Consider the following 373,870-nt stretch of genomic DNA (forward strand, 5'->3'; position numbering starts at 1 on the left):
GAACTAAAGCATTACTTCCTGATAAATGCATATCTAATTTAACCTGATTATAACTTTTCACAACTGAAGCACTTAAGGTGGCTTTAGAATATGTTGATTCTCCATTAGATAAATCGTGAGATTCTGAACCTCTTGCAACAACATTTGATAAAGTTCCTTTAGCTGAATTAGCTCCCAAATCTAGATCAACTATACCATATACTCTAGAACTAGCATTTGGATCTGTTCCAAATTGTCTATTCGCCCCATCGCCTTTAAATGGACCTTGAATTCTAACATACATTCCTCCATATGGATTTGAGGTAGGGACAGGAAGAGGACCTCCAAACGAATTAAAACCGGCAAAACTAGCAGTATGAATACTTATGTGTTCTAGACCCTCTAATTCTCTACCATCAATAACTCTATTTTCAAAAAAATTATAATGCGATTGCTAAGCGTATTTTTCAGAAAGCGGATCAATATTAAAAAACCTTCCCACATCCGGCATATATTGACGCCACTTAAAACTGTAGAAACCAGTCTCTTGCAACTTTTGTTCCTGGTACTTGTACTGATAGCTGGGCGTAGCACTTGAGGTCGAGTTGTATCCTTTGTGCTTTAGCCCAAAGGGATAGTAATTGTTTTCTTCTAGAAGGGTAGGAACGCCTGCGCTGTTTTTATAGTAGCTCACCCGAATGTTTCCTAAGTGATCCACGTACTGGTAAATATACGCGTTTTTTACAAAATCGTAATACCCCTCTGCGGTCTTACTAAACTGCAAGAGGGGAGCGGTGGCAGAACCCTCATATTGAAACGCGCCCTGGTACTCAGTGGTCTTAGTTCCATAGGTCTTTCTTAGTTTGGTGCCATCGGCTAAGTAGGTGTAAGTCGTGAGGGTATAATATATAGGTTTCAGTTGCGCAACTTTCATTTTATTTTTTTATTACCTAAAAGTGTTTTATTTTTGTCTTATACTTTGATTTAAGGTATTTTAAAGCACTTTATTATGACTTTCAGACAGAAATCATATTAGTAAGAAAGCAACTTAAATGGTCACAAAATGACCTTGCTAAAAATTTTGGAACTTCTGCGCCGATTATCGGAAGATATGAATGTGAAGAGATTAAGCCTTCTATTGAAGTGACATCTAAATTAGCGGACGCTTTGGATGTGACTCTGGATTATTTATTGGGCAAGTCTGAGAATATGAGTTTGAATAAAAAAAACCTGCAACGTTTGCAGGATATTGAACAACTTCCAGAAGAAGATAAAAAGAATATTTTCTATACTATTGACGGACTTATTAAAGCTGCTAAATTTAAAAATATTGCGGCGTTGTAAATGATTAAATTAATAAAAGGAGATATTACAAAAATAGATGTTGAAGCCATTGTAAATGCGGCAAATACATCTTTGTTAGGCGGTGGTGGCGTTGATGGGTCAATACACAAAAATGGTGGTAAAATAATTTTTGAGGAATGTCAAAAAATACGTAACAAACAAGGAGGTTGTAAAATTGGAGAAGCAGTTATTACATCTGCTGGAAAACTGCCTGCTAGATATGTAATACATACAGTTGGACCCGTTTGGAACGAAGGCAATAATAATGAAGAAAATCTTCTTTCCTTAGCATATTATAACAGCTTAAAACTTGCCGTAGAATACAAAATTAAAACTATTGCATTCCCAAACATTAGCACAGGAATATATAAATTCCCTAAAAAAAAGGCGGCTCAAATTGCTATTGATACAATAGTTGATTTTATAAAAAATAACAATCTTATAGAAAAGATTGTTTTCGTTTGTTATGATGATGAAAATTATAATATTTATTATAATCTTCTAAATAACAAAGCAGAGTTTTAATTTTTAAAACTCTGCTTTGTTATTATAGTAATTCTTTCAACTTATCTAAGGCTTCTATTTTTTCCTTGTCCTGATTAGGACTTAAAAGTATATTCAATATTTCTTCATTTTTTTCATAGTCCCAAACGAATATACCTATTGAACCTAACCCCCATAAATCAATGTTTCCGCCAATTTTTTCCGAATTGAATTCAATTTGATTTAAAGAACCAAAATCTCCTTGTTCAAAAAATTTATAAATTAGTTCGTACTCATTAAAATAAGAAGCCATTTCACGCTTAAACCAATCTATGTCCTTTACGTTCTCCATATTTACTTTACTTTTATAATTTCAGAAAGATTTTTTATCTGAGGAAGCACTTGACCTCCTTGTTTCTGCAAAGCACTTTGCATTGCTTTACCTGCATTTGGACCAATTACTTTAAACCAATTCGCTTGCCCTCCTTGCAAAAGACTGTTCGTTGGAACTTGAAACTCAGCATATACTGAACCTCTTGCAGCAGCAGTAAAAGCATCGGCTCCTCCCGTTGCTACAAACGTTTGTCCTCCTGCTCCTTCAATCATCTGACCGGTTTTTGACATTGTAGTATATTCAGCATTTGACATCCAACGACCTACCGTTGTTATATCTTGAGCTGCCGATTTAGTTAAAAGACCTCTTATTGCGTTTCCAGTTCCTCCAGTAAGTAGTCCTAGAGCAGCGCCTTGCACCAAAGGATTTTCCGAAACCAACATTTGGATATCTGTTTTCCCACGAGAGTCGGGAATAGGTCCTATTGTTGCAGCATTCGGATCATTTGAGTTTCCAAAAGCCATTTGACTCATCAAAGGCGCATTATCTCCACCTTGAATTAACGGGTCGAGATTTATTCCCAATCCAATATTTGACGGGTTAAAAGATGTGTTGGTAAATGTGGCATTCGGAGCTAGGTTCACATAAGAACCGTCTGCTCCTGAATAAGTTCCGCTTTTCCCTAAATAGGTTTCGTTTGCTCCGGCTGTTGCCTGGCTTACTGCACTGCTGTTCCAATAAACCTGATTGGTCTGCCTATTGTGAACCCAGTCTGTTCCTTGTCGTCCATCAGGATCAATAAAACGAATGGATTATTAAAAGCATAATTATAAGGACTATGTCTTGTCATCTTCTCCGCCAGCGGATCTACAACTCCCCATCTTCCAATATCCGGCATATAGAATCTCGCTCCGTAGTCATACATCCCTGTTTCTTGCAGTTCTTTGCCGTTGTACTTGTACTGATAGCTGGGCGTAGCACTTGAGGTCGAGTTGTATCCTTTGTGCTTTAGCCCAAAGGGATAGTAATTGTTTTCTTCTAGAAGGGTAAGAACGCCTGCGCTGTTTTTATAATAGCTCACCCGAATGTTTCCTAAGTGATCCACGTACTGGTAAATATACGCGTTTTTTACAAAATCGTAATACCCCTCTGAGGTCTTACTAAACTGTAAGAGGGGCGCTGTGGCAGAACCCTCATATTGGAACGCGCCCTGGTACTCAGTGGTCTTAGTTCCATAGGTCTTTCTTAGTTTGGTGCCATCGGCTAAGTAGGTGTAAGTCGTGAGGGTGTCCCCCACGATTTTCGTGGGAAGGTTTAAAGGGTTGTATTTAATTTGAGCGATGCCTTTGTCGATATGACTTGTCATATTGCCATTGGCATCGTAAGCGATCGTAGCTCCTCCCAAAGGATAGCCTAGAGGACTTCCACTCTGATCGACCACCTTAACGAGGGCATTTCCCGAGTAGGTGTAACTCAGCTGATCGATCTTCTGGACAGGCGACTGATCCCTCTCTCCGTAGCGGGTAAGAGATTTAATATTCCCATTTAGATCGTAGGTGAGGTGCTCATCGTAAGCCCCTGAGGCTAGATCTGAGGAGCCGGGTTTGGAGTAATAACTCCCCAAAAGCCTATCGCCAGTATCGTAGCGGTAGCTGTAGCGCCTTAGAAGGGGACTAGCACTCTTAGAGTTCCAATCCATCTGGGATATATTGCCGTTGTACTTCGCCAAAGACCCTGTGCCCGCTACGGGGTTTTGATACCGAAGTGTAAAACCAAACAAGTCGGATCCTAGATTCTGGGGGTTGTTTACCTCAGTGAGCCAACCCCGAATGTTGTAGCTGTAGTTTACCTCCTGCAAGGGAGCACTTAGAGTGCCTCCCACCTTTTTACTCGAGAGCCTCTGCGCCTCATCGTAAGTGAAGTGACTTAGAAGCTCCTCTGCTCGCGAGTCTACCTTATGGTAATGGTGGGTGAGGCGATTGGAGGAGTCGTAGAGCTTGCGCTCCTTGAGGGAGGTCTCTGCATCGCTTGCTGTTCGTTTGTGACGCGTGAGGGTCTCTAGGGGAAGTCCTGAGAAACTGCAGAGCAAGTGTCTTAAAATTGATAAATATATACTATAGTAAGTACGTATATGAATAATCATCAACATCGCGAATCGTGTTAGCAAAGCGATATTGATGTTATTAAATAACGAAATTAGAATGATGTTTACTCAAAGTTGTCCATCCTTGATGCTATATATTATAACTTATCTTAAGTTTTCATGTACGAAACCTTTAAACGACTGTCTGTATACTAACTTTGATGGAATAAAATAAATTTTTATTAAAGAAGTCATTATTTTTTTGTTAGAAAAGTATCAAGCCGAACACAACTTTGCCCTATAATTTATATTATGTTAAATAGGATTGGTTTCTGAATTCAAGGACCAATCTGTTTATTTCGTAAGCCAGACCCTATTTTCACGCAGACAATCCTGTGCTTCAATCTTGAATATCAAGAACATAAAAGTCGCCTTTTCACGAATAAACACCTCGAACATTGTCATCCTTTCAACTACCAATGGCGAAATTATTCTATTTCTCAGCAATACGGTTAAATGCTTTTAATCTATTTTCTTCAGGTAAATTTAGATAGATTCGGCGATTTTTTCTGTTGTTTGTGAAATTATACCCAAGTAAGGATCTTTTTCTAAATAGCAAAGATTCCACGTGCAACTCTAGAAAGTTCACTTTCATTCACCAACCATTTTAAGGCTGTAGAAACAGCTTTATAATTTCCATATGAAAGAAAATTTTCCGTATAAAAAAGCGAACCCCTCTTCGCTTTATTTATTTTTCAAGGATTTTAAAATCAATGCTTTACATATTTATTTTCATGCATTATTGTCGCAAATTTAGGAAACATTTGCGACCAAATTCAATTTAAATAAATAATTTAATCACCTCGATTCTTTCCCTTTCTTCAACTGATGTATTAAGTATATCAGTTGGTGTACTAAGGACATTAACTAGTGTATTACGTATATCACCTATTATCAAAAAATAAAACGGTTGTAAAGCATTTATTACAACCGTTTTTCTTGAATAATCTATAATGTATTTTACTGCAGTACTATTTTAGACATTTGTCTAGGAACTGCTCTTGCTCCCAAAGAGTGTGTAATACAGATTCCTTCGCTGCATATCCATGCGCTTCTAAAGGAAGTAATACCATTCTTACAGGCGCTCCAAGATTCTTTAGAGCTTGGAAGTAACGCTCAGTCTGCAAAGTAAAGGTTCCTGGATTATTATCCGCATCTCCGTGAATTAAAAGCATTGGAGTTTTCATTTTATCCGCATGCATAAACGGCGACATGGTGTTGTACAAATCTGGATTGTCCCAATAGTTCCTCTGCTCTCTTTGGAATCCAAAAGGCGTTAGGGTTCTATTGTAAGCTCCACTTCTTGCAATTCCACAGGCGTAGTCTTTAGAATGGGTCAAAAGATTTCCAGTCATAAAGGCACCATAAGAGTGACCTCCTACTGCTACTTTCGTACGGTCGATATACCCTAGTTTATCCACAGCATCAATAGCTGCTTTGCCATTGGCCACAAGTTGAGTAATAAAGGTATCGTTAGGCTCTGTAGTCCCTTCTCCTACAATTGGGAAGGCTGCATCGTCTAGAACCGCGTAGCCTTTGGTCACCCAATAGATAAACGATCCGTAACTTGGGAATGTGAAATCGTTAGGATTCTGAGTGATTTGACCCGCTGTTTTCTTGTCTTTGTACTCTGTTGGGTAAGCCCAGATAAGAAGAGGTAATTTTTCTTTCTTCCCTACTCGATCGTAATTCGCAGGCAAATAAAGCGTTCCACTAAGTTGAACTCCGTCTGGACGGGTATAAGAAATCACTTCCTTATAGACATTGCCCAAACTTTCAAAAGGATTTTCAAAGTGAGTCACAGCTGTCCCTTTGCCATTCTTTATATTTCTTACATAGGTATTTGGATATTCTTTGGCCGACTGCTGAGATACGAGAATGGTCCCTTTCTTAATATCAATGATATCTATAATATCTTCTTTCGCTCCTTTTAGAGAAGAGGTGTAGAGTCTTTTCTTCGCAAGCGTTTTAAAATCCTGCTCATCTACGAAAGGCTTCTGCCCCTCTTTTGTGAATCCATCTCCAATGAGAAGAACTTTCCCATTCTGAACATCGACCACGCTCTGACCAAATTCATTGCGAGTACGGCTATAGGATCCTGGATCACTGTAAACATCCTGCGAGTTTCTATCCTCAATGACTTTAGAGTCCCCTGTCTTTAAATCCACTAAGAAGGATTTAGTATTACGGGTATCGTACCAGCCCTCATGCACAATGGCAAAATTCGAATTGGTCCAAGTAATTCCGGAATAACGCTGCTGAGTCTTAAAGAAAGGCACTGGATTTTGCGTAAAAGGAGCATCCCAAGTGGAAATTTGATCTCTGTACTCCACTTTTTTCGCAGGATCACCTCCATCAAGCGCTTCTGTAAAAACTAATGTGGAAGGTTTATCGCTTCTCCAATACATACTTCTTTTCCCCATTCGAACGGCAGAAAATCCTTTTGGCATGATTTCGTTTCTTGGGACTTCATTTACGACTTTCACTTCTTTTCCGCTCTCATCATAAACCGTACTCACCATTGGGAATCGGCTAAGAGGAACGATATAAGAATAAGGTTTTTGAATGGTCGTAGAGAGAAGATACTTTCCATCGGGAGAAAAGCTTAAAGAAGAATAAATGGCTTTGTCTTTATAAGGACTAGATTCTCCATTAAGATTCACTTTGTGAAGCTCAGAATGGGTAAGAGCATCAAAATTAGCTTCGTCTTGAGGGTTGCTTAGTAAATCCTGGTACGTTCTATTCTGAGAGACTCTTCCGTCCGAGTTGGAAACGATTGGACCCGTAGGTAAGTCTTTCGAAGGATCGATTAATTGCGGACGATTAGAAGGAATTACTTTAATCAATAGATTTTCTGAATCTCTAAACCAAAGATAAGGAGACCCTAAATTCGCATTTAGATTGTCAGGAGTGATTTTCTTTGCGCTAGCCGACTTCATATCCACAACCCAAAGCTCTACTCCACTTGCTGTCGTGTTTGTAAAGGCAAGTTTGGTCTCGTCCGGTGAGAATCCAAAATTAGCAATTTTTGCATTCGAAGGAAGTCCTTTCACTTGAACTTCGGACTTATCACTAAGCTTTCTTACTTTGATATTGTTGACATACGTGGTGCTACTTGAGATGTTGGTCACGGGATTGATCCTTAGACCTCCTAAGCGCATTTCCTCTTGGTTTAATTCGTCAAGAGTTTTGTAGGTGTTTCGGTACGAGAATACCATCCACTCTCTTCCACTGTCCATAAAGACCGAAGGAGCTCTTTCGTAATCCGCAAGCTTAAGAATTTCTGCAGAAGGTTTTTGATAAGTAATGTTTTCCTGGGCCGTGGAAAGACCCATGAATGCCAGTAAAACGGCAGTTAATTTTAACTTCATAGTTTATACAATTTGCACGAAAATAGGAAAATTAAACCAAACTATGAGTATATGCATAACAAATTGCCCAAAACTTATCAAAGTGTCGCTAATTCTTTAGAATAGATGAGTTGAGGCCTTAAGTCAAGCCTCTAAAAAGGTTCAGGTATGCCGTCGCGAAAATGCCGTTTTAATCAAAATAAACGACTAAGAAATTCAGGCTTTGAGAGACATCCTCCCCTAAAAAGGTCAGTTAAAAAAGAAATGTAATAAAATTTTTACCAAGCAGAACTCGCTCTTTTCTTTGTAATCATTCCGTCAATGGAATACTTTCCGGGACCAAAAGCCATTAGCAAAAGATAAATGCTTAGGTAAAGAAGTCCCATTTCTTGGTCACTAAATAAATCTCCACCGTGCACCACGAAGGATATTACTGCAGTTAAAGCTATTAGAAATAAAAGTGCTCCCCTAGTGAAAAGTCCTAGTATGACAAAAATCGAACATACCACTTCTACAAAAACGCAAAGTCCTAAGGTAAACTCAGATCCTAATCCTAGAAAGTTATAGAATTCGATCGGCTCCCCAGAGGACAACTTCATAATCTTTGGAAATCCATGGGAAATCATTCCAAAGCCGATAAAGAGTCGTACCACTAGTAAAATGAAGTCATTAACACGGGGATGGGTGTGGATTGAAGTTAGAAAATTCATAGAAAGTAGTGATTTGGTAACAAAACTAAGAAAAAACCTTTAAACCGCGCAGCAAAAAAGCATTATCCTTCTAACGATAGCCGAAATTCTTGAGATCTCGCTCGTTTTTACGCCAATCTTTTTTGACTTTGACAAAAAGGTTCAAGTGAATTTTTTTATCAAAAAATTTTTCGAGATCAACCCTTGCCTGAGTCCCTACTTTTTTAATGGCTTCTCCTCTATGTCCAATGATAATCCCTTTTTGGGTTTCTCTCTCTACATAAATGATGGAATCAATGACAATAGCTCCCTCCTTTTCAATAAACTGTTCGGTAACGACTTCCACAGAGTATGGAATTTCCTTCTCGTAATTCAGAAGGATTTTCTCCCGAATGGCCTCGTTTACAAAGAAGCGCTCCGGCTTGTCCGTGTATTGCGTTTTATCGTAATAAGGCGGGCTATCAGGGAGTAATGACTTTAGTTTCGGAAGAATTAAAGCGGTGTTCACGCCTTCAATCGCAGAGATCGGAAGAATTTCTGCTTTTGGAATTTTCCCATGCCAAAAGTCGATGACAGCTTCCATTGCTTTTTGATCTGAAATATCGATCTTGTTCACAAGAATAAGGACAGGAACAGGAATTTTGTTGAGTTTGTCAATCAAAAATTCAGAAGGTTCCGTTTTGTCGGTGATGTCGACAATAAAAAGAAATACGTCTGCATCTTGAAGAGAATCCTTTACAAAATCCATCATCTTTTCTTGAAGGCCGTACTTAGGATCAAGCACTCCAGGGGTATCCGAAAAAACGATCTGCACGTCTTCTTCGTTGTAGATACCAAAAATTCGATGGCGGGTGGTTTGCGCCTTCTGCGTCACGATGGCGAGCTTTTCTCCCATCAGTGCATTCAAAAGGGTTGACTTCCCTGCATTGGGTTTCCCCACGATATTAACAAATCCAGCTTTGTGCGTATTCACAGCAATAATTTTAAGTAAGGGCAAAGTTAAGGATAAATTACCGATTTATTTTTTTCGAACGATCGGTAGAATTTCGTTCTCGCTGAGCCCATAGCGCTTTTGCTCTTGTTTTGAGAAGTTCTTAGAGTACTCAAGTACTTCCACTTCGAATCCCACGGATTCAAGACGCGTAAAGTAATCCATTCCGTACCAACGCACATGGTCGTATTGTCCAAAATGAATTTGTCTTTCTTTCGGATCGGTAATGGAAAAGTCTTCATAGGTTTGCTTTTCACTTCTTTTTAAAGGAACTTGCAAAATTCCCCAACCGCCCGGCTTTAAGACGCGATAGAGTTCGCTCATGGCCTTTCTATCTTCCACAATATGTTCAAGAACATGGTTGCAGAAAACCACATCAAATTCTTCGTTCTCAAAAGGCAATTGAAGTAAATCGGCTTTGACATCGACAATGGGTGAATACAGGTCCGCCGACACATAATGAAGGTTCTTCATTCGTTTGAAACGCTTAAAAAAAGCCTGTTCTGGCGCCATGTGAAGGACTTTCAAGGAATCCGAAAAGAACGAGGTCTCTTTCTCTAGATAAAGCCACATCTGACGGTGTCTTTCTAGACTTAAAGTTCCTGGGGCCAACGCTCCGGGTCTTGGGGTTCCATACCCATAGGGAAGAAACTTCCGGTAGGATCGTTTGTCAATGGGATCGGTAAAGTCTTTTCCCCGAAACCAAAGATAAAGCAAGGGTCTAAGTGCTAAACTCAGTCGAATTAATATCGGCCGAGGCAACGCATTTAGAAGGTATTTTGCTAGTTTCTGCATCTAGAAATCCAGCGTAAAAGGAGCTTCTTCGTCAGACTCAATTCCTAACGCTTCGTAAATAAATTTATAAGTGGACAGCAACACGGGTTTTCCCCCAATGATGCATACATCGTGTTCAAAATGAGCCGAGGGTTTGTTATCTAATGTAGTCACGGTCCATCCGTCTGAATGAAACTTCACTTTTTCAGTTCCTAGGTTAATCATAGGTTCAATAGCAAGTGCGATCCCGTCTTTTAATACTTTCCCACTCCCCTTCTTCCCATAGTTAGGGACTTGAGGATCCTCGTGCATTTTGCGGCCTAGTCCATGCCCTACCAACTCACGAACCACACCATAGCCGTGAGATTCACAATACGTTTGAATTGCATAAGAAATATCCCCTACACGCTTCCCTCTAACGCACTGCTCGATTCCTTTGTAAAGAGATTCTTTTGTAACCTTTAGGAGCTTTTTAACTTCTTCATCCACTTCTCCCACTTCAAAGGAATACGCGTGATCTCCGTAAAAGCCATTCATGTACACACCGCAATCCACAGACAAAACGTCGCCTTCCTCTAAGGGCTTATCGTTCGGAATCCCATGTACCACTTCTTCATTCGGAGAAATACAAAGGTTCTTAGGAAATCCATACTGTCCGAGGAAAGCAGGAATACCCCCGTGATCACGGATGAATTCGTCGGCAATTTTGTCTATGTAATTGGTGGTAACCCCTGGTTTTATTTCGCTGGCCACCATTCCTAGCGTTTTCGAAACCAACTGTGCACTCTCGCGCATCAGTCTTAGTTCTTCTATGCTTTTTAGTTGTATCATATTCGTTTACCAAAAAAGGCCTTTTTTCTTATCTTTTTTCATTTTTGAAAATGCGAGGACTTCTCCTCCTTCTACACGAAATTCAATCTTTTCATCGAGAATTCTGTAAATCTCACCCCAACCTGGAAATCCTCCTAGATTGCGATCGTCAATAAACAAATCTGCATCAATTTTTCGCGACGCATTCTGTTCATCAAAGACTTCCCCTTCAAAGCTTGAATTGACGCTGTAGAATTCAAGTCCTTGCTTGCGGCAAAATTCAATCGCCTCGTCGAGTTCTTTGCCGCTTCGGTAGGTCCATAGAATTAGGCGATACCCCTCACTTTGAAGTTTTTTCAAGGTGTCGAATGCAAATATTTTAGGTTTTCCGATACTAGGATAAGCATCGTCTACAATAGTACCGTCGAAATCTATCGCCAGTTTTTTATTGCTTTTCATCATGTTCAAACTATTTTCCGAGTGCAAAGGTACAAAAAAAGAGCCGGATGTTTAGGAAACTCCAGCTCTAATAGAATGTTTAGAATCGCTCTGTTAACTGCGTACCCATTTGAATTTGTACTCCTGGTCCGGAGTGGAAATTCGATCGGTTACGCGTTGAAGTCGAGAGGGCAGTTTCATTAGGTACTCCTGCGCTTTTTGAGCCGACTCATTTAAGTTGTCAAAATGCTCAATTTTCCAATCGTCAAGAAGTTGTTTAAGGATATCAATATAGTCCTGAGCCGTATACACCATGCAACGCTGCGCCGCATCCGAAAAATGAGACCAAAGCTCTCCTGCTTTCTGTCCACTTTCTCTCATCATATGGGCAGGCATGACAATTTTCTTTCTCATCATGTCTTCAAAAGCAAGCATCATTTCGGAAGGATCCATTTCAAAAATACGCGTTACAAAATGCTTGTATGCCTTGGCGTGTCTCGCTTCATCCGCTGCAATGACGGCGCACATTTTGGCTAGTTTTTTATTCCCGCTTTGCTTCGCAAAAGTTCCTACTCGTCGGTGGGAGTAATTGGTGGCTAACTCTTGAAAACTTGTATAGACAAAGTTTCGGTAAGGATCGGCTGAGGTTCCCAAATCAAATCCATCTTGAATCAGGTATTGAGTGGTAATCTCTACTTCACGCATATTTACTCTTCCACACAGATACAAGTACTTGTTAAGCAAGTCTCCGTGTCTATTTTCTTCTGCGGTCCACGATCGAACCCATTGGCTCCATCCTCCACTTTTTTCTTGTTCAACGCCATCGATTCCCATAATCCAACTTTCGTAACTGGGTAGGGCCTCCTCTGTGATACAATCTCCAATAAGAGTCACAAACAAATCGTACTCCATGTCCTGCGCAAAATGCTGCAATTCTTGGACCTCGTCTTGAAAGGAGTCACTAGTTGGATCCGGTAGAAAATCAGTAGGTTGCCATATTTTTTCTACAGGCGTTAAATAAGTATCGATAAAAGAATTGACTTCTGGACTTAAGGATCGCATGACCTCTAGTCGCACTAATTTATTATACATCGGGTTGGTTTCTGAGGTGCAAGATAGTTAAATAATTATTTTTAGCATAACACATTGATGGGAATTTAAGGCTCAATCAGAACCTCTCCCGTCATTATTTCTGGAATTTCGATTCCCATAGCTTTAAGGATCGAGGGAGCAACATCCCCAAGTTTCCCTGGTTTTAAGTTCCAAACTTGGTCTTTGTCCATGACAATTAAAGGAACCAGATTGGTTGAATGCTGTGTATTGGGCGAACCGTCCTCGTTTTTCATCACATCGCTGTTCCCATGGTCGGCCAAAATAAAGACACAATATCCATGCTCATAGGCTGCAGTGGCTACTTTTTCGATGCAGGAATCGACGGTCTCGGCGGCTTTCACTGCCGCTTCAAACACACCCGTATGACCGACCATATCGGTATTGGCAAAATTCAAACAAATGAAATCCGCACTTTCGTTGTTAATCTCAACCAAAATATTTTCGGTTATCTCGTAGGCGGACATTTCCGGTTTAAAATCGTAGGTAGGAACGTCCTTCGGACTTGGGCATAAAATTCTCCTCTCCTTAGCAAAGGGTTCTTCCCGTCCCCCAGAAAAGAAAAAAGTAACATGAGGGTATTTTTCTGTTTCCGCGACGCGAATTTGAGATTTGCCATTGTTTTCAAGAACTTCTCCCAGTGTACCTTGCAAAACTTCTTCATCAAAAACCACTTTTACGTTTTTAAACCCTTTGTCGTAATTCGTAAGCGTAACATAATACAAATTTAATGCATGCATATTGTACTCTGGAAAATCCCTTTGGCACAAGACTTCCGTGATTTCGCGTCCACGGTCCGTGCGAAAATTAAAACTAATTACCACGTCGCCTTCTTCAATTAAGGCCATCGGAAGATGACTTTCCTTTTGCATGACGATTGGCTTTAAAAACTCATCTGTGATTTCCTCGTCGTATGAATGCTGAATGGATTCAAGAGCATTGTAAGATGGTTCTCCGATTCCTTTCACCATGGCATTGTAAGCTAATTTGACTCTTTCCCATCGTTTGTCTCGGTCCATGGCATAATATCTTCCTACGACAGAGGCTAACCTTCCTCCTGTGGTTTGCATATGCGTTAAAAGCTCATCTATGAAATGCACGCCCGATTGCGGATCGCAGTCTCGTCCATCTGTAAAGGCATGGACAAAGGTACAATCTGAAAGTCCATTTTCATGAACGGCCGTTAAGAGTCCTTTTAGGTGGTTGATATGAGAGTGCACTCCCCCATTGGAAACCAGTCCAATCAAATGCACTTTTTTGTGGTTTTTCTTTGCGTACTCAAAAGCCTCTGTGATTGCATTTTCTTTTCCTAACGTGGCACTTTCCACAGCCATATTTAATTTCACCAAATTCTGGTACACCACTCGGCCGGCGCCTAGGTTCATATGCCCTACTTCTGAATTTCCCATCTGACCGATGGGAAGTCCCACAGCTAGTCCGCTTGCCTCTAAGGTGGTGTGTGGGAAATTTCTATATAAACTGTCCATAAACGGAGTGGAGGCCTGATCGATGGCAGAAACGCTAGGATCCGTTCCGAGTCCCCAACCGTCGAGTATGGCAAGTATTGCTTTTTTTGACATGATGTACTAATTTTACTTTTACAAAATTACCAAAACAATTCCCAACCTTCCTACTTTATCAGCGAAAATCGAATTGGAAGAGGCGAAATAAAGAGTTGTAGAGCGTGAAAACCTTTCGCGTTTCTTGCTCTACCTTTCCATTGAAGCATAATCTTTATTAATAGGAGGAACTTTCCAGATTAATTCCTAATTTTGACTGATGGATTTAAGAGATCAATTAAAAAATTTGTTTCCCGACCATGAGGAACAAGAATTAGAAGAACCGATCGAAGTCTTTGAGCAAAAGTCAGCTTTGGTCTGCAAATTTGAAAAGAAAGCGCGAGCAGGAAAACCGGTCACGTTAATCGAAGGATTTGAAGGCCCTCAATCGGAACTAAAAGCCTTATCCAAAACCCTAAAAACTCGCCTCGCGTTAGGTGGATCAGAAAAAGACGGCGTCATCATAATCCAAGGCGATCACCGGGAAAAGATTATGACGCTTCTTAAGGAATTAGGGTACAAGACAAAACGTGTGGGAGGATAAACCCCTCTACTTTCTCTTTTTCTAATTCGAAAATAAAAATCAATTTCAACTTATGATAAACAAACTTGCAGCCTCCGAACTGGTTTTAAACCCAGACGGAAGTGTATACCATCTCAATTTATTGCCTCAGGACATTGCCACGAAAATCATTTTAGTGGGCGATCCCGATCGAGTTCCCAAAGTATCCTCTTTTTTCGATACGATTGAACTTAAGAAAAATAAACGAGAATTCTATACCCACACAGGTACGCTTCGTGGGGAAAGAATTACAGTCATGTCTTCAGGGATTGGAACTGAGAACATCGACATCGTTCTAAACGAGCTTGATGCTTTAGTGAATATCGATTTAGAGAAAAAAGAGCTTAAGACCTCTCATACCTCATTAGAGCTTTTTCGCTTAGGAACCTGCGGATCGGTGCATCCCGATATCGAAGTTGACCAAATGCTGGTCACAAAAAACGTCGTAGGACTCGATGGACTTCTTCATTTCTACCCCGATTATGAATTTGAGAATAAATTTTCAAAAGCCTTTTTAGAAGGATTCCCATACGAACGTATTAAAGGAATGCTCTATTTTGCGGAACAGTCCAAAGAAATTGCACATTACTATAAGGATGCCCCATACCATGGAAATACAGCCACATTCCCGGGCTTCTATGCACCTCAGGGAAGACAACTGCGACTTCGAAGTGTGGATGAGAAATTCTTAGAAACTCTAAACGATCTTGGCGTTTCCAATTTTGAAATGGAAACCTCCGCCATTTATGGGCTTTCGGCCCTACTAGGTCACAAAGCCTTAACCGTGAATAACGTGGTGGCCAACCGACGACGAGGAGAATTTGTTGCGGACCATCATGCCTCGGAAAAGAGAATGATTGATTGGGTGCTAGAACGAATCATTAACTAAGCAAAATAAGGATTTCAATTTTGAAATCCTTATTTGTTTTTAAAGGAGCAGGAAATCAAATGATCGTTAACCATTCCTGTAGCCTGCATGTGAGCATAGACCACTGTCGAGCCCATAAATTTAAATCCTTTCTTTTTTAGGTCTTTGGAAAGTGCGTCTGAAATTTCCGTAGTAGCGGGTACCTCACTAAGCGTTTTTGGAAAATTCACGATGGGCTTTCCGTCCACAAAAGACCATAGGTATGAAGAAAAACTTCCATACTCTTTTTGAACCTGCATGAAGCATTTGGCATTGTGGATCGTCGCTAAAATTTTTAGACGATTTCTAACGATCCCAGCATCTTGCATCAGCTGCTCTACCTTCTGCTCCTTGTACTGAGCAATTTTTTGATAATCAAAAAAATCAAATGCCTTGCGGAAATTCTCACGCTTGGAGAGAATGGTATACCAACTTAGTCCTGCTTGAAAACTCTCTAAGGTTAGAAACTCAAAAAGCTTCTCGTCGTCTCTTACAGGTATTCCCCATTCGTTATCGTGATAATCACGGTAAAGTTGATCTTTTTCACACCAAGCACATCTCTCTTTGTTCATTTTTTGTCATTGTTGTCCGATTTTAAGCGGTCTTAAATAAGTAATTGCTCCTGATAAGCATCCTTTACACCCACAGGAATTCCATTTTTATCAATACCCATTACCCCACTTCTCAGAAATCAATAAAGCTACTACTTCTTTTTCTCGTTCGCGCATTACTATTAGTTTGAACTCAGTGTGCTAGTTTTCATTCATTTATTGTTAAGAATGGAGTTAAAACAAAATTAAGGATTATTTAGGTTAGATGAGACAAAAGATACATTCTGCACCAATTAATACTAGACGCAAGCCAAGAAAACATTAAAATATTATTGAATACTTTTTGCAATTGTAGCGTTGCTGATAATTTTGAGATTCGTATTTAAATTGGTTTTTTGTTGAACTGCTATCCAAATTCTTTTAATAATAATATCCATTTAGAAAGCAATTCAGTTGTGTGTATCCGTTGAATCAGAATTTTGTATCGCTTTGGTTTGTAAATCAGCAATGCATTTTTCTCTGATCTTCCAAATTGTATTTAAATCAAAACGAGGATGATTTATAAGCCATTTTCTTAAAAATTTTTGATGGAGCTCAATTTTATATTGATTTACTTGATCAAATTCAATTATGAATTCTTCCACTACTTTATTTTCGAAATCTGAATATTTCGAATTTGGTTTTGTGAAGTCAAAATATTGATTTTCTATTTTCAAATAGGTGTGGGCTTCTGGAATATATGCTAATTGATTTTGACATAATGTATTCTCTATTTGTGGCGCGTAATGTTTATCCATTTTAAATATTCCGACAATGAGCTTTATCTCAAAATGGTTATTTTCAACCGCTAATTTTCGTAAAGTTGAATGTTTTGTACTGCAGGTACCCGATTGATCTTTGAAAACGCATAAAACATCTTCTTTGTTTGAATTACGTTTGTATCGCATTTGTGAAATATATCGACAAGCTTCTTCAAAAGTTGAAATTCCTAGGTCTAAGAATGCTTTGGATACCTCACCTTTATTTTTTATTTCGAAATTCATTTGTCTATATATTTTAAATTTATTTAAATACGTATAGGGGTGTGTAATCTTACCTATTTCACCTCGATTTCATCTATTTAGAGACCAAATAAACCACAGTTCAAGTATAGCCCAATTTTATATTAAAGTGTTTTAATCAATTTACGTATTAATTCTCGATTGGACATACGAACTCCAAATTTTTTTGACAGGCATGACCATTTACTAAGTGCGGAATTTGTTTGCTCAGTAACCGTCCGCCAATGAGAATGATTTTTAATTATTGAGACCTCAATTTACATAATTTCCACTTCCAATCGGTTTAACATAATATTAACAATCTCAGGAATACTTCTTGCAAATCTATAACTACCAAATAACAATTAAATACATTATATTATGGACAGACAAGATTATAACAAAGCAGAAAACGCAGTGAACAAAGCAAAATGGACCGTAAACGATTATGCGGACAGAGCTAAAGATTACATTCGCGAACAGAAAGAAAGAAATGCAGAGCCTACTCAGGAAGGATGGATGGAAAGAGCAAAAGAAAATGTTTCTGATGCTTGGGAAGACACGAAAGACGCAGTAAGCAATGCTTGGGATCAAACCAAAGACTGGGCCGATAAAACATGGGAAAACACCAAGGATGCGGCAAAAGATGCAACCGACAACGCGAAAGATGCAACGGAGGATGCAAAAGCTGAATTTAATAAGAGAACGAACTAAGTCTCTATTTCATTAAATACCTTTATAGGTATCCTTGGATTGAATGGGGAACTTCACTACTGTGAAGTTCCCCATTTTGTAATAAAATACTTTAAACCAATTTATTAACCAATCGTTTGCTTTTAAATCTAGTCAAATACAAATTCTTTACTATACCTTAATGAGAACCGGTAACTCAAAATTTGGTTGATTATTGCTCTAATTTAATTTCGAAATAACAAACATCAGCATTTTCATAATGGGATGGTAAATTTGAAAAAACTTCTAGCTTTTTAATACCCAAGAAATCAAATCCACAGTTTTGATAGTGCTGTATCAACTTGTGGTTTTCCCCACAAGTGTCCATCCGGATAAATTTCTTATCTGTTGCAAATTCTTTAGCCCAATCCACGATAATTTTCACATAATTGTTGCCTCTAAAATTCGGGTTCGTGGCTATTCTATGAATGTAAAGTGAAGATACTCCATCGTCCTGTTTCCAAATTTCTGGATCGCTGTATGTGATTGCCCAAACACAGGCAATCTCATCATCAATCATTAACTTGAATTGTCTGTTCTCTGCAATTTCGTCTTCTATTAATTTTCTATCAAATTCTGGCCATTGGTTTTCGGGAAACCTTTCTTTTTGAAATTCGGTGGCCAATTTATAAAGTCTAAAAATTTCAGATATATCTTTTTCGGTACTATTTGCAATATTCATTATTTATAATTTGATTGATCGCATTATTCTATTATCCTAGTCATCTAGCGTCAGTTCTTCCATCGCGAAGCTAAAGTGCTCCAAGTTTGTCGATAAATTCCTGGATTTTCTCCTCAGGCGTGGCCCAAGAGGTAATCAAACGAATGGCATATCTATCCTCAGATATTTTCTTCCAATGATAAAATTCATAATCTTGTTCTAGTTTCTCTATCTCATTTATTTTCAGAATAGGAAACAGTTGATTTGTATAGGTATCACTTAAAAAAGTATAGCCTTTCGACGTAAATGCTTTTTTGAGTGTCATGGCCATTTGGTTGGAGTGAGAAGCAAGTTCAAAAAAGAGCCCGTCTTTAAAGAGTTCAAGAAATTGAACGCCCAAAGCCCGACCTTTCGCGAGCAAAGCTCCTCTTTGCTTTAGAATAAAACCAAAGTTTTTCTGAATCTCTGGGTTTACAAGGACAATGGCCTCTCCCATCAAAGCTCCATTTTTTGTACCTCCAATATAGAAAGCATCACAGAGGCTAGCGAGGTCGCTAAACTCCAAATCATTCGGTTCTGCCGTTAAAGCCTGACCAAGCCTTGCGCCGTCCATAAAGAGATAGAGATTCTTCTTTTGACAGAATTCGTAAAGCGCGGTCAATTCCTTTTTTGAATAGAGAGTACCCAGTTCTGTCGAATTGGAAATGTACACCAATTTAGGTTGGACTTGATGTGGCAAGTTGGTATGCATTTCTAGCAATTCTTCAATCGCTTGACAGGAAATTTTCCCTTCCGGACTTTCTATGCCATGAACTTTATGTCCGGAGGCTTCTATTGCACCCGCTTCATTTGTGAATATATGTCCCGTTTGTGCACTGATGACACTTTCATAGGGACGAAGTGCCGCTGCAATCACAAGTAAATTCGCCTGAGTTCCGCCCGAGGTAAAATAAATCTCAGCAGACTCCCTCTTTAACTTGTCTTTAATAATTTGTTTCGCCTCAGTGCTGTACTGATCGAGTCCGTATCCGGGTTCTTGGGTAAGGTTGGTCTCCAGTAATTTTTGTAGTATTCTTGGATGGACCCCTTCGGAATAATCGTTTTTGAAGGAATACTTCATTTGTTTTGCATTATTTACAGGGTGCGAGCCTCTCGCGAATGTAAAAGTAACAATAACTTTGTCATTTAGAAAATTAAATGTTCTTATCTTTGTTCGAATTGAATCAAAAAACTATGAAAAAATTCTCGGACCGTCTTGAGCGCTTGAGCTATTCTCAAACCTTTGTGATGTCAAATAAAGCGCGCGAAATGAAAGCAAGCGGCATCGATGTTATCAGTCTTACCCTTGGAGAACCTGATTTTGATGTTCCTCAAAACATAAAAAAAGCGGCCCAAGAGGCCATTGATCAAAACTTCTCCCACTACTCTCCTGTTCCCGGATTTCTAGATCTAAGAGAAGCGATTTGTGAAAAACTTAAAAGGGACAACGAGCTTGATTTTAAACCAAGCCAAATTTGCGTATCCAACGGGGCCAAGCAGGCTATTGTCAATGTATTGGGAGCCCTATTAAACGACGGGGATGAGGTTATCCTTCCCGTTCCCTACTGGGTAAGTTACGATGAGATGGTTAAGTTAATGGGCGGGAAATCCGTTTTTATTAAAACCTCTTATGTGAATGATTTTAAAATGACGGCAGAGCAGCTAGAAGAGGCCATCACACCGAACACAAAAGTACTGCTCTACAGTTCCCCATGCAATCCTTCAGGAAGTTACTATACGTATGATGAGCTTAAAGCTTTAGCGAAAGTAATTGAAAAGCACCCTCATTTGGTGGTCATTTCCGATGAAATTTATGAATACATCAATTACGAAACCACACACAAATCCATTGCCGTGTTCCCCGAAATTAAGGACCAAGTGGTCGTGATCAATGGAATGTCAAAGGGATACGCCATGACGGGCTGGAGACTTGGATACTCGGCTGCACCGCAATGGCTTGCTGGCGCACTTGATAAAATCCAAGGGCAAATGACAAGCGGAGCGAACACGGTAGCACAAAGAGCGGCAATTACAGCGCTAAAAACGAATCCCAAAGAGTATCACTATATGATTGAGGCCTTTAAATCTCGTCGAGATTTGGTCTACGATCGAATGAAATCCATACCTGGCTTTAAAGTATTGCTGCCTAAATCCGCATTTTACTTTTATCCAGATATTTCTTTTTATCTCGGCAAAACTCTTAATGGAACCCAAATTAACGATGCGGACGATTTTGCCATGTTCCTTCTTGAAAATGCGCATGTAGGATGCGTGGGAGGAGTCTCTTTTGGTAGCCCGGAATGTGTGCGATTTTCCTATGCGGCCTCCGAAAATGATCTCAAAAAGGCCATGGATCGAATTTCTACCACTTTAGAAAATGCAGAAATACGCTAACAAAATAAAGCGGCTTCCTTTTGGGAAGCCGCCTTACTAGATTTTAATCTAATGTTGGTTGTTCTTATTTTTTCTTTTGTCGTTTGATTTCTTATAATAGGAATTGTTTTTCTTATAATTTCCTTTCTTGTAAGAATTCTTCTTCTGACCGTAGTACACGGATTGTCTCTTCTTTACTTGACCTGGCGCATAATCTTTTGCGTTACCTCCGTATATTTTCTTGGCTTGTCCTGGTGGAAGTCTTCTCGCGTTATAAGACTGAGCACGACGTATAATTCCCGGACGCCCGTATACGTTTCCACGTTCGATTACGCGTCCATCGCGGTATATGTTTCCATTCCGGTCTCTATAAACATCCCCTTGTCTATAAACCGTTCCTTCAGGAGTTCTATACACTCCTCCATTTCCGTAGGTACCAGAAGGATATCGGTTGCCTCCATAATAAGGATCCATTGCACCACAAGAAGCCACACTTACAGCAAGTGCACCGCCTAAAACTATTTTCAGTATTGTATTCATTTTGTTATTTGTTTAGCATTAACAATATTTAAATCTCAATCATTGTGCCAAACCCGAAATAGATAGACAAAAGCGTTATAATAAAACCGTACTTCTACGCTCTAGAAGGGAAACATCCCTCCATGTTTCCTCTAATTTCGCAATCTTTCTTCTTGTACCCACAAGTCTAAAACCTGCTTTTTGGTGCATTCGGATGGAGGCCTCGTTCTCAGGAAATATGCTCGACTGCAGGGTCCAGAATTGATGCTCTTCACTTGCCAGCGCCAATTGACGAAGTAGGATTGTTCCTAAGCCTTTGCCTTGAAACAAAGAATCTACATAGACACTCACTTCTGCCACGCCACTATAACAGGCGCGGGTACTAATGGGTTTGAGCGCAGCCCAACCAATGATCTTGCCCTCATCCCCTTGCAAAACAAGTCTTGCAACTCGATGGTAACTCATATCCCAACTCTCCCAGGAAGGAGCCTGCGTTTCAAAGCTTGCCAGATGGGTATCAAGGCCCTGTTGAAAAATCTCAAGGATTCTTTGCCCGTCACTGGGCTGCATTTCGCGTATGGTAAAATTCATGTACTTTTTCTTTTGAACGTGTTAAAGTCCTTGATGGACTCTAACGAAAATAGAAAAAAATCCACACTTTGCGGTATGGATTTTTTATTTCTTTTAATTAGCGTCTGTATGTAATTTGCCTATCGGTTTGCAATCAAAACTTGCACAGGCATACGAAATACAGTAAGATTGGGATCTGATTTTAAATCTTCCATTTTTACTTTATAGTGTAATTGTGAAAGCACGGTTTCCAATTCTTTTTTCACAAATTTGCAATCGCTTTTCGCATTAACATGGGTGATTTTTCCTTGCTCAGACAATACAAATGAAAGTTCTGAATTAACCAATCCTTGCTGCATCTCAGGGTTTGTAAAATCAAAATGCGTTACAATTAGGTTTCGAAGTTGATTAAATCCATCGTTATTGGATAATTCCACGGTCGCGATTTCGTTATTTGATTTTTCTGTTTGGGCATTAGCCACTGAGAACAGTGCACTTAACGCAAAAACACCAAAGGATAAAACCTTGATTTTAAGACTATTGTATTTTTTCATTGTGTTGTATTTTTTATTTGTTAACATTGCGTTCACATTAGCGTAATACAAATGTAACAAATAAATACAAACAACTGTCAAACAATTAGTTAAAAATTACAAAAAAATCAACAATTCAATGCTAATCGATTCCAGCACTCCAAATCCCTTAAATAAATTCTTTTTGTGCACTTAAAGCTCCTCTTTCAAGAAGCGACCCGTAACCGATTTTTTGTTCTTCACAATTTCTTCCGGCGTACCTTTGGCCACAATGGTTCCACCACGCTTGCCTCCCTCTGGCCCAACATCAATAATGTAATCAGCTAATTTGATTACGTCCATATTGTGTTCAATGATAATAAAGGAATTGCCCAAATCCACAAGCCTTGCGACGGTATCCATCAAAATGCGAATATCTTCGAAATGAAGTCCGGTTGTGGGTTCATCTAAAATATAAAGGGTGCTTCCGGTTTGTTTTTTGGAAAGTTCGGTTGCTAATTTAATTCGTTGGGCTTCACCTCCTGAAAGAGTGGTAGACTGCTGTCCTAAGGTAATGTAGCCAAGTCCCACATCATGCAAAGTCTTGACTCTGCTGTAGATCTTAGGAATGGGCTGAAAGAACTCAACAGCCTCATCAATAGTCATTTCAAGAACATCGGAGATGGACTTACCTTTGTAACGTACCTCGAGAGTTTCCCGGTTAAAGCGTTTACCATTGCAGGTTTCACAGTGCACATACACATCGGGGAGAAAGTTCATTTCAATCACTTTAAGTCCTCCCCCTTGGCACGTTTCACAGCGTCCTCCCTTGACGTTAAAGGAGAATCTTCCCGGCTTATAGCCTCGAATTTTACTCTCTGGCAATTCTGAGAACAGCGTACGAATGTCTGAAAACATTCCAGTATACGTGGCGGGATTGCTTCGTGGGGTTCGTCCAATTGGAGTTTGATCCACATCGACAATTTTATCAATATGCTCAATGCCTGTAAACTTCTTATAAGGCAGAGGCTCTTGAAGGCTTCGATAGAAATGCTTATTTAAAATAGGATAGAGAGTTCCGTTGATAAGGGAAGATTTTCCACTTCCTGAAATCCCCGTGACCACCACAAGTTGTCCTAAAGGGATGTCTACATTTACATTTTTCAGATTGTTTCCACTCGCTCCCTTGAGACTTAAGGTCTTCCCATTGCCTTTTCTTCGCTCAGTGGGAACCTCAATTTTGCGCTTTCCACTTAGATAATCAGAGGTGATTGTATGGGCAGAGGTTAGATCCTTCGGATCTCCCTGCCATAGCACTTCGCCACCGTGCTTCCCTGCTCGAGGTCCAATATCAAGCACGTGATCCGCCTCTAGAATCATGTCCTTATCATGTTCTACCACCAAAACCGAGTTTCCTAAATCCCGCAAGTTTTTAAGTGAGGCGATAAGTCTTTCGTTGTCCCTTTGGTGAAGCCCAATACTAGGTTCGTCCAATATATACAAGACATTGACAAGCTGAGAGCCAATTTGAGTTGCGAGTCGAATCCTCTGGCTTTCTCCACCGGAGAGGGTTCGAGAACTTCTATTAAGGCTTAAATAATCAAGTCCTACATCCAGTAGAAATTGCAAACGAGTTTTGATTTCTTTTAAGATTTCGGATGCAATGAGTGTATGGGTTTTAGAAAACTTCCCGTCCAGTTGGCTCAGCCACTCTTTGAGTTCGGCCAGCGGCATTGCACTCACTTGCGCGATATTTAACTCATCAATTTTAAAGCTTAAACTTTCCGTTTGCAGACGAGCACCGTGGCAGCTTGGACACACATCTTCTGTCGTAAAATGCCTTTCTAATAGGACTGCGTCATAATTTTCTTTGTTTGCAATGAGATCCTCCATGTAAGGAATTAACCCCTCAAAATTAACTTTTATCTTCTTCGAGATCCCAGCGTATTTTAGATCTTTATTGAATTCTTTATGGAGTCCATTGTAAAGGTAGTCCAATGCCTCAGCGGAGATTTCCGAAAAAGGTGTATTTAGGTCTTGTCCAAAAATCTCAAGAATCGATTTTATTTGGCCCATTAGCCATTTGTTGTTTTTGATATCCTCTAGTGGGCGAAGGGCACCTCGGCTAATGGATAATTTCGGATTCTCAACAAAATATTCTTTGTTTATTTTCTTCACACTCCCAAGTCCCTTGCAAACAGGACAACTCCCTTTTGGGGAATTGAAGGAAAATGTATTGGGTTCTGGAAGCGCTAAGGAAAGACCTGAATCGTCATCCATTAATTTCTTCGAGAAATAATGAATTTCCGTTTCGTGGAGTTTTTGAATACCGATCACTCCCTCTCCCATTTCCATAGCGGTTCTTAGCGAACTTTCCATTCGGCTTTCCGTCGCATTCTCCCCGATAATCCATCGGTCTACAACAATGTCTATATCATGCGTTTTGTAGCGATCTAATTTTAGATCGTACTCGATGTCCTGCAACTCGCCATCAATCCTAGCTTGTCCATATCCTTTCTTCGCCATTTGTACGAACAACTCATGGTAATGCCCTTTTCGGGAGCGAATTACAGGAGCCAATAGAAGTACTTTCTCTCCTTGGTAATTAGACTTGATCACCTCTAAAATTTGCTCTTCTGTATAGCTTACCAGCTTTTTGCCCGAACTTTGGGAATAAGCCTCAGAGACGCGAGCGAAAAGAAGGCGAAGGAAATCGTATAATTCGGTAACCGTTCCTACGGTGGATCTTGGGTTTTTGTTAGTGGTTTTTTGTTCAATGGCAATGACGGGAGAGAGCCCTTCAATTTTATCTACGTCAGGACGTTCTAATCCTCCTAGAAACTGCCTTGCATACGCAGAAAAAGTTTCAATGTATCGTCTTTGACCTTCCGCAAAAATGGTATCAAAAGCGAGAGAGGATTTTCCACTACCTGAGAGTCCTGTAATTACGACCAATTGATTGCGCGGAATGCGCACATCAATATTCTTTAAGTTATGCTCTCGTGCGCCGTATATTTCTATATATTCGATTTCTTCGTTCATTATTTTAGGACTTTGACTATCAGAATCAAAATCGTACAAAATTACGAAATTTAACGCGATAAGCCGTCATAGAGAATGGAAAACCCACACGTGTTTACCCTTGGGTTTTCGGAATGTCGCCTGGTCAAATCGCAATCCAACACGGTCTTAGAGCTCCCTTTTCCACTCATTTAGAAGGGCGAAAGAAAAAGAAAAGCAAAAGGTGTGTAACCTTTTGGTCATCTTGAACGTATATATAAGTAGAGCCCTATAAATACCGGGCAAAAGTTTACATGAGACAGTTAAAAATTACAAAGCAGGTTACCAACCGTGAGACGGCGTCCTTAGACAAGTATCTTCAGGAGATTGGTAAAGTGGAACTAATTACGGCAGACGAAGAAGTTGAACTTGCACAGAAGATTCGTGCAGGAGACCGCATAGCCCTTGAAAAACTAATTAAAGCAAATTTACGTTTTGTGGTTTCCGTTTCGAAACAATACCAGAACCAAGGACTTTCCCTCCCCGATTTAATCAACGAAGGAAACTTAGGATTAATGAAAGCGGCCAAACGGTACGACGAAACAAGAGGATTTAAATTCATTTCTTACGCCGTATGGTGGATTCGTCAAAGTATTTTACAAGCGTTAGCAGAGCAATCTAGAATTGTGAGATTGCCTTTAAATAAAATTGGGTCCATCAACAAAATCAACAAAGCCTACGCACATCTAGAACAAGAGAACGAAAGACCTCCTTCCCCAGAAGAGTTGGCAGAAGTTCTCGACATGAGCGAGGATGACATTAAAGAATCCATGAAAAACAGTGGACGTCACCTCTCTATGGATGCGCCTTTGGTGGAAGGGGAAGACAGTAACCTGTACGATGTACTTCGTTCCGGTGAATCTCCAAGTCCAGACAAAGATTTGATGCTAGAATCTCTTCAAATTGAAATTGAAAGAGCCCTTCAGACGCTAACGCCAAGAGAGGCCGATCTAGTAAGACTTTACTTTGGACTTAACGGTAAGCATCCTATGACCTTAGAGGAAATCGGAGAAACCTTTGACCTTACAAGAGAAAGAGTACGTCAGATCAAAGAGAAAGCGATCAAACGTCTTAAGCACAATACAAGAAGTAAAATCCTTAAATCCTATTTAGGGAAATAGGACTCTATCCTTTTTGAATAAACCCTTCTAAGAAAGGGTTTGAACCTAATAACAAAGCCACTCGATGAGTGGCTTTGTTTTGTTTGGGCACTTATTTTTCTTTGCTTACGAGTTCTTTTCGAACTCGGCTTAAACTCTCTGGAGTGATTCCTAGGTAAGAAGCTACCATCCACTGGGGGGCTCGTTGCATTAAATTAGGATACATCTTAAGGAAATTCAAATACCGCTGCGAAGCCGTGTCTGACAATAGAGAATTGATTCGGTTTTGAAGGGAACGAATATGCTTTTGCAGAAGAAGATCATTGTTGACAATGGTCCCTGGAAACTGCATGCTTAGGTTTGAGAAAAAGTCTGAACTTAAAAAAAGAATCTCACTGTCTTCAACCGCCTCAATGTAATAGTTGGATTTTTCATTAAAATAGAGGGAACTGCGGTCACTCATTAGCCATTTTTCAGGCGCAAATTGGATAATGTGTTCTTTGCCATTGGGGTCAATCGAATACATTCGAAGAAGTCCCTTTTCTACAAAATAGGTACTCTGGCAAATTTCCCCAGCCCTTAAAAGAAACTCTCCCTTCTTTATGTGCTGAAGGGTATAATAGGCACCGCAAATACCGATGGCTTCCATGGGTATCTCTAAAACATCAGAAAGATAGTGTTCAATATTTTCCATCGTCTAAAACTAGACCAAAGATAATGAAATTGCTTGGTGTGAACTATTTTCTGTGCACACTCCGTTCTCAATTACGAGGAGCTGTGGGCTTTGATGAATAATTTTTAGGTCACTTGCAATTTGGTTGGAAAGCTGTCGGTATTGAAGTAAGTCTAGATAATAGAAATCCAGTTCCTTGTCCTGTTCTTCCATCTCGCGTTGAAAATTTTTTAAAACCATTTTACTTACGTGGCACGCCGTTGAGTGTTTAAACACCACTACTTTCTTCTGCTTCGAAGCCTCTAGCACAGCCTTCCAGTCGGCTTCGTTTCTCAAGGCGATCCATCGTGCATCCAGTTCAAAAGAAGGGTTTGAACCCGAGCTAAACAAATTAAAAAGACTCATATCCCAAACTATTTTTTTTATTAGTTAAACAGCGACAGTCCCTCACAACCCATTTGATATTTATATTATCTACTTATGGCTAACCGCTATTTCTATGGAAGCAAGAATCAAGTAAATATCAATAATAGAGCAATTGAATTCGCCGATTTCCTTTTATTGCAAATTCGTTGCCACTCAGTCCGACAGAATGTATTATTTTTCTCTTGGACTGATTTTCTTTGAAATTTAGCGATTTAAAAGAAAGCCAATTGATTGTTGCAACCTAATTGGCACCTTTGAAAAATAGTGGATTCAAAAGCCAAATAAATTACCAGCCTTCTTTGTCTTTGAGAGCGTGCAACTGCGCTAAATGATGCTCACAATGCCATGCATAGTAAGCAAGACTTTCTCTAAGTGTGAAAGAACGATCGTATTCCGAGTGGTAGAATGTACGTTTCAGTTCCTTGTTGGTCAGAGCTTTAATTTCAAAAACCCAGCGTTTGTGAAGTCCTTTAAGAATAAGCATCGAGGGCTTGATATCGATCGAAAAACTATCTTGCAATTCTGCCCATGCGCTTTCTTTGTACGTTTTAATCGTGGGATTGTCTTCCGTAAGGGCTAATTTAAAGCGCAAATAGCTATTCATATGACTATCGGCCAAATGATTAATCAATTGGCGTGCTGTCCACCCTCCTTCACGGTAGGGCGTATCGAGCTGCTCCGTGGTCCACCCCTCGACCAGATTTTTCAATTTCGGATAAAAATCTTTTAGTGTGCGTAGGTGTTTGTCTACGTCTACGTCCGTGATCTTTTCACTTTGTTTGTATTCTCCTATCGGATATCGAATGTCCATTTTATCTTTCATAAATTTGTACAAGCGACAATTTGTCTTGTCTTTTGCATTCGGTCGCTTATTTGTGTAAAGTTAGTTTAGATTCTGCTAAACGAATTACACGATTAGATTAAATATTTATAAATAAATAAGGGTGTACCCTTTACCGAAGCCTTACAGAGGTAAAAAATAAGAATATGAAAAAAGCCTTACTCGTCGTAGATGTTCAAAATGATTTTTGCCAAGACGGATCGTTAGCCGTCCCCAAAAGCAATGAAATTATTCCTTATATCAATCTTCTAATGGAAGAAAACCAGTACGACCAAATTGTATTTTCACAAGATTGGCATCCTGCGAATCACAAAAGCTTTGCTTCCAACAATGGAAAACAAGTGGGGAACACGATCACTCTTAATGGCACTACTCAGTTCATGTGGCCAGATCATTGTGTTCAAAACACCAAGGGAGCTGAATTCCATCCGGAATTAGACCTATCTAAAGCCACTCACATTATACAGAAAGGGAAAAACCCAGAGATTGATAGCTATAGTGCATTTCAAGACAACAATCACTTTGCAAAAACAGGACTTGATGACTATCTCAAATACCATGAAATTCAACTCGTGGAAATCGTAGGCCTGGCTCTAGATTACTGCGTCAAATTCACTGCGATCGATGCCTTTGATTTAGGGTATCTCACTTGTCTACATTTTAATGGAACACGAGCAGTCAATGTAAAACCGGACAATGGACGCGATACCATCTATGAACTTTTAGAAAAGGGAGTTACTATATTGGGGTAAAAAATCTATTTACGAAACAAAAAATGCAGCCCGAGGGTTGCATTTTTTTATTTTCAAAAAGATAGGTTTTTGCCTAGAGCATTTTCAAATTGTTCACCTCTTGTTCCGTTAGAATTCTCCAATGTCCTCTTTTGATATTCTTTTTGGTTAGCCCTGAAAACATTACGCGGTCTAGGGTTTCCACTTCGTATCCTAATTTCTGGAAAATACGACGAATCACGCGATTCCATCCAATGTGAATTTCGATTCCAATCTCATTCTTTGGTTTCCCTTCAATAAAGGAAATGCTATCTACTTCTGCAATACCTTCGTCTAGACGAACTCCTTCAGAAATAATTCTTAAATCGTCCGTAGAAAGTTTACGATCCAAAGTCACGTGGTAGATCTTCTTCACATTAAAAGAAGGGTGAGTCAACTTTTTAGTTAAGTGACCGTCATTGGTTAATAGAATGACCCCCATTGTAGTACGATCTAACCGTCCTACAGGAAAAAGTCGGTAGGGAGAGGCGTTTGCCACTAAATCCATTACGGTTTTACGAGCCTTTTCATCCTTCGTGGTTGAGATATATCCTTTTGGTTTGTTTAAAAGTACATAAACAGGTTTTTCCGGCGTAATGTTCTGACCGTCAAAAACCACTCGGTCCGTTTTCTCGACTTGGTATCCCATCTCCGTTACCACTTTCCCATTCACTTCTACAAGCCCTTGGGTAATGAGTTCGTCCGCTTCTCTTCTAGAACAAATTCCAGAGTTTGCGATGTATTTATTTAAACGGATGGTATCTTTGTGAAGGTCTTTTTCGATTTTCTTTAAACGACGTTGTTGCACAAAATTACGTCCTCTATCCTCTCCTTTGTCGTCTCCTCTAGAAAACGGCTTCCTTGGATATTTCAAATCTCCTTTCGAATATTTATCTCTAGCATCAAACGGCCTTGATCCTCCTCTTTTGGGACGTGCTGAATTAAAGGACTTTGCCTCACCTTTTGTGAAAAGTCTAGGTTCTCTAGAAGTCTGTGGCTCCTTAGGCTCTTTCGCCTCTCTTGAGAAATTGGACTCTCTCGGTTCTTGCGTGCGAGGGCGCCGATCCCCTGAAGGGCTTGGTTTGGAGGGTCTTGGTTTTCTAGGTCTATCCGATTGATTTCGATCTTGGCGCATTTAACTTATATTTTTGCAAAGATAGTGATTTTGAAAATGGCTTTTCAAGATATTTACAATCTGGACAAGAGTCTCTTCTTTGGAATCAAATCTCTACTGCTACTTAGGACTTTATCAAAATAAAAGAGACTGCGTAAAATTTACGCAGTCCTCTATTTGTATAAAAAGATTCAAGTAAATTCTTATCCCTTGAAAGCTTTAATTTTCTCTGTGAGTTTAGGAATAATATCAAAAGCATTGCCTACGACTCCATAATCAGCAGATTTGAAAAACGGTGCTTCTGCATCGTTATTCACCACTACGATGGTTTTCGAAGAGTTTACCCCGGCCAAATGCTGAATCGCACCGGAAATTCCTACTGCGATATACAAATTGGGAGCAATCGCTTTCCCTGTTTGCCCTACGTGTTCACTGTGAGGTCTCCAACCTATATCGGATACAGGTTTTGAACAGGCCGTAGCGGCACCTAGTACTTCTGCAAGCTCTTCAATCATGCCCCAATTTTCAGGTCCTTTCATTCCTCGACCGGCAGAAACCACAATTTCGGCTTCTTTTAAATCTAGCTTTCCAGAAGACTGCTCATGAGAGATCACTTTGGTATCTTCGTTTTGTACACTTAATGCTTTTTCTGTGGTTGAACCTTGCACTGGATTTTCTTTCACTCCATAGGAGTTCTGAGATACGGTTACAATCACCTTATTACTCGTCGCAACCGCGTTCATAATTCCTTTCCCTGAAAACGCTTTACGCTTTACAGTGAAGGGAGAAACACTTGAAGGCGCTTCCATTGCATTGGTAATCAAACTATATTCCTTCGCTACAGATAGCATGGGAGCCACCGAGGAGGCATCCGTCGTGTGAGGGAATACAATTACGGAACCGTCTAGTACTTCCCCAATTGCTTTTGCAACTGCTTTTGCACTAAAATTCTTTAGTCCTTCGTCTTTAATTTCAATGACTTCCGAGGCACCGTAACGGTATAACACATCAGAAGAATCACTCGGGTTAATGGAGATTGCAGTGACACTCTCACCCGATAGGTCTGCAATTGCTTTCCCATAGGAGACGGCCTCAAAAGCTGCTTTTTTATAAACTCCGTTTATTGTTTCTGCGTAGACAAATACTGCCATTTTATTTATTTTTTCTTCGTTAATACTTAGATTAGATTACTTTCGCTTCTTCATGCAAAAGTCTTACTAACTCGTCAAGATTGTCTGGCGAAACCAATTTCACAGCCGCACGAGGCGCTACTCTTTCAAAGGTTTCCGCTTTTACGCGAACGTCTTGTTGCTGGGGTTCTACCACCTCTAAAGGCTTGCTTCTTGCTCCCATAATTCCACGAATATTTGGTATAATCACCTCTTTTTCGTCTACGAGTCCTTTCTGTCCTGCAATAACCGCAGGAAGTTTAACTGAAATGGTTTCTTTTCCCCCTTCAATTTCACGAACGGCTTTAAGCTGCGCTTCTTCTACTTCTAATCCGACGCATGCATTCACAAAAGGAGAATCTAAAAGCTCGGCAAGCATTCCGGGAACGGAGCCTCCATTGTAATCAATAGATTCCTTTCCACACAAAATAAGGTCGTATGAACCTGCCCCCGCCACTTGCGCAAGAGCCTTCGCCGTTGAAAAACTATCTTGAGGATCCAAATTCACGCGTACTGCTTGGTTTGCACCTGTCGCAAGTGCTTTGCGAATAATGGGTTCATTTTCTGCCGGACCCACGTTGACTACGGTGACCTCAGCTCCTGCACTGGTTTGAAGTTGAATGGCTCTACTTAGCGCAAATTCATCTAGAGGGTTAATCACCCACTGAATCCCATTCTTATCAAGAGACTCTCCTCCCGCAGTGAAATTAATTTTCGAAGTAGTATCGGGAACACTACTGATACAGACTAATATTTTCATGTATTTATATGTATTTTAATTGTTGCTAAAATAATAAAAAAAGTCTTATGCATGCATAACAAATTAAAGTTTTACTATTCAGTGCATTACGTTCAAATTTGTTTATTTTAAATCCGGTCGACTTGGCCGAATCTCGATCTTGCTTGGAAGCGCTCTTCGATTCATCTTCAGGATACTTTCAATCAGTTCTCCAAGGTCTTCCGGTTGAATCTTCCAATGGTCTTTCATCGAGGGATCGTTTCCATTAAAATGGGAGGATACGGTTCCGGGCATAATCGTGCAAACACTAATGCCGTATTTCCGTAGATCGAGCATCGCGGCCTGAGTGAATCCCACCACACCAAATTTACTTGCATTGTAGGCTGAACCGTTCTCAAAGAAATTGGTTCCTGCTAGAGAAGAAATACTAATGTAATAGCCTTTGCTTTCTTTCAAGGCTTCTACCGTAGCTTTCAAGGTATAAAACGCACCGGTCAAATTGGTGTCAATCATTTGATTCCATTCCTCGGGGGAAAGTTCATCTACCGGTTTGAAGATTCCGACGCCCGCATTGGCAATGACCACATCAATCCGGCCAAATTTATCTAGAATTGCTTTGACAGCGAGTTCTTCTTTTTCAAAATCCCGAACATCCGAAACCACGCCGATTACGTCCATCGAAATACGACTTAGTTCTAGTGCTATTTTTTGGACGTCCTTTTCATTTCGACCGCTAATGGCCACTTTGTATCCACTTTTAAGCAGAAGCTGCGCCACTCCGTAACCAATTCCTTTGGTGGCTCCGGTAATGTATATCACTTTATTTTCCATGTCCTAAAAATACGAAAAACGCCCCAAAGTAGGGGCGTTTTCCAAGAAATTAATTAAACTTTAACCTTTCGCATAATTTTCAAAGAACAAAGGAATACTCTCAATACCTTTGTAAAAATTAAACAGTCCGTAGTGTTCGTTTGGCGAGTGAATCGCATCGGAATCAAGTCCAAATCCCATAAGAACAGACTTCGCTTCAAGCACTTGTTCAAACATAGCGGTAATCGGGATACTACCTCCGCTTCGGTAAGGAAGAACTTCCTTGCCAAAGGCAGTTTCCATGGCCTGTTTCGCGGCTAAATATTCTTTGGTATCGCTAGGCAGTACATAAGGCATTCCTCCATGATGTGGAGTAACTTTCACCTTTACATTGTCGGGTGCGATTTTATTGAAATACGCAGTGAATTTTTCAGTGATTTCGTCTGGAGTTTGGTACGGAACCAAACGCATCGAAATTTTAGCAAACGCTTTGGATGGGATCACGGTTTTGGCACCCTCGCCTGTGTACCCACCCCAAATGCCATTGCAATCGAGAGTGGGACGAATGGAGGTACGCTCAAGAGTCGTGAATCCTTTTTCTCCTTCCACTCCAGAAAGGCCAATGCTTTGCATGAACTCTTTTGGATTGTCTTTAAGACGATTCATTTCGGCGCGCTCATCGCTGCTTACTTCTAAAACGTTGTCGTAGAATCCGTCAATTTTAATTCTTCCGTCCTGATCAATTAATTCCCCAATCATACGAGAAAGGACATGAATAGGATTTGGAACTGCGCCTCCATAAAGTCCAGAGTGAAGATCTCGGTTGGGTCCCTCCACTTCTACCTCGACATAACTTAGGCCTCTTAATCCTGTGGTCACGGTAGGCTGTTCTCTAGAATAAATATGCGTGTCTGAAATCAGGATGCAGTCGCAAGAAAGTTTATCCGTGTTTTGCTTCACAAATCCTTCTAAACTTTTGCTTCCTACTTCCTCCTCTCCTTCAATAATAAATTTCACATTGCAAGGCAAAGAATCGGTCTTAATCATGGCTTCAAATGCTTTCACATGCATGAAAAATTGCCCTTTGTCATCCGCAGAACCTCTAGCGAACACAGCTCCTTCTGGGTGAAGTTCCGTTTTTTCAATATAAGGTTCGAAAGGGGGTTTTTTCCATAGATCGAGGGGATCTGGCGGTTGCACATCGTAATGCCCATAAACCAATACGGTCGGCAAAGAAGGATCGAGGATTTTTTCCCCGTACACAATGGGATACCCCTCGGTATCGCAAACTTCTACTTGGTCGGCCCCGGCATCTTTTAGGAATTGTGCTACTTTTTCCGCACAATCTAAAACATCTTGGTTGTACGCTGGATCTGCACTAATGGACGCTATTTTCAAGAGTTCGAATAATTCGTCAAGAAAACGCGCTTTGTTTTGCTCAATGTAATTTAAGGTTTGCTGCATTATCAAATATTTACGTAATGTGTAAAAATAGCAAAAATGCCTTGCGGGGGCAAGACATTTCGCGAATATTTATGAGTTTAAACCCCTAACCTGGAAACGAAATCCTTAGGGACTGCTCTTTAAAAGTAAGGAATCTCCTTAGTGTGTAGTAGCCTGAGGTTCTACCTTGGTTGAATCTGCATTCATTGCAGGGGCACTTAAGGTATCTACAGCGATAACCGCAGGTTCCTGTTTCGCTTTACGAGATTCCTCAGAATCGTAACGCTCTACTCCATCCTCCATGGCTAATACTCCTTGATTACCGCCTGCAGCAATTTTTTTACAACTTACTAAAAAGGCACATACGGCCACAGCAAATACTAGTTTTTTCATACAATAGGGATTAAATTTAAGGCCCAAATAGTTTAATACAGGCCCAAATGCATTTCGTTCGCCAAAAGTAAGAAATACTTAAGACTCCGCAAAACGATTAAATTGATTTTAATACTATTTTTCCTTTTCCAGACTGCGTAAAGATAAGGTAATTCACTCCCCCATCTTTCAGTTTGTATTTCTTTTTGATTTCCTCCGGTTTTAAGGGATGATTTTTTGAAATAATATTGAATTGACTGCCTTTGGGTAGCTTAGAGGGATCTGTAATTTCCATGCGCAATACACGTCCTGGAAAGTCCTTTACGAGCCGAGTCGAGGTGTAAAGGTGGGTGTTTTTGGCTAGTTTTTCAAGTCCAAAAACATTTGCGATATGGGAAAAAGCGCCCGATTTCAAAAGGGCATTGTTCGGTATGTATATATACTCTTTCGGCTCACCATATATAGGAGTACACTCAGCATCTTCCCTAGTAAACGTGAAATCCGGTTCGCCCGATTCTAAATTGACGCATTTAAAAAGAACCGATTCTTCTCCAAATTCCTGTTCCATATGAACCAAAACTTCTTTGACTTCATTTTTTACAGCGACAATCTCTATTTTACTCACCTTCTCAAGAACCTCCGTCAAATAAGTAAGGTCAATCAAGGGGGAGAGTTTAACGAGTATTTTTTTTGAACGCTTAAGAAGCAAGGATTGAATCTCTACCAGGTTAGGGGACAAATCTTCAAGCAAAAACACTTTCTTTTTCTGCGCATCTCTACGCGCTGGATCCAGATAAATCAAATCAAAACTTTCATTTGAATGACTTAAAAAATCATGGAGATCGCCCGTTTTAAATTCCGCTTCACGCCCTAGAACTTTCCAATTGTGCTTTACGATTTCAATTAGAGCCGAATCCCTTTCGATTAAAACCCTGCGTGTAAAGTCTTTAGATAAAAAGAAGGAATCAATTCCAAACCCAAGGGTCAAATCCAAAAAGGACTCTCCTTTTCGCCCCCTACTTTTGTACTCCGCTGTGGCTAGGGAAGAGCTTTGTTCTAGATTTAGATGTTCGGGAAACACAATGCCCTCGGTCCGTAAAAACGGATATTTTTTGGCTGCGATTTGCCTGCCCTTAATCTGCACCACGATCTCTCGCATACTCACCTTCTCAAAGGGAGATTTCTTTAGCATCAAAGAGCGCAGATCTTCGTTAGAATGCGTGTCTATAAAAAGTTGAACCTCGGGATCGAGAAGGGAATCGTAGTCCATTTCACCGTGGGAATAGAGGGTAATTGAACTTGATTTAAGGTTCAAACATTTCAGAAAGTCGAACTGCTTTGAGTGAATTCGGACTGTAAAGAGATTCCACCGTGCGAATTACTTCGTGCTTAGGATATAAGTTTACGCCAATGAGCTTAATTCTACCCTCCTGAACCCAACTCTGTTCTTTGCAGGCAGATTGGTAAATCTTCTGGGTAATGGATCCGTTTTCAAAGGCTTTTTCAAATCCGCCCTCCTTTTCGATTTCCAGAAACTCTGCCCATGCTTTTTCACAAAGCTGAAGCGTTAAGTCTTCTACATAATAACTCCCTCCAAGGGCATCCTCAAATACGTTGATGAGACTTTCGTAAGCGAGTACGATTTGCTGTTTGAACCCAATTTCTCGACTCCACTCTGAACCAGACTCAAGTTTATAATCACTAGAATACAGGGCATCGGCGCCCCCTATCATGGCAGAAGAGAGCTCAAGGGTAGAGCGAATTAAATTGTTTTCTATATCCAGTTTGGATTTGTTTCGATTGCTGGTTTGGGCAAATATATAAGGTACTCCCGTCTTGTCATATTCTTGACAGAACTGATTGAAAAGAAGTTTAAGTGCACGAATCTTGGCAATTTCAAAAAAGTAATTGGATCCTACCGAAATGCGAAACAGAACCTCCTCTAGACACTCAGGTCCAAACACCTCAACAAGTTCCTTTAGTTTTCCAAGGCCCACAGCAAGCTGCTGCACCATGGTTGCTCCTGCGTTCTGATAAAGTGTCAAATCGATGCAAAGCGCCCGTTCAAATCCTTTAGCTAAGAACTCTTTGACGAGTTGATCGCTAAGTTTTTGAGTGGACTCCTCAAAAGGTTCTACCAGGGGAAAGACGCGATTTAAGTCCGTCACAATATGCTCGCAAAGCTCTTTGCTCGTTACAAACAAGGTTTTGTCCTCAAGGTCCTCCACATTGTTCTCCAAGGCAAAACTATACACATCTTGCTCTAGACTCTCATGGTAAGGGGCCACCAAACTACTTGACTCTTCAAGTCGGGGCAGTACCGCTCTTTCTTTCTTTTCTTTTGCATAGATAGGCTTGACCACGAGTCCTTCTAAATTCTCTTTGGAAAGACTTTCGTATAAATTCTCAAGGTTTTGCTGTTTTTTTACGAGCTCTTCCCAGGCTTCTATGGAGATAGGTTCAGACATGCACTAAGCTTTAAGAGCACTAACGAGTAGTGGCAGGTTTAATATTACTGGAATCTACGACCAAAATGAAAATCTCCTCGTCGGGTTTACGCATAAAGTAATTCTCTCGTGCGTATTTTTCTTTTTCGTCCTTGTTATTCATTAATTTTCTATAAAACGAATCGTTCTTCTCGTATTCGGTTTTGTAATAGTCAAGTTGGGTTTCGTATTTGTCAATTTCTTTGTTCAAATCATTGATAACCAAATACGACGTACTGTCAAAAAGCGTCATCCAGACCAAAAAAGCCACAATCGTAATAAAATACTTATTCAGTACATACGTCTTCAAAAGCCTTACGGTTTTGGATTTGGGTTTTAGGTCTTTGATTTGCGATTTCGACATTACATAGATTTTTTCAAAGAATTGTTAATCACTGTGGTTAAAAAGTCAATCGCCACATTGTTGTGTTTCATATTGGGAACAATCAAATCCGCTTCGTTTTTTGAGGGCTCAATAAATTCCTTATGCATCGGTTTAAGCGTGGTTTGATAGCGATGCAAAACCTCGTCTAAGTCCCGTCCTCTTTCCTGAGTATCACGGCGAATCCGGCGAATGAGTCTCTCGTCCGAATCGGCATGGACAAACACTTTCAAATCGTATTCTCTGATAAGTTCGGGGTGAGTTAATACCAAAATACCCTCCACAATCAATACATTTTTCGGCTCAATAGTCACATGATCTCCCGTACGGCTGTGCGTCACAAAACTATAGATGGGTTGATCTATGTTTTCTTTGTTTTTTAGTTTCTTTACATGGCTTGTAAGAAGCTCAAAATCGATGGATTTCGGATGATCATAATTCAGCGATTCCCTTTCATGCAGGGAAAGATGCTGGTTGTCATGATAATAATTGTCTTGTGAAAGCACGTTTACGCCTTCTGTGCTAAGTTGTTGAAGAATTTTGTTTACCACTGTGGTTTTTCCACTTCCAGTTCCTCCTGCGATACCTATGACCAGCATGTTTAAATATTTTTTACAAAGATAATATTTTAATTAAAACCAAAGAGACTTTGTCCCTATCTCCTTAGCCAATTCCAAATACATAATGCACCACGGCAAGAACCCGAGCGAAAAACTCTCGCATTTGGTTTCGGTAAAAGCTTTCGGGTCTGGATATATCTTGCGCATCAAAACCCAGGGCATTCATTTTCATATTTCTAGCAAAAAACAAAGCTCTAAAATTGTGGAACCCTTGTGAAACAATAATCACATTGCTTTCTAAATAAAGTTCTTTGCATCGATCGATACTCTCTTTGGTGCTCAGCCCTTTGGAATCTTTTAGAATAATATTTGCAGGGACTCCTTCTTGATATACAAGAAAGTTCTTCATCGCGGTAGGCTCATCGTAGCCTCTGCTTTTCTCGCCACTCACAATAATCCGTTTGATCTTGCCGTGATGGTACAAAAGGGCAGCCGCCTCCATTCTTGCAATAAAATAGGGATTGGCATTGCCGCTCATGGTTTTAGGTGAAGTCCCTAAGACCAGGGCGGAGTTGCGAGGTGGAATTTTTGAAATTTTGGTATAGGTTCTCCCATTGGTTAGGGCAAAAACCCAAACATTGGCAAACATCATCACTAGAACGGCAAGTTCTAAGACTCGAAGCAAAATTTTCAATATGTTTAAAGCGCCTCTCAAAGTTGATCGAAATCTAAGACAATTTTTTCTTTTAACGCGTAAGACATACAGGCTAATATTTGCCCTCTGGACTCTTCGCTTTGGGTTAAATATTCGTTCTCAAGAAGTTCGACTTCTCCTTCCACTAACTTGCATTGACACGACCCACAAATTCCCGATTTACAAGAAAAAGGTAGCTCGAAATTTTGAACGGATAGACTTTGCAGAAGTTTGTTTTTGTTGGAATCCAAATCGGTTTCGTGCCACTGCCCATTGTACAGAAATTTAACATGGACGGGACTAATATGCGGCAGCTCCACCTCGACCGGGTAGATATCTTCGTTATAGGATTCAAAGAGTTCAAAATGGATTTGCTTCTTGGGAATCCCGTTCTCGTAACAGGCTCTAGCGATGGATTTAATCATTTCCCCCTTTCCACAGATGAGCACGTGATCCACCGCATCCCAAAGGGTAGATTCTTCGTCCGTATCATCGATCATCATCACTTGATTAATGATTAAATGCACTTTTTTCGCATCCAGTCTTCCTTCCAAAAAAGCATTTCCAAGCTTTTCCCTCGAATAAAAATAGTGAACGCTAAAGCGCTCTCTGTTTTCCATTTCCAAGGCATCAATTTCCTCTTTGAATGCAACGTCTTTTCTTGTTTTATTGCCATAAAAGAGAAAAAGGCGCGTGCGCGGCTCTGTTTTCAGCAGGGTTTTGAAATGACTTAGGATCGGAGTAATTCCAATGCCCGCTGCGAAGGCCACAATGGTTCTAAACTCATGAGGTTTTGAGACAATCGTAAAGCGTCCTTTAGGCTCGGACACCTCCAAATAACTTCCCACGGGATGCGCATGAATCAAACTACTTGTGGAACTCAGCTCATCGTTTACTTTAATTCCTAGAGTTAAAAAAGACCCTCCGCTCATTCCGGTCATGGAATAATCGTTCAGGTACTTCTCTCCCTTATGCTCATACTCAAGGGTCACATACTGCCCTGCAAGAAATTCAAAATTTGATTGTAATTCCGTCGGGATTTCCAGTTCCAAGGAAAAAGTACTTTTGGTAAGTTGTTGTTTTTTCGTTATTTTTAGCGGGTGAAACACACCCTTTTTGACTTTCTGTAAAGTTGATTCCATAGGTGTAACAAAACTAAGAAAAATTATGAAAAGAATTTGCCTCCTACTTGTAGTATCCCTAAGCTTAGTAGCCTGTAAAAAAGAAACCACCGTGAGCGATGCAGATCTCTCTTCTAGGACTGCCGCGGATTCTGCGGGCGCGCAAACCCAAGCGGTAGCCAGCATTAAAGAAGTTACTCCTCAGGCCTTTAGTGAATCGCTTAAGCTTTCAAACGACACGCTCTATGTAACGAATTTCTTTGCCACTTGGTGTGGACCGTGCGTAAAAGAAATGCCTCACTTCCAAGATAAAATCAAAGAACTTGAGGGGAAAAAAGTAAAATTCACCTTTGTGAGTCTTGATGAAAAATCCGATTGGAACACCAAAGTCCCGGAATTTGGAGACAAGTATCAAATCTTAGACAAGATTGTTTTACTAGACGGCCAGGCTTTGGGTGAAGATTTTTTCAGATCCAACTTTGAGTCATGGGAAGGAGCCTCTATTCCTTTCACTCAGTTCCGTCAGGGAACCCAAAAGAAAGAAATTGTCGGAATGATGACCCAAGAGCATATGCAAGAGCAGTTTTCTGCCTTTACCATCAAGTAACACGGCATCCTTTTACGAAACGAACCCAATTGAAATCCCTCCTGCGAAAACAGTCCCTAAATTTTAAGACTTTATGTCTGCTGCTTGTTGTGCTCGCTTTTGTGGGAGTGGGAAGCAATTTAAGCATTGGGTATTTGGATTTATCGTGGCAGGACTTCTTTTTCTCGACTCCCAACCAAAGCATTGCTTCTCTTCGAATCCATCGGGTTTTGGTTATGATTTTGGCGGGAGTAAGCATTCCCACCGCGGGGTTTTTACTTCAAGAATACTTTCAAAATCCTCTTGCGGGTCCTTCCGTTCTTGGAATCAGTTCGGTGGCTAGTTTGAGCGTTGCGCTTTATATTTTTCTTTCGTACGATCTAGAAGTTCCTGAATTCTTACAAAACGGCTTTATTTCACTCACAGCCATTGTGGGAAGCTTTCTTTTGATGCTCATTCTAATGCTTATCTCTAAGCGCTTTGAGGACCCTTCTTTCTTAATTATTTTTGGGTTCCTGATTTCTGCCTTGGCAGGAGCAGTGGTCTCAGTTCTCCAAGTTTATGCGGACAATCAAAGTTTGAAAAACTACATCCTTTGGAGCTTTGGGGCAAACAATCAAGTCAATCAAAATCAACTTCTGGTTCTCGCTTTCTTTGTAATCCTAGGGTTAGGGGTGAGTTTTCGAGCCATTAAACCTTTGATAGGCAGTTCTCTTGGACTCCCATACGCTCAAAGTCTCGGGGTCAACCTGAACCATTTAAAATACCTCGTGATTTTTGCTTCGTCTCTTTTGTCTGCGAGCGTGACGGCCTTTCTTGGCCCTATACTATTTATAGGAATTGTCGTACCTCATTTTTCAAGGATGCTTTGGAATCCTGCTAAACTATGGCACCAATGGATTTTAAATATGCTAATTGGAGTTCTTATCATGCTAATTTTCTCCAGTATAAGTGAGCTTACACTCTTTCCTATTAATGTGATTACTTCGCTCTTTGGGATTCCAGTAATCTTGCTTATGCTTCTAAAACCGAGAACTTCCTCATGAGCCTAAGTCCTTACATAGAATTAAAAAACGTCTCCATCGGCTATAAATTTCCGCTGATTTCAAAGGTAAATGCTACTCTTTTTCAAGGAGAAGTGGTTCTCTTGGTAGGAAATAACGGAGTGGGAAAAACCACTTTAATGCGTTCGCTCTTAGGACAAATACCTCTTCTTGAAGGAAGCATCCTCATGGAGGGCAAGAACTTAAAAAATTTAAGTTCTGTGCAAAAGGCTCACCATACCGCCGTGGTGTTTTCCAAGTCAAGCGTACCTCCTCAGCTTACTCTCTATGACCTTGTGGCCTTAGGGAAATACATTTACTATCCCTACTACATTAAACTAAGCAAATCTCACCAAGCAGAGGTGCAGGATATTATAGACAAGCTGGGACTTGGATCCTACCAGCATCATTTGCTCTCGCAGCTCTCGGAAGGCAATCTTCAAAAAGCATACATCGCGAGAGCTTTTTGCCAGAACTCGCCTTTTATTTTGCTCGATGAGCCTACGGCGCATTTGGATGAACTCAACAAGATCATGATCTTGAAACTATTAAGAGATCTTGCAAAGACTTACGGGAAGCTAATACTTTTCTCCTCTCATGATTTTCGGTTGGCTAAAGAATTTGCAGACAAAATTTGGCTCATCAAAGATTCTCAATTTTACAGCGGCGTTTCTGAGGATCTACTCTCTCAGCATCAAGAACTCATCCGTCCTCTTCTCTTTGATTTAAACCAAGGCTTTGTTCCTCCGGAGATAGAAGCAGGCCCACTTGAAAAGGAGCTACTCTACTCTTTTTTGCAAAAGCATTTTCAAAGCGATTTTTCTAATTTTAAGTTTCTCCGCTCCGAGGGCCATTGGCAAGTCTATTTCAGGGAAAAAAAGTGGACCTTGTCCTCCTACGAAGATTTGCAGCGGCTTCTATCTACCTTGCTATAAATCAGCCTATTACATACTGCTCTCTAATACTATGCATGCATAGTATTATGCAATTCATACTTTTTAAATACTTGATAATCAACAATTAACAAAAGATTAACATTTAAAATATACTATGCATGCATAAGATTTTCTATATTTGAAATAACCCAATCGCAAATACAATGAGAACGACCTCAAAGGAGAAATCCGACAACATAGATTTGATCTTAAAGTCCACATGGCTCGCAGTTTCCAAGATGTATTCAGACATGGCTTCCGAATACGACTCCACCGCAGTGCAGGCACTCACTTTACTCAAAATAGATCCCAAAGACGGCACCCGAAGCACGAATTTGGGACCCAAAATGGCAATTGAGCCCACTTCCCTCACTCGAATCGTGAAGCTTTTAGAAGACAACGGGTATATATACAAAGAAAAGACGCAGCACGACAAGCGTGAAGTAATTATTAAACTCACGGAGAAAGGACTTCAACACCGGGACATTTCGAAAGATGTCGTTCTTAACTTCAATCAGATTATCGTGGATACAGTAGACAAGGAAAAACTCGATGTTTTTCGAGAAGTGATGTCCACCATCCTACGAACCGCTAAGCAATTAAACAATAAAAAGAAATAAATGAAACGCAGAATCAAACACGTGAGCGTACTTGGATCTGGAATTATGGGATCTGGCATCGCAGCGCATTTCGCCAACATTGGCGTCGAAGTCCTGCTGTTAGACATTGTTCCAAATGAACTCAATGCCGCAGAACAAAAAAAGGGCCTTAGCCTAGAGAGTAAAGCTGTACGTAATCGCATTGCGAACGAAAATTTAGAAAAACTTAAAAAATCAAACCCCGCTTTATTGTATTCCCCTAAATTCGCCTCCCGAATTAAAACGGGTAATTTTGAGGACGATTTAGAAAAGATTAAATCCACCGATTGGATTATTGAAGTGGTTGTGGAACGCATTGACATCAAGCGTTCGGTCTACGAGAAAATCGAACAGCACAGAAAAAAAGGAACTCTGATTTCAAGCAATACTTCGGGTATTCCTATCAACCTTTTGGCTGAGGGTCGTTCCGAGGATTTCAAAGCGCATTTCGCAGGCACCCATTTCTTTAACCCTGTGCGTTATTTACCTCTACTTGAAATTATTCCTACAAAGGATACCCAGAGCGATGTACTTGATTTTTACATGGAGTATGGCGCGAAATACTTAGGCAAAACGACTGTTCTTGCAAAAGACACTCCTGCCTTTATCGCCAACCGTATTGGAGTCTTCTCCATCATGAACTTACTTCATTCGGTCAGCGAACTAGGTTTAAACGTTACAGACATTGATAAACTAACAGGGCCTGTCATCGGTCGACCTAAATCTGCGACCTTTCGAACTGCGGATGTTGTCGGGTTAGATACCTTAGTGCATGTGGCGAAAGGCGTTCACCAAAGTGGAGTGGAACCGAACAATTTCAACGATGTTTTTCAACTTCCTCCCTACATTGAAACGATGATGCAGAATCAGTGGTTAGGATCCAAATCCGGCCAAGGCTTCTTCAAAAAAGTAAAAAATCAGGACGGTTCCTCAGAAATCCTAGGCTTAAACCTCCAAACCATGGAGTACGAAGCGCAAGCAAAATCCAGTTTCCCGACCCTTGAACTCACCAAAGCAATTGACCGCCCCATTGACCGATTTAAAGTCTTAATTGGCGGAAAAGACAAAGCAGCTGAATTGTACCGAAAATCCTTCGGTTCCCTATTCGCTTATGTTTCTCATAAAATTCCAGAGATTTCGGACGATCTATATAAAATTGACGATGCCATGAGAGCCGGGTTTGGATGGGAAAACGGTCCGTTTGAGATTTGGGATGCCATTGGCGTAGAAAAAGGGGCAGCCCTTGCAAAAGAAGCAGGATATGAAGTCGCTCCTTGGGTTCAAAATGTCAAGTCATTTTACCAAGTCGACGGCCAAGGACACAAACAGTTCTATACGCAAGAAAATGAATCTTACAAAGGAGTCCCAGGACAAGAATCCTTTATTATCCTTGACAACATCCGAAAAGAAAAAACGCTTTGGAGCAATTCAGGATCGGCGATTGTAGATTTGGGGGACGGAGTAATCAATTTTGAAATCCGGTCAAAAATGAATTCCTTAGGAGGCGAAGTTCTGGACGGACTAAACCGCGCCATTGAATTAGCGGAGAAAGACTACGAAGCCCTCGTAGTGGGTAACCAGGGGACGAATTTTTCTGTGGGAGCCAATCTAGCTATGATCCTAATGATGGCTATCGAACAAGATTGGGACGATTTGAATATGGCCATTGCGTACTTCCAAAAATCCATGATGAGAGTTCGCTATTCCAGTGTTCCCGTCGTGGTTGCTCCCCATGGGATGACCCTTGGTGGTGGATGTGAAATGACCATGCACGCGGACCGAGTGGTCGCGGCAGCAGAAACCTACATCGGTCTTGTGGAAACAGGAGTCGGTGTAATCCCTGGCGGAGGTGGAACCAAAGAGTTCACTTTAAGAACCTCAAAAGAATTCAGCAAAGACGATGTGAAAACAAACCGTCTGCGCGATGTCTTTATGAACATCGCTATGGGAAAAGTAGCCACTTCTGCGTACGAAGCCTATGATATGGGAATTTTAGAACCTCACAAAGACCTTGTGGTGGTAGACAAAAACCGACAAATCAAGGAAGCGAAAAAAGTCGCTCTGCTTCTTGCCGAGCAGGGCTATACTCAGCCAATTGAACAAACGGTAACGGTGCTTGGAAAAGATGCCCTCGGAATGTTCTACGTAGGGACCGACCAAATGCTTGCAGGACGTTATATTTCAGAGCACGATAAAAAGATTGCGGACAAATTAGGTTACGTGATGGTCGGAGGAAACCTTTCTGAACCTACAGCCGTGAGTGAGCAGTACCTCTTAAACCTGGAACGTGAGACCTTCCTACAGCTCTGTGGGGAACGCAAAACGCTTGAGCGTATCCAGTATATGTTACAAAAAGGGAAACCACTTCGTAATTAATCTTTCATCTTAAAGAACAAAAAAATGTCAAAAGCAGCATATATCGTAAAAGGCTATAGAACAGCCGTAGGAAAAGCGCCCAAAGGAAGTCTGAGGTTCACAAGACCCGACGTGATGGCCGCAAGAGTAATTGAAAAACTAATGGCAGAATTGCCCGGTTTAGACAAAAACAGAATCGACGATTTAATCGTAGGAAATGCCATGCCTGAAGCGGAACAAGGGTTAAATGTCGCTCGTTTGATTTCCCTCATGGGACTTAACACCGAAAAGGTACCTGGAGTGACAGTCAATCGCTACTGCGCCTCGGGTTCAGAAGCCATTGCTATTGCAAGTGCTAAAATCCAGGCCGGTATGGCCGATTGCATTATCGCAGGAGGTACGGAAAGTATGAGTTACATTCCGATGGGAGGCTACAAGCCTGTGCCTGAAGCTGACATGGCCAAAGCCAATCCGGATTACTATTGGGGAATGGGCTACACGGCAGAAGCGGTAGCCACTCAATTTAACATTTCTCGTGAGCAGCAAGATGAGTTTTCATTCCGTTCGCATCAAAAAGCGCTCAATGCACTGGCCGAAGGGAAATTTGAAAGTCAGATAGTTCCTTTGCCCGTCGAGTATACTTTTTTGGATGAGAACCAAAAGGTGCAAACCAAAAAGTTTGATTTCAAACAAGACGAGGGTCCACGAAAGGACACTTCCATGGAAGGACTTGCTAGACTTCGCCCTGTTTTCGCTAACGGAGGTAGTGTCACGGCAGGAAATTCATCTCAAATGTCTGACGGAGCTGCCTTCGTGATGGTTATGTCAGAAGACATGGTAAAAGAACTTGGTCTTGAACCTCAAGCGAGATTGGTGGCCTACGCGGCCGCGGGGTTAGAACCAAGAATCATGGGGATGGGTCCTTTGTACGCGGTTCCAAAAGCCTTAAAGCAGGCAGGTCTTTCCTTACAAGACATGGACCTTATTGAACTGAACGAAGCTTTCGCTTCTCAATCCGTTGCACTAATTAAAGAACTGGATCTAAATCCAGACATTTTAAATGTCAACGGTGGAGCCATTGCACTTGGACACCCGCTTGGTTGCACAGGAACGAAACTTACCGTGCAACTAATGAACGAAATGAAAGCCCGAGGAGGTAAATACGGAATGGTGACCATGTGCGTAGGAACCGGACAGGGCGCAGCCTCTATTTTTGAAATACTATAACGAATAAAAAGTAAAAACAATGAGCGATACTGAAAACCGCACAATAAAAGGGGGTGAATTCCTAATCAAGGACATCCCAGCAGAAGAAATTTTCTCACTAGAGGAACTGTCTGAAGAACAAAAAATGCTACGCGATTCGCTAAAGGAATACATGGAGCGCGAGGTCGACACAAAAAGAGAACGATTTGAGAAGAAAGATTATGCTCTGACTGAGGAGTGTATGAAACAACTTGGAGAACTTGGAGCTTTAGGAATTGCCGTTCCCGAGGTGTACGGGGGACTTGAAATGGGCTTTGTCACCACGATGCTTGTCTGCGATGTGGTCTCAGGTTCAAACGGTTCTTTGGCCACTGCCTACGGTGCTCATACCGGAATTGGAACCCTTCCTATCCTACTCTATGGAACGGAGGAGCAAAAACAAAAATACTTACCGGCTCTCGCTACGGGAGAAAAATTTGGTGCTTACTGTTTGACAGAACCGGACGCCGGATCAGATGCTAATTCGGGCAAAACTAGAGCAAAGCTCTCCGCAGACGGAACTCATTATCTTGTGACAGGACAAAAAATGTGGATATCGAATGCAGGTTTTGCGGATACTTTTACTTTTTTTGCCAAAATTGAAGACGATAAAAACATCACCGGCTTTGTGATCAATCGATCCGAACTAGAAAATCCAGAAAGTCTTACTTTGGGAGAAGAAGAACACAAACTAGGAATTCGCTCCTCTTCGACTCGTCAGGTCTTTTTCAATGAAATGAAAGTTCCTGTAGAGAATTTACTGGGAGAAAGAAACAATGGATTTAAAATTGCCCTAAACGCACTTAATGCAGGGCGTATCAAATTAGGTGCTGCCAATTTAGATGGACAAAGACGCATTACGAATCTTTCTATTGCGTATGCAAAGGAAAGAAAGCAGTTCGGCGTATCGATTTCTACCTTTGGAGCTATTCGTAAAAAAATAGCAGAAATGACTACGGGTATTTTTGTTTCTGAGGCCGCCGCGTACCGCGCAGCGAAAAATGTAGAGGACAAAATTAAAGAGAATGCCGCCTCTGGAATGGACCACCAGAAAGCGGAATTAAAAGCTTTAGAAGAGTTTGCCGTAGAATGTTCTATCTTGAAGGTTTACATTTCGGATTTAACTCAACACATCGCCGACGAAGGAATTCAGATATACGGTGGAATGGGCTTCTCCGAAGACACACCAATGGAAGCGGCATGGCGTGATTCCCGTATCGGTAGAATCTACGAGGGTACGAATGAAATCAACCGTCTACTGGCCGTAGGGATGCTTATCAAAAAAGCAATGAAAGGCGAACTTGATTTGCTCAACCCTGCCATGGCTATCGGAAAAGAACTCATGGGAATTCCATCGTTTGAGGTTCCCGATTTCTCCGAATATATGTCAGAAGAAAAAGCGGTGCTTCATAACTTAAAGAAAGTCTTTTTAATGGTTTCAGGAGCTGCTCTTCAAAAATACATGACGGAGATCGAAAACCAACAGCACTTGCTTCTGAATGCCTCTGAAATCTTAAACCAGATATACATCGCTGAATCCGCTATTCTACGAGCTGAAAAGCATTTTGCAAGCGATTCTGTAGAAGCGAGCATGGCTAGACTAAATCTTTACAAAGCCGTAGAAAAGACCATCGTAGCTGCAAAAGAAGGAATTGTTTCGTTTGCAGAAGGTGACGAACAGCGTATGATGCTTTCAGGGCTTAGACGATTTACAAAATACACAAACACACCAAATGTTGTGGAGTTAACCGAGAAAATTGCGGCGCACTTCATTGACAAAGGAGCTTACTAAAAACGAGTTATCCTTTTCGAAAATTGTAGTAGCCGCCTCCGTATTGGGGCGGCTACTTACTTTTATATCTCTGGTTTTACCCGTTCCATCTACGGCGTAGCCTTCTATGGGTAAGCTCCTCCAAAAAACAGTACGGTCTCTAAGTATAAAATTTAATTACCTTTTTAGGTATTAACTTGGTAAGAAGAATTAAAGTGAAAAATTTGAATTTAGAATAAAATAGCATTGCATATTACCGTGTTTTTAGCCTACCCTATTACTTCAAAATCCTTGCAAATAGACCTCCTTCTGTTCGGTTCCATTATTAGTAAGAACAAAGTCTATTTCATAACCACGTAGGATGGATCCTCTAGAATATGAATGTCAATTACCGCATCCGCATTGCTTAATAACTTTCGACAATCCGGACTTAGATGCTTTAAGTGAACGATTTTGCCTTGTTTAGAATAGCGCTGGGTCAATTTATTGAGTGCATCGATTGCGGACATATCCACCACTTTGCTTTCTTTAAAATCGACCACCACTTTTAAAGGATCCCCTGCGGGATCAAATTTCTCGAGAAATGCCGTGGTTGAGCCAAAGAAAAGTGGGCCGTAGATTTCATAATGTTTCACACCCTCCTTATCAAGAAATTTACGGGCTCGAATTCGTTTTGCACTTTCCCAGGAAAATACCAGTGCCGCAAGTATGACACCGATCAAAACGGCCAATGCCAAATTATGACTAATGACTATGATTAGGGCCACTAACACGCCGATCAAAATATCGGCTTTTGGCATTTTACGAATAATACGAAAACTGGCCCATTCAAAAGTTCCAATGGCCACCATCATCATCACTCCCACCAAAGCAGCCATAGGAATTTGATCGATTACAGGACCCGCCACGAGAATAATTAGTAGAATGCTTAGCGATCCAATGATCGCTGAAATTCGTGTGCGCCCTCCTGCACCAAGATTCACCATGGTTTGAGCTACCATCGCGCAGCCCCCCATAGCACCAAAGAATCCATTGGTGACATTTGCAACACCTTGCGCCACGGCTTCTTTGTTGGAGTTTCCTTTTGTGGCCGTGATTTCATCCACCATGTTTAAGGTTAAAAGACTCTCGATTAATCCTACACCGGCCATGACCAAAGCGTAGGGAAAAACAACTTGAAGTGTTTCGTAAGTAAAAGCGACATTTGGCACATGAAATTTGGGAAACGAACCACTAACCGATGCAATGTCTTGAACTTGCCGAGTGTCGATTCCTAGAAAGTACACCAGGGCAAAAACCACCACAATGGCCACCAGAGAAGAGGGAACTACTTTTGTGAATTTTGGAAGCACATACACAATGGCGATCGTAAGAAGAGTTAGAAATACCATTAGGTAAAGGGCCGAGCCTTCTAACCAACTTTCCGTTCCGTTTTGGAAAACCTTAAACTGCGAGAGTTGAGCCATGAAAATGATAATGGCAAGTCCATTCAAAAACCCATACATGACAGGCTGCGGAATTAGGCGGACTAATTTCCCTAATTTTAATACGCCGACTAAAATCTGAATAAAACCTCCTAAGACCACAGCTGCAAAAAGATACTCGACGCCGTGCGAACTTGCAAGGGCCATGAGCACAACAACGGTGGCCCCTGCTCCCCCTGAAACCATTCCAGGTCTTCCACCGAGAACCGCCGTTACGAGTCCCATCAAGAAAGCCGCATAGAGTCCAGTTAAAGGAGAAAGTCCGGCTAAGATGGCAAAGGAAAGCGATTCCGGAATCATCGTCATGGCGACGGTGAGACCGGCGAAAAGTTCATTTTTGAAATTAATTTTTTTACGAAAATCAAAGAGATTGATTACTTTCTCCATACGCGCGTTCTATGGGTAGAGACTAATTTAAAAAAATCTGAGAAAAAAGACTACTCACCCTTTCCATTTCCGACCTTAGTCCATAGACGAGCATGAGTTTTAGTTTGAAAAGAATAGGTTCCATCCCTGAGCTCAGCGCAGCCCATTGGGTTTCCGGTATAATGCTATAGCATTTTCCGTTTTGTTCCACAAAAAGCGCATTGTCCACTAGCGAAACCCGAATGCGGCTTACCACTTGGTAAAACGAAGTTTCGCTAAGTCGTTTAAACCCATCCATGCTTAATTCTTGACAAAGCTTATTAAATATTATTTGGCCTTCCGGCGATAAACTCATAAGTAAATTCGTTTTCGAGTTCAAAACTACTTAATAAGATTTAATTTAAGGACCCTTGCTCCTACTTTTTCAAGAAAAAATGACACAATTAGTTTTTGTTCAAAACCAAAATAATAGTTAATTTTACTTTTCGGAACCTTTTCTTATATGACAAAACAAGAATTATTACACAAAGCAATTAAGATTGCGAACAAAGCGCACAAAGGTCAAACCGACCGCTATCACGCTCCTTACATAGCCCATGTTTTAAGAGTCTCCGCTGCGGGTCGCACACTCGACGAAAAAATTGTTGGTGCTCTTCACGATGTGGTCGAAGACTGCCCAGAATACAATTTGGAATATCTTGAAAGTGTTGGGTTTCCAAACGACATTCTCTTTGCCGTAAAATGCTTAAGCAAAATGGATCCCGAAGAAAGTTATAGCGACTTTATTTTAAGAATTGAAGCCTCTTCACTTGCCATTTCTGTCAAACTAAATGATTTAAGAGACAATATGGATCTTGCCCGGTATCCGGATGAACTTAGTTCTCACGATTTCAAGAGACTTCAAAAGTACCATAATGCGTACCGGTATTTAATTGCGAAATACTAAACGGAAAGTTAATCCGCACTTGGGAAACTATAGTCTTTTTCGTCGTCCGTGGAATCGATATTAAAATTAAGCGCGAAATAAATAAAATTTATATTTTTATTCCCCTTGGAGGCAAATTCTCTTTGCCACAAATAACCGCCTGCTAGCCCAATGGTTTCGTCAATCTGATACCCTAGACCACTATACAAACGATTTCGAGAGAAGGCATGTTCTGTTTTTGAAGGCGTAAAAAAGACCTCGTTGTAAGCGTTCACAGAAATAGTTCCCGGCTCAATCTTCTTTTTATTTAAGGGAACCGAAACGTTTAAACGGTAACGAAATCTTGTTCTGCCGCTTTTCTTATCTACGTCGGGTTCGTAAAACCAACTTTTCTCCGCTCGCACTCTATTTTCAAACTTGACGACTCCTTTTTGCACGTTCACCACGTCCTGCAACCAAATTCTAAATTCTTCTTTGTCCAAATTATGCTCTGAATAAGTGGCATACCTTCCAATTCCAAGCAAAGGTTTATGATTGGAAGTTAAATTATACCCTAACCCTCCTTTAACCTCATAGTAGTCAGGATACGAAAAATCCTCAATTCCTCTTAGTTGAATTTCTCCGAAAATAAAGAATTTCGGGTGGAATTTGTAATTAAGGCTCATCGAATTGTAGCTCGAAAGCTGCGCACTATGAAGAACTGCCCAGAAAAAAGCAAGGAAAATGGATATTTTTTTCATGGATGCAAAAGTACGTTTTTTTGTTTAATTCTTTTATTTGAAATCAAGTCTCACACTTGCTCCTATTTGAAAATAGCGACCCGGCATAGGTACGCCGAAGGCCTCGTGGTACTGCGTATTGGTTAAGTTCTGCAACAGAAGAAAAAGTTCCACCTTTGAGAGCTCGTATTGCAGTTTCGCATCTAGGAGGTGATAGCTATATCCGTCTGCTCTCGATTGAAAACGGTAAACCCATTCAGTGGTAAGATGCTTTGTCAAGCGATTTTCAAGTTTTCCGATTAGCTGATGACGCTGATGATCGAGTACGTATTTGGAAAGCTCTGCCTTCGTGTCAAGTTCTTGATTTAAATAGGTATAGCCTAGGGAATAGGACTGTACGAAACGATTCGGTCTAACCGAGAGCTCAGCCTCAAACCCGAGGGTTGAAATATTCCCCACGTTTTGAGCCACCCATGGATCTGCAGGCTCGTTTTTAATCCAGTCGATTCCGTTCTTCGTTTCGCGACCAAAGACACTCGCTTTGGCAAGAATCCCTTTATGCAAATACCGATATCCAAACTCATAGCTAAATGCATTTTCAGGACTTAAATCGGGATTCCCTATCTCGGTTTTACTCACATAATACAAGTCTGTGAAGGTTGGGATGCGATGCACTCTTGCGGCGTTTGCATAAAGTTTATGCCTAGAGCTAAGATTGTACCCGAGATCAAGTCCAGGATAAAAGAAGGAACCCACACCAGAGTAATTAGCCCAAGTGATTCCAGGGACTATTTGCAATTTTTCTTCGAAGAAAGAAAAATGATGCTCAAAGAATCCTTGCGCTAAGAAACGGTTTCGTCCCCCAAGATTGTTACTCGCTAAATCTTCCTGCCTTAGTTCGATTCCAATGCCCGAATACCCAAGTTTTGATGGGACTCCTACATTAATTTCGCCCCCGTACGTATTGCCAATGTGCATATTTCGATACCCCTGCGGCATGGCGCGATCATATAAGTATAGATCTTGACCTCTTCGCCAAAATAGATTTGATTTAAGCTGGACCTTCCCCACGGCTTTCTCCAGTCCAATACTTACAACAGAAGCCTGAGTTTCTTCGTATTGTTCCGTGGCCAACGGCGAGGCATAAAACCCATTGGCTCCAAATTTCCTCTCCGTGAATCCTGCTTGAAATTTAAGTTTTCCCTCAGGGATACGAAGTTCATTTTGATAAAAAACATTTTGAATTTTATAATCGGTATTGTGTCGATAGCCCTCTGAGGCACTTGTTGAGGTTTGAAGTAAATGCCGGAAATTTTCCGTTCCTAGCGCAGCACTTGCGCTGAGTCCGTAGGAAGAGTAGTCCCCTAGTTCCGCTTTGATTCGAACATGATCCTTTTCACTTATCCTTGTGACTACATTGACAACCCCTGCGAATGCATTGTTACCAAAACGCCGCGCAGCAGGGCCTTTTACAATTTCAATTCTCTCTACATTCTCTAGATCCACAGGTATGTTAAAGGAATTGTGTCCAGTTTGCGCGTCGTTCATGCGGATTCCGTTAATCAAAATCAGGGTTTGTTCAAAAGAGCCTCCCCGAATTGAGACATCCGATTGCACACCGGACACCCCTCGGCGCTGTACATCAAGCCCTAAGGTTTGCTGTAGAATTTCATCCAAACTTTGCGCAGGAGAACTTTCAATATCCCGTCGGGTGATTACCACCGTATTTTCATTGAGAGTTTTATAAGAAAGTGACATGAATTTCCCTTCAATAGAAACTTCCTCTAATTCGGTTTCTTGACTCTGCCCAAAAAGGGACATCCCAACAAAAAGGGCGAAAATCGCGACTCTGGATCTTTTCATAAATGTAAAATTTTAACAAATAATCTAAAATTGTATAATCTAATAAATTGCCAAAAACACTTTATTGATGAGTATTTTGCGCAATTTTAGGGGCAAATATAATTATGTTTTTCGCAATACAACAAGGATAATTACACTATTTATCTATGGAAATTCTAATTTAAATTGGCGAAACCTATAAGAGCACTAATTCAGAAAATGGTTCCAAAGATTCTTCCCATCAATGCACCGCACTAGGCAAATATTTTTGCGTAATTTTGTGCTCTCGAATTTCAACATGAAAACATCTGATGCTATCGATATTAAGAAGGAGCTATTTGTCAAAAATGCCCATCTTAACAATCTCAAACATATTGACGTCCTGATTCCCAAAAACAAACTCGTGGTGATTACAGGCGTTTCCGGAAGCGGAAAATCTTCTCTTGCCTTTGACACCATTTATGCCGAGGGTCAAAGGAGGTACGTGGAAAGTTTAAGTTCCTACGCAAGACAATTTTTGGGCAAACTAGAAAAACCCAAAATTGACGACATCAAGGGACTAGCACCCTCCATTGCCATTCAACAAAAGGTAATTTCCTCTAATCCTCGATCCACGGTGGGTACTTCCACGGAGATCTACGACTATCTGAAATTGCTCTTTGCGCGAATTGGAAGAACCTTTTCACCCGTATCGAACCGCGAGGTCACCAAAGATACGGTGACAAGCATTATAGACTTTCTAAAAACCCAAGAGAAAGAAACCCCTTTTCTACTTCGTGTCCCGCTTCGTTTTACAAAAGCAGATTTCAGTGAAGTTTTGAAAACCTTGAAACTCTCGGGATTCAACCGACTTGAGGTCGATGGAAATGTAGTGGCTATTGAGGATCTTGAAAGCTTTGGATTTGTTCCTGAGCCTAAAATGGAAGTAAATCTAGTCATTGAGAGGTTTTTCTATCAAGAGGAAGAAAGCTTTCTTCAACGTTTAGCCGATTCAATCCAACTCGCCTTTTACGAAGGAAGAGGCAATCTTTCGCTTAAAAACACGCAAACCCAAGTAGTTTTTGAATTTTCCAATAAATTTGAATTGGACGGCATTGAATTTCTAGAACCCAATGTTCATTTCTTTAGTTTTAACAACCCTCTAGGCGCCTGCCCTACCTGTGAGGGCTACGGAAAAGTAATTGGAATTGATCCCGATTTGGTGATTCCTAACAAAAGTCTTTCTTTGTACGAAGATGCGGTGGCTAGCTGGAGAGGAGAAAGCATGAGCGAATGGAAGAAAGAATTTATTAAAAAAGCACAAGACTTCCCGATTCATAAGCCTTACAATGAACTCTCCAAAGAGCAAAAGAATTACTTATGGAAAGGAGACGGTTCTAAAAACTTCCCTAGTATTGATCGCTTCTTTGCGATGGTGGAAGAAAACCTATACAAAATTCAGTACCGTGTGATGCTTTCGCGCTACCGCGGGAAAACCCTTTGCCCTACATGCGAAGGGCTACGACTTCGAGAAGAAACTCAGTGGGTCAAAGTAGACTCTCATTCCATTCAATCCTTAATCGAGCTGCCTTTGGATGAACTCCAAGTGGTAATGGAATCTCTTGAACTAAACCCTTATGATCAAGAGGTGGCCAAAAGATTGCTCTATGAAATTCGAACTCGAATTGATTTTCTTTTAAAAGTAGGACTAGGCTACTTAAATTTAAACCGAACCTCCAACACCCTTTCCGGTGGAGAGAGTCAGCGTATCAATTTAGCCACGAGCCTTGGAAGCTCCCTCGTAGGGTCCATTTATATCCTCGATGAGCCTTCTATTGGACTCCACTCGAGAGACACCCAAAACTTAATCCATGTTCTAAAAAATCTTAGGGATTTAGGCAATACCGTGATTGTGGTGGAACACGACGAGGACATCATGCGAGCCGCGGACTATATCATTGACATTGGTCCAGAGGCAGGCTACTTAGGAGGAGAACTCGTGTTTGCAGGGGATTTTACTGCTCTCAAAAACGCAGATACCTTGACCTCCAAATACCTAACCGGAAGACTTGAAATTAAAGTCCCAGCAAAAAGAAGAGAACCCAAAGAATATGTTAAAGTTCGAGGGGCTCGGGAAAACAACCTCAAAAACATGGATGTAGATCTACCCCTTGAGATGCTTACGGTCATTACTGGGGTATCCGGAAGTGGAAAATCCACACTCATGAAAGACATTGTGAAAAATGACATTCAAATTCAACTTGGACACGGAGGGAAACAAGGGGATTACGACAGTGTAAGTTTTCCTAAAAAATTAGTGAAAAACCTAGAGCTTATTGATCAAAATCCAATTGGGAAATCTTCCCGATCCAATCCCGTTACCTATCTAAAAGCCTACGATGACATTCGAGAGTTATTTGCAAAGCAAAAACTTTCCAAAATGATGGGATACAAAACCAAGCATTTCTCCTTCAACGTCGACGGAGGACGATGCGACGAATGCAAAGGAGAAGGTGTGATCAACGTTTCCATGCAGTTTATGGCAGACATCGAAATTGAATGTGAGGTTTGCAAAGGCGCGAGGTTCAAAAATGAGATTCTCGAAGTTAAATTTGACGACAAAAACATTTCAGACATCCTTCACCTCACAGTGGACGAAGCCCTTGCGTTTTTCCAAGACAACGAGGAAACCAAAATCGTGACCAAATTAAAACCGCTCCAAGATGTAGGTCTTGGTTATTTGCAACTCGGACAAAGTTCCTCTACTCTTTCCGGTGGAGAAGCCCAGCGTATTAAACTGGCCTCCTTCCTTGTGAAAGGATACACGACAGACAAAACCTTATTTATTTTTGACGAACCCTCCACTGGACTTCATTTCCATGACATTCAAAAACTACTTACTTCCCTACAAGCTTTGATTGAACTGGGCCATTCGGTTATGGTCATTGAACACCAACCCGATATTATGAAATCGGCCGATTACATTGTGGACATCGGTCCTGAGGCGGGAAAACACGGCGGTGAGCTGGTTTTTACAGGCACACCAGAGGAACTTGCAAAAAACAAAAAGTCTCGCACGGCAGAATATGTCGCTGAAAAACTGTAGATAAATCATGCTGATTTACAATTTGTTACCGTAGATTAATCCACAAAATTTTGTGGATAAGACGTGAATCTTAACATTCTATTCATATGGACTTTCATTTTTTTAAGTATCTTTGAAATGTACTCGAAAAAGAAAATCAAATGAAAATTCATTTTCCCATCGTAGAAGTCCTCAAATATCGAAGATAAAATCTAGAGAGAAGCACCGTCGGCTTCTCTTTTTTGTTGTTGTTTAATCAAAAAAATGAGATGTCTTTATCTAGCAAATCCGTTCGGGCAGAACGGATTTGTTTTTCGTTGAGAATCTCAAAATAGACTTCCTTTCCAAGATTATTTCTTGAAAAGGGCAAGGATCTTTTTCTCGAATAGATTAAAGACAAGTCCACTTAATATAAAGGCCGATGCACTTAGCTTCCATGGAGTTAATTCTTCCCCAAGAAAAAGAGCTGTGCTTAGAAATCCAACCACGGGAATCAAAAGGGTGTACGGAACCACAACCGAAGTGGCATATTTGTTCATTAAAAAGGCCCAAAGCCCATACGCTAAATGGGTAGAGAAATAAACCACATATAGCACAGCCCCTATCGTTACCCACGAAATCTTCTGAATCGACTGTAAAATAAGCTCGGGCCCGTCTACAAATAACGAAGTAGCAGCCATAAAAGGAAGGGCAATCAAATTGCCCCAAACCACAAGGGCCAAAGGAGAGTCTGCATTAATCTTTTTCGTAAAGATATTTCCTAGTGCCCAAGATAGCGCAGCTAGAACTGTGAGCACCAAACCAATGAGAGTTACGCCTCCACCTACCTTCGAGGCCACGATCCCTAACCCTATAAAGGAAATAAGAGATCCTATAATTTTAATAATTCCCGGTTTTTCATTAAATAGCAAATAGGCCAGTCCAATCGAAAAGAAGACTTGGACCTGCACAACCAAAGAGGCAAGTCCGGGTGACATTCCAAAGTAGATGCCACTAAACATCAGTCCGAATTGAATGGCAAAATTAAACAGTCCAAAGGCTACCAGAGTAAGAAATGGCGCTTTGGGTCTAGGAAGAAAGAACACAAAAGGTATCGCAGACATCGCAAAGCGAATCGTACAGAAAAGAAAGGGAGGAAGTTCCTTCAAGCCTACAAATATGGCGATAAAATTGAGTCCCCAAACCAGGACCACTAGAAGCGCAAACAAAAGATGTTTTGTAGACAAATGAGTAGCTACGCTCATGGATTGAATTTCATATTAGGGTTTTGTTAGTGGGACTAAACTTGCACTTGTCTAGTTCTTTTTAGGTGGCCGTGACCAAAAAAGCTTTTACCTTCTAGCGCCACGGTTAATTCTACGGTAAAATTACGGAACAAAACCCTTAAATATCTATTTCTACCCTTCTAATTTTTCTTCTTACAATTAAGTTTGAGTTAACGCGCTCATCGTGTTGATTTTTGGAAAGTTACCTCTCGAACCCTGTTTCGTAAATTCCCTAAATCCAATTCTTATTTCTACCCTCTACAAACTAAATCCATTCACCCAATCCCTAGGAATATCGCTATGCACCGCACATCATAGCCAAATTATCATTTAATTTTTTTACCTTTAAAAAAAATTTGATATTTATGAGAAAACCAATTGTTCTATTGTTTTCCGCATTTATCCTCAGTAGTTGCGCGGTCAACATGGGGTACGACGGAAAGGCATTTAAATCTTCTTACGAATCTATTAGTGCCCAGGATTTGAAAAAACACCTTTATATCGTAGCATCCGATGAGATGGAAGGAAGGGCTACCGGCAGCGAAGGGCAGAAAAAAGCGGGAAATTACCTGATTTCTGAATATGGAAAAATAGGAGTTTCTCATCCCGCATCGATGAGCAATTTCTATCAAAAAATTCCTTCTGCTTATTTCGGAAATCGTAGAGGAGCCACGCATCCAGATTCCGAAAACATTTTAGCTTATATCGAAGGAACTGAAAAGCCTGAGGAACTTATCGTAATTTCTGCGCATTACGATCACGTTGGAAAAAACAAGGAAGGCGTCGTATACAATGGAGCAGATGATGACGGAAGTGGTACTGTCGCACTTCTTGAAATTGCAGAAGCATTTAGCAAAGCTAAAAAAGACGGAAAAGGTCCTAAAAGATCGATTCTATTCCTTCACGTAACTGCGGAAGAAATTGGACTTCAAGGATCTCGTTTCTATACAGAGAATCCTGTATTTCCTTTAGCCTCTACGGTTGTGAACTTAAATATCGACATGATCGGAAGAAGCGATCCTGAAAACGAAGGAAAAGATTATGTTTATGTAATCGGTTCTGAAATGCTTTCTTCGGAATTAAAAACCATTAACGAGGCCGCAAATAACAAAACGACGAAATTAGATCTGAACTATAAATACGACGATCCAGCGGACAAAATGAGACTATACTATAGAAGTGATCATTACAATTTCGCGAAGAACAATGTCCCTGTCGCTTTTTATTTTGACGGAATCCATGCCGACTATCACAAAACGACAGACACTCCTGACAAAATCGATTACGATCTACTTCAAAAGAGAACGCAACTGGTTTTTGCCACGGCGTGGGAACTTGCAAACCGTGACAACCGAATTATTGTGGACGGAAAGAACACAAGATAAACGAAAACAAAATAACACAAAGTCCCCAACTGCGCTTGCATTGGGGATTTGTTATTTGTATTTTTGTGTTCCCTAAATTCAATAGTAGGCACAATCTAATGCCCTTTCAAGGCTCCATAGTTCAACGGATAGAATAGAAGTTTCCTAAACTTTAGATCCAAGTTCGATTCTTGGTGGAGTCACGACGCAGGTTTGAAGCTGTTTTTCAACGTAGCAGCAAAACTAATTCACCTTGGAGTGGTTCCGAAATTCAACGGGTGTAGAGCCCACCTCATTTCGAAAGTACTTCCCAAAATGAGAATTGTCACTAAAGCCTAATTCCAAAGAAACTTGACGAACTGATAGATTGGAATGAGCCAAAAGTCGTTTGGCTTCTAAAACGGTACGGTTTTTTATTAAAGTACCCGCCGCTTTTCCTAATACTTCCTTCACTACCGCATTAAGATAGTTCGGGGTAATGGAAAGGAGCTTAGCGTAGTCTTTTGTTAGTTTCAGTTCTCTAAAATGCTGTCCAACCAGCAATACGAATTCCTGAACAAGTGCACTTTTGTGGTCTGTTTTATTATTGCGGTAGTTCGACTGCTCTGGACTTTGTTGAATCTTTAGAACACATGCTTTAAGAAAAAGGCAAATGATTTCATTTGAGAACTCTTGGCCTTTTAAAAACTCGTAATAAATACTTTCGAAAAGAACAGTCCAAGAACCCATTTCTTCTGGTGCCACATCAATATAGCTTGGCAAATTGTCTAACGCGGAGTCGCTTTTTATGGACTCATTTCCTGTATAAATTAGATTGTAGAAGGATCTGGAGAATAAAATCACATACCCTTTTAAATCTCCCTGTATGTTCCAAGAATGAATCTGATCATAATTGATAAAGAATAGTCGTCCTGCATTCAGTTCATACTCTTCAAAATCAATGACATGCGATCCGTGTCCTTTTAAAGTGAAGATGAAGGTATAGAAATTATGACGGTGCGATTTTGAGAGATGCTCTGCATCCTTCAAAAAAGTTTCAAATTCATAAATGTTAAATCCATCGAAATCGCTCGCAGAACCTCGAATTGTATCAATCGTATATTTTTCAGGTGTTTTATTCCCTCTCATTTGTGAATCAAAATTACCGAGTAAAGATAAAAAATACCATTCAATCCTAGTCTAAAACTGCAATGCAAATTTAGATTCAATCTTCAGGACCGCTAGGCTTCGTGCAGAGGTTCTAGATTTTTGTAATCTTCTTCTAGCATTTTTGCAACGTAGTCCGAGTTCATTAAACTCAAAAGCCCCATATAGTTGATCTTGAAGGTCATGAAATCCCCAACTTTGTACGGCCTATCTGAATTTTCAAGGTCCATCACAAGCATGTCCGAACTTCCGCCAATAATATTCAAATCAGAATCTATCGGGGTAAGGTCACTTGGATTCATTTCTAAAAGACCAATGTCCAGCAAGGCTCGTTTTGTGCTCTCCGAAAAATCTTGATCACTAAAATCCTTTTGCTCTCCTGTTAAGTTAAGGCCCAAGGTTCCCTCCGGGACATTGGGTTTGTTTTTAATCTCAATGATTTCTGCATGAAGCATAAAAACATCTTGGTGCATGGCCTCAATTTCTGTACTATCAAAAACATCTGTACCAAAATAGAGACTCTCTCCCACTCGGAAGTGGTTAATGTAAGAAGGCAGCTCATTTCTAAGAATCAAGGGGATCGTTACTGAGGCCCCTCCAGAGACATAAGGAATCCGGATTCCAAATTTCTGTTCAATCTCCAATTTGCTTTCGTGAAGCTCCTTCATCTTTTCGTAGTCCGGTAGCACTCCATTAAGACAAGTCAAATTGGTTCCAATACCGACAATCTCAATATTTGGAAGATCTTTAATCTTCTCAAAGAAACTTACGAGTCGGCCGCGCACAACTCCTTCTCTTAACTCTCCCATCTCGACCATGATGAGCGTCTTATGAATCTTTCCAAGCTCAACCGCTCGTTTAGAAAGGTAGACCAAAGTCTCTACTTCCGTATTAAAACTAACATCCGCATACTGCAATATATCATCCGCAAAAGTCACGGGTACTGGCTTTATGTACACCGTTTGGACTTCAGGCGAGATGCGCTTGATTGCCTGTAAATTAGAGATTCGAGAATCACAAAACTCTTCGATAGGAAGGCTAAGTACTTCTTTTAAAAAGACCTCATTGCCACAAAGCACCTTGGTCACGATACTCCATTCAATGTAATGCTTCTTAAAGAGCGAGTCTAGGAAGAAGAAGTTATGATGGAGCTTTTCTTTATTAAGGGTTACAATGGACATACCTAGGAATTAAGTCTCATTTCGAGATACTTCGAAGTAAAGCCCAGTTTTTCATAGAGCTTTCTTGCAGGATTATCGGGCTCGCAGTGTAGAGCGATACCGCCTTCACAAACTTTAATGGTCTCCTCCATAAGGCTACGACCAATTCCTTTTCCACGATAGTCTTTATGGGTAGCGATATAGACTAGAATATTAGCCGGTATATACCCATCCATCCCCGTTTGGTTCACAATGACAGCGCCTACCAAGGTAGCTCCGTCTTGTGCGAGCAAAAGATGTCCGCCTTTCCCGTTAGCAAAGTCGGAGATATAATCTATCGATTTTGATATATCTTCTTTGGAATCTCCAAATTCTTGGAGATGCTCAAAAAGAAAGGACACAACCTCCTCTTGATGAGACTTTGAAATTTCAACATTTGAAAATTTTATAATTTGCATTGTAATGTTTTTTAAAGTTATACCGGGTACATTGGGTATGGAATCTGAACGTAAGTTTGAACCAAATTTTCAGGTTCATTCTTACGGTAAAAAAGCACAGGTACTTCGGATTTACTAATAATGTTTTCCGTAAAGTTATTTTTAAATAACTTCTTAAGACTTCGTTCTGTGGTCACATTTACTGCAAGAAGATCAGGACCGAATTTTGAGACTTGTGCGAGGATTTCCTTGGCAGGACTGTCGGTAGTTACCGTATCGACTCTTCCCACCGCAAGTTTTTTGCGCCTCATTCTCACTTTCAAGAATTTAAGCACATTTCCAATCGGACGTCTATCTTCCTCTCTTTTTTGAGAAGACCTCACCCCGAACAGATGCACAGTGGCGTTTTTTCGAAGCAGTATGGGCATCAATGAATTTAATTTTGAAATAACCCCGTCCACTTCTCTCACTGGGTAAATCACACTTTTAAGCTCCTTAATTTCACAGAATTCAGGAACTGTAATGACAGGCACCTCGCTCTGACTAACGACCGAATAGGCTTTGTTTGTCGAAAAAAGGTTTTTAATCTTCTTGAGCCCTACGCTCATAAGGACTAAGTCTATGTTTTGTGTAGGAACGTAATCTCTAACTACGGCCGTTAACTCTCCTACCTGAGACTCTATAATCACGGGAATGTTCACCTGGGACTCAATGGTTTCTTTTAACTTTTGTAATTTTTTTTCTGAACGTTCGAGAATTGCAGCACCATGAAAAAAGAATTTCCCAGAAAAAGCGCTACCCGAACCTAATAAATTTGAATCCACCACATGCAATAGATGCAGTGCGGCAGAATTTTGGGTTGCAATTTGCACCGCGAGATTAACCACATTTAATTGGTTCCTTGAAAAATCCAAGGGAATTAAAATCTTTTTTATATCATGCTCCATAATATCCATACGGTGCAAAGATAAAACAGACTGTCTTTAAACCATGGGTTAATCAGCACTGTTTATGGTATAATTTATCTTAATACTGGTTTGGAAAGCACTTGAATGAACCTTTCTATCTTAAACTGCGAAAAGACACCCTATTTCAACAAAAGTACGGACTGCTCGGATTTAAACGAAATCATTCTACTTTATTTTAAATCATTCCACTTCTAATCCTTCGGCAGATTGCGGATTATAAAACAAAAACCCGAGGCTGTGGCCTCGGGTTAAAGTTTTTAAGAGAAACTTAATTATTGTGCAATAGCACCTAAAACTCGCTTCATAAAATGATTTGCAGCATCACGCTCACTCATTCCACCGTCTACCATCGACTTCATCTCCATTGCGCCACAAATATTAGAAATAATCTCACCAATGGCTTCTCTTTCTTCTTCTTTCACTGCTGGGGAATCCGCATAAATCTCAAGGACTTCTAACGCATTCTCCATCGCTTCATTGGAAGCTGATTTTGCTAAATTTTTATAAACCGGCAATTTCATTGGTAATATCTTTTAAATGTTCTTCTTTAGAGGTTACGACTTGATTTACGAACGAACCATTGTTGTAAATGGCAAACGTAGGTAAATTGGTAACTTCCGCTAATTTTCTGCTTTCAGGGTATTTCTCCGCATCCACATATACAAACTGTACTTCTGGATTTGCTTCCGCTAGTCTTTTTACTTTTGGTTTAAGCAATCGACAGTTTCCACACCATGCAGCGCCAAATTGAACTAGCACTTTAGGGTTCTGGGACAATACCTCTTGTAAATTATCTTCTGTTGCTTCTATAAACATATGAATAGTATTTGTGTTTGATTTTATTGGTGTTTTAACGAATTAGTTTAAACTAACGTTGCTAGACAGATAGTCTGCAACTCCTTCTTTCGTTGCTGCCATCGCTGTTTTTCCTTCTTCCCAGTTTGCTGGACAAACTTCTCCAAATTTCTCAACGTGAATAATCGCGTCTAGAAGTCTTACGTACTCATCGATATTTCTACCTAGTGGTAGGTCATTGATGGTTTCGTGTCTTACCACTCCGTTTTTATCGATAATGAAAGTTCCTCTGTAGGCTACAGGAAGACCTTCAAATACAACTTTACCTGTTTCGTAATCACTTACATACTCTCCTGCTAATACTCCGTAATCCATGGAAATCGTTTTTGCTAAGTCTGCAACCACTGGGTATTTAACTCCTTCGATTCCACCGTTGTCTTTATTCGTGTTTAACCAGGCAAGGTGTGTTTCTTCTGAATCCGTTGAAACCGCTACTACCACTGCATCTCTTTTTTCAAATTCCGCTAATTTCGCTTGAAATGCATGAAGTTCAGTTGGACACACAAACGTGAAATCTTTTGGGTAAAAGAATAAAACGATGTTTTTCTCACCGATTGGTAATTTGAAATCAGAAACGATCTCTTCTCCGTCTAATACAGCTGGAGCTAAAAATTGTGGAGCTTGTTTTCCTACTAATGACATAATATATATTGTTTTTAAGTTCGCTGCAAATTTACGGCACTTAGGCCTCAAACTAAAACTTAATCAATAGATAAATACAATGAGAGAATTCGAATAATTAATAGGCTTTGTCTTCTTAAATCTGCGCATACCATTTGCAACAGAAGGTATGCGAAGGCAAAGACCCAATTCTTTTGCACGAAGTAAGGTCTAATTTAATTTTACTTTTATTTTAATGCAATAGAATCTGTATATCGATCGAGAGGATGTATTCCTCTCCTGTATCAGAATGAATTCCAGAACTGAATTTTAACCCCGCATTAAATTCCATTTTCACTTTTTGTTTCCCCATTTTCTTAAAATGGCTTTTTCTGACCTTAAACCATCGTCTTTTTTAAAAGATCGTTGACAGTGTGGATGCTGAAAAATCACCGGTGTTTTTGTTAAAGGTCAATGGGTTGACAAGATTTAGCGAAATGAAATACATTAAATAAAGCTAAATATGACTGGAAAAAGAGGAAGGAAATTAAAAATAAAATCGGACACGAAACAGAACATATAAATCTTGACCTATTTTGATTTTTATTGATACTGCGCCAAAAAAAACGCTGTAAACATTTAAATTTACAGCGTTCTAGCTTATTTTGGTTTCCCAACCAGCGGAGAGAGAGGGATTCGAACCCCCGGACCTGTTACAGTCAACGGTTTTCAAGACCGCCGCATTCGACCGCTCTGCCATCTCTCCAAAAAACGAATAATTTCGTTTTCAGTGGTGCAAATATAAAGAGGTTTTCACTTTTGCACAACTATTTTACAAAGATTTATTACAACACCCTTATATTCAAGGTGAAAAATTAAGATTTGCCCGTATACATCCCTAGATAGACGGCTAATATCCCTCCTATTACGCTTAGAAGTACGTATAATAAGGCAATTGGCATCTGTGAATTCTGCATCAAGTTAGTCGTTTCTGAGGCAAAAGCGGAGAACGTCGTAAACCCACCACAAAAACCACCGATCAAAAAATATTTAGCGCCTGGTTCTTTCAAGAAAAAAACAGAGAAAAGTCCAATTAAGTAACACCCTATAAGATTTACTGTGAACGTTCCTATAGGAAAAGACCCGATGGATCCTAATTTTGGTGTATAAGCGGATACTAAAAAGCGAAGTACGCTTCCAAGTCCTCCACCTAAGAATACAAGAACTAGACTTTTCATTTCTTTCTAGTCTAATTCCGCAAGATACTTCTCGGCATCCATTGCGGCCATACATCCAGAACCGGCAGCCGTAATTGCTTGACGATAGATGTGATCTTGTACATCTCCGGCTGCAAAAACACCCGGTAAGTTGGTACGAGTAGAACCTTTCTCCGTCACAATGTATCCATTTTCATCTGTGGTAATCTGCTCTTTAAAGACCTCTGTATTGGGTTTATGTCCAATCGCAATAAAGATCCCATGCACCTCAATCTCCGAAATTTCGTTCGTTTGATTATTAAGGACTTTAGCTCTTTCCACCAGTCCGTTTTCTCCTTCAATTCCTACCAATTCATGAAAATATTTCACTTCGATATTCGGGGTGTTTTCCACACGGTGAATCATGGCTTTAGAAGCTCTGAATTCTCCTTTTCTAACAAGCATGGTTACTTTACTCGTTAATTTCGCCAAATAGGTAGCTTCTTCCGCTGCCGTATCGCCTCCACCGACAACGATGACATCTTTTCCCTTGTAGAAAAAGCCATCGCAGGTAGCGCATGCAGAAACCCCTCCACCAGAATAAGTCTTCTCGTCTTCCAGGCCTAAATATTTTGCTGTGGCACCGGTAGAAATAATTACAGTTCTCGCTTTCAATTCCTTGTTTCCAGCCCAAAGCGTATGAATACCTCCTCTCTCTGAAGAAAACTCCGCCTTGGTAATCATTTCATAATGCACTTTGGTGTCAAAACGCTCTGCCTGAGCCTGCAATTGAAGCATCATTTCAGGACCTGTAACTCCCTGCGGATATCCGGGGAAGTTGTCTACTTCGGTTGTAGTCGTTAATTGACCTCCAGGTTCAAGACCTGTATAAAGTTCTGGTTTTAAATCCGCTCTTGCCGCGTAAATCGCAGCCGTATATCCTGAAGGGCCGGACCCTACTATAAGGCAGTCTAAAATGCTTTCCATAAGTATTTGTCTATGTTTATATATGTTTACTTGCCCAAAATTGGGCTCATTTTTAAAATCAACGCTCAAAAGTCGTGTTAAAATCTAACTTTATGCAGCTTTAATTCATGAATTCTGTCAATGATGCAAATTCAATAATTCATACGGTTACAAGTCGACCTTTACTTTGTCGACATTCAATATTTTGTATACCAATTCACAGAGTAACTCCCCACTGTCTACCGCGGCAGATCCCACTCCTCGTTCTCTCATGTGGTAATCTCGAATTATTGAAATCACGCGGGTCGCTTGCTTTAAGTTATAACGCGAGGCTGCATCTCGCACCTCGTTTAGAAAAAAAGCATGACCCAGCCCCATGGTTTTTAAAACATCTTGCTGAGGCAATCCTTTCATGGTGTGAAAGAAGATGATATTGCAAAAATAGCGGTAAAACAAAGTGGTAGTTCCTCCACTGGATTTCGAGGACTTACTCATGAAATATGCAATTCGCATTGCTTTTTCCTTGTCTTTTTGTCCTATGGCTTTTTGAAGTTCGAAAGTATTGAACTCTTTGCTAATTCCGATATGAGTCTCTACTATTTTCCCATCGAGAACTTGATTTTCCTTTAAAATCAATTTGAGTTTGTCTAGTTCCGAGCGGATTCGAGAAAGATCATTTCCAAGATGGTCTGCCAGTAATGCAGGAATGGAGGGCTCTACGGGAATCCCTAGTTTTTTGCATTCATTGGTGATCCACGATCCAATTTGATACTCTTTAACCGGTTCACTTAAGAAAGCCATGGACTTTAACTTAAGTTTCTTCATGAACTTTTTACGTTCGTCCATTTTCTTGTGCTTGTAGGCCAGCACTAAGACTGTCGTAGGAATGGGATTCTCTACATAGGAACTGAATATTTCGCCTGCTTTCTCGTCAAACCGAAGGTCTTGCGCCTCTTTTACAATAATAAGATTATAGTCTCCCATCATTGGAAATTGCTGCGCATAGGAGATGATTTGAGCTATATTTGTTTCCTTACCGTAGAGCACGGTTTGGCCAAAAGCCTTTTCGTCCTCCTGCAAAACTTCATTCTCTAACACGCTCACAGCCAAATCAATATAGTAAGGCTCTTCACCGTGAAAAAAATAGATCGGAAGAAGTTCTTTATTTTTAATATTTTTGATGAGTAAATCTAATTCTTTCATACTTGTGCAAGTGCCAAAACTGAATTTTCCGAGGGATTTTGATTTTGCGATCCGTAGAGACAAAGATAAGTTTTTTATTTATGATTCAGTTCGCAAGACTTCGCTTTTACTTACCCCCGAGGAATGGGTAAGGCAGCATTGGATTCACTATTTCCTTCATGAGAAAGGCTACGCGCCTTCTTCATTGTTGTCTGAAAAAAAAATAACCCTTAACGGTCTTACCAAACGATTAGATTTGGTTGTGACTGAGAAAACACTACCCAAGATTCTAATTGAATGCAAAGCCCCTAAAATACCGCTTTCGCAAAGTACCTTTGAACAAATTGCCCGCTATAATTCTATCGTTAAAGCAGAAACCATTCTCCTCAGCAATGGGCTTAATCATCTACTCGCTAAAACCACTGAAAAAGGTTACGAATTTATAAAATTTGAATTTTAATTCTTCATGAGCACTCTACCCATAAAAAATAGATTTTTGTCCATTGTACCACTTTTGGTCTTTGTCGTTACCTTTCTTGGATTTGGAATTTACAACCAAGATTTTTATGCCCTTCCTTCCCCACTCGCTGCACTCATGGGAATTGTAGCGGCCTTTGTTTTATTTAAAGGCAGCCTACAGAAGAAAATGGACACCTTTTTAAAAGGTTGCGGTGACGGACAGATTCTTACCATGTGTATTATTTATCTCCTAGCTGGCGCTTTTGCTGCGGTTTCGAAAGCGGCAGGCAGCGTCGATAGCATTGTGAACTTAGGAATGACTTATATTTCCCCGCAATATTTTGCGGCAGGTATTTTTGTGATTGCCTCTTTCCTTTCTTTTGCCTCGGGAACTTCCGTAGGATCAATTGTCACACTAGGTCCGATTGTAATCGAACTGGCAAGTAAGAGCGATTCCCCACTGGGCTTAGTGGGCGCCGCTTTGCTATGCGGAGCGATCTTTGGAGACAACCTTTCCATTATATCCGACACCACCATCGCGGCCACACAAAGTTTGGGTTGTGAAATGAAAGATAAATTCCGAGCGAATTTCAAACTCGCTTTGCCAGCTGCGATTCTCGCACTTGGCTTTTTTATATTTGCAGGTCGAAACGGATCTCCAAGTCCTATCGAGACCTCCAACCTGCATTTTGACCTTTTGTTAATTCTACCCTACCTAATTGTCATTGCTTTAGCCCTTAAAGGAGTCAATGTCTTTGTGACCTTATTTTTGGGGCTATTTTCAGCCGCAATACTTGGATTGTGGAATTCAAGCTTTGATTTCCTAACTTTAAGCAAGACCACTTACCAAGGATTTACCAATATGTCCGAAATATTTTACCTATCACTTTTGACAGGAGGTCTTGCCGCCTTAGTAGAAAAAGCAGGAGGAATTCAATATATTTTAAGTGCAATCAATCGACTCATCTTTGACAAAAAGAGCGCTTCTCTTGGAATTGGAGCGCTTGTCAGTGCCACGAACCTTTGTGTCGCGAACAACACAATTGCGATTTTAATTTCGGGTAAAGTGGCAAAGGAAATAAATGACAAGTACGAGCTAGAAGCTAAAAACTCAGCTTCCATTCTGGATATTTTCGCCTGTTACATTCAAGGGTTAATTCCCTACGGAGCGCAGGTACTCATCCTAATATCTTTAAGTGGCTTTAAAATTGAGTATGTAGATCTTCTCTTAAATTCTTACTATCTTCACCTACTACTTATTATAACCCTTGGCTTTATCTTTTTCAGAAAGAAAGAAAGAAAGAAAGAAAGGCCCATTGAACAAATAAAAACCGCTCATGATTAAAAACATCATATTTGATTTTGGAGGAGTCCTGATGGACTGGGACCCAAGATATTATTTCAAAGACTATTTCCAGGACGACGAAAAAATGGAATACTTTTTAGATTCCGTGGCCACGAATGAGTGGAATGCACAACAGGACAAAGGTAGACTCCTTAGTGAGGGAACGGATATACTTCTGAAACAGCATCCGGAGTGGGAGAAAGAGATTCGTGGCTACTACGAAAACTGGACGACCATGCTTCGCGGGGATATACCTCATAGAGTAAGTGTTCTTAGGGAACTATCTAAAACTCCTTATCAACTGTTTGGTCTCACCAATTGGTCGCATGAAACCTTCCCCTATGCCTTAGAAAACTATGACTTCTTCAAACTTTTCGATGGGAAAATTGTCGTTTCTGGTGAGGAAAAATTAATCAAACCCGATCCTGAACTCTGGCATGTTTTACGTAATCGTTACGATCTAAAACCAGAAGAATCCGTCTTTATAGACGATAATTTTGAGAATTGTAAAACGGCAAAGAGCCTTGGCTTTCTTACCGTTTGGATTACAGAATCCACGGATTTAAAAAAGGAACTGATAAGTTTAGGGGTAGAGTTTAATTAGTTTACGTTTCCTCTCGATGCACGAGATCGAGCGAGAAAGCCGGAAGGCAAATGGAAACGTATTCGCATTCCCTAGAAAAAGGATTGCTATAACGTACTCTTGCTCCCTTCTGAATTAAGATGCTTTGTCCCTCTTCTAAATCGAGGACTTCTCCCTCGATTTCAAAACGTTTTTTGCCTCGCACAATCAGGGTGTATTCATCAAATTCGGGAGTCTGGAAGGGTTCGCTCCAACCTTTTGGAGCCTTCATATGGGCTATGGATAGGCCCGGCGTTCCCATAGAATTTCCCCAATGTTCGAGAATCGTTTTCCCATCCGTGGTGGGTACGTGAAAGGGCGACTTTTGAATTTTATACTTTGTCATCTGGCATAAACGTTAATTTGGTTTCCTCCTTGATGACAGAGAGAACTATATGGCTATGGTACTGGCCAATGTTAGGAATATTCGCCACGACTTCAGTCATAAAACGGTTGTATTCTTTGATGTCTTTCGTCACCACCTTAATCATATAATCGTACGTCCCCGAAAGGCTTACTACCTCCAAGACCTTTGTCTGGGACATGATTTTGGTTTCAAATTCTTGAAGTCTCTCTAGGGACTGCTCTTTTAAGGTAATATTACAATAGGCCGTCAACTCAAAGCCCGCCTTTTCTTTGTTGATTACGGCGACGTACTTTTCAATAACCCCCGAACTTTTCATATTTTTAATACGCTCGTAGGTGGGTGAAAAGGAAAGTCCTACTTTTTCGGCTAAATCTTTTACCGAAATCGTGGAGTCTTCTTGCAATAAGTTTAGGATTTTTTGATCCGTGGCATCAAGAGGTTTCATCTTTAAAATTTTTGTACACGTCGTTAAAATCTTGGACGATTCGCTCTAAACTGAGATTCCCAATACTTCCAATGTGGGTATGAGATAGACTCTTTTTTTCATAGTGGTAAGTCCCATTTTCAATCGAATTTCCTACTTTCCGATAGGCTTCGCGAAAACTATCTCCCTGAAGAACGAGCTCATTAATTTTTTCAACGCTGAAAAGATACTCATATTTTTTCTCATCTAGAAGATCTTTTTTCACCTCCATATAGCCTAACATAAACTCCATGATTTCAATAGAATCTTTTAAATCCTCGAGGGCAGGAAAAAGAATTTCTTTGGTGAGTTGATAATCCCGATTGTACCCTGTCATTAGGTTATGACTTAGCAAAGTTAACTCTGTAGGAAGAGCCTGAATTCGAGAACACTTCCCTCGAATCAGTTCAAAAACATCTGGGTTTTTTTTATGGGGCATGATACTGCTGCCAGTGGTAAGATCATTAGGAAACTCCACAAATCCAAAATTCTGATTGCTAAAAAGACACAGATCGTTCGCTAGTTTTCCGAGCGTTGAGGCAAGAGAGGCCATGGCGAATGCGAGAGTCTTTTCCGCTTTGGTTCTTGTCATTTGAGCATAAATTGAATTGACATTCATCTTCTCTAAACCCAATTCGTTTGTGGTATAATCTCGATCCAAGGGAAAACTAGAGCCGTATCCCGCTCCTGAGCCTAAAGGGTTTTTTGAGACAATGCTATAGGCTGTAGCAAGAATTTCAAGGTCTTCGCTAAAGGATTCAGCAAAGGCACTTAGCCAAAGCCCAAAAGAGGAAGGCATTCCGATTTGAAAATGCGTATACCCAGGCATCAGTTCCTTCTCGTATTTTCCAGAGAGAGAAATTAAAGTACCAAACAAGGAGCTTGTGGCCTGTGCGAGGCCTTGCGCCTCTTCTCGGAGAAAAAGCTTAATGGCCAATAAAACTTGGTCGTTGCGAGAACGCCCTGTATGAATCTTTTCACCCGGAGCCCCTACGGCCTGAATGAGAGAAAGTTCAATTTGAGAATGAACATCTTCTACGCCAGGTTCTATTTCAAAATTCCCGGATACAGCGCGGTCCAGGAGAATCTCTAGATGCGCAAGGATTTCACTGAGCTCCTGCTTTTCAAGATATCCAATTTTAGAGAGCATTTTCACATGAGCGGTGGTTCCTATAATGTCATACTTGGCAAGTTGCAAATCAAATTCAGGATCTTTACCTAGCGTGAATTTTTCAATAATTTCTAGTCCTTTGCTCTTGGTCGAATTTTTTGCCCAAAGCTTGGTCACCTTGGCCTTCTCACTTGAATTGTTCATATTTTAATTTTTTTTCGATAGAAATAGTTCGGTCAAAAGTCCGATATACTCCTCTATTCCATTGTATAGTTCGGTTTTGTAAATAAATTCGTCTGCCGTATGGGATCTCGTGGAATCACCAATGCCCATTTTCACAGAATCGAAAGGCATAAGTGCCTGATCAGAGATCGTAGGAGATCCATAAAGCGTGTGTCCTTTCGCCTTCGCAGCAAGAACAAGTGGATGATCCAAATTAATCTTTGAGGAATTCAGTCGCAAAGATCTTGCCTTCACCTTTGCCTCCAATAACGATTCAAAATAAGCTACCACGTCTTCATTCGAATAAAACTCATTGGTACGTACATCAATGGTAAAATTCGTTTGGTCGGGGACCACATTATGCTGGTGGCCAGCGGAGACTATCGTGACGGTGGATTTCACCTCGCCTAGAAGGTCCGAGCATTTTTCAAATTTCGCGTGACTTACTTTTTCAATTTCCTTTAAGGCTTTGTAAATCGAATGGTCAGCATTGGCATGGGCTGCATGCGAGGGCGTGCCTGAAACGATACAATCTAAGACCACGAGTCCCTTTTCAGCTACTGCCAATTGCATTTGGGTGGGCTCGCCCACTAGGGCAAAATCAATTTTACCCAAGTCTTCCAAAATACTTACAATTCCGTTCTGCCCTGAAATTTCTTCCTCGGCACTTGCCGCGAAAATAAGATTATAAGGCAGCTTTTTGCGATAGAAAAAGACAAAACTAGCCCATAATCCCACGAGAGAAGCGCCCGCATCGTTACTTCCCAGTCCATAGATTTTTCCTTCCTCTTCATAGGCCTCAAAAGGATCTCTCGAATAAGACAGGTTCGGTGCCACTGTGTCGTGGTGGGAGTTGAGCAGGATCGTTGGAAGTTTAGGATCAAAATATTTATTCTTTGCCCAAAGGTTGTTTCCTTTTCGTTGAAAAGGAATCTTCTCCATGGTAAAGCAAACTTCTAAAAAATCGGCCGTCTCATTTTCATGGGTACTGAGTGAAGGGGTTTCAATCAATTTCTTTAAAATTATCTCGCTTTTACGCTGTAATTTCTCTATCATGATTCAAGGATTAATTGGGTTCCTACCTTCCGATCAAAGAGCGCGGACTCAAGTCCTGTACTTGACAAAATTTGCACTTTCGCCACTCCTTTTTCTAAGGCCTTAAATCCCGTTTCTAATTTAGGAAGCATTCCTCCTGCCACCTTTTGGGATTCTTTTAAATTCAAAAACTCAGGCTGCGAAAGAACAGGAATAAGGCTTTCTTCCTCATTCACATCGAGCAAAACCCCTTCTTTTTCAAAACAGTAAAGTAGACTGACCTCAAACCTTTCTGACAATTTAATCGCGATTTCTGAAGCTAATGAGTCTGCATTCGTGTTCAAAAGTTCATACTCCTCTCCCAGCGTCAAGGAACAAACAACCGGAAGTACCCCCAAACTCAAAAGTTGAGAGAAGACTTCTAGGTTTACATTTTGCACATCGCCTACCTGTCCATAATCCACTAGGCTTACTTCTCTCTTTTTCGATTGAACGGATTTTAGATCCGCTCCACTTAGTCCTAAAGAACTTAGTCCAGAGGCGCTAAATTTCGCTACGAGTTGTTTATTGAGAAGTCCTGCGTACACCATGGTACAGAGTTCAAGGGTTTCCCTGGTCGTTACTCGACGTCCATCTACCATTCGCTGCTCAATTCCGAGTCTCTTCGCATAGTGATTTAAGTGGGTTCCTCCCCCGTGCACAAGTACCAAGTTTTGAGGTTTGTGCTTTGATATAATCTCAATTACCCGATTTAAGGCCGAAAGAGAATTTAGAGTTTCGCCTCCTATTTTAAGGACCTGTACCTGCTGCTTTTCCATCCTTAGTTTATAAAGTTCCTTTAAGGATTCGTTCGAGTACGGTCTGCATAGCCACGGTACGATTGCTAGCTTGCTGATAGACTAGGGAATTCTCACTATCAAGCAGTGCATCGCTCATCTCTAGATTGCGTCGAACAGGAAGACAATGCATTACTTTAGCCTGAGGGTTCTTTGTTAGAAAATTCTCTTGTAACAACCAGTTTTTTTGCACCTTCGGCATGGTGCCATAATTTTCAAAAGAAGACCAGTTCTTCACATACACAAAATCCGCATTTTCAAGAGCTTCATCTTGATCGTGATACACCTTGGCTCCTTGTACAAATTCAGGACTTAAATCGTATCCTAAGGGATTTGCAATGGAGAAATCAACCTCAGCAGCATTCATCCATTCGGCAAAAGAGTTGGGCACACATTGAGGAAGCGCTTTGGAATGGGGGGCCCAGGAAAGAACCACTTTTGGTGCACGTTCTAATTTCCAGTTTTCTTGAATCGTGATTAAATCAGCAAAACTCTGAAGCGGATGCCGAGTGGCAGATTCTAAGGAAATCACAGGGACTTTTGCGTACGAGACGAAGCTTTTAAAAACGTCCTCGCTGTAGTCTTTTTCTCGGTCGCTAAGACCAGGAAAAGAACGAAGTCCGATAATATCGCAATATTCACTTAATACTCTCGCCGCTTCTTTTACGTGCTCCGAGCTACTGCCGTTCATCACTTCTCCGTCTTTAAACTCCCAAGTCCAAGCCTCGGATCCTGGACTGACCAAAAGTACCTGCATGCCTAAATTCGCAGCGGCCTTTTGACTACTAAGTCTCGTTCTTAAACTCGGATTTAAAAATACAAGACCTAAGGTTTTATTTTGACCTCCTTTTGAATTGCCGTAAAGATCTTTTTTGAGCTGATGTGCATGCAAAAGAAGCTCCTTTAGGTTGGTCACATCAGCGAGGGATGTAAAGTTTTTCATGATAAAATTTGTTTTAAAGCGTGAAGAAAATCATCTACCGCTTTTTTGTTTATAGTTAAAGGGGGAAGAAGTCGCATGGTTCGAGGGTCTGAAGCACTGCCCACCAAAATTCCATGCTCAACTCTTAATTGATGCGCAATAACAGAGACCGGCCCTGGGAAATCAATTCCCACCATAAGGCCCCTCCCTCGAACCTGCTCAATCTGCGGAATTTCACCTAATTCTTCCAATAAATAATCTCCTAAGTCCGCAGCATTCTTAGCAAGACCTTCCTTTTCAATCACTTCTAAAACTGCGATGGACGCTGCGCAGGCTAGGTAATTCCCACCAAAAGTAGTTCCAAGCATCTTTTTTTGAGAAGGAATGCGAGGGCTAATAAGCACACCTCCAACTGGAAATCCATTCCCCATGCCCTTGGCAATTGTAATTAGATCAGGCCTAAGGGTGCTGTGTTGATGAGCGAAGAACCGACCGCTTCGAGCGTAGCCACTTTGCACTTCGTCGAGAATCGTAAGAAATCCATGTTTTTTAGCTAAAGTTTCGATCGTTTCAAGCATAGAAGAATTGGGAAGGTGCACACCGCCAATTCCTTGAATTCCTTCAATAATTACACCGGCCAAAGACTCTTTGTGCTGCTGAACAATCTGTGAAAACATAAGAGGATTATTCAACTCACAGAATATAAAATTCTCAGATTCATTGACGGGAGCCACAATGGAGGGGTCGTCCGTGGCCGCCACTGCAGCAGAAGTTCTTCCATGAAAGGCACCGTGAAAGGCAATGAACTTTTTCTTCCCTGTAAAAAAAGAGGCTAATTTAAAAGCATTCTCATTGGCCTCTGCTCCGGAATTGCAAAGAAATAGCTCATAATCCGGGTAACCACTTACTCTTCCTAAAAGTTCAGCCAACTTCTCTTGCAAGGGATTTTGAACTGAATTCGAATAGAATCCGATTGAACTCAGCTGTTTAGAAAGAGATTCTTGGTAGTGAGCATGGCTATGTCCAATTGAAATCACGGCATGTCCTCCATAAAAATCCAGATACTTCTTACCGTTTTCATCCCAGAGATAGCAGTCTTTTGCTTTCACGATCTCTAAAGGAAGTCGAGAATAGACTTCAAATAATTTCATAATTCCTTTCTTTAAGGTTCTTCTACTTTTTACTTAATACACAGAGGCTTTTAACTGAAGTCCACAGGTAGGAGCTAGTCCAAGCATGAGGTTCATATTTTGTACCGCTTGCCCCGAGGCACCTTTGATTAGATTGTCAATCGCTACATGCACCGCCAAATCCTGCCCTACTTGCTCCAAGTAGATCAAAGCTTTGTTCGTGTTTACAACTTGCTTTAAATCGATCGGACCGGGAGAAACATGCACGAAATCGGAATATTTGTATGCGTATTTATAGGCTTCAATCACTTCGGACGAGGGTTTCAGAGTTTTTAGCATTAAGGTCACAAAAATCCCGCGGGTAAAAGCGCCGCGCCAAGGCACAAATTGAAAATCTATCGGTTTTTCCTGTACTACGGAGATTCTTTTTAAGATCTCATCGTTGTGTTGGTGTGTGAAAGTCTTATACGGAGAAACATTGCCTGTACGCCAATTTGCATTGGTCGTATGAACTAGGGATTTGCCTGCGCCGGTGGATCCTGTAATCCCCACGCAGCTCACTTTGTCGATTTCTTCGATTTTCGTAAGTGGCAAGAGGCCAAGTTGGATGGCGGTCGCAAAACAGCCTGGATTCGCAATGTGCGTAGCCTTTGCGATTTGATCCTGATTAAATTCACTCAGACCATAGACAAATTTACTTTCGTCCCAAAGTTCATCCACCCGGAAATCATTGCCTAAATCAATAATTCGAGTACCTGTTCCCAAGTGCTCCTTATTTTCTGCCATCCAATTTCTGCTCTCCCCATGAGGAAGGCATAAAAAGATAACGTCTGCAGGCTCAATAATTTCTTGAAACACTAATGAAGTCTCCCCTAGCAAATCTTTGTGTACCTCTGAGACCGCTTGCCCTTGCATACTGGTTGAGGTTAAGAAGGAAATCTTTACGTGGGGATGGTAAAGAAGAATTCGTATTAATTCTCCTGCCGTCACTCCGGTTGCACCTACAATGCCAACCGCTATTTGATTTTGCTCTTTACTCATGACTGTGAATTTGATGGTATATACTTAGTGCATTGGCGTAAATCTTAGAAAATCCTTTCGCATCCTGTGCGCTCCACCCCTTATTCACTTCTCCATACACCCCTGCTGCGCTCTGCATTAAATCATTAGGAGATTCTATTCCTAGAAGCGTAAAATAATGGGGATTAAGTTGAACAAGGACCTTCCCTGAAACTTTGTCTTGGGAGCTTTCGAAAAACGCTTCGAGATCTTTCATTACAGGATCTAGCACCTGCGCATCGTGCAGGTAATTGCCATACTGAAGTGCCAACTGGTCTTTCATGAGAAGCTGAGCTTTGCTTAGGGTATGTTTTTCTAGCAGATGGTGAGCTTTTAAAAGAATCATCGCTGCAGAAGCTTGAAAACCGACTCGGCCTTTGAGTCCTATAATGGTATCTCCCACGTGGATCTCTCGTCCAATCCCGAAGGGCTGCGCTAAAGATTCAAGATACTGGATAGCCTCTAAAGGCATTGAAAACTCTTTATCGTCCACCGCTATAACTTCTCCTTTCACAAAGGTAAGACCTACCACAAGCGACTCTTTTGCTGTGACCTTTGTAGGATATGCCTCCTCAGGCAAAGGGAGGTTTGAACTTAAGGTTTCTTTTCCTCCGACAGAGGTTCCCCAAATCCCCTTGTTGATAGAATACATGGATTTTTTAAAATCCATTTTAAATCCATGGGACTGTAAAAACTCAATCTCTTGCGTTCTCGAATAGTTTAAATCTCGGATTGGCGTTAAGATTTCTACAGTAGGACAAAGAATTTGAAAAATGGAATCAAAACGGATTTGATCATTTCCGGCCCCTGTACTACCATGGGCTATATAAGTAGCTCCGATCTTCTTTGCATACTGAGCAAGGGCTGAGGCCTGATAGACTCTCTCTGAGCTTACAGAAAGTGGATACGTATTGTTTTTAAGCACATTTCCATAAATCAAAAACCGAAGGCAGTTTTGGTAGTAGGTCTTTTGCTCATCCAGTACATGAAAACTAGCCGCGCCAAGTTCAAGTGCCCTTTTTTCTGTTTCTACCAATTCTTCGGGGCTAAACCCTCCTAGGTTTACCAAAACAGCGTGTACCTCTAAATTCATACTTTTTGAAAGATACACCGCACAAAACGACGTGTCAAGCCCACCGCTGTAGGCCAAAACTACTTTTTCCATAACCATTGTTTCTTATTTTTAAATTTTGCAAACAGAGGGAGTCCTGCTTTTTTACTTTCTGTTAAGCCAGCATCCTGACGCCCTTTGTTCTTTTGAGCATGAGGATCGTAAAGCATGGCGGTGCAAAGGCAGTTTTTTCGCTCTTTGCTTTTTAGAATTTCATAATTCACGCAACTTTCGCAACCTTTCCAAAACACATCGTCCTGGGTTAACTCGTCATAAGTAACGGGAGCATATCCTAAATCGCTGTTGATTTTCATCACCGCCCGACCTGTGGTTAATCCAAAGATCTTGGCTTGCGGAAATTGTTCTCTGGAATACGCGAATGTGGCAAGTTTAATTTTCTTGGCAAGTCCCTTTTCACGGAATTTTCTTTTGACAATTAAGCCTGAATTGGCGACGTAAGTTTTATCACTCCAGGTTTCGATATAACAGAACCCTGCCCACTCTCCCTTCGAAGTAAAAGCCATGATTGCTTTGTTCTCTTCAATCTTTTGCTCCACGTAAGAGGCGCTGCGTTTTGCAATGCCGGTTCCTCTCGCAAGGGCTGATACTTCAATTTCTTGTAAAATTTCAGGCACATATATCTTATGGGATGCTTGTGCCACGATTACTGTAAATTCAATTTCTTCTTCCACTTTTATCTAAAACAAAGTGCAAATTTAGATATTTTATCTTTACCAACAAATAATAAAAGATAATTTATTTCAAAAAAAATGCTTTGAAAAGTTTTTTGATCTGAAAAAAGTGAAATTGGAAGAAATTTTATCTGTAGAAAGAACAGACACTTTTGAAGTCCGTCTATTCTTGTCTTGTAGCTAATTTTTTGGCGAATAAAGTTTCACCCCTTTACAAGCAATGTGTTTAATCTTCGGGTACAACAACTACAAAAAACCGCCTCAAAATTATAGTGAGGCGGCTGCTTTATTTTACTAAGAATTCCTTAGTTCTTTTTATTTAATTTTTTGAATTTGAAATAGGAAACGGTAGCTAAAAGAAGCATAGAAACGGTTCCTATGTAAACCCATGCCGGTACAGGAACAGGATCTCCTGCCGCGTAGGAATGGAGTCCACTTAAGTAATAGTTCACTCCGAAATAGGTCATAATAATGGAAGAAATAGCAAACATGCTTGCCACGTGGAACGCCCATCTTCCTCGAAGACCCGGTACAAGACGCATATGCAGAACAAAAGCATACACCATTACAGAAACAAAAGCCCAAGTTTCCTTCGGGTCCCAGCTCCAATAACGACCCCACGATTCATTTGCCCAGATCCCCCCTAAAAAGGTTCCTACGGTTAAAGCATAGAGCCCTATGGTGAGGGACATCTCTGACACAATAGTGAGTTCTTTAATTGTTCTTTCGTTATGCAATTTGTAGATTTTCTTATTTGCAAGAAGGTAAAACACGAGGCATATAATAGCAATCACGAAGGAGAGCCCAAAGAACCCGTAACTTGAAGTAATGATCGCTACGTGGATAATTAGCCAATAGGATTTTAGAACAGGTACAAGCGGAGTAATCTGAGGGTCCAGCGCAGAGCCTCCATGAGCAAAGCCCATCATAATCACTGCAACCATAAATCCAGCTGCCGGAATTAAGGCATTTGAATTACGGTACAGCGCAAACCCGGCTGTAATACCAACCCAGGAGATAAAGACGATTGCTTCGTATCCATTGCTCCAAGGCGCGTGTCCTGAAATGTACCAACGTCCTATTAAACCAAGAAGTTGTAAGAACCATCCGATTGCACCAATATAGAGAACCACCTTTATGAGTTTTGCGATAATGGCTTTCTTCTTAAATAGATCCACAAATCCTAAAATGATCAGGAGTCCTCCAATTAGGGTATAGAATATTAACAAACGGAAGTTGATATCCACTTGATTCATCAAGACCTCCGCCTTGACTTTTGATTCGCTAGGAACTACATTTTTCCCCCAAGTTTGTTGGTAATTCGAAAGGTCTTGAAGTGCGGCATCGGCCTGAGCCCAATTTCCAGTTTGTTGCGCATGAAGCACAGAGGAGAAATAAGGACCCATCACTTTTTGAGATTCCATGTCCGGTTCAAAATTCTGATCTAGCCAAGAATGCCATGTTGAGTTTGGATCGTTCTTCACAGGGACAATTCTCATGAATTGACCAGAGAAAAACTCATTAAATATTTGAACTCTTTCGTTTACAGAAATAACTTCTTTATCATAATTGGTTTGCTCTGCTGGTTTCTTTGCAAACGCAGCATTATAATCTTCCTCAAGAACGTAATTCAAATTTCCATTCTGATCTGATGGGAATAAATTCATAAGGGCCGTATACCCCTCGTCATTCGCTTTGGTTTTTCTCTTAAGTTCGTCTCCTCCTTTGGTTCCCACTTTAATAAGGGGCACCATAGTCCAACTTGGCGTATCGGTATTAATGGATAAAAACCACTGCTCAGGAGTTAATTCCTTATCCCCTGTTCCTTTAAATTTATCCTTTTTATAAAGTTTACGAAGTACATTTAAAGCTTGTGTACTCATCGGAACAATTCTTCCCTCGTAATTCTGTACGAGCAAATAAGCAAACTTATCCGCGTGCTCTTTCGAAATTCTAGATTTCGCGATGGCTTCGTCCGCAGAGATTACTCGTAGGGCCGTCATCGACTGTGCAACTGAATTCTGATTGGAAGCCTGAGGCTGGTTGGAAGCCGTAGCATTCGAATCGTTTGCATGAATCGTACCATCCTCAAGGGCATGGGTCGACGCATTGGCTGCGCTCTGATTCGTAGCCCTCATTTGTGGACTTCCGTCCGAGGTACCATGCGTTTCTATTTTCTGCGCATTAAGGCCGACGCTTAAAAGAAGTAAAAGCGCAAGAGTCGTATTTTTACGATTGAGGTTCTTTAGCATGGTATTTAATTTTGAAAAGTGAGTGCCTTTCCAAAAGAAGATAATAAACATGGAGGTAAAGAGTAAGAAATACCCAATGTACGTCACAAGCGTTCCCCAATAATCATGGTTCACAGACAGGTGAGTACCTCGTCTATCTTGGTCAAAACTGGCTTGGAAGAATCGATACCCCTTGTGATTGAGTACATGGTTCATGTATATTTTATAAGGCGTCTGTTTTCCCTCGTCAATAATTTGAATGTGACTTTCGTACGCACTTGGAGAAGAACTTCCTGGATAGGTTTCCATCACAAAGTCATCTAATTTAATTGCAAACGGTGTGGTGTAAATCTTAGGACCAAAACCTAGCATAATGTTTATTCCGTCCAGGGTGATTTGTTTATACAAATTAGGATTTCCTCTTTCCACGACAAGCTCGACCTGTTGGGTCGTTTTTGGCCCTTGCACTTCTACTGTAAGTGCATCTGGGACAGCTTTGTCCTTGTTTCGATCTCCTTCAAAAGCAAGAAGGGAACCTTTTGTAAGTCCTTCTGGAACCACAATTCGTATGTCGTTAATCGTATAGAGACTTCGAAGTGCTAAAGGCTCATAAACATTTGCCTTTACAGAACCACTGTCCTGCGTTGCCATAACCATATATTTAGAATCGACGGGTGTTTTCAAGGATAACTTACCGTCCGCATCTTTTTTAAATTCAATCGCTCCTTCAATCGGGTTATTGAAACTCACGAGAGTTCCGTTTAAGGATTTAGACTCTCCTTCTTTCAAATAATAATTGAGTCTTCCGCGATCGCCTGTGGTCACAAAGTGAAGATACTCCTGACCATCGGCGCTCGCCACCAAACTGTCTTTTTTTCGCTGTACATATTCAAGAGCTTTCACTTTCACTTTTTCACCGTGAAAATCATAATTGGCTTTAAAGTTATGGTGAATTGGGGACATCATATACTGCACATCCTTATAACTAAGGACATCGCCTGATTTTTCCATTTGAATCTTAAAGAAGGTCTTGTCCGTAATAATTTCGTTCGAGGTTTCCCCTTCTCTAATGAGCATAATGCCCTCAAAACTAATGTATCTTGTAATGGCACCTCCTAAAAACAGAAGGACAAAAGACAAGTGAAACACGAGTACTGGCCATTTCTCTTTACGCCACAAACGATAGCGTCCTATGTTTCCAATAAAGTTTAAAATTAACAGAACCATCACCGCTTCGAACCATTTGGCCTCGTAAACAAGAGCCTTTGCCGTTGGGGTACCGTAATCGTTCTCTAGAAATGTGGCATAGCCCATTGCGCCCGCATAAACTAAAAGAAGAACCGCCATGGTTCTCGTCGAAATTAAAATGCTTTGAATCTTTTTCATAATCTTGACATTACCGACTTTAGAGTCGATTTTTACCGTTTGGATGCAAAAATACGCCCTATAATCTTAACACACGAATTTCCATCAAGATATTTGCATCTAAATTTGAGACAAATCCCTGCAAAAGTTGGAGATTAGATATTCTACTGCGATGACCAAATTCTAAAGTAAAAACATTAAATTTGCCAAGATTGAACTTATGGAAAAGAAAATTAAAACCCCCTCCACAAGCCGCACACTTAGCGATAACAAAACGCTTTCGAAACCGCGCATCTTTTTTGGCCTGTTTTTCATTCTACTGAGCCTCATACTCTTTTTGTCCTTTATTTCCTTTTTATTCAATTGGAAAGCGGACCAAAGCCAGGCAGGTAGCATGCTCGACAAAACAATAAAATCCTCTAATTTCATTGGGAAATTAGGCGATTATCTGGGCAACTTGTTTATTTTCCAGAGCGTTGGTATCGCAGCCTTCCTCATCGCCTTTCTTATTTTAATGCTGGGTACCCTTATTTTAAAAAAGAAATATTTCAAACCTTGGAAAACCATTGGTCATTCCCTATTTTTCATTTGTTGGCTTCCTATTTTCCTAGGAGCAGTCACCCAAGGAGAAGGCGTACTGAGCGGAGTTTATGGCTATCAAATCATGGACTTTTTAGCCTCGATGATTGGAAATGTAGGACTTTGGCTAGTATTAGGTTCTAGTATAGCACTTTACTTTATTCTTGAATTCAATTTAAGACCCAGTGCGATCAAAAAAAGACTTAACGATATTAACGATAGCACTCTAGGAAAAGTCAAAGAATTTTTACCAAGTTCAAATTCGTTTGAAGATGAGGAGCGAATCGAAGATGAGACTGAGGAAGATTCGCCAGTATCTACCCTTCCCACTACAACAGAGCCTAGTTTCCCACTAAGTACCCAAAAAGAATCCTTGGGTAGTAGTACAATTCCACTTACCTCCACTTTAAATACTCCTGTGAGTACAGTTCCAATAAAGGAATTTACTGAAAAATCAGAAACGACAAAGGAAGACTCTTTTGACTTTAACGTGGAAATTGCAAAAGAGGAAGATCAGTGGGATGAGATGGCACAAAAATCCGCAGATCTTGTCAAAGAGTATGGACTTTTCGATCACCGATTGGAACTGGCCAAATTTCAAATGCCCACCCTCGAACTTTTGAAAGACTATGGAAACGAAGAAATTTCCATTAATCAAGACGAACTTGAAGAAAACAAAAACAGAATTGTCGGACTACTTAAAAACTTTAATGTCGGAATTTCCGAAATCAAAGCGACCATAGGTCCCACGGTCACTCTCTACGAAATTGTGCCCGATGCTGGAATTCGGGTTTCTGCCATTAAAAAACTGCAAGACGACATTGCTTTAAATCTTTCTGCGCACGGGATTCGAATTATTGCCCCGATGCCAGGCAAGGGGACCATTGGAATTGAAGTTCCCAGAAAGAACCCTACCATGGTATCCATGAAAAGCGTACTCGCTTCTCAAAAATTCCAAAATACGGACATGGATTTGCCCGTGGTTTTTGGAAAAACCATTTCAAACGAAATCTTCATGGCCGATTTAGCCAAAATGCCTCACCTTTTGATGGCAGGAGCAACCGGTCAAGGAAAGTCTGTGGGGATTAATGCGATTCTAACCTCTTTACTCTACAAGAAACACCCAAGCGAAATTAAATTCGTGATGGTGGATCCTAAAAAAGTGGAGCTTACCCTTTATTCAAAAATTGAGCGCCACTACCTAGCCAAACTACCTGGTACCGACGAAGCGATCATTACGGAAAACTCAAAAGTAATTGCCACACTGAACTCCTTATGTGTGGAAATGGACACTCGATACGATCTTCTAAAAAATGCATTTTGTCGAACCATTAAGGAGTATAACAAAAAATTCTCTGAACGCAAGTTGAATCCTGAAAACGGACACCGATACCTACCGTACATCGTTTTGGTTGTGGATGAATTTGCAGATCTTATTATGACGGCAGGGAAAGAAGTGGAACATCCAATTGCCAGACTAGCCCAGCTCGCAAGAGCCGTGGGTATTCACCTTATCGTGGCCACACAAAGACCTTCTGTGAACGTAATTACAGGGATGATTAAAGCGAACTTCCCAGCAAGGGCTGCTTTCCGTGTGATTTCCAATGTCGATTCGCGTACGATTTTAGATTCCCCTGGTGCCGAGCAACTCATCGGAAAAGGAGACATGCTTTATTTTAACGGCAATGAAATCGTTCGACTCCAGTGTGCTTTTGTAGACACCCCGGAAGTAGAACGGATTGTGGATTACATTGGAGCTCAAAAAGGTTACAGTTCGGCCATGGTTCTTCCAGATCCACCCCAAGAGGAAGGTTCTTCAGGCACCGTTGAGTTTGACCCCAACGAAAAAGATGCCCTCTTTGAACAAGCGGCCAAAATTGTGGTCTCGACCCAACAAGGTTCCACCTCTATGCTCCAACGTCAATTAAAATTAGGATACAACCGAGCGGGTCGCATCATGGACCAATTGGAGGCAAGCGGAATCGTAGGAGGGTTTAATGGAGCGAAAGCAAGAGAGGTTTTGATTACCGACTTAAATGCTTTGGAACAATTTTTGGAAGAATTGCGCCCGTAAGCTTGGAAAGACTTGAAGACGCAGCTTGAGGGCTGCCGGTTTAACTTTTGAAGAAGTAGCTTATCCAAGATAAAGTAATTCACAAAATTGAAAGTAACAATGATAAAAAAAATTGCCATAGCACTAGGAACCTTTGCATTTCTAGGCACCTTAAGCGCACAGAGTGCGGATCAAAAATCGAGAACAATTCTCGATGCGGTTTCCAAAACCTATAAATCTAACCAAAACACGTACTTTAAATTTGCATACGGAACGGGACCTGCAGGTAAGGTCACCCAAACGCAGACCGGGATCTTCTATACAACTCCTTCCAAGTACAAGCTAACGATTATGGACACCGAGCAACTTTTTGACGGATCCAAAGTATACAACATTAGCAAGGACGATAGGGAAGTCACCATTGCGAAGGCTTCGGGGAGCGAAATGATGTTCTCGCCTACCAATTATTTAGATACTTACAAGACCAATTACCAAACTACTTATGTTGGGAAACGCCAGCTCAATGGAGTTCAAACGGACCTCATAAAGCTAACCCCCGTAAAAAAGAGTGGGATTAAATATGTTTTTATCTACGTAAATTCGCCGAAGAATCAACTGGTAAAAGTAGAACAGTATTCTACAGACAACCAAGTGGCTGTAATTGCCATTCAAGACTACCGTGCAAACCAAAAATTAGAGTCTAATTTTTTCCAATTTAACCGTCAAGCGTATCAAAATTATCTGATCACGGAATTATAATTCAAAAAATCCATAGAGAATAGAGTCACAAAGTTTTTGCTTTGTGACTTTTTAAGTATTTTTGCCCCAATGAAATTACTAGACCGCTATATAATTAAGACCTTTTTCGGGCCGTTTCTTTTTATCTTCAGCGTGCTGTTCTTCATTTTCATTGTGAACATCATCTGGATTCAGATGGCTCAGTTCATGGGCAAAGGGCTAAGTACCTTTGAAATCATCAAACTTTTATTCTACATGGGGGCCACGGTCGTGGGAATGGTCCTTCCCCTTACGATTCTGCTCTCCTCTATTATGACCTTTGGAGACTTTGGGGAGCGTTATGAACTTGCTGCCATGAAAGCAGCAGGGATTTCCCTGGTCCGTGTGATGATGCCTTTGTTCCTGGTAAATGTTCTTCTTGCGAGCATACTCTTTATCTTTCAGAACAACATTACGCCCGATTTTCAAAGAAAGGCGAAAAACATGCTGTACAATATTGCGGCCACAAAACCTGCATTAAACTTTACTCCGGGACAGTTCATTCATGAGCTCCCTGGCTTTGCTGTGAAATTTGATGAAATTTCGGGTGAAAATGCAGAGAACTTAAAAGGGGTCTTTATTCATAAATCGACCAACATCTATGAAGATCAACAGGCCATTGTAGCAAAGTCTGGAAAATTTGTTCCTGCGGCCGACAAAAATTATTTAAAACTGCTTCTTTTCGACGGCTATGTTTTTGAGGATAATTATAAAAACAAGGATTATTATCAGCGCTTAAAGCAGCCGAACCAGGCCATTAAATTTGACACCTTGGTTTCTCATTTTGACGTGAGCGAGCTCATTAGCAATGCCATCGAAAAAGAACAAATTAAAGACGATTACCGCTTCCAGACCTTCGGACAAATTAACCATACCATTGTAGAAAGGAAAAAGGAAAACAAAGAAATCGTCGAAGGCATGGGCCTATCCCTCGTTAGCCAAGCCAATAATTACATTCAAATTATTGAAGCAAACAAAAAGCAAGACCAAAAATTAAAACCTCAATACAAACTGGACACAATCAAAAGTGACCAGAAATTAGAGATGCTCTATTCTGCCTACAACAAAATAGAATCACAGAAAAACGAACTTAAGGGCAAGGAGGAACAAATGTATGGAATCATCAAATTTCAAAACAAGATGATCATGCACCAACAGCGTATCTTCGCCTACTCCATTACGTGTCTGATCTTTTTCCTCATTGGAGCCAGTCTAGGAAGCATCATACGAAAAGGAGGAGTCGGTCTTCCGGTGGTCATTGCCATCGTAATTTTCATCATCTTCTATGTCATGAATTTAACGGTCGAAAACCTATCCTGGAAAGGGAAAATGAACGCGTACTTGGCCGCCTGGATCCCGAATCTAGTGCTCTTCCCGTTTGCAGTTTGGCTCACGATTAAAGCCGTTCGAGACTCTCAATTGTTTGATGCAGAAAAGTACCGCGCCTTCTTCAAACCGCTTATTGCAAGATTTCAAAAAAAGCCTGAAGAACACAAGCGATATCAGTAGACTCGATGTTATTCCAAAGAACTCGAATGCGCAAAAGCTGCGTTCCTAAATCTTAGACTTCTGCATTCTTAAAAAAATCTCCCTTTCGTGAAATAGATTCACGGAAAATTACTACTTTAGTATGCAAACAGTTCGTCTTATGGAGATTACATAAGAATCAGCCTTTAAACTTCGCTATGCAAATGAAAATCAACAAACCTTTCAATCAGCTTCACAAAGAAGAATACTTGCACTACATACAAAACCACAAGCAATATTCTGATTTTAATACTCTGGGACTGTATCGCTCCTTATTGGAAAACGAAATGCTCACCTTGAATGAACTTCTAGAAATCCGTGATTTTGCCCATACGATTTTCCAAAAAACATTTGATTTCCTCCAGCTCAAAGATCCTAGAACCTATATGAAAGTGGTTTCCCTAGGTGAGGACTTGACCCCACAAGAGAGCCAAGTACTTTGGGAAAGTGTCCGCGACAACCAACAAAAGATCCTGAAAGAAAAACGCTTTGGACACCGTAATTTCGGCACCTATTCCAAACACGAATGCGGACTTCCCTATTGTACACTTGACGGACTGATGGTAAAGCAAAATTCACCCCTAGGTCGTGACGGCATCTGTTTTGAGAGTGATGAAAACAAAGATGAAAAACACGACAAATCAAAGCGATTGCAAAAAGAAAAGCGAAATTTCAAACAAAACAAAAGAGATTTTGAGGATTAAAAAAGGGATCTCAAACTCGAGATCCCTTTTTCGTATATAATAGGAAAGCGACAATTACACTTTCATAATATCGGCTTCTTTTACTTTGACTTGTTCATCAATTACCTTAATAAACTTGTCAGTAAGCTCCTGAACAGAAGCTTCTGTTTGTTTGATTAAGTCTTCAGAGATGCCGTCCAATTTTTTTAGTTCCTTCATTCCTTCTTGACGCGCGTTACGTACAGTCACTTTGCTTTGCTCTGCTTCTGCTTTGGCTTGCTTTGCAAGATCTCTTCTTCGTTCCTCGGTCAAAGGAGGTACATTCAAAATAATGGTATCCCCATTGTTAGAAGGAGCAAACCCTAAATTGGAATCAATAATTCCTTTTTCAATAGAACGAATTGCGGTACGGTCCCATGGTTGAATTGAAATGGTCATGGCATCTGGAACCGAAACGTTTGCTACTTGAGAAAGAGGTGTAGGGGCACCGTAATATTCCACCATTACATCTTGTACCATCGTTGTCGAGGCTCTTCCTGCGCGTATTTTTTGAAACGCGTGCTCTAAGTGTTTGATTGCGGCATTCATTTCGTCATTCACTGACTCCACAATTATATCTAATTCTTCCATTACGTATATATAATTTGATAGGTTACACATTGTTTGATGCTCTTTGGATTCTACTCCAAAAAAAAATTAGTTCACAAGGGTTCCGACCTGCTCTCCTTGCACCACTTTTAGCAAATTGTCCTGTTTGTTCATATCAAACACGAGAATTGGCAAATGGTTTTCGTGGCTTAAGGTAAAGGCGGTCATGTCCATTACTTTTAAGTTCTTTTCAAAGACTTCTTTAAAACTTAAGGAATTAAATTTCACAGCATCGGCATTGGTCTCCGGATCGCTGTCGTAAATTCCATCGACACGGGTTCCTTTTAAAATGACATCTGCTCCCACTTCAATAGCACGAAGCGTTGCGGCCGTGTCCGTCGTGAAATAAGGATTTCCTGTACCGGCTCCAAAAATCACCACTCGCCCTTTTTCAAGGTGGCGTGTGGCACGTCTCTTAATAAAAGGTTCTGCAATTTTATCCATTTCAATGGCACTTTGCAAACGGGTATACACCCCTAGGTTCTCAAGGGCGCCTTGAAGTGCCATCCCATTAATCACGGTGGCAAGCATTCCCATATAATCCCCTTGAACACGGTCCATTCCATTGGCAGCTCCTGCAAGTCCTCGGAAAATATTACCTCCTCCAATGACGATGGCCACTTGGCATCCTAGATCCACTACCTTTTTGATCTCTTTTGCATACTCCTCTAGGCGATTGTTGTCAATTCCATAAGCACGTTCTCCCATCAGGGCTTCTCCACTTAATTTTAGAAGGATTCTTTGGTATTTCATTTCTTTTATTTTCCTAGGTGCAAATATAAGGAAATGTCGATAATTTGTAGCCTGGCAATTAAAATAACCTTTTAATTTTTGAAGCTCTTTCAAAATGACTTACTTTTGTAAGGCATTTTTTAAAAGTCAACCACTTTGATCCCATGTACATTGATTAATACTAAACTACTTTCTTTATGAACCGCAAACCTGTCATTGCCATGGATGGATTTTCCTCCACAGGAAAAAGTTCGATTTCAAAAGAAATTGCGAAAAAGCTAGGCTTAATCCACCTCGACACAGGAGCTCTGTACCGTGGAATCACTTATTTTGCGTTAAGCAAGTGCCGCTCATCTAAGAAGTCCTTGGATCTAGAGAAGCTTTATTCCCATTTTGATCGTATTGAACTCGAGTTTAAACAAAATGAAAACGAACTAGACCTCTATCTTAATGGACAGAATATCGCAATGGAAATCCGATCTCCGGAAGTTAGCGACCATGTAAGTTACATCGCAAAACAAGCACCTGTCAGAGACTTTTTGCTTTCTACTCAGCGGCAAATTGCGCAGAAAGGCGGTGTAATTATGGACGGTCGTGATATAGGCACCACGGTACTTCCCGACGCTGATTATAAGTTTTTCCTGACCGCCAGTATTGACGAAAGGACTCTTCGCCGATACCTTGAACTGCTTTCTTTTGGACAAAAAACGAGTAAAGAGGAAGTAAAACAGAACCTTGAGCAGCGTGACAAGATGGACAGTGAACGCGAGGTATCCCCTCTTCGTAAGGCAGAAGATGCAATTCTGATCGACAATACCAAGCTGACCAAAGAGCAAACCATTGCACTCATTTTGTCTCATATCACGAAGTAAAAAGAGAATTTTTGTCTTATTTTGAGCTGAAAAGCGAAAAAATATCATAATTCCCACCTTAACATACTTTATGACCAATCGGTTTCAATTTGGCATTTTTGTTGCACCTTCACAGAAGAACCATTAAACGATTAATAACATCAAAATTCAAGAACAAATGGCAAAGAAAGGAAATAATACAGCGGCCGTATTGGCAGGGCTTTTAGCAGGAGCAGCCGCGGGCGTAGTTTTAGGAATGCTTTATGCACCTGAAGAAGGAAAAGAAACCAGAAAGAAAATCAAATCCAAAGCGGACGATCTAGCACACCAAGCGCAAGAACAGTACGGGAAAACCTCTGAGCAGGTAAAAGAGCAGTACGGTAAGACCGCAGAAAAGGTAAAAGATCAATACGGCATTGTGTCGGAAAAAGTAAAAGATCAATTCAGTCAAATTTCCTCGCAAGTCAAAGAGACGGCGGACAAAGTATCGAGTTCTGTAAAAGAAGGCTATGATAAGTACAAAAGCCAGGCTGCAGGAACGGTAGCAGAAGTCTCAAAGGACATTGAAACGGAACTGGACGCCTTAAAATAACAAAGGCGCCTTTCTCCAAGGCTAGGCATTTAAATATTCATGGGAAACTTAGCTTTTTTAAGTTTCCCATTTTTTGTAAATTCACACCAAATTTCTATTACGTATGATTCATCTCGTTAAAGAGTACGCTAGCAAACGACTCGAGCTCCTGAAATTAGAAGCGACTGAAAAATCTTCGAAAGGCGCTGGACTCCTTGTTTTCTTCGGCCTGGCAGCTTTGGCTGCTCTGTTTTTCATTCTCTTATTTAATATCGGTGTAGGACTCTATATTGGTTCTTTGCTCGGGAACTACGGCTATGGAATACTCATCGTAGCGGGTTTCTACCTGCTTGTATTATTGCTGCTAATTGTATTGCGAAAATTCATCACATCCAAAGTGGCAGGAGGAATCATCAAATTTATAAACGACTAAGATTATGGCCAAAATTACGACCATCGAGGAGCTAAGAAAAAGAAAGCTCGAACTCAAGGCCGAAGTTCAAGAACTAGAGGGCCTACTTACCTTTGAGAGTCCAAAAGAATCACTAAGTCTTCTCAGTGGAGGACTCTCCGACCAGTTTTTGACGGAAAAACCATCAAAAGACGGTCAGAAGAAACTGGCCATCAAAACGGCTCCTTTGATTAAAGGACTTGGAAACTCACTGTTAGGAAAAAAAAGCAACCGATCCCTTCTAGCTTTTGATCACACCAACGCTCAGTCCAACTTGTTAGAAACTTCTCTCAAGTTAGGCACGGCAGCCCTTGTGGGGAATCTAGCCAAGAAAAGCATCAAAAGCAAAAGCTGGAGAAATCGAATTTTAGGACTCGTCTTAATCTATGTGGCTCCAATGGCCCTTCGATTCTTGCGATCCAAACTTGAGGTATACGAGAAAAACAAAAGCGTATCTAGTTTAGAAAAACTAATCTAGAATATTCTTCTTAGGTCCCGATTATCGGTTCGAAAAATAAGCGCCTAAAATAATGCCTGTTGCCATCGAGACGTTTAAACTCTCGGTGGAGCGGATTTCGCCAAATTGCGGAATGGTAAGGGTTCGCTCAAGCAGAGGCTCTAGGGTAGATCGGATTCCATTTCCCTCATTTCCTAAAATGAGGTTTATTTTTTCAGGAAACGCAAACTCATAAAGATTTTCTCCCTGCATATCGGTTCCGACAGCTATATGTTCGGATTCCTCAAGGAAAGTAGGAAGATCCAAATAATGGACCTTCACGCGAGTAAAGGATCCCATAGAGGCTTGGATTACTTTCGGATTGTATAAATCTACTGTGTCTTCACTACACACGATTTGTTCAATCCCAAACCAATCGGCTAGTCGGATGATCGTTCCTAGATTGCCTGGATCTTGCAAACCGTCTAAAACCAAATTCAATTTAGTCCCAGTTAGCACCGAAGATTCATCTTTTTGTTCCACGAGGGCAACGGAATCTTTCGGATGTTTTAAAAAACTAATTTTCCTTAGATCGGTTGGCCCAATTTCTGTTATCAACTCCTTATACGAAGGACTTTGAGTAAGAGAGTTTGGCTCTAAGGAGAATATTTGTTTAATTTTATAATCGGAATTAAAAAGTTCAGAGATGGTTTTATTGCCTTCAACCAAAAACAAATTGTATTTTTGTCTGAACTTCTTTTTGTCTAAAGACTGTATAACTTTTATAGTATGAGCGGTAAGCATTGCAAGAAATATTTTCAAAAGTATCACATATTTTTTTCTGTCGCAACATCAATAGGTGTTCTTTATGCCTGTAGTACGACGAAAAAAGTACCCGATGGGGAATATTTACTCGTAAAAAACAAATTTGAATACGTAGATTCAAAAGAACACGCTAGTGAACTTCCCGGCTATGTGAGTCAATCTCCTAACAAAAAGGCTCTGTTTCTATTTCCTATCGGTCTGATGGCCTACAATTTAGCGACACCCAAATACGACACCCTACTCTCCGAGTACATGACTTACCCTTCAGAAATCCGCGATCAAAAACTACGGGACTCGCTCTTTTTAAAATACGACATGCCCCAAGACGTAGGAAAGAACCTTTTCATGGATCGTTTTTTACACACCATTGGACAACCTCCCGTCATTTTAGACCAAAGTCAATCTGAGAACAGTGCTGACAACATAAGGAAACGACTTGTATTTCGTGGTTATTGGGATGCCAATGTCAATTTTCACCACAAGTTGGACTCGAGCGCTAAAAAAGCGGAAGTAGAATACCAAATTAAGCACAACGACCCTACGCGAATCTCTGAGTATTATTACGACATACCGGATCCAAACATCAAGGCGCAGTACGAGAGTCAATTCGAGAAAAGCAAAATTTTAACAGGGGACATACTAGACCAAACAAAATTAGAGGACGAAGTCGATCGAATTACTCAGCAGATGCGTAAAGAGGGCTACTATCGTTTTAACGCAAGCAACGAGGAAATTTATTTCACAGCCGACACGCTTCAAAGTCGTAAAAACATACCCCTTGTGATGGAGATCCAAAAGGACTCTCTTCATACTCCTTACAAGAAGGCTACCATAGGAGATATAAAGGTTTATGTGGTAGAAACCATGGAAGATGTTCCTCTAACGGTGAAAGACTCTCTAAGAGGGATTAATATCTATAAGTTGGATGATCAGTACAAGACCCCTGCCCTTTGGCGTCCTATTATTCTTCGAAATGGGGAAGTCTATGACCAAGGGAATCTTGACCTTACGAAACGAAACCTCTCGGCGATGAATAATTTTAGTATTATTAGTTACGAAGAGGATTTACGAAAGAACTCAGACAGTATTATAGACGTGGCTTATTACCTCGCTCCTCTACCCAAATACGATTTAAGAACGGCCCTCGATTTGAGTTATTCTCAAATCCTCAATTTTGGTCTCGCGCCCTCTGTGGATTTAACCTCACGAAATGTTTTTGGAGGAGCGGAAAACTTAACGGTGGGGCTTTCCGGAATTGTGGGAAGCGTGAAGGACACAAAAAACTTAGACAAACGCTCTGTGGCGTACGAAGTCTCTGCGCAAGGAACCCTAAGTTTCCCTAGGCTATTACTTCCCTTCCGTTCGTATAAGCTTTTCCCAAAACGATACTCTCCAACTTCCAATGTCAATTTAGGAGTGAGTGTACAAAATAACATTGGTCTAGGTAGAATCTCCTTTAATACGGGACTTAATTACTTCGCTAATATAAACGATGTGGTGACCCACCGACTTTCGTTATTCAATACGCAATTAAGCTTAACCCAAAACAAAGACCGGTATTACGAATACTTTCCAAAGGATGGAGAATTCAGGGACCAAATGTTCCAACTCTATTCCCCTACGCTCTATGAAGAATTCATGCAGGGACAAGTGAGTTCCGATGAAGTCTCAAGTCAAATTCTCCAAGATTTGCCTTACCAGGAAAATTTGGCAGGACCGGATTTAGACCTATTCAATAACTTCCGCCAATCGATTATAAACAAGGACAGACAAACCCAAGATGTTTTAATCTCCTCTGTGATCTACAATTTCATTTACAACGAGATTGGCAAGAAAGATAGAATCAACCCTTTCTATTTTAATGGAAAAATAGAAACCGCCGGAAACCTCCTAGGCATCCTTGCAAAAGAGGCTTCCCAAAGTGAAGGCATCGCGGCGCAAAATGAGCAAAAAGCCATTTTTAACATTCCCTATTCTCAATTTGTAAAGTTCGATTTTGACGTACGTAAGTACTTTCAATTCTTTGACAATAAACACACCCTCGCACTTCGCCAGTTCGTAGGCATTGGAATTCCGTATGGCAATTCCTCTACCATGCCTTTTGTGCGTTCTTATTTCAATGGAGGATCAAACGACATCCGAGCTTGGAGGGTTTTCGGAGGTCTAGGACCCGCCGACTCTCAATTAGACGAACGGGTAAGGGCCTATGTGATGGATAACATCAAATTAACCACCAACATTGAGTATAGAATGCCTTTTAGTTCCATGTTTGAGGGAGCTGCCTTTGTGGATGCAGGTAACATCTGGAATCTAAAAGACAGTGGCTTTGGGGATCAGTTCAAATTTAGCAAATTCATCTCTCAAATGGGAGTAGGTGCAGGGCTTGGACTACGTATCAATGTGGCTTATATTACACTTCGTCTCGACGCGGCTTGGAAAGTCCATGACCCCAACCGTCCCGAGGGAGACCGCTGGGTGATTAGCAAATGGCAACCCTTTAAGCCTACGCTTAATTTCGCATTCGGATATCCGTTCTAATGTAGAGACATAAAACTAAAAAAAGAGCCCTGCATTTCCAATGCGGGGCTCCTAGTTTTGTTTCACGAAAAGTCTTAAACGATTTCGCTTGTGAGGCCTTTGTCTAAGAGTTTTTCATGCATCGGTTTAAGTACCTCTAAAGAACCTGACTTGACGGTGCACTTTCCTTTGTAATGGATGAGAAGCGTACATTGCTCTGCTTGAATTAAAGAATGTTTACAGATACTCACAAGACAGTCAATTACAAAATCAAAAGTGTTCACATCGTCGTTCCAAACCACGAGCTTATTTTCAAACTCATCTTCCTCTAAAACGAGCACATCTTGCTGCTCCTCTTTTTCTCTTTTTGGATCGTTATAATCGCGATTTAGGGAAAGGGTCCCTAAAAGTCTTTCACTTGCCATTTTTACTCTGTCATTTCTTCGTCTATGGCCTGGTCTGTAGACTCGTCTTCATAGATTAGTTCTACTACCTCCACACTTTTATTATTCATCTTCAGGATCTTAAACTGATACCCGTTGATTTCAAACTCTTGATTTTCTTCCGGAATGTTTTCTAGTTGGTGCAAAATATACCCTGCAAGGGTATTGAATTCCCCTTCTTCCGAGAGTGGAAACTCTTTCGGAAGATTCTCGTTAATCTCTTCCAAAGGCTGGGTGGCTTGAACCCAGAAAATATTTTCTCCTACTTGGTCCACAATTTTATCTTCATCGTCTTCCTCGTCTTGAATTTCACCTACAAGCTCCTCTAGAATGTCTTCTAAAGTAATAATCCCTTCGGTTCCTCCAAACTCATCAATGACAATGGCCAAATGCTGCTTCTTCTGTTGGAAGACTTTGAGCAAATCTGAAATCTTTTTGCTTCCCACCACAAAAAAGGCATCCCGCATAAGCGAACGTAAAACTTCGTGGTCCATCGTCGCTTTTCTTCTTACATACTCCCTTACAATCTCCTTGGCGTAAAAGATGCCGACAATGTTATCGATGGAATCTTCGTACACAGGAATTCTAGAGTATCCACTGTCCATGATTTGCTCTATGATTTCCTCAATGGAATCTTCAAGATCAATGGATAAAATATTTTGACGAGGAACCATGATCTGTTTGGCAGAGTGGTCTGTAAAATCAAATGCGTTCTTGATAATCTCATAGTTCTCCTCCTGAATTTCTCCCGAATCTGCAGACTGCTTTACAAGAAGCTGCAATTCCTCCGTGGAGTGTATTTCTTGGTCTGAGGCTGGGTTGATCTTCATGAGCCTTAGACAGGCATTCGACATTTGATTCATGGTCCAAATGAAGGGTCTAAAGACGGTGTAAAACACACGAAGAGGCACGGCAATCGCCATGGTGGTCGGTTCTGCTTTCCGGATTGCGATGGACTTGGGAATCAATTCACCAAAGACAATGTGCATCACGGTCACGATTAAAAAGCTAATCACAAGCGACAACGTGGTAATGGTCGTAGGGTCAGCCATCAAATTGAATTGTATGAAGACCTTTTCAATTAGATGGTGCATCGCGCTCTCCCCAACCCAACCTAAGGCCAGTGAGGCAAGCGTAATTCCCAACTGCGTGGCAGAAAGGTACTCGTCTAAATGCTTGATGATGTGCTCGGAATGCTTGGCTAATTTGTGGCCTTCTGCAGCCTTGAGCTGAATTTGTGAATAGCGTACCTTGACGATTGAAAATTCAGCAGCTACGAAAAAACCATTAAGTAATACTAAAAATAAGGCTAATAAAATCTTGACTAAGTCTGAGTCCATTTAAAAGTTAATAAACATTGGGGCAAAGATAAACATTTTTTTAATTTCAATTTGAGGAAGTTACGCCTAATACGCCTAGGAGAATTACTTAAGTGTTTTTAAACTTAAGGCATAAAAAGTACCTCCAAGCAACCCCCCAACTAGCGCTCCATAAATCACATCGAGTGTATAATGCACGCCTAGATAAATTCGGCTGTACGCGACGACCCCTGCCCAAAGAAGAAACAAAATCGCATAGGGCTTAATTCGCTTTCTTAAATGCAAAAACATAAAGGCTGCAATAAAAAAGGTATTGGAGGCATGGGCCGAATAAAACCCAAAGGGGCCTCCACACTTCACTTCTCGAACCAGACCCTCAAGCGAAGGCTCATGACAGGGCCTAAGTCGTTCTATTCCGTATTTAAAGACGTTGGACAATTGGTCCGAGATGGTCACACCCAGAGCAATAAAAAGAAGCATAAAAGCCAAATTTCGCCAACCGAAATTGGATTTTAATAAATAGAGGAAAATTACGTAGAGTGGAATCCAAATAAAAGTTTTGGATACAAGGAGCCAAAAGGAATCAAAAGAGCTGTCTCCTAAATTATTAAGAAAAAGAAAGAGCTCTGTATCGTATTCTAAGAGACTCGTCATGATCTACGGCTTACCGGACCCTCGTGGGTGGGATCTTCAAAAGAAGGAAGGGCCGTTTTCTCAGCACCCTCGTCCTTGACTAGAGAATTGCTATCCATCGTGGTGGCCTTTTTTAAGTCTTCGATTTCCTGCTTTATTTCTTGCACAGGAGTATACTCTTTGGCCGCCATTTTCACTTTGTCTATTTCTCGTTTAATCTCAGAAACCGGCTCGTGGGTTTCCTTAAGAATTTCGGTTTTTATATCGTCCATTGCGCCTCTCATTTTGCGAACCCCAGAGCCCAGGTCTCTCGCAATTGAAGGCAGTTTGTCAGGTCCGAAAAGTACGATAATGGCCACTGCAATGACGACCATTTCCATGAATCCTAATTCCATGCTGCTAAATTAATAAAGATTTTCCATTCCACTTCTACATCGCCTTTAAAAAAGGCCTACTTCTTTTGTTATTTGGATTGTTTTTGAAACACATAATAGATAAACACAGCGCTAAGTCCCATAAGAAGAAACCCTAAGAAAAAAGGAGCTCCCGGAAATGAGAAAGGGGCCGTATCGTGCGTAAAATAATAAAAGACATTGGTCATCATAGGCGGACCAATAATAGAGGTTAAACTCACTACACTTGTAAGGGCTCCTTGCAAAACCCCCTGCTCGTTCTTAGGAACTTTGGAGGTAATTAGGGACTGAAGAGCAGGACCTGCAATTCCTCCTAAAGTATAGATTCCAAGAATGGCAAACATCATCCATGGTTCGGGTGCAAAGGCAAATAAAAGCATTCCTACCGCGTAAAAGAGAATTCCATACAAAATACTGCGTTCGCTACCAATTCGCGGATGGACTTTGGACACGAGATACCCCTGAACTAGGGCGGTCATAGCTCCCATCACCCCAAGAGAGATTCCCACCATTCGTTCGTCCCAAGAGAAGCGAAACATGGTGAAGTAAGCCCAATTGGTCTGTACCGCATGCGCAGCCACATAGACCAGGAACCAGGCAAGAAGCAGTTTGAAAATTTCAGGATGTTTTTTAATCTGATAAAGACTTCCAATCGGATTGGCTCGTTTCCAAGAAAAATCACGACGGTATTTCGGCTCTAAACTCTCTGGCAAAACAAAAATTCCATAAAGAAAATTCACAAGACAAAGAACACCGGCTGCGATGAAGGGAAGCCTGGCTCCGTACACCCCTAAAACCCCACCTAAGACCGGACCAATGATAAATCCAAGTCCGAAGGCTGCCCCGATGAGTCCAAAGTTTTTGGCACGATTGGAATCGTCTGAAATGTCTGCAATGTAGGCGCTGGCTGCCGTGACACTCGCCCCGGTAATACCTGAGAATATACGTCCGATGAAAAGCCACAAAATGGTGGGTGCCCAAGCCTGAATAAAGAAGTTTATGGAAAACCCTAAGAGCGAAAGCAAAATCACAGGTCTGCGACCGTATTTGTCGCTTAGGTTTCCAAGGATAGGCGCAAAAACAAACTGCATAAATGCGTAGAGAAACCCGAGCCAACCTCCATACTTGGCCGCCTCCGATATGTCTGCATTGATCAGTTCTTCAATTAATTTCGGAACTACGGGAATTACAATTCCCCAACCGGTTATGTCCACTAGAAGGGTTATAAAAATAAACCCCATGGCAGCGGAATTTTGCTTTTTCTTCGCCATAATAAGGCTGCAAATTTAAGTCATTTTGCGCAATTAAGAAGGTAGAATTAAATCGCTAATGAAGTTTTTCGTAAATCCCATTGGCTAGCATGAACACTACTCCAATGAAAATCCAGACCCTAAGGGTGTTTAGAAGCAGTGGGATTCTTGCAAGTCGAACACGAACCACTCGAATGCAGGCAAACAAAAGCACAAGAATGGAGCTGCTAAAATAAAAGGTAAGGTAATTAAAGGACTGAATTCGCGCTACAATTCCTAAAGCTACCCCCATGGTGACCACAAGTAGTACAGCCACAAGTACACTGGTGTATTTCACTCCAAGGACAATGGGCAAAGTTTGGTAGTCAAATAGCACATCGGCCCTTAGCGTTAAGAAGTCCTTCAATACATCGACCACCAAAAGGATTAAGAACAAAAAAGCAGCCATCAAAAATAAATTCAGCGAGAAATGCTGATAGTAAACAAGCATTCCAAAAAAAGGATAAAGGGTCAAACTTACAAACGTAAGGTTATTCACAATCACAATCTTGCTTAATTTGTGGCTATAAAACCACATCATAAATTGATAGAATAGAAAAAAGACGAAGATTCGTGGGGAAAGAAAGTAGGCAATGCCCAGGGAGAATGCATTTAACAGCACATAGGAATACAGAAAATACTTTTGCTTCAAAAAGCCTTGCAGCTTCGTCACAAAGGGCTTTTGAATTCGGTCTTTCTCAAGGTCGTAAAATTGGTTGATGATCCCTCCTGCACCAATGCTTAGAATGCTACAAAAGATAATCCCATGAATTTTATAATCAAAGACAAATTGCTTTAAGGTTTCTTCTTGGTTGATTATAAAAAAAGTAGATACGTAAAGGGCAAAGGTAAAGAGTAGCAGCATGAAAATCCGGGCCCCAATTAGGAGACTTACCAGTTGAGATACACGGTACATCAGCGGGCTATTCTGTTTCATGGGCGAGTTAATTTTGCTTTTTCAGATTCGATTTAAAAGCGATAGATCACTTCTTTGTTAAATCCATTTAGCATTTTACTAGCTTTCTCGTAGTCTTTTGTAAATCCTAAGATATAGCCTCCTCCTCCGCTTCCACAAAGCTTCAGATAGTAAGCATTGGAATCAATGCCTTTCTTCCAAACCTTGTATAAACTCTCAGGGATCATAGGCTTGAAATGATCAAAGGCCCAAAGAGAGAGTTTCTTTAAGTTTCGGAAAAAAGGATTCATATCCTTTTTTAGGAACGCTTCTATACAAGCGTTGTTATAGCGAATGAATTCTTCTTTCAGGGTCTTTCTAAACCCTTCTGTTTTCATCTTATCAAAGAAAATTTGAATCATCGGACCGGTTTCTCCCACGGTTCCTGAGTCAATTAAAAAGATAGCTCCTTTCCCTTCGCTTTGAGAAGGTAGAGACACTTTATCGACACTTTCTTTCGATTCAATTAAGATGGGCAGGTTCATATAGCAAATCAAAGGGTCGATTCCACTACTGGTGCCATGGAAAAAACTCTCCAAAAGTCCAAAAACTTTCTTTAGCGCTTTTAGTTCATCTTTGCTAATTAAATCCGCTGGGTATTTAATTCGGCTGTAGCGCTCAAAAATAGCTGCTACCAGGGCGCCAGAACTCCCCACTCCATACCCTTGGGGAATGTTGCTATCAAAGAAAAGACCTTTCTTTAAATCCTTTTGGAATTCATCCACCTTTAACTCATATTCTGCAGGCAGTTCAAGAGTTTCCAGAAACTTCATATAGCGCTGCAAACTTTCGTTTGAACGCTTTTCAAAATCAGAATCCAAATCAGAGAACTTTAGCGTGCCTTTATAAAAACTATAAGGTACCGTTAAGCCTTGGGAATCTTCTATAATTCCGTATTCTCCAAAGAGAAGTATTTTCGCATAGAATAAAGGACTGGACATACGCTTCAATTACAGGTCTTAAACCTTGCGGCAAAGATACGATATTATATTTTTAGTGCAGTATGCAAAAACCGGGCCTAAATCATCCGCTAATCCACTGATATAATGAAGGTTTAGCTTTTTACAATTTTTTAAATCACTCTCGTTTAAAGAACTTCCTTATTTGGGCTGTTACTGCCTTTCACGAACCGTATTAAAACCAATCCAATCAAAAAGAACAGAACCATGGAGAGAGCGGCATAACGCATGTTATTAAATTCTTCAATCAGCGTCGCAAAGATAAAAGTCCCCAGAATGATCGCTAATTTCTCAAGCACATCGTAAAAACTAAAAAACGTGGTATTGTCCATTGAGTTTTCAGGAAGTAGTTTCGAATAGGTAGATCGAGACATGGCTTGAAGTCCACCCATCACAAGTCCTACAATACCCGCTACAAAATAGAATTGATACTCTACATTTGGATCTTCGCGGTTCAAAAAGAAGGCGGCGAGACAAGCCACGATCCAAAGACCCACGGCAATGGAAATCACGTTCTTATTCCCGATTCGTCTCGAGAGTCTCGAAAATAAGATCGCCCCGATAATCGCTTCAATCTGTATCACCAAAAGAGTGGCAATTAATCTTCCCTGGTCCAAATTGATTTCACTCTTCCCAAAGAGCGTTGCCATCAGAAAGATGGTTTGCATTCCCACACTGTAGAAGAAGAAACTCGAAAGAAAGAATTTAAGGTTGGTGTCTTTAAACAAAATATTCCCCACTTTAAAAAGTTCACGAAAACTTTGTCTTGCAATGTCCCAATAGAAATTCACATTGTCTTTTAGAACTTCAAAGAAACCACCATTCTCCTCGTGCTTTTTAAAGATGTTTTTATAGTTCAAAAGCACTAAGTCTTTCGGTAGTTTTTCTTTGATATCCCCAAAGACAGGCAAATGTTTAAAGGTGTATTGGGAGAAACCAAACCACCAGGCTGCGGTCAGTAAGAAACTAACGCGGGTATAAATCAACTGCTCCTTCGGTCCCTCGGCCACAACCATAATAAGAAGTAGGCAAAGAACCACCAAAACCACGGATCCTATGTATCCATAGACGTACCCTCGCGCCGAAAGCGCATCTTGCTTGTCCCGAGTGGCAATATCGGGTAAGAAGGAATTATAGAACACCAAAGAGCCCCAAAAGCCTACGCTCGCGGTAATGCTAAAGAGAAGCCCTAAAAACACGTTCTCCATTCCCGTAAACATGGCGAGTCCCATACAAGAGGTCGCTCCTAAATAACAGAAAAATTGCAAAAACGATTTCTTATTCCCTATGGTATCGGCAAGGGAAGAGAGAAAAGGAGAGATCAAAACCACGATGAAAAACGAAATCGTTAAGGAGTACCCATAGATTGCATCGGGATGGTAGGACTGACCAAAGAGTTCAATTTCATGACGAACGGGAACGTTGATCCAACGATTCTGATCCGCTAAAAATTCCTTTCTTTCGTACTGGGTCGTAAGGATGGAGTAATAGATTGGGAAAATCGTCGAGGTGATCACTAAGGAATACACAGAGTTTGCCCAATCATAGAAGGCCCACCCCTTCATGATTTTAGGATTATTCTTTATAACCCCTTGTGGGGAGAGAGAGGAATTTGACATGAAATTAGTATAATTTAGACAAAAGTAAAAAATCCATTAAGAACACAACCTTTTTTTTAAGTCTTAATGGATTTTTAATTAGTGTGTAGCTTTTTACGCTAAGTTTTCGATCACGATCGCAGAAGCACCTCCGCCTCCATTGCATATCGCTGCAGCACCATAACGAGCCTTGTTTTGCTTTAGAACATTTACCAAAGTGACCACAATTCTCGCACCGGAACTTCCAAGTGGATGCCCAAGGGAAACAGCTCCCCCATTGACATTGACTTTCGCGCTGTCTAAACCTAAAATTTTATTGTTTACGAGTCCCACAACGGAAAACGCCTCGTTAAATTCAAAAAAGTCAATCTCATCAAGGGAAAGACCTGCCTTCTTAAGGGCTTTAGGAAGAGCTTTAGAAGGTGCCGTGGTAAACCACTCTGGCTCGTGCGCAGCATCAGCATAGGACACAATTCTTGCTAGAGGTGTTAGCCCTAAACTTTCCATTTTCTCTTTTGACATTAAAACCAGTGCGGATGCCCCGTCGTTTAAGGTGGAGGCATTGGCCGCCGTCACGGTTCCGTTTTCTCTTTGAAAAACGGTAGGAAGCGTGGAGAGCCTGTCAAAGTTTACATTTTTGTATTCTTCATCTTCATTCACCACAATCGGATCCCCTTTTCTTTGAGGTACTTCCACAGCGACAATTTCTTCACTATATTTTCCTTCGCTCCAAGCTTTTGCGGATCTCGTATAGGACTCTACCGCAAAGCGGTCCTGGTCTTCTCTTGAGAACTCATATTCGGCGGCGCACTTCTCAGCGCAAACTCCCATATGAACTTTTCCATATTTGTCAGTCAGACCATCGGTCAATAAACCGTCTTGCATCTTCACATCCCCTAATTTGGTTGCGGTTCGCGCATGGTAATAGTGAGGTACTTGAGACATGTTCTCCATTCCTCCCACCACGACCACTTCAGCATCGCCTGACTTGATGGTTTGCGCTCCAATGGAAATCGCTTTCATTCCGGATGCACATACTTTGTTCACGGTCGTGGCCGGAGTCTCGGTAGAAAGTCCTGCTCCTAGAGCCACCTGACGGGCAGGTGCCTGTCCTTCCCCAGCTTGCAGTACATTTCCCATGAAAATTTCTTCTACTTCGCTTGGCTCTAACTTAATTTTATCCAATGCGCCTTTAACGGCCACCGAACCTAGGGTGGTAGCCGGTACACTTGATAAGCTTCCATTAAAACTACCCATTGGGGTTCTTGCCGCGGCGACTATAAATACTTCTTTCATTGCTCTTTATCTATTTAAAATTATAAATTTTCGTTAAAATTGATTCGGCTCTAAAATACAAAAAAAAATACACTGCGAAAGAGTGTATTTTTTTATGTGTTTCGGCTCTGTAGTAAGCCTTAGTGTGTAATCGTTTTTAAGGCTTCAGGGGTGTGTTTATGCTTAAATAGCGCCCAAAAGGCAATGGCAATTACAAAGGCGTAGAGAGCAAACACGAGCCATATTTCATGCCACATTTTTCCTCCGCCAGGAAGTGTAAAGTATGTGTCAATCATCCAACCACTCACAAGACTTCCCATCACCGCTCCAAATCCATTGGTCATCATCATAAAGACCCCTTGCGCAGAACTTCTAATTTTATAATCGGTGGTTCCTTCCACAAAGAGAGATCCAGAAATATTGAAGAAATCGAAAGCCATTCCGTACACGATGCAAGAAACAATGATGAACACAAGACCCATTCCTTCTGGCGTTCCGTATCCCAGTAACAAAAAGCGAAGAACCCATGCAAACATGGAGATAAGCATCACTTTTTTGATTCCGTATCGCTTAAGGAAGAAAGGAATTGCTAGGATGAAGACCGTTTCTGAAATTTGAGAAATAGACATGATAATGGTGGACCGCTTCACGACAAAACTATCGGCATAGTTAGGATCGTTTGCAAAATCAGATAAGAACGTATCGCCGTACATGTTGGTGAGTTGAAGCGCAGCTCCAAGGAGCATGGAAAAGCAAAAGAAAAGAGCCATCTTATAATCCTTGAACAAGGAAAAAGCCTTCAGCCCTAATTTTTCACTTAGCGGTGCGTCTTTCGGGATTTTGTTTTGCGGTGGACAATCCGGAAGTGTAAAGGCATAAATCCCTAAGATAAAAGCCACCACTGCTGCAATGTAAAATTGATCCGCGGAATCTTTACTGCCCGTAAGGTTGGTCACCCACATCGCGATGATAAATCCAATGGTTCCCCAAACCCGAATGGGTGGAAAATCTTTGAGAACATCGTTTCCACTGTTTTTTAAAACGTTGTAAGCGATCGAATTTGAAAGTGCGATTGTCGGCATGTAAAAAAGCATGGCTAAAAGCATAACCCAAAAAAATTGGTCAGGATTGATTAGCGAAGGCATTAACAGAAGACTTCCCCCATAAAGGAAATGAAGCACTCCATACAGCTTTTCTGCATTCACCCATCGATCGGCAATAATCCCGATTAAGGCCGGCATGAAAATCGAAGCGATTCCCATGGTTGAGAATACAGCTCCAAATTCGGCTCCACCCCACTGTTTGGTGGAAAACCAATAAACAGCGATTGTAATTAGCCAAGCTCCCCAGACAAAAAACTGCAAGAAACTTAAAATGGTAAGTCTTAATTTTACATTCATAAGATGGTCAAAATAAAAAGCCCTTTTTGGGCAGCGGTTCTTTTAATTAATTGAAAGAAAGCATGCCTTAAGGGCGTTGGGTCATTAATCTAGATTCTTTTTCCTTCTTTTGATTTCTTCTTGCAATTCAAGAGCAGCATCAAAATCTTCGTCTTTCACGGCCTGTTCTAAAAGAAGTTTTAGTTCTGCTAGGGGTAGGTTGTATATATCTTGAGAACCCAACTCACTGGGAGAAGGGCTAAATTCAGGCTCACTTGACTCCTCTTTTTGAATTTCGAGCAGGATTCCGGCTTCTTCGAGTACTTGCGAGGTGGTAAATATCGGAGCGGAAAAACGAACGGCCATCGCCACGGCATCTGAAGTTCTTGCATCAATCACGATTTCTTTGCTGGTACCGAATTCCCGAAAGACCATATTGGAAAAAAAGACGCCGTCTACAATCTGGTAAATTAACACGGAGACCATTTCATAATTCACGGTAGAGACAAATGTCGCAAACAAATCATGGGTCAAGGGCCTAGGCGGCTGAATGTCTTTTTCAAGTCCAAGAGAAATGGCCTGCGCCTCAAAATTTCCGATCACGACCGGCAATTTAATTTGGGTCGGAATGTGTTCCAAAAGTAGCGCATAGGCTCCAGACTGAGTCTGGCTATAGGAGATCCCTCGGATATTTAACTCTTTGTAATCCATCTTACAAATATAAAAAATTATTAATTGGATAGCATCGCTTTCCACTTGCAGTTTCAAGCCCGATTCCTCAAAGCACAATGTCCCTCATTCGAAGGACATTGCGCATAAAAATCAAACTTGATTTTTACTTATTTTACATGTTTTTTTGTCTCGCCATCTTCTGGCTTAAACCCTTTTTTACGGAAAAGGTCATAGGATATTGCTGAGGCAATAAACCAAGTGGAATACGTACCAAATCCAACCCCGATCAGAAGAGCAAACATAAATCCTCTTAAGTTCTCACCTCCTACAATGAAGATCGCAAGAATCACAAGGAAGGTCATAAAGGCAGTGTTAAAGGTTCTACCAAGTGTGCTTGAAATAGAATCGTTAAATAGGCTCTTCAAATCCGCTGACTTCTTATCTTGGAGGTATTCACGAATACGGTCAAAGATAATTACCGTGTCGTTAATGGAGTACCCTAGAACGGTAAGGATTGCTGCGATAAAGTCCTGGTTAATTTCCATACTGAACGGCATCACATTTTTCAAAAGAGAGTACGCTCCTAGAATCACAACTGAGTCATGAATAAGGGACGCCACAGCTCCTGCAGAGAACTGCCATTTTTTGAATCGAACCAATATGTATAGGAAGATACCCACTAAGGAGATTATTAGAGCAAGTGCGCCCCCTGTCTTAATGTCATCGGCCACGGTAGGTCCTACTTTAATAGAGCTTACAATACCGTATTTTTCTTGTCCTGAACTACGGAATGATTCCAAACTTGCATCTTTTGGAAGATACGGCTGGAGTCCTTCGAACAATTTAGCCTCTACATCCTGATCTGCTGCAAGACTCTCTTCATTTACACGGTAGTCCGTCGTAATTTTCAGTTGTTGTTCGTTACCGAAAGTTTTCACATCGACGGCATTTTTTTCACCTTCTGCATCGACAAATTTCCCTTCCAAGTTGGTTTGGGCATCGTTTGCGACCACAGGCTGTTCAAATCTTACTACATAGCTACGTCCCCCATTAAAGTCAACACCAAATTTAAATCCTTGCGTGACAATCGATACGATACATACCACAGTAATAATTGCAGAAATGATGTAGGCATATTTTCTTTTGCCAATGAAATCGACCCAAGTATGTCTGAAGATATTTTTGGACAAAGAAGTCCATACAGAAAGTCCTTTCCCTTTGTTCAAACGACTAAAGATCATGACACGTGTAAGAAGTACACAGGTGAACATGGACATTAAAATACCAATCCCTAAGGTGACAGCAAACCCTTTAATCGGACCTGTACCAAAAATATATAGTACCACCGCCGTCAAAAGTGAGGTTAAGTTTCCATCAATAATCGCAGACAGGGAGAATTTGAATCCTTCGTTGTAAGCTTCTTTAATGTTCTTCCCGGCAAAAAGTTCCTCCTTGGTTCGTTCGTAAACAATTACGTTCGCATCAATCGCCATGGCCATCGAGAGCACGATCCCTGCAATCCCTGGAAGGGTAAGGGTAGCATCCACCGAATCCATGATTCCCATAAGGTAGAATAGGTTAATCGTCATGGCAATAACAGCGTATATACCGGCACCACCATAATAGAAGATCAAATATAAAATTACGATCCCAAAGGCAATGATAAAGGACCACAGTCCTGAGCTTACAGATTCAGCACCGAGTGAAGGTCCTACCACCTCTGCTTGCACGATTTTCGCGCCTGCTGGAAGTTTACCTGCTCCAAGTACGTTTACTAAATCTTGCGCATCCTCTTGGGTGAAGTTCCCAGAAATCTGAGTTCTACCGTTCGGGATTTTATTTACTACGTTGGGCGCAGTATAAACTACATTGTCTAGAGTCACCGCTACGGGTTTTCCCACATTCTTCTCAGTCAAAGTAGCCCAATCACGAGACCCTTTGCTGTCCATTTGCATATCGACTACAATACGACCTAATTCATCGTAACTAATGTTAGCCGTTTCTACTGCTCCGTCTACCGGTGCTTTCTGGTTGATATTTCCTCTTACGGCATAAAGAACCAAATTGTCTTGGTCTCCCGCTTCCGGCTTGTATCCCCATTCAAATTTCGTGTATTTAATATGGTTAGGTCTTGCGTCCTTGGCCACTTTGCTTGCAAGAATCTTATTAATTTTTGCTGTATCCGAGAGTTTTACATTCGCAACTCCATTGGATTTCAACGTATTTAATTGAAGTAATGATTCAAAATTCAGGTCTTTTGCTACCCCCATAGAATCCCCTTTGGTTGCCACCAAAGTCTTAAGGGTTTGGAAATACGGGAAAATCTCCTGAATTTCTTGCACTTCCCAGAATTGCAGTTTTGCAGAGGTCTGCAACATTTTTTTAACTCGGTCAATGTCTTTTACTCCAGGCATTTCTACAGAAATCCTTCCCGTTCCTGGTACTCTTTGTACGTTCGGTTGAGTCACCCCCATTTTGTCAATACGGGTTCTAATTACTTCGTATGCAGTACCCGTGGAAAGATCAATTCGAGTGCGAACCACATTACGAACATCTTCGTCAGTTGAGTTGAACTTTATCTCCGTTAAATTGGTGTTCCCAAAAATCTCTGGATCTGCCAACTTCAAATTCGCATTTTTCTCCTTGTTTACGATCTCAAACTGGTCAAAGAATAAGTCGACATACGTTTTGGTCGAATTTTTCATTCCCTCGTCGGTGCGGTCAAGCGCCTCGATAAGCACAGGGTTGGTGGAATAATTGGTTAGGTTGTTGATCAGATCTCTCTGGTTAATTTCCAAAAGAACGTTAATCCCGCCCTTAAGGTCAAGACCAAGTTTCATTTCCTTTTCCTTCGCTTTGGAATAGTATAATTTGGTGAAACCTAGATTTAAAGTGTCTTTGGAAAGCCTTGTGAGTTCATTTTGGTATTTTACCGGATCGTCTCCCGCCACTAGTTCGGCTTGCTTTTCAATTTTTCCTGAGTACCACGTCGGCAAAAGCTCGTTTAGACAAATAAGTCCTAGAACAATGGCCACGAGTGTGATGAGTCCTTTTCCTTGCATTTTAATTACAGCATTAATTTTTCGTGGGCAAATATAATGATTTCCAAATCAATTAAGGATTTTTTAACAGCACTTTTGCGATTTGTTCCCTCTGTTAAAGTAGCAAAGTTAGAATCCAGAAAGCCTAGCAGTTGCAGGATTTTCTGGATTCTAACTTCGAGTACGCTTTCAAAACGTCTGAAACTAGAAAAATGTCGCTTCTAAATGGTCATGGAGAAAATCCTCGTTTCCGGTTTGTTGCGAAGCATTCTTAAATCCAGAGTCATGGCTACATTTCGGGTAAAGGCTCTTCCTTTTTCCGTGATTTTAATTTTGTTATCACTTAAATCCACCAGTCCGTCCTGCTGCATTTCAAAGAGTCTCTCTTTTGCATTCTCTAATTCAGGAAGGTAGTTATCCCCGTTCCAACTCGTTTCCAAACGACACATTAAATTCAAAATATGCTGACGCACAAGCAAATCCTCAGAGGTTAAAATGTGTCCTTTCACCACAGGAAGTTTCCCTTCTTCCACGCGTTTTTGATAGGCCTCTACGGACTTATCATTTTGCGCGAAGGCGTACCAACTATCAGAAATTGCGCTCATTCCAAGTCCCACCATAAGCTGGGTTTTGCTAGAAGAGTAGCCCATAAAATTCCGGTGGATTTCACCCGATTTTAAACTTTGGTAAAGATCGTCTTTCTCCAAAGAGAAATGGTCCATTCCGATTTCTATGTAGCCCAAGTTTTCAAGAAGATTCTTTCCATTTTCATACAATTTGCGTTTTTCTTCACCACTTGGTAGGTCATTTTCGTCAAATCCTCTTTGTCCCACTCCTTTTATCCAAGGCACGTGCGCATACGAATAAAATGCAATTCGGTCTGGCTTTAAGGTCATGGTTTTTAAAATGGTCTCGTTCATTTTCTCCCAATTCTGGTGAGGAAGTCCAAAGATTAGGTCATGGGACACACTGGTGTATCCTATTTCTCGCGCAAGGCGAGTTACTTTCTCCACATTCTCATACGATTGAATTCGGTTGATTGCCTTTTGAACTTTGGGATCGTAATCCTGCACTCCAAAACTACAGCGTCTAAACCCTAAATCGTAAAGAGTTTGTAAATGTGCCTCAGTGGTATTGTTGGGATGACCTTCAAAACTAAACTCCGGATTCTGTGCAATTTTTGCCTTTTTAAAAATCCCTTCTAAAAGAGATCTTAAATTTTCAGGAGAGAAAAAAGTGGGAGTTCCTCCTCCCAAATGAAGTTCTTTAATAATTGGAACCTCATTTTCGAAAAGACCCAAATAAAGATCCCATTCTTTTAAAACCGTTTCTAAATAAGGAGTTTCTACCGTATGCTGTTTCGTGATGCGTTTGTGGCAGGCACAAAAGGTGCATAAACTTTCGCAGAATGGCAAATGAATATAAATAGAAATGCCCTCGGAGGCATTGCTTTCTTTGTAAGCTTTAATCACAGAGCTTTCCCATTTTTCAGTGGAAAACTCAGACTCTTCCCAAAAAGGGACCGTAGGATAAGAAGTATACCTAGGTCCAGGAATGTTGTATTTATCGATGAGCGTTTGATTCATGAGGCAAAAATACAAATTATAATAGAGTCTCAATTTCAAAACTGAATAATATCATCTATCAGCCTCATGCGAGAAGTTGGCTCATTTGCCTAGAGTCCTTTAAAATCAAATTTTACAATTTTGCCACGACCCGCGGCGATCAGCGTATTTGAATTTTGCCATTCGCAGGCGTAGAGTCCTTTCTCATTGGAAAGCACACGCCAGGTTTTACCTGCGTCTTCTGAAAAGGAAAGGTGCTGGTCTCCAAGGGCCACAATTTGTTTCCCCTTGGACCCTGGTCTGTATTTGACGCAAGTGGAATACCCTGCATTTTTTCCCTCGGCCTGTAGTTCCCAAGTTTCCCCTCCGTCTCTCGTCGTTGCAATCACCCCTTTATTCAAAGTCTGGTTTGTGTAATCTCCTCCCACGGCAATTCCAAGGGTTTCAGAATAAAAATCAATTGAATACATTCCACTCGAAGAAATGCCTTGGACAAACGGTGTTTCAAACCTTTTCCATACTCCCTTATCACGTCGCAAGATTCTAGACTTAATTCCTCCCGTTGCAATCCATAGCCGATCTTTCTTCGAAGCAATGTTGGTATTGCTTGCAGCAAAAGCAGCTTCTCCTATGGCTAAGGTAGGAAGCTCATCGCACGACTGCATATCCCAAGTTTCCGTAGCGAAATTAAATTTTGCGATTCGAGGACAACTCGTGTCCGAATCACTGAAGGTCCAACCCTCTCCTGAGTTTGTAAAATGGATGGCATCGTAAAATGCAGATTTAGACTCGTCTTTTCCAAGAAGTGTGGCTTCTAGTGTTTTCACGTTTATCTTATAGAAAAAAGCAGGCGTATCGATGGAGGTCGCATAAAAGAATTTCCCATGGCGCCCCAGAGATCGAAACTCTAAGTTGGGCTGAGAGACCTGAATTTGCTTTTGATCGCTAGGCCTGTGAAGGCTCACATACCCAATCTTGGATTTAGATCCCGCATAAAAAACCTTTCCCTTGTAAATTGAAATACTTCGAATGCTGATGTCGTCCTTCAAAAGAACGGAGCTTTTTTGGGCCCATAGGCCTTGGCTTAGGAGTAGTAAAAACACCACTACTCCCATTGGATATCTATTCTTCATACTAAAAAAGCAATCCTAGCTTTAGGAGCTAGGATTGCTGCATTAAGTGAAACTTATTTTCTATTTTTAAAATACTGGTAGGAGTAGTAGATTGAATGGATAACAATCATCCCTACTGAGAATATAATAAGACCTGAATCGTCCGTTTCTGCATTTTGATGATGCAGGAATGTGAGAACCGCTAATGCAAGGGTTAAAATCACACCTGAAAGCGCTGTAATTCGATAATTTTTAGGATCGTGCGTCGTTTCATTCTGTTTTCCAAGGAAGGAATTACGAATTCCTCTATATAGATACACATCCAGACCAATCATCATCCAGCACACAAGTCGAATCCAGGTGTCAAAAGGAAGGAAAGCCATCATTCCAAAACATACCAAAATACCAAGAATTGGAATAAGGGGAACCAAAGGAGTTCGGAATCCACGAGGCGCATCGGGCTGCGTTTTACGCATCACAAGTACACCCACACAAACCAAGATAAAGGCAAATAGAGTTCCAATACTGGTCATCTCTCCTACCACTCGTCCCGGAATGAAAGCCGCAAATAGACTCACAAACACAAGGAAAAACAAATTGGCTTTAAATGGAGTTCTAAATTTTTCATGTATTTCTGAAAACGCTTTGGGAAGCAGTCCGTCCTTACTCATGGAGTAGAACACACGGCTTTGTCCCATTAACATCACAAGGATCACGGAAGAATATCCAAGCAAAATCGCTACGATAATAGAGGTGTTAAGCCAAGGATAAGCAGGAACCACCACTCCATTTACGACGTCACCCATCGCTTCAATGGCAATGGCCACAGGCGCTAAGTGATCGCCACCGCCACCGGCGGTAAATTCTTTGTAATGCACGACTCCTACCATCACATAAGCGAACACGATATAGAGTACAGTACAAATAATAAGCGATCCTAAAATCCCAATAGGCATGGCTTTCTTCGGATTTTTGGTTTCCTGCGCTGCAGTGGAAACTGCATCAAAGCCTATATAGGCAAAGAAAACAATGGCCGCCGCCCGTATGACTCCCGACCAGCCGTATTCTCCAAATTTTCCGGTATTCTCCGGAATTAGCGGAGTTAAATTCTCAGGTTTGATATAATTAAATCCAATGACAATAAAGATAATCACAATGGCTACCTTCAAGATCACGATCGCTCCATTGACCCATGCGGATTCACTGGTTCCTTTGATGAGCACCAGGGACATAATCACCACAATAAACACAGCCGGCAAATTGACCAGACCGGCTTCTCCTGCGGAAGTAATATCAAAGGGGGTCATCATAAATCTCTCGGGGAGTGCGACTCCAAAATTGGAAAAGAACTTTCCTAAATACCCCGACCAACTCGAGGCGACCGTAGCAGCACCCACCGCATATTCTAAAACAAGATCCCAACCGATAATCCAGGCGATAAATTCACCCATAGTGGCGTACGAATAGGTATAAGCACTACCGGCCACAGGAATCATAGAGGCAAATTCTGCATAACACAATCCTGCGAAGGCACAACCCAACGCAGCGATGATGAAGGACACCATAATTCCAGGCCCTGCATGGTTGGCTGCTGCCATTCCGGTGATCGAAAACAATCCAGCACCGATAATTGCACCAATCCCTAGGGCTACAAGGGAACTTGCGGTTAGTGTTTTCTTAAGTCCTTTTTCAGACTCCTCTGCCTCTGCTAATAGTTGATTAAGAGGTTTAGTCCTCCACAAATTTGACATGTTTAAATATTTTGATTTTCCAAAAGTATAAATTTTTACGAACTATTAACTATTTTATCCCATTATTATTGAAAAAAAATTGAGGGAAGGGTATTGAATAATTTCTTTGGTTTCGATTAAGGAATTTGCCCTTTTGCGGATGTTTGATAATTCAATTTCAAAGAAATTCTAATATATTTGACTAATGAATTTCTACGAACTTTTAATCTCCCCCTACGAAAGTTATGAAGCCTACCAGATCGTGCTTGAAATACTAGCCGCATTCTTTGGTCTTCTCAGTGTTTTCTTCTCCATTAAAAAAAACATTTGGGTGTATCCCACAGGAATTATTTCCACTGCAATGTATGTGTACATTCTTTTTGTCTTCGGACTTTTGGGCGACATGATGATCAATGTCTATTATACATTTATGAGCGTATACGGCTGGATTCTTTGGTACCAAAATTCAAATGATCACGTGCACATTGAAGTAAAAAGGACTTCGAAAAAGGAGTGGATTTTTAGTTTTGGACTTTTTCTTCTCAGCCTCGTGCTTGTGACCCTCGTTTACTATTACAAACCGGCCATTGACCAGGGCTTCTCTACTGAGGGAGTCTCCTTGGGACTCTACCATTTGGATTGGGCCAATTGGCTTGATGTCTTTACGACCTCTGTCTTTTTAGTGGGAATGTGGCTCATGGCCAAACAAAAGGTAGAAAATTGGATTTTCTGGATTCTAGGGGATTTAATTTGCATTCCTATTTTCATCTATAAAGGACTTGCAATTACCTCCTTCCAATATTTTGTTTTCACGCTAATGGCCGTAATCGGCTATCTGGAGTGGAAAAAAAGCGCAGCATTAAGCAAAACCTCTACTACACTAGAGTCATCGCCCCAATAAAACTCTACTTTTTAGTATATTTACCCCCTCAATAGCATAATATAAGATGGCTCAATTTACATTCTACAAATACCAAGGAACCGGCAATGATTTTATTCTTGTGGATCACCGCCAGGGCGGTTTTCCTAAAGAAAACAAAGCACTCATTGCGAAATGGTGCGATCGAAGGTTCGGAATTGGAGCAGACGGGCTGATCCTTCTGGAAGAGGATGAGGCTTTGGATTTTAAAATGGTGTATTACAATGCAGACGGCAGTGAAAGCACGATGTGCGGGAACGGAGGTAGATGCATTGTTGCCTTTGCAAGGGATTTAGGAATTATTCAGGAGCAGTGTAAATTTAGCGCCATTGACGGACACCACGAGGCTTCTATCGCCGGAGACATTGTCACTTTAAAGATGATTGATGTAAAGGAAATTCAGACGCTAGAAAAGGCAAGCATTGTGGACACAGGCTCCCCTCATTACGTAACCTACGTAGAGAAGTTAGAAGAGTACCCTGTTTTTGAGAAGGGTCGTCAAATTCGAAATTCCGATCTGTTTAAATCCCAGGGAATTAATGTGAATTTTGTGCAAGTTTTAGGAACCAATTCTCTCTTTGTTCGGACGTACGAACGAGGGGTCGAAGACGAAACTTATAGCTGTGGAACGGGAGTCACAGCCGCAGCCCTCACCTATTTACAAGACCAGGATCTGGAAAAGGTAAATATAAAAGTTAAAGGAGGAGAATTAGTCGTAAAGGCGGAAAAGAATGGCACTGAATTTTCTAACATTTGGTTAGAGGGTCCTGCCCTTAGAGTTTTTAAAACAGAAATTCAATTGTAAGGATCTTTTTAATTTAATCGAATGAAAAAAAACAGCAAACTAATTCTTGCCCTCGTCCTGGTTCTACTTGCCTTCTGGGGAGTTCAATATTTTTTAAATTTCAAGACCAATAATGTAAAAAAAGAAGGGTACTTTCATGTGGCAAGTAACGCTTCCTACGCACAAATCCTAGACAGCATTCGACCCTTTATCCAAGACATGGATCGCTTCGAAAAAGTGGCCAAAAAGGAGGATTTGGAAAAAAGACATCACGCCGGCCGATATAAAGTAGTGGAAGGAAAAACCTCTCAAGAGTTGGTTCAAATGCTTAAAAATGGGAACCAAGTAGACATTACATTCCGAATTGGAGATTTTAGTGATGTATACCAAATGATGGGGCGTGTGGCGAGAAAAACACAGGCCGATTCGCTAACGTTCATTAGAGAATTTGATAAAATTGCAAAATCCAAAGGACTTTCGAATGCCGAGGATTTAAAAAAATACTTCTTAATCGATTCTTATAATTTCTTTTGGACCGTGTCCCCACAAGAATTTTTTGAGCGATTTGAAACCCAGTACAATTCCTTTTGGACTCCTGAGAGAATCGCAAAAGAAAAAGCCCTTGGGTTAACACGAAATCAAATCTACGCTCTTGCCTCGATTGTTTACAAAGAATCAGGAGGAAAACCAGACGAACAAAAAACCATTGCAGGACTCTATTTAAATCGCTACCGAAAAGGAATGAAACTTCAAAGCGATCCCACCGTAATCTATGCGCACCGAAAAGACACAGGGTTCCAAACTGAGATCAAACGTGTCTATTATAAACATCTTCGCTACCCCTCTCCCTACAATACGTATGCGAACGAAGGAATTCCGCCCGGTCCGATTTGCGTGGTGGATAAATCTTCTCTTGATGCAGTACTAAATCCAGAATCACACGGATACATCTTCATGGCCGCTGATCCTCAGCGTCCTGGACTCCATCGTTTCACTTCGAGCGACATCGAACATGCCCAAAATGCGCGAAATTACCAGCAGTGGCTTGATCGACAAACCGCATCAAAATAAACTTTAACACATTTTAAGAATTTTTGTTTTTAACATTTAGGGGATTCTTACGTCTAATGGGGGTAGTACGGAAATCGGGAACGATCCGTGCAAATTAAAATTACTCTTATTTACATGTAGAACTAACAAAATTCACTTGAATTTTGCGTAAAATTAACTTGATGATTCAGACAGAAATTACTCAAAAACTAACCAGAAAAACTCTGGGGTTAACTCTTTTACTTTCGGCGGCCGCTTTTGCCTTTGCACAAGAAAAAGTAAGTGTCAGCGGAAATGTAGTGGACAAGGCAAACAACCCCGTACCCTATGCTTCAATTGCATTCTCTAGCAAGAGCGATTTATTATATAGCGATGCTACGCTGACCGATGAAAACGGTCATTACGAGCTTCAAATCGTCCCAGGACTTTTCGATATCACGGTCGAGGCTATCGACTTTAAAAAGTACGTATCTTCAGGACGAACCCTAAATGCTGGGGTCCTAGGATCGATCGTTTTAGAACCTGAAAGCAACATGACCATGGCGCCTACAGCCAACATTGAGGGAATTACTCTGACCGCCACCACAAAACCTTATAAGGTGGAACTAGACAAGAGAACTTACGATCCATCTAGCGACGTGATTAGCAAAGGAGGAAACTTGCAGGATGTTCTTCAAAACGTTCCTTCTGTTTCTGTGGATACCGATGGAACAGTCTCCATGAGAGGAAACTCAAACATTCGTTTTTTAATTAACGGAAAACCGTCCGCTTTACTAGGAATTGACGACGGGGCGAATGCTCTTCAAACCATTCCTGCAGATCAGATTGATCGAATTGAAGTCATTACCAACCCTTCTTCTAAATACGAAGCCTCTGGAACCGCAGGGATTTTAAATATCATCTTAAAGAAGAACAAGAGAATTGGATTTAACGGGAGTGTAACCGGAACGCTAGGGTACTTGCCTAACACGAGTCTTAATACCAATTTAAGCTGGAGACGTGGGAACGCGACTTGGTTCCTAAATGGCGGAGGAGGATACCGTAAATCAGAAGGAAACAGCTATAACAATGCGACCTTTGACGATCGAGGTACCCTATATCAACTTCTACGTTCCAACAGCAATACCGTGACCAACAACGAAATGAAAAATTACAACGGTACGGCTGGATTGGTTTATGACCTATCGGATCGAACGTCTGTAAACGGGTCGGTAACTCTTCGTCATTACGAAGGAGAAAACGAAAGTGTAATCTCAACAGAAAGTGATTACAGTGGAATTACAAGGGACAACGCAACGGCGCAGTATCCGATCAGCAAAGAAAGAAGAACTAGTGGAATTAATAACAACAACGCCTTCCAAGCGGATTTTGGTATTGACCACGAGATTGGGGACAAAGGATCCACAATCGCTGCCTCGGTAAGTCTTCAAAATAACGAGTCCACGAACTCAAGCGATATTTTTGAAACCAGAATTCCAGCGTATAATACAATGGACCAAACGGCTCAAGAAACAAAAAACCGCTCTGTGGTCGCAAAAGTAGATTATGAGCTTCCGATCGGAGAGTATTCAAAAATTGAGGCGGGATACCGTTTTGACTCTCGTAACAACGATTACGATTACGCTGTATGGAACGAAGGCGTCGTGAATCCTGATTTCACATCCGTGACGAACTACAAAGAAATGTTCAATGCATTTTACGCTCAATTCAAAAGCAAAATTGGAGACAATTTCGCATACCAACTTGGTTTAAGAACGGAGCTTTCAAAAATTGACGTGGATTTTAGAAGTCTCACCAATACAGAACCGGCCATTAGTAAATCGTACAGCAACTTCTTCCCTTCTGTGTTTTTAAGCTACAATCTAACCGAAAACAATCAGTTGTTATTAAACTACTCAAAACGGATTAACAGACCCAGATCTTGGTTCCTAGTTCCGTTTAACAGTTACAACGACAGTGACAACATCTTTAGCGGAAACCCAGACTTGAACCCTTCCTATGTAGACTCTTTTGAATTTGGGTACAGTTTCCAAAAATCAAAAATAACCTTCAACCCGACGCTTTATTACAATCACGAAAAAGACGAAACGCAAATGGTCAACATTTACAATTTCGAGCGTCAAAGATTTGAAACCAAACCCTACAATATCGGATTCGAAGATCGCTACGGTTTAGACATGAACTTTACTTACGATCCTTTCAGCTGGTTAAAGCTAATGGGTAGTTTAGACCTCTATGGATACCGTTCTGAAGGAGAATTTAATTATACAACCCTAATTGACGGTGTTGAAACTCCCACTTCGATGTCCTTTAACGGAAAAGGATTCTCACAAAGAGCTAGACTTAATACCACGTTTAAAATTGACAAGACTCTTAATGTACAATTGCAAGGATTCTACAGAGGAGGAGAAGAAACAGACACTTCCAAAAGAGATGCAATGTACGCTCTTAATTTAGGAGCTTCCAAAACGATTTGGAACGGAAACGGTACGTTTAGCTTTAACATCCAAGACATCTTCAATACTAGAAACAGAACGAACTTTACGTACGGAGACGGATTCCAAAGAGAATCTTACATGCAATGGCAGCCTAGACAATTCTCTCTATCCTTTACATATCGATTTAGAGAAGGAGACCGAGTGGATCAACCTAAGAGAAAGAAAGACATTAATAGCAATGCAGAGGCTGGCGAAGACGAAATGCCACCGATGTAATCAAATGCTTTAGCAAGCTCATGCTAAAGGAAAACAAAACTGGCCTAGAGAATCTCTCTAGGCCAGTTTTCGTATTTGTAGGAAGAGTGAGTTTTCTATTAAAAAGATATCCCACTGCTATCACTTGCTCTCGATTTGAGGTATTTTTGCCACTCCCATGTTGTTTTAAGCGCATCGCGCAGAGAGGTATTTGCTTTCCAATTTAATTCACGTTCTGCCTTAGACGCATCCGCATAAGCAGAAGTAATATCGCCTGCTCTACGAGCGGTGATTTCATAGGGTACCTTGATTGAATTTGCCTCTTCAAACGCATGCACTACTTCCAAAACTGAGGATCCTTTGCCTGTTCCTAAATTGTAAATATCAAGCACGGTGGAGTTAGGGTTCTGCATTAACTTTTGCAAGGCTGCCACGTGCGCTTTGGCTAAATCCACCACGTAGATATAATCACGTATTGCGGTTCCATCTGGGGTTGGGTAATCGTCTCCGTAGATCAGTAGTTTTTCGCGAATTCCAGCAGCAGTTTGCGTGACAAACGGCACTAAATTATTAGGAATTCCTATTGGAAGTTCGCCAAGTTTTGCTGAGGGATGAGCTCCAATTGGATTAAAATACCGAAGTAAGGATACTTTGCGCTGGTGCGCTCGAGCGAAATCCATCAATATCTCTTCTCCCATCTGTTTGGTCTTCCCGTAGGAACTCTCTGGGGTTTTAAGCGGAGTGGATTCTTCTATGGGCATTTGATCTGCTTGCCCATACACAGTACAGGAAGAGCTAAAGATAAAATTACCCATATTTCTCTCTTTAAATTCTTGCAAGAGATTGAGCAGTGAAAACAAATTGTTTTCATAATAGTCCATGGGTTTCACTTGACTCTCTCCTACCGCCTTAAAGGCCGCAAAGTTGATACAGCCTTCAATGGTATGCGCATCGAGAAGCTGGCTTAGCAATTCTCGTCGTTTTAAATCAAAGGGATAAAACACCGGTCTTTTCCCACTAACTTCTTCAATATTATCAAGGATAAACTTCTCAGAGTTGGACAAATCGTCCACGATTACGACCTCAAAACCAGAATTTAGAAGTTCAACCACTGTGTGCGAACCAATATATCCGAGTCCACCGGTCACTAAAATTGCCATCGTGTATGTTCTTTAATTAAAAAATTCTAGAATACTATCACAAATGTATTTCAGTTGCTCGTCATCCAGTTCCGTATGCATCGGAAGCGAAATCACCTCGTCTAAAAGACGGTCTGTGTGAACGAAATCTTCGTCATTGCTAGGTTGATAGTATGCTTTTTGTTTGCGAAGGGCAACTGGATAATAAATCATGGCAGGAATCTCCTTCTCGGCTAGGAATTCACGAAGTTCATTTCTTTTGCCGTTTGTCACTCTTAACGTATACTGATGAAAAACATGAGACGAATTCTCATTTCGTGCTGGAATTAAAACAGACTTATGATCTTTAAATGCCTCGTCGTAATAATCCGCTGCTTTTCGGCGAGCCTCATTGTACAAATCTAAATTGGGTAGTTTGCGACGAAGTACGGCCGCTTGAATGCTATCCAATCGAGAATTCACACCCACCTCGTCATGGTAATAACGTTCGTACATACCGTGGTTGACAATGCCTCGAATTTTATAAGCTAAATCGTCGTCCTGGGTAAACAATGCACCCCCGTCTCCGTAACAACCTAGGTTCTTGGAGGGAAAGAAAGAGGTGGTTCCAAGAGTTCCCATGGTACCCGATTTTTTCACATCACCGTTTGCGAAGGTATACTCTGCTCCAATGGCTTGGGCATTGTCCTCAATGACGTAAAGCTGGTTTGCTTTTGCAATTTCTAGTATCGATTCCATCTCACAGCATTGTCCAAACAAATGCACAGGGATGATGGCTTTGGTTTTAGGAGTGATGGCTTTTTTCACAGCCTCAGGATCTAGGGTAAACGTATTGTAATTCACATCGACCAGCACCGCTTTCAATTTCAACAAATGAATTACCTCCACCGTAGCAGCAAAAGTAAAATCTGCTGTAATCACCTCATCTCCTTCTTTAAGACCTAAAGCCATTAACGCAATTTGCAATGCGTCTGTCCCGTTTGCACAAGGAATCACGTGGCCCACTTCTAAATATTCTTCCAGTTCTTTTTGAAACCATTCCACTTCAGGACCGTTTACAAACGCTGCTGACTTCATTACGTTTAGAACCGCATTATCTACTTCCGGTTTTATTTTAAAGTATTGACTCTGGAGATCAACCATTTGAATCTTTTTCATCTTTTGCTCTTTTTTTGCTGTTCGTCCTTCGACGTATCTGTCTTAATTGCTCAAAAATACGTTTATTAAGGCAAGTATGAAAATTTTCTTTGGATTTTCTCCCTTGATTTTCTATACCTGGAACTGAAAGGATAAATGCGCTGTCGAACTGCCGGAAAGACGAAAAACCCTCCTCGAATTGAACATCGAAATTAGCCTCGCAAGAGCGTAAAAAATCTTAAGACTTTCCTAGATTCCATGATTTAATGCATACACTTTCAGTCCACTTCCAATCGTATCTATTAATAAACTTCTACTATAGTTCTTATATAGTTGTAGTATAGTAATAATGGTTTAATAAGATTTTAAAAAACACCGAGGGATGCCACAGATTCTTAAAAATACTTCGTAATTTTGAACAAAAAGATACAATGTTAAATTTTGACTATAAAAATCCGACGAAGATTTTATTCGGGGAAGGACAAATTGAAAACCTAGCAAGGGAAATTCCTGCAGACGCAAAGGTTTTAATTCTCTATGGAGGCGGCAGTATTAAGAAAAATGGAATTTACGATCAAGTGAAATCGGCACTGAAATCCCATGAGGTTCTTGAATTCCAAGGCATTCCTGCCAATCCCGAGTATTCGGTACTTTTAGAGGCTTTAAAAGTGATTAAATCGAACTCGATTGATTATTTGCTTGCCGTGGGCGGAGGCTCTGTGATTGACGGCACGAAATTTCTTGCCGCGGCAGCGTGCTACAAAGGGGAACCTTGGGACCTTGTGAGTAAGCGGGTTCGCACCCATACAAATGAGGCGTTACCGTTCGCCACCGTTTTAACGCTTCCTGCCACAGGATCCGAAATGAATTCCGGATATGTGATTTCAAGAAAAGAAACGAACGAAAAATTATCTTCTGGGGGTCCGGGTCTCTTTCCTACGGTCTCTGTGCTTGACCCGACAGTCATTAAATCTCTACCCACAAGACAAATTGCCAACGGAATAGCAGATGCCTACACCCACGTTCTAGAACAATACCTCACCTACCCTACGGATGCAAAACTACAAGATCGCTTTAGCGAAAGCATTCTCTTAACGCTTCAAGAAGTTAGCACTCCTCTATTAAAAGGTCCGTTTGATTATAAGAACGCATCCGATTTCATGTGGGCCTGCACGATGGCGCTTAACGGACTCATTGCAAAGGGGGTACCTACGGATTGGTCTGTACATGCCATAGGGCATGAACTGACAGCGCAGTATGGAATTGACCACGCAAGAACACTTGCCATTATTGCCCCCTCACACTATCGAACTATGTTTGAAAACAAGAAAGAAAAACTAGCGCAATATGCCGAGCGTGTTTGGAATATAACGCAAGGTTCACTTGAAGAGAAAGCAAAGCAGGGAATTGAAAAATTAGAAGAGTTCTTCCATTCCTTAGACATTCAAACCAAATTATCAGAGTACACAAACGATTTTCAAGACTCGGGCGAGAAGGTGGAGAAAGCTTTTACCGACCGAGGTTGGCTATTGCAGGGCGAACGAAAGGATTTAACCCCTGAAATCGCTCGAAAAATTGTCGAAAATAGTTATTAACCTACGCCGAAGAGCAAAAATAAATAAAAATGAAAAAATACATCTCCTTTCTATTACTGCTATGCTTTACATTTGCCTTTACGCAGGAGAAGCCCGCCTTTTGGTCTGATATCCAATCGCTTAATTCAAAGAAAACCACTGAAAACCTGCCTTCTGATGCCATTCTGTTGCTAGGCAGTTCATCCTTGACCATGTGGCAAGATGTTGGAGACTATTTCCCGACTAAAAAATTCATTAATTTCGGGTTTGGAGGGTCAAGACTTGTCGACGTAAATTTTTATATTAAGGAACTTCTAGAGGTTCCCACGCCCAAACAAATACTGGTGTATTGTGGAGAAAATGACATTGCCTACGATGTAGAACCTGCAAAAGCAGAGCAAGTACGAGAAAGATTTGAAACGCTTTACAATACCCTTCGTACGAGGTATCCTGAGGCTCAAATCGATTACCTATCCATGAAACATTCACCGAGTCGCGAATCGCTGTGGCCTGAAATGGAAAAAGGAAATGCTCTAATCAAACAGTTTGTAGAAAGCAAAGAGAACTCTTCCTATATTGAAATTAACCCCTCGATTGAGGACAAAGATGGAAACCCTCGAACCGAACTCTTTTTGAAAGACCTTTTGCATTTAAATCCAAAAGGCTACCAGAATTGGGCGAAGGTCATTGCTCCCTATCTAAAATAAATGTAGCAAAGGACGGTTACAAAGAATCAAAGCAATAGGGGAATTATTTTTTCCTATTTGCTTTGGATTTTGCTTTGGCCTGTGCACGGTTTGCACCGGGTTTGGATTTTGGGACTTTACGCTTGCTTGGACCTCCTAGGTTGATTTTCCTGTTCTTTTCCTTTTTTTCATGAAAGGCGCCACCTCCTTCTTGTATTTTCACCGTGTGCGCATTCTTCATTTTGACTTCGTCCTCTTCGGATGCGATTTTCTTCGGATTTACTTTTACTTCTTTTGGAAATTCCATCTCGAGGAGTTCTTTGTCCATTAGAACCACGATCTCAAGAAGCTGCGGCTCTTCTTTTTTGGTATAAAACGTAATGGCTTTCCCATCTTTATCGGCACGACCCGTACGTCCAATTCTGTGAATGTACTGCTCGGGTACTGCAGGAACCTCAAAGTTGATTACGTGGGTAATGTCCGAGATATCAAGCCCTCTAGCCATAACATCCGTAGTAATTAACCCTCTTACTTCTTGATCCTCAAAGCGTTTCATGGCTCGAAGCCTATAATTTTGAGATTTGTTGGAGTGGATTACATCAAATTCTTCCGGCAATACTTCCTCTATTTTAGAAAATAGAAGGTCTGCGTGTCTTTTGTTATTCGTGAATATAAGAACCTTGGAAAGATCCTCGCTCGTTTCAAGCAAATGCTTTAGGAGATTAAATTTCGTATTGAAATTCTCTACTTTGTAGGCGCTTTGCTCAATTTTTTCGAGCGGTGTTCCTGATTTAGCCAGTGAGATTTCCATTGGACCCGCAAAATATTCGGCAAGCATATCATCTACAGCTTCCGTCATGGTAGCTGAGAAGAGGATGTTTTGCCTTTTTTCTCGCATCATTTCGAAGATATGCGTAAGCTGCGGTCTAAAACCTAAATTAAGCATCTCGTCGAACTCATCAATGATCAGTCTTTGGACCTCTTTTAGCGAAATTGCATTGTCAATCGCTAAATCCATCACCCGTCCTGGAGTTCCAACTAAAATATCACAGCCCGTATTAAATAACTTCTTCTGCGTATTTATGTTCTTACCTCCATAAATCCCAATGACTCTTGCCGATAAATTTTGAGTTAAATTCTCAACAATTTCAGCGACTTGAACCACTAGTTCCCTTGTAGGAACCAGAATAAGCAGTGTAGGATTGCCGTTTTTGTTATACTTCCACTGTTTGAGAGTAGGTAGTAAATACGCTAGGGTTTTCCCCGTTCCGGTTTGCGCAATGCCCATCACGTCTCTTCCCGATAAGATCGGTTTGAAACTTCTTGTCTGGATGGGTGTGGGTTCAAAAAGTTCGAGATCCGCAAGAACATCTAATATTTTCTCTGGTAAATCGAAATCGGCGAAAGTTAAATTCATGGAGTAGAGTTAAAAAAAAAGAACTTGTGCAGTTCTTCTCTCATGTTTTACTCGGCAAAGATAAGGTATTTCCTTAAAAAGGATTGATTTGGTTTTACTCTGAAAAATAATATCGACAACAAAGCCCATCAAACTTGCAAAAGAATCTTTCAACCTCAACGCAATCCCTTGTCATTTGCAGAGGATAAATTTCCACTGGAAATCCTAAAATGAATAAAAAAGCTTGCCCTGCAAGAACATAAATGCTGTGAGAAATGCACAAAAATACGGTAAACAAAAGAGTCTAAAATTGCAGGTTTTGGCAAAACGATGAGCTAAAATTAAATTCCTTACACAAACTATCATTACTTAAAGTAAAAATCAGTTAATTCTATTAATTAACTGATTTTTAATATTTTACTTTTGAGTACTTAAAGTATATTTTGGATTACTTTTTAAGTTTATTCCTTAAGTTTTTGATCATGTCGCTAGCCATTTCTTCAATGCCAAATTCATAGTGAAGTCCCCAATCCTCTTTCGAAGTACGGTCATCAATGGAAGCAGGCCAAGAGTCCGCAATCTCTTGTCGGAAATCAGGTTTGTAAGAAATCTCAAATTCAGGAATTTCTTTCTTGATCACCTCTGCAAGTTCCGCCGGTGTAAAGGACATCCCTCCGAGATTATAAGAAGTTCTCACGCTAAGGGATTCTTTTTCGGCTTGCATTAACTGAAGAGTAGCATTGATTGCATCGTCCATGTACAGCATGGGCATCGCCGTATCTTCTTTTATAAAGGACGTGTACTTTGCATTTTCAACCGCTTCGTAGAATATTTCTACTGCGTAATCTGTCGTTCCTCCTCCTGCTGGGGTTTTCCAAGAGATAAGACCTGGATACCGTATACTTCGTACATCCACTCCGTACTTGTCAAAATAATACTCACACCATTTCTCTCCTGCCAGTTTAGAAATTCCATAAACCGTGGTTGGATTGAGCACTACGTCTTGTCCTACGTCTGTTTTGGGAATTCCTTTTCCGAAAACAGCAATGGAACTCGGCCAAAATATCTTTTTAAGAAGTCCTTCTTTGGCCATTTCGCATAAATTAATGAGCGGCTCCAAATTGAGCTTCCACGCAAACAAAGGTTGTTTTTCGGAAGTTCCCGAGAGCAAGGATGCTAAATGGTATACGGTTGTGATTTCATATTCCTGGATCACTTGTCGCATGAGTTGGGTATTGGTCACGTCCATTCGCTCGTAAAAGCCTGCGGAGGTCAAATTTTTGTCGAATCGATCAAGACCAGAAGCGACTACATTTTCTTTTCCGTACAGGCTAACCAAACGGTTGGTAAGTTCTGTACCTATCTGACCTAAAGCGCCTGTAATAAGAATTTTTTCCTGCATCGGGGGATTAGTTTAATTGATTAGTTATTCTTACAAAAGTAGAAAATTACGCCCTATAAAAAAAGCAAAACCTTTCAAAGCCTTATGTAGGCGATGATTTCAACCCGATCTGTCCAGAAAAACCACTGCTTTTTGGATTTTGCCTTTTTTTAATACCTTTTTCAAACTTCTTCTTATCTTTATCCATCCGTTTCTCCTTAGAAGCGATTAAAAACGATTTGAATTCATGAAAAAATTACTTTTTCTCTTCACCCTTGTTTCTACTCTCGCCTTTGGACAGGCCACTGAGCATACGATCTACAAGGAAATCCATGTAAAAAACAAAGGGCTAGTCGTCTCCGCCCATCCGCTAGCAAGCGAAGTGGGAGCCAAAATCCTTCGAGAGGGAGGGAACGCATTCGATGCGTCCATTGCTACGCAACTGGCTCTTGCCGTAGTTTATCCTCAGGCGGGGAATCTTGGCGGCGGTGGTTTTTTGGTTGGAATGAAAAACACAGGTGAAAAATTCACAATTGATTTTCGAGAAACAGCGCCCGAAAAATCCACAAAGGACATGTATTTGGATTCAAGCGGAAATGCGGACACGAGCTTGTCTCAAGACGGAGGTCTAGCCATCGGCATTCCCGGTTCTGTTGCGGGTATGTTTGCAACCCTTCCCTATGGAAACTTGCCGATGGAAAAACTAATCGACCCTGCCATTGAACTTGCCGAAAAAGGATTTGCCATCACCAAAAGGGAAGCAGATTTACTCAATGCACATCGCGAGCAATTTATAAAACACAACTCTCATCCCATTGCTCTGGTGAAAAAAGAGCCTTGGAAGCCAGGCGACATTTTGATTCAGAAAAATCTAGCCACCACGTTAAAGTTAATAAAGAAAGAGGGAGCCAAAGGTTTTTATGAGGGAGCGACCGCTGAAAAGGTCGCAAAAGGAGTTCAGTTGCAAAAAGGAATATTATCTCTTGACGATCTGAAAAATTATAAAGTAGTCTTTAGAACTCCTTTGGAGTTCGACTATAAAGGATACTCAATACTCACCATGCCCCTGCCTTCTAGCGGCGGAATTCTTTTAGCTCAAATGCTAAGAATGAGCTCCTTTGCCCATTTAGATCAAATGGGTTTTCAATCGCCAGAAGCCATGCAGGTTATGATTGAAGCGCAGCGTCGCGCGTACGCAGACCGAGCAGAATTTATGGGGGATCCAGCTTTTGTCAAAGATCCCACCGAGCGTCTTATTTCACAGAGCTATCTGAAAGAACGATGGAAGTCGTTCAATCCCCTTTTGGCCACACCAAGTGCGGAGGTGGGAGAAATTATTAAGCAGCCTGCAGAAAGCACGGAAACCACGCATATCTCCATCCTCGATCGGGATCACAATGCCGTGTCTGTGACCACCACATTAAACGGACTTTATGGAAGCAAAGTCATCGCGCCAGGAACGGGGTTTCTACTCAATAATGAAATGGACGATTTCTCCATCAAACCCGGTGTTCCCAATATGTTTGGTGCTGTGGGAGGCGCAGCCAACGCGATTGAACCTGGCAAACGGATGCTTTCTTCTATGACACCCACTATCGTTTTAAAAGATAACAAACCCTTTTTAGTGGTAGGAACTCCCGGGGGCACTACAATACCCACTTCCGTGTACCAAACAATTGTCGGATTGATTGATTTTAAACTTTCTCCAAACCGCGCCGTAAATGCACCGAAATTCCACCACCAATGGTTACCCGAATCGGTGCAAGTAGAAAAAGGATTTAATACAGCGCCTTTAAAGGTTCTAGAATCCAAGAATTATGTATTTAAAACGGTCAACCAGATCGGCAGAACTGAAATCATAGCGGTACAAGAAGATGGAAGCGCCGTAGGGGTTGCTGACTCTCGAGGAGACGATTCCGTTTCACGAGAATAAAGGATTAAATCAGAATATTCAAACTCTGAGGCAAGACTTCAATCTCTATGGGTGAATTCAGTTCTACAAATTCGCCATCCATTTGAAAAACCGTGGTATCTAGGGAGAACTCCGCTTTTGATATGGGAACGTAGGTTAGATAGGAGTCTTGTTTCAAGGCTTTGGTAAACAATCGAAAAGCAAACAATAGGGTGTACGGTAATGGGAATTTCTTAACCAGTACGAGATCGACAAGACCATCGCTTTTGCTTGCTTTCGGCGCTATGTACGCGAAATTACCAAATTGCCGAGTATTAGCTAGATTGAGCATCATATATTCTCCACTGTATTTCACTAACTCCTTCGTATGGAAAACCACATGAATTGGGCGGTAATTGAAAAAAGTTTTAAGCGTGACTTTAATGTAATTTTTAAACCCTCGGGTTGTGTTTTCAAATTCTTTTGCAACGCGGGCATCTAATCCTGCTCCAGACACGTTGATCGACAAATATGGACCTATTTTAAAGGTATCAATTTTACGGCTCTTACGCGCCTTAAGTTTTTGCAAGAGCACCTCCAGGTTCGTATTAAAGTGTGTTTCATTCGAAAACCCATTGCCGGATCCTGCTGGAAACACCGCTAATATTTTAGAGGAGTGCACTAAACTTTTGGCCACTGACGCAATGGTGCCGTCCCCTCCGACGGCCACATACACGTCATACTGATCTTTCGTTTCCAAAATAAACTCAGCGGTCTTTTCGACCGACTCAGAAAGGTAGTAATGCAAAGGGTCTACCTTTGTTTTAAGCTTTTTGATAAACAATTCCGACTGCCTTTTGGCCGAAAACGGATTGATAATAAATACGGTGCGATCCATGGGTGGAAAGTACGATTTTTACTTGATATTTTTAAGTAAGATCAACCCTACTACTGAATTCCCATTCTCTCTTTAAACTCAGGAGTAAGAGCTGAAGAAATAGCCGCGTACGGAACCGTGATTGTTATGATGCCATACACATAGGCTGCAATCTCGTACTGGTTGTAGGTAAAGCTAAGTCCTTTCTCATCGAAGAAAAAATTCTTGTTGTAAGACAATTTCTCAGGCTCAAAGAAATTTTCTTTTCTTTCGTCCGCTTCTTTTAGAAGTATCTTGTTCCAATCTACTTTGTCGAGTGCCACGATGTCTTTTAATTCTACTCTTTTCTGATTTTCGATGTCGACCACTTTATACAAATCGTAGGCGTATCCATGCGCACCTCCTGTATACCCGTACCCCGTATAATGGACCGTAAGGTATCCGTTCTCATTTCCTACCACATTCATTTCAGAGACTCGATCCCAAACTTGACGAGAGCCGGGTCTAAAGTCCAAAACATCGGCTTTGGTCTGGGTATAATACTGACTTTTTCTTTCTTCTAGTAGGCTTTGTACTTCGGGTCTTGAATACGCGACATCCGGTGCAATGCTATCGTAAAGCTCTGATTTGTATAAGCTATCCAGGACAGGCTTATCAAGTCCTGTAAACACAAGTACTTTTTGCTTGAATTTCGCACTCACAGAATCACTCACATTGAGGGAGTCCATAGCGACAAGAGAATCGTAAGCAAACTCGATCCTTTGGTCCATGACAGCGAGAGTATCGCTGGCTTGATTGGTTTCACTGGTAGAAGTTTTCGTACAGGACACTAGGGCAATACCTAGTGCAAATGCGGAGATAAAGATTGATTTCATATTTATTTTTTATTTCGGTTTCCTTCTAAGTCATACAAATAATGCTCCAAAAAAATAAGGCTATTCGAATGAAAAAAAACAATGCTCTGCGCGAGGCAGAGCATTGTATTCAATCGTTTTAACATACAAGACAAAATCTTAGACGTCGATCTTTGCATATTTTGCATTTTTCTCGATAAACTCACGACGTGGAGGCACCTCATCTCCCATTAGCATAGAGAAGACGCGATCTGCTTCCCCCGCATTGTCAATGGTCACTTGTTTTAAAGTTCTAGATTCAGGATTCATTGTCGTATCCCAAAGTTGTTCTGCGTTCATTTCTCCAAGACCTTTGTATCGTTGTATATCTACTCCTTTCCCGTCTGGTGCTATCTCGAGGGTTCTTTCTTCCCTTTCTTTCTCATCCCAAGCATAATGCTTTTTGTTTCCTTTTTTAACGAGGTATAACGGTGGAGAAGCAATATACACATACCCATGTTCAATTAATTCTTTCATATAGCGGAAGAAGAAGGTCAGAATCAGGGTCGAAATATGCGCACCGTCGACATCGGCATCGGTCATGATCACCACTTTATGGTAACGAAGTTTGTTCAAATTCAGAGCTTTGCTATCTTCCTCAGTTCCTACAGAAACGCCTAACGCAGTATAAATGTTTTTAATCTCTTCGTTGTCGTACACTCTATGAAGCATCGATTTCTCCACATTTAAGATCTTCCCACGCAAAGGTAGAATCGCTTGAAAATGTCGGTCCCGACCCGCCTTGGCGGTTCCCCCTGCAGAATCTCCCTCGACAAGGAACAATTCAGAAATCACAGGATCTTTTGAAGAACAGTCCGCTAATTTCCCAGGCAGTCCAGATCCCCCCAAAGGAGATTTACGTTGAACCATTTCCCGAGCTTTCTTCGCAGCTTGCCTTGCTTTGGCTGCCAAAACTACTTTTTGGACAATTAGCTTGGCTTCGTTTGGATTTTCTTCAAGGAAATTGGTAAGCATTTCACCGACGATTTTATCCACCGCACCGGCCACCTCCGAGTTTCCTAATTTGGTTTTGGTTTGCCCTTCAAATTGAGGCTCCATCACCTTGACAGAAATAATTGCAGTAAGACCTTCTCTAAAGTCATCCCCTGTAATTTCTACCTTTTCTTTGGCAGGAAGTCCAAGTTCATCTGCAAACTTTTTAAGAGTTCTCGTAAGGGCTCTTCTAAACCCTGTAAGATGGGTTCCCCCCTCGTGGGTATTAATGTTGTTTACATAAGAGTGCAAGTTTTCATTAAAAGACGTGTTGTAACGCATGGCTACTTCCACAGGGATGTCATCTCTTGACCCTTCCATGAAAATCACACTGTCCATGATGGATTCACGGTTCCCATCGATGTATTCAACAAACTCTTTTAGCCCTCCTTCCGAATGAAAAATTTCGGATTTGTAACTGCCGTCTTCTAACTTCTCTCTTTGGTCGGTTAGCGTGATGGTAATTCCTCTATTTAAGAAAGCAAGCTCACGCAGACGCGTGGCTAGGGTATCGTAATTGTATTCTAATTCCTGAAAGATGGTATCGTCTGGCTGAAAAAACACAGTAGTTCCTGTATCGTCGGCCGTTCCAATTTCTTTTACATCCGCTAAGGCTTTACCTTGCGAATATTCTTGCTCGTATATCTTTCCGTCTCTGTGAACGGTGGCAATTAACTGGTTCGACAAAGCGTTCACACAAGAAACCCCTACTCCGTGAAGTCCTCCGGATACTTTGTAGGAATCTTTATCAAATTTCCCTCCGGCACCAATTTTAGTCATAACCACCTCTAAGGCGGATTTTTGCTCCTTTTCGTGAAAGTCTACAGGAATTCCTCGACCGTTGTCGGTCACGAGAACTCCATTCCCTTCATGAATCTCCACTTCAATTCGATCACAGTGTCCAGCTAGCGCCTCATCGATAGAGTTATCGACCACTTCATAAACCAAATGGTGTAGACCTCTTGCACCGACATCGCCGATGTACATCGAGGGTCTCATCCTCACGTGCTCCATCCCCTCAAGGGCTTGGATACTGCTTGCTGTATATTGTTTTTGACTCATATTCTATTTAAAAACCTAAATTTATTACTAAACTTTTTTCGTCTACTTCGCCTTTCATTTTCAAATGCAAAGACTAGCAAATTTACGAAAAATATTGCTTTTTTCAAAGGAAAATTAGACCTGAATAAGGCAATATCAAAACAAATGTGATAAAAGCAGTAGCCTCCTCTCAAGCTTTTCATTTTATAGGCCTCTTTCTTGTGCTTTTCAGATCCCAAATCCCTTACAAGTTGAAAAAAGGAACCTATCGTTTTTTCACCAATATCCTTTCAAATAGAAAAAAGAGATCACTACAAACAAAAACTGCTTCCCCAAGGAAGCAGTTCGTACTATTGATTTTATTTTAAACGAGAGTGGCTGTTAATACCTCTTCGATTTTTTCAATCTTAATGAGATTATTTTTGGTAAGCAGCTTGGTGGCTTTGTCCCATTTTTTACCTGACAATTGGCTTGCCACTTTAAGATCTTGCAAAGGTTGGCTTTCCGGTCCCTTTTTAAGAAGATCTAGAATGAGAGTTTCGTCCTCTCCTAGCTCTACGGTCGGGGTCACCTTTTCTGGTCTCATTTGTGGAAAGAATAGGACATCTTGAATCGATTGATTGTTTGTCAAAAACATAACGAGTCGGTCCATCCCAATTCCAAGTCCTGCCGTAGGAGGCATTCCATACTCGAGGGCTCTTAAGAAGTCCTGATCAATGAACATCGCCTCATCGTCTCCTCTTTCTAAAAGGGACAGCTGCTGTTCAAATCGTTCTCTTTGATCTATTGGGTCGTTTAGTTCCGAATAGGCATTGGCAAGTTCTTTTCCGCATACCATTAATTCAAAACGCTCGGTTAGCCCTTCTTTGAATCGGTGCTTTTTCGTAAGCGGCGACATCTCTACGGGATAATCTGTAATGAAGGTAGGCTGAATGAAATTCCCTTCGCATTTCTCGCCAAAAATCTCGTCAATTAATTTCCCTTTCCCCATGCTTTCGTCCACTTCAATCCCAATGGACTGAGCGAATTCACGAAGTTCTTGTTCACTTTTCCCTGTAATATCAAAACCTGTATATTTTAAAATTGCCTCCGTCATAGAAACTCTAGGGTAAGGTGCTTTCCAAGAAATTTGATGTTCACCAAAAGTGGACTGGGGTTCCCCATTCACTTCTGTAGCACAAAACTCTAGGAATTGCTCCGTAAAGTCCATCATCCAGTTGTAATCCTTGTAGGCCACGTAGATTTCCATAATGGTAAATTCTGGATTATGGGTTCTATCCATTCCTTCGTTCCGGAAATTCTTTGCAAACTCGTAAACCCCTTCAAAACCACCGACAATCAATCGCTTTAAATAGAGTTCATTCGCAATTCGTAAATACAGTGGAATATCTAGTGTATTGTGATGCGTCGTAAAAGGTCTTGCCGCAGCTCCTCCTGGAATCGCTTGCAATACCGGAGTCTCCACTTCAAAATAACCCGCCTTATTAAAGAAATAACGCATTGCGTTATACACTTTGGTTCGTTTTATAAAGACCTCTTTTACATGCGGATTTACGGTTAAATCCACGTAACGTTGGCGGTATCTAAGTTCTGGATCGTTAAATGCATCGTGCGTGACCCCATTTTCATCCGTTTTTGCTTGGGGTATAGGACGCAGTGCTTTAGCAAGAAGCGTAAATTCTTTCACCATCAGGGTCATTTCGCCTACTTGAGTTTTAAAAAGCTCTCCTTTAATCCCGATGATATCTCCAATATCAAGGAGATGTTTATAAACCTCATTGTACAAGGTTTTGTCTTCTCCTGGACAGATTTCGTCCCGATTGAAATAGACCTGAATTCTTCCTTCAGAATCTTGAAGTTCGGCAAAACTTGCCTTTCCTTGTATACGTCTAGACATTAATCGACCTGCTACACTCACAGAAAGACCCGGTTCAAAAGACTCCTTAATCTGTTTGGTAGAATGGGAGATTTTATATTCTGCAGCTGGGAATGCTTCGATTCCCATCGCACCTAGTTTTTGTAGTTTTTCACGTCGGATAATTTCCTGTTCTGATAATGACATAGTTAAGAATTTTGAGAATGCAAAAATAGGGAAAATTTACGGATGTCGAGTCGTTTAGACCGAAGTATCCACGCCTTAATTTCCCTTAAGAATTAAAATGAATTCCATGAGTCCTTTTGCCTCTTGCAATCTAATTCTTAGATTTGCTTCTATTTTTAAAAGTGAAAGTATTACTTATTGACAATTACGATAGCTTTACCTATAATCTCGCCCAGCTTATAGAAAGGATACTTGAGCAGCGAATTACCGTTGTGAAAAACGATGAATTAAGTTCACAGCTTATAAAAAAGTTCGATAAAATAGTGCTCTCCCCAGGACATGGAATCCCCTCAGAGGCCGGTTCACTTTTAGAGGTAATTAAAGAGTTTTATAAGGAAAAATCGATTCTAGGTGTTTGCCTAGGCATGCAGGCAATTGCGGAGAGTTTTGGGGGAAGTTTACGAAATGGGGAGAAAGTATACCATGGAATTTCAACCCAGATAAATATCACTAGGCAAGAAGCGAAACTTTATAAAAACCTATCCAATTCAATCCGTGTAGGACGTTACCATAGTTGGACAGTGGATCCCCATACCCTTCCTGAAGACTTAGAAATCACAGCCGAAGATGAGCACGGAACCCTTATGTCTTTGCAACACAAAAAATACGATTTACACGGCGTACAATACCATCCTGAAAGCATTCTCACCCCAGAAGGCAAAGCGATTGTGAGCAACTTCCTTCTCAATTCGTATTCATAGCATACTATAATTTTCATAAATTTGTTCCCAAAATAGCGAATATGACAACCCAAAATAAAGAACTTATCTTTCGAGACCTAGGAGTAATGGATTACCCTGATGCCTTCGAGTATCAAGAAACCCTCATGAAATCCATTATTGATTTAAAATTAAAAAACCGAGATCGCACCGACGGAATCCAGGAAACCACTCCAAACTATTTCCTTTTCGTGGAGCATCCTCATGTCTATACCCTTGGGAAAAGTGGCGATGAGCACAATATGCTGATTGACCAAGAAAAATTGAAGCAAATTAATGCCTCCTTCGTCCATACGAACCGTGGAGGTGATATCACCTACCATGGATTTGGTCAAATTGTGGGCTACCCTATTCTAGATCTTGACAATTTCAAATCGGATATCCATCTCTACATGCGCAATTTGGAAGAGGTCCTTATTCGGGTCATCGCAGAATACGGTTTAAAAGGAGAACGTAGCGAGGGAGAAACCGGAGTTTGGCTTGATGTGGGAAGACCGTTTGCTCGTAAAATCTGCGCAATGGGAGTGAAGACCTCCAAATGGGTCACCATGCATGGCTTTGCCCTCAATGTCAATACAGATTTGCGCTATTTCGAATACATCATTCCTTGCGGCATTAAAGACAAAGCCGTGACCTCTTTACAAAGAGAACTTGAGAAGGAATTTACCTTAGAGGAAATCGCGGAAGTTAAAGAAAAAATTCAAAAACATTTTAATGATGTTTTTGGGTCGGAATTCCTGCTTTACTCAGAGCAGCACTCAAAGTCAACTGAGATTTGATTGTATTTTTCTGAATCTTTCCAAAAAGACATTCCTTCCGATCCGCAATTTAAAGCAGGCCATAAAACTTCGATTTTCAGTGCCTGCTTCTTTTATTTTAAGAATGCGATACAGGAACTCCAGCGTTCATTTTTAGGCACCTTCTGCTCAAATCTCCAACTTTTTTTGCCTTCTATTTTTGAGAAGAAAAACCGTTTTTAAATTGAACTCTCCACGCCTACATCTATTGCAATTCCTTATTTCCGAATTGCTTCAAATTTAAAAATAAAGACAATCTTTTGTGAATTATTAATTTCACAATTTTTATAACTGAAAATTTATATATTTGTAAAATTCCAAAATCGAAAAAAATGGCAGAATACAAATTATTACTTCCAAGCATGGGCGAAGGCGTCATGGAAGCCACAATTATCACTTGGTTATTTAACGAAGGAGATCAAGTTGGAGAAGACGATTCCGTAGTGGAAATAGCGACGGATAAAGTGGACTCGGATGTCCCAACCCCCGTTTCAGGAAAAATAATCAAAATTCTTAAGCAGAAGGACGAAATCGCAAAGGTAGGCGAAGCCATTGCTATACTAGAAACCGAAGGAGGGAATTCCATCGAAGCAGAGCAAACGCAGGAGCAAAAACCGATCGAAGAGGTAAAAACGCAAATCCCAAGTTTAAATGAAGAAGAGATTAAGGAACTTGAAAAACCATTAAGTAGCGCTAAAAATACGGAAGGAAGCAAAGGACAATACCTGTCCCCTCTGGTAAAAGCCATAGCGGAACAAGAAAAAATAGAAGCAAGCGAACTTGAATCTGTGCAAGGAACAGGACTCGAGGGAAGAATTACAAAAGAAGATATTTTAAAGTACATTTCCACTCGAGGTGAAAAGAGAGCAGAATCGAAAGATTCCGCACCTAGTTCAGCACCAGCTGCCGCAAAAGCACCTGCAAGTCCAGTTGTGAAAACAGCCCCTATTCCCGTGGGCGCAGGAGATGAAATCATCCCTATGGACCGCGTTCGCAAGATCATCGCAGAGGCCATGGTAAATAGCAAACGTATTTCTCCACACGTCACGTCCTTTATTGAAACCGATGTAACAAACGTGGTGAAATGGAGAGCGAAAAACAAAGCCCTCTTTGAACAAAGAGAAGGAGAACGACTTACCTTTATGCCTATTTTCGTGAAGGCCATTGTGAAAGCCATTCAAGACTTCCCAATGATCAATGTTTCTGTGGATGGTGATAAAATCATTAAAAAGAAGAACATCAACATTGGTATGGCCACGGCCATGCCGGATGGGAATTTGATTGTTCCTGTCATTAAAAATGCAGATCAGCTGTCCTTGTCTGGACTAGCAAAAGCCATTAATGACCTTGCAAGCCGAGCTCGAGCTAAAAAGCTTAGACCTGAAGACACGCAGGGAGCCACTTATACCATTTCAAACGTCGGAAGTTTTGGAAACCTAATGGGAACCCCTATTATACCACAACCTCAAGTAGCGATTATGGCCATTGGTGCGATTGTGAAAAAACCAGCGGTCTTAGAAACTCCAGACGGAGATGTAATTGCGATTCGTCAATTAATGTTTATGTCGCACTCTTACGACCACCGTGTGGTAGATGGCTCTCTTGGAGGCCTATTCTTAAAGCACGTAAACGATTATTTAGAAAACTGGGATATGAATACGGAGGTTTAATCCCCTCTTATCCTTAAAGAATAAAAACCCTACTGCCTTTCCTAACCGTAAGGCAGTATCTCTTTCGCTTATCACCTTAGACTTCATTCTTATGTTAAACTTACGAGACGCAAAAAAAGAAGATTCCACTCTAATTTTCGAACTAATTAAAAAATTAGCACAGTATGAAAAGATGGAAAACGACGTGCGCACTTCGCCCGAAGAACTGGAAAAGCAATTGTTCGATTTCACGTATGCACATGTCATTATAGTAGAAGAAAACCAAATTGCAATTGGTTTCGCACTCTACTTTTTTAATTTCTCCACCTTTGTCGGCAAACCCGGTCTCTATTTAGAAGATTTATATATTGAACCGCAGCATCGAAACAAAGGCTACGGCAAGAAGGTTTTGAAAGAACTAGCCCAAAGAGCGAAAAACAAAGGGTGTGGACGTATGGAATGGTCCGTACTCAAATGGAACTCTCCTTCGATCGCCTTCTACAAATCCTTAGGTGCTTCTGCCATGGAAGAGTGGGATGTATATCGCCTAACGGAGTCTCAAATTGAGGATTTAGCGAAAATCTGATCCTTTACTCCCTCTCTCTTCCCTAAGTCTTACGCATAAAAGGTAAAAACCTGCGAAATAATTCATATTATGCAAAGAAACTTTGTGCGATTAAGAATTTATAACTAATTTTGCACCTCGAAATATTTATCAATTATATTAACATTATGAACAACTACGAAACTGTTTTCATTTTAACTCCCGTTCTATCTGATGCTCAGGTGGAGGAAGCAGTGAAAAAATTTGAAGACTTACTTAAGTCAAACAACTGCGAAATTGTAACCAGAGAAAACTGGGGACTTAAAAAATTAGCTTACCCGATCCAACTTAAAAAGAACGGGTTCTACACTTTGATCGAATTCAAAGGAGAAGGAACTGTAGTAGCAGATTTAGAAACTGCTTTCAAACGTGACGAAAGAGTAATTCGTTACCTTACTACAAAACTTGACAAGCATGCAATTGAATACGCCGTTACAAGAAGGGCTAAAAACAAATCTGCAAGAGCTTAATTTTTCACCCTTAAAAATCTATTACAATGGCAATTGACGACATGGCAAAACAAGCCTCCGCAGGAGGTGAATCAGAAGTTAAATTTTTAACTCCTGTTGATATCAATACGAAATCTGAAAAAAAATACTGTAGATTCAAAAAATTCGGAATCAAGCACGTAGATTATAAAGATGCAGATTTTCTTATTCAATTCGTAAACGAACAAGGTAAAATCTTACCAAGACGTTACACAGGTACTTCTTTAAAATACCAAAGAAAAGTATCTGCTGCAATCAAAAGAGCAAGACACTTAGCACTTATGCCATACGTGGTAGACATGCTTAAATAACATTAACAATTGTTGGTTGCATAGCGCACCTAACTTTAAAAACAAAAAGGACAACAATGGACATTATTCTAAAACAAGACGTTGAAAACTTAGGCCTTGAATTCGATATCGTATCGGTAAAACCAGGGTATGCAAGAAACTTCTTACTACCAAAAGGAGTCGCTTTACTAGCCACTCCAAAAAACAAAGCGACTCTAGCAGCTACGCTTGAATCTAGAAAAGAAGAAGAAGCAAAATTAGTTGCAGACGCTCAAGGTAAAATCGAACAATTGAAGAAAACTTCTCTTACGATCGAAACTAAAGTGGGATCGGGAGATAAATTATTCGGTTCAATCAACAACGCAAATCTTTCTGAAGAACTTGCTAAAAAAGGTGTTGAAATCGATAGAAAATACATCAAAATTCCTGGGAATACAATCAAAAGAACTGGTAAATTCAGCGCTTTAGTAAGATTGCACAGAGATGTTGAGTACAACTATGAATTCGACGTAATTTCTGATGCTCCGGTAGTCGTGGCTCCAAAAGCAGCGGAAAAACCAGCAAAAGCAAAAGAAACTGAAACAGAAGCAACAGAAGAAAAAGAAGCTTAATTAAAAGCTTACTTTATACCTAAAAATAGCCCGAGTTTTTAACTCGGGCTATTTTATTTTATTCAATATATCTCTATTTCGTATCTCTTATTGCGCTTTTCGGTGGATATAGCGAGAAAGTTTAATTCCCAAATCGGTCCACACAATATTTTGATTGCCGTTGCGCTTTAAATGAAAATCGGCTTCACTAATTTGAATTAAAATATCCTCAATGTTCGCACCGTGGATAAACTGTGAGAACTTTTCCCACTGAAAGGTTCCTTCGGTAATCTTCTGATAAACCAACTCCGAATTCCCATAATTCTGAAGCAAAGCAAGTCGAAAAGTGTCTGCACAATACTGCAAAAAGCGCAATTGCTTTTCGATCTTCCACTCTGCGATTTGACGTGCCCACAAAATCACATTCCGTAGCATCTCTGGTTTTTTTCTAACTTGAAATGCCTCTCTAACCCACTGGATAAACAGGGCCTCAAATTCGGATCCATTGTGCTGAGCATCCATCAGGTTTTGAAGCTCTCGCAAATTTCCTTGCGCTTTGAAAAGCAATGCCTCTCGCCGGGCATAATCCAGTGAACTGTGCGTCTCTAAATAGTTTGAAAGTGCACTGGATTCGATCGGTGGAATCTCCACGATTTGAGTCCTCGAGAGAATCGTGGGTAAGAAATCATCGAGAGATTCTGCCAACAGGAGTATATAGGTGTCTTTTGGAGGCTCTTCTAAAAACTTTAAAAATTTATTTGCAGCCTCCCTATTCATTCTCTCCGTTCCCCACACAATAAGGATCTTACTTCCTCCCTCTAAACTTTTCAGATTGAACTTTTCGATTTGGGCTTCCACTTCCTTCACGGAAATATAAAACTGTGCACTTTTGTCAAACTGCTCTATCCAATCAATATAATCCACATAGGGATTGGTTAGTATAACCTCACGAAATTCATTATACAAACGGCTACTTACCGTTTTATCCTTCTCTGAGAAAACAGGAAAACTAAAATGCAGATCCACATGATTGAGACTCTCCACCTTGGAGGCTCCGTTTTGCGTTTGACTTCCGAGGATCTCTCTTGCAAAAGCGAGAGCCAAAGCAAGGGTGCCATACCCCATCTTTCCTACAAACAGTTGCGCATGACTTACGCGTCCATCCTTTATGGAAGCGCGAAGTTGCTCAATGGTCTTTTGTTGACCTACAATATCTTCCCAATTCATTGGTTCAAATATACTGAAATCTCTTAAATCTAATCTCCCTAATTTCGCTCCAACTGCGCAAGTAGACGGCAAAAGAAAACTTTTGCACTTAACAAACTTTAACGGCGCTAAATTTTCAGATTTCAGTAATAATTAGGATATTTGCTTTCTGAACTTATATAACTAGAATGAAAAGAATTTTTGTACTGTCTTTCATAGCATTGGGAGCGAGCATTTCTGCACAAACCATCGGAAACACGCCGTATGCCGCTTTTGGAATTGGAGATATCAAATACGACAACACAATCGATATCGCCGCTATGGGAGGAATTTCCACCGCGTACATCAACGATTTCAACAACAAGTTTAATTTCTCAAACCCGGCAGCGAACGCAAATCTGGGACTTACCTCTTTCACTATCGAGGCGAGCAATGAGAATAACTACTTCAAGAGCAATTACCAAGACGGTAAATCCACGAAGCATTCGACTTATTTGTCTAATATTTCATTAGCCTTTCCGATTTCTCCGAAAGTGAAATTTGGACTAGGCTACCAACCTTACAGTTCTAAAAATTACGACATCTTAGTAAACACACCTCTAGAAAATGATGTCGTGCAAGCGAACCGCTTCCATGGTAAAGGAACCCTTTCTACTGTGCAAGCTGCCTTGTCTTACAACATTACAGATGCCTTCGCCCTTGGATTAAGAACCAACTATTATTTTGGGAAACTATACGACATTGAAGAGCTAACCTACTCGAATGCTGAGTTGATTAGTGGATTCGAAACCAGTAGCCGAATCAGTTCTTTTAACTTTACAGCGGGAACTACCTACCAGAAGAAATTAGAAAACGACAAAAAGATTACCGTTGGAGCCACCTATACCTTTGGTACGACCGGAGATTTACTAGCTAGGTACAAGAACAGCACCTACTACTATGCGGCTTCCGATGAGCATCTGAATGAATCCATCATTGAACAAAGAACAAGTAACGATACCAACCTATTACCTCAAGAAGCCTCCTTAGGACTTGGATACGGAAAAGATGGGAAATGGTTCTACAGTGGTCAGATCGACTACAAAAAAGGAGAAACCATTGATTTTGTCGGACATCCATTTGCTTACCAAGATTCTTACCGAGTATCTGCAGGGGGTTGGATTCTACCTAACTATAACAACTTTAGAAATTATTTCTCCCGTGTAACCTACCGATTTGGTGCTTACTACGAAAAAGGAGATTTAAGCCTATCTCCTCAAAATTCAACGAGCGCCACCAACGTTAATAAATTTGCGGTTACTGGCGGGATGTTCTTGCCTTTCGCCAATGCTAATGTGAACCGTTTAAACGGCATGGACGTAGGTGTGGAAATTGGAAAACGAGGAACAATGGACAACAACATGATCAGCCAAACCTTTGTTAACCTAAGAATCGGACTTAATTTTGCCGACAAGTGGTTCCAAAAAAGACAATACGATTAACCCATGTGCTTAGGCCTCGGGAAATACTCTAAAAATATAGCCATCCTCTTTGGGTGTGCTATATTTTTTATTCCTCAATCCTGCGACGAATCGATCGCAGAAACACCTGCCAAAAAAACTCCCAATTTTGCTTCCCAGATTCTCTACAATGCCGACATTGTTCGTAGAGACAGTGGCCAAATCAACCTTCGATTTAGAGCTCCAATCATCGAAAAATACGAATACATAGATTCTCCATACATTGAGGCGACCAAAGGAATTTACCTGGAATATTTTGATAAAAAAAACCCAAAGATACCGGGCAAAATATGGTCTGATTATGCTCGTTTTAACGAACTAAGACAGTTTTACACGGCAAAAGGAAATGTAAAAATCATCACCAGCGAAGGCCAAAGTTTTGCGATGCAATCTATTTACTGGGATCGGCGCAAGCAAAAAATGTACACCTCGGACACAGTTTACGTTTCCGACAAGGACGGCTCTATGCTTGTAGGAGCCAATGGAATGGTAGCCAAAGATGATTTCTCAGAATATACCTTTACAAACAATTCAGGAAGTTTCCCCGCAACGGAGATTCCCAAAGCAGGAAAATAGAGCTCTTTTTTCTTTAGTTCTTTAAATATCTTTAACTTGGGGTCTCAATCGCCCACAAGAATCACTAAAAGTAGCAAAGTGCAGCATTATTACGCCATCGGTCTTATGTCTGGTACAAGTCTTGACGGACTTGACCTATGCTATGCTCGATTTACCAAACCCTTCGATCTTCCTTGGGAATACGAAATCTTAAAAACGGCCACGCTTCCTTATTCGCCTACCTGGCAAACCCAATTAAAAAATGCCCTAAACTTGAATGCGGAATCTCTACTAGAACTTAATTCTAGATATGGATTTTATTTAGGAGAAAAAACAAAGGAGTTTCGCGAAAACCTAGGTGCAAGTCCAGTGGATTTGATCGCTTCGCACGGTCATACGGTTTTTCACCAGCCTCAACTCGGGTTCACGTATCAAATCGGTGAGGGCCGTGCAATCAAAGTGCTAAATCCTTTGCCCGTAGTGTATGATTTTAGAAGCCAGGATGTCCTTATGGGAGGGCAAGGAGCTCCCCTAGTCCCTATCGGAGATCAATTGCTTTTTCCTACCTACGATGCCTGTCTCAATCTTGGAGGGTTTTCAAACATTTCTTTTGTGCAAGAAAACAAACGGATTGCTTTTGATATAGGACCTTTAAACATAGTCCTAAATCATTTTGCAAACCTACTATCCAAACCCTACGATCCAGAAGGAAATATAGCACGAGAGGGCCAAATAAACTCTTCAATACTCGATCAGCTAAATGCGCTCGATTATTATCAAAAGAAAGGTCCTAAATCTTTAGGGAGGGAATGGGCAGAGAAAAACATTTTCCCTTTGCTTGTGGGTTTAAATCCAGAGAATGCAATCAGCACTTTTACAAAACATGCTGCCATGCAACTGTCTCAAGTTTTAAAGCAAAATGACTTGCAGAAGATTTTAATTACAGGAGGAGGAGCCTACAATCTCTATTTGCTAGAACAAACCGAGGCTTTCTCAGGCAAAACTCTCACCCTACCCCCTCGGGAGTTAGTTGAATTTAAAGAAGCATTAATCTTTGCCTTTATGGGGGTTTTAAGATTACGAGGCGAGAACAATGTCCTTTGTTCTGTCACCGGAAGTACAGAAGACCACAGCAGCGGACTTTTAATCTAGAAAAGGACCGTTCAAACCCACCGACTTATACTTGATGACTCAAACTAAAAAAGCACCCTTGCGGGTACTTTCTTATATCGGAATTAGAGCTTAAGTAAATCTAAGCGTTTCTTGCCTTACAATTGCTCTAATTTATCAGTCAAGGAATTAATGAAATTTTGAAGCGGTTTTTCCACCATCATCTTAATAAAAGGATTGAACTTCCCTTCAAAAAGCAATTGAACTTCTGTTTGGTTCTCATTTACAGCATTCATCATTCCATTCAGAGCAAAATCTAAACTAGAACTTGCCGATACCAAGGCTACTTTCTCCGGCGTCACCGAATCAATTTTAAGGGCAATTTCAGGCATTCCTTTTAATCCAAATTTAAAACCGTCTCCACGAGTTTCAAACTTTTGGAGTCCTTCGGGCATCAACTGCTCATAATCCGATGGGTTTTTAAGTAGCTCCATTAACTCATTAACGGATTTATTAATTGTAATTTTTCTTCCTTCTAGATTCATTTTTATATTTTTGCAAGATTAATTAAAAGCCTTGCAAATGTATAAAGTTTTTATCAACGAAAAAAGCCTTACTTTAAGTAGGTATCCCTATGACATTGAAAAAAACCTTAGGTTTGAAGGCTTTGCTACTCTTGAGATTGCAATTGATCTCCTCGAAAATACCTCCTGCCCCGAAATTAATGTTTACGGAGAAGATTTAGAAGAAATTTGGGAAGATTTCACCCACATGTTCAAAGTCATTGAAGCTGCAGGTGGACTGGTGAAAAACCAACGCGAGGAAATTCTCTGCATCCATAGACTCGGAAAATGGGATCTACCAAAAGGGAAAATTGAAAAAGGAGAATCCTTGGAACAAGCGGCACTTCGGGAAGTAGAGGAAGAAACCTCTTTGCAAGAACTCGTGCTCGAAGAGTTTATTAACAGTACGTTTCACACCTATACTGAACGTTCGGGTACTCGCATCTTAAAAACCACCTATTGGTTTCATATGAGTTATCTCGGCAGTAAGTCCCCTATTCCACAAGCTGAAGAAGGCATTACCAAAGCAGAGTGGAAATCGCAAAAAGAACTCCTGAGTGAGGTCGTTCCTAGTACATTTAAAAACATTGAGTTAATCCTGACTCAGGGTGGGATACTACCCGATCCTACGCTACAATAAAGGTATTAATTTTTCGAGTGCCACTCCTCTCGATCCTTTTAATAGGATCGCATCCGCTTTGATAGGATTAGATTCAAGCCATGTGGCCAGCTCTGAAGTGCTTAAAAATCCGTTGGGATTTACTTTGCTAAACTCACGGCCGACCGTGAGAACCTGCTGAAAAGAAAGGCTCTTGACGAATTCTAAAATCTCCTTATGTTCCTTCTCACTTTCGCGGCCTAACTCTAGCATGTCTCCAATGATAATGGCTTTCGAGCCTTCAAAGGATTTAAAGTTTTCCAGGGCTACTTTCATACTGCTCGGGTTTGCATTGTACGTGTCAAGGACGAGGGTTCGATCTTCCTTTTTCACCACCTGAGATCTCATATTGGAAGGCTCATAGGATTCAATCGCAGTAGAAATCTGCTCAAACTTAATTCCAAAATAAAGCCCTAAAGTGACAGCTGCACTTAGATTTGAGAAGTTATAATCTCCCGTGAGTTTTGACAGAAATTGCATTTGCTTATACTTAAGTCCTATAAAATGATCTTGAACCACTTTTTCAAAACGGTACTCTTTCTCTTGGGAACCAAACCTTAAAAGCGAAGTATAGCCATTAGACTTCTCAACTTGAATAGAATCGTCCGTATTGATCACGAGTAGACCTCCATTTTCTTTAATATAAGTATAGAGTTCACTCTTTCCTTCAATTACGCCCTCAAAGCCCCCAAAGCCTTCTAAATGCGCTTTCCCGAAATTAGTAATGTATCCAATGGTTGGTTTTGAAAGCGTGCATAAAAATTCAATTTCACGTTTGTGATTTGCCCCCATTTCGACCACGGCTATTTCGTGCTCGTCTCGAATAGACAAAAGAGTAAGGGGAACTCCAATGTGATTGTTGAGATTTCCTTTTGTATACTGCACATTAAATTTCATTTGAAGTACAGAACTTAAAAGTTCCTTAGAGGTCGTTTTCCCATTGCTCCCTGTAAGTCCAATAATAGGAATTGACAATTGCTCTCTATGGTATAGAGCTAAATCCTGCAAAAATTGAAGGGTACTGTTTGCATAAAACACCTGGTTTTCTGCATCTTCATACTGCTTCCGCTCCACAATAACACCGAGTGCTCCTTTCTTAATCGCATTTGCTGCTTCCTTTCCCGCATCGTAGTTTTCACCAGAAAATGCAAAAAAGAGATCTCCTTTCTCCACCGTACGACTATCGATTGTCACCTTCTCACACTGCTTAAAAAGACTATAAAACTCCTGTACATTCATAGGTCAAAAATACTTAACTTCCCTTAAATACGAAACCCCCAACTTAAATTCTCCCTAAAATAAAAAAGGCATTAAATCGGGTTTGATTTAATGCCTTTATATAAGAGTAAATTGTACTACGAATTCTTAAGCGCTTCCGCTCCCGATACAATTTCTAAAATTTCATTGGTAATTGCAGCTTGTCTTGCCTTGTTGTAATAAATCACAAGGTCATTTTTCAAGGACTGCGCGTTGTCCGTCGCTTTGTGCATGGCCGTCATTCGGGCTCCGTGCTCAGAGGCTAAGGAATCCAAAATCGCTTTGAAAAGTTGAGTTTTAATCGATCTAGGGATTAGATTGTCCAAAATCTCACTTTTATTTGGCTCAAAGATATAATCGGTTTCGCTCTCTCCTTCTTCACTAACTTCTGGCATGGAGATAGGTAGAAGTTGCTCGGTTTGCACCACTTGAGTGGCTGCATTCACGAACTGATTGTACACAATGTGCACTTCATCAAAATTCCCTTCGAGGAATTCATTCATGACCACTTCCGCTACCCCTGCAACCGAATCAAAACTCAAATGATCCAAAAGCGGGCTTTGGTTGTCGAAAACTTTTTTAGAATTCCGAACGGAATCGTATACCTTTTTACCAATTGCAAGGATTTCGATTTCTTTCGATGCATTCCTAGTTAGTAAACTATTTAGCTCTTTGATAATCGAAGAGTTAAACGCACCTGCAAGTCCTTTGTTCGAAGTAATGGGAATATAAAGAATTCGTTTCACCTCACGTGACTGTGCATACACAGAAATCTGATCGGGATCCGAACTTGAATTTACATTCTCAATAATCTCCTGTAATTTTTGCGAAAAAGGTCTAAGCATTACAATAGCATCCTGAGCTCTTTTAAGCTTAGAGGCTGCCACCATTTTCATGGCGCTTGTAATTTGCATTGTAGACGAGATCGAAGTAATTCGCCCTCTAATTTCCTTTAAGTTTGCCATTCTTTTGTTAAATGGTTAATATAAGTTAAGGCTCAGGCATCGATACGATACCTGAGTCCATAAATTTAGTATTTTGAAGCGATATCCGCTGCGGCTTGTTTTAAAACACCGGTAATTTGATCGTCAATCTTTCCTGACTTGATTGCAGCCATCGTATCTGGGTGCTTCGTTTTAAGAAATTCAACATAATCGGTCATGAATTCTTTCACTTTTCTTACAGGTACATTACGAAGTAAGTTCTCTGTCCCCGCATAGATCATAGCTACTTGGTTTTCCACAGGAAGTGGAGAGTTCACAGGTTGCTTTAATACTTCTACGTTCTTTTCTCCTTTTGAAATAACCGCTTGGGTTACTGCATCTAGATCAGAACCAAATTTAGCAAATGCCTCAAGCTCTTTGTACTGAGCTTGGTCTAGTTTCAAAGTACCTGATACTTTTTTCATGGCTTTAATCTGCGCATTCCCTCCTACACGAGATACGGAGATCCCTACGTTAATTGCAGGACGAACCCCAGAGTTGAATAAATCCGACTCAAGGAAGATCTGTCCGTCTGTAATAGAAATTACGTTCGTAGGAATATAAGCAGAAACGTCTCCGGCTTGGGTTTCAATAATTGGAAGTGCTGTAAGCGATCCTCCTCCTTTCACTAACGGCTTAAGCGCTTCTGGAAGGTCGTTCATTTGCTTCGCAATTTGATCGTCCTTAATTACTTTTGCAGCTCTCTCAAGAAGTCTTGAGTGAAGGTAGAATACGTCCCCAGGATAAGCTTCACGTCCCGGTGGTCTTCTAAGTAGAAGAGAAAGCTCACGGTAAGCAACCGCTTGTTTCGATAAATCATCATAAACAATTAATGCAGGTCTACCGGTGTCTCTGAAGAACTCACCGATTGCAGCTCCTGCCATTGGGGCATAAACTTGCATAGGTGCAGGATCAGAAGCGTTTGCAGCTACAACGACCGTGTAGGCCATGGCTCCTCTGTCTTCAAGAGTTTTTACAATCTGTGCTACCGTCGATCCTTTTTGACCAATCGCCACATAGATACAGTATACAGGCTCACCCGCGTCAAAAAATTCTTTTTGATTTATAATCGTATCAATGGCAACCGTGGTTTTACCCGTTTGACGGTCTCCAATGATAAGTTCTCTTTGTCCTCTTCCGATTGGAATCATGGAGTCAATTGCGACGATTCCTGTTTGAAGTGGTTCGTTTACCGGCTGGCGATAAATTACCCCTGGCGCTTTTCTTTCTAATGGCAATTCGTACAATTCACCGCCGATTGGGCCTTTCCCATCAATTGGGTTCCCTAAGGTATCTACGACTCTCCCTAGCATTCCTTCACCTACCTTAATAGATGAGATACGCTGAGTTCTTTTCACAGTGTCCCCTTCTTTCACTAGTTTAGATTCGCCTAACAAAGCTACCCCAACGTTATCGTCTTCAAGGTTAAGTACAATGCCTTCGACTCCTCCTTCAAATTTCACTAGCTCACCGTATTGTACGTTTTCAAGTCCGTATACACGAGCAATACCATCCCCAATGGTTAGAACGGTTCCCACCTCTTCTACATTGGATTGAGTATCAAAATTTGCTAATTGTTGTTTCAAAATTGCTGAAACTTCAGCCGGATTTATTTGTGCCATTTTATGGTTTTTTTAAATACTAGTTTAATTGAAAATCTTTCTTGATCTGATTTAGTTGCGAGCGTACTGAGCGGTCGATCTGTTGATCTCCCACACGAAGGACATACCCTCCTAAAAGTTCTGGATTCACTTGTAAGGTCAAATCAAATTTGGAATCTACATTCACAAGATTTGAATTCTTAACAATGGAATCAATCGTTACTTTATCAAGAGTACTTGCTGTACTCAAGGTAGCTCTTTGAACTCCGTTCAAATCTTCCACCTTATTAATATACTCCTGTGCAACATCTTGCAAATGACTTTCGCGTCCTTGCTTAATCACCAAGGTAATAATATTTTGACTTACCGGAGAGAACTCTTTAAAAATCTCACTTGCAATCGAGATCTTCTTTTTCGAATCCACCACAGGCGAAGCAAAAAGTTGACGCAGTTCTTTTGACTGTTTCATCAACTCTACCAAGTCCTTCATTTCTGAAAAGACCTCTTGGACACTCCCGGATTCACTTACGTAATCCAAAAGCCCTTGAGCATATCTTTTTGCAACTTTAGATGTAAGCATTTAGTTCTTATTAAGAGTTTCGTTATTTAAATAATTTTCTACAAGTGTAGATTGAGCCTCAGAGTTGTCTAATTTTTGTTTCAAAATAGATTCTGCAATGCTCACAGAAAGAGTTCCAATCTGTTGCTTAATTTCATTCATTGCAGAAGCTTTTTCCGCATCGATGCTTTGTCTCGCTTGAGCAATCATTTTGTCTCCTTCTACTTTCGCAACATCTTTTGCTTCTCCTACAATGCGGTCTTTGATTTCTCTCGCCTCCTTTAAAATTGCATCACGCTCAATTTTCGCCTCACGAATAATTTTTTCATTATCCGATTTAAGCTGCTCCATTTCTTTCTTTGCCAACTTTGCTTGATTCAATGCATCTACGATTGACGTTTCTCTCTCGTTTACCATATTCAAAATAGGCTTCCAAGCAAATTTCGTAAGAAGGAATAAAAGAATAAGGAAGGTTAGTCCCATCCAAAACAGTAAGCCAATTCCCGGTTCGATTATCATAAAATTGATTTTTTTTAAATTGTTATTTAACTACGACAATAAAAAAAATCTTGGCAGCAGCCAACCGCTTCACTGCCAAGATTTAATTGCTTTAGAATTTCCCTCCTCCGATGAACGCACCAAAGATAATTGCAATCAGACCAGCACCTTCAATAAGACCTGCTGCAATAAGCATAGCCGCTTGAATCTTACCTGCTTGTTCTGGTTGTCTTGCAATTGCATCCATAGCGTGACCACCAATCTTACCAATACCAAGACCTACGCCTAGTACTGCTAAACCAATTCCTAAATAGATTAATCCTAATCCTGTCATAGCTTCCATATTTTATAGATTTTAAACGTTGCAAAAATAGTGTTTTTTTTTCATATCAACATCGTGACAATCGTCATATGTAAAAATGGAATCTAACTAATATTCATATCATTAAATCCATTCCTAATTGGAAATGTCCGATTATTTAATCACTAAAAAATTAATTCCAATTTGTGATATTTTTTTAATCTTCTATAGTAATCATGCCACTTAAGATAAATTGTATCTGCCAATACAATCCAAAAAATGCGATAATTAAAATATCTTCAAATTGTTCGCAATTAATGACTTGAGTGCTCTTCAACAGCCATCCCAATATAAAGTGCGGAAAGAACTGTAAAAATATAAGCTTGTAGAGCCGCCACTAAGAGTTCAAGCAACGACACGAAAAGTGCAAGTGGAACCGAAGCTAGTCCAAGAGCTGCATTTTTAAAGATGAAAATTAGAGAGATAATCGCAAGAATCATAATGTGTCCAGCGGTTATATTCGCAAAGAGACGCATCATAAGTGCAAAAGGCTTTGTTAGCACACCGACGATTTCAATCGGCACCATGATTGGATATAGCGCAAAAGGTACATCTGGCTTGAAAATATGCTTCCAATAATATTTATTTGCACTAAACACTGTAATAACCAAAGTCACAATTGCTAAAAAAGCAGTAGTTGCAATATTTCCGGTCAGGTTGGTTCCAAACGGTGCGAAAGGAATTAGGCCGAATAGGTTATTAAACCAAATAAAGAAAAAGGCCGTCAAGAGGTAAGGCATAAATTTCTTATATTTAGTAGTACCGATGTTTGGTATCGCCACTTCGTCTCTTATAAAAACGATTAGCGGTTCCAAAAATTTACCTACTCCAGTCGGAATGCCATTTTTATAACTTCTTGCCGTTCCAATAAACAGAAACAGTAGAATGATAACAGATACAAACATTCCTGCTACGTTTTTTGTGATCGAAAAATCAAAAAAGACATCTTGTGAATTTTGACTCCCTCCAATTAAGCTGAACATTGCTGCACGTTCGACTCCCTCAGTGGACTCAATAACACCATGGTTCATTGTGTATCCTTCTATCACTTCTCCGTGTGCAACCTCACTTGACATAAAAGTATGCCATCCGTTTTGGTCTTTCAGAATCACAGGAAGTGGAATCGAAAAATGCTTTTCCTCTGGCGTGCCTTCGTTAAGAGTAAACACGTGCCATTCATTTGCGTCAGAGATATGATGCATAATCATTTCAACTGCACTAAATTCGTTTTGATCCGTTTCCTGCGCAGCCGAGGCTAAACCTCCTGATAACGTTAATAAAAGAACAAAAAAGAAAGAAGAAAATCTCTTAATCATGACATATTTTTATCGGTTTGCAAATATATCGATTTAATTAGATTCTGCCAATTTCTTAAATTGATTTTTATCATAATTTATTTAGGCGCTTAATTACCTTAAAATAGAGTACAAAAGAGGCTAGTAGGAAGACTCCAATCAAGATCAAAAATCCAGTCGTACTAAACTCCATGATCGAGATCCCCACAATCACCCAAATAAAATCTTTTAGAACATTTAGTCCTAGGAATTTTAACGCACCATTTTCTTTTGAAACAAAAAACCGCGTAAACACCCAGTACATAAAGCCATTTAGTACACCAATAGAGGCCATTAAAAGAAGAATATCCATCCAATTCATGGCGCGAAGATAAACAAGTTTTAAAAAATTATAATATTTGCTTATTTTTGCAGTCCCTAAATTAATTATATGTTTCAAAGTTTACAGGACAAATTAGATAAAGCGCTACATAATATCCAAGGTCGCGGTAAGATTACGGAGATCAATGTGGCGGAAACCGTAAAGGAAATCCGTCGTGCTCTAGTCGATGCCGACGTAAACTATAAAGTTGCAAAAGACCTTACCAAACGAGTACAGGAGAAAGCGTTAGGACAAGATGTACTTACGAGTCTTACACCTGGACAATTAATGACCAAGATTGTTCATGATGAATTAGTCGACTTGATGGGGAAAACCCAAGAAGGGATTAATTTATCAGGAAAACCTTCTGTTATTTTAATTGCCGGATTGCAAGGTTCGGGGAAAACTACGTTTTCAGGAAAACTTGCCAATTACTTAAAAAGCAAACGTGCGAAAAAGCCACTCTTAGTTGCATGTGATGTATACAGACCTGCCGCCATTGAACAGCTGAAAGTTCTTGGGGAACAAATTGGAGTTCCAGTTTATACGGAAACAGGAGCCACCAACCCTTCCTCGATTGCTGAGAATGCAGTGAAACATGCAAAGGAAAACCATTTTGATGTGGTCATTGTCGATACAGCAGGTCGACTTGCAATTGACGAGCAAATGATGAACGAAATTAAATCGGTTCATTATTTCATTAAGCCTGAGGAAACCTTATTTGTGGTGGACTCTATGACGGGACAAGATGCGGTGAACACAGCGAAAACCTTTAATGAAGCCCTGAACTTCGACGGAGTCGTTCTTACAAAACTAGACGGGGATACACGAGGGGGAGCTGCATTAACCATTCGTTCCGTGGTTGAAAAACCAATCAAATTCATTTCTACCGGAGAGAAAATGGAGGCTTTAGACCTTTTCTATCCGGAACGTATGGCGGACCGTATCCTAGGAATGGGAGACGTGGTTTCGTTAGTGGAAAGAGCACAAGAACAATTTGACGAAGAAGAAGCGAAAAAACTTCATAAAAAGATTGCAAAAAACGAATTTGGTTTCGATGACTTCCTTAAACAAATTGCCCAGATCAAAAAGATGGGGAATATGAAAGATTTGATGGGAATGATTCCAGGTGTGGGAAAAGCCATTAAAGACGTAGAGATCTCAGACGATGCTTTCAAACACATCGAAGCTATTATTTACTCTATGACCCCAGAGGAAAGAAGACGACCTTCTACCATTGATATGAACCGTAAAAAACGAATTGCCAAAGGAGCAGGCCGTAAACTAGAAGATGTGAACCAACTCATGAAGCAATTTGAACAAATGGGCAAGATGATGAAAATGATGCAAGGCCCACAAGGAAAACAAATGATGCAGATGATGGGCAAAATGGGAGGAGGACAAGGCATACCTGGTATCGGTGGAAAAATGTAAGGGCTCTTAAACCCTAGATAAAAAAAAGGATCGCCCATTTGAGCGATTCTTTTTGTTTTTAGGTTAAGGGAATCCCTAATAGCTTAAGGAACTTCCTTACTCGTCGCGCATCCGCTTTTCTTCCGTATTGTAGGCCAAAATAATCTTGCGCACTACGGGATGCCTAACCACATCTTCTTCTGTTAAATGGACAAATCCGATTTCCTTAACCTCTTTCAATATTCGCATGGCTTCCTTAAGCCCTGATTTTTGTCTTAAAGGAAGATCGACTTGACTTGGGTCCCCCGTGATAATAAACTTGGCATTCATCCCCATTCGGGTTAAAAACATCTTCATTTGCGCGTGCGTTGTGTTTTGGGCTTCGTCTAGAATTACAAATGCCTCGTCAAGAGTTCTCCCTCGCATAAAAGCAAGTGGTGCGACCTCAATTACTTTTTTGTCAATGTAACTCTCCAATTTTTCATTGGGAAACATATCACGAAGCGCGTCGTAGAGAGGTTGCAAATACGGGTCTAATTTTTCTTTCAAATCCCCGGGTAAGAATCCTAAGCTCTCCCCTGCTTCCACGGCAGGACGCGTCAGAATAATTCGTTTAACTTCTTTATCCCGAAGGGCTTTTGCGGCAAGCGCAACACTGGTATACGTCTTTCCCGTTCCGGCAGGACCTATGGCAAAGACCATGTCTTTCTTCTCTGTTTCATATACGAGCTTTTGCAGATTGCTCGTTTTGGCTTTAATTACTTTTCCATTTACACCTTTTACAATAATATGCTGATCGAACACTAATTTGCGTTCATTCTCATCTTTAATCTTAAGGATGTTCTCCACATCTTTTAAACTAATGCTATTGTTTTGCGAGATGAAAGCCACTAGATCCTCAAGCTTTCCTTTCAAAATATCAAGCGTTTCTTGGTCGCCTAAAGCCAGTATCGAATGATCTCGCCCTGTGATCTTAAGGGTCGGAAAACTCGATTTGAGCAGGTTAAAATTCTGGTTTTGGACTCCATAAAATTCCTTCATGGCAATACCAGAAAGTTCATAATTTAATTCAAACATAGATTGCAATTGGTAATTGATGCTTAAAATTAGCAAAAAAAAGCACACGAAAATAATTAGTTTTCCACAAAGTCTTATTTTTAGGTCCGCTTGAAATTTGCTATTTTTGCGCCATGCCTGTCATCACGCTCACCTCTGATTTTGGACTTGTCGATTACCGCGTTGCCGCACTAAAAGGAAGTATATTGAGTCAAAAACTCGATGCAATCATTATGGACATCTCGCATGAGATCGAAGCCTACAACCTTTTGCAAGCTGCCTACGTAGTAAGAAACGCGTACAAACATTTCCCCACCGGTAGTGTCCATGTGATCGCCGTGGACAGTTCTTATAGCAAGCATGTGCGCAGTATTTTATACAAAGCGGACGGGCACTATTTTCTGTGTGCGGACAATGGACTTCTGGATTTAATCTTTTTTGATATTAAACCGGACGGCGTCTACGAGGTGACCCTTAACAATCGATTTGACGACGATGTGCGCTCTATGGGCGTGGATATCTTTGTGCCTTCTGCAGTCCATTTGATTCAAGGCGGCGTCTCGGAAGTAATTGGACGAAAAATTAAAAACCCTAAATCCCTATCTTTTGCTCGAGCCGTGCACAATGAAAGTGAAAAGATGATCATTGGAGAAGTTATGTACATCGACAACTTCGGGAATCTAGTCTCAAACATCCACAAAAAGTTTTTTGAAAAATTAAAGTCCAACCACCAAAGTTACACCATCAAATTTAGAAACCTCGCTTTAACCTCCGTCTATAACAATCCTACTGAATTTGTAAGCGATTGGAAAAACGAACATGAATACCACGGCAAGGCTGTAGCAGTATTCAACGAAGCGGATCTTCTTGAACTATGCATTTACAAAGGAAACAAAAGAAACGGTGCCAAAACTTTGTTTGGCCTCAATGTGGGCGAGAGCGTGTATGTAGAATTTACGGACTCCGTGGGTGAATCGTTTTAAGTGTTCAACTTAATATTCATTTTTTCAATTAACTTTGCACATTAAACTACGCCTAACTCATGCTCTATTTAATTCTGAAAGCGATACATGTAATATTCATGGTTAGCTACTTTGCAGGCCTGTTCTACCTGGTTCGTCTCTTTGTCTATTACAAAGACACGGACGATTTCGAAGCAGATCGCAAAAAGGTGCTACGCGAACAATATCTTTTTATGGCCACAAGGCTATGGAATCTTATTACAGTACCTGCATTTACCATCATGCTGCTGAGCGGACTTTCGCTTTTGTGCGTCCATTATCCAGAATTCCCTCTACTTCAAACTGACCCTTTTTCCTGGTTCTATATTAAAGCCTTTTTTCTCATTGGCCTTTTTGCATACCACTATTGGTGCTATAAAAAGCTTAAAGAACTTCAATCCATTCATGGGGCAGATCTTTCAACCTCGAATTTAAAATTAAGGCAATTCAATGAAATTGGAACCTTTATTCTCTTTCTGGTTGTATTTACCGTCTTTCTAAAATCGGCAATCTTTGCCTATTGGTGGCAACTTATACTCGGATTTGTAGTCCTTGTGATTTGCATAACCCTTACTGTAAAGTTAGTGAACAAAGGCAAGAAAGCGAGAAAGTAAGCCCTACACGTCTCGAATAAAATCTTCGTACTCGTAAAAGAAGATTTCTACTTTCTCCATTTTGTCGTAGAAAAATGCGAAAATAGAAGGCCAAGTGGACTTGTTGTAAATAGACACTCCTTGTAATTCTACCCAAAAACGAGAAAGAATTTTTCCATTCTCAATCTCAAGCTCAGCGCTTTTCTCGAGACTCCCCCACGTTTCTTTCAATTGATCCTCTAAAGACCAGAGTTTGTTATAGTACAACTCTTGAAGTTCTGGATCCTTCATTTCCAAATCAATCGAAACTCTCGCCTTCGAAGGATCTGCGTGGAATTTGAACGAAAAATCTTTGATTTTCGTATGGTAAAGAATCCATTTGCGCGGAAAAGATTTTCCAAAAGCAGTCCAGAATTCTTTTCTTAATTTTTGAGCTTCTTCTTTACTGAACATGAAAAGGTCTATTTTGGTTTCAAATCTAGGGATTTTTCTTTGGAATTTAGAGTCGTAGAGTTCATTTGAGAAGCTCAAAGATTTTGACTAATTTTGTTTCATGCTCTCTAAAAAATCACATTACGCCTTTAAAGCCCTCGGGTATCTCGTAGACCGTCATGAAACTGGGCCTATTCTGATCTCTGAAATTGCACAAAGCAAAAACATTCCTCTCAAATTTCTAGAAAATATACTTTTAGAATTAAGACGTGATGGTATTCTGGAGAGCAAAAAAGGGAAAGGTGGCGGCTATTTTTTAAACCTTGACCCTAAGGACGTTTCCTTAGCAAGAATCATTCGACTCGTCAACGGTCCTATTGCCCTGATCCCGTGCGTAAGTTTAAATTTTTACGAAAAGTGCGCTAACTGTAGTGAGCCCCACTGTGGCCTTCACGATGTATTTGTAGAAGTTCGAGATGCCACGTTAGCCGTGCTTGAGAAAAAATCACTCCTCGATCTAGCAGACCATGAATTGGATCCTAACCTTCAACTTCCTACGGCCTAATATAGTCCGTCGTGAAGGGTTCAATCCCAATTCTACCTGTCTTCTTTTCCGTACTCCAATCTAGGCTACTCCCCTTCCCTGCCACGTTATCTATTAGTCTACTAATTTTGTCGGTTTTTAATAATTAAGTACCTTTGCTGCGAAAACAACCTACCTATGTTAGAGCTAGAAACCATAAAAGAGATTGAACAGAGTTCCCTCGAAAAAGCCCTCGAGCGCGTATGTGAACTTTATCCCTCTGGTATTGTGTTCTCTACCTCACTTGGACAAGAAGACCAAGTTCTCACGGACGCTATTTTTAAAAATCAACTTCCTATTCAAGTTTTTACTCTTGATACGGGTCGACTGTTTTACGAACACTATGACCTTTTGGCCCGAAACCGAGCCAAATACAAGACCGACACAAAGCTTTTTTTCCCAGATCCAAAGGAAGTAGAACAGTACGTCGCACAAAAAGGAATTAACGGGTTTTACCAATCTGTAGAAAACCGAAAGTTGTGCTGTGAAATCCGGAAGGTAAAGCCGTTAAACCGGGCCCTAGAAGGAGCCAAAGTATGGATTACAGGGCTACGCTCAGAGCAATCTGACAACCGAGAAAAAATGCCTATGATTGAATGGGACCCCCAGCGAAACCTCTACAAATTCAATCCTTTAATCCATTGGAGTTATCAAGACGTACTTGATTACCTAGAGAAGCATAATGTCCAAGAACTACCCCTACACAAACAAGGCTACATCAGTGTAGGTTGCAAACCTTGCACGAGAGCTATTGAACCCGGAGAAAACCCACGCGCCGGCCGTTGGTGGTGGGAAGATTCCCATAAAGAATGCGGACTGCATTCAAACTAATTCTAAAGATCACTATATGAATCCATACCGCTTAGATTATCTAGAGCAACTTGAAGCTGAAAGCATCTACATCATGCGTGAGGTAGCGGCCCAATTCGACAAACCCGCACTGCTATTTAGTGGAGGAAAAGATTCCATTACGATGGTACACTTGGCTCAAAAAGCCTTTGCACCCATGAACATTCCTTTTCCACTCGTGCACATTGATACGGGTCACAACTTTAAAGAAGCCCTAGACTTTCGAGATAAACTTGCGAAGGAAATAGGGGCAACCCTTATTGTTCGTCAAGTGGAAGATACCATTCGGGAAAAGAACCTAACCGAACCCAAAGGAAAATTTGCCTCAAGAAACTGGCTTCAAACCCATACTCTTTTGGACACAATTGAAGAATTTGAATTTGATGCTTGCCTAGGTGGAGCCCGTCGTGACGAAGAAAAAGCAAGAGCCAAAGAAAGATTTTTCTCCGTTCGTGATGAATTTGGACAATGGGATCCAAAACTCCAAAGACCTGAACTTTGGAATATCTACAACGGGAAAATCCACAAGGGAGAAAACGTAAGAGTCTTTCCTATTTCCAATTGGACTGAATTAGACGTTTGGAATTATATTAAGAAGGAAAACATTCAATTGCCCCCAATTTACTTTGCGCACGATCGGGAAGTCCTAGAACACGAGGGTCAACTCATCGCCGTTTCGGATTTCATTCAAATTGATCCAGAGGACAAAATTTCAACCAAGCGGGTTCGTTATAGAACCGTGGGCGATATGACCTGTACAGCCGCCGTGGAAAGCAATGCTAGCACGCTGGACGAAGTGGTGACTGAAATCACGGCCTCGCGTATTTCAGAGCGTGGCGAAACCCGCATTGACGACAGAGCCACAGAGGCGGCCATGGAAGACAGAAAAAAAGGAGGCTACTTTTAAGGGTAGACTTTAAACCTAAAGCAAGAGAAAACAAATGGACCTATTACGATTTATAACAGCCGGAAGTGTTGACGATGGAAAAAGCACCTTAATTGGTCGCCTGCTTTACGACAGCAAAAGCATCCTAGTGGACCAACTAGAAGCGCTGGAAAGACAATCTAAAAACAAAAATAAAGACGGAATTGATTTAGCAATTCTAACCGACGGACTGCGTGCAGAAAGAGAACAAGGCATCACAATTGACGTGGCCTACCGCTACTTTAATACAAGCCGCAGAAAGTTTATTATAGCCGATGCACCGGGTCATGTTCAATACACGAGAAACCTAATTACAGGGGCCTCCAATTCACAGCTCATGGTTATCCTAGTGGATGCTCGTCACGGAGTGATCGAGCAGACCCGACGCCATTCCATAATTGCATCTCTGCTTCAAATGCCGCACGTCGTTGTAGCGGTGAACAAAATGGATTTGGTGGATTATTCTGAGGAAAAATACCAGCAAATAAAATCGGACTATGAGAAGGTAGCCCAAAACCTTGGACTCACCAATGTAAAATACTTCCCTATTTCTGCCTTTACAGGAGCTAACATAGTGGAATCCTCTGTCGAAATGCCATGGTACACGGAGGGACCCCTTCTTTCTTATCTGGAAACGCTTGAAATCAGAGAAAATAAGGACTCCGAAAACAGTCGCTTCCAAGTTCAGTATGTAATCCGACCTCAAACCAAAGAACTTCATGATTACCGAGGCTTCGCAGGGCAAGTGATTTCTGGTTTCTACTCAAAAGGCGATCGCATTGTAATCCTCCCTCAGGAAATCTCCACGACGATCTCTAAAATTGAAACTGCAGGCTCAGAAGTAGAAAAAATTTATGCCTCTCAACCTTGTGTTATTCACTTGGCAGAGGACATTGATGTTTCTCGGGGCGATTCTTTCGTTTTAGAAAGCCAGGAAGTGAAGATGGAAAACGAGGTAGAAGCGCTGGTGTGCTGGCTAGATAATAAACCCTTGCAACAGGGAAATAAATACTTCCTTCAACACAAAAGCCGCGTCGTAAAAGCAGTTGTGAAGGAAATATCCGAAATTATTGACGTGAATACACTAGAACGTCATAGCCTAAATGGTCCGGTGAAATTAAACGAAGTGGTTCGAGTAAAGCTGAAAACAGCCTCACCGCTAGTCTTTGATAGCTTTGAAGAAAACAGTCAAACGGGAAGTGCCATTTTAGTGGACCAAACCAGCAACAGTACGGTAGGGGCTGTTATGATTCGATAAAGCAAAGAATGGAAAAGCCGCACAACCCTTTGGACCAAACCCTCTTTTTAAATGCAGAAAGTTGGGCTATGGTACTTGTGGGAAGTGGACCGCATAGCCTTCAGTTAATTCGAGAGAATTTTCGATCTTCCTCTCCAAGGGCAATCGAACTCTACGATTTGGAATTTAGCAAAGAGCTCGTGGAACTTAGCGATAAGCATCCTGAGCTTTCGTTATTCAATAAAACCATTGAATCCCAAGATTTAAAGGACCGAACCTTAGTCATTTTAAGTCCGAAAGCGCATCTTTTAGAAGAAGAACTCCTTGAGTGGATCCAAAATCGAAAAATTTTGATCCATGTCATGGGGAAACCGTCGAGCAGTGACTTTTCGTTTGCGGATTTACTTCAAACCGATCAGCTCTCCATGGGCATTAAGCTCGGAGAATTTGCTCCTGAGGTTCAGCATAGAATTCGTCGCATCGTCAAAGAAAGTTTGCCGCAAGACATCGATCCTTTTATTGAAAGATTAAAATTTGCGCACAAACATCCGTTGATGAACATCTCGGACGAACTCCAGCATTTAGATAAGCTTACGCAAGATTATCTGAATCAAAAAAAGAAGTCTACCCTGCGAGATTCAGAGTTCGACAACCTCTCCAAGGTCGTCAAAGCTGTAAGGAGACGTGCAAATATATACCTTGGAATCATTGGATTCATTGTTCTTTTAGGCCTGTTTTCCTACATTCTAGTCGAATTCAAACTCTTTCCTGACATCGGTAATTTTTTGAGTCAGGACAATCATATTTTTTACAAAATGCTCTTGGTGGGCTTCATAGCCGAAATTGTCGCGGGTAGTATGGGCATGGGCTATGGGGTACTCTGCACCACCATTCTTTTAATGCTAAATGTGGCACCGCCTGTGGTCAGTGCCAGCATTCACTCCGCCGAGACCTTCACTTCAGCAGCGGGAAGCATAAGCCATTTCAAGCTCAAAAATGTAAACAAGAAATTGGTAAAAGCACTTGCCCTTCCGGCAATCCTGGGAGCGATTATTGGAGCGCTCGCTTTAAGTTTTTTTGGAGAACAATATGCTCATATTGTAAAGCCTATAATTTCTGTGTACACCCTTTATCTTGGAATCAATATCCTAAGAAATGCTTTCAAACGTAAAAAAGAACACAAACGAAAAGCCAAGACGGACACGAACCTTGGTTTTTTAGGACTTGTCGGAGGATTCATTGATTCCTTTGCAGGTGGCGGATGGGGTCCCCTAGTGACCGGTACGTTAATGAAAGACGGAAGAACTCCTCGCTATGTCGTGGGAAGTTCCACCGTAAGTAAATTTATCCTCACCCTAACTAGCGCCATCACATTCTTTATTACAATTGGTATTCAGCATTGGAACATTGTTCTGGGACTGCTCCTAGGCGGGATTATTACGGCACCTTTCTCTGCAATGCTCACCGCAAAACTACCCGTTAAAAAAATGTTCGTCGTTATTGGAATATTGGTTATCGTAATGAGTACCATTTCAATAGTTAGGGCCTTTCTCTAAGAAAAGCCCTACTCTAAATTTCTCATCTGAGAAACTAATTATCTAAAAGAGACCGAAGAATTAAATCACGTTCAGTTTTTTTCCTACTTTTTCAAAGGCCTGAATTGCTTTATCCAGCTGTTCTCTTGTATGGGCTGCTGAAAGTTGCACTCTAATTCTCGCTTTTCCTTTAGGGACCACAGGATAAAAGAATCCGATGACATAAATCCCTTCCTCCATCATTTCTTCTGCCATTTTCTGCGCTAGAGGTGCATCGTACAGCATCACAGGAACGATCGCTGCATCTCCTTCCGGAATATCAAAGCCTCTTTGAACCATTTGCTCTCTAAAATAAGAAGCATTGTCCATTACTTTGTCTCGAAGGGAAGTATCGTCAGAAATTAAATCTAGTACTTTAATGGCTGCCCCTACAATGCCCGGGGCAAGAGAGTTCGAGAAAAGATAAGGGCGTGAACGCTGTCTTAGCATCTCAATAATTTCTTTTTTTCCAGAGGTAAATCCTCCGAGTGCGCCGCCCAGGGCTTTCCCTAAAGTCGAAGTGATTATATCGACACGACCCATCACCTCACTCGCTTCATGAGTACCTCTTCCTGTTTTTCCAATGAATCCAGTCGCATGGGAATCGTCAACCATCACTAGCGCATTGTATTTATCTGCAAGATCACACACCCCTTTTAAGTCGGCTACAATTCCGTCCATGGAAAAAACTCCATCGGTTACAATAATTTTGAATCGGTGATCCTTTTTATTCGCTTCAATCAGTTGCGCTTCCAAATCTTCCATATTATTGTTCTTATAACGGTAACGTTCAGACTTACATAGTCTTACGCCATCAATAATCGAAGCGTGGTTTAACTCATCTGAAATAATGGCATCCTCCGCCGTGAAAAGCGGTTCAAACACGCCCCCATTTGCGTCAAAACAAGCCGCATAGAGAATCGTATCTTCCATTCCCAAAAATGCTGAAATTTTCTCTTCCAGCGTTTTATGAATATCTTGAGTACCACAAATAAATCGAACAGAAGACATCCCATACCCGCGGTGGTCTACCATTTCTTGTGAAGCCTTCATCACTCTGGGATCGTTTGCAAGCCCTAAGTAATTGTTCGCACAAAAATTTAATAACGTTTTTTGATTGGCCACAATCTCAGAAGATTGCTGGGATTCAATAATACGCTCTGTTTTGTAAAGACCGTCGTCTTTAATCGTTTGTAGCTCCTTTTGGAGATTGGCAAGAAATTCAGTGGAAATCATAGTTGATATTGGTTTAATGAAAGGCTAAATTACGAAAAAAAAATGCGGGGTACTACATCGAAAAAGTACCCATTTAAAAACTAGTATGTAGATTTTCACTTTAAGAATTGAAACGTTGGTTGCAATAGAAAGCAAGGGTTTGGAATATCCCTTAGAGAGATGCACTAGCACTTAATGCAAAATCTCCTTAAAACCCCACCTTGAAAATTGAAAAACGGCTGTAAAGCCTTTCTTTACAACCGTTTCCTATGTTCTAACTTTGAACCGTATCAATCAAAAGGGACGTTATAGTGCGACCACGGGATCAAGTAGTTCTTCCATCTTGGCTTTCACCTGACTCACCGAACCGCTGTAGTTATTAATTAAGAGTGAAAATGTAAGGGTTTTCCCTGAATTGGTTTTGACATATCCGGCCAAAGTCTTGACCTTATTTAAAGTCCCTGTCTTAGCGAAAATATGCCCATGACCGGCACCATAGAACATTTTTTTAAGGGTTCCGGTTTGCCCAGCAATCGGCAAGGATTCAAAAAAGCTTTGGTAGTAAGGCTCGGACATTTCGTCGGCTAAGAAAAGCGCTTGGGAGATTGGAGTAACGCGATGGTTACGCGAAAGCCCACTTCCATCCATATAGATTAAAGCTGAAGTATCAAATCCTTTTTCATCTAAATGCTTCACGACCACTTCTCTCCCTGAAGCTAAGGTCTGGCTTCCCATTTTCTGGAACCCTACCATTCGCAAGAGAGATTCGGCTAGTGCATTGTCGCTTCTTTGATTGGTATCGTAAACAATGTCTTTTAAACGAGGAGACTGGTAGGTCATAACCAATTTTCGGTTTTCGGGATCCTTGTCGATCGGCTTTGGAATTACTTTTCCTGAAATCGAAATTCCCTTTTTGATCATATTGGTTCTCAGTGTATTTCCTAAGTAATGAGGAACGTCAGGAAGCGTGGTATGCACTGGTTTCCCGTCAAATTCATCGGCAAACACAAGTTTGTCTTGGTAAGGAGAAATATAAAAATATTGCTTTTGATGCTCAAAAGGATTTTTCTTTGAAATGGTTAATTTCTCTTTTCTAGGGTCTATATTTTGAGTAGAACCCACAGGTAGGTAATAGTTATTGTGCTCCATCCAAACTACATTTGCGGGCAAGGATCTAAGTTGATTTGATTTAAATACAGCATTTTGCAAAATAAGATTCCCTTCAATTTTCTTAATTCCTAAATCGGACAATGCGGCGATATACTCATTAATAAGACTCCCATAAGAAAGGGCACCTGCTTTTCCTGTACCTAGTGAAGGATCCGCACTTCCGACAATGTATAAATCCCCCGTAAGGACACCCTCAGAATTAATCTCTCCGGAATACTCTAATTGAGTGCTCCATTTAAAATCAGGACCCAGAAGGGCAAGGGCTGTATCGGTAGTTAAAAGTTTGGTGGTAGAGGCGGGAATCAAGGCCTCTCCTTCGTTGTATGCGCTTACAATCTTTTTAGTAGAAGGATCGTACAAAACAAAACCCCAATTCGCATTTCTAAGTACGGGATCATCAAGGAGTTTGTCTATTGAGGTGTTTACAAGATCTTTTGCACTAAGAGACCAAAGGTCGGCTTCTTTTTCGAGGGATGCGCCACCAGACTGGTTTTCCTCGAATTGCGACAAATGAGACGGCATACCTCCCATTTGCGCGAAGGACAGCGGCGCAAGTGCAAGCATCATTGCCGCTGCTAAATTCTTTACTCTAATCATCAAAATCTAATTTTCACATGAGTGGTTAAAAGAACGGGGGCTCTAAAAAACGAGATCCCTGTGTTTTAATCAACGTCCAAAAATAGAAATTATAATTGAAAACCAAAGGTTTACCCTCATTAAATAAGGATAAATAGTGTTAAAAAACGTTAAAAATCAACAATGATTTCCTTCTTGATCGATTTATACCCGCTGACCTCATCAAATTCCTCCAGACTCTTACGGATCAAATCTTTGTAGGTATGGTACTTCGCTCCTCGTGGCAATTTAAGCAGAAGTTGATGCTGGTACAATAAATTAACCTTGGCAATGGGTGATTTTTCAGGGCCTAAAACGCAATCCAATGGAAGGTATTTCCTCAAAATGGATCCTAAAAATTGGGCTGCCCGACCCACTTTATCTTCTTTGCGATGCTTTAATTCGATAAATACTGTCTTTACAAAGGGAGGGTATTGAAATTTGCGTCGCTCATTCAAAAAATGATCATACAGCTCCTGCGTATCTTGCTGTTCAATCAAATCGAACACCACATGCTCGGGATTAAAAGTTTGAATCAGCACAAGCCCTTTGCCTGAAACGCGTCCTGCACGTCCTGCGATTTGAGTAATCAGTTGGTAGGCCCGTTCTTCAGCCCGGTAGTCCTGTGTGTACAAAAGATGGTCGGCGCGCGGTATGACGACAAGCTCAATATGATCAAAATCAAGGCCTTTTGAAATCATTTGCGTACCCACAACAATATCGGTTTCCCGGTTTTCTATTCGTTCGTAGAGTTGTTCGTACGCAAATTTACGGCGCATCGAATCCACATCCATACGCTCAACTTGATACTGAGGAAAGAGCTTTACGATCTGTTCATAAAGTTGCTCTACCCCCACTCCTTTTGTATTCAATTTTGGAGACTGACAGCGGGGACAACTCTTGGGTTTGGCCGTCTTATGTCCACAGTAATGGCATTTGAGTTCGTTTGAAAACTTATGATAAGTCATGATCACATCGCAATTGCTACAATAACTCACATGCCCACAACTTTCACACTCCAGCACCTTGGCATATCCTCTCCTGTTGTGAAGCACTAAGATTTGATCGCTAGCTTCTAAAGTTTGACTCATTTCCAAAAGAGTGTTCTCGGCAAAATCACCCGAAACGGCTTTGGAATCCATCGCCTCTTTATAGTCTAAGAGTTTATATTTAGGCATTTCAACGTCTTTATAACGCTCTTTTAAAGTGACTAGTTCTAGCTTCTCTGTTCGGGTTAAATAAAAACTTTCCACCGAGGGCGTGGCTGAACCCAGCAAAACATTTGCGCCATAAATCTGGCCCAACTTTAGACTTGCTTCCCGCGCACTGAAATAAGGCTGCACTCCTTTCGGCCGGTAGGCCTGATCGTGTTCCTCGTCAACTATAATCAAACCTAGCGATTCGAACGGAAGAAAAAGGGAGGCTCTTGTACCGATAAGCAATTGGATGGTCCCGTCACTAACCCTTTTCCATACCTCGACTTTCTCAAAATCAGAAAGTTTGGAATGGTAATACCCAAGTGCGGAGCCAAATTTTACTTCAAGACGGTGGATAATTTGCTTGGTCAGTGAAATTTCAGGCAGTAGATAAAGAGCAAACTTTCCCTTTTCGAGCGTTTGGGCAATCCTCTCCATATATAAATGGGTCTTTCCAGATCCAGTGACCCCATGCAAGAGCACATTGGATCCTTTCGAAAATGCATTCTCGATCGCATCTAGAGCACGGGCCTGTTCTAAACTAAGCGATTCCATTTGTTCTAAATCTCCTTCAAAACGCTCAATACGATCTTTCTCTAAGAGATATTGTTGAACAATTCCTTTGTCAATTAAGCCTTTGAGCTGTACTTGTCCAAATTCTTGACTTTGCATTAACTCTGACTTTCGAATTAAACCCTCAGGGGCTTCAGTCTGTTTCTCTGCCAGAGTTAGAAAAAGTGCTTGTTGCTTTTTCGAGCGTTTTAATTCTACCAAAGTCTGAGTAAACTTTTCCCCCTGCAAATAGAGGGGATCCAATTTCACGTACAAGACTTCCTTTGCCTTGTACTTTTCCGCAATTCTCTCGTCAATCTCAATGTACCTGAGTTCAATAAGACTATGAATCGTCCTTACTATCTCTTTTTTGGGTATAAAGGCTTCAATTTCCGAAAAATTGATAAGCTGTCGTACTTCTAAGGCCTGAATGAGATACATTTCGTTTGAATCCAGGTTTTCAAAATCGATTTTGACCTCCGGTGTAAGTTTCACGTAGGTTTCACTCTCTAGCTTTAGAGAACCTGGAAAAGCAAAGCGATAAATCTCCCCTAAATTGCTGAGATAATACGAGCTTAAAAAGTCCCAGAATGCGAGCTGCTCCGCAGGTAAAATCGGGTGATCATCTAGAAGACTTATCACCTCTTTCACCACGGCCAATTCTGGAGATTCTACATCCACCTCATGGACAATGGCTGTGTAAATTTTCTTTCCTCCAAACGGAACCAGTACACGCTGGCCCGGTCTTACTAAACCTGACAATACCGCAGGAATCCTATAAGTGAAGGTTCCCGGTAAATTCAGAGGCAATATAACTTTTACAAATTCCAATCCATCTTATTTTAGTACGAATTCAAAAGTAAGGGAAATTTAATTTAAAAAGCCGCCTAGATTTATACATCAAAACGGCTTTAGTTTTTCTTTTCTACTATTGGGTTAAGAATTCCGTCTCTTAAGCTCGCGGTCTATTAGTCCTAATTCTCGTCCGGTTTGCCCTTTGACGGACGTATTTTCTTGTGCTCGGCGAGTTAGGTAGGGAACTACATCACGAACCGGTCCGTAAGGTAAGTATTTTGAAGCATTGTATTTATTCTCTCCTAGGTAGTAGGTAATATTGTCGCTCATCCCGTAGAGTTGGCCAAAGAAAATATTTGGATGGGAGTTTTCCATACCTTTTTCTTTCATTTTATCCATGATGAGCTCGGTTGATTTTTCATTGTGCGTCCCAAAATAGCCCGAAACACGGTCTAAATGATTCACTACAAAATCGATCGCTGCATTGTAATTATCGTCCGTCGCTTTCTTATTAGGCTGAATAGGATCGGCAAGTCCTAGGGCTGCCGCGCGCGCTCTTTCTTTTTCCATGTAGGCCCCTCTTACAAATTTATAGCCTAGATAGTATCCTTTTTCGCTCGCTCTTTGCAAGTCTTTTTCTAAAAACTCGAGTCTGCCGGTACGGTACATTTGAACCGTATTCCATACAATCGCTTTCTTTTTATTATAGAGAGCCATCATTTCGGTTACCAGTTCGTCTACGGTATCTTGCATTTGCGTTTCTTCGGCATCCACCATTAGCACGACATCTTTCTCGTAGGCTAAGGCGCATACTTCTTCATACCTCTTTTTAACTTTAGCCCATTCTTTGATCTCGCTGCTCGTTAGGACCCCTCCCGCTTGCACGGTGCTGTAGAGTTCGAGACGACCAAATCCTGTGGGCTTAAACACCACAAAAGGAATGGCAGGATTGCCCTGAGCAAACTTAATGTTTTGCTTGATTTCCTCACAGGTATGATCAAATGTATGTTCATCTTCCTTGCCTTCAATGGCATAATCAAAAATACTCCCGATGTGATGAGTATACATTTGATTGACTACCTGTAGACTTTTTTCGCGTGTTTCTCCCCCTGCAAACTGTTCAAAAAGCGTGTTTTTGACCACGGATTCTACAAATGGGAATTCATTTTTAATTGTGAAATTTAAAACATTGATTCCTAAATTTGTAAGGGTGGGGTTTTCAATAGCTTTAAACATCCAGTACGCTTTCTTTAATTGAGCACTAGATTTGTCCTGAAAGGCAATTTTTGTATCGTTAAATGGGGACATAATGGTAAAAGATAATTAAGTGCTCAAATTTAATAATTGTTTAGCGAACATTCAGATGAAAAAAGTCATATTTGTACTTTTGTAAAAATAAATTTCATGATACGATTTCTAGACCAGGACTTCACGACCTTAAATGACTGGATCGAGGACCTCCGCCCAAGTCAACTCCTTATTCTAGTGGACCAAAATACCCATCACCATTGTCTACCGACCCTTTTGGGAAATCTAAGGACTGAAATTCCTTTTGAAATCATTGAAATAGAAGCGGGAGAAGAATTGAAAAACCTAGATTCAGCGCTGCAATTGTGGGAAATTTTAGCTGAGTTTCACACGGACCGCAAAGCCTTACTCATTAATTTAGGAGGGGGTGTCATTAGTGATTTAGGAGGCTTTGTAGCATCTACCTACAAACGAGGAATTCCATTTATTCATATCCCTACCACCCTGCTTTCCATGTGCGATGCGTCCATCGGAGGAAAAACGGGTATTGATTTTCAATTTTATAAAAATTTAATTGGCACCTTCGAATTTCCAAAGGCTATTTTTGTCTATCCTGAATTTCTTGAAACCTTGCCTGAGGAGCAAATCTTAAGTGGGCTAGCCGAAATGCTTAAACACGGCTTAATATTAGATTCCAAGCACTGGGAGGACCTCACCACTCTCCCCAAGTACAATGCGAAATCCCTAGCTCCTCTAATTCTGAGATCCATGGAATTAAAACAGTCCGTGGTAGAGAAGGACTTTAAAGAGCAGAATCTTCGCAAAGCACTCAACTTTGGTCATACGGTAGGTCATGCTATTGAGAGTCTTTACCTTAAATCAGGAATGGAAGTTACCCACGGTCACTGTGTAGCCATCGGAATGGTAATTGAGACTGAGCTATCGCTTGCACGAGGCATCTTAGACTCGTCTCAGGCTCACTCCATTCAGCAAAAGATCCTTTCCCTCTATCCTCTTTTACCCATTGAATCCTTTTCGAACGAATCGCTCCTTGAAATTATGCGTCATGACAAAAAGAACGAAGTTTTGGAAGATATTAACTTTACACTTCTTTGCGAAATTGGCAATTCTTTGGTGAATCAAAGGGTGAGTGATTCCGAAATACTCTTGGTTTTGGATACGTATCGAGCTCTGTAATCAAATGAAAAACCAAACAGTTATTTAAATTTATCTCATTAATAATCAACTATATATAATATTTTGTAGAATAATTTCGAGGTTTATCCACGGTTTTTGGCATGCAAATTGCCACTCACTTTGAAGTAAAATTTAAAATTAGAAAATATGAAAAAGTTATTATTAGGTGCTGCCCTTGCAGTAAGTTCATTAACGTTTGCTCAACAATTTGGAGTGAAAGCGGGTGTAAATGTTTCCAACATTTCTGATGACAACGATGTACAGACCAATTCAAAAACTGGGTATTATGCAGGTGTATTTATGAATGCTCCGATTGCAGAAGACTTTAGTATTCAACCTGAGGTTCTTTACAACAGTGTAGGTTCAAAATACGACTACGGAAATGCTTCCAGTACTTTAACTTTAGATTACATTACAGTACCTGTTATGTTCCAATATAACGTAGTTCCTCAGTTCTACTTAGAAGCAGGTCCTGAATTTGGTTTCCTTGTAGGAGCAAAATCAAAAGTTGAATCAGGTAGCTTTGAAGGATCTTCAGATCTAAACAAAGACAACTTCAACTCATTTAACTTTGGTGTTGGACTTGGTGCTGGATTTAACATCACAAACAACATTGGAATTAATGCTCGTTACGTAGCAGGATTCACAGATGCAACGGACGAAAGCAATCAAGATTTCGGATCGGATGCTGACAACAAAAATAACGTCTTCCAAGCAGGGGTTACTTTTAAATTCTAAATTGAATTAGAAACAATCAATCTTTTTATAAGAAAAGGCTCTCTTCGTATTGAAGAGAGCCTTTTCATTAGATTTAAAGTAAAACTTGGCTGAATCTTAATCAAACAGTTCTACTTGTTCTCCTTTAGCCACTGGGTATTTTTCTGTAAAACACCCAAAGCAATGCTTATCGGATCCTAGGATCACTTTTAAATTGTCGATGCTTAAGAACTCTAACGAGTCCACTCCTAAGTAATCTCTCAATTCTTCTACGCTCATATTTGCCGAAATTAAATCGTCTTTCGAGGGCGTGTCAATCCCTAAGTAGCAAGGCGCAATGATAGGAGGCGAAACACTACGGAAGTGAATTTCTTTTACGCCGGCTTCTTTCAAAATCTTCACAAGGCGCTTTGAGGTTGTTCCCCGAACAATCGAATCGTCGATAATAACCACTCGCTTGCCTTTAATTTCGCTTTTGATAGGATTGAGTTTTAAATTTACAATCCTCTCCCTCATCTCTTGCGTGGGGATGATAAAGCTTCTTCCTACATAGCGATTCTTGATGAGAACAGGGCGAAAAGGAATTCCAGAAACTTTGGAAAAGCCAATGGCCGCCGGAACTCCAGAATCTGGAACTCCTATGACAATATCAGCCTCTACAGGGGCTTGTTCCCAAATTTTCTCTCCTGATTTTTCTCGAATCTCATGGACATTAATCCCTTCTAAGGTGGAATCAGGACGTGCGAAATAAATGTACTCAAAAGAGCATAACTTTCTCTCGCAATCTTTTCTCACCATATAGGATTGCAATCCCTTCTCGTGATCGCTCGTGTAAACAATTTCACCAGGTAAGATATCTCGCACATATTGAGCGCCTACGGCATCGAGAGCAGCGGTTTCAGAGGCTGCAACGAAGGTCTTTTCATCAATAGCTCCTAAGACCAACGGGCGGATTCCGTGAAAATCTCGGAACGCAAAGAATTTATTTCTTGTAATTCCTACTACAGAATAGGCTCCTTCAATTTTTTCCATGGTCGATTTAATAGCCCCGCGAAGGCCTAAATCTAAATTCTTTTGAATTAATCTTAAAATCACTTCCGAATCGGAAGTTGCTTTAAAGACCACACCCTCCGCTTCGAGCTCCTTTTTAAGTTCTCTGGCATTGGTTAGATTTCCGTTGTGTGCAATCGAGAGAATGATTTGGTCGTATTCATTCTTCGCAAAAAAGGGTTGGAAATTGAATTTCTTTTTGTCTCCAGCGGTCGTGTAACGGGTATGCCCTATTACACCATTGCCCATAAAAGTTTCCGGATTGCGAATTTCTTTGTAAACATCTAAAACAAGACCTTCGTCTTTAATGTTGACAATCTTTCCATCGTTCATCACCGAAATCCCACAAGCTTCTTGTCCACGGTGTTGCAAGGCAAAGAGTCCGAATTGCGATAAGGAAAAAGTATCCGTATTTTCTTCGGAATACAGTGCAAAGATCCCACACTCTTCGCTAGGTGCATCGAGGCGCTCCTCACTTTGGCTACGCAAAAGGTTACGTCCGTAACTTCTGGTTTTAAATTGCTCTAAGTAGGCTTTTCGGTGGTTGTTTAAATTTTTCATTTGACTTTCTCTAACTTTAGACTTTCGTCTTTTGGTTGTCCTTATTTTTCCAGTGCGGCTTGAAGGCGCTCGTAAATTTCTACATACGCTTCTGTAACCTCTCCAAGATCTCTTCTAAATCTATCTTTATCGAGTTTTTTCATCGTATCTTTATCCCACAAACGGCAGGTATCAGGCGAAATTTCATCCGCCAAAATAATTTTTCCGTCGGAAGTTTTTCCTAGTTCAATTTTAAAATCGACGAGGATAATGTTCATACGGTCGAACAATTCTACCAAATGCTCGTTTATTTCTGCTGTGAGCTTGTACATTTGATCTAATTCTTCTCTTGTGGCAGCTCCTAAAAAGATCGCGTGGTAGTCATTAATTAGGGGATCTCCCAATTCGTCTTTCTTGTAACAAATATCAAAGATCGTGACGGGGGATTTAATCCCTTCTTCCACGCCTAGCCTTTGGGCCATACTTCCTGCGGAATAGTTTCTAACTACCATCTCAAGAGGAATAATCGTTACTTTTCTCACGAGTTGTTCGCGATCGTCTAGTTGTTTGATAAAATGCGTTTCTACACCTTTCTTTTTTAAGTATTCAAAAATGAGGGTGGTAATTGCATTGTTCAATTCCCCTTTTCGATCAAACGAACCTCTTTTTTGTGCATTAAAGGCGGTGGCATCGTCTTTAAAACGCACAATGACTTCTTCTGGATTTTCGGTTAAAAAAATCTGCTTTGCTTTGCCCTCGTAGAGCATCTCTCCTTTTACGTTCATACTTTTTACATTTGCTTTTCCTTGTCAAGGAAAAATTTTATTAGGATCTAATTATAAATTCCAATTACTAACAGTGCGCTTACCACTGAGAGTCCAAAACTAAGTAGTGTACCTATTAGTACGTACTCGGTTAACTTTCTCTGTCTGGCCTGAGCTAAGTCACTAAATCGAAATACAGATTTAGCCGCAATCATAAAACCGACTCCTTCCCAATGTCCAGTCACGATAAATATATACACCAAAAGACGCTCCAAAATTCCAATATAATGGCCCGCATTGACTAAAGATTCACTCTGTGTGCTTTCGGCAGAAGGCGTGAACGGAGTCCAGCTCGAGATCAAACTTTTCACCATCACTGAGCAGGGAATCGTAACAAAGACGGCGCCTAGAATTAGAGGCGTATTGACCAGTAGGGTTTCTTTCGATAGGCTCCATTGGTCCATTCCCACACATAACAAAAGAATCACAATCAAGTGAAGGATTTGGTCCCCAAAAAACCACTTCACCTTAGTGGAAGTCGTTTGGAACCTTAATTTCAACAAATCAATAAGATAATGTGTACTCCCAATCACCAACGAAAACCACCAAAACTCCCGTGGAAGGAAAAGAAGTACCAAAAGGGTGTGTATTATAACGTGGGCATATAAGTAGACACTTTTGTACGTATCACGCTCTTTCGCCTGTACCCAAGATTTAGGTTGGAGCAAGAAGTCTCCGAGTAAATGGGCCAGAAGGAGCAGTGAGAGTATCATGTTACAGCTGAGATATTTTTAGTCTATAGTATTGTTCGGTTTGCGAAATGAGATCGAGGTTCGCTCTTTTCAGTCGCTGACTTACGGAAGACTGTGTGATGCTAAATTTTTGTGCTAATTCCTCTTGAGTAATTCCAGGTAGAATAATGAATTCGTGTAGAATTTGAGCAACGGCCCACGTCCAACTATCAAAATCGATCGAGGCCCATTTAAAGAGTAGATTTAATTCCTCATTTAACGCAAGGTTCGGGGTCTGAATGGCTAGGGTCTTGCCGTCGGCTTTTAACTGATTTAACAATCTACCGGAAGCAACATATGCGGATCCGTTGGACTCTGTGATTTTTTCAGATGTGAATTTCTCCTCCCCGATGCCGATTGCCATTCTTACATCCAAACTTTCAATCGATTTGACTAGGGATTTGATCGCAAGTACGTACTTAAAAGCAAGCTGAGGTTCGCATTTTATTTGGAACTCATCTCCCCTATAAATCTCCCAATCCTTGGGACTTGAGCCCCAATGAGAGAGCAAAGCTTTTAAGGGCTTTAGCCAGATTTCCGTCTCGGTGCTTTCTGAATTAATAATGTCTCCCGTGATGACCGCTTTCATAGAGCAAAAATAAGCAATAAAACTAATAATACAACTATATAAGTAAAAAGTCTAATATCCGCTTAAATAAGCTAATCATCTAATATTGTTTAATTATTAGCTTTAAACCTAATACCAAAGAAACAAAGCATTTCGTGAGGGGAAAAGACTTTTCCGAAAAGAACGAGTAACAACCTCATAGCTAAAGGATAAAAGAATTTTCTAAAAAGCGCATTTTTGTCTATATTTACGCAAACAACATTTATGAAAACAGAACTGCAAGAAAGCTTAAAAATGATCGCACAGACCGCCAAAGAATTTGCGGAAAAAGAAATACGCCCCAATATTATGGAGTGGGACGAAGCTCAAACGTTTCCAAAGGAATTGTTTCACCAACTGGGAGAAATGGGATTCATGGGAATTGTAATCCCGGAAGAATATGGCGGATCTGGATTAGGCTACCAAGAATACGTTAGCATCCTTGATGAAATCTCGCAGGTAGACCCCTCCATTGGCCTTTCTGTTGCCGCACACAATTCCCTATGCACTAACCATATTTATGAATTCGGAAACGAAGAGCAGCGCCAAAAATGGCTCCCTCAACTCGCCTCTGGAAAAACCATTGGCGCGTGGGGACTTACAGAACATAACACAGGTTCTGATTCAGGCGGTATGAGTACTACTGCCGTCAAAGACGGAAACGATTGGATTATCAGTGGAGCCAAAAACTTCATTACGCACGCTATCTCAGGTGACATTGCAGTGGTCATGACCCGCACTGGGGAAATTGGAGCCAAAAACAATTCGACCGCTTTTGTTTTGGAAAAAGGAATGGCAGGATTTAGCTCTGGTAAAAAAGAAAATAAACTTGGAATGAGAGCTTCGGAAACGGCAGAACTCATCTTCGATAGGGTTCGTGTACCGGATTCCCACAGGTTAGGAGAAGTAGGCGAAGGATTTAAGCAGGCTATGAAAATTTTAGACGGAGGTCGTATCTCAATTGCGGCATTAAGTCTAGGAATTTCGCGCGGAGCTTACAAAGCCGCGTTACAATATTCCTTAGAGAGAAAACAATTTGGCAAAGCGATCAATGAATTCCAAGCGGTGAACTTCATGCTTGCAGACATGGCAACGGAAATTGAGGCTTCTGAACTTCTAATCCGAAATGCGGCCACTTTAAAAAACAGCAAAGCCAAAATGACCAAAGAAGGCGCGATGGCGAAGCTTTACGCCTCTGAGGCCTGTGTTCGAATTTCAAACAATGCCGTGCAAATCTTCGGAGGCTACGGATACACCAAAGATTTTCCTGTCGAAAAATTCTATAGAGACTCTAAACTCTGTACCATTGGCGAAGGAACTTCCGAGATTCAGAGACTTGTAATTGGAAGAGCAATCTCTCATTAACATTTAAGACAAAGACAAAAATACAGGTTGCGTTAAAGGAGGTTCAAACTCTTTTGTGCAGCCTTTTTTTATTGAAACCACCCCATATTCTACCCTATGAGTACTAAAGACAGCCTTTCAAAAGTAGCCGAATTTCATTCGGTTTTTTCAGTCCCTCATTTAACCAGTCCGCAAATTCCCGCTAAAGAAAGAGCTGAGCTGCGAGTTCGGCTATTGCAGGAAGAACTGGATGAATTAAAAGAAGCACTTGCGCAAAAGGACCTCATCGAGGTAGCAGATGCACTCTGCGATTTGCAGTATGTGCTCAATGGCGCGATTTTGGAATTTGGTATGGCTGATAGATTTGAATCGTTGTTTGAAGAAGTGCATCGATCCAATCTATCCAAAGCTTGCAAAGATCGAAACGAGGCAGAGCAAACCCTCGAGCAGTATAGGAATAAAGGAATTGCCTGTTATACAAAAGAATTAAACGGTAAATTTAACGTCTACAGAACCCAAGATAATAAAGTATTAAAAAGCCTAAATTATTCTCCCGCAGAACTAGGGAAATACTTAAAGTAATCTCATTTTAACGCACAATTAAAACGCTATGTCGGACTCTACTGGGATACAATCTCAAGATCTACTTAAACGCCCCGCTATTGCATCGTGGTTTCAACCGCAATACGACGAGTACCCCTTGGATTTAAGCATTCTTGATGAACTACGTATTTTGGATTTAAAAAGCATTCAAAAAGTATTGTTTTTTGGAACCTGGTGCGAGGATAGTCAAGAGCAAGTTCCTAGGCTTATGAAAATTTTTGAAAGGTTAGAGCTTCCCACCTCTAGCCTTACTCTCTATACAGTAGACGAAGAGAAAAAAGAACCTAAAAAAGAAATTCAAAACTTTCAAATTGAAAAAGTTCCTACTCTTCTCCTTCTCAAAAACGGCGAAGAACTAGGACGCATCGTAGAGCGTCCGCAATCAGAAAGTCTTGAGAAAGATCTTCTCCGCATTTTACAAACCGTCCAACCTTAATAATTTATACTTGTGAACAACTACTCAAAACATATTCCCGCATTTTTGATCGGTGTACTTTTGACGCTTTTAATCGGACTTCTTTTGAAAAATCTCCTTACAAGTTCAAATGAAAAGGTCGACAACTCTTACTATGTCATTACAAATCAAATCCGCAAAATGAATAAAATGGTCGTGATGGAGCAAGATTTCTCTACTATTCAGCGTACGAAAATGAGTACGGAGATTCTAGGAGGCGGACTCCTACCTACAATGGATAAAGAAATCGTCACTTTCACGAAAACCAATGCACAAGTTTCTTACGATTTGAATCAACTCAAAGTCGAGGTGGATAGCACAAATCGAACCCTGACCATTCTCGCAATTCCCGATCCCGAAATCCGAATTATTCCGAGTGTTGAGATAAGTTCTGTGGACGATTCCTTCTTCAATCGTATCGAGCAAAAGGATTTGCAAAAAATCCAAAAAGCTGCAAAAGACCACGCACTAAAATCGGTCAACCAAAAGAAATTAGTACAGGAAAGTAAAGTACAACTAAGAGAAAATCTAGATCAAATATTCGTTTTAGCTAAGGCTCTCAATTATAACATTGTAGACGAAACAGGCTCGATGAATCTATTAAAACTTTAATACGATTCATCGAGTGTCCCGTTCTATGAATGATCCGCAAGAAGTTCTAAAATTAGGATCTTAATTCAAATTACAATCCACTCTGTTCTTCTTGCTGTTCTCTAAATTGATAATCCTGGACCAGTTCGATGGCGTTATCCACCACATCACTCAATGCGGTAATAAAGGTTCCTTCCTCCGCCATAGCCATTGCATGTTTAAGAGCTTCAATTTCTTTAGAGATGCATTCGTAGCTCACATCTCTACCTGAAGATGTTATTCCGTCGATGATTAATTGATTAATATCCTCCTCTTTTCGACCTCTAAGGTGCTTTTCGTTTCGAATAATAATATAATCAAACATACGTCCTGCAATTTTTCCACATTCTCGAATATCCTCGTCACGGCGATCGCCCACTCCGGAAATAATTCCGATCTTCTTGGTTGCCTCCACATTGCTTAAATAATCTTCAATGGCTTCATAACCCGCTGCGTTATGCGCGAAATCGATTAAAACCTTGAAGTTTTTGAACTTAAAAATATTTAATCTTCCCGGCGTTAACTGAGCACTCGGAACAAAAGTCCGTAGGGCCATCGCTATGTCTTCGATCGCGAATCCATATAAATAGGTGGCTAAAGACGCGGCTAGTACATTTTCAATCATGAATTTCGCCTTCCCTTCCATAGTAATGGGAATGTTAGTCACTTTGGCAATCCTAATTTTCCAATCTCCTTTTTTAATCGTGATAAATCCTTCTTCGTAAATGCAGGTTACTCTACCTTGCTTGGAGTACTTTACGATGTGTGGGTTGTTCTCATCAAGGCTAAAAAGTGCGACATTGGAATCGAGATCTCCCACCAATCTCATCGAGTATTCATCCTCTGCGTTCAGAACACACCAACCGTCCTTTTTCACACTGTCTAAAACCACGCGTTTCACACGTGCTAGGTCTTTTAAATTGTGAATATCGTCTAGCCCTAAATGGTCTTCTTTAATATTGGTAAGAACCCCGATATCACAAAGTCCAAAGCCTAGTCCTGAACGTAAGATACCGCCTCTAGCAGTTTCTAACACCGCAAACTCAACTGTGGGGTCTTTCAATACAAATTCAGCCGAAAGCGGCCCTGTGGTATCGCCTTTGGAAAGCATCGTGTTTTGAATGTAAATTCCATCGGAAGTGGTAAATCCTACTCGATACCCGTTGTTTTTTACAATGTGAGAAATGATTCGCGTAGTGGTGGTTTTCCCATTGGTACCGGTCACGGCAATGATCGGAATTCGAAATGGCTTTCCTGGAGGGTACAGCATTTCGACGACAGGTGCAGCGACGTTTCGAGGAAGTCCCTCACTGGGCGCCAGGTGCATCCGGAATCCGGGTGCTGCATTGACCTCAAGGACACAACCTCCTGTTTCTTTTAGAGGCTGGGTTAAATTTTCAGCCATGATATCAATCCCACAAACGTCTAGACCAATAATCTTTGAAATCCTTTCGCACAGTGTAATGTTATCCGGATGAACCATATCGGTCACATCGATCGAGGTACCCCCTGTCGAAAGATTTGCCGTAGATTTCAAATAAATGATTTCACCTTTCTGAGGAACCGTTTCTAACGTGTACCCTAATCTATCTAAAAGTTCGTCTGTGCTTCGATCCGCATGAATCTCCGTAAGCACCTTTTCATGCCCAAACCCTCTTCTCGGGTCCTGATTTTCCTTCTCGATAAGAACTTGAATGCTCGTCTCTCCATCCCCTACCACGCTAGCAGGAACCCTTCTTGCAGCGGCAACAAGTTTATTGTTAATGACTAGAACTCGAAAATCATAACCCGTGACATATTTTTCAACAATCACACGACTTGATATCTTTTGTGCTTCTACAAGTCCCTCTGCGGCTGCCTCCCACGTGGTGACATTGATAGACTGTCCTCTACCGTGATTTCCATCTAAGGGCTTTAATACAATAGGATATCCAATCTTATCAATGGTTTCTTGTAATTCCTGCTCATCGCGAACTAAACCTCCTAGAGGTACTGGAATAGCCGCATCATCAAGCATCTTTTTTGTAAGCTCTTTGTTGCATGCAATGTCCACTGCGATCGAACTGGTTTTCCCCGTGATCGTAGCTTGAAAGCGCTCTTGATTCACACCGTACCCGAGTTGAACCAAGGAATTTTTTCCCAATCGAATCCACGGAATTTTTCTAGAAACTGCCTCTTGCACGATACTACCCGTCGAGGGTCCTAAATGTTCGCGCTCTCGAATTTCTTTTAGCTTTTGAATCGTTGCCTCTAAATCGTAAGTCTCGCCATTAACCAAAGCTTGTGCTAATTCTACAGAAGCTTCTGCAGCGAAAACACCGCAATTTTCCTCGATATAGCTAAATACCACATTATATATCCCCGGAGATTTGGTTTCTCTTGTTCGACCAAACCCCGTATCCATACCTGCTAAAGTCTGCAGTTCCAAGGCCACATGTTCAATGACATGCCCCATCCAAGTGCCAGTTTCCACACGGTGAAAAAAACCACCCACTTCTCCTTCTGAGCATCGGTGGGACAGTAAACTAGGGATTAACTTTTCAATTCCCTCTCGAAATCCGGGTATTTTATTGGTCGGTAATTCTTCTAGTTCTTCCAAATTGAGTCTCATCTGAATGAGCTTCGTTCTTCTAATACTCCAAATATTGGGTCCTCGTAGTACTTGTATCTTTTCTATTTTCATCTTTGAATGGGGTAGGTTGACGATTAAATTGTAATCAAATATAATTCAAAAATAATTTGGTTTCAACAAAGAATCAAATTAAACTTTATATTTCTGATTAACTTATTTAAGTTCAGCTTAAAAAATGGTCTTGTAAACCGATAATCCTTGCTTAGAATTTCTCAAGAAATTAATTATTTCTAACTTTGCAACCATGAAGCCACTAGGAAAACTAATAGTCATTGGCGGCGCTGTGAATAAAGGCAGTTTCGCTGAAACTGATTTTGACTCCAATGTAGAACAAAATCTAAATTTTTTTGAAAAAGGAATTCTGCGAAAGATCATTAATGAAGCACGATTAAAAGAAGACTCCGTCATTGAGGTCATTCCCACAGCTTCCCAGATTGCACAAATTGTAGGACCTGAGTATAAAAAAGCCTTTGAATTCTTAGGAGCAAAAAATGTTCAAATTCTAGACATAACGAACCGAGAGCAGGCAAACAGTGATGCCATTGTGGCTCGCGCCAATGCGGCTGACGTGGTCATGTTCACAGGGGGCGATCAACTTCGACTCTCCTCTATTCTAGGAGGGACGCGCTTTCACGATGCCATTCTAAACAAATACCAAACTGAAAATTTCGTGTATGCGGGAACTTCTGCAGGTGCGGCAGCTGCCTCAGAAAATATGATCTATCAAGGCTCTAGCAGTGAAGCTCTTTTAAAAGGGGAAGTGAAAACGACACAGGGGCTAGGTTTTATTGATGACGTGATTATTGATACTCACTTTGTCCAACGAGGTCGAATTGGCAGACTTTTCCAATCGGTGGTCAACAACCCGAGAACCTTAGGAATCGGACTTGGAGAAGACACCGGCCTTTATATTTACGATGGCGTGATGACAGCCGTTGGTTCTGGACTTGTGATCATTGTAGACGGTCGCTTTATTAAAGATACAAACCTAACCAACATTCATCTCGGACAACCTGTGTCTATTGATAATCTAACGGTGCACGTGATGTCCCAAGACGACCATTTCGATCTTACGACGAAAGAAATGACCATTGTCAATTCACAGTACCAAACCCAACCTCAAGCTTAAATCTATGAAACTTCTTATCCACGGAGGCTTTTTCTCCGAAAGCGATCAAAGCCTAGAAACGAAAAAAGCAAAGCAATCCGCTCTTAAAACCATCATTGAAAAATCGTACATGTACCTTTCCTCTCATAGTGCAGTGGAGACTTGCACGTATGCTGTGAGTTTATTAGAAGACGATGCTTTATTTAATGCGGGAACAGGCTCGCAGATTCAAAGCGATGGGGTCATTCGAATGAGCGCAGCACTGATGGATGGAGAAACTCAAAAAATGTCCGGGGTCATCAATTTAGAAGAAGTTAAAAACCCAATTGAGGTCGCGAAAAAATTAATGGACGCCCAAGTAGAGGACCGAATTCTAAGCGGTCCGGGAGCCAAGCAATATGCCGAGAAATTAGGCTTTGATTCTTATTCCACAGAAATTCCAAGCCGTAGAGCGGAATACCTTGCCAAGAAAAAAAGCGAAGGCAAAGGCACGGTAGGATGCGTCGTTTTAGATAGAAACGGAAAACTAGCCGCAGCGACTTCCACCGGTGGAAAAGGCTTTGAGATTCCAGGTCGGGTTTCAGACTCAGCAACTGTGGCTGGAAATTATGCAAACTCTTTTTGCGCCGTTAGTTGTACGGGTGTGGGAGAAGACATTGTAAGCAACGCTACAGCCTGCAAGATCGTCACAAGAGTCAGTGACGGTGCGACCCTTGAAACGGCTTTTACGAAAACATTTACGGAACTTAAAAAAATCGATGGCTTTGCAGGTGCAATTGGGATCGATGCCCATGGAAATATTTTTCATTTGGATTCTCATCCTACCATGGTGTTCGCTTCCTATGACGGAACCCATCTGGAAGTATTTGATTAGGGACTCTCCTTAAAATCTTTTCTTTTTATCCTTCTTAAGTGCTTGCTTCTGAAAAGCCCTTTCCTATCTATTATAGTGTAAGAAGCAATGTCCTATGATTTCAACGCAAATCTAGGTATCGTTATTTCTTTAGGCCAATTGACGCCTTAAATCTATACTTTCCACCTGAGATTGGAGAGTGAGAATTTGCTTCAATAACCCATTCCATTTCATTTAATCAATTTTAACAAAATTTTAATAGCAGCCTTCAAATTTTGGCACGTATTTTACATTACTGTAGGTATACAAATTCAAAAATTAATTTAAAAAAAACACAACTATGGGTAATAAAAGAAATGGCTTACTCGCCTTATTAGGATTAGGTGCTTTTGCATGGTGGAAATACAAAAATTCAACCCCAGAAGACCAACAAAAAGTAAAAGATCAACTTGACAACGTGAAAAACAACGTGAACAAATGGGGATCTGATATTAAAAACAAAGCGAACGATGTCGCTTCACAAGTTCAGAGCAAAGCGGGTGAATACACCAAAAAAGCAGAAGACACAGCGCAAGACATTAAGTCTGACTTGAACTAATCAAGAATCCACATGGATTAATTTTCACATTCATATTATACAAAGAGAATCCAACTAATTGATTTTAGTTGGATTTTTTATGGGGAAAAAGTGGCTGAAATTCTATTGCAAAAATTCCTGCAAACTCAAGGTCTTTTGTTCTCCTGAAATTAAATCCTTAATCGAAATGTTTTCGTTTTGAATTTCAGTTTCTCCGTAAAATACAAGGTTCTGAATTCCTTTCTTTTCAGCATAGAGGAACTGTTTTTTCAGCTTCGCAGGTTCTGGGTACAGCTCACAAGAATAGCCCTTCGCTCGTAATTTTGCTAAAACGCTTTGTGCTGCTGAAGATTCCTGCGATCCATAATTTGCAAAAAGATAATCCGTGGTTGCCCCTTGGTGCTTTGTGAGCAGTCCTAATTCTTCTAACACCAGATAGATTCGGTCAAGGCCAAAGGAAATCCCAATTCCAGGCATATTTTTAACTCCAAACACTTCAGTTAAGTTGTTATAGCGACCGCCTCCTCCAACAGAGCCCATTTCTACCCCCAGGGCTTTTATTTCGAAAATAGCTCCTGTATAGTAATCTAGACCTCTGGCAAGGGTAATGTTAAAGACGAGCTTGTTTGTAAGTCCTACTTTTTCGCACTCTTGCAAAACAAAGAGAAGTTCTTCTACTCCTTGTTTTCCTTCTGGAATCTCTGCGAAACAGGTCGTAAGAATCTCTAAAACTTCGCTTTGTGTAAGGGTCTCATCAAATAGAAAAGCAACTTTGTCAATAGCCCCTTTTGAAATCCCCTTTTCCATCATTTCGTTACGAACTCCCTGCTCTCCTATTTTATCGAGTTTGTCTAAGGCGACTGTAAAATCAATCAGCTGACTTTCAATCTCTGCATATTGTGACAATCCCATTAAAATCTTGCGGTTGTTCAAATGAATTTCGACCGGAAGTTCTAAATCCTCAAAACTTTTTGAATAAAGCTGCACAAGTTCAACTTCTTGCCATAAACTTTCACTTCCTACTACATCCGCGTCGCACTGATAAAACTCTCTAAATCGACCTTTTTGTGGACGGTCCGCCCTCCATACCGGTTGGATTTGATAGCGCTTGAATGGGAACGTCAATTTTCCTTGATTCATGGCTACAAAGCGTGCAAAAGGCACAGTCAAATCATAGCGAAGTGCCTTCTCACTAATTTGACTTACTAATTTCTGACTTAATTTCCCTTCCCAATCTTGGCTATTTACTTTTGATAAGAAATCACCAGAATTAAGAATTTTAAAAATCAATCGGTCCCCTTCCTCTCCGTACTTTCCTGTGAGTGTATTTAAGTTTTCAAAACTCGGTGTTTCCAAAGGCATATAGCCAAAAAGTTCAAAATTCTTCTGAAGTACAGAAATTATATATCTTCTCTTTTGCAGCTCTTCTGCTGTAAAATCACGCGTTCCTTTTGCTAAACTTGGTTTCATAATGATAGTAATTCAATGGGATTTGCCTTATACAAAGCCAGATGGCAAAAATACGGATTTTTACCTTTAGTTCCCTTCTCTGCTTTGAAAAGGAGTACTGGATTTAAGTATCCATACAAAATGCGCTTTCCACCGAAGTAAAAAGCGCAACCCTAAAACACGAAAAAAAAATATAAAATTATACCGGGAAAATTATTTTTAATTCCTTCAAAAGATCCTCTCCGTAGGAATTCACTTTTGCCTCTCCAAACCCTGGAATGGATCGAAGTGATTCTAAATCTGTAGGCTTCTGGATTAGAACGGCCTGCAACTCCCGATTCGTCGCTACGCGGTAAGGCGGAACGTTTTGACTACGAGCATGGGCAGTTCTCCATTTCTTGAGTTCTTCAAACCGAACTCCATCGGCCTCAGAAAGAAGCTTAGTGGCCTGCTCTTTCAAACCTTTTTTCTGAAAAGGAATCTCATAAATAACCGCGACCGACCATAGGGTATCGCCCACGCCAATGTAAGCGGTTTCTATTTGGATTACTTGGTGCTCTTCAAAAAATGCATTGATCAAAGTTTGATCTTCCTCCAGCAGTTTTTCAGCCGCTCTAAGTGTGAACAATTTAAGTTTCATCGTCCGTGGAACTAGCTTAGTAAAATCACTTCACTGAGCCGGATTTCCGTGATGGATTTCTTTTGCCCTTCGGAATTTTCATAGCTGCGGTACTGAATTTTCCCTTCCACTGCAATTTCTTTTCCTTTAAAAACATACTTCTGAAGAATTTCTGCAGTTTTCCCAAAGGCAATCAAATTGTGCCATTGGGTTTCCTCCACTTTTTCCCCTTCTTGGTTCATGTAATAATCGTTTGTGGCCAGGGATACCAAAGCTTTCACACCTCCGTTTTCAAAGGTTACAATTTCAACATCGCCTCCTGTACGGCCAATTAAACTTACTCGATTTCTAATAGACATACTACTGTAATTTTGGTTAAACAATTCTTTTCACCCCTCTCGGGTATTTACTTGGAAGCAAAGTTTCAAAATCGTTTAGGAGGGATTCGGTTCGTACTCACTTACTTACATTTGTAGTCGTTTGCAATCGAATAAAAAAGAATATGTTTATATTTGAAAAAAAACCATGAATTGCTTAGAATGTGGCGAGCGCCTTGTGGGGCGCTCCGATAAAAAATTTTGCAACGATTCTTGTCGCAATACCTACAATAACAAAAACAATAAGGACACCTCGAACCTCATGCGAAGCATCAATTCTCAGCTGCGACGCAACTATAAAATCCTTCTAAGCTATTCTTTTGTAGAAAATCAGGCCGCAACGACGACCACAAAATTAAGCGCAGAGGGCTTTAACTTCGAGTATTTTACGCAGCAAAAAATATATTCTGATGGAACGACCCGTAGAATTCTCTATGACGAGGCTATGAAATCCTGGAAAAAGGACGTGTAAGGCTATTTCAGATAAGGCAGTAATGACTCTTTTAGAGTGGAGATTAGATCAGTCTAATTTTGTCTTCTAAAATTTCAATGGTTTTGTCTTTGTAAAGACCACCTATTGCTTTTTTGAAGTTCTTCTTGCTCATCTCGAGCTCCTGTTTAATTTCTTCAGGCGTCGATTTATCGGTTAAGTAAAGCAGACCGTAATTCTGTTCCAGTTTATCAAGAATTACCTTTTGAAACTCATCAATGTGTTCATATCCTTCCCTCTGCAAGGAAACATCAATTTTGCCGTCTTCTCTTAACTGCTTGATGTAGCCCGTTTCGATGGAAAGTGGATACATTTTCTTATACACATCGGAGGCGTAAATCAGCCCAATGTACTTTTGGTTAATTACGACATTCCATCCCAGCTCTCCTTCTCCCATCACTAGGAGTTCGACCTGGTCGCCAGGAGCAAAGGGAAGATCCTCGTATTGTGGGTTTCTTTTGAATTTCGTGGTACCTGTAATTAAACCGGTGGGTTCATCAATATACACGTAGACCAGATAGCGTTTGCCTTCTTCAATTTTAGATTTTTGTTGTTTGTACGGAACAAAGAGATCCTTGATAATCCCCCAATCCATGAAAGCTCCACTAGGAAGACTTTGCACACAGTGCATGACAGCAAATTGACCCACTTGGGCTAAGGGAGTCTCGGTCGTTGCCTTAAGTCGTCCATCGTCTTGAAATACAAATACCTGAATCTCATCCCCCTCATTCAAGGAATCCTTGACAAATAATTTGGGTAAAAAAGCGTTCCATTCTAAATCGTCTTCAAGAATATAGCCTGACGAGTTTTGTTCTGAAACTTTTAGGGTTTGTATTTTTCCAATGTCCATATGTAATATTTAATGCAAATTTAAACTTTAATTGATAAGGGAGTACCTATGGGAACATAAAATCCAAAAAAGGAAATCATTTCGCGCCGCTTTCCTAGGGGATGTACTCTTTATAAATATGAAGGAGCCGTCTCAATACAATTTTGAGGCGGTTTTTTTATATGCTTAATTTTTAAGTAAATATTTTGTGGGTTTGTACTATTTGTAGCGATTGAGCAAAAAGAGGCTCTTGTTTAAGCTCCTTTCTTTCTTAAATTGTGCGCTAATGCATGCAATCCGAACTCTAATTCTGCTTTTTGTATTCCTATGTGTGTGAATCGATTGAAGTTTCTGTTGGATTTGATATGAGCAAATATAGGTTCCACATCCACACTACGCGAAATACAACGGCAATATATCCCAGATGGATTGGAACTCTAAGAGTGCGAGTCCCCTTCTAAGGCGCTACAGCTACCGCTACGATAATGGAGATAGGCTTTTGGGGAGTTATTACTCTAAACCCGGCTCCTCAGATCTAGCCTCAGGGGCTTACGATGAGCATCTCACCTACGATGTAAATGGGAATATTAAATCTCTTACCCGCTATGGAGAGAGGGATCAGTCGCCAGCCCAAAAGATCGATCAGCTGAGTTACACCTACTCGGGAAATGCCCTCGTTAAGGTGGTCGATCAAAGTGGAAGTCCTCTAGGCTATCCTTTAGGAGGAGCTACGATCTCCTACGATGCCAATGGCAATATGACAAGTCATAGTGACAAAGGCATCACTCAAATTAAATACAACCCTTTAAACCTTCCCACGAAAATCGTGGGAGACACCCTAACGACCTACACCTACTTAGCGGATGGTACGAAACTAAATAAGACCTACGGAACTAAAACCACTGAGTACCAGGGCGCGTTTCAATATGAGGGTTCTGCCACCGCTCCCCTCTTGCAGTTTAGTAAGACCGCAGAGGGGTATTACGATTTTGTAAAAAACGAGTATATTTACCAGTACGTGGATCACTTAGGAAACATTCGGGTGAGCTACTATAAAAACAGCGCAGGCGTTCCTACCCTTCTAGAAGAAAACAATTACTATCCCTTTGGGCTAAAGCACAAAGGATACAACTCGACCTCAAGTGCTACGCCCAGCTATCAGTATAAATACAACGGCAAAGAACTCCAGGAGACCGGAATGTATGATTATGGAGCGAGGATGTACATGCCGGATATTGGGAGATGGGGAGTGGTGGATCCGTTGGCGGAAGTTCAACCAAACAAGACACCGTACCATTTTGTAAGCAATAACCCTATCAACAGAATAGATCCAACAGGGATGCTTGACCACGAATTTGATAAAGACGGAAATAAGATTAGTGATTTAGGAGGAGATAAAATAGATTTTCATCATCAAGCAAATGGGGATACAAAAATCACTGATAAAGTAGGTGGAGCATCTAATATTATTACCGGAGGAGAAGCATTAATCAGAGGTTATACCCAACGAGATAATAATACAAGTTGGGGAACATTATTTAATGAATGGGATCAAGGAAAAGGAGCTGAAAAAAGTATGTTTGCTGACTTTGATAATACAAGTACAGGTGTTTTTGGTTCTTTTGACAATGCATTTTCAACCTATGGTGCAAAGGCAAGATCAGCGGTTCTTTCAGAGGGGAAATCTAAAGGCCCTGTAAGATTTGATTATGGAGATATAAATCCATTAACAGCAGGTTTTGATGGTTGGGAACAGTTTATTGGTCGTGCAAGTTGATCTTATTATAAGTTAGGCGATAAGGTTCTTTATATGATGAATGACAGTAAGTCAATGACTTCATTTATGTACCGAATGTCACCAAGTTGGGATCGTTCCGACTTCCGATTGAATGGCAATACTCATCAGACCTATATTTGGACTGAAACAATGGGCGAAGTCCAACAAAAAACACAGACAAGGCTAAACTGGAATCAGCGTATTCAACAGTCAAGGCAGGAGTATAAAAACACAGAGTCTCAACGTTTGCCTGCAATTAAATGGTAAAAATTATGAAAGCAATAGGAATATATTTTTTGATAGGCGTATTGTTTGCTTCGTGTAACTATACGGAAAAAGATTTAATCGGGGTTTATTCACCAGAAGATTACAAAAATACATTTGATACCATACAATTAAAAGAACATAATAAGTATCACAGAAAGGTTTACGACAAGAATAAAAAGCTTGTATTAGAAATGCAGGGAGAATGGAGCGTAAAAGAAGATGTAATAGAATTTAAGTCACCCTACTTCTTTAATTTAGATAGAGATTTAGTAGAGTTCCCCGAACTCTTACAAGATACTGTAAGTAATGGCTTAGGGTATGTTTGGAAAAAGAAAGGTAGACTTGAATTTTGTGTGGGTCATTTTGCAGTTGATTTGCCCGACAAAAATTGTTATCAAAAACTGAAATAACCAACGGTGGATCCGCTGGCGGAGAAAAGACCAGGTTGGACACCGTACAGATTTGGCTTTAATAACCCAATAAGCTACACCGACCCGGACGGTAGATGGGAATGGGGGTGGAGGAATAGCAATAAATGGAGTTCAGCACAGACCTACGTTTGCCGACAAAATGGGCTTTTCTGATGGTCCTATTGAGTATGTAGGAGGAGCAGGAGATCCATTGGGTATTTTTGAAGTTGGAGGAATGGCTCTTTCGTCATCTGATTGTAATCTTCCTCTACTTGTTGTAAAAGGACAAGAAGATGATGCGCTAAAGCTTCTAACGGCTGCAAAAGGAAGTCTTACAGGAACAAGGGGTGCATTGACTGAAGCAAAGTCTATGATTGGTTTACAGGCTTCAGAAACGTTACCTAAAGTTGGGACTGGAAAATTTGAAGCCCTCAAAGAGGAACTGGTTCTAAAGGATATAGACTTGATCCAGCCCATCCAAATGCGAAACCTGGTTCTGGTGAAGAGTTTCCGCACGTTAATTATTGGGATTACACAGGAGGAAAGAGAGGGAAAGGTGGAATTAGCGCTGCTATCCCAATAAAAAAATAATGTAATGGACGATTTTAAAAAAGATTTATTCAAAAAAGAATATAAAAAGGATTTTCCTTGCTATTTTGAATTAGAAAAAGAAGATTGCATAGAATTTAAAAAAAGAGTAATTGATAAATTTAGACTAAAAAAAGATAATTTTGAAAATAGTCTGAGAGATAATCATTTTTTTTTAGATGATGCAAATGCTGAAGATGATAATTTTGATTTTCTATCACTACTTAATAATTTGAATATTAAAAAAGAAGAATATTTATTTATAAATTGGAATTCATTTGAAAACATAGATAAATTTTCTCTAAATGACTTTTACAATTACTTTGAAGATATTTGGTTTCCTGCATCTGATGATATTGACATATTTAATGAAAATTTAGATTGGATTATATCAATTAGGCACGACGGAGTGATATATTACACTCAATTATAAAGTAAAAATCCTCACAATTGCGAGCCCCACTATACGTTAAAACAAGTTCTGATTATTTGACTATCAATATTCACGAAAATTATGCTACAGATAAAGACGGTAAGAAGTTGAAATAAAACACTATAGGCAAATATAAAAAACGCCAGGCTTACAGCTCGGCGTTTTTTATATTACATAATACTTTGCAGTTTTGTTTGTTTAAGGAACGAATCGAGCAGTTCCATTACCACGTTTTTTTTATCCTTGGCTAATTTTTGAATATCAAAAATTTTCTTCAATAAGTCTTTTTCCAAAGCCGTATCGCTATTGCCGTGGGGGACACCCTCACAACTTACACCTACTTAGCCGATGGCACCAAACTAAGAAAGACCTATGGAACTAAGACCACTGAGTACCAGGGCGCGTTTCAATATGAGGGTTCTGCTACGGCTCCACTCTTGCAGTTTAGTAAGACCGCAGAGGGGTATTACGATTTTGTAAAAAACGCGTATATTTACCAGTACGTGGATCACTTAGGAAACATTCGGGTGAGCTACTATAAAAACAGCGCAGGCGTTCTTACCCTTCTGGAAGAAAACAATTACTATCCCTTTGGGCTAAAGCACAAAGGATACAACTCGACCTCAAGTGCTACGACCAGCTATCAGTACAAGTACAACGGCAAAGAACTGCAAGAAACAGGGATGTATGATTATGGCGCGAGATTCTATATGCCGGATATTGGGAGATGGGGTGTTGTGGATCCGTTAGCGGAGAAGTATGTAGGGTGGTCACCTTATGTTTACGTGATGAATAATCCAATAAATGCAATAGACCCCGATGGAAGAAGAGTTTATTTTGTGGCAGGAGCAGGAAATGATTCCGATGGCTGGAATTATGCAAGTCGTTTTAAATCGATATGGACATCTTTAGGTATAAAAGATTTTAAGAGAGTCAATGCAAACCATGGTAAAATGGGAGATATTGGCTTTGTTAATAATTATAGAAATAAACAATCTTATTGGACACAAGGTGAATTTTCAGCTCCTAACCAACATTTTGCGACAAGTGATAAGCAATATCAGCAAGCTTTAAAAGGTATCATTAACGATTTAAGCAAGAATCCATTAAAAGACGGAGAACAACTTAATCTTACAGGTTATAGTTACGGAGCTGTTTTGCAAGAGCATCTTGCAATTGGATTAGCAGATAAAGGGTATAAAATTGACAATTTGATTTTGATAGGAAGTCCTACTTCTGATGGAAGTGATTTAATGACAAAACTGCAAGAGTATCAGGAAGCTGGTTAAATAGGTAATATTATCAGACATGATATGGAGGGTGATTTACTAAGTAATCCTAAATCGGAGGGGCAATTTATAAGAGGAGGAATACAAAATAGTTTTTTAGGAGATGGGGATAATGGTGCTCATTTTGATTTAGCACGACCTGGAAAGGCAGCAGATAAGAGAATAGAACAAGTAGGACGAAAATTACAAGAAAATGGGGTCAAATAAAATAGTATTTATTAGTATTGTAATTTCTTTTATCGAAGCTGTAATAATTAATTTAATACCATCTAAAAATTTTTTTGGAGCATATTATGTTGATATATACATAATAGTACCTTTGTTTTTAATACAGCTTTCTACATTATTATTTTATAAAAGGCATACTGTTTGGGCAAATATAATTAGTGTGTTAATTACTTTAATAATGACGTTTATCACATATAAATTTATAGTAAATAACTAAAAAAAATCCCGAGTTTTTAGCTTAAATTTACAATGCCGCTACATTTTGTTGAAGAAGTCTTTAAATTTCTTTTTAGTAAGCATTGTTTCAATCAATCCGAAAATAATAGATTTATCTTTTTCGTCAAGTTCGGCAATTAGTCGCACCTATTCGTTTGCGGTTTTATCTTCGAGGGTTATCTCGGTAGGTACTTCATTATCCATATGTACAATTTGGTCAATGGTAATGCCGTAAAATTTAGCCAGCTTATCCAACAACTCAACGGAAGCTTCAAGTTGTCTACAATATTAGGTTAAGATTTCACTTAAATATCAAATAGAAAACCATCTCAAAATCAAATTGAGACGGCTTCTCTACTTTTATTATGAAAACTTGAATTACATGTGAATCGCTATTTTAGAAGTTGCATCAAGTGCGGCTTCTTTAATGGCTTCTGCGTACGACGGGTGCGCATGGGACATTCTTGCGATGTCCTCCGCACTGGCTCTAAATTCCATTGCCGTGACCGCGGCGGCAATCATATCCGCAGCTCTAGCTCCGACCATATGAACGCCTAACACTTCGTCTGTCTTCTCGTCTGCAATGATTTTGATAAATCCATCAATATCTCCGGAAGCTCTACTTCTACCCAGTGCTCTCATTGGGAAGTTCCCTACTTTCACACTACGGCCTTCTTCTTGAAGTTGTTCTTGTGTTTTTCCAACTCCAGCTACTTCTGGCCAAGTATAAACTACTCCTGGAATTAAATTGTAGTCGATATGAGGCTTTTGTCCCGCCAATTGTTCCGCCACTAAGACTCCTTCTTCCGAAGCTTTATGGGCTAACATGGCCCCTTTGATTACATCTCCAATGGCATAAATATTTTGCACGTTGGTTTGAAGATGTTCGTTTACTTTTACTTTTCCGCGTTCGTCTAATTCTACGCCCGCTTTCTCAAGTCCAAGTCCGTCGGTGTAGGGTTTTCTACCTACGGCTACAAGGACATAATCTCCTTCGATGGTAATCTCTTCGTCTTTTTTGTTTTTTGCAGTAACCACCACGTTATCGCCCTTTCTTTCCACCGCTGAAACCGCAGTAGAAAGCATAAATTTCACTCCTTGCTTTTTAAGAACTTTTTGAAGTTCTTTTGAAAGGGAACCGTCCATTCCTGGAATGATTTTATCAAGGTATTCAACAACCGTTACTTCTGCTCCTAAACGCTTGTACACAGACCCGAGTTCAAGACCAATGACCCCTCCTCCAATAACCACAAGGTGCTTTGGAATTTCCTTTAGGCTTAACGCTTCTGTGGAAGTAATAATTCTCTCCTTGTCAAGAGTAACAAAAGGAAGAACTGAGGGTTTAGATCCTGTCGCAATAATGCTGTATTTCGTATCGATCACCTCAGAAGAACCGTCCTCTTTGGTTACTTTTACCTGAGTTGGGCTTTCAAAACTACCAACTCCTTGAAATACTGTGATTTTATTTTTGTCCATTAGGAATTCAATCCCTTTGGTGGTTTGTTCAACTACTTCATTTTTGCGGGCCACCATTCGTTCTAAGTCGGCTCTTGGAGAATCCACTAAAATTCCATGATTCGCAAAATTATGAGTCGCATTGTGGAAATGCTCTGAACTGTCTAATAAAGCTTTTGACGGAATACAACCGACGTTAAGACAAGTTCCCCCCATGGTTGGGTATTTTTCGATTATAGCAGTTTTAAATCCAAGTTGAGCAGCTCGTATAGCTGCAACGTATCCTCCAGGACCTGAACCGATTACGGTAACATCAAATTGACTCATTTTCTCTTTGTTAGAATTAAATATTCGTTTTCACAAAATTACAAAAATTTACGGCATCCCCTCGCATTTGAAGCAAGAACTTCTTAAAGAGCTTTTCTTTTTAAATCCGAGTGCAATTGACTTTGAAAATTGCTTCTATCCGCATTTGGAACTTCCGCAGCTCTTGCAGGTAAGACATCCTTCTTGGTACATAACCTCGGGCGATCCGCAATTCGTACACTTTTGTCCTTGTACCTCTGTTCCGTCTGGAATATATCTTTTTAAAGCGCGGGCTACGCCAGCTTTCCAGTTGTTAATCGACTCGAGGTTTAACTCCATTCGGTTTACAAGCTCTACCACACTCTCTAGAGGAAGTCCGTGTCTTAAGGTTCCAGAAATCAGTTTTGCATAGTTCCAGAATTCAGGATCAAATTTATGTGAAAGGCCTTCAATGGTCGTCTTATATCCTCGTAAGTTTTTGAATTGGAAATCGTAGCGGGAGGTGCCATTGTCATCTCGGTTCTTAATAATGACCCCTTCGTTCACCCAACGAGGCAATAGTATTCCTTCTTCGTCGTCTGCAAGACCCGTGAAAATCTCATAGGGTTTTCCGTCGATAAGACCGACAAAAGCGATCCATTTCTCCTTGTTGTTTTGAAAACGTACCACGTCAGCTTCTAGTGATACGGGGCGCTTGGTAGGGAATCCCGGTTTGAGCTCGCTTGTGGATTCTTTCGTTTCTTTTTTCTCTTCATTGGAGATCAGTACGCCCGAACGTGAACCGTCACGGTACACAGTGACTCCCTTGCATCCTTCTTCCCAAGCGGTTAAATAAAGCTCATTCACAAGCTCTTCGCTCGCTTCGTTCGGGATGTTAATCGTGACCGAAATCGAGTGATCGACCCATTTTTGAATTGCGCCTTGCATTTTTACTTTGCTCAACCAATCCACGTCATTAGATGTTGCCTTATAATAAGGAGATTTTTCAATCAATGCATTGAGTTCGTCTTGGGTGTAATTTACCTCCGTATCCATTCCATTCGCTAGCATCCAAGTCTTAAAATGATGGTGGAAAACCACGTATTCTTCCCAAGAATCGCCCACCTCATCCACAAAGTCCACGCGGACTTGTTTGTCGTTTGGATTTACTTTCCGGCGTCGTTTGTATACCGGCATGAAAACCGGCTCAATTCCTGAGCTCGTTTGACTCATTAGCGAGGTACTTCCCGTCGGTGCAATTGTAAGGAGCGCAATGTTTCGTCTCCCGTGTTTCACCATTTCCTTGTAAAGAGCCGGGTCTTCTTTTTTTATTCTGAGGATAAACGGATTGTTTTCTTCCCGCTTGGCATCGTACACTTCAAAGGCTCCTCTCTGCGCAGCCATTTCTACGGATGAACGGTAGGCTGCAATGGCTAAGGTCTTGTGAACTTCCACAGAAAATGCAACGGCCTCTTCACTGCCATAACGGAAACCAAGGGCTGCGAGCATATCTCCTTCCGCAGTTATTCCTACCCCAGTTCTTCTACCTTGAAGTGTTTTTTCTCGAATTTTGAACCAAAGAGATCTTTCGGTTCCTTTGATTTCTTCCGATTCCGGATCGGAATCAATTTTCGCAACAATTGCATCAATTTTTTCTACCTCCAAATCAATAATATCGTCCATCATACGCTGCGCGTAACGAACATGGGATTTAAACAAATCGAAATCAAATTTTGCCTCTTGGGTAAAAGGATTTTGAACGTAGGAATAAAGGTTTATTGCTAAAAGTCGGCAAGAATCGTAGGGGCACAGAGGAATCTCTCCACAGGGGTTCGTAGAAACCGTTTCAAACCCTAAATCGGCGTAGCTATCGGGCACCGATTCTTTTTGAATCGTATCCCAAAATAAGATGCCAGGTTCGGCAGACTTCCAAGCATTGTGTACGATTTTATTCCAAATCTCTTTGGCCTTTACGTCCTTTTTGACTTTGGGCTCTTTGCTATGGATAGGATAACTTTGTGTATAGTTGGAGTCCTCTTTTACCGCTTTCATAAAAGCATCGTCGATTCGGACGGATATATTCGCTCCTGTGATTTTTCCTTGTTCTAATTTCGCATCTATGAAATCTTCTGCGTCCGGGTGGTTAATCGATACAGAAAGCATCAGAGCACCTCTACGTCCGTCTTGCGCCACTTCTCTTGTCGAATTGGAATACCTTTCCATAAAAGGAACAAGTCCGGTGGAAGTTAAGGCTGAATTCTTCACAGCAGACCCTTTCGGACGAATGTACGAGAGGTCGTGCCCGACTCCGCCTCTTCTTTTCATTAGCTGCACCTGCTCTTCATCCACTTTCATAATACTTCCGTAAGAATCGCTGTTGCTTCCATTGCCAATCACAAAGCAATTCGACAAGGAGGCAATCTGAAAATGATTTCCAATCCCGGTCATGGGACTTCCTTGGGGAATAATGTATTTAAAATCTCGAATGAGTTCAAAGACTTCCTCTTTTGAGAGAGGATCTGGATATTTTGCTTCAATTCGCGCGATTTCGTCAGCAATCCTCCAGTGCATATCGTCGGGGGTAGACTCATAAAGATGTCCCTGAGAATCCTTTAATGCATACTTACTTACCCAAACACGCGTCGCGAGATCATCCCCTTTGAAGTACTCTAGGGTTTTAGATGTGGCGGAATCAAATGTAATAGGATTTGTTTTTTTGGTGGCGATTGAACTTTCCATGGATCTAAGTAATTTAATGAAATAAATGTACATTAATTCCTTTACACTACAAAAAGTTTACAAATATTTTTACCTATTTAACTGTAAAACAGATATATGTATTTTTACTAAATCACAAAAGTGTACAGAAATTTAAAGCGAAATCTATTTTGAATTCTCAGAAAAACAAAAAAGAGTGGCAAAATCTATGGATTATCAAAAAAAAGAACCTTCCCTCAAATTCCAAGTATAGAGTTAAGAATAAGAATTAATTTGCAATGTCAGAAATGAATTTAATTCTGAGCATACGAATCTCTTCGTCGCTTAAGTCTTCACCAAATTCTCCTGTCAAGACTTTCATACTATCACTATCGCTTTGTTTCATGAAATCCATGAATTCCTCCACAATGTCCTCGTCAATAAACTCCTCGAGGTAGTAATCAATATTTAACTTCGTGCCTTGATAGACGATTCTTTCCATTTCTTTTAGAAGGGCATCCATCGTTAGATGTTTTGCTCTAGCAATGTCCTCTAAGTCTAATTTCTTGTCCGTACTCTGGATGATAAAAACTTTGTGACTCGATTTGTTAGCCACCTGCTTTAGCACCATATCCTGCGTACGCTCAATTTGATTTGCATCCACGTACTTAGCGATAAACTCGGCAAATTCCTTTCCATACCGACGTGCTTTTCCTTCGCCCACCCCATAGATTTTTGAAATTTCCTCAGAGGTCACTGGATACTGAATGGTCATGTCTTCTAGGCTCGCATCCATAAAGACTGTATACGGAGGGATTTGATGCTTTTTCGCAACGGTCTTTCTAAGCTCCTTAAGCTGAGAAAAAAGGTTCTCATCCATACTGCCTGCAGCCAGTACATCGCTTTTGTCAGACTCCGTTCGAAGCTGCTCTAAATTATACTCCCGGTCTTGCGCAATCTTAAATTCAGGTTCAATTTCACCGGATAAAACACGAAGTGCCTTGCTTGAGAGTTTAAGAACTCCATAGGTTTCAATATCCTTGGTTAGATAATCCTGCACATTGGCCTGCCGAATGATCGATTTCCAGTAATTGTCAGAATGCGCCTTTCCAATTCCAAAAAAATTGGTTGTTTCTAATTTATAGGATTTGGTGACTGAGTTTTCTTTGCCCATAATCAGGCTAATTAAATCTCGCGACTTGAATTTTTCTCCCAATGTTTTTACAATCTCAAGTAATTTTTTCAAATCCGAGAAAGCATCCACCACAGGGGGAGGATTCACCGCGTTGTCATCCATTTTCGCCCCATCTCCGTGCACGGGATCAAACCGCTCGCCAAAATAATAAAGTAAGTACTGTCTACGGCTCATTGAGGTTTCCGCATAGCCGACCACTTCGTTTAAAAGCTGTAGTCCGATTTCTCGTTCTGAAACGGGTTTTTGCGCTAAAAATTTCTCTAGTTTTTCAATGTCTTTTGGATCGTAAAAAGCAAGACAGTAGCCCTCGCCTCCGTCTCGGCCTGCACGACCTGTTTCTTGGTAATAACTTTCAAGGGATTTTGGAAAATCATAATGAATAACGAAACGCACATCGGGCTTGTCAATACCCATTCCAAACGCAATGGTCGCCACTATCACATCACAATCTTCGGTTAGAAAACCGTCTTGGTTCGCGACTCTGGTTTTTTGATCCAGTCCGGCATGATAAGGTCTTGCGTTAATGCCATTGACTTGCAACAATTGCGCGAACTCCTCCACCTTTCTACGGCTAAGGCAGTAGACAATTCCTGATTTTCCTTTTCGAGCGTTTATAAATTTAACGATCTCTTTATCAATGTTGATTTTTGGGCGAACCTCGTAAAATAAATTGGCTCGGTTAAAACTCGATTTAAAGACTTTGGCATCGCTCATGCCAAGCGTTTTTTGAATATCATCTTGCACCTTCGGCGTAGCCGTTGCAGTAAGGGCGATAACGGGCACGTCTGCAATTTTATCAATAATTAATTTAAGGTTCCTATATTCCGGGCGAAAGTCATGCCCCCACTCGGAGATACAATGCGCCTCGTCAATCGCCACAAAAGAAATGGGCACCTCCTTTAAAAACTCCATATAATCCTCCTTAATAAGAGATTCAGGAGCCACATAAAGAAGTTTGGTCACGCCGCTTCTAATATCGCTAAACACTTGTGTGGTTTGTGTTTTGTTAAGGGAAGAATTAAGGACATGCGCTAACCCTTTTTGGGAAGAAAGTCCATTGACCGCATCGACCTGGTTCTTCATCAGTGCAATTAAGGGAGAAACGACAATTGCCGTCCCTGGAGAAATAAGTGCGGGAAGTTGATAACATAGTGACTTACCTCCGCCGGTAGGCATTAAAACGAAAACGTCTTGCCCATCCAAAAGCGTTTCAATAATCTCCTCTTGGTGTCCCTTAAAAGTAGAGAACCCAAAATATTTCTTCAATTCACGCGATAAATCCGTGTTTTTCGTCCCCATCTAATTTTGTTTGCTAAATTTGCACATTACCCAAAGTTACTAAATAATCCCTTAAAAGGCAATCTTATCTTGGGTAAATTATCTAAAACTACTTTAAGTTGAAAAATTCAGATCTAATCCTTTTGGCAAAACGCTCTATTGACATTGAAATCTCTGAACTTGAATTACTCAGTCAGCGAATCGATTCAAGTTTTGCAAAGGCCGCCCAACTCATCAACCAAGCGAGTGGAAAACTCATTATTGTCGGAATTGGAAAATCCGCCCATGTTGCAAATAAGATTGTAGCGACGCTAAACTCTACGGGAACCCCCTCGCAGTTTCTTCATGCAGCAGAGGCAATCCACGGAGATTTAGGACTCATCCAAAAGCAAGATGTGGTTTTGTGTATTTCAAATTCCGGAAATTCCCCGGAAATCGTCACCCTTCTTCCTTACTTAAAATCGTATTCTAGCAACTTAATTGCTATGACTGGGAATTTGGAGAGCAAACTGGCACAAAGCTCAGATGTGGTCCTTAATACGCATGTGGAAAAAGAGGCCTGCCCCATTAAACTAGCCCCTACCAGTTCCACTACCGTTCAAATGGCATTAGGAGACGCTCTTGCGGTCTGCCTTATGGAGCTAAATGGATTTAAGGAACAAGATTTTGCGAAATTTCATCCAGGCGGTAGCTTAGGCAAAAATTTAACCGCTACCGTGGAGCAGTTTTTATCTACTCAAAAACCACAAGTGGCCCCCAATGCAAACATACGAGAAGTCATCATTTCGATTAGTGCTTCCTCTCACGGGGTGACCGTCGTGATCGATCAAGAGAAAATCACAGGGGTTATTACCGACGGGGACTTAAGAAGAATGCTTTTGAATACCGAGGACATTTCCCAAATGCTTGCCCAAGACATTATGAGCGAAAACCCCAAGACCATCGACAAAAACGCGCTTGCAAAAGACGCAATGGCACTAATGAAAGACCGCAATATTGGTCAAATCATTGTGACCGATGAGAATACCTATTACGGAATTATTGATATCCATCGTCTTTTGGACGAAGGCATTCTGTAAACCTGCCCCTCAAACCCCTTTTGTTTCGCTAGGCGAATTGTAACTTATTGCGTATTTTCGCAACTTCAAAACCAAAATAAATCAAGCTTGTGGATCGCGAGAAAGACATGTCCTTAATTGGGCACATTGGAGAACTAAGAGGCCATTTAATTCGATGCATTATCGCCATTATCCTGTGTGGCTTTGTGGTAGGTTTTAACATCGAATGGATTATTGACCAGATTTTCTTTGGTCCAGTGAAAAATGACTTCCCTACGTTTCGTGCCATCAATTATCTTTCTCAAGAACTCGTAGGCACCAACGCAATTGAACTCCCAGCGGATTTCCCGGTAAGGGTGCAGAAGCTCTACCAACAGTTCAATGTCATGATGAGCGTGTCGGTTATTGGAGGGATTGTTCTTTCCTTCCCTTATCTTGTTTGGGAGCTTTGGAGATTTATTTCTCCCGCGCTTCATCCCAAAGAGCGAAAAAACTCTTCCCTGCTTATTAATTCAGTTTGGGTCCTTTTCCTTTTAGGAATTTTGTGTGGGTATTATCTGATCCTTCCGTTTGCAATTAATTTTGGTGCTGTTTTTAAAATATCGGAAATCATTGAACCTTTGTATGACCTATCGGATTACGCTGCCTTGTTCTTTCAGATTGTAGTCGGTATGGGAATTGTTTTTCTCTTTCCTATTATTGTTTATTTCTTGACTGCCATTGGTATTTTAACCCCTACCTTTCTTAAAACCTACCGTCGACATTCCCTCGTTGTGATTTTGGTCATTGCAGCCGTCATTACCCCTGCCGATGTGCTAAGCATGTCCATGGCTGCCCTACCTCTTTTAGTTCTTTACGAATTCAGCATTGGCATTTGCAAACGCACGTATAACAAAATGCAAAAACGAGCTCAAAAGGTCGTGTAGTTTTTAGAATCATAGCGGCATAAAACCACCTTACCCCTTAAAAAGGTCACCATTTTTTACTACTTTTGGGTCTTATAATTGAAGATATGAGAATCCTTACGTTTTTACTTTCTATTTCGTGCGCACTTTTGAGCGCACAAACATTTACCCGGCAAGATACCCTCAAAGGGTCCAATACGGAATACCGGGATTTTTGGGATGTCAAAAAATACGATATTGTTGTAAAGCCAACCTTTGAAACCCAAACCCTAGAAGGCCAAAACACCATCACTTTTGAAGTGACTGAAGATCGGAAAAATACGACCCTGCAAATTGATCTACAATCTCCAATGAACTATAAGATCCTTAAACACAACTTGGGGTTGATTTCCGAAAAAAGAGAAGGTGACTTTCTGTTTCTCACCCCAAAACTTCCCTTAAAAAAAGGACAACGATACGCCCTTACCATCGGGTACTCTGGCGCACCAAAAATCGCGAAGAAAGCACCTTGGGACGGAGGCTGGGTCTTCGCAAAAGACAAGAAAAACCGTCCTTTCATGAGCGTGGCTCAGGAAGGAGAAGGACCCTCTTTATGGTTGCCCCTTAAAGACCAATGGCTTGACGAACCTGATGAAGGCATGACCATGGAAATTGTAACTCCTAGCGACCTAGTGGGTGTTGGAAACGGACGCTTAGTTTCCAAAACTCAAAAGGGCGATTTTACAAGTTATATTTGGGAAGTAAAAAACCCAATCAATGGATACTCTATGGTACCAAGCATAGGCCATTACGTCCATTTTGGAGAATCTTATGAAGGAGAAAAAGGACCTCTGGATTTAGACTATTGGGTTTTGGATTATAACCTAGAAAAAGCCAAAAAGCAATTTGCGCAAGTAAAGCCGATGATGAAAGCCTTTGAATATTGGTTTGGTCCTTATCCTTTTTACGAGGACTCCTACAAACTAGTAGAAACTCCTTATTTAGGAATGGAACATCAAAGCAATGTCGCTTATGGCAACAACTATGAAAACGGATACCTAGGACGTGATCTTTCCCAAACCGGAGTAGGTCTCAAGTGGGATTTCATTATCATTCACGAGACCGGACACGAGTGGTTCGCCAACAACATTACAGCAAGCGAAAAAGCAGACATGTGGATTCAAGAAGCGTTTACTAGCTATTCGGAAACGCTTTTCACCGAAAACTATTTAGACCCAATTTCTGCCGACCGCTACCAAATCGGAACCCGAAGAGCCATTCAAAATGACAAACCCATCATTGGGCTTTATGGTGTGAATGTATCGGGAAGTGGCGATATGTATTACAAAGGAGCAAGTATGCTGCATACGATACGAGAAGCCGTAAACGACGATGCAAAATTCCGCCACATGCTTAGAGCTCTTAACAAAACCTTCTACCATCAGATGGTTAGCTCTGCACAAATTGAAAACGAGATGTCAAAACTATTAGATAGGGATCTCTCCTCAGTCTTTAATCAGTACTTACGCGGAGTGAAGGTCCCGAAATTAGAACTTTTACACAATCCAGACCAAGGAACTCTTGAGTTTCGATTTCAAAACACAGTTCCTAATTTCTCCTTGCCTATTCACTTAAATAAAAACCGGACGATTCACCCTACGGCTCTTTGGCAAAGTATCAAACTTTCAAAAGGTGAAACCTTTGAAGTGAGTCCAAACTATTACATCGAAGTAGACCTTAAAACTTCTTAAAAAGATAGGGTCTATTCCTTAAAAAAAGCATCGCACGAATCTTTCTCATGCGATGCTTTTTTTATTTCCCTTCTCTCTTTTTTTCCTTATTTAAGAGGAGAGAGTACATCGTACAAAGCCTGACTAATATTTCCACCTTGGTAGTTGTTCAAAATGACTGCAAAAACATAGGCTTTCCCATTTGAACTGCGGTGGTATCCCGCAAAAGACTTCGTGTTTTTCATCGTTCCACTTTTCATTTTCATCCCGTTGCCTTGCACCGGAAATCCATTGTAAAACGCATCGAACCACCCTTGTTTTTTACTCCACAAAAGCGCTTTTACTTCTGCCTCTGCAGACACATAATTCTGAGGGGACAACCCGCTTCCGTCTGCAAAATTGATCATCTTTGAATTAATTCCTTTGCCTTTCCAAAAATCCTTCATGTAGGCAATTCCGCCGTCGAATGAATCGGAATTTGTTTTTTCTTTGGCCATGGTTTTTACAAGAGCTTCCCCATAAAGGTTCACACTTTTTCTCATAAAATAGTAAACCACTTGCTCTAACGAAGGAGATCTATACTCTAGAAGTAGCGTTCCTTTGGGAACCCGCGCCTTTTCCCCCGATTCAATTCTCTCGAGAGACGAGGTTTTAACTTCTCCCTCCAGCTCAATTCCTGCTTTTTTAAGCCCTGCTTTTAACTCTAAACCTAATTGTAAAGGTGGGTTGGGAATAACCCCGGACACGGTCATGGATTTGTTGGGTAAGGTTCCATTCACATAAGCGACATTTGAAAAAGGAGCCGTAAACACAAGACTTTGATCCGAGCTCCCACCCGCTTTTAAATCGTTCACCCATTTTACTCCTTCTAAGTCCATATTGAATCCCCGGATTTCTTTTCCGGACGTTTTCATGTCAAATTGATTCTCTCGCCAATTAACACCAAATACACCGGCTCCATAATAGTTGCCTAAATCGTTCCAGGGCCAACCACCCGGTATGGTTTGAAAATCAAAATTGGAATCGTCGATCCACAGGTTTCCAGACACTTTTTTGATTCCCTTCTCTTTTAGCGCCGACACCACTGCCTTTTCAAAATCCTCGGGTTTATGGCCTGAATAACGCCAACTGCCAAGCGTGGGGTCTCCGTTGGAAAACACGTACAAGCTACCGTTTAAAACGTCGTTTGAAATTTGCCCCTCATAGGACAAAGTCGTTTTCCATTTAAAATCACTTCCAAGAGACTCTAGAGCAGCACCTGCAGTAAAAATCTTTTGAGTGGAGGCACTTGAAAGTCCCTTTCTACCCTGGTGTTCATAGAGTAAATTTCCATTTTCGTCTGCGACGTACAAGGATAGACTTGCCGAGTAAGCGGCAGAAGAATTTAAAAGAGATTGAACTTGCCTTTCTAAACGCTCAGCGGTTGACTGAGCAAAGGCGAAGGCACTGATAAAAACAAACAGTAGGGCACTATATTTCATATATAAAATTATAAATCTAAGCTTCCATCGAAGGGGGAAAACCCTATTTTCTCATTCGAAACGAAACAAAATCAGTTCCACAATTCGATTCTACGAAGATAAATTAGACTTTAAAAGTACAGAAATTAGTTAAATACTCCTGCACTATTTTGAACTATCCGCTAAATACAAAAGGAAAGAAAATGAGAATCTCGTTGCTTTGTATTCTACGAAACTAGCGTTATCTTTGCATTAGACTCCACTCCAAATGAACCTATTCGATTTAATTTTAGCTCCGGATCCAGGCGTAAGCCTTGAAGACATGCAATTGCAGAAAGATCAAAAAGAGGCCCTCGAGCAACTTTTGAAAGAACAAAAGTTTACCGAGCAACTGGCTCATTACGGACTTGAAATAAATAATAAAATTCTCTTCACAGGCCCTTCGGGTCTTGGAAAGACCATGGCTGCCAAAGCCATTGCCCATGCTCTTTCTCGTCCAATAATCATCCTAAATCTGAGCAATCTCGTGAGTCCACGCATCGGAGAAACAGCTCAAAATTTAAAACAAATCTTTGATAAAGCCTCACGAGACAAAGCGATTTTATTCCTGGATGAATTTGACCATATTGGAAAAGCTAGGTCTTTAGAGGATAAGGAAGTGGGCGAAATGCGACGGCTAGTAAACTCTCTGATTCAACTCATCGATTACTTTCCACAAAAAGCAATTCTAATTGCCGCTACCAATCATCCAGAGGTTGTCGACACGGCGATTTTAAGAAGGTTCCAAGTGCATATTTCCTTTCACATGCCCTCTAAGGAGCAATTGGACCGGTATTATGATCAGCTTCTCGAGAATTTTCCAAAAGAGCTCAGTCGAATCGATCGCCACTATGAAATCTCTTATGCAAAAGCAAAAGACCTGTGCCTAACGCAGGTAAAAAAGAATTTGATTTCAAAATTAGAATCTGAAGCTTAACGTCCAATCACAAATACGGTAGGAATCTTGTGAAGATCTGTCTTTTTCTTTCTCCACTCTGAGATTTTCAAAGTCTGAATGAATTCCTCGGTAGGATGCCCAATATTGGAGGCGACGCATAGCTTCTGCTGAGGAGAAAGTGTTTTGCATAGATCTTCTAGCATCGCATTGTTGCGGTAAGGAGTTTCCATAAAAATTTGACTGGTTCCTGTCTTAAGAACCGTTTGCTCAAGCTGCACAATCTTATGCCTACGTTCTGCTTTATCAATCGGCAAATACCCGCTAAAGGTAAACTGCTGACCGTTAAATCCACTTGCAATCAATGCCAAAATCATGGAAGAGGGACCATTGATAGGCACCACTTGAACCCCATTTTCATGGCACCAAGAAACCAGGATATTGCCGGGATCGGCAAGACAAGGAAGACCCGCTTCTGACAAAAGTCCGCAATCCGCTTCTTCTTTCAACCAACCAAGTCCTTCCCCTAACTCCTCCGTCTGGGTGTACTTGTTGAGAAGAATTAACTTAAGATCACTTTGTTTTTTTTCGGGACAAAAGAACTTAATTATACGACGAGCGGTTTTCTCATTCTCAACAAAATAGCAATCGATCTTTGCGATATACTCGGAGATCACCGGTGCAAAATGACTCTTCGGTGTAAGTTCGCTCAAGTAAGCAGGTAAAAGTATAAGCATATCGTTCTATTAATGGGTTCTTTTAAGTTCAGCGGCCAGCTCATCAAGTGCCTTGTCGAGCAAGTCATAAACTTCATCAAAACCTTCCTGCTCGCCAAAATAAGGGTCAGGTACCTCGCCCCTATTTTCAAGAAGCAATTGCACTTTACGCGTCTGTTCCTTAGTTTCAGCCAACTCAAGCGCATTCTCAAGGTTAGATCGGTCCATACAATAAATCCGATCGTACATATTCAAATGCTCCCTTTTAAAGCCTTGTGCTCGATGCATAGAAAGATCTAGACCTCTGTTTTTTGCCGTTTGAATCATACGACTGTCTGCCGAATTTCCCTGGTGCATAAAACTAGTTCCCGCACTAGCTACCTCAAAATTGCTGGGCAATTTGGATCGTAATAAGCCCTCCGCAAGAGGACTTCTGCAAATATTGCCAAGGCAAAGCATTAGAATTTTCATGGTCTTTTAAAATCAGAATTAGAAGCGAATTTAAAAAAAAAATGAAGAACGCTGGATCCTTCATTTTAATTTGTAGTCTCGTCGGAGAATCTATTTTTTAATCTTCTCAGAGAGCTCCTTTACATATTTTTTAATTTCTTTGTCTATTTTGGAGGTATCCTTGATGGTTTCACAAGCGTACATTACAGTAGAGTGATCCTTTCCACCCATTTCTTCCCCGATTTTAGAAAATGTATTTGAAGTAAGTTCCTTAGAGAAGTACATCGCCAATTGTCTTGGAAGTGCGATGTCCCTTTTTCTAGACTTAGAAAGCAGCTGCTCACGATTTATTCCAAAATACTCGCACACCACTTCTTGAATGTAAGGAATGTTAATTACTTTCTTCTGAGTAGAGGCAATCTTATTGATGGTATCTTTTAAAAGCTCTAGACTTAAATCGGATTTGTAAATCGTGGAATAGGCAATCACAGAATTGATTACTCCAATTAATTCTCTTACGTTTGATTTCACCTCGCCCGCAAGGTAATTCACCATATCATCCGTTAGGACAATTCCATCTCGACTTAATTTGTCAACGATAATCTTTCGTCTCGTCTCAAAATCAGGAGATTTAATTTCTGCAGAAAGTCCCCATTTAAAACGCGAAACAATTCGCTCTTGAATATCTTGGATATCCACAGGCGCTTTGTCTGAGGTTAAGATAATTTGCTTTCCGTTTTGGTGCAGATAATCGAAAATATGGAAGAAGCTATCCTGTGTCGCTGCTTTTCCAGAAAGAAACTGAATATCGTCAATGATCAGCACGTCCACCATTTGGTAGTAGTTCTGAAACTCCGTTTTGTTCTGGGCCTTTGCCGCAGATACAAATTGTTGAATGAATTTTTCAGAGGAGAGATACAAAACGACCTTATCTGAAAAATTCTGTTTCACTTCCAGTCCAACCGCATGGGCTACGTGAGTCTTCCCTACACCTACACCACCATGCAAAAACAAAGGGTTAAATGCAGTACCCCCAGGACGTTTCGCGATGGATTTCGCTACGGTGGATGCGAATTTATTGCTCTCACCCTCCACAAAGTTATCAAAGGACAGATGAGGAATCAGATTTGAATCAATGTTTATTTTTTGAATTCCTGGAGCCACTCGAGGATTAATCAAGTTCGAAGACTTAGGCATGGCCTGTTGAATCTTCGGGGCCGGAACGGAATTCCCTTTTACATTTTGTACGATGGGCTTTTCTTTACCAGAAGGCTTGTTCTCCATGACAGAATACCAAAGCTTCACACCTTTTCCAATATTCTTTCTTAAAGCGGCCGACAAAAGGGAGAGATAGGTATCCTCGATGTATTCTTTGTAAAAATCACTTGGAACCAAAAGAGTTAAATTGTGGTTCACTAACGAAAGTGGCTCCACTTTATCAAACAAAAGATCAAACGATCTTTCCAACTTCTTCAGATCATCATTATCCTCTGCTGCATTAAGATTGTCCCGCATGAATTGCAGACACTTTTCCCATATCAATGATAAATCTTGATCCATAAATTAAACAAAAAATCGAAGTGAAAGTATATATTTGACTACTCAAAAGTAGAAAACAAAGATGACAAAAAATATTGTCATAAAAAAACTTTATCAAACTTGATTATTAAGAAATATATTTGTATGTTTCTTTCTCATAGAAAATTATGATACACACAATCCATTCACATCGTGTTCGTTACGGCGAAACAGACCCTATGAAATACGTCTACTACGGCAACTACGCGCAGTACCTCGAAGCCGCCCGAGTAGAGCAGTTACGATCCATCGGAATTTCATACGATGAACTTGAAAACCAAGGAATTTGGCTGCCTGTTTCCGAGTATAAGATGAAGTATTTAAAGGCTGCTTTGTATGACCAAGTTTTGGACATTCATACCTATTTGAAAAAAAAACCAGGGGTAAGAATGCATTTTGAATATGAAATTTATAATGAGCAGAAGGAACTTATTTCACTCGCCGAGGTAACTTTGTATTTTTTTGACGCCAAAACAAAGAAAATAACCCGCTGCCCTGAATTCTTATCTGAATTAATTGAAAAAAATTGGAAAGAAGACTAACTTTGGACTTCGAACTTAAAATACTTTTACTTTATGAATATACTTCTTGCCTCCACCTCCACTCTTTATGAAGGAAGCTATTTGGATTACTTAACAGAAGAGATAAAACTTTTATTCCATGGAATAGACGAGATTTTATTTATTCCTTTTGCTCGTCCCTCTGGAATCTCTCACGAGGAGTATACGAAAAAGGCAAGACTCTTTTTTGAAGCTCTGGGTATTTCCATCAAAGGACTGCATGAGTTTGAAGACCAGAAAGCAGCCATTGAATCCGCAAAAGGGTATTTCACAGGGGGAGGCAACACCTTCCTTCTTGTTAAAACTCTGCATGAAAACAATTTAATGGAGGTTTTGAAAGAGAACATCCTAAAACAAAAGCCATATCTAGGCACAAGTGCCGGGAGTAACATTGGAGGTCTTAACATGAGAACTACCAATGACATGCCGATCGTGCAGCCCTCTAGTTTCGAGTGTCTTGGTCTGGTCCCTTTCAATCTAAACCCACATTACTTAGATCCGGACCCCACCCTCAAACATAACGGCGAAACGAGAGAAACCAGAATTCTTGAGTTTCTAACGCAGAATGATACAAAAGTGGTTGGACTTCGGGAAGGAAATTGGATTCGAAAGAGGGGCGAGAAAATCTCCATTGGAGGAAGCCAATCGACTCGAATATTTGAAGTGGGCAAAGCCCCAGTCGAAGTACCACCGGGTACCGTACTTTAAAGATCCTATAGAAGGGGCTCGATTTCTGCTTCTTTTAATAACTGCGTAATTTTCGCTTAACACATGCAAATCCAATTCCTCGATTTCTAGGTAGCTCTTGTGGTCTTGGACGGTACTGTACTGGAATGCACCTCTACATGGAAGCACGGGATTACCACGTTTTCAACGCAGAGTTACTAAAAGGAAAGCGTACTCGGGTTTCCTACAAGAAAATACAGCATTGCAAAACGGATGCATACAAGGTCGTCTGCATGCTCTACCACAAAAACGAAGGGTTAATTAAAATTAAGGGTCTTTATTAAAACCTGATTCTTACTCCGGCTTTTCATTTTCTACCTGTGTGATTTTAAATCTTCTCGAGTAAATCATCGCGGCCACTCCTATTAAGATAAAAGGTATGGACAAGACTTGCCCTGTATTTAATCCCGCAATACTAATAAACTCATCGCCTTGCGGTTCTTTAAGGTATTCAACAAGGAAACGAATGGACCATAGGACCGTGAAAAACACACCGAAAAGAAAGCCCTGTTGGTACTTCTTAGCCGTATATCGATACAGTACCCACATAAGAATAAAGAGCAAGAAATAACCTCCTGCTTCAATGAGCTGAGTCGGATAGCGTGGAACGGTAGCTCCATATTCACTGCTCATTTGAGGAAACAAAATTGCAAAAGGAGAACTTGGGTCTACGGGTTTTCCAATAATTTCAGAATTGAAAAAGTTTCCAATTCGAACAAAGGTTCCGCCTAAAGCCACCACGATTCCGATCCGGTCGTACACCCATAGCGGATTTTTCTTGATGATCTTCAATGAATAATACAGGGTCGTTAGGATTAACGCGATGGCAGCACCGTGGCTTGCGAGCCCAGCAAATCCAGTGAATTTTATTTCTGGCTTGGTTTGAATGGGTAAAAATACACTCCAAAAATCCTGCTTGAAGAGTTCAGGTTGATAAAAAATAACGTGACCAAGCCTTGCGCCTAAAATGGTTCCAATTAAAGTCCACGTAAATAAGGGCTCCAAATACTTTTGGTTTACATTGTCAATTTTGAACATGCGTCCCATGACCACATACCCAAGCCCAAAGGCTAACACAAACATCAGACTATAGTAGTGAAGTGAAATTGGCCCTAAATGAATGGCTGTGGAGGGATTCCATATCTTATATTCCGTTTCTAATTTCACCTTTTTTTCAGGTGTAATTACGTCTGCAACCGATCTTGGTTTGTATAGGTAGCTCCAATTCTCAGGCGAAACCAAAGATTCTGAAGAAATAGGTCGCCATTCTTTATCTAAAATTTGAAAACCGGAATTGCGGTACCCTTCAAAAACGCCAGACTGTGCGTAGGAATTGACCACAGAATTTAAAATGACTAGGGCAGAGGAATCTGTATTATTCTCGGGAAAATTAACAAACGCCTGAATATCTGTAGTGGAAAACACTTTGACAGGTAGGTCTTTTCCGTCCACTTTTAAATTCGCATCGGAGAGTCCGTTGGGATAAGACTGCGCTGTTAATTGCGGACTAAAAGCCACAACCATTAATATAAAAAAATGAAAAAATACAGATTTCATAGCAACTATTTTCAAATTATAGCTAAGTTTTTAGCCTTTATTTTTTTTAGGTGGTACAGGATCATATCCCTGCCCTCCCCAAGGATGACAACTTAAAATTCGCTTAGTCCCCAAATAGAGACCGTAAAACAACCCGTGCACTTTCAAGGCTTCTAGCATATACTGCGAACAGGTCGGATGGTACCGACAGTTGCTCCCCAACCAGGGGGATATAGCAAGTTGATAGAAGCGTATTAAACCCACAAGGGGCAAGATCGCAAGGTATTTTATTTTTGAATCCAAGTCCTTGCAAAAATAGCAGAATAATTTTAAATTAAAGATTGCAAAACTCTTTATTATTACCTTTGAACTAAAATTGACGAGATTTTGAACTCAAACACTCCTTTAGCCGAACAATTAAGACCCAAAACCTTAGAACAAGTTCTTGGGCAGACGCATCTCACAGGGCCTTCGGGGCCCATTCGACGAATGATCGAAAACGATACGCTGAGCTCCCTCCTTTTTTGGGGCCCTCCTGGAACTGGCAAAACAACGCTAGCAGAAATCATAGCGGAGCATTCAAACCGTAAATTTTTTAAACTTTCTGCTGTTTCGAGTGGAGTTAAGGAGGTTAGAGAAGTTATTGAAGAGGCAAAAAAACAAAATCTTTTTTCGGGAAAGTCTCCCCTACTCTTTATTGACGAAATTCACCGTTTTAACAAGTCCCAGCAAGATTCGCTTTTGCATGCGGTGGAAAAAGGATGGATTGTACTGATTGGAGCCACGACGGAAAACCCAAGTTTTGAGGTGGTTCCAGCCCTGCTCTCAAGATCGCAAGTTTACGTCCTTAAATCTCTCTCGCACGAAGATCTCGAGGAATTACTGGGAATTGCCTTGAAGGCTTATAACGAATCGAATGAATCGGATTTTTCTGTGGAAAATGCGCAGGCCTTTATTCAGTATTCCGGAGGAGATGCACGTAAATTAATCAATTCCATTGAACTTGTATTAAACCAATATCTAGGGACTTCCCACACGGAGATATCCAACGAAGATGTCCTAGGTACGTTACAACAGACCATGGCTCTTTATGACAAGAATGGGGAACAGCATTACGATATCATCTCCGCTTTTATTAAATCCATTCGAGGATCGGATCCCAATGCCGCTGTTTACTGGCTTGCCAGAATGTTAGAGGGAGGCGAGGATATTAAATTCATCGCGCGCCGTATGCTCATCTTGGCGGCTGAGGACATTGGTCTTGCCAATCCTCAGGCCCTCACTCTAGCCAATACATGCTTTCAAGCGATCAATGTGATTGGAAATCCGGAATCCAGAATCATTCTAAGTGAAACCGCAGTGTACCTAGCCGTTTCTCCGAAATCAAATTCAACCTACAAAGCCATTGGAGAGGCTTTAGCACTTGTGAAAAGAACGGGGAATCTTCCTGTGCCGCTGCATTTGCGAAATGCACCTACGAAACTAATGAAAGAAATGGATTATGGCAAGGAGTATCAATATGCCCATTCACATAGTGGAAACTTCGTGGAACTCGAGTTCTTACCGGAATCGCTTTCAGGCACAAAGCTCTATGAGCCGGGCTCCAATTCAACAGAAAAGAAAATTAAGGAGGAACTTTCAAAAAAATGGAAAGACAAGTATTAAATTATCCCTCAATTAAGTATTCCTTGTAATGTCCTAGAAAATTCACTTGGATGTTTAAACTTTCAAGTTCTTGCACCGCATTAAGAGCTTGGGCAGAATTCCACTCACCCACTATGTTTATAAAGAAAAAATAAGATCCGAGCTTCTTTTTAAGAGTACGACTTTCAATTTTAGAAAGATTCATTTTGCGCCAAGCAAATACGGACAAAGCTTGATGAAGTCCTCCTGCGTGATCCTCTGGCAGTGTAAGAATAAGAGAAGACTTCTGTTCGGCTGCCTCCAGTGGTAAATCTAAGGTGTGGTTTTGCTTACTGATCACAATGAATTTCGTATGATTCTGTTCAAAATCATGAATGTCACGACGAATAATTTGCAAACCGTACATTTCCGCAGCCGTCGTATTGGCAATCGCCGCAAAGTTTTTCTCAGGATGTTCACTAATGTATTTTGCGGCGCCTGAGGTCGAATGGTAGTCCATGCGAGGGACCGCTTTGAAATCTGTATCCAACGAATGGAAGCACTGAGCTAAGGCCTGAGGATGCGAGACAATCGCTTGAACCTCCTGACTTTGCGGATGAACCATTAAGTGATGTGAAATAGGCAGTACAGCCTCCGCTTCAATAAAGATCCCATCAAAGTCATAAAGATAGTCTAGTGTCATGGACACCGTTCCCTCGATGGAGTTTTCAAGCGGAACAACCGCCTTGTCGAGCTCTCCCTTTTGGACCGCTAGAAAACAATCTCGGATGCTGCTTTGCGGAGATAGGGTATTTTCCGGAAACAATTCTTGAGCTACTAGACTTGTAAATGAGGCGATCGGGCCTAAATAAGCGATGGTCATTCGAACGAAAATATAAAATTTAGTTTGTTAATCTAGTTTTTCCAGTAGCCACGGTTGCACGGGAAGTCGGAGAAGCGATGAGGATTTGCCTGATTCTCCAAGTGTAAGGGCTAGGTAGGGATTTTGTTTCGTTCCTTTTACCTCTATCTCCTTAATTGCAGATGGATAGATCTTCAAATGATTGTGAAATAGCTGCGTTCCATCAAGGTAGATGGGACCCTCAGCTCGCAAGTCGTACATTTGGTTTAACGTACTTAATTCCACGGGATGTTCCACTTCCCTAATTTTTTTAAGCGTGATAGAAATCAAAGAACGATCTAAATGGTTCGTTAATCCCTTCAGCTCAGAGGGTAAGGAGGAAGGGGTTTTATAGATCGCTACCGATTCAATATTCTCTACCTCCACTTCTTTTGCCCCACTATGCGCCAAGTTTCCATCCACTAGGAAGATGGGTTCTAACTTAGGGTCTACTGAAGAGTCTCCTTCTTGAGCGCTCGCAAGTGCGAAGAAAGCCAAAAAAGCGATACTGAGCAGTCCGTTTGTTATTCGATTCATTTTATTTTCTTTTTTGGGGTTCTGTTTATTCACTTTTAAAAATCTCGGAACGTGGGGAAATCCCACTCGAATTAAAAGCTTCAATCTGAAAATAGTAGCTGTCGGTACGGTCGGCGCCGGTAAAAAAATACTCATTCTTCCCGTACACCATTATACTACCGTAGAGCTTATCGGGATCTTTTCCAAAATAGATTACATAGCCATCCGCAAGCGGGTTTTGTTGCCATTTCATCCAAATGCTTCGTCGTTCTCCAAATTTTTTTGGGTCGGCACGAAGGGGCACAAAATTTTGCACCTTGCCAGGAGCCTCACCAGGCCCTTTACCAAAGACTCGCAGTCCGCTCAAAGCAAATTTCCCCGTGGGCATTTTTAAATTCTCAATTTTTATATAGCGAGCCTTGACGCTTTGGGCTAGTTCAACATAATCGTGGGGTACATCGGTTTTATTCTTGCTTTTATCTACGATTCGTTTCCAGGATTTCCCGTCGGTGGATCCAAAGATTTGGTATTGATGAAACTTCCCAAGGGTTTTCCCCATGAACTCAACATCTTGATCCGCATAATTAATTTGAATCGCATTCACGCTTGAAATCTCTCCTAAATCGGTCTCCAACCACTCCCCTTTGTTTCCTGTTTTTGCACTCCAATAGGTTTTGATGTCCTCGTCCACCGAATAATTCGCATGATACCCTCCAAGAGTAGAGGACACCCGCACCGGCTTATTGTAATTGAGAAGCATCCAGCCTGTAAAAAGTCCTTTGCTAAAATCTTTTCCTTTTGCATATTCGGGAAGGTAGGTAGGGTAATCCCCGTACGCAGTAATGCTATACATGACATCGTCTTTGTCAAAGCCTGCAGGCCAAATTCCTAGTCGCCTTTCAAAATTGTTTTTCGTCGAAATAAAAATAGTGGAAATGTGCCAATAGTTTTCGTTCTTGTCTTGAAACGTGGATCCATGACCCGCCCCTCTAGCAAAGCCTCCCGGTTTGTACGAAAAGGGATTGTGTTTCTGATATTCATATCCCTCTAACGGGTTTTTGGACACATAAACTCCGTCTGCATATCCGCTAAATTCAGTCGCGGGAGCGCCATACTGCATATAGTACTTCCCATTATGCTTTGTCACCCAGGCTCCTTCAATAAACGGTTTCAAAAAGACATTGTCGTTGTATTCTCCAAACCGTTCCCATCCGTGGTCCTCAGGGTTGAGTTTCACAATCGGTTTTACATACCCTTCACTCTGCAGAGTTTTCATGTTCACTTCGGTGCCCAGTAGAGGCCACTCGTTACTGGAACCCCAGTAAAGAAAAAGCTTGTTGGTATCCTCATCGTAGTGGAAGGCCGGATCCCATGCTCCTACTTTTAAGGTATCGACTGCAATCTCCCACTCGTCTTTGGTGGGATTCGTGGACTTCCAAATCGGGAAATCCGATTCCCATGTCGATCCGTATACGTATAGCGTATCTTTCATGACCCATGCGGCAGGCGCATTTAAATCATGAATATATTTATCGTCTCTTAAGAATTTTCGGGAGACAAATTCCCAATTCAGCATATTGTCACTATGCCAATACCCTTCTTGGTTGGTCGAAAAAAGAAAAAGTCGATCTTTAAAGTTGACAATCACAGGATCGGCTGTTGCCCGATGCTTCCCCTGTTTAGAAAAAACCTCAAAAGGCGTGTATCCATAGTCTATATTGATAGGATTCGCATAGGTCTTTTGCTGAGCATTACCAAGAATAGAAATCATTAGAAGGACTCCCCCTATAAAAAGATGGGTTTTGCTGGTAGTGAATTTCATAGTATCGAACGCATTGTTTACTCAAATGTATCAATTTTATAGGCAGCTATAAAATTTTTCACCCAAAAAGACGGGAATATCTAGAATTTGCGAGCGAGTCCCACGCAGCACACACCCGAAAACACAACTCGAATTTTTACCTCTATAGTGAAACGAACCCAATGAAAATCAGTAAGGATCCTTGAAGAATTTGTATATTTGCGCAACCAATAAATTTATAAGTAAAAATGAAATTTTTTATTGACACAGCGAATCTAGAGCAAATTAAAGAAGCGCAAGATCTTGGAATTTTAGACGGGGTGACTACCAATCCTTCTCTAATGGCAAAAGAAGGCATTAGTGGCAAGCAGGCCATTAACGAGCATTACAAAACCATTTGTGAAATCGTGGACGGGGATATCTCCGCTGAAGTTCTTTCCACCACCTATGAAGAAATGATTAAGGAAGGTGAAGAACTTGCAAAAATCCATCCCAATATCGTGGTGAAAATTCCAATGATTAAAGACGGAGTAAAAGCTCTAAAATACTTTTCTGACCGAGGAATCAAAACGAATTGCACTTTAATTTTCTCTGCAGGACAAGCACTTTTAGCTGCGAAGGCGGGAGCAAACTACGTCTCCCCTTTTCTTGGTAGACTAGACGACATTTCCATGGACGGGTTAAACCTAATTGATGAAATTCGTACGATCTATGACAATTTCGGATTCAAAACGGAAATCTTAGCCGCTTCCATCCGTCACTCCATGCACATCATCGATTGTGCAAAATTAGGTGCCGACGTAATTACCTCACCTTTAGGCCCGATTTTAAGTCTCTTAAATCACCCTTTAACGGACAAAGGACTTGCGCAATTCATTGAAGATTCAAAGAAAATGGCATAATTAGAAAGCCGTAGAATAGTAAAAGAAGCTGTCCAGAATCAATTTTTGTGACAGCTTTTTTTTACCGTTCTGCTCCCTTGCTAAATTTCTAGAAAAATGAGTACTTTTACGCCTGCGTTTTAGAACTGGAATTAACCCTTCCCTCGAAAATGGAAAAGGTCTATTCTCTAAAAACCCCTTCAAAAAATGAAGTTCAAATAGACTGCACAATGAAACTTGTCAAATCACCACTAGAAGACTGCTTTATTATCGAACCCACCCTCTTCGAAGACGAACGAGGCTATTTCTATGAAAAATACAACCAGTCTCGCTTTGAGCAGCTCACAGGAATGAAGGGCCATTTTGTGCAAGACAACGTTTCTAAATCCACCTATGGGGTCGTGAGAGGAATCCATTGGCAAAAAGAAAAACATGCCCAAGCCAAGCTCGTTTCCTGTTTAGAAGGAGTCGTTTGGGACGTGGCAGTAGACCTACGAAAAGACTCTGCCACATTCGGCAAATGGTATGGAGTGGAACTCTCCGAAAAAAACAAACTTCAATTTTACATTCCTAGAGGATTTGGGCATGGATTTTCCGTGTTAAGTGACTCGGCCGTTTTCGCCTATAAGTGCGATAATTATTACAATAAAGAATCGGAAGGCGGCTTACTTTGGAACGACCCAACTCTTGAAATTGACTGGAGAGTTCCTACAGAAAAGGTGATCATTTCCCAAAAAGATGAGCAACTCCCACTCTTTTCAAGTACTGAATTTTAAGTGTATTATTTTCCTTTCACAAGTACCCTCGCGGTCAAAGATCGTAGCTAAGACTTAAGACTCACTAAGTCTCGTGAGTTTTGCTAAATATTGGTAATGCTCATCTTCAAACAAGAATTCAGTGTTCCATCCTAAGGAAAGTGCTCTTTTTTTAAGCGCTGAAAAATCAATGTAAAGCCAGTGGAACCAAGGGGTGATTTCCTTGCCGTATTGGTAGGCACATTCTACCTGTCCATAATAAAAGGAGGGCTTACGAGTATAAGCATACATATAGTCGATATCGGAAGAGTCAAAAACAATTTGCCCACCGGGTCTTAGAAGGGATTCTGCCTTTTGCAAAAACTTATCAAATCCTTCGAGCGATCCACAAAGTCCGATCCCGTTCATAAGAAGAAGTAGCGTATCGTATTTTTGTGCAGAATACTCAAATACATCTTCACAGATAACCGTCTTTACGCCTCGCTGAGTCATCACGTCACATGAAGAAGGAGATATTTCTAAAGCATGCACCGTGCAACCTCTCGTTTGCAATTCCAGGGCGTGGGATCCAGCTCCCGCTCCAATTTCAAGGACTTCTCCCTTCACCTGCTCTAACGCTTTTAGTTCCAGTTCAGGCATCGCCCTTACCCCTCTGAAATACATGGAAATGGGCATTTCCACACGAGGTCCAAAACGATCGTGAACATAAAGTCGAGTCTTCTTATTGCCTTGAAAATAATCTAAAATGGCACGTCCAGGTAAATCTATCATGAGTAAAGGATCAAAAGCAAAGAAGAGGATCATAAAAATGATCCTCTTCTCGTAGTAGCGGGAACACGACTCGAACGTGCGACCTCCGGGTTATGAGCCCGACGAGCTACCTACTGCTCTATCCCGCGATGTATCTTAATGCCTAAAAGGCCTTTGTAGCGGGGACACGACTCGAACGTGCGACCTCCGGGTTATGAGCCCGACGAGCTACCTACTGCTCTACCCCGCGATATTGGATTGCAAATATACGAAATTAACCCAATACTGCAAAGACAAAATTAACATTCAAAGAGTGCGCAGATTTTAATACCTTTGTTGTATGGCAAAAATACTTAAGATTTACCCCGACAATCCACAAGAAAACTTACTTACAGAAGTAGTTAACACTTTGAAAAAGGGAGGGTTAATTATATATCCCTCGGATACGATCTATGCTCTAGGGTGTGACATCAACAATTTAAAAGCCATGGAGAAATTGGCACAGATTAAGAAAATTAAGTTAGAAAAATCTCAATTTTCGATTATCTGCAACGACTTAAGCCACCTTTCGCATTTCACAAGACCTATTGACACCTCGGTTTTCAGAATCTTAAAGAACAATGTACCCGGCCCCTTCACCTTCATTTTAGAAGCAAACAAAAGTTTACCACTTGCGTACAAAGGAAAAAAAACGATTGGGATTAGGGTACCGGATCATATAGTACCTCAAATGCTAGTAGAGAAACTAGGCCACCCCATTGCTTCGACCTCTATTCGAGACGAAGATGAAATTTTAGAATATTCCACAGACCCCGAATTAATAGCAGAAAAATACGACCATCTGGTGGATCTCGTTATCGATTCTGGATACGGAGACAACATTGCCTCCACCATCGTGGATCTCACCTCTGGTGAACCGGAAATTATAAGAGAAGGCAAGGGTCAACTCGCTTAATTTCAAGTAAATTTAATTAATTGTCAGAAATTCTCGATCTATTATGAAGCTAATAACCTCCCCTGCTAAACTTATGAACCTTGAGCAGGTGGGCGGGTTTTCAAGAACCTCCACACCCAAATTTATTCAAGAGGCTACCCTTATTCAATCCCATTTAAAAGAGAAATCTCCGAAATTTTTATCGGAATTAATGGAAATCTCTTCCAATTTGGCCCATGATAATTGGGAGCGCAATCAAAGATGGAATTCTTCACCGAATTCCAAACAAAGTGCCCCCGCTCTCTTTGCCTTTGCAGGCGAAGTGTATAGAGGTCTCGATGCACAGTCGCTAGACGATGAGTCCTTACAGTACTTAAACAAGAACTATCGCATTCTTTCGGGTTTATATGGACTTTTAAAACCGTCCGACCGCATCATGCTCTACCGTCTTGAAATGGGAAGACCTTTTCAATTTGATAATTACGAGAATCTTTATCAGTTTTGGCGCGAAAAACTGACTCAGGAACTAAATAAGCAGCTCCATTCACGAGATGTGATTCTAAACCTGGCGAGCAAAGAATACTTTAAAGCCTTAAACCTTAAAGAACTTAAAGCTCCTGTAATCGATTTTGAATTCTATGAACTTAAATCGGGCAAACCTAAAACGATTGTCGTGTATACAAAACACGCGCGCGGTTTGATGGTCCGCTACTGTGCTCAGAACCAAGTTAAGAAGCTAAACGAAGTGCAAGCTTTTAACCTGGAAGGCTATCGCTTTGATACGGAACTTTCCACGTCCTCCAAATTTGTATTTACGCGTTAGCCCTTGGTATTATGACAGTAGGCGACCTTAAACAGGAATTTCACTTTGAACTTCAAAGGCTTTATGACAAGTCGCAAATTGAGGAGCTATTTAAAATCATGGCCTATGAGGTTCTTGAATTGAATTCAATAGCGCTTCGAAGTTCTTTATTGATGGAAATCCAGGTTTCCGATACCGAATCCTTCCGAGAGATTCTAAAAGAACTCAAAACGGGTAGACCCTACCAACAAATCCTTGGAAAAACCGATTTTTATCGACTTGAATTTAAAGTGAACGACCAAGTTCTCATTCCGCGACCTGAAACCGAGGAACTTATCGAACTTGCCCTTTTTGAATTAAAAAGTACCTCCCTTGGAAAAACGGAATTCTCACTACTTGACATTGGCACAGGATCAGGGGTAATTCCCATCGTACTTAGTAAAAATTTTCCTTTAGCCAAGGTGCATGCACTGGACATCTCCAAAGGTGCACTAGAGGTCGCAAAAGAAAATTCGCAGAGGCACAAAACAGAAATCAACTTCCTACTTAAAGACATTCTCTCAGAAGATTTAGAGCAAAGTTTTGATGTGATTTTTTCCAATCCACCCTACATAGGAATCGAGGAGCAAAATGAAATTGACCACAGTGTAAAAGATTTTGAACCGACCATCGCGCTGTTTTCTCCTACCAGTGATCCACTTATATTCTATAAACGGATCGCTAGTCTTGTTAATCGGTATTTAAATGCCGGTGGTTATCTCTTTCTTGAGATCAACCAAAAGCTAGGTAACCAAACCTTAGAACTTTACCAATCCCTCCTTTCGGAAGTAAAATTAATCCAAGATCTTTCTGGAAACGACCGGTTCATTATCGGTAAAAAATAAGGGTTCTTTCTCTGTTACATCTTCTTTTTTCGTACAAAAATTTCGAAGCACAGATACAGCAGTGGAATGGCCATGATTAGCAAATAGCGCCAATTGGTTAGTGCCAATTGGGGCATCAGCATGACGGAATAGATGAGTCCTAAAAAGGCACCCCCAAGGTGGGCAGCGTGTCCAATGTTATCGTTTGCCTTCGGATTTAGCATCATATAAACGGAGTAGGAAAAATACAGAAGACCAAAGATATACCCTGGAATAGGAATCGGTATAAAAAAGAAATAAATACCAATTTGCGGATAAACCGCAATGGCGGCAAACAAGATTCCAGAGACTCCCCCACTCGCGCCAATTGCGGAGTACCATCCTTGATGTTGGTAAAGGTAGAGTGAAAACAAATTCCCTAGAAGGATTGAGCCAAAATAAACCACGATAAGCCCCATCTCTCCGAATGCTTGGGCCACGATTGGACCAAAAAAGTAGAGCGTAAGCATATTGAAAAAGAAATGCATCCAGTCTGCATGTAAAAAACCTGCAGAAAGAAGCCGAATGTATTCTTTTCTCTGTACTATGGCAGAAACATTGAATTTGTATTTTTCAAAGATTTGTCCATTTGTAAACCCCATGTAACTCACTAGGGCGGTGATTGCAATAATCCCAATTAACACTACGCTCATAAATTATTTCATTTAGGCCCTTCGGCCATTTTGTAAAGGTCCCGAAAAAGCAGGGTCTTAGTCTTCAAAAAGAGATCCAATCGTTCCTTCTTCTAGCGATTGGTCCTCAGAGCCAGAATGCAGATCACTCTCAGGCTCCTCTACGATCATTTCAGGCTCTTCAGGCTCTGGAGGAAATTCAAGATCAATGCTTTTTATTCTGTTTTTAGTTAATTGATTACCAATGGCCTTTATTCCTTTTATGGAAATAAACGCATCGACTTCTATCGTTTCAACTTCTCTTTCCTTGCCCTTTTCTTGCGCAAACTTAAGGGTTGCCGTGGCTCCAGAACCGGTGAATACATGTTCAATAAAAGACTTAGGATGTTCCGATGGCATAAATTGCTGAACACCGGCCACATTATCAAAGAGGAATCGCTTGATATAATAGATCTGCTTTTCGCCGTCAAAGTAGATACAGCTGATGGCTTGCGAAGGATTCCATTTTTCTAGCACTAGATATTCGTCATCAAATCGATTCATCAAATCAAAAGAAACCAGCCTTGCTTCGCCTTGGGCATTAATGGTTAAAATCTTGTCTTCTCCTTTGAAATTCCCAAGAAACTCTCCTCGATGATCGACATTAAGTCGTCTCACGGTTGGATCAAACCAAATCTTCCTTGGGGCAAGAGTAGAGACTCCCTCCTCTTTCATTTCCACTTTTTTCACCATGTATTTCGTAACCAAATTCCCTTTTGCATTACGTCCCTTAATGGCCAGTTCGGAAAAATCAATATCGATTTTGTTCTTGCGTATTCTTGCATTTGGCTTTAACACCACGCTTACAGTTTCCGCCTCTCCATTTGGATTCGCTGAAAAATAAAGCAGCTCTGAGCCTTTTTCATCGGAGGCCAGTGGGTAATCCGTATTTCGAGTGACCGCAGTGACTGCAAAACGCTTCATGAAATAAGGTCCTAACTTCCCTTGTCGGTAAATCGTATTGTACACCGTTCTTTGGTCATTCTTCTTCCAAATTCCGACATGTAAAATATCGCGTCCTACAAACGTTTTCGCCTCTACTTTCATCACCTTCATCGTCCCGTCTTTGCGAAAGACAATAATATCATCAATGTCAGAACAGTCAAATAAGTACTCGTCTTTTCGAAGGGAAGTTCCAATGAAGCCCTCCTCTCGGTTTACGTAAAACTTCTCATTGGCCACGGCTACTTTGGTTGCATCGATGGTATCAAATACGCGGATTTCCGTTTGACGTACACGGTCCTTTCCGTATTTTTTCTGAATCCCTAGGTAGTAATCAATCGCATAAGGAATCAGATTCTCCAAGTTAAATTTGCACTTCTCGATCCGCTCCTCAAGAGAAGCAATGGTTTCTTTAAATTTATCTAAGTCAAATCGGGAAATGCGTTTAATTCGAATCTCTGTTAGCTTTAAAATATCCTCTTGGCTCACGGCTCTTAGTAGATGCTTCGTGTGAGGTTTAAGTCCCATATCAATGGTCTGAAGAACTTCTTCCCAAGAATTCACCTCTTCAATATCGTGGTAAATTCGATTCTCAATAAAAATCCGTTCAAGAGAAGCAAAATGCCAACTTTCTTGAAGTTCATGCAGTTCAATTTCAAGTTCTCTTTTCAACAAAGAAACCGTATGGTCCGTGTTTCGGCGAAGAATTTCAGAAACGTTTAGGAACATCGGTTTGTCCCCTACAATCACGCAGGCATTCGGCGAGATCGAAACTTGGCAATCCGTAAATGCATAAAGCGCGTCAATGGTCTTATCTGGAGACACATCGCTATGGAGATGAATTAGGATTTCTACTTTATCTGATGTGTTATCCTCAATCTTCTTAATCTTGATTTTCCCACGCTCTGTGGCCTTGACAATACTGTCTATTAAATCACTCGTGTTCTTCGAATAAGGAAGCTCAGTAATGGAAAGAATGTTTTTTTCTTTGTGGACGATCCGAGCTCTTGCTCTCACCTTGCCCCCTCTCTCTCCATCATTATATTCAGAAACATCGAGCATTCCCCCCGTGATGAAGTCAGGAAACACTTGAAACGATTTTCCTTTCAAATAGGAAATGGAAGCTTGGATTAATTCGTTAAAATTATGAGGTAATATTTTAGTGGATAGTCCTACACCTATCCCTTCTACTCCTTGTACTAAAAGCAGTGGAAACTTTACGGGAAGGTCGATCGGTTCGTTATTTCTACCGTCATAGGATTTTGCCCAATGCGTGGTTTTCGGATTAAAAACCACTTCAAGAGCAAAAGGCGTAAGTCTAGCTTCAATATACCTAGCCGCTGCAGCGGAGTCTCCTGTGAAGATGTTCCCCCAGTTCCCTTGGGTATCAATAAGCAAATCTTTTTGCCCAATTTGAACCATGGCATCGGTGATGGAAGCATCCCCGTGAGGGTGGTACTTCATGGTATTGCCGACAATGTTGGCTACCTTGTTGTAACGACCATCCTCTAATTCTCGCATGGAGTGCATAATACGTCTTTGAACGGGTTTAAACCCATCAAAAACGGAGGGTATGGCCCGGTCCAAAATCACATAGGATGCGTAATCCAAAAACCAATCTTTGTAAAGACCGGAAACTTTCTTTAGGCTTTCTCCTTCGTTTAACTGTTCTTCTGTCATTCGTTTTTATGCTTCGTTAAAGCAACTTATGTCTGATTATTTTGTTCTTTTTTCACTTCACTTACAGTGCTCTATACGACGACCTCATCTTCCAATTGCTCTTTCTTTTCAATGTCAGGATCCTCCACTACCAGGTTCGCAAGAATAAAATTTTGACGATCAGGTGTGTTTTTCCCCATGTAAAATTCAAGCAATTGCTCAATGGTTTGGTCTTTGCCTAGCACCACAGGCTCAAGTCGGATATCCTTCCCAATAAAGTGTTTAAACTCATCAGGGGAAATCTCTCCTAGACCTTTAAATCGAGTGATCTCTGGATTTTTACCCAGCTCGTTAAGCGCTTTTATTCTTTCCTGGTCGGAGTAACAATAGCGAGTTTCCTTTCGATTTCTTACCCTAAACAAAGGAGTCTGTAAGATATACAAATGTCCATTTCGGATAAGATCGGGAAAGAATTGAAGAAAAAAGGTAATCATTAGCAATCGAATATGCATTCCGTCCACATCAGCATCGGTTGAAATGATCACTTGATTGTAGCGTAAATCTTCTAGGGAGTCTTCAATGTTAAGAGCGGCTTGGAGTAAATTGAACTCTTCATTCTCATACACGACACGCTTGGTAAGTCCGTAGGAGTTCAAAGGCTTTCCACGAAGGGAAAATACAGCCTGAGTTTCCACATCCCTAGATTTCGTAATGGACCCGGAAGCGGAATCCCCTTCCGTGATGAAAATCTGGCTTTCTGCCTTGCGAACCGCCTTTTGATCGTTGTAATGCTGACGACAGTCTCTTAATTTCTTATTGTGCAAAGAAACTTTCTTCGCTCTTTCTCTTGCTAATTTTTGAATCCCTGAGAGTTCCTTTCTCTCTCTTTCTGACACCAAAATTTTCCTTTGGACCGCTTCCGCAGTCTCCTGGTTTTGGTGCAAATAATTGTCAAGTGCCTTTTTTAGAAAATTATTCAAAAAGCTTCGAACCGATTCCTTCCCTGGTTCCATGTCATTGGAACCTAACTTGGTTTTGGTTTGAGATTCGAATACAGGCTCAATGACTTTAATGGAAACCGCAGCGATAATCGATTTTCGAATATCAGCCGCTTCGTAATTTTTATTCAAAAACTCACGAATCGTTTTTACATAGGCTTCTTTAAATGCATTTAAGTGGGTTCCCCCTTGGGTTGTATTTTGTCCGTTGACAAAAGAAAAATAAGTTTCTGATTGCGATTTATCGCTATGCGTAATCGCGATCTCAACATCTTCCTCTTTCAGGTGAATGATGGGGTATAAAATCTCCCCTTCGATTTCTTCTTGTAGTAAATCCTTTAATCCATTTTCAGAATAAAAAGTCTCCCCATTAAATATAATTTTTAGTCCTGGATTTAAATAAACATAGTTCCGAAGCATGCGCTCGATGTACTCCTTCCGGAATTTGAAATTTGGAAATATCTCATGGTCAGGTACAAATGAAATTTCAGTTCCAGCACGTTCGGCACTAGGCTCAATAGGCAAATCATGCGTAATGGTTCCTTTCGAAAAAGTAGCTTCTTTTACCTGAGCATCCCGAATCGACCGTACGCGGAAAAAATCAGACAAGGCATTCACCGCCTTGGTTCCTACACCATTTAGACCTACCGATTTTTTGAAAGCTTTGGAGTCGTATTTCCCTCCTGTATTCATTTTGGAAACTGCATCCACTACTTTTCCAAGTGGAATTCCACGACCGTAATCTCGAATTAAAGCTTTTCCTTCGTCAATCTTGATTTCAATTCTTTTACCCGATTTCATGACAAACTCATCAATCGAGTTGTCAATAATTTCTTTGAGAAGAATGTAGATACCATCGTCCGCAGAAGAACCGTCTCCTAATTTCCCAATGTACATACCGGGTCTCTGGCGAATATGCTCCTGCCATTCCAGTGTACGGATGTTGTCTTCGGTATATTGAACTTGGTTGTTTTCTATCATAGTTATTGAATCTATTCACCAGCAGCCGAAAAAGGCAAAAACCTTCTACTAGCCACTAACTTCCAAAAATAATGAATTGAAAACGAAATTTAAAATATTGTGGAAAAGTTTTGTGAAATTGCTCTAATCTATAGCAAAAAAGATGCAATTTCGCTCCTTTTCACCCCCTGCTCTTCGAGCGGACATGAAAAGCTCACGACATGACTCGATGAACCTGGACTCAAGACACTTCGAACGTGGAGCCAATTGTTTGTGGCAAAAATTGCTCACGCTGCTAAATCCCTCTTTTGATCTGCTAAACGACACACAATTCGCTAGATTTGCTCCAAAGAGGAATCTTCTTCTTGCTCCCCGCAGACCAAAACGGAATCCGAAGTGAGAAAAGATGGCTCGTCTTTTTGGATTCTATAGATCTTATACAAGATAAATGGAATGGATAGAAGCCAAGGTCCGAAAACAAGCCCCATGGCACCAAAAAGCTGAAGCCCTAGCAAAACACCAAAGACGGTAATTAGAGGATGTATGTCCGCCATTTTCTTCAAAAGTGTAAAACGAAGAACGTTATCAATTCCCCCTACAAAAATGAAACAATACAGAGCCAATAGGAGTCCCTGTTGAAGGTCTCCGGTCGCAATTTGGTATACACTAACCGGAACCCAAATAAGCATCGTTCCCACCACAGGTATCACAGAGGCAATCGCCGTCAAAAGTCCCCAAAACACCGGCTGCGGCACATCAAACAGGCTGAAACCTAGGACTGCAATCACCCCCTGACTAAATGCGAGAATTGGAACACCATACGCATTAGAGCGAATAAGGGCTAAATTCTCTTTCACAAAATAGTCTTTGCCTACAGGCGAAAACGGAAGTGCTTCTTTTAAACCCCGTTCCATCGAGCGATTGCTCGAAAGCATAAAGTAGAGAATAAATAGAGCAACAAATATATTGGCGAAAAACTGTCCCACCCAATTAAGAGTCGAAGGAATATACCCAAGCACTTTGTTAACGATTGCAAGAATTTGATCTTGACTAATTGAAAAATCGAAGCGTTGGATAAACTCATTCGATTCAATATAGGCAAGTACCGGATCAAAGCTTTGGATCATTTTCTGCGGATGCTGAACAATCTCGTTTATTTTGGGAATCAATAACTCAAGCATTAGCCAAACGGGAACACCAAAACACACCACGATAAGCAAAAGCATCACCCAAATTGCAAATTCTTTAGGCCAATGGTATTTTTCAATCCATTTGAGAAAAATACCTCGACACACTACGTACAGCGCAATGGATCCTAAAAGTCCCGTTACAAAATACTTTAATTCAAAAAGGATAAAGCACAGTAGCAATGCCGAGCCAATCACTAATGCTTTTTGAATGGTTCTCTCTTTAAAAATAAGATTCATCGACCTGAAAATTTTATCAAATTTACTCCAAATAAAAATGAATTCGATTCTTCATTCGAATTCATTTCACTTTAATCAAAAGATTATCTCTAGCGCATGACCCATTTTTCAAAGGCATCCATAAAGGAATGCAAAAACTTCTTCGTACCCTCGACCATCGTACCATCTTTTTCAAATAATTCGCTGGCCTTGCCTATATAGGCTTCCGGTTGCTGCATCATATAAACGTCTAAAAATACCATCGATTGCCTAAGAACATGGTTTGCCCCAAAGGCACCTAGCGCACTAAGGGTAACACTTACCACAGCTCCAGGCTTACCAGCCCATGCATTTTTTCCATAAGGTCGTGAAGCTACATCAAGTGCATTCTTCAGGGCGCTTGGGACAGATCGATTGTACTCAGGCGTAAAGAATAGATAGCCTTCTGCGTCTTTAATTTTTTTCCTAAAATCGACCCAAGCTTTGGGTGGTTCACTTTTGTCTAAATCCTCATTGTAGTGAACAAGATCCCCAATTTCAATGAGTTCCAATTCTAGATTCTCAGAAGCAAGCTCCATGGCCTGCATCGCAACTTTGCGATTAAAACTATCTTTTCTCAAACTCCCGACCAAGACTGCAATTTTTTTTGCCATAAAATATTTATTTAGTGAGTAAATCTTCTACGAAATCAATCTTGTGACTAAGCGCAGAAATTGCATTAAAGATAGTTTCATTTTTTAAAATAAAAGATAAAACTAAAAATATAGAAAGAAAATTGAGTTTGGATATAAAAAAAAGGCCACCCACTTGTTCGTAGATAGCCTTGTCTATTCTTTCTTGTGATGCTCGTTAATTACACATTAAATCTAAAATGCATAATATCTCCGTCTTTCACAATGTATTCTTTTCCTTCTACGCCCATCTTTCCAGCTTCTTTCACTTTGGCTTCCGAACCGTAATTTAGAAAATCTTCATATTTAATTACCTCGGCACGGATAAAACCCTTTTCAAAGTCTGTATGGATAACACCCGCGGCTTGTGGCGCGGTCCATCCCTTTCCAATGGTCCAAGCTCTTACTTCTTTCACACCTGCCGTAAAATAAGTCTGCAGTTGAAGTAGTTCATAAGCTTTACGAATCAGACGGTTAACTCCAGGTTCGGTTAATCCTAACTCCTCTAAAAACATTTGTCTTTCTTCAAAGGTATCTAGTTCATTAATATCCGCCTCTATCTGCGCTGCTAAAACAACAACCTCCGCATTTTCCTGCTCAGCCATCGCTTCGATTTTTGCAATCCATTCGTTCCCATTCTTAATGGAATTCTCATCGACATTACAAACATAAAGCACGGGCTTTTTCGTAAGCAATTGTACTTCGTCAATAATAGGCTGCGTTAAATCATTTGTCACAAACTCTCTTGCATTGCGTCCACTTTCCAAAAACTCTTGAAGTTCTTTTAGAGTTTCATAAACAAGAATATCTTCCTTCTTTCCTGACTTAATGAATTTCTTCGCTTTATCGACTGATTTTGAGATTGTCTCAATGTCTTTTAGTTGAAGTTCAATGTCTATAATATCTTTGTCTCTTAGTGGATCTACAGAACCTTCCACGTGAATAATATTTCCATTGTCAAAGCATCGAAGAACATGCAAGATGGCTTCACACTCTCTAATATTGGCTAGAAACTGATTTCCCAGACCTTCTCCTTTGCTCGCTCCTTTTACAAGTCCTGCAATGTCCACAATTTCTACAACTGCAGGCAAGACTCGTTCTGGATTCACAAGCTTTTCAAGCTCTACAAGTCGAGTATCCGGTACGGAAACGGTTCCTAAATTAGGTTCGATTGTACAGAAAGGATAATTAGCACTTTGTGCCTTGGCATTGCTCAAACAGTTAAAAAGGGTTGACTTGCCCACATTGGGAAGTCCTACGATACCACATTTCATATTCTTAGTGTGTAATAGCGAGCTTGGCTCCTAACCAAAGCTCAGGTTTATAAAATACTAAAGTGCGCAAAGATACGATTTTTAAGCACAAAAAAAGCTTCAGTTTCCTGAAGCTTTCTTATAAGTTACTAGTGAATTACCAGTCTCTTCTTCTGTCTCCTCCACCTCTGTTGTAGCCACCGCCACCACCGAAGCCTCTTGGCTTTTGCTCTTTTGGTCTAGCTTCTGAGATGTTAAGTACTTTTTCTTTGAATTCTCTCTGGTTAAGTTCCTCGATAGCCTTCAACGCTTCTTCGTTTTCTGGCATTTCAACGAATCCAAATCCACGGCTTCTTCCCGTTTCTCTGTCCATGATAATCTTTGCAGAGTCCACTGTTCCGTAGTTTTCGAAAAGTGATTGTAACTCAGACTCAACTGTGTTGTAGTTAAGATTTGAAATAAAAATGTTCATAATAAAAAAAATAAATAGTGTTGATTAATTAAGTGGAAACCAACAAACGGACGTATGAACATTGATTGAATTTCTCATTAAATAATTTGCTGCAAGATACAATTAAAATTCAATTGATGAAATTTTATTTTAATTTATTAATTACCTGCTACTCAGTACATTTGAAGAACATAAGGGGAGAGATTACCCAATCGATCGACCGATTTAAGAGCAACAGCGTGTAATTTTTCGCCAGAACGATTCAAATCAAGCACTTTTACTTTTGTATCCATTTCTAGAATTTCATACTCCCAATCTTTACCATATTGAGTATAAAGAACCCATTGGGAAACGGATTCCCCCGGATTTGTATTCCAACTCAGCTTTACGCTTACACCTCCATTGAGAGTACTTTCAATTAAGGGCCTCGAAAGTTTATCCGAAGGGATCCATGGCGAGACAGGAACCAACGCAGGTTGTCGATAGGCACTTTGAATCACAGAATACATTTCTCCATTCTTTAATAGGCCATCCACACTGTAATGAATTTCTCCCGCATCCTTCCCCATGATTTGACGTATGGTACTCATCTGCCCTCGAATCTCAGTCGGTTTGTCGTCCACTCCTTTGATTCCAATGGTATTGAGTCCTGGCCACAAATGCCTGTTTTGGGTATTCTCAGCCTCCCACCAACTAAGTAGCGCACTAAAGCGCTGGGGACCTTCTTCTTTCCAATACAGTTGAGGGGAGAAATAATCAACCCACCCTTGGTTTAACCATAGTTTTGCATCCGCATAAAGTTCGTCGTATTGACTTGTTCCACTAATGCCCGCAGGATATCCTGGTTTCCAAATTCCAAAAGGGCTGATGCCAAATTTAACCCAAGCTTTTTCTTCCTTTATCTCGTGATAAATCCTTTTAATAAATTTATTTACATTCGCACGTCTCCAATCCGGTTTGCTTAAAGACCCTCCCGACTCAAGATAGGAAGCGTATAGTTTTTGATCTGGAAAATCTCTTCCACCATTGTATTCTCTATACGGATAGAAATAATCGTCTATATGAACCGCATCTAGGTCGTACCTTTCCACTAAATCCCGAATCACTTTGGCCGTATGGTCTTGTACGGTGGGATCTGAAGGATCCATCCAGTACATGCCATTGCGAAGTCGATACGTGACTTTATTCATGGTGCTAGCAATGCTCTTAGAATTTAATTTCCCACCCGTTGTATGATGAGCTCGGTAAGGGTTAAGCCAAACATGCAGCTCCATTCCTCGTTTGTGTGACTCTTCTATCCAAAACTCTAAAGGATCGTAATAAGGACTTGGGGCCTTCCCAATCTCTCCGGTAAGAAAATAGGACCAAGGTTCAAGATCACTCTGATAAAATGCATCGGCTGAAGGTCGAGCTTGAAAAACCACCGCATTGAAATTCGCTTCCTTTAAACGATCTAGAATTTCAAGAGCTTCTGTCTTTTGCTGCGCTACCGATAGATTGTTTTTGGACGGCCAATTAATATTTGCCACCGTGGCAATCCAGGCCGCTCTAAACTCTCGCTTCACTTCCGGCAGCACCACTTGCGGAACTTTCTTTGGTTTAGGCTCTTGCGGCTTTATTTCTTTTTTTACAATTTCTTTTTTTACAGGAGGTTGTTTGGGGTCTTTTTGAGTCGCACAGCCTATTAGGAAAAAAGCGCTTACAACTACAAAAAACCACAATTTAGGGGAGAAATTCTTCATGAGGCAAAAATAATAGAAAAACGGACTTCTGTGTGTATTTTAACACACTTTAAACATTTGGGGTCAAAAGGTCTGGGGATCGTGCTCATTCTTACCCATAGACAAAAAAAGAATCGTCCCGAAATTTCATTCGGGACGATTTCTATTTATGATATAGAGTAGCTTTCTTATTTCGCCATTCTATCGTTTCTTTTTCTTTCTTCTTCAGAAAGTACTTTCTTTCTCATACGAATGAAATTCGGTGTCACTTCAATCGCTTCGTCAGATTGGATATACTCCATACATTCCTCTAAGGAGAGTAGAATTTTTGGGGCAATATTTCCGTCTTTGTCTTTTCCTGAAGCACGCATGTTGTTCAACTGCTTCCCTTCTACAATATTCACTACAAGATCACCGGGTTTGTTTTGTTCCCCCACGATCATTCCCATGTACACTTCTTCACCTGGATCCACAAAGAAACGTCCACGGTCTTGAAGTTTTTCAATTGAATACGCAGTACAAGGTCCTTGATTTTTGGAAACAAGCACTCCGTTTCCTCTCCCTGCAATCGCTCCTTTGAATGGTTTATATTCTGCAAAACGGTGAGCCATGATCGCTTCCCCTGCAGTAGCGGTAAGCATTTGTGATCTTAATCCGATTAATCCTCTAGAAGGGATTTCGAATTCTAAGTGTTGCATCTCACCTTTCGTCTCCATAATATGAAGATCTCCTTTACGTTGAGTGGCAAGGTCAATCACACGGCTTGCATATTCTTCTGGAACGTCAACCACCATACTTTCATAAGGCTCGCATTTCACTCCGTCAATTTCTTTTAGAATTACTTGAGGCTGACCAATGGTCATCTCATATCCTTCACGTCTCATCGTTTCGATAAGCACGGAAAGGTGTAAAATACCTCTACCAAAGACAAGGAATGTATTCGCATCGTCAGTCTGTTGAACTTTTAAGGCAAGGTTTTTCTCAAGCTCTTTTTCCAATCTTTCTTTAAGGTGGTTGGATGTTACATACTTCCCGTCTTTCCCGAAGAAAGGGGAATTGTTGATAGAGAACGTCATGTTTAGAGTCGGCTCATCGATCGTCAACCTAGCCAATGGCTCTGGGTTTTCAAGATCTACGAACGTATCTCCAATTTGGAAAGCATCAAAACCAACAATTGCGCAGATATCTCCTGCATATACTTCGGATACTTTCTTCTTTCCTAGACCTTCAAAAACATAAAGTTCCTTTACCTTTCCTTTGATTATTTTGCCGCCTTCTTGCGCAAGACCAATCCACATGCCTTCTTTGATGACTCCTCTTGCAATCTTACCAATGGCGATACGCCCTAAGAAAGAAGAAAAGTCAAGTGAAGTTACTTGCATTTGCACACTACCTTCCTCTGTTTTTGGCTCCGGTACATACTGAAGGATTCCATCAAGTAGGGGAAGAATTGTATCTCCTGGCGTAAGACTGGTGTTAAACCATCCTTGTTTTGAAGAACCGTAAAAGGTTGGAAAATCTAACTGCTCCTCCGTCGCTCCTAAATTGAAGAACAAATCGAATACATTGTCGTGAACTTCTTCAGGACGACAATTGTCTTTATCCACTTTATTAATAACCACAATCGGTTTTAGTCCAAGTTCTAATGCCTTTTGAAGTACAAAACGAGTTTGGGGCATGGGCCCTTCAAATGCGTCTACCAAAAGAACCACACCGTCTGCCATTTTAAGTACTCTTTCTACCTCTCCACCAAAATCGGCGTGACCAGGGGTATCAATTACATTGATCTTTGTGTCTTTGTAAGTAACAGAAATGTTTTTAGAAAGAATCGTGATTCCACGCTCCCTTTCCAAATCATTGTTATCCATGATTAGCTCACCAGACTCTTGGTTTTCCCTAAATACACTGGTCGCATGGATGATCTTATCAACCAGAGTAGTTTTACCGTGGTCAACGTGTGCGATAATCGCAATATTTCTAATGTTTTGCATATTCATTTTTTGACGCCACAAAAGTAAGGAATCTTAATCAATTTGATAAAAAAAACTTAAAAAAATAATTTTTCCTTAATATTAAAATCTTAACCTTAAGGTTTCAGAACAAAAATCTTCGAAAACATAACTATTTTTCAGCCTTTCCGAATATCGAGGCAATAGTTTCCAAACTGCTATGGGTAGGCATTGTATGCAAAAAGACCAGAATTAAAATCTAGTCCTTGCATTTTTTTATTGAACTTCTGACTTTTTTTTCAGAAACTTCATATTAATATACTCCCAAACCATCGGAAGTAGTGAGAGTCCAATAATCCCAAAGATCACCACCTCAAAGTTTTGTTGTACAAAAGGAATGTTCCCGAAAAAGTACCCCATCAGCGTTAGTCCGACCACCCAAACAAAGCCACCGATTATATTATACCGAATAAATGTAGAATAATGCATAGATCCAATACCGGCCACAAAGGGAGCAAAGGTTCTTACAATGGGAACAAACCGCGCAATAATAATCGTTTTAGGTCCGTTCTTCTCATAAAACTCTTGCGTTTGTTCAATGTATTTAGGATTTACCACGGGTTTTCCTTTTACTTTCCAATTAAGCATCTTAAGACCCAATTTTTCACCTAGTAAATAATTGCAGGTATCGCCAAGAATGGCGGCGACGAGTAAAATAAAAAGTACGAGCCATAAGTTCAAACTTGCAGTTTCCCCTGTAGCGCCGATTACACCTGCACAAAAAGTACCGGCTGCAAACAACAAAGAATCCCCTGGCAAAAAGGGCATCACAACAAGGCCCGTCTCCACAAAAATGATAAGGAATAAAATAAGATAAATCCAGACCCCATACTCAATAATCATAGTGAAGAGATGCTGGTCTAAATTTAGAAAGAAGTCTAAAACCGTTTGTATAAATTCCATAGCCTTGTTATTACAAGTGCAAAAATACTGATTCGTTTGCCTATCTTGCTATAATATTATAATCTTTAATGAAATTTAACTTTTAATTGAAGGTTGAGAGGATGGAATTTGATGTCTTTTCACTTCAATAGCCGAAGCTCAAGCAAACCGTTATCCTATATTTAATAGTGAACGGTCGACATCCCTCGATGTAAGTAATACCTTACAAGAGTTCAAATTGCCGTATGATGGCCTAAAGTTTCAAGATTACAATATCCTTTCCAGTGTCTGAGTTATACCCTCCTGGTACTTTGTCGGAGTAAAGGCAAAGGCCGTACAGAATTTGTCGCTGTCGAAGTAGTAATCCTGATCATTTTGATACTGCATTTCCTTCAGCTCACGTATGGATCTGTCAAACAACCCGCCCAGAGATAGCACAAAAGGAGTTAGAACTCGGTAAGAGGTTCTGCGTTTTTTGATACCGTATGCCAATGCCATAAGTTGATGTCCGGTGAACCGTTCTGAGGAAGTTGGCAGGTGCCAGATCTGCCCGTAAGCACTCTCCGTATTGCCTAGCATGGCAGTGGCCCTAGCAGCGTCAGGTATGTAAGTAAACGAATGGACTTTATGCGAATCGGACTGCCAACTTGCCTTTTTGCCTTTTGCCACCGCATTTAGAACCAATATATTTAATAGGCCATTCTTGGATTCTGGCCCGTAGAAATCGGCGCTTCTGGCGATTAGTGCACTAAGGTTTCTATTCGCCACCGCTTCCATGATATGCCGAGCCACTTCCATCCGTACAGTTCCCTTCTTAGAGGGTGGTACCACAAGGCTATTTTCGGTCATATTTGGAACTGCATTTTTATCGTACATGTATACGTTGTCGAAAAACACCAATTTAGTCCCCATTTTCACACAAGCATTGACTACATTTTGGATGATTAGGGGCCAATCTCTTCTCCATACTCGGCTATCGTACTTCAGCCCTACAACCAAATAGGCGACTTTCGCGCCAGCCAGTACTTCCTCCACAGCATCCGCATCTCTTAGATCTGCAGAAACTACCTCATCGTCAAGGTTTACCTGCTCTGGATTCCGGGAGACTAATCTAACCTTTTCTGTATACTTTTTTAATTCTTTCGCAAGTAGTTTACCTATACTTCCTCCTGCGCCTAATACAACCTGTACCATAACTCTTCTCTATTTTTGTTTACCTTACAAAAATAGAGAGAAGCAATCTCAAAAATGATGATTTGGGTTAAGACTTTGGAGATGTCAAGATCCGCTTTCTGATCCTGCTCAGGCTTTCTGGCGCGACACCTAAGTATTCAGCTACATAACGTTGGGGTACCCGTTGCAAGAGTTGTGGTCGTTCTTGGAGCAATTCACCCAGCTGTTCTTCGGGTGATAGGGATATCAAGGATTGAATGCGTCTTATATTAACCATGGCTGTTTTTTCGACAAGAGAATTAAAAAACACAGTGACAGATGGAGAATTTGATAAATATCGGGTCAAGTCTTGACAGCTTACCACAAGGCATTCGGTCGGTTCTAGCGCAATAATGTTAGTTGTTGAAAGAGTCTTATTGGCAAAACTCTCAAGATCCGTCACAAATTCACCCTCAAAAGTAAAATTGCACGTCTTTACGGTACCTTTCTCGTTAGTGAAAAACTGCCGTAAACCTCCTTTCTGGACAAGAAATACCTCATGGGAGACTTTACCCGCACTTAGTAATAAGGTATTCTTTTTATACTTTTCCACTCTGAAAATCGAATAGAATCTCTCTGCCTCTTCCCTAGGAATAGTAGCGTAAGAACTGAGAGTCCGAATAAATTGATCCATATACAAATGTACAATAAAAATGGGGGGAACTTGTGCCATACCCTTTGACCTTCCTAGCCACTGAATTTAACACGACTGTTTTTGGAGATTTCGGGGTTAGACATAAGAAAACCCCCTTATATAGGGGGTTTAAGTAGGCCCATGAGGAATCGAACCTCAACCTAAAGAACCGGAATCTTTAATTCTATCCATTAAACTATGGGCCCCGAAAAACCAACCGCTATTAGAATGTGATTTTCACACCTCCTACCACTTGGGCGCCCAGTACTTTATATCCTTTAAAGGTTTCGTACTTACTGCTAAGAAGATTATTTCCGAGCGCAAAAATACTGAAATTTTTATGAATTTTGTATTCTGCCGATAGATTTAAATCTCCATAGCCTTTCACCTTATCGTTAGTATTTTCAGTGGAACTTAGAACCGTAGAACCTGGAACGTCCGGATTAAGCACAGGGGAGATATTAAACGAGTTTGTGGTTCTTTGAGAAGCAAAAATTCCTTTAAAACCTAGGTGCAGTTTTTTATCCAGCATGGTGTACTGTGCTCCTATGGAGGCTTTCACCAAAGGCTTATTGTAGACCTCACTGTAATTGTCTAAATCATAACTTTCATAGTTCACCTCAGCATCAAGTGCTAAGTTCGCAAGTGGAAAATAGGAAACACTTGCGTTTACTGTACTAAGTGTACCGCTATCATACAAAGCCGAGAACGTATTGGCATAGTTGTATGCGCTACGATTAAGCGTGTCGTTTGAGTCAAAAATAGAATTTGCTCCAAAGAACATTAGATCATTTACTTTCCCAAATCCCCCATTTAAATCGTATTTAAATTGTTGATCAAGATCTCCTTTCAAACCAAAATAAAAATGGTATTTCGTTTCGGTCGGTCTAACCAATTGGTCCGAGACAAGGAATGGATTTTCGCTTAGCATCTCACTATAAGAGTTAAGCTCTAATCCTCCGTCAACACCTGCATAAAATTTAAATTCTGGACTTGCAGCGAGTAGAAGTTCAGCTTTGGGAAACCAATAGGTCTGGTTCGAAGTTTCTCTTGCTACAGCCATTTGATTGTTATATTTAGAGCTGAGGAAAGAAAAACCAGAACCTACTCTCAAATACGATTCTCCTTTTCTAAAAGTTACCTCTGGACTTAATTCAAAATTCAAGAATTGGCTACGATTTTGGTTGAGAAGAGAAAACTCAGAATTCAAAGACTCTAGTCCCACTCCTAGGTCTGCATTCATCACGAGATCGCTAATGGGCAAACTAACTCCATGCTTGGAGAGATTGGCGGCGAGGGAAACTTGCGATTCTTTCGCATCAAAATGATCGGAAAGAAAAGAAGATTTCACTCTTACATCGTTTAAAATTTCATTCGAATAAAAGTCATAGTACCCATTCACTTTAAATTCCGTCACTTTTTGTTGAAGGTCTACCGAACTGGCCGGTTCCATTGCATAAATTCCGTACAAATTGTAATCATCAAGCGCAAAATTGGCATTGATGTTTAATTTTCCTTTTTCTCCGTAGGAGTTCAAATACGCTCCTACGCTTGCCGCACTTTGTTTAGAACTCCAAGCATAGTCCTTTTTAAGCCCACCTGTGGATAAAAAGTGTAGATCCGCACCTAGTTCCAAATTGTCTTCAATTTTCGTGGAGAGGGCTCCATCGGCTAAAAATTTAGAATAATTGCCATATCCTACCCGGAAATAATTGGCCTGTTTATCCGCCTGAAAGTCTGGAGCAATGTCGGATCCCGCAATGGTCGAGGTTTGAAAATCCGAAGAAGCGGGCACGTTCGTGATATCGTACTTTACCGGAACTGCTGATTTTTCTTCAGGGGGATAATTTTTAATGGTTTCAACCGATGTTTTCTTTTTCTCGATCTTCTTCACCTCTGGCTCACGTTTTTTCTCTAGGACCAAACGCTCTTCTTGAATTTGAGCAAAGACTGATACAGAGCTAACAAAAAGCCCGAGTACTATTAGTTTATGAGTGTATTTATTCATTTTAAAAGTAAATCCGTTATGCGATTGTAATTTCCTAATTCAAGGCAATCAAATTCTCTATTTAATTTGTTTTTTGGTCTCTTTCGCCTCAGCCACAACGTCTGGGAAATCCTTATAGTTGGCAATAATTTGATCCAGTGTGTAACTTGCTTGGTAGTTATCCTTTAAACCGATGTAATTTTTAGCCATAACCACGAGGGCTTTTGCCCCCCAATACTCTTCGGATGCATAATTATTGGCTAGCTTAAAGATCGTTTCATTGGAGGACTTGTAGCTTTTCTCCTTGTTCTGATAGTATGCTTTTGCATAAAGAGCCTCAGCGGCCACACTCGCATTTGACGAGCGCTCTAAAGAGGCATAAGCCGATTTGGCCTGTCCGTCTTTTCCACTCTGAAGTTGCGCTCTAGCACTAATTACTTTTGCACTTTCTAGTACGGAGGCCGAGTTTTTCGTGTTTTGAAGCACAAGGGCTGCGTAGGTTTGCGCTTTTGAAAGGTCGTTTTGTTTTGCATACAAATTCATAAGTTGCACATTCGCAAAATCCTTCAAATTCACATTAGACGATTTCGCTAGAGCCTCTAAGTAAATCTTCGCCTCCTGCGTATTGCCTTGTGCTAAATAAATTTGAGCAATTCTAGTTTGAGCCTCCCCTTGGTAATCGTTTTGAACCTCAGCTACCTCTTGCAGAACCACAAGGGATTTGGCCTCCTGGCCAGAGCGATAGAAACTATCGCCTAATTCAAATTGCGCTTGGTAACGTGGCGCACCGGAAGGGTTTTTGGTTAAATAACTTTCATAAAGTGGAATGGCTTTCTTATAGTCTTTCTGGCTATAGAATCCGCGCGCAGAGCCAAGGGTTGCATCGTCAAGATCAGAGGCATTTAAATTGACTCCAATCATACGAGCAAAATTCTGGTATCCTTCCACATCTCCTTTTTCAATAAAGAGAGGTCTAGACACCAAAACAATTTTATCTGCGTACGAGGTATCTTTGTATCGCTCTGCTAGGGATTTTAATCGATTGAGGGCCTCTGCATCTTTTCCTTGATCCATCTCGTTTTGCGCAAGATAGATAGAAGCATTCGCTACCAAATCAGGATCTGCACTTTGTTTAATCACCCGATTGAAAAATTCATTTGATTTTCCAAACTCCTCATTTGAAGCATGGGCCACTGCAATTTCGTAAAGTGCATCGTCCGCGTAATCAGAATCAGGATAGGTAGACGTAAGAGAACTTAGGGCCGCAATTTTCCCGACCGAGTCTCCTTTAAATCCAAGTGCCATTCCCTTTTGAAACAGGGTATAATCATTTGCATTGGTCGTCTTATCGTACAGCGCAATCGCTTCGTTTAATTGATTGTTTGCATAGTAGGTGTCTGCTAGTCTTAGTTCCGCATCGTTTTTAAAGGCCTCGCTTGGATCCTTTAAGTAATTTTTAAAATGCTCTTGCGCTTTTTCAAAGTTCCCAGATTTAAAATAAGCATATCCAAGGTCATACTCTAATTGCGATTTTTCGGGAAAACTCTCGGAAGCTAAACTTTCAAAACGAACAATCGCCGAGGGATAATTTCCTTTTTGGTAATAGGTTTGTGCGAGCCAGTACAATGCTCGATTTCTAAATTCAGGATTTAGATGAAATTCTAAGCTTCGTAGAAAATAAGCCTCCGCCTGGTCTAAATTCCCCTTGTTAAATTCTTCGGTTCCTAACATATAGGAAACTTCCTGGTCTACTTTATCAATTTCAGGTGTCGAGTTCGGAAGTTTGTCGATTGCGGATAGGGTTTCTTTAAAACTTCCGGAATAGAGGTAGGACTTGACAAGTAATTTCTCCATTTCAACGGTACTTGCATCCTGAGGATACAAATCAATATAGTTCTGAATTACTTTGGGTGGCGCCTCAAAAGGGTTTCCCAAATCGTAACTTAATTTTGCGTATTGCTCATGGGAGAGCTTTTGTACCTTGGGATCGTAAGTCATTTGGTAGGCAGAACGAAAAGCAGAAAGTGCTTCTTTCTTCGCTTCGGTTTGCAAATACGCGTTTCCTAATTGATAGTAGGCATTTTGAGCCAACGCAGAATTAGAGTTAATCAGGCGATTGTAATAGCTTACGGCCTCCTGGTAACGTCCGGCCTCAGCGCTTACAAAACCCATCTCGTACAAATCACTCTCCGAGGGATTGCCTTGAGAATCAAGGTAGATCTTTAAATGAGGAAAAGCCTCAGCATACTCCCCCTTCATGAAATAACTTTCTCCAATTATTTTATGCACTTCCATTTTATAAGATTCCGATATACTAGAATCTAAAAGAGAGCGTCCCTCCTCAATGGCCTGGTCGTATTGTTTGTTATTGAAATAAAGCTGAACATAATAAGGTCTTACGAGGGATCCTAACTGTGGATCTTCTTTAATGGAATCAAAATAATGGAATGCATTTTCATTTTGATTTTCCGAATAATACAGATGCCCTAGCATGTAGGCAACTTGACCTCTGGTCTCCCCTGGCGATTGAGCATAGACTTCTTCTAATGCTTCTAAGGCCCCAGCGGTGTCACCCGTCATAAACTTGGCGTACCCTAGTTTTAGTATATACTCTGCGTTTTCCTCCTTGGAGAGTTGATACTGATTCACCTTTTGCAGGGTTTCCAGTGCAGTGGCAAAGTCCTTTTGTGCCAGATAATAATCGGCTAGAGGCAAATTGGCCTGCGCAAAATAAGCTGAATTTGGGTACTCTTTCATAAAAGCTTCTAGCCCCTTCTCTGCGTAGCTCTTCTCTAACATAACACCAATCACGTTGTCAAAGAATTGAGAAGCCTCTTTTTGACTTCGGCTTAGCTGCTGGTTATAAAAATACTGCCTTGCATATTCAAACTGAGAGGCATTGTAGATTTTAGTCTGATACAGATTTTCAGCCAAATCATAGCGGTACTGTTCTTTTGGTGTATAGTATTGCGACTGTTGTGCATAGGCAATGCCTGAAAAAACAACTGCCGCAGAAAGAATAATTTTATTGGTACCCATTGTATTTTGAAAGAAAGTTAATAACATTTAATCAACGAAATTATCGAAAACTTATTGTATATACAACTTTTTAACTTATTGTTAAGATGTGGATAACTGAATCACTTTCAATACATATGCGAGCTTTTAATTGCGGCTTACCAAATCAGCAATAAAGATTGATTTATAAAAAGAAAATAAAGGAAACGCCTATTTTACATTTCGAAAAAAACAATTTTACTTACATTTGCTTTTTAAACTAAACTATGAGTCAACTTTTCAGAAGAAAAAAATACAACCCAGAAGACAAGAGTACCAACCTAAATCGAGTCCTGGGCATGTGGGACATTGTCTTTTTTGGTTTAGCTGCCATTATTGGTGCAGGAAGTTTTAGCAGTTTAGGGGAAGCCATCTTTCGCGGAGGACCTGGTGTCATCACTCTTTATGTCATCTGTGGAATTGCTTGTGCATTCACAGCCCTCTCCTATGCGGAGTTCGCGAGCCGGATTCCTACCGCAGGAAGTGCCTACACCTACGCTTATGCTAGTTTCGGAGAACTGATTGCTTGGATCATTGGTTGGGCCCTAATCATGGAATATTCTTTTGGAAATATCTACGTTGCCTTTTCTTGGAGTGATTACTTTACGAGTTTTTTAGAAAGCATTGGTATCTACTTTCCTGACTACCTTGCCACCTCTTATCCTGAGGCCATGAAAGCGGTGGAGAGAGGCTCTGAACATGCAGGTTTACTGAACGCATGGAATTCAGCACCCGAATTTTTTGGTTTCAAATTTATTGTGGACATTCCAGCTATCGTGATTAATATATTGATTACAGCCCTTGTCTACATTGGAATTAAAGAAAGTAAGAATTTCAACAATTTACTAGTGATCTTAAAACTAGCGGTGATTGTACTTATTATTGCAGTAGGTGTTACCTTTATCAATACGGACAATTGGACCCCTATAGATTCGCAAGGAGTTTCCAATTTTATGCCGAATGGGTTCACGGGCGTAATGGCCGCCGTGTCAGGAGTCTTCTTCGCATACATTGGATTTGATGCCCTTAGTGTACTATCGGAAGAAACCAAGAACCCGCAAAAAAACTTACCTAGGGGGATGATTATTTCGCTCGTGGCAAGTACCTTGGTTTATATCGCCCTGACATTAATTCTCACCGGAATGGTGGATTACCGCAAGTTCGAAGGAGTAGGCGATCCGCTCTCCTTTATCTTTGCACCTCAAAATGCGAACATACCTTGGATGGAATTCACAGTCGCCATTACCGCCATTATTGCCATAACTGCCGTATTATTAGTATTCCAAATGGGACAACCTAGAATATGGTATGCCATGAGTAGAGACGGGCTTTTGCCAAAGAGTTTTGCTACCATTCACCCGAAATACAAAACCCCTTCTTTTGCTACGATTGCAACCGGAATTGCGGTTGGGGTACCCATTCTTTTCACCGATAAATCCTTCATTTTAGATTTTACTAGTATTGGAACCATTTTCGCTTTCATTTTAGTCAACGGAGGGATTTTACTGATGCCGAGAAAGGAAAAAATCAAAGGCAGATTTCATTTGCCATTTGTCAGTTCTAAGTACATCTTTACTCCTTTATTTGTAGTATGTGTACTTGGCTTTTATTACTGGCAACCTCAATTTTTCCATAATTTACTCAACTGGAGCGATCCAATCGATGGAGAATTCAATATGTCTCTATGCATATTCCTTGTGGTAACTTCCGTACTTGCCGTTCTCTCTATTGTAAAAGAACTCAATCTAATCCCCTTGCTAGGGCTTACTTCTTGTCTTTATCTACTTACGGGGATGACCCATGACAATTGGTTCTGGTTTGCGATTTGGTTCGCTATCGGGCTTATTATCTATTTCTGTTTCGGAATGAAAAACAGCAAGCTTGAGAAAGAAATGAATGGCGATTTGAAATAGCATTCAAACACCAAAAAAAAGACCACAAAGGAAAGAACATTGCACTTTGTGGTCTTTTTCTTTAGGATTGTATGGGATCCATCCTACCTATGACACGTAAGAGTAGGCGTCCTAAAGACGTCTCACTTTCTTCAAACCCTACGATACCCCTGCTCTTTCTGTTTCTATCTAAAGATTGGCACTCTGGAACCTACGATGTCCTTATCCGCTAAATGTTTTCCCATTTTAGCAACAAGAATCCAAATTCTTCTCCTCTATCAAAAAGCCGTCTCGATGTTCAATCGAGACGGCCTGTTGCAAATTTGCTTACGGGTGAAATTCCGAATTACTTTTTCGCTTCTGGGTAAGGAGCTTTGTCTAGATCCGAAAACTGCTGCGTCGCAGCCATTGAAACGACTAAATCGTTTAGCATGTTGCTTGCCGCCGTTGGGGAATTCGGTAGTAAAACCAAATTGCTTCGGTTGTTAGAACCTACTGAGTTTAGCGTGTCATAATGCTGGGTTACCACAATCAGTGCCGAAGCTTCTGCGGCATTAATATTCACATTGTTCAACATCTCCACGGATTCTTTTAAACCTTTGGCGATTTCACGTCTTTGGTCTGCAATCCCTTGCCCTTGAAGTTTCTTGCTTTCCGCTTCTGCTTTTGCAACGGCTACAATACGAATTCTCTGTGCTTCGGATTCGTATTCAGCGGCTGTTTTTTCTCTTTCTGCTGCATTGATACGGTTCATCGCATGTTTAACCTGTTCGTCAGGGTCGATGTCCGTCACTAGAGCTTTGATGATATCGTATCCATAGCTTTGCATCGCTTCTTGCAATTCGCTTTTCACTGCAATGGCCACGTCGTCTTTTCGAACGAATACATCGTCTAGTTTCATTTTCGGCACTTCTGCTCTCACTACGTCAAATACGTAGGAGGTAATCTGTCCTTCTGGGTATTCAAGTTTATAGAAGGAATCCGCTACTTGTTCTTTAATCACTTGGTATTGTACGGATACTTTCATTTTCACAAATACGTTGTCTAAAGTCTTGGTATCGATAATGACATCAAGCTGTTGGATCCGAAGACTGACTCGTCTTGAAATTTGATCAATCATTGGGATTTTCAAATGAAAACCTGCATGACGCACGCTTTGTAGTTTTCCAAAACGTTCGACAATCGCGGCGGTTTGTTGCTTCACAATGAAGAAAGAAGCAAACAAAATTAACAGGGCAATAAACCCTAGAATTCCAAGTATAGGCATAGTTAAATTATTTTATTTTTTATTAAAATCGGTGTTTAAAGATAGGTAAATTCTATGAAATTCTAAACACTCATTCCAATTTCTATCCCTTTAATTTTCCGGTACAGATCCGTTGCGAAATTATCGGTCATTCCGGAAATGAAATCCACCACCCCTAGGACTTTTTGATAATCACTTCCCTCTTCGTATAAAAATTGAGTAGGCAGTAGTTCGATCGCTTTTTTCTCATAGGATTTGCGCTCCTGTCGGGTTTTAAGAATCGGAGGAACAAAATGATCTAAGAGTTCATACATGACATTGTAGCCCGCATTCTCGATCTCCACCACGGAGCGATGTCCATATATTTTTTCAATGGAGAAGGATTCAATTTCTTGAAAGGCCTTGTTCTCCTTTTTGTACGTGTCCATTAGCGCCATGCTGAGGTTACCCTCTAAAATCGGTTCAAAATGATTTTTGTAATTCTGAATGGCTTTGTTGATAAGCGCATTAATGACCTTGGCTCTTAAATACGAAATTCGTTCATTGTCGTTCGAGAGAACTTGCAATTTGGCCTCGACTCGAAGGGTATTGGGATTCTCGGAACGGATTAACTCCATAAAGAGTCCTTCAATGTCACTTGTGGATACGATTTTCAATCGGTGAGCGTCCTCCATATCAATGATATTATAGCAAATGTCATCGGCTGCTTCCACAAGCCATACAAAGGGATGACGTTTGTAAATAAGCGGATCCCTACTTTGCTGGGGAAGACTCACACTTAAAGCGATTTGCTCAAAAGTTTCTTTTTCATTTTGAAAAAATCCAAATTTCTTCTGATGCAAACTTCCCTTCGCTTTCCCTAAGGATTCACAAGGATATTTTGCAATGGATGCTAAGGTCGTGTGCGTTAATTGCGTCCCTCCTTTGTCCTTTCCGGTTTGCTGGTGGGTAAGAACCCGCATCGCATTTGCATTGCCTTCAAAGTTTACAAAATCCCCCCATTCTTCAAGCGTAAACCTTTGCTTTAAACAGGACTCGTTTCGTTGGAAATAACTCGCAATGGCATCTTCGCCGGAATGCCCAAAGGCAGGGTTCCCCACATCGTGGCAAAGACAGGCTGAGCTCACGACTTGACTTAAATTGTGAAGGTAGAAGTCCTTGGCATTCAAGTTTAGATCCTTTGCATACCGATCGACGATAAATTCTCCTGCCATGGCTCCTAAACTTCTTCCTACTGTGGAGACCTCAAGGGAATGGGTTAATCGATTGTGTACAAACACACTACCGGGCAATGGGAAAACTTGAGTCTTATTTTGTAAACGACGAAAAGCAGAGGAGAATATGATCCGATCGTAATCTCGTTGAAAATCGTTTCGATTCCCCGGAAGCCCACCTTGGTTCCCGGTTCGTTGATGGCTGTAGATTTGGTTTAATCGCATACTCCAAAAATAAGAATTCCTGGAGGTTAATCCAGGAATTCTTTTAAAAACATTCGAATATGGGTAGGTTTTACATATAAGCTTCTATGGGCTCACAAGTACAAATTAAATTCCGGTCCCCATACGCTTCGTCCACTCGAGAGACCGTGGCAAAGAACTTGTGGTCTCGTACCCAATCCAATGGATAGGCAGCTTTTTCACGGCTGTAGGGGCGATCCCATGCATCCGAAATTACCACCTGCTCCGTATGCGGTGCATTTTTAAGTACGTTGTTTTCTTTGTCCGCTTCTCCGCTAGCAATTTCTTCAATTTCGGATTTAATGGCAATTAAAGCTTCCGCGAAACGGTCAATTTCGGCTTTGCTTTCCGATTCCGTAGGTTCAATCATAAGAGTTCCGGCTACGGGGAATGATACAGTAGGAGCATGGAAACCATAATCCATAAGTCGTTTTGCAATGTCTGCTACTTCGATGCCTAGCGGCTTGTATTGTCTAAAATCTACAATGCATTCATGGGCGACGCGGCCTTTATCGTTTTGGTAAAGGATCGGATAATGCTCGGCAAGAACTTCTTTCAAGTAGTTTGCATTTAAAATAGCATATTGCGTAGAAAGCTCTAGACCTTTGGTTCCTAACATCTTAATGTACGCATAGGATATATTAAGTACCAAGGAAGAACCGTAAGGAGCTGCAGAAATTCCTTTGAGCGCCTGACTTCCCCCTGTTCTTACATTCGCATTGGTCGGTAAAAAAGGAGCAAGGTGCTTCGCTACACAAATAGGTCCTACCCCTGGGCCACCGCCTCCGTGTGGAATGGCGAAGGTTTTGTGTAGGTTTAAATGGCATACATCCGCCCCAATATGACCTGGGCTAGTAAATCCTACTTGCGCATTCATGTTGGCTCCATCCATATAAACTTGTCCTCCATTGTCATGGATAATTTGGATAATCTCTTTGATGTTTTCATCAAAGAATCCATAAGTCGATGGGTAGGTAATCATGGCCGCTGCAAGATTTTCTTTATGCAGTTCTGCCTTCGCTTTTAAATCTTCGCTATCGATTTCACCATTTTCTAAGTTTTTCACCACGACCACTTTCATTCCGGCTAAAACAGCAGAAGCAGGATTGGTCCCGTGCGCCGATTGTGGAATTAGTGCAATATGGCGGTGGGAATCTCCTCTTGAAATGTGGTACGCTCGAATGACCATTAGTCCAGAGTACTCTCCTTGCGCTCCTGAATTTGGCTGTAGAGAGGTCGCCGCAAATCCTGTGATTTCAGAAAGGTCTTTTTCAAGTTCTGCAATCATTTCTTGGTATCCTTGGGCCTGTTCTACTGGAACGAAGGGATGAATATTCCCCCATTCTCCCCAAGAAAGAGGAAGCATTTGAGTAGCAGCATTTAATTTCATGGTGCACGATCCAAGAGATATCATGGAATGTGTCAGCGATAAATCCTTTCTTTCTAGACGCTTAATATAGCGCATGAGTTCTGTTTCGGTATGGTAGGAGTTAAACACTTCTTCCGAGAGAATCGCGTCAGTTCTAAGTAGGTCTGCAGGGATTGTGTAATCGGATTTCAACACCAATTCAAAGGCCTGTTTTCCCTTAAACTGAGCAAAAGCTTCCACCAAATTATTTAGCTTGGCTAAGGTGGTTCCTTCGTTCAGTGACATACTTACAATTCCCGGGGTGAAATAATTCAAATTGATTTTGCGCTCCGTCATGCGAAGTTTCAATTGGGCTTTTTCGTCCTCAGAAAGTGTAATTTTTACAGTATCAAATACAGGTTCTTCTTCTACGTCGTATCCTAAAACCTGCAAAGCATTGGAAAGCGCATTGGTTTTAAAATGAATTTGATCCGCAATAAAGCCTAAACCTTTTGGACCGTGGTACACCGCATACATTCCCGCCATCACAGCTAGGAGTACTTGCGCGGTGCAAATATTAGAAGTAGCTCTTTCTCTTTTAATGTGCTGCTCTCGGGTTTGGAGCGCCATACGAAGTGCTCTATTTCCCTGTGCATCTTGGGAGACTCCAATGATACGACCTGGAATCACACGTTTATAGTCCTCTTTACAAGCGAAAAAGGCAGCATGGGGACCCCCATACCCCATCGGAATCCCAAATCTCTGAGAAGTTCCTACGGCGCAATCGGCTCCCATGGTCGCGGGTGATTTTAATTTCACAAGCGCTAGCGGGTCACAAGCCACAGCGACTTGAAGGTCTAGTTCTTTATATCGAGTAATATCGTTAGTATAATCAAGTACAATCCCGTTTTTCCCTGGGTATTGTAAGAGCACACCAAAATAAGTTTCGTCTAGCTCATGCGAAGCATGATCTCCTACGACGAGTTCAATTTCAAGACCTTCCGCTTTTGTAGAAAGAACGGCAAGGGTTTGAGGTAGAACCAAGTCAGAGACAAGAAATTTATTCGCTCCTTTTTTTTGAGCTTTGGTACGACTCTCAAAAAACATGTGCATCGCTTCCGCGGCTGCAGTCGACTCATCTAGTAGAGATGCGTTCGCAAGCTCAAAGCCCGTAAGGCTGCACACCACGGTTTGGTAATTTAAAAGGGCTTCCAATCTTCCTTGTGCGATCTCGGCTTGGTACGGAGTATAGGCCGTATACCAAGAAGGATTTTCAAATACATTTCTTTTCACAGCAGAAGGTAAAAGCGTATCGTGATACCCAAAACCAATGTAATTGGCAAAATCACTATTCTTCATGGCTAGTTCTTTCGAATGCTCAAGCATCTCGTATTCACTTAAGGCCGGTGTGATATTAAGGGGACTCTGCAAACGAATGGAATCGGGAATGGTTTGAGAGACTAAAGTCTCCAGATCCGATGCTCCAATGCGCTCCAACATGGCTTTTTGGTCAGCCTCATTGATGGAAATGTGGCGGTTCACAAACTCGTGTGTATTCATACTATATCAGATTTTATTGATTCAAAAATGGAATGGTAAAAATACAATAATTTGTCGGTTGTAGCAACCTACTCCTAAGCACTCAAGTTTCAAAAAGCTTTAAATTTATTTGGAATTATTCTAAATAAAGATATATATTTGCAAAATGAATTCTAGCATTGCTTTTCGAATCGCGCCCTTAGCCCCTGCACGCAGTAATGCAGAGGCGATGTATTGTGGAAAAAAGAAGTGTTGTAAAAAATTCAAAAAGGGCAAACGATGCAAGAAATGCCCCGGTCGATTAAAAATGGCCTAACGCTCATACGACGGATTTCTTAGCGAAATAAGTAGAGCGCAAGTAGCGCTAATAAGACAAGCAAAACCAGCCATCCCACCTGCCCTCTTATCCTACTTTGTCTTTTCTCTTGCAATTCCCCTTGTTTTTTGCTTTTCTCATTAAAAGGAACCTCCTTTTGCGAAACATGAGTTTTATCATATATGGTGATTCCTTGCACGACCGATTTACGCAGAAGCGTGTTTTGAGCATGGAGTAAGATCTGATATTGCCCTTGATCAAATTCAGGCAATTCGATAGTTTTCTCTCCAAAAGACTTTACCAGACCAAAGGGGACTATCTTGACTACGTCCGCATGCAAGGTATTCCATTTCAAGATAACCTCTTCTCCTTTTTCTCCCTGTAGCTTATTGACCGTAAAGGATTTAATGACGGGTGGCAAAGGACTTCTAGGACTTCTATCATCGGCCTCCAAACAAGAATCATAAATAGAGCGAGACTCCGGATCCGAAAGGATTTCGTAGGCCTCCTTCAAATCCGTAAATCGCCGATTGAAAAAGGGATCTTCCGAATTTTTATCAGGATGGTATTTATGGGAAAGCTTACGGTACGCCGATTTGATTTCTTCCAGAGTAGATTTCGAGTCGATGCCGAGAAAGTAATAGTAATTTTTCAAGTTCAGTATTCTATAGGCAAAAATAGCAATTGTAATTCTTTTTCCTTACTTTTAAGTTCTAAACTTAAAAGTAGGCACGAATGGAAAACGGCGCAGACATCAAAATCTCCAAAAAAAAGCCCTCATACCTTCTTAGTGAGCCTTTCCTACATTACTTAAAACGATTTGATCGGGTTGCAAAATTAAGCGTCCAATACGAAGACCTTCTGCGTTACACTGAACACTTTCCTATTACCGATCAGGAAGGCAATGACACCCTTTGGGAAGGCGTGATGTACCCTTACCATGAAATGATAGAACTGCATGCAGGTTTAGTTGAAATTTATCAGCGTCTGCGTTCCGATGGAAATCAAGAGGCAAAATCCCATCTAAAAGTGGACAGTATTGACTATTGTACTTTTGGAAACTCCCACCCCTTTCGAATCAAGATCAAAAACTCCCATAACGACATTCACGACTATTTTTATGTCAAAAAAGCAGACGCCTCCCGCGTCTATGGACTTGAACTAGAGTATCTACTCTCTCCCAATCGTATCGACTTTCTTGTCTACCGCGATACACTCATTGAAGAGCATGTCTCAGGGATCCCTGGCGATGTTTTTCTAAACAAGTGGATGGATGAAAACCAAAACAAAAAACGAATCGCAAAAGAATTTGTAAAATTTAATGAGCGCTGCTTTTTAAGACTTCTTGGCGACCAAAGATCTTACAATTTTGTGATGGTTCTCACGCCTGACTTTGATGAAATTAAATACAGAATTCGAAGCATTGACTTTGACCAACAAAGCTACGAAGGACGCTCGAATGTATACAAACCCCAATTTTTTAAGGAAAACTTCCCTTATGTTAAACTTGTGATGGACAACATTGAGACCTCTTCCATCCAACAGTACCAACACGAAGAGCGCTCTTTAATGGCAAAACGCATGATTGTAGCCAAAAAGAGAATCTCGACCTTGCTTCGCATCATGCGGAAAGAAGCTCTCTCTAGTGAGGAAAAAATCCAGACACTAAAAAACGAAATTTACGCCGAATTAAGAGATCCGGCGCTGCTGCAGTGCAAAACGATGGGGGATATTGTAGCAGCTATTTTGAATCATACTGTGCGGAACTACGAGAAAACTTCCTCGCTACTCTCTAAATTCTAGTGGGTCAAAATAGAAAGGCAAGGGACTAGAAATCTCTTATTTGAGATTCTCAACATATTTTTCAAAATTACTTAAGACCACGTCCCAAAAACGCTTCTGAGTTTGGTGAGTATTTTTGGTTTCTGGTTCAAATACCATACTAAATTTCGTGGCATCTTGGTCGATGGCCTGGAAATTAAATTCTACTTCACGACCGTCTGTGAGAACAATAGAGATATGTTCTCGGGGAACAAACGTTTTAATCGTGCCGGTAAAATCATATCCCGAACCTTGGTCTTTGGTGCTCATTACATAGCGAAAAGTCCCTCCTTCTCTTAACTCGTTGACCGCGCTTTCACATCTCTGGCTCTGAATCACAAAAAACCACTTTACGACATGCTTAGGATCCGAAAAAGAATCCCAAACCTTTTCTACGGGAGCCAGCAGCATCACCTCAGAATTGATTGTTTCCATACGTTAATTTTTGATAAAGATAAGTAAAATAAATAGTGCTAGTCAAACGCTCGATTCTAAAATTAAAAAAAAAAGGACCCTTTTCGCACCCTTAAATTTGTATTTCCCCACACAAAAACCATGGATTCCTTATTCTTACTGGATTCTTTAAAGTGTATAATAAAATTTTTCCCTTTCATCACACAAAAAAAGTGCACTTGAGTAAAGTGCACTTTTTTTTAAAGAACTAGTTTCTCTCTTTATTTTAAGGCTTCGATCGCTGCCTCGTAATTCGGTTCGGTTGTAATTTCAGGCACTTGCTCTGTGTACAACACTTTACCATTTTCATCCGTTACTACCACGGCGCGTGACAAAAGACCTCTCATTGGTCCGTCGCTAATTTCCACTCCGTATTCTTTTCCAAAGTCTCCTCTGTAATCAGAAAGTGTTTCGACATTGTCTAAACCTTCTGCTGCGCAAAAGCGACCCAATGCAAATGGAAGATCTTTCGAAACATTAATAACCACGGTACCATCTAAAGCCGTAGCTCGTTTGTTAAATTCACGCGCAGACGCAGCACAAATTCCCGTATCAATACTTGGGAAAATATTAAATACTTTTTTCTTCCCCTCGTAATTCGCAAGTTTTTTCTCTTCCAAATCTTGATTAACCAACGTGAAATCCTTTACGGAATTGCCTGACGTAGGAAGCTCTCCTACAGTATTAATTTCATTTCCTTTTAATGTGATTTTTGCCATAATGTATAAATTTATCTCTCCCAAAGATAGTCAATTTCTTCTACAACCTTTCCTAACAGAGGGTTAAAACTTTATTAAAAATCTTGTACTTATTCCGATTGTGGTCTAGGCTAAACTTCGTGTTCTTGTTAAAATTCAGTAAATTTGTAATCCTATAAATTAAAATCAAAAACAACACAATAATGTCACAAGCAAAAATCTATTACACCCTTACGGACGAAGCGCCTATGCTGGCTACCAATTCATTTCTGCCGATCGTAAAGGCATTTACGAAACAAGCAGGAGTTGAAATTCAGGTTCCAGACATTTCTCTTGCCGGCAGAATTTTAGCAAACTTCCCTGAAGGACTTTCCTCAGAGCAATTTGTTCCCGATTATTTAACTCAGCTAGGAGAACTAGCAAAGACCCCAGAAGCAAACATTATAAAGCTTCCGAATATTTCCGCCTCGGTTCCACAACTAGAGGAAGCGATCCAAGAATTACAAAGTCAAGGACTGCAAATACCTAATTATCCTACAGAACCAAAAAACGAAGAAGAGAAGCAAATTCAATCCCGTTATGCAAAGGTTTTAGGATCCGCAGTAAACCCTGTCCTAAGAGAAGGTAATAGCGACCGTCGAGCCCCAAAATCTGTAAAAGACTACGCAAAAGCAAACCCACACCGTATGGGCACTTGGGCACCAGACAGCAAAACCGAGGTTGCGCACATGAATTCAGGAGATTTTTACGCGACAGAAACCTCCACCACAATAGAGTCGGCATGCAAATACCGAATCGTATTTGAGGCTGCAAATGGAGAGCAAACTGTTTTGAAGGATTTCGCGCCCCTACTAGCAGGAGAAATCATTGACAGCTCTGTGATGCATTTGGCCGCTCTTAAAGCAAGTGTTCAAGATGCCATTGATAGAGCAAAAGCTCAGGACGTTCTTCTTTCTGCCCATTTAAAAGCGACGATGATGAAAATCTCGGACCCTATTATTTTTGGCGCAGTGGTAGAAACCTATTTCAAAGACGTTTTTGCGAAATATGCAGATACCTTCAAATCTTTGGATATCAATCCTAACTTTGGATTAGCGACCCTTTATGAAAAAATCGAAGGGAATGCGAAAGAAGCTGAAATCAAAAGAGATTTGCAGCAAGCAATGGAAAAAGGGCCTCGCATTGCCATGGTTAATTCTGACAAAGGAATTACCAACTTCCACGTTTCTTCAGATGTTATTGTGGATGCCTCGATGGCAGCCTTAGTAAGAGGAGGAGGCAAAATGTGGAACAAGGAAGGGAAAGAAGAGGACACTGTATGTCTAATTCCGGATCGTACGTACGCTGGATTTTACGATGCCATTGTGAACGACATGAAAGCAAACGGGGCTATTGATCCCAAAACTTTTGGTACCGTTCCTAACGTAGGACTTATGGCTCAAAAAGCAGAAGAATACGGATCTCACGACAAAACATTCCAATTGAAGTCTGCGGGAACCGTAAGAATCGAAAATGAAAATAAGGAAGTTCTTCTCCAGCAGACTGTAGAAACCGGAGATATCTTCCGTATGTGCCAGGTCAAAGATGCACCTATTCAAGACTGGGTGAAATTAGCAGTAAACCGCGCCCGCCTATCCGATACCCCTGCCATTTTCTGGTTAGACAAGGGCAGAGCGCACGATGCGCAAATGATCAAAAAAGTGGAACTTTATTTAAAAGACCATGATTTGAGCGGACTTGACATCCGAATTATGGATGTAAAAGACGCAATGCTTGAAACCTTAAAACGAGGACGTGAAGGAAAGGACACAATTTCCGTTTCCGGGAATGTCCTAAGAGACTATTTAACGGACATGTTCCCAATCTTAGAACTGGGAACCTCAGCCAAAATGCTATCCATCGTTCCGCTTATGAACGGAGGGGGTCTTTTTGAAACAGGCGCAGGAGGTTCGGCTCCAAAGCATATCGAACAGTTTATCAAAGAAGGCTATTTGCGATGGGACTCTTTAGGGGAGTTCTTAGCCTTGCAAGCCAGTTTAGAACATCTCTCGCAAACGCAAGACAACCCAAAAGCCAAAGTTCTTGCTGACGCCTTAGACGGTGCCAACGCCCTATTTTTACAAAATGACAAATCGCCAGCACGTAAATTAGGTTCGATTGACAACCGAGGATCTCACTTCTATTTAGCCATGTATTGGGCTCGTGAAATCGCAAATCAAAGTGAAGATCTAGAGCTGGCAAAAACCTTTGCGGTTATTGCAGACAAAATGGAGCAAAACGAGACGCTCATCAATGAGCAGCTTATCGCTGCGCAAGGCTCTGCCCAAGACATTGGCGGATACTACCATGCAGACAGAGAAAAAACAGAAAACGCGATGAGACCAAGTACGGTATTAAATGAGATTATAAATTCTTTATAGTCCCATTCTCAAATGAATACTGCTGACCTCCGCACTTTTTGCGGAGGTCTTTTTTTGTACTTTTACATCGTGGAAAATTCGTTGACAGTCTTCTCTAAGTCGAGAAAGCAAGTAGAAAACACCAAAAGTGACTCCTTTTATAGGCTTTATCTTTTCGAGGGCAAAGGAAGCTTAACCTTTGAGGGAATCTCCTACCCTTTTCAAGGACCTACGGTGCTATTTACTTCCCCTTACCAAAGCCACTGCCTAAATATAGAATCCCAACGAGAAGTTTGGGGACTAAAATTTCATGGAGACTTCTACTGCATTGAATACCACAAAAAAGAAGTGGCATGCAATGGACTCCTTTTCAACAACGTTTATTTACAGCCACACTTTCCTACGGATGCTAAATCTATTGAGGAACTTATTTCTCTAATTCAGAAGATCAAAGAAGTTTCCATCAAGGACTCGTTTTCTAGGTCAATTTCGCAATCCTACTTGCAACTGATTTTAGCCTTGTGCACGAAGAAAAAAAGTGATTTTTTAACAAGTACTACACAAGAAGGTCCTCTTTCTGATCATTTGGGTCCATTTCAAGAACTAGTCGAAGCACATTTCACCACACAAAAAAACACTTCCTTTTATGCCGATGCTTTGCATATGTCGCCTAGCGCACTCTCTAAAAAGATAAAGAAAGAATTTGGGAAACCGCCCTCTAAACTTATTAGCGAGCGTCTAATTTTAGAAGCAAAGAAAAAACTTCATTTAACGCGTGATTCAATCAAAACCATTGCTTCTGAACTGCGTTTTGAGGATGCCTATTATTTTAGTCGTTTTTTCAAAAAACATACAGGACTTTCTCCTAGTGAATTTCGAACGCATGTAGGCATCTCAATTGTAGCACAGCCGTCCTAAAGAGGCAAATTTATCCATTCATTTTCCATAACTGTCCATTTTCTTTGGAAGGCAATCGCCCTACCTTTGAAAAAACAAAATATGACAGCATTCTTTGAATTTCTTAGTTCTAGTAAAAGGCCTTTTATTCACGGCCTACGAATTTCTATCTTTGTCGTAATGGCTTGGATTGGCGGCTTAAAAGCCTTTCAATACGAGGCCGACGGTATCGTGCCTTTTGTAGCAAACTCTCCATTTATGAGCTTCTTCTATCAAAAAAATACCTCTGATGCGGATTCTTATAAGCAACACAAAAACAAAGAGGGAGAAGTAGTACCCCAAAACATTAAATGGCATCAATCCAATGGAACGTATGTCTTTTCCTATGCTTTAGGAACCGTAATTTTCTTAATTGGTACGCTGGTCTTACTTGGTATTTGGCTACCTAGAGTTGGAGTCTTAGGTGGACTTTTAACCTTTGGAATGTCTTTGGTAACCTTATCCTTCCTAATCACAACCCCAGAGACTTGGGTTGCAGATTTGGGTGGGCCTGACCATGGTTTTCCTTTTCTTTCGGCGGCAGGTCGACTTGTAATCAAAGATATAATTATGCTTTTTGGAGGCCTAGTTTGTGCCAGTGATGCTGCAGGGGAAGTGCTACGAAGGAAATCATTAAAAAGTATTGCTATGGACTAACGTTTTCAGCCAAAACAAAAGTCAGAATTGCCGGTTCCAAAAAGGATAAAATAAGTGATTATAAGAATTCCTAGAAAGAATAACGTACTAAATTTAGGTATTTGGACAGGTTAATTTTATCCAACTCCATCACAAATAGGTAGACAAATCAAATTAGAGGGTCCTAAAATAGGAAACGCTCGCAATTGACGAATTGCGAGCGTTTCCTATATTCTAATTTTCGATATTGTTTAAGATACAGTGAGACTTCTTTATATCACAAGTGAAATTATCGGATTCCAAATGCATATTAATCTAACAATTCGTCACGCACAGCATTTGGGAGAGTCACTTTCAAATTGGGCTCAAGTTCCATAGCTCGTTTAATGGCAAAAGTCGCCCCTTCATTCCGGGCCCAACTTCTCCTAGAAATTCCATTATTAACGTCCCAGAAAAGCATGGATTTTAATCTTCGGTCTGCCTCAGGACTCCCGTCTAATAGCATTCCAAATCCGCCGTTAATTACTTCTCCCCAACCGACGCCTCCGCCGTTATGAATAGAAACCCATGTCGCTCCTCGGAAACTATCCCCTATCACATTTTGAATGGCCATGTCGGCTGTGAATCGAGAACCGTCGTATATGTTTGAGGTTTCACGGTACGGAGAATCCGTTCCTGAAACATCATGATGGTCGCGTCCTAAAACGACTGGACCAATTATTCCTGCCGCAATTGCTTGGTTAAATGCTTCGGCAATTTTCATTCTACCTTGTGCATCCGCATAGAGAATTCTCGCTTGGGAACCTACTACCAAATTGTTTTTTTGCGCCTCTTGGATCCAATGAATATTGTCTTTCATCTGTTGCATAATTTCAGGAGGCGAAACTTTCAGTAGTTCCTCTAGTACCTCGCAAGCCAGGCGATCGGTTTGCTCCAAATCCTTCGGATCCCCACTACTGCAAACCCATCGAAAAGGACCAAACCCGTAATCAAAACACATAGGTCCCATAATATCTTGCACATAGCTCGGGTATCTAAACTCTCGTCCAAGTGTAGGATTTGGATTCATCACCTCTGCTCCTGCGCGACTGGCTTCCAACAGGAACGCATTCCCGTAGTCAAAGAAATAAGTGCCGTTGTCTGTATGTTTATTAATTGCTCGAGCATGTCTACGGAGACTCTCCCGAACTTTTTCTGCAAAAGCTTCAGGATTGTCCGCCATTAGGCGATTCGATTCTTCAAAACTAAGGCCCACCGGATAGTATCCTCCAGCCCATGGGTTATGAAGAGAGGTTTGATCGGAACCAATATCAATTGTGATTCCTTCCTCATCCAACGTTTCCCAAACTTCTACTACATTCCCTAAGTAGGCAAGTGAAACCGTTTGTTTTTCTTCTTTTGCTTTTCGAATACGAACAACCAGCTCCTCTAGATTTTCAATAATTTCATCCACCCATTTTTGCTCGTGACGGATTTTTGCAATTTTCGGATTTACCTCAGCGCACACCGTAATGCATCCAGCAATGCTCCCCGCTTTGGGCTGGGCACCGGACATTCCTCCTAAACCGGAGGTTACAAAAAGTCCTGCTTTAGGATCCTTGTTTATTTTACGAAATGCGTTGAGTACAGTAATAGTAGTTCCATGCACAATGCCTTGTGGACCTATATACATATAACTACCTGCGGTCATCTGACCGTATTGGGAAACCCCTAATGCATTAAATTTTTCCCAATCGTCTGGTTTGGAATAATTCGGGATGACCATTCCGTTCGTGACCACGACTCGGGGAGCCTCTTCATGGGAAGGGAATAGGCCCATCGGATGACCTGAGTACATCACCAGGGTTTGCTTGTCTGTCATTTCACTTAAATACTGCATCGTAAGTAAGTACTGCGCCCAATTACTGAAAACACCGCCGTTCCCTCCATACGTAATCAATTCGTGAGGGTGCTGGGCCACCGCTGGATCCAAATTGTTTTGAATCATGAGCATGATTGCTTTTGCCTGCATACTTTTTCCAGGATATTGCTCAATCCCTCGTGCCTTCATTGGATATTCAGGACGAAACCTATGCATGTAAATTCTCCCATAGGTCAAAAGTTCCTGTTTGAATTCAGGGACTAATGTTTCGTGGAATTTTTCCGGAAAGTACCGAAGTGCATTGCGAAGTGCAAGATTCACTTCTTCTTTGTTTAGGATATCTTTGCGCTTTGGCGCATGATTGATTTTAGAATCGTACGCTTTCTCAGCAGGCAGTTCACTTGGGATTCCCGCTTGTATTTGTTCTTGAAAAGTCATGTAAAATAAGTCTTTGACCAAAGTACAATTTTTGGACAAATTGCGCAAATTTACTTGTGGGTCTTGCCGAGCATCGGCACAAATTTGTAGGCACCAAAGTCTTCTTTTTCAAACTCTGTTTCTGAAATCTTAGTAAAGCGCATTAGCACTTGTTCTTCTTGAGGCCCTAACGGTATCACTAAGATTCCACCGATTCGCAATTGTTTTAGAAGTTCGGTGGGAAGCTCATGAGCCCCGCAAGTCACTAAAATACGATCAAAGGGGGCAAACGTTGGAAGCCCTTTAAATCCATCGCCAAAACTATGAAACTTAGCTCGGAGTCCTATCTGTTTTAATTTCTCAGAAGAAAAATCAAACAAGCTTTTTTGCCTTTCCACCGTATAAACGAGTGCTTTCATCGCAACCAGAATTGCGGTTTGATATCCACTTCCGGTACCAATTTCAAGCACTTTATCCCCTGAAGACACCTGTAGCAATTGCGTTTGCTCTGCCACAGTAGAGGGATGGGAAATGGTTTGTCCAGCCGCAATCGGAAAAGCCCGATCCTCGTAGGCGTAATCTGCAAAGATACTTTCAATGAAAAGGTGACGGGGTACGCTTTGCATAGCCTCAAGCACTAGGGAATCTTCGATTCCTAGTTTTTGATGGAGATACTCTACGAGCTTACGGCGCTTTCCTTTGTGTACAAAACTATCTGGCATAGGACAAAAATAGCAATTAAAAACGAGATTCCATGGGCTTTCTCCTCACATTCCACGGAGGTAAATAGGCCAAAGAGTTTCATTTTTCTTTTCGAATCCATATCTTTACAAAAATAATAAAGCATGATTAAAGCAGGTCTCGTGGGCGCAGGGCATTTGGGGAAGATTCACTTAAAACTTCTACAACAAAGCGAACACTATAATCTCGTGGGCTTCCATGACGCCGACACAGAAAACGGCCGAAAAATTGAAGCAGAATTTGGATACCGGTACTTTGAGAATTTCGAGGAGCTTTTGGATCAAATTGACATGCTAGACATTGTTACTCCTACTCTTTATCATTATCAATACGCTTTAAAAGCAATTGAAAAAAGAATTCATTTTTTTATTGAAAAACCCGTCACTCAAACTTTAGAACAAGCGAAAGAAATTCTCTCGCTCTGCAACGAGCATCAGATCAAGGCTCAAGTTGGACACGTGGAACGCTTCAACCCTGCCTTTATTGCCACCAAGCAGTACATTCAGGATCCCATGTTTATCGAGATTCACCGTCTTGCGGAATTCAATCCCAGGGGAACAGATGTCTCGGTCGTACTTGACTTAATGATTCACGATCTTGATATTCTCTTAAGCATTGTAAAATCAAAAGTAAAAGACATTCATGCCAGCGGTGTATGCGTCGTGTCAAAAACGCCCGACATCACCAATGCTAGAATTGAATTTGAGAACGGTTGCGTTGCGAACCTAACCACCTCTCGAATTTCAATGAAAGCCATGCGAAAATCTAGATTTTTTCAGCGAGACGCATACATATCGGTCGATTTCTTAGAAAAAAAAGCAGAGGTAATCCGAATGAAAGACGCGCCAGAAAACCCTTCCGATTTTGATATGATCATTGAGAGTTCTGAGGGTGAAAAAAATCAAATACTTTTTGAATATCCAGCAATCGAACCTAACAATGCGATCTTGGATGAGCTCAACGCGTTCGCAAGAGCAATTGCAAAAGATGACCAAGTTGAAGTTTCTCTTGAAGATGGAACGGAGGCACTGGAAGTGGCCCTTAAAATCATGAACTTAATTCAAAAGTCTCCAACACCTTCTAATTAATCTCTTATGCTTCGATACAGCCTTTTCCTACTTCTGTTTGGATTAATTTCTATCCAGTGCTCCGCACAGTCATTATCTGAACGAATTAAAACGCTAACAGAGGGGAAACCTCTCACTCTAGGGGTCTCTGCAATCGGGATTGAAAATTCACTTCAGTTTCACTGGAACGAGAATAAGGCCTTGCCGATGCAAAGTGTATTTAAGTTTCCCATCGCAATCAAAGTTCTTTCTCTTGTCGACAAAGGAACCTACTCCCTTACGAGTCCTATCCTTGTCAAAGCAGAAGAACTATTAGACAATACCTGGTCTCCTTTAAAGGTAAAATATCCTACTGGCGATGTGACTCTTTCGCTCGGTGAACTCATTGAATATGCCGTTGCGCAAAGTGACAACAATGCTTGCGATGTTCTACTAAGATTAGGGGGTGGACCTTTGCAAACGCAGAAGTTTATTCGCAGCTTTGGACTTAAGGAATTCCAGATTCTATTTAATGAAGAGCAAATGCACGAAGATTGGGAGCGTCAATATCAGAATGCGGCATCTGCAAAAGAACTAAGTTCTCTACTCAAATTGTTTTATGAGGGAAAAACTTTATCAGAAAGTTCAACCGCTTTTCTTTATAAAGTAATGCTCAATACAAAAACCGGCAGCAATAAAATGAAAGCGCTTCTCCCTAAGGGATCCACGGCCCACAAAACGGGCGCATCTGGGAAAAACAAGGAGGGTCTCACCGGAGCGGAAAACGACATTGGAATTGTAACCACTCCCAAAAACAACCATTACGCACTTTCCATTCTAATTTCAGATTCGAAATTAGATGACAAAACAAACACGCAAATGATCGCGACGATCTCGAAATGGATTTACGATTATTACGTTGAACAGGAATGAAAATAAGAACTAAAAAGGAAGAATAAAAAAAATAGTATGAACAAGATTGTAGTAATTGGCGCAGGAACCATGGGCAATGGAATCGCGCACACCTTTGCACAAAATGGATTTCAAGTAAACTTGGTAGACGTTTCTACTGAGGCCCTAGAAAATGGACTAAAAACCATCACCTCTAATCTCGATCGGATGCTTTCGAAAGAAACCATTACCGAAGCTTTAAAAAAGGATACCTTAGATCGTATCACGCTATTCACAGACCTAAGCAAGGCCATCGACGAGACAGAATTAATTGTAGAAGCCGCGACGGAAAACTTAGAGTTAAAATTAAAGATTTTCAGACAGATGGATGAACTTGCGCCTGAGAATTGTATTCTTGCCAGCAATACCTCCTCTATTTCCATTACCCAAATCGCATCTGTTACAAACAGACCTGAAAAAGTAATTGGAATGCATTTTATGAATCCAGTACCCCTAATGAAACTTGTGGAAATCATTAAAGGGTTCTCCACTTCTAAAGAAACGTTTGACAAAACGTTTGAATGGTCCAAGGCTCTAGGCAAAACGCCAGTGGAAGTGAATGACTATCCCGGATTCGTGGCCAACCGAATCTTAATGCCTATGATCAATGAAGCGATTGAGACCCTATACAACCGCGTAGCAGGTGTCGAGCAAATTGATACAGTAATGAAGTTAGGAATGGCGCACCCTATGGGTCCATTGCAACTTGCAGATTTCATTGGATTAGACGTTTGTCTTGCTATCTTAAATGTAATGCACGATGGATTTAAGAACCCGAAATACGCTCCCAATCCTCTTCTCGTAAATATGGTACGAGCGGGAAAACTAGGAGTAAAATCAAAAGAAGGGTTTTATGACTATTCCACCACAAAAAAAGCAGAAATTGTAGCTAAAAGTTTTGCAACCGGATTTTAACAAAATTTAAAATAGGGGATTCATTTGCTAAAACAATTTTCTTTATCTTTGACCCCATTAAAACATTACAAAAATGAAAATACCTAAATTTTTATTAGCCGACAATTCCGAAATGCCGGAAGATTTATTTGTAGTTCATACAGAATATCCAAGATTTATCCTTAACGTAGAGGAAGAAGAAGTAGAATGGTTAGACGATCTTGAAGGAGATGACGAAGAAACCATGGCAGACGAAGCCACTAAAGTAGTAGAAATGGCTTTCACATGGTGTGACGAAGAATTAGCCAAATACGACGAAGAAGACGAAGAGAACTAATTCTTTTAGTTTCTAATACTTAAAATATGCAATCTGCTTTCCTCCGGAAGCAGATTGTTTTTTTAAGTAAAAGGTCTATAAAAACAATACCGCCTAGAGCTTCTCTCGGCGGTATTGTTTTTTGAAAGTAGATTCCTTTCTTAGTTTTTTGTAAACTTCATAAGAAGTAAATTGTCTTTGTACAATTCAAGGGTATTCCCATTCACAACGTAATGCGTTGCACTTTGCAGAAGACCAAGAAAGTTCGTTTCTGTCGTCATATCTTCACAAGCTTTTCTTGTCGATCCGAGTGCGGAAGTTGAAAAACCACCCACGGATGGGTTTAGCTCAACACCTCCAAAATAAGAATTACAGCCTGCATTCCCTGCAATCTTTTGCTCTTCAATTAGGAGCGTAGGTTTTGGACCTGAGACGGATTCCGTTACGGTCCACTGCGTATTTGCAATACTCGTTTGCTTCGAGCCTACTTTACCCACGGATCCAATCGCTGTACACGAAGCGAGGGTAAGAAACGCGAATAGAACTAACCAAATATTTTTCATAAAATGTAATTTTGCAAATCAAATGTATAAATAAAAATCGGACTGCGTCTTGAATTTAAGCTTTTTCTAATCAAAAAATAGGCCTATTACAGCGCTGCGCAATTCAGAATTTCAAGATCCCTTAACGAAGAGTTGCTCCAAATTCATTTTCAAACAAAGCGATCAATTGATTCATCACCTGAGAAATTTCTTTCTCTTCGAGTGTCTTTTCTTCGTTGAGTAACTCGAAGCTTAGCGCGTAGGATTTCTTACCCTCGGGTAGGTTTTTGCCTTCGTAAACATCAAACAAGTTCACTTTACGTAAATAGCGGGAAGGCTTCTTCTCTACTGCTTTTTTAAGCTCACTATAGCTTACATTTTTATCTACTAGCAAAGCGAGGTCACGACGAATCACGTTAAACTTAGGAAGGTCTTGAAATTTAAGATTCTCTGTTTCTCTCAGACTCTGGGCCAGTTGAAGTTCGATTTCTGCATAGTAACATTTCTGATCTACATCTGCTGACTTTAACGCCTCTTTTGAAACAATTCCAAGTCTTGCCACAATTTGATTTCCGACTTTCAAAGCAAGGCCATCGCTAAATCGCGCGTCCTCTAGCACTTCTTCTTCCCATTTAAGCCCAAGGCGCTGTAAGAGAAGAGATACATATCCTTTAAGGCGATAAAAATCGCTTACTTCTCCTTGCGACCTCCAATTCTCTGCCTGGTCCTTACCGGTGGTAAGCAGGGCGAGTTGCTTGCGCTCTGAGTAGGATTTCGTCTTATGATAAATCTTTCCTAGTTCAAAAAACTTTAAATCTGCACTTTTTCGATTGATATTATAGGCTGCGTTTTGCAATAGACCCTCTAGCAGAGACGTACGAAGGTACGCTAACTCTCCACTTAATGGATTTAGTAATTTAACGGCATCCTTTGGATCCTTAATCGAGGTTAAAGAATTATTCATTACTTCATTAAACCCAGCGCTTTGAAGCGTTCGAGCCCACGAATTTTCAAGTTCGTCTTGGTCATTTGTACTCAATTTCACAGGGGAAAACGAAAATTTCGCAGGCGATTCCACCTTATTGTATCCATAAATACGAAGGATCTCTTCAATGACATCAATCTCTCGAGTTACGTCCGCTCTAAAGGTAGGAACCGAAAGTTCGAGTCCATTTTGAATTTCATTTAAAATAGCAATGTCTAGAGACTTTAGAATTTCTTTGACCTTCTCTCTGTGGATTTTAATTCCAAGGATTTGATCAAGCATTGAATAGCGTAAAACGACGTACTGCCCCTCTATCACGCTTGGATAGAGATCGATTACTTCACCGACCAACTGTCCACCTGCAATCTCTTCAATCAATTTAATTGCGTACGAAAGTGCTGTTTTCGTTTGAGCAGGATCCACTCCTCTTTCGAAACGGAAAGAGGCATCCGTACTTAATCCGTGATATTTGGCTGCTTTCCGGACTGCTACAGGATTAAAGTACGCACTCTCTAGGAAAATCCTTTGAGTCTCTTCTCCTACGCCCGAATTCATTCCTCCGAAGACCCCTGCGATACACATGGGATTATCGCTTCCGTCTTTAATCATAATTTCTTCTCCCGAAAGGCTTCTCTCCACTCCATCTAGGGTGGTGAATTTCGTTCCCTTCGCAAGCGTACCTACTTTTACTTTGTGGCCTTCGATCTTGTCTGCATCAAAAGCATGCAAGGGCTGACCTAGGCCGTGAAGAATGTAATTGGTAATGTCTACCACGTTATTGATTGGGGATAGACCGATGGCTAGGAGTCTATTTTGAAGCCATTCGGGTGAGGCTTCTATGGTTACATTTTCCACGAAAGCGCCCACGTAGCGAGGCGTTAAAGTTGAATCTTCTACTACAATCTCTAAATCAGATTCGTTTTGCCCTTCCATGGGTTGAGGCGCTAATTTCTCAAAATCAGACTTCTGAGAATTGCTGGCTAAATAAGCATGCAAATCTCTCGCAACTCCGTAATGGGACATTGCATCGGTTCTATTAGGGGTTAAACCAATTTCATAAACATGGTCACTCCCTACTTCAATATAATCGCTTAGAGGTTTTCCGACTTCATATAAATCTTCTTCTAAAACCATAATTCCAGAATGGTCCTCACCAACGCCTAATTCCACTTGGGAACAAAGCATTCCTTCTGAAACTTCTCCTCTCAGTTTGGCTTTTTTTATCTCAAAAAAACTTCCATCTTTTGCATAGATCTTCGTACCCACAGTGGCAACCGCTACTTTCTGACCTGCCTCCACGTTGGGTGCTCCACACACGATGGACAGTAGGCTCTGAGCGCCCACATCGATTGTGGTTACTTTTAATTTATCCGCATTGGGATGCTTTTCGCACGTCATTACCTGACCCACAACGATTCCTTGCAAAGACCCTTTAATGGTTTCAAAAGGCTCTATGCCTTCCACTTCTAAACCTATATCGGTTAGGATTTCTCCTATGCGTTCTATTTTTAAATCGGTGTTCAGGTATTCGCCTAACCAGTTGTTTGAGATTTTCATTTACTCTTAAATTTGTGTACAGATACGGGCGCAAATATCGGTATTTTTGAGCAGACATTAAAATATAGCTCTGGGAAATTCAAAAGGATTCTCTCCCCAAAATGAATTCAAAAGAACTTAAATTCCATTTAGTCTACTGCCTAAAAAAAAATAGGAGCTCGACTTATGCAAGCTCCTACTGTATTTATTTAATCCATGCACCCACTTTGAATTTGAGTCCATTGAATTTGATTGCATTTTACATCCCAATGACAGGCATGGAAAGCATCAATAAATTTTCATTGTCTTCCAAACCGTCAATGGGTTCAATAATTCCAGGACGGGTTGGCATTGACATTTTAATGGTAATGTCATCTGATGCAAGAACAGAAAGCATTTCTGTTATGAACTTAGAGCTAAATCCAATGTTAATATCCTCGCCGTTGTAATCACAAGGAATCTGCATATCTGCCTTGTTTGCATATTCAGGATCTTCTGTGTGCAAATGCAATATGTTACCAGACAATTTAAAACGGACCTGATTCGTGGATTTATTCCCCATAATAGAGGCTCTTTTGATCGCTTGAAGAAGCAGAGCTCTATTGATTGTTAGAATGTTTGGATTTTCCTTTGGAATGACTGCTGTATAATTTGGATACTTCCCATCAATTAATAAGCAAATCCAAATGTTTTTTCCAAATGTGAACTTCGCTACATTGTCAGCGAATTCAATCAATACCTCTTCCGCTGTGTTCGATAAAATTGATTTGAAAATAGCCAGTGGCTTTTTCGGCATGATGAACTCCATCGGTTCTGCCACAAGATCTGTTCTATTGTAAACCACAAGACGATGCGAATCTGTGGAAACAAAATTCGTCCCTTCTTCTGTAAACTGGAATAACACCCCGGTCATTACAGGTCGTAAAGAGTCATTTGAAGTCGCAAACAAAGTGTTGTTTAAGGCTTCGGAAAGAACCCCTGCAGGAATCACTACTTTTTGAGTAGCATTAAATTCAGATAGTTCAGGATAGTCTTCTGCATTGTCCAAGGCCACTGCAAAATTATCCTTCTCGTCTAAAATTTCAAGTAGACTTCCCACCCCCTCATCGTTGTCTTTTACTGACAAAGTAAGAGGCTGTTCTCCATAGGTTTTCACAAAATCTTGAAAAATCTTCGCAGGCACCGCAAATCTTCCGGACTCATCAGATTTTACATCTAGACTTGTAATAAGCGTAGTTTCTCCATCCGAAGCCGTGATTTGCAATTGATCTTGATCTAAAGCAAATAGGTAATTTTCTAAAATTGGTCTGGATTGAGAGCTTGAAATCACTCCACTTACGGTTTGCAATGCTTTTTGCAACTCTCCACTTGAAACGATAAATTTCATAAATCAATTTAATTTCTACAAATATAACAAATAAAGGGAAAATAGAGAAAACTTGTGGCTTTAGTTATTAACAATATTCTCTCTTTTTATTATGGGAATTTCTCCTAGATTCCCTACCTTTCCCTTACTCAATATGAACAACAAAACTTTTCTTTCCAGTCTTAAAAATGCGCTTAACGGACTGCAACATGCAGTTCGCACCGAGCGCAATTTGCAAATTGAGCTTTTTGCCTTCGTCTTAAACCTCGTATTCATTGTTATTTTTGATCTAACCTATGTAGAAATTTCAATTCTGCTGCTCGTGTGTGCACTTGTTCTATGCATGGAGCTCCTAAACACGGCTCTTGAAAAAATGGCGGATTTTATCGAGCCTAATAGGAACGATAAAATTGGACTCATTAAAGACATAGCAGCAGGCGCTGTACTACTGGCTTCCCTCTTTGCTCTTTTCGTAGGACTTGTAATCTATTTACCTCACCTAAGAGCCCTGATACTCAAAGCATAATTCTGCATGGGCATCCTAAAAAAAAGGCGGGGAAACCTTTTGCTTCCCGCCTTCTCCGTATTCTAGTAAATGAATCTCCTATTTAAAGTAATCCACTCCGTTTTTAAAGACATTGTGGTAATTTGCATCTGGAATATTTTTCATTAGTCCTTCGCTAAATCGCTCTGTGTGCCCCATTCGACCAAATATTTTTCCATCTTTGGAGGTCACTCCTTCAATTCCAAAAAACGAATTGTTTGGATTAAAAGGCATTCCGTGGGCTACTTGCCCCTGGAGATCTACATACTGGGTTGCGATTTGTCCATGCTGGTAAAGCTCTTCAATCGCCTCCTTGGAAGCAACAAATCTTCCTTCCCCATGGGAAATCGGAATTGTGTATTCTTCTCCTAAGGTTCCCGCTAGCCAAGGGGAATGCTCACTTACTACTTTTACACGGACCATTTGAGAAATATGTCTACCAATGGAGTTATGTGCTAAGGTGGGAGAACTTGCATCCAGATCTCGGATTTCCCCGTAGGGAAGTAAACCTGATTTCACAAGTGCTTGGAAACCATTACAGATGCCTAGAATCATCCCATCTTTCTCTAAGTGGTTCATGACGGCTTCTTTCATTCGCTCGTTCTTAAGCACGTTCACAATGAATTTCGCGGATCCATCCGGCTCATCGCCCGCAGAGAATCCTCCAGAGAACACGAGAATCTGAGAATTCTGAATTTCTTTAACCCAATTCTCAATGCTTTGCTCTAGCAAATCTGTGGTCAAATTCACAAGGGTTGAACTGTTTACAATAGCCCCTTCCTTTGCGAATGCATTGATGGTCTCGTATTCACAGTTTGTACCTGGAAAAACCGGTGCAAAAACCCTAGGTTTTGCAATTCCATGGCCTCTTCTTATCAGTGGAGAAGACTTAATTGAGTTTAAACTCTCGTCTATGTTCAAAAGGACAACCTCCTTTTCTTTGGTTGGAAAAAGCGATTCAAATGTACCTTTGTAAGCTCCTAAAAGCTCTTCGATTGAGAAGCTTTCTTCTGAAATTTGCAAAATAGGTTCACTCGAGACTTTTCCAATTTCTACAAAGTGGGAACTGTCAAGAGGCTCAGTAGACTCAAGAACTAAACTTCCAAGTGAACTGGTTAACAGACTTTCTTTTGAAGTCGAAACGACAGCACCCAGTCGGTTACCAAAAGCCATTTTGGCTATTGCTACGGCAAGACCGCCTTTTTTAATCGTTTTAGCAGACACTACTTTTTGGGCTCTGATCATCTCATGGACTTCTCCATAAACCGCTTTTAACGACTCATAATCAGGCATTCCGCTCGCATCGAGCGTATGATTGAAATAGTAAATATAATTCCCTGCTTTTTTAAATTCCGGTGAAATAACATTCTTCTTCTCCCCGTGTGCACAAGCAAAAGAAATAAGCGTAGGTGGCACATTCAAATTCTCAAAAGACCCGCTCATACTGTCCTTTCCACCAATCGCGGCCAGCTCAAAATTCATTTGAGCATCGTAGGCACCCAGTAGAGAAGATAGTGGTTTTCCCCACTTCTCAGGCTCTTGACCCAATTTCTCAAAATACTCTTGAAAGCTCAAACGAATAGTGCGGTAATCTCCGCCCATTGCCACAATCTTAGAGACGCTTTCTACGACCGCAAGAGCGGATCCACTTAAGGAGTTTTCACTTGAATGGTGCGCATCAAATCCCCAAGAGGCGAACGAAACCGTATCTACGTCTTTTGCTCCAATCACAGGCAAGGTTTGCACACTTCCTTCCATCAGGGTTTCTTGGTAGGTTCCTCCGTAAGGCATCGCCACGGTCGTTCCTCCCACAGAGGCATCAAACATTTCTTGAAGCCCTTTTTGAGAGGCTACATTCTTATCTTTTAATAGACTAAGGAAATTTTCTTTTGAAAATTCGATCGAATCTTCCTTGTAAGGCTTTAAATGAGATATTTTGGCAGTCTGTATTTTTCGACACCCGTTGGTGTCCAAAAATTCACGACTCAAATCCACAATTTTCTCTCCTTTCCAAAACATTTGCATGCGACCCGAATCTTCCACTTTCGCAATGGAAAAGGCATGAATATTTTCTTTTTCACAAAGGGAAATGAATTTCTCTTTGTCGCCCGGCTCGATCACCACGGCCATTCTTTCTTGAGATTCCGAAATCGCAAGTTCAGTTCCACTAAGGCCCTCGTATTTAAGCGGCATTTCGTCTAAATGAATGGACAAACTCGAGGCAATTTCTCCAATGGCTACGGAAACTCCACCGGCTCCAAAATCATTGGATTTTTTAATCAGTCTTGTGACTTCAGGATTTCTGAAAAGCCTTTGAATTTTTCTCTCCTCGACGGCGTTTCCTTTTTGAACTTCAGTGGAAAGTGTATGGATAGAGTCTTGGTCCTGTTCTTTGGAACTTCCTGTGGCACCGCCTACTCCATCGCGTCCTGTGGCACCCCCAAGGACAATCACTAAATCTCCTGGACAAGGTTCTTCACGTTTTACCCAATCTTTTGGCACAGCTCCCACTACAAAACCTACTTCCATACGTTTCGCTTTGTATCCAGGATGGTAGATTTCGTCGACTAACGTCGTAGCCAGTCCAATTTGGTTTCCATAAGAAGAGTATCCACTGGCTGCTTTTTTCGAGATCGTACGCTGAGGAAGTTTTCCGGGCAGCGTCTGAGAAACAGGCTCTAATGCATTACCCGATCCGGATAGTCGCATTGCTTGGTACACATAAGCACGACCCGACAAAGGGTCCCTAATTGCCCCTCCCAAACAGGTGGAGGCACCCCCAAAGGGTTCAATTTCTGTAGGGTGGTTGTGCGTCTCATTTTTGAATAGCAAATACCACGGCTCTTTCTTTCCATCGTAGTTCGCTTCTATTTCAATTGTGCACGCATTGATCTCTTCAGAGACCACCAAGTCTTCTAATTTCCCTGTCTTGTATAAGTACTTTGCTGCGATCGTTCCAATGTCCATAAGGGACATAGCTTTATGCTCTCGCTTTAAAAAGGCTCTTTTGGATTGGTAATCGTTATATATGCGCTCGAGCACCTCCTTTTGATACCCTTCAAACTCTATAGAGGTAAGTTCCGTTTCAAAGGTCGTATGGCGACAGTGATCGCTCCAGTACGTGTCTAGTACTTTAAGTTCGGTTTCTGAAGGATCTCTTTGTTCCTTTTGAAAGTAAGACTGAATGAAGGTAAGATCTTCCATATCAAATGAAAAATCATGTTCTTTATGGAACTTTTCTAATTGCGCATTAGTGTAGGCTGTAAAGCCGGAATGAATCGGGACAGGTTGGGGCTCTTCTTGTTTTGGAATTTCCAAAACCTCAAGATTCTTCTCCTGACTTTCCACCTTATTGATAAGGTGCTCCTTGATAAGGTCCATATCGCTTGAGCTTACTCCTTGAAGTTCAATAAGAGAACCGCTGCGGACTTCTGCTTGGTCATTTCCGGTAAGCAGCGTAATACACTGCTCTGCCGAATCCGCTCTTTGGTCGAATTGACCGGGAAGATATTCCGTGGCAAAGTAGAGACCTTGGGCTGGATTCTCTTCGTGGAGCTCGTCCGTCACGGGATCTACAAACGTGGTATGAACCACTTTGGAAAACTCCTCGCTGCTTAGACCAAAAAGATCGTATACATTGTAAACTTTTACGGACTGAATGGTAGGTACGACTGCTTTAATCTCTTCCAAAATCTTTGGACTTTCTACATCAAACAGACCCCTTTTTTCTACGAATATTCTTTTTTTCATTTCAACTCTCATGCGGCTTTCAGGCCGAATGCTTAATTACTAGATTGTACTCTTTCTTCTTACTTTGTTTAAAAAAATAGGCAGCCCCCAAGGGGCTGCACTACCTTATACTTTTAAATCAGAACTACCGCCCATTTCGTGAGCGTACTTCTTTAAAATAGGCTGAACTTCATTCTCAATAAACTCCTGCGTTTGAATAGGCGCAAAGCCAATGAAATTTTTGGGATCCAAAACCTCCCTTAGTTTGCTCTTATCAAGTCTTAGACTTTCGTCGCTTAAGATGCGTTCCAAGAGATCGTTCTCTTTTCCTTCCATTTTTACTTTTTTGCTCGCTTCCATGGAATGCTGACGAATCACTTCGTGAATCTCTTGTCGGTCACCTCCGGCTTTCACTTCTTCCATAATAATGTACTCTGTGGCCATAAACGGAAGTTCTTCCTCAATATGCTTTCCAATTCTATTCTCATAAACCACGATCCCATTTAGAATATTATTCCAAATGAGTAGAATGGCATCCACCGCCAAAAAGGCTTGTGGAATGGTAAGTCTTTTGTTTGCACTGTCATCAAGAGTTCTTTCAAACCATTGGGTGGAGGCCACCATAGCGGAACTGCTTGAAAGGGACATCACAAATTTGGCAAGCGCGCCAATTCTCTCCGAGCGCATTGGATTTCTTTTGTAGGCCATCGCGGAAGATCCAATTTGATTTTTCTCAAAAGGTTCCTCGAGTTCTTTTAAATTCTGAAGCAGTCTTAAATCGTTGCTAAATTTATGGGCTGACTGTGCGATATTCGAAAGTAGGGCTACCACTTTGGCATCTACTTTCCGGTCGTAAGTTTGACCAGAAACGCCGAACACTTTTTCAAACCCAAATCGTCTTGAAAGCTCTTTGTCAAGATGCTTCACTTTGCTATAATCCCCTTCAAAAAGTTCTAAAAAGGAGGCTGCAGTACCTGTGGTACCTTTTACACCACGAAAACGAAGGGTGTCTAAAAAGAATTCTAATTCTTCAAAATCAAGGACTAGGGATTGAAGCCACAAGGTGGCACGTTTCCCTACAGTCGTTAATTGAGCAGGTTGATAATGCGTAAACCCAAGAGTAGGCAAATCCTTATATTCGATTGCAAAATCAGAAAGACGTTGCATGACGCCTACCAGTTGCTTTCGAATGAGTTTAAGTCCGTCGCGGATCTGAATTAAATCCGTATTGTCTCCCACAAAAGCGGACGTAGCACCCAGGTGAATAATTCCTTTGGCTAAAGGAGCGGCATCGCCATACGTATGGACGTGAGCCATCACATCGTGCCTAAATTTTTTCTCGTATTCGGCTGCTTTTTCAAAATCTATATCGTCCTGATTCGCTTTTAGCTGGTCGATTTGTTCTTGTGAAATTTCTAATCCAAGTTCTTTTTCAATCTCCGCCAAATGGATCCAGAGTTGACGCCAAGTGCGAAATTTATTGTTGGGTGAAAAATTAAAAAGCATTTCCTCACTGGAATAACGCTCTTCCAATGGATTTTTGTAGGAATTCATTCGATTGGTTTAAGGTTTAGACTTAGGCAAAATTATGGATTTTAATTGAGAGATGAAAGTCGGTTTTGAGCGAAAAAAAATCGCCACCCTAAGGCAGCGATTATGAATACAAAATTGATTCACTCGATTACTTGGACCAGTGCACTCTTTGCGTTTTAAAGTCCTGAGAATTCGTTCCCACCATAATGTCAAAATCTCCTTCTTCCCAATCGTGAAGAAGCTTATTGTCGTAATATTTTAAAAGTTCGGGTTGAATCTGGAAGCGAACCACTTTGCTTTCCCCTTTTTTAAGGAAAACCTTTTCAAATCCTTTCAATTCTTTCACAGGGCGTGTGTTACGACCCACCAAATCGCGAATGTACAATTGCACGACTTCCGAACCATCGTAGTTTCCTGAATTGGTTACTGTCACACTGGCTTCAATCGTTTGATTTCCTTTCGGGGCCTTATCTGAAATAGAAAGTTCAGAGTACGAAAAGTTCGTATAGCTTAATCCAAAACCAAACGGATAAAGCGGAGTGTTGCATTCGTCCATGTAATTTGAGCGGAATCGCTCGTATTCACATTTCGCAGTTTTCTCCGGACTGAGCGGTCGGCCTGTATTTTTATGGTTGTAATAAATTGGTACCTGCCCCACACTACGAGGAAAGGTCATAGGTAATTTTCCGGAAGGATTCACCTCTCCAAATAGCACGTCCGCTACCGCAAGTCCCGCTTCTGTACCTGGGAACCAGGCGTTCAAAATGGCATCCGGAGTTTCGTACATATTTGAGAGTGCTAAAGGTCTTCCCGTCAAAAGAACCACCGCGATCGGCTTGCCCGTTTTTTTAAGTTCATTTAGCAAATCGATTTGCGCCTCTGGAATTGTGATTTCTGCGCGTGAAGAGGATTCTCCGCTCATTTCTGCACTTTCCCCAATGGCTAACACAATTACATCCGACTGATTTGCTACATCCACGGCCTCTTTAAGTAGAGCCTCTTTCCCTCTGGAATCTCGATCTACTACTTTACCATGGGCTGCGTACACATTTTCCAACGTTTCATTTTCCTCTACGTTTGAACCCTTAGCTGTAAGGATCTTGACATTTTTACCCGCACTTTTTTGAAGTCCGTCTAAAAGAGTGACTGCACTTCCGTGCGTAGTGGCAACACTCCATGTTCCTGGCATGTTGACTGAATTTTTAACCAGGGGACCAATAAGTGCAATGGTTCCTGATTTCTTTAAAGGAAGTACCTGGTTGTCATTTTTCAAGAGTACCATCGAAGCCGCAGCAATTTTTCTTGCTTCGTCGCGATTCTTTTGTTTAAAAACTTCTTTTTCTGCCTCTTTCTTGCTACCGTATCGATACGGATCCTCAAAGAGCCCCAAATCGTATTTTGATTCTAAAATTCGTTTTGCAGCCAAGGTAATTTGCGCCTCCGTTACTTTTCCTTCTTTGAGCGATTTTTGAAGCGTAGTGAGAAAGCCTTCCCCTACCATATCCATGTCGGTTCCTGCATTTAATGCCAAGGCGGAAACGGTCTGCAAATCTCCCATACCGTGTTGTTCCATCTCGTTAATTCCTGTGTAATCACTTACCACGAACCCTTCAAATCCCCACTGTTTTCTTAAGACATCGTCCATCAGCCACTTATTCCCAGTCGCTGGAATCCCATCCACTTCATTGAAAGAAGCCATTACGGAACCAACGCCCGCCTCCACAGCCGCTTTGTAAGGAGGGAAATATTCATTGAACATACGGGTGTGACTCATGTCCACAGTGTTGTAATCAAGTCCTGCTTCCGGTGCACCGTAAAGAGCGAAATGCTTTACACAGGCAAGAATCGTACTTTCAAGGGAAAGATCCTTCCCTTGGTATCCATACACCATGGCTTTTGCGATTTCACTTCCAAGGAAGGGATCTTCCCCTGCACCCTCGGAGACACGTCCCCATCGAGGCTCTCTTGAAACATCCACCATCGGAGAGAATGTCCAGTTAATCCCGTCCGCAGCCGCTTCTTTTGCAGCAATTTGCGCAGAACGTTGTACTAAATCCATGTCCCAACTCGCGGCAAGCCCGAGGGGAATCGGAAATGTGGTTTCGTATCCATGGATGACATCCATCCCAAAAAGGAGGGGAATCTTAAGTCTCGACTTTTCCATCGCTACTTTTTGAACGGCTCTAATTTTCTCAATGCCTTTGATATTGAATAGCCCTCCGACTAACCCCTGTTCAATCTTTTTTCCAATGTCCGAACTCTGCGCTTGTCCTGTGGTGAAATCCCCGGCGCTCGGTAAATTGAGCTGACCTATTTTCTCCTCTAAGGTCATTTTTTGAAGGAGCTGGTCTATAAATACTTTCTTTTTGGCCAGGTAGTCCGCCGTTTGGTACTTTTGAACGGGCTGATGGACGAGCTCCTGTGCCATCGCAAATGGACTGAGAGCCAGGAGCGCAACTAAAATTAACTTCTTCATTATTCTATTATTTTTGTTTCTTATTTGCTAACATCCAGGTGTAAAATTCGGGATTGCTATAGGTAGAATCCCAAGAATTATGGTTATCGTCTGGGAAAATCGTCAGACTCACGTTTGGATTGATTTTACGAATGACTTGGTACATCTCAATAGAGGCCATTGGAGAGACGATATCGTCATTTCCTCCATGGAAAATACGGATGGGTAGATCCTTGTACTGATGCGCAGTTGCCTTCATCCATCGATCCGAAGGACCACAAACCACGCTTAGAGAAGCAAACATTTCGGGATGCTCATTGGCTAGCTTCCAACTTCCCCATCCTCCCATAGAGAGGCCGGTGAGATGAATTCGACTCGGATCTATTTTGTATTTGGTTTGAATATCCTGAATGAGTGCATAAACAGCCTGTGTATCCCACCACTCATTTGCAGGACACTGGGGTGCTAAAATGGCAACCGGCTCTTTAATTAGCTCTTTGTACGTAAAAGGACTGTGGGCCTTGACCAATTCCAGATTACTTCCTCTTTCCCCGGAGCCATGCAAAAAAACAATCAAAGGGACCGCAGATTTGCTCTCTTTAGGATAGTCTAGGACATACCCAAGTTCAGATTCGATCGACACCGTCTTGCTGAAATTCGCGTGAATTTCTTGCGCAAAACTTACGCTTGTCATACTGAGGAGTAAAACAAGACTAAAGTAGCGTATGCATTGGTTTATCAAAAGGTTTATCTTCATTTGATATTGTATTTTTCGGATTTAAAATCAAGTTTTTTTAGTCCTGCTTGAATGTCTGGGGCATTCATGAAAAGCTTCCATAAAAGTCCCGTCCTATAATTTTCGATCATAGGAGAAATCGTGCCTTGGTCGATGGCTAGATATTGTTTGGCTACCCAATTGTCATAATGGATTGAGGTCGCGTCGTAGGGACCTGCGCTTCCAATAAATTCAGGTTTTTGCTCATATAAAAACCGAAGAACATCCATCGATTCTTTCGGCGTATAAGGAAAACTACTAAGCGCGGCCGTGGGTGTTATAACGCCTCTGTCGTTAGAGGGCATATGAGCGGTATAGCCAGTGGATCCATCTGGATTTCTGGAATAAGAAGCAGTCATGCCCCAATAATTAGGTCCATAACCTTTAAAGTGCTTTGGGTTTTCGAGGGCATAGCGGTAGCTAATAAGTACATGGTTTCGGTTCAGATCAAAATAATTTTGAATTTGTCGGTCCTGTAGTCCGGTAGGATCTAACCCAAGATAAGAATATTGCGCCCAAAATAAGGGCCCACCGTATTCACTCGCTCCGTTGTGATTGACCAGAAGAGGAAGACCGTATTTTGTTTTGTCTGTGGTGTAACTTCCGTCTCTCGTCCAACCTTTGTAATACGTTTCTGCATCAATGGGATGCGTAGGGGAAGAGGCCGCTAGAATATAAGTAATCAAACATTCGTTATATCCTTCCAAAGGGAAATTCATTTCCCATCCATAGTTTTTGGACCAATGCCAGTAAAGGACTTTCTCTCCTCCTTTTGTGTACCAATCCCATTCCACCGATCTCCATAACTCATCCATTTTCTTAGCTAAGGCTTTCTCCCGCGCATTTCCTTCTTTAAAATACTCTCGTACTGTAATAATTCCTTGAACTAAAAATGCGGTTTCGACCAAGTCTCCGCCGTCATCTTTTTTTCCAAACGGGACAGCCTTTCCGGTTCTCCCATCAATCCAATGAGACCAAGCACCATGGAACCGCTCACTTGTGGAAAGAAAATTCGCAATTTTATGCAGTCTATCAACCGCTTCAGTGCGTGGCACAAAGCCTCTTTCTACGCCCACTAAAATACTCATGAGTCCAAAACCTGAACCTCCTGTTGTCACTACATGCGCATCGTTATAAGGGTATACCCCGTCTTCATGGTAGCGTTCTTGGCCCATGAGAGAATTGGGCTCTGCAAAATCCCAAAAATATTTCAGACTTTGCTTTTGGACCTGATCCATTAGGTCTGTATCACTTTTTGAAAAACTCACTTTTTCCGGCGAGTCTTTCGTTAAATTCATTGCTGTACACGATCCAACAATCGATCCTAGCGCAAGAGTAAATACAATTAATTTCTTCATATTATCTTCCTTTTTAAAGAGTGTGGGTGCTAGAACTAAACCCGAGCTTTTTAAGTCCCACCTTAATTTCAGGAGCCTTCATAAAAAGATTCCAAATAAATCCACTTCGGTAGTTCTCTACCATGGGGGTGATCGTTCCTTGATCAATGGCCAAGTACCGTGGGCTCACCCAATTGTACTGGGGGCTATACGCATCGTAGGGGCCTGCCACACCCACGTACTGCGATTTCTTTTCGTTGTAAAGAAATCGAAGCATCTCCATACTTTCACTAGGGGTATAGGGCATACTTGAAAGAGCCGCTGTCGGGCTGATTACACCCAAATCATTTAACGGCGAATGGGCACTGTACCCTGTCGACCCATCACTGTTTCGAGAGTAACTTGCCGTTAATCCCCAACCTTTCGCACCGTATCCGACATATCCTTTCGGATTACTTAATGCATATTGGTACATGATTTTAGAGTGGTTCGTTACAGCGTTTCCATAATTGACATATTCATCCGATAGACCTCTTGGATCGAGCGCGAGAAAAGAATAATGCGACCAAAACAGAGGGCCTACACTTCCTGAGTGACCGTTATGATTCACCACTAAGGGAATGCCGTAAAGCGAACCGGCACTCTTAATTCCACCGCTGCGTGCCCATCCTTCTTTATACACTTCTTTTGAAATGGGGTAAGTTGGTGAACTAGCTGCAAGGATATATGGAATTAAGGTTTCATCAAATCCTTGCAGTTTCATATTCATCTGAAACCCACTGTTTTTCGACCAGTGCCAATACAGTGTGTTTTGGTTTTGAGTGTACCAGTTCCATTCAACCCCTTGCCAAAGTTCATCCGCTTTTAAGGCTAAATTCTTTTCCGCTTCAACGGAAGAGTTTTTAAAGTATTCTCGCACGCAAATTAGACCCTGAACAAGAAATGCAGTTTCCACCAAATCTCCACCGTCGTCTCCAGGACCGAAAGGTTTCACGGCGCCGGTCTGCCCATCGATCCAATGGGGCCACGCGCCGTGGAACCGCTCTGCCTTTTCCAAGAAACTAAGACCTGTAGTAAGTCGTTCTACTGCTTGTGAGCGAGGAAGAAACCCTTTCTCAATACCTACGAGCAAACTGAGCAGTCCAAATCCAGATCCTCCTGTGGTCACCACATTTTGATCAAGCGAAGGATTGTCCGTATGGTATCGTTCTCGAGCTAATTTCGAATTGGATTCGGCAAACTCCCAAAAGTAGGAAATCGTTTCTTTTTGGACCAAATCCAAAAGTTCCACATCGGTATACGTGACCGGTGCAGGATCAGGACCCGGTGGTGTGGGAAGTGGCGTACCGCCTCCTCCGGGGGAATCGCGACCACCCGAGCAAGAGCTGGTTAATAGCGCGAAAAAGAATAAAGTTGGGATCGCAAATTTCATTTGTATTTTTTTTAAAAAGAAAAGGGCCCAAGTGGACCCTTTTCGAAGTCAATTATCTTCCGTCTTTTTCAAGCTTGTAAAGCGCGATGATATCCGCCGGGGCAAGAGCTGCATTGTAGAGTCTAAACTCATCCAATTGCCCTGCGTAACTTGTGGCCCAATCTTGTTGCGAACCGTTATTGAGCGGCGGCAGAGTTTCAAATTGATGAGTACCTAGGACCACTTGTCCATTGGTCCCCACCATTTCTAAATTCCCATACCCTGCCACGGATTTTGGATTGTCAATACCGCCCGGATCGTCAGAAAACCAAGAAGCGTAGCCGCTTAACGTTCCACCGGCTGGAGAATAAGCAAACCCTTCTAAATTCTTAGCTGGTTCTCCGTCTTGGTATACGTAGCATCGGCTTTCCTTCGAGTTGTAGACAAAGGCCACATGAACCCATTTTCCTTTGTAACCGTCCAAATTCGCTATGACACTTTGGCCTTTCCAGTTCACACCGGAACGTCCATTTTCAACCCCAAGTTTCAAACGAATTCGATCGGGTTTGGAGTTGTCTGGATTTTCAATAAAAAGGTTAATTCCACCCCAGAATTCTGCTGGACGAACCACAGAGAAAATCCCTTGTGCTCCTTTTCCAACTCCAGGAGGATCTGGCGCTACTGTATTGTTACTTTTCATCCAAAAGGCGACGGTAAAATCATTAAGACCCGTGATAGCACTGGATCCTTGGCCTACGGCATATCGAGATTCTGTGGAAGAACCACTGTAGGCCATTCCTTTGATCCCTTGCGCATAACCCACTTTGGTGGACACCGCTCCCGAGATACTGTTTTTTGCGTCTAAAAGATTGTTTTCAAAACTAAGTTTGCTTAGCAGATTGCTGCTAGCTATATCATCCGAGTTTTCATACCCTCCGATGGACGGGTATGGAATGGGTGGATTGTCTTTGTCAATACTATCCATGCATCCAGAGAGAAGCAGCATCCCTAGAAAGGTACCGCCCACATATTTGATTGTATTTTGATAATTCATAAGAGTAATATTAAATAATTAATAACCTGGATTCGGTTGACTTAGCCCTTTTGACTCACTAATGAAAGGCTGAGGAATTGGAAACAATTCATGTCTTCCGACAATAAAAGTTTTGCCATCTGCCGCCATTGCACTTTTAGCTTGACCGGTACGGACCAAATCAAACCAGCGATCGTGCTCTAGGGCTAACTCCAAACGTCTTTCCTTCCAAATTGCGGTGCGCATTGCCGTGCTTGAGCTCGCAGTGGTCACCCCTAAATTGGCTCTAAGTCTCACTTTATTAAGTTCCTCTCCGGCAAGGCCCGTTTGTCCTAATTCATTTAAAGCTTCCGCCTTAATTAATAAAATCTCGGCGTAGCGCAGGTAGCGAATGTTCGTATCCGAATCGTCAGAACCTGTGTAATTGGAAGAGTACGCTTTGTAATTGTAATAGGGATTTTCTACAGTGCTAGGCACTACACGCCCATCGTAAAGAGTAGAATTCCTAAAGATAATGGTCGCATCGCGACGCTCCGTATCTCCAGCCTCGTCAAACGCATCGACGAGATTTTGAGAAGGCGTGCCAAATCCCCATCCCCAACCTCCAGCACCTCTCGCGCCTTGGGTTTGAGAATACTGTTGAATGCCAGGTTCTCCCGGTCCTCCTTTTCCTTGAATTTCAAAGATAGATTCTTGGTTGTTTTCTCCAGAAACTTTGTAAATATCTGCAAAATCAGGTGTTAGCCCATACCCTACTACTAAGTTAGCATGATCCAGCGCCTTTTGCCAATTCTTTTGATAGAGGTAAACCTTCGCAAGCAGTGCATTTGCAGCACCCTTGGTCGCTCTACCTACATTGTTCCCTGAATAGGCTGCTTTGGGTGGAAGCACCATGGCTGCATCTTCTAAGTCCTTAATAATAAAAGCGTACACTTCTTCCGCACTTTTTCGTGTGAGCAGCATGACTCGATCCTCCTCCACACTCGGACTCGGCACATGATCTACGATGGGAACTCCTCCCCATCCTCGAACCAAATTGAAGTATAAAAACGCTCTTAAGAACTTCACTTCGCCTACAAGTCGTTCGCGAAGGGCCGCATCCGCTTTGTCCAGCTGCGGGATGTATTCAAGGGCTTGGTTGGCTCTGTTAATCCCTTGATAGGAACCCTGCCACACATCGTTAAAGGAACTTCCCGTAGCGGTTAAATCCAGTTTATCCAAGAGGTCCTTGTCGCCACCTGCATCTCCAGGGGACGACCCCTTGTCTGCATCGTCGCTAATAATATTGGTAATCCCGATCCAAGCAAACGAACTTAAATTCCAGTCTAAAAATTTTGCGTACACGGCATTCGAAAACCCTTCTGCTCCTTCGTTGTTATTAAAAAGGGATAAGTCCTGAGTCGAAATATTGGAAGTAGGTGTGACGTCCAAAGAGTCGGTCCTACAACTGTTTGTGCTAAGTGCAAACAGGGCTAAAGCGGAAACTAATATAATTTTCTTTTTCATGACTTTCAAATTAAAATTTAACATTTACACCAAAAACAAACGATCGAAGTGTAGGATAAGCATCCAGTTCAATTCCGGCGTTTCCGTAGGGATTCCCGTCAGCAGAAAGTTCAGGGGTGAATCCTGAGAATTTCTGAAATACAACCGGATTGATTGCATTCACATAGAATCGAACCGACGAAACATAATCGACAACATTCTTCACGGTGTATCCTAGGGTAATATTGTTGATCCTAAAATAATCGCCACTCTCTAAGTAATAATTAGAGGCAAGCGGTACACTGTTAAAAGGTGCAGGATTCGAAGCTCCTGTATTGTCTGGAGTCCAAAAGTTGCTTGCCACATCGTATTCAATGTTTTCTCCGGAGAAACGTTGGGCTTTTTTCCCATTGTAAACCACGCCTCCAAAGGCTCCGTATCCATTCACTGAAAAATCAAGGTTTTTGTAATTCACCCCAAGATTAATTCCCACATTGGATTTCGGAATGTATGAGCCGAAAAAGCGCCGATCCTCAGAATCCGAAGAGCCTGTGATGCCATTGTTGTTGTGATCCACATACATGACTTTTCCGTCTTGGTCATACCCCGCAACTTCCCAAAGATAGAAACTACCTAAAGGCTGGCCTACCGCTTTTTCATTCAACAATTTAGTCCACTGTCCATTTCCAAGTCCTCCTCCGTTGATGTCGTTCACATTTTCGGAAGCGAGTTGATTTACTTCGTTATGGTTATAGGAATAATTGACTCCGATGGAGTAAGAAAAATCTTCCCCTGCTTGGTCCTTCCAATTTAAGGCAGCTTCAACCCCCTTGTTGGTTACTTGCCCTAAATGGGAATATCCCGCGATTTCAAGTCCAGAAGTAGAGATCGGTGTGGCTTGTAGAATTAGGTTATTGGTGACCTTTTTATAGACATCAAACGTACCACTTAAACGGCGAGATAATATCTCGATGTCAAGCCCGACGTTACTTCCCTCCACAATTTCCCAAGAAAGAAGAGGGTCATAAAGTTGATTAATAGTAGTACCTCCTCCGTTGGTAAGACCGTTGAAGTAATAATTCATGTTTTCTCCTGTCGCAAAAGGAAGGAAGTTTAAAGGAACATTTTGATTTCCTAAACGTCCCCAACCTCCTCTAATTTTCAAGAGATCGAAAGCACCATCCTTAAGAAATTCTTCCTCGGAAATCACCCATCCTGCACCAAAGGAAGGAAAGGTTCCCCATTTGCGATCCTGTGCAAATTGAGAAGAGCCATCCTGACGAATGGTAGCTGTTAGCAAATATTTATTATTGTATTTGTACTGCGCTCTTGCAAAGAAAGAAAGGGTGTTTGCATCGTTTGCTTTTACACTTGTAAGAGAAGTAAGGTTTTCATCTGCATAATTGGTTCCGGCAAGATCCCAATAATTGCGATTAGGAAGAACATTTCGTCTTGTAAAGGCAATTCGTTCTTCTCCATCATAGATTGTGGTCTCGGTTCCCACTGTGGCTTCCACATCGTGGAGTCCAAATCTCTTTTGAAAGGTTACAAAATTCGTCACCGCCCAATTAAAATTGGTGTAACGACTATTGTTAAGCGAGTTGACGGCATCTGCTGGGCTATATTGCGCCTCCGTACGGGTAGGATCCGCGGCTAACCATATTTCTCGAGTATCCGAAAAACTGTAGGCTTTTCCGTTGTTGTATTGCCCTGAAAACTGACCTGTATAGGTGAAGTATTTAGCAAATTTAATGTCTAACTTCACACTTCCCTGAAGCTGCATGCTTCGCTGCTGCTCGTCATTGAAGAAAAGTTGACTTACGGGATTTCCTACATTATTAAAAGAGGAGCCAGTAGTCCCTGCGAATCCATCTGCACCTACAAAAGGAACTCCCCATTTCCCATTTTCAAAACGCACCGGTACGATCGGAGATTGTTTGTAAGCCGTCGTAAAGGCACCCAAAGGTTTAGGTGTTACATTAAAGAAAGCCACACTCATCGTCTGGGAGAGGGTAATATTGCGGTTGATTTTAAATTCGTTATTGGTTCGAAGCGTGGTACGATTGTAATCCGAACCTTTTAGAATCGCTTTTTCATCGTAATTGCTCGCACTAAAAAAGTACTTCGCATTTTCAGAAGAACCCGATACCGACACGTTGTGTTGGTTGTAAACACCTTGGCGTGTGATTTCTTCAAACCAGTCGGTGTTCACCGGTTGATCCTGAGAGAATTTTGTACTGCTCAAAGCCGTATTGGTATAATACGAAAAGAGATTACTTCCAGCCATTTTGACTTTGCGCAGGGGTGAACGAACTCCTATAAATCCATCGTACTCGACCGATATACCTCGACCTCGACCGGATTTAGTCGTAATAATGATCACTCCATTGGCTCCACGGTTCCCATAGATTGCAAGTGCCGAGGCATCTTTCAAAATATCGTACGTGAGAATGTCGTTTGTATTGATGTTGGAAATACCTCCCACCATCATTCCGTCCACCACATAAAGAGGTTCACGTCCTCCCAGTGCGGTTCCTAATCCACGGATGACCACCGAGGGGGTCGAACCGGGAAGGTCAGAAGCGGTCACGTTAACACCCGCAGCCTTCCCTTGAATCGCTTGCGTCGCATTTAACACTTTCGTCTTGCTGACTTCTTCTGCATTAATTGAGCTGATTGCAGCCGTATTGTCCACTTTTTTACGACTACCGTACCCAATCATAACGACCTCCTCGATTTGTTGCTCTCGCACTGTATCTTGAGTCGTCTGTGCCTGCACGCTAAAACCGAAGTAAAAGGCGGCAATAAGGCAAGGAAACTTTAGATTGCTGTTTTTCATACTGTTAACTTTTGAATTAAATCTCTCTTGAGCGGTCTAAACACACGCGCGTTTATTATCTCAAATTTAGAAAATATTTGGTAAACTTTAGCATTTACTTAACTTTTCTTACCTAACGCCCGAACGCTTGACCCAAGGCCTCTATCGAAAGAACTTGGCTTAATATTTGAAACATCTAATTAGCATCCGATGCTTTTTCTAAATAAAAACATATATATGAAAGCAAAAACCGTATTAGTAGCGAGCCTCGCAGTGGGTTCGATCGGCGTTTTAACCCAATCTTGTCTGGCACTAGCCACCTCAGGGATTGGAATCACCGTTTTAAAACAAATATTGCTGGGAGGAATCACCAAAGGAGTTGGAATTTTCTCTAATAAAAATGCGTTTATGCAAAATGAATTAATCGATCAGGCTTTGCCTAAGCCATTAAGAGAGATCAATTCCGTTTTAGAGCGAATCTCACCCAGTCTCGTCCAGAAAGAAAGAGAATACATTGCCCAGGCTGCAGCGTATACGGTGCAAACCGCAGAACCTATCTTAAGGAATGCTGTAAACTCGTTAACGGCTCAGGACGTTATGCAAGTCGCGAATGGTGGAAAAGGAGCTGCTACAAGGCTTTTGAAAGCAAAAACAGCAGATCAACTTTTGCTTGCCATTCAACCGAAAGTGGATGAAAAACTAAATGAATACGGAATTGTAAAAAGTCTTAATTTAGCACTTCAAGGAAACAACCTTTTAGGAGGACTGTTAGGAACAGGAGATCAAAATCTAAACCTTGCCTCAGGGGGACTCAGTAGACTTGCATCGGAGCAAATGGTGGAGGGACTTTTTAAAATTATTGAAAATCATGAAATGCAAAATTCGTATCAACTTTTAGATGCACTTCAAAATTCAAAATAAAAAAAATCTTATATTTATCGCCTCGAACTTTTAACCTCTCTAGTTTATATCGAATCTATATTTATGGACCAACCCAACAGCCCACTACCAAAGGGCGTATCTGCAGAAGAATTTTACACTAATTTACAAGCCAACTTGGAAAGCGCACATAGCTTTCCCGAAGATTATCTCTATAAATTCATATTCCCAAACGACAATTCAAAACTCACAGATTTGTATCAAATCTTTGACAAACTAAAGTACACGATTTCAACAAGGGAAAGTTCAAACGGGAAGTACATTTCCGCCAGTATCCTGGCCTTTGTCATGGATGCAAATCAGGTGATTGACCTCTACAAAGAAGTTTCCAAAATTCCTGGTGTAATGATGCTTTAGATTTTAGGCTTCTATAAAAAACTTTGCTTTTTCAATAGGTCGGGCGACCATCGCTAGGGATCCTTTTATCAAAATAGGACGCTCTATTAAATTTGGATTTTGGGAGAGAATTTCCATCCACTCAGAATCCGTTAGGGTCTTATCTGCGTATGTGCTTTTGTAGAGCGGTTCGTTTTTGCGAAGAATATCAAGAGGCCTAGCGTCTAGTTTTTTTAGAAGCGTTTCAATCTCTAAGACAGAAAGAGGATCGTTTACAATATCAATTAATTCGAACTCTACCCCATTTTCATCAAGGTATTCAAGAACAGATCGAGATTTAGAACAACTGTTATTATGTAAAATTTTCAGCATGCAATTGGTATGAAGGAGTTAAAAAAGTCCATGAAGCTCTGCCTCAATGCGTTCAAGAATAAAGCCAAAATCTTGAGGCCTTTCTACAAAATCCAGATCGTCCACTTCAATTACAAGTAATTTTCCTTCCTTGTAATTCTCAATCCAACTTTCGTATTTTTGGTTCAACTTAGAGAGGTATTCAATGCTAATGGTTGCCTCGTATTCCCTTCCTCGTTTGTAGATCTTTTTTACCAAATTTGGAACATCACTCTTTAGGTAAATTAAAAGATCAGGTGCCTGCACAAAAGATTTCATCAAAGTAAAAACAGAAAGATAGTTGTCATAGTCTCTTTGGGAAAGGAGACTCATGTCATACAAATTCTCTGCAAATATGTGAGCATCCTCATAAATCGTTCGGTCTTGGATAATGTTTTTTCCACTTTCACGAATTTCTTTGACTTGTCGAAAACGACTGCCCAAAAAATAAATCTGAAGTGCAAAACTCCATTGGCTCATGTCGGCATAAAAGTCCTCTAAATAAGGATTGTGATCCACGTCCTCAAATTGGGCTTCCCAGCCATAATGTTTCGCGAGCATTGTCGTGAGCGTGGTTTTTCCAGCGCCAATGTTTCCTGTAATTGCGATGTGCATGTGTAAAAAATCTCTTAAGTTGATCTATGAGTATGGCCCAAAAAGCAGGGACATTTAAAGCGCGTAAAGATAAATCTCTTTCTCTTTGATTTCAAAATTATGACTCTATAATTTATCCACAATCCGGAGCATTTCTACCTTTAGGGACTGCTAATTATTTTATTTGAACTTCGTAAATCGTAGGCCAATTTTTACCTGTTACCAGCATGTTTTCTCCTTTGAATGCGATCCCATTTAACACATCATCATTGCCCGTCGTATGTTTTTTAGCAAGCTGCGTGAAATCGAATTTCCCCACAACTTCTCCTGTTTTAGGATCAATCTTTAAAACGATTGGGTTTTGCCATACGTTCGCATAAATGTAGCCCTCGTGATACTCGAGCTCATTTAATTGATCGTAAGCCTGGGTGTTTCCTGCCACGGAAATATACCGTTCTAACTGAGAGGGATCCTTTACAGAAAGGAAATAAAGATTCTTGGTCCCGTCTGAGGCAATGAGACTTTTCCCATCGTAGGTAAGCCCCCATCCTTCTCCAATCACATTGGGGTAAGGAAATTCAGAGAGAAGCTCCAAGCTTGACTTGTTATACACAAATCCTTTTTTATTCTGCCAAGTCAACTGGTAGATCTTATCCCCTACGATCGTGGCTCCTTCCGAAAACACTTCTTGAGGTTGATGAATGGATTTCTGCACCTGCGTGGAACCCAAAGTATATTTTATAAGTTGAGAGAGCCCATGTTGCCCGTCACTTTCGTAAATAGTTTCTCCTTCCAATTGAAAGCCTTGCGTGAAGTTTGCCGTATCGTGAGGATACTCTTTCACTATTTCATAGGAAATATTAGCCTCAGGCTTTGCAGCAAAAACATTAATGGTCGCATCTTGGCTTAAAACTTCCCCGCTTGAGGTTGTAATTAAAAAGGTGACGGCATTATCTCCTAAGGAAAAGTAATTGGGATCAATGATAAGACTTGAGGTCTCCTTGTCTCCAAAACTGATTTTTATTTCTTTCGCATCCTTCAGCACGCTCTGCGGAAGCTCAAGAGAATCCCCAAAATGAAACCCCTGCGATTGACGCTCAATGGTATAGCTGTTTAAATCATTTAAAACTTCTTTTTCTTTACTACAAGATACTAATACGCCTAAACCTATCAGAGCAATATATAAACTACGTTTCATTTCTTTTTTTTTCAAATTTACTTCTTTCAGGCCTATGCCTGGATCGAATTTGTGAAATTACTGAAATATCATGGCTCAGACAAAAAGGGATTCCCCTTTTTTTGGCTTCCCAAAAAAAACCTTTCTGGAAACGTGATTTTCAATTTTCTAAATAGCTTTTCAAAGAATCCCTAACGATGCTTTTCCAACCGAATGAAAAATTTTCGAAGGAAAACCCCTCACCCAACAATTTAAAATGATCTAGATGCTCATGCCTAAGGACTAAGCGAGTTTGATCTCCCCAAGGTTCTAACTCCCAATTCACGAGTGTAGTTTCATTCGAAATTTCGGGATAAGACCAAGTATACGAAAGCTTTTTATAGGGTTGAATTTCTACGATTTCTCCAGCGTGAAGAAATTTCTTTTCATCCCCGGGTTCATAGAAATGAAATTTATGATGTAGCTTTAATTCAAAACTAGGGATCTCAAAATACCATTTTTGAAGTTCACTTGCATCGCTTATTGCACTCCAAACCTTTTCTAAGGGCTGATTAAAGATTTGCACTACAGTAATTGTATCGTTCATCCTACTTTTTTCGTGGGGTTTAAAAATATACAATATAGAGAGAACAAATCAAAAACCTGAGAAAAATGGGTTAATTTTGCAGACTTAATCCACTCATTGTGCATCCACTACTAAAAGTTCTGTTCGTATTCCTTATTCTCACCTTACTTATTGCAATCGTAGGGTATTTCATTCTAAGGAGTCCTTCCTTTGGAAAAGCCCCCTCCGGAGAACGCTTAGTTCGAATTCAAAACTCTCCGCATTACCGAGGAAATCAGTTTGATAATTTACTAGATACACCGGCTATGGCACCTGGGGCCACTATGGTAGGCGCGATGTACAAAATGCTATTTAAGAAAAGTCCTCAGATACAACCTAAGAATCCGTTTGAATTTACAAAAACAGACCTCTTTTCCATACCCCTTTCTGAAAACACGATGGTATGGATGGGACACTCTTCTTATTACCTGCAACTAGATGGAAAACGTATTTTAGTCGATCCTGTTTTTTCGGGCCATGCAAGTCCTTTCTCATTCAGTGTAAAAGCATTTAAAGGAAGTGATCTCTATGAGACGAAAGACATCCCCCCTTTAGATTACCTAATTATTACGCATGACCACTGGGATCATTTAGATTACAAAACGGTTAAAGCCCTTTTCAACCAGACACAAAAAGTCATTACCGGACTTGGAACGGGAGAACATTTAGAGTTTTGGGGACTAGAGTCTAGCAAACTTGTTGAACTAGATTGGTACGAATCCCATGAATTAACAAGAGGATACACTGTCTATTCAGAGCCGGCAAGGCACTTCTCAGGAAGAGGACTCAAACGAAATCAAACGTTATGGAGCAGTTTCTTGCTTCAATTCCCGACCCAAAAGGTTTTCATTGGAGGAGACAGCGGGTACGGAGATCATTTCAAAGAAATTGGAAAACGACACGACTCCATTGATTTGGCCATTTTAGAAAATGGGCAGTACAATGAGGATTGGCGATACATTCATTTTCTACCCGGAGAAAATTTAAAAGCAATGGAAGACTTAAAGGCGAAAACCCTGGTTCCAGTCCATTACGGAAAGTTTGCTTTGGCACTCCACGCATGGAACGAACCCATTAGCAAGATGATGGCACTTCGAAAGCCCGATCAAGCGATCTTAACGCCCAAAATAGGTGAGCGCATCGATTGGAGCCAAAACGAAATTCAGCCTAACCCTTGGTGGCAAAACCTACCCTAGCCCTTTTCGTCTAAGGTTCTTCCTTTATTCGGGCTTGGAAAGCGGACCGTTCAGGCAACTTGCAATACCGAATGACCGAGCAGAACTTCAATAAAGCCTTTGCGACGGCAGCCGATCTAGTCATTGCAGTGGTTGAGCACTTGGTCGAAGAAGGCGAACTTTCACCCGAAATTATTCATACGCCTGGTTGCTACATAGACTATCTTGTTCAGGCGCATACCACCCTTGAAGAACTTGGAAGTTCCGCCGTGAGTCAAAGTGCCAAATCCGTCTCTCTGAGAAGACTCAGCATGGCACAAAGAGCACTTAAAGAACGAAGGAAAGGAGAAGTAGTCAATTTAGGCATTGGAATACCTACCCTAGTAGCCGATTTAATTACTCCTGAGCACCAAATAACTCTGCATACCGAAAACGGAATGCTTGGAGTGGGTCCTTCACCAAAGGAGGGTGGAGCTATGGACTATCCGGTAAATGCAGGAAAATTACCGGTCTCGGCATTGCGAGGGACTTCTTATTTTGACAGTGCAGAATCCTTTGCAATGATTCGAGGAGGACATATTGATGTGGCCATCATGGGCGGACTTCAAGTCGACGAAAAGGCAAACCTAGCCAATTGGGCCGTACCGGGTGAGCCTTTGTTAGGAGTGGGTGGAGCCATGGATCTTGCATCGGGAGCAAAGAAGCTAATTATTACCATGATGCATACCGAACGAAACGGCGACCCAAAAATTGTACCCGCTTGTGATCTACCCATCACGACAAGATCTGCAGTGGATATGATTATCACGGACCTAGCTGTATTTCAATATATTGATTCAAAGCTAACGCTCATTGAGCTCATGCCTGGAATCACAATTGAGGAAGTTCGGGAAAAAACCTCCGCCGAGTTTGTAGAAAAGTTAAACTAAGGATTTAATGGAAAGTCTTATTTTTCCAAAACGGAAGATATATCCTTCGTTTAGGTGGTTGGAAATTGATACTTTTGTAAGCAAAGCGATAGTTCATGAGAGTCCTGACAGGAGTGCGCAATTTTTTGTTTTCCTCGATATCCATTTACATTTATAGGTGCGTTCTTGGATTCACCCTTGGATATTATCTAATGGAACTGGTTCCCGAGTTTGACTTGTTTTGGGCCCTACTCTCCATTATGCTCGTGATTTCACCCGAAGGAAAAGACGCTCCTCGGTTAACCACAGACCGAGTTAAAGCCAATTTAGTGGGTGCTTTGTCGGGATTTGTAGTGGTATTTTTGCCCTTTGAGCTCTTTTGGAAAACGCTGATTGGAATTGTGGTGGCGGCTCTTTTGTCCAACGCATTCAAACTGTCAAGTGTCTCTAGAACGGCCATTGTTGCCGTGATTATTATCGTTTTGGAAAAACCAGACGAAGGGTATATCGCTTCTATTGAACGATTCTTATCGGTCGCTGGGGGCTGTCTTATTGGACTCTTTGTCGTGGTAAGCACAGGATACTTAATCCGATATCTTCATAAATTAATTTTAAAAGTAGAATTTAGACACCGCGACGACCCTCATTAATTCGATGTAAGTTGCCCGTATTAAAAACAGTATAAAATGAAAGAAAACGCATACATTGTAAACGGAACTCGTTCCGCCATTGGAAGTTTTAGAGGAACACTCTCAGGACTGAGAACCGACGACTTATTAGCAGATGTCCTAAAGGGACTGTTAAAGAAGTCCCCGAATCTACCCCTAGACAAAATTGATGATGTCATAATTGGCTGTGCAAACCAAGCCGGCGAAGACAATCGTAACATAGCAAGAATGTCTCTCCTTCTAGCGGGGCTTCCCGTCTCCGTTCCTGGAGAAACGGTCAATAGGCTATGCGCTTCAGGAATGAGCGCAATCGTACAAGCCTCTCGAGCCATTAAATCAGGCGAAGGAGACCTTTTCATCGCAGGAGGTGTAGAGGGAATGACACGTGGACCTTATGTGCTATCCAAATCTGCTGCCCCTTTTGGAAGTGATCAAAAAATCTACGATAGTAGTTTTGGTTGGCGTTTTGTAAACCCGAAAATGAAGGAACTTTACGGAACGGATGCAATGGGAAACACGGCTGAAAACTTAGCTGAAAAATACGAGATTACCCGAGAAGAACAAGATCAGTTCGCACTCTTTTCCCAGAAGAAAGCGAAAGCAGCAATGGAAAGCGGAAGGCTAGGCGAAGAGATTACCCCTATCGAAATTCCTCAACGAAAAGCAGATCCTATTCAATTCGATCAAGATGAATTTGTCAAACCCAATTCTTCGATGGAAGGACTTTCCAAATTGAGAGCTGCCTTTGTAAAAGAGAACGGTACCGTTTCAGCTGGAAATTCGTCTGGACTAAACGATGGAGCCGCTGCCGTATTAATCGCCTCCGAAAGTGCTTTAAAAGAATACAACCTTACTCCCATGGCGAGAATAGTGACTTCTGGGGTCACAGGGACCGAGCCAAGAATCATGGGGATTGGACCTGTGGAAGCGACCAAATTAGCGCTGAAACGAGCAGGGCTTACCCTAGAGGACATGGACATCATTGAAATAAACGAAGCCTTTGCAGCGCAAAGTATTGCTTGTTTAAAAGAACTAGGATTAGAGCCAGATGACCCAAGAGTCAATCCAAACGGAGGAGCCATCGCTCTAGGCCACCCTCTAGGAATGAGTGGCACTCGAATCACCTATTCGGCCGCTTTAGAACTTGTGAAAACCAAGAAACGCTATGCGCTTGCAACCATGTGTATTGGCGTAGGACAAGGCTATGCAGTCATTTTGGAGAATGCTTCCTTTAGCAAATCTAACGCATAAAACCGGCCTAAGAATAGCACGATACCCTATAAAGTAAAAGAGCCTTTTCCTGTGCGGAAAGGGCTCTTTTACTTTGTTTATAATATCGGGCACTCTGCTTCTAAAACCCTAATAATTTTAATTTTAACTGAACGGCGAAATTTCCTTTGAATCCTGGGGTTTGGTAATGACCCACTCGATAAAAGAACCCTAAATTGAAATAAGAACTCAAGAAATTGTTCCATTCGAGACCCACTTCTTGGTAAAGTTTATTTAATGGATGGAAGTCTAGGTCATGGTTTTGCGGAGATTTCATGTCCCCAATAATTCCTTTGTAAAGCACATCAATACTAGAGGTATTCTGACCTATGCTCTTAAAATACCAAGGCAGTCGATGGGTTAAGTAATATCCAACAAAACGATCGTTAAAATATCGACCTCCAGGCATCGTGGCAAATCCAAGGTAGGAAGTGAGCGTGAAACTCGTGGCTAGCTTCTCACCCGAGAGTCCATTCATCTGGAACTGATTCCATATGGGCGTATCTCCAAAGACTTTCCCCATGTACGCTCGGGTACCCGTCACACCCCATGGATTTTTAAATTGGTGCGTAAAGAGAAGTTCAATTTTCTTGAATTCTGTCTCTCCACCGAGTAGAGAAAGACCCTGCTCATAGTGCAAATAGATTTCTGGAAAATCGGTATGGTACGTAAATTTGCCACCCGGCGTCATCATCGATTTAGATCCCGGTGCATACTTTAAGGTGGCTAGAAAACTAAACTCATCAAATTCATCTCCCAGGGATTTAAAATTGTAGGGGAAAAGTGCCTTGTTACGCTCTCTCTTGGCCCCTATTTTCATCGTAAGATCAGGTAGTAAATCGTATTCCCAACTTAGCTTCCCCCCTTGGGTTGAAAAATACTTCTCGTTGCTAATGTTCACGCCCGAATTCATCAGTTGCATCTTGAAGCTCCAAAGCTCTTCATTGAAAAGCCCACTGGCCTTTACATCCGAATAGTACTCCGCTCTTAACTTCGAATGGCGAGAAAGGCTGGGAAGATAATCGAGAGCCAATCCGTATTTCCATTTTCGATCCCTAAATCCATACCCCACATAGACCTCTGGAGACCAATGCGGACTAAAGTGCTCGTTTAGTTTCGCTCCTACACCCAAGCGGAGTCCCTCGTACTTCGAATACCGAGCGAAATGCTCCGCGAGCAGATCTACTTTTCCTACGCGCAACTTTCCACTTGTTAGGGTTGAGAAAAATCCTGCTGCTTGATTCCAATTGTGCTTTTGACCTAAACTGTCGATCTTGAGGTAGGTTTGAGTCTCTCGTGAACTTAAGGGCCGAGTTCGATACTCCGATAGATGGGTTCCATCCGAGTTTTTCACTTCAAACTCATACCCCTTAAAATCTTCTTTTTCAAACTGATCATTGGGCTGCCAATCAAAATAGTCTACGTTCAGTAGGGCATAATATCCAAACCCAGGTGCTTCTTGCAGCGAAACAGAGTCTTTCGCTAAATTGATCTCGCCAATTTTAATCTCAATATCTTCTCGCTCTAGGAACCATTTGCCCCCAAGGAGTTTCCAAGAACTTTCTAGCGTACGTTTTGAACCTGAACTGCTTTCTCTTTCTATACGTTTCACCCCGTAACTCTGTGAATCTATAAGGATCCTTCCATTGTATTTTGGGGAGCTCGTCACTTTGCTTTTTCGAATTTCTCGAAAGCTAATCTCATACGTCTCACGACCTTCGTAGAAGAGGGTATCGGTCAGAAAAAACCGATAAAGATTCTTGTTTTTACTCTGAATTACTTTGGGAATGGTGGAGCGATCACTTCGAACCGCTAAAAGACGGTACAAAGGTTCACTTAGTCCTGAAATCCGATTGTCTAGCACGAGAGTTTTCTCCCCTAGTGTCTTGGAATGTCGGTACTCTAAGGCTCTCTCCCACAAAAAGCCTTTGCTATCCCTTGCAACCTGCTGCATTTCTTCCGCATTCCAAGGGGATTTCTTCTTTTTGTCTTTTGCCTTAAGTTCTGCTTCTAAGGAAATCGTATCACGCTTTGCATCAAGTACCTCTTGATACAAACTAAGCGAATCTTTGTCTAAATCAAGAGATACTTTCTCATAAGACCGGTAGAGAAACGACGCTAAACTGTAGGGGGAATTTTGCAGATAGTTTTTACGAACTTTATCAAGAAGTTCGACTGCTTTGGAATCGCTTTGGTCTTTAATGACTACACTTTCAATCCTGCTTTCTTTTACGGGGTCCGTAGAGAGTTGAACGTGCATTTGCTTTTTTACCTGTAGAATTTGATCCTCGTACCCTTCGACTTGCACTCGAATTTCAGGACAGGAAGTTTGAAATTCAAGCCCATGACTAAGTTTCTTTGAGTCTAGTTTTTTTCCCTCACACCAAAGAATTACTTGGGATAAATCTACGTTCGCATCCTTTGCAAAGTGCAATTGAGATTGAGAAAAGGCCCCTGAACTTACCAAAAGACCCAGGAAAAAGAGAAGTCGACTCATCGTTTGTGTATTTGAGAGGAATGAAATTAAACAAATTCTAAACATGCCTAGCACTCCATGGAAAAAAAAGACGAAAAAAGCATCGTAACGATGCTAATTTCTTCTTATGTGGTTTCTATTTCGTCTTTTGTTAAAGGCTTAAGGCTTTTTGATATGCATTTTCAATGCCCTCAAGGTTTTTACCTCCTGCCGTGGCAAAACCTACATTTCCACCGCCGCCGCCTTGAATTTCTTTGGCGAGATCCTTCACAATTTGTCCTGCATTGAATTTATCCTCAAGATCAGAAGAAACACCGACCGTAATTAGGGGTTTATTTCCATGATCAGAAATAATGACCGTCAAGGACTGAGGCACTTGTTTCTTTAATTCAAAAACTAAATCTTTTATGCTAGAGGCATCAAGTGAGGTTTTTTTCACGAGTGTATTTCTTCCCTCTTTTGCTTCATACTGATTCTTCCATTCTTCTGTCTGTGCGACCGCTTGGCTTTTCTTACTAATTTCTAACTCCGCTTTTAGCTGTTGGTTTTCTTCCAGCAATTTTTCAATGGATTTGCGAAGATCTTTTGATTTTAAAAGACCTCCTAAAGAAGTAAGGGTCGATTCTAAATCTTTATAATAGTTCATGGCTGCCTGGCCAGAAATGGCCTCGATCCTTCTGATTCCAGCCGCGGTTGAGCTTTCCGATACAATTTTAAAAAGACCAATTTCACCGGTGGAACGTACATGGGTTCCTCCACACAGTTCTTTTGAACTGTCAAACTGAATCATACGAACTTGATCGCCATATTTTTCCCCGAACAGAGCCATAGCTCCTTTCTCCACGGCTTCTGCCATAGGGATTTCTCGGTATTCTTTTAGGGAAATGTTTTTCTGAATTTTGCGCTTTACTTTCTCTTCCACTTCTTGCAATTCTTCTGCAGTGAGTTTCGAGAAATGCGAAAAATCAAATCGCAAATACTCAGGACCCACGAACGAACCTTTTTGTTCCACGTGCGTACCCAGTACTTCACGAAGCGCTTCATGCAATAAATGCGTTGCCGAGTGATTTGCTTCGGTACTTTTTCTTCTTGCTCCCTCGACTCGCGCATAGAAAACTGCGCCGACATCCTTTGGAAGTTCGCTTATTAAAGAGACAATTAAATTGTTTTCTTTTTTGGTATCTAATACTTCAAGCACCTCAGGGTTGTTCTCCACGTTGTATAATTCGGGTGCAGAAAGGTCGAAGTGCGTTGCATAACTTGGAATTAAAATTCCATGGTCCCCTACTTGCCCTCCTCCTTCGGGATAGAATGGCGATTGATCCAAAACAATTTGGAAAAACTCTCCGTCTTTGTTTTCAACCTTGCGGTAACGTGTAATGGAACACTTGGTCTCAAGCACGTCGTATCCTACAAATTTCTCACTCTTTTCCTCTAAAACGACCCAGTCATAGACTTTACCTGCAGAGTCCTTTTTGCTTCTTTGCTTTTGTTTTTGCATCTCCGCGTCAAACCCCTCTTCATCCACTGACAAATGACGTTCTTGTGCAATGATTCGAGAGAGATCCACAGGGAATCCATAGGTATCGTAAAGTTCAAACACTCGGTCTCCAGGAAGCGTGGTATCCCCGTTGGCGATGGTTTCTTTTATGGTATGATCAAGACGAAGTAGCCCTGTTTCAATGGTTTTCAAAAAGGAAATCTCTTCTTCTTTGATTACTTCTGTGATTAGTTTTTTCTCTTTGCGAAGCTCTTTGAAATAATCGCCCATTTGGCCATCTAATACTTCAACAAGTTCATACAAAAAGGCTCTGTTCATGCCTAGGAATCGGTAAGAATAAGAGATTGCGCGTCGCAAAATGCGTCGAATCACATACCCTGCTCCTGTATTGGAAGGCAGCTGCCCATCTGCAATCGCAAAGGCAACCGCACGAATGTGATCCACCACCACGCGAATGGCAATGTCTTTGGAGTTCTCTAAAATCCCTGTATAGGTTTCTCCTGATAAAGATTCTACTTTCTCAATTAGGGGAGTAAAAACATCGGTATCGTAATTGGAGGATTTCTTTTGAAGAGCCATACAAAGCCTTTCAAATCCCATTCCCGTATCTACATGTCGATTCGGTAGCTTCTCTAGGCTCCCGTCCGCTTTGCGGTTGAATTCCATGAAGACTAAATTCCAAATCTCAACCACTTGTGGATGATCTTGGTTTACAAGTTCTGAGCCTTTTACAAGTTCTTTTTCTTCCTCACTTCGCAAATCCACGTGAATTTCGGAGCAAGGACCGCAAGGGCCGCTCTCTCCCATTTCCCAGAAATTATCTTTTTTATTTCCTTCCACGATTCGATCTGCTGAGACGTGATTTAACCACAAATCGTATGCCTCTTGATCACGCTCCAAATTTTCTTTTAAATCTCCTTGAAACACACTTACATACAAATCCTCTTTCGGGATTTTATAAACCTCCGTTAGTAGTTCCCATGCCCAGTCTATTGCCTGCTTTTTGAAGTAATCGCCAAAAGACCAATTTCCTAGCATCTCAAACATCGTGTGGTGGTACGTATCGCGGCCGACATCGTCCAAATCATTGTGTTTCCCAGAAACTCTCAAACACTTTTGCGTATCTGCAATTCGCGGCGCTTTCGGGGATTTATATCCAAGAAAATAATCTTTAAACTGAGTCATTCCTGAATTGGAAAACATAAGTGTAGGATCGTCTTTTAAGACAATAGGAGCCGAAGGTACAATTAGGTGTTCTTTGCTTTTAAAAAACTCTAAAAATTGTGCACGTATCTTTTGTGAGGTCATATCGAATTGATTTATTTGTATGCAAAATCGCTACATGATTCTTGCAAGTTGGCAAATTTAAGGAATTTGTACAAATGTTGTGCTAAGGCGCAGGTTTCGGGGGCACATTTTTTGAGCTTTCTTTTGCAGGGTCGAAAAACGACCCCTTCCTTAAGCTTTAGTCTTAAAAATTAATTATATTTAGCCTATGAAAATTACCGATTTAGCGCTTGAACTTGGCGTCTCTACCTATAGCATCAAACAATTTATTGACGATTTCGATTTGGATTTGCAAGAATGCCTCTATCCCAATTTAGAAGTGAAAGATGATTTTTTAAAATTTGCTAGGGAAAACAAGGCCTTTTTGATTCGATATGAAAAAGACTTAGTGGAAGAAAAAACCTCTAAACAAATTGCAAAGCAGATTAACCAACCCGTAGAGGAGGTAGAAACTATTATCAAAAAACAAAAGCCCAATTTATTTGAAAACGGCGTTTATAAATCCTCAGTCTCTAGCTACGGCATTGACCATGCATTAGGCGGAAACTATAAGTTTGTCTACGATTACTTCGGAAAGAAAACTCCCCTCGCTCAACGTGATTTCATAGGATACCGCGATTTGTATTTTCACATTACGGAAATGCTCCACCCCTTCATTGACCCCCAACAAACGAAAGATTGGGGGATTTACAAACCGGCCGGCATCATTCTCTACGGTCCTAAGGGGAGTGGAAAGATTTTCTGGGCACGAAAAATGGCAGAAATCATCGACTATGAGTTTAAAGCCGTGAAAAACGCCTATTTAGGAACCTCTTTCATCAATGGCGAGAAGACGGATTTCACCGATTTTCTGACCACTATGATGAAGGAATCGAAGGTACTTCTTTTCATGGAAAACTTTGACTCCATCGCAAGGGAACGCTCTAGCGAGCACGACCAACATTCCAGTACTGAGGAAGTAAAAGACATCATTTTGCATTCGATTCATCAGTTTGTAAATGAAAAGCTACTCATGGTCGTCGCAGCAGATACACTCTCTGGGATGGATAGTGAGGTCTTTGCACCCGGACGATTTGATGTGCGGATCCCTGTGTTCCCGCCCAACCGAGACGAACGCGCTCAAATGATTATGCGATACCTCACCATGAACCTAGAGAAAGATGCTCTACTTCTTCAAATCCTTAAGTTCAACAAAGCCGATCAGAAACCCTTCTGGACTCCTGTGACAGAAAAAATGAAACTTTTCAGCAATACGATGGTGATTGATTTTACACAAAGTTTTAAAAAACGTCTGCGTACCCAGTACTTAAAGCTCAAAACTCCTCATTTCAAAATCGATGCGAAATTGCTTCAACATAGTCTAGCAGAAGCAACAGGCAAACTTACAGAGGAATACTTAAACTCTGTACAGGATTTCATCTACGAAGTGAGCGCAAGTGATTACGATGTCTTTTCGCGTCGAATCGAAGCCCTTAAAATAGAATTAAACTCTTATAAAGTACAAGAACTCCCTCGTCGTCAGATTGGATTCGCTCATAACGACTCCCTCGATCCTACTGAGGATATGAACCTTGGGGAATAAGACCACTTTCAAAAATAATAAGACTCTGGCCCAATCCTGCTTGTAAGGATTGAGAAGGTTCCTTTAGGTGCCTCTTGCAGAGTTCCAATCCTTTTGAGGGCCCCATTAGAGTAAAATAATATTTCCCTTTTCTAAAATGTCAAAATCCTATCTTTGCAAAAATCAAATGTGTGATAAGTTCTGATCAATTAAAAGATATACAATCCCGAATCGAGTCTCTGTACCAATTTCTTCATATTGAGAAAAAATCAATTGAAATTCAAAACGAAGAGGAAAAAATGACGGCTCCTGATTTTTGGAACGAACCAAAAGAAGCTGAACTTTTTCTAAAGCAACTTCGAACGAAGAAAAAATGGGTTGAGGCCTATAATGAAATCCAAAGCACGTTTGAAGATTTACAAGTACTCGTTGAATTTGCAAAAGAAGACCCCGAAAGCGAAGCCGAATTGCAATTGCAATTCCCTTTGCTAGTGGAGAAGGTAGAAGATCTTGAATTTAAAAATATGCTTTCGCAAGAAGGGGATGAACTCTCGTGCGTACTTCAAATCACGGCTGGAGCCGGCGGAACCGAAAGTTGCGATTGGGCCTCTATGCTTATGCGAATGTATCTAATGTGGGCACAGAACCAGGGTTACAAAGTTCGAGAACTCAACTTTCAAGAAGGCGATGTGGCAGGAGTGAAGACCGTGACCTTAGAAATCGAGGGGGATTACGCCTTTGGATACTTAAAAGGCGAGAACGGAGTACACAGGCTGGTTCGTATCTCACCCTTTGATTCGAATGCAAAGCGCCATACAAGTTTTGTCTCGGTTTATGTCTATCCTCTGGTAGATGACACCATTGACATCCAAATCAATCCTGCTGATATTTCTTTCGAAACGATGCGCTCCTCAGGTGCTGGGGGACAAAACGTAAACAAAGTGGAAACAGCTGTGAGACTTCGTCACGCACCTACCGGAATCATTATTGAAAATTCAGAAAGCCGTTCTCAACTTCAAAACAAGGAGAAAGCCATGCAACTTCTAAAATCGAGACTCTACGAAATGGAACTCGAAGAACGAATGCGGGCCAGAAATGAAATTGAAGCCGGAAAGATGAAAATAGAATGGGGAAGTCAAATTCGGAATTATGTCATGCATCCTTACAAACTCGTTAAGGACGTACGAAGTAGTCACGAAACCTCTGATGTCGACGGCGTGATGAATGGAGATTTAACGCCCTTCTTAAAAGCCTTCTTAATGGCCGATGGAAGCGGCCATCAGGACGACAACGAGTTAGGACTTTAAACCGTAAGGCGAAAACCCAGTCTCCCTCCCGCAAAAAAAGTAGAGCCAGAAAAAATTTCACATTGGACTCTGTTAAATAATCATAATAATTTCTCATTCGGTTTTTTTTCAATTATTTTTGTAGCTAGAGATAATATGAATGGAGCATTTCGAAAGTTGGAAGGATTTACTGAATCCAGAGTTTTACATTAAGATTGGAGGATTTTGGCTTATCATATTTATAATCTTTGCGGAAACAGGCCTTTTTGTAGGCTTTTTCCTTCCAGGCGATAGTCTACTTTTCATTTCTGGAATTTACTCGGTCGAAATCATACAAACCACGTTTGGAAGTACCCAAAGTGGATTTCTGGACACCACCATCCTAGCTTTTTGCATTGCCCTCTCTGCCATCGTTGGAAACGAGGTTGGATATTGGTTTGGTCGTAAAACCGGCCCTGCACTCTACAAAAGAGAAGATAGCTTCTTTTTCAAAAAGAAATACCTATTTCAAGCGCACGATTTTTTCGAAAAGCACGGAAGCGTCGCGATTATTCTCGCTCGATTCCTTCCTATCGTACGGACGTTCGTTCCCATCGTAGCCGGTATCGTAAAAATGGACAAAAAAAGATTTCTTCTTGACAATATTATTGGAGGAGTCCTTTGGTCGTTTATCCTCGTTTTTGCAGGTCATTACCTTGACCAGTTATTTATACATGAATTTGGAATTGACTTAAAAGAACACTTGGGACTCATCGTTCTTCTTCTTGTCGTGTTCACTACGATCCCAGTCATTTTAAAAATTCTTTTTGGAAAAGCAAGCGACCGCTCCTAGGGAATAATCTATCACACCCTGGTTTCTTTCGTTGCAAAGCTTGAAATACGTGTCTGCTTCGAAATTTCCTAGTCACACCTCCCTTTCTTGAATGATTAATTTCTATCTTTGATTGATTAAAACTACTTTCAATGAAGAATTATTTCCTTTTACCCTTTCTATGTCTCTTTTCCCTTCTGTTCTCTCAAGAGAAATATGTTCTCGTTCTACACGGGGGCGCAGGAACCATCACCAAACAAAACATGACGCCCGAAAAGGAAGTGGCTTACAAAGCCAAACTCTCTGAGGCTCTAAAGGCCGGATATCTTCAAATTGAAAAAGGCGAAAGCGCCGTGCAGGCCGTAGAGGCCGCCATTGAAATCCTTGAAAATTCACCCCTTTTTAATGCCGGAAAAGGGGCCGTCTTCACCGCGGAAGGGAAGAATGAAATGGATGCAGCAATCATGTACAGCAAAAACCTAGACGCCGGAGCCGTTGCGGGCGTAACCACAATTAAGAACCCTATCAAAGCGGCCATTGCCGTTATGCGCAATTCACCCCATGTTTTGTTAGTAGGAAAAGGTGCAGAAGTATTTGCACACGAACAAAAATTAGAAATCGTCTCCCCTGACTATTTTTATACGGAAGACCGCTTCCAATCTTTGCAAAAGTTTCTTAAAAAAACCGAAAATGAAAAATCGACTACTTCTCGAACCCAACCTAGCTTTTTAGATGTGGATTATAAATTCGGAACGGTTGGCGCGGTTGCATTAGACAAAGAAGGAAACCTTGCCGCTGGAACCTCTACAGGAGGAATGACCGGTAAGAAATGGAACCGTGTCGGTGACTCTCCTTTGATTGGTGCAGGCACCTATGCAAACGAGTGGGTCGGAATCTCAGGTACCGGATGGGGAGAATACTTCATTCGCACCACAGCCGCAAGAACCCTTGCCGCAAAAATGCAATACCAAAACAAAGACATCCAAACCGCAGGCTCTGAAGTTATTGCAGAAATTGAGGCTTTAGGGGGTGACGGAGGACTCATCGCCCTCGACAAAAATGGAAATGTCGCTATGCCGTTCAATACAGCGGGAATGTACCGAGGTACAGTTACGAGCGAAGGAAAAATCGAAGTTCAAATTTACCGTTAAACCTGAATTCCATGACTCCTTTGCAATTTGAACTTACCTCTCTAGAGCAGTGGCCTGAAGTCGTAAAAGAACTCCTTCCTCAAATCGAGAAGCAGCCCGTTTTGCTTTTAAAAGGCAATCTGGGAGCCGGAAAAACAACCTTTACGAAGGAACTTGTTCGCCAGCTCGGCAGCCCCGATTCGGTTAGCTCCCCTACCTACGCCCTCGTAAACACCTACCAAGGTTCAAAACTAAAAATATATCATTTTGATTTGTACCGCCTTCAATCGAAAGAAGAAGTGTATGACATTGGAATTGAAGACTATCTTGAGCAGCCCAATACCCTTTGTATCGTGGAATGGCCCGAGGTATTTGAAGAGGAACTGAAAAGTGAGGGTTACCACGAACTCCGCATTGAAAATTCTCTTGAGAAACGAAAGGTTTACTTTCAGTAGTCCTTACCTCTATAAGTTTAGGATATTTGTATCTTTGCGACTGAATTACTATTAATACAAAACCACCTATGAGCGGTACGATTTTTACTCCATTCACGGAAAAGGACCTCTTACCCAAAGAGGAAAAACTTGAAGTGTTTAAAAAAGGAAAAAAATTCACAATTGGACTTCCCAAAGAAACTTGTTTAAATGAGCGAAGGACTTGCCTTACGCCGGACGCTGTTCAAGTCTTAACCGACCACGGTCATCAAATCATTGTGGAACAAGGGGCCGGGAACGGTTCGTTCTTTTCAGACATTCAATATGCAGAGGCAGGGGCTAGAATCACGACCGATCCCAAGGAAGCATTTGGTCAAGAGCTCATTATGAAAATCAATCCTCCTACTCTTGAAGAGATTGATTACATAAAAACAGGGACTCACCTTATTTCGGCTTTGCAAATCAATCTACGAGACAAAGAATACTTTCTAAAACTAGCCGAACAAAAAATCAATGCTATTGGTTTTGAATTCATCACAGACGATTACCATCAACTTGCACTCGTAAGGCTCATCGGAGAAATTGCAGGAACCACTTCAATTCTCTACGCATCCGAACTTTTGGCACTTTCCAACGGTCTTATGCTTGGGGGAATCACGGGAGTTCGTCCTACGGAAGTCCTCGTAATTGGCGCTGGAATTGTAGGCGAGTTTGCTACGAAAGCCGCCATAGGACTAGGGGCAAGCGTAAAGGTATTTGACAACTCCTTATCCAAATTGCGCCGACTCCATACGCTTGTCGACGGTCGAGTTCCTACTTCCATTATTGATCCAAAAGAGCTTTCTAAAAGCCTGCGACGTGCCGACGTGGTGATTGGAGCATTGCCGTCTTTAAATGAAACCCCTGTGATCACTGAGGAAATGGTACTGAAAATGAAAAAAGGAAGTGTCCTAATCGACATAACGATCGATCATGGGAAGGTCTCGGAAACCTCCGAACTCACCACCATGGAGGATCCTTTTTTTATCCGCCACGATGTTATTCACTGTGGACTTCCTAACCTAACTTCCCGTATTCCTAGAACAACCACAAAGGCAATTTCTAATTTCTTTTTGTCCTATATTTTAAATTACGACCAAGAAGGAGGATTTGACAACATGCTAATGCATCAGGCCCAGATGAAAGAGTCCCTCTACATGTACAAAGGACGACACACAAACAAATCGGTATGCGATCGATTTGCTCTTACCTACCACGACATTAATCTCCTCATTTTTTAATAAGAAAACAAGAGCAAGCAGGACTTCTTTTGCGTCCACATGCCACATAAACTCATGCGAAAACTAAAATTTTATCTGATCGGTCTAATTCCCGGAATTATCCTGGTATTTTTCATACTTAATAAAAAAGGAGCCACGTGTACGGGGTATTTACCCAACAGTCGGGTGGTTGCAGAAACCTTAAGTAAAGATTTTTTTTACGACCCTACATTTACTCAGCAGATGAAGGATCAAGGCGTCACACCTGAATTCCTTAAAGACAGTATAATCACGAAAGGGGAAGTCGATTTCACGCGCAGTGATGCGCAAAAAAAGCCTTGTCCTCAGTACGTTATTCAGTACCCAAAAAAGAATCCACGCTATGAAATTGCCTTCGAAAAATGCGATGAAAAAGCCAATTTTAAATCCCTTAATGGGCTATAACTCATGACTATTGCTTTATTTGGAACGGGACTCATAGGAGGCTCCTTAATGCTCCGGTTAAAAGAACAAGGCCTGGCGCAAAAAGTCTATGGAATTGATTTGGATTCCACGCACTTGCAAACCGCTTTAAAGCTTGGAATTATTGATGAGATCTCCTCGCCAGATACTTTGCCCCAGAACACCGATCTGGTCGTACTGGCTGTCCCTGTGGATGTCACTCAAAAAATACTCCCAAGTATCCTCGATCGAATCTCTCGCTCGAGCGTCGTGATGGATGTGGGTTCTACCAAACAAGGCATTGCTGAGGCTGTGGAAGCCCATCAGATGCGAGGTCGCTTCGTTGCTTTTCACCCTATGTGGGGAACAGAGAACAGCGGACCGGAATCGGCACAATTGGACAGCTTTGAGTCAAAAGCCGGTGTTATTTGTGATCCCGAAAAATCCGATAAAGATGCGCTAGATACAGTAGAATCCCTAGTTCGCAGTCTAGGAATGAATATTTTGCATATGAGTGCAAGGGACCATGATTTGCACACAGCTTACATCTCACACATATCCCATATTACATCTTACGCACTTGCGAATACCGTCTTGGAAAAAGAAAGAGAAGAGGACACCATTTTTCAATTGGCCAGTTCTGGATTTTCCTCCACCGTTCGACTCGCAAAATCACACCCAGATATGTGGGTTCCTATCTTCAAACAAAATAAGGAAAACGTACTCGATGTATTGAATGAGCATATCTCGCAACTTCGAAAATTTAAAAGTGCACTTGAAAAAGAAAACTACGAACTTTTAGAGGAACTCATTTTGAACGCAAATCGTATTCGACCGATTCTAGAAGAAAAGTAACTCTCCTAGCATTCCGGTACATTGACCGCAATAGCGAGTCCTCCTTCAGAGGTTTCTTTAAATCGATCACTCATACTTTGAGCGGTATCCCACATAGATCTTGTCACCTCGTCTAAAGTAACGCGAGCTTTCGAAGGGTCGCTCTCAATTGCAATGTTCGCAGCTGTGATCGCTTTCATCGCTCCCATGGAATTTCGTTCAATACATGGAATTTGCACCAGTCCCCGAATAGGATCACAAGTAAGACCTAAATGATGTTCCATGGCTATTTCTGCTGCCATAAGGACCTGTCCCGGCGTTCCTCCCATGATTTCAGTAAGACCAGCCGCGGCCATGGCGGAAGAAACTCCAATTTCTGCTTGGCATCCTCCCATGGCTGCAGAAATTGTCGCATTCTTTTTGAACAAAGTGCCAATTTCGCCAGCGACGAGTAAAAATCGAATAATCTGATCTTTTCCCTGGTGAGGGGTAAAGGTTTGGGAATACATAAGAACTGCTGGAATCACTCCACTCGCTCCATTGGTCGGTGCGGTAATAATGCGCCCAAAACTTGCATTTTCTTCGTTCACAGCTAATGCGTAGCAAGTAACCCATTTGTTTATGGAATTAAAAGATTGGTCTGCTTCCACAAGCATTTGAAACCACTGCTTTTGATTTTGATAGGTCTTTTCACCTAATAATTTTCGGTTTAATCCTGCAGCACGTCTACTTACATTTAGACCGCCAGGAAGCGTTCCCTCTTTGTTTACACCTTTGTAAACGCAAGTTTGAATTTGATCCCAAATATAAAGTGCGTGCTCATCAATTTGCTTTTTGGTTCGCCAGCTCTCTTCATTTAAGTACACAAGATCAGAGATGCGAGGCAAATTGTGCTTTTCTACATTGCGAAGGATATCTTCTCCACTGTGACAAGGATAAAGGGTGCGGACACTATACTCTTCAATCGAATTGTCCTCTTTAGTCGCCACAAAGCCACCGCCCACAGAATAATAATCTTGAGAAATCTCTTCACCGTCCTTAAAGACAGCCTTAAAGATCATGCCGTTCGGATGGAAATCTAGACTTTTGGTTTTGTTTAGAATCAAATGATGTCCGTAGACAAAAGGAACCCATGATTTCCCCGCTAAACAAAGTTTTTGCAAGCTCTTTATCTCCTCAACCTTTTGATCGATTAGATTGGTATCTATGGTTTGGAAGTTCTCTCCCGACAAACCAAGCATTCCGGCAATGTCGGTTCCATGCCCAATCCCTGTTTTCGCAAGCGAACCGAAGAATTCTACAAACACTTCGCTCACCTCAGAAATCGGTCTACTTCTCTCGATTAAATTAATAAAAAGTTCGGCTGCATTCCAAGGCCCCATGGTATGGGAGCTTGACGGCCCTATGCCGACCTTAATAATTTCAAAAACACTTATTGATTGCATAACTTATGATAACAAAACAAAGATACTATTAATCTCTTAATCTTTCAAGTTGAGAACCTCCTTAATGATGGAGGATACTTCCCTACTTTTTGTGACCGGAAAAAGATGGGTCCCTCCAGAAATCACATAGTCGGGTTGAGAATTTTTAATCGGGAAAATATGGTCCTTATCGCCTAATATTTGAATCACCCCCTCTAGTGGCTCTGCACGCCAATGAGCAATTTGATTTAGACTCCATTTTAGATAACGGTTATCCCGAACTGTGAAATAATTCAAAACATTTGAACTCGTGGCACCAAACAAATAATGCAGAGCATATTTCATCACTTTCAAATTGGGGTCTAAAAGTCCGGCAGGAACATATCTAAAAAGCCTTGTCATCTCACCCGCCCTTAGAAGAGAGGACTTTTCTTTTCCACTCCGAATACTTCCTAAAATAATGGTCTTTTGGGCCGGTTTAATTCTTGAAATCTCCTGAACAACAAGTCCACCAAAAGAATATCCTAACAAATAAAAAGGCTGGGAATCGTCCACTCTCTCTGCCATTCTATGTACGTAATGGCTAAAACTTTCCTTTTTCTCCGGCATAAGCCAATCCAAAAAAACCACATTGAGCTCTGGGGGAAATTCCAGTCTCTGTAGCACGGAAAAATCTGCTCCAAGACCGCTTATCACAAAAATGTTCGTTTTTTCTTGCATCTTGATTCTTTTTCTTGAAAGATTCTCCTACTTAAAAGAGCAGGAAAGTATCTTTCCTGCTCTCCTATCCAAACCCTCAGAAAAACATTCCCGAGCGTTACATGGGTTAATATTAGTTCATTTCTCTAAAGGCGCCATAATAAGCGGCCCCTTCTAAAATACCTTTCTTATTTTTTAGAATGTAAATTGGAATATCTTTAAGTAGATGCTCCATACGGTCAGAAATCTTAAAGTTCTTATAAAACTTCTGGTGGTCGATTAGATCATTAAGTTCCTGGGTAATATCCCCCGTAATGATTAAACCGCCGGTCGCTTTTAATTTTAACACAAGACTGTTTGATTCTCTCGCTAAAAACTCCAAAAACATGTTTAGCGTTAGTTTAACTAACCTTGATTTTTTTTCTCTTGCAACCTCTGCGAAGACCGTTAGAAACTCTTCATTTTTAAGTCTTTCGGTTAACCAAGGCTCTTCTTCGTGTCGGCCTACATCTCTCAGGAAACGATAGATGTTGTAAAGTCCGTCTTTAGAAAGAACGGTTTCCCAAGTGACAATTCCATAAATCTTGGTTAGGAATTGATAAAATTGAACTTCAAAGTCATTTCTAGGTGAAAACTCAGTATGGCCTCCCTCTGTGGCGAACGGCCGTAAAAAGGTACCGTCATAGAAAAGTCCAGCTTCTCCAAGCCCATTTCCAGGAGCAAGTAGTGCCACATTTCCTCGGCGACGGTCTTTGGAAGAGTGAATAATCTCAAAATTGCTATCATAAACATCCGACAAAGAATAGGCAGTGGCTTCTAAATCATTAACCAAATATACTTTTTCCAGATTCAGATCTTTCTGAATGCTTTCCGCCTCTAACCCCCAAGGTAAATTGGGCGTTTCGCATTTCCCGTTAATCACAGGTCCAGGCACGGCAATTGAAAACTTTTTGATAGATTCTAATTGCAATTCAGAAATAAAGCCTTTGGCCATCTGCGTAAAGGATTCAAAATCGGACGTGGGATACGTCTTCTCGATTCGTAGGGTAATTTCCCCATTTTTGCAATCATAGACCCCTAATACACTCTGATCCTTTCGAAGGTCAGCAACTAGCAGGTTGTTATTTTTATTAATTTCGCACTCACTTCCAGGCGAATAGAGTGGAAATTTCGTTTTAGGACTCATAGGTGTACGTTTACTCTCAAAGATAAAAAAACTTTCTTAAAACCACGAAAAAAAAACCTCCCCAATCAATGAGGAGGTCCTAATTTAAACTTTCTTGGACCTATCGGCCTAAAGGAATATTATAAGAAACCCCTACGCCCAATGCTCCTGCATTGTATTTTTGGTCTCCAATCTCTCCTTTGTCACCTGTAAATACCTTTTGGTATTGAACAGAGAAATTCCAATCTTGGTTATGGTATCCAATCTCTGGTTTAATGTAGAATCCTCCGTCTGGACGATCGACCATTAATCCTGTGTTAGAAGCTACCTTATCGTCACCTGTAATAAATCCGTATCCGACATCCGTACCTAAATAGAATCCGGTCTGTCTTGGATATACACGGATTAAGGCTGCAACGGGCACAACACCGAAATCGTTGTTATTTACGGTTACACCATTTACATCATTTTCACGTCCAAAATAATGAGAGTACCCTGTGGCAACCCCCAATCCAAATCCAGGAGTGATTAGATTTTGATATGCCACTTCAACTCCGACCGCAGCCGATGCATTTTCTGCAGGTACTGCAGCTCCTGCATTTACACCCACTTTCAAAATATTACGCATATCAGCTGACTGTGCACTTACGATACCTGCCGTTAATAATCCAGCGGCTAGGATTGATTTTTTTAAAGTATTCATACTATTAAATTTTACAGTTACTTTTAAATTTTACTTTTAATGGTAGCAACTATTGAAAATTTTATGCCAAAACACCCTACCCTCTGCAACCTACCTTTCAATTTTAAAGCCAACGAGTTGATTAATAATTATTTATATTTTAAACATATGTTTACAAAGAAGAGAGAAAATAAGGCTTATCTCGAAGTTAATTCCCTTTCTCTTCTTACGAATACGCTGGCAAAAACGACCCGAAACGAAAAGGATATAAGTCTTATTTAGAGTATGAGCAGTCGACAGGACAATTAGGTCCCCGCAATTCCCTCCTTTAGAAAAGAAGTTGTACCCATTAAGCTTGATGATTTTGAATGAAAAAAAGCAATCTTTAGAAAGACTGCTTTTGATTTTAAGAATTTTGTCGCTTTGCCAGTGATTTTTCCTCCTGTCTCTGCTCATACTTTTTCACGATGAATCCTATCGCGAGGGGAGCGACCCAGATCAAAATTCTTCTTAATAATGTTGGACTCATATTCAATAGATTTATTAATCCCATTTGACAATTTTCAGGCCAAAACAACCTGAGTGGATTTGAAGATTCAAAAGATGAAAAAACAAAAGAAAATTAAATAAAAATTCCCGCAGAAGCGGGAATTTATAGTGTAAGCGAGAAAAAATTAATTGTTCGCTTGATCCTCTTGGTTAGAAGACTCTGATCTTGGTTTTTGATCCGGTCTTGGAGGTCTTGGTAAAAGAACTTTTCTAGAAAGTTTCATCTTTTTACGATCGTCGTACCCTAAGAACTTCACTTCTACTTGATCCCCTTCCTCATACGGTACTTTTTCCGTACGTTTCCAGTCAATCTCTGAAATATGAAGAAGTCCTTCGGTTCCTTTTGCAATCGCGACAAACGCTCCAAAATCCATTACTTTTACAACGGTACCGTTGTAAACCTCCCCTACGGTAGGAACAAATGTAATTTCATTAATTCTTGCAATGGCATCATTGATTTTATCTCTGTCTGTTCCAGCGATTTCAATTCTTCCAATTTCACCAATCTCTTCAATGGCAATCACCGTATCGGTATCTTTTTGTAATTGTTGAATGATTTTTCCACCAGGTCCAATTACGGCTCCGATAAACTCTTTTCCAATTTCAAGAATTTCCATTTTCGGTGCATGTGGTTTCACATCTTCTCTTGGTGCATCTAGCGTTTTAAGAATTTCACCAAGAATATGAAGTCTTCCTTCTCTTGCTTGGTTTAAGGCAGTTTCCATGATGTCCATAGAAAGGCCTTCAATCTTAATGTCCATTTGACAAGCTGTGATTCCGTCCGCTGTACCGGTCACTTTAAAGTCCATGTCTCCTAGGTGATCTTCATCCCCTAAGATGTCCGATAGAACTTGGAATTTACCTGATTTAGGGTCTGTAATTAACCCCATTGCGATCCCTGAAACTGGTTTTGAAATTTTCACCCCTGCATCCATAAGAGCGAGAGTACCTGCACATACAGTCGCCATGGAAGAAGATCCATTTGACTCAAGGATGTCAGACACAATACGAATCGTGTATGGGTTCTCTGCAGGAATCATTCCTTCTAAAGCTCTTTGAGCTAAATTCCCATGTCCTACTTCACGTCTAGAAGTTCCTCTAAGAGGTCTTGCTTCTCCGGTTGAAAACGGTGGGAAGTTGTAATGAAGGAAGAATTTTTGATCGTAGTTAATCGCTACGGAATCCACCATGTTCGCATCTTTCACAGATCCTAAGGTCACTGCAGTAAGAGACTGAGTTTCCCCTCTCGTGAAAATGGCAGAACCGTGCGCTCCTGGAAGGTAATCTACTTCGGACCAAATAGGACGAATCGTTTGAGGCGTTCTTCCGTCTAAACGAATCCCTTCATTAAGGATCATTTGACGCATCGCTTCTTTTTCTACATCGTGGTAATATACTTTTGCAAATCCAGCAACTTCTACTCTTTCTTCTTCCGAGTACTGAGCTAAGAAGGATTCAAGAACTTCTGCAAATCGATCATGTCTTTCCTCTTTAGAAGAAGGAGATTTTGCTACTTCGTATACTTTATCGTATGTTTCTTCCCAAACTTTTTTACGAATCTCTTCGTTATGGGTTTCGTGCTCATAGGTTCTTTTGACTGCTGTCGCAGGAATTCTTGCCGCTAGTCTTTCTTGAGCCTCAATTTGTACTTTGATTTCGTCGTGCGCATATTTAATCGCTTCTAGCATTTCCGCTTCTGAAATTTCTTTCATTTCGCCTTCTACCATTACGATTGAATCTTTGGTTGCACCCACCATAATATCAAGATCTGCTTTTGCAAGATTCTCCATACTTGGATTGATGCTATACTCTCCGTCAATTCTTACGACACGTACTTCTGACATGGGTCCATTGAAAGGAATATCAGTGACCGCAATGGCAGCGGAAGCTGCAAGACCCGCTAGGGTTTCTGGCATTACTTCTTTATCGTAAGAGATTAAGGAAATCATCACCTGAACTTCTGCGTGAAAATCAGAAGGGAAAAGGGGACGTAGAACACGGTCTACTAATCTCATCGTTAAAATTTCTTCGTCTGAAGGTCGAGCCTCTCTTCTAAAGAAATTTCCTGGGATCTTACCTCCCGCGTAGAATTTTTCTCTGTAGTCTACGGTAAGGGGAAGGAAATCAACCCCTGGGTTGGCATCTTTGTTTGCTACAACGGTAGCTAGGAGCATCGTACCTCCCATTCTTACAACTACAGATCCGTTTGCCTGCTTGGCCAAACGTCCTGTCTCGATCGTTACTTCACGACCGTCTTTTAATTGAAATTTTTCAATAATTGCTTGTGGAGCATTCATAAAATTACTTTCGTCTTTGTTGCACTCCGTATTGAGTGCGATTACTATTTAAACATTTTAAATTTTCGTGGGCAAAGTTAACGATTTTATCATGAAAAACCCCTAAATTCTAAACACTTCGCGCCGAGTTTTCGAAAAATCAGACCCTGAATTTCTACAATCTAGCTCTTCAATCTCCTTACTTAGATTTGCTTTCCATTAAATATAAATTTTCAGAGGCTATTCGGAAAGGTCTTACCCTATCTTCATTTCGCGAATGGTCCTAAAGGATAAGAATTATAATTTTCAAGAATTTTTTCAAAATTTCCATTTTACCGCTCTGTGGCATAAATCTAGCGCTATTCAAAGTACTAAAAAAATAAAATTATGGGAATATTATGGACACTTATTATCGGAGCTTTAGCCGGATGGCTAGGGTCTCAAATTTTTAAAGGAGGAAGCTTAGGACTTCTGGGTAACATTGTCGTAGGAATTGTTGGAGGCTTTATTGGCTACTGGCTACTTGGAACTACATTTGGAACCAATATTTTAGGTCAGATTCTTACAGGAGCAGTAGGAGCCATCATATTATTGGCAATAATCAATCTACTCACTGGCAGGCGAGTCTAATGAAAATCAAACCAAAAAAAATGAAGCCGTCTCAATACAATTTTGAGGCGGTTTCTTTTATATGCTAATTTTTAAGTAAATATTTTGTGGGTTTGCACTATTTGTAGTGATTGAGCAAAAAGAGGCTCTTGTTTAAGCACATTTCTTTCTTAAATTGTGCGCTAACACATGTAATCCGAACTCTAATTCTGCTTTTTGTATTCCTATATGTGTAAATCGTTTGAAGTTTCTGTTGGATTTGATATGAGCAAATACAGGTTCCACATCCACACTACGCTGCTTGCGTTTGATTTCTCCAAGTTCGCTCAGCATGTTTCCCCGCACTTTGGACTTATTGCGTTCTAAATTCGAGTTCCTCTCTACGATTCTGTTCCCCTGTGCTTTGAAGCAGGTCCCTCGCAGAGGGCACCCTTTGCAGTTTTGAGCCTGGTACAACGAACTCTTTTGACTGAACCCACTTTTGGTTTTCCGGCTTCTTTCTGTTATTTTGTTCATGGGTTGTCCCATCGGACAGATGTACTGGTCTTTCTCTTCGTTGTAGTAGAGCCTATCGCGGTGGAAGTCCTCATTGATTTTCTTTCTTTTCGATTTTAAAATACCCTGCTCCTTATCGAAGGTATTGTATTTTACATAGGTTTCTATTTCAAAGTCGGGAGACTTTGAGAAGCGGGGAAATTTAATTTAGTGGGTTTTTCATTTTGACATAATCATTTTTATAATTTGTTTTTAAAATTCTCTCTTCATTTTTCATATTCTTTAAAACTAGAATGCTGTCATTTATAATGTCTAATTTGAAGTTATTGTTTCCAATTTTTATACTGTCATCAAATAATTTCCATTTATTATCTGGGTAGATTATATCTCCTCCACTATAAGGATGTATCTGTTTTGTATTTCTCCTAATTACAAACAGTTTATATTCCCCATTTTCATAGAATTGGTAGCCATAAGATCTGTAAGTATTTTTATTATATTCATCGTCAATTAACCAATATTCAGATGTTTTGGTTGCTATTTGATGTTTCAATTTATCCTTACATGAATTAAGAAACAATGCGAAAGAAAAAAATATCATTATTTTACGCATATACTATTCTTTAATATCTTTTGTATTTCTCTTAAGTTGAAAAGTTCCACCATTAGGACTTATCGCTTCCATTGATGGTGTTCCGTTACTATTATGCTGGGTTGTTCTAATTTTATATCCTGTTTTCAATTTGTTAAATTGATTTATATAACCATCTAATTTATCTGTATTTCTTTCATCCTCATTCATTTGTAAAAGATAATTACCAAATGAACCTATTGATCCTCTTTGAAAATCTTCAGTTCCTTTCTTAAATGTAGGATCTCCCATTTGTTTCAAATATACATCTAAATGATTATAAAGTTTTCCTTCTGTCTTATTTCCATTAAGAAAGTCTATTTTATGAAAATATTCGTGTTTAAGAACATTTGTAAAGTTGAAATAGTCATTCATATTTTCACTCAATCCTCCTTTCGTATTGATTATAGAAGAATACGGACTAGTTGCTAAAGTAAAACCAGGATTATCTTTAGCTAAATTTCCTACAGGAGAGGGTCCAGCCCCAAAAGTTCCAGACATTCCATTTTTAGATGCGTAATAAATAGCTATTCTCATAAGAGCTTTTCTACTACCATATGACTGATCAAGCTGACTTGGCATTGCAGACCATGTTACACCATGTATAATAATATTGTGAGATCCATTGTGGTCGTCGTATATAAATTTTCCAAAAATATCAAAATGATGATCTAAAGGACTTCTGCCGTCTGGATCAATAAATCTAATAGGATTATTATAGGTATAAACATACGGCGACCAACTTGGCATCTTCTCCGCAAGCGGATCTACATTAATCCACCTTCCAATCACAGGCATGTAGTACCTAGCACCGTAGTCGTACATTCCAATTTTCTCTTGTAGTTCCTTTCCATTAAATTTATATAGATAGTCGGAGGGAATCGCGGCATTGTTGTAACCCTCATGCTGAAGTCCAAATGGATAATAATTTGACTCTTCTATTACGTCCAAGGTTCCTGATCCATTCTTCCAAAATGAAAGCCTTACACTTCCCAAATGATCCATATAATTGTAAATGTACGCATTTCTTGAAATATCAAAATATCCTTGGTTGGTTTTGATATAGGCCAAGGTCGAGGATAGTCCTTGAGTTTTGTAAAGGTAATCTCCATAGTAGATTGTACCCGTATTTTGATGTTGTAATTGCAGTTTTCTGCCATCAGCTAAGTACTCATATCGTAGCGTATCTGACGTTTTGGCAATTTCACTTGGTAGATTTAGACGGTTGTATAGGATAGCCTCTATGCCGGTATCTTTAATTTTCGTTACGTTTGCATTTCGATCGTAGGAATACGCAAAACCTAAAGCATTGTATCCTTTTGGATTGTTTGCCACCCCTGCAGGGGGCTTGATATATTGAATCTTATTACTTAACCCATTGTCCTTATAGGTATATATAAGGTCATCAATTTTCTCGGGGGTTCCCTGTGTTAAGGGATCACTATAACGGACCAAGGTATTTATATTTCCATTTAAATCGTAGGTAATATGTTCATCATAAAGAGTGGACTTAATTAGGGTCTGTTCTTTTTGATAATACTGACTTTGAATTAATCTATTGGCTTTATCGTACTCAAAGGCATAGGCCCGCAGTTTTTGGTCACTATTTGGGTGCTGGGTCGACCACGCGGTAAGGCTGATGTTGCCGTTGAAACGAGGGTTGCTAGAGAAAGTAGGGCTTGTCGCATTGTAATACAAGGAAAGCGCAAATAAATGAGAAGACATGGATTCCACGGAATTAATTCTTTCAAGCCATCCATGTATATTGTACTTATAAGACAGTATTTGTAAGGGTGAGGAAGTTGTACCTCCCAACTTCATCTGTGCGCGCTGTCCTAGTTCATCGTATACCATTACACTAAGCATTTCAGGTGGATTTAGACCAATTTGATGAGTATGACTTACTTCCCGACCACTATGGTCGTAGGTGAAGTTTTCCACTACGGAATGCTCGGCGTCACTTGCCAGACGTTTATGCAAGGTGGTTATACGTTCATTTTGTCCTGAAAAATTAAGTTTCAAATGTTTTTTTGTATACCCTCCTCCCGGATGAACTTCATAATTCGCGATGAGCCTTTGCTTATGATCATAATAGAAATAGGACTTTTGCCACAAATCTTGCTCAAGTGATTTTACAAATTGTGCAACTTCCAAGGAGTTGGTGCTTAAAACTCCCTGTCCCGCAATGGACTTCGAGAGAAGTAAGGGTTGTCCTTCAATACTGCCAGGGTACTGTCCCAAAGGAAAATCACTCTGTGGTGGATAAGAATCGTAATAATGAATTTCTTCCACTGTGAAGTTTGAAGTAGGGTATGCACTAGCCGTGGTATAAAAAAGATTAATTCCATTAAATGGAGACCCCGTCGTACTACGCACTTCAGAATTGTTTGAAAGTAGGTTAACCGCCATTTGCTCACTGGCCCTTCCTGGACTACCGTATGAATAATTACTTTGATATATCCCTTGGTAAATAAGACGACCTAAAGGATCATATTTGTAATAGTTCCACATATTGTGGATTCCTAATTGTCCATCTTGAGAAAGAACCAGTCTGTCTGCTTTGTCGAAAACTCGATAGGACCACGTTTTCCCAAAATCTCGAAACTCCGCTTCGCGGCCCCAGGTATCATATCGATAGCTTTGAGCAAGCTCAGCCAGCAAGGGATCCTCTGAAGTGAGCACTGAACCTGGTGCTTTCAAATAGAGCTTCGCGGAAGCAAGCGGGGAAATAATAAACACCCGTTGCCCATATTCATTATAAACAAAATGCGTGTCTTGATTGCCGGCATCTGTATATTGGCGGCTAAGCAAAAGCCGATTTTCGAAGTCTCTAAATTCTGCTAATGTTGACCCGTCTTGATCCTTGCGAGTTATCTTACGAAGAGAACCTGGTAGGTAGAACTTTGAAGATTGTGCGAGCAGCAAAGCCGAAACATTTACGCCGTTGATCCACGAAGTTTGGGCCATTAAATTTAAAACTTCTTCTAAGGAATTGGTGCTATAACTATAGAGCGAAGGTTTGTTTTCCCAGGGCTCTCCGGGTATTCGTTTTTCAAGTAATCTACTTCGTGGAGGAGGTTCAAGGACGTTTTCTTCAAAAAGCCTATTTGTGTCATGATACAGCGTTGTTGCATTCGAGGTATTGATTACGGCAAAGGGAGCTCCATTTAAACTTTGCACCTGAGGAAGCGGTAAGAATTGAATTGTCTCCCTGCCAAATCCATCATAAGCACGAGGTGTAATTAAATCTTTTTGCGAAGGAGTTGATTTTATACTAATATTTTGAAAAGCTCGCCCCAGTCCATCATGATACGCCACATTTTGGATTTGTTTTGCAACCGTAGAACTGCTAGTGGTAGGTTCTAAATATTGTCGTGAGAAAATATAATTCTCCGTAGTCTTTACCCCAGAGGGTAGAACAATTTGCGCACCCATTACCCCCGAAAGAAACAGTAGATTAAATCCAAATAATTGAGCTTTTGTCATGGTGTTTAGTTTTGAAGTTTTACTTCAGATACTGAAGTTGTAGATTAATCACTTGAGAACTTGTAAAGGTGGGTCCAGAAATTAATTTGAGATAAATTTTACCGTCTGGATTAATTTGAGAACTCCACTTACGCCCATTTTCAATGTGCTCGATGGTTCTGACCATTCCTGGAGTACAAGGACTAGCCACAGTTCCTACAAATTGATAATTACCCCATGCGTAACTCGTTTCCGTAGAGAACACCAAGGCGATTTGCCCTAATTTTCCTTGCATTCTAAAATTGGAGAAAATGACTGTAAAAGTAGAAGAACTTATGGCGGGATTTTTTGTAAAACTGCAAGTGCTAATAGGGGCAGAACTACAGGTGCCAAAGTTATTGGCTGCGATCTGTCCTTCTCTCAAGACGTCTTCTTGCGCGAGTTGATTTGCCTCTGCGACACTCAGGTACGATCGGTATTTGCCCTGTGGCACTATATAAGTATAGGCGTTGCCAATCTCGGTATCTTGACATGTTTCCCTTGTGAAAATCCCACTTTGGGATGTATTGTCATAACTTACCCCTCCTAATTTCATTTTACCCATTGAGTATTCTTCTACAATATGTGCATCAATATCCTTTTTCGACTCTAAATACCCAGACGGATGATAGGCAAAAGTGGAGCTCGTCCCTGTAGGTTCTGTAATGGAACTTATACCATAAAGTGGAGAATGTTGAAATGTGGAAATAAGAAAATCACGGGACTTAAGAGCTTCCCTAAAGGAAGTTAGCGAGGCTGTAGATTCTGACAATCCAGAAATTAAATTCTGAGGAATGTCTGTTGGTTTCGGCGACGTTGGATCGGGGTAGGTCGCTCCTCTAATGGACGCAATTAAGTATCGATTTCCATAGCCCCAAAGCTGTACGGTGGGAATCTGGTCTGGCCCTGTGTATTGCAACAAATTGGATGTTGTGAGATCATACTTATCGTAGGATATTTCGAGTTTGTTACTAGTCGGATTGTTTATATTCCATACCAGCTTCTTGGTGGGTTTGAAGGTGGGGCCTTCGTACTTATATTCAATTTTAGATTGGGTTACAAGTCCTTGGCCGTGATCCTCCAGTCGCTCAATTACAAGTGGAACCTCTGACATGTTGGCCGCTAGCAACCCAAGATCTGCAAGATCCTGAGCATAAAAATAATTTATTTTAGACTTCTTCCCCTGCACGTCTGACCGCTCAAGACTGCTTAAAATATGTTGATTATTGTAGTGGAAATTTTCTGTTTGAGTTAACGTTCCTTCGGTCGTATACTCCTCATTCTTAATGTTCGTTAATCGGTAGTAATTTGAAATCAAAGGGGTGGCAAAGTACGAGTATATAGTCTTGGAATCTGCACCTGAGGACATTCCTAGACAAGGACTATAACCATCTGTATATACGTTTCGAACTAGTTGAAGACTATAGAAAACATTATTTAGTGGTCGAAGATTCTGGTAAGTATAGGTTTTCTGAGCTAGCTTACTTAGGCCTTCCCATAAGAATTCTTTTTGAAGCAGCCCATTGCGAGGATCTTCAATCACGCTAAATCCACTTGAGCTTTGATTTTGGAAATTTAAATAGTTATATTCTGTAATGAGGCTTCGCATTGCCTTCCCTGTCAGGTCTATTTTCTCTTTTTTAACTGTGTTGTAACCTATTGCAAATGCGTTGGACTTGTCCAAAGTCTCAGAATTGATTGAAAGCAGGTTATACCAATCAGAAATATACTCATGTGGACATCTTCCCCCACAACCAAAGAGGAAATATCGTTTCGTTTCAATAGGGGTAAAACCATTAAGTAGTTTGCCTCCCTCGTAGGAGAATTGTTCTCGCTCCACAATCGCATTGGTTCGGTCATAAAGGTCTATTTGTTTCACGCGGATACCCCCTCCTTTTCCTTGAGAAGTATCCACGCCTGTATCATCATAAAACTTGGCACTAGCCTTTACCCCTGCAATTCGATAGGTATCAATTTGCTTATACATAGAACTAGGACCTACAATTCTTAATTGATAGGAAACATTTGACATAAATGGGACCTCTAGCTGCTCTTGCCAAATCGCCTTATGAGTCGATGAAAAGATTGGCATAGAGATGGAAGATAGGTTCCAGGATTTTAGGATTTGAGTACTAATAACCTGTCCTGCACTATTAAGTGTTTGTCTAGAAAATTCAATGGTAAAACTTTTCAACTCTTCATAGGAATACGTAGGCTGATTGGGATTTTGCAATCCTGTATAGCCATCAAAAATCTCATGATCAAATTTAATTGTTAAGGTTCTACTGGCAGGGAAGGTAACCTGGGTAATTTGGTTTGTTGAATTGTTTCTACCTTGGTTATTTAATTGAACGGATTTCAGGGCCTTTGCGTTTTGAGTTTGATCAGGGACGAAAACATTCGTAAATGATTGTAGTTCATATTCAAACGTACTAAATCCGCCTGTGGGATAATGCATTTTTTTCAAACTATATAGCTTTGCATGGGGCTCGCTAGCATAACGATTGTTGAGCTTTGGTGCATAGGTGAAATAGGTCTGATTGAAAGTATTAGATTTGAAAATGCGTGGATAGTCAAAATATTCAAGGTCTGGAATAAGAGTTCCATTGCCATTAGATCCATTATAATATCCCCACATATCTTTTGACAAGGAATTTCGAGCAGGCATGATTTGAGACTCATCGTATTCAAACCGATAGGGTAAACCAAGCGGTATTTTAGTTCCTTGGTTATCGAAGTAGGATTCCTGTAAACTGAGAAGTTTTAAACGTTTTCCATACGATTCTAATAAATTAAGATCTGAATTTACTCCTTTAGCACTATAATCAAAATAAGAATATTGAAAATCAAATGCTTTGATTTTCCTTTGATCAGTAGCTCTTAGGACCTCAATTGATTTTAAACGTTTAATATTTCCTGCGGGTAACACTAGAATGTCCTCTCTACTTTCAAGCGTGAACACTAGTGTTTCAAAACGGGTGTGAATTTTAGAAAGTTGCTTCACTTCACTACGAAGCATGGTTTTCAACTGTTGATTTCTTGTGGGATCTGGACCTACGGTAACAGATGGAGGGTAGGGAAACGAGCCCCCATCGTTTCGTGTGTTGTAATTCATCACATGAAGCGGGTCGAGCTCAGAAATGTGACTGTTTTGGATTTCTAGATTTTCGTATTCAAAATAAATAGATTGTCCGTTTTTCAGTTTGATCTCTGTAAGTTTGTAGTTTCTTCCTGTAAACTCATTAAACTTTATGTAGCCATCCAAGTACAGTATCTCAACAGCAGCAAAGTGAAACTCAATCCCATTAGGCAGGTAGGCGGTTATTTTAGTATCTGGTATAACCTCAAAGCGGATGTTTTCGCTCTGATTTATAGCAATGATTTTTGAAGTATTTGGATCTATATAAAATTTCCCTTGATGGCCTGCAAAAGAAAAATGGTATATATCAGGGGCACCTTCCCCAGCGTTAAGATTAAAAAGAGTATGGGGATTATCTGATCCTACAGGCAGTGTATAAAAACAGCTCTGATTAATATTGTTACAGCATTTACCTACATCACCACCGGTAGCAGGATTCCACATAAAAGGTTCGGTATCCCCTTTCTGCGGCTCTATCTTGATACTCCCATACCCACCTGAACTCTCAATCCTATTATAAAGTGCTTCGTATCCATTAGTCGTCGAAAATTTTGTATTATCAAACGAGTCTCTAATTCCTTGAGCTTCTTGGCGTATGGTACCATCTACCGAGAGGTTCCATCCCAACCCCACCCACGTCGCCATGTCTTCTAGTTTAATCCCGGTGGATTGATAGGACAAAGAAAGAGGTAGTGAAAACCCGTCTTCTTCAAGGGTATAAAGAGGTATACTCACGGATGTGGATCCAGAGTAAGGACCTACACCCACATTTGAATGTTCGTTATCCCATGCTGCCTCTGGCGAAGTTGGCGAATTTAATACACTAGGGAAATTGGAAAGTTCAACCTGTGCCTGAAAAGTAGAATACATCAGGATTAGGAGAAAAAGGAGCATTTTTCTCATGGCTAACTGGTTTTGGAAATTAGTTCATGAAGTGTTCTTCCTTTAAAAAGAACCTTCGAAAAAACAAAAGGTAAAAATCCTAAAATTTCAATTTCTTAAGCCAAAGTGTCACCCTAGAAATTGTTATATTCAATCGGTAATAAAAATTACCGAAACACTATAAATAGTTCAAATAGCTACTTTTGAAAGTGAGCTCCCAAAAGCTGTTTCTACTTTCAGGTTAATTGAACTCAATTCTACGAGTAAAATTAAAAATTATTTCAATATAAAAACCTAATGGTCAGTTAATTGATCAACATTTGGATTCAGTCTAATTAAAAATTAGGTTCAAAAAAACATTTTCGTTATTTTGAATCCTCTTATTAATTTAGATTCATTCTATGTTCTTCTTTCCTTTTTCATTGGACATTGACGTCAAAAGTGACAGCAGACAATTCAGCAATTAAAAAATACAACGTTTGCTACCAAAGTTCTATTACTTCTTAGAAAGTAAAATCCATGGCTTGAACTGAATTTAAGAAATCATCCAAATTGCTCACCCTGCATTCCGTAGTCTACTATATTAGGTTAATATTCTACTTAAATATCAAATAGAAAACCGTCTCAAAAAAAAAATACCGACTCTTAATAGAATCGGTATTTTTTTTAGTTTGAAAAGGATTATTTTCTAAGTCCTAGTTCCGCGATAATCGCTCTATATCTAGTAATATCCTTGTTTTTAAGGTAATCCAATAGTCTTTTTCTTTTCCCTACTAACTTTACAAGAGATCTCTCTGTTGCAAAATCTTTTTGGTTCTTTTTCAAGTGACCTGTTAAGTGGTTAATACGGAAAGTAAAAAGTGCTACTTGTCCTTCTGCAGATCCAGTGTTCTCTGGAACTCCGCCATGTTTTGCGAAAATTTCCGCTTTTTTCTCTGATGTTAAGTACATGCAAATATTATTTAATGATTATTATGTAACGAGCTGCAAATGTACAACAATTCCCTAATCTGAGCAAACCGGTTTTTGAACGAAAATTTAGTCCCGTAAAAAGTGTTAAAAAAATCTTAAATTTTATAATATAAATTCCAGGAATTGGCTCTATTTTTGCATCATTACTACAAAGATGAAAAAACTGTTATTTCCCATTTTACTTGTTGCGGCAAGTGCTGTAATTTTAAAGAGTTGCATAAACGTATCCGCTGCACAGGGACCTAGTTTTTCCAATTCAAATATTGGCTCACAGAACGTTCAACAGGTGCTATTTTTCAATCCGGAAATTGACCCTGGAATAGAAGAGATTCGATTCCCATCCTATCAAACTTTTTTTGACGGCGTTACCCAAGAGTTTTCTAAATCTAAAAACATTGTAGTAAACCGAGTGGAAACCCCAATGATTTACGATGATGTAGATGTGGAAACCCTCAAGGAAATTTGCAAAATCAATAATTTTGATCTTGCCGTAGTTCCAAAAATAAAATATTTCAAAGTTGGTTTTGGAAAATACGTACTCTCTAATCAAGTAATTGTAAGTTTAAAAATGTACAATTCGAATGGAGAACTCTTAAGTGAATCTTCCTACGACACCTATCGTAAAAACAAACGCATCCTTGGAAGTACAGAAAACTCTATTAAGATTGGAACCACCGGGGCATTAAACGAAATCCGTAAGTACATTCGAAAAATACGGTAAGCATGGATTGCCCTTGAGGAACGGTTCTAATTTCGAAAAGAATATTATCTTTGAAAAAAGCTACCCTTTGTAAGTCGTAAGGGGCCCTTAATTTTCAAATCGATTCAAATGCGTATTGTCTCTCTAGTCCCGTCTTTCACCAAAACACTTTTTGATTTTGAGCTCGATAGTTCCCAGATTGTAGGAAGAACAAAATTTTGCATCCACCCTACAGAGAAAGTTTCTCAAGTGCAAATCATTGGAGGCACGAAGGATCTTAAATTGGAGCAAATAAGAGCTTTGCGGCCCGACCTCATCTTGGCAAGCAAAGAAGAAAATGAAAAAGTCCAAGTCGAGACGCTTCAATTGGAATTTAATGTTTGGGTTACCAATATTAAAACATTAAACGACAATAAGGAATTTCTTAGCGAGCTCGGGGAACGTCTCCAAAAACAATCCTTAGCCCACTGCTTTAACGAGAAATTAGATCAAATGTTTAATTCTCTTCCGAGAAGAAAAGAAAAGAGTCTTACCTATTTCATTTGGAAAGACCCTTATTTAAGTGTAGGCGGCGATACCTTTATCCACGCTATGCTAGAACAACTAGGATTTAAAAACTCGCATGAAAATGCTTTGCGCTATCCCACAGTTCCTCTTGAAGAACTCGCCAGAGAAAAAACTCTTTTTCTTTCAAGCGAACCCTATCCTTTCAAAGAAAAACATAAGAAGGAACTTCTTTCCCTTTATCCACACCTAGAAATCCATCTGGTCAATGGAGAAGCATTTAGCTGGTACGGAACTCATTTGCTAGAGTTTGAGTCGGATTATAGAGAACTCATCTCTATTTTATAATCTTTGCGATTTCCTCGCAAAGCCATTCCAAAAGCTCTCTATCTTCCTGTGTAAATGCATTGGGCGTATGAGAGTCAATATCAATTTGCCCTACATTCACACCGTCTTTAAGAATTGGAACCACAATTTCCGCTTTGGTCTCTAGGGAACAAGCCAAGTAATTTGCTTGCTCATGTACATCTGCTACGACAAATGTTTCATTAGAAACCGCTACTTGTCCGCAAATTCCTTTTCCAAAAGGAATGACTGTATGGTCTGTTTCAGCTCCTACGTAAGGACCAATCACTAACTCCTCCTTGTCTCCATTTCGGAAATAGAATCCAGTCCAATTAAAATGTTCGATCTCTTGATCTAACAATTGGCAAATCTTTTTCAGTTTGCCTTCAAAGCTTCCCTGAGGACTCTCTAATATAAATAACAATCTTTTTTTTAGCTCTTTCATGATTTATTCAAAGTGAAATTCTTTATACCCAAACAGTCCTCTTTCTTTGATCATTTCCGCCACGCCTTCCGGAAGTTGATCCTCCCATCCGTTTTCTTGGTTTGTGATCTTCGCAAGCACATCGCGCGAATAGATTTCAAGTACACTTGGGTCATATTCTTCTACATCTACAATTTGCCGGTTGGCAATAAAAAATTTATAAAGTTCTTTTACCTTACGATCTACTTTCAACGTTTTTGATGTGAGTAGACAATTGGTGTCTGGATCTTTGTATGGGTAGAGATAAACCCGCATATCTTTTCGGAAAAATTTTCCGAATGCTTCGAGTATACCTCCTGACAAATGCTCATAGTATTGCTCTTCGAAGACCATCAGAAGATTGTTTACGCCCATCGCAATCCCGAAGTATCGAATGTTATAGCCTGTAAAATATTCCGCAAGTCTATAATACTCAGAGAAATTGGAAACCATAACCGTATAACCGAGCTTGGCTAAGATATCGACTCTATCTAAGAAATCCCGCTCATCAATACGACCGGTGGCACGCAAATTAAACGTGGTGATTTCAAAAATAATGACAGTATCCTCAGGCTTTCCTTCTGTATCTTTTAGAAACATCTGAAGTCCCTTCTCAAACATATCGGTGTTAACGAGCGTCACCGGCCGAAAGCTACCTCGAACCGCAAAAACATCTTTCTTATAGAGAATATCGGCAGGCAGCATGTTCTTTCCTTCCGAATTGAAAATCACGGCATCCGTCATTCCTTTTTTCACAAGCTGCAGAGACATAAGGCGATTGTCCACATAAGGGAAAGCGGGCCCCTCAAAATGAATGGTATCAATTTCAATTTTGTCCACTGAGATATCATCGTACAAAGACTTGAGCAAATTCCGGGGATTGTCAAAATAATTAAAGGCACCGTAGATAAGATTCACGCCTAAATTCCCCAACGTTTCTTGCTGTAAACTCGCTTCGTTTTCTTTAAATCGGACGTGAAGAATAATCTCACTATACTTTTCATTCGGCTGATGCTGAAACATAAGTCCCACCCAACCGTGACCTTTAAACGTTTTGTGATAGTTTATCGTTGTGACGGTATTGGCATAGGAAAAATAGCGACGGTTTGGCATCTCCGATTGGTTTAGCCGCTCGCTTATGAGTCGCATTTCGTGACTAAGCATTTTCTTTAGACGGGTCTGGGTGACAAAACGATTTTTGTCTTCCGTCCCATAAATTGCATTGCTATATTCCTTATCGTATGCGGACATTGCTTTTGCAATCGTATTGGAGGCACCGCCCGCCCTGAAAAAATGGCGTACCGTTTCCTGTCCAGCACCGATTTCTGCAAATGTGCCGTATATATTATGGTCTAAATTGATTGCTAATGCCTTCTGTTTCGGGGTTAAGAATTGCTTAATCTCGGACATTTATATTTTTTTGTAAATTTACCAAAATAATAACCGAGCGCAAAATGAAACTGAAATTTCTAGGCACAGGAACCTCCCAAGGCGTCCCCGTCATAGGATGCAGTTGTGAGGTTTGCACCTCACAAAACCCTAAAGACCAACGCCTAAGAGCCTCGGCCATCCTAACCACAGACTCAAATCATAAAATATTAATTGACTGTGGACCTGATTTCCGCGCTCAAATGCTTAAATTCAAGGAAACCTCGGTCGATTCCCTACTTATAACGCACGAACACAACGATCATATTATTGGGCTTGACGACGTACGCCCCCTGATCTTTCGCACCCGAAAAGACCTTGAACTCTACTGCCAAGCGCGCGTGGCAAAAGAAATACAAGGCAGATTTCCATATGCTTTTGCTGAGAATCGTTATCCCGGGGCGCCCTCTTTTGAGATTCATGAAATTAACGCGACTCCTTTTACACTTTGGGACACTCTTATTACGCCCATCCAAGTCTTACACTATACCCTTCCCATCTTTGGGTATAAATTCAAGAACTTAGCCTACATCACGGATGCAAGTTTGATTCCTGAAGAAGAAAAAGAAAATTTAAAAGATCTGGATTACCTCATCTTAAATTGCATTCGAAAAGAAGACCCGCACCCCGCCCACTTCATCCTTCCTGATATTAAAAAACTCAATGAAGAGCTAAAACCCAAGGTCTTACTTCTCACGCACATCAGCCATCATTTTGGTCTTCACCTAGAAAACGACCCTGATCTTGACCCGAACATTTCTTTAGCCTACGATGGTCTTGAAATTGAATTCTAACAAATTCGAGAAAAACATTTTTAAATTTTAAATTTTACCTTATATTTGCACACCAAAATTGCCCAGGTGGCGGAATTGGTAGACGCGTTGGTCTCAAACACCAATGCCATTGGCGTACCGGTTCGATCCCGGTCCTGGGTACTATTAATTAAAAGTAATCTATTGAATTTCAATAGATTACTTTTTTTTGGTTCCGAGAGGTTTTGTTTTGCACCTAATAGACGGATAAATCAAGGCAAGTGAATCATGTTCCATACTATTAATTTGCAACTTATTGCATCTAAATAATTTGCCAAGAACCTTTCGTCCTTCCTATTATGGACGTGTTTTTCAATCTCGGAATCCTCTATTTCTAGATTTCCTGCTAATTCTCTTCTAGCAACTTTTTTATTTTTTACTATTAAACGATATACCAGATCCTGCGTTGGAGTCAGTTCTGTTCTAGAACAGTTAATTTGACCACCTTCTTTCCAAAATATCTAATTGCGACAGAAAATTCAGCTAATAACTGCGAGAGAATTCTTCTCTAATTTTGGCGCATCTGTATAATTTACAATTTAATTATATCCTAATCACAAACGACTAGAATGACTTTCATCATAGTGGTTTTTGCTAAGGTTTCTACTATTCCCAATTTAAAACCATCAATTTTTATCAAACTAATAAATAATTAAACAAACGTTGAACAATCGCTATATTCCATCAACTTAAATTACAATATATGTAAAACATTAGCGAGTATTGATATATATCACTTATAATTTTCTCTAAATATTTACGAATACCCAAACCATTAGGTATCTTTGTATAAGAAAATGAAACCAATTAAAATTATCAATAATGAGAAAAGTATCAAGAGTCAAATTACTCGCCTTGTCCCTAAGTTTTGTAGCTGGAATTTTCAGTGCCCAACAGCTTTCGAGCAAAAGTGTAAATGTGAGTGTAGAGGGAACCTCACCCATGCACAACTGGACAATGACCTCCACTACGGGTTCCTTTAGCGCCCAACAGAATGGGAACACATTAACCAATGTAAAATTTACGATGCCTGTGAAAAACCTCAAAAGTAGCAAAGGGAAAATGATGGACAACAAAGCATACGGTGCTTTAAAGGCTAGCACATCACCTACCATTTCCTTTACCACTTCAAGTTTAAATGTAGGCAAATCGGTAGTGAACGCTCAACTCTCGATTGCGGGAAAATCCAAAACAATTTCGATGCCCGTGACACTTACAAAAACTGGAAATGCCTACAAAATCGTTGGAATTCAAAATTTAAAAATGTCTGACTTTGGAATGGAAACCCCGGGCTTCATGGGAGTAAAGACAGGAGACCAAGTAAAAGTATCGGTATCCATCGTAACCAATTAGAATAGCAACATTAAAATGATAAAACAATGAAAACTCAAAACTTGAAATTAGCTCTCGCCATCGCGATTACTGCCAGTAGCATATCGTTTGCACAGAACAGCGAAATGCGAGCCTACTTAGCACCGGAAAAATACCAAAGAAATATCTTTGAGGATCCTAAAGTAAATTCTCCTGACTACGAGGGAATCAAAGTATCGATTGGAGGAGATTTCGCTTTGCAATTCCAAGCACTGGATCATTCTACTAAAGGAAATCTAGGGTACAAATTGGACGCTAGCGGACAACCTACCGGCGAGGCAATTCAGCTCTTAAATTTAGGAAGTGATGTCAATCTTCCCACCGCCAATTTAGATGTGAATGCCTATTTAGCCAAAGGAGTTAAAATGCATTTAAGAACCTACTTATCGGCGCGTCACCATAACGAAGCGTGGGTAAAAGGGGGATACATCCAAATTGATGACTTAGATTTCATCTCCGAAGGACTGTTATCAAATGTAATGCAGTACGCGAGAGTAAAAGTGGGGATGGATGAACTTAACTATGGAGACTCGCATTTTCGACGCACCGACAACGCTGAGGCTTTAAACAACCCGTTTGTTGGGAACCTAGTGATGGACAACTTCACTACAGAACCTTTTTTAGAAGCCTACCTATTTCACAAAAACTTTTTAGGCATGGTGGGAGTATCGAATGGAAAACTCAACCAAACCGCTGTAAAAGGAAAAAACGACAACAAACCGTCACTCTATGCTAAGGTAGGATATGACAAACAAGTGGACAAGGATCTACGCGTTAGACTAACAGGATCCATCATGAAAACCAACGGTCTTACCACTGGAGGCAACCTTTACGGTGCGGACCGAGCAGGATCTCGCTATTACTATGTCCTACTAACCGAAATGGATGCAATGGGAACCAGCAATTACGCTACGGGACGATTCAATCCTGGGTTTAAAGAAATGACCGCCATCCAAATCAACCCGTTCGTAAAGTACCAAGGACTTGAATTCTTCGGAACCTTCGAAAATGTAAGTGGAAACAAGCTTGTAAGTGGTGCGAAACGAGATACTCGCGGTAATTACACGCAGCTTGCTGCTGAACTTCTCTATCGATTTGGCCAGAAGGAGCAGTATTATTTCGGTGGCAAATACAACACGGTTTCTGGCAAAGACGACAAAAATGCAGCAAAACGCTCAATCGATCGATACAACATCGGTGCGGGTTGGTACATGACCCCAAATGTACTTGCAAAAATCGAATATGTAGATCAAACCTATAACAACGACACTGTATGGGGTGCCTCTAGTCCACTTATGGGTGGTCAATTCAACGGAGTTATGCTAGAAGCGACCATAGGTTTTTAATTTTATCTTTTTAAATTTTTTTGGAAAGGGGGCAATCCAATTGCCCCCTTTTTTTCTAGAAACTTGCTTTATGAAACTTGCACAGTTATTAATTCTACTGCTTCCTTTCTTCTTATTTGCCCAAAACAACAGCATTGTAATTGCAGGCAAAACGAATGTGAATACTTTTAAATGCACCCACACAAACTTGCCACTACTGCCCGCCTTGCAAAGTGACAAACTGCCAAACATTCAGTTAAAAGTGGCTGATTTTGATTGCCGAAATAAACTCATGACAAATGACTTTCGTAAAACTCTAAGCCACACGATGTATCCGACCCTTTCGATTCGTTTTGTAAAACTTAAAAAGCTAGGTACGAGCAATTACTACAAAGCCACATTGGAGGTTCAACTCATGCGCAGTCAAAAGACTTATGACATTACATTATTCCAAGAAGGAAATCAACTGGTGGGAACCAAAAGGATTCAATTTAGTGATTTTCACATCTCACCGCCCACTCGGTTAGGAGGTTCCATTAAAGTGCAAGATGAATTAGATCTATCGGTGAGTCTAAAAACCCTAAACTAAGTAAGGTACTCTCAACTTAGAAATTCAATATTCCGTTTTAGTCCACTAAATTTTGTGCGCTTCACAGCAGACTTTCGAAACACCTCGGAGAATAGCTCCTGCGTTAGTTCTTTCCACTGTGCTTTTGAGAATTGATCTAAGCCTGGATTGGGATCAAACCTTGGCTGTTTATGGGGAAGCGAAAACCGATTCCAAGGACATACATCTTGGCAAATATCACATCCAAACATCCAATCCTCCATCGAATCCTGAAACGATTCAGGAATGGACTCTTTAAGCTCAATGGTAGCGTACGAGATGCATTTACTGCCATCAATCACACTAGGCTCCACTATGGCCTCGGTAGGACATGCCTCAATGCAGCGGGTACAACTTCCGCAATAATCCCCCATCGGAGAATCATACTCGAGTTCCAAATCACAGATAATCTCTGCCAAGAAGAAAAAAGAGCCTTTTTGCTTGGTAATTAGATTCGCATTTTTTCCCACCCAACCTATTCCGGATTTGCGAGCCCAACTTCTTTCAAGAACGGGAGCTGAATCTACAAAAACCCGAAAAGAAAACTCTCCGATTTCGTCCTGTAGCTCCTGAACCATCTGCGACAAAATCCCTTTGATAATAGGATGATAATCCTCACCATAGGCGTACTTTGAAATTTTAAAATTATCAAGCGTGGGAAGCTCCTCACTTGGATAGTAATTGTACGACAGAGAGATTACAGATTTGGAACCTTCTACAAGCAGTCTTGTATCCACACGCTTATCAAAATGATTCTCCATATACTGCATCTTCCCCTGAAAGCCCTCTTTCAAATAACGTTCAAGCGCTTTTGCATCCTGTTCTAAGAACCCAGACTCAGAGATGCCACAGTCTTGAAACCCAAATGCTTTCGCTTTGGTTTTAATCAATTGGGTCCAAGATTCTTTTGATGCATTCATTCCACTGCGAAGATAAAGCAAATTCCAATGTCAAAAAAAGAGAGCTCAAGAATTCCTCGAAATTTCCTTATAGAATTTAAAAAATTTGCTACTTTAGCAAAAATTCTAAGCATATGAGTACAATACAAGAAGTCTTAACCTCTGGAAATTACCATCTAATTGATGTACGCGAACCGATTGAACTAGAAATGGACGGTGCAATTGAAGGAGCCACCAACATACCTTTAGGCGAGGTAGAGGCACGCGCTGAGGAAATCACTAGCTTACCCCATCCGGTCATTCTCTTTTGTAGAAGTGGAAACCGAAGTGGAAAAGCCCTTGAACTTCTTTATGACAATGGATTAAAAGAAGGCTACAACGGGGGTGGATACATTCAACTTCAGGCCCTTCTAGAAGATCAATAAAATTGAAATCACGACCTAAAAAAACACCTCCTTGGTGTTTTTTTGCTTTAAGCTAGAAAATCGACAAACGTAGCCGATCGAAATTCTTCGAGTAATTTTTCAAAGACTTCGTCCACACTGAGCACCTGGTCTATTAGGGCGGATACCTGCCCGATTTCGAGTTCGCCTTCTGCTAAGTCGCCCTCGAACATTCCTTTTTTGGCTCTTGCTCGGCCGAGCACGCGCCGTAATTCCTCTTTATCTCTTCCCGATGCATAAATCTCCTCGAGTTGGTTAAAGAGCTCATTTTTCACCATTCTAACCGGCGCCAGTTCCTTTAAAGAAAGCATTGTACTTCCCTCCGATAAACTTGTGATATGCTCTTTCCATAGATCGTGTGCACTTGCTTCCTTCGTGGCTGCAAAACGACTGCCGATCTGAACTCCGTCAGCTCCCAAAATTAGGGCTGCTTTCATTTGAGAACCCAGGGCAATTCCTCCTGCGGCAATGAGCGGAGTTTTTATATGTCTTTTCACATTCGGAATCAAAACAAGGGAGGTCGTCTCCTCTCTACCGTTATGTCCACCCGCCTCGAAACCTTCCGCCACAATTGCATCCACGCCCGCATCTTCGCACTTGACCGCAAACTGGGTAGAGGACACGACATGTGCCACCTTCACTCCTTCTTTTTGAAGCGTTTCTGTATACGTTTTAGGACTTCCCGCGGAAGTAAAAACTATTTTTACGCCGTGGGAGAGGACTATTTCAATGATTTCCTCTAGGTTGGGATAGAGCATGGGGATGTTCACTCCAAAGGGTTTGTCCGTAGCCGCTTTGCATTTGACTAAATGTTCCTTTAAAACATCGGGATACATACTTCCTGCCCCAATTAAGCCTAACCCTCCCGCATTGGACACAGCACTCGCAAGACGCCATCCGGAATGCCAAATCATGCCCCCTTGAATAATGGGGTATTTTATTTTGAAAAGCTCGGTAATACGGTTTTGTTTCTCGCTGTACATTTTCTCTGCGATGCCAAAATGAATAAAATTGCTCATGTACCAAAAATAGAAAATCCTTTAGAGATTCTAAAGGATTTTCTAGGGTTATTCACTTTCTTTATTCCACTCACTGGTAAAAGCGCAGTGGTTGTATCGTTCGTTAATTGAGATAAACGTATCGGATAATTTCTCCTTCACCCATTTCTCAACAAGCTGTGCCTTCTTTCGTTCCGCAGCGAGATGTTTAATTCTCTCATAATCGGTTTCAATCGCGAGCTGGTGAGAAGCGATTTCCTCGTTTACCATCACAATATTCACTGTTTTTCTTTCGTTGGCGGCTTGGTCTTGGAATACTTCTGTCATGTCGTGAGGCTTTATACCTACGATTTGATACGCTAACGTAGCGGGAAGATCAATCTTTTCGATCTTATCCCCTCCATCGGCACCGGTCAAAGTACCTCCATTAAATTTCGTGTTCTTGTCGTCCGAGAATTTGAATGCCGCTTCTTTAAAGGTTAATTTTCCTTCAATAATTCTTGTACGGATAGAATCAAGCTCTTTTCTGGCACTTTCAATTTCTTCTGCGTTCGGTTCTGCTTTTAAAAGAATGTGCCTCGCATCGTACTGCTTCCCGCTCTTTTTTACCAGTTGAATAAGGTGGTAGCCAAAATCAGTTTCTACAGGATCTGACATCTCCCCTTCTTGTAAGTTTAAGGCAGCGGCTTCGAAAGGCCTTACCATTTTCCCTCTCGAAACATTGGTGTAAAGACCACCCTGAGCAGCAGATCCAGGATCTTCAGAGTAAATACGAGCCATTTGCTCGAAACTTTCTCCATTTAAAATATCCTGCTTGATTTTTAAGAGTTTGGCTTTTAGTTCGTCTTTATGCGCTTCCGTTAATTTAGGATACATCATAATCTGCGAAACCGAAACCTCGTCTTTTACCATTGGCAATTGATGTTGGTACAACGTATAGAAATCGGTTACTTCGTTTGGAGTTACATCCACTTTCTCCGTAATTCTAGCATATTTTTGCTGACCGTAGTAATTGTCCGCGTCAATTTTTTCAATGGCATTTTTCATCTCGTAAGAATTACGAAACTTATAGCCTGCAAGCATTGCTTTCTCGTCTGGGAATTGGGAAAGAATTTGGTTGTATTTCTCGTTTGCCATTTCTTTGATTGCCGCCGTTCTATTCTCAATAAGCGTATCGCGCTTCGCTTCGTAGATTAGAAGCTTATTGTTCACGATGTTTGCAAGAAACGTACAGCGGTCACTCACTTGGGCACCTTGCTGCTTGGCGTAATTCATTTGTTCGTCAATGTCCGACTCCAAAACAATTTCGTCTCCGATTACCGCCGTAATCCCATCCACTAATGCTCCTTTTTGAAGTTGCTGCCCCTGAGCGCTTCCTGCAAAAAGGGTTATAAAAAACACACTTAAAAAAAGTGATTTTACATTATTTACCATCATAAAACTATCTAGTTTGCAAAATTAGGATTCTTTGCGGATTCCGCTCAAAATAAACTTATAATTATTTCTTAAAATTTTTCTCTAGGTCCTGCATAAATGCAGCGGGCACCACGATTCGGGTTTTCGCTCTCTGTTCCTGCAAAATCGCCTTGAGTCTTTCTTCCGTAACTCTCGAAATTACATCGTCTTTGGCCTCTTCAAAGGTCATTAAAGTTCGAGGAGTAATTTTATCAATCGCAATGACTACGTCACGCGCACTCATTTTGGTCGAAAAGACCCCTTTTTTAAAGGGCACCTTATATTGGGTGAAGATTTCAGCGTCGCTATACATCTCACCTTCTTGGAAGGAAACTAGAATTTTATTTTCTTTATTCAACTTCCCCTCGTATTTCTTTTTAAGGTCTCCCCACTTGGCAGGATCTTCTATGGCTTTTATCACAGACTTCGTTAAACTCTCGTCGCTCAAAATCGCCACTCTACCTTGGGCCATTTCCTCCCATTGAAATTCATTTTTATTTGCGTTGTAAAAACGTCTGAGATTTGCATCAGAAGCATCCACTTCGCTTTTAAGAAGATCGGAGTAAATATACTCAGAAAAAAGCATTCTACGTTCTGTTTCAAGAGCCGTCTTCACCTGCGGTTTTGCGAAAAACTCTTGGGAATACACACTGTACAAATCGCTTTTGATTCGTATGTCTAATAGCGCTTTCCACTGGGATGGCGTCACCGTATCCAAGTTTTGATAAAGCTGCTCCACTTCCGCCTTCAGTGTTTTGTAGTCCATCGAATGGTTCTTATATCTCCACAGGATTGCATTCGGATTGGAAAAATTCTTAAAACTTGCATACGATTTCTCTACGGTTTTAAAGTCATTGGTTAGACTAAAATCCGGACTCGTTTGCCTTTGTTTAATCACCTGATCCTCCAAAGCCTGCAGGTAATTGCTATTTAGCATATCTGCACGAAAAAGCTCTTTGGTTTTGTCCGTCACTTCGTAAGGAACCAAGTCATAGATATGGAACACGTAATAGTTCCCATTAAAAAGCACGGGTTCTTTTGTGTACTCTCCCGCCTTCATGCCTTTTAGAGCTGCATATACGTGGTCAGGTAAACTTGGAGAGCCCATCACGGCACCTCCTGCATTAATTTCATTTTGAGTCGTTCCAAATTCCTTGGTCACCTCGTTAAAGGCCTTTCCTGAGGTAAGCGCCTTATAGATTGCTGCTTTTTGTTTCGGTGCATTTGCATCGTCGGCATATCTAAGCGTTCCAAAGATCATATACCCCAAACTAGGTCTTGTGCTGACTAGCTTTGCAAAGGTTACACTGCGTCCCTGATCATGTAACTTCGTATACCCCCCAGCTTTGGCCGCCATTAACTCTTTATACAGGTCCTCTCCAATTAGACCTGGCTTAATGTAAATCGGTTTAATGTCCTTTTTGATGTAGGTTGAAATCGCCTGATCCATTGTCATTCTACCGCTCACCACATCCTGGTAAACCTTGGCGTAATCGGTGGCATCCCCTTCCTCTTTCTCCAAAGTGAACACATGCACGAGCCTCTCTAGTTTGTTGGCCTGAACGTAAGACTGAGTCATGCGCTCTACTTGTGCAGGGTCGAAAAAATACTGATCATGCAACTCCTGAATTTTCTGCGCCATTCGCTGGCGAAAATGCATCGTCGTGTCTGCCTTTTTCTCTTCTGCCAGTTGCTGAAAGAGCAAGAAATCTTGCGTACTTGTTAGGGTTTGAGTGATGCCGACAGACTTCAAAGTCTGTTCATTGTCTTTTTTAAAATCCTGAAGCGAAATACTGTCTGAACCTACAGTCATGACTTGCGCAAAACCGAGTCCTGAAAGGAGCGTAAGGGATAGATATACTATTTTTTTCATATAATCTTAAGATTAATCGAAGTACAAATCTACTTCAAATGTCGTTAATTGTTTGAATGCGTTGACCCGGGTACGCAAGTCTTCCACACTTACTTTTTGAAGTCTTTCCGTTCCGAACTCCTCCACCGTGTAGGAAGCCATGGCAGACCCTACAATGAGTGCGGATTTCATGTTCTCGAAGGACAAATCTGAAGTTTTTGCTAAATGTGCAGCAAAGCCTCCTGCAAAAGTATCTCCTGCCCCTGTCGGGTCGAAAACGTCTTCTAGCGGAAGAGCGGGAATGGCAAAGATTTTCCCCTCATGGAAAAGAAGAGCACCGTGTTCTCCTTTCTTTATAATCACATAGGTAGGTCCCATTTCATGAATCTTTTGCGCTGCTTTTACCAAAGAATACTCTCCGGAAAGTTGACGCGCTTCTTCGTCATTAATGGTGATCACATCGGTTCTTTTAATCATTTCTAAAAGAGTCTCTAATGCAGTGTCCATCCAGAAATTCATCGTATCTAAAATCACAAGCTGTGGACGCGTTTGCATTTTATCCAGTACCGACAGTTGAATGGAGGGATGAAGATTTCCTAGCATTAGAATTTCTGCATTTTGCGCATCCTGCGGCACTTTTGGATCAAAATTCTCCATGACGTTCACTTCCGTTACAAGCGTATCCCTGGTATTCAAATCGTTGTGGTATTTGCCACTCCAAAAGAATGTTTTTCCTTCCTTGATGATTTCAATTCCCTCGGTCTTTATGTTTCTAGATTCTAAAAGATCTAAATATTCTTGAGGAAAATCTCCTCCTACCACGCTCACTAAACTTACATCGGTTCTAAGAACCGAAGCGGCAAGACCAATAAAGGTAGCAGCACCTCCTAATATTTTATCTGTTTTTCCAAAAGGGGTCTCGATCGCATCAAAAGCGACGGAACCTACAACCAAAAGTTTCATTTATTTCCGTTTAATTTATCATTTAAAAGGGTGCTCAAGAAACCCTCGTGCCTGCCCTTTGCGACTTAGGAAATAAGGACTTGTGCCTCATTTCATTTTTTATTCGCGCGAGGCAAAAATACGGTTTTTCGCTTAATAAAAACACTTCGTACTTTTCTATCGCTTTGTCTTCTCTAAATTGCCCTCTCCAATCTGATTATTCTTTGCCCATTCTTTGATGAATTGATCTAACGGACGAGGAAAAGATTTGAGATTGGAGTCTTGAAAGGCCATAGGGAAAACTCCAGAATCTCTTGAATACAGTTTAAAATCGTCTTGAGAATTCAACTTAACTGTATGGATTCGTATGCTCATCGTTCTATGGGAGAGCTGATGACGAATTTCAAGGCTATCTATCCCCTGGGAGCTTAGAGATTCTGGAAGCTCCTGTGGGAATTCGTAGAGGCGTTTCCAAATGGAACTTTCGTCCCTTTGCCGAACTAAAAAAACATCCTCATGGTACACAAAATAATAACGGAGCGATTCCACTCCCACTTTTACCTTTCGGGATTTCACAGGAAACTTCTGCTGCGATCCTACTGCGTAGGCAAGACAGGTCGAATTCAAAGGACACTCTATGCAGTTTGGGTTTTGAGGCTTGCATATACTCGAGCCTAAATCCATGACCGCCTGATTAAATCCGCCTGGATCCTCCGTAGGCATGAGTCTTTGCGCAAGCTGGGCAAAGTGCTCGAAAGCTCGCGAACTCGTCACATCAAATCGATCAGCGAAATAACGAGACCAAACCCGGTACTGATTCCCATCAATCGCCACTTTTGGCTCTTGAAAACAAATACTGGCTATGGCAGCAGCCGTATATTTCCCGATACCTCTCAAGTGAAGAAGGGAATCGTAATCCCTTGGAAAAATTCCATCCAAATCCTTTTGAACCTGAATACTTGCCTTGTGCAAATTAATCGCACGGCTATAATACCCTAGTCCCTTCCAATAAAGAAGTACTTCATCTAAGCTTGCCTCACTTAGTTCTTGCACTGTAGGAAAACGCTCAATGAAACGCTCATAGTATTGAGTGCCTTGAGCTACCCTTGTTTGTTGCATAATAATTTCCGAGATCCAAATGGAATAAGGATCTTTCGTTTCACGCCAGGGTAGCGATCGCGAATGCTGATGGTACCACAGCAAAAGCTGCTGTCCCATTTCAACGTCTGTCTTCATTGGCGCGCAAGATATTAAACTTATTTAGGATAGAAAATATGGACTTCAAAAATTTATTTAGTACTTGAAAGAGAAAAGCTAAAAAAGAGACTCGCAGAAGACCCCTATTTAATAGAGATTCAAAAAAAAGGCAACTCACAATCAAAAATTCACAATCAAGAATTGCAGATTCCAAGAATTTCGATGCAAAATAGAGTGGAAATTTTCCTCGATTGAAAAACCGTTACCGACTCAGAGTCAGACTTTAATCAATGTTAAGAAAATCAGGCTTTTGTTTGTTTCAATTCAAAAAATCTTCTTATATTTGCACACCAAAATTAAAAACAATTAAGGAAATGACAAAGGCAGAATTGGTAAATACGATCTCCACCAAATTGGGTACAGAAAAGAACGAAACCCAAAAAGTAATAGAAGCATTTATGCAGGAGATAAGAACCTCAATGTACAATGGTGACAATGTATACTTAAGAGGTTTTGGATCTTTCATCATTAAAACAAGAGCAGCGAAGACAGGAAGAAACATTTCTAAAAATACGGCCATTGAAATTCCAGCGCACAACATCCCCGCTTTCAAGCCGTCAAAAAGCTTCGTGGAAAAAGTGAAAACGAAAGTAGCAGTAAAATAAAAATTTAACTAAAATATTAACCTTAACACATTACGACAATGCCAAGCGGAAAGAAAAGAAAAAGACATAAGGTAGCGACGCACAAAAGAAAAAAAAGAAGAAGAGCTAACAGACACAAGAAAAAGAAATAGTTTTTCTAGAACAATATAATAATATAGTTGATGAAGCTTTATTCATTAACTATATTTTTGTTTAAACACAGTTTGTAGCCCTATCAACCCAAGTCTAACAATAAATTAGAGCAATGAAAAAAGAACTTATCATTTCTCATGAAAATGAGCGCACGAAAATTGCGATGCTCGAAGACGGTAGGCTTTTTGAAATCCACGAAGAAGAGGACAACAGAGAGTTTAGTGTCGGCGATTTATTTTTAGCTCGAGTTAGAAAACTTGCACCGAACCTTAATGCAGCCTTCGTCAATATCGGATACGAGAAAGACGCATTCTTGCATTACCAAGATTTAGGACCCGATTATTTAAGTTATCAGAAGTTTCTGAAAGATACGTTTGCAAAACGTCATCAAACTTCTAGCCTCAAAAATTTTCCGGTTCAAAAAGAAATTAACAAATACGGCACCATAGACAAGGTGCTGTCCAAAGACGATGTGGTTCTGATTCAAATCACGAAAGAACCCATCTCTACGAAAGGACCTCGAATCTCTACTCAAATCTCCCTAACGGGCCGATTTTTAGTTTTGATTCCTTTTGACAACAAAGTTTCGATTTCTAAAAAGATCAAAAGTGCGGAAGACCGTGAACGACTTCGTACCTTAATTGAAAGCATTAAACCCGAAGGCTTCGGTGTGATTATTCGCACCGTAGCAGAGGGTAAAAAAGTCGCTGAGCTTCATAACGATATGAACCAGCTGATTCACAAATGGGAATCGACTTTCAAAAACATTCAAAAGCAAAAAGTCCCTTCAAAGATTTTAAGTGAAGAAGATAGAGCGTCTGCTATTTTGCGAGACAATTTCAACCAAGATTTCACCGGAATCATTTCCGATGATGAAAACATGGTCCAGGAAATTACCCACTACCTAGAGGTTATTGCCCCGGAAAGAAAGAACATTGTCCAGCATTACGATTCTCATATCCCACTCTTAGAATATTACAATGTGGAGAAACAACTCAAGCAGAGTTTCGGTAAACACGTGAATATTCCAAGCTCAAAGGGTGCTTATTTGGTCATTGAACATACCGAAGCTCTTCATGTGGTGGACGTAAATTCAGGTCCGAATATCGCCTCAAGCACGACCAATAAGGACCACGCACTTAGTGTGAACAAAATGGCCGCCACCGAAGTAGCTCGACAACTTAGGCTAAGAGACATGGGCGGAATTATTGTCGTAGACTTCATTGACATGAGCAGTGCCGATCATCGCAAACAACTCTACGAACATCTTCGTGAGGAAATGCGTAGAGACAAAGCAAGACATAAAATCTTACCTCCAAGTAAATTTGGACTGATTCAAATCACTCGACAAAGGGTGAGACCTGAGAAGCAAATTAAAACGGCGGAGCAAAATCCGAACACGGACGGTGAGATCTTAGCACCGATTGTCGTGGTCGAAAGAATGGAAGAGCTCATAAGAAACAGAATGCAGAAGGAAAAAGGAAAACTTTACCTTCACGTTCACCCTTTCGTTGAGGCTTACCTCACAAAAGGAATCATGAGTATTCAAACTAAATGGTACCTAAAGTATAAAAAATGGGTTACCATTATCCCTAGGGATAGTTTTAAGTATTTAGAATATCGTTTGTACAATGCAAACAAAGAGGAAATCGCAAGTTACTCGAACTAAAAATAAGCGCATGAGCGCAAAAAAAAAGGTCTCTACTTGTAGGGACCTTTTTGCGTGAGATCCTAATTTTAACCTTTCCTTAAAACTTCTGCACGAAGATTTTGACTAAATTTGTGAAATGCAAGTTTTTGGTAGAGATTTTCTAGAACGAATTAAAAAGGCAGATTTACATGGAGAATCGGCCCACTCAAGATACTCCCCTCCTTACCGTCCCCTTTTCACTCATGAACAAATCGTCAGTCGAGATCCAAGGTACGCGGCGGTCAACATACTTCTTTACCTTAAAGACGGAGAGTGGCATTTTCCCTTAATGGTTCGTACGCATAATATAAACGATCGACACAGCGGGCAGATTTCCCTTCCTGGTGGCAGCCGAGAACCCGACGATTTGGATTTTGCACATACGGCGAAAAGGGAAACCAGTGAAGAAATGGGAATTGACATTCATTACATTCGCGTTGTGCGAGAAATTTCTCCCATTTACATTCCACCTAGCAATTTTTACGTGTATCCCTACATATCGTATACGGGAAAGAACCCTACCTTTGTTCTTCAAAAAAGCGAAGCGATGGAGCTCATCGAATTCCCGGTCTCTTCGTTTATGACCCTAAAAGATACGCCCGAACTAATGGTTCTTCCTGACTCGAGAGGACAGAAGGTACCGGTCATTAATTTCAACGGCTATATCATCTGGGGAGCGACCTCAATGATCCTAAGTGAATTTAGTCACTTGCTGAAAAATTTGTAAATTCGCACTCTATTTTACCAGGTAATCAATGGCTAAAAAAAATATTTTTACCGATGCATTCGGTACTCCCTATTTTCTAAAACGACTAATCATTTTTATTTTAGGAATGGTTTCTTATCGTCGTTTTAATGGGTTTAATAAATTGAAAATTACAGGATCTGAGCATTTCAAAGATCTTCCGGATTCAAACGTACTCTTTGTATCCAATCACCAAACCTATTTTGCCGACGTGGCAGCCATGTACCATGTGTTTTGCTCGGTCAACAATGGCTATCTGGACACGATTAAAAACCCAGTGTACTTACTCAATCCCAAAGTGGATTTTTATTACGTTGCGGCCGAAGAAACGATGAACAAAGGGATTCTTTCTCGGATATTCAAACTCGCGGGTGCCGTCACGGTAAAAAGAACTTGGCGTGCAAAAGGAGAAAACGTAAATCGAATGGTGGACATGAGCGAAGTGGATAATATCATGAAGGCACTTGACAATGGCTGGGTCATCACCTTCCCTCAAGGAACCACTGCTGCATTCGCCCAAGGAAGAAAAGGAACAGCAAAACTCGTTAAACAACAAAAACCCATCGTGGTTCCCATCAAAATCAACGGATTTCGAAGGGCTTTTGATAAAAAAGGATTGAAAATCAAAGTGACGGGAGTGAAACCTACGCTAGAAATCAAAAAGCCGCTTGACATTGACTACGAGAACGATACGGCCCAACAAATCTTAGATAAAATTATGGCAGCCATCGAACAGACCCCTGATTTCAATGTGCTTCACGATTACGAAAAAGAACGAAGTAGCAAAAGCGAAATTCAAAATACAAGTCTTTAAACACCCAAACCCATGAAGAAACTCCTATTAATTTTACTGATTGGATGCCTTTACAGCTGTACAAACCAGTCGGTATTTGAGCACTACGAATTAAGTTATAGTCGCAGTGGCGGATATGCACCGATCTACGAAAACCTTCTTATTGAAGGAAACACGGCTCGTTTTTATTTTGAAGGACAGAACCAAAAATACAATAAGAAAACCAGCATCTCTAATGAAGAGAAAGCTCTCATTCAAAAAGCAATTGAGACCAGTAAACTCAAAGAAATTCGCGAGGACTACAAGAAAGTTTACGACAACATCACCACCACGATCAAGGTAAAAACTCCAAACGAAAAGCTCTTCAAAGACGATGGTAGCTTTATCATTCCAGAACATCAAGCTAGATGGAATTCAATAATTCAAGCATTTGAATCGTTTATCCAGGCCAAAAAACTAAGACAATAAAAGGTAGTCCACGTATGTCAAATTCTGCATTGCATGACTTTAGTAACAAAACAAGAGTCTCGATCGTTACAAATCACCAATCGATCGCAAAATTCATTATTCACGTTCTTGAATTCAATCAAAAATCGATTTTCTATCAATTGGAAGGGGAATCGCTGGTCGAAAGCCCCGGAAGCGATTTCGTTTTGGTAGAACATCAAAACTTAGAAAAAGCAGCTGAGTTCGAGCCCAATATAGTTCTTGTGACTACTTCGCCCTTATATAAGCAGTATCAAACTCTACTCAACCAAATTGTAAATGGCGGAATCCTAGTGTATCCGGCCAAGGCCTTAGAGCTTCATAAGGAGTTAAAAACAGCACCAAGTTTTTTTCGAAAGATTCCCTATGAGGTTTCGATTCTTGAGTCCCATTATTTAAAAACCTCCATTGGATCAATTCCCTTGACGCTAGAAGATGAAATCCTTATTGAACATTTGGAGGGACTCCAGCACCTTTTGCAGCACCTAGGAATCATGGAAGAGGAATTCTATGAAGCGCTAATGGCCTTTGAAATGCAATCCTAAGGATAGATCTACAAAGTCTTAGGCTTTCCTTAAACTTAAAGTAAATTTTCCTGCCTGTTTCCTTTGGAGACAGGCAGTTTTTTAAGTTCTCTTTTAAACGAGCACGCTGAAAAGCATGGCGCCTTAGGAAACGAAAGTGCTGAATTGAAAGTCCTCTTTAGCGTGCCTCCTTTTAGCACTTTTTGCCTGCAAACAAACTTTCAAGTTATTAGAAGCCTCATTCCTTTCCAAATACAAGCCGAAGTCAAGGAATCCAAAATTTTAATTAAATTTACAAGAATCAAACTTTGTATCATGCATTACATTCAAGAAGGGAAAATTCCCCCAAAAAGACATACGGTTTTTAAATCCGAATCGGACTCGTTCTATTACGAACAACTTTTCGGCACAGAAGGCTTTCACGGCATTTCCTCTCTGCTTTACCATTTGCATCGACCCACTCAAATCAAAACGATTGGAGAACCAAAAGATGTAGCTCCCAAAATAGCAGTGGCAAGGAATGTAACCCCGCGAATGTTTAAGGGAATGAACGTAACGCCTGAAGATGACTTTCTTGAAAGTCGTAAATTTCTAATGGTGAACGATGATCTTAAAATGGGACTTGCCAAACCGCGCCATTCCATGGATTATTTTTACAAAAATGCCCACTGCGATGAACTACTTTATGTGCACGAAGGATCGGGCACATTAAAAACATTCTTAGGGAATTTAAACTTTGAATTTGGAGATTATTTAATCTTACCTAGGGGAACGATCTATCAACTTGATTTTGACACGGACACCAATGTATTTTTCATTTTAGAAAGCAATTCGCCAATTACCACTCCGTCGCGTTATCGGAATGAATTTGGTCAACTTTTAGAACATTCACCTTTCTGTGAGCGAGACATTACGACTCCAAAGCTAGAGACCCCGGTAGATCAGATTGGCGATTTTTTAATTAAAGTAAAGAAACAGGATCAAATTTGGGATTTCACCTATGCGACTCATCCTTTTGACGTCGTAGGTTGGGATGGATTTTTCTACCCCTACAAGTTTAACATCAAGAATTTCGAGCCTATTACAGGCAGAATCCACCAACCCCCGCCTGTTCATCAGAATTTCCAAGCACATAATTTTGTAGTTTGCTCCTTTGTGGCTAGAATGTATGATTATCACCCCGAGTCCATTCCTGCCCCTTACAACCATTCCAACATTGATAGTGACGAAGTGCTCTTCTATACAGAGGGCGATTTTATGAGTCGGAACCATATTGATTTGATGGATTTCACCCTGCATCCCGGTGGGATTGTGCACGGACCTCATCCCGGGGCCATGGAGCGCAGCATCGGCAAGAAATTCACCGATGAATTCGCAGTGATGGTTGATCCTTTCCGCCCTCTTAAACTCACGGAAGAAGCCTTAAAAGTGGAGGATCCTTCCTACATGACGTCCTGGCTTGACTCTCCTGAAAACAATATTAAGGACCGTCTGATGGAATAATGAGTGTGATATCTTTGATGAAACATAGGCCTCGTTTGACAAATATCATCTTTCCTTTGCGCCTTAAATCCCGTATCTTTGAAATAGCTCATAAATTCAGCAACTAAACAAAATTTACTATCATGCTTAACTATGTAAGTCCTCAAGAAGCAGTTTCTGTCATTCACAGTGGAAACCGCGTCTTTTCTCACGGAAGTGCCTGTACACCAAATATTCTTCTAGATGCTCTTGCCGAAAGAGCTCCCGAGCTACGCAACGTCGAGTTTGTCTCCATTACACAACAAGGGAACATGGAAGTGGCAAAAGAACAGTACAAGGATAGCTTTTATATCAACTCTTTGTTCACCTCTACTCCTGTTCGTCAGGCAGTCAATTCCGAGCATGGCGATTACGTTCCTGTATTCTTAAGTGAAATTCCTATTTTATTTCGCGACGGATACTTACCGATTGATGTCGCACTCATCACCGTTTCTCCCCCAGACCAACATGGATATTGCACTTTAGGAACCTCAGTGGATGTAGCACGGAGTGCTGTAGACACCGCGAAAATCATCGTTGCGGTTGTGAATCCAAAGATGCCACGTACGCATGGCGATGGCAACGTCCACGTCTCAAAAATCAGCAAAGCGGTTTGGAATGAAGAAGAATTACTCACGGTGGATTACGGAGCTAAAGTAGGGGCTGAAGAACTTCTTATTGGAAAGAATGTAGCCGAATTAATTGACGATCGCTCCACCTTACAAATGGGGATTGGAACCATTCCAGATGCGGTATTAAAAAGCCTTGGCAATCATAAAGATCTAGGTATTCATACGGAGATGCTAAGCGACGGGGTCATTGATCTTATCAAAAATGACGTAGTTAACAACAAATACAAAGGTACTCACAACAACCAAACCATTACCAGCTTTTGCTTTGGGACGCGCCGACTGTATGATTTTGTGGACGACAATCCCTCCATCACATTTTTAGATGTGAAGCACGTGAACTACCCTATCAACATCATGAAAAACCACAAAATGACCGCGATCAACTCCGCGATCGAAGTCGATTTGACCGGACAGGTTTGCGCCGACTCTATCGGAACGTTTCAGTTTAGCGGAATTGGAGGTCAAATGGACTTCATGAGAGGAGCAGCTCTTAGTGAAGGAGGAAAACCAATCATTGCCATTTCCTCAAGAACGAAAAAAGGAATTCCACGGATTGTGCCTCACCTGAAATTAGGAGCAGGAGTTGTGACCACTAGAGGGCATATGCACTGGGTTGTCACGGAATACGGCGCTGTCAATCTTTATGGAAAAAATCTTCGACAAAGAGCACAACTGCTTATCAGCATTGCCCATCCGGACGATCGTGACATGCTAGAGCGGGCCGTTTTTGAGCGATTCAAACAGAATTAAACCTTTTCAAAAGGCAGTTTTTTTAAACTGCCTTTTTTATACTCTTCATTTACCCCCCCAAGTAGATACTTGCACCGCCATTTCTAGCGGAAACTCATTGCAACGCAGTTTTATTTTGCGTTGACTTACTTGGCGCAGAAAGAATTCAAGTTCCAGTGGACCTATAAAAAAAGCAACCAAACGATTCTCAAAAGACAAGAAATCAACCCTTTAAAGTTTCAGATTATTTGTTTAAATTAGGGCAATCAAACTTCAAAGAACTACCCTTATATGTCAAATTTAACCTTTGCAGAAAAAATTGCAAAAGCAGAAAACTTCCTTCCTATCAATGGGACAGATTACATTGAATTCTATGTGGGCAATGCAAAACAAGCAGCGCACTTTTACAAAACGGCATTTGGATTCCAAAGTGTCGCCTATGCGGGACCGGAAACAGGCGTAAGAGACCGTGCAAGCTACGTTTTGCAACAGGGCAAAATAAGACTGGTTTTAACTACAGGATTAAAATCAGACTCTCCAATTAATGAACATGTAAAAAAGCATGGGGACGGAGTCAAAATCCTAGCCCTTTGGGTTGACGATGCAACGAGTGCGTTTGAGGAAACCACCAAAAGAGGGGCTAAACCTTACTTAGAACCAACCACCATTCAAGACGAACAGGGCGAAGTGGTTCGTTCTGGCGTCTATACGTACGGAGAAACCGTGCATATGTTTGTAGAGCGAAAAAACTATTCTGGACTCTTTATGCCAGGGTATCGCAAGTGGGAATCGACCTACAATCCAAGTGAAGTAGGCCTACTTTATGTAGACCATTGTGTAGGCAACGTGGGGTGGAATCGTATGCTTCCCGTAGTAAAATGGTATGAGGAAGTAATGGGCTTTGTCAATATACTTAGTTTCGACGACAAACAGATCAATACAGAATATTCCGCCTTAATGTCAAAAGTGATGAGCAACGGAAACGGGTTTGCAAAGTTCCCAATTAACGAGCCTGCAGAAGGCAAAAAGAAATCACAAGTAGAGGAATACCTTGACTATTACGAAGACGAAGGTGTACAACACATTGCTGTGGCTACAAAAGATATCATTCGAACGGTCACCGATCTTAAAGCTCGAGGCGTCGAATTCCTGTCGCCTCCACCGGAAGCCTATTATGAAATGGTACCAACCCGAGTAGGAGAAATTGACGAAGATTTAAGAAAACTCCAAGATCTCGGAATTCTAATTGACCACGATGAGGAAGGGTATTTACTTCAAATCTTCACAAAACCGGTTGAGGATAGACCGACTCTCTTTTTTGAAATCATCGAACGACACGGAGCACAAAGCTTTGGTGCAGGAAATTTCAAAGCACTTTTTGAAGCTTTAGAACGCGAACAGGAATTACGAGGAAATCTTTAAAATTGGTTTGGATTGATATTTGTAATCTTATTGAGGTAAAAAGTAACACAATGAGAAAACTATTATTAATGATAGGTATATTTTTAGCTTTCGGAAATGTGCACGCACAGTTCGAGAAAGCGAATTACCGTCTAGCCAAATTGAAAAAGCAAAATCCGGGATTCAAATCGCTCAAGAACGTCGATTTAGAGGCTCAAAAATTTGTTTTAATCAAAGATTTCGAAGACCATACAGAACGTCAAATTATAAGCGTGACCGGTAATCAAGCAACATATGTCGAAGTATTTGATGACAAAGCTTTAAAAAAGAGTAGTTCCAATGTCTTTTCAGGAGATGTGATCAAATCCGATTCGGGGGTTCTTTCCTTTCGATTTGATGAACTTGAAGGAAATAAACTACCACTTCCCATCGCAAAAAACTTTGTTGCAATGGAAAAGGATAACACCTTGGTTTTGGTCGATGTAAACACCAAAGATCGATGGATTAGCTATCCGTAAAGTAGAAGGCTGTAAAGGCTTTATACATCTAAGAAAAAGCAGGTTCATAACCCTTCGAGGTTATGAACTTTTTTTTATATATTTAAGTTCTAAATTTAACTTATGAAATCATTCGTATCCTATCCTGAAAATTCAGACTTCTCTATACACAACATTCCGTTTGGTGTGGCCGTTTTCGATAAAGAATACATCGCCTGCGCAACCCGAATTGGAGACATTGTCATTGACCTGGCCACCTTATATGATTTCGGCTATTTCAATGACGTAGATGGACTTCAGGACAATATATTTGAAGCCTACACACTTAATGAACTCATTGAACTAGGCAAACCCATCACAAAAAGCATACGAGAAAAAATTCAGTCTCTGCTTTTGGAGGGATCTTCTCTTTCGAAGGACGAAAAAAGCATTGAAGAATGCTTTTTCAACCTAGACCAAGTAAAAATGCTTATGCCAGTGCATGTAGCAAATTACACGGATTTTTACTCTAGCATTGAACATGCCACAAACGTAGGAAAGTTATTCCGCGATCCCGAGAATGCACTTCTTCCAAATTGGAAACATTTGCCGGTTGCTTACCACGGAAGAGCTTCTTCCATTGTGGTTTCAGGAACTGAAATCATTAGGCCCAAAGGGCAAACCAAAGCGAAAACAGAACCACTTCCTACCTTTGGACCGTGTAACCAACTTGACTTTGAGTTAGAACTCGGGTTTATTGTAAACCAAAACACCGAGATGGGCGATCACATTAGTGTCGAACAAGCTGAGGATGCCATCTTTGGTTTAGTACTCTTTAACGACTGGTCAGCTCGGGATATTCAATCTTGGGAATACGTTCCCTTAGGTCCCTTCCTTGCTAAGAATTTCGCAAGTTCGATCTCCCCTTGGGTGGTGACACTTGAAGCTTTAGACCCATTCCGAACGGAATCTCCGAAACAAGAACCAGAAGTATTAGAGTATTTAAGATCTTCTGGCAAAAAGAACTTTGATATTAACCTAGAAGTGGGGCTTACTCCGGACAAAGGCACCGAAGTAATTCTTACCCAAACCAATTTCAAGACGATGTACTGGAATATGGCTCAACAGCTTGCTCATCATACGGTCAATGGATGCAATGTCGAAGTAGGCGACTTGTATGCTTCCGGAACGATCTCGGGCACGGAACCGGATTCTTTTGGTTCTATGCTTGAGCTTACGTACCGCGGAGAAAAGCCCCTTGTGCTGAACGACGGGCAGAAACGAAAATTCCTAGAGGATCATGACACGGTATCCATGCGTGGTTGGGCAGAAAAAGACGGCATTCGTGTCGGCTTTGGGGAAGTTGTGGGAACGATACTTCCCGCAAAATAAACGGGTCATGGGTAGACCTATACCCTTCTCTAATCTATAAAAACAATTTCTTTGAAAACAATTGATCCAAAAGACTTAAGTTCGCAAGATCTCCAAACCTTAATGCAAACGGCAATTGCGCCTAGGCCTATTGCCCTTGCCTCTACGATTAATAAAAAAGGGGAACCCAACTTATCCCCTTTCAGCTTTTTCAATATGGTTTCTACGGTCCCGCCCATTCTTGTATTTTCGCCCTCAAGAAGAGTTCGTGACAACACAACAAAACATACCTTAGAAAATATCATTGAAACGAATGAGGTTGTAATTGGGATTGTAAATTACGACATCGTTCAACAGGTGAGTCTCAGTTCCACGGAATACGAAGAAGGCGTTAATGAATTTGTGAAAGCAGGTTTTACGATGATGGAGGGTGTAAAAGTAAAACCTAAACTCATTGCGGAATGCCCAGTTAATTTTGAATGCCGTGTTCTTATCGTTCAATCCTTAGGCTCGGAAGGGGGCTCTGGGAACTTGGTGATCTGCCAAGTGGAACATATTCACATAGATCCAAAATACTTGGATTCGAAAGGAAGACTAGACCAAATGAAATTAGATCTCGTTTCTCGCCTCGGCGGTCCCTATTACGGTCGAAACAATGAGGCCAACTTATTTAAAGTCCCAAAACCTTTAACTAAAAAAGGAATTGGGTTTGACAACTTACCCAAAGTCATTTTAACGAGTACAGTACTTACAGGAAACGATTTGGCCTTGCTTGCCAATGTGGAGACCGTTCCGGAAGGTCATTTTTCAGCAGACAAAGAAATTCACCTTAAAGCGCAGGCTCTTCTCCTTGAGGGAGAGGTCGAGCAGGCTTGGAAAACGCTTGGACGTCCCACAACCGACGAAGATCAAAAATTAGATATTCTGCGACACATATTTAGCATCATTAAGAAATAAGACTCGCGTACGCATTTCTTTACCCTCTAAAGGTTCCCTCACGTAAATTATGTAGAGGGAATTTTTATTTCTTTCTAGGATCTCCATGCTCTACTATTCTGTACGTATAGGATATGGAACAGACTTTATAATGAATATTTCCCAATGCATTTTGGCTTAAGTCGAATTCATTGGCTTTTCTAGGATCTGTATCCATTTGAGAGGATACGATTCTACTCTATGGATTCTCCGAATCCTTGATTTCAAAATTCTTTTCGAGTTCAGGACTAATTTTTCTGAGGTTCTCGGCGCGGCTCCGGAAACGAATATTAAGCACTTCAACGACAAGACTAAATGCCAAACAGGAGTAAATAATATTTTTACTAACATGTTGATGTATACCTTCGGCGACAAGCATTACCCCAATCACAACCAAGAAGGCCAACGCTAGCATTTGCAGGCTGGCATGCTTATTAATAATGGCAGAAATTGGACCGGCAAAGAGCATCATAATTCCCATGGAAATCACGACCGCAATAATCATAAGCATTACGTTATCCACAAGGCCAATTGCAGTTAGAATGGAATCGAGCGAGAATACCATGTCAATCAGGATGATTTGTAAAATGACCATGGTCAAAAGGCCACTAACACCGGACTTTGTAGTAGAACTTACTTCATGTTCTTGGAATTGCATCTTCGAATGAATTTCAAATGTACTCTTACCTATCAGGAAAATACCTCCCGCCAATAGAATCAAATCTTTCCAACTTAATGCCAACTGACCTTCTCCATTGGGCTCCATAAACCAGTCAAGTGTGAGCACGGGATCTTTCAAACCGATGATCCAACTAATCATTAAAAGGAGAACAATCCGGAAAATCATGGCAAACGCAAGTCCAATATTCCGTGCGAATCTTCTTCTTTCTTTTGGTAATTTATCGGATATAATAGAGATGAAAATAATATTGTCAACTCCCAGAACAATTTCTAAAAAGGTCAAAGTCAATAGAGAAACCCAAATTTGAGGATCCGCGAAATTGGGCCAGTCTAGAGCAGCAAATAAATCCATTTTTATGATCTTAATTTAAGCTTCGAAGATAATTTATCTCATTGAAATACATACTATTTTACTTCCTCTTTTTTCTTCGTAAATCAATATTTATTTTGCTTTAAGCACAGAAGGAAAAATGGCAGAAGATTGCCTTTATGCATGATATACCACTATATAGGACAGCAGTTTAATACCAAGTTTGTATAATCCCTTTAACTAAGGATTTTCAAAGCGTAGGAAAGCCTATTTCCCTTGTGAACAACCTGCATGAGTTTGCGAGCGATCACCTACTCTAAATTTGAAAGATACTCTGTGAATTGATCGTTTAAGATTTCACATTCGTGTTTCAACAAACCGCTTTTAATCTCTGGCCTTCTACCCCATTTGGGAATCGTTTCGGTTTCAAGAATTTTAAACTCTGAAGATTGGCCCCCTAGAAGAGGCACGTGCAATCCAAATCTAATTCTTCCAATTTGATGGTGTCTAATCACATAAGAGCACATAAGACAAGGTTCATGAGTCGAGTACAAAATGCAATGAGGCAAAGCCTCTGCAAAGCCATTTTTCAACGCGTCTTGTATGGCTAGAATCTCCGCATGCTTTGTTATATCACCGGAGGATTTCCCAGACTCTATTCCTCTACCGATGATTTGATGCTCATGCACAAGCAAAGACCCAACAGGTGGATTCCCATTTTCTAGTGCCATTTTTGCGAGCTCAATGCATTCATGCATATACATTCGATCCTTTTCCATAGTCCTTTCTTTTGAAAAATAGCAGCAACGTAAAAAACCAAGACTTTCTTAGCCCTAAACTTGGGTACATCAATTCTATTGCAAAGCCAAAATGGCTTCGCAGGTTAATTCTTTCTAACTTAAATAGCGTCTAGAAATTAAATAATTCATCTAAATCTAGCTCGACTACTGTCCCTAGGGTTTCAAGTTCAGAAAAATCTAGTTCCTTTCGGTTTCCAATCAATGCCATATTGTACTTCAGACCGTTAATTCGGTCTTGGTAGAAGGAGGCTAATTGTTCAAACGTTAAACTTTCAATTTGTTTGTACATCTCTTCTCGAATGTCATAATCGACGCCTAGTTTCTTTAGTCGATGGTGATTACTGAATATCGCACTGCGTCGAATCCTTCCGGAAGCAATCCGCTTAAGCGCCTGGGATTTTGAGCTCTCGAATTGGGACTTATAGTAAGGAAGTTCTTTCATTAACTGATCCATTGAATTGAGAGCTATACTCAATTTATCACTTTGCGTTCCTAAAAAACTAAGCAAATAATCGGGCTCGCCTATGCGATTTGCCGTTTGGTACTGAGCATAAGCAGAATACGCTAAACTTTTACGCTCCCGAATCTCTTGGAAAACAATACTTGAAAGACCACTGCCAAAATATTCATTAAATACATTTGCGATTCCAAAGGTTTTCGGATTCACCACTTCTGACCTTCCTACTTTGGAAAGTTCAACCTGGACCATATCGTAATTAACAAAATATAAAATACCCTCACCTTTCGGAGTATCGTAGGTTTGAGGCTTGGGTATTCCCCTCGTCTCTGGCTCGATAAATGGGGTAATATAACGAACAAAGGCTTCCAAATCATTCCCGTAGAAAAACAGTTCGTACGGAAAGGAAAACAGGGACTTCGTGTTTTGCACAATTTCAACGCAGGAAAGAGCTTCGAGATCTTCTTTTGATATCACATCTCTCAGACGTGAATTTTTGCCGAATTTCGCATAGCTCCTAAGGGCACTACTTATCTTTCCTTTGTCATTCTTAGCCACTTCACGACTTTCCACAATGCTTTGAACAAATTCCAGATACACGTTTTGGTCCGCTTCAAGCTCCTTAATCCAATGGTTTAAAAGACGAATTCCCTCATTTAAGTTCTGTTCCAGGCCTGAAAGAACAATGCTCAATTCATCCGAAGTAATTTGGAAATCAAATGTGATCCCTAGCTTGAAAAATTCTAATTTTAAGGCTTCATTGCTATATTTCGAGGTCCCCAAATACTGAAGGAGATAAATAGCAAGCTCCAGGGTTTTGTCATGATCTTTCCCCATTGGAAAAATATAGAAGAGTTGCGCCCTTTCGTTCAGAGGATTCTTCACATAGCTCAGTGTTTTCCCGTTTGCATTTCGGGTTGTGATTTTTGCTTTGTAATCGATGAACTCAGGTTCAATTTGTGAACTCTCCATGTGAAGAAGTGATTTCGCAAATTCACTCTGAGCTTCTTGGTTCAATTCTACCGGTGTAATGCCTGGATTTTCCACCCGAATGAGGTCAGGATTTGCTCCTTTTTCTTTGAAAATCTCTACGTAATTATCAATGAAAAATTCATTGGCAAATTCCATAATCTCCTGCTTGGTGATGGACTCATAGATAGAAAGTTCCTCAAGTTCTTGCTTCCAAGACTGCCCTCGAATATAGGTTTGATAGAGATTGGTTGCAAGCCCATCGGAGGACTCTAAACCTTTAATTTGTTGAAGTTTAAAATCATTGACAATGGCCCAAAGCATCCAATCCGGAAACTCACCCTTTTTTATTTTTTCTAGCGCCTCGAAAAGCAGTGCTTTCCCCTGCTCAAGACTTTGATTTTCTTTCGGTACTAAAACCAACGAAATCATTCCGTAATGTTTGAACCCCATGGCATAAGCACCTGCATAGAGGGCTTTTTGCTTGTTATTCACATCCAAATCCAGAAGTCCTACTTCCCCACGATTGGTCAGTAAACTTGAAATCATGTCTACAAGATAATACGCTCGAGTACCGTAACTCGGCGTCCTCCATCCTAAATGCAGTCTTGGAGAAGAAGGACTTTGAATCACAGAAGTCTGAATCTCAGTGAGAGGCTGTTCTACAATTTCCTCATCATCAGGGAGCTCCACGGGCGTAAAGGTTCCGAAATATTGATCCACCATTTCAATGGTTTCCTCGAATTGAAGATCGCCTACAAGAACCATGGCATAATTGTTCGGTACATAATACTGATCAAAATAAGCATGAATCGCCTTCATGGAAGGATTCTTCAAATGCACTGCCTTTCCTAAGGTCGTTTGCTGTCCGTTTGGATGGGTAGGGAACAGCAAACTCATCATCGTATCGTTCACCTGGCGAGAGTCTTGATCTTGCGCTCGGTTAAACTCTTCGTATACCGTTTCTAATTCGGTATGAAAGAGACGAAGAACCAATTCTCCAAATCGCTCTCGCTCCACTTTAAGCCATCGCTCTAATTCATTGGAAGGGATTGCATTTTTGTAAACCGTTTCATCAAGCCATGTATGTGCATTGGTTCCGGTTGCCCCTAAAGAGGAGACCAGTTTGTCGTATTCTCCTGCAATCGCATAGCTACTTGCCTTATGAGAAAGTGCATCGATCTGCTTGTAGATTTCCTTTTTATTTTCAGGAGAAGCCTTTTTATGCTCTTCGTATAGTTCTGAAATTTGATTGATTAACAAGGATTCTTTCTCCCAATCTAAAGTACCGATCTTAGAGGTTCCCTTGAAAAGCATATGTTCGAGATAATGGGCAAGCCCCGTATTGTCCTTAGGATCTCGGTTACTTCCTGTACGGACCGCGATATAGGTTTGAATTCTCGGGTGCTCTGAGTTGCTTGCCAAATAAACTTGAAGTCCATTTTTTAGCGTATAAAGTCTCACCTTGTGGGCGTCATTTTCGATCCATTCGTAGGTGTAGCCGTTTGCGTCGGTTGTGTATTTTTCTTCGTATTGTGTCATACTAATCTATCGTCAAAAGGGGCACTTTTTGATGTAGCCCCCTATTTTGTTTGTTTTTTAAATTTAATGGGCCTCTAGCCACGTATTGCCAACGCCTATCTCAACGGTTAAAGGAACCGCCGTTTCCACCGCATTTTCCATTTCGTGGCGCACGAGTTCTGTGGTCAACTCGAGTTCATTCTCAGGAACTTCAAACACTAATTCGTCGTGCACTTGCAAGAGCATTTTGGTTTCTAAATTCTGTTCTTTCAATTTTTGATCGATTCGGATCATTGCCAGCTTTATAATGTCCGCTGCTGACCCTTGAATGGGAGCGTTGACTGCATTTCTTTCCGAATGTGCTCTGACCACAAAATTGGCAGAATTAATATCTTTCAAATGGCGTTTACGTCCCATGAGAGTGGTGACAAATCCTTTTGCTTTCGCATTCTCGACCTGGCTTGCCATCCAAGCTTTTAATTTCGGGTAGGATTCATAATAGGCCTCAATCATCGCTTTCGCTTCTTTTCTCGAAAGTCCTGTTTGCTCCGCCAATGCGAAGGCACCTTGTCCATAAATAATACCAAAGTTCACCGTTTTGGCTTGGCTTCTCTGAGATTTTGATACCTCCTGAATTGGCAAATCAAAAAGCTTCGCAGCGGTCGCCGCGTGAATGTCTTCCCCTTCTTGAAAAGCCTTCAGCATATTGGTCTCATCTGAAATCTCCGCAATCAGTCGAAGCTCAATTTGAGAGTAGTCTGCCGCCAGAATCTTGCATCCGGGTTTCGCCACAAAAGCTCCACGGATCTGCTGCCCTCGAAGGGTTCGAATGGGAATATTTTGAAGGTTTGGATTAAGCGAAGCAAGTCTTCCGGTGGCGGCTGTGGTTTGTGAAAAACGCGTATGAACACGTTGATCCACGGGATCAATTTGCGTTGGAAGTGCATCGACATAGGTCGATTTTAGCTTCTGTAAAGTTCTGTATTCCAAAATGGGTTTAATCACCTCATGTTTCCCTAAAAGTTTCTGCAAAACCTCTTCGGAAGTAGCATATTGTCCGGTCTTGGTTTTCTTTGCTTTCGCATCTAACTCGAGTTTATCAAATAAGATTTCCCCGAGCTGACGAGGAGAATTCAGATTAAACTCCTGATCGACAAGTTCAAAAATCTGACGTTCTAAACCACGCAAATCCGATTCTAGATCTTGACTTTCCTTTTCGAGCCACGCTTGGTCTAATAGGATTCCTTCTAGCTCCATACCTGCTAGAACTTTTAAAAGGGGCATTTCTATAGTTTCAAAGACAGAGTCTAGCCCTTCCGTAACCAATTGAGGTGCAAAAAGTTCATACAATTGAAACGTGACATCTGCATCTTCACTTGCGTACGAAGTTTGAGTTTGTATATCGAGATCGGCAAAAGACAATTGATTCTTCCCTTTTTTCCCAATTAACCGCTCGAGGGGCACAGGTTCGTAGTTTAGGTACATTTCCGACAAATAGTCCATCCCGTGTCTCCCGTCTGGGTTTAACAGGTAATGAGCGATCATGGTGTCAAACAAAGGACCCTCAAATTGAATCCCGTAGCGGGTTAGTATTTTGTAGTCGTATTTTAAATTGTGTGCAATCTTAATGACTTCTTTGCTTTCAAAGAAGGGCTGAAAGAGTGCGAGGGTCGCTCTGGCCTGGGTTAGATCCGAGGAAATAGGAATGTAATAGCCTAATCCTTTTTTATAGCTAAAGCTAAGCCCCACCATTTGAGCATGCAATTCATCGAGTGAAGTCGTTTCCGTATCAAAACTGACCGCCTTTTGCGAGAGCAAATTTTGCACTAAGACACGCTGCATCTTGGGAGAGTCTATGGTTTGGTAGAAATGATCATTCTCTTCTAAAGTCAGTTTACTTGATGTGGCCCTTTCTAGCTGCTCAAAATCAGCAAACAGATCAAGCTGTACCCCATGCGCCGGATTCACAATTGAAGCTTTCTTATTAGGTGTAGATTCCGGTAAAATCGCACTCGTTTCCGTGGTGCTTTGAGGGGCAAAAGTTCGGTATAGAGTTTCGTAGAGTCTTCTGAATTCAATCTCATCAAACACTTCTCTTACTTTCTCAAAATCAGGAGTTTCCAGGTCGTACTTCTCATGGTCAAAATCGATGGGCACATCGCAAATAATCGTGGCAAGCGTCTTGGAAAGTCGCCCACGCTCCGCCGAATTCTCCACCTTTTCTCTTAGTTTTCCTTTCAATTCATGGGTGTGGTCTAAAAGATTTTCAAGGCTCCCGTAGGTTTGCAAAAACTTCATTGCTGTTTTCTCCCCAACGCCTTCTAGCCCAGGTATATTGTCTACGGCATCTCCCATCATGGCAAGAAAGTCTATCACTTGCTTTGGATCTTTAATCCCGTATTTTTCATTTACCTGCTCGACTCCTAAGATCTCAAAATCAGCTCCCCGGGAACCCGGCTTGTAGATTTTTATATTTTCCGTGACCAACTGCGCAAAGTCCTTGTCAGGAGTTACCATGTAAGTGGTATACCCCTGCTTTTCAGCCTTGCATGCAATGGTCCCAATTACATCATCTGCTTCATACCCTTCTATACCTAAAATGGGCACATGCATCGCTTCTAAAATTCGATGAATATACGGAACGGCAATTTTAATTGCCTCGGGCGTCTCACTGCGGTTGGCTTTGTACTCGGCATATTGCTCTGTTCTGACACTCGCCTTTCCCACGTCAAAAACCACTGCCAAGTGCGTTGGATTCTGCTTACGGATAAGCTCGATTAGAGAGTTGGTAAACCCGAAAATTGCAGACGTATCAATGCCTGTACTTGTTACTCTAGGGCTTCGGATGAGCGCGTAGTAGCCACGAAATATCATGGCAAAAGCATCCACTAAAAAAAGACGTTTATCGTGTGGTTGTGACATAGGGACAAAGATAAACAAAACTAGTTCAGCAACCTTTGCTTATAAACCGTCTTTTTGCCTCCATCAAATAAATCATGCAAAATAGAAACTTTAACCCTAAATTTGCCTTATGCAAGATCTATCCCTTCGTTCTGTCACCGTGACACGCTACATTCTTCCCCTTCGCGAAGGCGGAAGTCTGCCGGCTCTTGCCGAAGCCGACGACGATTTCAAATACGTTGTGAAATTTAAAGGCTCAGGACACGGCGTTAAAATGCTAATTTCCGAACTCATTGGAGGTACCCTTGCAAAACTACTTGGCTTAAATATGCCGGAACTTGTTCTGGTTCATCTTGGAGAAGAATTTGGTCAAACCGAAGGAGACGAAGAAATCCAAGATTTACTAAAATTCTCAAAAGGACTTAATCTAGGGCTCCATTATCTTTCGGGTGCCCTTAGTTACGAACCCAGCATGAAGGTAGATTATTTATTAGCTTCGAAAATCGTTTGGTTAGACTGCTTCATTACCAACATTGATCGCACTTACAAAAACACAAATCTTTTGTTATGGCACAAGGAGCTTTGGGTCATTGACAACGGCGCCTCCCTTTATTTTCATCACTCTTGGCAAAACTTTGACCAAGCGGCGAAATCTCCTTTTCCTTACGTGAAAGACCATGTGCTACTTCCGAAAGCCCATCGACTCGATCAGGCAGATGAATTTGCAAAGAGCATTCTAAACGACCAGACCCTATGGGAGGTCGTGAATTTAATTCCTATGGAGTGGCTCAAGTGGGAAGACACCGACCAAAGTCCGCAGGAAATCCGAGCGATTTACCACACGTTTTTGAAAACCAGACTTGATAACTCACACCTATTTCTAGACCATGCCAAAAATGCAAGAAAATAAATTGTACGAGTACGCGGTCATCCGATTGGTACCCCAAGTTGAACGCGAAGAATTTTTTAACGTGGGACTTATTCTATTCTCAAAAAAAGAAAAATACATTGAGTCTCGCATTCATCTTTGTGAAAAGAAATTTAATCTCATGCAAAGCAAACTGGATTTCCAGGAGGTAAAACAAAGTTTAGAAAACTTTCAACGCATTGCGAAGGGGGATCCTTCGTCTGGACCGATTGCTGAGCTCGATCTAACGGAACGTTTCCGCTGGCTCACGGCCCTTCGTAGTAGTTCCATTCAAACTTCAAGACCGCATCCAGGCAAAAGTTCAGATCTGCAGGCGACTTTTGAGCGTCTCTTCGAGGAATTGGTTCAATAGGGCTAAGGTTTCTGGATTCAGTCTCCTGCCAACCCTTGGGAGCCACAATTAAAGTTTAATTAGTTTGGCAAATTTTAAAATTAGGTTTTTCTCTCCCTCGTTTTGAAATTTCACCTTAGCTTTGATATTGCTCGGATCGCTTCCGTCCAAAAAGAGGACCTCCCCCAGCCCAAAACGTTCATGGCGTACTTTGTCTCCAACCTCAATATCTTGATCGCTCGTTCCACTCGGACCGTTTATTCTAGCGCTGGTCACTGGTTTTAAATTCTTTGATAGTTTCGATTCTTCCAATTCCTGCGTTTTTCGAAGGGCTTTTTTAGGCTCCAATTTTCGAAAAGTTCGAGGCTCTCCTACTTGGTCATCGAAGAGTGAACTTTTGAGCCCTGCATGATTCACAAAGCGACTCTCCATTGCAGGATTGATAAATTCCATATAATTCGTATTCACTTCACTTAAAAACCGCGAAGGCTCCGCATCCGTAATCTTTCCCCATTGGAATCTTGATATCGCATACGTCAAAAAGACTCTCTTCTCCGCTCTAGTTAGGGCCACATAGAAAAGCCTTCTTTCTTCCTCAAGCTCTTCTCGCGTCGAAGAACTCATAAAACTAGGAAATAGATTTTCTTCAAGACCTACCAAATGGACAATTGGAAACTCTAGCCCTTTGGATAAGTGGATGGTCATTAGTGACACTTTGTTAGGATCGTCGTCCTTCTCCTTGTCCGCATCGGTGGAGAGCGCAATGGACCCTAGAAAGTTGCTAAGGCTTGGATCACCATCCTCAATTTGTTGTTGCTCGTCTATGAATCCGCGCATGGAATTTAGGAGCTCTTGGACATTCTCTACCCTTGAGATTCCTTCTGGAGTTTGGTCGTCTTTTAGGAATTTGATGAGCCCACTGCGCTTGGCTACTTCCATCGCAACTTGGTAGACATCCTCCGACTTCAATAGGACTTTAAAAGCCTGAATCATACTCCAGAAATCCGCTAGTTTTCTAAGGACCCCATTGTTTAACCCTAAACTGGGAGCATACATAGGCAGGTCCGCTAAGACCGCGGACAGACTTAGGTTTCTTGAATCTGCAAAAACGAGCAGTTTGTTCTGCGTCGTTTCTCCAATACCCCTGGTAGGATAATTTACAATTCGGCTGAAGGCCTCGTTATCGTTTTCATTGACAAGCAGGCGTAGATATGCCAATAGGTCTTTTACTTCTCTTCTTTGATAGAAAGAAAGGCCTCCGTACACTCGGTACGGAATGTTTTTCTTTCTGAGTGCATCTTCAAATGCTCTTGTCTGAGAATTGGTCCTATAAAGAATGGCAAAATCACTAAAGTTCTTTTGCTCTGAATTGTGGAGTTGCCAAATGTTTCCCGCTACGAATCCAGCTTCGTCCGCATCGGAAAGCGCCCGGTACACTTTTATTTTCTCACCAATTTCATTGTCACTGAAAACATTCTTTTTGAACTGTTGGGTATTTTTAGCAATAACATCGTTCGCTGCGTCGACAATGTTTTGAGTAGAACGGTAATTTTGCTCCAGTGCCACAGTCACCGCATCCGGGTAATCTTTCTTAAAATTCAAGATATTATAGATGTTCGCACCTCGAAAGGAATAGATACTTTGCGCATCGTCTCCAACGACGCAAATGTTTTCAAATTTGGAAGCAAGAGCCTTCACAATTAAATACTGAGAATGGTTGGTATCTTGGTACTCGTCTACTAAAATATAGCGGAACCGATCTTGGTATTTAGCAAGAACTTCAGGAAAACGAGTAAGAAGTTCATTTGTTCTTAACAGCAAATCATCAAAATCCATGGCTCCATTCCGGTAGCATGTGTCTACGTATCTTTTGTAAATCGCACCCATGGATTTCATATTGGCCTTTTCATCCGCCTCAATAAGCTCCGGATTGTTAAAATAAGCCTTTACGGTGATTAAATTATTCTTATAATTAGAAATTCGACTCAGAACTTTTTTCGGTTTGTAAAGATCCTGGTCAATAGAGAGTTCTTTCAAAACTTTTTTAAGCACATTCAAAGAATCCTGCGCATCGTAAATGGTAAAATTAGACGGAAATCCTAGCAGCATCGCTTCGCTCCTTAAAATCCTTGCAAAAACAGAGTGAAAAGTTCCCATCCATAACGACTTGGCGTCACTTTGACCCACCACTTTTGCGATCCTCTCCTTCATTTCCTTGGCTGCTTTGTTGGTAAAGGTCAGAGCCAAAATATGGAAAGGACTTACCCCTTGGGTAATGAGATGCGCAATGCGCATTGTAAGCACCCGGGTTTTACCAGAACCCGCTCCGGCAAGCACCATAAGAGGTCCTTTTGTAGTAATAACTGCTTCGTGTTGGGCTTCGTTTAATCCTTTGAGGTAATCCATTATGCTGAGTGAAAAATATTAGAATTTACAAAGTTAAGGAAATATTTTCTCGCTTTTTTGACAAAACAATTTCTGTTTTCCCAGGAATCGAAAACGACTGATAAACGATTCCCCAACAAAATTTTAATCGAGGGGAAAGTCACGTGCAAAACAAGCGGATCTTGCCTTCATAAAAATAAGAACAAAACAGAAAAAAGAGAATTTCAAAACCGAAGATTTTGTAAGAATAATAAAAATGCACTGAAATCCCCTTTGGGAATCGCATATTTTTTTATCTTTATAAACGACCAAAATGTAACATTTGATATAAAAAAACCACCTATATACTACAAAATTCATACTATGAACAAAAAACTTCTTTCTGCTGCGGCCATTGCCCTACTTGGGGCATTTGTAAGCGCACAGCAAATTAAATTTGAAGAATACGATTTAGACAACGGTCTTCACGTGATTCTTCACCAGGACAATACGGCACCCGTCGTAACGACCTCGGTAATGTACCACGTAGGCTCGAAAGATGAGCAAGCGGGGAAAACAGGGTTCGCCCATTTCTTCGAACATTTATTATTTGAGGGAACTCATAACATCGATCGTGGGGAATGGTTTAAAATTGTTTCCGCTCATGGAGGCTCAAACAATGCAAATACAACCACAGACCGTACGTACTATTATGAAACCTTCCCATCCAATAACCTTGAGTTAGGACTTTGGATGGAATCAGACCGTTTGTTACAGCCCATTATCAACCAAGTGGGTGTAGACACGCAAAAAGAAGTAGTACAAGAAGAAAAAAGACAAAGGCTAGACAATCAACCTTACGGCCGTTTTAGTTACGGTGAGGCTTTGTCTCCCCATATTTTTGACAAGCACCCGTACCGTTGGAGCGTCATTGGATCTTTTGAAGATTTGAGCAGTGCGAAATTAGAAGACTTCAAACATTTTAGCAAAACGTTTTACATCCCTAACAATGCCGTTCTTGTCGTGGCTGGAGATTTCAAAACGCCAGAAGCTAAGAAAATGATTCAACAGTATTTCGGAAACATTCCAAAAGGAGCTCCGTTAACCAAAAGCTTTCCGAAAGAAACGCCTATCACCCAAGAGCGTCGCGTAACGGAATACGATAGCAACATTCAGATTCCTTTACTTGCCATCAACTATAGAACGCCAGACAACAAGTCGAAAGATGCCGTTGCATTAGACATGCTATCTACCTACTTGTCAGGAGGAAAAAGTTCTGTTTTGTATAAAAAATATGTAGACCAGAAAAAAGAAGCGTTGCAAATCTTCGCCTTTAACCGTCAAATGGAAGATTATGGAATCTATACCATTGGCGTGCTTCCACAAGGAGCAGTACCTCTAGAGAAATTAGAAGCGGACATCCAGCAAGACATTGAGAAAGTGCAAACGGACCTTATTTCAGAGTCTGACTACCAAAAACTACTTAACACGGTAGAAAATGGTTTTGTGTCTCAGCGTTCTGGCGTAGAAAACATCGCACATCAACTTGCAGACGCTTACATGCTTCAAGGCGATACGAACAAAATTAATACGCAACTGAAAACCTACCAATCGGTCTCAAGAGAAGACATTAGAGAGGTCGCTAAAAAATACCTAGGCAAAAACCAACGTGTCATCGTGAATTACTTACCGGAATCCACGAAAGACAAAAAAACCAACTAATTATTAACAGAGAATTTCTATGAGAACAAAAATAATATCCCTTGCCCTGGCGTTGGTCGCTGTGTCGTTTAGCGCACAAATCGACAGACCGATGCCAAAACCAGGACCCGCTCCTGTGGTAAACCTCGGAAAGTCGAATGAGTTCAAATTAAAGAATGGACTTACGGTCATTGTCGTTGAGAACAATAAACTTCCTCGAATTAGCACCACGCTAAGCATCGACAACAAACCCTTTGCTTTAGGTGCGAAGAAAGGAGTGGACGGTCTTCTAGGGGAAATGCTAGGAACCGGAACCCAAAGTCTTTCTAAAGACGAGTTCAACAATAAAATCGAACAATTAGGTGCACGTGTAAGCTATTGGAGCGAAGGCGCTAGCGCTTCTGCTTTAACCAAATATTTCAATGAAATCTTCGGTTATTTTGCAGACGGAGCTTTGAATCCGAACTTCTCGCAGGCTGAATTTGATGCAGTGAAAGCACGCTACATAGAAGGACTTAAAGCCGATGCGAAAAGTGTGGATGCAGCAGCCTCTCGTATGACTAGTGTTCTAACTTACGGAAAAACCCATCCTTTCGCTGAGTACGATACCGAAGAGAAAATCTCCGCAATCACCTTACAAGATGTAAAAGACTATTATAACAAATACTACAAACCAAACAACGCATACCTTGTATTTGTAGGAGACATTAATGAAAAAGATGCAAAAACTTTAGCAGAGAAACAGTTTTCTTCCTGGAAAGCGGGCAATCTTGCAATCCCAGCACTTCCTAGTGTCTCTTCTGTAACGAAAACGGAAGTAGATGTTGTGAACATGCCGAATGCCGTTCAATCGGTTATTTCAGTGGCCTACCCTGTGCAACTTACAAAGAAAGACCCAGACTATTATGCGGTTCAAGTGGCCTCTACCATCTTAGGGGGTGACTTCAATTCCAAACTGAACATGAATCTTCGCGAAGCTCACGGTTGGACGTACGGAGCAAGAGGTGGCGTTTCTGACTCGAGATATATCGGTCGTTTTATGACAAGTACAACGGTTCGAAATAACGTAACGGATTCGGCAGTGGTCGAAACGATCAAAGAAATCAAGGGCATGACTTTGAACAAAGTTGATCAAACAGAACTTGAAAATGTAAAGGCTAAATTCTTAGGCAACTTCGTGTTATCCCTTGAGCGTCCGCAAACCGTGGCAAGCCAAGCGTTAACCACAAAAACGAATGACTTAGACAAGAATTTCTATGCATCGTACATTCAAAACATTAACAAAGTGAGCGTGGATGACGTTCTTCGAGTAGCCAAGAAATACTTCAAACCTGAGCAGGCAAGAATTATAGTGACTGGAAAAGCAGAAGAAATCACTCCAAGTTTACGTAAGTTAGGATATCCAATTAATTTCTATGATTCTTACGGAAATACAATTGCAGATCCTGCGGCTGCTAAAAAGCAGGTCAACGTAACGACGGATGAAATCAAGGCAAAATACCTAGAATTTGTAGGCGGTGCCACAGCAGTTAGCAAAATAAAAACCATGGTTCAAGAAGGCAAAATGAGCATGATGAACATGGAAGGAGAATTCACGGGCAAATACGAGTTTCCAGACAAATCCCTTACTTTGATCAAAATCATGGGAATCGAAATCAAAAATGTCTTTGATGGAAATGCAGGATACGTTTCTCAAATGGGACAAAAAATTGATTTCACTCCAGAGCAAGTCAAAGGATTAAAAGGATACAATACCGTTTTCCCAGTACTTTCTCCTGCTTTTGCAAAAAGCAAAGTGGATGGACAAGTTAGCGAAGCGGGGGTAGATTTCTACAAAGTATCCAATACCGATGCAAAAAAAATCGAGTATTTCAATGTGAAAACCGGTGAACTTGCTAAAACGGAGCAGACTATTTCCACACCTCAGGGCGATATTCTTTCCACTACACTATACAAAGATTACAAGGCGTTCGACGGGATTAAAATTCCAACGACTCTTGAAACGCAGGCAGGTCCACAATCTTTTACAGTGGTTGTGACCAAAGTGGAAATGAATAAAAATGTAACCCCAGCGGATTTCAAATAAATCTCTAGGTATTCAGTCCCTAATAGGTCTAACCTTAATTCCCTGACCTAGGGAGAATACACAAGGTAAAGAACGAAAGCGAGCCGTCTCAAAATAAATTTTGAGACGGCTTTTTTCATCTGGCTGGCTCCAGGGTTTAAAAAGACCCCGCGATCCAAAGTTTTACGACTTATAGTTTTGGGAAATAGAACTAAATGAGTATATTTGCAACCTAATTTTTAAGACAACAGATGGGTACAATTTTTACATTATTCATGATCCTAATCATCATCGCATCGGTTTTACTGATCATCATTGTGATGGCACAAAACCCAAAAGGTGGAGGATTATCAGGAACATTCGGGGGTTCAGGAGCCGCTCAATTTGGGGTTCAAAGAACAAACGACTTCATGGAAAAAGCAACATGGACACTTGGGATTGTCATTGTAGCTTTAATTGTACTAAGTGTAGTTCTGACTGCTAAACCTAGCCCTAAGGCCGTTCGTCAAGCCGTTCCTACACAAAGCACAGCGCCTGCAACCTCGGCGCCTGCACAAAGTACACCGGCAGCGACCCTACCTGCAACGAAATAAAGAGAGCTTACGTTAACCTCGAGCACGATCGGGGAAAACATTACAATAAAAAAATCGACCTTAATTTGAAATTAAGGTCGATTTTGCATTTGCAACTTCCCTTAATCCGACTCCCTGTAGGGTACACGGTTTTGAATGGAACGACCCAAAGAAATTTCATCTGCATATTCAAGCTCATCCCCTACCGAAATCCCTCTTGCAATGGAGGAAAATGCAACGGGATGCGACTTTAATTTTTTATATAGATAGTACGCAGTCGTATCTCCTTCCATCGTCGCACTCAAAGCGAAAATAAGTTCTCTTATGGTTCCGCTATTGAGTTTGGACTCTAAAGCCCCTATATTTAGTTGCGAGGGCCCGACCCCTTCCATCGGGGAAATCTTGCCTCCTAAAACTAAATATTTGCCCTTAAACTTGCCCGTGTTCTCAATGGCCATTACATCTCTTACGTCTTCCACCACGCATATTTGGGAAGAATCCCTACTCTCGCTTCGACACAAATCACATACCTCTTGGTCAGAAAAATTGTGGCATTCTTTGCAATACTTTATTTCAGTCACTAATTTTGCAATGGCCTCAGATAGCGCTAACGCTTGAGAATCATGCTGTTTTAGAAGATGAAGTGCAAGGCGAAGGGCAGACTTTTTCCCAATTCCAGGAAGCCCCGAAATCTCTTCTACTGCTTTTGATAAAACTTTACTCGGATACTCCATCGCGCAAAGATAAAATATTTGACTGAGCCTAAAGAAATTCCATATAGGAAACTAATGGATTTCCTCTTATCTTTGAATATCAAATAAAATCTATGCGGAGACTAAAAACCTATTTCGTTTTTTCCTTGATCCTAAGTGCTTTTCTTCTCTTTTCTTGCCAAAAGAAGGAGACCTCATCGAAAGCCGAAATGAAAACTAGTCCAACCCTTGCAAACTCATCCGTACAAAAAGCACTAGAAAAGGGCGAAAAACTCACTTTCAAATCTTTTGCGTTCCCCCAACAAGTGGAGGGCTGTTCTTGCTATTTCGGGGCCACTCGCAAAGAGTTCATTAATCAAAACTACATTTATGTAGACGATTTTGAAAAGAGCGTTTTCTTGCAACTTGGCGACAACGGGATTCAAATTAAGTATGGAGACAAAAATGAGGTCACGGGAAACGACAGTCTTATACTTGAATCCAAAGGAAAAGATTTCAATCTCCTACTGAAGGCTAAAAAAATTGATCAAGGAGAAGTAGAGACGGCTCTTTATCAAGGCAAAATGACACTTACGACAGAGGAAGGGATTATCATCGAATCTATGATTTACGGCGAATGTGGATGTTAAAATTTCCTTAACAAGCGTGAACTTAAGGCTGAGAAAATTTCAGTTGCGCAATTTAATCCTTAAATTTGAGCAAAATCAACTTTTATGAATTTAACCACAATAGAACCTAAGGTCATTTGGAAAAATTTTGAAAAGCTAAATAGCATTCCAAGACCTTCCAAAAAAGAAGAAAAAGTCATTGCCTTCATTCAAGAATTTGGTACGAGCCTAGGGCTTGATACAAAAGTAGATTCTGTAGGCAATGTGATTATACGAAAACCGGCCACCCCAGGCATGGAATCTCGAAAAACCATTGTGATGCAATCCCACTTAGATATGGTTTGTCAAAAAAATAACGACGTCAATTTCGACTTTGATACCATGGGTATTCAAATGGAAATTGACCAAGATTGGGTAAAAGCAAAGGGAACTACTCTAGGTGCAGACAATGGACTTGGAGTCGCAGCCATTATGTCCATCTTAGAATCTACCGAAATTCCGCATCCTGCTTTGGAAGCTTTATTCACAATTGATGAAGAAACTGGCATGACAGGTGCAATGGGTCTTCAACCGGGAGAATTAACTGGAGAAATCCTTCTCAATTTAGATACTGAAGAAGACGATGAAATTGACATCGGATGCGCTGGTGGCGTAGACGTAAGTGCGAGAGCCAACTACAGTCTTCAGGCCGCAAGCGGTATGGGTGTAAAAATCGAAATCAAAGGACTTAATGGGGGACATTCCGGCATGGACATCCACAAAGGATTAGGGAATGCGAATGTACTTCTTGCCCGTTTTCTCCATTTAGGATTAAAAGATCAAAACCTCGAACTTGTCTCCATCGACGGAGGAGGCCTTCGCAATGCGATTCCAAGAGAAGCCTCTGCGGTTGTAAGCGTACGCCACGCAGTAGAATTTATTGAAGCGTGTACCGTTCTAAAAGCAGAAATCCTGGATGAGTTCGCAAGCGTTGAAAAAGACCTAGTGATCCAAGTTGAAAACTTTTCAAGTGAAAAGAAATCAATTTCTGCGCAGGATTCTAAAAAAATAGTCCTAGCGCTAAGTTCTGCTCACAACGGAGTGTACCGTATGAGCCCGGATGTAGAAGATTTAGTAGAATCCTCTAACAACATAGCAAGAGTGGAACTTAAAGACGGAGACCTAAAAATCTTATGCCTATCTCGCTCTTCAGTAGAATCGAGTAAGACCAGTGTAGCCAATCAACTTGAAGCGGTCTTTACCTTAGCCGGAATGGAAGTGGAACTAAGCGGCGCTTATCCAGGTTGGAAGCCAAAACCTGGCTCTGAAATCGTGAAAATCATGGAAAAGATCTACGAAGAGAAATTCAAATCAAAACCGCAAGTAGTTGCCTGTCACGCAGGCCTAGAGTGCGGAATCATTGGAGCGAATTACCCCGAGATGGAAATGGTTAGTTTTGGACCTACCATCCGAGGAGCTCACTCGCCGGACGAGAAAGCAAGTATTTCTTCTACTCAAAAATTCTGGGATTTCTTAAAAGAAATTCTCAAAAACATTCCTGAGAAATAAAAAAGGAATAGCGCCTTTTGCGGCAAGCCTTTTAAGGGGAATACCGTGAATGCAAAAAAGAACCTATTTTAAACAAAGAGCCGTCCCCATAGAAATGGAGACGGCTCTTTGTTTGTTCTTGCTATTGGTTTACGGATAAGGTGCGAGAGCGACCTCTAATCCATCAAGTTCTGGCGTTAAAAAGATCTGGCAGCCTAAACGAGAGTTTTCTTTCACGTGGTAAGCCTCACCAAGCATGGCATCCTCTTCGTCTCCCATGTCTTCTAGTGAATCCTGACCTCCTAGTACATAGACTTGACAGGATGCGCACATAGCCATTCCGCCGCATACGCCAATGGTCCCTTCCTCCGCTAGCTCATAAGAGCGAATCGCTTCCATCAAATTCATGGACATATCGGTGGGTACCACCATTTCATGGCGCACACCTTCGCGGTCAATAAGATTTACGGTGATGTCTGACATTCTACAACTTGTTTAGATTAATCAATTTTCTTAACCACGGCTTTTTCCGCTTCCTTACGGCTTCCGTCAAACCCATCTACTCCACTTACCGTCGTGTACTTTAAAACGAATTTTTTTCCTGGGTTCATACGGTTATAAACACTTTGACACATAAGGGTAGCTTCGTGGAATCCACATAAGATCAGTTTCAACTTTCCTGGGTAGGTATTGATATCCCCTATGGCATATACGCCTTCAATATTGGTTTGGTAATCTAGAGAATTGTTTACTTTGATTGCATTCTTTTCAATCTCAAGTCCCCAATTGTTTAAATCCCCTAATTTCGGTGTTAGTCCGAAAAGTGGAATAAAGAAATCGGTTTCAATTTCAAGAGATTCCCCATTGGTTTCCACCGTAATGCTTTCTAAATGACTGCCACCTTTCAGTGACTTCACTTCAGCCGGTGTAATTAGGTTAATTCGACCTTGATCTTTAAGAATTTGAACTTTCTCTACTGAATCGAGTGCTCCTCTAAATTCATTTCTTCTATGAATTAACGTGACACTGCTTGCAATGTCAGCCAAAAAGATACTCCAATCTAAGGCAGAATCTCCACCTCCAGCGATCACTACTTTTTTTCCTCTAAAATGCTCTGGGTCCTTTACAAAGTATTCTATTCCGTTCTCTTCAAATTGGGCTAGGTTTTCTAAATGCTCAGGTTTACGAGGCTCAAAGGTACCTAAGCCTCCTGCAATAGCAACCGCTCTTGCGCGATGCACAGTTCCTTTGTTTGTCACCACTTCAAAGTAATCGTCATCAACTTTTTCAAGGCTTACGGCGGTTTCTCCTAAAGTAAAGCCCGGTTGAAACTGCTTGATCTGTTCCATCAAATTATCCACAAGCTCACCTGCATTAATGCTTGGAAATCCAGGGATGTCAAAAATGGGCTTCTTAGGATAAAGTTCAGAAAGCTGACCTCCAGGCTGAGGAAGCGCATCAATAATGTGGCATTTTATTTTAAGTAATCCTGCTTCGAACACGGCAAAAAGACCGGTAGGTCCAGCGCCGATTATAAGTAAGTCGGTCGTGATCATTGCTCTTTAAAATTTGGTTATTTAAACTTTGCGAAAGTACAAAAAAAATACGAAATTAGCCTCGCAAACGGCTAAGTACGAATTGACCTATTAGCTGATTTATATCACAATAGAAGCATTTTTAACAATGGCAAAGTATTTGCAAAACACATGCTATGAAGAAAATTTTCAGCCTATTCTTTCTCTCTTTCCTAGTCTTTGGGTATGGGCAGTTAGAAAACATTAAATCAGGCGAAATATTGCACTATAGAATTCATTACGGCGTTTTGAATGCGGGTACAGCGACCTTGTCTGCGCAAAAAACCACGTACGGGGGCTTGCCCCATCTCTATGTAAAAGGTATAGGACAGTCGACAGGTGCTGTAAGAGCCCTATTTAGAGTGAATGATTTGTACGAAAGTTATATCAATTTTAACACAGGACTTCCAAGCTTTTACATCCGGAATGTAAAAGAAGGGGGGTATTCGCAGCATCTAGAAGCAAAATTCAACCAGCGCAATCACAGCCTTGTACTCACGGACAAGAAAACGCCTTCTAATCCTCCAAGGAGAATTCAAACTGTAAAAGGAATACAAGACATGCTATCGGCCTTTTACCATTTGAGAGGACTGGATAGTCTAGAACTCAAACCTGGACGAACGATAAAAATGAACGTTTGGATTGACGACAATCTTTTTCCATTCCAACTTCGTGTTGACAAATACGAAACCATAAAAACAAAATTCGGATCCATTAGTGCCATTCGAATCACCCCTATGGTGTTGAGCGGACGCGTATTCAAGGCGAGAGAAGGTGTGACTATGTGGATTTCAAATGATCGCAACCATGTACCGCTTTTAGTCCAAGCGGAGCTAACGGTCGGCTCTCTGAAAGCAAGCATTGAAAATTATTCTAACGTGAAATATCCGTTGAAATTCAAGTAAAAAAAACGATCCTATTTTCGTTTTTTTTCAATTAATTCCCTTTTCGATGTAACAAAGTAAAGTCTTCTAGTGTCCTATAGTAAGATGGACCTTACGATGAAAGTATACTTTACACTTAGCTGTTTTTTATTTGCAATTGGCTTGGCCCAGGCGCAGCAAACCCCCACGGTTCAACCTCCAAAGGAGATTGTGACTGTACGTACCTCAAGCCCCATCCGAATTGATGGAGTCATGGACGAAGACGCATGGGCAAATGCGCCCATCGCAAATCAATTTATCGAAAGATCCCCAAACAAGGGCCAAAAAGAACTCCCAGAGCATGCCACGACGGTCAAAGTCCTATATGACGATACCGGAATCTATTTTGGAGTACAAATACTTCATCCTAATCCCGACGAAATAGCTCGCGAGCTAATGGAAAGGGATCAAATTGGAAATGATGATTTTTTCGCAATTACGTTGAATGGAAATAACGATAACCAGCAAAGTTTGCTATTTTTGGTACAAGCCTCAGGCGTCCAAGCCGATGCAAAGATCTTAATTAACGCAAACGATGACTACAGCTGGAATGCCATTTGGTACAGCGCCGTAAAACGCGACGACAAAGGCTGGAAAACGGAAATAAAAATTCCGTATTCTGAATTACGATTCCCAAAAGAACAAATTCAAAAATGGGGAATCAATTTCATCACCAACTTGCAAAAAAAGCAAATTCAATATACATGGAATTTTGTCGACAATGCGAAGGGTTCGTTTTTATTGTATGACGGGCTTCTAACAGGTATGGAAAACTTAAGTCCCCCTACGAGACTTTCCTTCACTCCCTATCTATCAAGCTATTTTACGAATTACAAGCAAAATAGCGATTTGAATGTGAATGGGGGTATGGATTTAAAATACGGTCTCAATGAAGCCTTCACATTAGATATGACCCTTATTCCCGACTTTGGCCAAGCTTCCTTTGACGAGGCTGTATTAAATTTAGGTCCGTTTGAACAACAATACGAGGAGAACCGCTCTTTCTTTATGGAAGGAACCGAACTCTTTGGAAAAGGGAACCTATTCTATTCCCGCAGAGTGGGAGGAAGTCCTACGGGGAGCCTAAATCTTCAACCCGGCGAAGAAGCGGGGGCCACAGCATCCAAAGTCAATTTATTTAATGCGATTAAGCTCTCGGGAAGGACTAAAAAAGGACTAGGCATCGGTGTTTTCAATGCAGTCACGGAAAAACTCACTACGAAAGTATCGAATGCTAGCACGGGGGAATCAAGAGAAGTTGTATTAGAACCTTGGAGTAATTACAACGTACTGGTTCTCGACCAACGATTTGGTGGAAACTCCTCTGTTACCCTAGTCAATACGAATGTAACACGAGATGGACATTTTCGGGATGCTAACGTAAGCGCCTTGCTTGCGGACATTTCGAACAAGGAAAACACTTACAATGTCTTTGGAAGTCTAAAACAAAGCATCGTGAATACAAACGGGTACCTTTACGGTACCGAGGCTTCCCTTGGAGCGGGTAAAACCGCTGGAGCACACCGCTATACTCTAGATGCGAAACTTAGAACCAAAAATTACTCTATCGACGATTTAGGGTATACAGGAGGTAATAATTTCGTGAATTATCACGGATATTATTCCTATCGATATTTAAATCCTAGAGGGAATCTAAACAATCTAAATTACCAGCTAAATGTAAACTACTCGAATCGATTAGAACCTTATCAATATAGAAGCTTTGACATTCATCAAACCTTAAGTGTAACTAATAAAAAATTTCAGAACATGGGGCTTGGTCTCCTTGTGACTCCCTTCGGTGAGAAGGATATGTATGAGCCGCGGATGTTTGGTAGACACTTGAATGTACCCATGATGGTGAATCCGTGGATTTTCTACAATTCTGATCAACGTAAAAAACTTAGCTATGGAGGTTATACCGAAATCTACACATACGACCAGCCAGGTAGGACCAGATATGTCACGGAACTTGATTTTCGATACCGTGTATCGGATCGCTTCTCGATAGAATATGGATTTAACACAGACATTCATCTTCGTGATATAGGTTTCGTCGAGATCAACAAAGGAGATATTATAATGGGGAGACGTGATGTGCATACCTTTGAAAACTCAATTGAATCACAATACATTTTTAACGAAAAAATGTCCTTAAATCTTTCATTTCGTCATTACCTGTCTACTGTTAATTACCTCGATTTCCATAGTTTAGCTCTGGATGGGAACTTAAATCCCACCTCTTATTTAACCAGTCAAGATGGATCTTATAATTTCTGGAATCTTGATTTGAGGTACAGCTGGTGGTTTGCGCCTGGCAGCCAGCTCACACTGCTATATCGTAACGCAGCAGACAGCTATCAAGCACAAGCAATTAACAATTTGAAACACAATTTGCAAAATGTATTTGATCAACCTATGCTCAATACCCTTTCCTTAAAAGTGACTTACTACCTCGATTACAATGCAGCAAAACGTATGTTGAAAGGCAGAAAAATAGATTCCTTTAAATAGCGTCAGCAAGGAAGAAGGTTTAGTCATTACATAATACCAGCTGAAAATTAACAGCACGAGGCAAGACTACAATATGGATGTTGACCAGATTATCAATTAGGGCGTTTCTATTCGAAAAGAAATTATATTTTCAATAAAAAAAATCGAACAAATAAGTATGATACGGGCATCCCTCGATAATGATACTATCCTTGCTCTTACTACTTATTTGATACCTCAAAAAACCAAAATGCCAAGCTAAATGTCTGGTGTTTATGATCTATTGTTTAAAAAATCTATATTTTTATTATAAGCTCTAATTCATCAGGTACACCCATTTTTTTACGTTGGTTCATAAATTCCGATAATGTAAATGGCCCCATTAGTGATTCTTGTTGTACATCGATAATCCAAAATTGTATCACATCTATATTTGCGATCTTTATTCCTGTAGCTTCTGTGTGAATACAGGGATCTGAAGGCTGTTGATAAACTAAAATAAAATCATTATTAAATGTATAAGATATAACACTACAAGGAATAAATTGTTTATTCTTGCCATATATAAAACTTTGATCTTTGCTTTCACTTATAAATTGGTAACCTCCCGGAAGTTTTTCAGCATAATCACTCGTCCCTCCTCCACACGATGCAAAAAGCATTGTAGATAATATTAACATTATAATTTTCATATTCTACAATATTAAATCTAAAATTACCATTTAATTTCTCCCGGTTTTAGTAATCCTGGGTTATCAGGTGTAAAAACTTCTCTATTAGGGCTTATCCTTCCTTTTCCATAGAAATGAATTCGATAACCAGTTCCATTACCTGATTTCCAATCACCTACTTTAGTTTCTATATTCCTGATTACATTTACCGCACTGTTCCAAGGTCTTATATCAAAATCATAGTCATCAAAATATCCTTTTACTTCATTATTTCCTAGATTTGTCAGTCCTATTGTTCCATAAACAAGACCATCTTTTCTATTTCCTCTGAATAATAAATTAAAGTACGTTATATCGTTGTTTTCAAATTGGTTTGGAGTAATAGAACCTAAATTTAACCGTCCTAAATCAGCAAAAAGTGGTTCTCCATTGCCATTTCTGTACCAATCATTAGCTTCATTTAAAGTTACGCTTCCATCATAATCTGGTCTGTCTTTTAGCCCGTTGAAATGTGAAAGCAAACTCGATTGAGTTTCGAAACTGCTTAAACCTTTCGCACCTAAACTATGACTAAGAGCATCTTCGTGGGACATACCTTGTGTAAAGTTTTCCTTATTCATTACGATAGCTTTACCTTGCAATCCTTTATGATCTGTACCTAAAAAGTTTCCGTACGTATCATAAATAGGATTGTCTAACATCCCTGTTGGATCTATTCTGTTGATAGGATTGTTGCTTACATAATGGTATGGTGTCTTGTTTGGTTGATTTTCCGTCAGCGGATCCACAACACTCCATCTTCCTAGATCCGGCATGTAAAAACGTGCGCCGTAGTCATACATTCCTGTTACCTGTAGTTCCTTACCGTTGTACTTATAATTATAATCGGACGAAGCAATAT

General features: G+C 40.8%; 334 protein-coding genes, 6 tRNA genes and 1 pseudogene (1 of these 341 only partly in view). 140 read left to right on the forward strand and 201 right to left on the reverse strand.

Annotated features, from left to right (window positions below; all coding sequences use genetic code 11):
• On the reverse strand, positions 1–283 hold the 5' end (the start) of the coding sequence (locus tag ACX3PZ_RS08850) for a hypothetical protein (RefSeq protein ID WP_459112584.1). Its footprint begins 305 nt before the window's first position; the window shows 283 of its 588 coding nt (coding positions 1–283); its start codon is at positions 281–283; its stop codon lies beyond the left edge, outside the window.
• 150 nt (positions 284–433) lie between these two features.
• The gene (locus tag ACX3PZ_RS08855; protein WP_459112585.1) at positions 434–913 is read right to left on the reverse strand and encodes a hypothetical protein; all 480 of its coding nucleotides are present in this window, start codon (positions 911–913) and stop codon (positions 434–436) included.
• 29 nt (positions 914–942) lie between these two features.
• Here ACX3PZ_RS08855 and ACX3PZ_RS08860 point away from each other — a divergent pair, with 29 nt between their 5' ends.
• Entirely contained in the window at positions 943–1,323 is a 381-nt protein-coding gene (locus tag ACX3PZ_RS08860) for a helix-turn-helix domain-containing protein (RefSeq protein ID WP_459112753.1), read from the forward strand.
• Positions 1,324–1,848: an O-acetyl-ADP-ribose deacetylase gene (locus tag ACX3PZ_RS08865; protein ID WP_459112586.1), complete on the forward strand. Its 525-nt coding sequence runs from the start codon at positions 1,324–1,326 to the stop codon at positions 1,846–1,848.
• Positions 1,849–1,870: 22 nt separating this feature from the next.
• On the opposite strand, the gene ACX3PZ_RS08870 is transcribed toward ACX3PZ_RS08865, so the two are convergent.
• The 12 genes from ACX3PZ_RS08870 to gpmI form a co-directional block, all read right to left on the reverse strand.
• Positions 1,871–2,158: a hypothetical protein gene (locus tag ACX3PZ_RS08870; RefSeq protein ID WP_459112587.1), complete on the reverse strand. Its 288-nt coding sequence runs from the start codon at positions 2,156–2,158 to the stop codon at positions 1,871–1,873.
• A gap of 2 nt (positions 2,159–2,160) precedes the next feature.
• On the reverse strand, positions 2,161–2,784 hold the full coding sequence (locus ACX3PZ_RS08875; RefSeq protein ID WP_459112588.1) for a TreTu family toxin: 624 nt from the start codon (positions 2,782–2,784) through the stop codon (positions 2,161–2,163).
• A 74-nt stretch (positions 2,785–2,858) separates the two neighbouring features.
• A complete protein-coding gene (locus ACX3PZ_RS08880) occupies positions 2,859–4,283 on the reverse strand; it encodes an RHS repeat domain-containing protein (protein ID WP_459112589.1) in 1,425 nt (474 codons plus the stop codon).
• 548 nt (positions 4,284–4,831) lie between these two features.
• Entirely contained in the window at positions 4,832–4,975 is a 144-nt protein-coding gene (locus ACX3PZ_RS08885; protein ID WP_459112754.1) for a DUF6088 family protein, read from the reverse strand.
• Between the two features lie 279 nt (positions 4,976–5,254).
• A complete protein-coding gene (locus ACX3PZ_RS08890) occupies positions 5,255–7,654 on the reverse strand; it encodes an alpha/beta hydrolase family protein (protein WP_459112590.1) in 2,400 nt (799 codons plus the stop codon).
• Positions 7,655–7,911: 257 nt separating this feature from the next.
• The gene (locus ACX3PZ_RS08895; RefSeq protein ID WP_459084059.1) at positions 7,912–8,343 is read right to left on the reverse strand and encodes a DoxX family protein; all 432 of its coding nucleotides are present in this window, start codon (positions 8,341–8,343) and stop codon (positions 7,912–7,914) included.
• A 70-nt stretch (positions 8,344–8,413) separates the two neighbouring features.
• Complete coding sequence (era, locus tag ACX3PZ_RS08900; protein WP_459112591.1) at positions 8,414–9,295, reverse strand: GTPase Era; 882 nt, start codon at positions 9,293–9,295, stop codon at positions 8,414–8,416.
• A 45-nt stretch (positions 9,296–9,340) separates the two neighbouring features.
• Complete coding sequence (locus tag ACX3PZ_RS08905) at positions 9,341–10,108, reverse strand: class I SAM-dependent methyltransferase (protein WP_459084061.1); 768 nt, start codon at positions 10,106–10,108, stop codon at positions 9,341–9,343.
• Positions 10,109–10,918 (reverse strand): type I methionyl aminopeptidase, encoded by an 810-nt coding sequence (gene map / locus ACX3PZ_RS08910; RefSeq protein WP_459084062.1) that lies wholly within the window; start codon positions 10,916–10,918, stop codon positions 10,109–10,111. It lies immediately after the preceding gene.
• Between the two features lie 6 nt (positions 10,919–10,924).
• The gene (locus ACX3PZ_RS08915) at positions 10,925–11,356 is read right to left on the reverse strand and encodes a BT0820 family HAD-type phosphatase (protein ID WP_459084402.1); all 432 of its coding nucleotides are present in this window, start codon (positions 11,354–11,356) and stop codon (positions 10,925–10,927) included.
• Positions 11,357–11,449: 93 nt separating this feature from the next.
• On the reverse strand, positions 11,450–12,427 hold the full coding sequence (locus ACX3PZ_RS08920) for an acyl-ACP desaturase (RefSeq protein ID WP_459084063.1): 978 nt from the start codon (positions 12,425–12,427) through the stop codon (positions 11,450–11,452).
• A 65-nt stretch (positions 12,428–12,492) separates the two neighbouring features.
• Positions 12,493–14,025 carry a 2,3-bisphosphoglycerate-independent phosphoglycerate mutase gene (gene gpmI / locus ACX3PZ_RS08925; RefSeq protein ID WP_459112592.1) on the reverse strand — a complete coding sequence of 511 codons (1,533 nt, stop codon included), beginning with the start codon at positions 14,023–14,025 and terminating at the stop codon, positions 12,493–12,495.
• Positions 14,026–14,224: 199 nt separating this feature from the next.
• Between gpmI and ACX3PZ_RS08930 the strand changes: the two genes are divergently transcribed.
• Positions 14,225–14,548, forward strand: a complete 324-nt coding sequence (locus ACX3PZ_RS08930; RefSeq protein ID WP_459084065.1) for a translation initiation factor — start codon at positions 14,225–14,227, stop codon at positions 14,546–14,548.
• Between the two features lie 52 nt (positions 14,549–14,600).
• Entirely contained in the window at positions 14,601–15,455 is an 855-nt protein-coding gene (locus ACX3PZ_RS08935; protein ID WP_459084066.1) for a nucleoside phosphorylase, read from the forward strand.
• 29 nt (positions 15,456–15,484) lie between these two features.
• Here the strand turns inward: ACX3PZ_RS08935 and ACX3PZ_RS08940 are convergent, their stop codons facing one another.
• Both ACX3PZ_RS08940 and ACX3PZ_RS08945 read right to left on the reverse strand, forming a co-directional pair.
• Positions 15,485–16,045 (reverse strand): DNA-3-methyladenine glycosylase I, encoded by a 561-nt coding sequence (locus ACX3PZ_RS08940; protein WP_459084067.1) that lies wholly within the window; start codon positions 16,043–16,045, stop codon positions 15,485–15,487.
• A 428-nt stretch (positions 16,046–16,473) separates the two neighbouring features.
• Positions 16,474–17,067, reverse strand: a complete 594-nt coding sequence (locus ACX3PZ_RS08945; RefSeq protein ID WP_459112593.1) for a hypothetical protein — start codon at positions 17,065–17,067, stop codon at positions 16,474–16,476.
• A gap of 378 nt (positions 17,068–17,445) precedes the next feature.
• Here ACX3PZ_RS08945 and ACX3PZ_RS08950 point away from each other — a divergent pair, with 378 nt between their 5' ends.
• The gene (locus ACX3PZ_RS08950) at positions 17,446–17,778 is read left to right on the forward strand and encodes a hypothetical protein (RefSeq protein ID WP_459112594.1); all 333 of its coding nucleotides are present in this window, start codon (positions 17,446–17,448) and stop codon (positions 17,776–17,778) included.
• A gap of 190 nt (positions 17,779–17,968) precedes the next feature.
• On the opposite strand, the gene ACX3PZ_RS08955 is transcribed toward ACX3PZ_RS08950, so the two are convergent.
• The gene (locus ACX3PZ_RS08955) at positions 17,969–18,478 is read right to left on the reverse strand and encodes a GNAT family N-acetyltransferase (RefSeq protein WP_459112595.1); all 510 of its coding nucleotides are present in this window, start codon (positions 18,476–18,478) and stop codon (positions 17,969–17,971) included.
• 70 nt (positions 18,479–18,548) lie between these two features.
• Positions 18,549–19,577, reverse strand: a complete 1,029-nt coding sequence (locus ACX3PZ_RS08960) for a threonine aldolase family protein (RefSeq protein WP_459112596.1) — start codon at positions 19,575–19,577, stop codon at positions 18,549–18,551.
• Positions 19,578–19,690: 113 nt separating this feature from the next.
• Here ACX3PZ_RS08960 and ACX3PZ_RS08965 point away from each other — a divergent pair, with 113 nt between their 5' ends.
• Entirely contained in the window at positions 19,691–20,890 is a 1,200-nt protein-coding gene (locus tag ACX3PZ_RS08965; RefSeq protein ID WP_459112597.1) for a pyridoxal phosphate-dependent aminotransferase, read from the forward strand.
• A gap of 48 nt (positions 20,891–20,938) precedes the next feature.
• Here the strand turns inward: ACX3PZ_RS08965 and ACX3PZ_RS08970 are convergent, their stop codons facing one another.
• From ACX3PZ_RS08970 to uvrA (ACX3PZ_RS08985), 4 genes are all read right to left on the reverse strand, one after another.
• Positions 20,939–21,409, reverse strand: coding sequence for a hypothetical protein (locus ACX3PZ_RS08970; RefSeq protein WP_459112598.1), 471 nt, complete (start codon positions 21,407–21,409; stop codon positions 20,939–20,941).
• A gap of 75 nt (positions 21,410–21,484) precedes the next feature.
• Positions 21,485–21,979 (reverse strand): GNAT family N-acetyltransferase, encoded by a 495-nt coding sequence (locus ACX3PZ_RS08975; RefSeq protein WP_459112599.1) that lies wholly within the window; start codon positions 21,977–21,979, stop codon positions 21,485–21,487.
• Between the two features lie 119 nt (positions 21,980–22,098).
• Complete coding sequence (locus tag ACX3PZ_RS08980) at positions 22,099–22,512, reverse strand: hypothetical protein (protein ID WP_459084076.1); 414 nt, start codon at positions 22,510–22,512, stop codon at positions 22,099–22,101.
• Positions 22,513–22,683: 171 nt separating this feature from the next.
• Positions 22,684–25,512, reverse strand: coding sequence for an excinuclease ABC subunit UvrA (uvrA, locus tag ACX3PZ_RS08985; protein WP_459084077.1), 2,829 nt, complete (start codon positions 25,510–25,512; stop codon positions 22,684–22,686).
• A 272-nt stretch (positions 25,513–25,784) separates the two neighbouring features.
• Here uvrA (ACX3PZ_RS08985) and ACX3PZ_RS08990 point away from each other — a divergent pair, with 272 nt between their 5' ends.
• Positions 25,785–26,651: a sigma-70 family RNA polymerase sigma factor gene (locus ACX3PZ_RS08990; RefSeq protein ID WP_459084078.1), complete on the forward strand. Its 867-nt coding sequence runs from the start codon at positions 25,785–25,787 to the stop codon at positions 26,649–26,651.
• A 91-nt stretch (positions 26,652–26,742) separates the two neighbouring features.
• On the opposite strand, the gene ACX3PZ_RS08995 is transcribed toward ACX3PZ_RS08990, so the two are convergent.
• The 3 genes from ACX3PZ_RS08995 to ACX3PZ_RS09005 all read right to left on the reverse strand — a co-directional run bounded on the left by ACX3PZ_RS08995 (position 26,743) and on the right by ACX3PZ_RS09005 (position 28,552).
• Entirely contained in the window at positions 26,743–27,324 is a 582-nt protein-coding gene (locus tag ACX3PZ_RS08995) for a Crp/Fnr family transcriptional regulator (protein ID WP_459084079.1), read from the reverse strand.
• Positions 27,325–27,333: 9 nt separating this feature from the next.
• Positions 27,334–27,708 carry a bacillithiol system redox-active protein YtxJ gene (ytxJ, locus tag ACX3PZ_RS09000; RefSeq protein ID WP_459084080.1) on the reverse strand — a complete coding sequence of 125 codons (375 nt, stop codon included), beginning with the start codon at positions 27,706–27,708 and terminating at the stop codon, positions 27,334–27,336.
• 307 nt (positions 27,709–28,015) lie between these two features.
• Positions 28,016–28,552 carry a YfiT family bacillithiol transferase gene (locus tag ACX3PZ_RS09005; RefSeq protein ID WP_459084081.1) on the reverse strand — a complete coding sequence of 179 codons (537 nt, stop codon included), beginning with the start codon at positions 28,550–28,552 and terminating at the stop codon, positions 28,016–28,018.
• A 164-nt stretch (positions 28,553–28,716) separates the two neighbouring features.
• Between ACX3PZ_RS09005 and pncA the strand changes: the two genes are divergently transcribed.
• Entirely contained in the window at positions 28,717–29,322 is a 606-nt protein-coding gene (pncA, locus tag ACX3PZ_RS09010; protein ID WP_459112600.1) for a bifunctional nicotinamidase/pyrazinamidase, read from the forward strand.
• A 73-nt stretch (positions 29,323–29,395) separates the two neighbouring features.
• Here pncA and ACX3PZ_RS09015 read toward each other — a convergent pair whose 3' ends face one another.
• The 12 genes and pseudogenes from ACX3PZ_RS09015 to ACX3PZ_RS09070 all read right to left on the reverse strand — a co-directional run bounded on the left by ACX3PZ_RS09015 (position 29,396) and on the right by ACX3PZ_RS09070 (position 40,251).
• Positions 29,396–30,475: a pseudouridine synthase gene (locus ACX3PZ_RS09015; protein ID WP_459084083.1), complete on the reverse strand. Its 1,080-nt coding sequence runs from the start codon at positions 30,473–30,475 to the stop codon at positions 29,396–29,398.
• A gap of 182 nt (positions 30,476–30,657) precedes the next feature.
• Positions 30,658–31,605, reverse strand: a complete 948-nt coding sequence (locus ACX3PZ_RS09020; protein WP_459112601.1) for an electron transfer flavoprotein subunit alpha/FixB family protein — start codon at positions 31,603–31,605, stop codon at positions 30,658–30,660.
• 31 nt (positions 31,606–31,636) lie between these two features.
• Positions 31,637–32,383: an electron transfer flavoprotein subunit beta/FixA family protein gene (locus ACX3PZ_RS09025; protein ID WP_459084085.1), complete on the reverse strand. Its 747-nt coding sequence runs from the start codon at positions 32,381–32,383 to the stop codon at positions 31,637–31,639.
• A gap of 102 nt (positions 32,384–32,485) precedes the next feature.
• Positions 32,486–33,193: an SDR family oxidoreductase gene (locus tag ACX3PZ_RS09030; protein ID WP_459084086.1), complete on the reverse strand. Its 708-nt coding sequence runs from the start codon at positions 33,191–33,193 to the stop codon at positions 32,486–32,488.
• Between the two features lie 60 nt (positions 33,194–33,253).
• Positions 33,254–34,636, reverse strand: a complete 1,383-nt coding sequence (locus ACX3PZ_RS09035) for a dipeptidase (RefSeq protein WP_459084087.1) — start codon at positions 34,634–34,636, stop codon at positions 33,254–33,256.
• A gap of 138 nt (positions 34,637–34,774) precedes the next feature.
• Positions 34,775–35,008 carry a hypothetical protein gene (locus tag ACX3PZ_RS09040; protein WP_459084088.1) on the reverse strand — a complete coding sequence of 78 codons (234 nt, stop codon included), beginning with the start codon at positions 35,006–35,008 and terminating at the stop codon, positions 34,775–34,777.
• A 97-nt stretch (positions 35,009–35,105) separates the two neighbouring features.
• Entirely contained in the window at positions 35,106–36,257 is a 1,152-nt protein-coding gene (locus ACX3PZ_RS09045) for a THUMP-like domain-containing protein (RefSeq protein ID WP_459112602.1), read from the reverse strand.
• Between the two features lie 34 nt (positions 36,258–36,291).
• Entirely contained in the window at positions 36,292–37,455 is a 1,164-nt protein-coding gene (locus ACX3PZ_RS09050; protein ID WP_459112603.1) for a methylmalonyl-CoA mutase family protein, read from the reverse strand.
• A gap of 19 nt (positions 37,456–37,474) precedes the next feature.
• Positions 37,475–37,837 (reverse strand): FtsB family cell division protein, encoded by a 363-nt coding sequence (locus tag ACX3PZ_RS09055; RefSeq protein ID WP_459084091.1) that lies wholly within the window; start codon positions 37,835–37,837, stop codon positions 37,475–37,477.
• Positions 37,837–38,469 (reverse strand): annotated as a pseudogene (gene udk / locus ACX3PZ_RS09060) (uridine kinase); the annotation flags it as partial. The pseudogene udk and the gene ACX3PZ_RS09055, both read right to left, overlap by 1 nt.
• A gap of 49 nt (positions 38,470–38,518) precedes the next feature.
• Positions 38,519–39,130 (reverse strand): SanA/YdcF family protein, encoded by a 612-nt coding sequence (locus tag ACX3PZ_RS09065; protein ID WP_459084092.1) that lies wholly within the window; start codon positions 39,128–39,130, stop codon positions 38,519–38,521.
• Complete coding sequence (locus ACX3PZ_RS09070; protein WP_459084094.1) at positions 39,127–40,251, reverse strand: 2Fe-2S iron-sulfur cluster-binding protein; 1,125 nt, start codon at positions 40,249–40,251, stop codon at positions 39,127–39,129. The genes ACX3PZ_RS09065 and ACX3PZ_RS09070 overlap by 4 nt, the downstream gene beginning before the upstream one ends.
• A gap of 25 nt (positions 40,252–40,276) precedes the next feature.
• Here ACX3PZ_RS09070 and ACX3PZ_RS09075 point away from each other — a divergent pair, with 25 nt between their 5' ends.
• From ACX3PZ_RS09075 to ACX3PZ_RS09105, 7 genes are all read left to right on the forward strand, one after another.
• Entirely contained in the window at positions 40,277–40,837 is a 561-nt protein-coding gene (locus ACX3PZ_RS09075; protein WP_459084095.1) for a TlpA disulfide reductase family protein, read from the forward strand.
• Between the two features lie 29 nt (positions 40,838–40,866).
• Positions 40,867–41,862 (forward strand): iron chelate uptake ABC transporter family permease subunit, encoded by a 996-nt coding sequence (locus ACX3PZ_RS09080; RefSeq protein WP_459112604.1) that lies wholly within the window; start codon positions 40,867–40,869, stop codon positions 41,860–41,862.
• Positions 41,859–42,794: an ABC transporter ATP-binding protein gene (locus tag ACX3PZ_RS09085; RefSeq protein WP_459112605.1), complete on the forward strand. Its 936-nt coding sequence runs from the start codon at positions 41,859–41,861 to the stop codon at positions 42,792–42,794. The genes ACX3PZ_RS09080 and ACX3PZ_RS09085 overlap by 4 nt, the downstream gene beginning before the upstream one ends.
• A gap of 164 nt (positions 42,795–42,958) precedes the next feature.
• Positions 42,959–43,414 (forward strand): MarR family winged helix-turn-helix transcriptional regulator, encoded by a 456-nt coding sequence (locus ACX3PZ_RS09090; protein WP_459112606.1) that lies wholly within the window; start codon positions 42,959–42,961, stop codon positions 43,412–43,414.
• Positions 43,415–45,808 carry a 3-hydroxyacyl-CoA dehydrogenase/enoyl-CoA hydratase family protein gene (locus ACX3PZ_RS09095; RefSeq protein WP_459112607.1) on the forward strand — a complete coding sequence of 798 codons (2,394 nt, stop codon included), beginning with the start codon at positions 43,415–43,417 and terminating at the stop codon, positions 45,806–45,808.
• A 24-nt stretch (positions 45,809–45,832) separates the two neighbouring features.
• The gene (locus ACX3PZ_RS09100; RefSeq protein WP_459084100.1) at positions 45,833–47,014 is read left to right on the forward strand and encodes a thiolase family protein; all 1,182 of its coding nucleotides are present in this window, start codon (positions 45,833–45,835) and stop codon (positions 47,012–47,014) included.
• 19 nt (positions 47,015–47,033) lie between these two features.
• The gene (locus tag ACX3PZ_RS09105; protein ID WP_459084101.1) at positions 47,034–48,824 is read left to right on the forward strand and encodes an acyl-CoA dehydrogenase family protein; all 1,791 of its coding nucleotides are present in this window, start codon (positions 47,034–47,036) and stop codon (positions 48,822–48,824) included.
• A 320-nt stretch (positions 48,825–49,144) separates the two neighbouring features.
• Here ACX3PZ_RS09105 and ACX3PZ_RS09110 read toward each other — a convergent pair whose 3' ends face one another.
• Positions 49,145–50,674 (reverse strand): SulP family inorganic anion transporter, encoded by a 1,530-nt coding sequence (locus ACX3PZ_RS09110; protein WP_459084102.1) that lies wholly within the window; start codon positions 50,672–50,674, stop codon positions 49,145–49,147.
• A gap of 22 nt (positions 50,675–50,696) precedes the next feature.
• The gene (locus ACX3PZ_RS09115; protein WP_459112608.1) at positions 50,697–51,008 is read right to left on the reverse strand and encodes a hypothetical protein; all 312 of its coding nucleotides are present in this window, start codon (positions 51,006–51,008) and stop codon (positions 50,697–50,699) included.
• A 147-nt stretch (positions 51,009–51,155) separates the two neighbouring features.
• Here ACX3PZ_RS09115 and ACX3PZ_RS09120 point away from each other — a divergent pair, with 147 nt between their 5' ends.
• Positions 51,156–51,599, forward strand: a complete 444-nt coding sequence (locus ACX3PZ_RS09120; protein WP_459084104.1) for a phosphohydrolase — start codon at positions 51,156–51,158, stop codon at positions 51,597–51,599.
• An 8-nt stretch (positions 51,600–51,607) separates the two neighbouring features.
• Here the strand turns inward: ACX3PZ_RS09120 and ACX3PZ_RS09125 are convergent, their stop codons facing one another.
• Together ACX3PZ_RS09125 and ACX3PZ_RS09130 are read right to left on the reverse strand one after the other, a co-directional pair.
• Positions 51,608–52,318 (reverse strand): DUF2490 domain-containing protein, encoded by a 711-nt coding sequence (locus ACX3PZ_RS09125; RefSeq protein WP_459084105.1) that lies wholly within the window; start codon positions 52,316–52,318, stop codon positions 51,608–51,610.
• Positions 52,319–52,351: 33 nt separating this feature from the next.
• Positions 52,352–54,160, reverse strand: a complete 1,809-nt coding sequence (locus ACX3PZ_RS09130; protein ID WP_459112609.1) for a TonB-dependent receptor plug domain-containing protein — start codon at positions 54,158–54,160, stop codon at positions 52,352–52,354.
• 277 nt (positions 54,161–54,437) lie between these two features.
• Here ACX3PZ_RS09130 and uvrA (ACX3PZ_RS09135) point away from each other — a divergent pair, with 277 nt between their 5' ends.
• Positions 54,438–57,224: an excinuclease ABC subunit UvrA gene (gene uvrA / locus ACX3PZ_RS09135; RefSeq protein WP_459112610.1), complete on the forward strand. Its 2,787-nt coding sequence runs from the start codon at positions 54,438–54,440 to the stop codon at positions 57,222–57,224.
• A 329-nt stretch (positions 57,225–57,553) separates the two neighbouring features.
• Here uvrA (ACX3PZ_RS09135) and ACX3PZ_RS09140 read toward each other — a convergent pair whose 3' ends face one another.
• Positions 57,554–58,447 carry an EamA family transporter gene (locus tag ACX3PZ_RS09140; protein WP_459084109.1) on the reverse strand — a complete coding sequence of 298 codons (894 nt, stop codon included), beginning with the start codon at positions 58,445–58,447 and terminating at the stop codon, positions 57,554–57,556.
• Between the two features lie 386 nt (positions 58,448–58,833).
• Here ACX3PZ_RS09140 and ACX3PZ_RS09145 point away from each other — a divergent pair, with 386 nt between their 5' ends.
• Positions 58,834–59,853, forward strand: coding sequence for a M28 family metallopeptidase (locus ACX3PZ_RS09145; protein WP_459084110.1), 1,020 nt, complete (start codon positions 58,834–58,836; stop codon positions 59,851–59,853).
• Positions 59,854–59,963: 110 nt separating this feature from the next.
• Positions 59,964–60,035 (forward strand) — tRNA-Arg (locus tag ACX3PZ_RS09150).
• 40 nt (positions 60,036–60,075) lie between these two features.
• Here the strand turns inward: ACX3PZ_RS09150 and ACX3PZ_RS09155 are convergent.
• The 11 genes from ACX3PZ_RS09155 to holA all read right to left on the reverse strand — a co-directional run bounded on the left by ACX3PZ_RS09155 (position 60,076) and on the right by holA (position 68,363).
• Positions 60,076–60,960, reverse strand: a complete 885-nt coding sequence (locus tag ACX3PZ_RS09155; RefSeq protein WP_459084111.1) for an AraC family transcriptional regulator — start codon at positions 60,958–60,960, stop codon at positions 60,076–60,078.
• 92 nt (positions 60,961–61,052) lie between these two features.
• Complete coding sequence (locus ACX3PZ_RS09160) at positions 61,053–62,159, reverse strand: alanine racemase (RefSeq protein ID WP_459112611.1); 1,107 nt, start codon at positions 62,157–62,159, stop codon at positions 61,053–61,055.
• A 2-nt stretch (positions 62,160–62,161) separates the two neighbouring features.
• The gene (locus ACX3PZ_RS09165) at positions 62,162–62,596 is read right to left on the reverse strand and encodes a GNAT family N-acetyltransferase (protein WP_459112612.1); all 435 of its coding nucleotides are present in this window, start codon (positions 62,594–62,596) and stop codon (positions 62,162–62,164) included.
• Between the two features lie 17 nt (positions 62,597–62,613).
• Positions 62,614–63,531: a universal stress protein gene (locus ACX3PZ_RS09170; RefSeq protein WP_459112613.1), complete on the reverse strand. Its 918-nt coding sequence runs from the start codon at positions 63,529–63,531 to the stop codon at positions 62,614–62,616.
• 284 nt (positions 63,532–63,815) lie between these two features.
• Positions 63,816–64,064 carry a DUF6952 family protein gene (locus ACX3PZ_RS09175; protein ID WP_459084117.1) on the reverse strand — a complete coding sequence of 83 codons (249 nt, stop codon included), beginning with the start codon at positions 64,062–64,064 and terminating at the stop codon, positions 63,816–63,818.
• On the reverse strand, positions 64,045–64,359 hold the full coding sequence (locus ACX3PZ_RS09180) for a thioredoxin family protein (RefSeq protein WP_459084118.1): 315 nt from the start codon (positions 64,357–64,359) through the stop codon (positions 64,045–64,047). Before ACX3PZ_RS09180 ends, ACX3PZ_RS09175 begins: the two co-directional genes overlap by 20 nt.
• Before the next feature lie 42 nt (positions 64,360–64,401).
• Positions 64,402–65,040, reverse strand: a complete 639-nt coding sequence (locus ACX3PZ_RS09185; protein WP_459084119.1) for a redoxin domain-containing protein — start codon at positions 65,038–65,040, stop codon at positions 64,402–64,404.
• 639 nt (positions 65,041–65,679) lie between these two features.
• Positions 65,680–65,764: transfer RNA gene (locus ACX3PZ_RS09190), tRNA-Ser, on the reverse strand.
• 109 nt (positions 65,765–65,873) lie between these two features.
• Positions 65,874–66,236: a fluoride efflux transporter CrcB gene (gene crcB / locus ACX3PZ_RS09195; protein WP_459084120.1), complete on the reverse strand. Its 363-nt coding sequence runs from the start codon at positions 66,234–66,236 to the stop codon at positions 65,874–65,876.
• A gap of 6 nt (positions 66,237–66,242) precedes the next feature.
• Positions 66,243–67,181, reverse strand: coding sequence for a thioredoxin-disulfide reductase (gene trxB, locus ACX3PZ_RS09200; RefSeq protein WP_459112614.1), 939 nt, complete (start codon positions 67,179–67,181; stop codon positions 66,243–66,245).
• Positions 67,182–67,328: 147 nt separating this feature from the next.
• The gene (gene holA, locus ACX3PZ_RS09205) at positions 67,329–68,363 is read right to left on the reverse strand and encodes a DNA polymerase III subunit delta (RefSeq protein WP_459084122.1); all 1,035 of its coding nucleotides are present in this window, start codon (positions 68,361–68,363) and stop codon (positions 67,329–67,331) included.
• A 4-nt stretch (positions 68,364–68,367) separates the two neighbouring features.
• Here holA and ACX3PZ_RS09210 point away from each other — a divergent pair, with 4 nt between their 5' ends.
• From ACX3PZ_RS09210 to ACX3PZ_RS09220, 3 genes are read left to right on the forward strand one after another with little or no spacing between them, the layout of a single operon-like run.
• Positions 68,368–68,802 (forward strand): type I restriction enzyme HsdR N-terminal domain-containing protein, encoded by a 435-nt coding sequence (locus ACX3PZ_RS09210; RefSeq protein ID WP_459112755.1) that lies wholly within the window; start codon positions 68,368–68,370, stop codon positions 68,800–68,802.
• A 6-nt stretch (positions 68,803–68,808) separates the two neighbouring features.
• Positions 68,809–70,146, forward strand: a complete 1,338-nt coding sequence (locus tag ACX3PZ_RS09215; protein ID WP_459112615.1) for a Na+/H+ antiporter NhaC family protein — start codon at positions 68,809–68,811, stop codon at positions 70,144–70,146.
• Positions 70,139–70,750 carry an HAD family hydrolase gene (locus ACX3PZ_RS09220; protein WP_459084124.1) on the forward strand — a complete coding sequence of 204 codons (612 nt, stop codon included), beginning with the start codon at positions 70,139–70,141 and terminating at the stop codon, positions 70,748–70,750. The genes ACX3PZ_RS09215 and ACX3PZ_RS09220 overlap by 8 nt, the downstream gene beginning before the upstream one ends.
• A 1-nt stretch (position 70,751) precedes the next feature.
• Here the strand turns inward: ACX3PZ_RS09220 and ACX3PZ_RS09225 are convergent, their stop codons facing one another.
• The 11 genes from ACX3PZ_RS09225 to ACX3PZ_RS09275 all read right to left on the reverse strand — a co-directional run bounded on the left by ACX3PZ_RS09225 (position 70,752) and on the right by ACX3PZ_RS09275 (position 83,333).
• Positions 70,752–71,114 (reverse strand): cupin domain-containing protein, encoded by a 363-nt coding sequence (locus tag ACX3PZ_RS09225; RefSeq protein WP_459084125.1) that lies wholly within the window; start codon positions 71,112–71,114, stop codon positions 70,752–70,754.
• Positions 71,101–71,580 (reverse strand): Lrp/AsnC family transcriptional regulator, encoded by a 480-nt coding sequence (locus ACX3PZ_RS09230; protein ID WP_459084126.1) that lies wholly within the window; start codon positions 71,578–71,580, stop codon positions 71,101–71,103. Before ACX3PZ_RS09230 ends, ACX3PZ_RS09225 begins: the two co-directional genes overlap by 14 nt.
• A complete protein-coding gene (argH, locus tag ACX3PZ_RS09235) occupies positions 71,567–72,913 on the reverse strand; it encodes an argininosuccinate lyase (RefSeq protein ID WP_459084127.1) in 1,347 nt (448 codons plus the stop codon). The genes ACX3PZ_RS09230 and argH overlap by 14 nt, the downstream gene beginning before the upstream one ends.
• Positions 72,914–72,916: 3 nt before the next feature.
• Positions 72,917–73,987 carry a M20 family metallo-hydrolase gene (locus ACX3PZ_RS09240; protein ID WP_459084128.1) on the reverse strand — a complete coding sequence of 357 codons (1,071 nt, stop codon included), beginning with the start codon at positions 73,985–73,987 and terminating at the stop codon, positions 72,917–72,919.
• The gene (argB, locus tag ACX3PZ_RS09245) at positions 73,984–74,784 is read right to left on the reverse strand and encodes an acetylglutamate kinase (protein ID WP_459112616.1); all 801 of its coding nucleotides are present in this window, start codon (positions 74,782–74,784) and stop codon (positions 73,984–73,986) included. Before argB ends, ACX3PZ_RS09240 begins: the two co-directional genes overlap by 4 nt.
• A 7-nt stretch (positions 74,785–74,791) precedes the next feature.
• Positions 74,792–75,745, reverse strand: a complete 954-nt coding sequence (locus ACX3PZ_RS09250) for a Rossmann-fold NAD(P)-binding domain-containing protein (RefSeq protein WP_459112617.1) — start codon at positions 75,743–75,745, stop codon at positions 74,792–74,794.
• Positions 75,742–76,875 carry an aspartate aminotransferase family protein gene (locus tag ACX3PZ_RS09255; RefSeq protein ID WP_459112618.1) on the reverse strand — a complete coding sequence of 378 codons (1,134 nt, stop codon included), beginning with the start codon at positions 76,873–76,875 and terminating at the stop codon, positions 75,742–75,744. Before ACX3PZ_RS09255 ends, ACX3PZ_RS09250 begins: the two co-directional genes overlap by 4 nt.
• A gap of 33 nt (positions 76,876–76,908) precedes the next feature.
• Positions 76,909–77,895 carry an N-acetyl-gamma-glutamyl-phosphate reductase gene (argC, locus tag ACX3PZ_RS09260; RefSeq protein WP_459084132.1) on the reverse strand — a complete coding sequence of 329 codons (987 nt, stop codon included), beginning with the start codon at positions 77,893–77,895 and terminating at the stop codon, positions 76,909–76,911.
• Positions 77,888–79,084 (reverse strand): argininosuccinate synthase, encoded by a 1,197-nt coding sequence (locus tag ACX3PZ_RS09265; RefSeq protein ID WP_459112619.1) that lies wholly within the window; start codon positions 79,082–79,084, stop codon positions 77,888–77,890. The genes argC and ACX3PZ_RS09265 overlap by 8 nt, the downstream gene beginning before the upstream one ends.
• Positions 79,066–79,716, reverse strand: coding sequence for an N-acetyltransferase (locus tag ACX3PZ_RS09270; protein WP_459112620.1), 651 nt, complete (start codon positions 79,714–79,716; stop codon positions 79,066–79,068). The genes ACX3PZ_RS09265 and ACX3PZ_RS09270 overlap by 19 nt, the downstream gene beginning before the upstream one ends.
• A 305-nt stretch (positions 79,717–80,021) precedes the next feature.
• A complete protein-coding gene (locus ACX3PZ_RS09275) occupies positions 80,022–83,333 on the reverse strand; it encodes a cytochrome c biogenesis protein (RefSeq protein WP_459112621.1) in 3,312 nt (1,103 codons plus the stop codon).
• A gap of 199 nt (positions 83,334–83,532) precedes the next feature.
• Here ACX3PZ_RS09275 and ACX3PZ_RS09280 point away from each other — a divergent pair, with 199 nt between their 5' ends.
• The 4 genes from ACX3PZ_RS09280 to ACX3PZ_RS09295 all read left to right on the forward strand — a co-directional run bounded on the left by ACX3PZ_RS09280 (position 83,533) and on the right by ACX3PZ_RS09295 (position 88,952).
• Complete coding sequence (locus ACX3PZ_RS09280; protein ID WP_459112622.1) at positions 83,533–85,965, forward strand: FtsK/SpoIIIE family DNA translocase; 2,433 nt, start codon at positions 83,533–83,535, stop codon at positions 85,963–85,965.
• 99 nt (positions 85,966–86,064) lie between these two features.
• The gene (locus ACX3PZ_RS09285) at positions 86,065–86,703 is read left to right on the forward strand and encodes a LolA family protein (RefSeq protein WP_459112623.1); all 639 of its coding nucleotides are present in this window, start codon (positions 86,065–86,067) and stop codon (positions 86,701–86,703) included.
• A 69-nt stretch (positions 86,704–86,772) separates the two neighbouring features.
• Positions 86,773–88,230, forward strand: coding sequence for an LptF/LptG family permease (locus ACX3PZ_RS09290; protein WP_459084139.1), 1,458 nt, complete (start codon positions 86,773–86,775; stop codon positions 88,228–88,230).
• Between the two features lie 182 nt (positions 88,231–88,412).
• Entirely contained in the window at positions 88,413–88,952 is a 540-nt protein-coding gene (locus ACX3PZ_RS09295) for a hypothetical protein (protein WP_459112624.1), read from the forward strand.
• A gap of 54 nt (positions 88,953–89,006) precedes the next feature.
• Here ACX3PZ_RS09295 and frr read toward each other — a convergent pair whose 3' ends face one another.
• Both frr and pyrH read right to left on the reverse strand, forming a co-directional pair.
• Positions 89,007–89,561 (reverse strand): ribosome recycling factor, encoded by a 555-nt coding sequence (gene frr, locus ACX3PZ_RS09300; protein WP_459084141.1) that lies wholly within the window; start codon positions 89,559–89,561, stop codon positions 89,007–89,009.
• A gap of 66 nt (positions 89,562–89,627) precedes the next feature.
• A complete protein-coding gene (gene pyrH, locus ACX3PZ_RS09305; protein ID WP_459084142.1) occupies positions 89,628–90,332 on the reverse strand; it encodes a UMP kinase in 705 nt (234 codons plus the stop codon).
• Between the two features lie 176 nt (positions 90,333–90,508).
• On the opposite strand from pyrH, the gene cmk reads away from it, so the two are divergent.
• From cmk to ACX3PZ_RS09325, 4 genes are all read left to right on the forward strand, one after another.
• Positions 90,509–91,183 carry a (d)CMP kinase gene (gene cmk / locus ACX3PZ_RS09310; protein WP_459084143.1) on the forward strand — a complete coding sequence of 225 codons (675 nt, stop codon included), beginning with the start codon at positions 90,509–90,511 and terminating at the stop codon, positions 91,181–91,183.
• A 157-nt stretch (positions 91,184–91,340) separates the two neighbouring features.
• Positions 91,341–91,754: a YtxH domain-containing protein gene (locus ACX3PZ_RS09315; RefSeq protein WP_459084144.1), complete on the forward strand. Its 414-nt coding sequence runs from the start codon at positions 91,341–91,343 to the stop codon at positions 91,752–91,754.
• 103 nt (positions 91,755–91,857) lie between these two features.
• Complete coding sequence (locus tag ACX3PZ_RS09320) at positions 91,858–92,166, forward strand: phage holin family protein (protein WP_459084145.1); 309 nt, start codon at positions 91,858–91,860, stop codon at positions 92,164–92,166.
• A 4-nt stretch (positions 92,167–92,170) separates the two neighbouring features.
• The gene (locus tag ACX3PZ_RS09325; protein ID WP_459084146.1) at positions 92,171–92,662 is read left to right on the forward strand and encodes a phosphoribosyl-ATP pyrophosphatase; all 492 of its coding nucleotides are present in this window, start codon (positions 92,171–92,173) and stop codon (positions 92,660–92,662) included.
• Positions 92,663–92,683: 21 nt separating this feature from the next.
• Here ACX3PZ_RS09325 and ACX3PZ_RS09330 read toward each other — a convergent pair whose 3' ends face one another.
• Complete coding sequence (locus ACX3PZ_RS09330; protein WP_459084147.1) at positions 92,684–93,424, reverse strand: TrmH family RNA methyltransferase; 741 nt, start codon at positions 93,422–93,424, stop codon at positions 92,684–92,686.
• On the opposite strand from ACX3PZ_RS09330, the gene tamL reads away from it, so the two are divergent.
• Complete coding sequence (gene tamL, locus ACX3PZ_RS09335) at positions 93,410–95,983, forward strand: translocation and assembly module lipoprotein TamL (protein ID WP_459112625.1); 2,574 nt, start codon at positions 93,410–93,412, stop codon at positions 95,981–95,983. The genes ACX3PZ_RS09330 and tamL overlap by 15 nt on opposite strands.
• Before the next feature lie 74 nt (positions 95,984–96,057).
• On the opposite strand, the gene ACX3PZ_RS09340 is transcribed toward tamL, so the two are convergent.
• The 15 genes from ACX3PZ_RS09340 to ACX3PZ_RS09410 form a co-directional block, all read right to left on the reverse strand.
• On the reverse strand, positions 96,058–96,387 hold the full coding sequence (locus tag ACX3PZ_RS09340; RefSeq protein WP_459084149.1) for an ATP-dependent Clp protease adaptor ClpS: 330 nt from the start codon (positions 96,385–96,387) through the stop codon (positions 96,058–96,060).
• A 2-nt stretch (positions 96,388–96,389) separates the two neighbouring features.
• Entirely contained in the window at positions 96,390–97,745 is a 1,356-nt protein-coding gene (locus ACX3PZ_RS09345) for a hemolysin family protein (protein ID WP_459084150.1), read from the reverse strand.
• Between the two features lie 84 nt (positions 97,746–97,829).
• A complete protein-coding gene (locus tag ACX3PZ_RS09350) occupies positions 97,830–98,378 on the reverse strand; it encodes a phosphatase PAP2 family protein (RefSeq protein WP_459112626.1) in 549 nt (182 codons plus the stop codon).
• On the reverse strand, positions 98,375–98,752 hold the full coding sequence (locus tag ACX3PZ_RS09355) for a Sec-independent protein translocase subunit TatA/TatB (RefSeq protein ID WP_459084154.1): 378 nt from the start codon (positions 98,750–98,752) through the stop codon (positions 98,375–98,377). Before ACX3PZ_RS09355 ends, ACX3PZ_RS09350 begins: the two co-directional genes overlap by 4 nt.
• A gap of 68 nt (positions 98,753–98,820) precedes the next feature.
• Positions 98,821–100,041, reverse strand: a complete 1,221-nt coding sequence (locus tag ACX3PZ_RS09360; protein WP_459112627.1) for a TCR/Tet family MFS transporter — start codon at positions 100,039–100,041, stop codon at positions 98,821–98,823.
• A gap of 55 nt (positions 100,042–100,096) precedes the next feature.
• A complete protein-coding gene (locus ACX3PZ_RS09365; protein ID WP_459084157.1) occupies positions 100,097–100,996 on the reverse strand; it encodes a UbiA family prenyltransferase in 900 nt (299 codons plus the stop codon).
• Positions 100,997–101,028: 32 nt separating this feature from the next.
• Entirely contained in the window at positions 101,029–101,955 is a 927-nt protein-coding gene (locus ACX3PZ_RS09370; protein WP_459084158.1) for a mevalonate kinase family protein, read from the reverse strand.
• Between the two features lie 146 nt (positions 101,956–102,101).
• Positions 102,102–103,592, reverse strand: coding sequence for an MFS transporter (locus ACX3PZ_RS09375; protein ID WP_459084159.1), 1,491 nt, complete (start codon positions 103,590–103,592; stop codon positions 102,102–102,104).
• 93 nt (positions 103,593–103,685) lie between these two features.
• Positions 103,686–104,867 carry a thiolase family protein gene (locus tag ACX3PZ_RS09380; RefSeq protein WP_459084160.1) on the reverse strand — a complete coding sequence of 394 codons (1,182 nt, stop codon included), beginning with the start codon at positions 104,865–104,867 and terminating at the stop codon, positions 103,686–103,688.
• A 119-nt stretch (positions 104,868–104,986) separates the two neighbouring features.
• A complete protein-coding gene (locus ACX3PZ_RS09385; RefSeq protein WP_459084161.1) occupies positions 104,987–106,246 on the reverse strand; it encodes a nucleoside permease in 1,260 nt (419 codons plus the stop codon).
• 84 nt (positions 106,247–106,330) lie between these two features.
• Positions 106,331–106,936, reverse strand: coding sequence for a bifunctional nuclease family protein (locus tag ACX3PZ_RS09390; protein ID WP_459084162.1), 606 nt, complete (start codon positions 106,934–106,936; stop codon positions 106,331–106,333).
• A 128-nt stretch (positions 106,937–107,064) separates the two neighbouring features.
• Positions 107,065–109,959 (reverse strand): protein translocase subunit SecD, encoded by a 2,895-nt coding sequence (secD, locus tag ACX3PZ_RS09395; protein ID WP_459112628.1) that lies wholly within the window; start codon positions 109,957–109,959, stop codon positions 107,065–107,067.
• Between the two features lie 200 nt (positions 109,960–110,159).
• Positions 110,160–111,524: an oxygen-independent coproporphyrinogen III oxidase gene (gene hemN, locus ACX3PZ_RS09400; protein WP_459112629.1), complete on the reverse strand. Its 1,365-nt coding sequence runs from the start codon at positions 111,522–111,524 to the stop codon at positions 110,160–110,162.
• 89 nt (positions 111,525–111,613) lie between these two features.
• Positions 111,614–112,636, reverse strand: coding sequence for a WD40/YVTN/BNR-like repeat-containing protein (locus tag ACX3PZ_RS09405; protein ID WP_459084166.1), 1,023 nt, complete (start codon positions 112,634–112,636; stop codon positions 111,614–111,616).
• Positions 112,637–112,689: 53 nt separating this feature from the next.
• Entirely contained in the window at positions 112,690–114,366 is a 1,677-nt protein-coding gene (locus tag ACX3PZ_RS09410; protein WP_459112630.1) for an amino acid permease, read from the reverse strand.
• 184 nt (positions 114,367–114,550) lie between these two features.
• On the opposite strand from ACX3PZ_RS09410, the gene pnuC reads away from it, so the two are divergent.
• The 4 genes from pnuC (at position 114,551) to ACX3PZ_RS09430 (ending at position 119,812) form a co-directional block, all read left to right on the forward strand.
• Positions 114,551–115,246: a nicotinamide riboside transporter PnuC gene (pnuC, locus tag ACX3PZ_RS09415; RefSeq protein WP_459084168.1), complete on the forward strand. Its 696-nt coding sequence runs from the start codon at positions 114,551–114,553 to the stop codon at positions 115,244–115,246.
• A 46-nt stretch (positions 115,247–115,292) separates the two neighbouring features.
• Complete coding sequence (gene dapF, locus ACX3PZ_RS09420; protein ID WP_459084169.1) at positions 115,293–116,069, forward strand: diaminopimelate epimerase; 777 nt, start codon at positions 115,293–115,295, stop codon at positions 116,067–116,069.
• 21 nt (positions 116,070–116,090) lie between these two features.
• Positions 116,091–117,119: an endolytic transglycosylase MltG gene (gene mltG / locus ACX3PZ_RS09425; protein ID WP_459084170.1), complete on the forward strand. Its 1,029-nt coding sequence runs from the start codon at positions 116,091–116,093 to the stop codon at positions 117,117–117,119.
• 161 nt (positions 117,120–117,280) lie between these two features.
• Positions 117,281–119,812, forward strand: coding sequence for a TonB-dependent receptor domain-containing protein (locus ACX3PZ_RS09430; RefSeq protein ID WP_459084171.1), 2,532 nt, complete (start codon positions 117,281–117,283; stop codon positions 119,810–119,812).
• A 98-nt stretch (positions 119,813–119,910) separates the two neighbouring features.
• Here ACX3PZ_RS09430 and galE read toward each other — a convergent pair whose 3' ends face one another.
• Positions 119,911–120,951, reverse strand: coding sequence for a UDP-glucose 4-epimerase GalE (gene galE / locus ACX3PZ_RS09435; RefSeq protein WP_459084172.1), 1,041 nt, complete (start codon positions 120,949–120,951; stop codon positions 119,911–119,913).
• 12 nt (positions 120,952–120,963) lie between these two features.
• Entirely contained in the window at positions 120,964–122,088 is a 1,125-nt protein-coding gene (locus ACX3PZ_RS09440) for a DegT/DnrJ/EryC1/StrS family aminotransferase (RefSeq protein WP_459084173.1), read from the reverse strand.
• A gap of 410 nt (positions 122,089–122,498) precedes the next feature.
• Here ACX3PZ_RS09440 and ACX3PZ_RS09445 point away from each other — a divergent pair, with 410 nt between their 5' ends.
• Together ACX3PZ_RS09445 and ACX3PZ_RS09450 are read left to right on the forward strand one after the other, a co-directional pair.
• Positions 122,499–123,662 (forward strand): iron-containing alcohol dehydrogenase, encoded by a 1,164-nt coding sequence (locus tag ACX3PZ_RS09445; RefSeq protein WP_459084175.1) that lies wholly within the window; start codon positions 122,499–122,501, stop codon positions 123,660–123,662.
• 29 nt (positions 123,663–123,691) lie between these two features.
• Positions 123,692–124,348 carry a GDSL-type esterase/lipase family protein gene (locus tag ACX3PZ_RS09450; protein ID WP_459112631.1) on the forward strand — a complete coding sequence of 219 codons (657 nt, stop codon included), beginning with the start codon at positions 123,692–123,694 and terminating at the stop codon, positions 124,346–124,348.
• Between the two features lie 43 nt (positions 124,349–124,391).
• On the opposite strand, the gene ACX3PZ_RS09455 is transcribed toward ACX3PZ_RS09450, so the two are convergent.
• Positions 124,392–125,744 (reverse strand): DEAD/DEAH box helicase, encoded by a 1,353-nt coding sequence (locus tag ACX3PZ_RS09455; RefSeq protein ID WP_459084177.1) that lies wholly within the window; start codon positions 125,742–125,744, stop codon positions 124,392–124,394.
• 427 nt (positions 125,745–126,171) lie between these two features.
• Complete coding sequence (locus ACX3PZ_RS09460; RefSeq protein WP_459084178.1) at positions 126,172–127,125, reverse strand: NAD-dependent epimerase/dehydratase family protein; 954 nt, start codon at positions 127,123–127,125, stop codon at positions 126,172–126,174.
• A 226-nt stretch (positions 127,126–127,351) separates the two neighbouring features.
• Between ACX3PZ_RS09460 and ggt the strand changes: the two genes are divergently transcribed.
• On the forward strand, positions 127,352–129,037 hold the full coding sequence (gene ggt / locus ACX3PZ_RS09465) for a gamma-glutamyltransferase (protein WP_459112632.1): 1,686 nt from the start codon (positions 127,352–127,354) through the stop codon (positions 129,035–129,037).
• A gap of 4 nt (positions 129,038–129,041) precedes the next feature.
• Here the strand turns inward: ggt and ACX3PZ_RS09470 are convergent, their stop codons facing one another.
• The 4 genes from ACX3PZ_RS09470 to lysS all read right to left on the reverse strand — a co-directional run bounded on the left by ACX3PZ_RS09470 (position 129,042) and on the right by lysS (position 134,861).
• Entirely contained in the window at positions 129,042–129,893 is an 852-nt protein-coding gene (locus tag ACX3PZ_RS09470; protein WP_459112633.1) for a diacylglycerol/lipid kinase family protein, read from the reverse strand.
• Positions 129,894–129,943: 50 nt separating this feature from the next.
• Positions 129,944–130,747 (reverse strand): RsiV family protein, encoded by an 804-nt coding sequence (locus tag ACX3PZ_RS09475; RefSeq protein ID WP_459112634.1) that lies wholly within the window; start codon positions 130,745–130,747, stop codon positions 129,944–129,946.
• Between the two features lie 138 nt (positions 130,748–130,885).
• Positions 130,886–132,820, reverse strand: coding sequence for a DNA topoisomerase (ATP-hydrolyzing) subunit B (gyrB, locus tag ACX3PZ_RS09480; RefSeq protein WP_459084182.1), 1,935 nt, complete (start codon positions 132,818–132,820; stop codon positions 130,886–130,888).
• Positions 132,821–133,163: 343 nt separating this feature from the next.
• Complete coding sequence (lysS, locus tag ACX3PZ_RS09485; RefSeq protein ID WP_459112635.1) at positions 133,164–134,861, reverse strand: lysine--tRNA ligase; 1,698 nt, start codon at positions 134,859–134,861, stop codon at positions 133,164–133,166.
• A 161-nt stretch (positions 134,862–135,022) separates the two neighbouring features.
• Here lysS and ACX3PZ_RS09490 point away from each other — a divergent pair, with 161 nt between their 5' ends.
• The 7 genes from ACX3PZ_RS09490 to rplI all read left to right on the forward strand — a co-directional run bounded on the left by ACX3PZ_RS09490 (position 135,023) and on the right by rplI (position 140,058).
• Complete coding sequence (locus ACX3PZ_RS09490; protein WP_459112636.1) at positions 135,023–135,601, forward strand: anthranilate synthase component II; 579 nt, start codon at positions 135,023–135,025, stop codon at positions 135,599–135,601.
• Positions 135,602–135,642: 41 nt separating this feature from the next.
• Complete coding sequence (gene lipB, locus ACX3PZ_RS09495; RefSeq protein ID WP_459112637.1) at positions 135,643–136,398, forward strand: lipoyl(octanoyl) transferase LipB; 756 nt, start codon at positions 135,643–135,645, stop codon at positions 136,396–136,398.
• 350 nt (positions 136,399–136,748) lie between these two features.
• Complete coding sequence (locus ACX3PZ_RS09500) at positions 136,749–138,086, forward strand: dihydrolipoamide acetyltransferase family protein (RefSeq protein WP_459112638.1); 1,338 nt, start codon at positions 136,749–136,751, stop codon at positions 138,084–138,086.
• Between the two features lie 91 nt (positions 138,087–138,177).
• Positions 138,178–138,651: a GNAT family N-acetyltransferase gene (locus ACX3PZ_RS09505; protein WP_459112639.1), complete on the forward strand. Its 474-nt coding sequence runs from the start codon at positions 138,178–138,180 to the stop codon at positions 138,649–138,651.
• 146 nt (positions 138,652–138,797) lie between these two features.
• The gene (rpsF, locus tag ACX3PZ_RS09510) at positions 138,798–139,139 is read left to right on the forward strand and encodes a 30S ribosomal protein S6 (RefSeq protein ID WP_459084188.1); all 342 of its coding nucleotides are present in this window, start codon (positions 138,798–138,800) and stop codon (positions 139,137–139,139) included.
• Positions 139,140–139,165: 26 nt separating this feature from the next.
• Positions 139,166–139,468, forward strand: a complete 303-nt coding sequence (rpsR, locus tag ACX3PZ_RS09515; RefSeq protein WP_459084190.1) for a 30S ribosomal protein S18 — start codon at positions 139,166–139,168, stop codon at positions 139,466–139,468.
• A 56-nt stretch (positions 139,469–139,524) separates the two neighbouring features.
• On the forward strand, positions 139,525–140,058 hold the full coding sequence (gene rplI / locus ACX3PZ_RS09520) for a 50S ribosomal protein L9 (protein ID WP_459084191.1): 534 nt from the start codon (positions 139,525–139,527) through the stop codon (positions 140,056–140,058).
• Positions 140,059–140,145: 87 nt separating this feature from the next.
• Here the strand turns inward: rplI and ACX3PZ_RS09525 are convergent, their stop codons facing one another.
• The gene (locus ACX3PZ_RS09525) at positions 140,146–141,264 is read right to left on the reverse strand and encodes a DNA polymerase III subunit (RefSeq protein WP_459112640.1); all 1,119 of its coding nucleotides are present in this window, start codon (positions 141,262–141,264) and stop codon (positions 140,146–140,148) included.
• Between the two features lie 167 nt (positions 141,265–141,431).
• On the opposite strand from ACX3PZ_RS09525, the gene ACX3PZ_RS09530 reads away from it, so the two are divergent.
• From ACX3PZ_RS09530 to ACX3PZ_RS09540, 3 genes are all read left to right on the forward strand, one after another.
• Positions 141,432–142,724, forward strand: a complete 1,293-nt coding sequence (locus tag ACX3PZ_RS09530; RefSeq protein WP_459084193.1) for a hypothetical protein — start codon at positions 141,432–141,434, stop codon at positions 142,722–142,724.
• 3 nt (positions 142,725–142,727) lie between these two features.
• A complete protein-coding gene (locus ACX3PZ_RS09535) occupies positions 142,728–143,318 on the forward strand; it encodes an LPS export ABC transporter periplasmic protein LptC (protein WP_459084194.1) in 591 nt (196 codons plus the stop codon).
• A gap of 78 nt (positions 143,319–143,396) precedes the next feature.
• Positions 143,397–144,449: an anhydro-N-acetylmuramic acid kinase gene (locus ACX3PZ_RS09540; RefSeq protein ID WP_459084196.1), complete on the forward strand. Its 1,053-nt coding sequence runs from the start codon at positions 143,397–143,399 to the stop codon at positions 144,447–144,449.
• A 116-nt stretch (positions 144,450–144,565) separates the two neighbouring features.
• Here the strand turns inward: ACX3PZ_RS09540 and ACX3PZ_RS09545 are convergent, their stop codons facing one another.
• Positions 144,566–144,952 (reverse strand): SRPBCC family protein, encoded by a 387-nt coding sequence (locus tag ACX3PZ_RS09545; protein WP_459084198.1) that lies wholly within the window; start codon positions 144,950–144,952, stop codon positions 144,566–144,568.
• A gap of 37 nt (positions 144,953–144,989) precedes the next feature.
• Here ACX3PZ_RS09545 and ACX3PZ_RS09550 point away from each other — a divergent pair, with 37 nt between their 5' ends.
• Positions 144,990–145,610 (forward strand): NUDIX hydrolase, encoded by a 621-nt coding sequence (locus tag ACX3PZ_RS09550; protein ID WP_459084199.1) that lies wholly within the window; start codon positions 144,990–144,992, stop codon positions 145,608–145,610.
• On the opposite strand, the gene ACX3PZ_RS09555 is transcribed toward ACX3PZ_RS09550, so the two are convergent.
• From ACX3PZ_RS09555 to ACX3PZ_RS09590, 8 genes are all read right to left on the reverse strand, one after another.
• Positions 145,602–146,867, reverse strand: a complete 1,266-nt coding sequence (locus tag ACX3PZ_RS09555) for a UDP-N-acetylmuramoyl-tripeptide--D-alanyl-D-alanine ligase (protein ID WP_459112641.1) — start codon at positions 146,865–146,867, stop codon at positions 145,602–145,604. The two genes, ACX3PZ_RS09550 and ACX3PZ_RS09555, sit on opposite strands and share 9 nt — an antisense overlap.
• Before the next feature lie 116 nt (positions 146,868–146,983).
• Positions 146,984–147,850 (reverse strand): ATP synthase F1 subunit gamma, encoded by an 867-nt coding sequence (atpG, locus tag ACX3PZ_RS09560; RefSeq protein ID WP_459084202.1) that lies wholly within the window; start codon positions 147,848–147,850, stop codon positions 146,984–146,986.
• Positions 147,851–147,915: 65 nt separating this feature from the next.
• A complete protein-coding gene (gene atpA, locus ACX3PZ_RS09565; protein WP_459084204.1) occupies positions 147,916–149,490 on the reverse strand; it encodes a F0F1 ATP synthase subunit alpha in 1,575 nt (524 codons plus the stop codon).
• A 19-nt stretch (positions 149,491–149,509) separates the two neighbouring features.
• Positions 149,510–150,049, reverse strand: coding sequence for an ATP synthase F1 subunit delta (gene atpH, locus ACX3PZ_RS09570; protein WP_459084205.1), 540 nt, complete (start codon positions 150,047–150,049; stop codon positions 149,510–149,512).
• A complete protein-coding gene (locus tag ACX3PZ_RS09575; RefSeq protein ID WP_459112642.1) occupies positions 150,050–150,547 on the reverse strand; it encodes a F0F1 ATP synthase subunit B in 498 nt (165 codons plus the stop codon). It lies immediately after the preceding gene.
• Between the two features lie 91 nt (positions 150,548–150,638).
• Positions 150,639–150,860, reverse strand: a complete 222-nt coding sequence (locus ACX3PZ_RS09580; RefSeq protein WP_459112643.1) for an ATP synthase F0 subunit C — start codon at positions 150,858–150,860, stop codon at positions 150,639–150,641.
• Positions 150,861–151,141: 281 nt separating this feature from the next.
• Positions 151,142–152,203 (reverse strand): F0F1 ATP synthase subunit A, encoded by a 1,062-nt coding sequence (gene atpB / locus ACX3PZ_RS09585; protein ID WP_459112644.1) that lies wholly within the window; start codon positions 152,201–152,203, stop codon positions 151,142–151,144.
• Positions 152,204–152,273: 70 nt separating this feature from the next.
• The gene (locus tag ACX3PZ_RS09590; RefSeq protein ID WP_459112645.1) at positions 152,274–152,621 is read right to left on the reverse strand and encodes a hypothetical protein; all 348 of its coding nucleotides are present in this window, start codon (positions 152,619–152,621) and stop codon (positions 152,274–152,276) included.
• Between ACX3PZ_RS09590 and ffh the strand changes: the two genes are divergently transcribed.
• A complete protein-coding gene (gene ffh, locus ACX3PZ_RS09595) occupies positions 152,613–153,977 on the forward strand; it encodes a signal recognition particle protein (protein ID WP_459084209.1) in 1,365 nt (454 codons plus the stop codon). The two genes, ACX3PZ_RS09590 and ffh, sit on opposite strands and share 9 nt — an antisense overlap.
• A 96-nt stretch (positions 153,978–154,073) precedes the next feature.
• Here the strand turns inward: ffh and ACX3PZ_RS09600 are convergent, their stop codons facing one another.
• Positions 154,074–155,033, reverse strand: coding sequence for a PhoH family protein (locus ACX3PZ_RS09600; RefSeq protein WP_459084210.1), 960 nt, complete (start codon positions 155,031–155,033; stop codon positions 154,074–154,076).
• 113 nt (positions 155,034–155,146) lie between these two features.
• On the opposite strand from ACX3PZ_RS09600, the gene ACX3PZ_RS09605 reads away from it, so the two are divergent.
• Both ACX3PZ_RS09605 and ACX3PZ_RS09610 read left to right on the forward strand, forming a co-directional pair.
• The gene (locus ACX3PZ_RS09605; protein WP_459112646.1) at positions 155,147–155,995 is read left to right on the forward strand and encodes an SAM hydrolase/SAM-dependent halogenase family protein; all 849 of its coding nucleotides are present in this window, start codon (positions 155,147–155,149) and stop codon (positions 155,993–155,995) included.
• Between the two features lie 59 nt (positions 155,996–156,054).
• Complete coding sequence (locus tag ACX3PZ_RS09610) at positions 156,055–156,627, forward strand: CopD family protein (RefSeq protein WP_459112647.1); 573 nt, start codon at positions 156,055–156,057, stop codon at positions 156,625–156,627.
• Between the two features lie 3 nt (positions 156,628–156,630).
• Here the strand turns inward: ACX3PZ_RS09610 and ACX3PZ_RS09615 are convergent, their stop codons facing one another.
• Complete coding sequence (locus ACX3PZ_RS09615) at positions 156,631–157,059, reverse strand: DUF4268 domain-containing protein (RefSeq protein WP_459112648.1); 429 nt, start codon at positions 157,057–157,059, stop codon at positions 156,631–156,633.
• A 100-nt stretch (positions 157,060–157,159) separates the two neighbouring features.
• Here ACX3PZ_RS09615 and ACX3PZ_RS09620 point away from each other — a divergent pair, with 100 nt between their 5' ends.
• The 5 genes from ACX3PZ_RS09620 to ACX3PZ_RS09640 all read left to right on the forward strand — a co-directional run bounded on the left by ACX3PZ_RS09620 (position 157,160) and on the right by ACX3PZ_RS09640 (position 162,188).
• Positions 157,160–157,603 (forward strand): RrF2 family transcriptional regulator, encoded by a 444-nt coding sequence (locus ACX3PZ_RS09620; RefSeq protein WP_459084215.1) that lies wholly within the window; start codon positions 157,160–157,162, stop codon positions 157,601–157,603.
• Positions 157,604–157,759: 156 nt separating this feature from the next.
• Entirely contained in the window at positions 157,760–158,452 is a 693-nt protein-coding gene (locus ACX3PZ_RS09625; protein WP_459084216.1) for a phosphoadenylyl-sulfate reductase, read from the forward strand.
• A 16-nt stretch (positions 158,453–158,468) separates the two neighbouring features.
• A complete protein-coding gene (gene cysD, locus ACX3PZ_RS09630; RefSeq protein WP_459084217.1) occupies positions 158,469–159,377 on the forward strand; it encodes a sulfate adenylyltransferase subunit CysD in 909 nt (302 codons plus the stop codon).
• Positions 159,378–159,411: 34 nt separating this feature from the next.
• A complete protein-coding gene (locus ACX3PZ_RS09635) occupies positions 159,412–160,653 on the forward strand; it encodes a sulfate adenylyltransferase subunit 1 (RefSeq protein ID WP_459112649.1) in 1,242 nt (413 codons plus the stop codon).
• An 8-nt stretch (positions 160,654–160,661) separates the two neighbouring features.
• The gene (locus tag ACX3PZ_RS09640) at positions 160,662–162,188 is read left to right on the forward strand and encodes a sulfite exporter TauE/SafE family protein (protein WP_459112650.1); all 1,527 of its coding nucleotides are present in this window, start codon (positions 160,662–160,664) and stop codon (positions 162,186–162,188) included.
• 60 nt (positions 162,189–162,248) lie between these two features.
• Here the strand turns inward: ACX3PZ_RS09640 and ACX3PZ_RS09645 are convergent, their stop codons facing one another.
• The 4 genes from ACX3PZ_RS09645 to ACX3PZ_RS09660 form a co-directional block, all read right to left on the reverse strand.
• The gene (locus tag ACX3PZ_RS09645) at positions 162,249–163,442 is read right to left on the reverse strand and encodes a glycine C-acetyltransferase (protein WP_459112651.1); all 1,194 of its coding nucleotides are present in this window, start codon (positions 163,440–163,442) and stop codon (positions 162,249–162,251) included.
• A gap of 285 nt (positions 163,443–163,727) precedes the next feature.
• The gene (dacB, locus tag ACX3PZ_RS09650; protein WP_459112652.1) at positions 163,728–165,188 is read right to left on the reverse strand and encodes a D-alanyl-D-alanine carboxypeptidase/D-alanyl-D-alanine endopeptidase; all 1,461 of its coding nucleotides are present in this window, start codon (positions 165,186–165,188) and stop codon (positions 163,728–163,730) included.
• Positions 165,189–165,337: 149 nt separating this feature from the next.
• Complete coding sequence (gene priA / locus ACX3PZ_RS09655) at positions 165,338–167,785, reverse strand: replication restart helicase PriA (protein ID WP_459112653.1); 2,448 nt, start codon at positions 167,783–167,785, stop codon at positions 165,338–165,340.
• Between the two features lie 105 nt (positions 167,786–167,890).
• Positions 167,891–169,057 (reverse strand): proline dehydrogenase family protein, encoded by a 1,167-nt coding sequence (locus ACX3PZ_RS09660; RefSeq protein WP_459112654.1) that lies wholly within the window; start codon positions 169,055–169,057, stop codon positions 167,891–167,893.
• Between the two features lie 96 nt (positions 169,058–169,153).
• Here ACX3PZ_RS09660 and aroB point away from each other — a divergent pair, with 96 nt between their 5' ends.
• Entirely contained in the window at positions 169,154–170,194 is a 1,041-nt protein-coding gene (aroB, locus tag ACX3PZ_RS09665; RefSeq protein ID WP_459112655.1) for a 3-dehydroquinate synthase, read from the forward strand.
• Between the two features lie 147 nt (positions 170,195–170,341).
• A complete protein-coding gene (locus ACX3PZ_RS09670; RefSeq protein WP_459112656.1) occupies positions 170,342–170,932 on the forward strand; it encodes a porin family protein in 591 nt (196 codons plus the stop codon).
• Between the two features lie 96 nt (positions 170,933–171,028).
• Here the strand turns inward: ACX3PZ_RS09670 and purF are convergent, their stop codons facing one another.
• From purF to ACX3PZ_RS09690, 4 genes are read right to left on the reverse strand one after another with little or no spacing between them, the layout of a single operon-like run.
• Entirely contained in the window at positions 171,029–172,522 is a 1,494-nt protein-coding gene (gene purF, locus ACX3PZ_RS09675) for an amidophosphoribosyltransferase (RefSeq protein WP_459112657.1), read from the reverse strand.
• A 41-nt stretch (positions 172,523–172,563) separates the two neighbouring features.
• Entirely contained in the window at positions 172,564–173,286 is a 723-nt protein-coding gene (gene purC, locus ACX3PZ_RS09680) for a phosphoribosylaminoimidazolesuccinocarboxamide synthase (RefSeq protein WP_459084227.1), read from the reverse strand.
• A 47-nt stretch (positions 173,287–173,333) separates the two neighbouring features.
• Positions 173,334–174,038 (reverse strand): DUF3307 domain-containing protein, encoded by a 705-nt coding sequence (locus ACX3PZ_RS09685; RefSeq protein WP_459084228.1) that lies wholly within the window; start codon positions 174,036–174,038, stop codon positions 173,334–173,336.
• Position 174,039: 1 nt separating this feature from the next.
• A complete protein-coding gene (locus tag ACX3PZ_RS09690) occupies positions 174,040–174,645 on the reverse strand; it encodes a SatD family protein (RefSeq protein ID WP_459084229.1) in 606 nt (201 codons plus the stop codon).
• A 243-nt stretch (positions 174,646–174,888) separates the two neighbouring features.
• On the opposite strand from ACX3PZ_RS09690, the gene ACX3PZ_RS09695 reads away from it, so the two are divergent.
• The 4 genes from ACX3PZ_RS09695 to ACX3PZ_RS09710 all read left to right on the forward strand — a co-directional run bounded on the left by ACX3PZ_RS09695 (position 174,889) and on the right by ACX3PZ_RS09710 (position 177,676).
• Positions 174,889–176,028: an acyl-CoA dehydrogenase family protein gene (locus tag ACX3PZ_RS09695; protein ID WP_459112658.1), complete on the forward strand. Its 1,140-nt coding sequence runs from the start codon at positions 174,889–174,891 to the stop codon at positions 176,026–176,028.
• Positions 176,029–176,124: 96 nt separating this feature from the next.
• On the forward strand, positions 176,125–176,589 hold the full coding sequence (locus ACX3PZ_RS09700; protein ID WP_459084231.1) for a pyrophosphohydrolase domain-containing protein: 465 nt from the start codon (positions 176,125–176,127) through the stop codon (positions 176,587–176,589).
• Positions 176,590–176,617: 28 nt separating this feature from the next.
• A complete protein-coding gene (locus ACX3PZ_RS09705; protein WP_459084232.1) occupies positions 176,618–177,046 on the forward strand; it encodes a thioredoxin family protein in 429 nt (142 codons plus the stop codon).
• Positions 177,047–177,058: 12 nt separating this feature from the next.
• Positions 177,059–177,676, forward strand: coding sequence for a DUF4230 domain-containing protein (locus tag ACX3PZ_RS09710; protein ID WP_459084233.1), 618 nt, complete (start codon positions 177,059–177,061; stop codon positions 177,674–177,676).
• Between the two features lie 70 nt (positions 177,677–177,746).
• Here the strand turns inward: ACX3PZ_RS09710 and cphA are convergent, their stop codons facing one another.
• On the reverse strand, positions 177,747–180,377 hold the full coding sequence (gene cphA / locus ACX3PZ_RS09715; protein WP_459084234.1) for a cyanophycin synthetase: 2,631 nt from the start codon (positions 180,375–180,377) through the stop codon (positions 177,747–177,749).
• A gap of 193 nt (positions 180,378–180,570) precedes the next feature.
• Between cphA and ACX3PZ_RS09720 the strand changes: the two genes are divergently transcribed.
• The 3 genes from ACX3PZ_RS09720 to ACX3PZ_RS09730 all read left to right on the forward strand — a co-directional run bounded on the left by ACX3PZ_RS09720 (position 180,571) and on the right by ACX3PZ_RS09730 (position 182,885).
• A complete protein-coding gene (locus ACX3PZ_RS09720; protein WP_459084235.1) occupies positions 180,571–181,455 on the forward strand; it encodes a cyanophycinase in 885 nt (294 codons plus the stop codon).
• A gap of 4 nt (positions 181,456–181,459) precedes the next feature.
• Positions 181,460–182,308 carry an isoaspartyl peptidase/L-asparaginase gene (locus ACX3PZ_RS09725; protein ID WP_459112659.1) on the forward strand — a complete coding sequence of 283 codons (849 nt, stop codon included), beginning with the start codon at positions 181,460–181,462 and terminating at the stop codon, positions 182,306–182,308.
• A gap of 319 nt (positions 182,309–182,627) precedes the next feature.
• Positions 182,628–182,885, forward strand: a complete 258-nt coding sequence (locus ACX3PZ_RS09730) for a YtxH domain-containing protein (RefSeq protein WP_459112660.1) — start codon at positions 182,628–182,630, stop codon at positions 182,883–182,885.
• A 102-nt stretch (positions 182,886–182,987) separates the two neighbouring features.
• Here ACX3PZ_RS09730 and hisS read toward each other — a convergent pair whose 3' ends face one another.
• The 3 genes from hisS to ACX3PZ_RS09745 all read right to left on the reverse strand — a co-directional run bounded on the left by hisS (position 182,988) and on the right by ACX3PZ_RS09745 (position 185,291).
• The gene (hisS, locus tag ACX3PZ_RS09735) at positions 182,988–184,334 is read right to left on the reverse strand and encodes a histidine--tRNA ligase (protein ID WP_459112661.1); all 1,347 of its coding nucleotides are present in this window, start codon (positions 184,332–184,334) and stop codon (positions 182,988–182,990) included.
• Positions 184,335–184,512: 178 nt separating this feature from the next.
• Complete coding sequence (locus ACX3PZ_RS09740; protein WP_459112662.1) at positions 184,513–184,953, reverse strand: HRDC domain-containing protein; 441 nt, start codon at positions 184,951–184,953, stop codon at positions 184,513–184,515.
• Positions 184,954–184,964: 11 nt separating this feature from the next.
• Entirely contained in the window at positions 184,965–185,291 is a 327-nt protein-coding gene (locus ACX3PZ_RS09745; protein WP_459112663.1) for a single-stranded DNA-binding protein, read from the reverse strand.
• Between the two features lie 166 nt (positions 185,292–185,457).
• Here ACX3PZ_RS09745 and ACX3PZ_RS09750 point away from each other — a divergent pair, with 166 nt between their 5' ends.
• A complete protein-coding gene (locus ACX3PZ_RS09750; protein ID WP_459112664.1) occupies positions 185,458–185,781 on the forward strand; it encodes a hypothetical protein in 324 nt (107 codons plus the stop codon).
• Positions 185,782–185,824: 43 nt separating this feature from the next.
• Here the strand turns inward: ACX3PZ_RS09750 and ACX3PZ_RS09755 are convergent, their stop codons facing one another.
• Together ACX3PZ_RS09755 and ACX3PZ_RS09760 are read right to left on the reverse strand one after the other, a co-directional pair.
• On the reverse strand, positions 185,825–186,649 hold the full coding sequence (locus ACX3PZ_RS09755; protein ID WP_459112665.1) for a CvfB family protein: 825 nt from the start codon (positions 186,647–186,649) through the stop codon (positions 185,825–185,827).
• A gap of 233 nt (positions 186,650–186,882) precedes the next feature.
• Positions 186,883–187,020 (reverse strand): transposase, encoded by a 138-nt coding sequence (locus ACX3PZ_RS09760; RefSeq protein WP_459112666.1) that lies wholly within the window; start codon positions 187,018–187,020, stop codon positions 186,883–186,885.
• 32 nt (positions 187,021–187,052) lie between these two features.
• Here ACX3PZ_RS09760 and ACX3PZ_RS09765 point away from each other — a divergent pair, with 32 nt between their 5' ends.
• The 7 genes from ACX3PZ_RS09765 (at position 187,053) to ACX3PZ_RS09795 (ending at position 191,599) form a co-directional block, all read left to right on the forward strand.
• Entirely contained in the window at positions 187,053–188,405 is a 1,353-nt protein-coding gene (locus ACX3PZ_RS09765; RefSeq protein ID WP_459112667.1) for an RHS repeat domain-containing protein, read from the forward strand.
• A gap of 54 nt (positions 188,406–188,459) precedes the next feature.
• Entirely contained in the window at positions 188,460–188,672 is a 213-nt protein-coding gene (locus ACX3PZ_RS09770) for a hypothetical protein (RefSeq protein WP_459112668.1), read from the forward strand.
• 5 nt (positions 188,673–188,677) lie between these two features.
• Positions 188,678–189,082 carry a hypothetical protein gene (locus tag ACX3PZ_RS09775; RefSeq protein WP_459112669.1) on the forward strand — a complete coding sequence of 135 codons (405 nt, stop codon included), beginning with the start codon at positions 188,678–188,680 and terminating at the stop codon, positions 189,080–189,082.
• Between the two features lie 160 nt (positions 189,083–189,242).
• Positions 189,243–189,665, forward strand: a complete 423-nt coding sequence (locus ACX3PZ_RS09780) for a hypothetical protein (protein WP_459112670.1) — start codon at positions 189,243–189,245, stop codon at positions 189,663–189,665.
• 12 nt (positions 189,666–189,677) lie between these two features.
• Positions 189,678–190,103, forward strand: coding sequence for a hypothetical protein (locus tag ACX3PZ_RS09785; RefSeq protein ID WP_459112671.1), 426 nt, complete (start codon positions 189,678–189,680; stop codon positions 190,101–190,103).
• Positions 190,104–190,414: 311 nt separating this feature from the next.
• Positions 190,415–191,392 (forward strand): RHS repeat-associated core domain-containing protein, encoded by a 978-nt coding sequence (locus tag ACX3PZ_RS09790; RefSeq protein ID WP_459112672.1) that lies wholly within the window; start codon positions 190,415–190,417, stop codon positions 191,390–191,392.
• 24 nt (positions 191,393–191,416) lie between these two features.
• Positions 191,417–191,599: a hypothetical protein gene (locus tag ACX3PZ_RS09795; RefSeq protein ID WP_459112673.1), complete on the forward strand. Its 183-nt coding sequence runs from the start codon at positions 191,417–191,419 to the stop codon at positions 191,597–191,599.
• Between the two features lie 615 nt (positions 191,600–192,214).
• On the opposite strand, the gene lpdA is transcribed toward ACX3PZ_RS09795, so the two are convergent.
• The 3 genes from lpdA to recQ form a co-directional block, all read right to left on the reverse strand.
• Positions 192,215–193,618 (reverse strand): dihydrolipoyl dehydrogenase, encoded by a 1,404-nt coding sequence (gene lpdA, locus ACX3PZ_RS09800; protein WP_459112674.1) that lies wholly within the window; start codon positions 193,616–193,618, stop codon positions 192,215–192,217.
• A gap of 135 nt (positions 193,619–193,753) precedes the next feature.
• Complete coding sequence (locus tag ACX3PZ_RS09805; RefSeq protein WP_459112675.1) at positions 193,754–196,315, reverse strand: adenosylcobalamin-dependent ribonucleoside-diphosphate reductase; 2,562 nt, start codon at positions 196,313–196,315, stop codon at positions 193,754–193,756.
• Between the two features lie 247 nt (positions 196,316–196,562).
• Positions 196,563–198,767 (reverse strand): DNA helicase RecQ, encoded by a 2,205-nt coding sequence (gene recQ, locus ACX3PZ_RS09810; RefSeq protein WP_459112676.1) that lies wholly within the window; start codon positions 198,765–198,767, stop codon positions 196,563–196,565.
• Between the two features lie 98 nt (positions 198,768–198,865).
• Here recQ and ACX3PZ_RS09815 point away from each other — a divergent pair, with 98 nt between their 5' ends.
• The 3 genes from ACX3PZ_RS09815 to ACX3PZ_RS09825 all read left to right on the forward strand — a co-directional run bounded on the left by ACX3PZ_RS09815 (position 198,866) and on the right by ACX3PZ_RS09825 (position 202,439).
• Positions 198,866–199,825 (forward strand): KpsF/GutQ family sugar-phosphate isomerase, encoded by a 960-nt coding sequence (locus ACX3PZ_RS09815; RefSeq protein WP_459084246.1) that lies wholly within the window; start codon positions 198,866–198,868, stop codon positions 199,823–199,825.
• Positions 199,826–199,914: 89 nt separating this feature from the next.
• A complete protein-coding gene (gene tatC, locus ACX3PZ_RS09820; protein WP_459084247.1) occupies positions 199,915–200,730 on the forward strand; it encodes a twin-arginine translocase subunit TatC in 816 nt (271 codons plus the stop codon).
• An 86-nt stretch (positions 200,731–200,816) separates the two neighbouring features.
• Positions 200,817–202,439: a M1 family metallopeptidase gene (locus ACX3PZ_RS09825; RefSeq protein WP_459112677.1), complete on the forward strand. Its 1,623-nt coding sequence runs from the start codon at positions 200,817–200,819 to the stop codon at positions 202,437–202,439.
• An 86-nt stretch (positions 202,440–202,525) separates the two neighbouring features.
• On the opposite strand, the gene dacB (ACX3PZ_RS09830) is transcribed toward ACX3PZ_RS09825, so the two are convergent.
• Positions 202,526–203,899: a D-alanyl-D-alanine carboxypeptidase/D-alanyl-D-alanine endopeptidase gene (dacB, locus tag ACX3PZ_RS09830; RefSeq protein WP_459084249.1), complete on the reverse strand. Its 1,374-nt coding sequence runs from the start codon at positions 203,897–203,899 to the stop codon at positions 202,526–202,528.
• 247 nt (positions 203,900–204,146) lie between these two features.
• Here dacB (ACX3PZ_RS09830) and ACX3PZ_RS09835 point away from each other — a divergent pair, with 247 nt between their 5' ends.
• On the forward strand, positions 204,147–204,854 hold the full coding sequence (locus ACX3PZ_RS09835; protein ID WP_459084250.1) for an AAA family ATPase: 708 nt from the start codon (positions 204,147–204,149) through the stop codon (positions 204,852–204,854).
• Here ACX3PZ_RS09835 and ACX3PZ_RS09840 read toward each other — a convergent pair.
• The 3 genes from ACX3PZ_RS09840 to dnaA form a co-directional block, all read right to left on the reverse strand.
• Positions 204,851–205,549: an SAM-dependent methyltransferase gene (locus ACX3PZ_RS09840; protein WP_459084251.1), complete on the reverse strand. Its 699-nt coding sequence runs from the start codon at positions 205,547–205,549 to the stop codon at positions 204,851–204,853. The genes ACX3PZ_RS09835 and ACX3PZ_RS09840 overlap by 4 nt on opposite strands.
• A gap of 9 nt (positions 205,550–205,558) precedes the next feature.
• A complete protein-coding gene (locus ACX3PZ_RS09845) occupies positions 205,559–205,999 on the reverse strand; it encodes a low molecular weight protein-tyrosine-phosphatase (protein ID WP_459084253.1) in 441 nt (146 codons plus the stop codon).
• A 90-nt stretch (positions 206,000–206,089) separates the two neighbouring features.
• Positions 206,090–207,538 carry a chromosomal replication initiator protein DnaA gene (gene dnaA / locus ACX3PZ_RS09850; protein ID WP_459084255.1) on the reverse strand — a complete coding sequence of 483 codons (1,449 nt, stop codon included), beginning with the start codon at positions 207,536–207,538 and terminating at the stop codon, positions 206,090–206,092.
• Between the two features lie 146 nt (positions 207,539–207,684).
• Between dnaA and ACX3PZ_RS09855 the strand changes: the two genes are divergently transcribed.
• Positions 207,685–208,098 (forward strand): acyl-CoA thioesterase, encoded by a 414-nt coding sequence (locus tag ACX3PZ_RS09855; RefSeq protein WP_459084256.1) that lies wholly within the window; start codon positions 207,685–207,687, stop codon positions 208,096–208,098.
• Positions 208,099–208,131: 33 nt separating this feature from the next.
• Complete coding sequence (gene pepE / locus ACX3PZ_RS09860) at positions 208,132–208,824, forward strand: dipeptidase PepE (protein ID WP_459084257.1); 693 nt, start codon at positions 208,132–208,134, stop codon at positions 208,822–208,824.
• Between the two features lie 312 nt (positions 208,825–209,136).
• Here pepE and lgt read toward each other — a convergent pair whose 3' ends face one another.
• Together lgt and yidD are read right to left on the reverse strand one after the other, a co-directional pair.
• Positions 209,137–210,009 carry a prolipoprotein diacylglyceryl transferase gene (gene lgt, locus ACX3PZ_RS09865; protein WP_459112756.1) on the reverse strand — a complete coding sequence of 291 codons (873 nt, stop codon included), beginning with the start codon at positions 210,007–210,009 and terminating at the stop codon, positions 209,137–209,139.
• A gap of 420 nt (positions 210,010–210,429) precedes the next feature.
• Positions 210,430–210,669, reverse strand: coding sequence for a membrane protein insertion efficiency factor YidD (yidD, locus tag ACX3PZ_RS09870; protein WP_459084405.1), 240 nt, complete (start codon positions 210,667–210,669; stop codon positions 210,430–210,432).
• Between the two features lie 96 nt (positions 210,670–210,765).
• Here yidD and ACX3PZ_RS09875 point away from each other — a divergent pair, with 96 nt between their 5' ends.
• Positions 210,766–212,043, forward strand: coding sequence for a replication-associated recombination protein A (locus ACX3PZ_RS09875; RefSeq protein WP_459112678.1), 1,278 nt, complete (start codon positions 210,766–210,768; stop codon positions 212,041–212,043).
• Between the two features lies 1 nt (position 212,044).
• Here ACX3PZ_RS09875 and pheA read toward each other — a convergent pair whose 3' ends face one another.
• The 3 genes from pheA to ACX3PZ_RS09890 are packed head-to-tail and all read right to left on the reverse strand — an operon-like array spanning position 212,045 to position 215,240.
• A complete protein-coding gene (pheA, locus tag ACX3PZ_RS09880; protein ID WP_459112679.1) occupies positions 212,045–212,884 on the reverse strand; it encodes a prephenate dehydratase in 840 nt (279 codons plus the stop codon).
• Between the two features lie 27 nt (positions 212,885–212,911).
• Entirely contained in the window at positions 212,912–213,439 is a 528-nt protein-coding gene (locus ACX3PZ_RS09885) for a hypothetical protein (RefSeq protein ID WP_459112680.1), read from the reverse strand.
• Between the two features lie 25 nt (positions 213,440–213,464).
• Positions 213,465–215,240 (reverse strand): discoidin domain-containing protein, encoded by a 1,776-nt coding sequence (locus tag ACX3PZ_RS09890; protein WP_459112681.1) that lies wholly within the window; start codon positions 215,238–215,240, stop codon positions 213,465–213,467.
• Between the two features lie 227 nt (positions 215,241–215,467).
• On the opposite strand from ACX3PZ_RS09890, the gene fsa reads away from it, so the two are divergent.
• Complete coding sequence (gene fsa, locus ACX3PZ_RS09895) at positions 215,468–216,121, forward strand: fructose-6-phosphate aldolase (RefSeq protein WP_459084262.1); 654 nt, start codon at positions 215,468–215,470, stop codon at positions 216,119–216,121.
• 209 nt (positions 216,122–216,330) lie between these two features.
• On the forward strand, positions 216,331–216,876 hold the full coding sequence (gene rfbC, locus ACX3PZ_RS09900) for a dTDP-4-dehydrorhamnose 3,5-epimerase (protein WP_459084263.1): 546 nt from the start codon (positions 216,331–216,333) through the stop codon (positions 216,874–216,876).
• A 54-nt stretch (positions 216,877–216,930) separates the two neighbouring features.
• On the opposite strand, the gene ACX3PZ_RS09905 is transcribed toward rfbC, so the two are convergent.
• The 3 genes from ACX3PZ_RS09905 to ACX3PZ_RS09915 all read right to left on the reverse strand — a co-directional run bounded on the left by ACX3PZ_RS09905 (position 216,931) and on the right by ACX3PZ_RS09915 (position 217,855).
• A complete protein-coding gene (locus ACX3PZ_RS09905) occupies positions 216,931–217,626 on the reverse strand; it encodes a class I SAM-dependent methyltransferase (protein WP_459112682.1) in 696 nt (231 codons plus the stop codon).
• Between the two features lie 55 nt (positions 217,627–217,681).
• Positions 217,682–217,754 (reverse strand) — tRNA-Met (locus ACX3PZ_RS09910).
• A 28-nt stretch (positions 217,755–217,782) separates the two neighbouring features.
• Positions 217,783–217,855: transfer RNA gene (locus ACX3PZ_RS09915), tRNA-Met, on the reverse strand.
• Between the two features lie 90 nt (positions 217,856–217,945).
• On the opposite strand from ACX3PZ_RS09915, the gene ACX3PZ_RS09920 reads away from it, so the two are divergent.
• Genes ACX3PZ_RS09920 through prmC form a run of 3 tightly spaced genes read left to right on the forward strand, consistent with a single transcriptional unit; the run spans position 217,946 to position 220,225 of the window.
• Entirely contained in the window at positions 217,946–218,560 is a 615-nt protein-coding gene (locus ACX3PZ_RS09920; RefSeq protein WP_459112683.1) for an L-threonylcarbamoyladenylate synthase, read from the forward strand.
• Between the two features lie 43 nt (positions 218,561–218,603).
• Positions 218,604–219,362 carry a peroxide stress protein YaaA gene (yaaA, locus tag ACX3PZ_RS09925; RefSeq protein ID WP_459112684.1) on the forward strand — a complete coding sequence of 253 codons (759 nt, stop codon included), beginning with the start codon at positions 218,604–218,606 and terminating at the stop codon, positions 219,360–219,362.
• An 11-nt stretch (positions 219,363–219,373) separates the two neighbouring features.
• Entirely contained in the window at positions 219,374–220,225 is an 852-nt protein-coding gene (gene prmC, locus ACX3PZ_RS09930) for a peptide chain release factor N(5)-glutamine methyltransferase (protein WP_459084267.1), read from the forward strand.
• 14 nt (positions 220,226–220,239) lie between these two features.
• Here the strand turns inward: prmC and ACX3PZ_RS09935 are convergent, their stop codons facing one another.
• The 15 genes from ACX3PZ_RS09935 to ACX3PZ_RS10005 all read right to left on the reverse strand — a co-directional run bounded on the left by ACX3PZ_RS09935 (position 220,240) and on the right by ACX3PZ_RS10005 (position 240,738).
• The gene (locus tag ACX3PZ_RS09935; protein ID WP_459084268.1) at positions 220,240–220,896 is read right to left on the reverse strand and encodes a rhomboid family intramembrane serine protease; all 657 of its coding nucleotides are present in this window, start codon (positions 220,894–220,896) and stop codon (positions 220,240–220,242) included.
• A gap of 57 nt (positions 220,897–220,953) precedes the next feature.
• On the reverse strand, positions 220,954–223,536 hold the full coding sequence (locus ACX3PZ_RS09940; protein WP_459084269.1) for a DNA gyrase/topoisomerase IV subunit A: 2,583 nt from the start codon (positions 223,534–223,536) through the stop codon (positions 220,954–220,956).
• A gap of 71 nt (positions 223,537–223,607) precedes the next feature.
• A complete protein-coding gene (locus tag ACX3PZ_RS09945; RefSeq protein ID WP_459084270.1) occupies positions 223,608–225,494 on the reverse strand; it encodes a DNA topoisomerase IV subunit B in 1,887 nt (628 codons plus the stop codon).
• A 314-nt stretch (positions 225,495–225,808) separates the two neighbouring features.
• Complete coding sequence (locus ACX3PZ_RS09950) at positions 225,809–226,900, reverse strand: AI-2E family transporter (RefSeq protein ID WP_459112685.1); 1,092 nt, start codon at positions 226,898–226,900, stop codon at positions 225,809–225,811.
• An 89-nt stretch (positions 226,901–226,989) separates the two neighbouring features.
• Positions 226,990–227,532 (reverse strand): NADPH-dependent FMN reductase, encoded by a 543-nt coding sequence (locus tag ACX3PZ_RS09955; RefSeq protein WP_459112686.1) that lies wholly within the window; start codon positions 227,530–227,532, stop codon positions 226,990–226,992.
• 200 nt (positions 227,533–227,732) lie between these two features.
• Positions 227,733–228,824, reverse strand: coding sequence for a redox-regulated ATPase YchF (ychF, locus tag ACX3PZ_RS09960; protein WP_459112687.1), 1,092 nt, complete (start codon positions 228,822–228,824; stop codon positions 227,733–227,735).
• A gap of 136 nt (positions 228,825–228,960) precedes the next feature.
• Positions 228,961–229,275, reverse strand: coding sequence for an RNA recognition motif domain-containing protein (locus ACX3PZ_RS09965; RefSeq protein ID WP_459084274.1), 315 nt, complete (start codon positions 229,273–229,275; stop codon positions 228,961–228,963).
• A gap of 152 nt (positions 229,276–229,427) precedes the next feature.
• Entirely contained in the window at positions 229,428–230,996 is a 1,569-nt protein-coding gene (locus ACX3PZ_RS09970) for a glycoside hydrolase family 10 protein (RefSeq protein ID WP_459112688.1), read from the reverse strand.
• Between the two features lie 167 nt (positions 230,997–231,163).
• Entirely contained in the window at positions 231,164–232,966 is a 1,803-nt protein-coding gene (gene typA, locus ACX3PZ_RS09975; RefSeq protein WP_459112689.1) for a translational GTPase TypA, read from the reverse strand.
• A 234-nt stretch (positions 232,967–233,200) separates the two neighbouring features.
• Positions 233,201–233,887, reverse strand: a complete 687-nt coding sequence (locus ACX3PZ_RS09980; protein ID WP_459084277.1) for a DedA family protein — start codon at positions 233,885–233,887, stop codon at positions 233,201–233,203.
• Between the two features lie 246 nt (positions 233,888–234,133).
• The gene (locus ACX3PZ_RS09985) at positions 234,134–235,060 is read right to left on the reverse strand and encodes an NAD-dependent epimerase/dehydratase family protein (RefSeq protein WP_459112690.1); all 927 of its coding nucleotides are present in this window, start codon (positions 235,058–235,060) and stop codon (positions 234,134–234,136) included.
• Positions 235,061–235,127: 67 nt separating this feature from the next.
• Positions 235,128–235,751, reverse strand: a complete 624-nt coding sequence (locus ACX3PZ_RS09990; protein WP_459084279.1) for a Crp/Fnr family transcriptional regulator — start codon at positions 235,749–235,751, stop codon at positions 235,128–235,130.
• A 95-nt stretch (positions 235,752–235,846) separates the two neighbouring features.
• A tRNA-Arg gene (locus tag ACX3PZ_RS09995) sits at positions 235,847–235,918 on the reverse strand.
• 17 nt (positions 235,919–235,935) lie between these two features.
• Positions 235,936–237,720, reverse strand: coding sequence for a TonB-dependent receptor (locus ACX3PZ_RS10000; RefSeq protein ID WP_459112691.1), 1,785 nt, complete (start codon positions 237,718–237,720; stop codon positions 235,936–235,938).
• Between the two features lie 57 nt (positions 237,721–237,777).
• Positions 237,778–240,738, reverse strand: a complete 2,961-nt coding sequence (locus tag ACX3PZ_RS10005) for a tetratricopeptide repeat protein (RefSeq protein ID WP_459112692.1) — start codon at positions 240,736–240,738, stop codon at positions 237,778–237,780.
• A 245-nt stretch (positions 240,739–240,983) separates the two neighbouring features.
• Between ACX3PZ_RS10005 and ACX3PZ_RS10010 the strand changes: the two genes are divergently transcribed.
• On the forward strand, positions 240,984–242,669 hold the full coding sequence (locus ACX3PZ_RS10010; RefSeq protein WP_459112693.1) for an APC family permease: 1,686 nt from the start codon (positions 240,984–240,986) through the stop codon (positions 242,667–242,669).
• Positions 242,670–242,994: 325 nt separating this feature from the next.
• Here the strand turns inward: ACX3PZ_RS10010 and ACX3PZ_RS10015 are convergent, their stop codons facing one another.
• The 4 genes from ACX3PZ_RS10015 to ACX3PZ_RS10030 form a co-directional block, all read right to left on the reverse strand.
• Positions 242,995–243,915 carry an SPFH domain-containing protein gene (locus tag ACX3PZ_RS10015; RefSeq protein WP_459084283.1) on the reverse strand — a complete coding sequence of 307 codons (921 nt, stop codon included), beginning with the start codon at positions 243,913–243,915 and terminating at the stop codon, positions 242,995–242,997.
• Between the two features lie 62 nt (positions 243,916–243,977).
• A complete protein-coding gene (dgt, locus tag ACX3PZ_RS10020) occupies positions 243,978–245,333 on the reverse strand; it encodes a dGTP triphosphohydrolase (protein WP_459112694.1) in 1,356 nt (451 codons plus the stop codon).
• A gap of 70 nt (positions 245,334–245,403) precedes the next feature.
• Positions 245,404–248,259: an aminomethyl-transferring glycine dehydrogenase gene (gene gcvP / locus ACX3PZ_RS10025; protein WP_459112695.1), complete on the reverse strand. Its 2,856-nt coding sequence runs from the start codon at positions 248,257–248,259 to the stop codon at positions 245,404–245,406.
• A gap of 314 nt (positions 248,260–248,573) precedes the next feature.
• Complete coding sequence (locus ACX3PZ_RS10030; RefSeq protein ID WP_459084287.1) at positions 248,574–249,209, reverse strand: J domain-containing protein; 636 nt, start codon at positions 249,207–249,209, stop codon at positions 248,574–248,576.
• 80 nt (positions 249,210–249,289) lie between these two features.
• On the opposite strand from ACX3PZ_RS10030, the gene ACX3PZ_RS10035 reads away from it, so the two are divergent.
• A complete protein-coding gene (locus ACX3PZ_RS10035; RefSeq protein WP_459112696.1) occupies positions 249,290–250,357 on the forward strand; it encodes a hypothetical protein in 1,068 nt (355 codons plus the stop codon).
• Positions 250,358–250,393: 36 nt separating this feature from the next.
• Here the strand turns inward: ACX3PZ_RS10035 and ACX3PZ_RS10040 are convergent, their stop codons facing one another.
• Positions 250,394–250,810 carry an SRPBCC domain-containing protein gene (locus ACX3PZ_RS10040; protein WP_459084289.1) on the reverse strand — a complete coding sequence of 139 codons (417 nt, stop codon included), beginning with the start codon at positions 250,808–250,810 and terminating at the stop codon, positions 250,394–250,396.
• Positions 250,811–251,049: 239 nt separating this feature from the next.
• Positions 251,050–251,547: a thiol peroxidase gene (tpx, locus tag ACX3PZ_RS10045; protein WP_459084290.1), complete on the reverse strand. Its 498-nt coding sequence runs from the start codon at positions 251,545–251,547 to the stop codon at positions 251,050–251,052.
• 182 nt (positions 251,548–251,729) lie between these two features.
• Here tpx and ACX3PZ_RS10050 point away from each other — a divergent pair, with 182 nt between their 5' ends.
• The 3 genes from ACX3PZ_RS10050 to ACX3PZ_RS10060 all read left to right on the forward strand — a co-directional run bounded on the left by ACX3PZ_RS10050 (position 251,730) and on the right by ACX3PZ_RS10060 (position 255,518).
• Entirely contained in the window at positions 251,730–253,946 is a 2,217-nt protein-coding gene (locus ACX3PZ_RS10050; protein WP_459112697.1) for an NADP-dependent isocitrate dehydrogenase, read from the forward strand.
• Between the two features lie 69 nt (positions 253,947–254,015).
• Positions 254,016–254,843, forward strand: coding sequence for an AraC family transcriptional regulator (locus ACX3PZ_RS10055; RefSeq protein WP_459112698.1), 828 nt, complete (start codon positions 254,016–254,018; stop codon positions 254,841–254,843).
• A gap of 81 nt (positions 254,844–254,924) precedes the next feature.
• A complete protein-coding gene (locus tag ACX3PZ_RS10060; RefSeq protein WP_459112699.1) occupies positions 254,925–255,518 on the forward strand; it encodes a DUF417 family protein in 594 nt (197 codons plus the stop codon).
• A gap of 289 nt (positions 255,519–255,807) precedes the next feature.
• Here the strand turns inward: ACX3PZ_RS10060 and ACX3PZ_RS10065 are convergent, their stop codons facing one another.
• On the reverse strand, positions 255,808–257,796 hold the full coding sequence (locus ACX3PZ_RS10065) for a urocanate hydratase (protein ID WP_459112700.1): 1,989 nt from the start codon (positions 257,794–257,796) through the stop codon (positions 255,808–255,810).
• Between the two features lie 50 nt (positions 257,797–257,846).
• Positions 257,847–258,497, reverse strand: a complete 651-nt coding sequence (locus tag ACX3PZ_RS10070; protein ID WP_459112701.1) for a protein-L-isoaspartate(D-aspartate) O-methyltransferase — start codon at positions 258,495–258,497, stop codon at positions 257,847–257,849.
• 123 nt (positions 258,498–258,620) lie between these two features.
• On the opposite strand from ACX3PZ_RS10070, the gene ACX3PZ_RS10075 reads away from it, so the two are divergent.
• The 4 genes from ACX3PZ_RS10075 (at position 258,621) to ACX3PZ_RS10090 (ending at position 261,744) form a co-directional block, all read left to right on the forward strand.
• Positions 258,621–259,604 carry a Gfo/Idh/MocA family protein gene (locus ACX3PZ_RS10075; RefSeq protein WP_459112702.1) on the forward strand — a complete coding sequence of 328 codons (984 nt, stop codon included), beginning with the start codon at positions 258,621–258,623 and terminating at the stop codon, positions 259,602–259,604.
• Positions 259,605–259,610: 6 nt separating this feature from the next.
• Complete coding sequence (gene bla, locus ACX3PZ_RS10080; protein WP_459112703.1) at positions 259,611–260,495, forward strand: class A beta-lactamase, subclass A2; 885 nt, start codon at positions 259,611–259,613, stop codon at positions 260,493–260,495.
• A 36-nt stretch (positions 260,496–260,531) separates the two neighbouring features.
• Positions 260,532–261,428: a 3-hydroxyacyl-CoA dehydrogenase family protein gene (locus tag ACX3PZ_RS10085; RefSeq protein ID WP_459112704.1), complete on the forward strand. Its 897-nt coding sequence runs from the start codon at positions 260,532–260,534 to the stop codon at positions 261,426–261,428.
• A 73-nt stretch (positions 261,429–261,501) separates the two neighbouring features.
• Positions 261,502–261,744 carry a hypothetical protein gene (locus tag ACX3PZ_RS10090; protein ID WP_459084300.1) on the forward strand — a complete coding sequence of 81 codons (243 nt, stop codon included), beginning with the start codon at positions 261,502–261,504 and terminating at the stop codon, positions 261,742–261,744.
• A gap of 140 nt (positions 261,745–261,884) precedes the next feature.
• Here ACX3PZ_RS10090 and ACX3PZ_RS10095 read toward each other — a convergent pair whose 3' ends face one another.
• The 3 genes from ACX3PZ_RS10095 to dnaN form a co-directional block, all read right to left on the reverse strand.
• Positions 261,885–262,286: an META domain-containing protein gene (locus tag ACX3PZ_RS10095; RefSeq protein ID WP_459084301.1), complete on the reverse strand. Its 402-nt coding sequence runs from the start codon at positions 262,284–262,286 to the stop codon at positions 261,885–261,887.
• A 121-nt stretch (positions 262,287–262,407) separates the two neighbouring features.
• On the reverse strand, positions 262,408–264,807 hold the full coding sequence (pheT, locus tag ACX3PZ_RS10100; protein ID WP_459112705.1) for a phenylalanine--tRNA ligase subunit beta: 2,400 nt from the start codon (positions 264,805–264,807) through the stop codon (positions 262,408–262,410).
• A 238-nt stretch (positions 264,808–265,045) separates the two neighbouring features.
• Positions 265,046–266,173 carry a DNA polymerase III subunit beta gene (gene dnaN, locus ACX3PZ_RS10105; RefSeq protein ID WP_459112706.1) on the reverse strand — a complete coding sequence of 376 codons (1,128 nt, stop codon included), beginning with the start codon at positions 266,171–266,173 and terminating at the stop codon, positions 265,046–265,048.
• A gap of 133 nt (positions 266,174–266,306) precedes the next feature.
• Here dnaN and ACX3PZ_RS10110 point away from each other — a divergent pair, with 133 nt between their 5' ends.
• Positions 266,307–266,678, forward strand: a complete 372-nt coding sequence (locus ACX3PZ_RS10110) for a diacylglycerol kinase (RefSeq protein WP_459112707.1) — start codon at positions 266,307–266,309, stop codon at positions 266,676–266,678.
• Positions 266,679–266,756: 78 nt separating this feature from the next.
• Here the strand turns inward: ACX3PZ_RS10110 and ACX3PZ_RS10115 are convergent, their stop codons facing one another.
• From ACX3PZ_RS10115 to ACX3PZ_RS10155, 9 genes are all read right to left on the reverse strand, one after another.
• Positions 266,757–270,446 carry a phosphoribosylformylglycinamidine synthase gene (locus ACX3PZ_RS10115; RefSeq protein ID WP_459112708.1) on the reverse strand — a complete coding sequence of 1,230 codons (3,690 nt, stop codon included), beginning with the start codon at positions 270,444–270,446 and terminating at the stop codon, positions 266,757–266,759.
• A 105-nt stretch (positions 270,447–270,551) separates the two neighbouring features.
• Entirely contained in the window at positions 270,552–271,979 is a 1,428-nt protein-coding gene (gene purB, locus ACX3PZ_RS10120; RefSeq protein WP_459112709.1) for an adenylosuccinate lyase, read from the reverse strand.
• Positions 271,980–272,106: 127 nt separating this feature from the next.
• Complete coding sequence (gene bglX / locus ACX3PZ_RS10125; protein WP_459112710.1) at positions 272,107–274,434, reverse strand: beta-glucosidase BglX; 2,328 nt, start codon at positions 274,432–274,434, stop codon at positions 272,107–272,109.
• A 7-nt stretch (positions 274,435–274,441) separates the two neighbouring features.
• Positions 274,442–275,170, reverse strand: a complete 729-nt coding sequence (locus tag ACX3PZ_RS10130) for a carboxylesterase family protein (RefSeq protein WP_459112711.1) — start codon at positions 275,168–275,170, stop codon at positions 274,442–274,444.
• Complete coding sequence (locus tag ACX3PZ_RS10135) at positions 275,167–276,546, reverse strand: glucoamylase family protein (protein ID WP_459112712.1); 1,380 nt, start codon at positions 276,544–276,546, stop codon at positions 275,167–275,169. Before ACX3PZ_RS10135 ends, ACX3PZ_RS10130 begins: the two co-directional genes overlap by 4 nt.
• A 13-nt stretch (positions 276,547–276,559) precedes the next feature.
• Positions 276,560–277,957, reverse strand: a complete 1,398-nt coding sequence (locus ACX3PZ_RS10140) for a glucoamylase family protein (protein ID WP_459112713.1) — start codon at positions 277,955–277,957, stop codon at positions 276,560–276,562.
• A 52-nt stretch (positions 277,958–278,009) separates the two neighbouring features.
• Positions 278,010–278,990, reverse strand: a complete 981-nt coding sequence (locus tag ACX3PZ_RS10145; RefSeq protein WP_459112714.1) for a LamG-like jellyroll fold domain-containing protein — start codon at positions 278,988–278,990, stop codon at positions 278,010–278,012.
• An 18-nt stretch (positions 278,991–279,008) separates the two neighbouring features.
• Positions 279,009–280,475 carry a RagB/SusD family nutrient uptake outer membrane protein gene (locus ACX3PZ_RS10150; protein WP_459084315.1) on the reverse strand — a complete coding sequence of 489 codons (1,467 nt, stop codon included), beginning with the start codon at positions 280,473–280,475 and terminating at the stop codon, positions 279,009–279,011.
• Between the two features lie 10 nt (positions 280,476–280,485).
• Entirely contained in the window at positions 280,486–283,293 is a 2,808-nt protein-coding gene (locus ACX3PZ_RS10155) for a SusC/RagA family TonB-linked outer membrane protein (RefSeq protein WP_459084316.1), read from the reverse strand.
• Positions 283,294–283,509: 216 nt separating this feature from the next.
• Between ACX3PZ_RS10155 and ACX3PZ_RS10160 the strand changes: the two genes are divergently transcribed.
• Positions 283,510–284,193 (forward strand): DUF4197 family protein, encoded by a 684-nt coding sequence (locus tag ACX3PZ_RS10160; protein ID WP_459084318.1) that lies wholly within the window; start codon positions 283,510–283,512, stop codon positions 284,191–284,193.
• A gap of 63 nt (positions 284,194–284,256) precedes the next feature.
• The gene (locus ACX3PZ_RS10165) at positions 284,257–284,568 is read left to right on the forward strand and encodes a DUF493 domain-containing protein (protein WP_459084320.1); all 312 of its coding nucleotides are present in this window, start codon (positions 284,257–284,259) and stop codon (positions 284,566–284,568) included.
• 3 nt (positions 284,569–284,571) lie between these two features.
• Here ACX3PZ_RS10165 and ACX3PZ_RS10170 read toward each other — a convergent pair whose 3' ends face one another.
• The 4 genes from ACX3PZ_RS10170 to ACX3PZ_RS10185 form a co-directional block, all read right to left on the reverse strand.
• Positions 284,572–284,919, reverse strand: a complete 348-nt coding sequence (locus ACX3PZ_RS10170; protein ID WP_459084321.1) for an ArsC/Spx/MgsR family protein — start codon at positions 284,917–284,919, stop codon at positions 284,572–284,574.
• An 18-nt stretch (positions 284,920–284,937) separates the two neighbouring features.
• Entirely contained in the window at positions 284,938–285,552 is a 615-nt protein-coding gene (locus ACX3PZ_RS10175) for a deoxynucleoside kinase (protein WP_459084322.1), read from the reverse strand.
• Between the two features lie 154 nt (positions 285,553–285,706).
• Entirely contained in the window at positions 285,707–286,729 is a 1,023-nt protein-coding gene (locus ACX3PZ_RS10180; RefSeq protein ID WP_459084323.1) for a glutaminyl-peptide cyclotransferase, read from the reverse strand.
• 139 nt (positions 286,730–286,868) lie between these two features.
• Complete coding sequence (locus ACX3PZ_RS10185; RefSeq protein ID WP_459084324.1) at positions 286,869–287,294, reverse strand: SRPBCC family protein; 426 nt, start codon at positions 287,292–287,294, stop codon at positions 286,869–286,871.
• Between the two features lie 98 nt (positions 287,295–287,392).
• Here ACX3PZ_RS10185 and ACX3PZ_RS10190 point away from each other — a divergent pair, with 98 nt between their 5' ends.
• The 4 genes from ACX3PZ_RS10190 to ACX3PZ_RS10205 all read left to right on the forward strand — a co-directional run bounded on the left by ACX3PZ_RS10190 (position 287,393) and on the right by ACX3PZ_RS10205 (position 291,314).
• Positions 287,393–288,508, forward strand: a complete 1,116-nt coding sequence (locus ACX3PZ_RS10190) for an MBL fold metallo-hydrolase (RefSeq protein ID WP_459112715.1) — start codon at positions 287,393–287,395, stop codon at positions 288,506–288,508.
• A 26-nt stretch (positions 288,509–288,534) separates the two neighbouring features.
• A complete protein-coding gene (locus ACX3PZ_RS10195; protein ID WP_459112757.1) occupies positions 288,535–289,416 on the forward strand; it encodes a 3-oxoacid CoA-transferase subunit B in 882 nt (293 codons plus the stop codon).
• Positions 289,417–289,511: 95 nt separating this feature from the next.
• The gene (locus ACX3PZ_RS10200) at positions 289,512–290,045 is read left to right on the forward strand and encodes an FUSC family protein (RefSeq protein WP_459084327.1); all 534 of its coding nucleotides are present in this window, start codon (positions 289,512–289,514) and stop codon (positions 290,043–290,045) included.
• Positions 290,046–290,081: 36 nt separating this feature from the next.
• A complete protein-coding gene (locus ACX3PZ_RS10205; protein WP_459084328.1) occupies positions 290,082–291,314 on the forward strand; it encodes an acetyl-CoA C-acyltransferase in 1,233 nt (410 codons plus the stop codon).
• 100 nt (positions 291,315–291,414) lie between these two features.
• Here ACX3PZ_RS10205 and ACX3PZ_RS10210 read toward each other — a convergent pair whose 3' ends face one another.
• Both ACX3PZ_RS10210 and alaS read right to left on the reverse strand, forming a co-directional pair.
• Entirely contained in the window at positions 291,415–293,829 is a 2,415-nt protein-coding gene (locus ACX3PZ_RS10210; RefSeq protein WP_459112716.1) for a DUF5686 family protein, read from the reverse strand.
• Positions 293,830–293,959: 130 nt separating this feature from the next.
• Positions 293,960–296,617 carry an alanine--tRNA ligase gene (alaS, locus tag ACX3PZ_RS10215; protein WP_459084331.1) on the reverse strand — a complete coding sequence of 886 codons (2,658 nt, stop codon included), beginning with the start codon at positions 296,615–296,617 and terminating at the stop codon, positions 293,960–293,962.
• 187 nt (positions 296,618–296,804) lie between these two features.
• Here alaS and ACX3PZ_RS10220 point away from each other — a divergent pair, with 187 nt between their 5' ends.
• From ACX3PZ_RS10220 to ACX3PZ_RS10255, 8 genes are all read left to right on the forward strand, one after another.
• Positions 296,805–298,178, forward strand: coding sequence for an AAA family ATPase (locus ACX3PZ_RS10220; protein ID WP_459084332.1), 1,374 nt, complete (start codon positions 296,805–296,807; stop codon positions 298,176–298,178).
• Positions 298,179–298,348: 170 nt separating this feature from the next.
• Positions 298,349–299,464 carry a peptide chain release factor 2 gene (prfB, locus tag ACX3PZ_RS10225; RefSeq protein ID WP_459112717.1) on the forward strand — a complete coding sequence of 372 codons (1,116 nt, stop codon included), beginning with the start codon at positions 298,349–298,351 and terminating at the stop codon, positions 299,462–299,464.
• A 139-nt stretch (positions 299,465–299,603) separates the two neighbouring features.
• A complete protein-coding gene (locus ACX3PZ_RS10230; RefSeq protein WP_459084334.1) occupies positions 299,604–300,275 on the forward strand; it encodes a DedA family protein in 672 nt (223 codons plus the stop codon).
• Positions 300,276–300,406: 131 nt separating this feature from the next.
• A complete protein-coding gene (locus tag ACX3PZ_RS10235) occupies positions 300,407–301,405 on the forward strand; it encodes an isoaspartyl peptidase/L-asparaginase family protein (protein ID WP_459084335.1) in 999 nt (332 codons plus the stop codon).
• 20 nt (positions 301,406–301,425) lie between these two features.
• Entirely contained in the window at positions 301,426–301,839 is a 414-nt protein-coding gene (gene tsaE / locus ACX3PZ_RS10240; protein WP_459084407.1) for a tRNA (adenosine(37)-N6)-threonylcarbamoyltransferase complex ATPase subunit type 1 TsaE, read from the forward strand.
• A 68-nt stretch (positions 301,840–301,907) separates the two neighbouring features.
• Positions 301,908–303,098, forward strand: a complete 1,191-nt coding sequence (locus ACX3PZ_RS10245; protein ID WP_459112718.1) for an alanine dehydrogenase — start codon at positions 301,908–301,910, stop codon at positions 303,096–303,098.
• Between the two features lie 54 nt (positions 303,099–303,152).
• The gene (locus tag ACX3PZ_RS10250; RefSeq protein WP_459084337.1) at positions 303,153–303,521 is read left to right on the forward strand and encodes a hypothetical protein; all 369 of its coding nucleotides are present in this window, start codon (positions 303,153–303,155) and stop codon (positions 303,519–303,521) included.
• 3 nt (positions 303,522–303,524) lie between these two features.
• On the forward strand, positions 303,525–304,373 hold the full coding sequence (locus ACX3PZ_RS10255) for a prephenate dehydrogenase (protein ID WP_459084338.1): 849 nt from the start codon (positions 303,525–303,527) through the stop codon (positions 304,371–304,373).
• Positions 304,374–304,378: 5 nt separating this feature from the next.
• Here ACX3PZ_RS10255 and ACX3PZ_RS10260 read toward each other — a convergent pair whose 3' ends face one another.
• The 6 genes from ACX3PZ_RS10260 to ACX3PZ_RS10285 form a co-directional block, all read right to left on the reverse strand.
• Entirely contained in the window at positions 304,379–305,797 is a 1,419-nt protein-coding gene (locus tag ACX3PZ_RS10260) for an L-serine ammonia-lyase (RefSeq protein WP_459084340.1), read from the reverse strand.
• 36 nt (positions 305,798–305,833) lie between these two features.
• Positions 305,834–306,496, reverse strand: a complete 663-nt coding sequence (locus tag ACX3PZ_RS10265; RefSeq protein WP_459084341.1) for an alpha/beta hydrolase family protein — start codon at positions 306,494–306,496, stop codon at positions 305,834–305,836.
• Between the two features lie 112 nt (positions 306,497–306,608).
• On the reverse strand, positions 306,609–307,661 hold the full coding sequence (locus ACX3PZ_RS10270) for a glucokinase (RefSeq protein WP_459084342.1): 1,053 nt from the start codon (positions 307,659–307,661) through the stop codon (positions 306,609–306,611).
• Positions 307,662–307,761: 100 nt separating this feature from the next.
• A complete protein-coding gene (locus ACX3PZ_RS10275) occupies positions 307,762–308,343 on the reverse strand; it encodes a hypothetical protein (protein ID WP_459084343.1) in 582 nt (193 codons plus the stop codon).
• A 385-nt stretch (positions 308,344–308,728) separates the two neighbouring features.
• The gene (locus ACX3PZ_RS10280) at positions 308,729–308,851 is read right to left on the reverse strand and encodes a hypothetical protein (RefSeq protein WP_459112719.1); all 123 of its coding nucleotides are present in this window, start codon (positions 308,849–308,851) and stop codon (positions 308,729–308,731) included.
• Between the two features lie 145 nt (positions 308,852–308,996).
• A complete protein-coding gene (locus ACX3PZ_RS10285; RefSeq protein ID WP_459084344.1) occupies positions 308,997–311,168 on the reverse strand; it encodes a polyribonucleotide nucleotidyltransferase in 2,172 nt (723 codons plus the stop codon).
• Positions 311,169–311,534: 366 nt separating this feature from the next.
• On the opposite strand from ACX3PZ_RS10285, the gene ACX3PZ_RS10290 reads away from it, so the two are divergent.
• Positions 311,535–311,777, forward strand: coding sequence for a GlsB/YeaQ/YmgE family stress response membrane protein (locus tag ACX3PZ_RS10290; RefSeq protein ID WP_459084345.1), 243 nt, complete (start codon positions 311,535–311,537; stop codon positions 311,775–311,777).
• A 132-nt stretch (positions 311,778–311,909) separates the two neighbouring features.
• Here the strand turns inward: ACX3PZ_RS10290 and ACX3PZ_RS10295 are convergent, their stop codons facing one another.
• The 5 genes from ACX3PZ_RS10295 to rpsO form a co-directional block, all read right to left on the reverse strand.
• Positions 311,910–312,284, reverse strand: a complete 375-nt coding sequence (locus ACX3PZ_RS10295) for a transposase (RefSeq protein WP_459112720.1) — start codon at positions 312,282–312,284, stop codon at positions 311,910–311,912.
• A gap of 169 nt (positions 312,285–312,453) precedes the next feature.
• Entirely contained in the window at positions 312,454–312,804 is a 351-nt protein-coding gene (locus ACX3PZ_RS10300) for a hypothetical protein (RefSeq protein ID WP_459112721.1), read from the reverse strand.
• Between the two features lie 63 nt (positions 312,805–312,867).
• Positions 312,868–316,368, reverse strand: a complete 3,501-nt coding sequence (locus ACX3PZ_RS10305) for a DUF6443 domain-containing protein (RefSeq protein ID WP_459112722.1) — start codon at positions 316,366–316,368, stop codon at positions 312,868–312,870.
• Positions 316,369–316,387: 19 nt separating this feature from the next.
• On the reverse strand, positions 316,388–320,428 hold the full coding sequence (locus ACX3PZ_RS10310; RefSeq protein WP_459112723.1) for a DUF5977 domain-containing protein: 4,041 nt from the start codon (positions 320,426–320,428) through the stop codon (positions 316,388–316,390).
• 660 nt (positions 320,429–321,088) lie between these two features.
• Positions 321,089–321,358, reverse strand: coding sequence for a 30S ribosomal protein S15 (gene rpsO, locus ACX3PZ_RS10315; RefSeq protein WP_459084348.1), 270 nt, complete (start codon positions 321,356–321,358; stop codon positions 321,089–321,091).
• 175 nt (positions 321,359–321,533) lie between these two features.
• On the opposite strand from rpsO, the gene ACX3PZ_RS10320 reads away from it, so the two are divergent.
• Together ACX3PZ_RS10320 and ACX3PZ_RS10325 are read left to right on the forward strand one after the other, a co-directional pair.
• Positions 321,534–322,100, forward strand: coding sequence for a pyruvate decarboxylase (locus tag ACX3PZ_RS10320; protein ID WP_459112724.1), 567 nt, complete (start codon positions 321,534–321,536; stop codon positions 322,098–322,100).
• A gap of 108 nt (positions 322,101–322,208) precedes the next feature.
• Positions 322,209–322,931, forward strand: coding sequence for an ABC transporter substrate-binding protein (locus ACX3PZ_RS10325; RefSeq protein WP_459112725.1), 723 nt, complete (start codon positions 322,209–322,211; stop codon positions 322,929–322,931).
• Here ACX3PZ_RS10325 and ACX3PZ_RS10330 read toward each other — a convergent pair.
• Entirely contained in the window at positions 322,921–323,373 is a 453-nt protein-coding gene (locus ACX3PZ_RS10330) for a GAF domain-containing protein (protein ID WP_459112726.1), read from the reverse strand. The two genes, ACX3PZ_RS10325 and ACX3PZ_RS10330, sit on opposite strands and share 11 nt — an antisense overlap.
• 3 nt (positions 323,374–323,376) lie before the next feature.
• Positions 323,377–324,801 (reverse strand): TonB-dependent receptor, encoded by a 1,425-nt coding sequence (locus ACX3PZ_RS10335; RefSeq protein WP_459112727.1) that lies wholly within the window; start codon positions 324,799–324,801, stop codon positions 323,377–323,379.
• Positions 324,802–324,845: 44 nt separating this feature from the next.
• Between ACX3PZ_RS10335 and ACX3PZ_RS10340 the strand changes: the two genes are divergently transcribed.
• The 5 genes from ACX3PZ_RS10340 to ACX3PZ_RS10360 all read left to right on the forward strand — a co-directional run bounded on the left by ACX3PZ_RS10340 (position 324,846) and on the right by ACX3PZ_RS10360 (position 328,916).
• Positions 324,846–325,613 (forward strand): MBL fold metallo-hydrolase, encoded by a 768-nt coding sequence (locus ACX3PZ_RS10340; RefSeq protein ID WP_459112728.1) that lies wholly within the window; start codon positions 324,846–324,848, stop codon positions 325,611–325,613.
• A 60-nt stretch (positions 325,614–325,673) separates the two neighbouring features.
• A tRNA-Leu gene (locus ACX3PZ_RS10345) sits at positions 325,674–325,754 on the forward strand.
• A 699-nt stretch (positions 325,755–326,453) separates the two neighbouring features.
• Positions 326,454–326,984: a YceI family protein gene (locus tag ACX3PZ_RS10350; protein WP_459084354.1), complete on the forward strand. Its 531-nt coding sequence runs from the start codon at positions 326,454–326,456 to the stop codon at positions 326,982–326,984.
• 26 nt (positions 326,985–327,010) lie between these two features.
• Complete coding sequence (locus tag ACX3PZ_RS10355; RefSeq protein WP_459112729.1) at positions 327,011–328,348, forward strand: hypothetical protein; 1,338 nt, start codon at positions 327,011–327,013, stop codon at positions 328,346–328,348.
• 70 nt (positions 328,349–328,418) lie between these two features.
• On the forward strand, positions 328,419–328,916 hold the full coding sequence (locus tag ACX3PZ_RS10360) for a hypothetical protein (RefSeq protein ID WP_459112730.1): 498 nt from the start codon (positions 328,419–328,421) through the stop codon (positions 328,914–328,916).
• An 11-nt stretch (positions 328,917–328,927) separates the two neighbouring features.
• On the opposite strand, the gene queG is transcribed toward ACX3PZ_RS10360, so the two are convergent.
• Positions 328,928–329,854 (reverse strand): tRNA epoxyqueuosine(34) reductase QueG, encoded by a 927-nt coding sequence (gene queG / locus ACX3PZ_RS10365; RefSeq protein WP_459112731.1) that lies wholly within the window; start codon positions 329,852–329,854, stop codon positions 328,928–328,930.
• Between the two features lie 113 nt (positions 329,855–329,967).
• Between queG and ACX3PZ_RS10370 the strand changes: the two genes are divergently transcribed.
• Positions 329,968–330,258: a rhodanese-like domain-containing protein gene (locus ACX3PZ_RS10370; protein WP_459112732.1), complete on the forward strand. Its 291-nt coding sequence runs from the start codon at positions 329,968–329,970 to the stop codon at positions 330,256–330,258.
• A 47-nt stretch (positions 330,259–330,305) separates the two neighbouring features.
• On the opposite strand, the gene ACX3PZ_RS10375 is transcribed toward ACX3PZ_RS10370, so the two are convergent.
• The 5 genes from ACX3PZ_RS10375 to mutY form a co-directional block, all read right to left on the reverse strand.
• Positions 330,306–331,295 (reverse strand): NAD(P)H-dependent flavin oxidoreductase, encoded by a 990-nt coding sequence (locus ACX3PZ_RS10375; protein WP_459112733.1) that lies wholly within the window; start codon positions 331,293–331,295, stop codon positions 330,306–330,308.
• 48 nt (positions 331,296–331,343) lie between these two features.
• Positions 331,344–332,708, reverse strand: coding sequence for a peptidylprolyl isomerase (locus tag ACX3PZ_RS10380; RefSeq protein WP_459112758.1), 1,365 nt, complete (start codon positions 332,706–332,708; stop codon positions 331,344–331,346).
• 64 nt (positions 332,709–332,772) lie between these two features.
• On the reverse strand, positions 332,773–334,602 hold the full coding sequence (locus ACX3PZ_RS10385; protein WP_459112734.1) for a hypothetical protein: 1,830 nt from the start codon (positions 334,600–334,602) through the stop codon (positions 332,773–332,775).
• 12 nt (positions 334,603–334,614) lie between these two features.
• On the reverse strand, positions 334,615–335,544 hold the full coding sequence (locus tag ACX3PZ_RS10390; RefSeq protein ID WP_459084365.1) for a PfkB family carbohydrate kinase: 930 nt from the start codon (positions 335,542–335,544) through the stop codon (positions 334,615–334,617).
• A gap of 156 nt (positions 335,545–335,700) precedes the next feature.
• Complete coding sequence (gene mutY, locus ACX3PZ_RS10395; protein ID WP_459112735.1) at positions 335,701–336,759, reverse strand: A/G-specific adenine glycosylase; 1,059 nt, start codon at positions 336,757–336,759, stop codon at positions 335,701–335,703.
• Between the two features lie 251 nt (positions 336,760–337,010).
• On the opposite strand from mutY, the gene ACX3PZ_RS10400 reads away from it, so the two are divergent.
• The 12 genes from ACX3PZ_RS10400 to ACX3PZ_RS10455 all read left to right on the forward strand — a co-directional run bounded on the left by ACX3PZ_RS10400 (position 337,011) and on the right by ACX3PZ_RS10455 (position 348,842).
• Positions 337,011–337,385: an HU family DNA-binding protein gene (locus ACX3PZ_RS10400; RefSeq protein WP_459084368.1), complete on the forward strand. Its 375-nt coding sequence runs from the start codon at positions 337,011–337,013 to the stop codon at positions 337,383–337,385.
• 244 nt (positions 337,386–337,629) lie between these two features.
• Positions 337,630–339,186: an Rne/Rng family ribonuclease gene (locus tag ACX3PZ_RS10405; protein ID WP_459084369.1), complete on the forward strand. Its 1,557-nt coding sequence runs from the start codon at positions 337,630–337,632 to the stop codon at positions 339,184–339,186.
• A gap of 118 nt (positions 339,187–339,304) precedes the next feature.
• Entirely contained in the window at positions 339,305–339,934 is a 630-nt protein-coding gene (locus tag ACX3PZ_RS10410) for an NUDIX hydrolase (protein WP_459084370.1), read from the forward strand.
• 28 nt (positions 339,935–339,962) lie between these two features.
• On the forward strand, positions 339,963–340,766 hold the full coding sequence (locus tag ACX3PZ_RS10415; RefSeq protein ID WP_459084371.1) for a lysophospholipid acyltransferase family protein: 804 nt from the start codon (positions 339,963–339,965) through the stop codon (positions 340,764–340,766).
• A gap of 12 nt (positions 340,767–340,778) precedes the next feature.
• Complete coding sequence (locus tag ACX3PZ_RS10420; protein ID WP_459084372.1) at positions 340,779–341,213, forward strand: hypothetical protein; 435 nt, start codon at positions 340,779–340,781, stop codon at positions 341,211–341,213.
• 14 nt (positions 341,214–341,227) lie between these two features.
• On the forward strand, positions 341,228–341,776 hold the full coding sequence (locus ACX3PZ_RS10425) for a hypothetical protein (RefSeq protein ID WP_459084374.1): 549 nt from the start codon (positions 341,228–341,230) through the stop codon (positions 341,774–341,776).
• Positions 341,777–342,070: 294 nt separating this feature from the next.
• Positions 342,071–343,258, forward strand: a complete 1,188-nt coding sequence (locus ACX3PZ_RS10430) for a homogentisate 1,2-dioxygenase (RefSeq protein WP_459084375.1) — start codon at positions 342,071–342,073, stop codon at positions 343,256–343,258.
• A gap of 122 nt (positions 343,259–343,380) precedes the next feature.
• Complete coding sequence (locus ACX3PZ_RS10435; protein ID WP_459084377.1) at positions 343,381–344,658, forward strand: acetyl-CoA hydrolase/transferase family protein; 1,278 nt, start codon at positions 343,381–343,383, stop codon at positions 344,656–344,658.
• A 270-nt stretch (positions 344,659–344,928) separates the two neighbouring features.
• A complete protein-coding gene (gene hppD / locus ACX3PZ_RS10440; RefSeq protein ID WP_459084378.1) occupies positions 344,929–346,059 on the forward strand; it encodes a 4-hydroxyphenylpyruvate dioxygenase in 1,131 nt (376 codons plus the stop codon).
• Positions 346,060–346,109: 50 nt separating this feature from the next.
• The gene (locus tag ACX3PZ_RS10445) at positions 346,110–346,556 is read left to right on the forward strand and encodes a hypothetical protein (RefSeq protein WP_459084379.1); all 447 of its coding nucleotides are present in this window, start codon (positions 346,110–346,112) and stop codon (positions 346,554–346,556) included.
• 102 nt (positions 346,557–346,658) lie between these two features.
• Entirely contained in the window at positions 346,659–347,906 is a 1,248-nt protein-coding gene (fahA, locus tag ACX3PZ_RS10450; protein WP_459084380.1) for a fumarylacetoacetase, read from the forward strand.
• Positions 347,907–347,957: 51 nt separating this feature from the next.
• The gene (locus ACX3PZ_RS10455; RefSeq protein ID WP_459084381.1) at positions 347,958–348,842 is read left to right on the forward strand and encodes a flavin reductase family protein; all 885 of its coding nucleotides are present in this window, start codon (positions 347,958–347,960) and stop codon (positions 348,840–348,842) included.
• Positions 348,843–349,059: 217 nt separating this feature from the next.
• Here the strand turns inward: ACX3PZ_RS10455 and ACX3PZ_RS10460 are convergent, their stop codons facing one another.
• The 4 genes from ACX3PZ_RS10460 to polA all read right to left on the reverse strand — a co-directional run bounded on the left by ACX3PZ_RS10460 (position 349,060) and on the right by polA (position 356,520).
• On the reverse strand, positions 349,060–349,893 hold the full coding sequence (locus ACX3PZ_RS10460) for a TerC family protein (protein ID WP_459084382.1): 834 nt from the start codon (positions 349,891–349,893) through the stop codon (positions 349,060–349,062).
• Between the two features lie 269 nt (positions 349,894–350,162).
• The gene (locus ACX3PZ_RS10465; protein WP_459084383.1) at positions 350,163–350,630 is read right to left on the reverse strand and encodes a nucleoside deaminase; all 468 of its coding nucleotides are present in this window, start codon (positions 350,628–350,630) and stop codon (positions 350,163–350,165) included.
• A 130-nt stretch (positions 350,631–350,760) separates the two neighbouring features.
• Positions 350,761–353,619 carry a M16 family metallopeptidase gene (locus ACX3PZ_RS10470; RefSeq protein ID WP_459084384.1) on the reverse strand — a complete coding sequence of 953 codons (2,859 nt, stop codon included), beginning with the start codon at positions 353,617–353,619 and terminating at the stop codon, positions 350,761–350,763.
• Between the two features lie 63 nt (positions 353,620–353,682).
• A complete protein-coding gene (polA, locus tag ACX3PZ_RS10475; RefSeq protein WP_459084385.1) occupies positions 353,683–356,520 on the reverse strand; it encodes a DNA polymerase I in 2,838 nt (945 codons plus the stop codon).
• Positions 356,521–356,629: 109 nt separating this feature from the next.
• Between polA and ACX3PZ_RS10480 the strand changes: the two genes are divergently transcribed.
• Positions 356,630–357,409 carry a HipA family kinase gene (locus ACX3PZ_RS10480; protein ID WP_459084386.1) on the forward strand — a complete coding sequence of 260 codons (780 nt, stop codon included), beginning with the start codon at positions 356,630–356,632 and terminating at the stop codon, positions 357,407–357,409.
• Positions 357,396–357,779 (forward strand): DUF3037 domain-containing protein, encoded by a 384-nt coding sequence (locus ACX3PZ_RS10485; protein WP_459084387.1) that lies wholly within the window; start codon positions 357,396–357,398, stop codon positions 357,777–357,779. The genes ACX3PZ_RS10480 and ACX3PZ_RS10485 overlap by 14 nt, the downstream gene beginning before the upstream one ends.
• Positions 357,780–357,827: 48 nt before the next feature.
• On the opposite strand, the gene ACX3PZ_RS10490 is transcribed toward ACX3PZ_RS10485, so the two are convergent.
• Positions 357,828–360,164, reverse strand: a complete 2,337-nt coding sequence (locus ACX3PZ_RS10490; RefSeq protein WP_459084388.1) for an ATP-dependent helicase — start codon at positions 360,162–360,164, stop codon at positions 357,828–357,830.
• A gap of 342 nt (positions 360,165–360,506) precedes the next feature.
• Between ACX3PZ_RS10490 and ACX3PZ_RS10495 the strand changes: the two genes are divergently transcribed.
• The 3 genes from ACX3PZ_RS10495 to secG all read left to right on the forward strand — a co-directional run bounded on the left by ACX3PZ_RS10495 (position 360,507) and on the right by secG (position 364,481).
• The gene (locus ACX3PZ_RS10495; protein WP_459112736.1) at positions 360,507–361,844 is read left to right on the forward strand and encodes a M16 family metallopeptidase; all 1,338 of its coding nucleotides are present in this window, start codon (positions 360,507–360,509) and stop codon (positions 361,842–361,844) included.
• Between the two features lie 19 nt (positions 361,845–361,863).
• Positions 361,864–363,909, forward strand: a complete 2,046-nt coding sequence (locus ACX3PZ_RS10500; RefSeq protein WP_459084391.1) for a M16 family metallopeptidase — start codon at positions 361,864–361,866, stop codon at positions 363,907–363,909.
• Positions 363,910–364,139: 230 nt separating this feature from the next.
• Complete coding sequence (gene secG, locus ACX3PZ_RS10505; RefSeq protein WP_459112737.1) at positions 364,140–364,481, forward strand: preprotein translocase subunit SecG; 342 nt, start codon at positions 364,140–364,142, stop codon at positions 364,479–364,481.
• Between the two features lie 101 nt (positions 364,482–364,582).
• On the opposite strand, the gene recR is transcribed toward secG, so the two are convergent.
• Positions 364,583–365,194 (reverse strand): recombination mediator RecR, encoded by a 612-nt coding sequence (recR, locus tag ACX3PZ_RS10510; RefSeq protein WP_459084394.1) that lies wholly within the window; start codon positions 365,192–365,194, stop codon positions 364,583–364,585.
• Between the two features lie 188 nt (positions 365,195–365,382).
• Between recR and ACX3PZ_RS10515 the strand changes: the two genes are divergently transcribed.
• Together ACX3PZ_RS10515 and ACX3PZ_RS10520 are read left to right on the forward strand one after the other, a co-directional pair.
• Entirely contained in the window at positions 365,383–365,802 is a 420-nt protein-coding gene (locus ACX3PZ_RS10515; RefSeq protein ID WP_459112738.1) for a hypothetical protein, read from the forward strand.
• Positions 365,803–365,886: 84 nt separating this feature from the next.
• A complete protein-coding gene (locus ACX3PZ_RS10520; protein ID WP_459084396.1) occupies positions 365,887–367,329 on the forward strand; it encodes an aminoacyl-histidine dipeptidase in 1,443 nt (480 codons plus the stop codon).
• A gap of 129 nt (positions 367,330–367,458) precedes the next feature.
• Here ACX3PZ_RS10520 and ACX3PZ_RS10525 read toward each other — a convergent pair whose 3' ends face one another.
• Positions 367,459–367,791: a 2Fe-2S iron-sulfur cluster-binding protein gene (locus tag ACX3PZ_RS10525; RefSeq protein ID WP_459084397.1), complete on the reverse strand. Its 333-nt coding sequence runs from the start codon at positions 367,789–367,791 to the stop codon at positions 367,459–367,461.
• Between the two features lie 17 nt (positions 367,792–367,808).
• Complete coding sequence (locus tag ACX3PZ_RS10530) at positions 367,809–368,864, reverse strand: NAD(P)/FAD-dependent oxidoreductase (protein WP_459084398.1); 1,056 nt, start codon at positions 368,862–368,864, stop codon at positions 367,809–367,811.
• Positions 368,865–369,019: 155 nt separating this feature from the next.
• Here ACX3PZ_RS10530 and ACX3PZ_RS10535 point away from each other — a divergent pair, with 155 nt between their 5' ends.
• Positions 369,020–369,787, forward strand: a complete 768-nt coding sequence (locus ACX3PZ_RS10535; protein WP_459084399.1) for a DUF3108 domain-containing protein — start codon at positions 369,020–369,022, stop codon at positions 369,785–369,787.
• Positions 369,788–369,856: 69 nt separating this feature from the next.
• Entirely contained in the window at positions 369,857–372,319 is a 2,463-nt protein-coding gene (locus ACX3PZ_RS10540) for a DUF5916 domain-containing protein (protein ID WP_459084400.1), read from the forward strand.
• A 275-nt stretch (positions 372,320–372,594) separates the two neighbouring features.
• Here the strand turns inward: ACX3PZ_RS10540 and ACX3PZ_RS10545 are convergent, their stop codons facing one another.
• Positions 372,595–372,990 carry a DUF3997 domain-containing protein gene (locus ACX3PZ_RS10545; protein ID WP_459084401.1) on the reverse strand — a complete coding sequence of 132 codons (396 nt, stop codon included), beginning with the start codon at positions 372,988–372,990 and terminating at the stop codon, positions 372,595–372,597.
• Between the two features lie 23 nt (positions 372,991–373,013).
• Positions 373,014–373,870: RHS repeat-associated core domain-containing protein (locus ACX3PZ_RS10550; protein ID WP_459112739.1), on the reverse strand; the 857-nt coding region annotated here is incomplete at its 5' end.

The organism is Chryseobacterium sp. A321 (assembly GCF_054489265.1).

Bases quoted from the DNA above. Each gene is read 5' to 3' on its own strand.
- ACX3PZ_RS08855 (WP_459112585.1), bottom strand. From the start codon at position 913: ATGAAAGTTGCGCAACTGAAACCTATATATTATACCCTCACGACTTAC.
- ACX3PZ_RS08865 (WP_459112586.1), top strand. From the start codon at position 1,324: ATGATTAAATTAATAAAAGGAGATATTACAAAAATAGATGTTGAAGCC.
- ACX3PZ_RS08870 (WP_459112587.1), bottom strand. From the start codon at position 2,158: ATGGAGAACGTAAAGGACATAGATTGGTTTAAGCGTGAAATGGCTTCT.
- ACX3PZ_RS08880 (WP_459112589.1), bottom strand. From the start codon at position 4,283: ATGATTATTCATATACGTACTTACTATAGTATATATTTATCAATTTTA.
- ACX3PZ_RS08890 (WP_459112590.1), bottom strand. From the start codon at position 7,654: ATGAAGTTAAAATTAACTGCCGTTTTACTGGCATTCATGGGTCTTTCC.
- ACX3PZ_RS08895 (WP_459084059.1), bottom strand. From the start codon at position 8,343: ATGAATTTTCTAACTTCAATCCACACCCATCCCCGTGTTAATGACTTC.
- ACX3PZ_RS08905 (WP_459084061.1), bottom strand. From the start codon at position 10,108: ATGCAGAAACTAGCAAAATACCTTCTAAATGCGTTGCCTCGGCCGATA.
- map (WP_459084062.1), bottom strand. From the start codon at position 10,918: ATGATACAACTAAAAAGCATAGAAGAACTAAGACTGATGCGCGAGAGT.
- ACX3PZ_RS08915 (WP_459084402.1), bottom strand. From the start codon at position 11,356: ATGAAAAGCAATAAAAAACTGGCGATAGATTTCGACGGTACTATTGTA.
- ACX3PZ_RS08920 (WP_459084063.1), bottom strand. From the start codon at position 12,427: ATGTATAATAAATTAGTGCGACTAGAGGTCATGCGATCCTTAAGTCCA.
- gpmI (WP_459112592.1), bottom strand. From the start codon at position 14,025: ATGTCAAAAAAAGCAATACTTGCCATACTCGACGGTTGGGGACTCGGA.
- ACX3PZ_RS08930 (WP_459084065.1), top strand. From the start codon at position 14,225: ATGGATTTAAGAGATCAATTAAAAAATTTGTTTCCCGACCATGAGGAA.
- ACX3PZ_RS08935 (WP_459084066.1), top strand. From the start codon at position 14,601: ATGATAAACAAACTTGCAGCCTCCGAACTGGTTTTAAACCCAGACGGA.
- ACX3PZ_RS08940 (WP_459084067.1), bottom strand. From the start codon at position 16,045: ATGAACAAAGAGAGATGTGCTTGGTGTGAAAAAGATCAACTTTACCGT.
- ACX3PZ_RS08945 (WP_459112593.1), bottom strand. From the start codon at position 17,067: ATGAATTTCGAAATAAAAAATAAAGGTGAGGTATCCAAAGCATTCTTA.
- ACX3PZ_RS08950 (WP_459112594.1), top strand. From the start codon at position 17,446: ATGGACAGACAAGATTATAACAAAGCAGAAAACGCAGTGAACAAAGCA.
- ACX3PZ_RS08955 (WP_459112595.1), bottom strand. From the start codon at position 18,478: ATGAATATTGCAAATAGTACCGAAAAAGATATATCTGAAATTTTTAGA.
- ACX3PZ_RS08960 (WP_459112596.1), bottom strand. From the start codon at position 19,577: ATGAAGTATTCCTTCAAAAACGATTATTCCGAAGGGGTCCATCCAAGA.
- ACX3PZ_RS08965 (WP_459112597.1), top strand. From the start codon at position 19,691: ATGAAAAAATTCTCGGACCGTCTTGAGCGCTTGAGCTATTCTCAAACC.
- ACX3PZ_RS08970 (WP_459112598.1), bottom strand. From the start codon at position 21,409: ATGAATACAATACTGAAAATAGTTTTAGGCGGTGCACTTGCTGTAAGT.
- ACX3PZ_RS08975 (WP_459112599.1), bottom strand. From the start codon at position 21,979: ATGAATTTTACCATACGCGAAATGCAGCCCAGTGACGGGCAAAGAATC.
- ACX3PZ_RS08980 (WP_459084076.1), bottom strand. From the start codon at position 22,512: ATGAAAAAATACAATAGTCTTAAAATCAAGGTTTTATCCTTTGGTGTT.
- uvrA (WP_459084077.1), bottom strand. From the start codon at position 25,512: ATGAACGAAGAAATCGAATATATAGAAATATACGGCGCACGAGAGCAT.
- ACX3PZ_RS08990 (WP_459084078.1), top strand. From the start codon at position 25,785: ATGAGACAGTTAAAAATTACAAAGCAGGTTACCAACCGTGAGACGGCG.
- ACX3PZ_RS08995 (WP_459084079.1), bottom strand. From the start codon at position 27,324: ATGGAAAATATTGAACACTATCTTTCTGATGTTTTAGAGATACCCATG.
- ytxJ (WP_459084080.1), bottom strand. From the start codon at position 27,708: ATGAGTCTTTTTAATTTGTTTAGCTCGGGTTCAAACCCTTCTTTTGAA.
- ACX3PZ_RS09005 (WP_459084081.1), bottom strand. From the start codon at position 28,552: ATGAAAGATAAAATGGACATTCGATATCCGATAGGAGAATACAAACAA.
- pncA (WP_459112600.1), top strand. From the start codon at position 28,717: ATGAAAAAAGCCTTACTCGTCGTAGATGTTCAAAATGATTTTTGCCAA.
- ACX3PZ_RS09015 (WP_459084083.1), bottom strand. From the start codon at position 30,475: ATGCGCCAAGATCGAAATCAATCGGATAGACCTAGAAAACCAAGACCC.
- ACX3PZ_RS09020 (WP_459112601.1), bottom strand. From the start codon at position 31,605: ATGGCAGTATTTGTCTACGCAGAAACAATAAACGGAGTTTATAAAAAA.
- ACX3PZ_RS09025 (WP_459084085.1), bottom strand. From the start codon at position 32,383: ATGAAAATATTAGTCTGTATCAGTAGTGTTCCCGATACTACTTCGAAA.
- ACX3PZ_RS09030 (WP_459084086.1), bottom strand. From the start codon at position 33,193: ATGGAAAATAAAGTGATATACATTACCGGAGCCACCAAAGGAATTGGT.
- ACX3PZ_RS09035 (WP_459084087.1), bottom strand. From the start codon at position 34,636: ATGCAGCAAACCTTAAATTACATTGAGCAAAACAAAGCGCGTTTTCTT.
- ACX3PZ_RS09040 (WP_459084088.1), bottom strand. From the start codon at position 35,008: ATGAAAAAACTAGTATTTGCTGTGGCCGTATGTGCCTTTTTAGTAAGT.
- ACX3PZ_RS09045 (WP_459112602.1), bottom strand. From the start codon at position 36,257: ATGGACTACGATTCCCTTCTCGATCCCGAGGTTCAACTTTTTATAGAC.
- ACX3PZ_RS09050 (WP_459112603.1), bottom strand. From the start codon at position 37,455: ATGTCTGAACCTATCTCCATAGAAGCCTGGGAAGAGCTCGTAAAAAAA.
- ACX3PZ_RS09055 (WP_459084091.1), bottom strand. From the start codon at position 37,837: ATGTCGAAATCGCAAATCAAAGACCTAAAACCCAAATCCAAAACCGTA.
- ACX3PZ_RS09070 (WP_459084094.1), bottom strand. From the start codon at position 40,251: ATGGAATCAACTTTACAGAAAGTCAAAAAGGGTGTGTTTCACCCGCTA.
- ACX3PZ_RS09075 (WP_459084095.1), top strand. From the start codon at position 40,277: ATGAAAAGAATTTGCCTCCTACTTGTAGTATCCCTAAGCTTAGTAGCC.
- ACX3PZ_RS09085 (WP_459112605.1), top strand. From the start codon at position 41,859: ATGAGCCTAAGTCCTTACATAGAATTAAAAAACGTCTCCATCGGCTAT.
- ACX3PZ_RS09090 (WP_459112606.1), top strand. From the start codon at position 42,959: ATGAGAACGACCTCAAAGGAGAAATCCGACAACATAGATTTGATCTTA.
- ACX3PZ_RS09095 (WP_459112607.1), top strand. From the start codon at position 43,415: ATGAAACGCAGAATCAAACACGTGAGCGTACTTGGATCTGGAATTATG.
- ACX3PZ_RS09100 (WP_459084100.1), top strand. From the start codon at position 45,833: ATGTCAAAAGCAGCATATATCGTAAAAGGCTATAGAACAGCCGTAGGA.
- ACX3PZ_RS09105 (WP_459084101.1), top strand. From the start codon at position 47,034: ATGAGCGATACTGAAAACCGCACAATAAAAGGGGGTGAATTCCTAATC.
- ACX3PZ_RS09110 (WP_459084102.1), bottom strand. From the start codon at position 50,674: ATGGAGAAAGTAATCAATCTCTTTGATTTTCGTAAAAAAATTAATTTC.
- ACX3PZ_RS09115 (WP_459112608.1), bottom strand. From the start codon at position 51,008: ATGAGTTTATCGCCGGAAGGCCAAATAATATTTAATAAGCTTTGTCAA.
- ACX3PZ_RS09120 (WP_459084104.1), top strand. From the start codon at position 51,156: ATGACAAAACAAGAATTATTACACAAAGCAATTAAGATTGCGAACAAA.
- ACX3PZ_RS09125 (WP_459084105.1), bottom strand. From the start codon at position 52,318: ATGAAAAAAATATCCATTTTCCTTGCTTTTTTCTGGGCAGTTCTTCAT.
- ACX3PZ_RS09130 (WP_459112609.1), bottom strand. From the start codon at position 54,160: ATGAAAAGATCCAGAGTCGCGATTTTCGCCCTTTTTGTTGGGATGTCC.
- uvrA (WP_459112610.1), top strand. From the start codon at position 54,438: ATGAAAACATCTGATGCTATCGATATTAAGAAGGAGCTATTTGTCAAA.
- ACX3PZ_RS09140 (WP_459084109.1), bottom strand. From the start codon at position 58,447: ATGAGCGTAGCTACTCATTTGTCTACAAAACATCTTTTGTTTGCGCTT.
- ACX3PZ_RS09145 (WP_459084110.1), top strand. From the start codon at position 58,834: ATGAGAAAACCAATTGTTCTATTGTTTTCCGCATTTATCCTCAGTAGT.
- ACX3PZ_RS09155 (WP_459084111.1), bottom strand. From the start codon at position 60,960: ATGAGAGGGAATAAAACACCTGAAAAATATACGATTGATACAATTCGA.
- ACX3PZ_RS09160 (WP_459112611.1), bottom strand. From the start codon at position 62,159: ATGTCCATTGTAACCCTTAATAAAGAAAAGCTCCATCATAACTTCTTC.
- ACX3PZ_RS09165 (WP_459112612.1), bottom strand. From the start codon at position 62,596: ATGCAAATTATAAAATTTTCAAATGTTGAAATTTCAAAGTCTCATCAA.
- ACX3PZ_RS09170 (WP_459112613.1), bottom strand. From the start codon at position 63,531: ATGGATATTATGGAGCATGATATAAAAAAGATTTTAATTCCCTTGGAT.
- ACX3PZ_RS09175 (WP_459084117.1), bottom strand. From the start codon at position 64,064: ATGAAATTGCCGGTTTATAAAAATTTAGCAAAATCAGCTTCCAATGAA.
- ACX3PZ_RS09180 (WP_459084118.1), bottom strand. From the start codon at position 64,359: ATGTTTATAGAAGCAACAGAAGATAATTTACAAGAGGTATTGTCCCAG.
- ACX3PZ_RS09185 (WP_459084119.1), bottom strand. From the start codon at position 65,040: ATGTCATTAGTAGGAAAACAAGCTCCACAATTTTTAGCTCCAGCTGTA.
- crcB (WP_459084120.1), bottom strand. From the start codon at position 66,236: ATGAAAAGTCTAGTTCTTGTATTCTTAGGTGGAGGACTTGGAAGCGTA.
- trxB (WP_459112614.1), bottom strand. From the start codon at position 67,181: ATGGAAAGCATTTTAGACTGCCTTATAGTAGGGTCCGGCCCTTCAGGA.
- holA (WP_459084122.1), bottom strand. From the start codon at position 68,363: ATGAAAGAATTAGATTTACTCATCAAAAATATTAAAAATAAAGAACTT.
- ACX3PZ_RS09215 (WP_459112615.1), top strand. From the start codon at position 68,809: ATGAGCACTCTACCCATAAAAAATAGATTTTTGTCCATTGTACCACTT.
- ACX3PZ_RS09220 (WP_459084124.1), top strand. From the start codon at position 70,139: ATGATTAAAAACATCATATTTGATTTTGGAGGAGTCCTGATGGACTGG.
- ACX3PZ_RS09225 (WP_459084125.1), bottom strand. From the start codon at position 71,114: ATGACAAAGTATAAAATTCAAAAGTCGCCCTTTCACGTACCCACCACG.
- ACX3PZ_RS09230 (WP_459084126.1), bottom strand. From the start codon at position 71,580: ATGAAACCTCTTGATGCCACGGATCAAAAAATCCTAAACTTATTGCAA.
- argH (WP_459084127.1), bottom strand. From the start codon at position 72,913: ATGAACAATTCAAGTGAGAAGGCCAAGGTGACCAAGCTTTGGGCAAAA.
- ACX3PZ_RS09240 (WP_459084128.1), bottom strand. From the start codon at position 73,987: ATGATAGAGAAATTACAGCGTAAAAGCGAGATAATTTTAAAGAAATTG.
- argB (WP_459112616.1), bottom strand. From the start codon at position 74,784: ATGGAAAAGCAGCAGGTACAGGTCCTTAAAATAGGAGGCGAAACTCTA.
- ACX3PZ_RS09250 (WP_459112617.1), bottom strand. From the start codon at position 75,745: ATGAAAAACTTTACATCCCTCGCTGATGTGACCAACCTAAAGGAGCTT.
- ACX3PZ_RS09255 (WP_459112618.1), bottom strand. From the start codon at position 76,875: ATGAAATTATTTGAAGTCTATTCTCGACTTCCTTTAGAGATCGTGAAA.
- argC (WP_459084132.1), bottom strand. From the start codon at position 77,895: ATGAGTAAAGAGCAAAATCAAATAGCGGTTGGCATTGTAGGTGCAACC.
- ACX3PZ_RS09265 (WP_459112619.1), bottom strand. From the start codon at position 79,084: ATGGTTATGGAAAAAGTAGTTTTGGCCTACAGCGGTGGGCTTGACACG.
- ACX3PZ_RS09275 (WP_459112621.1), bottom strand. From the start codon at position 83,333: ATGAAAAAGATTCAAAGCATTTTAATTTCGACGAGAACCATGGCGGTT.
- ACX3PZ_RS09280 (WP_459112622.1), top strand. From the start codon at position 83,533: ATGGAAAAGAAAATTAAAACCCCCTCCACAAGCCGCACACTTAGCGAT.
- ACX3PZ_RS09285 (WP_459112623.1), top strand. From the start codon at position 86,065: ATGATAAAAAAAATTGCCATAGCACTAGGAACCTTTGCATTTCTAGGC.
- ACX3PZ_RS09290 (WP_459084139.1), top strand. From the start codon at position 86,773: ATGAAATTACTAGACCGCTATATAATTAAGACCTTTTTCGGGCCGTTT.
- ACX3PZ_RS09295 (WP_459112624.1), top strand. From the start codon at position 88,413: ATGAAAATCAACAAACCTTTCAATCAGCTTCACAAAGAAGAATACTTG.
- frr (WP_459084141.1), bottom strand. From the start codon at position 89,561: ATGGAAGAATTAGATATAATTGTGGAGTCAGTGAATGACGAAATGAAT.
- pyrH (WP_459084142.1), bottom strand. From the start codon at position 90,332: ATGAAATACCAAAGAATCCTTCTAAAATTAAGTGGAGAAGCCCTGATG.
- cmk (WP_459084143.1), top strand. From the start codon at position 90,509: ATGAACCGCAAACCTGTCATTGCCATGGATGGATTTTCCTCCACAGGA.
- ACX3PZ_RS09315 (WP_459084144.1), top strand. From the start codon at position 91,341: ATGGCAAAGAAAGGAAATAATACAGCGGCCGTATTGGCAGGGCTTTTA.
- ACX3PZ_RS09320 (WP_459084145.1), top strand. From the start codon at position 91,858: ATGATTCATCTCGTTAAAGAGTACGCTAGCAAACGACTCGAGCTCCTG.
- ACX3PZ_RS09325 (WP_459084146.1), top strand. From the start codon at position 92,171: ATGGCCAAAATTACGACCATCGAGGAGCTAAGAAAAAGAAAGCTCGAA.
- tamL (WP_459112625.1), top strand. From the start codon at position 93,410: ATGAGCGGTAAGCATTGCAAGAAATATTTTCAAAAGTATCACATATTT.
- ACX3PZ_RS09330 (WP_459084147.1), bottom strand. From the start codon at position 93,424: ATGCTTACCGCTCATACTATAAAAGTTATACAGTCTTTAGACAAAAAG.
- ACX3PZ_RS09340 (WP_459084149.1), bottom strand. From the start codon at position 96,387: ATGGCAAGTGAAAGACTTTTAGGGACCCTTTCCCTAAATCGCGATTAT.
- ACX3PZ_RS09345 (WP_459084150.1), bottom strand. From the start codon at position 97,745: ATGGACTCAGACTTAGTCAAGATTTTATTAGCCTTATTTTTAGTATTA.
- ACX3PZ_RS09350 (WP_459112626.1), bottom strand. From the start codon at position 98,378: ATGACGAGTCTCTTAGAATACGATACAGAGCTCTTTCTTTTTCTTAAT.
- ACX3PZ_RS09355 (WP_459084154.1), bottom strand. From the start codon at position 98,752: ATGGAATTAGGATTCATGGAAATGGTCGTCATTGCAGTGGCCATTATC.
- ACX3PZ_RS09360 (WP_459112627.1), bottom strand. From the start codon at position 100,041: ATGGCGAAGAAAAAGCAAAATTCCGCTGCCATGGGGTTTATTTTTATA.
- ACX3PZ_RS09365 (WP_459084157.1), bottom strand. From the start codon at position 100,996: ATGAAACAGAATAGCCCGCTGATGTACCGTGTATCTCAACTGGTAAGT.
- ACX3PZ_RS09370 (WP_459084158.1), bottom strand. From the start codon at position 101,955: ATGTCCAGTCCTTTATTCTATGCGAAAATACTTCTCTTTGGAGAATAC.
- ACX3PZ_RS09375 (WP_459084159.1), bottom strand. From the start codon at position 103,592: ATGTCAAATTCCTCTCTCTCCCCACAAGGGGTTATAAAGAATAATCCT.
- ACX3PZ_RS09380 (WP_459084160.1), bottom strand. From the start codon at position 104,867: ATGAAAGAAGTATTTATAGTCGCCGCGGCAAGAACCCCAATGGGTAGT.
- ACX3PZ_RS09385 (WP_459084161.1), bottom strand. From the start codon at position 106,246: ATGAATGTAAAATTAAGACTTACCATTTTAAGTTTCTTGCAGTTTTTT.
- ACX3PZ_RS09390 (WP_459084162.1), bottom strand. From the start codon at position 106,936: ATGGATTACAAAGAGTTAAATATCCGAGGGATCTCCTATAGCCAGACT.
- secD (WP_459112628.1), bottom strand. From the start codon at position 109,959: ATGCAAGGAAAAGGACTCATCACACTCGTGGCCATTGTTCTAGGACTT.
- hemN (WP_459112629.1), bottom strand. From the start codon at position 111,524: ATGAATCAAACGCTCATCGATAAATACAACATTCCTGGACCTAGGTAT.
- ACX3PZ_RS09405 (WP_459084166.1), bottom strand. From the start codon at position 112,636: ATGAAGAATAGATATCCAATGGGAGTAGTGGTGTTTTTACTACTCCTA.
- ACX3PZ_RS09410 (WP_459112630.1), bottom strand. From the start codon at position 114,366: ATGTCAAATTTGTGGAGGACTAAACCTCTTAATCAACTATTAGCAGAG.
- pnuC (WP_459084168.1), top strand. From the start codon at position 114,551: ATGAATTTCTACGAACTTTTAATCTCCCCCTACGAAAGTTATGAAGCC.
- dapF (WP_459084169.1), top strand. From the start codon at position 115,293: ATGGCTCAATTTACATTCTACAAATACCAAGGAACCGGCAATGATTTT.
- mltG (WP_459084170.1), top strand. From the start codon at position 116,091: ATGAAAAAAAACAGCAAACTAATTCTTGCCCTCGTCCTGGTTCTACTT.
- ACX3PZ_RS09430 (WP_459084171.1), top strand. From the start codon at position 117,281: ATGATTCAGACAGAAATTACTCAAAAACTAACCAGAAAAACTCTGGGG.
- galE (WP_459084172.1), bottom strand. From the start codon at position 120,951: ATGGCAATTTTAGTGACCGGTGGACTCGGATATATTGGTTCGCACACA.
- ACX3PZ_RS09440 (WP_459084173.1), bottom strand. From the start codon at position 122,088: ATGAAAAAGATTCAAATGGTTGATCTCCAGAGTCAATACTTTAAAATA.
- ACX3PZ_RS09445 (WP_459084175.1), top strand. From the start codon at position 122,499: ATGTTAAATTTTGACTATAAAAATCCGACGAAGATTTTATTCGGGGAA.
- ACX3PZ_RS09450 (WP_459112631.1), top strand. From the start codon at position 123,692: ATGAAAAAATACATCTCCTTTCTATTACTGCTATGCTTTACATTTGCC.
- ACX3PZ_RS09455 (WP_459084177.1), bottom strand. From the start codon at position 125,744: ATGAATTTAACTTTCGCCGATTTCGATTTACCAGAGAAAATATTAGAT.
- ACX3PZ_RS09460 (WP_459084178.1), bottom strand. From the start codon at position 127,125: ATGCAGGAAAAAATTCTTATTACAGGCGCTTTAGGTCAGATAGGTACA.
- ggt (WP_459112632.1), top strand. From the start codon at position 127,352: ATGAAAAAATTACTTTTTCTCTTCACCCTTGTTTCTACTCTCGCCTTT.
- ACX3PZ_RS09470 (WP_459112633.1), bottom strand. From the start codon at position 129,893: ATGGATCGCACCGTATTTATTATCAATCCGTTTTCGGCCAAAAGGCAG.
- ACX3PZ_RS09475 (WP_459112634.1), bottom strand. From the start codon at position 130,747: ATGAAATCAATCTTTATCTCCGCATTTGCACTAGGTATTGCCCTAGTG.
- gyrB (WP_459084182.1), bottom strand. From the start codon at position 132,820: ATGAGTCAAAAACAATATACAGCAAGCAGTATCCAAGCCCTTGAGGGG.
- lysS (WP_459112635.1), bottom strand. From the start codon at position 134,861: ATGTCATTATCAGAACAGGAAATTATCCGACGTGAAAAACTACAAAAA.
- lipB (WP_459112637.1), top strand. From the start codon at position 135,643: ATGACAACCCAAAATAAAGAACTTATCTTTCGAGACCTAGGAGTAATG.
- ACX3PZ_RS09500 (WP_459112638.1), top strand. From the start codon at position 136,749: ATGGCAGAATACAAATTATTACTTCCAAGCATGGGCGAAGGCGTCATG.
- ACX3PZ_RS09505 (WP_459112639.1), top strand. From the start codon at position 138,178: ATGTTAAACTTACGAGACGCAAAAAAAGAAGATTCCACTCTAATTTTC.
- rpsF (WP_459084188.1), top strand. From the start codon at position 138,798: ATGAACAACTACGAAACTGTTTTCATTTTAACTCCCGTTCTATCTGAT.
- rpsR (WP_459084190.1), top strand. From the start codon at position 139,166: ATGGCAATTGACGACATGGCAAAACAAGCCTCCGCAGGAGGTGAATCA.
- rplI (WP_459084191.1), top strand. From the start codon at position 139,525: ATGGACATTATTCTAAAACAAGACGTTGAAAACTTAGGCCTTGAATTC.
- ACX3PZ_RS09525 (WP_459112640.1), bottom strand. From the start codon at position 141,264: ATGAATTGGGAAGATATTGTAGGTCAACAAAAGACCATTGAGCAACTT.
- ACX3PZ_RS09530 (WP_459084193.1), top strand. From the start codon at position 141,432: ATGAAAAGAATTTTTGTACTGTCTTTCATAGCATTGGGAGCGAGCATT.
- ACX3PZ_RS09535 (WP_459084194.1), top strand. From the start codon at position 142,728: ATGTGCTTAGGCCTCGGGAAATACTCTAAAAATATAGCCATCCTCTTT.
- ACX3PZ_RS09545 (WP_459084198.1), bottom strand. From the start codon at position 144,952: ATGAATCTAGAAGGAAGAAAAATTACAATTAATAAATCCGTTAATGAG.
- ACX3PZ_RS09550 (WP_459084199.1), top strand. From the start codon at position 144,990: ATGTATAAAGTTTTTATCAACGAAAAAAGCCTTACTTTAAGTAGGTAT.
- ACX3PZ_RS09555 (WP_459112641.1), bottom strand. From the start codon at position 146,867: ATGAATGTACAGGAGTTTTATAGTCTTTTTAAGCAGTGTGAGAAGGTG.
- atpG (WP_459084202.1), bottom strand. From the start codon at position 147,850: ATGGCAAACTTAAAGGAAATTAGAGGGCGAATTACTTCGATCTCGTCT.
- atpA (WP_459084204.1), bottom strand. From the start codon at position 149,490: ATGGCACAAATAAATCCGGCTGAAGTTTCAGCAATTTTGAAACAACAA.
- atpH (WP_459084205.1), bottom strand. From the start codon at position 150,049: ATGCTTACATCTAAAGTTGCAAAAAGATATGCTCAAGGGCTTTTGGAT.
- ACX3PZ_RS09575 (WP_459112642.1), bottom strand. From the start codon at position 150,547: ATGATAATCGAACCGGGAATTGGCTTACTGTTTTGGATGGGACTAACC.
- ACX3PZ_RS09580 (WP_459112643.1), bottom strand. From the start codon at position 150,860: ATGACAGGATTAGGATTAATCTATTTAGGAATTGGTTTAGCAGTACTA.
- atpB (WP_459112644.1), bottom strand. From the start codon at position 152,203: ATGATTAAGAGATTTTCTTCTTTCTTTTTTGTTCTTTTATTAACGTTA.
- ffh (WP_459084209.1), top strand. From the start codon at position 152,613: ATGTTTCAAAGTTTACAGGACAAATTAGATAAAGCGCTACATAATATC.
- ACX3PZ_RS09600 (WP_459084210.1), bottom strand. From the start codon at position 155,033: ATGTTTGAATTAAATTATGAACTTTCTGGTATTGCCATGAAGGAATTT.
- ACX3PZ_RS09605 (WP_459112646.1), top strand. From the start codon at position 155,147: ATGCCTGTCATCACGCTCACCTCTGATTTTGGACTTGTCGATTACCGC.
- ACX3PZ_RS09610 (WP_459112647.1), top strand. From the start codon at position 156,055: ATGCTCTATTTAATTCTGAAAGCGATACATGTAATATTCATGGTTAGC.
- ACX3PZ_RS09615 (WP_459112648.1), bottom strand. From the start codon at position 157,059: ATGTTCAGTAAAGAAGAAGCTCAAAAATTAAGAAAAGAATTCTGGACT.
- ACX3PZ_RS09620 (WP_459084215.1), top strand. From the start codon at position 157,160: ATGCTCTCTAAAAAATCACATTACGCCTTTAAAGCCCTCGGGTATCTC.
- ACX3PZ_RS09625 (WP_459084216.1), top strand. From the start codon at position 157,760: ATGTTAGAGCTAGAAACCATAAAAGAGATTGAACAGAGTTCCCTCGAA.
- cysD (WP_459084217.1), top strand. From the start codon at position 158,469: ATGAATCCATACCGCTTAGATTATCTAGAGCAACTTGAAGCTGAAAGC.
- ACX3PZ_RS09635 (WP_459112649.1), top strand. From the start codon at position 159,412: ATGGACCTATTACGATTTATAACAGCCGGAAGTGTTGACGATGGAAAA.
- ACX3PZ_RS09640 (WP_459112650.1), top strand. From the start codon at position 160,662: ATGGAAAAGCCGCACAACCCTTTGGACCAAACCCTCTTTTTAAATGCA.
- ACX3PZ_RS09645 (WP_459112651.1), bottom strand. From the start codon at position 163,442: ATGATTTCCACTGAATTTCTTGCCAATCTCCAAAAGGAGCTACAAACG.
- dacB (WP_459112652.1), bottom strand. From the start codon at position 165,188: ATGATTAGAGTAAAGAATTTAGCAGCGGCAATGATGCTTGCACTTGCG.
- ACX3PZ_RS09660 (WP_459112654.1), bottom strand. From the start codon at position 169,057: ATGTCCCCATTTAACGATACAAAAATTGCCTTTCAGGACAAATCTAGT.
- aroB (WP_459112655.1), top strand. From the start codon at position 169,154: ATGATACGATTTCTAGACCAGGACTTCACGACCTTAAATGACTGGATC.
- ACX3PZ_RS09670 (WP_459112656.1), top strand. From the start codon at position 170,342: ATGAAAAAGTTATTATTAGGTGCTGCCCTTGCAGTAAGTTCATTAACG.
- purF (WP_459112657.1), bottom strand. From the start codon at position 172,522: ATGAAAAATTTAAACAACCACCGAAAAGCCTACTTAGAGCAATTTAAA.
- purC (WP_459084227.1), bottom strand. From the start codon at position 173,286: ATGAACGTAAAAGGAGAGATGCTCTACGAGGGCAAAGCAAAGCAGATT.
- ACX3PZ_RS09685 (WP_459084228.1), bottom strand. From the start codon at position 174,038: ATGATACTCTCACTGCTCCTTCTGGCCCATTTACTCGGAGACTTCTTG.
- ACX3PZ_RS09690 (WP_459084229.1), bottom strand. From the start codon at position 174,645: ATGAAAGCGGTCATCACGGGAGACATTATTAATTCAGAAAGCACCGAG.
- ACX3PZ_RS09695 (WP_459112658.1), top strand. From the start codon at position 174,889: ATGAAAACAGAACTGCAAGAAAGCTTAAAAATGATCGCACAGACCGCC.
- ACX3PZ_RS09700 (WP_459084231.1), top strand. From the start codon at position 176,125: ATGAGTACTAAAGACAGCCTTTCAAAAGTAGCCGAATTTCATTCGGTT.
- ACX3PZ_RS09705 (WP_459084232.1), top strand. From the start codon at position 176,618: ATGTCGGACTCTACTGGGATACAATCTCAAGATCTACTTAAACGCCCC.
- cphA (WP_459084234.1), bottom strand. From the start codon at position 180,377: ATGAAAATAGAAAAGATACAAGTACTACGAGGACCCAATATTTGGAGT.
- ACX3PZ_RS09720 (WP_459084235.1), top strand. From the start codon at position 180,571: ATGAAGCCACTAGGAAAACTAATAGTCATTGGCGGCGCTGTGAATAAA.
- ACX3PZ_RS09725 (WP_459112659.1), top strand. From the start codon at position 181,460: ATGAAACTTCTTATCCACGGAGGCTTTTTCTCCGAAAGCGATCAAAGC.
- ACX3PZ_RS09730 (WP_459112660.1), top strand. From the start codon at position 182,628: ATGGGTAATAAAAGAAATGGCTTACTCGCCTTATTAGGATTAGGTGCT.
- hisS (WP_459112661.1), bottom strand. From the start codon at position 184,334: ATGAAACCAAGTTTAGCAAAAGGAACGCGTGATTTTACAGCAGAAGAG.
- ACX3PZ_RS09740 (WP_459112662.1), bottom strand. From the start codon at position 184,953: ATGAAACTTAAATTGTTCACACTTAGAGCGGCTGAAAAACTGCTGGAG.
- ACX3PZ_RS09745 (WP_459112663.1), bottom strand. From the start codon at position 185,291: ATGTCTATTAGAAATCGAGTAAGTTTAATTGGCCGTACAGGAGGCGAT.
- ACX3PZ_RS09750 (WP_459112664.1), top strand. From the start codon at position 185,458: ATGAATTGCTTAGAATGTGGCGAGCGCCTTGTGGGGCGCTCCGATAAA.
- ACX3PZ_RS09755 (WP_459112665.1), bottom strand. From the start codon at position 186,649: ATGGACATTGGAAAAATACAAACCCTAAAAGTTTCAGAACAAAACTCG.
- ACX3PZ_RS09765 (WP_459112667.1), top strand. From the start codon at position 187,053: ATGGATTGGAACTCTAAGAGTGCGAGTCCCCTTCTAAGGCGCTACAGC.
- ACX3PZ_RS09770 (WP_459112668.1), top strand. From the start codon at position 188,460: ATGACTTCATTTATGTACCGAATGTCACCAAGTTGGGATCGTTCCGAC.
- ACX3PZ_RS09775 (WP_459112669.1), top strand. From the start codon at position 188,678: ATGAAAGCAATAGGAATATATTTTTTGATAGGCGTATTGTTTGCTTCG.
- ACX3PZ_RS09780 (WP_459112670.1), top strand. From the start codon at position 189,243: ATGGGCTTTTCTGATGGTCCTATTGAGTATGTAGGAGGAGCAGGAGAT.
- ACX3PZ_RS09785 (WP_459112671.1), top strand. From the start codon at position 189,678: ATGGACGATTTTAAAAAAGATTTATTCAAAAAAGAATATAAAAAGGAT.
- ACX3PZ_RS09795 (WP_459112673.1), top strand. From the start codon at position 191,417: ATGGAGGGTGATTTACTAAGTAATCCTAAATCGGAGGGGCAATTTATA.
- lpdA (WP_459112674.1), bottom strand. From the start codon at position 193,618: ATGAGTCAATTTGATGTTACCGTAATCGGTTCAGGTCCTGGAGGATAC.
- ACX3PZ_RS09805 (WP_459112675.1), bottom strand. From the start codon at position 196,315: ATGGAAAGTTCAATCGCCACCAAAAAAACAAATCCTATTACATTTGAT.
- recQ (WP_459112676.1), bottom strand. From the start codon at position 198,767: ATGGGGACGAAAAACACGGATTTATCGCGTGAATTGAAGAAATATTTT.
- ACX3PZ_RS09825 (WP_459112677.1), top strand. From the start codon at position 200,817: ATGAGAATCCTTACGTTTTTACTTTCTATTTCGTGCGCACTTTTGAGC.
- dacB (WP_459084249.1), bottom strand. From the start codon at position 203,899: ATGAAATATAGTGCCCTACTGTTTGTTTTTATCAGTGCCTTCGCCTTT.
- ACX3PZ_RS09835 (WP_459084250.1), top strand. From the start codon at position 204,147: ATGAACCTATTCGATTTAATTTTAGCTCCGGATCCAGGCGTAAGCCTT.
- ACX3PZ_RS09840 (WP_459084251.1), bottom strand. From the start codon at position 205,549: ATGCTTATACTTTTACCTGCTTACTTGAGCGAACTTACACCGAAGAGT.
- ACX3PZ_RS09845 (WP_459084253.1), bottom strand. From the start codon at position 205,999: ATGAAAATTCTAATGCTTTGCCTTGGCAATATTTGCAGAAGTCCTCTT.
- dnaA (WP_459084255.1), bottom strand. From the start codon at position 207,538: ATGGATCAAGATTTATCATTGATATGGGAAAAGTGTCTGCAATTCATG.
- ACX3PZ_RS09855 (WP_459084256.1), top strand. From the start codon at position 207,685: ATGATACACACAATCCATTCACATCGTGTTCGTTACGGCGAAACAGAC.
- pepE (WP_459084257.1), top strand. From the start codon at position 208,132: ATGAATATACTTCTTGCCTCCACCTCCACTCTTTATGAAGGAAGCTAT.
- pheA (WP_459112679.1), bottom strand. From the start codon at position 212,884: ATGACCATCGCTTATTTAGGCCCGATCGCCTCATTTACAAGTCTAGTA.
- ACX3PZ_RS09885 (WP_459112680.1), bottom strand. From the start codon at position 213,439: ATGAATCGAATAACAAACGGACTGCTCAGTATCGCTTTTTTGGCTTTC.
- ACX3PZ_RS09890 (WP_459112681.1), bottom strand. From the start codon at position 215,240: ATGAAATTCACTACCAGCAAAACCCATCTTTTTATAGGGGGAGTCCTT.
- fsa (WP_459084262.1), top strand. From the start codon at position 215,468: ATGAAATTTTTTATTGACACAGCGAATCTAGAGCAAATTAAAGAAGCG.
- rfbC (WP_459084263.1), top strand. From the start codon at position 216,331: ATGAAACTTGTCAAATCACCACTAGAAGACTGCTTTATTATCGAACCC.
- ACX3PZ_RS09905 (WP_459112682.1), bottom strand. From the start codon at position 217,626: ATGATAGATTTACCTGGACGTGCCATTTTAGATTATTTTCAAGGCAAT.
- ACX3PZ_RS09920 (WP_459112683.1), top strand. From the start codon at position 217,946: ATGGCAAAAATACTTAAGATTTACCCCGACAATCCACAAGAAAACTTA.
- yaaA (WP_459112684.1), top strand. From the start codon at position 218,604: ATGAAGCTAATAACCTCCCCTGCTAAACTTATGAACCTTGAGCAGGTG.
- prmC (WP_459084267.1), top strand. From the start codon at position 219,374: ATGACAGTAGGCGACCTTAAACAGGAATTTCACTTTGAACTTCAAAGG.
- ACX3PZ_RS09935 (WP_459084268.1), bottom strand. From the start codon at position 220,896: ATGAGCGTAGTGTTAATTGGGATTATTGCAATCACCGCCCTAGTGAGT.
- ACX3PZ_RS09940 (WP_459084269.1), bottom strand. From the start codon at position 223,536: ATGACAGAAGAACAGTTAAACGAAGGAGAAAGCCTAAAGAAAGTTTCC.
- ACX3PZ_RS09945 (WP_459084270.1), bottom strand. From the start codon at position 225,494: ATGATAGAAAACAACCAAGTTCAATATACCGAAGACAACATCCGTACA.
- ACX3PZ_RS09950 (WP_459112685.1), bottom strand. From the start codon at position 226,900: ATGAATCTTATTTTTAAAGAGAGAACCATTCAAAAAGCATTAGTGATT.
- ACX3PZ_RS09955 (WP_459112686.1), bottom strand. From the start codon at position 227,532: ATGGCAAAAAAAATTGCAGTCTTGGTCGGGAGTTTGAGAAAAGATAGT.
- ychF (WP_459112687.1), bottom strand. From the start codon at position 228,824: ATGAAATGTGGTATCGTAGGACTTCCCAATGTGGGCAAGTCAACCCTT.
- ACX3PZ_RS09965 (WP_459084274.1), bottom strand. From the start codon at position 229,275: ATGAACATTTTTATTTCAAATCTTAACTACAACACAGTTGAGTCTGAG.
- ACX3PZ_RS09970 (WP_459112688.1), bottom strand. From the start codon at position 230,996: ATGAAGAATTTCTCCCCTAAATTGTGGTTTTTTGTAGTTGTAAGCGCT.
- typA (WP_459112689.1), bottom strand. From the start codon at position 232,966: ATGCAAAACATTAGAAATATTGCGATTATCGCACACGTTGACCACGGT.
- ACX3PZ_RS09980 (WP_459084277.1), bottom strand. From the start codon at position 233,887: ATGGAATTTATACAAACGGTTTTAGACTTCTTTCTAAATTTAGACCAG.
- ACX3PZ_RS09985 (WP_459112690.1), bottom strand. From the start codon at position 235,060: ATGGTACAGGTTGTATTAGGCGCAGGAGGAAGTATAGGTAAACTACTT.
- ACX3PZ_RS09990 (WP_459084279.1), bottom strand. From the start codon at position 235,751: ATGGCACAAGTTCCCCCCATTTTTATTGTACATTTGTATATGGATCAA.
- ACX3PZ_RS10000 (WP_459112691.1), bottom strand. From the start codon at position 237,720: ATGAATAAATACACTCATAAACTAATAGTACTCGGGCTTTTTGTTAGC.
- ACX3PZ_RS10005 (WP_459112692.1), bottom strand. From the start codon at position 240,738: ATGGGTACCAATAAAATTATTCTTTCTGCGGCAGTTGTTTTTTCAGGC.
- ACX3PZ_RS10010 (WP_459112693.1), top strand. From the start codon at position 240,984: ATGAGTCAACTTTTCAGAAGAAAAAAATACAACCCAGAAGACAAGAGT.
- ACX3PZ_RS10015 (WP_459084283.1), bottom strand. From the start codon at position 243,915: ATGCCTATACTTGGAATTCTAGGGTTTATTGCCCTGTTAATTTTGTTT.
- dgt (WP_459112694.1), bottom strand. From the start codon at position 245,333: ATGCGATTAAACCAAATCTACAGCCATCAACGAACCGGGAACCAAGGT.
- gcvP (WP_459112695.1), bottom strand. From the start codon at position 248,259: ATGAATACACACGAGTTTGTGAACCGCCACATTTCCATCAATGAGGCT.
- ACX3PZ_RS10035 (WP_459112696.1), top strand. From the start codon at position 249,290: ATGGAAAACGGCGCAGACATCAAAATCTCCAAAAAAAAGCCCTCATAC.
- ACX3PZ_RS10040 (WP_459084289.1), bottom strand. From the start codon at position 250,810: ATGGAAACAATCAATTCTGAGGTGATGCTGCTGGCTCCCGTAGAAAAG.
- tpx (WP_459084290.1), bottom strand. From the start codon at position 251,547: ATGGCAAAAATCACATTAAAAGGAAATGAAATTAATACTGTAGGAGAG.
- ACX3PZ_RS10050 (WP_459112697.1), top strand. From the start codon at position 251,730: ATGTCACAAGCAAAAATCTATTACACCCTTACGGACGAAGCGCCTATG.
- ACX3PZ_RS10060 (WP_459112699.1), top strand. From the start codon at position 254,925: ATGACAGCATTCTTTGAATTTCTTAGTTCTAGTAAAAGGCCTTTTATT.
- ACX3PZ_RS10065 (WP_459112700.1), bottom strand. From the start codon at position 257,796: ATGACTTTTCAAGAACAAATACAAGCGGGAATCCCAAGTGAACTGCCT.
- ACX3PZ_RS10070 (WP_459112701.1), bottom strand. From the start codon at position 258,497: ATGCCAGATAGTTTTGTACACAAAGGAAAGCGCCGTAAGCTCGTAGAG.
- ACX3PZ_RS10075 (WP_459112702.1), top strand. From the start codon at position 258,621: ATGATTAAAGCAGGTCTCGTGGGCGCAGGGCATTTGGGGAAGATTCAC.
- bla (WP_459112703.1), top strand. From the start codon at position 259,611: ATGCTTCGATACAGCCTTTTCCTACTTCTGTTTGGATTAATTTCTATC.
- ACX3PZ_RS10085 (WP_459112704.1), top strand. From the start codon at position 260,532: ATGAACAAGATTGTAGTAATTGGCGCAGGAACCATGGGCAATGGAATC.
- ACX3PZ_RS10090 (WP_459084300.1), top strand. From the start codon at position 261,502: ATGAAAATACCTAAATTTTTATTAGCCGACAATTCCGAAATGCCGGAA.
- ACX3PZ_RS10095 (WP_459084301.1), bottom strand. From the start codon at position 262,286: ATGAAAAATATTTGGTTAGTTCTATTCGCGTTTCTTACCCTCGCTTCG.
- pheT (WP_459112705.1), bottom strand. From the start codon at position 264,807: ATGAAAATCTCAAACAACTGGTTAGGCGAATACCTGAACACCGATTTA.
- dnaN (WP_459112706.1), bottom strand. From the start codon at position 266,173: ATGAAATTTATCGTTTCAAGTGGAGAGTTGCAAAAAGCATTGCAAACC.
- ACX3PZ_RS10110 (WP_459112707.1), top strand. From the start codon at position 266,307: ATGAACAACAAAACTTTTCTTTCCAGTCTTAAAAATGCGCTTAACGGA.
- ACX3PZ_RS10115 (WP_459112708.1), bottom strand. From the start codon at position 270,446: ATGAAAAAAAGAATATTCGTAGAAAAAAGGGGTCTGTTTGATGTAGAA.
- purB (WP_459112709.1), bottom strand. From the start codon at position 271,979: ATGAATTCCTACAAAAATCCATTGGAAGAGCGTTATTCCAGTGAGGAA.
- bglX (WP_459112710.1), bottom strand. From the start codon at position 274,434: ATGAAGAAGTTAATTTTAGTTGCGCTCCTGGCTCTCAGTCCATTTGCG.
- ACX3PZ_RS10130 (WP_459112711.1), bottom strand. From the start codon at position 275,170: ATGAAGATAAACCTTTTGATAAACCAATGCATACGCTACTTTAGTCTT.
- ACX3PZ_RS10135 (WP_459112712.1), bottom strand. From the start codon at position 276,546: ATGAAGAAATTAATTGTATTTACTCTTGCGCTAGGATCGATTGTTGGA.
- ACX3PZ_RS10140 (WP_459112713.1), bottom strand. From the start codon at position 277,957: ATGAAATTTGCGATCCCAACTTTATTCTTTTTCGCGCTATTAACCAGC.
- ACX3PZ_RS10145 (WP_459112714.1), bottom strand. From the start codon at position 278,990: ATGAATTATCAAAATACAATCAAATATGTGGGCGGTACCTTTCTAGGG.
- ACX3PZ_RS10150 (WP_459084315.1), bottom strand. From the start codon at position 280,475: ATGAAAAAGAAAATTATATTAGTTTCCGCTTTAGCCCTGTTTGCACTT.
- ACX3PZ_RS10155 (WP_459084316.1), bottom strand. From the start codon at position 283,293: ATGAAAAACAGCAATCTAAAGTTTCCTTGCCTTATTGCCGCCTTTTAC.
- ACX3PZ_RS10160 (WP_459084318.1), top strand. From the start codon at position 283,510: ATGAAAGCAAAAACCGTATTAGTAGCGAGCCTCGCAGTGGGTTCGATC.
- ACX3PZ_RS10165 (WP_459084320.1), top strand. From the start codon at position 284,257: ATGGACCAACCCAACAGCCCACTACCAAAGGGCGTATCTGCAGAAGAA.
- ACX3PZ_RS10170 (WP_459084321.1), bottom strand. From the start codon at position 284,919: ATGCTGAAAATTTTACATAATAACAGTTGTTCTAAATCTCGATCTGTT.
- ACX3PZ_RS10175 (WP_459084322.1), bottom strand. From the start codon at position 285,552: ATGCACATCGCAATTACAGGAAACATTGGCGCTGGAAAAACCACGCTC.
- ACX3PZ_RS10180 (WP_459084323.1), bottom strand. From the start codon at position 286,729: ATGAAACGTAGTTTATATATTGCTCTGATAGGTTTAGGCGTATTAGTA.
- ACX3PZ_RS10185 (WP_459084324.1), bottom strand. From the start codon at position 287,294: ATGAACGATACAATTACTGTAGTGCAAATCTTTAATCAGCCCTTAGAA.
- ACX3PZ_RS10200 (WP_459084327.1), top strand. From the start codon at position 289,512: ATGAGAGTCCTGACAGGAGTGCGCAATTTTTTGTTTTCCTCGATATCC.
- ACX3PZ_RS10205 (WP_459084328.1), top strand. From the start codon at position 290,082: ATGAAAGAAAACGCATACATTGTAAACGGAACTCGTTCCGCCATTGGA.
- ACX3PZ_RS10210 (WP_459112716.1), bottom strand. From the start codon at position 293,829: ATGAGTCGACTTCTCTTTTTCCTGGGTCTTTTGGTAAGTTCAGGGGCC.
- alaS (WP_459084331.1), bottom strand. From the start codon at position 296,617: ATGACCTCACAAAAGATACGTGCACAATTTTTAGAGTTTTTTAAAAGC.
- ACX3PZ_RS10220 (WP_459084332.1), top strand. From the start codon at position 296,805: ATGAAAATTACCGATTTAGCGCTTGAACTTGGCGTCTCTACCTATAGC.
- ACX3PZ_RS10230 (WP_459084334.1), top strand. From the start codon at position 299,604: ATGGAGCATTTCGAAAGTTGGAAGGATTTACTGAATCCAGAGTTTTAC.
- ACX3PZ_RS10235 (WP_459084335.1), top strand. From the start codon at position 300,407: ATGAAGAATTATTTCCTTTTACCCTTTCTATGTCTCTTTTCCCTTCTG.
- ACX3PZ_RS10245 (WP_459112718.1), top strand. From the start codon at position 301,908: ATGAGCGGTACGATTTTTACTCCATTCACGGAAAAGGACCTCTTACCC.
- ACX3PZ_RS10250 (WP_459084337.1), top strand. From the start codon at position 303,153: ATGCGAAAACTAAAATTTTATCTGATCGGTCTAATTCCCGGAATTATC.
- ACX3PZ_RS10255 (WP_459084338.1), top strand. From the start codon at position 303,525: ATGACTATTGCTTTATTTGGAACGGGACTCATAGGAGGCTCCTTAATG.
- ACX3PZ_RS10260 (WP_459084340.1), bottom strand. From the start codon at position 305,797: ATGCAATCAATAAGTGTTTTTGAAATTATTAAGGTCGGCATAGGGCCG.
- ACX3PZ_RS10265 (WP_459084341.1), bottom strand. From the start codon at position 306,496: ATGCAAGAAAAAACGAACATTTTTGTGATAAGCGGTCTTGGAGCAGAT.
- ACX3PZ_RS10270 (WP_459084342.1), bottom strand. From the start codon at position 307,661: ATGAGTCCTAAAACGAAATTTCCACTCTATTCGCCTGGAAGTGAGTGC.
- ACX3PZ_RS10275 (WP_459084343.1), bottom strand. From the start codon at position 308,343: ATGAATACTTTAAAAAAATCAATCCTAGCCGCTGGATTATTAACGGCA.
- ACX3PZ_RS10280 (WP_459112719.1), bottom strand. From the start codon at position 308,851: ATGAGTCCAACATTATTAAGAAGAATTTTGATCTGGGTCGCTCCCCTC.
- ACX3PZ_RS10285 (WP_459084344.1), bottom strand. From the start codon at position 311,168: ATGAATGCTCCACAAGCAATTATTGAAAAATTTCAATTAAAAGACGGT.
- ACX3PZ_RS10290 (WP_459084345.1), top strand. From the start codon at position 311,535: ATGGGAATATTATGGACACTTATTATCGGAGCTTTAGCCGGATGGCTA.
- ACX3PZ_RS10295 (WP_459112720.1), bottom strand. From the start codon at position 312,284: ATGGGACAACCCATGAACAAAATAACAGAAAGAAGCCGGAAAACCAAA.
- ACX3PZ_RS10305 (WP_459112722.1), bottom strand. From the start codon at position 316,368: ATGACAAAAGCTCAATTATTTGGATTTAATCTACTGTTTCTTTCGGGG.
- ACX3PZ_RS10310 (WP_459112723.1), bottom strand. From the start codon at position 320,428: ATGAGAAAAATGCTCCTTTTTCTCCTAATCCTGATGTATTCTACTTTT.
- rpsO (WP_459084348.1), bottom strand. From the start codon at position 321,358: ATGTACTTAACATCAGAGAAAAAAGCGGAAATTTTCGCAAAACATGGC.
- ACX3PZ_RS10320 (WP_459112724.1), top strand. From the start codon at position 321,534: ATGAAAAAACTGTTATTTCCCATTTTACTTGTTGCGGCAAGTGCTGTA.
- ACX3PZ_RS10325 (WP_459112725.1), top strand. From the start codon at position 322,209: ATGCGTATTGTCTCTCTAGTCCCGTCTTTCACCAAAACACTTTTTGAT.
- ACX3PZ_RS10330 (WP_459112726.1), bottom strand. From the start codon at position 323,373: ATGAAAGAGCTAAAAAAAAGATTGTTATTTATATTAGAGAGTCCTCAG.
- ACX3PZ_RS10335 (WP_459112727.1), bottom strand. From the start codon at position 324,801: ATGTCCGAGATTAAGCAATTCTTAACCCCGAAACAGAAGGCATTAGCA.
- ACX3PZ_RS10340 (WP_459112728.1), top strand. From the start codon at position 324,846: ATGAAACTGAAATTTCTAGGCACAGGAACCTCCCAAGGCGTCCCCGTC.
- ACX3PZ_RS10350 (WP_459084354.1), top strand. From the start codon at position 326,454: ATGAGAAAAGTATCAAGAGTCAAATTACTCGCCTTGTCCCTAAGTTTT.
- ACX3PZ_RS10355 (WP_459112729.1), top strand. From the start codon at position 327,011: ATGAAAACTCAAAACTTGAAATTAGCTCTCGCCATCGCGATTACTGCC.
- ACX3PZ_RS10360 (WP_459112730.1), top strand. From the start codon at position 328,419: ATGAAACTTGCACAGTTATTAATTCTACTGCTTCCTTTCTTCTTATTT.
- queG (WP_459112731.1), bottom strand. From the start codon at position 329,854: ATGAATGCATCAAAAGAATCTTGGACCCAATTGATTAAAACCAAAGCG.
- ACX3PZ_RS10370 (WP_459112732.1), top strand. From the start codon at position 329,968: ATGAGTACAATACAAGAAGTCTTAACCTCTGGAAATTACCATCTAATT.
- ACX3PZ_RS10375 (WP_459112733.1), bottom strand. From the start codon at position 331,295: ATGAGCAATTTTATTCATTTTGGCATCGCAGAGAAAATGTACAGCGAG.
- ACX3PZ_RS10380 (WP_459112758.1), bottom strand. From the start codon at position 332,708: ATGGTAAATAATGTAAAATCACTTTTTTTAAGTGTGTTTTTTATAACC.
- ACX3PZ_RS10385 (WP_459112734.1), bottom strand. From the start codon at position 334,602: ATGAAAAAAATAGTATATCTATCCCTTACGCTCCTTTCAGGACTCGGT.
- ACX3PZ_RS10390 (WP_459084365.1), bottom strand. From the start codon at position 335,544: ATGAAACTTTTGGTTGTAGGTTCCGTCGCTTTTGATGCGATCGAGACC.
- mutY (WP_459112735.1), bottom strand. From the start codon at position 336,759: ATGAAGACAGACGTTGAAATGGGACAGCAGCTTTTGCTGTGGTACCAT.
- ACX3PZ_RS10400 (WP_459084368.1), top strand. From the start codon at position 337,011: ATGTTAAGAAAATCAGGCTTTTGTTTGTTTCAATTCAAAAAATCTTCT.
- ACX3PZ_RS10405 (WP_459084369.1), top strand. From the start codon at position 337,630: ATGAAAAAAGAACTTATCATTTCTCATGAAAATGAGCGCACGAAAATT.
- ACX3PZ_RS10410 (WP_459084370.1), top strand. From the start codon at position 339,305: ATGCAAGTTTTTGGTAGAGATTTTCTAGAACGAATTAAAAAGGCAGAT.
- ACX3PZ_RS10415 (WP_459084371.1), top strand. From the start codon at position 339,963: ATGGCTAAAAAAAATATTTTTACCGATGCATTCGGTACTCCCTATTTT.
- ACX3PZ_RS10420 (WP_459084372.1), top strand. From the start codon at position 340,779: ATGAAGAAACTCCTATTAATTTTACTGATTGGATGCCTTTACAGCTGT.
- ACX3PZ_RS10425 (WP_459084374.1), top strand. From the start codon at position 341,228: ATGTCAAATTCTGCATTGCATGACTTTAGTAACAAAACAAGAGTCTCG.
- ACX3PZ_RS10430 (WP_459084375.1), top strand. From the start codon at position 342,071: ATGCATTACATTCAAGAAGGGAAAATTCCCCCAAAAAGACATACGGTT.
- ACX3PZ_RS10435 (WP_459084377.1), top strand. From the start codon at position 343,381: ATGCTTAACTATGTAAGTCCTCAAGAAGCAGTTTCTGTCATTCACAGT.
- hppD (WP_459084378.1), top strand. From the start codon at position 344,929: ATGTCAAATTTAACCTTTGCAGAAAAAATTGCAAAAGCAGAAAACTTC.
- ACX3PZ_RS10445 (WP_459084379.1), top strand. From the start codon at position 346,110: ATGAGAAAACTATTATTAATGATAGGTATATTTTTAGCTTTCGGAAAT.
- fahA (WP_459084380.1), top strand. From the start codon at position 346,659: ATGAAATCATTCGTATCCTATCCTGAAAATTCAGACTTCTCTATACAC.
- ACX3PZ_RS10460 (WP_459084382.1), bottom strand. From the start codon at position 349,893: ATGGATTTATTTGCTGCTCTAGACTGGCCCAATTTCGCGGATCCTCAA.
- ACX3PZ_RS10465 (WP_459084383.1), bottom strand. From the start codon at position 350,630: ATGGAAAAGGATCGAATGTATATGCATGAATGCATTGAGCTCGCAAAA.
- ACX3PZ_RS10470 (WP_459084384.1), bottom strand. From the start codon at position 353,619: ATGACACAATACGAAGAAAAATACACAACCGACGCAAACGGCTACACC.
- polA (WP_459084385.1), bottom strand. From the start codon at position 356,520: ATGTCACAACCACACGATAAACGTCTTTTTTTAGTGGATGCTTTTGCC.
- ACX3PZ_RS10480 (WP_459084386.1), top strand. From the start codon at position 356,630: ATGCAAGATCTATCCCTTCGTTCTGTCACCGTGACACGCTACATTCTT.
- ACX3PZ_RS10485 (WP_459084387.1), top strand. From the start codon at position 357,396: ATGCAAGAAAATAAATTGTACGAGTACGCGGTCATCCGATTGGTACCC.
- ACX3PZ_RS10490 (WP_459084388.1), bottom strand. From the start codon at position 360,164: ATGGATTACCTCAAAGGATTAAACGAAGCCCAACACGAAGCAGTTATT.
- ACX3PZ_RS10495 (WP_459112736.1), top strand. From the start codon at position 360,507: ATGAACAAAAAACTTCTTTCTGCTGCGGCCATTGCCCTACTTGGGGCA.
- ACX3PZ_RS10500 (WP_459084391.1), top strand. From the start codon at position 361,864: ATGAGAACAAAAATAATATCCCTTGCCCTGGCGTTGGTCGCTGTGTCG.
- secG (WP_459112737.1), top strand. From the start codon at position 364,140: ATGGGTACAATTTTTACATTATTCATGATCCTAATCATCATCGCATCG.
- recR (WP_459084394.1), bottom strand. From the start codon at position 365,194: ATGGAGTATCCGAGTAAAGTTTTATCAAAAGCAGTAGAAGAGATTTCG.
- ACX3PZ_RS10515 (WP_459112738.1), top strand. From the start codon at position 365,383: ATGAAAACTAGTCCAACCCTTGCAAACTCATCCGTACAAAAAGCACTA.
- ACX3PZ_RS10520 (WP_459084396.1), top strand. From the start codon at position 365,887: ATGAATTTAACCACAATAGAACCTAAGGTCATTTGGAAAAATTTTGAA.
- ACX3PZ_RS10525 (WP_459084397.1), bottom strand. From the start codon at position 367,791: ATGTCAGACATCACCGTAAATCTTATTGACCGCGAAGGTGTGCGCCAT.
- ACX3PZ_RS10530 (WP_459084398.1), bottom strand. From the start codon at position 368,864: ATGATCACGACCGACTTACTTATAATCGGCGCTGGACCTACCGGTCTT.
- ACX3PZ_RS10535 (WP_459084399.1), top strand. From the start codon at position 369,020: ATGAAGAAAATTTTCAGCCTATTCTTTCTCTCTTTCCTAGTCTTTGGG.
- ACX3PZ_RS10545 (WP_459084401.1), bottom strand. From the start codon at position 372,990: ATGAAAATTATAATGTTAATATTATCTACAATGCTTTTTGCATCGTGT.